Source organism: Pseudomonas sp. 8AS, assembly GCF_902506505.1.
In the GTDB taxonomy this organism is placed as follows: domain Bacteria; phylum Pseudomonadota; class Gammaproteobacteria; order Pseudomonadales; family Pseudomonadaceae; genus Aquipseudomonas.
In genome coordinates this window covers 3,894,902-4,257,678 of record NZ_LR733406.1, presented here as the reverse complement: position 1 = coordinate 4,257,678, position 362,777 = coordinate 3,894,902, and the positions used below count along the sequence as shown (strand labels likewise).

Here is a 362,777-nt window from a genome sequence, read left to right as displayed (position 1 = left end):
GCGCAACGTTAATCGACGCAGGGTTAGTCGGTCCCTAAGGCGAGGCAGAAATGCGTAGTCGATGGGAAACAGGTTAATATTCCTGTACTTCTAGTTACTGCGATGGGGGGACGGAGAAGGCTAGGCCAGCACGGCGTTGGTTGTCCGTGTTTAAGGTGGTAGGCAGAGATCTTAGGTAAATCCGGGGTCTTAATGCCGAGAGCTGATGACGAGCTTTCTTTTAGAAAGCGAAGTGGTTGATGCCATGCTTCCAGGAAAAGCCTCTAAGCTTCAGGTAACTAGGAACCGTACCCCAAACCGACACAGGTGGTTGGGTAGAGAATACCAAGGCGCTTGAGAGAACTCGGGTGAAGGAACTAGGCAAAATGGCACCGTAACTTCGGGAGAAGGTGCGCCGGTGAGGGTGAAGTATTTACTACGTAAGCCCATGCCGGTCGAAGATACCAGGCCGCTGCGACTGTTTATTAAAAACACAGCACTCTGCAAACACGAAAGTGGACGTATAGGGTGTGACGCCTGCCCGGTGCCGGAAGGTTAATTGATGGGGTTAGCGCAAGCGAAGCTCTTGATCGAAGCCCCGGTAAACGGCGGCCGTAACTATAACGGTCCTAAGGTAGCGAAATTCCTTGTCGGGTAAGTTCCGACCTGCACGAATGGCGTAACGATGGCGGCGCTGTCTCCACCCGAGACTCAGTGAAATTGAAATCGCTGTGAAGATGCAGTGTATCCGCGGCTAGACGGAAAGACCCCGTGAACCTTTACTATAGCTTTGCACTGGACTTTGAATTTGCTTGTGTAGGATAGGTGGGAGGCTTTGAAGCGTGGACGCCAGTCTGCGTGGAGCCGACCTTGAAATACCACCCTGGCAACTTTGAGGTTCTAACTCTGGTCCGTTATCCGGATCGAGGACAGTGTATGGTGGGTAGTTTGACTGGGGCGGTCTCCTCCTAAAGAGTAACGGAGGAGTACGAAGGTGCGCTCAGACCGGTCGGAAATCGGTCGTAGAGTATAAAGGCAAAAGCGCGCTTGACTGCGAGACAGACACGTCGAGCAGGTACGAAAGTAGGTCTTAGTGATCCGGTGGTTCTGTATGGAAGGGCCATCGCTCAACGGATAAAAGGTACTCCGGGGATAACAGGCTGATACCGCCCAAGAGTTCATATCGACGGCGGTGTTTGGCACCTCGATGTCGGCTCATCACATCCTGGGGCTGAAGCCGGTCCCAAGGGTATGGCTGTTCGCCATTTAAAGTGGTACGCGAGCTGGGTTTAGAACGTCGTGAGACAGTTCGGTCCCTATCTGCCGTGGACGTTTGAGATTTGAGAGGGGCTGCTCCTAGTACGAGAGGACCGGAGTGGACGAACCTCTGGTGTTCCGGTTGTCACGCCAGTGGCATTGCCGGGTAGCTATGTTCGGAAAAGATAACCGCTGAAAGCATCTAAGCGGGAAACTTGCCTCAAGATGAGATCTCACTGGAGCCTTGAGCTCCCTAAAGGGCCGTCGAAGACTACGACGTTGATAGGTTGGGTGTGTAAGCGCTGTGAGGCGTTGAGCTAACCAATACTAATTGCCCGTGAGGCTTGACCATATAACACCCAAACAATTTGCTGTTTGTGTGGCTCGACAGAAGTCGACAAACCGAAAATTTGCCTGAACACGCACTACCAACTGATATCACATACCCATTCGGGGAAGCGACTAAACACCGAGTCCCCAACCGAATTGCTTGACGACCATAGAGCGTTGGAACCACCTGATCCCATCCCGAACTCAGTAGTGAAACGACGCATCGCCGATGGTAGTGTGGGGCTTCCCCATGTGAGAGTAGGTCATCGTCAAGCTCCTATCCGAAACAGGGGCTTTCGCCTTCAGAAATCCAGATCGATATCCTGAGAAATCACTACTCGCCCAGAGCAACCTGGCGCCAGGTCGAACGGCGCTCAATTGCGAGGCGAGTTTTTCAACGGAATAGGCCGACTGGAGCCTGCCGTTCTGGGGGATAAACAGCGTGCGAGCTAATAGCCGACACGAAAGCCAGCGGGCTTATCGAAGTGGTGACCAATACGGTGACCAATAATATTTTTCGAGGCCAGAAAAGAAAAAGGCCAGCACGATGGCTGGCCTAACTCTTTGTTTCATTTGGTGGGCCCACACGGACTCGAACCGTGGACCAAAGGATTATGAGTTGCCCAGAAACGCTGCAAGCCCAGTGAAATCGTGCGTAGCTTGGCGCAGGTACAGTTAGCTGAAAGCGGCGTCGTAGAGCGGGTTAAGCGTAATTGAGCGAAATGAGTAGAAGCTGGGCACTGTACCGCCAGTGTACTGTTTTTTGTACCGCGGAACGGTCAGGTTTTGCTTTCCAGTGCTCCTCAAGAAAAAGCGTTATATCGAATCTATCAGGTTAATTTATTGAATTGTAGAGCGCGTTATTGGTTTATTTTTTCTTCAAGAATCCTGGCGGTTAGGCCATCCTTGAAATGGAAAAAGCTAGCTAGCGCGAATAGTCCAATCTGACACCATCCAAGATAAAGAGTGGGCTGTGCGACCATTCCAAAGTAAAACAGCAACGATACTGCGACCAAGAAGAATCTTTTGGCTGAATATAGGCCAAATTGTCTACTGTCAGCGTGCTGATACTTAATTGCCGATCTAGACATTCTTACAGAGATTTGCCCAAATATTATGCAGGAAACTAGTGACCAGTCTGGTGCTAAGATTATTTCCGGCCAAGAGTATGCGTAGAGTTTGATCGCCACTAAAAATACAAAAGGGGTGACGATGAATACATACTCCGATGCTAGCTCCGCTAGCATGGATTTTCGTTTTTTATAAGAGGGGGTTGATTTCATGCTTTAACCCAACATCTCGATGGACTTGTATGACCCGCAAAATTTTTGCGCTTGAAATAAAGGCTTTCCCTTTTCCAGGGGGAGGCGTGTAAATTTCAAGAACTAACTCTGCCTCCATAACGTCTTTTGGGCCGATGGCTGGTATTAATCCACCTTGATATTCATCAAGCCAGGCTGTATCGACGATTCGTGCGTTGAATCGGCTGTTTGTGCTGGCGCTCAACATGGACCAGGCGCCTTTTCCTATATTGATTGGTGCTCTAACGTAGAGCTTGTCCGTACAGTTCTTCAACTCCGTACTTCCAAGAAACATATCTTTGGGGTTCGCATTGAAGCGCCAGTGGGTATTTATCTTGGTAACTTTATCACTTTCAATAAAGGTCGCAGAAGCGCTTTCTTCTGGTAGGAGTCTTTTGTTGGCTTCTGAGAGTTTGCTCAGTGCATGTGCAAAAGCTTTGCGATCAATTTTGGGGTCAATCATTTGGCCTGTTTCAGATTTTGCTAGCTCAGTTTCAAGCTTCGATGCGAGTTGATCTACTTCTTCTTCTGTGCTGGTGCTTTCAATTTCAGATAGATCCTCGGCTAGTTTAATGCTTGACTCGAAAATGGCAGTTTCGATCCAGTCTCTCAATAGTCCAGGAACTGCTCTTAGTACACTGGCTACAGATCCCGCCTCGACTTTCTCTAATCGTAGTGCAAATTCCTCTCTGTCCCCGAGACTGCTTGCCATGACTTGACCGATTGCTTGGTAGGCTTCGATGTAGCTACTCATGGCTTGGAATATTTCCGCTGGCCTCTGTCGTTCATCAGCAAAGTCAATTTTTATTTTCAGCGTCTCGTGCATTCCTAACTGCTCCCTAGAGAATATGCAGAAATGGCCAGCTGCGGTGTAAAAAGTCCGCAGAGGACGGGAGGAATTAATTATCCGCCCAGTTATTCTTCATCGAAGTAGTCGCTATCCAGCTTCGGCAATTTTAGTAGCCGCGACGTTACGCCGACTTCATGATCCATCATCAGATTTACCAGCCGACTGCCGTCTACTAGCACCATGCCTTCTACGGAGCGGGAAAAGTCGATTGCCTGGGCGGTGAATCCTGAGGTGGTGATAAACACCCCTCGCTTGGCTTTCTGGCCTGCAAGAGCGCCATAGAAGGCTTGCAGCTCTGGCCGCCCAACAGTGCCTTGCCAGCGTTTGGCTTGGACGTAGACCTTCTCCAAGCCGAGTTTGTCGAGTGAAATCACCCCGTCGATACCACCATCGCCGCTGCCTCCAACACGCTGCAGATCGTTGCGGCTAGCTCCGTAGCCAAGGCTGTGCAGCACATCCAACACGATGACTTCAAAACGGTTAGGGCTAACTTGCAGCAGGTTATCCAGCAGGTCTGCAGCCGTTGCCTCGCGTAGCTCACGTAGAGCCTGTTCCAGGCGGTCGTCAGGGCTGACAGTGGCTGAGCTGAGCGCCGAAGCAGGCTGCTCTTGTGCATCGAGCGGGATAGCGTCGGTCGGGCTCTTGAGTTTCACGTCCATAAATCCGATGGCGAGCTGTTCGACCTTCTCCGGAGGCAGAGGGCTGGGGTGCTGGGCGGCATAGGTAATGCCTGCGTCAGTCAGCTTCCAGTACCCACGCTTGGCGCTGCTGGACAGGCCGGCGCGCTTGAGGCGGTCATGGGCCCAGCCCGCACGGTTTTTGTATGTGGCTTGGCCGCTGGCAATCAGCTCTTGGCGCTGTGCTTCCGAAAGATTCAGTGCATCCGCAGCGGCTTCATGGGCATCACGTGCGGCCGCGCCTTCGGGCGTTGCGGCCAGGTAGCGCAGGATCGGCTCAATGAACTGGTCGTAGGTTGGGACGGACATTGCGACTCCAAACGCAGGATTGATGTTACGGCCGTGTGTTAAAGGCTTTGCATGGTTCGGCACTTGGGGAAAGCCGAGCATCCCCAAAACTGCTGCCCTGCTTTCGCCCCTGATTTCACGGTGCGGATCAGCAGTGCGCTGCCGCATTTCGGGCATTGCCGTTCGGCTGTCGGATCGCTACGGCGTTTGAGGTTTTGCACGTGCTCGCGGTGGGTGGCGAGGGTTGGCGCGCGGCGGCCGGTTAGCAGGGCTTGCAGCATGGCGTCGACATCAGCCTCGCTGAAGACCGGCCGCTGGAATGACTTGATGTAGCGGATAAAACCGATGCCCTGGGTCACGTTGGCCGGCACTTTGGTTTTGAAGGTGCTGCCGCCGACGAAGGTGATGACCGAGTGCAGGTGCTCGGGGCTGACGCCAAGGGTGGCTTCCAGGGCTTTGAGGTGCTTGTAGTTCTGCCGCAGCGGGTTCTGGAATTTGAAGCGCTGCTTGTAGATCTGCTGCGTCCACTGCGCCTGTTTCTCGCTGCCGAAGATCCAGCCGCTCATGTTCTTCGTTTCCAGCACGAAGATGCCGTAGGGCGAGAGGAAAACGTGGTCGATCTGCGTGGTGCCGTCCGGCGTGTTCAGGGTGACATTGAGCAGGCGGCGGTAGGTCTGCTTGTCCAACTGCCAATGGGCGAAGAGCCGCACCAGGAGTTCGCCAATATGACCCTTGGCCCAAGGCGATTTGAGCAGGCTGATCAGCAGCATCAGCGGGATAAACCAGCCCAGCGTGCCCCAGACCTGCGCGATGATCGGAGTGAAGTCCATTTCCTGTCCTAGCAATCCAGAATTAACCGGATAGTACCGAAACCTGGCGTAATGGCACTACACCATTACGGCGCGTCCGGTGCGCTGCTTGGTCGCTGCGGGGTCAGCCTTGAGCGTTTGCCGAGTGCTGTATCTGGTAGCGCGTGCTGCGCCCGCCGCCGGGCAGCCGGGCAAGGCAGCCCTTCTCGACAAGATCGCTCAGATGACGCGTGGCGGTGGCTTTCGAGACCTTGGCTACGGCCTGGTATTGGGCGGCGCTGATGCCGTTCTCGAAACCTCGCTCACCGCCATCAAGCAGGCGGTTAAGCACTTTGATCTGCTCGGCAGACAAGGCTTGGCTGCGGTGAGCCTGCCAGAAGCGTGCCTTGACCAGCACTCGGTCGATACGAGCAAGGGCCTGCTCCAGGCTCTTGAGCAGTGTGGCGAGGAACCATTGCAGCCAGGCGGTGATATCCAGCGTGCCCTTCTGGCTGGCTTCCAGGATGCGGTAATAGCCGGCGCGGTCGTCGAGGATGCTCGCCGACATGGCGTAAAAGCGGATGGCCTGCTGTTCGCCCTGAGCCAGTGCCAGGTCGGTGATGGCGCGCGTGAGGCGACCGTTGCCGTCATCGAAGGGGTGCAGGGTAACGAACCAGAAGTGCGCAATGCCGGCACGCAGAAACGGGTCGAGGCCGGCATCGCTGCGGCTGCTCTCGAACCAGGCGAGGAAGTCGCCTAGTTGCGCTTCCAGTCCGGCGCGCGGTGGCGCTTCGAAATGCACGGTAGGGCGGTCGAGTCTGCCGGAAACTACCTGCATAGGCTCTTCGCCGCGCAGCATGCCGATGCGTAGCGGGCGGGCCAGCAGGTTGTCATCGCTGGGGAACAGCCAGCCATGCCAGGTGAACAGCCGCTGCAGATCAAGCGGTTGCTGATAGGCGCGGGTGGCATCGAGCAGTAGTTCCGCCAGGCCTTCGGATCGAGAGGTGGTACGGCCTTCTTCATTCAGCCCCAGGCGCCGCGCCAGCGACGAGCGCACGGAGCCGACATTCAGCTGCTCACCCTCGATGGCGGATGAGGTGATGATGTTCTGCAGCAGGGCATCCAGGCTGCTCTGCGCTTCGGTGTCACTGCCTACGGCACCGAGCATCCCGAGCAAGCGGCCCTGCGCCTGGCTGCACGCGCGCAGCAGCGGGGCAAGTGCATCAGCTTGCCAGCTGAAATACGGCCAGTTGGGCTGCTGCCAGATCCAGAGCGGGTCGTTCATGGGGGGGGCTGCTCGTCTGTGAGCCGATTAGCGAGATTATTCGGCTCATGCGGTGAGCCGATAATGCCGGCTATTCGGCTCACTGTCTAATCCCCGAGCTGGGGGGCCTGGCTGAGCGGCCGCCTGGCCGGGTTGAATCGTCTCCGGCTTTCCAGACACTGGCCGCTAGTTTGTCACTTCGAGCTGATAGAGCCGTTCCACATCTTGCCCCGTGCATTGGGTACCGAAGGTGTTCCCGTATATCAGCACGTCATAAGTGCCGGCCTTGGAGGGGGTGCCTTGAATGATGCCGTGCTTGTCTCTTGTCTCATGGCTCAACTCCAAACCTTCAGGCAGGGGTTGAGCTGGAGCCACTAGCAGTTTGCTGACGGGAGTGCTTGCGTCGACTACATCAAGCCTTACGCTGTATGGCTGCCCAACTCTGGCAGCTGGAAGCTCCATTGGCATTAACTTTGGCTCTGGCCTGGCGGCGCAGCCGACGAGAACATTGCCAAGCATTAAAACCTCACAGCCAGAAAGCATCAGCACCAATCCGCAGATGGCGAAGAAGCTCAATCGCATACGCATTTCCTTATGCCTTACGGAATGTGGGTGAACACCCGGCCGCCAAAGATATTGTCGAGCAACTGATCTAGCGTGTAACCGGGGGTTGTTAGGTGCCCTACCATGCCCCATGAGAAAAAGTCGGAATGGGTGATTTCCTGTTCCGGCGGTGTGGCAGGTGTGATGACACCATCTGATGTTTCTGGAGTACCCTTCCACACAATCCAGTGGTTTTTCCCGACACCCCCGCCGCATCAACCATGGCCGCATTCACGAGCGACACAACGTGGTGCGTAGAGCTTACGAAACCAAGTAGTTCGAGTAAGCGATCAATGCTGATGCTGCCAAGCTGGACATTGTCGAATACAACAGATGCACCGGCTTTTACGAACAACGACTCAAGGGCGCCAGGAAAGGTAATTCCTGCGGCTTTATCATCCGGCGAGTCATAGCTTAATAACTCGTTCTCACTATCGCGCAGACTTGCCAGGGATATCCAGTCTATTGGAGGAATACGGTCGCCCGGTGCCGACTTACTAAAATCCTTAGGGTTGCAGCAGGCATGACTGGGCTTGATGTGCAGGCGGCCAATTGTCGTTTCCCCTTTCTCCCAGAGCTCTATGATGGACCGGGTATACAAGTCAGGTCTGTCCATCAGCAGCGCATAGAAGAATGCTGCGGGGCCACACAAGGATGTCCGATCCTGATCTGGGTAGGCAGGGAGGCGTATCTGACTGGTAGTCGACCTGCCGTGTGCGCGTGCAACTCGCACACGAAGTTGCTCAATAATCTGCTGTTTCTCGAACGGGTCACCTGGGCTTCCCATCGGGTAGTCACGATCGTTGAAAACACGCTCCTTGGTGATTGAGCACTCTAAGTCGTCCAGGATCTTTTCGGCAGCGGCAGCTCGATCAATCGCCGGTGCAGGCTGGTCCATGGGAGCAGCTGGTTGTGTGGGTTGCACCGCAGGGGGCGTAGCTAGTGGCTGGCTCGTTGGCGCTGCAACTGGAACTGCGGCTGCTGTCAGCGCCAATGGGGTTGGCGCGGTGAAAGGTGCGGTTACTGGAGAGTCACCGATGATCACGCTGCCTGAGCCGCCGATGATCACGTTGCCATGACCGCCCGTACTTCCAAGTGTCGCGGCTGGCAGGCCGTTGATCAGTACAGTACTTGCTACAGCGCCCACTATCGGGCTGCCGCAGGCTGACGTATCGCTCATCCGTGCAGCCGGCAGGTTATCGAAGAAGACGTTCGGGGAACCCGTTGCGATGGGGTTTGTGCCATGCCCAGGCACTGGGCAAGAGGTGGGGTCAGTTTGGCGAGCCGCCGGTTTTCCGCTCATGGTGAATCTCCCTTGATGACGCAAGGGCCGATCCTACGCGTGTTGCTCGCCTCGCTCCTGCTGCTTTTGCCGAACTGAGCGAGGGATCACTGTTCGCCTGAAGACCAGAGGTCGCACTGTACCGATTTGTACCTTTGGACCATAGGACTGACCCAGATGCCACAACCGTAGAAAGCGAAAAGCCGCGCAGTGCGCGGCTTTAAAGGTGGTGGGCCCACACGGACTCGAACCGTGGACCAAAGGATTATGAGTCCTCTGCTCTAACCAACTGAGCTATAGGCCCCCAGAAGGCGGGCGGATTATACCGGCGCCCTTTCGCTGCTGCCAATCGATAAGGGGCCAAGGAAGTTGCTGGCGAAGGACTCCGCCGAGAGCGGCCGGCTGACCACGTAGCCCTGGATCTGCTCGCAGCCTTCGCTGCTGAGGAAGATCTCCTGGGCCTTGGTTTCCACCCCTTCGGCGATCACGGTCATCTGCAGGCTGCGGCCGAGGGCGATGATGGCGCGGGTGATGGCGGCATCGTCGGGGTCGCCGGGCAGGCCGCGGACGAAGGATTTGTCGATCTTCAGGATGTCCAGCGGCAGGCGCTTGAGGTAGCTGAGCGAGGAGTAGCCGGTGCCGAAGTCGTCGATCGCCAGCTGCAGGCCGAGGGCCTTGAGTTCGTGGAGGATGCCCAGGGCCTCTTCGGCCTGGGTCATGATGAAGCCTTCGGTGATTTCCAGTTGCAGGCGGCTGGCGTGCAGGCCGTAGTCGCGCAGGGTGTCGGCGATGCGCGCAGCCAGTTGCGGTTGGCGCAGCTGGCTGCCGGAGAGGTTGACCGACAGCGGGCCGAAGGGCGCATGGCTGTCCTGCCAGGCACGCATCTGCCGGCAGGCTTCCTGCAGGACCCAGTCGCCGAGCTGGAGGATCATGCCGTTCTCTTCGGCCAGGGGGATGAAGCGGTCCGGCGGGATCTCGCCGAACACCGGGTGGCTCCAGCGGATCAGTGCCTCGGCACCAATCAGGCGGCCGCTGCTCAGGCTCATCTTGGGCTGGTAGTGCAAGCTCAGCTCGTCACGTTCGATGGCGCGGCGCAGTTCGTGTTCCAGGGTCATGCGTTCAGTGGCCTGGAAGGTCAGGCTGCGGGTGTAGAACTCGATGCGGTTGCGCCCCTTGGCCTTGGAGCTGTACATGGCCGCGTCGGCATTCTTCACCAGGGTGGCGACGTCGCTACCGTCTTCCGGGAACAGGCTGATGCCGATGCTGGCGCTGATGAAAAACTCGTGGTTGTCGACCTGGAACGGCGCATTGAAGCAGGTCAGCAGCTTGGTCGCGACGCGTTCGGCATCCCGTTGCTGGTGCAGGCCGGGGAGCAGGACGATGAACTCGTCGCCGCCCAGGCGTGCCACGGTGTCGACGTCACGCAGCTGTTCGCGCAGGCGCTGGGCGATGCTCTTCAGCAGGGCGTCGCCGACCGGGTGGCCGAGGCTGTCGTTGATGTGCTTGAAACGGTCGAGGTCGAGGAAGACCACGGCGCCCTGCTGGTTGTCCGAGCGCGCATCGTTGAGCGCGGCATTCAGCCGGCTCTCGAACAGCAGACGGTTGGGCAAGCCGGTCAGCGGGTCGTGGTGGGCCTGGTGGTCGAGGCGCGCCTGGGCCTGCTTGAGGGTACTGATGTCGGCGAATACGGCGACGAAATGGGTGATGACGCCGTCGGCATTGCGCACTGCGCTGATGGTCAGCCATTCCGGGAACAGCTCGCCGTTCTTGCGCTTGTTCCAGATCTCCCCTTGCCAGTGGCCGACGGCGGAGAGCTGGTGCCACATGGCGGCATAGAAGGCGCTGTCGTGCTGGCCGGAGGACAGCAGGCGCGGTGACTGGCCGAGGGCCTCCGCCTCGCTGTAGCCGGTGATCTCGCTGAAGGCGCGATTGACCGCAGTGATGCGCTGATCGGTGTCGGTGATCATTACCCCTTCGGCGGTGTTTTCGAACACGGTGGCGGCCTGGTGCAGGCGTTCCTGCATTTGCTGGTGTTCGGTGATGTCGCGGGCGATGGTGAGGATGCATTGCTCCTCGTCGACCATGATCAGCTGTGCCGACAGCTCGGTGAGGCGCAGTTGCCCGTTCCGGTTGCGGATCCAGGCGAACGGCTTGCGCGCCTGGCCATGCTGGCTCAGCTGTTCGATCATTTGCAGGCGATCCTGCGGGTTGCTCCACAGGTCGAGCTGCAGGGTGGATTGGCCGATGGCCTGCTGGCCCTCGTAGCCGGTGATGCGGCTGAAACCCTCGTTGGCTTCCAGTATGCGGCCATCCTCCAGGCGGGTGATCAGCAGGCCGTCCGGCGAGGCGTGGAAGGCCTTGGCGAACTTCTCCTCGGAAATCTTCAGTTGCTGCTGGGTGCGCTTCAGTTCGGTGATGTTGCGCACTGCGACGATCAGCGCCTGGTTGCCGTCGATAAACACCGGCTGGGCCGAGATCAGGCCGCTGAACAGTTCGCCGTTGCCGCGCCGGAACGGCATCTCGAGGTTGCTCAGCGCCTCGCCCTGCAGGCGAGCGAGCAGCTGTGGGCCGATGCCGGGCAGGCCCCAGATATCCAGCTCGGTGGCGGTCTTGCCGACGGCCTGGGCGGCGGCAATGCCGAACTCCTGCTCGAAGGTCTGGTTGACCTCCAGCAGCACGCCGTCGCTGCGCCGGGTGATCACTAGGATGTCCGGGCAGTTGTGGAATACCGAGGTGAACTTCTGTTCGGACAGCTGGCGTGCCTGTTCGGCTTGCTTGGTGTCGCTGATGTCGATCATCAGGCCGCGCAGGATCTGTTTGCCGTCCTGCTGGATCGGCGTGACGATATCGCGGATCCACACGACCCGGCCGTCGGCCGCCAGCATGCGGTAGTCGAGGCTGTGGGCGCGGCCTGCCAGGCTCTCACTGACGCAGTAGTTGAGGGCGGACTCGGCGTCGTCCGGGTGCAGCGTGCGCTGCCAGAAGCCCGGCTCCAGCCAGTCGTTCAGCGGGTAGCCGAGCAGGCGTTCGGCGTGCGGGGAAACGTAGGTGAAACAGTAGTCGTCCAGGCGCATTTCCCAGGCGATCGCGTTGAGGCTTTCGACCAGGCCGCGGTAGTGCTGGGCACTGTTGCGCAGCTGCAGTTCGAGCGCGTGGCGCCCGCGGATCTCCTGGCTCAGGCGTCGGTTGATGCGCAGCAGGGTGGTGAGGATCAGGGCCGCGGCCAGCAGCGCCGGCAGGCCATAGATCAGGGCCTGCTGCCAGAACTGCCGGTGGTCCAGCACGCCGCCGATCCAGGGCTCCTGCAGGGCTTCGATTTCCTTGGCGCTGAGTTCGGCGAACAGCTTGTCGAGAATGCCGATCAGCACCGCCTGGCTATGCGGTGTGGCCATTGCCAGCTGGTAGCGATAGGGCGTCTCGCCGCTGACGTAGAGGCCTTCGAGCTTGAGCTGGCGCATGCTCCAGACGCTGGAGGCGAGGTCGCCGACCAGGGCGTCGGCCTGGCCAGTGGCGACCGCTTGCAGGGCGGCGCTAACGCTGGCCAGCGGCAGCAGGTTGAGGTCCGGATGGCGGCTGCGCAGCAGCTCGTGGGGGGCGTAGTCCTTGACCACCGCGACTTTCAGGCCGTACAGCTGCTGCAGCGTGTGCGGCTGGGCACCGTCGGCGTGGGCGATGATGACGATCGGGAAGTCGAGGTAGGGGCGGGTGAAGGCCAGGTCGCGCTGGCGCTCCGGGGTTGCCATCACGCCTGGCAGCAGGTCGAGCTGGCCGCTCTTGGCGCTGTTCAGCAGTTCGCTCCAGCTGCGTGGTTCGACCGGCACCAGGTCGATCTCCAGGCGTTCTTCGATCAAGGCCACATAGCTGGCGCTGAGGCCCTGGTAGTGGCCCTGCTCGTCGCGGAACTCGAAGGGCGGCCAGGAGGCGTCGACGCCGAGGCGCAGTTGCGGGTGTTCGGCCAGCCAGGCTTGCTCGGTTGCGCTGAGGGTGAGCGCGTGCGCCGGGCTTGCCCAGTACGCCAGACACAACAGGAGAATGGCCAGCCAACGCGACATGCAGGCGGTTTCCGCAGCAAGGGATATTGGTGCAGTGTAGCCGGGCGTGGCATGGGACAGAAAACAAAACCCCCGGTTTGGGCCGGGGGTTGTGCTTTTACTCGTCGAGGAAGGAGCGCAGGTGCTCGCTTCGCGTCGGGTGGCGCAGCTTGCGCAGCGCCTTGGCTTCGATCTGGCGGATCCGCTCGCGGGTCACATCGAACTGCTTGCCGACTTCCTCGAGGGTGTGGTCGGTATTCATGTCGATGCCGAAGCGCATGCGCAGGACCTTGGCTTCACGGGCGGTGAGGCCGGCCAGCACTTCGCGGGTAGCTTCCTTGAGGCTTTCCACCGTGGCTACGTCAATCGGGGACTGCATGGTGCTGTCCTCGATGAAGTCGCCCAGGTGCGAGTCCTCGTCGTCGCCGATCGGGGTTTCCATGGAGATCGGCTCTTTGGCGATCTTCAGTACCTTGCGGATCTTGTCCTCGGGCATTTCCATGCGCTCGCCCAGCTCTTCCGGGGTCGGTTCGCGCCCCATCTCCTGCAGCATCTGGCGGGAGATACGGTTGAGCTTGTTGATCGTCTCGATCATGTGCACCGGAATGCGGATGGTGCGCGCCTGGTCGGCGATCGAGCGGGTGATCGCCTGGCGGATCCACCAGGTGGCGTAGGTCGAGAACTTGTAGCCGCGGCGGTATTCGAACTTGTCCACCGCCTTCATCAGGCCGATGTTGCCTTCCTGGATCAGGTCGAGGAACTGCAGGCCGCGGTTGGTGTATTTCTTGGCGATGGAGATAACCAGGCGCAGGTTGGCCTCGACCATCTCTTTCTTCGCCCGACGGGCCTTGGCCTCGCCGATGGACATGCGGCGGTTGATGTCCTTGATTTCGGCGATGGTCAGGCTGGTGTCGTTCTGCAGGGCGATCAGCTTCTGCTGGCAGCGCAGAATGTCGGCCTGCAGGTTGCCGATGGCCTCGGCGTACTTGGCCTTGCCCTTGGCCAGGCCGGCGGCCCAGCTCTCGTCGACTTCGTGGCCGGGGAACAGCTTGAGGAAGTCGGCACGCGGCATGCGCGCATCACGCACACACAGCTGCATGATGGCGCGTTCCTGGGCGCGCAGCTGCTCCAGCGAGCCGCGCACGCGCTCGACCAGGGCATCGAACTGCTTGGGCACCAGCTTGATCGGCATGAACAGCTCGGCCAGGGCGAGCAGTTCGGCAATTGCCTGCTTGCTGCTGCGGCCATGCTTCTTCAGGGCCTTGCGGGCTTTCTCCAGCTGCTCGGAGACGGCAGTGAAACGGCGCAGGGCTTCTTCCGGGTCCGGACCGCCATCGCCTTCTTCTTCGTCGTCGCTGTCGCTTTCTTCTTCCTCGTCATCGGCGGCTTCGGCGGCCGGCGCGGCGGTTTTCAGATCGACCGGGACTTCTTCGGCCGGCAGGCTGCCGTCGTCCGGATCGATGTAGCCGCTGAGGATGTCGGACAGGCGGCCACCTTCGCTGGTGACGCGCTGGTAGTCGGCGAGGATGCTGTCGACTGTGCCCGGGAAGTGAGCGATGGCGCTCATGACTTCGCGGATGCCTTCTTCGATGCGCTTGGCGATTTCGATTTCGCCTTCGCGGGTCAGCAGCTCCACGGTGCCCATTTCACGCATGTACATGCGCACCGGGTCGGTGGTGCGGCCGATATCGGTCTCCACGGCCGCCAGGGCGGCTGCGGCTTCCTCGACGGCCGCCTCATCGGTGTCGGCCTCGGCCAACAACAGGGCATCCGCATCCGGGGCAGTCTCGAATACGTTGATCCCCATGTCGTTGATCATGCGGATGATGTCTTCCACCTGTTCCGGGTCGGAAATATCCTCCGGCAGGTGGTCGTTGACCTCCGCGTAAGTCAGGTAACCCTGCTCACGACCGCGGGCGATCAACTCTTTCAAACGAGATTGCTGTTGCGCTTTTCCGGACATAACACCCTATCCATTGAAGGTCTTGGCGGGCAAAAAACAAGCCGAGGATTATACCCGATTCGAGGCCTCAAGCGCCAGTTGAGGTCGGGGAAGCGGGCGAATGGTTGCGATTGAGCAGGTTTCGCAGCTGCTCTTTTTCCTCGGTATTCAATTCACTTTGACGGGCTTTGCGCAGCAGTTGTTCCAGGCTGCGCTCGCGTTGGCGGGCTACCAAGCTAGTTATAGTGTCGAAAAACTGTTGTTCAAGGTTGTCGACGGAAATCAGCCATTCCTTTTCCGCCAGGGCGCGCAGCAGGCGGCCCTGTTCGGTGCCGTGCCAGCGCGCGATCAGCTGCAGCGAGCGCAGGCTCGGGCTCTTCTGCAGGGCGCCGAGCAGGGCGACCAGCAGCTGGGCATAGGTGTCGTCTTCGGCGGCGAAATGGCTGACATCCTCGACCTTTTGCGCCAGGTTTGGGTGGTGCAGCAGGGTACGCAGGGCGGTCAGGGTGGGCGATTCGACGCTGACGGCCTTGCGCGGTATGCGTGGCTGGTCGTCGCGGCTGCCTTTTTTCCAGTTGCCGTCCTTTTTCCACGGCTTGCCTTCGCCTTTCTTCCAGTTTTTCTTCGGCTCGAAGGCTTCCTGGGGAGGTTCGATGTGGTCGGCATAGTCGGCGATATCGCCGTATTCCGGCTGTGCGTCGTAATAGTGGTCGGCGGCGGGAGCGTGATCCTGCGGGCCGCTGGGCGCCGGTGCTGGTGTGCTGCGGCTCAGCTGCGCCAGGGCGTCGGCGTGCAGGCCGGTGATCTCGCCCAGGCGCATGCGCATCAGGGCGCGCAGGTTGTTGCCGGGAATCTGCTCGATCAGCGGGCTGGCCAGGGTGGCCAGGTGGGCCTTGCCTTCCAGGGAGCGCGGGTCGGCCTCTTCGCAGAGCTGCTGGAAGAAGTAGTCGGCCAGCGGCTGGGCGTGCTGGTTGATGCGGGCGCGGAAGGCGTCGGTTCCCTCACTGCGGACCAGGCTGTCCGGGTCCTCGCCTTCGGGCAGGAACAGGAAGCGCGCGCGGCGTCCGTCCTGCAGGCTCGGCAGGGTCGATTCGAGGGCGCGCCAGGCGGCCTTGCGTCCGGCGGCGTCGCCGTCGAAGCAGAACAGCACGCTGGGCACGATGCGGAACAGGCGCTTGAGGTGCTCCTCGCTGGTGGCGGTGCCGAGGGTGGCCACGGCGTTGCGCAGGCCTTGCTGGGCCAGGGCGATGACGTCCATGTAGCCCTCGACCACCATGATCTCGTCGAGGTCGCGGTTGTTCTTGCGCGCTTCAAACAGGCCGTAGAGTTCCTGGCCCTTGTGGAACACCGGAGTTTCCGGGGAGTTCAGGTACTTGGGCTTGTCGTCGCCCAGTACCCGGCCGCCGAAGGCGATGATCCGCCCGCGGCTGTCGCGGATGGGGAACATCACCCGGTCGCGGAAGCGGTCGTAGCGCTTGCCGGTTTCGGCGTTCTCGATCAGCAGGCCGGCGTCGATCATCGCCTTCTGCTGCAGGCTGTCGCCGCCCAGGTGCTTGAGCAGGTTGTCCCAGCCCGGCGGGGCGAAGCCGAGGCCGAAGTCGCGGGCGATCTCGCCGGACAGGCCGCGGCCCTTGAGGTAGTCCACCGCCGCCTTGCGCGTCGGGTGGCTCTTAAGGGCCTGGCGGTAGTAGTCGCTGGCGGCGCTTAGCAGCGGGTAGAGCGGCGAGTCGGTGGATTGGCGCGGTTTGCTGTGCCGTCCGCCTTCCTCGCGGGGGATTTCCATGCCGGCGCGCTTGGCCAGTTCCTCGATGGCCTGGGGGAAGTCCAGGTTGTCGTGGTCCATGATGAAGCCGAGCGCGTTGCCGCCGGCGCCGCAGCCGAAGCAGTAGTAGAACTGCTTGTCCGGGCTGACGCTGAAGGAGGGGGTCTTTTCCTTGTGGAACGGGCAGCAGGCCGTGTAGTTCTTGCCGGCCTTCTTGATCTGGATGCGCGAACTCACCACCTCGACTATGTCGGTGCGGTTGAGCAGGTCATCGATGAAGGATTGCGGGATCAGGCCGGCCATGGAGTCGTCGGTTTGCTGGTGCCAGAGGCGGGAGCATAAACGAAAAAACTCCGATCATTCGCCGGCTGGCGAAGCGGAGTGCGGTGAAGCCTGAAAATGCAAAGCCCGGCGTGAGCCGGGCCATGCGGAAACCTTTGCGGCGTGACTGATGACTCAGTACAGGCGCTCGCGGCGGCGCTGTTCGCGCTGCACTTTCTTCGCGTGACGCTTAACAGCAGCAGCTGCCTTGCGCTTGCGCTCGGTGGTTGGCTTCTCGTAGAACTCGCGACTGCGCACTTCGGCCAATACACCGGCCTTTTCGCAGGAGCGCTTGAAGCGACGCAGAGCTACGTCGAAGGGTTCGTTCTCTTTAACTTTGACGGCTGGCATCCAGGTCGTACCTTCACTGTTTTACCGAATGGACGACGCGATCCGGCTAGGGCACGGGAATACGTCGGTTTTCAAGGGCTGCGGATATTAACGCCAAGCGCCACAGAATGCAAAGCCTCTGATCGAAAAGCGCTGGTCGGCCCGAAGGGCGGCGATTATTATGCGCGCCTTCGAATTCCCCCGTTATTAAAGGCGCAAACCCATGCTGGTGCTGGGCTTGGAAACTTCCTGCGATGAAACCGGCGTCGCCCTGTACGACAGTGAGCGCGGCCTGCTGGCTGACGCCCTGTTCAGCCAGATCGAGCAACACCGCGTGTTTGGCGGTGTGGTGCCGGAACTGGCCTCGCGCGATCACGTCAAGCGCATGCTGCCGCTGATCCGCGAGGTGCTGGCCGAGGCCGGCGTAGAGCGTTCGCAGATCGAGGCGATCGCCTATACAGCGGGACCCGGCCTGGTCGGGGCGCTGCTGGTCGGTGCCTCCTGTGCTCAGGCCCTGGCGTTTGCTTGGGGCATTCCGGCCCTCGGTGTGCACCATATGGAAGGCCACTTGCTGGCGCCGATGCTGGAAGAGCAGCCGCCTGCCTTTCCGTTCGTCGCCTTGCTGGTTTCCGGCGGGCATACCCAGCTGGTGCGGGTCGACGGCATCGGTCGCTACCAGTTGCTCGGCGAGTCGCTGGACGACGCCGCTGGCGAGGCCTTCGACAAGACCGCCAAGCTGATGGGCCTGCCCTATCCTGGCGGCCCGGAGATCGCCCGCCTGGCCGAAATCGGTACGCCGGGGCGCTTCACCTTTCCGCGGCCGATGACCGATCGCCCCGGCCTGGACTTCAGCTTCAGCGGGCTGAAGACGTTCACCCTGAACACCTGGACGCAGTGCCGCGAGGCCGGTGATGCCAGCGAGCAGACCCGCGCCGACGTGGCCCTGGCCTTCCAGCAGGCAGTGGTGGACACCCTGACCATCAAATGCCGGCGCGCGCTCAAGCAGTGCGGCCTGAACAGCCTGGTGATCGCCGGCGGGGTCAGCGCCAACCAGGCGCTGCGTCGTTCCCTGGAGAAGATGCTCGGCGAGTTCAAGGGCCAGGTGTTCTACGCCCGGCCGCGCTTCTGCACCGACAACGGCGCGATGATCGCCTATGCCGGCTGTCAGCGCCTGCTGGCCGGCCAGCAGGATGGCCCGGCCATCGGCGTGCAGGCGCGCTGGCCGATGGAGCAGCTGCCGGCCCTGTAAGGCCGCGGCGCGGGAATTTAGAAGTGGCGTTCGCGTCCGGCGAACAGGTCGCGTAGATTGCGCCGATGACGCCAGACGATCAGCCCGGTCAGGGCGCACATCGGCAACAGCGCCGCCGGTTGCTGCCAGGCCAGCAACGGCAGGGTCAGCGGCGTGGCGATCAGCGAGGCGAGCGAGCTGGTGCGGGTGAGGATGAACGTCAGCGCCCAGGCGGCGAGCGCCAGCAGGGCCGCTGGTGGATACAGGCCGAGCAGCATGCCGGCTGCAGTGGCCACGCCCTTGCCGCCCTTGAAGCGGAAATACAGCGGGTACAGGTGGCCGACCACGGCGGCGAGGCCGATCCAGGCCTGTTGCTGGATGGCAAAGCCAAGCTGGCCGGCGATCAGGATCGGCAGCAGGCCCTTGAACAGGTCGCCGAGCAGGGTGAGGATGGCCAGCTTCTTGCCAGCCACCCGCAGCATGTTGGTGGCGCCGGGGTTGCCGGAGCCATTGGTGCGCGGGTCCGGCCCACCGCTCAGGCGGCTGAGCAGGATGGCGAAGGACAGCGAGCCGAGCAGGTAGGCGAGCAGTACCAGCAGCCAGAACATGGTATCCATTCCGGGGCGAGTGAGCCCCGATTCTAGCGGCGGGACGCACTCCTTGTCGTGCTGTGGAGTTAAGTGCTTGGACAAAGTCTTTATCGAGGGCCTGGAAGTCGACACGCTGATCGGCGCGTACGATTGGGAGCGCGGCATTCGCCAGTGCCTGCGCCTGGACCTGACCTTCGCCTGGGATATCCGCCCGGCCGCCGCCACCGACGAGCTGACCCTGGCGCTGGATTACGCCGCGGTGAACCAGCATGTGCAGGCCTTTGCCGGCGCCGCGCAGTTCCAGCTGGTGGAGACCTTTGCCGAGCGTCTGGCCGCCAGCCTGCTGGAGCACTTCGGCATGCCCTGGCTGCGCCTCAAGGTGACCAAACCCGGCGCCAATCCGGCGGCCCGTGCGGTCGGGGTGGAAATCGAGCGCAGCCGGCCATGACCCGCATCTTGCTCGGCCTGGGCAGCAATTTCGAGCGCGAAAGCCACCTGCAGGCCGGCCTGGAGGCCTTGGACGGCTTTCTCCACGAGTTGCGCTGCTCGCCGGTATTCGAGAGCGCGCCGGTGGGGATCAAGAGCGGGCCGTTCTTCAACCTGGTGGTGAGCGCGCGCACCGACCTGCCGCTGACCGAACTGGATCGCCGGCTGAAGTTCATCGAGGCCGACAACGGCCGCTATGCGCCGAACCGCAAGGGCTTGCCGCTGGATATCGACGTGTTGCTGTACGACGAGCTGGTCGGCAACTTCGATGGGCTGATCCTGCCGCGCCCGGAAATCCTCAGCAATGCCTTCGTGCTCTGGCCGCTGGCGCTGCTGGTGCCCGAGGTGTTGCACCCGGCAACCGGCCAGTCCTTCGCCCGGCTCTGGGAGGATGCGCAGATCGACCAGCAGCTGTGGCCGGTCGCCTTCGACTGGCGCGGCGTGGCGCTGACTCCACCCGCGCTGCTCCAGGCCTTTCCCGCGCCGCGCTAGGCAGCCATCGACGAAGCCGCGTACCGGTGCGCATGGCGCCCTCCGCTGAGCGCGATGATCGCTTGCGCCGTCTATTCGGCCACTGCGCCGGCCTTGTAGGCCTTGAGGGCCTGCAGGCGTTCGCGCTTGAGCGCTTCGCCCAGTTCGGCACCCTGCAGGCCCTGGGCCAGCAGGGGCTGCACCGCCACCGCGCGGGCGGCCTGCATGGCACCGTGCAGGTAGGCGGCCTGGGGGTAGGCGCGCTCTTCGAAGCCGAGACGACCGCGGGCATCCATCTCGCAGGCGGCGAGGAACTCCTCGAAGCGCTGCGGCCGGCGGTAGACATCGAAGCTCTGCAGCAGCTCCAGCAAGGTCGTAGCCCGTAGCTCCAGGGCGCGATGGCCATGGGTGTGGTACTCGCCGACCAGCAGGGCCAGCTCGGCGCAATCCCTGGGCACCTTGCAGCGCGCGTTGACCGCGCGGATCAGCTTCAGCCCGCGGGTTTCGTGGGCGATATGCCGCGGCCACTCGGCCGGCGGCGTGGTGCCCTTGCCCAGGTCGTGCAGCAGGCAGGCCCAGCGCACGCTCAGCGGCTGGGCGTGGCGGGCGCATTGCTGCAGGACCATCAGGGTGTGCAGGCCGGTGTCGAGCTCCGGGTGATGGGCGGCGGTTTGCGGCACGCCGAACAGCGCGTCGACTTCCGGCAGCAGTTCGGCCAGGGCGCCGCAGTCGCGCAGCACCTGGATGAACACCTCGGGGCAGGGCTCCAGCAGGGCGCGCGAGATTTCCTTCCAGCTGCGTTCCGCGGTCAGCGCCCTGAGCTCGCCGGATTCGGCCAGCTGGCGCATCAGCGCCAGGGTTTCGCTGGCGACGGTAAAACCCAGCGGTGCATAGCGCGCGGCGAAGCGGGCCACCCGCAGCACGCGCAGCGGGTCTTCGGCGAAGGCCGGGGAAACATGGCGCAGCACCCGCGCCTCGAGGTCGCGCTGGCCGCCATAGGGGTCGATGACCCGGCCCTGGTCGTCCTCGGCCATGGCGTTGACGGTGAGGTCGCGGCGGATCAGGTCTTCCTCCAGGGTCACGTCCGGGCTGGCATGGAAGGTGAAGCCGCCATAGCCCTGGCCGGATTTGCGCTCGGTGCGGGCCAGCGCATATTCCTCGCCGCTCCGGGGGTGGAGGAACACCGGGAAGTCGTCGCCCACCGGGCGAAAGCCCTGGGCCTGCATGGTCGCCGCATCGGCACCGACCACCACCCAGTCGATATCGCTGACCGGCCGCCCGAGCAGGCGGTCGCGCACGGCGCCGCCGACCTTGTAGATCTGCATGAGTTGATTCCTCCGTAGCGGCGGAGGATAAGCGAAAACGCTGCCGGGCGGGCGGCGCTGGTGGCGTGGTCGCGGCTGTGAGCGAAACGGGAGCAGGCCTCAGGGTGGCGGGAGCATCAGATCCAGGCGCGGGTAGTCGCCCTCGGTTGCCGCTTCGCCGCGCGGGGGCACATGCTGCACGGAGATGGTCTGTTCACCCTGGCGCACCTCCAGGTGGATGTCGAAGCCCCACAGGCGGTGCAGGTGCTTGAGTACTTCGTCGGTGGAGTCGCCCAGCGGTTTGCGGTCGTGCTGCTGGTGGCGCAGGGTCAGCGAGCGGTCGCCGCGGCGGTCGACGCTCCAGATTTGCACGTTGGGTTCGCGGTTGCCCAGGTTGTACTGCGCGGCCAGGGTCTCGCGGATGATGCGGTAGCCCGGCTCGTCGTGGATCGCCGGGACCAGCATGTCGTCCTTCTGGTCGTCGTCCATCACGCTGAACAGCTTGAGGTCACGGATCACCTTGGGCGAGAGAAACTGCAGGATGAAACTCTCGTCCTTGAAGTTGGCCATGGCGAACTTGAGGGTGGACAGCCAGTCGCTGCCGGCGATGTCGGGGAACCAGCGACGGTCTTCCTCGGTGGGGTGTTCGCAGATGCGGCGGATGTCGCTGTAGATGGCGAAACCCAGGGTGTAGGGGTTGATGCCGCTGTAGTAGGGGCTGTCGAAGCCGGGCTGGTAGATCACGCTGGTGTGCGACTGGAGGAACTCCATCATGAAGCCGTCGGTGACCAGGCCCTCGTCGTACAGGTCGTTCATCAGGGTGTAGTGCCAGAAGGTCGCCCAGCCCTCGTTCATCACCTGGGTCTGGCGCTGTGGGTAGAAGTACTGGGCGATCTTGCGCACGATGCGGATCACCTCGCGCTGCCAGGGTTCCAGCAGCGGCGCGTGCTTCTCCAGGAAGTACAGGATGTTTTCCTGCGGTTCGGCCGGCCAGCGCTTGCTGTCCTGGTCGTGGCCCTTGCTGGCGCTCTTGGGGATGGTGCGCCAGAGGTCGTTGATCTGCTTCTGCAGGTGCTCCTCGCGGTCCTTCTGCCGGCGCCGCTCCTCCTCGGCGGAGATCGGGTAGGGGCGTTTGTAGCGGTCGACGCCGTAGTTCATCAGGGCGTGGCAGGAATCGAGCAGGTCCTCCACCGCGTCGATGCCGTGGCGCTCCTCGCACTGCATGATGTACTGCTTGGCGAACACCAGGTAGTCGATGATCGAACTGGCGTCGGTCCAGGTGCGGAACAGGTAGTTGCCCTTGAAGAAGCTGTTGTGGCCGTAGCAGGCATGGGCGATCACCAGGGCCTGCATGCACATGGTGTTCTCTTCCATCAGGTAGGCGATGCACGGGTCGGAGTTGATCACGATCTCGTAGGCCAGGCCCATCTGCCCACGGCTGTAGCCCTTCTCGGTGGCCAGGAAATGCTTGCCGTAGGACCAGTGGTGGTAGCCCAGCGGCATGCCGACCGAGGCGTAGGCGTCCATCATTTGTTCGGCGGTGATCACCTCGATCTGGTTGGGGTAGGTGTCGAGCGCGTAGCGTTCGGCGAGGCGCGCGATCTCGCGGTCGTAGGCGCGCACCAGTTCGAAGGTCCATTCCGAGCCGGTGGAAATCGGCTGGCGTTTTTTCTCGGTGGCGGTCATCGCGGTTCCCCTCAGGTCACCAGGCGGCGCTGGAACAGTTCACGGAACACCGGGTAGATGTCCGCGGCCGAGACCAGCTGCTGCTGGGCGAAGGTGTCGGCGTAGCTTTCGCCGACCTGTTCGTACTCGAACCACAGGGCCTGGTGTTCGCGCGGGGTGATCTCGACGTAGGTGAAGTACTGCACGAACGGCATGATCTGATTGATCAGGATATCGCGGCAGACCGGCGAATCGTCATTCCAGTTGTCGCCGTCCGACGCCTGGGCGGCGTAGATGTTCCACTCGTTGACCGGGTAACGCGCGGCCATGATCTCCTGCATCATCTTCAGCGCGCTGGAGACGATGGTGCCGCCGGTTTCCCGCGAGTAGAAGAACTCCTCCTCGTCGACCTCTTTCGCACTCGTATGGTGGCGGATGAATACCACCTCGATTTTGTCGTAGTTCCGCTTGAGGAACAGGTACAGCAGGATGAAGAAGCGCTTGGCGATGTCCTTGGTGGCCTGGGTCATCGAGCCGGACACGTCCATCAGGCAGAACATCACCGCCTTGGAGCTGGGGTTGGGCTGCTTGGTCAGCAGGTTGTACTTGAGGTCGAAGGTGTCGAGGAACGGCACGCGGTTGATGCGCGCGCGCAGCTTGACGATTTCCGCCTCGATTTCCTGGATATCGCCGAAGTTGTCCGGCTCTTCGACCTTCAGCCGCTCCAGTTCGGCCAGGGCCAGCTTGAGCTTGGCGCGGCTGCTGCCGGACAGGGCGATACGCCGCGCATGGGCCGAGCGCAGGGTGCGCACGATGTTGATGCGCGATGGATTGCCCTCGTTGCTGATGCCGGCGCGCACGGTCTTGAAGGTGTCGCTGCCGGTCAGGTGACGCTTGACCAGGTTGGGCAGCTCCAGATCCTCGAACATGAAGTCGAGGAATTCCTCTTGGGTGATCTGGAACACGAACTCGTCCATGCCCTCGCCGGAGTTGCTCGCCTTGCCGGCGCCGCGCCCGCCGCCGCCCTGGGGGCGGGGGATATGGTCGCCGCCGCTGAACTGCTTGTTGCCCGGGTGCACGGTGGTCTGCTTGCCGCCGCGGCCATGGTGCAGCACCGGCTCGTCGATGTCGCGGCCGGGAATGCTGATCTGCTCGCCGTGCTCCATGTCGGTGATGGAGCGCCGGCTGACGGCCTCCTCCACGGCCTTCTTGATGTGGTCACGGTAACGCCGCAGGAAGCGCTGGCGGTTCACCGTGCTCTTGTTCTTGCCATTCAGGCGTCGGTCTATGACATAGCTCATGACGTCTCCTTAGCACGCGGGCCCGTGCAGGCCCGCGGCAGCCGGCGCGGCCACGGAGGAGCGCCGGCGATGGGTTACTGCGACTTGCGAACCCGCAGATACCATTCGGACAGCAGGCGCACCTGCTTCTCGGTGTAGCCACGCTCGACCATACGGGTGACGAAGTCGTTGTGCTTCTGTTGGTCCTCCTTGCTCGCCTTGGCGTTGAAGCTGATGACCGGCAGCAGATCCTCGGTGTTGGAGAACATCTTCTTCTCGATCACCACGCGCAGCTTCTCGTAGCTGAGCCAGGTCGGGTTCTTGCCGTTGTTGTTGGCGCGGGCGCGCAGCACGAAGTTGACGATCTCGTTGCGGAAATCCTTCGGGTTGCTGATGCCGGCCGGTTTCTCGATCTTCTCCAGTTCCTCGTTGAGGGCCACGCGGTTGAGGATTTCGCCAGTTTCCGGGTCGCGGTATTCCTGGTCCTGGATCCAGAAGTCGGCGTACAGCACGTAGCGGTCGAAGATGTTCTGCCCGTACTCGCTGTAGGACTCCAGGTAGGCGGTCTGGATCTCCTTGCCGATGAACTCGATGTAGCGCGGCGCCAGGTATTCCTTGATGAAGCGCAGATACCTTTCTCTGACCTCGGCGGGGAACTGTTCCTGCTCGATCTGCTGCTCCAGCACGTAGAGCAGGTGCACCGGGTTGGCGGCGATCTCATGGGGGTCGAAGTTGAACACCTTGGACAGGATCTTGAAGGCGAAACGGGTCGACAGGCCGGTCATGCCTTCGTCCACCCCGGCGGTGTCGCGGTATTCCTGGATCGACTTGGCCTTGGGGTCGGTATCCTTGAGGTTCTCGCCGTCGTAGACGCGCATCTTCGAGTAGATGTTGGAGTTCTCCGGCTCCTTCAGGCGGCTCAGCACGGAGAACTGGGCGAGCATCTTCAGGGTGTCCGGCGCGCAGTGGGCATGGGCCAGCGAGCTGTTGAACAGCAGCTTGTCGTAGATCTTCACCTCGTCGGTGACGCGCAGGCAGTAGGGCACCTTGACGATGTAGATGCGGTCGATGAACGCCTCGTTGTTCTTGTTGTTGCGGAAGCTGTGCCACTCGGACTCGTTGGAGTGGGCCAGCAGGATGCCGCTGTAGGGGATCGCGCCGAGGCCTTCGGTGCTGTTGTAGTTGCCTTCCTGGGTGGCGGTCAGCAGCGGGTGCAGCACCTTGATCGGCGCCTTGAACATCTCGACGAATTCCATCAGGCCCTGGTTGGCCCGGCACAGTGCGCCCGAGTAGCTGTAGGCGTCGGCGTCGTTCTGCGGGAATTCCTCCAGCTTGCGGATATCCACCTTGCCGACCAGGGCGGAAATGTCCTGGTTGTTCTCGTCGCCCGGCTCGGTCTTGGCCACGGCGATCTGGTTGAGGATCGAGGGGTACAGCTTGACCACGCGGAACTGGCTGATGTCGCCGCCGAACTCGGTCAGGCGCTTGGTGGCCCAGGGCGAGATGATGCTGTTCAGGTAGCGCCGCGGGATGCCGTAGTCCTCTTCGAGGATGGCGCCGTCCTCATCGGCGTTGAACAGCCCCAGCGGCGATTCGAACACCGGCGAGCCCTTGATCGCGTAGAAGGGCACCTTTTCCATCAGCTGCTTCAGCTTCTCGGCCAGCGAGGACTTGCCGCCGCCGACCGGGCCGAGCAGGTAGAGGATCTGCTTCTTCTCTTCCAGGCCCTGGGCGGCGTGGCGGAAGTAGGAGACGATCTGGTCGATGCACTCTTCCATGCCGTGGAAGTCGGCGAAGGCCGGGTAGCGGCGAATCACCTTGTTGGAGAAGATCCGCGACAGGCGCGAGTTGCTCGACGTATCGATCAGCTCCGGTTCGCCGATGGCCATCAGCAGGCGTTCGGCCGCCGTGGCATAGGCGCTGCGATCCGTCTTGCACAGCTCCAGATATTCCTGAAGGGAATATTCCTCCTGGCGGGTCGCTTCAAAGCGTTGCTGGAAGTGGCTGAATATGCTCATGACTGCACCTCGCTCGCTGCATGGAGCCGGCACGGGGGAATCGGGCGGGTGCAGGGCTGGCCGCCGCAGCGGCCGTCGGAAATCCCCCAGAACACCTCAAAAACGCAACCGATGGCCCGGAACCGGTGTGCCGGCTCTTCCTTTTGGATGGCCTCGACTTAAGAGTAGTTCGGATTCGGCAGGCGCAAGGATGGCAAGAGGGTGACAGGATATTGCCGCTTGTCGACAAGGCGCTGAAGGGCAGGCGCAGCGCGGGCTCGCGCCGGCAGATTTTTTTTACTCGCTGCCGCCCTGGGCCACTTCGCCCGGGTACTGGCTGCGCCACAGCTCGAAGCCGCCATCCAGGCTGTAGACCTCGGCGAAGCCCTGGTGCGCCAGGTAGGCGGCGGCGTTCTGGCTGGAGTTGCCGTGGTAGCAGGTGACGATCAGCGGCTGGTCGAAGTCGGCCTTGGCGATGAAGTCGGCCAGGGAGTGGTTGTCCAGGTGCCGGGAGCCGCTGATATGGCCGTTGGCGAAACTCTGCGGGTCGCGGATGTCGACCACCACGGCGCCTTGTTCGCGCAGGGTCTGGGCCTGTTGTGGGGGGATTCGTTTGAATTCGCTCATGGGGTGTTCTCCGTGCAGTCGCAGCGCAGGCGTTCGCCGCTGTCGATGTTCATCAGGGTCAGGGTGCCGCCCCACACGCAGCCACTGTCTAGGGCGCTGAGGCCGGGTTCGTCGCAGTTGCCTTCCAGCGCCGCCCAGTGGCCGAAGATGATCTTGCGCCCGCGGCTCTTGCGTTGCGGGTAGCTGAACCAGGGGGCGTAGCCGGGCGGGGCGGTGCCGACGCCTTCCTTGCTCTTCAGGTCGAGGGTGCCATCGGCCTTGCAGAAGCGCATGCGCGTGAAGTAGTTGGTGATCACCCGCAGGCGCGGGATGCCGTGCAGGTCCTTGTCCCATTTGGCCGGCTCGTTGCCGTACATGCCGTCGAGGAACAGCGGCAGGCGCGCATCGTCGCGCAGCACTTCCTCGACTTCGGCGGCGCGCTTGAGGGCCTTTTCCACGGTCCACTGCGGCGGGATGCCGGCATGCACCAGGGTGATGTCGCGCTCGGCATCATGGTGCATCAGCTTCTGCAGGCGCAGCCAGTCGAGCAGGTCCTGGCGATCCGGGGCGTCGAGGATTTCCTGCAGGGTGTCGTTCTTCTTCAGGCGCTCGATGTTGTGTGCCACGGCCAGCAGGTGCAGGTCATGGTTGCCCAGCACGCAGACCAGCGCATCGCGCATGGCGAACAGGAAACGCAGGGTCTCCAGGGATTGTGGGCCGCGGTTGACCAGGTCGCCGACCAGCCACAGGCGGTCCTTGGCCGGGTCGAAGGCGACCCGTTCGAGCAGGCACTTGAGCGGTTGCAGGCAGCCCTGCAGGTCGCCCACGGCATAGGTGGCCATCAGTGCAGGGCCCCCGGCATGGCCAGGCGGAACGGGGCGATCACGGCATCGAAGCGTTTGCCGTCGTCGGCCAGCATCTGGTAGCTGCCCTGCATGTTGCCGACCTTGGTCGCCATCACCGTGCCGCTGCTGTAGACGTGGCTCTCGCCCGGCTGCAGGTGCGGCTGCTGGCCGACCACGCCGGCGCCGCGGACTTCCTGCACGCGGCCATCGCCGTCGGTGATGACCCAGTGGCGGCTGAGCAGCTTGGCGGCCACCGCACCGTTGTTGTGGATGGTCACGGTGTAGGCGAAGGCGAAACGGTTCTGCTCCGGGCTGGATTGCTCCGGCAGGTAGCGGGTGGCGACGCTGACGTCGACCTGATAGCGCGGATCGGACATGGGTGGCAACTCGACAAGCTGGAAATGCAGTTTAGTCCTGAGAACCTGTGCAATGTCTGCTGCGCGTCGGCCATACGGCGTTAAAAATGACCTCGGGATGCTCATTTACAACTCGTAAACTCCGCTCCCTCGGCCATTTTTGCCTTGTCTGGCTCTAGCTCGCGAGACGTTGCCCAGGTTCTAAGGCACGGCCTTGGGTTGCACGGCGAGCTGATCGGCCAGGCGCACGAAGGCGGCCAGGTCGAGCTGCTCCGGGCGCAGGCTGCCATCGACACCGGCGGCTTCGATCTCGGCGCTGCTGAGCAGGCCCTTGAGCGTGTTGCGCAGGGTCTTGCGGCGCTGGTTGAAGGCCTCGCGCACCACCCGCTCGAGCAGGCGGTGATCCTTGGCCGGGAACGGCAGCACTTCGTGGGGAACCAGGCGGACGATGGCCGAGTCGACCTTGGGCGCCGGGTTGAACGCGCCCGGGCCGACGTTGAACAGATGCTCCACGCGGCAGTGGTACTGCACCATGATCGACAGCCGGCCCCAGTCGCCACCGCCCGGTTCGGCGGCCAGGCGCTCGACCACTTCCTTCTGCAGCATGAAGTGCATGTCGCGGATCAGCTCGGCGTTATCCAGCAGGTGGAAGATCAGCGGGGTGGAGATGTTGTAGGGCAGGTTGCCGACCACGCGCAGGCTGTGCGGCGCGGCTTCGAGGCGGTTGAAGTCGAACTTCAGGGCGTCGCCCTGGTTCAGGCGGAAATTGGCCAGATGGCCGAACTTGCCCTGCAGGATCGGGATCAGGTCGAGGTCCAGTTCGATCACGTCGAGCTGCGCACCGCTGCTCAGCAGCCCTTCTGTGAGGGCGCCCTGGCCCGGGCCGATCTCCAGCAGGCGCTCGCCTTCACGGGCGTGGATGGCGCGCAGGATGCGATGGATCACCCCGGCGTCGTGCAGGAAGTTCTGGCCAAAGCGCTTGCGCGCGCGGTGTTGGTATTCGGACATCGGTACGGCTCCAAGCTTCAAGCCACAAGCTCAAAGCGCAATGCAAAGAGCGGCAGTTTAGCAGCCAAGCGGCCAGGCTCTAAGCCTGGCGCGCGGTGGCCATCATATAGGCGGTTTCCAGGGCGACCTGCAGGCTGCCGGTGTCGATCCGGCCGCTGCCGGCCAGGTCCAGGGCGGTGCCGTGGTCGACCGAGGTGCGGATGATCGGCAGGCCCAGGGTGACGTTGACCGCCGCGCCGAAGCCCTTGTACTTGAGTACCGGCAGGCCTTGGTCGTGGTACATCGCCAGCACCGCGTCGCAGTGGTCGAGGTGCTTGGGGGTGAACAGGGTGTCGGCCGGCAGCGGGCCGACCAGGTTCAGGCCTTCGCCGCGCAGCCGCTCCAGGGTCGGTTCGATCACCTCGATTTCCTCGCGGCCCAGGTGGCCACCTTCGCCGGCGTGGGGATTGAGGCCGCAGACCAGGATGCGCGGCTGGGCGATGCCGAATTTCTCCACCAGGTCGGTGTGCAGGATGCGCGCGACCCGCGCCAGGCGTTCCGCGGTGATGGCGGCGGCGACGTCCTTGAGCGGCAGGTGGGTGGTGACCAGGGCCACGCGCAGGCCGTGGGTGGCGAGCAGCATCACCACCTGTTCGGTGTGGGTCAGCTCGGCGAGGAATTCGGTGTGCCCGGAGAAGGCGATGCCGGCCTCGTTGATCACGCCCTTGTGCACCGGGGCGGTGATCATGCCGCTGAAGTGGCCGTCGATGCAGCCCCGGCCGGCGCGGGTCAGGGTCTCCAGGACATAGGCGGCATTGGCCTTGTCCAGCTGGCCGGCCACGACCGGCGCCTGCAGCGGGGTATCCCAGACGTACAGGCTGCCGGCCGGCGCCGCTGCGCTCGGCCAGCGGCCCGGTTCGGCCGGCAGCAGGGCGATGTGCAGGCCGAGCTGCGCGGCGCGCGCGGCGAGCAGTTCGCGGCTGGCGATGGCGATCAGCGGGTAGGGCTGGGCGCTGCGGGCCAGCAGTAGGCACAGGTCCGGGCCGATGCCGGCAGGCTCGCCGGGGGTCAGGGCGAAAAGGTGGGCGGTGGTCATCGCGGGCTCTCTTCTGGATAACGGTCGGGCGCCAAGGGCGGCAAGTACCAGCACTCTACGCCGAAATGCACTGGCGAAAAAAAGCCCGGCTGAGCCGGGCTGGGGTATTGCAGCAAGCCCTGTCAGAGCCTGTCTGCGATCTCCTGATCGTCGGCCATGCGGCGTTGAAATCGGGCTCGGAATGCTCATTTACAGCTCGTAAATTCCGCTTCCTCGCCCAATTTCGCCTTGCCTGGCTCTAGCTCAGAAAGTCGTAAACAGGCTCTTAGAGCTTGATCTCGACGTAGGCCTCGTCGCGGATCTGGCGCAGCCAGGCCTGCAGTTCCTCGTCGTACTTGCGGTTACGCAGCACGTTCATCGCCTGCTGCTCGCGGACCTGTTCGCTGCTGTCGGTGGCGCGGCGGCCGATGACTTCCAGCACGTGCCAGCCGTAGGGACTCTTGAACGGCTTGGACAGTTCGCCGCTGGGGGTCTTGGCCATCACTTCGCGGAACTCGGGCACCAGGCTGTTGGGGTCGATCCAGTTGAGATCGCCGCCATTGAGGGCCGAGCCCGGGTCTTCGGAGTAGCTCTTCGCCAGTTCGGCGAAGTCTTCGCCGGCGACGATGCGCTCGTACAGGCGCTCGGTCAGACGCTTGGTCTCGCCTTCGCTGCGGATCTCGCTGGGCTTGATCAGGATGTGGCGCACGTGCACCTCATCGCGCACGATGCTGTCGCCGCCGCGTTTTTCCAGCAGCTTGATGATCATGAAGCCGTTGGGGGTGCGAATCGGCTCGGTGATCTCGCCGGGTGCCAGGGCGCCGATCACGCCATCCAGCGGCGGTGGCAGCTGGGCGGCCTTGCGCCAGCCGATCTCGCCGCCTTCCAGGGCGTTCTCGCTGGCCGAGTTGGCGATGGCCAGCTGGGCGAAATCGCCGCCGCTGCGCAGCTGGTCATACAGGCCGCTGACCTTGCGCGCGGCGGCCTGGATGGCTTCCGGGGACGCGCCTTCGGGGAGCGGGATGAGGATATTGGCCAGGCGGAACTCTTCGGAGAGCTGCATCTTGCCCATGTCGGAGGCGAGGAAGTTCTGCACTTCCTGGTCGGTGACCTGGATGCGCTCGGCCACGCGGCGCTGGCGCACGCGGCTGATGACCATCTCGCGGCGAATCTGTTCGCGGGCATCCTTGAGGGTCAGGCCGTCACGCGCCAGGGCGGCGCCGAACTGTTCCAGGGTCAGGCGATTGCGCTGGGCAATGCTGGTCATCGCCTGGTTCAGCTCTTCGTCGGTGATGCGGATGCCGGAACGCTCGCCGATCTGCAGCTGCAGGTTCTCGACGATCAGGCGTTCGAGCACCTGCTGGCTGAGCACGTCGGCCGGCGGCACCTGGGCGCCGCGCTTGGCGATGGTCTGCTGGACCTCGCGGGTGCGGGCGTCCAGCTGGCTCTGCATGATCACATCGTTATCGACAATGGCGATCACGCGGTTGAGGGACTGAACTTCGGCCTGTGCTGCAGTGCCGAGGAATACTGCGCCCAACAGCAGCGGGCGCAGGCAATCAGAAAGCTTGGTCTTCACGTTCACGATAACCTTGGATGCCTTGGTCGAGGAAACTTTCCGCCTTGTTACCCACCACGCCGCCGAGCCCTTTGAGGACGATCTGCAGGAAGATACCGCGGTCGGCCTGGTCGTTCTGGTCCGGGTTCAGACTGTATTCGTCGTAGTCGACCCAGTAACGGTTGATCAGGCGCAGTTTCCAGCAGCAACTGTCGTACTCGAAGCCGCCGAAGGCCTCGAGGGTGCGGGTCTGGTTGTAGTCGTACTGCCAGCGGGCGATGGCGCTCCACTGCGGCACGATCGGCCAGATCACCGAGAAGTCATGCTGCTCGATCTTGTAGTAGTCCTTGATGTAGCCCGGCTGGCCAGGCGTACCGAAGTCGCCGCCGCCCACCACCCAGTCACCGGTGGACTGGTCGTAGCGCACGGTGTCGTTGCGGTAGCGATAACCGACGTTGACCACCTTGTTCGGGTCTTCTTCCGGCTGGTAGTGGAACATCGCGCTGCCGGAACGGGTGCTGCTGCTGTCCGGATCCCAGTTGAAATCGGACGACAGGCGCCAGTCGCGGTTGAAGCGGTACAGGTATTCCAGCGCATAGGGCGAGACATTGGCCTGGGCATCGTCGCGGGTGCGGTAGTCGATGCCGGGCAGCTGCACTTCACGGTCGGCGAAGTAGATGGCCTGGCCGATGCTGAAACGCTGCCGCTCGAAGCCGTTCGACTCGATCCAGCGGTTGGTCACGCCCAGCGACAGCTTGTTCTCGTCGCCGATGCGGTCCTTGCCGGAGAAGCGATTCTCGCGGAACAGCGAAGCGTAGTTGAAGGTGTTCTCGCCGGTGTCGAACACCGGGATGTCGGTCTGGTCTTCTTCCGGCACGTACAGGTAGTACAGGCGCGGTTCGAGGGTCTGCCGGTAGTTGGTGCCGAACAGCGAGGTGTTGCGGTCGAAGTACAGGCCGCTATCCAGATTGAACAGGCCGACGCCGCGGTCCTGGCTGCTGCTGTAATCCTGTTCGGCGAGCAGGGTGTTCTTGCCCTGCTGGTCCAGGTCCAGATCGTAGTCGGTATGCAGGTACTTGATGGTCGGCTTGACGTAGCCCCAGCTCCAGTTCAGCGGCAGGCTGACGCCCGGCTCCAGGTGGATGCGGTCGCCATTGGCGCGGGCCAGGCCCTTGATCCGGGTGTCGTACCAGGGTTCCAGGTTGCCGTCTTCGTCGCTGAAGTTGCCGCTGCGCAGGTCGCGGTCGAAGCGCACGAACTCGGTCTGGTAGGCGAAGTTCAGCCCGCCCGGCTGGAACGGCAGGGCACCATTGAAGGTGATCTGCGGCAGACGGTCGTAGGGGGTGATGTCGGTGACCGTGGCCAGCTCGTAGGCGTGGGCGTTGAGGCCGGCGGTGAAGTTGTCGCCACGATAGGTGAGCGCGCCGCGCTGGTTGACGAAGGTGGTGCTGCTGACTTCCAGGTCGCTGTCCAGGTCCTGGAAGTAGTAGGGGTCGCTGATGTCGGTGTAGTCGACTTCGGCCAGCAGGCGCGAGTCGAGGCCGCCCTTGTGCTGCCAGTTGTACATCCAGCGCTGGTCTTCGTATTCGGACTGCAGCTCGCGCTCGTCTTCCGCGTCGTCCAGCCAGGCCCCGCCGACCTGGCCTTCGCTGCCCTTGGTCAGGTAGCGGAACTCGCCTTCCATCAGCAGGCCGCGGTTGCTCATGTAGGTGGGGTACAGGGTGGCGTCGTAGTTCGGCGCCAGGTTGAAGTAGTACGGGGTGGCCAGGAGGAAGCCGGTGTCGCTCGACGAGCCGATGCTCGGGGCGAGGAAGCCGGACTGGCGGCGATCGTCGATCGGGAAATAGATGTAGGGGGTATAGAACACCGGAATGTCTTTTACCCGCAGGGTCACGTTGGTCGCGGTGCCGAAGCCGGTGGCCGGGTTCAGCTTGACGTTGTTGCCCTTGAGGTTCCAGGCGTTGCTGCCCGGTTCGCAGCGGGTATAGGTACCATCCTTGAGGCGGATGATCGCGCTGTCTTCGCGCTTGGCGTACAGCGCGCTGCCGCGCACGTGGCCCTTGTGCAGGACGTATTCGGCGTTCTCGATCTTGGCCTCGCCGTTGTCCAGCTGGATCTCGGCGCGGTCGCCCACCACCAGGGTGCCCTGGTCGCGCAGCTTGACGTTGCCGATCAGTTCTCCGCGGTTTTCGGTCTGGTGCAGCTTGGCCTCGTCGGCCTCGATCTGCATGCCGGACTGGCGCAGCACGACGTCACCGGCGAGGGTAGCGGTCTGAGTTTCCTGAGCGTAGCGCGAGGCCTTGGCCGAGACGAACATCGGCGCTTCGTCCATCGGCGTGTCGTCGCTCATGCCCGGGCGCAGCGGCTCGACATAGGAACCGGCGCAGTACGGGCCGACTTCGGCCAGCTGGGCGGCGGTCAGCTTGTCGCGCGGCACCCAGTCGAGGTGGCTGTAGTCGGCGCTGCGGCTGCTCAGGCCTTTGCCCTGGCTTTCGGTCACCAGTACGGTTGCGTTGGCGGCCTGGCCGTCGGCCGACTGGGCAGCGCCGTTGCCGGCAACCGCACTGACCGCCGTCGCGCTATGCTGCGGGCGCGGCAGCTGGGCGGCGTCCGCGGTCTTCGGGGAACAGGCCCAGCCGCCGGTGGCGGAGGCCTGGCAGTCGAACTGCTCGGCGGCGACAGCAAAAGGCGTGGCTACGGGCTGAAGGGCCAGTAGGCTGCCGGTGACCAGCAATGGGAATTTTTTACGGAACACGGGGAGTTTTACTGCCATCTTGTTAGTCCGGGCTTCCTGCGCGCCTTCGACCCGCGGGGGCCGCACGCCTCTCGATGGGCGAAAAAAGATGCTGGATAATAAAGCATGACCCGCACAACGGCTAGCGCCGTCGGAGACCCTTGTAATGCCTGATCAAGATGTACGCCTCCCGCTTCTGCAGGGCTGGCTGGAGCAGTGTTTGCCCGCGTTGTTCGCCGCCGAAGGCTGGGGTGCGGTGCCCGCTGCCGAGCTGACTGCGGCCAGCAGCGATGCCAGTTTTCGCCGCTATTTCCGCTGGCAGGGGGCTGGGCGCACGCTGATCGTCATGGACGCGCCGCCGCCCCAGGAAGACTGCCGGCCCTTCGTCAAGGTGGCCGGCATGCTCGCCGCTGCCGGCGTGCACGTGCCGCGGATTCTCGCTGCCGATGTCGAGCGTGGCTTCCTCCTGCTCGACGACCTGGGCCGGCAGACTTGGCTGGAAGTGCTAACCGCGGACAATGCCGATGCCCTGTTCGAGCAGGCCCTGCAGGCGCTGGTGGCTATACAGAAGCTGCCGGTCGACGGCCAGCTGCCGGCCTATGACGACGCCCTGCTGCGCCGCGAGCTGCAGCTGTTCCCCGACTGGTACCTGCAGTGCCACCTGGGCGTCGAACTGGATACCGGGCAGCAGGCGCTCTGGCGGCAGGTCTGCGACCTGCTGGTCGACAGTGCCCTGGCGCAGCCGCGGGTGCTGGTGCACCGCGACTACATGCCGCGCAACCTGATGCTGAGTGCGCCCAACCCCGGCGTGCTGGACTTCCAGGATGCGGTGCATGGGCCGGTCAGCTACGACGTCACCAGCCTGTTCAAGGATGCCTTCCTCAGCTGGCCGGAAGCGCGCGTGCTGGGCTGGTTGCAGCGCTACTGGCAGCTGGCGGGCGAGGCCGGGATCGAGCTGCCGGCGGACTTCGCGGCGTTCCACCGGGCCAGCGACCTGATGGGGGTGCAGCGCCATCTCAAGGTGATCGGCATCTTCGCGCGCATCTGCCACCGCGACGGCAAGCCCAAGTACCTGGCCGACGTGCCGCGCTTCTTCGCCTATATAGAGGCCGTGCTGGCCCGCCGGCCGGAACTGGCGGCACTCGGCGAGCTGCTCGCCAGCCTGCCGCACCAGGAGCTGCAACCGGCATGAAGGCGATGATTCTGGCGGCGGGCAAGGGCGAGCGCCTGCGCCCGCTGACCCTGCATACCCCCAAACCGCTGGTGCGTGCCGGCGGCGTGCCGCTGATCGAGTTCCATGTGCGCGCCCTGGCCACGGCCGGTTTCCGCGAGCTGGTGATCAACCATGCCTGGCTCGGTCAGCAGATCGAGGACTACCTGGGCGATGGTGCGCGCTTCGGCGTGCGCATCGACTATTCCGCCGAGGGCGAGCCGCTGGAGACCGGCGGCGGGATTTTCCGCGCCCTGCCGTTGCTGGGCGAGCAGCCGTTTCTGGTGGTCAACGGCGATATCTGGACCGACTGCGATTTCGCCGCCCTGCGCCGGCCGCTGGCGGGCCTGGCGCATCTGCTGCTGGTGGACAATCCGGCCCATCACCCGGGCGGCGACTTCTGCCTGCAGGACGGGCGGGTCGGCGAACTCCGGCCCGGGCAGGCGAGCCTGACCTACAGTGGCGTGGCCGTGCTGCATCCGCAGCTGTTCGCCGGCTGCCAGGCCGGCGCGTTCAAGCTGGCACCGCTGCTGCGCCGGGCCATGGCCGACGGCCTGGTGAGCGGCGAGCACTACCGCGGGCGCTGGGTGGATGTCGGCACCCACGAACGCCTGGCCGAGGTCGAGCAGTTGCTGGCGGCGAGGTCCTGACGTGCTCTGGCCGATAACCGTGCTCGGCGCCCTGGCCGGCTGGGCGCTGGCGAGCATTCCCGGGGCGCTGCTCGGTGGCGTGCTCGGCCAGGTGGTCGACCGGCGCCTCCAGCTGACCTCCTGGGCCGCGCTGCGCGCCCTGTTCGGCGGGGCGACGGTGGATGACGACGAGTTGCTGTTCATGCTTCTCGGCCGCCTGGCCAAGAGCGGCGGGCGCGTGTTGCAGCTGCATATCCAGCAGGCCCGTCAGGAGATGCAGCGCCTGGGCCTGAACGAGGCGGCGCGGCGCCGGGCGATGGAGGCGTTCAACCGCGGCAAGCTGGCCGGCGACGATTTTGCCCTGCCGCTGCAGGCCCTGCGCGGCCGCCCGGAGCGGGCCGACCTGGTGCTGCGCGGGTGCTGGCGCATGGCCTGGGCCGATGGCCGGGTCAGCGCGCGCGAGTACGAGCTGATCCAGCAGTGGGGGCGTTGCCTGGGCTGGGCCCTGGAAGAGCTGAATGCCCTGGCCGACGAGTACGAGCCCGCCCGGCGCCAGGCCGAAGTGCCGTCCGCCGATTACCAGGCGGCCCTGCGCCTGCTCGGGGTGCGCCGCGACAGCGAGGCGGCGGCGATCAAGCGTGCCTACCGCAAGCTGCTCAGCCAGCACCACCCGGACAAACTGGCCGGAGCCGGGGCGACGCCGGCGCAGATTCGCGCCGCCACCGAGCGCACCGGCGCGCTGCACCAGGCCTATGAGCTGATTCGCTCGCGGCATGGCTTTCGCTAAGCGGCTGTAAGCGCACCTGCCAGAGGACACGCGCGTCGCTCGCGAGTAGAGCTCTAAACCTCGCGCCGTCGGCGCTGGGCTATTTCTGCGCCGGCAGGCTCTTGTCCAGCCAGCCGCGAATGCGCCGGTACAGCTGCTCCTGCTCGGCATTCGGGTTGCCCGGCAGGGCCTTGAGGGCGATCTGGCTGTAGGCCTCGTGCTTGAGACGCTTGCTGGCATGCAGGCGGCGCGTGGCGGCGCTGCGGTCGCTGGCCTGGTCCTTGTAATAGAAGTCGCCGGTCGGCAGCAGCAGGCCGGGCAGCAGTTCGTCCAGCGTCGGGGTCAGACCGCTCGGCTGCACGGCGGCCGCGCTGAGCAGGTGCCTGACCTGGGGCGGCTTCCGTTCGGCGAGGAAGCGGGCGGCCCAGTAGGCGCCGTCACCGTGGCCGAGCAGGACGATGGCCGGCGCCTGTTGCTGTTCGGCGAAGGCGATGGCGGCCTGGATGCGGGCGAAGATCCGCACGGACGGATCGACGGCCGGCACCGCCGGGGTTTGCTCCGCGCCATCGGCGGCGAGTGCAGCGGCCGCGGCGCCGCTCGGCTCGGCCGGGGTGCTCGCTGCGGCAGCGTCGGGTGCGGTCACGCTCACGCTCGTCATGGGTGCGGGCAGTTGCGGCAGATCCGGCAGATCCGGCAGGGTCAGGCTCAGGCTGCTCCAGCCGGCATCCGGCAGCTTGTTGCGCAGCGGGCCGACGGCCTGCGGCCAGTCCGCGCTTTCGCCGCTGGCCGGAACCAGAATCACCACGCCGCTGGCCTCGGCCACGTTGGCCGGTTTCCACAGGGCCAGAAAGGTCTCGTCGTCTGCTTGCAGCTGCTGCTGTTCGGCGGCGGGCAACTGGCGTTGCAGGGCGCTTTGCGCTTCGACGCTGCGCTCGGCCAGGGGCGGCCGTTCGCCTGCGGCGCTATCCGCGGCCGTGCCGTCGGCCGCGGGGGCGGCGCTGCTGGCGGGGGTTGCCGGCGGACTTTCCTCGGCAGGCGCGGTGTGGGCCAGCGTCAGGCTCAGGCCGAGGGATAGGGCGATAAGTGTCGGGCGCAGGGCGTTGGGCATCTCAGGGTTCTGAATGGCGGAGGGTCCCCGCAGCCTAAGCGTTGCCCCGCGATTTGTCAGGTGCCGCTTGCCTGGCGGGGGCACGGCAGGAGTAAGGTATGGCGATCGACGATTCGAGGCGGGTGGTGATGGGCGCATGAGGCGAGTGCTTGGCGGGTTGTGGTTGTTGCTGTTGCCGACTCTGCTGTGGGCCGTTCCGGTCACTACCCCGTTGCCGCTGGACGACGACCAGCGGGCCTGGCTGGCCGAGCACCCGCGCCTGCGCGTCGGCGTGGTGCTGCAGGCGCCCTATGCCGAATTCCAGCGGCGCCAGCAGCAGCTGACCGGGCTCAATGTCGAACTGGTCGAGGCGCTGGCCAAGAGCCTGCCGGTGGAGTTCAGCTGGCGCAGCTACCCCGATCAGCAGGCCCTCGAAGACGCCCTGCGCGCCGGCAAGATCGACCTCGCCCCCGGCCTCAGCCAGACTCCCGCCGGCCTGCGCCAGTGGCTGTATTCCGATCCCTACCTGCGCATCCCGCACCTGCTGGTGGGCGAACGCCTGGGCACCGTAGCGGTCGAGCTGGAGCAGCTCGGCGCCAGCGATGCGATCGCCGCGCGCACGCCCAGCATGGTGGTCGACTACCTGCGCAGCAATTATTTCAATCTCAACCTGCTGGCCCGCCCGTCCGACCGCCAGGCCCTGCAGGCGGTGCTCGAGCAGCAGGCGCGCTTCGCCGTGATCGACCAGGCGCAGCTCAGCCGCCTGAGCCAGGAAAGCGAGTTCGCCGCGCTGCAGGTGGTCGGCGATGTCGGCCTGCCGCAGCTGCTGCGCATCGGCACCCGGCGCGACTGGCCGCAGCTGGCAGGGATCATCGATGAGGCCCTGCGCGCCCTGCCGGCGCAGACCCTGGAGCAGCTGCAGGGGCGCTGGCTGACCGCGCAGAAGCCCGGCATCAAGGACTCGCCGCGCTTCTGGCGCAACCTCAGCCTGCTGTGCGCCACCTTGCTGCTGATCAGCCTGGCCCTGCTGGCGGTGGTGCGCCGCCAGCGCTCGCGCCTGGAACAGCACTTGCTGGAGGCGCGCCAGGTGCTGGCCCGGCGCGAGGCGGCGGAGGAAGCGCTGCGCCTGACCCAGTTCTCCAGCGACCACAGCACGGTGGGCATCCTCTGGGTCAACTGGGACAGCCGCGTGCGCTATGCCAACCGCGCCGCGGCACAGATGCTCGGCTACCGCAGCGAGGAGCTGGTCGAGCAGCCGCTGGAGCTGATCGAGCCGAGTCTGAGCATGGACCGCTGGCTCAACCTGTGGCGCCGGGTGCGCTCGCGCGACGAGGCGGCGCTGAGCTTCGAGAGCAACTGCGTACGCGCCGATGGCAGCCTGATGCCGGCGGATGTGTCGCTGAGCTTCCTGCGCTTTCGCGAGGCCGAGTACCTGGTGGTGTACCTCACCGATGTCACCGAGCGCCGTCGTGCCCGGGCCGCCCTGGAGGAGAGCGAGGCGCGCCTGAAGGGCATCGCCAGTAACGTGCCGGGCCTGGTGTTCCGCCTGGAGCGCCCGCTGCCCGGCGCGCCGCTGGACTTTGCCTATATCAGCGAGGGTAGCGAGCAGCTGGTCGGCTACCCGCCGGCGCAGATCAAGGCGGCCGACTTCGGTATCCGCAGCCTGGTCCACCCGGACGACCGCGCGCGCTATCACGCCACCCAGGATGCCGCCATCGCGGCAGCCGGCGACTGGCAGTGGCAGGGGCGCATCCTCACCCGCGACGGCCGGGTGCGCTGGGCCGATATCAAGGCCCGTGCGCGCCGCCTGGAGGGCGAGCATGTGGTGTGGGACGGCATGGTCTGGGACATCAGCGAGAACAAGCAGATCGAGCTGCAGCTGGCCGAGTCGCGCGCCCAGTTGCGCGATCTGTCGGCGCACCTGGAGAGCGTGCGCGAGGAAGAGAAGGCGCGCATCGCCCGCGAGGTGCACGACGAGCTGGGCCAGGTGCTCACCGTGCTCAAGCTGGAAACCTCGATGTGCGAGCTGGCCTACGGCGAACTGGATGCCGGCCTGCGCGAGCGCCTGGAGAGCATGAAGAAGCTGATTGCCAACCTGTTCCAGCTGGTGCGCGACGTGGCCACCGCCCTGCGCCCGCCGATCCTGGATGCCGGTATCGCCTCGGCCATTGAGTGGCAGGCGCGCCGCTTCGAGGCGCGCAGCGGCATCCCCTGCCTGGTGCAGGTGCCCGAGCAGCAGTTGCCGGCGCTGTCCGACGCCAAGGCTATCGGCCTGTTCCGCGTGCTGCAGGAGGCGCTGACCAACGTGCTGCGCCATGCCCAGGCGCACACGGTGGAAATCGGCCTGGAAGTGCAGGGCGGTGAGCTGTGCCTGCGGGTCAGTGACGATGGTCGGGGTTTCGACCCGGGCGCCCAGCGCGCACAATCCTTTGGCCTGGTCGGCATGCGCGAGCGGGTGCTGATGCTCGGCGGCCGCCTGACGCTGGACAGCGTGCCGGGGGAGGGCACCACACTGGTGGTGCATGTGGCATTGGATGAAGAGGTCGTAGCGTGATTCGAGTACTGGTAGCCGAAGACCACACCATCGTCCGCGAGGGCATCAAGCAGCTGATCGGCCTGGCCAAGGACCTGCAGGTGGTCGGCGAGGCCTGCAACGGCGAGCAGCTGCTGGAGGCGCTGCGCCATACGCCCTGCGAAGTGGTGCTGCTGGATATCTCCATGCCCGGGGTCAACGGCCTGGAGGCGATTCCGCGGATTCGCGCGCTGAACAATCCGCCGGCGGTGCTGGTGCTGTCCATGCACGACGAGGCGCAGATGGCCGCCCGCGCGCTGAAGATCGGCGCGGCCGGCTATGCGACCAAGGACAGCGACCCGGCGCTGCTGCTCACCGCCATCCGCAAGGTCGCCGCCGGCGGGCGCTACATCGACCCGGAGCTGGCCGACCGGATGGTCTTCGAGGTCGGCCTGACCGATTCGCGACCGCCCCATGCGCAGCTGTCCGAACGCGAGTTCTCGGTGTTCGAGCGCCTGGTGCAGGGCGAGGGGGTCAACGAGATCGCCCTGCACCTGTCGATCAGCAGCAAGACCGTCAGCACCCACAAGGCGCGCCTGATGCAGAAGCTCGGCAGCCACTCGGTGGCCGATCTGGTGAAGTACGCGATGGAGCACAAGCTGTTGTAGTCCGCTGTAGGGCGATCCCTACAGCACGCTTTCCTCTAGCCTTATAGCAATCAGTCATACCGCCCGATTTGCGTGACGCCCCGGCCTCTCTAGTCTTTAGCCATGGCAGACAAGAACACAGGTGTGGTGATGGCCGAGAATGCTTCCAACGATGTACTGGTCAGTTTTCGTGGCGTGCAGAAGAGCTACGACGGCGAGAACCTGATCGTCAAAGACCTCAACCTGGATATTCGCAAAGGCGAATTCCTCACCCTGCTCGGGCCGTCCGGCTCGGGCAAGACCACCAGCCTGATGATGCTGGCCGGCTTCGAGACGCCCACCGCCGGCGAGATCTTGCTCGGTGGCCGGGCGATCAACAACGTGCCGCCGCACAAGCGCGACATCGGCATGGTGTTCCAGAACTACGCGCTGTTCCCGCACATGACGGTGGCCGAGAACCTGGCCTTCCCGCTGACCGTGCGCGGCATGAACAAGACCGACTGCAGCGAGCGGGTCAAGCGCGCGCTGTCGATGGTGCAGCTCGACAAGTTCCGCAACCGCTACCCGGCGCAGCTCTCCGGCGGCCAGCAGCAGCGCGTGGCCCTGGCCCGTGCGCTGGTGTTCGAGCCGCAGCTGGTGCTGATGGACGAGCCGCTCGGCGCGCTGGACAAGCAGCTGCGCGAGCACATGCAGATGGAGATCAAGCACATCCACCAGCGCCTGGGCGTGACCGTGGTCTACGTGACCCACGACCAGGGCGAGGCGCTGACCATGTCCGACCGGGTGGCGGTGTTCCACCAGGGCGAGATCCAGCAGATCGCCCCGCCGCGCGACCTCTACGAGGCGCCGAAGAACACCTTCGTGGCCAACTTCATCGGCGAGAACAACCGCATCAGCGGCCAGTTGCTCAGCCGCGACGGCGAGCGCTGCGTGGTCGGCCTCAGTCGCGGCGAGAAGGTCGAGGCGCTGGCGGTCAACGTCGGTGCGCCCGGCGAGCCGGTGACCCTGTCGATCCGCCCCGAGCGCGTGCGCCTCAACGGCGCCAGCGAGCAGTGCAGCAATCGCTTCTCCGGGCGGGTGGTGGAGTTCATCTACCTGGGCGACCACGTGCGCATCCGCATGGAGGTGTGCGGCAAGCCCGATTTCTTCGTCAAGCAGCCGATCGCCGAACTCGATCCCGCCATGGGCGTGGGCGATGTGGTGCCGCTTGGCTGGCATGTGGAACACGTTCGCGCGCTCGACCCGCTGACTGCGGAGTGAGTCGCTCCCAAGAGCCTTTTTACGATCTAGCGAGCTAGAGCGAGACAAGGCGCTACGTAGTAACAGCCTCTGGCTGTTCAAAGCGCAGAGGAAGCGGAGTTTACGAGTTGTAAATGAGCATTCCGAGGCGGCTTTTAACGCGGGATCGCCGACGCGCAGCAGATTGTAAATAGGCTCTTACCAACCCAGCACCGTGGAGAAAACAACAATGAGCAAACTGCACAGCAACCTTCGCCTCGGCGCCCTGGCCCTCGGCCTGGCCTGCGCCGGCCAGGCGGCCGCCGCCGACCTGACGGTGATTTCCTTCGGTGGCGCCAACAAGGAGGCACAGACCAAGGCCTTCTACCAGCCCTGGGAAGCGGCCGGCAAAGGCAAGGTGATCGCCGGCGAATACAACGGCGAGATGGCCAAGGTCAAAGCCATGGTCGACACCAACAGCGTGTCGTGGAACCTGGTGGAAGTGGAGTCGCCGGAACTGGCCCGCGGCTGTGACGAAGGCCTGTTCGAGGAACTCGACCCGGCCCTGTTCGGCGATGCCTCCAACTACATCGACGGCGCCGTGCAGCCGTGCGGCGTGGGCTTCTTCGTGTGGTCCACGGTGCTCGCCTACAACGCCGACAAGCTCGCTGCCGCCCCGACCGGCTGGACCGATTTCTGGGACGTGAAGAAATTCCCCGGCAAGCGCGGCCTGCGCAAGGGCGCCAAGTACACCCTGGAATTCGCCCTGATGGCCGACGGCGTGGCGGCGAAGGACGTGTATAGCGTGCTCGCCACCCAGGAAGGCCAGGATCGCGCGTTCAAGAAACTCGACGAGATCAAGCCGCACATCCAGTGGTGGGAAGCCGGCGCCCAGCCGCCGCAGTTCCTCGCCTCCGGCGACGTGGTCATGAGCTCCGCCTACAACGGCCGCATCGCCGCCGTGCAGAAGGAAAGCAACCTCAAGGTGGTGTGGAACGGCGGCGTCTACGACTTCGACTCCTGGGCCATCCCGAAAGGTGCCAAGGACCTCGACGCGGCCAAGGCCTTCGCCGCCTTCACCGTGCAGCCTGAGCAGCAGAAGGTCTACTCGTCGAATATCGCCTACGGCCCGGCCAACAAAGGCGCCGTTGAACTGCTCGACAAGACCCTGCTGGCAGACATGCCGACCACTCCGGAAAACATCGCCGGCCAGGTCGCCATGAACGTGGCCTTCTGGGCCGACTTCGGCGAGCAGCTGGAACAGCGCTTCAACGCCTGGGCCGCCAAGTAAGTTGGTAACACCCCCTCTCCTGCGGGAGAGGGTCTGGGGATGAGGGCTGGCGCCTGGGGCGCACCCTCATCTCTTTTTTCCTGCCGCCTCGCGCGGCCAGATTTAGCGGAGCTAGCAATGGCTGAAACCGTCTCCCTCACCGAATTCGCCGGGCTCACCCTGAAGCAGAAGCTGGCGCGTGCCGAGCGGATCAACCGCCTCAAGGCGCAGGGCCTGATCCTGCCGCTGCTGGTGTTCCTCGTGGTGGTGTTCCTCCTGCCGATCGGCGTCCTGCTGTACAAGAGCGTGGAAAACCCCGAAGTGGTGCGCAGCCTGCCGCGTACCGTGGAGGCGATTGCCGCCTGGGATGGCCGTGGCCTGCCGGAAGAGCCTGCCTACCAGGCCCTGGCCCTCGACCTGGCCGAGGCGCGCAAGAACCAGACCATCGGTGACCTGTCCAAGCGCCTGAACATGGAGCTGGCCGGCTACCGCAGCCTGATGGCCAAGACCGGTCGGGCCCTGCCGTTCAAGCAGGAGCCCGCCTCCTACAAGGATGCCCTGGAAAGCCTCGACGAGCGCTGGGGCGACCCGGCCTACTGGCAGGTGATCCGCCGCAACGACGGCGCCTTCACCTCCTACTACCTGCTGGCTGCCCTCGATCACCGCATCGACGACCTCGGCGAACTGGCCCCGGCGACCCCGGACCAGGCCATCTACCTGGACATCTTCGCCCGCACCTTCTGGATGAGCCTGGTGATCACCGCCATCTGCCTGGTGCTGGCCTACCCGCTGGCCTACCTGCTGGCCAACCTGCCGACCCGTACCAGCAACCTGCTGATGATCCTGGTGCTGCTGCCGTTCTGGACCTCGATCCTGGTGCGGGTGGCGGCGTGGATCGTGCTGCTGCAGTCGGGCGGGCTGATCAACGGCGCGCTGATGGCCATGGGCATCATCGACGAGCCGCTGCAGCTGGTGTTCAACCGCACCGGGGTCTACGTGGCCATGGTGCACATCATGCTGCCGTTCATGATCCTGCCGATCTACAGCGTGATGAAGGGCATCTCGCCGAGCTACATGCGTGCCGCCATCTCGCTGGGTTGCCACCCCTTCGCCAGCTTCTGGCGGGTGTACTTCCCGCAGACCCTGGCGGGCGTCGGCGCCGGTAGCCTGCTGGTGTTCATCCTGTCGATCGGCTACTACATCACCCCGGCCCTGCTGGGCAGCCCGAGCGACCAGATGATCAGTTACTTCGTCGCCTTCTACACCAACACCACCATCAACTGGGGCATGGCCACGGCCCTCGGCGGCCTGCTGTTGCTGGCCACCATGCTGCTCTACGTGGTGTACAGCTGGCTGGTGGGCGCTAGCCGCCTGCGTCTGGGTTGATCAGGAGAACATCGAGATGCTGAGTCCTTACAAATCGCCGATCGAACGTGCCTGGTTCTGGGCCCACCGCAGCCTGTGCGCGCTGGTGCTGCTGTTCCTGATCCTGCCGGTGCTGGTGATCATCCCGCTGTCGTTCAACTCCGGCAGCTTCCTGGTCTACCCGCTGCAGGGCTTCTCCCTGCGCTGGTACGCCGACTTCTTCGGCTCGGCCGAGTGGATGCGCTCGCTGACCAACAGCATGATCGTTGCGCCCGCCGCCACAGTGCTGGCCATGGTCTTCGGCACCCTGGCGTCGATCGGCCTGACCCGCGGCGAGTTCCGCGGCAAGGCCCTGGTGATGAGCCTGGTGATTTCGCCGATGGTGGCGCCGGTGGTCATAGTCGGGGTGGCCAGCTACCTGTTCTTCGCTCCCATGGGTTTCGGCAACAGCTACTTGGGGCTGATCCTGGTGCATGCGGTGCTCGGCGTACCCTTCGTCATCATCACGGTGTCCGCGACGTTGCAGGGCTTCAACTACAACCTGGTGCGCGCCGCCGCCAGCATGGGCGCCTCGCCGCTCACCGCGTTCCGCCGGGTGACCCTGCCGCTGATCGCCCCCGGGGTGATTTCCGGTGCGCTGTTCGCCTTCGCCACCTCGTTCGACGAGGTGGTGGTGACCCTGTTCCTCGCCGGCCCCGAGCAGGCCACCCTGCCACGGCAGATGTTCAGCGGTATCCGCGAGAACCTGTCGCCGACCATCGCCGCCGCGGCAACCCTGCTGATCGGCTTCTCCATCGTCATGCTGCTGACCCTGGAGTGGCTGCGCGGGCGCAGCGAGAAGATGCGTACCGCCAACCCGAGCTGAGGCCGGCAAGTGGCTGCGACCAAGGTCGCAGCCATGGCCTGACATACGACAACTGCCTCGGCCGGCGACTCAGGCTACAATCGCGCCACCGTGATTCAGCCCCGAGGCCGCCATGCAATCCTTCGCCATCGCCCCGTCGATCCTCTCCGCCGATTTCGCCCGCCTGGGCGAGGAAGTCGACAAGGTCCTCGCCGCCGGCGCCGACATCGTCCACTTCGACGTGATGGACAACCACTACGTGCCCAACCTGACCATCGGCCCGATGGTCTGCGCGGCGCTGCGCAAGTACGGCATCACCGCACCGATCGACGCGCACCTGATGGTGTCGCCGGTCGACCGCATCATCGGCGACTTCATCGAGGCCGGCGCCAGCTACATCACCTTCCACCCGGAAGCCACCCTGCACATCGACCGCTCGCTGCAGCTGATCCGCGACGGCGGCTGCAAGGCCGGCCTGGTGTTCAACCCGGCCACCCCGCTGGATGCGCTCAAGTACGTGATGGACAAGGTCGACATGATCCTGCTGATGAGCGTCAACCCCGGCTTCGGCGGGCAGAAGTTCATCCCCGGCACCCTGGACAAGCTGAAAGAAGCGCGGGCGCTGATCGACGCCAGCGGCCGCGACATCCGCCTGGAGATCGATGGCGGGGTCAACGTGCAGAACATTCGCGAGATCGCCGCGGCAGGCGCCGACACCTTCGTCGCCGGCTCGGCGATCTTCAACCAGCCGGACTACAAGACCGTGATCGACGCCATGCGCGCCGAGCTGGCCCAGGTGCGCGCGTGATCCACGGGTTGTTCGCCGGCAAGCTGCCGCGCTTGGTGATGTTCGACCTGGACGGCACCCTGGTCGACTCGGTGCCGGACCTGGCCGCCGCCGTCGACCAGATGCTGCACGGCCTGGGTCGCCCGGCCGCGGGCATCGAGCGGGTGCGCGACTGGGTCGGTAACGGCGCGCGGGTGCTGGTGCGTCGCGCCCTGGCCGGCGATATCGAGCATGCCGGCGTCGGTGAGGCCGAGACCGCACAGGCGCTGGAACTGTTCAACCAGGCCTATGCCGACTGCCACAGCCTGAGCACCGTCTACCCGGGCGTCATCGCCAGCCTCAAGTGGCTGAAGAAACAGGGCGTGGAGCTGGCGCTGATCACCAACAAGCCGGAGCGCTTCGTCGCCCCGCTGCTGGACGAGATGAAGCTGGGGCGCTACTTCCGCTGGATCATCGGCGGCGACACCCTGCCGCAGCAGAAACCGGACCCGGCGGCGCTGCTGCATGTGCTGCGCCTGGCCGGCATCGGCGCCCACGAGGCGCTGTTTGTCGGCGACTCGCGCAACGACGTGCTGGCGGCCCGGGCTGCCGGCGTGCCCTGCGTGGCGCTGAGCTATGGCTACAACCACGGCCGGCCGATCGCCGAGGAGGCGCCTGCGGCGGTGCTCGACGATCTGCGCCAGCTGCTGCCCGATGGTTGCTTCGAGGCGGACGCTAGGCTAATGTCGGCTAATCCTTCCGCACACCCGCAGCCAAGAGATCGCACCGTGGTGGCTCCCCGCAAACACTGGCTCATCCGAGCCAACATGAAGATCCTCAAGGCCCTGGCCCGTTGGCGCTGGCGCGCCTGATCGAGTGTGGCCGGCTTGCCGGCGCGTGTTGCGTACCCCTACTGTTTGATTCCCGGAGGCCATCGGGCTTCCGGTCACAAGGCTGACTCCATCATGACCCGCGACGAATTCCTGCGTTTGGCCGCCGACGGCTACAACCGCATCCCGCTTGCCTTCGAAACCCTGGCCGACTTCGACACGCCGCTGTCGATCTACCTCAAGCTGGCCGACGCGCCCAACACCTACCTGCTGGAATCCGTGCAGGGCGGCGAGAAGTGGGGGCGCTTCTCCATCATCGGCCTGCAGGCGCGCACCGTGCTGCGCGCCCACGGCCACCGGGTCAGCGTCAGCGTCGATGGCGTCGAGATCGAGCGGCATGAGGACTGCGCCGACCCGCTGGCGTTCGTCGAGCAGTTCAAGGCGCGCTACAGGGTGCCGACCCTGGCCGGCCTGCCGCGTTTCAACGGCGGCCTGGTCGGTTACTTCGGCTACGACAGCGTGCGCTACGTCGAGACCAAGCTCGGCGCCAGCCCCAATCCGGACCCGCTGGGCACCCCGGATATCCTGCTGATGGTTTCCGACGCGGTGGTGGTGTTCGACAACCTGGCCGGCAAAATGCACGCCATCGTCCTCGCCGATCCGAGTCAGGCCGATGCCTACGAGCAGGGCCAGGCGCGCCTGGCTCAACTGCTGGACAAGCTGCGTCAGCCGATCACCCCGCGCCTGGGCGTCGACCTGGCCGCGCCGATCGGCGCCGAGCCGGACTTCGTCTCCAGCTTCAAGCGCGACGACTACGAAGCCGCGGTGCTGGCGATCAAGGAATACATCCTGGCCGGCGACTGCATGCAGGTGGTGATCTCCCAGCGCATGTCGATCCCTTTCAAGGCGGCGCCGATCGACCTGTACCGCGCGCTGCGCTGCATCAACCCGACGCCCTACATGTACTTCTTCAACTTCGGCGATTTCCATGTGGTCGGCAGCTCGCCGGAAGTGCTGGTGCGCGTCGAGGACAACCTGGTCACGGTACGGCCGATCGCCGGCACCCGCCCGCGTGGTGCCACCGAGGAGGCCGACATCGAGCTGGAGAAGGACCTGCTGTCCGACGCCAAGGAGCTCGCCGAGCACCTGATGCTGATCGACCTGGGCCGCAACGACGTCGGCCGCGTGTCGGCCACCGGTTCGGTGAAGGTCACCGAGCAGATGGTGATCGAGCGCTATTCCAACGTCATGCACATCGTCTCCAACGTGACGGGGCATCTGAAAGAGGGGCTGAGCGCCATGGACGCCCTGCGCGCGATCCTGCCGGCCGGCACCCTGTCCGGCGCGCCCAAGGTGCGCGCGATGGAGATCATCGACGAACTGGAGCCGGTCAAGCGCGGTGTCTATGGCGGCGCCGTGGGTTACCTGGCATGGAACGGCAACATGGACACCGCGATTGCCATCCGCACCGCCGTGATCAAGGACGGCGAGCTGCATGTACAGGCCGGTGCCGGCATCGTCGCCGACTCGCAGCCGGCCCTTGAGTGGGAAGAAACCCTGAACAAGCGTCGCGCCATGTTCCGCGCGGTCAGCCTCGCCGAACAGTCCGTACCTGCGGCCAAGAAATAAGGGAGCCCTACCATGCTGCTGATGATCGACAACTACGACTCCTTTACCTACAACGTGGTGCAGTACCTGGGCGAGCTGGGTGCCGACGTGCAGGTGATCCGCAACGACGAGCTCAGCATCGCCGAGATCGAGGCGCTGCAGCCCGAGCGCATCGTGGTCTCGCCCGGCCCGTGCACACCGACCGAAGCCGGGGTGTCCATCGAAGCCATCCTGCATTTTGCCGGCAAGCTGCCGATCCTCGGCGTGTGCCTGGGTCACCAGAGCATCGGCCAGGCCTTCGGCGGCGACGTGGTGCGTGCGCGCCAGGTGATGCACGGCAAGACCAGCCCGGTGTTTCACGAAGACAAGGGCGTGTTCGCCGGCCTCAACCAGCCGCTGACCGTGACCCGCTATCATTCCCTGGTGGTCAAGCGCGAAACCTTGCCGGATTGCCTGGAAGTCACCGCCTGGACCCAGCGTGAAGACGGCTCGGTGGACGAGATCATGGGCCTGCGCCACAAGACGCTGAACATCGAGGGGGTGCAGTTCCACCCGGAATCCATCCTCACTGAACAGGGCCACGAACTGTTCGCCAATTTCCTCAAGCAGAGCGGCGGGGTGCGCTGACATGGATATCAAGGAAGCCCTCAACCGGGTGGTCAACCAGCTCGACCTGAGCACCGCGGAAATGCAGGACGTGATGCGCGAGATCATGACCGGCCAGTGCACCGATGCGCAGGTCGGCGCGTTCCTCATGGGCATGCGGATGAAGAGCGAGACCATCGACGAGATCGTCGGCGCCGCCACCGTCATGCGCGAGCTGGCCGCGCCGGTGCGGATCGACGCCGAGCGCCTGGTCGACACCTGCGGCACCGGTGGCGACGGCATGAACATCTTCAACGTCTCCACCGCCGCCGCCTTCGTGGTCGCCGCGGCAGGCGGACGTGTGGCCAAGCACGGCAACCGCGCGGTCTCCGGCAAGAGCGGCAGTGCCGACCTGCTGGAGGCGGCCGGGGTCTACCTCAACCTCACGCCCGAGCAGGTGGCGCGCTGCGTCGAAAGCGTGGGGGTGGGCTTCATGTTCGCCCCGGCCCATCACGGCGCGATGAAGCATGCCATCGGCCCGCGTCGCGAGCTGGGCCTGCGCACTATCTTCAACATGCTTGGGCCCATGACCAACCCGGCGGGGGTCAAGCACCAGGTGCTCGGCGTGTTCAGTCAGGCCCTGTGCCGGCCGCTGGCCGAAGTGCTGCAGCGCCTGGGCAGCGAGCATGTGCTGGTGGTGCATGCCCAGGACGGCCTGGACGAAGTCAGCCTGGCCGCGCCGACCCATGTCGCCGAACTGAAGGACGGCGTGATCAGCGAGTACCGCGTGCAGCCGGAAGACTTCGGCATCCGCAGCCAGAGCCTGATCGGCCTGACCGTGAATGGCGCGCAGGACTCCCTGGCGCTGATCCGCGACGCGCTGGGCAAGCGCAAGACCGACAATGGCCTGAAGGCCGCCGACATGATCGTGCTCAACGCCGGCGCCGCGCTGTATGCCGCCGACCATGCGACCAGCTTCCGCGAAGGCGTGCAGCTGGCGCAGGACGCCTTGCACACCGGCCTGGCCTGGGAAAAACTCGACGAGCTGGTGTCCTTCACCGCCGTGTTCAAGCAGGAGAACGAAGCGTGAGCATCCCCACCGTGCTGGAGAAGATCCTCGCCCGCAAGGCCGAGGAAGTGGCGGAGCGCCGCGCGCGCGTCGGTTTGGCCGAGGTCGAGGCTCTGGCGCGTAGCGCCGATGCCCCGCGCGGCTTCGCCCGTGCGCTGCTGGAACAGGCGGCGCGCAAGGAAGCGGCGGTGATCGCCGAGGTGAAGAAGGCCTCGCCGAGCAAGGGCGTGCTGCGCGAGAATTTCGACCCGGCGCAGATCGCCCGCAGTTACCAAGCCGGCGGCGCCACCTGCCTGTCGGTGCTCACCGACATCGACTTCTTCCAGGGTGCCGACGAATACCTGCAACAGGCGCGTGCCGCCTGCAGCCTGCCGGTGATCCGCAAGGACTTCATGATCGACCCCTATCAGGTGGTGGAAGCGCGGGCCATCGGCGCCGACTGCATCCTGCTGATCGTTTCCGCCCTGGACGACGCGCGCATGGCCGAACTGGCCAGCGTGGCCAAGGATGTCGGCCTCGACGTACTGGTCGAGGTGCACGACGGCGATGAGCTGGAGCGTGCGCTGAAGACCCTGGACACGCCGCTGGTGGGCATCAACAACCGCAGCCTGCACAGCTTCGAAGTGAACCTGGAAACCACCCTCGACCTGCTGCCGCGCGTGCCGCGCGACCGCCTGGTGATCACCGAGAGCGGCATCCTCAACCGCGCCGATGTCGAGCTGATGGAGATCAACGAGGTCTACGCCTTCCTGGTCGGCGAAGCCTTCATGCGCGCCGAGGAACCGGGGGCCGAGCTGCGTCGCCTGTTCTTCCCGGAGAAGGGCCGCCTGGTGCTGGGCGCCGACCCGGACTGAGCGCCACGCACAAAAAACCCGCCGATTGGCGGGTTTTTTCATTTATCGGGGCTGGCAGTCCCGATCAGCGAGTGCCGAAGACCACCATGGTCTTGCCTTTCACATGCACCAGGCCCTGTTCTTCCAGGGACTTGAGCACGCGGCCGACCATCTCGCGGGAGCAGCCGACGATGCGGCCGATTTCCTGGCGGGTGATCTTGATCTGCATGCCGTCCGGGTGGGTCATGGCGTCCGGCTGCTTGCACAGGTCGAGCAGGGTGCGCGCCACGCGGCCGGTGACGTCGAGGAAGGCCAGGTCGCCGACCTTACGCGTGGTGTTGCGCAGGCGGTCGGCCATCTGGCTGCCGAGGGTGTAGAGGATTTCCGGGTCCTGCTGGGTCAGCTCGCGGAACTTGGCGTAGCTCAGTTCCGCCACTTCGCATTCGGTCTTGGCGCGCACCCAGGCGCTGCGTTCCTTCTCGCTGCCGTCCTTCTCGAACAGGCCCATTTCGCCGAAGAAGTCGCCGGAGTTGAGGTAGGCGATGATCATTTCCCGGCCATCGTCGTCTTCGATCAGGATGGTGACCGAGCCCTTGACGATGAAGAACAGGGTTTCGCAGCGATCACCTGCATAGATGATGGTGCTTTTGGCGGTGTAGCGGCGGCGATGGCAATGTGCGAGTAGTTTGTCGAGGTTCTTGATTTTAGGTGTAAGGGTAATAGCTACCATGCCCGAGTCCCGAAGAAAAAAAGAGTAAGCCTTTGTCCAACAGGCGATTTTTTTATTAGTTATCTGAACAAGTGTGCCAGTTATCCGCGGCCAGCTTAACAGACCGGATAGGTGCAGCAAGCCGATTTGCGACGTAGCTAACACTGCCTGCCGCTAAACTGCCTCGCCCCGCCTGGAGCTGGCGCGGTAGAGCGCTGTGATAAGCTGGGCGCCTTTTTTCGGGCAGTGGAGAATCCAGGCGATGAAAGCGCGCATTCAGTGGGCCGGCGAGGCGATGTTCCTCGGCGAATCGGGCAGCGGTCACGTGGTGGTGATGGACGGCCCGCCGGAGGCCGGTGGGCGCAACCTCGGCGTGCGGCCCATGGAGATGGTGCTGCTCGGCCTGGGCGGCTGCAGCAACTTCGACGTGGTCAGCATCCTCAAGAAGTCGCGCCAGCCGGTGGAAAGCTGCGAAGCCTTCCTCGAAGCCGAGCGCGCCGACGAAGACCCCAAGGTGTTCACCAAGATCCACCTGCACTTCGTGGTCAAGGGCCGCGGCCTGAAAGAGGCCCAGGTCAAGCGCGCGGTGGAGCTGTCGGCGGAGAAGTACTGCTCGGCCTCGATCATGCTCGGCCGCGCCGGCGTCGAGATCAGTCATGACTATGAAATCGTCGAGCTGGGCGCCGCCGCCTCGGTCTGACACCCGCGCATCACAAAGGCGGCCTAAACTCTGGCAGTCGGGGCCGCCGCTCTGCATAATGCGCGCCTTTTTCGGGGCCGGACCAGTGCCCCAAACCATACCCACAATCGCCATCGCGAAGAGGTGTTAACCGTCCTACGCAGCTGCGTCGTTCGCAGTTGACGGGCATGCTCGATCACGCGGCAGAGCCGCATCCACACAGAGAGTTTCCAACGGTGAAAAGCAAACTCAAGCTCCACGGGTTCAACAACCTGACGAAGACCTTGAGCTTCAACATCTATGACATCTGCTACGCGGAAACGCCGGAAGACCAGCAGGCCTACGTCCAGTACATCAATACCGAGTACGACGCCGAGCGCCTGACGCAGATCCTCACCGATGTTGTCGACATCATCGGCGCCAATATCCTGAACATCGCCCGTCAGGACTACGACCCGCAAGGCGCCAGCGTGACCATCCTGATTTCCGAGCAGCCGGTCACCCCGACCGACAGCCAGATCGAGGAGTCGCCCGGGCCGCTGCCGGAGACCATCCTGGCGCACCTGGACAAGAGCCACATCACCGTGCACACCTACCCGGAAATCCATCCGGTCGAGGGCATCGCGACTTTCCGTGTCGACATCGACGTGTCCACCTGCGGGGTGATCTCGCCGCTGAAGGCGCTCAACTACCTGATCCACCAGTTCGACTCGGACATCGTCACCGTCGACTACCGGGTGCGCGGCTTCACCCGCGACGTGGAAGGCAAGAAGCACTTCATCGACCACGAGATCAACTCGATCCAGAACTACCTCTCCGAGGACACCCAGGACGCCTACCAGATGACGGACGTCAACGTGTACCAGGAGAACCTGTTCCACACCAAGATGCTGCTCAAGGACTTCGAGCTGGACAACTACCTGTTCGGCGACGCGGCCAGCAACCTGACCGCCGAGCAGCGCGAGCAGATCGAGGCGCGCGTGCGCCATGAAATGCTGGAGATCTTCTACGCGCGCAACATGCCGCGCTGATCGTCCCGCAACGAAAAAGGGCGCCACTGGCGCCCTTTTTCATGTCCGCAATATCGAACCTGTCGCTTAAATACGATAGGTGCTCTTGGTCATTACCTTGGACAGCAGGCTCATGCCGAACTTGACCGGTGCCGGGAAGCGCAGGCCGCCGGCCTCGATGGCGCTGGTGGCGTGGTGTTCCTCGTCCTCGCGCATCTGTTCGAGGATGGCGCGGGTCTTGGCGTCGTCGTGGGGAATCTGTTCCAGGTGTTCGTCCAGGTGCTTGACCACCTGATCTTCGGTGGCGGCGACGAAGCCCAGGCTGACCTTGTCGCTGATCAGTCCGGCGACCGCGCCGACGCCGAAGGACAGGCCATAGAACAGCGGGTTGAGCACGCTCGGGTGGCTGCCCAGTTCGCGGATGCGCTGCTCGCACCAGGCCAGGTGGTCGATTTCCTCGTCGGCGGCATGCTCCATGGCCTTGCGCACCTGCGGCAGCTTGGCGGTCAGCGCCTGGCCCTGGTACAGCGCCTGGGCGCAGACCTCGCCGGTGTGGTTGATGCGCATCAACCCGGCCACATGGCGGGCATCGTCAGCACTCAGCGCCGCCTCGTTCTGCACGATGGCCGGCGACGGCCGCGCCGGCGCCCCGCTGAACGGCAGCAGGGTGCGCATGGCGGCATCGGCCTGCATCAGCAGGCGGTCGACGGGGGAAAACTGGCGTTCGCTGGTCATGGTCATCTCCACGGGAAGCATGCCGGGCAGTTTACCTGAACCCGCGGGCAGAAATTTGACGGCTGACAAGAGGGCGCGGCTTGCCCGCGGGCGCTCAGCCCGGCGGCCAGTGCATCTGGCGCTGGCCGAGCACGTGCATGTGTATGTGATGCACGGTCTGCCCGCCTAGATCGTTGCAGTTCATCACCACGCGGAAACCCTCGGCACAGCCCAGCTCCCGGGCCAGGCGCTGGCCGGTGAAGACCACGTGCCCGAGCAGGGCGCGGTCGTCCTCGGCGAGATCGCCCAGGGTGGCGATGTGGCGTTTGGGGATCACCAGGAAATGCACCGGCGCCTGCGGGCCGATGTCGTGGAAGGCGAACACCTGGTCGTCTTCGTAAAGCTTGCGCGCGGGAATTTCCCCGGCGACGATCTTGCAGAACAGACAGTCCACGGGTATTCCTCCTGCGGCTTTGGGTATCCTGCGAGTGTAATGGCGCGTATCCGCCCCGGCCAGCCGGCGGGGCACAAGGAGTGGCGGTGAAGAACGATATTCATGACCTGGGCCTGGTGCTCGACTCCAGGGTCAAGCTGGTGGTGATCGAGTCCTGGGACGAGAAGCGCGTGCTGGAGACCCTGACCGGTCTGGCGGTCAAGCGCGGCCTCGGCCTGTTCACCTGGTCGGTGACCGAGGGCCTGCAGCGCCTGGGCTTCGGTGGCGAGCCGGCCGGCCTCGGCGAGAGCTTCGAGGCCGAGGCGGCGCTCAGCCTGATCAAGCACGACCCGCAGCCCAACCTGTACGTGCTGTGCGACCTGCATCCGTTCCTCGCCGACAATCCCAAGCTGGTGCGCCTGCTCAAGGAAGTCGCGATGAACGAGGCGCCGCACAAGCCGACCCTGGTGCTGGTCTCCCATGCCCTCAAGCTGCCCGCGGAAGTGCAGCGCTATGCCGCGCGCTTCAGCCTGGCGCTGCCCAGCGAGGAGGAGCTGCTGGCCATCGTCCGCGACGAGGCGACGCGCTGGAGCGAGCGCAACCGCGGCGCCCGGGTGCGCACCGACAACCGCACCCTGCAGCAGGTGGTGAAGAACCTGCGCGGCATGAGCCACGCCGAGGCCCGCGCCCTGGCGCGCAACGTGATCTGCGACGACGGTGCGATCACCCAGGAAGACCTGCCGGAGCTGAACAAGACCAAGTTCCAGCTGCTCGACCTGGAGGGCGTGCTCAGCTTCGAATACGACACCGCGCAGTTCGCCGAAGTCGGCGGCCTGGGCAACCTCAAGCGCTGGCTGGGCGAGCGTCAGGACAGTTTCCTCGCCGGCAAGGCCGCGGACATGCCCAAGGGCGTGCTGCTGGTCGGCGTGCAGGGCGGCGGCAAGAGCCTGGCGGCCAAGGCGGTGGCCGGTCTGTGGGGGCTGCCGCTGCTGCGCCTGGATTTCGCCAGCCTGTACAACAAGTTCTTCGGCGAGACCGAGCGCAACCTGCGCGAGGCGCTCAAGCTGGCCGAGCAGATGGCGCCCTGCGTGCTGTGGATGGACGAGCTGGAGAAGGGCCTGTCCGCCGGCGACCATGACGAGGGCGTCGGCCAGCGCGTGCTCGGCACCCTGCTGACCTGGATGGCCGAGCGCAAGGCGCCGGTGTTCATGGTCGCCACCGCCAACGCCATCCACCGCCTGCCGCCGGAGCTGGTGCGCAAGGGCCGCTTCGACGAGCTGTTCTTCGTCGACCTGCCGGATGCGGCGGTGCGTGCGGACATCTTCGCCATCCACCTGCAGCGTCGCGAACTCGACCCGCAGCAGTTCGACCTGGCCGAGCTGGCGGCGGCCTGCGCCGGCTTTTCCGGTGCGGAGATCGAGCAGGTGGTGGTCAGCGCCCTGTACGCGGCGCAGGCCCGCCAGCAGTCGGTGGATCAGGCCCTGCTGTTGCACAATATCCAGGCCACGGCGCCGCTGTCGGTGGTGATGGCCGAGGACCTGGCGGCCCTGCGTGCCTGGGCCGCCGGGCGTACGGTCAGTGCCGGCTAGGCTGCGTGTCGCTGCGCGGCAGTAGCGGGCGGATGCTGCGCTCCGTGAGGTAACGGGCCAGGGCCCGTGGCAGCAGGCGCACCAGGCGTGACAGCAGGCGGTTGCGCCGCCCGGGGATGATGATGGCGCGGTTCTTCTCCAGGCCGCGCACGGCCAGCAGCGCCACTTCCTCCGGGTCGGCCAGCAGCTGGCGTTGCTCCAGCCCCTGGCTGCACAGCTGGCTGTTGCGGAAGAAGGCGGTCGCCACCGGCCCCGGGCACAGCACCGAGACTTTCACCCCGTAGGGCGCCAGCTCGCTGCGCAGGCCTTCGGAAAAGTGCAGCACATAGGCCTTGCTGGCGAAGTAGTTGCTCATCAGCGGGCCGGGCTGGAATGCCGCCAGCGAGGCGACATTGAGAATCTGCCCGCCGCCCTGCTGCACCATGTGCTGGCCGATGGCATGGCACAGCCGGCACAGGGCCAGGATGTTCAGCTCGATCAGTTCCTGCTCGCGGCCCCAGTCCTGCTCGACGAACAGCCCCGCGGTGCCGATGCCGGCGTTGTTCACCAGCAGGTCGATGCGCCGCTCGCCCTGCTCCAGCTCCTGGATCAGGCCGGTCAGGCGCAGCGGCTCGCTCAGGTCGCAGACGCGCAGCAGCGCCTCGATGCCGAAGCGCTGGCTCAGCTCGCAGGCGATGCTCTCCAGGGCATCGCGCTGGCGTGCCACCAGGATCAGGTTGCGCCCCTGGCGCGCCAGGGCCTCGGCCAAGGCCAGGCCGAGGCCGCTGGAGGCCCCGGTAATCAGTGCATAGCTGGGCATGGGCCGTCCTGGTCGATGGCTAACCGCTTATTCCTGGTAGTCAGGCGCGCTCTGTTCAAGTTGCGCCTCTTGGGCTCGCTCGAGATAGCCCTGATAGGACGGAACGGCGATCGCGGCGAGAATACCCAGAACGAAAACCGCAAGCCAGGACCAGGCGAGCAGCTTGACGCCGGTGCTGTTGGGCGGCGGCGGCGGGCCGTAGCGGTTGGCCGCGGTGGTGCCTGGCACGAGCAGCATGATCAGGGAGAATACGCCGCCGACCACCGGCACCAGGTTCAGCAGCAGCAGCCAGCCGGACCAGCCGATGTCATGCAGGCGCTGCACGCCGATCTGCACGCCGACCACGATGGCGCCGATGGCCAGGGCGATGACCAGGATGATGCCGATCGCCGGGGAAATGGCGCTGCCCAATGCGGCCAGCAGGCCCACGCCCATGGCGGCGAAAGCCATGGCCATCGACCAGCCCAGGTAGCGCACCCGGCCAATGCGCCCCGTCACGCTGAACACCCGCAGCTCGCCGAACTCGGGCTGCGGCTCGGCGACCTGGGCCTTGGGCGTGCTGTAGGGCGAGGCGTCCAGGCTGGCGCTGGCCGGTGCCGTCATGGCGGCCTGCTGGGCCTGGCGAGCCAGGTACTTGTCGATGATGATGCCGCAGGCCGTGCATTCGCCGGCCTTGGCCTGCTCGTGGCCGCACTTGGGGCAGCTCATGCTATCGCTGTCGGGCGGCGCGTCAGTGGCGGCAGTGGCGGCCGGACGGTGGTCGTCGGTGTCCAGCAGGCTCAGGTTGGTGCTCGCTTCCGGTTCCTTGCGCACGCGCGCGCCGGCCTGCTGCAGGGCGCTCAGGTACTTGTCGGCCTCGCTTTCCGCCAGGTCGCGCTTGAGTGCCACGGCAGCACCGCTGAACAGTGCCTCGATCCTCTGGCGATCACTCTTGAACAGGCGGGCCAGGTTGTCTTTCACCGTGTCCAGTGCCGCCTCGGGCATCAGTTCGCCGGTGAACACGATCTTGTAGCGGGCTTCGGTCATGCGTGCGTCCCTGTCAGCGTGTGGAATGTCGTGAGCCTAGGCATTTCGCCGGGTGCGGACAAGCACCCGGCTGCGCAATTTTCTGCTCAGCGCGGCCAGCGCTGGGCCAGTTGCCCGGCCAGGCCCTGGGCGCGGCGGTACTCCGCGTCGAGGCGGACGATCAGCTCGCTCACGCTGGGCAGGTCGCGGATGCCGCCGACGCCCTGGCCGGCCGACCACACGGTCTTCCAGGCCTTGGCTTCCTCGTCCATCGGCTTGAGCTTCTCGCCGTAGTTGATGTCGCCCTTGTCCTGCAGGCGCTTGAGGTCGTAGCCGGCCTGTTCCAGGCTCTGGCGCATGAAGCTGGCCGGGACCCCGGAGACCGCCGGGGTGTGCACGATATCGGCGGCCTGGGCATTCAGGATCATCTGCTTGTAGGCCATGTCGGCATTGCTTTCGCGGGTGGCGATGAAGCGGCTGCCGAGGTAGGCCAGGTCGGCGCCGAGCAGCTGGGCGGCGAGGATCTCGTGGCCATTGTTCAGGCAGCCGGCCAGCAGCAGGGTCTTGTCGAAGAACTGGCGGATCTCGGCGAGCAGGGCGAACGGGCTCCAGGTCCCGGCATGCCCGCCGGCGCCGGCAGCCACCGCGATCAGCCCGTCGACGCCGGCCTCGGCGGCCTTCTCGGCATGGCGGCGGGTGGTCACGTCATGGAACACCAGGCCGCCGTAGCTGTGCACCGCATCCACCACTTCCTTGACCGCGCCCAGGCTGGTGATCACCAGCGGCACCTGGTGCTCCACGCAGATCGCCAGGTCGGCCTGCAGGCGCGGGTTGCTGCCGTGCACGATCAGGTTCACCGCGTAGGGCGCGGCGTCGGCGTTGAGCCCGGCGCCGATTTCCTCCAGCCAGGCCTTGAAGCCGCCACTGTCGCGCTGGTTGAGGGCCGGGAAGCTGCCGACCACGCCATTGTTGCAGCAGGCCAGGACCAGAGGTGGGGTGGAGACCAGGAACATCGGCGCGGCGACCACCGGCAGGCGCAGGCGTTGATCGAGCAGGGCGGGCAGGGACATGGGGCTTCCTCTTGTTATGGGGCTCAGAAGGGCTTGACCGCCACCAGGATGACGATGCCCAGCAACAGCAGCACCGGGGCTTCATTGAACCAACGATAGAACACATGGCTGCGGGCGTTCTCGCCGCGGGCGAAGCGCTTGAGCTGGGCGCCGCAGGTGTGGTGGTAGCCGATCAGCACCACGACCAGCAGCAGCTTGGCGTGCAGCCAGCCCATCTGCAGCCAGGCCGGGTTGAGGTAGAGCAGCCAGCCGCCGAGCAGCACGGTAGCGATCATCGACGGGTTCATGATGCCGCGATAGAGCTTGCGCTCCATCACGCAGAAGCGCTGCTGGCTGGTCTCGTCCTCGCTCATGGCGTGGTAGACGAACAGGCGCGGCAGGTAGAACAGCCCGGCGAACCAGCAGACCATGGCGATGATGTGCAGGGCCTTGACCCAGAGATAGAGCATCGAAAGCTTCCCGACGGCGAATGAATAGCGTCGATAGTAGTGAAAGCCTTGTCCTTACGTCACCCTCGAGGTTGGCCGCAGCCCCGGCGGGCTTTATCATCGGCAGCCTTTCTGGACTGGCTGTGAGGGTGAAGTGATGGTCAAGGTCGGTATCGTTGGCGGCACGGGCTACACCGGGGTCGAACTGCTGCGCCTGCTGGCGCAGCACCCGCAGGCTGAAGTGGCGGTGATTACCTCGCGCTCCGAGACCGGGGTGAAGGTTGCCGACATGTACCCGAACCTGCGCGGCCACTACGACAACCTGGCGTTCAGCATGCCGGACGTGGCCACCCTGGGCGCCTGCGACGTGGTGTTCTTCGCCACCCCGCACGGCGTGGCCCATGCCCTGGCCGGCGAGCTGCTGGCCGCCGGCACCCGGGTGATCGACCTGTCCGCCGACTTCCGCCTGCAGGATGCCGAGGAGTGGGCGCAGTGGTACGGCCAGCCGCACGGTGCGCCGGAGCTGCTGCCCGAGGCGGTCTACGGCCTGCCGGAAGTGAATCGCGAGGCGATTAAGGGTGCGCGCCTGATCGCCGTCCCGGGTTGCTACCCCACCGCCACCCAGCTGGGCCTGATCCCGCTGCTGGAGGCCGGCCTGGCCGACACCAGCCGGCTGATCGCCAACTGCGCATCCGGTGTCAGCGGCGCCGGGCGCGGTGCCAAGGTCGGCTCGCTGCTCTGCGAAACCAGCGAAAGCATGATGGCCTATGCGGTCAAGGGCCACCGCCACCTGCCGGAGATCAGCCAGGGCCTGCGTCGCGCGGCAGGCGGCCCGGTCGGCCTGACCTTCGTGCCGCACCTGGCACCGATGATCCGCGGCATCCATGCCACCCTGTACGCCACCGTGGCCGATCGCGGCGTCGACCTGCAGGCACTGTTCGAGCAGCGTTACGCCAACGAGCCGTTCGTCGACGTGATGCCGGCCGGCAGCCATCCGGAAACCCGCAGCGTGCGCGGCGCCAACGTCTGCCGCATCGCCGTGCACCGGCCGCAGGGCGGCGAGCTGGTGGTGGTCCTGTCGGCCATCGACAACCTGGTCAAGGGCGCCTCTGGCCAGGCCCTGCAGAACATGAACATCCTCTGCGGCCTGGACGAGCGCCTGGGCCTGGCCCATGCCGCCCTGTTGCCGTGACCGGCGGCCGGTGAATAGTTGACCGCTTTGCTGGGGTAAGCGGATAATCTCTGCCCCAGCAGTACGTAACATGGCGCCTGGCGCCGGGAGATCAGCAAGATGAGCGTCGAAACCTTCACACCCACCCCGCTGCAGTTCACGCAGGGCGCGGCGAACAAGGTGAAGAGCCTGGTCGATGAGGAAGGCAACCCGCGCCTCAAGCTGCGCGTGTTTGTTACCGGTGGCGGCTGCTCGGGCTTCCAGTACGGCTTCACTTTCGATGAAGACGTGGCCGAAGACGACACCATAGTCGAGCGCGAGGGCGTCAGCCTGGTGGTCGACTCGATGAGCTTCCAGTACCTGGCCGGCGCCGAAGTCGACTACCAGGAAGGCCTGGAAGGCTCGCGCTTCGTGATCAAGAATCCGAATGCCAGCACCACCTGCGGCTGCGGGTCGTCGTTCTCGATCTGACTTCGCCGAAGAATCAAAAAGCCGCGCCTGGGCGCGGCTTTTTTGTGTCTGCCGGTTTTCAGGCCGGGTACAGGGCGCCGAGCACCCGCAGGCCCTTGGCGCCGGTCACGCTCGGCCGGTTGCCGGCAATGCCTTCCAGGCAGCAGTGGGCCAGCCAGGCAAAGGCCATGGCCTCGATCCAGTCCGGCGGCACACCTTTGCTCGCGGTGCTGGCCACGCGCGTTTGCGGCAGCAGTTCCTGCAGGCGCGCCATCAGTGCGCTGTTGTGCGCGCCGCCGCCGCAGACCAGCAGCTCCTCGGTTCCGGGTTGGGCCTGGCACAGCGAGTCGGCAATGCTGCGGGCGGTCAGCTCCAGCAGAGTGCGCTGCACGGCGCTGGCATCGATGGCGGGCAGGGCGGCCAGGTGCCGTTCCAGCCAGGGCAGGTTGAACAGCTCGCGGCCGGTGCTTTTCGGGCCGTGGTGCTGGAAGAAGCTGTCGCCGAGCAGGGCTTGCAGCAGGTCTTCGTCGCACTGCCCGCTGGCGGCCCAGGCGCCGTCACGGTCGAAGCTGGCGCCGCGATGGCGCTGCATCCAGGCATCCATCAGGGCATTGCCGGGGCCACAGTCGAAGCCATGGACCGGCTGGCCGGGGCTGAGCAGGCTGAGGTTGCTGAAACCGCCGACATTGAGCACGGCGCGGCGGGAGCTGCCGTCATCGAACAGGGCCTCATGGAACGCCGGTACCAGGGGCGCGCCCTGGCCGCCGGCGGCCACGTCGCGGCGGCGGAAGTCGCCGACCACCGGGATGCCGGTCAGCTCGGCGAGCAGGGCCGGATTGCCGATCTGTACGGTGAAGCCACGCGCCGGTTCGTGGCGCACGGTCTGGCCGTGGCTGCCGATGGCGCGGATCTCGGTGGGGCTCAGTCGCTCGCTGGCGAGCAGGCTGGCGATGCCCTCGGCGGCCAGGACGACCCAGCGGTTTTCGGCAAGCGCGGCGCGGGCCAGCTCGTCCGGGCCCGGTGCGCACAGGGCCAGCAGCTCTGCGCGCAGATCCGCTGGCATGGGGATGTAGTGGGTGGCGAGCAGGCGAGGGTTGCCGTCCTGTTCGATCAGGGCGATGTCCAGTCCGTCGAGACTGGTGCCGGACATCACCCCCAGGTAGCGCGGCATGGCTTAGCGCTTGTTCATGGCCAGGATGGTTTTCTTTTCCTGATCCATGCGGGCCATCAGCGGCGTGCTCAGTTGCATGAAGCGCGCCTTCTCGTTGCGCGCGATCGGATCGGCCATGGGCAGTTTCTGGCTCAGCGGATCGACGTGGCGGCCGTTGACCTGGAACTCGTAGTGCAGGTGCGGGCCGGTCGACAGGCCGGTGGTGCCGATATAGCCGATGATCTGCCCCTGCTTGACGCTGCCGCCGGTGCGCACGCCTTTGGCAAAGCCCTGCATGTGGGCGTAGAGGGTGCGGAAGCTGTTGCCGTGCTGGAGCACCACGGCATTGCCGTAGCCACCCTTGCGCCCGGCCAGCAGGACCTTGCCGTCGCCGGCGGCCTTGATCGGGGTGCCGCGCGGGGCGGCGTAGTCCACACCCTTGTGGGCGCGGATCTTGTTCAGGATCGGGTGCCGGCGGCCCATGGAGAAGCGCGAGCTGATGCGGGCGAAGTCCACCGGCGTGCGGATAAAGGCCTTGCGCATGCTCTGGCCGTCGGCGTTGTAGTAGCTGGTCACGCCCTGCTTGCTGGTGTAGCGCACCGCGGTGTAGGTCTTGCCGCGGTTGGTGAAGCGGGCGGCGAGGATGTTGCCATTGCCGACCTGCTTGTCGTTGACCACGTGCTCCTCGTAGATCACCTCGAACTCGTCGCCTTCGCGGATATCCAGGGCGAAGTCGATGTCGTAGCCGAAGACATTGGCCAGGTCCATGGTCAGGCTGTGCGACAGCCCGGCGCGCTTGGCCGAGAGGAACAGCGAGCTGTCGATCACGCCGTGGGAGTAGGCGGTGCGCATGTCCGGTTTGACCAGCTCGCGCTTGAAACTGTAGCCCTTGTCGGTGCGCGACAGGGCAATGCTTTCCAGGTCGCTGAGCTTGCTGCGCACACTGTCCAGCTTGCCGTCGCCGGTCAGCTTGAACTCCAGGACCTGGCCGATCTTCAGGCGGCTCAGCTGCTTGGCGTCCTTGCTGCTGCTCAGCGCTTCGTGCAGGTCGTTGGCGTTCAGGCCGACCTGGGCAAAGACGGTGGACAGGGTATCGCCGTTGCCGACGGTCACGGCTTTCTGCAGCGGATTTGCGGGTGGGGTTTCTTGCTTCGCGCTTGTGTCGGCGCTGTTCTTCTCGGTGAGGCTGGCGGTGCTGAACGGCGAGGCGCTCCCTTCCTCAGAGGAGAGCGCTTGTCGGAGGTCGTCCTTCTCCTGCAGTACCTGCTCGGAGCCGTTCTCCAGTTCGAGGTTCAAATAGGTCTTCTTCGCCTCGACTTCGCGCGACGGGAACACCAGCAAGGCCAGGCTCAGTAGCGCCGCTACGCCGCTGGCGGCCAGCAGGTGGCTCCTCGGGTAGGGCGGGACTTTGGGGACAGAATGCGTCATGGCTAGGGGTGTTTCTTGGAAGAATGCATTAACTGACTAAAATATAATCAAATTTCGCTATAGGCAACCCTGTGGGCTGTGCATCGGCCCAGTGGCATGCCCCGCCGCAGAGCTTGTAATTGGTCAGTGATCTTGTATGGTTGGTTCCCTTTTGTTTTTGAGTGGCGACGAGTCCTGTCATGAAGTCGGTTGAAGAGCAGCTGGCGCTGATCAAGCGCGGTGCGGAAGAAGTCCTGGTTGAGGCGGAACTGGTAGAGAAGCTCAAGCGCGGTCAGCCGCTGCGGATCAAGGCTGGCTTCGACCCGACCGCGCCGGATCTGCACCTGGGCCATACCGTGCTGATCAATAAGCTGCGCCAGTTCCAGGAGCTGGGGCATCAGGTGATTTTCCTGATCGGCGACTTCACCGGGATGATCGGCGACCCCAGTGGCAAGAGTGCCACGCGCCCGCCGCTGACCCGTGAGCAGGTGCTGGAGAACGCCGAGACCTATAAGGCGCAGGTGTTCAAGATCCTTGATCCGGCGAAAACCGAGGTGGCGTTCAACTCCACCTGGATCGACCAGCTCAAGCCGTCCGATTTCATTCGCCTGGCGTCCCAGTACACGGTGGCGCGCATGCTTGAGCGTGACGATTTCGACAAGCGTTACAGCAGCAATCAGCCGATCGCCATCCACGAGTTCCTCTATCCGCTGGTGCAGGGCTACGACTCGGTGGCATTGCGCGCCGATGTGGAGCTGGGCGGTACCGATCAGAAATTCAACCTGCTGATGGGGCGCGAACTGCAGCGTGCCTATGGGCAGGAGTCGCAGTGCGTCGTGACCATGCCCCTGCTGGAGGGTCTGGATGGCGTGAAGAAGATGTCCAAGTCGTTGGGCAACTATATAGGTATCCAGGAAGCTCCGGGCGTCATGTACAACAAGCTGGTATCGATGCCGGATGCCTTGATGTGGCGCTACTTCGAACTGCTCAGCTTCCGTTCCATGGAGGAGATCGAGGGGTTCAAGGCGGATGTCGATGCGGGTGCCAACCCCCGAGACATTAAGATCAAGTTGGCCGAGGAGATCGTTGCGCGCTTCCATGGTGAAGAGGCGGCGGCTACTGCGCATCGCTCTGCGGGCAACCGCATGAAGGATGGCGAGCTCCCGGAAGACCTGCCGGAGATCGAGCTGCTGTCTGCTGAGGATATGCCGATATCTTCCGTCCTTAATAAGGCGGGCCTGGTGAAGAATGCGGCTGTTGCTCGCGACCTGCTGGGCTCGGGTGGGGTCAAGGTGGATGGCGAGGTGGTGGATCGCGGCTTCGTGTTCAAGCTCGGTGCGGTGCATGTTTGCCAGGCTGGCAAGAGGGCGTTTGCGCGTATATCGCTGAAGGCAGAGTAGAAAGTTTCAGAAAGGCGTTGACGGCTGTTTTCCCAAGCCTATAATGCGCACCTCTTCCGGCGCGGCCTGATCTGAAAACTCCTTGCAAAACAAAGAGTTAGACGAAGTAAAGGTTGTGCTGGCGGCGGATTCGAGTAGAATGCGCCGGCCTGGCAGGGTGGTGGTTTAATCCTGTCGGTGCTTCGGTTCGAAGGGGCTGAAGACGCTTGAAAGAGGTGGTTGACAGCGAGTTTGAACGCTGTAAAATCCGCCTCCCGCTGATGTGAAGCGTAAGGCAGATCGGAGGCGCAAGCGGTTGAGAAGAAACGAAAAATTCTTCGAAACTGGTTGACAGAATGAAAGGCTGCTGTAGAATGCGCGGCCTCGGTTGAGACGAAAGACTTCGCCGAAACGCTCTTTAACAACTTGAATCAAGCAATTCGTGTGGGTGCTTGTGGAGTAAGACTGTTAGTCGCAAGATTATCNGACAGAAGTCGACAAACCGAAAATTTGCCTGAACACGCACTACCAACTGATATCACATACCCATTCGGGGAAGCGACTAAACACCGAGTCCCCAACCGAATTGCTTGACGACCATAGAGCGTTGGAACCACCTGATCCCATCCCGAACTCAGTAGTGAAACGACGCATCGCCGATGGTAGTGTGGGGCTTCCCCATGTGAGAGTAGGTCATCGTCAAGCTCCTATCCCAAACCCCCGATCATCGTAAGATGGTCGGGGGTTTGTTTTTGGGACGCAGAAACTGCTCGGTACTTTTCTAGGCAACACCAATCCGCATCGTTATGATGCGTGCCTCTTTGCAAGGCGAGACTCGAATGCAAGACGTGTTGCAACTGCTGCGCGATGGCGAATTTCATTCCGGTGAGGTGCTGGGGCAGCTGCTGGGTGTGAGTCGCAGTGCGGTGTGGAAGCGCCTGCAGCACCTGGAAGGCGACCTTGGGCTCAGCATCTACCGGGTGCGTGGGCGTGGCTATCGTCTGGCATCGCCGCTGTCGCTGCTGGATGTGGAGCGCATCGCTGCCGGCTGCGCCGAGCTGGGCTGGGCCTCCAGTGTCTCGGAGTCTCTGGATTCGACCAATGCCGAGGCGCTACGGCAGCTGGCTGCTGGGCATCCTGCGCCGCTCTTGGTGCTGGCTGAGCGGCAGGAGAGTGGGCGCGGGCGGCGCGGGCGGACCTGGGTTAGTCCCTATGCGGAGAATCTGTATTACAGCCTGGGCCTGCGTATTGAGGGTGGTGCCTATCCGCTTGAAGGGCTCAGTCTGACCGTTGGCCTGGCTGTGCTGGGGACTCTGCAAGAGCTGGGCTGTGCCGAGGCGGGGTTGAAGTGGCCGAATGACATCCTGGTCGGTGGGCGCAAGGTGGCTGGCATTTTGTTGGAGCTGGCGGGCGATCCTGCTGATGCGTGTCAGGTCGTCATTGGTATTGGCGTCAACGTTAATATGCTGCCAGGGCGGGTGGAGATCGATCAGCCTTGGACTTCAGTGCGTGAGCAGGCCGGGCAATTGATCGACCGCACCGAGCTTCTGCTGCGCCTGAGTCGATGCCTGCGGCGCTACTTGGATATCCATGCGCAAGAAGGCTTTGCCGGGCTGCGTGAGGAGTGGGAGGCGGCGCATCTCTGGCAGGGCGCTGCGGTGACCCTCGCAATGGGGCCGCAGCATATCGATGGGTATGTGCGGGGAGTTGATCGGCAGGGCGCGCTGCGTCTGGACGTGGCCGGCGAAGAGCGGTCATTCAGTGGTGGTGAGCTGAGCCTGAGGTTGCGTAATGATTCTTGAGCTGGACTGTGGCAACAGCTTTATCAAGTGGCGCTTGTTGGCTGTGGATGGTCAGGCAAGTGTTGCCGGTGGTGTGGTCGGATCCGGCGAGCAGTTGCTGGACGCCGTGCGCAGTGCGCCTGGAGTGATGCCCAGATATTGCCGTCTGGTGAGTGTGCGCAGCGATGAGGAGACCGCTGCCCTGGTGGCGTCGATTGAGCAGGCTTTTGCGCTCAGGGTCTGCCGTGCCCGGCCTGCACGGCAGCTGGCCGGAGTGCGCAACGGCTATGAAGATTATGCACGCCTGGGGTTGGATCGCTGGTTGGCGCTGGTTGGTGCCTATCGGCTGTCTGGCGGCGCGTGCCTGGTGCTGGACCTGGGTACGGCAGTCACTTCCGACTTCGTCGCTGCCGATGGCGAGCATCTTGGGGGCTTTATCTGTCCCGGGGTGCCGTTGATGCGCAATCAGCTGCGCACGCATACCCGGCGCATTCGCTATGACGATGCGGCTGCTGAAGAGGCTGCGTGTAGCCTGCTGCCTGGGCGCTCCACGGCTGAGGCGGTGGAGCGCGGCTGTTCGCTGATGTTGCGAGGGTTCGTGTCGACCCAGCTCGAGTTGGCGAATGAGTGCCTGGGTGAAGGTTTTACTGTCTATCTCACGGGGGGCGACGCGCCCCTGGTGCGCGAGCTGCTGCCGCAGGCGCAGCTGGTTGCCGATCTGGTTTTTGTCGGGCTGGCAGCGGCCTGTCCTTTGTCTTGAGGTTCGCTATGCGCTGGTTGTTCCTGCTCCTGCTGGTACTCAACCTGTTCTATTACGTCTGGCATCAGCAGCAGGCGCCCTTGCGGGTCAAGGAAGTTGAGCCGATGTCGCTTTATCGCGGTGCGCAGCAGGATATTCGCCTGCTCAGTGAGGCCGATAGGCAGCAGAGGCGCGAGCAGGTGGGGGCGGTGCCGGCTGCGGCGGTCACCGAAACCTGTCTGTTTCTCGGCAGCTTCCAGCGGGAAGGGGCTGCGCGCGAGGTCGAACAGAGGCTGATGTCCCTGGATATTCAGGGGGAGGTTCGTGGTATCGATGCGGCTGCTGGTCTTGATTACTGGGTCTATCTGGCGCCGCTGGCCTCCCGGCAGGCGTCACTGCGTCAGCTCAAGGAGTTGCAGGCGCGGAAAATCGACAGCTACATCATTACCCAGGGCGATCTTGCCAATGGCATTTCGTTGGGCATTTTTCCGCGCAGTGACTCCGCGCAGAGCGTCATGCAGCGTCTTATCGATGCCGGATATGAGCCATTGTTGCGCGAATTGCCCCGGGCGCAACGCAGTTACTGGGTGCGCATAGCCCCGCAGAGCCGGCGTTTGGCCGACGATTACCTGCTGCAGCAGCTGGCTTCTGACTTCAAGGACTTGCAACATCAATTAATGCCGTGCGAAGACGTTGCAATGCCGCGTTAGTTTGCATAGAATGGCGCCCGCTTTGCAGGGTAGCCCTTGCAGGGTTGCTGTCAGAAATTGCTAACCTCAAGTTTTTATTGAGAAATTGCTTGACAGTAGGGTGGCATGAGTTGAGAATGCCGCCTCGTTTTGGAGGGGTTCCCGAGCGGCCAAAGGGATCAGACTGTAAATCTGACGTCATCGACTTCGAAGGTTCGAATCCTTCCCCCTCCACCAGATTTAGCGTGAGCCGCAAGCTCCGCGGGCATAGTTCAGTGGTAGAACCTCAGCCTTCCAAGCTGATGATGCGGGTTCGATTCCCGCTGCCCGCTCCAGGTTTTCGGTTTGTGCAATGTGTTTCGCTCATGTAGCTCAGTTGGTAGAGCACACCCTTGGTAAGGGTGAGGTCAGCGGTTCAAATCCGCTCATGAGCTCCACTTCAACAAAGGCAGATATGCAGATATCTGCCTTTGTTTTAATGGCGGCGTGACTCGGTCAATTCATTGATGGGAGACGGTCAAAATGGCTAAAGAAAAGTTTGAACGGAATAAACCACACGTCAACGTAGGGACCATTGGCCACGTTGACCACGGTAAAACCACTCTGACCGCTGCTCTGACTCGCGTTTGCTCCGAAGTATTCGGTTCGGCTCGTGTCGACTTCGACAAGATCGACAGTGCTCCGGAAGAAAAGGCTCGCGGTATCACCATCAACACCGCTCACGTTGAATACGACTCGGCCGTTCGCCACTACGCGCACGTTGACTGCCCTGGTCACGCCGACTACGTAAAAAACATGATCACCGGTGCTGCCCAGATGGACGGCGCGATCCTGGTTTGCTCCGCTGCTGACGGTCCGATGCCGCAGACCCGCGAGCACATCCTGCTGTCCCGTCAGGTAGGCGTCCCGTACATCGTCGTGTTCCTGAACAAGGCTGACATGGTTGACGACGCCGAGCTGCTGGAACTGGTCGAGATGGAGGTTCGTGACCTGCTGTCCACCTACGACTTCCCGGGCGACGACACTCCGATCATCATCGGTTCCGCTCTGATGGCCCTGAACGGCCAGGACGACAACGAAATGGGCACCAGCGCCGTCAAGAAGCTGGTTGAAACCCTGGACGTGTACATTCCTGAGCCGGTTCGTGCCATCGACAAGCCGTTCCTGATGCCGATCGAAGACGTATTCTCGATCTCCGGCCGCGGTACTGTAGTTACCGGTCGTGTAGAGCGCGGTATCGTCAAGATCCAGGAAGAGATCGAGATCGTCGGTCTGCGTCCGACCACCAAGACCACCTGCACCGGCGTTGAAATGTTCCGCAAGCTGCTCGACGAAGGTCGTGCTGGCGAGAACTGCGGCGTTCTGCTGCGCGGCACCAAGCGTGACGACGTGGAGCGTGGCCAGGTTCTGGCCAAGCCGGGCACCATCAAGCCGCACACCAAGTTCGAAGCTGAAGTGTACGTGCTGTCCAAAGAAGAAGGTGGTCGTCACACCCCGTTCTTCAAGGGTTACCGTCCGCAGTTCTACTTCCGTACCACTGACGTAACCGGTTCGTGCGAACTGCCGGAAGGCGTTGAGATGGTAATGCCGGGCGACAACGTGAAAATGGTTGTCACCCTGATCAAGCCGATCGCCATGGAGGACGGCCTGCGTTTCGCGATTCGCGAAGGTGGCCGTACCGTTGGTGCGGGTGTTGTTGCCAAGATCGTCGAGTAATCGATTGATCTAGCCTTGTCGGGCCGGCATAATGGTCGGCCTGACTTCGTTTTAGGCCAGTAGCTCAATTGGCAGAGCGGCGGTCTCCAAAACCGCAGGTTGGGGGTTCGATTCCCTCCTGGCCTGCCAGATTCCCGGAAAAGTGGATCTGGCATTTCTTCTACAGGGTTGTTCTCATGAATGCCAAAGCTGAAGCTAAAGACTCGCGCTTTGACTTGCTAAAGTGGCTGGTTGTTGTCGCTCTGGTGGTCGCTGGTGTGGTCGGCAATCAGTATTTCTCGGCTGAGCCGCTCCTGTATCGTGTGCTGGTTCTGCTGGCGCTGGCTGCTGTGGCTGGTTTTGCCGCATTGCAGACGGCGAAAGGGCAGGCCTTCTTCAGTCTTGCCAAAGAAGCGCGCACCGAAATCCGTAAAGTTGTGTGGCCAAGCCGTCAGGAAACCACGCAGACCACTCTGATCGTGGTGGCTGTGGTCCTGGTCATGGCGCTGGTTCTGTGGGGTCTGGATTCCCTGCTGGGCTGGCTTGTTTCGTTGATTGTCGGTTAAGGGTGTCCCGTGGCTAAGCGTTGGTACGTTGTGCATGCTTACTCGGGTTACGAGAAGCATGTAATGCGCTCGTTGATTGAGCGCGTCAAGCTGGCTGGCATGGAAGATGAGTTCGGCGAAATTCTGGTGCCTACCGAAGAAGTGGTAGAGATGCGCAATGGCCAGAAGCGCAAGAGTGAGCGCAAGTTCTTCCCTGGCTATGTTCTGGTTCAGATGGAAATGAACGAGGCGACTTGGCACTTGATCAAGGATACGCCGCGCGTCATGGGCTTCATTGGTGGTACCGCCGACAAGCCGGCGCCGATCACCGAGAAAGAGGCTGATGCTATTCTGCGTCGTGTTGCCGATAGCGGCGACAAGCCCAAGCCGAAGACGCTGTTTGAGCCGGGCGAAACCGTGCGCGTCATCGACGGTCCGTTTGCGGATTTCAATGGTGTGGTTGAAGAAGTTAACTACGAAAAGAGCCGGATTCATGTGGCCGTGCTTATTTTCGGTCGTTCCACTCCGGTGGAGCTGGAGTTCAGTCAGGTCGAGAAGGCATAACTGGACAACGCATCCCGTACCCCGCAGTCATGGACTGCGGGGTTTTTTCGTCATTGGGATAAACGTGTACGTCATTGGGGAGCCGAAAGGCGCTTGAACCCAAAATTGGAGTAGCTCATGGCTAAGAAGATTACCGCTTATATCAAGCTGCAAGTGAAGGCCGCTCAGGCCAACCCGTCGCCGCCCGTGGGCCCGGCTCTGGGTCAGCACGGCGTGAACATCATGGAATTCTGCAAGGCGTTCAACGCCAAGACCCAGGGCATGGAGCCCGGTCTGCCGACTCCAGTGATCATCACTGTGTATAGCGACCGCAGCTTCACCTTTGAAACCAAAAGCACCCCGGCTTCGGTTCTGCTGAAGAAGGCTGCCGGCCTGACCAGCGGTTCTGCTCGTCCGAACACCGTCAAGGTTGGCACCGTTACCCGTGCTCAGCTGGAAGAGATCGCCAAGACCAAGAAGGCCGATCTGACTGCCGCTGACCTGGATGCGGCCGTGCGTACCATCGCCGGCTCCGCGCGTAGCATGGGCCTCAACGTGGAGGGTGTGTAATGGCTAAGCTGACCAAGCGCCAGAAGGCTATCGCTGAAAAAATCGAAGCCGGCAAGCAATACGGTTTCGAAGACGCCGCCAAGCTGTTGGCCGAACTGTCTGCCGTCAAGTTCACCGAGTCGTTCGATATCGCCATCAACCTGGGTGTTGATCCGCGTAAATCCGACCAGGTCGTACGTGGCGCTACCGTGCTGCCGAATGGCACCGGCAAGACCGTCCGCGTTGCCGTCTTCACCCAAGGTCCGGGCGCCGAAGCTGCCCTGGCTGCCGGTGCCGACAAGGTTGGCATGGACGAGCTGGCTGCCGAGATGAAAGCCGGCGACCTGAACTACGACGTGGTCATCGCTTCCCCGGACGCCATGCGTGTTGTCGGTCAGTTGGGCCAGATCCTCGGTCCGCGCGGCCTGATGCCGAACCCGAAGGTCGGTACCGTGACTCCGGACGTGGCGACTGCCGTTAAGAACGCCAAGGCCGGTCAAGTACGTTTCCGCACCGACAAGAACGGCATCATCCACACCTCTGTTGGCAAGGTCGGCTTCGAAGCCGCTCACCTGAAGCAGAACGTGGAAGCCCTGCTGTCGGATCTCAAGCGTCTGAAGCCGTCGACCTCGAAAGGCATCTACGTCAAGCGCGTGACCCTGAGCACCACCATGGGTCCGGGTCTGGTCATCGACCAAGCTTCGCTCGAGGCGTAAGTCATGGGCCGGTGGAGCGATCCGCCGGCTTGAAAAAATTGGGGTCCCTGCCTGGCGGGGGCTATCCAAGACCGTAGGCGGCGCAAGCCTTAAACCTCAAGCCTACGCAGATGGTGCTCCCGATTCGCCTAGCGAATCAGACACCAAAACGTCGCCCGGCTCCGGCCAGGCGAACAGGTAATCCAGGAGTAAACCCGTGGCAATTAAACTCGAAGACAAAAAGGCCATCGTCGCTGAAGTCAACGAGGCTGCCAAAGCCGGTCTTTCCGCTGTCGTGGCTGATGCCCGCGGCGTGACTGTCGGCGCTATGACCGGACTCCGTAAAGAGGCCCGCGAAGCTGGCGTATACGTACGTGTTGTACGTAACACCCTGCTGCGCCGCGCCGTTGAAGGCACTCAATATGACGTGCTCAACGACGTGTTCAAAGGCCCGACCCTGATCGCGTTCTCCAACGAACACCCGGGCGCTGCTGCTCGTCTGTTCAAGGAATTCGCCAAGGGTCAGGACAAGTTCGAGATCAAGGCAGCTGCGTTCGAGGGCAAGTTCCTCGCAGCCAATCAGATCGACGTACTGGCAACTCTGCCGACCTACGACGAAGCCATTTCGCAGCTGATGAGCGTGATTCAAGGCGCTACCAGCAAGCTGGCTCGTACTCTGGCGGCCGTTCGCGACCAGAAAGAAGCTGCCGCCGCCTAAGGTGTGCACAGTCTTTCTCAAGCAAATTTGTTTAATTTGATGGCCGCGAAGGCTGTCCCCCAATACAGGAATTAGAGTCATGGCTCTGTCGAACGAAGACATCATCGAAGCAATCGGCCAGAAAACCGTTCTGGAAGTTGTTGAACTGATCAAGGCAATGGAAGAGAAGTTCGGCGTTACCGCCGCTGCTGCCACCGTTGCTGCTGCTGGCCCGGCTGCTGCCGCTGCTGAAGAGCAGACCGAGTTCAACATCATGCTGGTTGAAGCCGGCGAGAAGAAAGTGAACGTCATCAAAGTCGTTCGCGAACTGACCGGTCTGGGTCTGAAAGAAGCCAAAGCAGTAGTTGACGGCGCTCCGGCTGCCGTTAAAGAAGGCGTGTCGAAAGACGAAGCCGAAGCTGCCAAGAAGGCTCTGGAAGAAGCTGGCGCCAAAGTCGAGCTCAAGTAAGCGACGACCTTGCGTCAACAGCCCAAGCATTGCGCTTAAGGCTGGCGGCTGGTGGCTTTTGCCACCGGCCTTTTTCCGTTATGGGCGATGTGCGCAGGCCTTCGCCCTAACGTGAAAACCCGCTCGAGGGCGGTGCAAACCTAGGGTTTGCAAGATTTTCTGGCTGTTGCCGTCGGGAGCAGCCAAACAAGCAGGTGACCAAGCTGGGGAACGCTGATGGCTTACTCATACACTGAGAAAAAACGTATCCGCAAGGACTTTAGCAAGTTGCCGGACGTGATGGATGTGCCGTATCTCCTGGCCATCCAGTTGGATTCGTACCGCGAATTCCTGCAGGCGGGAGCGAGCAAGGAGCAGTTCCGCGACGTTGGCCTGCATGCGGCCTTCAAGTCCGTATTCCCGATTATCAGCTATTCCGGCAATGCTGCTCTGGAGTATGTCGGCTATCGCCTGGGCGAGCCGGCATTCGACGTCAAAGAGTGCGTGCTGCGTGGCGTGACCTTCGCCGTGCCGCTGCGGGTCAAAGTCCGTCTGATCATTTTCGACAAAGAATCGTCGAACAAAGCGATCAAGGACATCAAAGAGCAAGAAGTCTACATGGGCGAAATTCCGCTCATGACCGAGAACGGTACCTTCATCATCAACGGTACCGAGCGCGTCATCGTTTCCCAGCTGCACCGCTCGCCGGGCGTGTTCTTCGACCACGACCGCGGCAAGACCCACAGCTCGGGCAAGCTGCTGTACTCGGCTCGCATCATTCCTTACCGCGGTTCCTGGCTGGACTTCGAGTTCGACCCGAAGGACTGCGTGTTCGTGCGTATCGACCGTCGTCGCAAGCTGCCGGCTTCCGTGCTGCTGCGCGCGCTGGGCTACAGCACTGAAGAAGTGCTGAATGCCTTCTACGCCACCAACGTGTTCCATGTGCAGGGCGAGTCGCTCAACCTGGAACTGGTGCCGCAGCGTCTGCGTGGCGAAATCGCCGCGTTCGACATCAAGGACGAGAAGGGCAAGGTCATCGTTGAGCAGGGCCGCCGCATCACCGCGCGCCACATCAACCAGATCGACAAGGCCGGCATCAAAGAGCTGGAAGTTCCGCTCGACTACGTGCTGGGTCGCACCACCGCCAAGGCCATCGTGCATCCGTCGACCGGCGAGATCGTTGCCGAGTGCAACACCGAGCTGACCGTCGACCTGCTGGCCAAGATCGTCAAGGCGCAGGTTGTCCGTATCGAGACCCTGTACACCAACGACATCGATTGCGGTCCGTTCATCTCCGACACGCTGAAGATCGACTCCACCAGCAACCAGCTGGAAGCTCTGGTCGAAATCTACCGCATGATGCGTCCTGGCGAGCCGCCAACCAAGGATGCTGCCGAGACCCTGTTCAACAACCTGTTCTTCAGCGCCGAGCGTTACGATCTGTCCGCAGTCGGCCGCATGAAGTTCAACCGTCGTATCGGTCGTACCGAGATCGAAGGTTCGGGCGTGCTGAGCAAGGAAGACATCGTCGAGGTCCTCAAGACCCTGGTCGACATCCGTAACGGCAAAGGCATCGTCGACGACATCGACCACCTGGGTAACCGTCGCGTGCGTTGTGTCGGCGAGATGGCCGAGAACCAGTTCCGCGTTGGCCTGGTGCGGGTCGAGCGCGCGGTCAAAGAGCGTCTGTCGATGGCCGAAAGCGAAGGCCTGATGCCGCAGGACCTGATCAACGCCAAGCCGGTTGCGGCGGCGGTGAAGGAGTTCTTCGGTTCCAGCCAGCTCTCGCAGTTCATGGACCAGAACAACCCGCTCTCCGAGATCACCCACAAGCGCCGCGTCTCCGCACTCGGCCCAGGTGGTCTGACCCGTGAGCGCGCCGGCTTCGAAGTCCGCGACGTACACCCGACCCACTACGGCCGCGTGTGCCCGATCGAGACCCCTGAAGGTCCGAACATCGGTCTGATCAACTCCCTGGCCGCCTACGCGCGCACCAACCAGTACGGCTTCCTGGAAAGCCCGTACCGTGTGGTCAAGGCCGGTCTGGTGACCGACGAAATCGTCTTCCTGTCCGCCATCGAAGAGGCCGATCACGTGATCGCCCAGGCTTCGGCGACCATGAACGACAAGGGCATGCTGACCGACGAGCTGGTTGCTGTTCGTCACCTGAACGAATTCACCGTCAAGGCGCCGGAAGACGTCACCCTGATGGACGTGTCGCCGAAGCAGGTAGTTTCCGTTGCGGCCTCGCTGATTCCATTCCTCGAACACGACGACGCCAACCGTGCGTTGATGGGTTCCAACATGCAGCGTCAGGCTGTACCGACTCTGCGCGCCGACAAGCCGCTGGTAGGTACCGGCATGGAGCGCAACGTTGCCCGTGACTCCGGCGTCTGCGTCGTGGCCCGTCGTGGCGGCGTGATCGACTCGGTCGATGCCAGCCGCATCGTGGTTCGCGTCAACGATGACGAAGTGGAAACCGGCGAAGCCGGTGTCGACATCTACAACCTGACCAAGTACACCCGCTCCAACCAGAACACCTGCATCAACCAGCGTCCGCTGGTGAGCAAGGGTGACAAGGTTTCGCGCAGCGACATCCTGGCCGACGGCCCGTCCACCGACATGGGTGAACTGGCGCTGGGTCAGAACATGCGCGTGGCGTTCATGCCGTGGAACGGCTTCAACTTCGAAGACTCCATCTGCCTGTCCGAGCGCGTGGTCCAGGAAGACCGCTTCACCACGATCCACATCCAGGAACTGACCTGCGTGGCCCGTGACACCAAGCTCGGCCCAGAGGAAATCACCGCGGACATCCCGAACGTCGGTGAAGCCGCGCTGAACAAGCTGGACGAAGCCGGTATCGTCTACGTCGGCGCCGAAGTCATGGCCGGCGACATCCTGGTCGGCAAGGTCACCCCGAAAGGCGAGACCCAGCTGACTCCAGAAGAGAAGCTGCTGCGTGCGATCTTCGGTGAGAAGGCCAGCGATGTTAAGGACACCTCCCTGCGCGTGCCGACTGGCACCAAGGGTACCGTCATCGACGTGCAGGTCTTCACCCGTGACGGCGTGGAGCGCGACTCGCGCGCCCTGTCGATCGAGAAGATGCAGCTCGACGAGATCCGCAAGGACCTCAACGAGGAGTTCCGCATCGTCGAAGGCGCGACCTTCGAGCGTCTGCGTTCCGCCCTGGTCGGTGCCAAGGCCGAAGGCGGCGCCGGTCTGAAGAAAGGCGCGGTCATCGACGACGCCTTCCTCGACGGTCTGGAGCGTGGCCAGTGGTTCAAGCTGCGCATGGCGGAAGATGCTCTGAACGAGCAGCTGGAAAAGGCCCAGGCCTACATCAGCGACCGTCGCCAGCTGCTGGACGACAAGTTCGAAGACAAGAAGCGCAAGCTGCAGCAGGGCGACGACCTGGCGCCGGGCGTACTGAAGATCGTCAAGGTCTACCTGGCGATCAAGCGTCGCATCCAGCCGGGCGACAAGATGGCCGGTCGTCACGGTAACAAGGGTGTGGTCTCGGTGATCATGCCGGTCGAAGACATGCCGCACGATGCCAATGGCACTCCGGTCGACATCGTCCTCAACCCGCTGGGCGTACCGTCGCGTATGAACGTCGGGCAGATCCTCGAAACCCACCTGGGCCTGGCGGCCAAGGGCCTGGGCGAGAAGATCAACCGCATGCTCGAAGAGCAGCGCAAGGTTGCCGAGCTGCGCAAGTTCATGCAGCAGATCTACAACGAGATCGGTGGTCGTCAGGAGAATCTCGACGAGCTGTCCGATACCGAGATCCTCGATCTGGCGAAGAACCTGCGTGGCGGTGTGCCGATGGCTACCCCGGTATTCGACGGTGCCAAGGAAAGCGAGATCAAGGCCATGCTCAAGCTGGCCGATCTGCCGGAAAGCGGCCAGATGCGCCTGACCGACGGCCGTACCGGTAACCAGTTCGAGCGTCCGACCACCGTCGGCTACATGTACATGCTCAAACTGAACCACCTGGTCGACGACAAGATGCACGCTCGTTCCACCGGTTCCTACAGCCTGGTTACTCAGCAGCCGCTGGGTGGTAAGGCGCAGTTCGGTGGTCAGCGCTTCGGTGAGATGGAGGTCTGGGCACTGGAAGCCTACGGCGCCGCCTACACCCTGCAGGAAATGCTGACCGTGAAGTCGGACGACGTGAACGGCCGGACCAAGATGTACAAGAACATCGTGGACGGCGATCACCGCATGGAGGCCGGCATGCCCGAGTCCTTCAACGTGTTGATCAAAGAGATCCGCTCGCTCGGTATCGACATCGAACTGGAAACCGAATAACACGCACCGCCTATGCGGCGCCCGGCCGAGGCCGGGTTGCCGCTGGTCCGTGAGGAGGAAAGGCCTTGAAAGACTTGCTGAATCTGTTGAAAAACCAGGGTCAGGTGGAAGAGTTCGATGCGATCCGTATCGGTCTGGCTTCGCCTGAGATGATCCGTTCCTGGTCTTTCGGTGAAGTGAAAAAGCCGGAAACCATCAACTACCGTACCTTCAAGCCCGAGCGCGATGGCCTGTTCTGCGCCAAGATCTTTGGCCCGGTGAAGGACTACGAGTGCCTGTGCGGTAAGTACAAGCGCCTCAAGCATCGCGGCGTGATCTGTGAGAAGTGCGGCGTTGAAGTCGCCCTGGCCAAGGTGCGCCGCGAGCGCATGGCGCACATCGAGCTGGCTTCGCCGGTTGCCCACATCTGGTTCCTGAAGTCCCTGCCGAGCCGTATCGGCCTGCTGCTGGACATGACCCTGCGTGACATCGAGCGCGTGCTCTATTTCGAGAGCTACGTGGTGATCGATCCGGGCATGACCACCCTGGAGAAGGGCCAGCTGCTGAACGACGAGCAGTACTTCGAAGCCCTCGAAGAGTTCGGTGATGACTTCGACGCCCGTATGGGTGCCGAGGCCGTGCGCGAGCTGCTCAACGCCATCGACCTGGATCACGAGATTGGCCGCCTGCGCGAAGAGATTCCGCAGACCAACTCGGAAACCAAGATCAAGAAGCTGTCCAAGCGCCTGAAGCTGATGGAAGCCTTCAAGGACTCCGGCAACCATCCGGAGTGGATGGTTCTGACCGTTCTGCCGGTACTGCCGCCGGACCTGCGTCCGCTGGTTCCGCTGGATGGCGGCCGCTTCGCGACCTCGGATCTGAACGATCTGTATCGCCGCGTGATCAACCGTAACAACCGTCTGAAGCGCCTGCTCGATCTGTCGGCGCCGGACATTATCGTGCGCAACGAAAAGCGCATGCTGCAGGAAGCGGTCGACGCCCTGCTCGACAACGGCCGTCGCGGTCGCGCCATCACCGGCTCGAACAAGCGTCCGCTGAAGTCGCTGGCCGACATGATCAAAGGTAAGCAAGGTCGCTTCCGTCAGAACCTGCTCGGTAAGCGCGTGGATTACTCCGGTCGTTCGGTTATTACCGTCGGTCCGACCCTGCGCCTGCACCAGTGCGGTCTGCCGAAGAAGATGGCGCTCGAGCTGTTCAAACCGTTCATTTTCGGCAAGCTGGAAATGCGCGGCATGGCGACCACCATCAAGGCCGCCAAGAAGATGGTCGAGCGCGAGCTGCCCGAGGTCTGGGACGTTCTCGCCGAAGTCATCCGCGAACACCCCGTACTGCTCAACCGCGCACCGACCCTGCACCGTCTGGGCATCCAGGCGTTCGAGCCGGTTCTGATCGAAGGTAAGGCCATCCAGCTGCACCCGCTGGTCTGCGCCGCGTACAACGCCGACTTCGACGGTGACCAGATGGCCGTCCATGTTCCGCTGACCCTCGAGGCCCAGCTGGAAGCGCGCGCGCTGATGATGTCGACCAACAACATCCTCTCGCCCGCCAACGGCGAGCCGATCATCGTGCCGTCGCAGGACGTGGTACTGGGTCTGTACTACATGACCCGTGAAGCGATCAATGCCAAGGGCGAAGGTCGCGTATTCGCCGACCTGCAGGAAGTCGACCGCGTGTTCCGCGCCGGCGAGGCTTCGCTGCATGCCCGCGTCAAGGTGCGCATCAACGAGACCGTCAACCAGAAAGACGGCAGCGTGGTGAAGAACACCCGTATCGTCGACACCACTGTCGGCCGTGCGCTGCTGTTCCAGGTGGTCCCGGCCGGCCTGTCGTTCGACGTGGTCAACCAGCCGATGAAGAAGAAGGCGATCTCCAAGCTGATCAACCAGTGCTACCGCGTGGTTGGCTTGAAGGACACCGTGATCTTCGCCGACCAGCTGATGTACACCGGTTTCGCCTACTCGACCATCTCCGGTGTGTCGATCGGCGTGAACGACTTCGTCATCCCGGATGAGAAGGCTCGGATCATCGACGCCGCCACCGAGGAAGTGAAGGAAATCGAATCGCAGTACGCCTCCGGCCTGGTTACCCAGGGTGAGAAGTACAACAAGGTGATCGACCTCTGGTCCAAGGCCAACGACGAAGTGTCGAAGGCGATGATGGCCAACCTCTCGAAAGAGAAGGTCATCGACCGCGAAGGTAAGGAAGTCGATCAGGAGTCCTTCAACTCCATGTACATGATGGCCGACTCCGGTGCTCGTGGTAGCGCCGCGCAGATCCGCCAGCTGGCCGGTATGCGTGGCCTGATGGCCAAGCCGGACGGCTCCATCATCGAGACCCCGATCACCGCGAACTTCCGTGAAGGCCTGAACGTACTGCAGTACTTCATCTCCACTCACGGTGCGCGTAAAGGTCTGGCGGATACCGCACTGAAGACCGCGAACTCCGGTTACCTGACTCGTCGCCTGGTCGACGTGGCCCAGGACCTGGTAGTGACCGAGATCGATTGCGGCACCGAACACGGTCTGCTGATGACCCCGCACATCGAAGGCGGTGACGTGGTCGAGCCGCTGGGTGAGCGCGTACTGGGCCGAGTAATCGCCAAGGACGTATTCAAGCCGGGCAGCGACGAAGTCATCGTGCCGGCCGGTACCCTGGTCGACGAGCAGTGGGTCGAGTTCATCGAGCGTGCCAGCATCGACGAAGTGATCGTGCGTTCGCCGATCAGCTGCGAAACCCGCTACGGCATTTGCGCCAAGTGCTACGGTCGCGATCTGGCCCGTGGTCATCAGGTCAACATCGGTGAAGCGGTCGGCGTCATCGCCGCCCAGTCCATCGGTGAGCCGGGTACCCAGCTGACCATGCGTACCTTCCACATCGGTGGTGCGGCCAGCCGTACTTCGGCTGCCGACAGCGTTCAGGTGAAGAATGGCGGTGCGATCCGTCTGCATAACCTGAAGCACGTCGAGCGTGTGGACGGCAACCTGGTAGCGGTATCGCGTTCCGGCGAGCTGGCCGTGGCCGACGAGTTCGGTCGCGAGCGTGAGCGTTACAAGCTGCCGTACGGTGCGGTGATTTCCGTGAAGGAAGGCGACAAGGTCGACGCTGGCGCCATCGTCGCCAAGTGGGACCCGCACACCCACCCGATCGTGACCGAGATGAAGGGTGTGGTTACCTTCGTCGGCATGGAAGAAGGCATCACCATCAAGCGCCAGACCGACGAACTGACCGGTCTGACCAACATCGAAGTGCTGGATCCGAAAGATCGTCCGGCCGCCGGCAAGGACATCCGTCCGGCGATCAAGATGGTCGACACCAATGGCAAGGAACTGCTGCTGCCGGGCACCGACGTGCCGGCCCAGTACTTCCTGCCGGCCAACGCCCTGGTCGGTGTGGCCGACGGTGCGCAGATCGCGGTCGGTGACGTTATCGCCCGTATCCCGCAGGAAACCTCGAAGACCCGCGACATCACCGGTGGTCTGCCGCGCGTTGCCGACCTGTTCGAAGCGCGTCGTCCGAAGGAAGCTTCGATCCTGGCGGAAATCAGCGGCACCATCGCCTTCGGTAAAGAGACCAAGGGCAAGCGCCGCCTGGTCATCACTCCGACCGATGGCAGCGATCCGTACGAGGAGCTGATTCCGAAGTGGCGTCACCTGAACGTCTTCGAAGGCGAACAAGTGAACCGCGGCGAAGTCATCTCCGACGGTCCGAGCGATCCGCACGACATCCTGCGTCTGCTGGGCGTCAGCGCGCTGGCCAAGTACATCGTCAACGAGATCCAGGACGTTTACCGCCTGCAGGGCGTGAAGATCAACGACAAGCACATCGAGACCATCCTGCGTCAGATGCTGCGTAAGGTTGAGATCACCGAATCCGGCGACTCCAGCTTCATCAAGGGCGACCAGATGGAACTGACCCACGTCCTCGGCGAGAACGAGCGTCTGGCTGCGGATGACAAGTTCATCTCCAAGTTCGACCGCGTGCTGCTGGGTATCACCAAGGCGTCGCTGTCCACCGAATCGTTCATCTCGGCGGCCTCCTTCCAGGAGACCACTCGGGTACTGACCGAGGCGGCGGTTACCGGCAAGCGCGACTACCTGCGCGGCCTGAAAGAAAACGTGGTCGTGGGTCGTCTGATCCCGGCCGGTACCGGTCTGGCCTATCACAGCGAGCGCAAGCGCAAGCGTGAAGCGGCTCAGCCGGTACGAGTGAGCGCCAGTGAAGTGGAAGCTGCACTGACCGAAGCGCTGAACTCCGGCAATTGAGTGTGATGCCCCGAGCGACCTGTCGTTCGGGGCATTGCCTTGACTGGGGGCGTCAGTCTCTTTAGACTCATGCACCCCTAAATTTGGCAGGGCGTTGTGCTCTGCCATTTTGCTTTTGTTGTAATAAATAGCGTCGAAAGACAACAGTGGAGCTAGTAGATGGCAACTATCAACCAGCTGGTACGTCAGCCGCGCAAGCGTATCGTCGAGAAATCCGACGTTCCTGCGCTGCAGAACTGCCCGCAACGTCGTGGCGTGTGCACCCGCGTGTACACCACCACGCCGAAGAAACCGAACTCCGCACTGCGTAAAGTGTGCCGTGTTCGTCTGACCAACGGTTTTGAAGTCACCTCCTACATCGGTGGTGAAGGTCACAACCTGCAAGAGCACAGCGTCGTGCTGATCCGTGGCGGTCGTGTAAAAGACCTTCCGGGTGTGCGCTACCACACTGTTCGCGGTTCGCTGGATACCACCGGCGTTAAAGACCGTAAGCAGGGTCGCTCGAAGTACGGTACCAAGCGTCCGAAGTAATTCGGCTCGCCATTTTTCTTTTTATTGAGTCGATAAGAGTAAGGTCGGGCGTAACCGAATGGTTATGGTCCCGGGCTAACCTGAAGACCGTTTGAGGGCTTATCATGCCAAGACGTCGTGTAGCAGCTAAGCGTGAGATTCTTGACGATCCGAAGTACGGATCGCAGATCCTCGCCAAATTCATGAACCACGTGATGGAAAGCGGCAAAAAAGCAGTCGCCGAGCGCATTGTTTACGGTGCCCTGGAAACTGTTAAAGCGCGCAAGAACAGCGATCCCCTGGAGATCTTCGAGAAAGCTCTCGACGCCATCGCTCCGCTGGTCGAAGTGAAGTCCCGCCGTGTCGGCGGTGCGACTTACCAGGTTCCGGTCGAAGTTCGTCCGTCCCGTCGTAATGCCCTGGCCATGCGTTGGCTGGTGGACTACGCGCGCAAGCGTGGCGAGAAGTCCATGGCTCTGCGCCTTGCTGGCGAGCTGCTGGATGCCGCTGAAGGCAAAGGTGCAGCCGTGAAGAAGCGTGAAGACGTGCACCGTATGGCCGAAGCCAACAAGGCTTTCTCGCACTACCGCTTCTAATTTCAGCGCTTCTAAATTTGCGAGGGCTTTATGGCTCGTACTACTCCGATTAACCGCTACCGTAACATTGGTATTTGCGCGCACGTTGATGCGGGCAAGACCACTACTACCGAGCGGATCCTGTTCTACACAGGCCTCAGCCACAAGATGGGTGAGGTGCATGACGGCGCTGCCACTACCGACTGGATGGTGCAGGAGCAGGAGCGTGGTATCACCATCACCTCCGCTGCGATCACCACCTTCTGGGAAGGTTCGCGCGGCCAGTACGACAAGTACCGTGTAAACGTCATCGATACCCCCGGCCACGTTGACTTCACCATTGAAGTAGAGCGTTCGCTGCGCGTACTCGACGGCGCTGTCGTGGTGTTCTGTGGTACTTCCGGCGTTGAGCCGCAGTCCGAAACCGTATGGCGTCAGGCCAACAAGTACGGTGTTCCGCGTGTTGTTTACGTGAACAAGATGGACCGTGCCGGTGCTGACTTCCTGCGCGTTGTCGGTCAGATCAAGAATCGTCTGGGTCATACCCCGGTTCCGATCCAGCTCGCCATCGGTGCCGAAGATAACTTCGAAGGTCAGGTCGATCTGATCAAGATGAAGGCTATCTACTGGAACGAAGACGACAAGGGCACCAGCTATCGCGAGGAAGAAATTCCGGCTGAGCTGGTCGACCTGGCCACCGAGTGGCGCAGCAACATGGTCGAGGCGGCCGCCGAGGCCAACGAAGAGCTGATGAACCGTTACCTTGAAGAAGGTGATCTGTCGGTCGAGGACATCAAGGCTGGTCTGCGCCTGCGCACCCTGGCCAGCGAAATCGTTCCGGCTGTCTGTGGTTCCTCCTTCAAGAACAAGGGTGTTCCGCTGGTTCTCGATGCTGTCATCGACTTCCTGCCTGCTCCGACCGAGATCCCGGCGATCAAGGGTATTCATCCGGATCTCATCGAGAAGCCGAAGGAAGAGCTGCAGGATGCTGACTACGACGAGCGTCATGCCAATGACGACGAGCCGTTCTCGGCGCTGGCGTTCAAGATTGCCACCGACCCGTTCGTTGGTACTCTGACCTTCGTTCGCGTTTACTCGGGCTTCCTGAGTTCGGGTGACTCCGTGGTCAACTCGGTCAAGGGCAAGAAAGAGCGCGTTGGTCGTATGGTGCAGATGCATGCCAACCAGCGTGACGAAATCAAGGAAGTGCGTGCGGGTGACATCGCTGCGCTGATCGGCATGAAGGACGTCACCACCGGTGACACCCTGTGCTCGATCGAGAAGCCGATCATCCTTGAGCGTATGGACTTCCCGGAGCCGGTAATTTCGGTGGCTGTAGAGCCGAAAACCAAGGCTGACCAGGAGAAGATGGGTATTGCACTGGGCAAGCTGGCCCAGGAAGACCCGTCGTTCCGCGTCAAGACTGACGAGGAAACCGGTCAGACCATCATCTCCGGTATGGGTGAGCTGCACCTGGACATCCTCGTTGACCGCATGAAGCGCGAGTTCAACGTCGAGGCCAACATCGGTAAGCCTCAGGTTTCCTACCGCGAGAAGATCACCAAGAACTGCGAAATCGAAGGCAAGTTCGTTCGCCAGTCCGGCGGTCGTGGCCAGTTCGGTCACTGCTGGATTCGCTTCGCACCGGCTGATGAAGGTCAGGAAGGTCTGGTTTTCGTCAACGAAGTCGTAGGTGGTGTGGTTCCGAAGGAATACATCCCGGCGATCCAGAAGGGTATCGAAGAGCAGATGAAGAACGGCGTTGTTGCCGGCTATCCGCTGATCGGCCTGAAGGCAACCGTGTTCGATGGTTCCTACCACGACGTCGACTCCAACGAGATGGCGTTCAAGGTGGCGGCTTCCATGGCGACCAAGCAGCTGGCCCAGAAGGGTGGCGGTGTAGTGCTTGAGCCGATCATGAAGGTGGAAGTGGTAACCCCTGAGGACTACATGGGTGACGTGATGGGTGACCTGAACCGTCGTCGTGGTCTGATCCAGGGTATGGAAGATTCGGTGTCGGGCAAAGTGATCCGTGCCGAGGTTCCGCTGGGTGAGATGTTCGGTTATGCGACCGACGTCCGTTCCATGTCTCAGGGTCGCGCAAGCTACTCCATGGAATTCTCCAAATACTCCGAGGCTCCGTCGAACATCGTCGAAGCACTGGTTAAAAAACAAGGCTAATCAAGCCCTTTAGGCAAGAGGTTCACAGTCGTGGCTAAAGAAAAGTTTGAACGTAACAAACCGCACGTCAACGTAGGCACCATCGGTCACGTTGACCACGGTAAAACCACCCTGACCGCAGCTCTGACTCGCGTTTGCTCCGAGGTATTCGGTTCGGCTCGTGTCGACTTCGACAAGATCGACAGTGCTCCGGAAGAAAAGGCTCGCGGTATCACCATCAACACCGCTCACGTTGAATACGACTCGGCCGTTCGCCACTACGCGCACGTTGACTGCCCTGGTCACGCCGACTACGTAAAAAACATGATCACCGGTGCTGCCCAGATGGACGGCGCGATCCTGGTTTGCTCCGCTGCTGACGGTCCGATGCCGCAGACCCGCGAGCACATCCTGCTGTCCCGTCAGGTAGGCGTCCCGTACATCGTCGTGTTCCTGAACAAGGCTGACATGGTTGACGACGCCGAGCTGCTGGAACTGGTCGAGATGGAGGTTCGTGACCTGCTGTCCACCTACGACTTCCCGGGCGACGACACTCCGATCATCATCGGTTCCGCTCTGATGGCCCTGAACGGCCAGGACGACAACGAAATGGGCACCAGCGCCGTCAAGAAGCTGGTTGAAACCCTGGACGTGTACATTCCTGAGCCGGTTCGTGCCATCGACAAGCCGTTCCTGATGCCGATCGAAGACGTATTCTCGATCTCCGGCCGCGGTACTGTAGTTACCGGTCGTGTAGAGCGCGGTATCGTCAAGATCCAGGAAGAGATCGAGATCGTCGGTCTGCGTCCGACCACCAAGACCACCTGCACCGGCGTTGAAATGTTCCGCAAGCTGCTCGACGAAGGTCGTGCTGGCGAGAACTGCGGCGTTCTGCTGCGCGGCACCAAGCGTGACGACGTGGAGCGTGGTCAGGTTCTGGCCAAGCCGGGCACCATCAAGCCGCACACCAAGTTCGAAGCTGAAGTGTACGTGCTGTCCAAAGAAGAAGGTGGTCGTCACACCCCGTTCTTCAAGGGCTACCGTCCGCAGTTCTACTTCCGTACCACTGACGTAACCGGTTCGTGCGAGCTGCCGGAAGGCGTTGAGATGGTAATGCCGGGCGACAACGTGAAAATGGTTGTCACCCTGATCAAGCCGATCGCCATGGAAGACGGCCTGCGTTTCGCGATTCGCGAAGGCGGCCGTACCGTTGGTGCTGGCGTGGTTGCCAAGATCGTCGAGTAATCGATTGTCGCGGTAAAAGAAAAGGCCCTTCGGGGCCTTTTCTGTTTTCTGTGCAAAAGTTGACACCCCTCCGGTGCATCCGTACAATCACGCCTCCTTTTAACGGGCGTAGTCCGTCCGTTGGGGATAGCAGAGATAGAGTCTGAGGTCAAAATGCAAAACCAACAAATCCGTATTCGGTTGAAGGCTTTTGACCATCGCCTGATCGATCAATCCACCCAGGAAATCGTGGAAACCGCGAAACGTACTGGTGCTCAGGTGCGTGGTCCTATTCCTCTGCCTACTCGCAAGGAGCGTTTCACCGTTCTGGTTTCTCCGCACGTCAACAAAGACGCGCGCGATCAGTACGAGATTCGCACTCATAAGCGTGTTCTGGACATCGTCCAGCCGACGGATAAAACCGTTGACGCGCTGATGAAGCTCGACCTTGCCGCAGGCGTGGAAGTGCAGATCAGCCTCGGCTAAAACCTTGGGGTTTTAGTCGTGTAACGCTCTGAAATGGGCGGCCATAGCGGGTGAAAGCCCCGTACACTCATGAGGTTTACAACATGACTATTGGTGTAGTCGGTCGTAAGTGCGGCATGACCCGCATTTTCACCGAAGAAGGTGTCTCCATTCCGGTTACGGTCATTGAGATCGAGCCGAATCGCGTCACCCAGTTCAAAACTGAAGAAAGCGATGGCTATCGCGCCGTGCAGGTTACCGTTGGCGAGCGTCGTGCTTCCCGCGTGACCAAGGCTCAGGCTGGCCACTTTGCCAAGGCAAACGTCGCTGCCGGTCGTGGCGTCTGGGAGTTCCGTCTTGCAGAAGGCGAGTACCAGGCTGGCGATCAGATCACTGCCGAGCTGTTCCAGGCTGGCCAGCTGGTGGATGTCACCGGTGAATCCAAGGGTAAAGGCTTTGCCGGTACCATCAAGCGCTGGAATTTCCGCGGTCAAGACAATACCCACGGTAACTCCCTCTCGCACCGCGTCCCGGGCTCCATCGGCCAGTGCCAGACTCCTGGTCGTGTATTCAAGGGCAAAAAAATGTCCGGTCATCTGGGCGCTGAGCGCGTGACCGTACAGTCCCTGGAAGTTGTGCGCGTCGACGCTGAACGCAATCTGCTGCTGGTCAAGGGTGCCGTTCCTGGCGCTACTGGCGGCGATCTGGTTGTGCGTCCGGCTGCCAAGGCTCGCGGTTAAGGGGAGATGCTGAGATGCAATTGAATGTAACTAACGCTCAGGCGATTGAAGTCTCCGACGCGACTTTCGGTAGCGAATACAACGAGACCCTGGTTCACCAGGCCGTTGTCGCCTACATGGCTGGCGGTCGTCAGGGCAGCAAGCAGCAGAAGACCCGTTCCGACGTGTCCGGTGGCGGCAAGCGTCCGTGGCGTCAGAAGGGCACTGGTCGTGCTCGTGCTGGTACCTCTCGTGGTCCGATCTGGCGTGGCGGTGGTGTGACCTTCGCTGCTCGTCCGCAGAACCATGACCAGAAGCTCAACAAGAAGATGTATCGTGCCGCTCTGCGCTCGATCCTCTCCGAGTTGGTGCGTGCTGATCGTCTGGTTGTTGTGGAAGACTTCGCTGTTGATGCACCGAAAACCAAGGTTCTCCTGAACAAGCTGAACGGCATGGGTCTGAACGACGTTCTGATCGTGTCCGATGCTGTTGATCAGAATCTGTACCTGGCTGCGCGCAACCTGCCGCACGTCGACGTACGCGACGTTCAAGGTTCCGATCCTGTCAGCCTGATCGCCTACGACAAGGTGCTGGTCACCGTGTCCGCCGTGAAGAAATTCGAGGAGCTGCTGGGATGAACCAGGAACGCGTATTCAAAGTGCTGGTTGGCCCGCATGTCTCCGAGAAAGCCACTGTGCTGGCGGACGGCAAGAGCCAATTCGTTTTCAAGGTTGCCACCGATGCAACCAAGCTGGAAATCAAGAAGGCCGTCGAAAGCCTGTTCAACGTGAAAGTTGCTGCTGTTAATACCGTGAATGTTCTCGGTAAAAGCAAGCGCACCGCTCGCGGCGTGGGCAAGCGTAACGACTGGAAGAAGGCGTACATCGCTCTTCAGCCGGGCCAGGACATCGATTTCGCCAGCAGTGCTGAGTAAGGTAGGGGTGCATCATGGCAATCGTTAAATGCAAACCGACTTCCGCTGGCCGCCGTTTCGTGGTCAAGGTGGTCAATCAGGAGCTGCACAAAGGCGCTCCTTATGCTCCGCTGCTCGAGAAGAAGTCGAAGACTGGCGGCCGTAACAACAACGGTCGTATCACCACTCGCCACATCGGTGGTGGTCACAAGCAGCACTATCGTCTGGTCGATTTTCGTCGCAACGACAAAGATGGCATCCCAGCCACTGTCGAGCGTATCGAATACGATCCGAACCGTACCGCACACATCGCTCTGCTGATGTATGCAGACGGCGAGCGTCGCTACATCATCGCGCCGAAAGGTGTGAGTGCTGGTGATCAGCTGATCGCTGGTGCCGCTGCTCCGATCAAGGCTGGCAACAGCATGTCGCTGCGCAGCATCCCGGTGGGTTCGACCGTTCACGGTATCGAACTGAAGCCAGGCAAAGGCGCTCAGATCGCGCGTTCCGCTGGTGCTTCGGCTCAGCTGGTTGCTCGTGAAGGTGCTTACGTCACCCTGCGTCTGCGCTCCGGCGAGATGCGCAAAGTACTGGCCGAATGCCGTGCGACCCTGGGCGAGGTCTCGAACTCCGAGCACAGCCTGCGTTCGCTGGGTAAAGCGGGTGCCAAGCGCTGGCGTGGTGTTCGCCCGACCGTTCGCGGCGTGGCGATGAACCCGGTAGACCACCCGCATGGTGGTGGTGAAGGTCGTACCTCTGGTGGCCGTCATCCGGTGTCTCCATGGGGCTTCCCGACTAAGGGCGCGAAGACTCGTGGTAACAAGCGCACCGATAAAATGATCGTCCGTCGTCGCAAGTAACTAGAGGGATACGACAGTGCCGCGTTCTCTGAAAAAAGGTCCTTTTATCGATCTTCACCTACTGAAGAAGATCGAAGTGGCGGTGGAAAAGAACGATCGCAAGCCGGTTAAAACCTGGTCGCGCCGTTCCATGATCCTGCCGCAGATGGTCGGTCTGACCATCGCTGTACATAACGGTCGTCAGCATGTCCCGGTTCTCGTGAACGAAGACATGGTCGGCCACAAACTCGGCGAGTTCGCTGGTACCCGCACTTATCGTGGGCACGTGGCGGACAAGAAAGCCAAGCGTTAAGGGGTAAGGAAATGGAAGTAGCCGCTAAGTTGTCGGGCGCTCGCATCTCTGCCCAGAAAGCCCGCTTGGTCGCCGACCAGATCCGCGGGAAGAAGGTGGGCGAAGCGCTCAACCTCCTGGCTTTCAGCAGTAAGAAAGCCGCCGAGATCATGAAAAAAGTGCTGGAGTCGGCCGTAGCCAACGCCGAGCATAACGAAGGCGCTGACGTTGATGACCTGAAGGTCAGCACCGTCTTCGTCAACGAAGGGCGTTCGCTGAAGCGCATCATGCCGCGTGCCAAAGGCCGCGCTGATCGCATCGTCAAGCGGTCTTGCCATATCACTGTCAAGGTTGCGGACAAGTAACGGAGTCGATCAGATGGGTCAGAAAGTACATCCCACTGGCATTCGCCTGGGAATCGTCAAGGAGCACACCTCCGTTTGGTACGCAGACAAGCGTCAATACGCTGATTATCTGTTTGCCGACCTCAAGGTCCGTGAGTACCTCCAAGACAAACTAAAAAGCGCGTCCGTAAGCCGTATCGACATCGCTCGTCCGGCTCAGACTGCACGCATCACCATCCACACCGCTCGTCCCGGCATCGTGATCGGCAAGAAAGGTGAAGATGTTGAGAAGCTGCGTCAGGACCTGACCAAGCAAATGGGTGTGCCGGTGCACATCAACATCGAAGAGATCCGCAAGCCGGAACTCGACGGTCTGTTGGTAGCGCAGAGCGTTGCTCAGCAGCTGGAGCGTCGTGTGATGTTCCGCCGCGCCATGAAACGTGCCGTACAAAACGCCATGCGTATTGGTGCCAAGGGCATCAAGATCCAGGTGAGCGGTCGTCTTGGCGGTGCAGAAATCGCCCGTACCGAGTGGTATCGCGAAGGTCGTGTGCCTCTGCACACCCTGCGTGCCGATATCGATTACGCCACTTACGAAGCGCACACCACTTACGGTGTGATCGGCGTGAAGGTTTGGATCTTCAAAGGTGAGGTCATCGGTGGCCTCAAAGAAGAGCTGAAACCTCAAGCGCCCGCTCCTCGTAAAAAAGCTGCCAAGTAAGGAGTACGCAAAATGCTGCAACCCAAGCGTACAAAATTCCGCAAGCAGATGACTGGCCACAACCGTGGTCTGGCTCAGCGCGGTAGCAAAGTCAGCTTCGGCGAATTCGCCTTGAAAGCTGTTGCACGTGGCCGTCTGACTGCTCGTCAGATCGAGTCGGCTCGTCGTGCCCTGACTCGTCACGTTAAGCGTGGCGGTAAAATCTGGATCCGTGTGTTCCCGGACAAGCCTGTAACCAAAAAGCCCCTCGAAGTTCGTATGGGTAAAGGGAAGGGCGGCGTTGAGTACTGGGTGGCGCAGATCCAGCCGGGCAAAGTGCTGTACGAGATCGAAGGTGTTCCAGAAGAGCTGGCGCGTGAGGCTTTCGCCCTGGCTGCTGCAAAGCTGCCCCTCGCCACCTCCTTTGTTAAGCGGACGGTGATGTGATGAAAGCGAATGAACTTCGTGAAAAATCGGTTCAGCAGCTGAACGAGCAACTGCTCGGTCTGCTGCGCGACCAGTTCAATCTGCGCATGCAGAAGGCAACTGGTCAGTTGGGGCAGTCTCACCTGCTCTCGCAAGTGAAGCGCGACATTGCTCGCGTGAAGACTGTGCTCACCCAGCAGGCAGGTAAGTAATCATGGCTGAAGCTGAGAAAACCGTCCGCACGCTGACTGGCCGCGTCGTCAGCGACAAAATGGACAAGACCATTACCGTTCTGATCGAGCGTCGTGTTAAGCACCCGATCTACGGTAAATACGTGAAGCGTTCGACCAAACTGCACGCCCACGACGAAACCAACCAGTGCCACATCGGCGACAAGGTCACCATCCGTGAGACCCGTCCGCTGGCCAAGACCAAATCTTGGGCGCTGGTCGAAGTCGTCGAACGTGCCGTGGAAGTCTAAGGACTAGGGGTCGGAGAAATTATATGATTCAGACTCAATCCATGCTCGAGGTCGCTGACAACAGCGGCGCTCGTCGCGTTATGTGCATCAAGGTCCTGGGTGGTTCGCACCGTCGTTACGCCGGTATTGGCGACATCATCAAGGTCACCGTGAAGGAAGCAATTCCGCGCGGTAAAGTGAAGAAAGGCCAGGTAATGACCGCTGTTGTGGTCCGTACCCGTCATGGCGTACGTCGTCCTGATGGCTCGATCATCCGCTTTGATGGCAACGCTGCTGTTCTGCTGAACAACAAGCAAGAGCCGATCGGCACCCGTATCTTCGGGCCAGTGACTCGTGAACTTCGTTCTGAGAAGTTCATGAAGATCGTCTCGCTCGCCCCCGAAGTGCTGTAAGGAGAAGCCGTCATGCAAAAGATTCGTCGTGACGACGAGATCATCGTGATCGCCGGCAAAGACAAAGGTAAGCGTGGCAAGGTGCTCAAGGTTCTCGCTGACGACCGTCTGGTCGTTGGTGGGATCAACCTGGTGAAGCGCCACACCAAGCCGAACCCGATGCTGGGCGCCCAGGGCGGTATCGTCGAGAAAGAGGCGCCTCTGCACGTCTCTAACGTCGCCATTTTCAACGGTGAAACCAACAAGGCTGACCGCGTTGGTTTCAAAGTCGAAGACGGCAAAAAGATTCGTGTCTTCAAGTCCACCCAAAAGCCGGTTGGCGCTTGAGAATCATAGGTAGAACACCATGGCACGACTGAAAGAGATTTACCGGAAAGAAATCGCGCCCAAGCTGAAGGAAGAGCTGAAGCTGGGCAACGTGATGGAAGTTCCGCGCGTTACCAAGATCACCCTGAACATGGGTCTGGGCGAAGCGATCGGTGACAAGAAAGTCATCGAGCACGCTGTTGCCGACATGGAAAAGATCACCGGTCAGAAAGCCGTCGTGACCTACGCCCGCAAGTCGATTGCAGGCTTCAAGGTTCGCGAGGGCTGGCCGATCGGCGTCAAGGTGACCCTGCGTCGCGATCGTATGTACGAATTCCTGGATCGCCTGCTCGCGATCTCCCTGCCGCGCGTGCGTGACTTCCGCGGCCTGAATGCCAAGTCCTTCGATGGCCGTGGCAACTACAGCATGGGCGTCAAAGAGCAGATCATTTTCCCGGAAATCGATTACGACAAGATCGATGCGCTGCGTGGTCTGGACATCACCCTGACCACCACTGCCCGTACGGACGACGAAGGTCGCGCTCTTCTGCGCGCTTTCAAGTTCCCGTTCCGCAACTGATTGGAGTTGGATCATGGCCAAAATGAGCATGAAAAACCGTGAGCTGAAGCGTCAGCAAACGGTAGCCAAGTACGCCAAAAAGCGTGCCGAGCTGAAAGCTGTTATCGCCAACCCGAACTCCACTCCGGAGCAGCGTTGGGAAGCCCAGGTCGCCCTGCAAAAGCAACCGCGTGACGCCAGCGCCAGCCGCCTGCGTAACCGTTGCCGAATCACCGGTCGTCCGCACGGCGTGTACCGCAAGTTCGGCCTCGGCCGTAACAAGCTGCGCGAAGCGGCGATGCGCGGTGATGTACCGGGTCTGGTCAAGGCCAGCTGGTAACAAAAGCGAAGCCGGCCTAGTGCCGGCTTTGTCTTTCTATGAATCAAGCCCCTTTTGGGGCTTGATTCATTTTTGATCGATCTCTAGAATGTCCGGCTCTCCTGAGCCTGGCTTTTGGTTGTCGGTTCAGGATGGTTCCAGCCGTAAGGCTGTTCTTTTTGTTTAGGAGCATCTAGCCCATGAGTATGCAGGACCCGTTAGCGGACATGCTAACTCGTATCCGTAATGCCCAGATGGCTGAAAAGTCCGTCGTAAGCATGCCGTCTTCCAAGCTGAAGGTGGCTGTAGCCAAAGTTCTGAAAGACGAAGGTTATATTGCGGGTTATCAGATCAGCAGCGACGTAAAACCGCAGCTGTCCATCGAGCTGAAGTACTTCGAAGGCCGTCCGGTCATTGAAGAAGTAAAACGCGTCAGCCGCCCTGGTCTGCGCCAGTACAAGCCCGTCGACCAGCTGCCGAAAGTTCGCGGCGGTCTCGGTGTATCCATCGTCTCCACCAACAAAGGTGTGATGACGGATCGCGCTGCGCGCGCTGCCGGTGTCGGCGGCGAAGTGCTTTGCACTGTGTTCTAAGGGGGGATAAGCATGTCTCGCGTTGCTAAGAACCCCGTCAAGCTGCCGGCAGGTGTCGAGATCAGTCTCGCTGGCCAGCGGCTTTCGGTTAAGGGCGCCAAGGGCACCCTGGAGCTGAATGTACATTCGTCCGTGGAAGTGACCCAGGAAGCTGGTGAACTGCGTTTTGCTGCGCGTAATGGCGATCAGCAGAATCGTGCCATGGCCGGTACCACTCGTGCGTTGGTCAACAACATGGTCATTGGCGTAAGTCAGGGCTTTGAGCGCAAGCTGCAACTGGTTGGTGTGGGTTACAAAGCCCAGGCCAAAGGCCAGGTGCTGAACCTCGCGCTTGGCTTCTCGCACCCGGTGGACTACGAACTGCCGGAAGGCATTACCGCTGAGACCCCGAGCCAGACCGATATCCTGATCAAGGGCATCGACAAGCAGAAGGTTGGTCAGGTGGCTGCCGAGATTCGCGACTTCCGTCCGCCAGAGCCTTACAAAGGCAAAGGTGTGCGTTACGCCGACGAAGTCGTCCGTCGTAAAGAAGCTAAGAAGAAGTAGGGCATAGCAAATGAGCGTAAAGAAAGAAACTCGTCTGCGTCGCGCTCGCAAGGCACGCCTGAAAATGCGCGAGCTGGAAACCGTACGCCTCTGCGTGTACCGCTCTTCCCAGCACATCTACGCCCAGGTCATTTCGGCCGACGGCGCCAAGGTCCTGGCTACCGCCTCGACTCTGGACAAAGAACTGCGTGACGGCGCCACTGGCAACGTCGACGCGGCCAAGAAGGTTGGCCAGCTGGTTGCCGAGCGTGCGAAAGCCGCTGGCGTTACCCAGGTTGCGTTCGATCGTTCTGGCTTCAAGTACCACGGCCGTGTGAAAGCGCTGGCTGATGCTGCTCGTGAAGGCGGGCTGGAGTTCTAAGTTATGGCAAATAACGAGCAAAAGCGCGATCGCGGTAACCGTGACGATGCCCAGAGCGATGGCTACACCGAGAAGCTGGTGCAGGTTAATCGCGTTGCTAAGACCGTCAAAGGCGGCCGTATCTTCACTTTCACCGCGCTGACCGTGGTGGGTGACGGCAATGGTCGCGTCGGTTTCGGTCGTGGCAAGTCCCGCGAAGTGCCTGCTGCCATCCAGAAGGCGATGGAAGCTGCGCGTCGCAACATGATTCAGGTCGACCTGAACGGCACCACCCTGCAGTATCCGATGAAGGCAGTTCATGGCGCGTCCCACGTGTTCATGCAGCCGGCTTCCGAAGGTACCGGCATCATCGCCGGCGGCGCCATGCGTGCCGTGCTGGAAGTGGCGGGCGTGCAGAACGTTCTGGCCAAGTGCTATGGCTCCACCAACCCGGTGAACGTGGTTCATGCCACCTTCAAGGGTCTGAAGGCCATGCAGTCCCCTCAGTCCATTGCTGCCAAGCGCGGTAAGAGCGTTGAGGAGATCCGCTGATGGCTACCGTCAAAGTTACGCTGATCAAGAGCATGACCGGCCGTATCCCTAACCACAAACTGTGCGTTAAGGGTCTGGGTCTGCGTCGCATCGGTCACACTGTAGAAGTCCAGGATACTCCCGAGAATCGCGGGATGATCAACAAGGCTTACTACATGCTGCGCGTCGAGGGTTAATCGATGAAACTCAATGATCTGAGTCCTGCGCCGGGTTCCCGTCGCGAGAAGCATCGTCCGGGTCGTGGTATCGGTAGTGGTTTGGGCAAGACCGGTGGCCGTGGCCACAAAGGTCAGACCTCCCGCTCCGGTGGCACCATTGCTCCGGGCTTCGAGGGTGGTCAACAGCCGTTGCACCGCCGTCTGCCGAAGTTCGGCTTCGTTTCCCTGAAAGCCATGGATCGCGCCGAAGTGCGTACTTCCGAGCTGGCCAAAGTGGAAGGCGACGTCGTTACCGTGCAGTCGCTCAAGGATGCCAACCTGATTAACCAAAACGTACGGCGTGTGAAAGTCATGCTGTCCGGCGAGGTTACTCGTGCGGTTACCCTGAAAGGTATCGCTGCCACCAAAGGTGCGCGTGCGGCTATCGAAGCAGCTGGCGGCAAGTTCGAGGACTAAATGGCTAAGCAAGGTGCTCTCTCAGCGCTCAGCAATGGCGGGTTGTCCGAGCTGTGGGCTCGGCTGCGTTTCCTGTTCCTGGCGATCATCGTCTATCGGATCGGTGCGCACATTCCGGTGCCCGGAATAAACCCTGACCGGCTGGCCGAGCTGTTCCGGCAGAACGAGGGGACCATTCTTAGCCTGTTCAACATGTTTTCCGGCGGCGCGCTGGAGCGGATGAGCATCTTTGCATTGGGGATCATGCCGTACATCTCGGCATCGATCATCATGCAGCTGATGACCGTCGTCAGCCCGCAGCTGGAGCAGTTGAAGAAGGAAGGGGAAGCTGGCCGTCGCAAGATCAGCCAGTACACCCGCTACGGCACTTTGATCCTGGCTATCGTCCAAGCTGTCGGCATGTCCGTCGGTCTGGCGAGCCAGGGCGTAGCGTTTTCGACTGATTTCGGCTTCCACTTCGTGGCGGTGACGACCTTCGTGTCGGGTGCCATGTTCATGATGTGGCTGGGCGAGCAAATCACCGAGCGCGGTGTCGGCAACGGTATCTCGATGCTGATTTTTGCTGGCATCGTGGCCGGCTTGCCGTCGGCAATCGGGCAGTCTTTCGAGTCTGCCCGTCAGGGCGATATCAATATCTTCGCCCTGATTGCCATCGGTCTGCTGGCGGTAGCGATCATCGGTTTCGTGGTGTTCATTGAGCGTGGCCAGCGTCGCATTGCGGTGCACTACGCCAAGCGTCAGCAGGGCCGCAAGGTCTTCGCTGCGCAGACCAGCCACCTGCCCCTGAAGGTGAATATGGCGGGCGTAATCCCGGCCATTTTCGCCAGCAGTATCCTGCTGTTCCCGGCCTCGCTGGGTTCCTGGTTCGGTCAGTCCGAAGGTCTGGGCTGGCTGCAGGATATTTCGCAGGCGATCGCTCCCGGTCAGCCGTTGAACATTCTGCTGTTTAGTGCAGGGATCGTTTTCTTCTGCTTCTTCTATACGGCGCTGATGTTCAACCCGAAAGACGTAGCGGAAAACCTGAAGAAGTCCGGTGCCTTTATTCCGGGTATCCGTCCGGGTGAGCAATCTGCGCGCTATATCGATGGCGTGCTGACCCGCTTGACCATGTTCGGTGCTCTGTACATGACGGCTGTTTGCCTGCTGCCCCAGTTCCTGGTGGTTGCGGCGAATGTACCGTTCTACCTTGGCGGGACCTCGTTGCTGATCGTGGTCGTGGTTGTGATGGACTTTATGTCTCAAGTGCAATCTCACCTCGTTTCGCACCAGTACGAATCCCTGATGAAGAAAGCCAACCTGAAGGGTTATGGCGGCGGCATGCTCCGCTGACATCGCACCGTAAGGTTCTAGGAGTTACTGATGAAAGTTCGTGCATCGGTCAAGAAGCTGTGCCGCAACTGCAAGATCATTCGCCGCGAAGGTGTTGTTCGCGTGATCTGCAGCGCGGAGCCGCGTCACAAGCAGCGCCAAGGCTGAGTGTGATTTACGCGTAATGAGCCCGGCAGCTAGTGCGCTGCCGGGTTGATTCTTTGTTATTACAGCGCTAATATCGCGCGCCCTATTTCTTGGCTTCCAGGGCGTGGGTAGCTGTCAATTGGAGTTCCACTGAATGGCCCGTATTGCAGGCGTCAACATTCCGGATAACAAGCACACTGTTATCTCGCTGACCTACATCTACGGTGTTGGTCGCACCACTGCACAGAAAATCTGTGCAACCACCGGCGTTAACCCGGCGGCAAAGATCAAAGATCTCTCTGACGAGCAGATCGAGCAGCTGCGTGGCGAAGTCGCCAAGTTCACCACTGAAGGTGACCTGCGCCGCGAAATCAACATGAAAATCAAGCGTCTGATGGACCTGGGTTGCTACCGCGGCCTGCGTCATCGCCGTGGCCTTCCGGTCCGCGGTCAGCGCACCAAGACCAACGCGCGTACCCGTAAGGGCCCGCGTAAGCCGATCCGCAAGTAATTGCGCCCGCGAATCGACAGGAAATAAGTCATGGCTAAGCCTGCTGCTCGTACTCGTAAGAAAGTCAAAAAGACAGTGGTTGATGGGATCGCCCACATTCACGCGTCTTTCAACAACACCATCGTGACCATTACCGACCGTCAAGGTAACGCCCTGTCCTGGGCTACCTCCGGTGGTTCCGGTTTCCGTGGCTCGCGTAAGTCCACTCCGTTCGCTGCCCAGGTGGCTGCCGAGCGTGCTGGTCAGGCAGCCCTGGAATACGGCCTGAAAAACCTCGACGTCAATGTCAAGGGCCCAGGTCCTGGTCGCGAATCCGCTGTGCGTGCTCTGAACGCCTGCGGCTACAAAATCGCCAGCATCACCGACGTGACGCCAATCCCGCATAACGGGTGCCGTCCGCCGAAGAAGCGTCGCGTGTAATAGGAGACAGTGAAGAATGGCTCGTTACATTGGTCCCAAATGCAAACTGTCTCGTCGTGAAGGCACCGATCTCTTCCTGAAGAGTGGTGCGCGCGCGCTTGAATCGAAATGCAACATCGAATCGGCTCCTGGTCAGCACGGCGCCCGCCGTGGTCGTCAGTCCGACTACGGTACCCAGCTGCGTGAGAAGCAGAAAGTTCGCCGCATCTACGGCGTTCTGGAGCGTCAGTTCAGCAGCTACTACAAACTGGCTGCCAGCCGTAAGGGCGCTACCGGCGAAAACCTCCTGCAACTGCTGGAGTGCCGTCTGGATAACGTGATTTACCGTATGGGCTTTGGTGCTACCCGTGCCGAGTCCCGTCAGCTGGTATCGCACAAGGCGATCACCGTGAACGGTTCGACCGTGAACGTCCCGTCCTACCAGGTCAAAGCTGGTGACGTCGTGGCAGTTCGCGAAAAGGCGAAGAACCAACTGCGCATCGTGCAAGCTCTCGAGCTGTGCGCACAACGCGGTCGCGTTGAGTGGGTGGAAGTGGATGCTGAGAAGAAGTCTGGCGTTTTCAAGAACGTCCCGGCTCGCAGCGACCTGTCTGCCGACATCAACGAAAGCCTGATTGTCGAGCTCTACTCCAAGTAAGGGCTAGAAAATAGGTGCATCCATGCAGATTTCGGTAAATGAGTTCCTGACCCCCCGCCACATCGATGTGCAGGTGGTCAGTTCGACCCGCGCCAAGATCACTCTCGAGCCTCTCGAGCGTGGCTTTGGCCACACCCTGGGCAACGCGCTGCGTCGCATCCTGTTGTCCTCCATGCCTGGCTGTGCAGTAGTCGAGGCCGAGATTGACGGTGTACTCCACGAGTACAGCGCCATCGAAGGTGTTCAGGAAGATGTCATCGAGATCCTCCTGAATCTCAAAGGCCTGGCTATCAAGCTGCACGGTCGTGACGAAGTCACCCTGACTCTGGCCAAGAAGGGCTCGGGTGTGGTCACTGCTGCCGATATTCAGCTGGATCACGATGTCGAGATCGTCAACGGCGATCACGTTATCGCCAACCTGGCGGACAACGGCGCTCTGAACATGAAGCTCACCGTACGTCGTGGCCGTGGCTACGAACCGGCTGATGCCCGTCAGAGCGATGAAGACGAGAGCCGTAGCATCGGCCGTCTGCAGCTGGACTCCTCGTTCAGCCCGGTCCGTCGCGTGGCCTACGTGGTCGAAAACGCCCGCGTCGAGCAGCGTACCAACCTGGATAAACTGGTCATTGACCTGGAAACCAACGGTACCCTGGATCCGGAAGAGGCTATCCGTCGTGCTGCGACCATCCTGCAACAGCAGCTGGCCGCGTTCGTCGACCTCAAAGGTGACAGCGAGCCGGTCGTGGTTGAGCAGGAAGACGAGATCGATCCGATCCTGCTGCGTCCGGTTGATGACCTTGAACTGACCGTTCGTTCGGCCAACTGCCTCAAGGCGGAGAACATTTACTACATCGGCGACCTGATCCAGCGTACCGAAGTAGAACTGTTGAAGACTCCGAACCTGGGCAAGAAGTCGCTCACCGAGATTAAGGACGTTCTGGCCTCCCGTGGCCTGTCCCTCGGCATGCGTCTCGACAACTGGCCGCCGGCAAGCCTGAAAAAAGACGATAAGGCGACTGCCTGATTGTCACGATCACCGAACTTGAAGTTTGGTAAGGAATTTAACCATGCGTCATCGTAAAAGTGGCCGTCACCTCAGCCGCACCAGCGCCCACCGCAAGGCCATGTTCCAGAACATGGCGGTTTCGCTGTTCGAGCACGAGCTGATCAAAACTACTCTGCCGAAAGCCAAAGAACTGCGCCGCGTTGCCGAGCCGCTGATCACTCTGGCTAAAGAAGACAGCGTTGCCAACCGTCGTCTGGCCTTCGACCGTACTCGTTCGAAAGCCATCGTCGGCAAACTGTTCAACGATCTGGGCAAGCGCTACGCCACCCGTCAGGGCGGTTACCTGCGTATCCTCAAGTGCGGTTTCCGCGCTGGCGACAATGCTCCGATGGCTTATGTTGAGCTGGTCGACCGTCCGGTCGGCGGCGCAGCAGTAGACGCCGAGTAAGACTTAACCGTCTGCGAAGAACCGGGCCCAGTGCCCGGTTTTTTGTTTTTGCCTGACGCGCAGTCATCTTCCCGCTTGCGTCTCCATGACTGAGTCTTGGGGCCGGCACTGCTGCGGCAAGTGAAGCTGGCTGGCAGTACTGACCGTCATCAGGTATTCGCAGGCAAACAAGAAGGCCGGGCATCGCTGCCCGGCCTTCTTGTTTGCGCTCTGGGCTTTATGCCCGATCCCGCTCCAGCAGCGGCTTGAGGAAGTGGCCGGTGTGCGACTGTGGCATCGCGGCGACTTCCTCCGGGGTGCCGGCGGCGATGATCATGCCGCCCTTGGAACCGCCTTCGGGGCCGAGGTCGACCAGCCAGTCGGCGGTCTTGATCACGTCCAGATTGTGCTCGATCACCACCACGGTGTTGCCGTGGTCGCGCAGGCGGTGCAGCACGTCGAGCAGTTGCTGGATATCGGCGAAGTGCAGACCGGTGGTTGGCTCATCAAGGATATACAGGGTCTTGCCGGTGTCGCGCTTGCTCAGCTCGCGGCTGAGCTTGACCCGCTGCGCCTCGCCGCCGGATAGGGTGGTCGCCGACTGACCGAGCTTGATGTACGACAGGCCGACATCCATCAGTGTTTGCAGCTTGCGCGCCAGCGCCGGCACCGCGTCGAAGAACTCGCGGGCCTCCTCGATGGTCATCTCCAGTACCTCGTGGATGCTCTTGCCCTTGTACTTGATCTCCAGGGTTTCGCGGTTGTAGCGCTTGCTCTTGCACACGTCGCACGGCACGTAGATGTCCGGCAGGAAGTGCATTTCCACCTTGATCAGACCATCGCCCTGACAGGCTTCGCAGCGTCCGCCCTTGACGTTGAAGGAGAAGCGCCCGGCGCCATAGCCGCGCGAGCGCGATTCCGGCACGCCGGCGAACAGCTCGCGGATCGGGGTGAACAGGCCGGTGTAGGTCGCCGGGTTGGAGCGCGGCGTGCGGCCGATCGGGCTCTGGTCGATGTCGACCACCTTGTCCAGGTGCTGCAGGCCGTCGATGCTGTCGTGGGCCGCGGCTTCCAGGGTGGTGGCGCCATTCAGCGCGGTGGCCGCCAGGGGGAACAGGGTGTTGTTGATCAGCGTCGACTTGCCCGAGCCGGACACGCCGGTGACGCAGGTGAGCAGGCCGATCGGGATTTCCAGGTCGACGTTACGCAGGTTGTTGCCGCGCGCGCCCTTGATCTTCAGCGCCAGCTTCTTGTCGCGCGGGGTGCGTTGCGCCGGATAGCGGATCTTCTCGCGCCCGGACAGGTACTTGCCGGTCAGCGAGTCGGGGTGGGCCATGACTTCGGCTGCCGTACCCTCGGCGACGACGCGCCCGCCGTGCACGCCGGCGCCCGGGCCGATGTCGACCACGTAGTCGGCCAGGCGGATGGCGTCCTCGTCGTGCTCGACCACGATCACCGTGTTGCCGATATCGCGCAGATGCTTGAGGGTGCCGAGCAGGCGCTCGTTGTCGCGCTGGTGCAGGCCGATCGAGGGCTCGTCGAGGATGTACATCACCCCGACCAGGCCGGCGCCGATCTGGCTGGCCAGGCGGATGCGCTGGGCCTCGCCGCCGGACAGGGTGTCGGCGCTGCGGTCCAGGGTCAGGTAGTCGAGGCCGACGTTGACCAGGAACTGCAGGCGCTCGCGGATTTCCTTGAGGATCTTGTCGGCGATCTCGCCGCGCCGGCCGGTCAGCGCCAGGCTGCCGAAGTAGTCGGCGGCATCACCGATCGGCAGGCCGGTGACGGCCGGCAGGGTGCGCTCGCCGACCCAAACGTGGCGGGCCTCGCGGCGCAGACGGGTGCCGCGGCAGTCCTGACAGGCCTGGGTGCTGAGGAACTTGGCCAGCTCCTCACGCACGGTGGTCGATTCGGTCTCGCGGTAGCGGCGCTCCAGGTTAGGCACTATGCCTTCGAAAGGGTGCGCGCGCTTGACGATGTCGCCACGGTCGTTGAGGTAGCGGAACTCGACGTTGTCCTTGCCGCTGCCATGCAGGATGGCCTGGCGGTCTTCCTGGCTGAGTTCCTCGAACGGCACTTCCAGGCTGAAGCCATAGTGCGCGGCCAGCGAGCCGAGCATCTGGAAGTAGTAGACGTTGCGCCGGTCCCAGCCGCGGATCGCCCCTTCGGCCAGGGTCAGCTCGCTGTTGACCAGGCGGCGGGTGTCGAAGAACTGCTTCACACCCAGGCCATCGCAGGTCGGGCAGGCGCCAGCGGGATTGTTGAAGGAGAACAGCTTGGGTTCCAGCTCGCTGATCGAGTGGCCGCAGACCGGACAGGCGAAGCGCGCGGAGAAGATGATTTCCTCGCCCAGTTCATCATCCATCGGCGCCACCAGAGCCAGGCCGTCGGCCAGCTTCAGCGCAGTCTCGAAGGATTCGGCCAGGCGCTGCTGCAGGTCCTCGCGCACCTTGAAGCGGTCAACGACGACATCAATGGAGTGCTTTTTCTGCTTGTCCAGCTTGGGCAGCTCGTCCAGCTCATGCAGCTTGCCATTGACCCGGGCGCGGACGAAGCCCTGGGCGCGTAGCTCCTCGAACACCGACAGGTGCTCGCCCTTGCGCTCGCGGATTACCGGGGCCAGCAGCATCAGCTTGCTGCCTTCGGGCAGGGCCAGGACCTGGTCGACCATCTGGCTGACGGTCTGCGCCTCCAACGGCAGGTCGTGGTCCGGGCAGCGCGGGATGCCGACGCGTGCGTAAAGCAGGCGCAGGTAGTCGTAGATCTCGGTGATGGTGCCGACAGTGGAGCGCGGGTTGTGCGAGGTGGACTTCTGCTCGATGGAGATCGCCGGCGACAGGCCTTCGATGGTGTCGACGTCGGGTTTTTCCATCATCGACAGGAACTGCCGGGCGTAGGCCGACAGCGATTCGACGTAGCGGCGCTGACCCTCGGCGTAGAGCGTGTCGAAGGCCAGCGACGACTTGCCGGAACCGGACAGGCCGGTGATCACGATCAGCTTGTCGCGCGGCAGGGTCAGGTCGATGTTTTTCAGGTTATGGGTACGCGCCCCACGAATCAGAATCTTATCCACGAACAGCAGCCTCGTTTGGCGCCTGGAAACCGCCAAGTATACGGCTCCCCGCCAGTGAGCGGCAAAGCGTCACGCCTGTGCCGCGCGGGCTGCGGCTGATAGAATCGCCGCCTCGTTTTCATGGGGTTTACCGATGCACGATCCGCACAGCGAGCGCATGAGCGCCGGCGAGACCCGCGCGGCTAGCGGCCTGGCCCTGGTGTTCGCCTTCCGCATGCTGGGCATGTTCATGGTGCTGCCGGTGCTGGCCACCTACGGCATGGACCTGACCGGCGCCACGCCGCTGCTGATCGGCCTGGCCATCGGTGCCTACGGCCTGACCCAGGCGCTGCTGCAGATTCCCTTCGGCATTCTCTCCGACCGCATCGGCCGCCTGCCGGTGATCTACGTCGGTTTGCTGATCTTCGCCGCCGGCGCGGCCCTGGCCGCCACCGCCGACTCCATCTGGGGGGTGATCGCCGGCCGCGTGCTGCAGGGCGCCGGGGCGATTTCCGCGGCGGTGATGGCGCTGCTCTCCGACCTCACCCGCGAACAGCACCGCACCAAGGCCATGGCCATGATCGGCATGAGCATCGGCCTGTCGTTCGCCGTGGCCATGGTCACCGGCCCGCTGCTGACCCGCGCCTTCGGCCTGTCCGGGCTGTTCTGGGTCACCGCGGGCATGGCCCTGCTCGGTATCCTGATCGTCGCCGGCATGGTCCCGCGTGCCTCCAGCACCCTGCAGCACCGCGAATCCGGGGTGGCCAGGCAGGCGCTGTGGCCGACCCTGCGCAACCCCGACCTGCTGCGCCTGGACCTGGGCATCTTCGTCCTCCACGCCATCCTCATGGCCAGCTTCATCGCCCTGCCGCTGGCGCTGGTGGAGCAGGGCGGGCTGGCCAAGGAAGAGCACTGGTGGGTTTACCTCAGCGCGCTGCTGATCGGCTTCTTCGCCATGGTGCCGTTCATCATCTACGCCGAGAAGAAACGCCAGATGAAACGCGTGCTGACCGGCGCGGTGCTGGTGCTGCTGCTCTGCGAACTGTTCTTCTGGCTGTGCGGCAACAGCCTGCACCTGCTGGTAGTGGGGATCGTCCTGTTCTTCACCGCGTTCAACCTGCTGGAGGCTTCGCTGCCGTCGCTGATCAGCAAGGTTTCGCCGGCCGGCGGCAAGGGCACGGCGATGGGCGTGTACTCCACCAGCCAGTTCCTCGGCGCGGCGCTGGGCGGCATCCTCGGCGGCTGGCTGTACCAGTTCGGCGGCCTCGGTGCCGTGTTCGTCGGATGTGCGCTGCTGGCTCTTTTCTGGGTTTTTATAGCTGCTACTATGCGCGAGCCGCCTTACGTGACCAGTCTGCGCCGGCCGCTGAGTACCGCGGCCCTGGCCGATTCCGGACTGGTGGGGCGCCTGCTGGCCATCCCCGGTGTCAGTGACGCCGTGGTTGTCGCCGAAGAAGCGGCGCTGTACATCAAAGTGGACACCCAACAATTGGATCGTGCGTTGCTCGAGCGGGAGCTCGAAGAGGCGCCGGTTACGCATTCAGCTTAGGAGAACGAAAATGGCCCGTGGGGTAAACAAAGTCATTCTGATCGGTAACGTCGGCGGCGATCCGGAAACCCGTTATCTGCCCAATGGCAACGCGGTGACCAACATCACCCTGGCCACCACCGACAGCTGGAAGGACAAGCAGACCGGTCAGCAGCAGGAGCGCACCGAATGGCACCGCGTGGTGTTCTTCGGCAAGCTGGCGGAAATCGCCGGCGAATACCTGCGCAAGGGCGGCCAGTGCTACATCGAGGGGCGCCTGCAGACCCGCGAGTGGGAGAAGGACGGCGTCAAACGCTACACCACCGAGATCGTGGTCGACATGAACGGCACCCTGCAGCTGCTCGGCGGCCGTGGCGGCAACAGCGAAGGCGGCGGTGAGTACGCCCCGCGCCAGCAGCAGTCGCGCCCGGCGCCGCAACAGTCCGCCCCGCAGCAGCGTCCGGCGCCGCAGCCAGCCGCCCAGCAGCAGCCGGCAGCGGACTACGACAGCTTCGACGACGATATTCCGTTCTAGAGTCGAACCGCTCGCTAGCACCCAGGAAAAGCCCGCTTGATTGCGGGCTTTTCGTTTCCGGGGTGCGACGCTGTGTCCCCATGCGCCGTGCGGGCATCCGGCTAGAATGCGTCGACCTGGAAGGATGTCGACCCTGAACCCACTCAGCCGCAGTTTCCGCGATTGGCTCTACGCCTTTGCCCTGGTGGGCATGCTGCTGCGCGTGAGCATGCCGCTGTGGGCCATGCCGCTGATGAGTGCCGATGGCTTCATGCTGCTGTGTACCTCGCACGGCGTGCAGTGGCAGCTGAGCGAACAGGACGACGGCAACCCCGTCAGCCAGCAACTGCCCTGTATGCAGTGCGGCGCGCACCTGGCCGGGGTGCAATCGTTTCCCTTCAGCCCGCCTGCGCCGGCGGTGGCGCCGTCACCACAGCGCCCGCGCTTCGCCGAGCTGCTGGCGCTCAGCCCGCCGTTCCTGGTCGCGCCGCCCAACCGCGCGCCGCCGCTCGTTTCCTGATCCCAGCCGATCCGCGCCCTCGTTGCGGGGCGTCCCGCTGTCTTTGCATTCAGGAAACCTCATGACTGTCCGTCGTTCCTCGTCGGCCGCTGCCGGCCGCTTTTCTCCGTTCGCCCTCGATCCGCAACGCCTGCGCTGGCACCAGGCCTTCGCCCTGTGCAGTGGCTTGGCCCTGGCGGCGCCGCTGCTGGCGGCCGAGCCACAGGCGCCGGCTGAGCCCCTGCAGCTGGCCGAACTCGAACCCACGGTGGTCACCGCCGTGCAGCAAAGCTCGCCGCTCACGGTGATCGCCAATCCCAAGGATGCCCGCCAGCCGGTGCCGGCCAGCGATGCCACCGATTACCTGAAGACCATCCCCGGCTTCTCCGCGATCCGCAGCGGCGGCACCAATGGCGACCCGGTGCTGCGCGGCATGTTCGGCTCGCGGATCAACCTGCGCAGCAACGGCGGCCTGATGCTCGGCGCCTGTCCGGGGCGCATGGATGCGCCGAGCTCGTACATCTCCCCGGAGACCTACGACCGCCTGACCGTGATCAAGGGCCCGCAGACCGTGCTCTGGGGGCCCGGCGCCTCGGCCGGCACGGTGCTGTTCGAGCGCGAGCCGGAGCGCTTCGGTGAACTGGGCAGCCGCCTGCATGCCAGCCTGCTCGGCGGCTCCAACGGCCGCTTCGACCGGGTGCTGGATGGCGCCGTCGGCGGCGAGCAGGGTTACCTGCGCTTCGTCGGCAACCAGGCGCAGGCCGACGATTACCAGGATGGCGACGGCGACACGGTGCCGTCGCGCTGGAGCAAGTGGAACGGCGACGTCGCCCTCGGCTGGACGCCGGATGCCGATACCCTGGTCGAACTCAGCGCCGGCAAGGGCGACGGCGAGGCGCGCTACGCCGGGCGGAGCATGGATGGTGCGCAGTTCGCCCGCGAAAGCCTCGCCCTGCGCCTCGAGAAGGGCAACCTGGGCGGCGCCCTGGACCAGCTGGAGGCGCAGCTCTACTACAACTACGCCGACCACGTGATGGACAACTTCAGCCTACGCCAGCCCGATCCGAGCAGCATGATGCCCATGCCGATGGCCTCCCAGGTCGACCGCCGCACCACCGGCGCCCGCCTGGCCGCCACCTGGCTGTGGCGCGAGGTGGAGCTGGTTACCGGGGTCGATGCCCTGCGCAGCGAGCACCGTGCCCGCGCCTCCCGTTACCGCATGGCGATGATGGGCGCGCCTGCGCAATACACCGATGCCGACCAGTTCCCCTGGAACAAGGACTCGGTGATGCACAACTACGGCGCCTTCGGCGAGCTGACCTGGCACGCCGCCGAGCGCCGCCGGGTGGTCGCCGGCGCGCGCCTGGACCACGCCGATGCCACGGACTACCGGCAGACCGTCACGCACATGAACGTGGCGCGGGCCAACCCGACCGCCGGCGAGCGTCGCAGCGACACCCTGCCCAGCGGCTTCGCCCGCTACGAGTACGACCTGGCTGACACGCCAACCACCCTCTACGCCGGCCTCGGCCATGTGCAGCGCTTTCCCGACTACTGGGAACTCTACTCGCCCAAGCGCGCGCCGGACGGCGAGGTCAATGCCTTCGACGGCATCGCCCCGGAGAAGACCACCCAGCTCGACTTCGGCCTGCAGTACGCCGGCGCCGACCTGCAGGCCTGGGCCTCCGGCTACGTCGGCCAGGTGCGCGACTACATCCTGTTCAGCTACAGCCGCAACATGATGGGCAGCCTGGTGTCCCAGGCCGACAACATCGATGCGCGCATCCTCGGCGGCGAACTGGGCGTGGCCTACGAGCTGAGCGACAACTGGAGCACCGATGCCACCCTGGCCTACGCCTGGGGCAAGAACAGCAGCGATGGCGAAGCGTTGCCGCAGATGCCGCCGCTGGAGGCGCGCCTGGGCCTGAACTACCAGCGTGACGACTGGAGCGCCGGCGCCCTGTGGCGCGTGGTAGCGGCGCAGAACCGGGTGGACGAGGGCAAGGGCAACGTGGTCGGCCAGGACTTCGGCAACAGCGCCGGTTTCGCCGTGTTCTCCCTCAACGGCGCCTACCGGGTCAGCGAGCACCTCAAGCTCAGCGCCGGCGTCGACAACCTGTTCGACAAGGACTACGCCGAACACCTCAACCGCGCCGGCGATGCCGGCTTCGGCTACCCGGCCGAGCCCGTGGCGATCGACGAGCCGGGGCGGACCCTGTGGACCAAGGTGGATCTGAGCTTCTGAGAAGCTGCTTATGATCTGCTGCGCGTCGGCCATACCGCGTTAAAACTGGCCTCGGGATGCTCATTTACAGCTCGTAAACTCCGCTCCCTCGGCCAGTTGATTCGCTGGCGCTTACCCTTCGGGCCAGCCTGCGGCTGTTACTCCCGTTGGTCGTTACGTCTTGTCTGGCTCTAGCTCGCGAGATCGTAAACAGCTTCTGAGTCAGGCCTGGCCACGCTCGCGCGTGCGCGGGCGTGGTCATTGTTGACGCCCGTCAAGGACAGCCGCGTCCGCCCCGCGCAGCCTGTTCAGGCACCCGGCGCCATCAGGCCCCGGGATCCTGTTCACTGGCGGGGAGATCGTCATGCGCCATAGCCACCGTTTCGCTGCTTTCGCCCTGGGCCTGGGCCTGGCCACTCACCTCGGCCTTGCCCTGGCGGCGCCAAGCGGCCGGATCTACACCGCCAACGAGCGCGGCGCCTCGCTCAGCCAGGTGCAGCTCGACAGCGGTGAGGTGCGCTCCATCACCCTGCCCATCGCGCCGCACAATGTGCAGGTGTCCCCCGACGGCAGCCTGCTGCTGGCCGTGGGCATGCCCGCCCATGGCGCGCATCACGCCGGCGAGAGCGCCGGTGGGCAACTGCTGGTGTTCGCCACCGCCGCCCTCGAGCAGCCGGCGTTCAGCCTGCCGGCGGGCGAACATCCGGCCCATGTGGTGACCGACCCGGCCGGGCGGCGCGCCTTCGTGACCGACTCGGCGGCCGATCGGCTGCGGGTGTTCGACCTGCAGCAACGGGCCGAAATCGCCAGCGTCGCGACCGGCCGCTATCCCCATGGCCTGCGCCTGAGCCCGGACGGGCGCACGCTGTATGTGGCCAATATGCGCGGCGATAGCGTATCGGTGATCGACATCACCACGCTCAAGGAGACCGCGCAGATCGCCGTGAGCGGGGCGCCGGTGCAGGTCGGCTTCACCCCTGATGGCCGCCAGGCGTTCGTCTCGCTGAGTGCGACCAACCAGCTGGGCATCATCGATACCGCCAGTCAGCGCCTGGTCGGCCGCGTCGGCGTCGGCCGCACGCCGATCCAGGTGATGGCCAGCGCCGACGGCCGGCAGGTCTATGTGGCGAACCAGGGCAGTAGCGAGAAGCCCGATGACCGGGTCTCGATCGTCGACCTGCAGACGCGCCAGACCATCGGCAACGTGACCACCGGCCCGGGTGCCCACGGCGTGGCCATCAGCAGCGACGGCGCCTATGTCTTCGTCAGCAATATCGAGGCGGGCAGCGTGTCGGTGATCGATACGGCCAGCCGCACGGTCGTCGCCACGCACCGGGTCGGCGCCGGGCCCAACGGGATCAGCTACGCCCCCGCGCAGGCCGAATAGGCCGGGAGCGGCTAAGGTTGTTAGGAGTCAACGGTCGTTGGCCGGATGCAGGTTGCAAACGAAAGCTTCGGTGGCTGCTCATCGCATGTTCTGGTTCCGCGCTCGTCAATCGCTGCTGGTGCGCCTGGCCCTCGCGCTATGGCTGCTGGCCTGCGGGCTGGCGGCGAGCCAGGGTTGCCTGAGCTTGCCGCGCCATGACCCGAGCGCCACGCATGGGGGCTACGCCGCGGTCCATGCCGCTGGCCACGCCGCGCAGGCCACCGGCTGCCTGCAATTCTGCGCGGACAGTGCCTCGGCCCTGAGTCCGTCGCCCGGGCCCGATCCGGCCTTCTGCAGCAGCGGGCTGCCGTTGTCGCTCCTGCTGCTGGGCGCCGTCGCCCCGGCCCCGTTTGCCAGCCTCGTCCTGCAGCGCCCCGCGCCGCCAAGGCCGCCTGCCCGCCTACGCTTCGTCCGCTTCAACGCTTAGCCGGCCCCGCGCTGGCGCTGCCAGCCTTCCATACCGCGCCAGATGCCCCGGCGGTTTCGCTGCCGGGCCTTGTCTCCACCGCTCAGGAGTTCCCGGCATGATCCATTCCGCCCCATCGTGCGACCCTTCGCCCTCTTTCTGGAGGAGCAAGCCCGCCATCGCCCTGGGCATGCTGCTGGTCATCGCGCTGTTCTACCTGGCTCGCGAGCACTATGGCCATATCTCCCAGCTGCTGCCCTACGTGATCCTCCTGCTGTGCCCGCTGATGCACCTGTTCGGCCATCACCATGGCGGCCACCGGCAGCATCGCGACGCGGCGCAGCCCGGGGACGACAATAGGAGCTGACCCATGCACAACCATCCCCCAGCCGAGCCGGCGTCGGCATCCGACCTGCGCGACCCGGTGTGCGGCATGCAGGTCGCCGCCGACAGCCGCTTCCAGGCGCAGCATGCCGGGCAGACCTGGCGCTTCTGCAGCGAGCACTGCCGGCTCAAGTTCACTGCCGAGCCGGAGCGCTACAGCATGCCCGCCGCGCCTGCTGCGGCTGCCGCCAGCGCGGCGGGCGAGGCGGAATACACCTGCCCGATGCACCCGGAGATCCGCCAGCGCGGCCCCGGCACCTGCCCCAAGTGCGGCATGGCCCTGGAGCCGGTGCTGCCCGCGCTGGCGGAGGAGGAGAGTCCCGAACTGCGTGACTTCACCCGGCGCTTCTGGTGGAGCCTGCCGCTGACCCTGGCCGTCACCCTGCTGGCCATGGGCGGGCATGCACTGAACCTGCTGCACGGCAGCCAGCAGAACTGGGTCGAGCTGATCCTCGCCAGCCCCATCGTGCTCTGGGCCGGCTGGCCGTTCTACGTGCGCGGGGTGCGCTCGGTGCTCCAGCGCAGCCCGAACATGTGGACGCTAATCGGCCTCGGCACCGCCGCCGCCTTCCTCTACAGCCTGGCCGCCACCCTGGTACCCGGCCTGTTTCCCGAGACCTTCCGGCAGGATGGGCGCATCGGCGTGTACTACGAGGCGGCGGCGGTGATCATCTCGCTGACCCTGCTCGGGCAGATGCTCGAACTCAAGGCGCGCTCGCAGACCTCGGCGGCGATCAAGGCGCTGCTCGGCCTGGCGCCCAAGACGGCGCGGCGGATCAACGCCGACGGCAGCGAAGAGGACATCGCCCTGGGCCAGGTACACAGTGGTGACACCCTGCGCGTACGCCCCGGCGAGAAGGTGCCGGTCGACGGCCTGGTGCTGCAGGGCGAAAGCGCGGTGGACGAGGCCATGCTCACCGGCGAGCCGCTGCCGGTGCTGAAGCGGGCCGGCGATCCGCTGATCGGCGCCACGCTCAACACCCATGGCAGCCTGGTGATGCAGGCGCAGAAGGTCGGCGCGGCGACCGTGCTCGCGCAGATCGTGCAGATGGTGGTGCAGGCGCAACGCTCCAGGGCGCCGATGCAGCGTCTGGCCGATGTGATCGCCGGTTACTTCGTGCTGGTGGTGATCGCCATCGCCGCCCTGACCTTCCTCGGCTGGGGCCTGTGGGGGCCGCAGCCGAGCTGGGTGTTCGGCCTGATCAACGCGGTGGCGGTGCTGATCATCGCCTGCCCCTGCGCCCTCGGCCTGGCCACGCCGATGTCGGTGATGGTCGCCACCGGCAAGGCCGCCGGCAGCGGCGTGCTGTTCCGCGACGCGGCGGCGATCGAGAACCTGCGCAAGATCGACACCCTGATCGTCGACAAGACCGGCACCCTCACCGCCGGCCACCCGGCCTTCCACAGCGTCGAGCCGGCGCCCGGCTTCGGCGCCGACGAGGTGCTGCGCCTGGCCGCCAGCCTCGACCAGGCCAGCGAGCACCCCCTGGGCCGCGCCATCGTCGAGCAGGCCCGCGCGGCCGGGCTGAGCCTGAGTGCGGCGGAGAACTTCGTCTCGCTCTCCGGCATCGGCAACCGCGGACGGATAGCCGGGCGCCAGCTGCACCTGGGCAACGGCCTGCTGATGGCCGAGGCCGGGGTCGCCACCACGGTGCTGCAGGGCCGCGCCGAACAGCTGCGCGGCGACGGCACCAGCATCATGTACCTGGCGGTGGATGGCGTGCTGGCCGGCCTGCTGGCGGTGGCCGACCCGATCAAGCCGACCTCGCAACTGGCGGTCGAGCGCCTGCAGGCCGCCGGGGTGCGGGTCATCATGGCCACCGGTGACGGCCTCACCACCGCCCGCGCGGTGGCCCGCCAGCTGGGCATCGCGGAGGTCCACGGCGAGGTCAAGCCGCAGGACAAGGAACGCCTGGTGGCCAGCCTGCAGCAGGCCGGGCACCGGGTGGCGATGGCCGGCGACGGGATCAACGATGCCCCCGCCCTGGCCCGCGCCGATGTCGGCATCGCCATGGGTACCGGCACCGATGTGGCGATGCACAGCGCCCAAGTCACCCTGGTCAAGGGCGACCTGCTGGGCATCCTGCGGGCCCGCAGCCTGTCGCTGGCGACGGTGCGCAACATGCACCAGAACCTGAGCTTCGCCTTCCTCTACAACGCCATGGGCATTCCCCTGGCCGCCGGCCTGCTCTACCCGCTGAGCGGGCATCTGCTGTCGCCCATGATCGCCGCCCTGGCCATGAGCCTGAGTTCCGCCTCGGTGGTGTTCAACGCGTTGCGTCTGCGCCGGGTCTCGCTCGATTGAGGGCGGAGGTGCTTGACCTTGCCATCGTGGCAAGGTCGAGGATCAGTGCAAGGCCCGGCGAACTGCGCCGGTGCCGACCACGCTCAACGCTCAAGGGGGAATGTGTGATGAAGACTATCGAACTGCAGGTCGACGGCATGAGCTGTGGCGCCTGCGTCAAGCGGGTCGGCGCCGCGCTGGGTTCGCTCGCTGGCGTCGGCGAGGTACGGGTCGACCTGGCTGGCGGCAGGGTTGGGGTCGAGGCGGAAGTCGACAGTCGGGAACTGCTGGCCGCCCTGCAGCAGGCCGGCTACCGGGCCCGCGTGCTCGGCCCCGGCAGCCCGGCCGAGGCCCGCCAGCCCACTGGCTGTGGCGGCTCCGGCTGCTGCTGCCGGTGACGCCGGCTGCCGATCAGTTCAGCCGGTACCTGGCGAGCTCCTCGGGCGAGAGCACATGCATGCGCTGCGGGTCGATGCTGTGCATCTGCGCGACCAGGCTGCTCGGGATGCTCATTTCCTGGAGGTAGGCCGCCGGGTTGTAGCGGACTCCGTTGGCCGCCGACTCGGCGCGGGCCGAATCGCCGTTCGGGTAATAGGGCCGGTGGATGCCGACATAGCCGCGCACGGTCCTGGTGCGGCCGGCCGCCAGCAGATAGACGCAGCTGCCCTGGCAGACTCCGGTGGACGGCACCAGGGTGCTGAAGCCGGTCTCGCGCAGCAGGCGGCCCATGCGGATGGCCTCCTGCACGCCGCCGCCGATGCTGTCGAGCAGCACGACTTTCTGCGCGAACTGCCCCGGATTGCCCTTGATGCCCTGCAGCAGCGCCTCGTAGTCGCCGGGGGCGATGTCTTCCGAGACCTTGGCCACCAGCATGCGGCCAATGCTCTGGTGCTGCACGGCCTCCACTTCCACCTTGGCCAGCGCGGTGGCCGCGCCCAGGGTGGTGGTGCAGAGGAGGGCGGCCCGGATTAAGCGGCGGTTCATGGTGCAGGCAGCTCCTCGAGGAAGGCGGGGGAGGCGCCGAAGATACCTGCAAGTGCCGCGTCCCGCACCAGGCGAATGTCAGGCTCGCATGCCGCGGGTGTTGGCCGTTTCCCTGTTCCTGGCTGGCCGTTTGAGACCTCATACGCCAGGCGACGCTGTTTTAGTGTGAATGGCATCGAAATGAACAGGCGTTCGGAGGGATCTATGCAGGCAGGGCAGAACTGGGGCCGGAGGGCGCTCGTGCTGGGGCTGTGTGCGCTGCTCGGTGGTTGTGGCGAGGAGGCCCCGCCGGCCCGTGCGGACGCCGCGCAGGCCGTGCCGGCCGATGCGGCGCTGGCGCAGCTGTACGGCGCCAGCTGCCGGCAGTGCCATGCCAACCCGGCCGCCGGCGCGCCGCTGACCGGCGATGCCGTGGCCTGGACGCCGCGCCTGGCCAAGGGCCTGGATACCCTGCTGGAGCACAGCATCAATGGCTTCCAGGGCATGCCGCCGATGGGGCTGTGCATGCAGTGCACGGCAGAGGAGTTCCAGGCGCTGATCGAGTTCATGTCGACGGCGAAGCCGGCGGAGGGCCGCTGACATGGGCCAGCCGTTCTCCCGCCGTCAGCTGTTGCAGCGTGCCAGCCTGCTGGGCGCCTGCCTGGCGTTGCCGGCCCGCTCGCTGTGGGCCGATTCGGCAAGTACGCCGCGTCCCATGCCCTGGCGCAACTGGTCCGGGGCGCAGAGCTGCCTGCCGCTGGAGCGGCTGGCGCCAGCGAGCCTCGACGAACTGGTCCAGGTCATCCGCCAGGCGCCGGGCAAGATCCGCCCGGTCGGCTCGGGGCATTCCTTCAGTGCGCTGGTGCCCACCGACGGCACCCTGCTCTCGCTCAGCCACTTCTCCGGGCTGTTGGCGCATGACCGACAGACTCTGCAGGCCGAGTTCGCCGGCGGCACGCCGATGGCACAGATGGGCGCGCCGCTGCAGGCGGTCGGCCAGGCGCTGATCAACATGGCCGACATCGATTACCAGACGCTGGCCGGGGCGATCGCCACCTCGACCCATGGCACCGGCATCGCTTTCGGCTCCTATTCCGCCCAGGTCTGCGGGCTGCAACTGGTCAGCGCCGCCGGCGAGGTGCTCGACTGCAGTCGCGAGCGCAACCCTGAGCTGTTCGACGCCGCGCGCGTGTCGCTCGGCGCGTTGGGTGTGGTGACCCGCGTGCGCCTGCAGAACCGCGGCGCCTACCGGCTGCGCGAGCGCCAGTGGCTCGCCAGGACCGAAGAGCTGCTGGAGGACGTCGACAACCTCAAGCGCGACAACCAGCACTGGGAAATGCTGGTGGTCACCCATTCCGACTACGCGCTGGCGGTGGCGTTGAACGAGACCGAGGACCCGAGCACGCCGCCGCTACCGCCGGACGAGGAGGGCGGCAACGGCTTCATCGGGCTGATCGAGGGGCTGGACAAGCACCTGAGCGATTACCCCGAGCTGCGCCGCAGCCTGTTGAACAACATGCGTCATCTGGCCAGCTTCGAGGAGCGGGTGGGCGACTCCCATGAAATCTTCGCCAATGTGCGCAACGTGCGTTTCAACGAGATGGAGTACTCGGTGCCGGCCGAACACGGCCCGGCCTGCCTGCGCGAGATCCTCAAGCGCATCGACGACGGCAACCTGCGCACCTGGTTCCCCATCGAGTACCGCTACGTCAAGGCCGACGACATTCCCCTGAGCATGTTCGAGGGGCGCGACAGTTGTGCGATCTCGGTGCACCAGCACTATGCGATGGACCATCACAACTTCTTCGCCGCGATCGAGCCGATCTTCTGGAAGTACCAGGGGCGCCCGCATTGGGGCAAGTTGCACAGCCTGGGCGCCCGCCAGCTGCAGGCGCTGTACCCGCGCTGGCAGGCATTCACCGAGGTGCGCCAGGCGCTGGACCCGCGCGGCCGCTTCGTCAACGCGCACCTGGCCGGCCTGTTCGGTCTCGCCTGAGGGAAGTAGATGAAGCGACGTTCTTTCGTATTGGCCGGTCTGGGTGCCGGCGGGCTGCTGGCCGCCGCCTGGCTGCGTCCGGGTGACCGGGGCCAGCCGCACGACGCCTATTTCCAGGCACTGAACCAGGAGCTCAAGGCCCGCGGGCCGATGCGCCCGGCGCTGGTGATCGACCTCGACCGGCTCGACCACAACATCGAGGTGGTGCGCCGGTTCCTCGCGCGCAGCGGCAAGCAGCTGCGCCTGGTGGAAAAGTCGCTGCCGGCGCCCGACCTGTTGCGCTACATCGGCGAGCGCATCGGCACCCGGCGGCTGATGTCCTTCCACCAGCCCTTTCTCAATCACGATGCGCGCCTGTTTCCCGAGGCCGACATCCTGCTCGGCAAGCCGTTGCCGGTACGCTCGGCGCAGCTGTTCTACCAGCGGCACCGCGGCCCCTTCGACCCGGCCCGCCAGTTGCAATGGCTGATCGACACCCCCGCGCGCCTGCAACAGTACCTGGCACTGGGCCAGGGGCTGGGCACGCGGCTGCGCATCAACATCGAGCTGGACGTCGGCCTGCATCGCGGCGGTGTGGGCGACAGCCAGGCGCTGGCGCCGCTGCTGCAGCTGATCGCGGATCACCCGCAGCACCTGGAGTTCGCCGGCTTCATGGGCTACGACCCGTTCGTCGGCATGAACCTGCCGGAGCTGCTCGGCACCCAGGACGAGCTGCTGGCCAAGGTGATGGCGCTGTACCAACGCCAGGTGGACTTCACCCGCCAGCGCTTCCCGGCCCTGTGGCGCGCGGGGCTGACCCTGAACACCGCCGGCAGCCCCAGCTACCGCGCCCATGAGCGCGAGTCGCTGAGCAGCGAGGTGGCGATCGGCACCGGCCTGCTCAAGCCGAGCCATTACGACCTGCCGTCGTTGCAGGAGCATGTGCCAGCCGTCTATATCGCCACGCCGGTGCTCAAGCACACCGGGGCGCTGCGCATCCCGGCGCTGGATGAGCAGTCGCGGCTGCTGTCCTGGTGGGACGTCAACCAGCGCGAAACCTTCTTCATCTATGGCGGCAACTGGATGGCCGACCCGGTGTCGCCCGCCGGGCTGCAACTGAGTGGCCTGTACGGGCGCAGCTCGAACCAGGAACTGGTCAACGGCTCTCCGGCGGTGGGGCTGGCGGTGGACGACCAGGTGTTCCTGCGGCCGACCCAGAGCGAGGCGGTGCTGCTGCAGTTCGGCGACCTGCTGGCCGTGCGCGGCGGCCGGATCGTCGAGCGCTGGCCGGTGTATCGGGAGTCCTGAACCGGTTGCGCCGTGGCGGGTCGCTGCGGCCTAGGGCTCTGCGGCGATCCGCTGCTTCGCCGTGCGCGGGGTCAGGCCGGTCCAGCGCTTGAAGGCGCGGCGGAAGTTGCGCACGTCGCTGAAGCCGGTGGCGCAGGCCACGTCGATCAGGCGGTTGTCGTGCTGGCCGAGCAGTTGCAGGGCGCGGGTGCGGCGCAGCTCGTCGACTATGCCGTGGTAGCTCAGGCCCGCCTCGCCGATGCGCCGGCGCAGGGTGCGCTCGCTCAGGTTCAACTGGCTGGCCAGCTGGCTCAGCGAAGGCGGCGCGCCGAGGTGCTTGCGCACCTCGCGCTCGATGGTTTCGACCAGGTCGCTCAGGCCCTGGTCCTGGCGGTTGGTGGCGTCCAGCAGCAGGCAGGTCTCGGCGACGACATAGTCGTCGCGGGTCGGCAGCGGCAACGCCAGCCAGCTGGCCGGGAACTGCATCAGGTTGTGCTCGCCGGCGAAGCGCAGCGGGCAGCGGAACAGCTCGGCGTAGCGCGGCGCATGGGGCGGGCTGGGGTGCTGCACCTCGATGCGGCTGGCGACGAGGTCCTGGCCGGTGAGAAAACGCACGATGGCCAGGCTGCTGGAAAACGCCTCCTCCAGGTAGAACGCCGCCACCTCCTGGTCGAAGAAGCGCGGCGTGGCATGGACCTGCACCTGGTTGCCGGCCAGCTCCATGCGGTAGTCGAGCAGGCTGCCGATGTGCCACTGGTAGCGCAGCGCCAGCTGCAGCGCCGTGCCCAGGTCCGGGCTGGCCAGCATGGCCAGCCCCACCAGGCCCCAGGACACCGGCGTCTGCCGGCTGCCGACGGTCAGGCCCAGGCCGCTGTCGCCGAGCAGTTGCCGGGCGCGGCGCACCAGCTGGTAGCTCTGGCGGAAGGACAGGCGGTAGTCCGGCCGTTGCAGATCCTCCGGGGCGAAGCCCAGGCCACGGCACAGCAGCGCCGGGTCATGGCCGCAGGCGAGCGCGTACTGCAGCAGGAAGCGGGAGATCTGCGGCGGCGCCGAGGCCTCCGAATAGCGCGGATCGATGATGGGTTTCATGGCCGGTGCCCCCTGACTGCCCGAGCGGTTGTCGTCGGGCAGTGTGCCGCAAATGCCGGGCGAGGAATGTGTTTGTAAATGTGACGGACCTTTTGAGCCCTCTTTTTTGTCCGTTTTGGCCCCATGCCGGTTTTTTTGTTGCCGTTAATTTCAACCGGACTCAGGAGGGGCATATGTCATACAACAAAAGCAAGATGGCATTGGCAGTTGGGCTGGGGCTGTGGGGGACACAGCTGCAGGCTTTCGAGATCGACACGGGAGCCAATCTGACGACCTCGCTGGAGAGCGTCGCCGAGTTCACCTCGGTGTACCGCACCAGCGCGCCCGAACATATCGAGAGCGGCGGGCAGAACGTCTTCATCAACAACAACGACGGCAGCGAGTACTACGACACCGGCTTCGTCGCCAACGAGTTCAAGCTGACCTCCGAGCTGCACGTGCGCAGCGAGCAGGACGGCCTGTTCGTCCGTGGCACCGCCTGGTACGACAGCCAGCTGATGGATCACGACCCCAGCGGCGACGGCTTCGCCACCCACAACACCGACAGCGACCAGCGCTACCCCTCGGACCTGGAGAACCGCGCCGGCCACCGCGCGCGCCTGCTCGATGCGTATCTCTACACCAACCGCTATCTCGGCGAGATGCCGGCCAGCCTGCGCCTGGGCCGCCAGGTGATCAACTGGGGCGAGGGCATCTACTACGCCGACGGCATCAACGTGATCAACCCGGTGGACATCGGCCGGGTGGTGCTGCCCAACGCCAGCCTCAAGGATGCCCTGCTGCCGACCAACATGGTCTCGGCGCAGCTCGGCCTGAGCGACGCGTTCAACCTCGAGGCCTTCTATGGCCTGGAGTGGAAGGGCCACGAGCTGATCCCCACCGGCGCCTTCCTCAACAACCAGGACTACTTCGGCAAGGGCAGCAACGGCGTGCTGGTCGACCTGCGGGGCGAGTTGGGCGCCCTGGCCGAGCTGGTGCCGGGGCTCAACGGCGAGAATGGCATAGTCGCCGGCGCCCGCTATGGCGAGGAGCACGATGCCCGCGACGACGGCCAGTTCGGCGTGGCCCTGCGCTACCTGGCCGAGGACTGGAACAACACCGAATTCAGCCTGTATTACCTCAACTACCACAGCAAGGTGCCGTTCCTGCGCATCCAGAAGGGCCAGTCGTTTGCCTGTTCGGCTGGCACGGGCGGGCGCTTCAGCGAGGTCTGCGGCCTGGCCCAGGCCTTCGATCCGGCCTCGGTGCCACTGGTCGATGGCCTGGCCCTGCTCGACAGCACCTACTACGACTTCATCTACCCCGAGGACATCCGCCTGTTCGGCCTCAGCGTGTCCGGCACCCTCGGCGACACCAGCGTGGCCGGCGAGCTGGCCTACCGGCCCAATGCGCCGCTGGAACCCTCGATGATCTATGAGCTGGAGGCCCTGGCCGGTGGTGCGCTGGGCGCCGGCGGGGCGAGCGGCGGCAGCATCGACTTGGGCGAGTTCGGCGACGCCTCGGCCAACGACCCGCGGCGCAGCATCGACCTGTACCGGCGCCACGAGCTGTACACCGGCTCGCTCTCGACCATCCACACCTTCGGTCCGCTGCTGGGCCTGGATGACTTGATCATGCTCGGCGAGGTGGCCTTCAACCATGTCCCCGGCAGCCTGCTCGACTCGGCCAACTACGCCTACCTGGACTCCTTCGCCTGGGGCTACACGGTGAACTTCTCCGGCCTGATCCAGGACGTGCGGCCGAACTTCGACCTGCTGCCGGGGCTGACCTTCCGTCAGGACGTGTCCGGCACCTCGCCCTCGCTCAACGAGAACTTCATCCAGGGGCGCAAGTCGGCGACCCTCGAACTGGGCGCCAAGTACGGCCAGAAGCTGGCCGGCAAGCTCGGCTACACCTCGTTCTGGGGCGCGCGCAAGGACAACGCGCTGATCGACCGCGACCACGTCGCCCTCAACCTCTCCTACTCCTTCTGACGGCAGGAACCCCCATGACTAGACAAGCTTTGCGTGCCGGTTGCCTCCTGCTTTCCCTCGGCCTGCTGCTGCCGCAGGCCGCCCTGGCCAAGGTCGGCGCCGAGCAGGCGGCGCAGCTGGGCACCTCACTGACGCCCTTCGGCGCCGAGCGCCAGGGCGACGCCGGCGCGGGGATTCCCGCGTGGACTGGCGGCCTGACCCAGGCCCCGGCCGGCTACGGCGGCCCCGGCAGTTTCCATGTTGATCCCTTCGCCGGCGAGCAGCCGCTGCGGGTGATCGATGCGCAGAGCCTGCAGGCCGATGCGGCCAATCTCAGCGAGGGAGTCAAGGCGCTGTTCAAGGCCTACCCGCAGAGCTTCAAGGTGCCGGTCTACCCCAGTCATCGCAGCTTTGCCGCGCCGGCGCAGATCTACGCCAACACCCGGCGCAACGCCGAGCAGGCGAGCCTGGCCGCCGGCGGCAACGGCCTGGTCGGTGCCTACGCGGGCATTCCGTTCCCGATCCCGGCGGACGGCCGCGAGGCGATCTGGAACCACATCGCCCGCTGGCAGGGGCGCTATATCGACGAGGTGGCCGTCACCGCCCAGGTCACCGCCAGCGGCAGCTACTCGATCCTGCGCGAGCGCATCCAGCTGTTGTCCAACTACTACAACCCGCAGAAGGATGCCGGCAGCCTGGACAACCAGCTCTACGCCTATGCCAGCGAACTGCTGCCGCCCTCGCGTGACGTCGGCCGCGCACTGCTGGTGCACGAGCCCATCGACCAGGTCGCCGAGCCGCGCTCGGCGTGGATCTACAACCCCGGTCAGCGCCGGGTGCGCCGCGCGCCGACCCTGGCCTACGACACGCCGATCGACGGCATCTACGCCGACGACACCGACATGTACAACGGCGCCACCGACCGCTACGACTGGAAGCTGGTCGGCAAGCGCAACCTGCTGGTGCCCTACCACAACTACGCCATGGAGCAGCCGGGGCGCCCGGCCGACGAGCTGCTCAAGCCCGGCCACCTCAACCCCGCGCTGACCCGCTGGGAAATGCACCGCGTGTGGGTGGTCGAGGCGACCCTGCGCCCCGGCCAGCGCCATGTGCACGCCAAGCGCCGCTTCTATCTCGACGAGGACAGCTGGTACGCCCTGATGGTGGAAAACTACGACGCCCGCGGCGAGCTGTGGCACGTCAACCTGGCCTTCAGCAAGAACGCCTACGAGGTGCCCACCCTCGCCCCGGTGAATCTGGTGTTCCACGACCTGATCGCCCGCAGTTATACGGTGCTCGGCCTGCGTAACAACGAGAAGGCGCCGCGTCAGTTCCTCCTGGCGGCGCCCCCGGAGAGTTACTTCACCCCGGGCAGCCTGCGGCGCAAGGGCACGCAGTAGAGCCTTGTCGGCGCCTCGGGCCAGCGGCCTGGCGCCACGCCTCCTGCTCCGCACACTTGCCCCCGAACAGGCGCCCCGGCGCCTGTTCGCACTTTGCGGGTGACGGCCCCCGGTAAAACCCGCAAAATACGGCCAATCCGGCTGCCTGGCAGCCCGTTCCTTTCGCGACTGGAGTAACCCGCACCACCATGCGCATGCGCCTGATGCTGCTGGGCGGCGGCAATGCCCTGGGGCAGGCGCTGATCCGCCTGGGGGCCGAGGAAGATATCGGCTTTCTGGCCCCACGCCCGCCCGAGGGCGGCTGGGATGTGGCCAGCCTGACCCAACTGCTCGATGACACGCGCCCCGATGCGCTGATCAATCTCGCCTACTACTTCGACTGGTTCCAGGCCGAGACGGTCGACGAGGCGCGCTTCGCCCAGCAGGAACGGGCCCTGGAGCGTCTCGCCGAGCTGTGCCAGCACCACAACATCGTCCTGCTGCAGCCGTCCAGCTACCGGGTGTTCGACGGCTCGCGGGCCACCGCCTACAGCGAGAAGGACGAGCCGGTGCCGCTGGGCCTGCGCGGCCAGGCGCTGCGGCGCATCGAGCAGTGCGTGCGGGCCACCTGTCCGCGGCATGTGCTGCTGCGTTTCGGCTGGCTGCTGGACGACAGCGCCGAGGGCCTGCTCGGGCGTTTCCTGCGCCGGGCCGAGCTGGAGCAGGAGCTGTTCATGGCCGATGACCGGCGCGGCAATCCGACCCTGGTCGACGATGCCGCGCGGGTAATCATCGCCGTGCTCAAGCAGCTCGACTGCCAGATCCCGCTGTGGGGCACCTACCATTACGGCGGCCATGAGGCGACCACGCCGCTGGCCCTGGGCCAGGCGATCATCAGCGAGGCGCGCCCGCTGCATAAGCTGCACGTGCGCGAAGTCAGCCCGCAGGCGCATGCCGCGCGCCCGGATGCCGCCGACGAGCCGCAGCACGCGGTGCTGAGCTGCAAGAAGATCCTGCACACCTTCGGCATCAAGCCGCGCGCCTGGCGCTCGGGCCTGCCGGCCCTGCTTGACCGCTACTACCGACATCACTGAGGCTGCATGAGCGACTTACCCATCCTGATCACCGGCGGCGCCGGCTTTATCGGTTCGCACCTGGCCGATGCCCTGCTCGCCGCCGGCTACCGCGTGCGCGTGCTGGACAACCTGTCCACCGGCAAGCGCAGCAACCTGTCCCTGGACAACCCGCGCCTGGAACTGCTCGAAGGCGACGTGGCCGATGCCGCGCTGGTGCGCCAGGCGGTCGACGGCTGCCAGGCGGTCGCCCACCTGGCGGCGGTGGCCTCGGTGCAGGCCTCGGTCGACGATCCGGTGAGTACCCACCAGAGCAACTTCATCGGCACCCTCAACCTCTGCGAAACCATGCGCGAGGCCGGCGTGCGGCGGGTGGTGTTCGCCTCCAGCGCGGCGGTATACGGCAACAATGGCGAGGGCGTGGCGGTGCGCGAGGACACGCCCAAGGCGCCGCTGACCCCCTATGCCGCGGACAAGCTGGCCAGCGAGCACTACCTGGACTTCTACCGGCGCCAGCATGGCCTGGAACCGGCAATCTTCCGCTTCTTCAATATCTTCGGCCCGCGCCAGGACCCGTCCTCGCCCTATTCGGGGGTGATCAGCATCTTCACCGAGCGCGCCCTGGCGGGATTGCCGATCAGCGTGTTCGGCGATGGCGAGCAGACCCGCGACTTCTTCTATGTCGCCGACCTGGTGCCGCTGCTGGTGCAGGCCCTGCGCATGCCGCAGGTGGCCGTCGGCGCGGTGAACGTCGGGCACAACCAGGCGGTCAGCCTGAACCAACTGCTGGCGGCGATCCGGGCCGTACTCGGCCAGTTGCCGACGGTCAGCCATGGCGCCGCGCGCCCCGGCGATATCCGTCATTCGCGGGCGGACAACGGCCTGTTGCTGGAGCGCTTCGCCTGCGCCCCGGGCACGCCGCTGCAGGTCGGCCTGGCACGGCTGCTGGGCCGCTGAGTGGCCCGGCCGGGCATAAAAAGGTTCATCGCGCTTTCCTGAGGTGATTCGGGCTGTCTACCCGCTCTTTCCCCGCCGTCCGCGATGAACCTTTTCTTTGCTGCTGTTCCAGTCTGTCCGCTAGAGCGGGTAGAGCCTGTTACTTGACGGTGGCCAGGTCGCCTTTCAGGGCGACGCCCGCCATGATCGCGCCGGCGTGGCATTCGTAGTTCTGCGCGTTCTTGTACTCGATGTTCTTGTAGTTGCTGGCCAGGTTGACCACGGCGTTGGCGCCGGCGGCCTTGGCGGCGTTCTGGAAGGCGATCAGCGCCGACTGCAGGGCCCAGGAGCAGGCGCCTTCGTCACTCTTGTTGAAGGCGTTGGTCTTCTTGCTGGTGGTCACGCCCGAACGCACGACGCTGACCTTGCCGGCAGGCTGGGTGCCGGCCAGGTAGAACTTCACGCTGCCATCCAGGCGCCCGGCGTTGGTGGCTTCCTGCACGGCGGCCTGGAAGTCCGGGAACAGGGTGGTGTCGCGAGCCTGGCTGACGGCCGGCAGGGTGGCGGCGAACAGCAGGGCGGCCAGGGTCCAGTTCTTCATTTGCATAGTCGTCTCCTTGACGATAAGTGACTCACGGGTTTTTCGGCAGGTTCAGCTGGTACAGGATCTCGGCGCGCAGGTTGTTGACCCAGCGATTGTAGTTGCGATGAATTTCGCCGTCCTCGTAGTCCAGGCCCAGGCTGTCGCGGTAACGGATCCGGAAGCCGGAAGGGCTGTAGTCGATGCCGACCCAGGCGCGGTGGTGCTGGCGCACATCGATCAAGGCCAGGACTTGCGTCGGTTCGACCCGTTGCACCTGCCAGTGGCGGGCCTCCAGGGCGTTGACTATGGCCTGCTGCAGCTGCTCCTGGCTGTACTCGCGGTCGGCTGGCAGCTTCGCCTCGGGCTGCAGCAACGGCTTGGAGGTGCAGGCGGCCAGGCCGAACAGGGCCAGGGCGATGAAGAGAACTCTGAGGTGGCGGGTCATGCACGACTCCCTGTTGCTGGCTTCAGTTCCAGCGCTTGAAGATCAGCGAAGTGTTCACTCCGCCAAAGGCGAAGTTGTTGTTCATCACGTACTGGTTGCTCATCTGGCGGAACTCGCCGCGCAGGTAGTCCAGCTCGGCGCAGGCCGGGTCGATGTCCTCCAGGTTGAGGGTCGGCACATAGCGGTCGGCGTTCATCATCTCGATGCTGAACCAGGACTCCAGCGCGCCGCAGGCGCCCAGGGTGTGACCGAGGAAGCTCTTCTGCGAGCTGATCGGCATCTGCGCGCCGAACAGGCTGTGGGTGGCCTGGGTCTCGGCGATATCGCCCTGCTCGGTGGCAGTGCCGTGGCCATTGACGTAGCCGATGGCACTCGGCGGCAGGCCGGCATCGGCCAGGGCCAACTCCATGGCGCCGCGCATGGTCGCCTGCTCCGGCTTGGTGGCGTGGATGCCGTCGGAGTTGCAGCCGAAGCCGACGATCTCGGCATGGATGGTGGCGCCGCGCGCCAGCGCGTGTTCCAGCTCCTCCAGCACCAGGATGCCGGCGCCTTCGCCGATCACCAGGCCATCGCGGCCGCTGTCATAGGGGCGTGGCGACAGGTGCGGGGTATCGTTCTTCAGACTGGTGGCGTACAGCGCGTCGAACACCATGGCCTCGGTCGGGCACAGTTCCTCGGCGCCGCCGGCCAGCATCATCGGCAGGCGGCCGAACTTGATCGCCTCGTAGGCGTAGCCGATGCCCTGGCTGCCGCTGGTGCAGGCGCTGGAGGTGGGGATCAGGCGGCCCTTGAGGCCGAAGAAGATGCTGATATTGGCCGCCGTGGTGTGCGGCATCATGCGGATATAGGAGTTGGCGTTGAGGCCGTCTGCCACGGAATTGAGCAGCATATTGCCGAACGCCTTGATCTCGTCGGTGCTGCCGGTGGACGAGCCGCAGGCCACACCCATGCGGCCGTCCTGGATGCGCTCGTCGCCAAGCAGGCCGGCGTGCTCCAGGGCGCGTTCGGCGGCGTACACCGCCAGCTTGGACACCCGGCCCATGCTGCGCGTCTGCTTGCGCGTCCAGCGCTTGGGCTGGACGAAGTCGTCCACCGGGCCGCCGAGGCGGGTGTTCAGCTCGCCGAAGCGGTCCCACTCGGTCATATAGCGGATGCCGCTCTTTCCTGCCCGGAAGTTGGCTTCGATGCTCGGCCAGTCGCTGCCCAGCGAAGTGATGCCGGCCATGCCGGTGACGACCACACGTTTCATCAACACAATCCACCATTCACGGCGAGGACCTGGCGGGTAATGTACGCCGCCTCCTCGGACATCAGGAAATTCACCGCCCCGGCGACTTCTTCCGGGGTGCCCATGCGCGCCGCCGGCACCATCTTGAGGATCTCCTCCACCGGTACCTGCTCGTCGAGGATCTCGGTGTCGATCAACCCCGGCGCCACGCAGTTGACCGTGATCTTGCGCTTGCCCAGCTCGATGGCCAGGGCCTTGGCCGCGCCGATCACGCCGGCCTTGGAGGCGCTGTAGTTGACCTGGCCACGGTTGCCGATCAGCCCCGACACCGAGGTGATGCAGACAATGCGCCCGGCCTTGCGCCGACGGATCATCGGCATGCACAGCGGGTGCAGCACGTTGTAGAAACCGTCGAGGTTGGTGCGCAGCACCTGGTCCCAGTCGTCCTCGGTCAGCGCCGGGAAGGCGCCGTCGCGGGTCAGTCCGGCGTTGCACACCACGCCGTAGTAAGCGCCGTGCTGCTCGATATCGGCCTCCAGGGCCTCGCGGCAGGCGGCACGGTCGGACACATCGAATTGCAGGATACGCGCCTGTTGGCCCAGCTCGGCGATCTGCCCTTGCACCGCCTCGGCTTCATCGCGGCGCGAGCGGCAGTGCAGCACGAGGTCGTAGCCGGAACGTGCCAGGCGCAGGGCGATGGCTTTGCCGATGCCACGGCTGGAGCCGGTGACCAGAATGGTTTCGCTCATGACTGTTTTTCGCTCATGACTGGGGATCCTGGAGTTCTTCCTGAAGATAACTGGCCACCTGCGGTGGGCGGAATACGTTGAGGCGGGCGAATACCTCGATGCCGGGGCCGCTCAGGCGGCATTCGAACACCCCCATGCCGTTGTCGTCCTGCAGGGTGCGGGTGGCCCGGATATGCAGCTCGGCACCGAGCGGGAAGCACTCGACATTGCACTCGTACTTGCGTGTGCCGAGGAGAAAGCCCAGCTCCACCGGCAGGCCGGCCTGGCGCGCCTGGCAGCCGGCATAGGCGGCGATGCTCTGCGCCATCAGCTCGATGCCGACCCAGGCCGGCAGGCTGCCGTCGGCCTGGTTGAACAGGCCGCCGTGGCGCACGCTCAGTCGGGTTTCCACGTCGTCGTCGCCGAAGCGCAGCACTTCGTCGATCAGGATCATGTTGCCGGCATGGGGGAGCAGCTCGGCGATCGGCCAGCGGCTCATGGCGTCTCTCCTGGTGCATCGCCGAGGATCAGACTGACATTGCTGCCACCAAAGGCGAAGGAGTTGCTCATCAACCGGCGGCCACCGGTTTTGCCCAGGCGGGTGCCGGGCGCGACCAGCTGCAGGGCCGGCAGCTCCGGTTCGCCCTGGCCGTCCCACAGGTGCGGCGGCAACAGCGCGTCGGGGTTGTACTCGCTCAGGCTCAGCCAGCAGAACGCCGCTTCCAGCGCCCCGGCGGCGCCGAGGGTGTGGCCGGTCAGCGGTTTGCTCGAGGAGCAGGGCACTCCGGCGGGGAAGATCGCTGCCGTGGCCAGGCTTTCCATGGCGTCGTTGTGCGTGGTGGCGGTGCCGTGCAGGTTGAGGTAGTCGATCTCGCTGGCAGCCAGGCCGGCGCTGCGCAGCGCCTGGCGCATCGCCGCCTGGGCGCCGAGGCCTTGCGGGTGGGGTGCGGAAATATGGTGGGCGTCGGAGCTGGCGCCGCCACCGAACAAGGCGATCGGGGCCGGTTCTCTGGTCATGAGGAACAGCGCCGCACCCTCGCCGATATTGATGCCGTGGCGGTTGCGCGAGAACGGGTTGCACTGCTCGGCGGATACCGCTTCGAGCGCCGAGAATCCGTTCAGGGTCAGCCGACAGAGGCTGTCCACGCCGCCGCAGATCACCGCATCGCACAGCCCCTGCTGCAGCAGGCGATGGGCGCTGAGCAGGGCGCGGGCGCTGGAGGTGCAGGCGGTGGAGATGCTGTAGCACGGGCCGTCCAGGCCCAGCCACGCGGCGAGGAAGCTGGCCGGGGCGACCAGTTCCTGTTGGGCGTAGTGGTAGTGCGCCGGCAGCGCGCCCTGGTTGTAGTACTGGGCGATGCTCTGGCTGGCTTCGTCGATGCCCGAGGTGCTGGTGCCGAGCACCACGCCGACGCGGCTGGCGCCGTAGCGGCCTATGGCTTCACGCAGTGGCGCTTCGATCTGCAGGGCGGCGGCCAGCAGCAGCTGGTTGTTGCGGCTCGGCGGCAGCGCCAGGTCGGGCAGCGCCGGTAGTGCGCCGCGCACGGCGCCGACGGTCAGCTCGCGTTCGGCGACCCAGCCGGGCTCGGCACGCATGCCCGAGGCATCGCCGGCCAGCAGGGCGCTGGCGACGGCCTGCTTGCCCTGGCCAAGGGCGCAAAGCAGGCCGAGGGCGTTGAGGTAACTGGGCATCAAGGGCTTTCTTCCGGTTGCAGCGGCGCGACCCGGTAGTGCAGGTCGGGCGTCTTGTTCAGGGTGAAGTGCAGCGGCGTGCGGTAGTCGATCCGCCAGTCCGGCTCGAGTCGGCGCCGGCCGGCGTCGGCCAGTTGCCAGTCGCCTGGCGGGTAGCGCTGCGCCAGCTCGGCGCTGGGCGTCAGGGCGAACAGCAGGGCGGCGAACAGCTCGCGGGCCTCGGCATTGGGTGGCAGCAGGCCGTCATTGCGCCACTGGCCGTTATCCAGCAGCTGGCGCGCCAGCGGCACGCCGAGCGGATCGAACAGCGACCAGCGCAGCGCCGTGCCTTCTGCCTGCACCACCAGCAGCCAGTCCGCGCTGGCCCCGGCCTGGGTGCGCTGGATATGCAGCGACAGCGGCAGGCTCAGGCTCGGCGCGGATTCCGGCAACGGCGTGCGGCTGGCGCAGGCGCCGAGCAGCAGGCCGAGCAGGAGGACGAAGGTGGTGCGCAGCAGCGGCATGTTCGGCTCAGTTCATCGCACAGATTTCGGCGAGCACGCCGAGGCGGCGCTTGGGCTCGGCGACATAGGGGTTGTTCAGGTCCCAGGCGTAGCCGGCGAGGATCGAGCAGATCATCCGGCGGATTTCCGGCTGGGCCTTCTGGTAATAGATCACGTCCTGGAAGCTGCCGTCGTACCAGCCCTCGACGTAGGCGCGGAAGGTGTCGACGCCGCGTTTCAGCGGGATGGCGAAGTCCTGCTCCCAGTCCACCGCCTCGCCGCTCAGCTGGCGGTGCAGCAGGCCGGCGGCCATGCTCGCCGAGCGCATGGCGATGGTCACCCCGGAGCTGAACACCGGGTCGAGGAACTCGGCGGCGTTGCCCAGCAGGGCGAAGCCCGGGCCGTGCAGGCTCTTGACGTTGGCCGAGTAGCCTTTCAGTTCGCGCACCGGGGTGTCCCACAGGGCGTTCTGCAGGACGTTGCCGAGCGACGGCGTTTCCGCGACGAACTGGCGCAGGCAGGCCTCCATGTCCTCGGGGTAACCGGCGTAGCGCCCGGCCTCGGCGACCACGCCCAGCGAGCAGCGGCCGTTGCTGAACGGGATGGTCCAGAACCACACGTCGCGCAGGGTCGGGTGGGTGGTGATGAGGATCTTCTCGCGGTCGAAGCCGGCGTCGGCGGTGATACGGTCCTCGACATGGGTGAACAGCGCGCGGCGCATCGGCAGGTTGGACGGGGTGTCCAGGTCGAGCAGGCGCGGCAGCACGCGGCCGTAGCCGCTGCCGTCGAGGACGAAGGCGCACTCGACCTGATACTCGACGCCATCGACCAGGCGCCGCACGGTCAGGCGTGGGCAGGCGCCGCTGAAATCGACGGCGGTGATCTCTTCCTCGTAACGGATCTCCACGCCCTGGCGCTCGGCGTCATCGGCCAGCACCTTGTCGAAGCTGGCGCGCAGCACCTGGTAGGTGGAGCCTTTGCCCGGAGTGAACTTGTCGCGGAAGTCGAACTCGGTGTAGCGCTCGCCCCAGGCGAAGGCCGCGCCGTGCTTGGTCTGGAAACCGGCGGCCTGCACCGCGTCGAGCATCCCGGCTTCCTCGACGAAGTCCAGGCAGTGCGACAGCAGGCTCTCGCCGATGGAGAAGCGCGGGAAGCGCTGGCGCTCCAGCACCAGCACGTCGTGGCCGTTGCGCTTGAGCAGGGCGGCGGCGATGGCACCGGAGGGGCCGGCGCCGATCACCACGACCTGGCGTTGTTCGAGTTCAGGAGTGTTCATAGTGGCTTCGTGCCTCGTTATTGGCGTTGGCAGGGCGAGGGTAGGCGCCGGTGAGGGCCGGCAGCAAGGTGGAAATCAGGCCCATCAGCATCAGGGCAAAGTACAGCTGGGCACTGATCACCTGCTGGTGCAGCAGCAGGTTGAGGAAGACGATTTCGGTCAGGCCGCGGGTATTCAGCAGCACGCTCTCGCGCCACTGCCCGGGGCTCGGCGCCAGGCGCCCGGCCGCCCAGCTCAGGCCCAGCCAGTTGCCCAGCAGCTTGCTGGCGATCGGCAGCAGCAACAGCGCGCCGAACTGCAGCCAGGAATAGCCCAGCCAGGCATTCTGCCAGTCGATCTGCAGCAGACCGTAAGCCAGGATCAGCGGCACCGCCAGCCAGGTCTGCAGGGCGGCGAACATGCTGTCCGGCAGCGGCAGGCGCAGCGGTACACGCAGCGCGGCGCTGCACAGCAGGTAGGCGATGCCGAACACCAGGGCATTCAGCTTGAGCTGTTGCATGACCAGCAGCAGCACCAGGAAACACAGGCCGTTGAAGCGCGCCGAACGGCACGGCAGCAGCTTGAACAGCAGCGGCAGGCTGGCCGCCAGCAGCGGCCAGAGCAGGGTGGCCGGCTCGCTGCTGCCCTGGGCCAGGCCGAAGATCAGCCAGCACAGCAGGTCCATGAGAATCGCCGCCTGCAGCAACTGGCGGATGCGTGGGGCGGGGTAGCCCAGGTGCTGCAGGTAGAGGAACAGCACCGGGATGGCGGTCAGGGCGAACAGCAAGCCGACGGCGATGCTGCCCAGCAGGCTCTGCGCCGGCAGCAGCCACAGCGCACAGGCCAGGCCGCAGAAGAACGGCAGGAAGAAGCTCGGCAGGGCGATCTTCACGCTGTCGGCCTGCAGGTCGAGGTCGATCACGTCGCTGAGGATATGCCCCAGCAGCAGGGTGAAGGCCACGCCGTACAGCGGCTCGAGCCAGTCGGCGGCGAGCAGCTCGCTGGCGCCGAACCCCAGGGGCGTGCTCCACAGCATCAGCAGCGGCAGGCCGAGGGTGGCCAGCAACAACTGGCTGACAATCGGAATCAGGCGCAGGCGGCTGCCCAGCCAGGTGGCGGCGGCGAACAGGCCGAGCAGGCCGAGCCAGAACAGCGCGATGCTCATGCCGGCACCGCCTTGGCCTGGGGCTCACGGGTGCCGGCCCAGGGCGCGAGGATGAAGCAGAACAGCAGGCCGAGGCTGATCGCCAGGCCGAAGTTGGCGATGGCCGGGGTGTCGCTGACCAGCAGCAGGCCGAACGACAGCCAACTGGTCAGCGCCGAGAGCAGGGTGCCGAGCAGGCTGACCGCGGCGCCGCCGATGTTCTCGCGCATGAGGATGGCGTAGTCGACGCCGATGGCGGTGATCAGCAACAGGCCGAACAGGCTGAACAGGGTCAGCGGCTGGCCCAGCCAGCCGAGCCCGGCCAGGGCGGCGAGGGCCGCCAGCAGCGGCAGGCAGACCACGCGCAGGGCGCCGGCCAGGCCGAAGGGAATGCACAGCAGCAAGAGGATCGCGGCGCTGGCGACCAGCTTGAGCTGCGCGGCGCTGAGCTGGGTGGCACTGAACAGGCCGTTCAGCTCGCCGAGGCGGTCGACCAGCTGCACGCCGGGCAGGTCCGCGCCGAGGCTGTGCAGCAGGGCGCTGTCGGCTTGGCCCTGCAGGCTGACCAGGCCGGCCACGCCCTCGGCGCCCGCGCCCAGCCACAGTGGCCGCCAGGCTTCGCCCAGCGGGCCGGCCAGGGCCTGGTCGAGGTTGGGTTGCGCGCCCTCGGTCAATTCGTTCAGCTCCGCCTGCAGTGCGGTGGCTGGAATGCCCATGGCCAGCAGCGGCTGCCAGTGCTGGGGCAGGCGCTGCAGGGCGTCGCGCAGCGCTTGGTGCTGGCTGTCGGCGGCGACCAGCTGGCTGAGCGCGCGGTAACCGCGCAACTGGCCGGCGGCCACGGCCCGGTCGAGGCGCTGGGCGAGGGCGGCCTGGCGTTCGAGCAGCTGCGCTTCGTCGCGGGCGCGCACCAGGAAGAACTGGCTGGTGGGCTGCTGCCCGGTCAGCTCGGCGATGCGCTTGGCCTCGGCGAGCAGCTGCGGCTGCTGGCCCAGCCACTGGCGGATATCGTTCTGCGTGTGCAACTGCCACAGGCCGCCGGCGCAGAACAGCAGCAACAGGGCCAGCAGCGGCAGGCTGCCGACGCGGCCCAGCAGGCGCGCGCGCAGGGCCAGCAGGGCGCTGCTGAAACCGAGCAGGCCGGGTGGCGGGCGCAGGCGCAGGCCACTCAGCCAGGCCGGCAGCAGGCACACCGAGCAGAGGTAGGCGCCGATCAGCCCGGCGGCGGAGAACAGGGCGATCTGGGTCAGCGCCGGGAAGGGGGTGAAGGCCAGCGCCAGGTAACCGACCAGGTTGGTGCCCAGGCTCAGGGTCAGCCCCGGCAGGGTGGCGCGCAGGGCGCCCCAGCTGGTCCAGCCGTCCGGGCCCCAGCTGTTGCTCCAGCTTTTACTCAAGTAGTGCTGCGGGTAGTCGGCGGCCACGCCGATCAGGCTGGCGCCGAGCACCAGGGTCAGCACGTTGATCTGGCCGAACACCAGCACGCAGGCCGTGCAGCCGGCCAACAGGGCGACTCCTATCGGCAGCAGGCTGACCAGCACGCGCGGGCGGCGGAATGCCAGCAGCAACAGCAGCAGGGTGCCGAGGGTGGCGCCGCCGCCGATCCAGCTGACTTCGCGGGTGGCCTTGGCCTGGCCGGCGGCGGCATACAGCACGCCGCCGGCGGCCAGCAGTTGACCGCCGGCGGCAGTCACCTCGGCCCGCGCCGCCGCCACGCTGGCGGCAATCGCCGGTGGTGCCTGCATGTCGAAGGCGCTGCCGAGGGTGCGCACGCGCAGCAGGGCCCAGGTCATGCCCGGTTCTTCCAGCAGCAGGGCGCCGCTGCCGAGGTCGGCCTGAATGCGGCTGTTCGGGTTCAGCGCCTGCTGGGCGCGGGTACCGATACCCAGCCAGTCCTGCTCGGGCGGTAGCAGGCTGAAGCCGGCGAAGGTGTCGAACAGCTGGGCGGCGCGCTGCTGGATAAAGTCCCCCGGCTGCTCGATCAGCAACTGGCGATCCGTCGCCGGCAGCAGGGCCAGGCGGTTGCCGCGCAGTTGCTGGCGCAGCACGGCCAGGTCGCTGTCCAGGCTCCATTGCACCCGCTCGAAGCGCTGGCTGGCCTGCCACTGCTGGCCGAGCCGCTGCACCAGGGCAATCGCCTGCTGGCGCTGCGGATGGCCGACCAGCACCAGCAGCTCGCGATTCAGCGGCTCCTGCATGCGCCGTTCGGCCTGCTGCACCAGTTCATCGCCGGCGCCCTTGGGCAGCAGGGCGAGCATGCTCGCCGCCACCGGCGGGCCGTTGCGCCACTGCCAGGAGGCCAGGACCAGCAGCGCCAGCAGGGCGACGCTGAACAGGCGCGGCAGGTAGCGCTGGGCGGCGAAGGGCTTAGCGGGCAAAGGCATCTCGCTCCTGCGCGCTGAGGGCATCGCCCGCCTGGCTCTGCGGCATGCGCATGAGGGTGCGGTCGCCCTGGGTCTCGTGCAGTTCGATGCGTTCGACCAGGGCGCCGCCGTCGATGCGGATGCTGCTGAAGATCTGCTTGAGCAGCAGCGAGTGCGGGATCAGGGTTAGTTGCCAGGCTTCACTGCTGCCGCTCAGTTGCAGCTCGAAGTCGCGCGCGAGGCCCGAGTGGTCGCCCTTGAGTACGGCGAGGAACAGCCGGCTCTGCTGGGCGGCGACATCCTGGCCGGGCTGCAGCTGCCAGCCTTGCGGTGTACGCCGGGCGATGCCGGCGGCGTCGATGCGGTAGTCCTGGGTCAGCGGGCTGCGCAGCTGCCAGAGCAGGCCGGCGTCGCGGCTGAGGACGAACTCGCCCTGGCTGGTCAGCGGCTGGGGCAGGGCGCGCAGGTGCTTTTCCTGGATGAACGGGCCGCGGACTACGGCGGGTTTGGCCAGTTGGGCGCCCAGTTCGGTTAGGTCGAAGGCGTGGGCAGCTGGGTTGATGGTCAGGAACAGCAGGCTGCAGGCTTTCAGGGCATGGCTGATTACTGTGCTGGCCTTGGCTTTTGCTTGCGCCCCCCCGGGCGCGTCACTTTTTCTTGCTTGCCCAAGAAAAAGTAACCAAAAAGAAGGGCCCCCCGACATGCGGGTCTCGCTGCGCTCGACTCCCCTCGCTCCGGCACTGCTCCGGGGGCCGTCACGAAGGGACATCCCTGTCCCATCGTGACTCGCTCGGCGTCCTGCCTCGCGTCCCCCTGCGCAGCGCCTGCACTCGGCCTCCTGACGGGGAGTTGGCGCGCCTGGTAAGACTGCGCGGTGTTGAAGCCAATGGTTGTCTGTGGCTGTAGCTGTGTCGTGTGTGCCGGGATACGGGGCCCCCTCAGGAGGCCGAGTGGAATCCGTGCGTAAGGGGTTGAGCGGCATGGATGCCGCGAGAGCCGCGATGGGCCAGGGATGGCCCTTCGCGGCGTGCCCCTGGAGCAGGGATGGAACGAGGGAACCCTGGCGTAGCCAGGGCCGGATGTGGGGCGCGCTTTCTCTTTGGTTACTTTCTCTTTGCGCGCGCAAAGAGAAAGTGACTCGCCCGGCGGGGCGAAACAGAGCGTTCAGCAAACGTAGAAAACCAGCCGGGCTCGGAAAGATCACGCAATAGCCCTCTCCACCGCCTCAACAAACACGCGAGGCGAAGCCAGCAGCATCTCCCGCGTGGCGATCTCCACCGCCACCTGCACGCTGCTGCCACGGGTCATGCGCTCGCCGGTGGCGGCGTCGGTGATCAGATAATTGATCTTCAGGCGGTTCTCCCACTCGACCAGATCGGCGCGCACCTTGATGCGCTGGCCGAACTGGGCGCCGCGGATATAGCGCAACTGCAGGTCGATCACCGGCCAGGCGTAGCCGGCGTCGCGCATCTGCCGGTAGTTGTGGCCGAGCCTGTCGAGCAGGGCACAGCGCGCTTCCTCGAAGTATTTGACGTAGTGGCCGTGCCAGACCACTTCCATCATGTCGACGTCGAAGAAGGGTACGGTCAGTTCGACCTGGGCCTGCAGCACGCCTTCCTTACGCATGGGCAGTTACTCCAGGCGCATTGCGCTGTTGTAGGAGCCAGCTTGCTGGCGATCCGGGCTGGCACAAGGGCATCGCCAGCAAGCTGGCTCCTACACAAATGGGTCGCTGCTTACGCATACAGCCTCCAGTGCCGGGCGCGGATGCGCTGCAGGCACAGGCGCAGTTCGCCTTCCAGGGCGCGATCCTCGATCACCGGGTGGAAGTCGGCGGCCAGCTGTTCGCGCATCGCGGCAACGGGTGCAGGAATATCGATCTTGCCGTCGCGCTGGCGCAGCCAGACGCCCTGGTTGGCGGCCAGCAGGGTGGCGGCGGCGACCTGCTCGGTCAGCTCCAGGCTGCGCAGGGCATCGCGCGCGGCAATGGTGCCCATGCTCACCTTGTCCTGGTTGTGACACTCGGTGGAGCGCGAGAACACGCTGGCCGGCATAGTGTTTTTCAGCGCTTCGGCGGTCCAGGCGCTGGTGCCGATCTGCACGGCCTTGAAACCGTGGTTGATCATCGCGGTGACGCCCGGCGCGCCGGACAGGTTGCTCGGCAGGCCGTGGTTGTAGCGCACGTCGACCAGCAGGGCGAGCTGGCGGTCGAGCAGGTCGGCGACGTTGCCGACCAGGTTCTTCAGGCTGTCCATGGCGAAGGCGATGTGCCCGCCGTAGAAGTGCCCGCCGTGCAGCACGCGCTCGGCCTCGGCGTCGATCAGCGGGTTGTCGTTGGCGCTGTTCAGCTCGGTTTCGATGAACTGGCGCAGCAGGCCCAGGCTGTCGGCCAGCACGCCGAGCACATGCGGTGCGCAGCGCAGCGAGTAGCGGTCCTGCAGGCGGTGCAGCGGCGCGGTTGGCGCGTCGATGGCGAGGTCCTGGCGCAACCAGGCGGCGACCTGCATCTGTCCCGGGTGCGGCTTGGCGGCGAACAGGCGCTCGTCGAAGTGCTCCGGGTTGCCTTCCAGCGCCACCACGTTGAGCGCGGTGATGCGGGTGGCCAGCTTGAGCAGGTAGTCGGCGCGCGAATAGGCCAGGCAGGCCAGGGCGGTCATCACCGCGGTGCCGTTCATCAGCGCCAGGGCTTCCTTGGGGCGCAGGGTCAGCGGCGTCCAGCCCAGCTCGTTATGCACCTCGGCGGCGCTACGGCGCTCGCCCTGGTACAACACTTCACGTTCGCCACTGAGGGTGGCGGCGACGTAGGACAGTGGCGTGAGGTCGCCGCTGGCGCCGACCGAGCCTTCTTCCGGGATCAGCGGTAGCACATCGTGATCGAGGAATGCCTGCAGGCGCTCCAGCAGCTCCACCCGTACCCCGGAGATGCCGTAGCACAGCGACTGCAGGCGCGCGGCCAGCACGGCGCGGGTGCTGGCCGGATCGAGCAGCTTGCCCAGGCCGCAGCCGTGGAAGGTGAACAGGTGCTTGGGCAGGGCCTCGACCTGGTGCAGCGGCACGGCCACCACGCAGGAGTCACCGTAGCCGGTGGTGACGCCGTAGATCACGCCTTCCTTGTCCAGCAGGGTGTCGAGGAAACGCGCGCCCTTGGCGATTTTCTCGCGGTAGGCGGCGTCGTCCTGCAGCTGCGCGCGGGCCTGACGTTGGGACAGGGCCACGACCTGCTCGATGGACAGGTGGGCTTCGCCGAAGATCACCGGATCAGGCTGATGTGTCGTCATGTGCATTCCAGAACGGATAGAAGTTGAACCATTGCAACGGCGCATCCAGGCAGCGTTGGCCCAGGCGCTCGGCATAGCGTTGTACCCACTGGCGGATCACCGCCTCGCGCTCGCTGCGCTTCCACTCGATGCGCTCGGCAAACGGCTCGATGATCACCCGGTAGCGGCCGTCGATCTTCAGGCAGTTGAGCAGGTTGACCGCACAATGCAGCAGCCCGGCCAGCAGCCACGGCCCTTGCGGGAAGGCCGCGGGCTGGCCGAGGAAGTCCACGTCGACGTTGCGCCCGCCGTGCAGTGGCACGCGGTCGCCGGCGATCGCCAGCCACTCGCCGCGCTCCAGGCGCTCGGACAATTGCAGCATGATCGCCGGGTCCAGTTCGCTGACCTGGATCAGGCGCAGGTGTGTGGCGCCGGCCTCGCCGAGCAGGCGATTGAACTGTTCGGCGTGCTTGGTGTGCACCAGCACGTTCATCTGCACGTGCTCGCCGAGTTGGGCCAGGGCGCGACACACCTCAAGGTTGCCCAGGTGCGCGCCGACCAGCAGCTGCCCGCGTTCCTGGCGGTGCAGTTGGCCGCGCAGGTCGTGCGGGTCGACCAGGGTGATCTGCTCCAGGCCGAGCTTGCCGTTCCACACGTCGAGCTTGTCGAGCAGGGTGTCGGCGAAGCTCATGAACTGGCGGAACACCCGGCGCCAGCTCGGACGCAGCTCGGCGCGGCCGCTCCAGGTGGCGAGGTTGCTCTGGTACTGCCAGATGCTGCGCCGCGCCTGGGCGCCGAAGACGAAGAAATACAGGACGATGGCGTAGATCAGCGGGCTGATCAGGCGCCGGCCGAGCAGGCGCGCCAGCACCGCGGTGAGCTTCATCAGCGCGTAGCTGCCGCGCTCGCGCTGGCCGGCCCAGTGGGCTGCCGGTTGCTCGCTCATGCCTGCCACCGCCGCCAGAGGATCATTGGGGCGCGCAGCAGCATGCCGAAGAACAGCTTGGCGTGCATCTTCGAGATCAGCGCGTTGTCGTGCCACAGACGGAAGTGCGAGAGACCGTCGAGCGGGTAGTGCACCTGGGTAGGCAGCCAGCGCATCGGCTGGTTGCGCCAGGCCAGGCGCACCAGGATCTCGGTGTCGAAATCCATGCGCTTGCCCAGCTGGCAGCTGTCGATCAGCGCCAGGGTGGCGGGCAGCGGGTAGACGCGGAAGCCGCACATGGAGTCGCGGATCGCCAGCGACAGGCTGTTGATCCACACCCACACGTGGGTCAGGTAGCGCGCGTACAGGCGGCTCTTCGGCACGCTGGCGTCGTACACCGGGTAGCCGCAGACCAGCGCCTGCGGGTGGGTGCGGGATTCGCCGAGGAAGCCGGCGACGTCGCCGAGGTCGTGCTGGCCATCGGCGTCGACCTGCAGCGCGTGGCTGAAGCCCAGGCGCTGGGCCTCGCGCAGGCCGGCCATCACCGCGCCGCCCTTGCCCTGGTTGACGGCCAGGCGCACCAGGAAGGTGTTGTCCTGCTTGGCCAGGTCATCCATCACCGCAGCGCAAGCCGCGCTGGATGCGTCGTCGACCAGCACGCAGGGCAGGCCAGCTTCGTGCAAAGCCGCGAACACCACGGGCAGGGCGTGCTCGTGATTGTAGACCGGGATGACGGCGCAGGGGTTATGCATGCCGGCTCACTCCGTAGGATGGGTGGAGCGCAGCGATACCCATCGCCACCCTGTTGGGTATCGCTGCGCTCAACGCCAACCTACCGAGGCCAATCACAGCGCCGCCCCCAGCAGGATGCGCCCCGAGGAGCAGGCCGCCTCGCCGTTGCGATAGGCGAAGTACAGTTTGCCGCGCTCGGCGTCGAAGCGCAGGCTCAGCTGCAGGCGGTCGCCGGGACGTACCAGCTGCTGGAACTTCAGCACTTCCATGCCGCAGAAACGCGGCGGCAGGTCGGCAATCAGCTCGCGCGCCAGCTGCTGGGCCCAGTCGACCTGGACCACGCCGGGCAGCACCGGGGTCTGCGGAAAGTGGCCGGTGAAATGCGCCAGGTCCGGCGGCACGTCCAGCTCCAGCTGCCACTCGCCGTCCTGCTCGACCGCCGAGCGCGGCGTCACGCGGGTCGGTCGCTCGCTGGCCAGCAGGCGTTCGACTTCGGCCTGGGCCAGCTTGCCCTGGCTGCTGTAGGGCAGCTCGGCGAGCAGGCGCCAGCGGCGTGGCAGGGCCAGCGCCTCGCAGTGCCCGGCCAGGTGCTGGCGCAGGGTTTCGATCAGCGTCTTGCGCCCCTGGTTGCGCAGGGCGTGCAGGCCGCTCGGGCTGAGGGCGACCAGTGCGCCGAGGTAGGCGCGGCCCTGCTGGATCACCCCCAGGCGCGCGTCGGCGACCCATTCGTGGCCGAGCAGGGCCTGTTCCAGCATGGGCAGGGAGATGCGTTTTTCTTCCAGCTTGACGATGCGATCCAGGCGCCCACGCAATGCGAAGCGGCCATCGGCCTGTAGTTCGGCGGCGTCGGCACTCTGCTCGACATGCCCGGCCGGCAGGTAGGGCGAGGCGATGCGCAGAGCGCCTTGGTCGTTCAGGCTCAGCTCGATGCCGGCAAACGGCGTCCACAGCTCGCCACCCTGGCGCCAGGCGATGCCGCCGGTTTCCGAGCTGCCGTAGATTTCCGTTGGCCACTGGCCGAGCAGGCCGTGCAGCTCGGTGGCGGTCTCGGCCGGCAGGGCGCCGCCGGAGGAGAACACCCGACGCACCTGGCTCAGGGCCGGCCAGTCGAGGTTGTCGCCCATGCGCTTGAGCAGGGCTGGGCTGGCGATCCAGGCGAAGCCAGTGCTAACGGCCAGGCTCTCCCGTTGCAGGTCCTCGGGAAACGGCTGGGCGCGGCGCAGGAACGGGCGGCCGGCGCACAGCGGCCAGAGCACGCGGAACAGCAGGCCGTAGATGTGCTGGGCGGCGACACTGCCGAGGATGGTGGCAGCGCCGAGCTCGGCGCCCCACAGCTGTTCCAGGGCGTCCACTTCATTGGCCAGCTGGCGCAGGGACTTTTCGATCAGCTTGGGCTCGCCGCTGGAGCCGGAGGTGCACAGGGTCAGGCGGCACTGGTCGAGATCGAGGGCGGCAGCGGGCAGTGGCTCGCCGTTCAACGCTGCGTCGTCCAGGCTGTCCAGCCACAGCTCGACCTGGGCGCCCAGGCGCTCGCGGGTCTGCGCCTGGGCGTCGGCTGGCAGCAGTACCTGCACGCCAGCGCGCCAGGCGCCGAGCAGGGCGATGGCCAGCTCGCCGGCATCCTCGATATGCAGGGCCAGGTGCTGCACGCCGCGCGCCTGCAGGGCGCCGGCCAGGGCCAGGGCACGCTGGCGCAGGGCAGCATGCGTCATATCCGGCGTTACCGGACGGCTCGGCTGAGCTTCCAGCAATAGATTGCCAAGGGGCAACCAGGTCATGCCTGTCTCCTTACACGCTGGCGCACCAGCCACTCACCGGCAAACAGCAGGCCCATCAGGCCGTAGGCGATCAGCCCGGTATACAGGGTCCACCAGCTCAGCGGTGCCCACAGGTTGAGGGCGATCACCACCAGGCCGTTGGCCAGAAAGAACAGCGCCCACACCCGGGTCACGCTGCGCGTGTAGCGCACCGCCACGTCCGGCAGGTCGGGTTCGCGCAGGCGCGCCAGGCGCTCGATCAGTGGCGGGCCGAACTTCAGGCTGAGGCCGAACAGCGACAGCAGCAGGCCGTTGAGCAGCACCGGGTACCAGCGCAGCAGTTCCGCCTCGCCGGCCAGGCCGAGCAGCAGGCAGAAACCCAGGGCCACGCCGGCCATCCAGCGGTTGCCCGGCTTGCCGCGTTGCACCAGGGCGCGCGCCAGCCACAGGCCGCCGAGCAACAGGGCGAACACGCGCGGCGACAGGTGCTCCATGCCGAAATACACGGCAAACGGATAGAGCAGCCCCGCCACCACCAGCAGCAGGCCGAGCAGCTTACTCATGTTCAGTCTTGCGCCGGCGCGGCGTTGACCACCTGGTACACGGCTTCGACCACGTCGCCGACGGTGCGCACGGCCTTGAACTCTTCGGCGGCGATCTTCTTGCCGGTCTGGCGCTTGATATGGTCGATCAGGTCGACGGCGTCGATGCTGTCAATTTCCAGATCCTGGTACAGGTTGGCGTCCAGGGTCACGCGCTCGGCGTCCAGCTCGAACAGCTCGACCAGCGCCTCCTGCAGGGTGACGAAAATCTCTTCACGGCTTTGCATCACGGCGTCCTCAGGCAGCCTGTTTCGCGGCAACGAAGGCAGCCAGGCTGGCCACGTTGGCGAAATGTTGGCGGGTGTCCTTGGCTTCGGCGTCGATCTTGATGCCGAAACGTTTCTGGATCGCCAGGCCCAGCTCGAGGGCGTCCACCGAATCCAGGCCCAGGCCGTCACCGAACAGGGTCAGGTCGGCGGCGATGTCTTCGGCCACCATGTCTTCGAGGCCGAGGGCCTCGATGATCAGGTTCTTGATCTCAGTTTGCAGATCGCTCATCTGAGGCGAGCTCCTTCATAAAGTGTTGGTGCAGATGGTCGTTGAGTTTGCGCGAGGCGATGGGCAGCGGGGCTTGCGCGGTGAATTGCTGCGGGTCGATATCCTCGCCCACGCGCAGGCGAAAGTGAAAACGGCGCGACGGAATGCTGTACCAGGGCTCGGCCTTGGTCAGGGTGGTCGGGCTGACGCTGATCACCACCGGGGTGACCAGGCGCGCACCGCGCACGGCAATCGCCGCCGCGCCACGGTGGAATTCGGGATTGTGCCCCGGCGTGGTGCGCGTGCCCTCGGGGAAGACGATCAGGGTCTGGCCTTCCTGCAGGGCGCCGGCGGCCTCGTCGAGCATGTCCAGGCTGCCGCTGTTGCTGATGAAACCGGCGGCGCGGATCGGCCCGCGCATGCTCGGGTTGTCCCACAGGCTCTGCTTGACCACACAGTTGGCGTCGCGGATGAAGGCGATCAGCACCACCACGTCGATCAGCGATGGGTGGTTGGCGATCACCATCTGTCCGGGGCGGCCGAGGCGTTCGCTGCCCTCGACTTCGTAGGTCAGTACGCCGCTGTGGTACATGAAGCGCACGAACTTGTAGAAGGTCCAGCTGACCACGGCGCGAGCGCGGGTGCGCCGGGTCAGGGCGTCGCCAGGCAGCAGGCTGAGCAGCGGGAACACCACGATGCGCAGCAGCACGCCGCCGATGCCGAACAGGCTGAAGCTGGCGGCCGTGGCGAACAGGCGCCAGGCGTAGGGGGCGCTGCGCTGGCTCAGGCCTTGTTGCATGACCAGCTCCAGTGACGGTTCTTGCAATGATGCTGCAGCTCGCGCTGGCCGCTGTGCAGGGCGCGCGCCAGCTCCAGGGCATGCGGCCACTCGGGGCGCGGCCCTCTGCCGGGCTGCAGGCTCAGCTGCCAGTCGTTGCCGGGGGTGAGCAGCAGGGCGACGGCGTAGGAAAACGGCACGTCGTCGATAAAGGGTGCGTACAGCGCCGGCGGGGTTTCCTCGGCGATCACCAGGAGCACGGCGGGCGCGCCATCGCCGAGCAGGCTGGCGGCTTCCAGCAGGCCCTGTTCGAGGCCGTCGGCGTCGCCAGCCAGGGCGCACATTTCGCTGCCGTCGGCACGCAGGATCGACCACAGGCCGATGATCGCGTTATGCACCGAAAGGCTGAACTGGGTCGGCGATAGCGGCTCGTTGTGCGCCAGATCGGCGAGGATGTTCAGGGTGCGCGGGGTTTCCCCATGCCGGCTGACGAACACCAGCGGCAGCGGCCCCTGGGTTTCGGCGATGGGCCAGGCGACGTGGAACAGCATGCGCGCCAGGCGGCTCAGGCGGCGGCGCTGCATGGCCGGGAGAAAGCTGACATCGGGTTGCTCGCCGTTGTCGGCCAGGCGCCGCGGGGCTTGCAGCCAGGCCTGGCAGTCTTCGTCGGCGTCCAGCCCGGGAGCCCAGGCGCGCCAGCTGGCGATATTGAAATGTGTCACGCGGAGCTCTCTTCCCGGCCCCTTGTGGGCTTCCTTGTCTACAGCGACACCCCTGCCGGCAGGCGAACTGCGGCAAAGTCATGGCGAGGTGCCGCTATTATCCCGTCAGCGCGCTGGCTGCGCAAATTTTGACACAGTTGCCCGGGGCGCACGTCTTGCGCTTTTTGCCGAATTCCTCGCCCTTGTTCGGCGCTTTGCATAGAATCGACCCCATTCGGGCTCAGGGAGGTGTGTCATGCGGCGAGTGGTGTTCAACCAGAAGGGCGGTGTGGGCAAGTCCAGCATCGCCTGCAACCTGGCGGCGGTGAGCGCGGCGGAGGGCTATCGCACCCTGCTGATCGACCTGGATGCCCAGGCCAACTCGACCCATTACCTGACCGGGCTGACCGGCGACGACATTCCCATGGGCATCGCCGAGTTCTTTAAGGGCAGCCTGTCGTCCGGGCCGTTCGCCAAGAAGGGCTCGGTGGATATCTACGAAACGCCGTTCGACAACCTGCATGTGGTCACCGCCACCGCCGAGCTGGCCGATCTGCAGCCCAAGCTGGAGCAGAAGCACAAGATCAACAAGCTGCGCAAACTGCTGGAGGAGCTGGGTGAGGACTACGAGCGTATCTATCTGGATACCCCGCCGGCGCTGAACTTCTACACCGTCTCCGCGCTGATCGCCGCCGACCGCGTGCTGATCCCCTTCGACTGCGACAGCTTCTCGCGCCAGGCCCTGTACGGCCTGCTGCGCGAGATCGAGGAACTCAAGGAAGACCACAACGAAGGTCTGGAAGTCGAAGGCATAGTGGTCAATCAGTTCCAGCCGCGCGCGAGCCTGCCGCAGCAGCTGCTCGACGAGCTGATCGCCGAAGGCCTGCCGGTGCTGCCGGTCAACCTGATGAGTTCGGTGAAGATGCGCGAGTCGCACCAGGCCTGCATCCCGCTGATCCACCTGGATCGCAGCCACAAGCTGACCCAGCAGTTCGTCGAGCTGCACAAGCTGCTGGAAAGCTGAGTCCCCTGCAGAAACAAGAAAGGCGCCCGAGGGCGCCTTTCTTTTTATCTGGCCTGAAAGCCTGGCCGATGTGCAGCTGGCTTTCAGCGCACCACGAACACGTCGCACGGCGCCTTGTGCAAAAAGTGCTGGGCCAGGCTGCCGAGCAGGGCCTGGGACAGTGCGCCGCGGCCATGGCAGCCGAGCACCAGCAGCTGCGGCTGGCGGCTGCCGATGCATTCCTGCAGGCCGCGCAGGATGCCGCCCTGCTTGATCTCGTGGGACAGGGTCGGGCTGTCGGGCGGCAACTGCTGGGATTCGTCGGCGATCAGCTGGTCGATCAGGGCGTGCTGGGTCGCCAGTTGCGTGGCGCTGTCGGCCTGGTTCTTCTGCGGCTCGAACACGTGCAGGGCGTGGATGTTGGCTTCGGCCGGCAGCAGGCGGCAGGCGCGGTTGAGGGCGGTGCAGGCGCACAGGGAGAAGTCCAGGGCGGCGACCGCCTCGCGGTAAGGCTGGGCTTCGTCGCGGGCCACCAGCAGCAGCGGCACCGGGCAGCGTCGGGCGATGCGGTCGAGGGTGGTGCCGGAGAAGAACTCGTGGCGCTGGTGGTGGGCGCCGAGCACCAGCAGGTCGGCACCGAGCTGCTGCACCTGCTCCAGCACGGCCTCGGCGGGCTTGCCCTGGCACAGCTTGAGCTCGCTGCCGGGCGGGGCGAACTGGGTCAGGCTGTTGTCCAGGGCCTGGTGGACGCGGTCCTGCTCGGCCTGGCCGAGGCGGCTGTCGAGCACGTGGAGCAGGGTCAGGCGGGCATTGTGCTGGCGCGCCAGCTGCGCGGCGCGGCGCAGGGCGAGGTCGGCAGTGCTGCGCAAGTCATGGGCGATAAGGATGTGCTTGATCATCTGGAGTCCCCTCTGCGCCGCGAACTGCCGCGACGCGCTGCAACCTCTGGTGGGTTTTTAGTGTGACCCCCATTGATAGACCGGCTTTTGATCCGCGGCAAGTTCCGTGCGTCAGTGCTTGCGTAATTGATACAGCGCGCAGCTTTGCGCCACCACTTCGCCGCCGGCATCGCGCAGTTGCAGATCGAGGCGATACTCGGCCTTGCCCACGCGCTCGGCCTCGTCCTCGATGCGGGCGATCTCGGCGGCGTCCAGGCAGGCCTCGACCCGGATGTCGCTGGCGGCCGGGCGGCGGAAGCTCAGGTTCAGCTCCTTGACGATGGGGTAGAAGCGCTGGGCGTCGAAGCTGGTGAGGAACAGTGCGCCGCCGGGGATTTCCGCCAGGGTGAACAGGGCGCCGGCGTACATGCTGCCGATATGGTTCTGGTTGCCCTCCAGCGGCATGCGCAGGCGCACGCGGCCGGGTTCGAGGACTTCGGCCTTGAGCCCGCAGCGTTTGACGAAGGCGATCTTTTCTTCGGTGAACAGGCGGGCCATTTCGACGGGCAGTGGCATGGGTGGCATTCCTCGTGGGCGATGCCGTCCAGCCTAGCGTCTGCCGGGCGGGCGGCAATGACAGCGGCGCTCGCCGGGGCTGACCTATTCGCTCAGGCCGCTCAGATGCCGTGCTGGCGCAACCAGCCGAGCAGTTGCGGCAGGGGCAGGGCGCCGCTCTGGCGGGCCACTTCCACGCCGCCCTTGAGCAGGATCAGGGTCGGGATCGAGCGGATGCCCATTTCGGCGGACAGTTGCGGGTTGGCTTCGCTGTCCAGCTTGGCCAGGCGGCAGCGCCCCTGCAGCTGGTCGGCGGCCTGCTCGAAGATCGGCGCAAAGTTGCGGCACGGGCCGCACCAGCTGGCCCAGACATCGATCAGCAGCGGCAGGTCGCCCTTGTTCTGCGCGGCGAAGCTGGCCTGGGTCAGCTCGAAGGGCTTGCTCGGCAGCACTTCGGCCTTGCAGCGGCCGCAGCGCGGCGCATCGCCCAGGCGTTCACCGGGAATGCGGTTGAGGCCGTTGCAGTGCGGGCAGGGGATCAGCAGGGGATTGGACATGGGCGACTCCAGAGGCGGTATGCCTAATCTGGAGTCGCTTGCGCGGATATCAAGGGCGATCAGCCCGCCGCGGCGTCCAGCGCCTGGGCCAGGTCGGCGAGGATGTCGTCGCTGTGCTCGATGCCGATCGACAGGCGCACCATGTCGCGCGGCACCCCGGCGCGCTCCAGCTCCGCGTCGTTGAGCTGGCGGTGGGTGGTCGAGGCCGGGTGGCAGGCCAGCGACTTGGCGTCGCCGATATTCACCAGGCGCACCACCAGCTTGAGCGCATCGATGAAGCGCGCACCGGCATCAAAGCCGCCCTTGATGCCGAAGGAGAGGATCGAGGCCGGCTTGCCGCCCATGTAGCGCTGCGCCAGTGGATATTCCGGGTGCTCTTCCAGGCCGGCATATTTCACCCAGGCCACTTGCGGATGGCGGCTCAGGTACTGCGCTACCTTCAGGGCGTTCTCGCAGTGGCGCTCCATGCGCAGGGCCAGGGTCTCCAGGCCTTGCAGGATGAGGAAGGCGTTGAACGGCGACAGCGCCGCCCCGGTGTTGCGCAGCGGCACCACGCGGCAGCGGCCGATAAAGGCGGCGGGGCCGAAGGCTTCGGTGTAGGTCACGCCGTGGTAGGACGGGTCCGGCGTATTGAGCAGCGGGAAGCGCGCCTTGTGCTCGGCCCAGGGGAACTTGCCGGAGTCGACGACTATGCCGCCGATGCTGGTGCCGTGGCCGCCGATGTACTTGGTCAGCGAGTGCACGACGATGTCGGCGCCGTGCTCGAACGGGCGGCAGAGGATCGGCGTGGCCACGGTATTGTCGACGATCAGCGGCACGCCATGACGGTGCGCGGCGGCGGCCAGGGCGGCCAGGTCGACGATGTTGCCGGCCGGGTTGCCGATCGACTCGCAGAACACCGCCTTGGTTTTCTCATCGATCAGCGCTTCCAGCGCCGCGATGTCGTCGTGCGGCGCGAAGCGGGTCTGGATGCCGAAACGCGGCAATGTGTGGGCCAGCAGGTTGTAGGTGCCGCCGTACAGCTTGGCCACCGAGACGATGTTGTCGCCGGCCTCGGCCAGGGTCTGGATGGCATAGGTGATGGCCGCCATGCCGGAGGCCACGGCCAGCGCGCCGACGCCGCCCTCCAGGGCCGCCACGCGCTCTTCGAGCACGGCGTTGGTCGGGTTCATGATGCGCGAGTAGATGTTGCCGGCGACCTTCAGGTCGAACAGGTCGGCCCCATGCTGGGTGTCGTCGAAGGCGAAGGAGCTGGTCTGGTAGATCGGTACCGCCACCGCCTTGGTGGTCGGGTCGGGGCTGTAACCGGCGTGGATGGCCAGGGTTTCCAGTTTCATGCATGCGCTCCTTCGGGGCAGATTGGAAGGTTCGCAGCATGGAGAAAACGCCAAGGCCCGGTCAATGCGCTGGAGCAATGAAACGGGCTTTGCTTTGGAACGATAAGTACTGAGCTTATGCCGCTACACCGGCACCAGCGGCCAGAACCAGGGGATCACGAAGCTGGCCACCACCCAGAGAATCAGGTTGAGTGGAATGCCGACCTTCATGAAGTCGGTGAAGCGGTAGCCGCCGGCGTTGTAGACGAAGGTGTTGGTCTGGTAGCCGATGGGCGTGGCGAAGCTGGCGCTGGCGGCGAACATCACCGCGACCACGAAGGCGCGCGGGTCGACACCCAGGTGCTGGGCCATGCCGATGGCGATCGGGGTGACCAGTACCGCCACCGCGTTGTTCGACAGCACTTCGGTGAGGATCGAGGTGAACAGGTAGATGAAGCTCAGCATCAGCAGCGGACCGGCCCAGGGCAGCCAGCCCATGAGGTTCTCCACCATCAGCTTGACCAGGCCGACCTTGTCCATGGCGATGCTGATGGCCAGCATGCCGAAGATCAGGCTGAGGATCTTCCAGTCCACCGCCTTGTAGGCGTCTTCCACATCCAGGCAGCGGGTGGCCAGCACGACCACCGCGCCGATGATCGCCAGTCCTTCGATGGGCATCACGCCGAAGGCGGCCAGCAGCATCACGGCCAGGGTGGCGATGATGGCGATGGGCGCCTTTTCACGACGGAAGGAGCGTTCCTGCACGGTGTTCAGACTGATCAGCTCGCCGTTGTCGGCGAAGCGCTTGATCTGTGCCGGCGTGCCTTCGACCAGCATCACGTCGCCGAACTGCAACTGGAACTCGTCGAGGTTGCCGGAAACGTTTTCGTCCTGGCGGTGTACGGCCAGCACGGCGATACCGTAGCGCGCGGTCAGGTCGAGGTCGCGCATGGGCCGGTGGCTGTAGCGCGAATTGCGCCCGACTATGGCCTCGGCCAGCACCACATCGTGGCTGCTGATGGTCTCGAAGGCTTCGCTGCGACTGAAGCTGAGGTGGCCGCTGCCGCGCAGTTCGACCACGTCCTTGACCTGGCCGTGGATCACCAGCTGGTCGCCGGCGGCCAATACAGTGTCGTGGTCCGGCTCGGTGAGTTCTTCCTGATCGCGGAAGATCTTCAGTACCTGCAGGCCGCTGCCGCCGTTGAGGTTGGCCTCGCTGAGGGTCTTGCCGATCATCGGCGAGTCGTGCGGCACCAGCAGTTCGCTCATGAAGGTGCGATCCAGGTCCGGGCGCAGCTGCTTGGACAGCGTCTCGCGCTCGGGCAGCAGGTGGCGGCCGAAGGTCAGCAGGTAGGCCATGCCGGCGGCGGCTAGGATCAGCCCGGCACCGGTGATCTCGAAGATGCCGAAGGGCTCCAGGCCGGCCTTGCGCGCCACGCCGTCGACCAGGATGTTGGTCGAGGTGCCGATCATGGTCAGGGTGCCGCCGAGGATGGTGGCGTAGGACAGCGGGATCAGCAGCTTGGACGGCAGGGTGCCGGCGCGGCGGGCCAGGGAGATCGCCACCGGGGTGAGAATGGCCACCACCGGGGTGTTGTTCAGGCCGGCGGAAATTACCAGGGCGGTAACGGTCAGGCCGGTGAGCACGCGGATCGGGCTGGTACCGACCAGATCACCCAGCCAGTTGCCCAGGGCGTCGATGCAGCCGGTACGCTCCAGCGCGGCCGACAGCACGAACATGCAGGCGATGGTCACCGGCGCCGAGTTGCTTAGCACGCTGAGCACTTCTGCCGGGGTCAGCAGCTGGGTGACCAGCAGCGCGGCCACGGCAATGGCCGCGACGATGTCCGGACTCCACTTCTCGCGGACGAAGGCAACCAGCACCCAGACCAGCAGGGCAGCGACGAAAATCAGGGGTAGCGAGTCCCAGGACATGGGCATCCTTAAGCGTGCGAATCTCGTATGAGGTATCTGGCACGCGCTAGGCGGCCGCACAGGGGCGAAAAGATAATGGCCTTCGCTTAGATAGTCTAAGAATGTTTGGATAGGTTTATATGCTTATTCGGTTTAACCGATAAGCCATGTTCGTTCGGGCTGGCATCAGGACGAGCAGCTGATCTCCAGGTGCTTGCCCCATTCCGGTGGCCGTTCGGCGTAGCGGGCCATGCCCGGCTGCTCCTCGAAGGGGCGGGCGAGTACCGCGTGCAGCTCGCGCACCGGGGCGTAGTTGCCGGCCTCGGCGGCTTCGATGGCCTGCTGCGCCAGGTAGTTGCGCAGCACATACAGCGGGTTGACCGCATGCATGCGCGTGCGCCGCTCGGCCTGGCTGCCGTTCTCGCGCGCGCTGCGGGCGCAGTAGCGGGCGCTCCAGGCGTCGAAGGCGGCGCGGTCGAGGAAATCGTCGCGCAGCTCGGCCACGGCCGCGTGCGGCGCCTGCTCGCCGAGGCGGCGGAAGAACAGGCTGTAGTCCACCGCGCCGCCTTGCTGCATCAGCTGCAGCAGCTGCTGGATCAGCTCCTCGTCGCCGTCCTCGGCCGTGCTCAGGCCCAGCCTGCGGCGCATCAGGTCGAGGTAGTGCGCCTGGTACAGCGGCAGGAACAGGGCCAGGCTTTCGCGCAGCTGCTCGACCTCGACCAGGGGCGTCAGCGCCTGGCCGAGGGCGGCCAGGTTCCACTGGGCGATCGGCACCTGGTTGCTGAAGCTGTAGCGGCCGCTGTCGTCGGAGTGGTTGCAGATATGGTTGGCGTCGAAGTCGTCGAGGAAGGCGTAGGGGCCGTAGTCGAAGGTGATGCCGAGGATCGACATGTTGTCGCTGTTCATTACCCCGTGGCAGAAGCCGTAGGCCTGCCACTGGGCGATCAGCGCGGCGTTGCGCTCCACCACTTCGCGGAACAGCGCGGCGAAGGGCTGCGCTTGCGCCTGGCACTCGGCGAAGTGGCAGGCCAGCACGTGCTCGGCCAGCTGGCGCAGCTGCGCGTGCTGGTTGGTGTAATAGAAGTACTCGAAGTGGCCGAAGCGTACATGGCTCTGCGCCAGGCGCAGGACCATCGCCGCGCTTTCGCGCTTCTCGCGCCACACCGGGGTATCCGAGCCGGTCACGCACAGTGCGCGGCTGGTGGGGATGCCCAGGGCATGCAGGTACTCGCTGGCGAGGAATTCGCGGATTGAGCTGCGCAGCACCGCGCGGCCGTCGCCCATGCGTGACCAAGGCGTCTGCCCTGCGCCTTTGAGGTGCAGGTCCCAGTGCTCGCCGGCGGCGTTGACCACCTCGCCCAGGAGCAGGCCGCGGCCGTCGCCCAGGCGCGGGTTGTAGCTGCCGAACTGGTGCCCGGAATAGACCATGGCGCGCGGCTCGGCGTCGCTCCACAGCTTGTGCCCGGCGAAGACCTGGGCGAACAGCTCGGAGTCGGCCTCGGCCGGGTCGAGGTCGAGCAGGGCCATGGCCGCCGGGCTGGCCACCACCAGGCGCGGCGCCTCGATCGGCTCGGGCAGCACGGGGGTGGAGAAGGCATCGCCCAGGCGGGCGTAGCGGTTATCGAATACGAGGTCGGTGAGGGCTTTCACTGCAGGGCTCCGCGACAATTCCGAGCATTTTGCTCGGTTTTGTCGCGGGGCGTCCAGCCGGCCGGCCCTCCCGGCCGGTGCGCGGGTTACTGCGGGTCGACGGCTGGCGCGGCGGGTGGCAGTTTTTGCTGCTGGCTATCGGCAGCCGCGGTGGCCGCCACCATCTGCCCGGTGGTCAGGTTGAGTTCCTGACCGTGCAGGTTCTTGATCATCACCTCGACCTGGTTGAAGGCCATCTCCACCTTGTGCTCGCGGAAGCTCAGGGCGATGCGCGTGAGGATTTCGTCGGTGGCGGCGTTGCGGTCACCCAGCTCGCGCACGTGGAAGCGCAGCTCGTAGTCGAAGGTGCTGGCGCTGATGGTGAGGAAGTACAGCAGCGGCTCGGGCTCGCGCAGCACCCGCGGGTTCTCGATGGCGGCCTGCATCATCAGCTTGCGCGCCAGCGGCAGGTCGGTCTCGTAGGCCACGCCGATCTTGATGATGACCCGGGTGACCGTGTCGTTGAGCGACCAGTTGATCAGCTGGTCGGTGACGAAGGTCTTGTTCGGGACGATGATTTCCTTGCGGTCGAAATCGGTGATGGTGGTGGCGCGGATGCGGATCTTGCTCACCGTGCCGGACAGGTTGCCGATGGTCACCACGTCGCCGATGCGCGCCGGGCGCTCGAACAGGATGATCAGGCCGGAAATGAAGTTGGCGAAGATCTCCTGCATGCCGAAGCCGATCCCCACCGACAATGCGGCCACCAGCCACTGCAGCTTGTCCCAGCTGACGCCGAGCACCGACAGGGTCATGACGAAGCCGATGCCGCTGATCGCATAGGACAACAGGGTGGTGGTGGCGTAGGCGCTGCCCTGGGCCAGCGACAGGCGTGACAGCACCAGCACCTCCAGCAGGCCCGGCAGGTTGCTGGCCAGGGCCACGGTAATGGCGACGATGATCAGGCCGCCGAGCAGGTCGAGCAGGCTCAGTGGCACCATGGTCGCGGCATCGCCGCTGCCGCTGCTGTATTCGTAGAGGGTGATGTTGTCCAGGTAGGTGAACACGCTGAGCAGGTCGGCCCACACCCAGTACAGGCAGAGCACGAAGCCGCTGAGCAGGGCCAGGCGGATCAGGCGCATGGACTGCTGGTTTATCTGCTCGATGTCCAGGGCCGGCTCCTCGACCACCGCCTCGCCGCCTTCCAGGCCTTCCTTGGTTTGCGCCTGGCGCTTGCTCAGGGCGCGCTGGTAGGCCAGGCGTCTGGCCGCCACCGCCATGCCACGCTCGAAGGCGGCCTCCAGGACAAACCACAGCACCAGCAGGTAGAGGGTGTCGATCAGGCGGTCGGTGAGCTTCAGCGCGGTGTAGTAGTAGCCGAAGCACACGGCGATAAACAGGCCGATCGGCAGGGCGGTAAAGCCCACCCCGACCAGCACGCGAAAGGCCGTGGAGCGCTCGTGCATCGGCCCGGCCAGCAGCAGGCGGCCGAGCAGCCAGGCCATCAGGGCGTAGCAGCTGAGCACCACGCCGATGCCGATGACGTCCTCGGCCAGTGCCGCCGGCTGATGCTCGGCCACCGCCACCACGCCGACCAGGGCCATGACCACCAGGCCCAGGCGCCGCACCTGGGTGTTGAGGAAGGCCACCCGTGGCCGCTCCCAGCGGAAATGCAGTTCGCCGACGCCATGCGGGGCGAGGATGCGGTACAGGGTGTAGAACACCAGCCAGGCCTGGGCCATTTCCAGCAGGGCGGTGCCCAGGTTGGCGTTCTGCCCGCGCGCGTCGATCAGCAGGGCCAGGCCGCACAAGGCGAGGAACAGGGTGACCGGCAGGGCCAGGAGGATGTTGATGAAGATCGCCAGGGGCGTGTGCAGCTGGCTGTCGTGCTTGTAGTGGCCGATGTCTTGATGCAGGCCGCGCAGCTTTTCGTACAGCCAGCTGCGCCGCCAGATCAGGGCGCCGATCAGCAGCAGCAGCGGGATGAACAGCCAGGGCCGGTCGACCAGCCCGGCGCCCAGTTCGCGCACCCCGGCGCCCCAGGGCACGGCGTTGAGCTGGCGCTCCAGCAGGGTCGGTACCTGCTTCAACCAGGCCAGGTCCAGCGGTTTGTTGCTGGGAATCCAGAACATCTGTTCTTCGAGGGTGTTGCTCAGGGTGCCGGCGGTGGCCTGCAGCTGCTTCTGGTTGAGCTGCAGGGTGATCGACTCGTTGAGCAGGGCATTGAGTTCGCGGTTCAGCCGCTCGAGCAGCTCGCTGCGAGTGGTGACCAGCTCCAGCAGGGTCTTGCGCAGCTCGGCGGTGACCTGCTCCGGCGGCTGCGAGGCCAGCAGCTGGTCGACATGTTCCGAGAGGTTGCTCAGGGCGTCGCGTTTCTGGTTCAGCTCGAACTGGTACAGGCGGATGTCGGCGATCTGGTCGGCCAGGTTCTTGTCCAGCTGCAGTTGCGGCAGGGCCTGCTTCTGCTGGTAGAGGATCTTGGCCAGCAGCAGGCTGCCCTTGAGCACGTCGATCTGCTCTTCCAGGGCCTGGTCGGCCTGGCTGACGCTGTCCAGCTGCTGCTTGGTCTGCAGGTTGAGGCGGGTCAGTTCGTTGAGGCGGTCGGTGGCGCGCAGCAGGTAGTCGGAGAGCTTGAGGTTTTCCGCGCTTTCCTGGGCCAGCAGGCTGTCCGGGGTGGCCTTCTCGGCCTCGCGCGACAGTTCGGCGACGGTCTGTTCGCTGCTCTCGCGGCGCTTGTCGTTGATCAGCGACTGCAGGTCGAGGCTTTCCTGCTCCAGGCGGCGGATGCGCTCGGTGAGCAGGTCGCGGCGGCTGCCGCCGAGGTCCTGCAGCAGGCTGTTGCCGGCCAGCTCCTGGCGGCGCAGCTCGGTCAGCGCGGTCAGCGCCAGCAGTTCGGCGTTGAGCTGGTCGCGCTGTTCGGCGCCGATCGGCTTGCCGGCATCCTTGCCGACCTTGAGCAGGTTGTTGATCTTGAGTACACGGGTCTGGTTGCTGCTGATCTCGGCCTGGGCACGCTCCGGGCGGGTCTGCGCGGTAATCAGCATGCTGTTGGCCTCGGCCAGCTCCTGCTGCCAGGCGGACAGCTGGCTGGTGCGTTCGGCGAGCAGGGTTTCCAGCTGGGCGGCGCTGGACTTGCCATAGCGTTCGCCGACCGGCTTGAGCGGGCTGGCCTTGAGCCGGGTGAGTTCGCGCTGGGCTTCGCTGGTCAGGCGCGGTGCATCGCCGAGCTGGCGCTTGAGATCCGTCAGGCGCTGCTCGCTGTCGGCCTGGCTGGCGAGGAAGGCCAGGGTTTGCTCCAGGGCCTGCTGCAGGGCCTTCTGCTCGGCTTCCGGCAGCTTGCGCTCGGCCAGGCCGTCGAGGCTCTTCTGAACGGCTGCGCGGGTCGGTGCTTCGGCGGCGGCAGGGCCGGCGCCGAGAAGGCAGAGGCCCAGCAGGGCGGCGGCGAGGTAGGGGCGTAATACGGACATGGTCGCTTCGGGCGGCTCGGGAAATGATGCGGCTAATGATATGCCAGGCCGGCAGTCGCGTGGCGTGCGCGACTGCCGATTGCCGGCCAGGTCGTTACAGGAACAGCCCGGGCCCGGGCTTGCCCTGGCCTTCGGGGAATCTGACGCCGACTTTGCGTACCTTGTTCCCTTCCATCACGGCCACGGTCCAGGTCAGGCCGTTCCATTCCACCTGGTCGCCGACCACCGGCTGGCCGCCGATCTGGTGGGCGATGAAGCGGCCCAGGTGCAGCTGGCCTTCGGCGCCCTCCAGTTTCAGGCCGTAGAGGGCGGCCACGGCGCTGAGCTGGGCATCGCCTTCGAGGATGAAGTCGCCGAAGAAGCGCAGGTCCTGGGTCCGCGTCGGCGCCTCGATGAACAGCTTGCCCAGGGTCGGCAGGTCATGCTCGTGGCCGACCACGCAGAGCACGTCGCCGGCCTCCAGCTTGGTACTGCCGGAGGTGTGCAGCAGTTCGCGGCCGCGGAACAGCGCGGCGATGCGCGTGCCTTCGGGCATCTTCAGGTCGCGCAGCGGCGCGCCGATGCACCATTTCTCCGCGCCCAGGCGGTAGATGAACAGCTCCCACTCGCTGGTCGGGTGGGTCTCCAGGCCGGCGCGGGAGATCGGCGCCGGGTCCGGCGGTACTGTCACTTTCAGCAGTCTGGCCGCCCAGGGCAGGCTGGTGCCTTGCAGTACCAGCGACACCAGGACGATGAAGAAGGCCACGTTGAAGAACAGCTGGGCATTGGCCAGGCCGGCCATCAGCGGGAACACGGCGAGAATGATCGGCACCGCGCCGCGCAGGCCGACCCAGGCGATGAAGGCTTTTTCGCGGTCATGGAAGGCGCGGAACGGCAGCAGGCCGAGGAACACCGACAGCGGCCGGGCGAACAGGATCATCCACAGCGCCAGGCCGAGGGCAGGCAGGGCGATCGGCAGCAGCTCATGGGGGGTGACCAGCAGGCCGAGGACCAGGAACATGCCGATCTGCGCCAGCCAGGTGAGGCCGTCGAGGATGTGCAGGATGCCGTGGCGCGAGCGGATCGGCCGGTTGCCCAGCAGCAGGCCGCACAGGTAGATGGCCAGGATGCCGCTGCCGCCGACGGCGTTGGTGATGGCGAAGATCATGATCCCGCCGCTGACCACCAGCAGCGGGTACAGGCCGTTGGCCAGGGTCATGCGGTTGATCACCTGCAGCAGCAGCCAGCCACCGCCGAGACCGAGCAGGCCGCCGATGCCGAACTGCTGGACCAGGTGCACGATGAAGCTTGCGCTGAAGCCGGACTCGCCGCTGGCGAGCATCCCGATCAGGGTCACGGTGAGGAACACCGCCATCGGGTCGTTGCTGCCCGACTCGATCTCCAGGGTGGCGCTGACCCGCTCGTTGAGCCCGCGCCCGCCAAGCAGGCTGAACACCGCCGCGGCGTCGGTGGAACCGACGATGGCGCCGATCAGCAGGCCTTCCAGCCAGCTCAGGTTGAACAGCCAGGCGGCGGCCACGCCGGTCAGTCCGGCGGTAAGCAGCACGCCCAGTGTGGCCAGTGACAATGAGGGCCACAGGGCCACGCGAAAGCTCGACACGCGGGTGCGCATGCCGCCATCGAGAAGGATGATGGCCAGCGCCAGGTTGCCGACCAGGTAGGCCTGCGAATAGTCGTTGAAGACGATGCCACCCGGGCCGTCGGTGCCGGCGAGCATGCCGACCGCGAGGAAGATCACCAGGATCGGGATGCCGAAGCGCGAGCCGAAGGCGCTGACCAGGATGCTCATTGCCACCAGCAGCGCGCCGATCAGAAACAGGCTGTTGATGGTGCTGGCGTCCAAGGGCGTACTCCGGGCGAATGGGCGGGGGCGCCACTGCTATGCAGAGGTCATGCCGGATTCTAACCCGTGGCTTTGCCGGGCTGTCAAAAGAAAAGCCCCGCCTGGGCGGGGCGTATTCTTGCCAGATAAATCAGAGGGTTAGATGCCCGTGGCGGGGCTCGCCAAACCCTAGGGTGCGCCGTGTGAGCACCAGGGGTTGTGCGGGGCTTGTGGTGCGCACGGCGCCCCCTTGTATCTCGACTATCGGGGCGAATAGTGCCGGTTGTCGAGGCCGTGCAGGGTGCAGGCGATGGCCTTGAGGCCAAGGCTGGCGGGTGTTTCGAGACGGAAGACGGGGTTGAGCATGGTGCACCTCGACGCAGCGGGAACGGCGCGGGACAGCGCCGGTCACGGCTCGCTAGCTTGTCATCACGGATTGTTGTGGTGCGGTACAGCCAGAAGGGTCGCTGGTCGGCAGACCAGTGCCGCCACCCGGGGCGTACACGGCAAGGTGGCTCCGCATCGCTCAGTCGCCATTCAATCGGCACGTTCCGTACCCGTCTTTGACATGCCTGGCATGGCGGGACGAAGGGTCGCTCTTGACGGCCGCAAGCGGCATGTTGCTGGGCGTTGCCGGCATGTTTGCCGCAGCGCTCATGGGGCGCCGCCGAAGTCCTGCCCCAGAAACGAGCATGCCCCCGATGGGGCATCGGGGGCATGCGAGGGGCGTCAGGTGCCGGCGGCCGGCCGCCGCCAGGGGCTCAGTTGCTCTGTGGGACGCCGCCGCGTGCGCTCGCCGGCTTGGCGAAGTACTCGCGGGTCAGCTTGACCACCACCGGGCTGAGCAGGATCAGGGCGATCAGGTTGGGGATTGCCATCAGGCCGTTGAGGGTGTCGGCGACCAGCCAGGCGAAGTCCAGCTGGGCGATGGCACCGAAGGGGATGGCCAGCACCCAGAGGATGCGGAACGGCAGGATCGCCTTGGTGCCGACCAGGTACTCCCAGCAGCGCTCGCCGTAGTAGCTCCAGCCGAGGATGGTGGTGTAGCTGAACACCATCAGGGCCAGGGCCAGCAGGTACTGGCCGACGCCGGGCAGAGCGGCTTCGAAGGCCGCGCTGGACAGCGCCGCGCCGCTGGCGCCGCTGGTCCATACGCCGGTGGTGAGGATCACCAGGGCGGTCATGCTGCACACCAGGATGGTGTCGATGAAGGTGCCGAGCATGCCGATCAGGCCGGAGCGCACCGAGCTGTGGGTGGTGCCGGCCGCCTGGGCGATGCCGGCGGTGCCCAGGCCCGCCTCGTTGGAGAAGATGCCGCGCGCCACGCCGAAGCGGATCGCTGCCATGACTGCGGCGCCGGCGAAGCCACCGGTGGCCGCGGCCGGGTTGAAGGCGTGCTCGAAGATCAGCGCGAAGGCGCCGGGGATGGCCTCGAAGTTGAGGGCCAGCACGCTCAGCGCGGCGATGATGTAGCCCACGCACATGGCCGGCACCAGGGCCTCGGCGACCTTGCCGATGCGCTTGATGCCGCCGAGGATGACCACGCCGGTGACCACCATGGTGACCACGCCGGTGACCCAGTCCGGCACGCCGAAGGAGCCGCTGAGGGCGTCGGCCATGCTGTTGACCTGCACCATGTTGCCGATGCCGAAGCCGGCCAGGCCGCCGAACAAGGCGAAGGCGCCGCCCATCCACGCCCACTTCTTGCCCAGGCCGTTCTTGATCGCGTACATCGGCCCGCCGACGTGCTCGCCGCGCTCGTCCTTCTCGCGGTAGTGCACGGCGAGTACCACCTCGCAGTACTTGGTGGCCATGCCGACCAGGGCGGTGCACCACATCCAGAAGATCGCGCCGGGGCCGCCGAGGAAGATGGCGGTGGCGACGCCGGCGATGTTGCCGGTGCCGACGGTGGCGGCCAGGCAGGTCATCAGCGCCTGGAAGGGGCTGATCTCGCCGGAGCCGTCGTCGTCCTTCTTGCGGCCCTGCCAGAGCAGGCGGAAGGCGGAGACGATTCTGGCCAGCGGCATGAACTTGAGGCTCAGCATCAGGAACAGGCCCGTGCCGAGAATGAGGACCAGCATGGGCGGACCCCAGACCAGACCGTTGAGACCATTGACTAGATTGTTCAGGGATTCCATCCAGGGGGTTCCTCTTGTTGTTGTGTACCGCAGTAGGGGTATTCCCTGCGGGTTAGATGGTGCGTGGCTGGGGAGCAGCGCGCCCGGATAAGGCGTCGCCCCTCGTCGGCCCCGTCTCGCTCCGGGGGCACTGCCGGGGTGGTGGCAGCTGGCTGCATGCAGACGATCCTTGTGCCGGCAAGGGCAAACTTTCGTGGCGGAGGCCTAGGGGGGAAGCGTTCCGCCGGAAGGTTTGGCAGCTCTTGTGGCGAGCCGAGTATAGGGGGGATGGTTTGGTGGATTTCGCTGTTTGTGATAACGGTTGCGCGAGAAATCACCGAGGCATGTCAGGAGCACTTGACGCCGTCTGACGGTTTCCCGGCCTGCGCCAGTATCGATGACTGGCTTGGTGGGGCGGGGGATGGAGGTGCGCGGTGCTTCAGCGTGTCGAAGAGCAGATTGCCGAGACCCTGAACGCCATCCGCAAATCTATCGATGATGATCCAGGCCTGCGAGGTAAGCGCGATCTGCTGACCCGCATCGACGGTATTGGCGAACGGACGGCCGCCCTGCTTTTGGCGGAGCTGGGTGATCCGCTGCACTTCGAGAGAGCTCGGGCGATCACCGCCTTTGCCGGACTGAATCCCAAGTTGCAGGATTCGGGTACACACAAAGGGCAGGTGCGCATTTCCCGTGCGGGCTCAGCTCGGCTCCGTGCCGGTCTTTACATGCCGGCGGTTAATGACCCACAACATAGCGATCAATGCCCTGGCGAAGCGCCTGAGAGCCCACGGCAAGGCTGGCAAACAAATCGTCTGCGCAGCCATGCGCAAGCTGCTGCGTATCCTTTACGGCGTATTGAAGTCGGGTCAGCCATTTGGCCCTCAGCTGGCCCTTGCTCAGGGTTAGGGATTCGTACTGGCGCTTAGAACCAGGCGTCGTGCATGCCCAGGCAGGTGTCGTCGCGCGCTTCGAGGATGGCCAGCTCGTGGTGGCAGCCCGGCACTTCCCAGGTCAGGAAGTAGCGCGCGGCCTGCAGCTTGCCCCGATAGAAGTCGGCATCCGCCGCGTTGCCGCGCGCCAGGCCTTCCTCGGCGCGAATCGCCTGCTCCAGCCAGCGCCAGCCGATCACCGTGTGGCCGAACACCTTGAGGTACAGCGCCGAGTTGGCCAGGCCCTGGTTGACCTTGCCGGCCATCAGGTCGCCGAGCAGGGCCAGGGTCACCGTTTGCAGGCGTGCCAGCAGCTGCTCCAGCGGCTGGCGCAGGGCGTTGAGCGATTCATGCTCGGTGGCGCGCTGGCAGGTGCCGTGGATCAGCTTGAGCAGCTGCTTGAGCGCCGCACCGCCATTCATCGACACCTTGCGTCCGAGCAGGTCGAGCGACTGGATGCCGTGGGTGCCTTCGTGGATCGGGTTGAGGCGGTTGTCGCGGTAGTACTGTTCCACCGGGTATTCGCGGGTGTAGCCGTGGCCGCCGAGGATCTGGATCGCCAGCTCGTTGGCCTTCAGGCAGAACTCCGACGGCCAGGATTTGACGATCGGGGTCAGCAGGTCGAGCAGTTCCAGTGCGGTCTTGCGCTGCTCCTCGGTCTCCAGGGTCTGGGTGTCGTCGAACAGGCGGGCGGCGTACAGGCCCAGGTCGAAGGCGCCTTCCACATAGGCCTTCTGGGTCAGCAGCATGCGCCGCACGTCGGCATGCTCGACGATGGAGATCTGCGGGCTGCTCGGGTCCTTGCCGTCGGCGTGGCGCCCCTGCGGGCGGTTGCGCGCGTAGTCCAGCGAGTACAGGTAGCCGGCGTAGCCGAGCATGATGGCGCCCATGCCGACGCCGATGCGCGCCTCGTTCATCATCTGGAACATGTAGGCCAGGCCGTGGTGCGGCTTGCCCACCAGGTAGCCGACGCACTCACCGTTGTCACCGAAGTTCAGCGCGGTGGAGGTGGTGCCGCGCCAGCCCATCTTGTGGAACAGGCCGGCCAGGGTCACGTCGTTGCGCGCGCCCAGCGAGCCGTCGGCGTTGACCAGGAACTTGGGCACCAGGAACAGGCTGATGCCCTTCACCCCGGGCGGCGCGTCCGGCAGCTTGGCCAGCACCATGTGCACGATGTTCTCGGAGATCGGCTGGTCGCCGCCGGAGATGAAGATCTTGTTGCCCTTGATCCGGTAGCTGCCGTCGGCGTGGGGCTCGGCCTTGCTGCGGATGTCCGACAGCGAGGAGCCGGCGTGCGGCTCGGTCAGGCCCATGGTGCCGAAGAAGCGGCCGTCGATGATCGGCTGCAGGTAGTGGGCCTTCTGCTCGTCGCTGCCGAAGGCTTCGATCAGGTTGGCCACGCCCATGGTCAGCATCGAGTAGGAGCTGGTGGCGATGTTGGCCGCCTGAAAGTGGGCGAAGCAGGCCTGCGACAGCAGGTTGGGCAGCTGCATGCCGCCGTGGTCGAAGTCGCGGGTGGCGTTGAGGAAGCCGGCCTCGTGGAAGGCACGCAGGGCCGGCGCCACTTCCGGGATCAGCACGGCGGCGCCGTCCACATACTGCGGCTCATGCTCGTCGTTCTTGCGGTTGTGCGGGGCGAACAGCTCTTCGGCGATACCGCGGGCGGTGGCAATCGCCGCATCGAAGGTTTCGCGGTTGTGCTCGGCGAAGCGCTCGCGCTGGGTCAGGGCTTGGGCGTCCAGCACTTCGTAGAGTTCGAAGGCCAGGTTGCGGGAACTGAGCAGGGTCTCGGACATGGAACTCGTCTCCGGTGGGATCTTCTTGAAGTCTAAGGCCGTGAATAGAGAGCGCCTAGCAAGATTCATACGCCTGATGGCTTGCCAGAACCTGCCCGCGTCGTCCCTTCGAGCTACAATCCGCGCCTCGCGAGGAAATTGCCATGAACTACCGTCACGCCTTCCACGCCGGCAACCACGCCGACGTGCTCAAGCACATCACCCTGAGCCGCCTGATCGCCCTGCTGTCGCGCAAGGAGGCGCCGTTCGTCTGCATCGACAGTCACGCCGGGGTCGGCCTCTACGACCTCCAGGGCGACCAGGCCAGCCGCACCGGCGAATGGCTGGAGGGCATCGCCCGCCTGTGGCAGGCGCCGGACCTGCCCGAGCTGTGCGCCGACTACTTCGGCGTGCTGCACGCACTCAACCCGGACGATCAGCTGCGCTACTACCCCGGCTCGCCGGAGCTGGCCCGCCAGCTGACGCGCCTGCAGGATCGCGTGCTGCTCAACGAGAAGCACCCGCAGGACGGCCAGCTGCTCAAGGACAACATGAAGGGCGACCGCCGCGTGGCCGTGCACCTGGGCGAGGGCTGGCACGTGCCGCGCGCCCTGCTGCCGGTGGCGGAAAAGCGCGCCCTGCTGCTGATCGACCCGCCGTTCGAGCAGGCCGACGAGTTGGAGCGCTGCGTGACCGCGCTGGACGAGGCCATCGGCCGCATGCGCCAGACCGTGGTCGCCATCTGGTACCCGATCAAGGACGAGCGCCAGCTCAAGCGTTTCTATCAGGCGCTGGGCAAGTCCAGCGCACCCAAGCTGCTGCGCGTCGAGCTGTTCGTGCATGCCCCCGACGACGCCAGTCGCCTGGCCGGCTCCGGCCTGGCCATCGCCAACCCGCCCTGGGGCCTGGAAGAGGAGCTGAAACAGCTGCTGCCCTGGCTGGCCGGCAAGCTGGCGCAAAGCCAGGGCGACTGGCGCCTGGACTGGCTGGTGGAAGAGAAGTAGGCGCAAAGCCCGGTCGGGTGCGCCAGGCCGGGCAGGCCCCGGGCGTGAGCCTGCCCGGCGCGTAGTCCTGAGCGGCGCCTAGCCGACGTCCGTGGCCCGTTGTTGCAGCTGCCCGGCCAGTTGCCCGAGTGCCTGACAGTGTTGCTGCAGCTCGCTCACCGCGCCGGCGTCCAGTGGCGCCGGGTGGATGGCGTTGGCCTGGTTTTCCGCGGCCTGCAGCAGGGCCTCCAGCTGGGCGACGGCGTCCAGGGCCTGGGCGTATTGCCGGGCCTGCGCCGTCAGGTGCCCGGCGATCTGCTGTCGGGCGTTCTCGGCGGTCGAATGGTCGGCCTGGGCCAGGCTGCTGGCGTGCTGGTCGGCCCGCTGCAGGTCGTCGCGCATGCCGACCACCGTACGGCGGATCTCTTGGGAGAAGTCGGCCGAGCGGCTGGATAGGGCGCGCACCTCGTCGGCGACCACGGCGAAGCCGCGCCCGCTGGCACCGGCCCGCGCCGCCTCGATGGCGGCATTCAGGGCCAGCAGGTTGGTCTGCTTGGCAATCGAGTCCATGTCGTCGCTGGCGCGCAGGATCGCCTCGGCCTGGCCGCTGATCCGGCGCATGTGCCCGGCCAGCTCGTCGGCCTGCTCGCGGCTTTGCTGCAGGCTGGCGCTCAGCGTGGCGAGGGCGGTGTGGCTGGCCTGCGCATCGCCCCGCGTCTCGCGCTCGGCCGTCTGCACGGGTGCCAGCACCTGCGCGGCCTGGGTGCACTGCCCGGCCAGTTGCTCGGCCAGGGTGCGCCACGGCTGCTGCTGGGCGGCCGCCTGGGCGTGCAGCTGGTGCTGCAGCTGTGCGAGCTGCTGCGCCTGCGCGGCGCTATGGGCGCCCAGCTCGGCGGCCAGCGGCGCCAGCCAGTCGGGTGGGGCGGAGATGGCCGGGCGCGGCTGCATCAGCGCCGGCCAGTGGGTCGCGGTGGCCAGCGCCGGTAGCAGGCCGAGGCTGAGGATGGCGCCACAGGGCAGGGCGATCCACAGCGGCAGACCACCCCAGAGCGCCGCGCCGATCAGCAGCCAGGGGCCGATCTGCAGGGCCAGGGCGCTCGGGCTGAAGGCTTTGGGCGGGATCTCGTGGATATCGGAAAAGCGCGGCTTGTGCATGGCTGGCCGTGGGCTCGGACTCCTGGCTGGAATGAGTGGCCCTCCCTGCGCGGGCGGACTGCCCGTGAGTGTAAGCGTTTCTCAGGCGGGCAGGCACACGCCCGTGCCGCCCAGCCCGCAATAACCGCCGGGGTTCTTCGCCAGGTACTGCTGGTGGTAGCCCTCGGCATAGTAGAAGGGCGGCGCTGCGGCGATTTCGGTGGTGATCGGGCCGAAGCCGGCCTTTTCCAGCTGGCCCTGGAACATCGCCTGGCTGACCTGCGCGGCCTGCAGCTGGGCCGCGTCGCTGCAGTAGATGGCCGAGCGGTACTGGGTGCCGATGTCGTTGCCCTGGCGCATGCCCTGGGTCGGGTTGTGCGCCTCCCAGAACACCTTGAGCAGCTGCTCGTAGCTGGTCTGCCGCGGGTCGAACACCACCAGCACCACTTCGGTGTGCCCGGTCAGGCCGGAGCAGACTTCCTCATAGCTCGGGTTCGGCGTATGGCCGCCGGCGTAGCCCACCGCCGTGCTCCACACCCCGGGCTGCTGCCAGAAACGTCGCTCGGCGCCCCAGAAACAGCCGAGGGCGAACACTGCCTGCTGCAGGCCGGCGGGGAAGGGCGGCTTGAGCGGGTTGCCGTTGACATGGTGCTGGGCCGGCACCGGCATGGGCGTGGCGCGACCGGGCAGGGCCTGTTCGGCCGTCGGCAGTTCGAGCTTGTGGGCGAGGATTTGCGAGCGCAGGACCATGGCGGGAGTCTCGGAGCAACGGGTGATGGCTACAGTCTACCCTGTGGCGGCGGCCTGTCGCGCTTGGCGGATGGACGTGGCGAGGGTTGCCGCGCAGGGCTCAGTCTGCGCCGCTGCGGCAGGGGTAGCGGCGCAGGCTGTCGATCAGCTCGCGGCCGGGGATCGGCCGGTCGAACAGGAAGCCCTGGCCGACGTCGCAGTGCTGGCGGCGCAGGAAAGCCAGCTGGGCGGCGGTCTCGACGCCTTCGGCGACCACCTTGAGGCGCAGGTTGTGGGCCATGGCGATCACCGCGGCGGTGATTTCCATGTCGTCCTGGTTGTCCGGGATGTCCTTGATGAAGCTGCGGTCGATCTTGATCACGTCGATCGGGAACTTCTTCAGGTAGCTCAGCGAGGAGTAGCCGGTGCCGAAGTCGTCCATCGCCAGGGTCAGGCCGAGGGCCTTGAGGCGGGCGATCTGCTCGCGGGTGTCGGCGCTGCCTTCGAGCAGCAGGCTCTCGGTCAGCTCCAGCTCCAGCAGATGCGGCGGCAGCTGCTCCTCGTCGAGGATGGCGGCGATCGAGCCGACCAGATCGGGGTCGGTGAACTGCTTGGGCGACAGGTTGATCGCCACCTGGATCTGGCCCATGCCGAGCGCTGCCAGCTCCAGGCTGGCGCGGCAGGCCTGGCGCGCCACCCACTTGCCGATGGGGATGATCAGGCCGGTTTCCTCGGCCACGCCGATGAACTGGTCGGGGCTGATCATGCCCTTCTCCGGGTGCTGCCAGCGCAGCAGGGCCTCCAGGCCGATGAGCTGGCCGCTCTTCAGGCACAGCTTGGGCTGGTAGTAGACCTCCAGCTCGTTCTGGGTCAGGGCGCGGCGCAGGTTGTTCTCGACGAACAGCTTGTAGTGCGCCTCGGCGTTCAGCGCCTCGGTGAACACCTGCACCTGGTGCTTGCCGTTGGCCTTGGCCTTGTGCAGGGCCAGGCCGGCGTGCTTCATCAGGCTGTGCGGATCGTCGCCGTGGCCGGGGGCGCAGGCCAGGCCGAGCGAGCCGGTGATGTTGATCAGCTGGTTGTCGACGAACAGCGGTTTGTCGAGGATCTGCAGCAGTTCGGCGGCCAGGCGCAGGCCCTGCGGCTCGTCGGCGCCATCGAGCAGCACGGCGAATTCGTTGCTGGCGAAGCGCGCCAGGCTGGTGTCCTGCGCCAGGCTGTTGCGCAGGCGCCGGGCCAGGCTGAGCAGCAGCTTGTCGCCGGTCTGGTGGCCGAGGCTGTCGTTGATCCGCTTGAAGTTGTCGATGTCCACCAGCAGCAGGCAGAACGGCTGGCCGTTGCCGCGCGCGAAGCGCTCCTCCAGGCCGCGGATGAAGTAGGGGCGGTTGCCCAGGCCGGTGAGGTTGTCATTGTAGGCCAGGCGCTCGATGCGCTGCTGGGCCAGCTTGCTCTGGGTGATGTCTTCGTAGATGCCGATGTAGTGGGTCAGCTCACCGTCGTCGTTGTACACCTTGGAGATCGACAGCTGGCCCCAGTACGGCTCGAAGTTCTTGCGCCGGCTGCGGAATTCGCCCTGCCAGCTATTGCGCTCGGCCAGGCTGGACTGGGCGTCGAACAGCAGGTCGCCGAGGTTCTCCAGCGCTGGCAGTTCGGCGATGAGCCGGCCCTGGACCTCGTCGACCCCGTACTGGGTGATCGAGGTGAAGCTGGGGTTGACGTATTCCACCCGGCCGTCGCGGTCGACCAGCAGGAAGGCGCTGGCGCTCTGCTCGACGGCGCGCTGGAACAGGTGCAGGGCGCTGGTGGCATCGCGGCGCTGCTGGGTGCTCATGACCTGGGCGAACTGATCGGCCAGCTCGCCGGCGAAGGCGATCTCGTCGGCCTGCCACTCCCGGGTGGCGCCGACGTGTTCCAGGCACAGCACGCCGACCACCTCGCCGCCCAGGCGGATGCTGGCGTCGAGCAGGGCGCCGATGTCCAGCGCCTGCAGGTGGCTGTGCGCCAGTTCGGCGGTGCGCGGGTCGCGCAGGGCATTGTGCGCGTCGATGGCGCGGCCGCCGTGCAGGGCTTCGAGGTAGTGGGGGAACTGGCTGGCATCGATGCTGGCGGGCAGCTCGTGGCGGCCGAGGTCGCGGCGGTACAGGGCCACCGGCTCCAGGAGGCTGCCGCGCAGCTGCCAGATGCTGGCGCGGGCCACTTCATAGGTTTCGCAGGCGGCCTGGGTGATCAGCTCGGCGGCTTCCTTGAGCGGCGCCAGCGCGTTGTAGCGATGCCGCGCCAGGCGCACGATCAGGCTCTGCTGGGCACGCGAGCGCATCAGGTGTTGCAGGTGGTCTTCCTGGGAGCGCTGGTAGAGCTCCAGGGAGCTTTGCAGGCGGCTGTTCTGCGCCTCCAGCTGGGCCTGGCGCTCTGCGTGCGGCGCGCCGGCCTCGGCGGTGACCATCAGGTAGCCGCGCAGCAGTGCATGGTTGTGCTGCTGGAACAGCTCGCCGATTTCCAGCAGGTTGAGTGGGCCGTGCGGCGTGTGCAGGCTGTAGTGCACCGAGTAGTGCGGCAGGCTGGCCAGTTGCTGCTGGATCTGGTCGTGCAGGTGGTAGCGCGCCTGCGGCTCCATCAGGCTGGCGAAGGGCGAGTCGAGCAGGCTGCACAGCTCGCTGGCGGCCACGCCGAGCTGGCGTTCGCAGGCCGGGTCGAGGTAGAGCAGGGTCCAGCTCGGTTCGTTCAAGCGCTCGAAGCGCAGCATGCCGAGCCGCGAGGGCACTGGCAACTGCGTCACAACCTCGGCTGCCTTACGGCTGGCAGCATCGGGATGGCTTTTCATCAAGCGGTTGGCTTCCAGTATGCTGCCGGGGTTCAGGCCAGGAGCCTGTGTCATCAATCAAGTTCGGCAAGGGTGCATTATGCGGCTGGGACTGACAAGAAGACTGAGCGGGTTATTGCTGTTGCTGAGCCTGGGTGGCGCCGCCACTTCCACGGCGGTGACGGCGGCCGAGGCTCAGCTGGGTGGCGACGAGCAGGGACGTTACCTGAGCGAGCTCAAGCGCCTGTACCTGACCAGTGACGAGCGCAAGGCGCTGCTGGCCCACAGCAACGCTCTGCTCGACACCTATGCCCTGCGTGCCGCCTACCAGGTGGGCCAGGCGCAGCGCAGCGACCTGCGCTATCAGCTGAGCGTTTCCGCGCCGGGCGAACTGCTGGTGCGCCAGGAGTTGCGGGCGGAGAAGGGCGCCGGCCTGACCGTGAGCAACCAGCGCCTGTCGGTGTTCGGTCTCGACCCCTACATCCGCTACGAATGCCCGGCCAGCGGCATCGTCTGCGTGCTGCAGAACCCGGCCGATGGCAGCCCGTGGCTGCGCGTGCTGCGTGACCATGACGGCGCGGCCGAACTGGCCAAGGCGATCAGCTTCCTGATCCGCAATCTGCAGAAGAGCTGAGCGCTCTGCCACCAAGGCCCGGCACTCCGGGCCTGGTGTTTTTAACGCCGCGATGGCAACGCAGGTAGTTTTTCAGCAGCTTGCTAGAGCACGATGAAGGGCGCGCGGTCGGTACCCCATCGGTTGCGCGGCCGGCCGAGCAGCTGGCGCCAGGATGGCCGGCTGCTGGCCAGGGCTCGCTGCGCGGTGTCCCGCGCCGCGGCCGCGCTGTGGCAGACGATGAACGAGCTGTTGAGGTAGACCCTCCATACCGGAGGCTGACTCTCGATGGCGACGATGCGAATCTCCATGCTCCCTCCACACTGCGTGGGCTGGTCATAAAACCTTAGAGCCTGCCGGCGATCCTGCCAGGTGTCGCTGACGCGAGGCCGGTCCGGGTGGATGACCGGCCTGGACGATTGCCGCGCAGCCGGGCAAATCGTGCGCGCACAAAAAAGCCGCCATGCCCGGCAGGACATGGCGGCTTGGGTCACGCCGTTACAGGAGCATGGTGCGGATATCGCCGAGCACTTCGCCGAGGCGCTTGGTGAAGCGCGCGGCGGCGGCGCCGTTGATCACCCGGTGGTCGTAGGACAGCGACAGCGGCAGGGTCAGGCGCGGCTGGAACGCCTTGCCGTCCCACACCGGCTGCATGGTCGCCTTGCTCACGCCGAGGATCGCCACTTCCGGCGCGTTGACGATCGGCGTGAAGCCGGTGCCGCCAATGTGGCCGAGGCTGGAGATGGTGAAGCAGGCGCCCTGCATGGCATCCGCCGAGAGCTTCTTGGTGCGCGCCTTCTCCGCCAGTTCGGCGGCCTCGGCAGCCAGTTGCAGCAGGCTCTTCTGGTCGACGTCGCGGATCACCGGCACCAGCAGGCCGTCCGGGGTGTCCACGGCGAAGCCGATGTGCACGTACTTCTTGCGGATCAGCGCCTTGCCGCTGGGTGCCAGCGAGCTGTTGAAGTCCGGCAGTTCGCGCAGCAGGTAGGCGCAGGCCTTGAGCAGCAGCGGCAGCACGGTGAGCTTGACGCCGGCCTTCTCCGCCACCGCCTTCTGCGCCACACGGAAGGCTTCCAGCTCGGTGATGTCGGCGTTGTCGAACTGGGTCACGTGCGGCACGTTGAGCCAGCTGCGATGCAGGTTGGCGGCACCGACCTGCATCAGGCGGGTCATCGGCACTTCTTCGATGGCGCCGAACTTGCTGAAGTCCACGATCGGAATCGGCGGGATACCCATGCCGCCGCTGGCGCCGGCCGGCGCTTCCTTGGCCTTCTTCAGCATGGCCTGTACATAGGCCTGCACGTCTTCCTTGAGGATGCGTCCTTTCGGCCCGCTGCCGCTGATCGCGGCCAGGTCGACGCCGAACTCGCGGGCGATCAGGCGCACGGCGGGGCCGGCGTGTACCTTGCTGCCGTCACGGCTGGCCGGGGCGTTGGCCACGGCGGCTGCCGCGGCGGACAGCGCGGCGATGGCGCCGACTTCCGCCACCACGGCCGGTGCGGCACCGGCCGGAGTGCTGTGTACCGGCGCCGAGGCAGCAGGAGCCGGGGCTGGCGCAGCAGCGGCCACTTGCGGGGCGGATGCTGACGCAGCGCCGCCTGCCACGCGCAGCTTGAGGATCAGGTCGCCGGTGCCGACTTCGGCGTCCAGCTTGACCAGCACTTCCTCCACCACGCCGGCGGCCGGCGCGGGGATCTCCATGCTGGCCTTGTCCGACTCCAGGGTGATCAGCGACTGATCGGCTTCGATGCTGTCGCCGGCCTTGACCATGACTTCGATGACCTTGACCTTGCCGGTCGTGCCGATGTCCGGCACATGCACGTCCTGCACGCTGGCGGCGGCCGGAGCCGCTGCGGGAGCGGCGACAGACACGGGGGCCGGTTCGGCGGCCTTGGGCGCTTCGGCCACAGCAGGGGCCGCAGCTGGTTCGGCGGCCGGGGCAGCGCCCTCGACTTCCAGCACCAGCAGCTCATCGCCTTCCTTGAGGCGGTCGCCCAGTTTGACTTTCAGTTCCTTGATCACCCCGGCCTTGGGCACGGGGACTTCCATGGAGGCCTTGTCGGACTCCAGGGTCAGGATGCTCTGCTCGGCCTCGACACGGTCGCCGACCTTGACCAGCAGTTCAATGACCTCGCCTTCACCGCCGAGGTCGGGCACGCGAATCAATTCACTCATCGCTCAGCTCCTCAGCAATCCAGCGGGTTGGCTTTGTCGGGGTTGAGCCCGAACTTGACGATGGCCTCGGCCACCACCTTGGCGTCGATCTCGCCGCGCTCGGCGAGGGCCTCCAGGGCGGTCAGCGCGACCCAGTAACGGTCCACCTCGAAGAAGTGGCGCAGCTTCTGCCGCGAGTCGCTGCGGCCGAAGCCGTCGGTGCCGAGCACCTTGTATTCCTTGCTCGGCACCCACTGGCGGATCTGCTCGGCGAACAGCTTCATGTAGTCGGTGCTGGCCACCACCGGGCCCTTGCGCCCGCTCAGGCACTGCTCGACATAGCTCTGCTGCGGCTTCTGCCCCGGATGCAGGCGGTTCCAGCGTTCCACGGCCAGGCCGTCGCGGCGCAGCTCGTTGAAGCTCGGCACGCTCCACACGTCGGCGCCGATGTTGAACTCGTCACGCAGGATCTTCGCCGCCTCGCGCACTTCGCGCAGGATGGTGCCGCTGCCCAGCAGCTGCACATGGTGGGCCGCTTCGCGCTTGTCCTCTTCGAGCAGGTACATGCCCTTGATGATGCCTTCCTCGACCCCTTGCGGCATGGCCGGCTGGGCGTAGGCCTCGTTCATCACGGTGATGTAGTAGAAGACGTTCTGCTGCTCTTCGGTCATCGCCTTGATGCCGTGGCGGATGATCACCGCCAGCTCGTAGGCGTAGGTCGGGTCGAAGGTGCGGCAGTTGGGGATGGTCGCGGCGAGGATGTGGCTGTGGCCGTCCTCGTGCTGCAGGCCTTCGCCGTTGAGGGTGGTGCGCCCGGCGGTGCCGCCGATCAGGAAGCCGCGGGCGCGGCTGTCGCCGGCGGCCCAGGCCAGGTCGCCGATGCGCTGGAAGCCGAACATCGAATAGAAGATGTAGAACGGCAGCATCGGCTGGTTGTGGGTGGAGTACGAGGTGCCGGCGGCGATCCAGCTGGACATGGCGCCGGCCTCGTTGATGCCTTCCTCGAGGATCTGGCCCTTCTTGTCCTCGCGGTAGAACATCACCTGGTCTTTATCCACCGGCTCGTACAGCTGGCCGACCGAGGAGTAGATGCCGAGCTGGCGGAACATGCCTTCCATGCCGAAGGTGCGCGCCTCGTCCGGCACGATGGGCACGATGCGCGAGCCCAGGTCCTTGTCCTTGACCAGCTGGGCGAGGATGCGCACGAAGGCCATGGTGGTGGAGATGTCGCGCTCGCCGGTGCCGTCGAGGATGGCCTTGAGGGTGTCCAGCGGCGGCGTGGGGATGCTGAAGCTCTGCGCGCGGCGCTGCGGCACGAAGCCGCCGAGCTTGTCGCGGCGCTCCTGCAGGTAGCGCGCCTCGGCGCTGCCGGGCTCGGGTTTGACGAAGGGCAGGTTCTCCAGCTCCTCGTCCTTGACCGGGATGTCGAAGCGGTCGCGGAATTTCTTCAGGCTGTCGACATCGACCTTCTTGGTGTTGTGCGCGGTGTTCTTCGCTTCACCGGCACCGGTGCCGTAGCCCTTGATGGTCTTGGCCAGGACCACGGTCGGCTGGCCCTTGTGGTTGACCGCCTGGTGGTAGGCTGCGTACATCTTGTACGGGTCGTGGCCGCCGCGGTTGAGGTTCCAGATTTCCTGGTCGGAGAGGTCCTTGACCATCTCCTTCAGCTCGGGGCTGTTGAAGAAGTGTTCGCGCACGAAGGCGCCGTCTTTGGCCTTGTAGTTCTGGTAGTCGCCGTCGACCACCTCGTCCATCCGGCGTTGCAGGATGCCGTCCTTGTCCTTGGCCAGCAGCGGGTCCCAGAAGCGGCCCCAGATGACCTTGTTGACGTTCCATTCGGCGCCGCGGAACACGCCTTCCAGCTCCTGGATGATCTTGCCGTTGCCGCGCACCGGGCCGTCCAGGCGCTGCAGGTTGCAGTTGATGACGAAGATCAGGTTGTCCAGCTTCTCGCGGCCGGCCAGGGAGATGGCGCCGAGGGATTCCGGCTCGTCGCACTCGCCGTCGCCCATGAAACACCAGACCTTCTGCTTGCCTGCGGGGATGAAACCGCGGCTTTCCAGGTACTTCATGAAGCGCGCCTGGTAGATCGCCTGGATCGGGCCCAGACCCATGGATACGGTGGGGAACTGCCAGAAGTCCGGCATCAGCCAGGGGTGCGGGTAGGAGGACAGGCCCTTGCCGTCCACTTCCTGGCGGAAGTTGTTCATCTGTTCTTCGCTGATTCGCCCTTCCATGAAGGCGCGGGCATACACGCCCGGCGAGGCATGGCCCTGGAAGAAGATCAGGTCGCCGCCGTGTTCTTCGGTCGGGGCCTGGAAGAAGTAGTTGAAGCCGATGTCGTAGAGGGTGGCGCTGGAGGCGAAGCTGGAGATGTGGCCGCCCAGGTCCGGGTCTTTCAGGTTGGTGCGCATCACCATGGCCAGTGCGTTCCAGCGCACCAGCGAGCGGATCCGCCGCTCCATGAACAGGTCGCCGGGCATGCGTGCCTCATGGCCGACCGGGATGGTGTTGCGGTAGGGCGTGGTGATCGCATAGGGCAGCTGGGTGCCGCTGCGGGTGGCCAGTTCACCCATGCGGGTCAGCAGGTAGTGGGCGCGTTTTTCGCCCTCTTGGTCGAGAACGGATTCCAGGGCGTCCAGCCACTCCTGGGTTTCGACGGGATCAAGGTCTTGCATGGCTTGCTCCAGGGCGGAAAGGCTTCCAGAATCGGAAAGCCTGGGCTCGTGCACGCTTTTTGGGCGGGCTACGTTAAAGTCGTTGTTGCCGGGGTTAGACCGGCTGTCTGTAGTTTTACTACAAATCGACGGCTCGCGCAGTGCTTGAGACACAATCTTTAGTAGTAAAACTACAAGTATTCGACCGCCGGAAGGCGGCGCCGGCCAGCGCCGAGTGCCGCGTTCCGCTCCCAAGGATAGACCATGAGCCTGCCGTCATTGGCCGCCTTGCCGGCCCCGCTTCAGCCCCTCGCCCATCGCGCCAGTGCCCTGCAGCCCGCGGGCTGGCCCGCCGCGCGCGAGGCCGCCTGGCAGCGCGCGTGTGCTCTCAGTGACTTCGTCTATCAGCAGGTGCAGCGTGATGGTTCGCTGCTGCCGGAACTGGCGGGCAGCGGCGAGCTGGAGCGCGCGCTGGCGCCGGGGGAGCTGCGCGGCCAGCTGCAGGCCTGCCTGCTCGACTGCGCCGATGAGGACGAGCTGGCCCGGCGCCTGCGGCGTTTTCGCAATCGCCAGCAGCTGCGCATCATCTGGCGCGACGTCAATCGCCTGGCCGACCTGGGCGAGACCTGCCGCGATCTGTCCGACCTGGCCGATGCCTGCATCGACCTGGCCTACCAGTGGCTGTACCCGCAGCACTGCGCCCAGTTCGGCACGCCGATCGGCCGACGCAGTGGCCTGCCCCAGCATCTGGTGGTACTGGGCATGGGCAAGCTGGGCGCCCATGAGCTGAACCTGTCCTCGGATATCGACCTGATCTTCGGCTATGCCGAGGGCGGCGAGACCGAGGGGGTCAAGCGCTCACTGGACAACCAGGAGTTCTTCATCCGCCTGGGGCAGCGCCTGATCAAGGCGCTGGATGCCACCACCGTCGAGGGCTTCGTGTTCCGCGTCGACATGCGCCTGCGCCCCTATGGCTCGTCCGGCGCTCTGGTGCTCAGCTTCAATGCCCTGGAGCAGTACTACCAGGATCAGGGTCGCGACTGGGAACGCTACGCGATGATCAAGGCGCGGGTGGTTGGTGGCGACCAGGAATCCGGCCGGCAGCTGCTGGAGATGCTGCGGCCGTTCGTCTACCGGCGTTACCTGGACTTCTCCGCCATCGAGGCGCTGCGCGCGATGAAGCTGCTGATCCAGCAGGAAGTGCGGCGCAAGGGCATGGCCGACAACATCAAGCTGGGCTCCGGCGGCATTCGCGAGATCGAGTTCATCGCCCAGGCCTTCCAGCTGATCCACGGCGGTCGCGACCTCAGCCTGCAGCAGCGGCCGCTGCTCAGGGTGCTGGCCACCCTGGAAGGGCAGGGCTACCTGCCGCCGGCGGTTATCGCCGAGATGCGCCAGGGCTACGAGTTCCTGCGCTATGTCGAGCACGCCCTGCAGGCCATCGCCGACCGGCAGACGCAGATGCTGCCGGACAACGAGCAGGACCGCCTGCGGGTCGCCTGCATCATGGGTTTCGACTCCTGGGCCGCGTTCCACGAGCAGCTGATGGTTTGGCGCGGGCGTATCGAGTGGCACTTCCGCCAGGTCATCGCCGACCCGGACGAAGAGGAGGGCGCCGAGGCCGAGGTGGGCATCGGTGGCGAGTGGCTGCCGCTGTGGGAGGAGGCGCTGGACGAGGAGACGGCCTGCCGCCAGCTGGCCGAGGCCGGTTTCAGTGATCCGGCGGCGGCGCTCAAGCGCCTGGTCGACCTGCGCGGCGGCTCGCAGGTGCGCACCATGCAGCGCCTCGGGCGCGAGCGCCTGGATGCCTTTATTCCGCGCCTGCTGGCCCAGGCGGTGGAGCATGCCAACCCGGATCTGGTGCTGGAGCGCGTGCTGCCGCTGGTCGAGGCGGTGGCGCGGCGCTCGGCCTACCTGGTGCTGCTCACCGAGAACCCTTCGGCGCTGCAGCGCCTGCTCAACCTGTGCGCGGCCAGCCCGTGGATCGCCGAGCAGATCAGCCGCTTCCCGCTGCTGCTCGATGAGCTGCTCAACGAGGGCCGGCTGTTCAGCCCGCCTCAGGGCGAGGAGCTCTCCGCCGAGCTGCGCGAGCGCCTGACGCGCATCCCCGAGGACGACCTGGAGCAGCAGATGGAGGCCCTGCGCCACTTCAAGCTGGCCCACCGCCTGCGCGTGGCCGCCTCGGAGATTGCCGGCACCCTGCCGCTGATGAAGGTCAGCGACTACCTGACCTGGCTGGCCGAGGCCATCCTCGAACAAGTGCTGGCCCTGGCCTGGCGCCACACGGTGGCCAAGCACGGCACGCCGAAACGCGCCGACGGCAGCCAGTGCGACCCGGACTTCATCATCGTCGGCTACGGCAAGGTCGGCGGCATCGAGCTGGGCCACGGTTCCGACCTGGACCTGGTGTTCATCCACGACGGCGACTCCCAGGCCGAGACCGACGGCGCCAAGCCGATCGACGGTGCGCAGTTCTTCGCCCGCCTGGGCCAGCGCATCATCCACCTGCTGACCACCCAGACCACCTCGGGGCAGCTCTACGAGGTGGACATGCGCCTGCGTCCGTCCGGTGCCGCCGGCCTGCTGGTCAGCTCCCTGGGCGCCTTCGCGCGCTACCAGGAGGGCGAGGCCTGGACCTGGGAACACCAGGCGCTGGTGCGCGCCCGCGTGCTGGTCGGCTGCCCGCGGGTGGGCGCCGCCTTCGAGCGGGTACGCGCCACGGTGCTCGGCCGCCCGCGCGACCTGGCCACCCTGCGCGGCGAAGTCAGCGAGATGCGCGCGAAGATGCGCGACAACCTCGGCAGCCCGGCGACCGCCGCCGGCACCGCGGCCAATGCCTTCGAGGCGGCGACTTCCTTCGATCTGAAGCAGGACGCCGGAGGTATCGTCGATATTGAATTTATGGTGCAATACGCGGCCCTGGCGTGGTCGCGAGAACACCCGCAGTTGCTGCGTTTCACCGACAATATGCGCATTCTCGACGGTCTGCGTGATGCCGGCCTGATCCCCGCCGAAGACGTCGCCCTGCTGCAGGAAGCCTACAAGGCCTACCGCGCCGCGGCGCACCGCCAGGCCCTGCAGAAGCAGGCGGGCACGGTCGGTGGCGAGCAGTTCGCGGCCGAGCGCCGCGGGGTGATGCGCATCTGGGGCGAGCTGGGCCTGCGCTGAGGCGCCGAACAAATCCGTCGGCGGCCGCCGTTCGCGGCGCGCCACCGGCAGTGCAACCGATGAACCAAGCGAACACTCGAGGAGCAGGCAACTATGTCGATGGCCGACCGTGATGGCGTGATCTGGTATGACGGCAAGCTGGTGGAATGGCGCAGCGCCACCACCCACGTGCTGACCCACACCCTGCACTACGGCATGGGCGTGTTCGAAGGCGTGCGCGCCTACAACACGCCGCAGGGCACGGCGATCTTCCGCCTGCAGGCGCACACCGACCGCCTGTTCGACTCGGCGCACATCATGGGCATGAAGATCCCGTTCACCAAGGACGAGATCAACGAAGCCACCCGCGCCGCCGTGCGCGAGAACAACCTGGAAAGCGCCTACATCCGCCCGATGGTGTTCTACGGATCGGAAGCCATGGGCCTGCGCGCCACCGGCCTGAAGACCCAGGTGATAGTCGCGGCCTGGCACTGGGGCGCCTACATGGGCGACGAGGCGCTGCAGAGCGGGATCAAGGTGCGCACCAGCTCCTTCACCCGCCACCACGTCAACATCGCGATGACCCGCGCCAAGGCCAACGGCAACTACATCAACTCGATGCTGGCCCTGCAGGAAGCCATCTCCGGTGGCGCCGACGAGGCCATGCTGCTGGATCCGGAAGGCTACGTGGCCGAGGGCTCCGGCGAGAACATCTTCCTGGTCAAGAACGGCGTGCTGTACACCCCGGAAGTGACCTCCTGCCTGAACGGCATCACCCGCAGCACCATCCTCACCCTGGCCGCCGAGCTGGGCATCCAGGTGGTCGAGAAGCGCATCACCCGCGACGAGGTGTACATCGCCGACGAGGCCTTCTTCACCGGCACCGCCGCCGAAGTCACGCCGATCCGCGAAGTGGACGGCCGCACCATCGGTATCGGCAGCCGCGGCCCGGTCACCGAGAAGCTGCAGAAGGCCTACTTCGACCTGGTCACCGGCCAGACCAGCACCCACCCGGAGTGGCGCACCCTGGTCAAGTAACCCGCCCTCTACGGCAGACGGGGAGGCGCAAGCCTCCCTGGTTGTTTCTGGAATAGACATGAAAATACTGATCGTTGGGCCCAGCTGGGTAGGCGACATGGTGATGGCGCAGACCCTGTTCGTCTGCCTCAAGCAGCGTCACCCCGACTGCGAGATCGACGTGCTGGCCCCCGAGTGGAGCCGGCCGATCCTCGAGCGCATGCCCGAGGTGCGCGCGGCGCTGAGCTTCCCGCTCGGCCACGGCGTGCTGGACATCGCCAGCCGCAGGCGCATCGGCAAGTCCCTGGCCGGCCAGTACGATCAGGCGATCCTGCTGCCCAACTCGCTGAAATCCGCCCTGGTGCCGTTCTTCGCCGACATTCCGCTGCGTACCGGCTGGAAGGGCGAGATGCGCTACGGCCTGCTCAACGACATCCGCACGCTGGACAAGGAACGCTACCCGCTGATGATCGAGCGCTTTATGGCGCTGGCCTATGAAGACGGCGTCGAGATTCCCAAGCCCTATCCGCAGCCGCGCCTGCAGATCGATGAAGCCAGCCGCAGCGCGGCCCTGGCCAAGTTCGCTCTGAGTCTGGACCGCCCGGTGCTGGCGCTGTGCCCCGGCGCCGAGTTCGGCGAGGCCAAGCGCTGGCCGGCCGAGCACTACGCCAAGGTCGCCGAAGTGAAGATCCGCGCGGGCTGGCAGGCGTGGCTGTTCGGCTCGAAGAACGACCATGCCGTCGGCGAAGACATCCGCAATCGCCTGATTCCCGGCCTGCGCGAGGAAGTGGTCAACCTGGCCGGTGAGACCTCGCTGGCCGAGGCCATCGACCTGATGTCCGCTGCCGGCGCCGTGGTCTCCAACGACTCCGGCCTGATGCACGTGGCCGCCGCGCTGAATCGTCCGCTGGTGGGCGTCTACGGCTCCACCTCGGCGCAGTTCACCCCGCCGCTGGCCGACCAGGTGGAGATCGTCCGCCTGGGCCTGGACTGCAGCCCGTGCTTCGAGCGCACCTGCCGCTTCGGCCACTACAACTGCCTGCGCGAACTCAAGCCGCGCCCGGTGATCGAGGCGCTGGATCGCCTGGTCGCCGATCCGGTCGAGGTCGAATAGTTTGCGGGTACTGCTGATTAAAACGTCTTCCCTCGGCGACGTGATCCACACCCTGCCGGCGCTCACCGATGCCGCGCGCGCCATCCCCGGCATCCAGTTCGACTGGGTGGTCGAGGAGGGCTTCGCCGAGATTCCGGCCTGGCACCCGGCCGTGGCCCAGGTGATTCCGGTGGCGATCCGCCGCTGGCGCAAGAACCTCTGGCAGACCCTGAAGAACGGCGACTGGCGCCGCTTCAAGGCGCGCCTGGGCGAGACCGACTACGACCTGGTGCTCGACGCCCAGGGCCTGCTGAAGAGCGCCTGGCTGACCCGCTACGTCAAGGCGCCGGTGGCCGGCCTGGACCGCGACTCGGCGCGCGAGCCGATCGCCTGTCGCTTCTACGACCGCCAGTACCCGGTGGCCAAGGACCAGCACGCCCTGGAGCGCACCCGCCAGCTATTTGCCCAGGCATTGGGTTACGCATTGCCCGAGGGGCTCGGCGACTACGGCCTGGACCGCGCGGCCATGGCCGCGCCCGGCCCGCAGCCCTACCTGCTGTTCCTGCATGGCACCACCTGGGCCAGCAAGCACTGGCCGGAGGCCGACTGGCGAGCCCTGGCCCAGCGCATGGCCGGGCAGGGCTGGGTGATCCGCCTGCCCTGGGGCAACGAGGCGGAGAAGGCTCGCGCCGAGCGCATCGCAGCCGGCATCGACGGCGCCTCCGTGTTGCCCAGGTTGAACCTGGCCGGGGTGGCCAAGGTAATCGCCGGCGCCACGGCCTGCGTGGCGGTGGATACCGGCCTCGGTCATCTGGCGGCGGCGCTGGATGTGCCGTGCATCTCGCTGTACGGCCCGACCCTGCCCGGGCGCGTGGGCGCCTACGGTCGCGGCCAGGTGCACCTGTGCGCCAGCGGGCCGGATTCTGGCAGTGGCGACCGGCACAAGCCCTGCTTCGACGGCCTGGGTGCCGAGCGGGTGGGCAACGAGCTGAATGCCCTGCTTCTGGCGCAACAGGAGGCGGTGTGATGCAGCTGGCGTTCGTGCTCTACAAATACTTCCCATTCGGCGGCCTGCAGCGCGACTTCCTGCGCATCGCCCTGGAGTGCCGGGCGCGCGGCCATGCCATCCGCGTCTACACGCCGATCTGGGAGGGCGAGGTGCCCGCCGGATTCGACGTGCGGGTGGCGCCGATCAAGGCGCTGTTCAACCACCACCGCAACGAGAAGTTCAGCGCCTGGCTGGCGGCCGACCTGGCCCGCGACCCGGTGGACCGACTGATCGGCTTCAACAAGATGCCGGGGCTGGACGTCTACTACGCCGCCGACGGCTGCTACGAGGACAAGGCGCAGACCCTGCGCAACCCGATCTACAAGCGCTGGGGCCGCTACAAGCATTTTGCCGACTACGAGCGCGCGGTGTTTGCGCCGGAGTCGAAGACCGAGATCCTGATGATCTCCGAGGTGCAGCAGCCGCTGTTCGTGAAGCATTACCAGACCCCGGCCGCGCGCTTTCACCTGTTGCCGCCGGGCATCGCCCAGGACCGCCGCGCACCGGCCAACGCGGCCGAGATTCGTGCCGAATTCCGCCGCGAGTTCAACCTGGCGGATGACGACCTGCTGCTGGTGCAGATCGGCTCCGGCTTCAAGACCAAGGGGCTGGACCGCAGCCTCAAGGCCCTGGCCGCCCTGCCGCGCGAGCTGAAACAGCGCACCCGCCTGATCGCCATCGGCCAGGACGACCCGCGTTCGTTCCAGCTGCAGGCCAAGGCCCTCGGCGTGTCCGAGCAGGTGCAGATCCTCAAGGGGCGCAGCGACATCCCGCGCTTCCTGCTCGGCGCCGACCTGCTGATCCACCCGGCCTACAACGAGAACACCGGCACCGTGCTGCTGGAGGCGCTGGTCTCCGGCCTGCCGGTGCTGGTCACCGACGTGTGCGGCTATGCCCACTACATCGCCGAGGCCGATGCCGGTCGGGTGCTGGCCAGTCCCTTCGACCAGGCGCAGCTCAACCGCACCCTGGCCGACATGCTGGCCGACGACGCCGGCCGCGCCCGCTGGGGCGCCAACGGCCTGGCCTTCGCCGACACGGCGGATCTGTACTCCATGCCGCAGCATGCGGCCGATGTGATTCTGGCGGAGCGGGCATGCAGCTGATTCTCACCGAACCGTTCAAGAGCCTGTGGGCCGGCCAGGACGCCTTCGCCGCGGTCGAGGCCCTGCAGGGCAAGGTCTACCGCGAGCTGGAAGGCCGTCGCACCCTGCGCACCGAAGTCGCCGGGCGCGGCTACTTCGTCAAGATCCACCGCGGCATCGGCTGGGGCGAGATCGCCAAGAACCTGCTCACCGCCAAGCTGCCGGTGCTCGGCGCGGCCCAGGAGTGGCGGGCGATCCAGCGCCTGACCGAGGTCGGCGTGGCTACCATGACCGCCGTCGCCTATGGCGAGCGCGGCGCCAACCCGGCGACGCAGCATTCCTTCATCGTCACCGAGGAACTGGCGCCGACCACCGATCTGGAGCAGCTCAGCCTCAACTGGGCCCAGCAGCCGCCCGAGCCGCGCCTTAAGCGCGCGCTGATCGCCGAGGTGGCGCGGATGGTCGGCACCATGCACCGCGCCGGGGTCAACCACCGCGACTGCTACATCTGCCACTTCCTGCTGCACACCGACAAGCCGGTGACGGCGGACGATTTCCGCCTGTCGGTGATCGACCTGCACCGTGCCCAGACCCGCGCCGCCACCCCGCGGCGCTGGCGCGACAAGGACCTGGCCGCGCTGTACTTCTCTGCGCTGGACATCGGCCTGACCCGCCGCGACAAGCTGCGCTTTTTGCGCACCTATTTCGACAAACCGCTGCGCGACATCCTGCGCGACGAAGCCCGGCTGCTGGCCTGGCTGGAGCGCAAGGCGGCCAGGCTCATGCTGCGTTACCAGCGCAAATATGCGCCGGGGGCCGGCTCATGAGTGCGTGGCGTACGGCCGGCGACCTGCCAGCAACGCTGGCCGCCAGTTTCGCCAGCCTCGACGTGGTGTTTGCCCTGCAGGGCGAGCGCCTGACGCGCGATCCGCTGTCCGAGGTGATTCGCATCGAGCACGAGGGTGTGCGCTATTACGTCAAACGCTACTGGGGCGCGGGCAAGGGCTTGCGGCGCTGGGTCGGCCGGCCGCGGGTCAAGGCCGAGTGGCAGAACCTCAAGCATTTTGCCAGCTGGGGCATTCCCACCGCCTCAATCATGGCCTACGGTCTGGAGCGCCGCGGCGGTGCCTTCGCCCGCGGCGCACTGATTACCCGGGAGCTGGAACAGACCGAGGATCTCGCCCTGCTGGCGCAGCGTGGCGATCAACGGCTGCAGGATGTCGCCTGGGTGGATACGGTCAGCCGCCAGCTTGCCCGTGCCACGCGTACCCTGCATGACCACCACTTCACCCATAACGATCTGAAGTGGCGCAATCTGCTGGTCAATCCGCACGCCGAGCTGTTCTTTATCGACTGCCCCTCGGGCAGTTTCTGGTGGGGGCCTTTGCTGCGCTACCGCATCGTCAAGGACCTGGCCTGCCTGGACAAGGTGGCCAGCAAGGTGCTGTCGCGCACGCAGCGCCTGCGCTTTTATCTGCAGTACCGCGGTGCCGAGCGCCTGAGCGCGGCGGACAAGCGCCAGGTAGCCAAGATCGTGAGATTCTTCGAGGGGCGTGAATGAGCGACTTTATCGCGGCGGCAGATCGCCAGCTGCTTGAGCAGCATGGCTTGGCCAGCTTCGATGCGCTGTGGGCGCTGCAGCTGGATGCCGTTGACGTACCCAACACCGAGCGCGGCGGTTGGAGCAGTGTGTGCCGCCTGGAACTGGGCGAGCAGGCCTATTACCTCAAGCGGCAAAACAACCACTTGACCCGCAGCCTGCTGCACCCTCTGGGTGAGCCGACCTTTGCCCGCGAGTTTCGCAATGTCTGTCGTTATCAGCGGCTACACATTCCGGCGCTGCAGGCGGCCTTCTTTGCCCAGCGGCGGGTGCCGGGAGAATCCCGGGCCATCCTGCTGACTCGTGCTCTGGATGGCTGGCGTGATCTGGAGTCGTACCTGCCGCAGTGGTCGGCGCTGGCTGCGCAACGGCAGATGGCCATCCTGCACGCGTGCGGCGCCCTGGCCCGTACGCTGCACGCTGCGGGGCAGATGCATGGCTGCTTCTACCCGAAGCACATTTTTCTGCGCGAAGCGGCCGCGGGCTTTGAGGCGCAGTTGATCGACCTAGAGAAGACCCGTCCATTGTTGCTGGGGCGGCGTGACCGGATCAAGGATCTGGAGCCCTTGCTGCGCCGCGCCAGTGTCTGGGGGGAAAGCGATATTCGCCAGTTCCTGCTGGGCTATCTGGGCGATGGCGCCCGGGTGGACACCTGGTGGCAGCGCCTGAGTGCGCGACGTCGGCAGAAGGACGCACGTTGATGCGCCTGGATCAGTTGGCTGCAGCAGGTCGCGAGCCGGTGTTGCCGGTGGCTCTGGAGTTGGCTGGCGAGCCGTTGCTGTTGCAGAACCTGTTGCGGGTGCTACCCGCTCAGCGCTATGTCGGCCTGGCCCGCTGGCAAGGCCGTGCCGTGCTGGCCAAGCTGCTGGTTGGCAGGAAGGCGGCGCGACATTTCCAGCGTGAGCTGGCCGGTGCCCGCCTGCTGGCCGAGCAGGGCCTGGATACGCCCGCGTTGCTGGCGCAGGGCTTTGTCGAGGGGCAGGGTGGCTGGTTGCTCTTCGAGTACATCGAGCAGGCCCACAGCCTGTGGGATGCCTGGCGTGACGTGGCGCATGAGCCGTGGCTGTCGGCGGGCCAGGAGGCCGTGCTGACGCAGGCCCTGGGGGTGATTGCCCGACTGCATGGCCGAGGCCTGTATCAGGCGGATCTGCACCTGGACAACCTGCTGGTCGAAGGCGAGCGCCTGTGGGTGATCGACGGTGGTGGCGTGCTGGCCGAGACGCCCGGGCAGCCCCTGGCGCAGGCGCGGGTATTGGAAAACCTCGGGCTGTTCTTCGCCCAGTTGCCGTCCGAGCTGGATGCTCATCTGGAGGAACTGCTGATTCACTATCTGCTGGTGAACGGCGAACATGCCTTGCCTTTGGAGGCGCTGCAGGCGGCCATCGCCAAGGCGCGCCACTGGCGGCTGCGGGATTACCTGAGCAAGGTGGCGCGTGATTGCAGTCTGTTCAGTGCGCGGATCGGCGCCTTCGGTCTGCGGGTGGTGCGGCGTGACTGCGCCGCCGAGCTCGAGCCCCTGCTGGCTGCGCCGGATCAGGCGCTGGATGGCGGGCAAGGACTCAAACAGGGCGGCACGGCCACGGTGGCGCGCCTGCCGCTGGCGACGCGGGATGTCGTCGCCAAACGCTACAACATCAAGGGCTTCAGCCACTGGCTCAAGCGGTTCTGGCGACCCAGTCGTGCCTGGCACAGCTGGGTCGAGGGCAACCGCCTGCTGCTGCTGGGGATCGCCACGCCGCGGCCTCTGGCGGTGATCGAGCGGCGCTGGTGCTGGCTGCGCGGGCGTGCCTACCTGATTACCGAATACTGCGGCGGGCAGGATATAATCGCGCGTTTTAAGGCGTTCCACGAAGGATCGCCCCCGGAAGCTGACCTGCTGGCGCTGGATCGTCTGTTCGCCGCCTTGCTGCGCGAACGCATCAGCCATGGGGACTTCAAGGGCAGCAATCTGTTTTGGGATGAGGCATTGGGCAACTGGTCGCTGATCGACCTCGACGCCATGCAACAGCATCGCAGTGCGCGCAGCTTCGCCCGGGCCTATGCCCGCGACCGCGCCCGTTTTCTGCGCAACTGGCCAGCTGACTCACAGCTGTGCAAGCTGCTCGACCAACGTTTACCGCAGGTGCCCGGCACCTGCCCGAACTAGAGGCTTTTACCTGTGGCATTGACCATTCTCGGCCTGTCCGGCGCACTCAGTCACGATCCGTCCGCCGCACTCTATATCGACGGCAAGCTGATCGCGGCGGTGGAAGAAGAGCGCTTCGTGCGCGACAAGCACGCGAAGAACCGCATGCCCTACGAGTCGGCCAAGTTCTGCCTGGAACAGGCCGGGATCAAGCCGGCGGACGTCGACGTGGTAGCCATCCCCTTCGCGCCGATCAGCATCTTCGAGAAGGCCCGCTGGCAGTACGCCAAGCGCTACTGGTACGCGCCGGACCGTGCCCTCGACGCCATCCTGATGGGCAACCGCCGCTACAAGCGCTACCACAAGAAGATCCAGTGGTGCCTGGAGCAGTTGGGCTTCGACCTGAAGAAGGTCAAGATCGAGCCGGTCGAGCACCACCTGGCCCACGCCTCCAGTGCCTACCACTGCTCGGGCTTCACCGAGAAGACCGCGATCCTCGGCATCGACGGCAAGGGCGAATACGCCACCACCTTCTTCGGCTACGGCGAGAACGGCAAGATCCACAAGATCAAGGAATTCTACGATCCGGATTCGCTCGGCGGCCTGTACGGCGCGATCACCGAGTTCCTCGGCTTCGAGATGCTCGACGGCGAGTTCAAGGTCATGGGCATGGCGCCCTACGGCGACGCGGCCAAGTACGACTTCTCGCGCCTGGCCAAGTTCGAGAACGGCGAGCTGATCATCAACACCGACTACGCCAACGTCATCGGCTTCCGCCGCTACAAGGAAAACGGCAAGGGCTACTACTTCTCGCCCAAGCTGATCGAGTGGCTGGGGCCTAAGCGCCAGGGCGACATCGCCGACGATCCTTACATCCACTACGCCGCCAGCATGCAGGCGCTGTTCGAGAAGCTGGCGCTGGAGATGATGGAGTACTACCTCGGCGACATCCTCAAGGAAACCGGCAAGATCGCCTTCGCCGGCGGCTGCGCGCTGAACGTCAAGCTGAACCAGAAGATTATCGCCAGGGACGATGTGAAAGAGCTGTTCGTTCAGCCGGCTGCCGGCGATGCCGGCACCGCGGTGGGCGCCGCCGCCTACGTCTCGCACCAGCGCGGCGTGCCGGTGGAGAAGATGGAGCATGTCTACCTCGGCCCGGCCTACTCCAATGAAGACGTGATCGCCGCCTGCGCCCGCCACCCGAGCAAGCCCAAGTTCAAGCGCATCGACAACACCGCGCAGCGCATCGCCAGGATCATGGTCGACGCCAACCCCGTGGCCTGGTTCCAGGGGCGCATGGAGTTCGGCCCGCGCGCCCTCGGTGGCCGCTCGATCATCGGTTGCCCGAGCGTGCCGGGCGTGGCCGACCGCATCAACGAGCAGATCAAGTTCCGCGAGCGCTGGAGACCCTTCTGCCCGTCGATGCTCGACACCGTGGCGCCGCAGATGCTCAAGGTCGACCATCCGAGCCCGTTCATGACCTTCACCTTCGAGGTCAACGAGGAGTGGAAGGAGCGCGTAGGCGAAGTGGTGCACGAGGACGGCACCTCGCGCGCCCAGGTGCTGGAGCGCCGCTTCAATCCGCGCTGGTACGACCTGATGCTCGAGCTGGAAAAGCTGACCGGCAACGGCGTGTCGCTGAACACCTCGCTCAACCGCCGGGGCGAGCCGATGATCTGCTCGCCGACCGATGCGCTGAACATGTTCTACGGCTCGGACCTGCAGTACCTGATCATGGAAGACATCCTCGTGGTCAAGGACGACAAGGACTGGTACGACAATGTCGGCTAAGCCGCTGCTTAGCGTCGTCATTCCTACGTACAACTACGCGGCCGTGTTGCCGCGTGCCGTCGAGTCGGTGCTGGCACAGCTGGATGAGTCGGCCGAGTTGATCGTCATCGACGACGGTTCGACCGATGACAGCCAGCAGGTGCTGGCGCGTTTGCTGGAGCGGCATGCCGGCCGCTTTCGCGCCGTGCACAAGGCCAACGGTGGCGCTGCTTCAGCTCGCAATCTGGGTATCGATGAGGCCGCTGGCGATTTTCTGATCTTCCTCGATGCCGATGACGAACTGGCGCCCGGCGCCCTGCAGGCCGTGCGCCAGCACCTGCAGGCACAGCCGCAGACGCGTCTGGTGATCGGTGCCCACATTGCCGTCAGCGAGGATGGCAAGTCGCGCGAGCACAAGCCGGGCGTGCTGCCTGAACCTGCGCTGGAGCGTTTGCGTGCCTATCTGCTGGGCAAGCGTCTGGCGTTGTCCAATGGCGCCTGTGTCATGCATCGCGAGGTGTTCGCGCGTGGGCGATATCCGCAGGCTTTCCGCAGCGCCGAGGACATTCCGGTGTTTGCCCAGGCGCTGGCCAACTATCCGTGCTCGCGTCTGGATCAGCCGCTGGCGCTGATTCACAAGCACGACGACAGCCTGCGTCATCAGTTCCAGCATGCCAAGGCGGGTGGCCTGGCGCTGGTCGATGAGGTGTTCGCCGCAGAGCGCCTGGGCGCACCATTCCAGGTGTTGAAGTCGGCGTTCTATGTACAGCGCAGCCTGTCGCTGTTTCGCAGCGCGTACCTGGAGGGCGATGTGGCGGCCGCCAAGGCGTTCTTTGTCGCAGCACTCAAGCGCGACTGGCGCGTGCTGTTCAAGGGCTCCTATGTACGCAAGGCTCTGCGTCTGTGGCTGGGAGGCTAAGGCATGACACGCAAGATCAAGGTCCTGCAGCTGCAGAACCGCTACAACGTGAATGCTTCCGATCTGGCTGAGCAGGTTATCCAGGCGCTGCCGGCAGAACGTTATGAGGTGACCACTGCTTTCGTTCGCGGACGGCCCGGGCCGGGCGAACCGGAAAGCCGGGCGGCGCGTTCGATCTATTTCGAGTTCAGCCAGCAGGCGACCAAGGGTTTGCGCCTGCGCGTGCTCTGGGCGCTCTACCAGCATTGCCGGGCTGAAGGCTATGACGCGGTGATTGCGCATCGCTTCAAACCGATCAACATGCTGCTGATTCTCGGCCGCTGGCTGCGGATTCCGGCCTGCATCGGCGTGTTGCACGGCCTGGGCGAGTATGATCGGGCCTACCGGCGCTGGGAGATGCGCTGCCTGCGCAGTTCCGCTTGGCGCTTTGTCGGCGTCTCGCGGGCGGTGCGTGAAGACTTGCTGAACTGTGGCGCAGGTTTCAGTGAAGGCAATGTCCGGCAGATCAACAATGCCATCGACATCCGCCGTGCCGAAGCGCTGCAGCACCCTCGCGCGCAGGCGCGCGAACTGCTCGGGCTGCCTGCCGATGCCTGGGTGTTCGGCACGATCGGCCGCCTGGTTCCGGTCAAGGGGCATATCCATCTGTTGCAGGCCTTTTCCCAGATCAAGGATGAGTATCCGGGTGCGATGCTGGCCATCATCGGCGAGGGGCGTTCGCGTACTGAGCTGGAGGCTGTGATCCAGAACAGTGGCCTGCAGGGGCGCGTGTGGCTGCTCGGCGCGAAGGAGGATGCCTTGCAGTACGTACGCGCCTTTGACGCCTTCGTCATGCCATCCCTCAGCGAAGGCTTGCCATTGGCCCTGCTGGAGGGCATGAGTGCTCACTTGCCGGTGATCGGTTCGGATATCGATAGCCTGCGCCCGATCCTCGAGGATTGCGGCGGGCGCACTTTCCCGGTCGCGCAGGCGCCGGCGCTGGCCGAGCAGCTGCGGGCGGTCCTGCGTCTCTCCCCGGAGGCGCGAGCGGCGGAGGGCGAGCAGGCCTACGCCTATCTGTGCCGGGCTCATGCCATCGAGGATTTCCGCCGGCAGTACCGTGAGCTGCTGGAGCAGATGCTGGCGGGAGCAAAAGGCGAGGGCGGTCATGAGTGAATTGCCGCTGGTCAGTGTGATTATCGCTTCGTACAACCACGGGCCCTATATTGAGGCCTGTATCAACAGTGTGCTGGCGCAGAGCTATCCGCGCATCGAGCTGCTGGTGGTCGACGATGGTTCGAGTGATGACAGCGTTGCGCGCATCAGTGCGTTGCAGGCGGTGCATGGCTTCGCCTTCCGGGCGCAGGCCAACCAGGGGCTGGCGCGCACGCTCAATGACTGCATTGCACAGGCGCAGGGAGCGTTGATCGCGCCTTTCGGCTCCGATGATGTGATGCTGCCCGAGCGCATCGCGACCCAGGTGGCTTATCTGCAGGGCAAGCCCGAGGTCGGTATCTGCGCGGGCAATATCCAGCACATCGACGGCGCCGGGCATGCGCTGGCCAAGCGTGACCGGCCGCGTCCATTTCGGCGGCTGAACTTCGAGGATGTATTCTGCTCCGAGAAGGCCGGCGCGCCTGCGCCAACCCTGCTGTTCCGGCGTGAGGCGCTGGAGCAGGTGGGTGGCTTCGATCCGAGCATCCGGCTGGAGGATCTGCTGGTCGAGCTCAAGATCACCCGGGCCGGTTATTTCATTGATGTATTGCCCGATGTGCTGGCGCAGTACCGCGTGCACGGTGCCAATACCTACAAGAATCGGCGCTTCATGATCGAGCAGGTGCTCGCGACCTATGCGCGCTTCGCTGATCATCCGGCCTACCGCAAGGTGCGCGCGCGTTTTATCAACTCGATGCTGCTCAAGTGTGCGGCCGACGACAAACCACTCGCGCGCGAGTTGCTGGCACAGCTGCCGTTGCGCTACTGGAATGGCAAGACGCTGCGCGCGCTGTGGCGCTGGTTATTGGGTTGAGCGCCGGCGCGCGTAGTCGAGAAAGGCTGCGATATCTGCGGAGCAGAGCAGGGGTGCAACGGCTCGGACTTCTGCTTCCGGCCAGTCCCACCAGCTGGTTTCGAGCAGGGCTTGTCGTTGCTCTTCCGTAAAGCGCCAGCGCACCTGTTGTGCCGGGTTGCCGGCGACCACGGCGTAAGGCGCGATATCACGGGTTACCACGCTGCCGTTGGCGATGACTGCGCCGTGGCCAATCGTGACCCCGGACAGGATGATGCTGTTTGAGCAGACCCACACGTCGCTGCCGATGACGACGTCGCCACGCGTGCCACCATAGTCCGCGATATGTGCCGCTTCCTCGACAAATGCCGGGAATGGAAAGCAGCTGACCCAGTCGGTGCGGTGATGTCCACCCAGGTAGATCTGCACATTGCCGGCCAGCGAGCTGTAAGCGCCGATCTTCAGCGTCGCCCCTTCGTTCCAGTCATGCACCTGCGGCATCCCGTAGGTCCCGATGCCAATGCTGTAATGGGGGTAGCGCTGGCTGAATTTCGCCTGGGCCCTGAGCAGTTTCGGCAGCTTCGGCGGTTTGCGTCCAAGTAGTCGTTGCAGGCGCTGCAGCAGCTTGCTCATGGCCTGTCTCCGCTGGGGCGCAGGCGCTGCAGATCCTTGGCGAGGCGTTCCGCGCTCTTGTTGCCGCACTGCTGGCAGTAGCCGTTTAGCAGGGCTGAGCCGTGTTCCTGGGTCAGCCAGGTGCTGTCTTCCTTGTAGCGCAGCATATGTTGCAGGTTGCGCTTGCGCTTCCAGCGGCTGAGCGGCTTGCCGCTGATCGTCATGTCGGAGAGGTCGATCAGGCCAAAGGTCCGGTCCGGCAGGCACAGCACATTGCCCAGGTGCAGTGAGCGGAAGTACACGCCGAGCTGATGCAGTTGGCCGAGGAGTGCGCCGAAACGCTCGACTTCACCGTCGCGCTCCTGTGGTCCCAAGGCGCGGTAGTGATCGCGCAGGGTTTGTCCGGGCAGTGGCTGGTAGCGCACTCCGTTGAGTTTTCGTTGCGGGATCAGCAGGGTGTCGACGATGGTGGGGGCGGTGAGGCCGAGTTGCTGCAGGCGCCTGGCATTGTCGGCAAAGCGTTGTGCCGGAGCCAACCACAGTGCTGAGGACATCAGTCGCTTGCGCCGGTAGAGCTTGAGGAAGTCTCCATCGGCAAGGCGCGCGACCTTGAGGCCGTAGCCATCTTCTTCGATGACTTTGGCACCGTGCAGCAGTGCATCCAGTTCCTCGGGCTGGAGCACTTTCACTGCGTGGTCGCTCGCAAGCGCTGGGCTATCGACAGGGCTGCGATCAGCGCTAGCGGTATCCAGATGATGAACCAGTTCTCGTTGGGCCTGGAAAGGAAGTTGCTGCCTTCCGACAGGCCTGCGCAGAGTCCGTAGACGATCAGGGCGGAAACCAGCTGGAACTGGCGCTCATGCCTGAGTTGCAGGCAGCGGATAAGGGCAAGTCCATGCATCAGCAGCCACAGAGCTAGGCCGATCAGGCCAAGTTCCAGTAAGACGGCCAGCTCAACATTATGTGGGTCGCTCAGTGCATATTCGAGCCCGGCGATCTTGAATACGAAACTGCTGTCGTAGCCTTGGCCGAGCCACAGCTGCTCGCTGGCCTGGCGCAAAGCTTCGCTCCACAGTTGCGGGCGGAAGGAAGCTCCGCGCTCTAACAAAATGTCGGGTTGTAAAATAATGAGGGAACAGGCCGCTAGCGCAATCATGGTCAAGGGGTAGAGCGCCCTTTTACCAACCATGAGCAGCATCCAGGCACAAGTCATGGTCAGTGCAAGCAGCGGTGTGCGCGACCCGGTGGCCAAGAGCGCGGTCACGAGCGGGAGGCCCAGCAGTAGCGGCAGCCAGGCAAGGCGTTCGTTGCGCACCAGCCAGCTGGCAACCCAGTAGGTACAGAAGAAACCGAATACATGAGAGCTGAGCAGGGGGTTACGCAGCCCGCCCGTGCCGATCATACGGCTCGTAAGTGGGTTGCTGCTCAGGTGGATGAGCAGGTTGGCCAGCGCGGCGAACCCGGCCAGGATGGCGGCGATGCGCAGCGCGCCAAGTAGGAGTTGCTCATTCTTGGAGGCGATCAAGGCGCACGATGCGAAGAGCAGGAAAACGTACAGTGGCCGCTTGGCTAGCTTGAGCTGGCTGTTGTCAGTTTGCGTCCAGCAGAGGCTGATGAGTAGCCAGGCCGCGATCGCAATAAAGGCAAAGATGATCGGCTCGCGTACAGTCATGCACAGTTTGCGTGGCGCGATTGCCAGGCCGATCAGTGCGGGGAGCGCCGTTAGAGCGTAGTACAGTTTGGTATAAAGGCTGCCGGAGGGAACCCAGAAAAGGCCGGTCAGTAGCACGACATAGCCAAGCACTAACCAGTAGTGAACGATAAAATTATCCAGAGACGCTCTGGCTGAGCTTGTCAGTGATTGTGAGGTCTGCACTTGAATAGTCGCGATTGCTACTTGTGGGGACGGCATCTTAATGCATTAGCCGGGAAGAGGCAGCTGCTGTGCTAAGCTATGCGGCCTTTTGGTAACGTCACAGCGTGAGCGCATGGCCGACCAGTCCTCCGATGCTGCCCAGGCATCCAGTCTGAAGATCTACCTTCGCCTGCTCGGTTATGTCAGGCCCTATGCCGGCCTGTTCATGGTCAGCATTCTCGGTTATGTCATCTTTGCTTCGACCCAGCCGATGCTGGCTGGCATCCTCAAGTACTTCGTCGATGGTCTGAGCAATCCGCAAGCGGTGCTTTTCCCCAGCGTGCCCTACTTGCGCGACCTGCAGCTGCTGCAGACAGTACCGCTGCTTATCGTGCTGATCGCGGCCTGGCAGGGAGTCGGCTCATACTTAGGCAATTATTTCCTGGCCAGGGTTTCGCTGGGGCTGGTGCATGACTTGCGCATCGCACTGTTCGACAGTCTGTTGGCGCTGCCCAATCGTTATTTCGACAGCCACAATTCCGGTCACCTGATCTCGCGAATCACCTTCAACGTCACGATGGTCACCGGTGCCGCCACCGACGCTATCAAGGTGGTGATCCGTGAGGGGCTGACGGTGATCTTCCTGTTTGCCTACCTGCTGTGGATGAACTGGCAACTGACCCTGGTGATGCTGGCGATCCTGCCGCTGATCGGTCTGATGGTGACCAGTGCCAGCAAGAAGTTTCGCAAGCAGAGCAAGAAAATCCAGGTGGCCATGGGCGATGTGACCCATGTTGCTTCCGAGACTATCCAGGGTTATCGGGTCGTCCGCAGTTTTGGCGGAGAGGCCTATGAGTCCGGGCGCTTTGTAAATGCGAGCCAGGACAATACCGACAAGCAGTTGCGCATGACCAAGACTGGTGCGGTTTACACGCCAATGCTGCAACTGGTGATCTACAGCGCCATGGCGGTGCTGATGTTCCTTGTGCTGTTCCTGCGTGGTGATGCCACGGCCGGCGATCTGGTTGCCTATATCACCGCGGCCGGTCTGCTGCCCAAACCGATTCGGCAGCTGTCCGAAGTCAGCTCGACGATCCAGAAAGGGGTAGCTGGTGCCGAAAGCATCTTCGAGCAGCTTGATGAGACCCCTGAGGTCGATCAGGGCAGCGTCGAGCGCGAGCGGGTCAGTGGCACTCTGGAGATTCGCAATCTCAGCTTCCAGTACCCGGGCAGCGAGAAACGGGTCCTCGATGACATCAGTTTCAGTGCCGAGCCGGGGCAGATGATCGCTCTGGTGGGGCGTTCGGGCAGCGGCAAATCGACGTTGGCCAACCTGATTCCGCGCTTCTACCACCATGAAACCGGGCAGATCCTGCTTGATGGTGTGGATGTCGAGGAGTACAAGTTGCGCAACCTGCGCCGGCATATTGCCCTAGTTACCCAGCAGGTCACCCTGTTCAATGACACAGTCGCGAATAATATTGCCTACGGTGATCTGGCGGGCGCACCCCGCGAAGCGATCGAGCAGGCGGTCGAGGCTGCTTACGCCAAGGAATTCATCGACAAGCTGCCTAAAGGGCTGGATACCGAGGTGGGTGAAAACGGCGTTCTGCTCTCGGGTGGGCAGCGCCAGCGTCTGGCGATTGCCCGTGCCCTGCTCAAGGATGCGCCGGTGCTGGTGCTGGACGAAGCAACCTCGGCCCTCGATACCGAGTCCGAGCGGCATATTCAGGCTGCCCTCGATCGGGTGATGATGGGGCGTACCACGCTGGTCATCGCCCACCGCTTGTCGACCATCGAAAAGGCCGACCTGATTCTGGTGATGGATCAGGGCCAGATCGTCGAGCGCGGCACTCATCTCGAATTGCTGGCCCGGAACGGCTTTTACGCGCGTCTGCATGCCCTGGGGCTCGACCAAGACGCTCCCGCAGATATCGCCTGATAAACTACGCGACCGCTATTTTTGGCTTCGGAGTCCCCATGAAGTTGTCCATGCCCCGTTACGATCAGGCTGCCGTGCTGGTAGTCGGCGATGTCATGCTCGACCGTTACTGGCACGGCGGCACTTCGCGGATTTCCCCGGAGGCGCCGGTGCCGGTGGTCAAGGTCGAGCAGATCGAGGACCGTCCGGGCGGTGCGGCCAACGTCGCGCTGAACATCGCCGCGCTCGGCGCGCCGGCGCTACTGGTCGGCGTGACCGGGCGCGACGAGGCGGCCCACAGCCTCACCGACAGCCTGCATGCCGCCGGCGTACAGGCGCACTTCCAGCGCATCGACGACCAGCCGACCATCGTCAAGCTGCGCGTCATGAGCCGCCACCAGCAGCTGCTGCGCATGGACTTCGAGGAACCCTTCCATACCGATGCCGAGGCCCTGGCCGCTGACGTCGATGGTCTACTCGACGGGGTCAAGGTGCTGGTGCTGTCCGACTATGGCAAGGGCGCGCTGCAGAACCACCAGGCCCTGGTCCAGCTGGCGCGGGCCAAGGGCATTCCGGTGCTGGCCGACCCCAAGGGCAAGGACTTCTCCATCTACTGCGGCGCCAGCCTGATCACGCCGAACCTCAGCGAATTCGAGGCCATCGTCGGCCATTGCGCCGACGAGGCCGAGCTGGTCAGTCGCGGCGCCAAGCTGATGCAGGAACTGGAGTTGGGCGCGCTGCTGGTTACCCGTGGCGAACACGGCATGACCCTGCTGCGCCCCGAGCATGCGCCGCTGCACCTGCCGGCCCGTGCCCGCGAAGTGTTCGACGTCACCGGTGCCGGCGACACGGTGATCTCCACCCTGGCCGCCAGCCTGGCCGCCGGCGAGGAGCTGCCGCAGGCGGTGGCGCTGGCCAACCTGGCCGCCGGCATCGTGGTCGGTAAGCTGGGCACCGCGGCGATCAGTGCGCCGGAGCTGCGCCGGGCGGTGCAGCGCGAGCAGGGCTCCGAGCGCGGCGTGGTCAGCCTGGAGCAGCTGCTGGTGGTGATCGAGGATGCCCGCGCCCACGGCGAGAAGATCGTCTTCACCAACGGCTGCTTCGACATTCTCCACGCCGGCCACGTGACCTACCTGGAGCAGGCCCGCGCCCAGGGCGATCGCCTGGTGCTGGCGGTCAATGACGATGCCTCGGTCAGTCGCCTGAAAGGGCCGGGTCGGCCGATCAACTCGGTCGACCGGCGCATGGCCGTGCTGGCCGGCCTCGGCGCGGTGGACTGGGTGGTGAGCTTCAGCGAGGACACCCCGGAAAACCTGCTGCGCGCAATCAAGCCGGATGTGCTGGTCAAGGGCGGCGACTACGGCATCGAGGGCGTGGTCGGTGCCGATATCGTCCGCGCCTATGGTGGCGAAGTGCGGGTGCTGGGTTTGGTGGAGAACAGCTCGACCACCGCGATTGTCGAGAAGATTCGCAGCAAGGATTGAGCGTGATGCTAGAGCGTATTCAGCGGTGGTTGCACAACCTCGCCTACAAGAACCGGCGCTCCATCAAGCCGGGCAATTTCGTGCTGCTGCCTGCAAGCAGCGAGCGGCAAATGAAAAAGGTGACCATCAAACTGGGTGGTCGCAATAATCGCCTGGTGTTCGGCGAGGGCGTGGTCATCAGTCACTGCGAAATTCGCCTAGACGGTGAGGACAACCTGATCGAGATCGGTGCTCGGGCGCGTTTCAGCTCGGGGAAGATTTATTTGCGCCGTACCTGTGGGCAGCACATCCGCATTGGTGCCGATACCACGGTGGAGGGCGCCTATCTGCTGGTCGATGAGGCGGCCAGTATCGATATCGGCAATGACTGCATGCTGTCCACCGATATCCTGATTCGTACCGGCGACAAGCACTCGATCATCGATGTGGCCAGCAGCCAGCGGGTCAATCTCGCGCGCGATGTGCGCATTGCCGATCGCGTGTGGGTTGGCCGTGATGTGCAGATTCTCAAGGGCACCGTGTTGCAGCCGGAGACAGTGGTTGGTGCCTGCTCCTTGGTCTCCCGCGCCTTCGACGAGGGGCACTGTGTTGTTGCTGGCGTGCCGGCCAAGATCGTCAAGCGTGGCATCCGTTGGGATCGCTCGCTCATCTAGCACTTGCTCTGCGCTGGCCTGGCGGCAATCGTCGGTGTGAGTTGTGCAGCCAGCTGCTGTTGGCGGCCTCTTGTGGCGATTGTTCGGCAAAGGATGTCGCGCAAAGGGTCGATTCAGTGGGCGAGCAAACGCACAAGGCGGGGGCGGCCCAACTGTGGCTAGGGGCAGAACTATGCTCGGCGCTGCTTTTGGCGCATCGTCAGCTGAATCCTGGTCTGGGCATGCACGTGCTAGGCGAGGCCTGTCGTGTGCAGAAACCCAACGCTTAGGGCTGGTACATGAAAACCTGTATGGCGCGTGTTCATCGTGTGGATATCCAGTATCTAGAGAGCTATCTCGGTTGGCGCTGCCATATAGGGCAATCGACACCAGCATAGGCATGGCCTTTTTATGCGTCTGCTCAGGCTGCGAGCAGGCACTGAAGCCAGTCCTTCCAGGCGATGCGCTCGTCACGCACCAGCCAGCCGTCCTGTTCGGCAAAACTCTCCGATAGCCACAGCCCGCGGCAGTTGGCCGGCTGCAGTTCGCCGCGGCGGAGGGTGAACAGCTCGCCGCTCGGCCGGCCCTGCTGCAGGGGCAGCAGGTAGAGGTCGGGGCGGCGACGCTCCAGGCGGGCGACCAGCGCACCGTCCTCCAGGCATTCGTCGACGTGGAACAGGCTGGGCTGGCGGCAGTCCCGGGGCAACTCCAGGCGCAGGTCGTAGACCAGCTGCAGCGAGGCCGTGGGCAGGTGCACGTAGGCCTGCGGCCGTTCCAGCAGCGTCAGGTTGGCGCATTGCACCGGGCGTGCCGCGCCGCTCAGCGGGGCGAGGCGGAAGTGGCTGCGTTCGCGGTAGCGCAGGCTGGGCTGGTAGGGCGTCGGCAGCCAAGTATCGCCGAAGCGCCCGCCCAGCCAGCCATCGGCGGTCTCGATCAGGCACTCCTCGGCCACCTCCTGGATGGCGGTGAGCAGCGGCAGGTTCAGCTCGTGGGCCGGCACGTAGCCGGAAATCAGCTTGAGCACCACGTCGCCGCGATCCGGGCGGCGCTGGCGCACCAGCAGCCAGTAGTCACGGCCCTGCCAGTTGAGAGTCAGGCGCACCGAGACGCCGAGGTTGGCCAGTTCCACGGCGAACTGCCGACAGTCGACCACTTCGATCGGCCTGCGCCGCTCCTGCATCTGCGCGAAGTTCAGCGGCAGGCCCTGGCTGCGATAGTGCAGGCCGTCCGCGCCGGCGCTGACCTGCAGCGGCAGGGTCTTGAAGGCGCCAGGGTCTTTGCGGGCCAGTAGTCTCGACATATCGGCTCCTGCGGGGCTGTGCTTGCGATGGACGTCCGGGCTGGATGGCCTTGCGTAGGGTGCGCTGTGCGCGCCGCCTGTCTGTGCAGGGCTCGTGGTGCGCGCGGCGCACCCTACAGAGGTTGTGAGCGCAGCGATTTATCGGAGCTGTGCAGTGTAGTCGCGGATCACTGCGGCGGCGGTGGCCACGTTTGCCGCCAGGTGCTGCGGGTTGATGGTGCCGACGATGGCGCTGCTCACCGCCGGGTGGGCGAACAGCAGCTCGAAGCTGGCGCGCACCGGGTCCTGGCCGGCGGCCAGGCAGGCGTGGCCGCTGGCCAGCGCCTTCTTGACCAGGATGCCCTTGCCATGGGCGGCGGCATAGTCGAGCACCGGTTTTTCGCCCTGCTCGGCAAGGTTGTAGGTGACCATCGCGCAGTCGCCCCGTTCCAGCGCCAGCAGGCCGCCCGCGACGGTCTTGCCGGACAGGCCGAAGGCGCGGATCTTGCCCTCGCGCTTGAAGCCGGCCAGCGCCTCGTACAGGCCGCTGTCCTGCAGGATGGCCAGGTCGCGGCCGTCCGAGTGCACCAGCAGCAGGTCGATGCAGTCGGTTTCCAGGCGCTTGAGGCTGCGCTCCAGGGACAGGCGGGCATGGGCCGGGGTGAAGTCGTAGTGCGACTGGCCGGCCTCGAACTCCTCGCCGACCTTGCTGACGATCACCCAGTCCTGGCGCTGGCCGCGCAGCAGCGGGCCGAGGCGCTGTTCGCTGACGCCGTAGGCCGGCGCGGTGTCGATCAGGTTGATGCCCAGCGCGCGGGCCTGGGCCAGCAGGTTGCGCGCCGCGGCGTCGTCGGGAATGGTGAAACCATTGGGGTACTTCACGCCCTGGTCGCGGCCGAGCTTGACCGTGCCCAGGCCCAGCGGCGAAACCCGCAGGCCGGTCGCGCCCAGCGGGCGATGCAGGTCGTGCAGGCTCATGGCAGCAGTTCCTCCCACACCGGGCGGGCCACGGCGGGGCGCGGCAGCTCGGGCAGCGGTGCTTGCGTGCTGGGGCGGATGCCGTCGCGGTCGAGGGCGGCCAGTACCCGGTCGCTGAAGTCCGGGGCCAGGGCCAGCTTGGTCGGCCAGCCGACCAGCAGCCGGCCCTGGTCGGCGAGGAAGGCGTTGTCCGGGCGCGCCAGGCCGGATTGCGCCGGCTCGGCACGGTCGACGCGCAGGGTGGCCCAGTGCGCGTCGGCCAGGTCGATCCACGGCAGCAGGTCGCCCAGTTCCTTCTGTGCGGCGCGGATCTGCGCGGCTGCGTCGCGGGCCACGCCGTCGGCCTCGGCGATATCGCCGCCGAGGTACCAGACCCACTGGCCATCGGCCGCCGGATGGCTGGTCACGGTGACCCGCGGCTTCGGCCCGCCGCCCAGGCAGTGGGCGTACAGCGGCTTCAGGCTCGGCCCCTTGACCAGCACCATGTGCAGCGGACGCAGCTGCTGTTTCGGCTGCTCCAGGCCGAGGGCGGCGAGCAGCTCGGCGTTGCCCTGGCCTGCGCTGAGCACCACGCGCCGGGCGCGGATCTCGCGGCCATCGACGAGCAGCCCGGCCAGCTCGTTGTTTTCGTGCAGCGGGGCGATCTCGTGGCCGGCCAGCAGGCTGTCGCCGGCGAGTGCGGCCAGGCGCGCGATCAGGCTGGGCACGTCGAGCACCAGTTCGGCCAGGCGATAGACCTTGCCCTTGAATTTCGCATGCTGCAGTGCCGGCGGCAGCTGCTCGCCCTTGACCTGGTCGACCCGCCCGCGCACCGCCTTGCTGGCGAAGAAGCTGGTCAGGTTGCCGGCCAGGCTGCCCGGCGACCACAGGTAGTGGGCCTCGGACAGCTGGCGCACTCCGGTCAGGTCCAGCTCGCCGCTGCCGCCCAGGGCCTCGCGCCAGCGCCGCGGCATGTCGGCGATGGCCTCCGAGGCGCCGGTCAGCGCGCCGTGCAGGGCGTACTTGGCGCCGCCGTGGATGATCCCCTGGGACTTCACGCTCTGCCCGCCGCCGAGGCTGGCGTTTTCCACCAGCAGGGTGGCGTAGCCCAGCTGGCGCAGGCGGGCATTGAGCCAGAGGCCGGCGATACCGCCGCCAACGATCAGGACATCGGTGCTGAGAGCTTGGGACATGCGCAACGGCTCGCTGAAAAAACAGGCGCGCAGTATAACCCCTCGGCTGTCTGCCGGCGGCCCCGCGATCCATGGCCCGAGCGCAGGCTGGCAGGTTGGCGCGCATTGCGCCACGCGCCTTTGCTAAGCTGCGCGCCCATGAACAGAACCCTCTATACCCTGCTGCTGCACCTGGCCCTGCCGATTATCTGTCTGCGTCTGCTGTGGCGTGCCTGGCGGGCACCGGCCTATGCCCGGCGTATCGGCGAACGCTTCGCCCTGGGCCTGCCGCCCCTGCGCCGCGGCGGTATCTGGGTGCATGCCGTGTCGCTGGGCGAAAGCATCGCCGCGGCGCCGCTGATCCGCGAACTGCTGCAGCGCTACCCGCACCTGCCGATCACCGTCACCAGCATGACGCCGACCGGCTCGGAGCGGATCCAGGCGCTGTTCGGCGAGCGCATCCAGCACTGCTACCTGCCCTATGACCTGCCCTGGGCCTGCGCGCGCTTTTTCCGCCGGGTGCAGCCGCAACTGGCGCTGATCATGGAAACCGAGCTGTGGCCGAACCATATCCACCAGTGCGCCAAGCAGGGTGTGCCGGTGGTGCTGGCCAATGCGCGGCTGTCCGCGCGTTCGGCGCGTGGCTATGCCCGCTTCGCCGGGCTGACCGCACCGATGCTCGCCGAGCTGAGCCTGATCGCCGCGCAGACCGAGGCCGAGGCCGAGCGCTTCCGCCAGCTCGGCGCGCGCCCGGGCTGCGTGGCGGTGACCGGCTCGATCAAGTTCGACCTGCAGGTGGATGCCGCGCTGCAGCTGCGCGCCAGCCAGCTGCGTGGCGAATGGGGCGCGCAGGCGCGGCCGGTGTGGATCGCCGCCAGCACCCATGCCGGCGAGGACGAGATCATCCTGGCGGCCCATCGCCAGCTGCTGGCGCGCTTTCCCGAGGCGCTGCTGATCCTCGTGCCGCGCCATCCGGAGCGCTTCGCCGCGGTGTTCGAGCTGTGCCAGGGCGAAGGCTTTGCCACGGCGCGGCGTTCGCGCCAGGAGGCGGTGTCGGCGCAGACCCGCGTGCTGCTCGGCGATACCCTCGGCGAGCTGCTGTTCCTCTATGCCCTGGCCGACCTGGCCTTTGTCGGCGGCAGCCTGGTCGAGAACGGCGGGCACAACCTGCTGGAGCCGGCCGCCCTGGGCAAGCCGCTGCTGAGCGGGCCGCACCTGTTCAATTTCCTCGAGATCGCCAACCAGCTGCAGGCCGCCGGCGATCTGCTGCAGGTGCGCGATGCCGGGGAGTTGCTGGGCGCCCTGCAGCAGCTGTTCGCCGAACCGGAGCGGGCCGCGCAGATGGCCGCCGGCGGGCTGGGCGTATTGCGCGCCAACCAGGGCGCGCTGGGCCGCCTGCTCGACGGCCTAGAGCGCCTCTTGCCGCACGCGCCGGCCTGAGGCCAGCCACATGCGCAGGGCGATGCCGCCCAGCGCCAGGGCCAGGCAGGGCAGCCAGACCCAGCGCGCTTCGCTGGCCAGCACCGCCAGGCCGCGGGCGCTGAAGAATCCGTGCACGAACGGCGACACCTCGATCGGCCGCCAGGGCAGGAAGAAGCGCTGCTCGCTCCATGGCCACAGCCAGGCGACGCCCAGGCCGCCGTCGGTGGCCGCATCCAGCAGGCTGTGCGAGGCGCTGGCCAGGGCGATCCAGGCGCCGGCCTGGAGCGGGCCGCAACCGAGCAGGCGGCAGCCCAGTGCGCCCAGCAGGCCGCTGAGGCCGGCAAACAGCAGGGAATGACTGAAACCGCGGTGGCCGAACGCGTCGCTATAGGCGATGCCCAGCTTGAACGCCAGCACGTCGGCATCGGGCAGCAGGGTGCAGAACAGGCCGGCCAGCAGCAGGCGCGGCGGGATCACCCGGGCCCCGAGGGCCAGCCCGACGGCCAGCAGCGGCAGCGGGTGGCTGATCAGGGTGGTCACGGCTGGCCGCGGTGCTCGTGCATGCGGGTCAGCTGGCGCTCCAGCAGCGAGGGGTAGGGCTCGAGCAGGCGCTCGACGCAGCTGGCGCCTTCCGGGCTGGCGATCGGGCGGATGCGTGCGCGCTGGCGCAGCAGCGGGTCATCGCCGATCGCCCGCTGCACCAGCAGCAGGTTGCGGCTGTGCTGGGACAGGGCCAGGGCGTCCTGCGCCGCTTCGCTGAGCAGCAGTTCGGCCTGGCTGGGGATGATTTCCTGGTCGGTGCAGGTCAGGCCCAGCTGCAGTTGCAGGGTGATGCCGCTGTCCGCGACCTCGATCTGCAGGGCGTGGCCGAGGGCGCGCATCAGCTCGCCGCAGCACAGGGCGTGGGTCAGGTAGTCCTCGCCGCTGTGGGCGCTGCTGAACAGCATCAGGCTGCTGCCGTCGTTGAGGGTGTACAGCTTGCCCTGGTACAGCGCGGCGGCCTGTTCCAGGCAGTCGCGGTAGCGTTGCAGCAATTCCAGCAGGCGCGAGCGCGGCAGGTGGCGCAGCTGCTCCTGGGCGCCGAGCTGGATGGCCAGTACGGCGCTGAGCACCGGCGCGCTGGCCGGGGCTTGAGCGAAGGTGGCGGTGGCGGGGGCCTCCAGCGGCGCGCTGTCCTCGACCGGGCGCAGGTCGGCGAAGGGGTCGTCCTCGGCCAGGTGCTGCTGCGGCTCGTCCTGTTCGAGGTAGTCGCCGGCCTGCTCGTCGAAGTCCGGCTCGTGGAGGTCGGGCATGCGGAACTCGGGCTCGGCGGGTTCGTCGACGTAGAACGCCTGCTCGTCGGCGAAGTCGTCAGCGGCGGAGGGCGCCACTACCGGCGGTTTTTCCGGCACCAGGCGGGCCTGCAGTTGGCGGGCGAGGTCGCCGATCTCGTCCTGGCGGCCGGCGCCGGGCGCCGGGTCGTCCGGATCACGCAGCCACAGGCGCAGTTGCAGCAGCGGGGTGGAGATGTAGCGGCCCAGACGCAGGCTCAGCGACAGCGCCAGGGCCAGCAGGATCAGGCTGAGCAGGCCCATGCTCTGCAGGCTGATGGTCATCGGCTGCTGGAACTGCTGCATGTCCAGGCTGATGCGCAGCTGCCCGGCGATCACTTCCTGGAAGGTGATCGGCGTCGAGTAGAGGCCTTCGGTGTCGCCCAGCAGGCCCTGGCTGGGGCGCGAGCCGGCTTCGGCGAGGATGCGGTTGTCCACGCTGTAGATGGCCGCATGGGCCACCAGCGGGTTTTTCACCAGGTTGCTGAGCAGCACGTTGAGGCTGAGGATGTCATTGGACACCAGCAGCTCGGTGGCCGAGGCGGCGGTCTGCACGGTCAGGCTCTGGCCGAGGGCGTCGGCCTGCTGCTGCATGGCCTGCTTGAACTGCATGCCCATCACCCAGGCGTAGATCACCAGGGCCAGGGCCACCAGCAGCAGGCTGTGGCTGGCGATGCGCAGGGCCAGAGGCACGCGCCGCTGGCGCAGGGCGTGAAACAGCAGCAGGAAGAAATTGTCGGGTTTGACCTGGGCTGGCCGGTTCACAGAGCGCGGCTCTTCTTGAATGGAATTGCCGCGCAGTATAACCACCACCCCCAGGCGGGCAAAGCGCCGCGCGTGCCCCGGCAGCGCTGAAACTGGTTAGAATGTGCGCCTTTTCATGGGGCCGCCGGCCCCGTGCGGATCATCTGCCAAGCTGGGAGTGAACGCCTTGCGCGAAATCGTCCTGATCAACATCACCGGGGAAGATCGTCCCGGGCTGACTGCGGCCATCACCGGCGTGCTGGCGCAGGGCGGGGTGAATATCCTCGACATCGGCCAGGCGGTGATCCACGACACCCTGTCGTTCGGCATCCTGGTCGAGATTCCGGATACCGAGCAGGCCTCCTCGGTGCTCAAGGATGTGCTGTTCACCGCCTACAAGCTGGACCAGCAGGTGCGCTTCACCCCCGTTTCCGAATCCGACTACCAGCAGTGGGTCGGTGGCCAGGGCAAGCCGCGCTATATCGTCACCCTGCTGACGCGCAAGGTCACTGCCGAGCAGCTGCAGCGGGTCAGCTCGATCACCGCCAAGTACGGCCTGAACATCGACCATATCGATCGCCTGTCCGGGCGCATGCCGCTGGATACGCCGGCCAACCAGGGCAAGGGCTGCATCGAGTTCTCCGTGCGCGGCGAGCCGGCTGATGCTGCCGCGCTGCGCGCCGAGTTCCTCAGCGTGGCCCAGGAGCTGGACGTCGATATCGCCTTCCAGCGCGACTCGCTGTTCCGCCGCAACCGCCGCCTGGCGGTGTTCGACATGGACTCGACGCTGATCGAGGCCGAAGTCATCGACGAACTGGCCAAGGCCGCCGGCGTCGGCGCGCAGGTTTCCGAGATCACCGAGCGCGCCATGCGCGGCGAGCTGGACTTCCGCGCCAGCTTCAAGGAACGCATGGCCCTGCTGCAGGGCCTGCCGGAAAGCGTGCTGGCCGAAGTCGGCGCCACGCTGCGCCTGACCGAAGGCGCCGAAGTACTGTTCGCCGAGCTCAAGCGCCTGGGCTACAAGACCGCCATCCTCTCCGGCGGTTTCACCTACTTCGCCCGGCAGCTGCAGGCCAAGCTGGGCATCGACTACGTGTTCGCCAACGAGCTGCAGATCGTCGATGGCCAGGTCACCGGCCAGGTGGTCGAGCCGATCGTCGACGCCCAGCGCAAGGCCGACCTGCTGCGTGAGCTGGCGGCTAAAGAGGGACTGCGTCTGGAGCAGACCATCGCCGTCGGCGACGGCGCCAACGACCTGCCGATGCTCGGTCTGGCCGGCCTCGGCGTGGCCTTCCGCGCCAAGCCGCTGGTCAAGCAGTCGGCCAAGCAGGCGATCTCCACCCTGGGCCTGGACGGCATCCTCTACCTGCTGGGTTTCCGCGACCGCGACGGCCACGAGTGAACGGGCCGGGAGCCTGGGCTCCCGACTACTGGCTCAGGGCTTGATGGCGATTTTCAAGACGCCATCGCGCTGGTTGGCGAACAGCTCGTAGGCGGCCTCGATATCGTCCAGCGCGTAATGGTGGGTCACCAGCGGGCCGAGATCGACGCGCCCGGAGGCCACCACATTGAGCAGGCGGCGCATGCGCTCCTTGCCGCCGGGGCAGAGCGAGGTGACGATCTTGTGGTCGCCCAGGCCGGCGTGGAAGGCGCCCAGCGGAATGACCAGGTCGCTGGAGTACACGCCCAGGCTGGACAGGGTGCCGCCCGGCTTGAGCACGCGCAGGGCGCTCTCGAAGGTGGATTGCAGGCCCAGGGCCTCGATGGCGGCATCCACGCCGCGGCCGCCGGTGAGCCTGAGGACTTCCTCGACCACATCGACGTTGCGGAAGTTGAGGGTGACATCCGCGCCCATCTGCCGGGCGATCGCCAGGCGTGAGTCGACCCCGTCCACCGCGATGATGGTGCTGGCGCCGCGCAGCTTGGCGCCGGCGGTGGCGCACAGGCCGATCGGGCCCTGGGCGAAGATCACCACGACATCGCCGATCTTGATCCTGGCCGCCTCGGCGCCGGCGAAGCCGGTGGACATGATGTCCGGGCACATCAGCACCTGTTCGTCGCTCAGCGCCTCCGGTACCGGCGCCAGGTTGGCCTGGGCGTCGGGCACCAGCACGTATTCGGCCTGGGTGCCGTCGATGCTGTTGCCGAAGCGCCAGCCGCCCATGGGTTTGTAGCCGTGGCAGCTGCAGCCGCCGTCCTGGGAGGACAGCCCGTCCTGGCTGGCGTAGGAGGAAAAGTTCGGGCAGATGGCGCCGGCGATCACCCGCTGGCCTTCCTGGTAGCCGCGCACGTTGCGCCCGAGTTTCTCGATGATGCCCACCGGCTCGTGGCCGATGGTCAGGCCCCTGGCGACCGGGTATTCGCCCTTGAGGATGTGCACGTCGGTGCCGCAGATGGTGGTAGTGGTGATGCGCAGCAGGGCGTCGTCGGGGCCCACTTCCGGGATCGGCTTGTCCTGCAGCTCGATGCGTCCGGGGGCTACGAAAACGGCGGCTTTCATCATGGCCATGGCGGGAGTCCTGTGCGCGCGAGTGGAGCGTACAGTCTAGGCGGCCCTTGCGGCAGGGAGGTGACCGGGGTCAATGGGCGTGGCCGGGCAGTCGTCCGGCCACGCCTGGTAGGCCTTACTCGTCGCCGGCCGAGAAGTCGTAGTCCATCGACTGGCTGGGGCCCTGCAGGTAGTGGCCCTGGATGTAGTTGACCCCGGCCTGCCAGAGGGTCGCCAGCACGCTGGCGCTCTCGACGAAGGGCACGATGGTCAGCTTGGCCTGGGCGTGCAGGCTGGCCAGCAGGGTTTTCAGGGCCTCCTGGTTCTCGGCCTGGGACAGGTCCTGGGTGAACGAGCCGTCGACCTTGACGAAGTCGACGTTGAGGTACTTGAAGGTGTTGAACGGGTTCAGCGCGCAGCCGAACTGGCCCAGGGCCACCTTGCAGTGCAGCTCGGCCAGGCCCTGGGTCAGGGCCTTGGCCTGCTTCAGGTAGGCGATCGCATCGGGTTCGCTGATCTGGAAAACCAGGGTGTCCGATGGCAGGCGGGCGGCCTTGAGCGCCACGCTGAGCCAGGGCAGCAGGGTCTGGTCCTGCAGGCTGCTGGTCGACAGGTGCACGAACAGGCGGGTGCTGTGGCCCTTGCTGCGGTGCTCGGCGAGCAGCTTGATCGAGTTGAGGATCACCCAGCGGTCGATCTTCTCGGCCAGCCCGGCATCCTTGGCGGCGGCGAGGAATTCGGCCGGGGGCACTTCCTCGCCTTGCGGACTGAGCAGGCGCAGCAGCACCTCGTAGTGTTCGTCGCTGTCGCCGCGCAGGCTGATGACCGGCTGGAACAGCAGGCGGAAGCTGTTGTTTTCCAGGGCCTGCTGGACCATCGCCACCAGGCTGCCGCGGCTGGCCGCCGCAGCCAGTTCGTCGGCCGGGTTGTACAGCTTGACCGCGTTGCCGTCGCCGAGTTCGTCGGCGCAGCGGTGGGCGCGGTCGACCACGTCCTGGGGGCGGGCGGTCTTCTCGTTGAGCCCGGCGACGCCGATCGACAGGGTGGTCTGCACCGTGCGGCCGTTGACGTCGAACAGATGCCCCTCGACCTTCTTCAGCAGGCTGCCGAGTTGCTCCTGGGTCTGCTCCGGCGCCAGGCCGGGCAGCAGTACGCTGAACACGTCATCGGCAAAGCGCGCCAGCTGGGCGTCGGCGGCGAAGTGGTGGCGCAGCAGGTTGGCCAGGTCGGTGAGCAGCAGGTCGATGCCCGCCAGGCCGACTTCAGCGACCATCGCGGTATAGCGGTCGATGCGGATGTAGGCCAGGCTCGATGGCACGCCGGCATTCACCGCACGCTCGGCGGCGGCGTCCATCAGGCCGAGGAAGTGGGTGCGGTTGAACAGGCCGGTGACCAGGTCCTGGCTGCTGATCTCGCGCAGCTTCTCTTCCAGCTCGGCGTTGCCGCTTTCGGCGCGGATCACCACCTGGATGCAGGGCTCGCCGTCGTAGGTGGCGGGGGAGAAGCTCATGCGCGCCTGGAAGCTCTTGCCGTTGGCCTTGATCCCTGTGCAGGCCAGCTCGGCGTTGCCGTCGCTGCTGTAGTTCTTGAGGAAGTCCTTGAAGGCGCCCTGATCCTGGGCGGCGATCAGGTCGATCATCGGCATGCCTTCCAGCTCGTCGGCATCTTCGTAGGCGAACAGCTGCAGATAGGCGCGGTTGGCGTAGATGTGCATGCCGTCGTGCACGTAGGTGATGGCATCCACCGAGCTTTCCAGCAGCAGCTGGCAGCGCTTCTCCGCCTCGCGCAGGGCCACTTCGGCGACTCGCCGCGCGCGGCGTTCTTCCAGGTTGGCCAGCTCGCGGTTGGCCACCAGGATCAGGCGCTCGTCCTCGCCCTGCGGGATGGCATCCTGGGCGCCGAGTTGTAGGGCCTCGGTGATGTCTTCGGAATCGTTGCCGGCCACCAGCAGGATGATCGGGATGTCCTTGGCCTGGCGGCGAATCGCGGTGATCGCTTCGCTGGGCTCGAGGTGTTCGCTGGTGGGGGCGGTGATCAGCAGGTCCCAGCTCTGTTGCAGGGCTTCGGCCAGGTTGTCGCTCGAGGTGATGCGGTGCACGCGAGTGGCGCGCCCGGCATTGCGGAACAGACTGACGAGTCGCTCGGCCTCGTTCTGCGAGTCTTCAAGAATCAGCAGGCGGATGGTTTTTTTTTCGATGGCCATGGTATTTGCTAGGAATGCGCCGAAGAACGGGCGGAAAAGGGCGACAAAATGTGGGGTCTTGGAATCTACAGCGACTTCCAGAGCGAGTCAAAATCTTCCTCCCCGCTCGGCGCGGCGCGTCCTTGAGCTGTGACGGCCGTCCCGGCGACCGGGCTGTGCTGCTCCAGCAGGCGGTATTCGAACTGGCTGAAGCTGCCGGTGCTGGTTGGTCGCCGGCTGAGTATGGCGCGCAATTCCTGGCCGTGCAGGTTGATGCTGACCTTGTTGCCTTCCTGGAACGGCAGGCGCGGCGCGAGCAGCGTCGCCGGGCGGGAAATGGCGGCAATCGCCGGTAGCAGCAGGGCGCGCAGGTACTGGCTGCTCTGCTCGCTCTTGCGCAGCAGCTGCAGGCCACAGGCCTGCGCCTGCGGCGCGATCAGCTCGATGCCCATCTGCGTGCCGCCGCCGCGCACCTGGCGGATCCAGCGCACCACGGCCACGCTCCAGCCTTGCCCCGGCACATCCTGGACGCCGAGCAGTTCGCCGGCCTGCATCTGCCCCGGGACTTCCCTGGCCCAGCTCAGGCAGTAGCCGCCAGGGCTGTGGTTGACGATGCTCAGCTCGAACAGCGGGTAGCTCTCGCTCTTGCTGTCCGGCTCCGTGCCGACCTTGGCGCTGCTGGCCTTGTACTGGATGTCTTCCAGGCTCAGGCCGCGTTCCCAGCTGCTGGTCGGTTGAGCGTCGAAGGCGGTGGTCCAGACATCCGGTCTGTGCTGCGCGACGGGGTTGAACTGGGCGGTTTTCGGTTCTTCGGGGCGCCTGAGCAGTTCGTTGAAGCTCTGCTGCCCGCCGACGAAGAAGTGCACCGCACTCATGCCGATGCACAGGGTCAGGCTGCCCTTGCCCTGGCTGCGCTGGAAGGTGCGCTCGGAGATTTCGCCCCAGGCCGCGCTGAGGTGCTGCAGCAGGTCCGGGCTCATGCCTTCCGGCACGGGCAGGCGCTGCGCCTCGCGGCCGTCGGCGGGCAGCAGCAGGTGTTCCTTGATGGCGTCGACCAGGCGGTGCGGGTCGAGGCCCAGGAGGTTGTGCAGCTCGTGGTCCTTGAGCAGCGACTTGTAGCGCGGCGGGCCATCTTGCTGGGGGGCAATGACGAACAGGCTGTGTGGCTGCTCGGCCGTCTGCAGGCTGACCAGTGGCGCCCAGTCTTCCAGCGCCTCGGCCAGGCGGGCGATGCTGTTCTGGCGCAACTGGTTGCAGCGGGCGCAACCCAGCAGCAGGGCGGCCAGGTAGGTCTGTTCCTGGCTCAGGCTCTTGCCGTTGTGCGCCAGCCCATCGCGCACCTGCACGTGCTGCAGGGCATGCTGGCGGGCGATGCGCTGCAACTGGTGGAGTTCCAGCCACAGGCCTTCCGGCACCGGGCAGTACAGCTGGCTGGCGCGTACCAGCGGGCCGAGCAGGCTGTGGCTGGCGCGTTGCAGGGCGGCGGTGAGCAGCGCCGCGCGCTCCTTGCGAAAGTGCGCGAGCTCCTGGGTGATGACCAGCTTGTAGCCGATGGCCAGGTGGTTCTGCAGCGCCTGGCAGAGGTTGGCGACCTTGCGCGGGCGCTCGTCGAGCACGATGGACTGGTTGAGGAAGTGCCGCTCCAGATGGCGGCAGACGAAGTGCACCTCGGGGCGCAGCAGTTCGAGCAGGTGCAGGCGATTGTCCGCCGGGGTGATCAGCTGGTTGAGCTCGGTGAGGCTCTGGTACAGCTGGCGGGCCGTTTCGCCGATGTTGGCCTTGGGCAGGCCGGCGAGCCAGCGCTTGAGCTCGCGTGGCGTGGGCTCGAACAGGGACAGGCCCGGCTGGTCCGGTACGGGGACGCGCAAGTGCAGATGGGGGCTCTGTTTATCCATGCTCGATGTTGTCCGCGGGCTTGTGCAGCGAGTGCTGCGCCAGGCCGTTCTGTCCAGGTTCCGCGCCACTCTAACAGCATCGCACCGGCCCTGCAGCCAGGCGCCGGTGGCCGGCGCGTCAGTTGTGACCGGCGTTACGCCTGGCCTTTTCCGGGCGGGGCGTTTCCGCCGGCGCTGGCCGATTCGGCCGGGCTGACGCGTACCCAGCCATCGCCGACGCGCAGCACCGCGCAGGTGGCCCAGGCCGCCATGTCCTGGCGCCGGCAGACGCCGGTATTGCCCATGCCGGCGCCGGCGACCACCTTGTAGATCACCTGGTCGCGCAGGCCGCGGCCCGGTTTGCCGGCATCGATCACCTGGCGCACCGCCCAGGCATTGCCCGGCCGGGTATTGCTGTAGCAGGCGCCGAGGAGGATGTCGCCGCCCTGCAGGAGCTGGGCCTGGGCATGCTGCTGGGCCAGCTGGACGATTTCCAGCAGGTCGTCGAAGCGGATGTCCAGGTAGGAATCGACCTGGCGCAGGGCGTGGTAGAAGTCTTCGGCGCTGAGCCCGCCGGGGACGCTGGGCGGCAGCGGCTGGCGGGCCAGGACGGCCGGGTAGCGGCGCCAGGGGAACAGGCAGTTGAACAGCACGGCGACCAGCAGGATCACGGCGACATTCAGCAGCACCGGGCTGATGACGAAGGCGAAACCGAGGTCGTGGATGGCGCCGCCGCCGATCACCGCACTGAGGGCGGTGGCGCCGCCGGGCGGGTGGATGCAGCGTGCGTACTGCATCACCAGGATGGCCAGGGCCACCGCCAGGGCCGGGGTGAAGGCGGCCTGCGGCCAGAGCTGCTGGCAGGCGACGCCGATCAGTGCCGACAGGCCGTGCCCGCCGATGACCGCCCAGGGCTGCGAGAGGGCGCCGTGCGGCACGGCGAACAGCAGCACGGCGCTGGCGCCCATCGAGGCGATGACCCAGAAGGCCGCCTCGCTGGGCAGCAGCCAGTGGGTCACGGCATAGATCAGGCCGATGCCGGCAAAGGCGCCGAGGCCGGCGAGGAGCTTCTCCAGGTGGCTGGTGGCGTCATTGCCCCAGCCCAGCAGGCGCAGCAGGTAGTGCATGGGGCTGCCCGGTGTCTGTTGCTGGGCCATGCCTCAGACGTTGCGCGGCATGGCCAGGGCCTGGCCCATGCGTACCGGGCTGCCGGCGGTCAGGCCCTCGGCCCACTGCACCTGTTGCGGGCCGAACAGCACGATGGCGGTTGAGCCCAGCTTGAAGCGGCCCAGTTCGCCGCCCTTGTCCAGCTCGATCGGGGCGCGCGCGGCCTCGTCGTAGCGGGTGGTTTTCAGCTCGCGCTTGGGCGGGGTGACCAGGCCGGCCCAGACCGTTTCGATGCTGGCGACTATCATCGCGCCGACCAGTACCACGGCCATCGGCCCGCGCTCGGTGTCGAACAGGCAGACCACCCGCTCGTTGCGGGCGAACAGCTCGGGGACGTTTTCCGCGGTGGTCTGGTTGACCGAGAACAGCCGGCCCGGCACATAGACCATCTCGCGCAGGGTTCCCGCCAGCGGCATGTGCACGCGGTGGTAGTCCTTGGGCGACAGATAGATGGTGGCGAAGTCGCCGCCCATGAACGGGCTGGCACGCTCGACGTCGCCACCGAGCAGCTCCAGCACGCTGAAGCTGTGGCCCTTGGCCTGGAAACAGCGGCCCTGCTCGATCGGCCCGAGCTGGCTGACCGCGCCGTCGGCGGGGCTGAGGATGGCGCCGGGGCTGGCGTCCAGCGGGCGCGCGCCGTCTTTCAGGGCGCGGGTGAAGAAGGCGTTGAAGTGCTCGTAGGCCGTCAGGTCTTCGACCTGGGCCTCGCTCATGTTGACCTGGTACTGCTTGGCGAACCAGCCGATCAGGCGGTCCTTGAACCAGGCGGCGCGGCACTCGGCGGCGCAGCCGATCAGGCGCGACAGCAGGTGGTGCGGCAGCAGGTACTGGCTGAGGATGAACAGGCGCTGTTTCATGAAGATTCCTTGAATCGCTTAAGACTCGACCGGGGTGTCGGGATGGTTGCCCCACTCGGACCAGGAGCCGGCGTAGGCCTTGACCCGCGGGTAGCCGAGGGCCTTGGCCGCCAGGTAGGTGAAGCCCGAGCGGCGGTGGGTCTGGCAGTGGGTGATCAGTTCCTTGTCCGGGGTGATGCCCAGCCGGGCGAGCACCGCGGCCAGGTCGGCGCGGATGCGCAGGTCGCGCTGGGCGTCCATGCCGGCGGTCCACTCGAAGTTGACGGCCCCCGGAATATGCCCGCCCTTGGCGGCCAGAACCTTCTCGCCGCTGAATTCGGCGGGCGAGCGCGCGTCCCAGATCGCCAGGTCGCTGGCGCCCAGGCGGCTCTGCAGGTATTCGCGGCTGGCGGTGGGTTCGTCGTGCAGGGTCAGGCTGACCTGCGCGGTGCCGGCGGCCGGCTGGGCCTGGCTGAGTTCGCGGCCTTCGCCGAGCCAGGCCTGCAGGCCGCCGTTGAGGTAGTGGTAGTGGCGGTGGCCGATCACGTCGAGCAGCCAGACGAAGCGCCCGGCCCAGCCGCCGCCTTCGTCGTCGTAAACCACGTAGACCGCATCCGGGCGATGGCCCAGTTCGCCGAACAGGGCTTCGAGCTGGGCCCGCTCCGGCAGCAGGCCGGGCGCCGGTGGCTGGCCCAGCTGGGTGCGCTTGCTGTCGACCCAGTGGGCGCCGGGAATATGCCCCTGGGCATAGCGCGCGGCACTGCTCAGGTCGACCAGGATCAACTCGGCGGCTTGCAGGCGGGTGGCCAGTTCGGCCGGCTCGATGACCAGCGGCAGGGTGGAGAAGGCGGACATGGGGAGCCTCCGGCAACGGGGAAAAGGCGCGATTGTAGCGGAAGACCAGGGTCTGTTCGCGTTTCGTTCACGGCCGCGTCGGAACCCGTTCTTGCGCAGCAACGCGGTTCGAGACCCTAAGCGCCGCGGCGGGCAAAGCTGGCCAGGGCGCGTTCGATGCACTGGGCGGTCTTGGCGAACACCTGCAGCTGGCTGTCGCTGATCGGGGCGCCCTGCTGGTCGGCCACCAGCAGCATCACCACCCGGCCGTTGCTGGCCAGCGAGCGCAGCAGCAGGTGCTCGCCGCTGAACAGGGCCTTCAGGCTGCCCGGCAGCAGGGCGGAGAACTGGGCGATATTGGCCGGGCTCAGGCGCAGTTGCCCGGGCTGGCTGAGCAGGCGCTGGAGCACCTGGCTGTGCGCCGGCTCGAGGCGCAGCTGGGCGGCTTCCGCCGGCAGGCCGGCGGCCTGCTGGGTCATCAGCCGGCTCTGCGTGCGGTCGGCCAGCAGCACCAGGATGCGCTGCATGCCGGCGGCCTGCAGGGCGCCGCGTGCGCAGTCGGTCAGCTGCAGCACGTTGGCGAAGACGGACGGGTTGGCCAGCAGGCGCGCGCAATGTTCCTTCCACGGCTCCAGCTCGCCCCTGATCGCCGCGGGCGGGGCCCGGTGCTGCAGGCGGCAGGCGTCCCAGGGCCAGAGCAGGGCCTCGGCGGGGTGCCAGAGGCCGGGTTGGGCATGCTGGTGGGCGCTGTGCACGGCCTGCTGGTGAACCAGTGGCTGCAGCTCGCCGAGAGCCACGTGCAGGTACAGCCCGGTCAGGCGCTGCCAGCGCAGGTGGTGCTGGCAGCTCCAGTTGTGGTGGGCGGAGAGCGCCAGGCCGTTGGCCAGCAGGATGCTGTTGCCCGGCAGGGTCAGCCAGCGGCGCAGGTGCGGATTGGCATCCAGCATCTGCTGCTGGTGCAGGGGGTGTTCATTGTCGTGGGCGATGTGCAGGGCCTTGATCAGCATGCGGCGGTCCGCGACCAGCAGGCGGTAGCCCTGGACTATCCATTCCGGCAGGCGCCAGTGGCGGGCCAGGGCCAGGCACAGTTGCAGCAGGGGCACGCCGAGCAGCTCGCGTTCGACCCGGCTGGCCGGCTCGCCCTGGCCCAGCACCCGCCGTTCCCAGGCCTCGAACAGCTGCGGGTAGGCCATGACCAGCGGCCACAGCGGCGCGAGAAACAGCAGGCTGCCCCAGTGGATCTCCTGCCACAGGCGGGCCAGGCGGTTGGCGAACAGGCCGCTGGCCTGCTGCGAGGCGTGCTGGCTGATCAACAGCAACTGGCGCAGGGCCAGGGGAATTTGCGCCTCGTCGACCACCGGCATCTGGTTCAGCAGAGCCTCGGCGCGGCTCAGGCCGAGGCGGTTGAGCGCCATCTCCAGGCTCTCGGCCGGTTCGCTGAAGCTGTTGCTGCTGCGGTTGGCTTCGCGCAGCAGCAGCAGGGCGATGGTCGGGCTGTGCTGCATCTGCTCGGCGATCTCGCGCAGCGAGCGGCGGCTGTCGAGCAGGGTGCGGCGCACGCGTTCGTGCTGGCTGGCGGCAACCGGCAGGCGAATGGCGTCCAGCTGCTTGAGCCAGGCGTCGAGGGTGCGTGGAGCGGCTTTGGAAGTGGGCATGCAGATTGAGCCAAACTGGCTTTTCGCCTTTACTGCCTATAGTCTGGCGCAATACTTCCGATAAATAGAAGGGTTGTTTTGCATAACCCTTCCGACTGACTCTTCAAGCTCATCTCCCATGGCAAAAATCCTCGGCATCTTGGTCGTATTCGGCAGCGTGCTCGGCGGCTTCATCCTGTCCGGCGGCAAGTTCATGGCGCTGATCCACCCCTTCGAGGTGATGATCATCGGCGGCGCCGCCCTGGGCGCCTTCCTGCAGGCCAACCCGGGCAGCACCTTCATGACCGTCTTCAAGAAGTCGTTGAAGATGTTCAGCTCGCGCTTCACCCACACCTTCTACCTGGAGGTGCTGAAGCTGCTCTACGAGATACTCAACAAGAGCCGCCGCGAAGGCATGATGGCCATCGAGGCGGATGTCGAGGAGCCCAGCGCCAGCCCGATCTTCAGCAAGTACCCCTCGGTGCTCAAGGATGCGGGGATGACCGCCTTCATCTGCGATTACCTGCGCATCATGTCGTCCGGCAACATGGCGCCGCACGAGCTGGAGAACCTCTTCGACATGGAGCTCAACGGGCTCAAGGAAGAGCTGGAGCACCCGGCCCATGCGGTGGCCAAGGTGGCCGACGGCATGCCGGCGATGGGTATCGTCGCGGCGGTACTGGGTATCGTGATCACCATGTCGATCCTCGCTTCCGCGGACAACGCGCAGATCGGCGAGAAGGTCGGTACCGCCCTGGTCGGGACCTTCCTCGGCATCCTGGCATCCTACGGCTTCTTCGGCCCGCTCTCCGGTGCCCTGGAGCACGATGCCAAGGAAGAGCTGAACCTGTACGAGGCGATCAAGGCCACGCTGGTGGCTTCGGCTTCCGGCATGCCGCCGACGCTGGCTGTGGAGTTCGGGCGCAAGGTGCTGTTTCCCGCGCACCGGCCGAGCTTCAGCGAGCTCGAGCAGGCCATGCGCGGTAACTAAGGGCCATGGAAAACAACCAGCCAATCATCGTCAAGCGGGTCAAGAAGACCGCTGGCGGCCACCATGGCGGGGCCTGGAAAATCGCCTTCGCCGACTTCGCCACGGCGATGATGGCGTTCTTCTTGGTGATGTGGCTGATGAGCTCGGCCACTCCCGAGCAGAAGAAGGCCATCTCCGGTTACTTCCAGGACCCCATCGGTTTCACCGAGAGTGCCAGCCCCCATGTGATCGACCTCGGCGGTACGCCGACGCCGGCCCCCGATCGCACCCTCAATCCGGAGATGAAAGACGCCCCGGATGCCCAGGACGCGGCGATCGACGCGCAGACCGAGGAGCAGCAGGAGGTCAGCGCCAGCCAGGCCGAAGAGCTCGCCGAGCAGGTTGAGCGCGAGCGCCTGGAAATGCTCCTGCAGGAGCTGCAGACCAAGGTCGACGAGAATCCGCAGCTGCAGAAGTTCAAGGACCAGATCCTCTTCGAGATCACCCAGGACGGCCTGCGCATCCAGATCATGGATGCCGAGAACCGGCCGATGTTCGACCTCGGCAGCGCCCGCCTGCAGCCCTACTTCGAGGACATCCTGCTGATCCTCGCCGAGACCATCAAGGAAGTGCCGAACAAGATCAGCGTCAGCGGCCATACCGATGCCAAGCCGTTTGCCGCCGATGGCGAGTTCGGCAACTGGGAGCTGTCCGCCAACCGCGCCAATGCCGCGCGGCGGGCCCTGGTCGCCGGGGGTTACCCGGACGAGCGGGTGGCGCGGGTGGTCGGTTACGCCTCGTCGGCGCTGTTCGATCGCCAGGACCCGCTCAACCCGGTGAACCGGCGCATCGACATCACCGTGCTGACCAAGAAGGCGCAGCGCGCCATCGAGGGCGAGCAGGAACAGCAGGGCGACGCGCCGCCTGCCGAGGGCGCCGCGCCGCTCGACCCGGTGCCGGCGGCCGATGCGCCGGTGCAGCCGCCGGAGCTGCGCGAGAAGCTGAATATCTTCGAGGATGGCGCGCTGCAGTTCGACGAGCCCAGGGAGTAGGCGGCTCGCGTCGCGTCTGCAGGACTGCACAATGAAAAAGGCCGCGATGATCGCGGCCTTGTCGTTTCTGCGGCGGCGGGGCTCAGTATTCTGCCTCGGGCAGGCTGGCGATGATGTGCCGGTAGCTGGCCATGCGCTGCGGCTGGATGCGGCCGTCCTCGAGGGCCTTGAGCAGGGCGCAGCCGGGTTCGCGGTCGTGCTTGCAGTCGCGGAAGCGACAGGTGCCGAGCAGGTCGCGGAATTCGATGAAACCGGCTTCGACGTCGTCGCGGCTGACATGGCCGAGGCCGAACTCGCGGATACCGGGCGAGTCGATCAGCTCGCCGCCGCCGGGGAAGTGGAACAGCCGCGCGGTGGTGGTGGTGTGGGTGCCCTTGCCGGTGACTTCCGACAGCGGGCCGACGCGGGTGTCGACGCCGGGCAGCAGGCTGTTGACCAGCGACGACTTGCCGACCCCGGACTGGCCGACGAACACGCTGACGTGGCCGTCCAGGCGCTGGCGCAGTTCATCCATGCCGCCGCCTTCGTGGGCCGACACTTCCAGCAGCGGGTAGCCGAGCTGGCGGTAGGTGGCGAGCAGGCCGCCCAGGTGCGCGGCGTTTTCTGCGTCGACCAGGTCGGCCTTGTTCAGCAGCAGCTGCGGCTGGATGCCGGCATGTTCGGCGGCGATCAGGTAGCGGTCGATCAGGTTGGCGTGCGCATGCGGCAGCGGGGCGAAGACGATGACGATCAGGTCGACGTTGGCCGCCACCGGCTTGAGCTGGCCGCGCATATCCGGGCGACAGAGTTCCGACGAGCGCGGCAGCTGCGCGACGATCACCCCGATGCCCTGGTTGCCGGCCCGCCAGACCACGCGGTCGCCGGTGACCAGTGCCGGCAGGTTGGCGCGCAGGTGGCAGCGGCAGACCTGGCCGGCCTGTTCGCCCTCCAGGGCTTCGACCTCGACCTGTACGCCGAAGTGGGCGATGACTAGGCCGGTCTGCTCGGGGCCGAGATCGCCGCCCTCGAGCTCTTCGAGCAGGCGCGACTCGCGCTTGGCGGCACGCGCCGCACGCTCTTCCTGAACCTTGTCGATGCGCCAGCTCTGGCGACGGGTGAGTTGGCGTTTGGCCATGACCTTTCCGGGGTTAGTGAAACGGCCGCGAGTTTAGCACGGGGGCTGCGGGCTGGCTGTGGCGCCGCCGGAGCTGGTACAACTGGCGTTCCTCCTCGGTTGCCGGATGTCCCATGTTCGATCTACTGTCCAGCCGTTACCCGGCCCTGCGCGCGTTGCTGGCCCAGCTGCTGGCCGTGCTGGCTGTGGCGCTGCTGTTGGTGCTGCTGCAGCAGTTGGCCGGCTGGCGCATGCCGCTGTGGCCGGCGGCGCTGCTGCAGGGCGCTCTGGCCGCGGCGCTCGGCCACTGCCTGGGTTTGCGCCGCTGGTGGCTGCCGTTGAACCTGGCCTTCGTCCCGGCGCTGGTGGCGCTGCAGGCGCGCGAGCTGCCGGCCTGGTGGTTTCTCGGGGCTTTCCTGCTGCTATTGCTGAGCAACTGGAACAGCTTGCGCGAGCAGGTGCCGCTGTACCTGAGCGGGGCGCCGACGCGGCAGTGCCTGAGCCGGTTGCTGGCCGGGAAGGCGGCGGATTTTCGTTTCGTCGACCTCGGCTGCGGGCTTGGCGGCACCCTGGTGCAGCTGGCGCGCGACTACCCGCAGGCGCATCTGCGCGGGGTGGAAACCGCGCCGCTGGTGTTCCTCTGCGCCTGGCTGCGCTGCCTGCCCTACCGCAACTGCCGGGTGCGCTACCGCAGCCTGTGGCGCGAGGCGCTGGGCGACTACGACGTGGTCTACTGCTTTCTCTCGCCGGCGCCGATGGCGCGTCTGTGGCAGCAGGCGCGGGCGCAAATGCGCCCTGGCGCCCTGCTGATCAGCAACAGCTTCGAGGTGCCGCAGGTGCCGGCCCATGAGGTGGTCGAGGTGCCAGACTGGCGCGCTTCGCGTTTGCTGATCTGGCGGCTGTGACGGGCTAAACTGCCCGCTTGTAGAGAGGAGTAACCGCCATGCCGCAGAACCCCAACAACCTGATCTGGATCGACCTGGAAATGACCGGGCTGGAGCCGGAGCGCGATGTCATCATCGAGATGGCCACCATAGTCACCGACAGCGACCTGAACATCCTCGCCGAGGGTCCGGTGATCGCCGTGCATCAGAGCGATGAGTTGCTGGCCGGGATGGACGAGTGGAACACCCGCACCCACGGCGAGAGCGGCCTGACCCAACGCGTGCGCGAGAGCAAGATCGGCCCGGCCGAGGCGCAGGCGCAGACCATCGCCTTCCTCGAACAGTGGGTGCCGAAAGGCAAGTCGCCGATCTGCGGCAACAGCATCGCCCAGGACCGGCGCTTCCTCTACCGGTATATGCCTGAGCTGGAGGCCTACTTCCACTACCGCTACCTGGACGTGTCGACCCTGAAGATCCTCGCCGGCCTGTGGGCGCCGGCGGTCAAGGACTCCTTCCAGAAGCAGGGTACCCACCAGGCGCTGGACGATATCCGCGAGTCGATCGCCGAGTTGCGCCATTACCGCGAGCACTTCCTCAAGGTCTGACGCACCGCAGGCCCGCCGCGTGCGGGCCTTTTCATGCCTGTGAAGCGTTCGGCCGTGGCTATGCCTGGCCATGGCGCTGCAGCGCCCAGCGCACATGCTCGCGCACCAGCTCCGACGGATCGTCGCGGCGCGCCGCGAGCGCTTCCAGCACCGCAATGCTCGAGGGCGCATTGCCCAGGCCGACGGCTAGGTTGCGCAGCCAGCGCTCGTAGCCGGCGCGGCGCAGCGGCGAGCCTTCGGTGCGGCTGAGAAATTCCTCCTCGCTCCAGCGGAACAGCGCGCTCAGGGCGGCATTGTCCAGCCCGTGGCGCGGCTGGAAGTCGTTCTGCTCGGTCGGCTTGGCGAAGCGGTTCCACGGGCAGACCAGCTGGCAGTCGTCGCAGCCGAACACCCGGTTGCCGATCAGCGGGCGCAGCTCGACGGGGATGCTGCCCTTGTACTCGATGGTCAGGTAGGAAATGCAGCGCCGCGCATCCAGCACGTAGGGGGCGACGAAGGCGGCGGTCGGGCAGATATCCAGGCAGGCCGTGCAGCGCCCGCAGTGTTCCGTGGCATGCGGCGCATCCACCGGCAGCGCCAGGTCGACGAACAGCTCGCCGAGGAAGAACCAGCTGCCGGCCTTGCGGTTGAGGATCAGGGTGTTCTTGCCGATCCAGCCGAGCCCGGCCTGCTCGGCGATGGCCTTCTCCAGCACCGGGGCGCTGTCGACGAAGGCGCGGTGGCCGAACGGGCCGATGGCCTGCTGGATGCGCTCGGCCAGCTGCTGCAGGCGCTTGCGGATCAGCTTGTGGTAGTCGCGGCCCAGCGCGTAGCGCGACACGTAGGCGGTTTCCGGCTGGGCCAGGCAGGCGCTCATGCGGGTATCGCCGGGCAGGTAGTCCATGCGCAGCGACACCACGCGCAGGGTGCCGAGTACCAGCTGCTCCGGGTGCGAGCGCTTGCTGCCGTGGGCGGCCATGTAGTCCATCTCGCCCTGGTAGCCGGCGTCGAGCCAGCGTTGCAGGTGCCGCTCGTGCTCGCCCAGCTGCACGTCGGCGATGCCGACCTGCTGGAAGCCCAGCTCGCGGCCCCACTCCTTGATGGACTGGGCGAGGTGCACGAGGTCGAGAACGGTGGCGGACATGGCAGGCGGGAAACCGGAGGCGAGGAGGGTATAATTCTGCCAGACCTCGCCGGAATCACCGAACCATGTCGCTTGCCGAAACCCCGTTACCCCTGCCGTTGTACAGTGCCGCCCAGGTCCGCGAGCTGGATGCGCGGCTGATCGCCGGCGGAACGCCCGGCTTTGAACTGATGCAGCGTGCCGCCCATGCGGCCTGGCGCGCGCTGCGCCGGCGCTGGCCGCAGGCCGCCGCCGTGACGGTGCTGAGCGGCGCCGGCAACAACGCCGGCGACGGTTATCTGCTCGCCGCCCTGGCGCAACAGGCCGGCTGGGCGGTACGCGTGCTGGCGGTCGGCGCGCCGCAGCAGTTGGCCGGTGCTGCCGCGCAGGCCTGCGCCGCGGCACGCGCGGCCGGAGTGGCGATAGAAGCCTGGCGGGCCGACGCCGAGCTGCAGGGGGTGCTGGTCGATGCCCTGCTCGGCACCGGCTTTCGCGGCGCCTTGCGCGAGCCGTATGCGGCGGCCATCGCCCAGATCAATGCCAGCGGCCTGCCCGTGCTGGCGGTGGACATCCCCTCCGGGCTGAATGCCGACAGCGGCCTGGTCGAGGAGCAGGCGGTGTGCGCCGACCTCACCGTCAGCTTCATCGGCCTCAAGCTCGGCCTGTTCACCGGCGATGCCGCCGACTGGGTCGGCCAGCTGGTGTTCGATGACCTGCGCGCCGACCCGCAGCTGGTCGCCGCGCAGCCCTGCCAGGCCCTGCGCCTGGCAGACGCAGCGTTGCCACGCCTGGCGCCGCGCTCGCGCACTGCGCACAAGGGCAGCTTCGGTCATGTGCTGGTGGTCGGCGGTGATCGCGGTTTCGGTGGCGCCGCCCTGCTCTCGGCCGAGAGCGCCCTGCGTGGCGGCGCCGGCCTGGTGTCGCTGGCGACCCGTGGCGAGCACGTGCCGGCTTCTCTGGCGCGGCGCCCGGAAATCATGTGCGTGGCCACCGATTCCACCTACCAGTTGCCGGAGCTGTGCGAGCAGGCCGACGTGCTGGTGGTCGGCCCCGGCCTCGGTCAGCAGGCCTGGGGCCGCAGCCTGCTCAGTGCGCTGGCGGCCAGCCCGCGGCCGCAGGTGTGGGATGCCGATGCGCTGAACCTGCTGGCCAGCGCCGTGGTGACGCTGCCCGCCGCTAGCGTGCTCACCCCGCACCCCGGAGAGGCGGCGCGCCTGCTCGGCTGCAGCACGGCCGCGGTGCAGGCCGATCGACCGGCGGCGGCCCGGGCCCTGGCCGCGAAGTTCGCCGCGGTGGTGGTGCTCAAGGGCGCCGGCAGCCTGGTCGCCGCCCCCGACGGTCGCCTGCTGCTGTGCGACCGCGGGCATCCGGCCATGGCCGGTGCCGGCTTTGGCGATGTGCTGGCCGGGCTGATCGGCGCGCTGCGGGCCCAGGGCCTGGCCGCCTTCGAGGCCGCCGCGCTGGCGGTCTGGCTGCACGCCAGTGCCGGGCAGCAGCTCGCGGCTGGCGGTCGCGGGCTGGCGGCCAGCGACCTGCTGCCGACCATTCGTCAGTTGCTTGAGGAGCATTGTCCATGTCTGCAGTAACCCTGTACGCCGCTGACGAGGAGGCCATGCTGGTCCTCGGTGCACGCCTGGCGGCGCTGACCGAGGGGCGCGGCATCATCTGTCTGCATGGCGACCTGGGCGCCGGCAAGACCACCCTGTCGCGCGGCATCGTGCGCGGCTTCGGCCACCAGGGCGCGGTGAAGAGCCCGACCTTCACCCTGGTCGAGCCCTATGAGCTGGACGACGCGCGCATCTTCCACTTCGACCTGTATCGCCTGGCCGACCCGGAAGAGCTGGAGTTTCTCGGCATTCGCGACTATTTCGCCGCGGACGCCCTGTGCCTGATCGAGTGGCCGCAGCGCGGTGCCGGCGTTTTGCCAAAGGCCGACCTGGACATTACCATTAGCCCGCATGAAGCCGGCCGTGCGTTGCTGTTGCAACCGCACAGTGCCCGCGCCGAGGCGTGGTGTGCTGCCTTATCTGCCGCCTTATAAGAGTCTGTATATAAAAATGGGGAAGGCTATGCGCATTCGTGCGCTGTTCAGCGGGGTAGGGATAGTCTTGGCGGCGCTGGCCGCCGACGTGCTGGCCGCGACGGAAGTGCGCAGCGTGCGCCTGTGGCGCGCGCCGGATAACACCCGCCTGGTCTTCGACCTGTCCGGTCCGGTGCAGCACAGCGTGTTCACCCTGGCGGCACCGAACCGCATCGTCATCGATATCAACGGCGCGCAGATGGTCGGCCGTCTGGATCAGCTGTCGCTGGGCAACACGCCGATCACCGCGGTGCGCTCGGCCCAGCGTTCGCCGACCGACCTGCGCCTGGTGCTCGACCTGTCGGCGACGGTGTCGCCGAAGAGCTTCAGCCTGGCGCCCAATCAGCAGTACGGCCATCGCCTGGTCGTCGACCTGTTCGATCAGGAATCGGCGCCGGCTGGCTCGGCCGCGGTTGCACCGGCCGTGCCGCCCAGTGGCAACACTGTCACTACACCACCGCCGCAAAATAGCGCAGGCAGCGCCAGCCCGCCGCCGCAGGTGCCGGTTGCCGAGGTGCCCAGCACGGCGCCGGCCAAGCTGCCGCCGATGCCCAGCGGCAAGCGCGAGATCGTGGTGGCCATCGACGCCGGCCATGGCGGCGAAGACCCGGGAGCGCTCGGGCCGAACAAGAGCGTGTTCGAGAAGAACGTGACCCTGGCCATCGCCAAGGAGCTGCAGCGCCAGATCAATGCCGAGAAGGGCTTCCGCGGCGAGCTGGTGCGCACCGGCGACTACTTCATTCCGCTGCGCAAGCGCACCGAGATTGCGCGCAAGAAGGGCGCCGACCTGTTCGTCTCCATCCATGCCGATGCCGCGCCGCGGGCCTCGGCCTTCGGTGCCTCGGTGTTCGCCCTGTCGGATCGCGGCGCCACCTCGGAAACCGCGCGCTGGCTGGCCGACAGCGAAAACCAGTCGGACCTGATCGGTGGCGCCGGCAACGTCAGCCTGGACGACAAGGACCGCATGCTCGCCGGGGTGCTGCTCGACCTGTCGATGACTGCCTCGCTGTCCTCCAGCCTCAACGTCGGGCAGAAGGTGCTCAGCCACATGGGCAGCATCACCCCGCTGCACAAGCGCCGGGTCGAGCAGGCCGGCTTCATGGTGCTCAAATCCCCGGACATTCCGTCGATCCTGGTCGAAACCGGCTTCATCTCCAACCCCAACGAGGCGCGCAAGCTGTCCAGTCACGGCCATCAGCAGGCCCTGGCGCGCTCGATCACCACCGGGGTCAAGCAGTTCTTCCAGCAGAATCCACCGCCCGGCACCTACATCGCCTGGCTGCGTGACACCGGAAAGATCGCCCCTGGGCCGCGCGAGCACGTGGTGACGTCCGGCGAAAGCCTGGCGCTGATCGCCCAGCGCTACCAGGTCGGCCTGGCCGCGCTGCGCAGCGCCAACTCGCTGCGTTCGGACGTGATCAAGGTCGGCCAGACCCTGCGTATCCCGGCTACCGCGCTGGCGGCCCAGCCGTGAGCGGCGGCGCGCGCATCCAGCTGCTCAGTCCGCGGCTGGCCAACCAGATTGCCGCCGGCGAGGTGGTCGAGCGCCCGGCGTCGGTGATCAAGGAACTGCTGGAGAACAGCCTGGACGCCGGTGCCAAACGCATCGACGTCGAGGTGGAGCAGGGCGGCATCAAGCTGCTGCGGGTGCGCGACGACGGCGGCGGCATTCCCGCCGATGACCTGCCGCTGGCCCTGGCCCGCCATGCCACCAGCAAGATCCGCGAACTGGAAGACCTGGAGAGCGTTATCAGTCTGGGCTTCCGTGGCGAGGCGCTGGCTTCGATCAGCTCGGTGGCGCGCCTGACCATGACCTCGCGCACCCCGGATGCCGAGCAGGCCTGGCAGGTGGAAACCGAGGGGCGCGACATGGAGGCGCGGGTGCAGCCGGCGGCGCACCCGGTCGGCACTTCCGTGGAAGTGCGCGACCTGTTTTTCAACACCCCGGCGCGGCGCAAGTTCCTGCGCGCCGAGAAGACCGAATTCGATCACCTGCAGGAAGTCATCAAGCGCCTGGCCCTGGCCCGTTTCGACGTGGCCTTCCACCTGCGCCACAACGGCAAGACGGTGTTCGCCCTGCACGAGGCGCCGGACGCGATCAGTCGCGCGCGGCGCGTGGCGAGCGTCTGTGGCCCGGCGTTCCTCGAGCAGGCGCTGCCGATCGAGATCGAGCGCAGCGGCCTGCGCTTGTGGGGCTGGGTCGGCTTGCCGACGTTCTCGCGCAGCCAGGCCGACCTGCAGTATTTCTACGTCAACGGGCGCATGGTGCGCGACAAGCTGGTCGCCCACGCGGTGCGCCAGGCCTACCGCGACGTGCTGTTCAATGGCCGCCATCCGACCTTCGTGCTGTTCCTCGAGATCGACCCGACGGTGGTCGACGTCAACGTGCATCCGACCAAGCATGAAGTGCGCTTTCGCGACAGTCGCATGGTGCATGACTTCCTCTACGGCACCCTGCACCGCGCCTTGGGCGAGGTGCGCCCGGAAGACCAGCTGGCGGCGCCTGCGGCGGTGAGCCAGATGGTGCGCCCTACCGGCCAGGCGGCCGGCGAGTTCGGTCCGCAGGGCGAGATGGGCCTGGCGGCCAATATGCTGGAGCAGCCGGCGGCGCCGGTGTCGATGTGGCGTTCACCCGGTGCCGGCTACCAGGCGCCGCGCCCCGAGGCGCCGCTGCCGGCCGCCGAGGCGCAGGGTGCTTATCGGGAGTATTTCGCGCCGCTGCCCGAGGCTGCGCCTGCCGGCCTGCCGCAGGCCCAGGGCGACATTCCGCCGCTGGGCTATGCCCTGGCCCAGCTCAAGGGCGTGTACATCCTCGCCGAGAATGCCCAGGGCATGGTCCTGGTGGACATGCACGCGGCCCACGAGCGGATCACCTACGAACGGCTGAAAACCGCCATGGCCAGCGAGGGGCTGCGCGGCCAGCCCTTGCTGGTGCCGGAGTCCATCGCCCTGAGCCAGCGCGAGGCCGATTGCGCCGAGGAGCATGCCGAGTGGTTCCAGCGCCTGGGCTTCGAGCTGCAGCGCCTGGGCGAGGAAAGCCTGGCGATCCGCCAGATCCCCGCTCTGCTCAAACAGGCCGAGGCCACCCAGCTGGTGCGCGACGTGCTCGCCGATCTGCTCGAATACGGTACCAGCGACCGCATCCAGGCCCATCTCAACGAGCTGCTGGCGACCATGGCCTGCCACGGTGCGATACGGGCCAACCGGCGCCTGACCCTGCCCGAGATGAACGGTCTGCTGCGCGACATGGAGCACACCGAGCGCAGCGGCCAGTGCAACCATGGGCGTCCGACCTGGACCCAGTTGGGCATGGACGATCTGGACAAGCTCTTTCTTCGTGGTCGCTGAAATCACTCCCTAAGCTGCTGCGTTTGCTCATGCGGCGTTAAAAATCGGTTCGGAATGCTCATTTACAATCGGTAAACTGCGCCTCCTCACCGATTTTTGCCTTGCCTGAGCTGCACTCGCGACGCTTAGAGAGCGATTTGAAACCATGACTGAGCGTTTACCTCCCGCGATTTTCCTCATGGGCCCGACCGCCGCCGGCAAGACCGATCTGGCCCTGGCCCTGGCCGATGCCTTGCCCTGCGAGTTGATCAGCGTGGATTCGGCGCTGATCTACCGAGGCATGGACATCGGCACGGCCAAGCCGGACCGGGCGACCCTGGCGCGCTACCCGCACCGCCTGATCGATATCCGCGACCCGGTCGAGAGCTATTCCGCCGCCGAATTCCGCGCCGATGCCCTGGCGGCGATGGCCGAGATCACTGCGCGCGGCCGGATTCCGCTGCTGGTGGGCGGTACCATGCTGTATTTCAAGGCGCTGCTGGAGGGCCTGGCCGACATGCCTGGCGCCGATCCGGTGGTGCGCGCCGAGCTGGAGGCGCGCGCCGCGCTGCTCGGCTGGTCGGCCCTGCACCGCGAGCTGGCCGAGGTCGACCCGGAGTCGGCGGCGCGCATCCATCCCAATGACCCGCAGCGCCTGATCCGGGCACTGGAAGTCCATCGCGTCAGCGGCCTGAGCGTGACTGCGCACAGGCAGCGTCAGGCCGCGGAAAATCGCGGTTTAGGCGCCCCGGGTATGGCGTGTTTGCCTTATACTGTGGCGCAGCTGGCCATTGCGCCGGTGCAACGGCACGTGTTGCACGAGCGGATAGCGCTGCGTTTCCGGCAAATGCTGGAACACGGCTTCATCGAAGAGGTCGAAGCATTGCGCTTGCGGGGCGATTTGCACGCGGGCTTGCCGTCGATTCGCGCGGTCGGTTACCGCCAGGTGTGGGATTACCTGGACGGCAAGCTGAGCCGTGAGGAGATGACGGAGCGGGGGATCATCGCCACACGCCAACTGGCCAAGCGGCAGTTCACTTGGTTGCGCGGTTGGGCAGATCTGCATTGGCTGGACAGTCTGGCCGATGACAATCTTTTTTGTGCCTTGAAATACCTGAAAGCGGTCTCCATATTGACGTGAGACCTTTTCGGCGGCCGTCTATCCTTGCTTATTGAGCGCGATACGGCATAAGCCATTTTTGCTTTACTACATTTTGACCCCTACAGGAGTGCGGCATATGTCAAAAGGGCATTCGCTACAAGACCCTTACCTGAATACCTTGCGTAAGGAACGCGTACCGGTTTCCATCTATCTGGTGAATGGCATCAAGCTGCAGGGCCAGATCGAATCCTTCGACCAATTCGTCATTCTGCTGAAGAACACCGTCAGCCAGATGGTCTACAAGCACGCCATTTCCACCGTGGTGCCGAGCCGTCCGGTGCGCCTGCCGAGTGCGACCGAAGGCGAGCAAGTCGAGCCGGGCAACGCTTGACGGGAGTCCACCTTGTTTTTTGAGCGCCACGGTGGTGGTGAACGGGCCGTTCTCGTTCACCTGGATGGCCAGAATCCCGAGGCGCGCGAAGATCCGCAGGAATTTCGCGAGCTGGCGCTTTCTGCCGGCGCGGACGTGGTGGCCTTCGTCAGCGTGCCGCGCCATCAGCCGACCGCCAAATTTCTGGTCGGCAGCGGCAAGGTCGAGGAGTTGCGCGACCTGGTCAGGGCCGAAGAGGCCGATCTGGTCATCTTCAACCACACCCTGACCCCCAGCCAGGAACGTAACCTCGAGCGTGCCTTCGAATGCCGGGTTCTCGATCGTACCGGCCTGATCCTCGATATCTTCGCCCAGCGCGCGCGCACCCATGAAGGCAAGTTGCAGGTCGAACTGGCTCAGCTCGACCACATGAGCACGCGCCTGGTGCGCGGCTGGACTCACCTCGAGCGACAGAAGGGCGGCATCGGTCTGCGCGGTCCGGGGGAAACCCAGCTGGAAACCGACCGGCGCCTGCTGCGGGTGCGCATTCGCCAGATCAAGCAGCGCCTGGAGAAGGTGCGCAGCCAGCGCGAGCAGGCGCGGCGCGGGCGCAAGCGCGCGGATATTCCCTCGGTCTCCCTGGTCGGCTATACCAACGCCGGCAAGTCCACCCTGTTCAATGCGCTGACCACCTCCGAGGTGTATGCCGCCGACCAGCTGTTCGCCACCCTCGATCCGACCCTGCGTCGTCTCGAACTGGACGACCTGGGGCCGGTGGTGCTGGCTGACACCGTGGGCTTCATTCGCCACCTGCCGCACAAACTGGTGGAGGCGTTTCGCGCCACGCTGGAAGAGTCGAGCAATTCCGACCTGCTGCTGCACGTGATCGATGCCTACGAGCCGGAGCGCGATCAGCAGATCGAGCAGGTCATGGCCGTGCTCGGCGAGATCGGTGCCAACGAGCTGCCGATGCTCGAGGTGTACAACAAGATCGACCTGCTGGAGCACGTCGAGCCGCAGATCCAGCGCGACGGCGACGGCAAGCCGGTGCGCGTCTGGCTGTCGGCGCGTGATGGTGCCGGCCTGGATTTGCTGCGCCAGGCGATTGCCGAGTTACTCGGCGAGGACCTGTTCGTCGGTACCTTGCGCCTGTCGCAGCGTCTGGGGCGGCTGCGCGCGCAATTCTTCGCCTTGAATGCGGTACAGAGCGAAGCCCATGACGAAAACGGCGATATTCTGCTGGCCATCCGCCTGCCGCGGGTCGAGCTGAATCGCCTGGTCAGTCGTGCCGGCTGGGAGCCGCAGGAGTTCCTCGCGCAACACACTTTGCAATAAAGCCTGTGCCATCGTTTTTGCGGCGGCAGGCGGGCATTCTGTAGCATTGGGCGGCGCGCCGCGGGCGCGTCTTCGCTTTATCAGATGGAGAGCGCTATGGCTTGGAATGAGCCGGGTGGCAATTCGAACAATCAGGATCCCTGGGGCGGCCGCAAGGGCGGTGGACGCCAGGGCCCGCCGGATCTCGACGAGGCCTTCCGCAAGCTGCAGGAGAGCCTGAACGGGATCTTCGGCGGCGGTAAGAAACGCAGTGGCGGCGAGGGCGGCGGCTTCGGCCTGCTGGGCATCGGCGCGGCGCTGCTGTTTGCGGTTTGGCTGTGGAACGCGATCTATATCGTCGATGCCCAGGAGCAGGCCGTCATCCTGCGTCTCGGCAAGTACCATGAGACGGTCGGCCAGGGTCTGAACATCTACTTCCCGCCGATCGACAAGAAATTCCAGGAAAACGTGACCCGCGAGCGGACGTTCTCCGTGCAGGGGCAGATGCTCACCGAAGACGAGAACATCGTCGAAGTGCCGCTGACCGTGCAGTACAAGATCAGCAACCTGGAAGACTTCGTGCTGAACGTCGACCAGCCGGAGATCAGCCTGCAGCATGCCACCGAGAGTGCCCTGCGCCACGTCGCCGGCTCCACCTCGATGGATGAGGTGATCACCCTCGGTCGCGAGCAGATGTCGCAGGATGTGAGCAAGCGTCTGCAGACCTTCCTCGATACCTACGGCACCGGCATCGCCGTCACCCAGGTCAACATTCAGCGTGCCACGGCGCCGGCCGAGGTCAAGGATGCCTTCGACGACGTGATCCGCGCCCGTGAAGACGAGCAGCGCGAGAAGAACCAGGCGGAAACCTACGCCAACGGTGTGGTGCCGGAGGCGCGCGGTCAGTCCCAGCGCATCATCGAGGATGCCAACGGTTACCGTGACGAAGTGGTGTCGCGTGCCCAGGGTGAGGCGGATCGCTTCACCAAGCTGGTCGCGGAATACCGCAAGGCCCCGGAAATCACTCGCCAGCGCCTGTACCTGGACACCATGCAGGAGGTCTACCGCAATACCAGCAAGGTGCTGGTGACCGGTAAGGACGGGCAGAGCAACCTGCTGTACCTGCCGCTGGACAAGATGATCGACAGCCGCGGTGCGACGGGCGCTGTCAATGCCGCGCAGCCGGCCAGCAGTGAAACGACCACGCGGATCATCAATGATCTGGAGCGTCGCGATCTGCGTACGCGGGAGAGCCGCTGATGAGCAATAAATCACTGTTTGCCCTGATCGCGGGCGTGGTCCTGGCGGTCGTTGCCTGGAACAGCTTCTACATCGTCACCCAGACGGAAAAGGCCGTGCTCCTGCAGTTCGGTAAGATCCAGGTGGCCGATGTGCAGCCCGGTTTGCACGTGAAGATTCCGATGGTCAACCAGGTGCGCAAGTTCGATGGCCGCCTGCTGACCCTGGAGTCGCCGATCCAGCGTGTGCTGACCCTGGAAAAGAAAGCGGTCATGGTCGATGCCTACGCCAAGTGGCGTGTGGCGGATGCCGAGCGTTTCTATACCGCGACTTCCGGCATGAAGCAGATCGCCGACGATCGACTGTCGCAGCGTCTGGTCTCCGCACTGTCCAACCAGTTCGGTACCCGTTCCCTGCATGAGGTGGTTTCCGGTGAGCGCGATGCGCTGATGGCCGCCATCACCAAGTCGCTCAACGGCATGGCGCAGAAGGAGTTGGGCATCGAGGTGGTCGACGTGCGCGTCAAGGCCATCGACCTGCCGAAAGAGGTGTACCGCAGCGTGTTCGATCGCATGGCTTCCGAGCGTGAGCGCGAGGCCCGCGAGCATCGCGCCAAGGGCAAGGAGCTGGCTGAGGGCATCCGTGCCGATGCCGACCGGCAGAAGCGCGTGCTGCTGGCCGAGGCCTATCGCGAGTCCGAGGAAGTGCGCGGTGATGGCGACGCCAAGGCGGCCTCCATCTATGCCGCGGCCTACGGCCAGGACCAGGAGTTCTATGCGTTCTACCGTAGCCTGGGTGCCTACCGCGACAGCTTCTCCAGCAAGAACGACGTGCTGGTGCTGGATCCGGATAGCGAGTTCTTCCGTTACATGGAGCGCTCCAAACCCTGACCGGCGTATCCCCGGCGCGGCCATTCGGCCTGCCGGGGTGACCGTTTCGGAAAACGTGTTATCATGAGCCAGCCGGGTAAAAAGCCCGGCTTTTTTGCGTCTGCGGGAATCATGTGGCAGGAATTCGGCATCGCGTTGTGCCTGATGTTGGTGCTGGAAGGCGTCTTGCCCTTCCTCTATCCGCGGCGTTGGCGCACGGCGCTTACGCAGTTGACGCAGCTGTCTGATGGTCGGCTGCGCCTGATGGGGCTTGCCAGCATGCTGCTGGGAACCGCCCTCCTGTATTTGCTTCACTGAAGGCTGCCGCCCGGACCGAGAGGGGAATGGCGAAATGGCAACGGTAGACCGCTGGCTGCTGCCAGATGGCATCGAAGAAGTACTGCCGCCGGAAGCGGCGCGCATCGAGGCGGCACGCCGCCAGGTGCTGGACCTGTTCCAGCGCTGGGGTTACGAGTTCGTCGTGACTCCGCACATCGAATACCTCGAATCCCTGCTCACCGGAGCTGGCCAGGATCTGGATCTGCGCACCTTCAAGGTGACCGATCCGCAATCCGGCCGGCTGATGGGCTTTCGTGCCGACATCACGCCGCAGGTGGCGCGCATCGATGCGCACACCCTGCGCCGCGAAGGGCCGAGCCGCCTGTGCTATGCCGGCAGCGTGCTGCATGCGCAGCCGCGAGCCTTGTCCACCTCGCGCAGCCCGATCCAGCTGGGCGCCGAGCTGTATGGCGATGCCAGCCCGGCCAGCGACGTGGAAGTCATCAGCCTGATGCTCGACATGCTCGAGCTGGCCCGCGTGCCGGATGTGCACATGGACCTCGGTCATGTCGGCATCTACCGCGGCCTGGCGCGTGCCGCCGAGCTGTCCGGCGAGGTCGAGCAGCAGTTGTTCGACGCCCTGCAGCGCAAGGCCGTGGATGAAGTGGCTGCCCTGACTGCCGGCTTGCCGGCCGAGTTGGCCTCCATGCTGCGTGCGCTGGCCGAGCTGTGCGGCGGGCGCGAAGTGCTGGAGCTGGCCCAGGCCTGCCTGGTCGAGGCGCCGGCCGAGGTGCATGCCGCGCTCGACGAGTTGGTGGCGATTGCCGACGAGCTGGAGCTGCGCTATCCCGAGCTGCCGCTGTATTTCGATCTGGGCGAGCTGCGTGGCTATCGTTACCACACCGGCGCGGTGTTCGCCGCGTTCGTTCCCGGTATGGGACAGTCGATCGCCCAGGGCGGTCGCTATGACGACATCGGCGCCGATTTCGGTCGCGCGCGGCCGGCCACCGGTTTCTCCACCGACCTGAAGACCCTGGTGACCCTGGGCGACATGCAGGTCGCCGAGCCGGCGGCTGGCGTCTGGGCGCCGGACCACCATGATGTCTACCTGTGGCAGGCTGTGCAGCGTCTGCGTCGTGAAGGGGTGCGCGTGGTGCAGGCATTGCCGGGCCAGGAGTCGGGCGCTGCCGTCGAGGCGGGCTGCGACCGCCAGCTGCAGCTGCGCGATGGCCGTTGGCAGGTGGCGCCCCTGGCGTCCTGAGTGATTTTCCGTCGGCCGTGGCCGGCACCGAGCTTTTCGAATAGAGGACAAGTGTTATGGGTAAGAATGTCGTGGTCCTGGGCACCCAGTGGGGTGATGAGGGCAAGGGCAAGATCGTCGATCTGCTGACCGAGCAGGTGGCTGCCGTCGTGCGCTACCAGGGCGGCCACAACGCCGGCCATACCCTGGTCATCGATGGCGAGAAGACCGTGCTGCACCTGATTCCGTCCGGCATCCTGCGCGAAGGCGTACAGTGCCTGATCGGCAACGGCGTGGTGGTTGCTCCCGACGCCCTGATGCGCGAGATCACCAAGCTGGAAGAGAAGGGTGTGCCGGTGCGTGAGCGCCTGCGTATCAGTCCGTCCTGCCCGCTGATCCTGTCCTACCACGTGGCCCTCGATCAGGCCCGGGAAAAGGCCCGTGGCGATGCCAAGATCGGCACCACCGGTCGCGGCATCGGCCCGGCCTACGAGGACAAGGTGGCCCGCCGCGGTCTGCGCATCGGCGACCTGTTCCATCGCGAGCGCTTCGCTTCCAAGCTGGGCGAGCTGCTCGACTACCACAACTTCGTCCTGACCCATTACTACAAAGAGCCGGCGGTGGATTTCCAGGCCACCCTCGACGAGTGCATGGCCTACGCCGAGCTGCTGCGTCCGATGATGGCCGACGTGACCGCCACCCTGCATGACCTGCGTCGCGCCGACAAGGACATCATGTTCGAGGGTGCCCAGGGTTCGCTGCTGGATATCGACCACGGCACCTACCCCTACGTCACCAGCTCCAACACCACCGCGGGCGGTACCGCCACCGGTTCCGGTTTCGGTCCGCTGTATCTGGACTACATCCTCGGTATCACCAAGGCCTACACCACTCGTGTCGGTTCCGGTCCGTTCCCCACCGAGCTGTTCGACGAGACGGGCGCCTTCCTGGCCAAGCGTGGCCACGAGTTCGGCTCCACCACCGGCCGTGCCCGTCGCTGTGGCTGGTTCGATGCCGTGATCCTGCGTCGCGCCATCGAGATCAACAGCATCTCCGGCCTGTGCCTGACCAAGCTGGACGTGCTCGATGGCCTGGAAACCATCCTGATCTGCACCGGTTACAAGGATGCCGAGGGCAAGCTGCTGGTCGATGCGCCGACCGACGCCGACAGCTACATCGGCCTGCAGCCGGTGTACGAGGAAATGCCGGGCTGGAGCGAGTCCACCCTCGGCGCCAAGAGCCTCGACGAGCTGCCGGCGGCGGCGCGTGCCTACATCAAGCGTGTGGAGGAGCTGGTCGGTGCGCCGATCGACATCGTTTCCACCGGCCCGGATCGCAACGAAACCATCGTGCTGCGTCACCCGTTCGCTTGATCTGAGCTCGTGTTGAGTAACAAGAGGCCGCTTTCGAGCGGCCTTTTTGTTTGGCGCGAAAATCCACGGTCTGGCCTATACCTTGCTTTGGGTTACAGCTTTGCGGTCCGCCGCCGATGAAGGTATATGGGTTGTTTCGACGGAAGGAGTTGAGCAGTGTCCGTTCTATTCTCGTTGTTGCGCAGTCGCCTGTTGCGGCCGGTCTTCATTGCCTTGAGTGTCGCCATGCTGGTGCAGGTCGGTCTGGCCGTATGGCTGACCCATGCCAGTGTCGATGGCCTGGTCGCCGATCTGAGTCGGCGTCTCGGTGGCGAAAGCGAACGCCTGGCCGGTGAGCTGGGCAAGGCCGAGCAGGAGATGCGCGACGGCATGGCGGCGCTGTCCAGCAATACCCGGCAGCGTCTGGGCGATGGCCTTTCCGCCCAGCTGAAGGGCGAGCAGGCGCAGCTGCGCCAGGTGCTCGAGGAAAACCTCAAGCAGTCCGGCAGTTCGCTGGCGCAGCTGCTGGCCGGCGTCGCCCCCAAGGCGATCTGGGACAATGATGCGCCGGCGCTGACTGCCTTCACGCGGATCGCCCAGCGCGATCCGGCGGTGCTGTTCGCGGTGTACTACGACGCCCAGGGACAGCGCCTGACCCGCAACTTCAATCGCAGCAACGAGCAGGTGCGTGGGCTGGTGGCCGCCGGCCAGGGCAAGACGCCCCTGGAGCGGCTGGTCGATGCGGCCTCGCGTGATCCGCGGGTGCATATGGTCGAGGTCGCGATCAGTCCGATGGGCGAACCCATCGGCAAGATCCAGCTGGGCATTTCCCTGGATGCGGTGGAGAAGGAGCTGGTCGCCCTCGATGGGCGCTTCGCGGCGCTGGTCGGCAATGCCGGGGCGCTGGTGGATAGCAGCCTGGCCGGGGCGGCGCAGGAAAGTGCTCAGGCTCTGCAGCAGCGCCTCAAGCTGGCGGAGGAGGCGACCCAGGACATGGCGCGCAATGGCAGCGAGACCGTGCGCGCGGCGACAGAGGGGCTGCGCTGGCGGATTGCCGTGGGTCTGCTGGTGGTCGGTTTGCTGGTGATCGTGGTGGTCGCGCTGGTCCTCGGCTGGCGCGTGCTCAGCCGCTTGCAGCTGCTGATCGCGGCGTTGCGTGATCTGGCGGCGGGCGAGGGCGATCTGACCCGGCGGGTGCAGCTGGATAGTCGCGACGAGGTGGGAGATATGGCCGAGGCGGTCAATCGCTTCATCGCCAAGTTGCAGCCCATCGTGCGCGAGGCGGGTGAGGTGGCGCAGCGCACCGGCGAGGAAATCCGCAGCCTGGCCCAGCGCAGCGCGTCGGCCGAGGCGGCGTCTTCGCGCCAGCGCGATGAGGTGGCGGGCAGCCTGCAGGCGCTGGAGGAGATGGCCGGCGCTGCTCAGGCGGAAAGCCAGGCAATGCACGAGGCGCAGCAGCGCGTGGGGGCGATCCGCCAAGCGGCGCATGAGAACGCTGCGATTGCCCAGCGCGTCGGTAGCCTGATCGAGGCGCTGGTGGCGCGGGTGGATAACGGTTCGGCGGTGATCGAGCGTTTGGCGCAGCAGAGCGAGCAGATCGAGGTGGTGCTGACGGTGATTCGTTCGATTGCCGAGCAGACCAACCTGCTGGCGCTGAACGCGGCCATCGAGGCGGCGCGTGCCGGCGAGAGCGGTCGCGGTTTTGCCGTGGTGGCCGACGAGGTGCGCGCCCTGGCCAGCAAGACCCAGCAGTCTACCGGTGACATCCAGGCGCATATCACGGCGCTGCAGGAGGGCGCGCGCGAGGCGGTGGCGGTGATCGGTCAGGCTGGCGAGCAGGCGGCCGAAGGCCTGCAGGCGCTACGCGACAGCGCCCGGCTGCAGCGGTCGGTGCAGGCGTCGGTGGATGAGGTGCATGGTGCCATCGACAGTGCCAGCCGTGCTGCGGCGCATCAGGCCGATGGAGCCAGTGCGGTGCGCGGGCGGGTCGAGGTGATTCACAGTGAGGCGCAGCGTGCGGCGCATGAGGTCAGTGCGACGGCGGCCAGCGGTCGCGAGCTGGAGATGCTGGTCAATCAGCTCAAGGCCAGCTTCGCTCAGTTCAAGGTATGATCGTGCCAGGGCGAGCTCATGCGAGCTCGCCGTGTGACGGGTTTTCAGAAGCCAGAAAAGACAAAGCCGAGCCAGTGGCTCGGTTTTGTTTTGAAAAGTGGTGCCCAGGAGAAGACTCGAACTTCCACGGTGTTGCCACCGCTAGGACCTGAACCTAGTGCGTCTACCAATTCCGCCACCTGGGCACATTGCGATGATTGCTCACCGACTTTTTGCAGCGTTCAACCAGTTTCCCGATTCGGACATTGCTGCTCCGCTTACAGCGAAACCAAGCCAGCGGCTTGATCTCTGAAGAGTGGTGCCCAGGAGAAGACTCGAACTTCCACGGTGTTGCCACCGCTAGGACCTGAACCTAGTGCGTCTACCAATTCCGCCACCTGGGCACAAGAAACGATGATTGCTCAGCGTTTCCGTGGTACAACGTCTCAGCAACGTTGTGGGCGCGAATAATACGGGTGGGGTTTTTCCTTGTAAACCCCTGATCGCAAAAAAATTATTGTCGATTGAAAAGCTGACCCCCGAGGCTGTTTCGCGCTTCAATAGGCACATGGCACACATCTCTATATATGCGTAAAGGTAATTTCATTTAATGGCCGATTGGCAAACTCTCGATCCCGAGGCCGCTCGCGAGGCGGAAAAATACGAAAACCCCATCCCCAGTCGTGAACTGATCCTGCAGCACCTGTCCGAGCGCGGTTCGCCCGCTGCCCGCGAGGAGCTGGTGGAAGAGTTCGGGCTGACCACCGATGAGCAGCTGGAAGCCCTGCGCCGCCGTTTGCGCGCCATGGAGCGAGATGGCCAGCTTATCTATACCCGTCGCGGCACCTATGCGCCGGTGGACAAGCTCGACCTGATCCGCGGGCGCGTCAGCGGTCACCGCGACGGCTTCGGCTTCCTGGTGCCGGACGACGGTAGCGACGACCTGTTCCTCAGTCCTTCGCAGATGCGCCTGGTGTTCGATGGTGATCGTGCCTTGGCGCGGGTTTCCGGGCTGGATCGCCGCGGTCGTCGCGAAGGCGCGATCGTCGAGGTGATCGAGCGTGCCCACGAGACCATCGTCGGTCGCTACTTCGAAGAGGCCGGTATCGGCTATGTCGAATCCGACAACCCGAAGATCCAGCAGGAAGTGCTGGTCACCCCGGGTCGCCATGGCAATGCCCGGGTCGGCCAGTTCGTTGCGATCAAGATCACCCACTGGCCGACTGCGCGCTTCCAGCCGCAGGGCGATATCGTCGAAGTGGTTGGCGACTACATGGCGCCCGGCATGGAAATCGATGTGGCGCTGCGCAGCTACGACATCCCGCATGTCTGGCCGCAGGCGGTGATCAAGGAAGCGCATAAGCTCAAGCCCGAGGTGGAAGAGGCGGACAAGGAGAAGCGCATCGACCTGCGCCACCTGCCGTTCGTCACCATCGATGGCGAAGATGCCCGCGACTTCGACGATGCCGTGTACTGCGAGAAGAACAGCAGTCGCTGGAAGCTGTTTTCCGGTGGCTGGAAACTCTATGTCGCCATCGCCGACGTGTCGCATTACGTCAAGGTCGGCTCGGCGCTGGATGATGAGGCGACCAAGCGCGGCAACTCGGTGTACTTCCCCGAGCGGGTCGTGCCGATGCTGCCGGAGGAGCTGTCCAACGGCCTGTGCTCGCTGAATCCGCATGTCGATCGTCTGGCCATGGTCTGCGAAATGACCATGTCCAAGGCCGGCAAGCTGGTCGATTACCAGTTCTATGAGGCGGTGATCCACTCCCATGCGCGCCTGACCTACAACAAGGTCAGTGCCATGCTGGAACAGCCGAAAAGCAGCGAGGGCAAGGCTCTGCGCACGGAGTACAAGGACGTCCTGCCGCACCTCAAGCAGCTGTATTCCCTGTATCAGGTGCTGCTGGCCGCCCGCCACGAGCGCGGTGCCATCGATTTCGAGACCCAGGAAACCCGCATTATCTTCGGTGCCGGGCGCAAGATCGCGGAGATCCGCCCAACCCAGCGCAACGACGCGCACAAGCTGATCGAGGAGTGCATGCTGGCGGCCAACGTCGCCACCGCGCAGTTCATGCAGAAGCATGAGATTCCCTCGCTGTACCGCGTGCATGACGGTCCGCCGCCGGAGCGCCTGGAGAAGCTCAAGGCTTTCCTCACCGAGCTGGGCCTGGCCCTGCACAAGGGCAAGGAAGGGCCGTCGCCGAAGGATTACCAGAAGCTGCTGGCCAGCATCCAGGGGCGTCCGGACTTCCACCTGATCCAGACCGTGATGCTGCGTTCGCTGAGCCAGGCGGTGTACAGCGCCGACAATAACGGCCACTTCGGCCTGAACTACGAGGCCTACACCCACTTCACCTCGCCGATCCGGCGCTATCCGGACCTGCTGGTGCATCGCGCCATTCGCAGCGTGGTGCGTTCCAAGCTGGACACCCCGCATGTGCGCCGCGCCGGCGCCACCAGCATGCCGCGTGCACGCATCTACCCGTACGACGAGCCGGCCCTGGAGCAGCTCGGCGAGCAGTGCTCGATGACCGAGCGGCGCGCCGACGAGGCCACCCGCGATGTGGTCAACTGGCTCAAGTGCGAGTTCATGAAGGATCGCGTCGGCGAGATCTTCGAGGGTGTGATCACGGCGGTGACCGGCTTCGGCCTGTTCGTCGAGCTCAAGGACATCTATGTCGAGGGCCTGGTGCATGTCACTGCGCTGCCGGGCGACTACTACCACTTCGATCCCGTGCATCACCGCCTGGCCGGCGAGCGCAGCGGGCGCAGCTTCCGCCTCGGCGATAGCGTGCAGGTCAAGGTCATGCGCGTCGATCTCGACGAGCGCAAGATCGACTTCGAACTGTCCGAGGCGGCGGTCAATGCGCCGGTCGGGCGCAAGCGCGGCGGTGTGCGCGGCGAGGGGGCCGACAAGGCGCCTGCCGAGCGCGGCTCCCGGCGTGGCAAGAGCGAGTCGGCCGTTTTCGGCAATACCGACGTGCAGAAGAGTCGCGACCTGAAGAAGGCCCTGCTCTCCGGTGCCAAGGCCGGCAGCAAGCCGGCGGCCGGCCGCGGTGGCGACGGGGCGGCGAAGAAGCCGGCTTCCAGTCATCGCAAGGGTGCGCCGAAAGCCGATGCGCCGAGCACGGCCGGCAAGCCGCGCAAGCGCAAGGCCAAGTCATGAGTCAGCTGGAGAAGGTCTACGGCGTGCATGCCGTAGAGGCGCTGCTGCGTCACCATCCGAGGCGGGTCAAGCAGCTGTGGCTGGCGGAAAGCCGGCATGATCCGCGGGTGCAGGCCCTGGTCGAGCTGGCCGGGCAGAATCGTGTGCCGGTCGGGCACAGGGATCGTCGCGAGCTCGACGAGTGGGCCGAGGGCGTGCACCAGGGCGTGGTGGCGGAAGTCAGCCCCAGTCAGGTGTGGGGCGAGGCCATGCTCGAAGAGCTGCTCGACCGTCGCGAAGGGCCGCCGCTGTTGCTGGTGCTGGATGGCGTGACCGATCCGCACAACCTCGGTGCCTGCCTGCGTACCGCCGATGCCGCCGGTGCGCTGGCGGTGATAGTGCCCAAGGACAAGTCTGCGACCCTCAACGCCACCGTGCGCAAGGTCGCCTGCGGGGCGGCCGAAGTGATTCCGCTGGTCGCCGTGACCAACCTGGCGCGTACCCTGGAGAAACTCCAGCAGCGCGGCCTGTGGCTGGTCGGCACGGCTGGCGAGGCCGAGCAGGAGCTGTACCAGCAGGATCTGACCGGGCCAACCGTGCTGATCATGGGCGCGGAAGGCAAGGGCATGCGCCGCCTGACCCGCGATCACTGCGATTACCTGGTCAAACTGCCGATGTCCGGCAGCGTCAGCAGTCTCAACGTGTCGGTCGCCACCGGCGTCTGCCTGTTCGAGGCGGTGCGTCAGCGCCAGGCCAAGCGCTAGCCGGGTGTGCTCCGTGCTCGGAAAGCCGGCGCCGTGAGGCGCCGGTTTTCGTTGGGCGGAGTTCTTTCGCTTCGGGTCTGGCTGTACAAATAATCGCCAGTCTGCCTTGCGTCTGGCAGGGGGCTTCTCTAGAATGTCGCCCCTTGCCGTGACGGCAGGCGTTTGCGCGCCCTCCGCCCGGCAAGACCAACAAGTGATATTCACTCCTTGCCTGACCGCATCCAGTGGCAGGCTACAACCCGTAAGGAGCATTTATGCGTCATTACGAAATCATCTTTCTGGTTCACCCGGACCAGAGCGAGCAAGTCGGCGGCATGGTTGAGCGTTACACCAAGCTGATCGAAGAAGACGGCGGCAAAGTGCATCGTCTGGAAGACTGGGGTCGTCGTCAGCTGGCTTACGCCATCAACAACGTCCACAAGGCCCACTACGTCATGCTGAACGTAGAGTGCAGCGGCAAGGCCCTGGCCGAGCTGGAAGACAACTTCCGTTACAACGATGCCGTGATCCGTAACCTGGTCATCCGTCGCGACGAAGCCGTTACCGGCCAGTCCGAGATGCTCAAGGCCGAAGAAAACCGCAGCGAGCGCCGTGAGCGTCGTGACCGTCCTGAGAACGCTGACTCCGCCGAAGGCGATGACAGCGATAGCAGCGACAGCGACAACGCTGACGAGTAATCCACGGATCTATTGAGGAGCCAATCCCATGGCACGTTTCTTCCGTCGTCGTAAATTCTGCCGTTTCACCGCTGAAGACGTGAAAGAGATCGATTTCAAAGATCTCAACACCCTGAAAGCCTACATCTCGGAAACCGGCAAAATCGTTCCTAGCCGTATCACCGGTACCAAGGCTCGTTATCAGCGTCAGCTGGCTACCGCTATCAAGCGCGCCCGCTTCCTGGCCCTGCTGCCCTACACCGACAGCCACGGCCGTTGATAACGGATCGTCGACTAAGTAGTAAGGGATAAACCGCATGCGCGCCTTGGCTGAGTTCATCATGCGCGGCCGCATGCAGGCCACCCTGGTGGTGGTCGGTTCCGCGGCGTTGCCGCTGTTGTTCTGGTTGAGTGCCGCCGCCAGCTGCCTGGTGCTGCTGCGGCGGGGTCTGGGGGATGCCATCGGCATCCTGGCCTGGGCGATGCTGCCGGCATTGGTCTGGTGGTATTTCGGTGAGCCGCGCACCCTGCTGGTGCTGCTCGGCTCGCTGGGGCTGGCGTTGATGTTGCGCGCCGGTCAGTCCTGGGTTCGCGTGCTGCTTGGCAGCCTGGCGCTGGGTCTGGTGTTCAGTGTGGTTCTGGGGGCGGTGTTCCGCGAACCCATCGCAGGTTTGGCGGCGGAGCTGAATAAGCTGATGCCGCAGATGCTCGATGGGGTCTACCAGCAGTTGCCGGTAGACGAGCGAGCGCGCCTGGAGTCGCTGATTGCCCCGGTACTCACCGGTCTGATGGCCGCATTGCTGCAGATCGTCAGTCTGCTGTGCCTGATGCTTGGGCGTTACTGGCAGGCAGCGTTGTACAACCCCGGTGGTTTCGGGCGCGAGTTTCGCGTCCTGCGACTGCCGCCGGTGCTGGCCTTCGGCTTGCTCGCGGCCATGCTCCTCGGTCCGAATCTCGGCGTGGAGCTGGCCATGCTGACGCCGTTGTGCAGCGTCCCGCTGGCGTTTGCCGGCTTGGCGCTGCTGCACGGACTGGGACTTTCCCGGTTCTGGCTGGTGGGCCTGTACGTCACGCTGCTGCTGTTCATGCAGCTGGTTTATCCGTTGCTGGTGGCCATGGCCATCGTCGACAGTCTGATCGATTTTCGTGGTCGCCAAGCGCGCAACAATGGCGCCGGCCCCGCGAACGGTGAAGGTTAAAAGTTAAGAGGTAAGACCCAAATGGAAGTTATCCTGCTGGAAAAAATCGCCAACCTGGGCAACCTGGGCGACAAGGTCAACGTTAAAGCCGGTTACGGCCGCAACTACCTGCTGCCGCAAGGCAAAGCCACCGCTGCTACCGCTGAGAACGTTGCTGCGTTCGAAGCGCGTCGCGCCGAGCTGGAAAAAGCGGCTGCTGACAAGAAAGCTTCTGCCGAAGCTCGCGCTGCCCAACTGGCCGAACTGGAAGTGACCATCACTGCCAGCGCTGGCGACGAAGGCAAGCTGTTCGGCTCGATCGGTACCCACGACATCGCTGACGCCCTGACCGCCTCCGGCGTGGAAGTGGCCAAGTCTGAAGTGCGTCTGCCGAACGGCACCATTCGCCACATCGGCGAGTTCGACGTAGCTGTGCACCTGCACACCGACGTTGAAGCAACCGTCAAGGTTGTGGTCGTAGCTGCCTAAGTCAGCCGACTTGCGGGCTTGCGCTCAGGCGCCGGCCTGCTGACAATCGGGCGCGACATTGCATTAGCGGTGTCGTGCCCGTTGTTTTTTCAGATAGAGCCTTTTGCAAAACATGCGTTTGTAAAAGCCTCCGCGCTTTGGAATCTCAGGTGCCATGAACGACATCAGCGTCCCCCAGCAGTACGACCTGGAAACCGCCGCACTCAAGGTGCCGCCGCATTCCATCGAGGCCGAACAGGCCGTGCTGGGCGGCCTGATGCTGGACAACAATGCCTGGGAACGGGTGCTCGACCAGGTTTCCGATGGCGACTTCTACCGGCATGACCATCGCCTGATCTTCCGCGCCATCTACAAGCTGGCCGAGCGCAACTCGCCGTTCGACGTGGTGACCCTGTCCGAGCAGCTGGACAAGGAAGGCCAGCTGTCGCAGGTTGGCGGCCTGGCTTACCTCGGCGAGCTGGCCAAGAACACGCCGTCGGTGGCCAACATCAAGGCCTATGCGCAGATCATCCGCGAGCGCGCCACCCTGCGCCAGCTGATCGGCATCAGCTCGGAGATCGCCGACAGCGCCTATGCCCCGCAAGGCCGTACCGGCGAGGAAATCCTCGACGAGGCCGAACGGCTGATCTTCCAGATCGCCGAGGCGCGGCCGAAGACCGGCGGCCCGGTGGGCATCAACGACATTCTGGTCAAGGCCATCGACCGTATCGACAGCCTGTTCAATGCCGGCGATGCGATTACCGGCCTGTCCACCGGTTTCACCGACCTGGACAACCTGACCAGCGGCCTGCAACCGGCCGACATGATCATCGTCGCCGGCCGTCCGTCCATGGGTAAGACCACCTTCGCCATGAACCTGGTGGAGAACGCCCTGATGCGCAGCGACAAGGCGATCCTGGTCTACTCGCTGGAAATGCCCTCGGAATCCATCGTCATTCGTATGCTCGCGTCCCTGGGGCGCATCGATCAGACCAAGGTGCGTTCCGGTCGCCTGGACGACGACGACTGGCCGCGCCTGACCAGTGCGGTCAACCTGCTCAACGACCGCAAGCTGTTCATCGACGACACGGCCGGCATCAGCCCCTCGGAAATGCGTGCGCGTACCCGGCGCCTGGCCCGCGAGCACGGTGAGATCGGCCTGATCATGGTCGACTACCTGCAGCTGATGCAGATCCCCGGCTCCAGCGGCGACAACCGGGTCAACGAGATTTCCGAGATCTCCCGCTCGCTCAAGGGCCTGGCCAAGGAATTCAACTGCCCGGTGATCGCCCTGTCGCAGCTCAACCGCGGCCTGGAACAGCGCCCGAACAAGCGCCCGATCAACTCCGACCTGCGCGAATCCGGGGCGATCGAGCAGGACGCCGACATCATCCTGTTCGTCTACCGAGACGAGGTTTACCACCCGGAGACCGAGTACAAGGGCGTCGCCGAAGTCATCATCGGCAAGCAGCGTAACGGCCCGCTGGGTACCGCGCGCCTGGCCTTCCTCGGCAAGTACTCGCGCTTCGAGAACCTGGCGCCGGGCAGCTATCAGTTCGACGACGAATAAAGCGTCACCGAGCCAACCCGCTGCGCTAGGGTTTCCGAGGCGCGATGATACGGTTCAGATCAATGAAAACGGGCACCCAGCGGTTAAGATGGGTGCCCGTTTCGTTTGTCTGGAGCCTGCGCCATGCGCCCCCTCGTCGCCACCATCGATCTGGCCGCCATCCGTCACAACTATGCCCTGGCCAAGCGCTGCGCGCCGGGGCGCCAGGCATTCGCGGTGGTCAAGGCCAATGCCTACGGGCACGGCGTGCGCGAGGTGGTCATCGCCCTGCATGGCGAGGCCGACGGTTTTGCCGTGGCCAGCCTGGAGGAGGCCGCCGAGGTGCGGGCCATGCAGGGCGAGGCGCGCATCCTGCTGCTGGAGGGCTGCTTCAGCGCCGAGGAGCTGCCGATGGCCGCGCAGCTGCGCCTGGACCTGGTGGTGCAGGGCGAGGAGCAGCTCGCCGCGCTGCTTGCCGCCCAGCTGCCGCGCCCGCTGAACGTCTGGCTCAAGCTCGATAGCGGCATGCACCGCCTGGGCATGACGCCGGCGCGGCTGCGCGAAGTGCACGGCTGCCTGCGCGGCGCGGCGCAGGTGGCCGAGCTGAACCTGATCAGCCACTTCGCCTGTGCCGACGAGCGCGGCCATCCGCTGATCGAGCAGCAGGTGGAGGCCTTCCTCGGCCTGCTCGACCTGGACTTCGACCAGCGCAGCCTGGCCAACTCGGCGGCCCTGCTGACCATTCCTGCGGCGCACATGGACTGGCTGCGCCCCGGCATCATGCTCTACGGTTCCTCGCCGTTTGCCGAGCTGAGCGCCGCCGAGCTGGGCCTCAAGCCGGTGATGAGCCTGGATGCCGAGCTGATCGCCGTGCGCGAGGTGGCGCCGGGTGAGAGCGTCGGCTACGGCGCCAGCTGGGTTGCCACCCGGCCGTCGCGCATCGGCACGGTCAGCTGCGGCTATGCCGACGGTTATCCGCGCCACGCGCCCAGCGGCACCCCGCTGCTGGTCGAGGGCCGACGCGCGGCGCTGGTCGGGCGGGTGTCGATGGATATGTTGGCGGTGGATCTGACAGATCTGCCGAATACACGGGTCGGCGATGCGGTGCAGTTGTGGGGCGCGCAGCTGCCGGTCGACGAGGTGGCCCAGGCCGCCGGCACCATCGGCTACGAGCTGCTGACCAAGGTCACCGCGCGCGTGCCGCGGCGCTACCGCGGCTGATCAGCCCTTGCTCTGCGGCGCTTCGCCGAGGCCGCTGGCGACCTTGAGCACGTCCAGCTGCAGGCAGGCCTGGGGGCTCAGGCTGTCGCCCTGCATGACGAAGCCCGAGCGGCCCTGCTGCTTGGCGCGGTACAGGGCCTCGTCGGCGGACTTGTAGAGCCCGGCGAACTGCACGGCGTGCTGCGGGTAGAGGGCTGCGCCGATGCTGATGGTCACCGCCAGCCGGCTGGCGCCGTAGAGCACCGGCTTGGCCAGTTCCTCGAGCAGGCGGGCGGCGATTTCCTCGGCCTGGGCCTGCGCCTGCGGCCCGCAGATCAGCACGGCGAACTCGTCGCCACCCAGGCGCGCGACCATGTCGTTGGTGCGCACATGCTCGCGCAGGCGATGGCCGATGCTGCGCAGCATCAGGTCGCCGGCATCGTGGCCGTAGCTGTCGTTGATCGGCTTGAAGTGGTCCAGGTCGACCAGCATCAGGGCCACCGTCTCCTGGCGGCGCTGGGCGTCGGCCAGGGCGGTCTCGACCCGTTCGATCAGGTAGCGGCGGTTCGGCAGCTCGGTCAGCGGGTCATGGAAGGCCGCGTGCTGCAGCTCCTGTTCGCGCTGACAGAGGCGTTGGTTGGCTTCGGCCAGTTCGGCGGTGCGCAGGTCGACTGCGGCCTGCAGCTCGTCGGCGCTGGCCTGCATCTGCGCCAGGCGCGCGGTCTTCTCGCGGTCGGCCTGCACCAGAGCCTGGGCCTTTTCCTGCTTGAGCATCTGGATGCGGTAGGCCAGGGCGAAGGAGAACAGGATCGACTCGGCCGCCACCGAGAGCGGGAACACATAGGCGTTCCAGGTGGCCGGCTGCACCAGGCCGGTGGCGCGCATCAGGGCCAGGCTGATGCTGCCGAGGATCAGGCCGTAACCGAGCAGGTAGAGCAGGGCCGGGTAATAGCCCTGGCGCCAGCGCAGCAGGGCCGCGCCAAGGGCCGCCGGGATGCTGGTCAGCGACAGCAGGGCGATGATCCAGGCGGCCAGATTGCGCTGGCCGAGGGCTTCAAGACCGACGGCGATCACGTAGCAGGCGCAGGCGAAGCTCAGCAGGTGGTGGGCCCAGCGCACATGGCTGCGGGTCTGCAGCAGGGTCTGGGTGAAGCGGCAGGCGCAGAAGCCCCAGAGCGAGGGCAGGGTGACGCGGTCCAGCCAGAAGGGCACGGGATGCTCCGGCCACAGGTACTGGAAGCCGTGGCCGCTCATGCTGAGGATCATCAGCAGGGCGCCGGCGGTGGTCAGCACATACCAGAAGTAGGCGGCGTCGCGCAGGCTGAAGAAGATGAACAGGTTGTACAGCAGCAGGGCCAGGATGATGCCGTAGACCAGGCCCAGGGCGAGGTTCTCCTCGATGGCCAGGCTGCTCAGGTCGTCGAGCTGCCAGACCCGCAGCGGGAAGGAGTTGCCGGCCGGGTCGTAGCTGCGCAGGTAGAAGGTCAGCGGCGCCTCGCCCAGTTCCGGCAGCTTGAACAGCGTGCGTCGGTAAGGGTGGTCGCGCCCCGCGGCGAAACTGACCCGTTCGCCGGCCTGGCGCCGGCTCCAGCCCAGTTCGCCGGCGGGCAGGTAGAGCTGGGTGTCCAGCTGGGTAACCGCGCCGACTTCCAGCCACCACTGGGCCGGGGCGCTGCTGGCGCGCTGCAGGCTGACCTTGATCCACCAGGGGCTGCTGCTCTGGCCGACGCTGGCGCGTCCGGCGGCGGGCACGAAGCGCTGCTGCACGGCAGGGGTGGCCAGGTCGTCGATGCTCAGCCGGCCGCCGACATCTTCCAGCAGTTCGATGTGCGGGTTCAGCATCTGCCCGCTGCTGCCGCTTTGCAGCACGATCGGAGCGGCCATCAGCTTGCCGCAAAGGCTGGCTACGCACGTCCACAGCAGGACTTGCAAGACGGTGCGTCGCACTGTTTCCGCTCCTTGAGCCGGCCCTGGGGCAGGCAGTGAAAGTCTTTTTCCGGAGTATAGGCACAAGGCGTTCGTGATCACAAAACCGCGCGGCGCCCGCGGGCCGGCGCGTGCAGGGTTTGACTGAGTGCGGGGGTCGGACTCTGTACATTTTTTGTGCTATATTCCGCGCCCCTGAAATTCCCTGCTGGTCATCCCGATGCACGTCGCCAAGCCGTTGTTCGACTATCCGAAGTACTGGGCCGAATGTTTCGGTCCTGCACCTTTCCTGCCGATGAGCCGGGAAGAGATGGATCAGCTGGGCTGGGACAGTTGCGACATCATCATCGTCACCGGCGACGCCTATGTGGACCATCCGTCCTTCGGCATGGCCATCATCGGTCGCCTGCTGGAGGCCCAGGGCTTTCGCGTCGGCATCATCGCCCAGCCGAACTGGCAGTCGAAAGACGACTTCATGAAGCTCGGCGAGCCCAACCTGTTCTTCGGCGTCGCCGCCGGCAACATGGACTCGATGATCAACCGCTACACGGCGGACAAGAAGATCCGCTCGGACGACGCCTACACCCCCGGCGGCCTGGCCGGCGCCCGCCCGGACCGTGCCAGCCTGGTCTACAGCCAGCGCTGCAAGGAAGCCTACAAGCACGTGCCGATCGTGCTCGGCGGCATCGAGGCCTCGCTGCGCCGCATCGCCCACTACGACTACTGGCAGGACAAGGTCCGCCATTCGATCCTGATCGACGCCTGCGCCGACATCCTGCTGTACGGCAACGCCGAGCGGGCCATAGTCGAAGTAGCCCAGCGCATCGCCGCCGGCGAGAAGATCGAGACGATCAACGATATCCGCGGCACCGCCTTTATCCGCCGCGACACTCCCGAGGGCTGGCTGGAGGTCGACTCCACCCGGATCGACCGGCCGGGCAAGATCGACAAGATCATCAACCCCTACGTCAACACCCAGGACACCGCCGCCTGCGCCATCGAGCAGGAAAAGGGCGCCGTTGAAGATCCCAACGAGGCCAAGGTGGTGCAGCTGCTGCCGCACCCGCGCCTGGAGCGTGACAAGACGGTGATCCGCCTGCCGTCCTTCGAGAAGGTGCGTGGCGATGCGGTGCTGTATGCCCATGCCAACCGCGTGCTGCACCTGGAAACCAACCCGGGCAATGCCCGCGCCCTGGTGCAGCGCCACGGCGAGGTGGACGTGTGGTTCAACCCGCCACCCATCCCGATGACCACCGAAGAGATGGACTACGTGTTCGGCATGCCCTACGCGCGGGTGCCGCACCCGGCCTACGGCAAGGCGAAGATCCCGGCCTACGAGATGATCCGCTTCTCGGTCAACATCATGCGTGGCTGCTTCGGCGGCTGCACCTTCTGCTCGATCACCGAGCACGAGGGGCGGATCATCCAGAGCCGCTCCCACGAGTCGATCCTGTCCGAGATCGAGGAGATGAAGAAGGTGCCGGGCTTCACCGGCGTGGTTTCCGACCTCGGCGGGCCGACCGCCAACATGTACCGCTTGGCCTGCAAGGACCCGGAGATCGAGCGTCACTGCCGCAAGCCGTCCTGCGTGTTCCCCGGCATCTGCGAGAACCTCAATACCGACCACAGCTCCCTGATCGAGCTGTACCGCAAGGCCCGCGCCCTGCCCGGGGTGAAGAAGATCCTGATCGCCTCCGGCCTGCGCTATGACCTCGCCGTCGAGTCGCCGGAGTACGTCAAGGAGCTGGTCACCCACCACGTCGGTGGTTACCTGAAGATTGCCCCGGAACACACCGAGGAAGGCCCGCTGACCAAGATGATGAAGCCGGGCATCGGCAGCTACGACAAGTTCAAGCGCATGTTCGAGAAGTACTCGAAGGAGGCGGGCAAGGAGCAGTACCTGATCCCGTACTTCATCGCCGCCCATCCTGGTACGACGGACGAGGACATGATGAACCTCGCCCTGTGGCTCAAGCGCAACGACTTCCGCGCCGACCAGGTGCAGGCCTTCTACCCGTCGCCGATGGCCACCGCCACCGCCATGTACCACTCGGGCAAGAACCCGCTGCGCAAGGTCACCTACAAGAGCGACGGCGTCACCATCGTCAAGAGCGATGCCCAGCGTCGCCTGCACAAGGCCTTCCTGCGCTACCACGATCCCAAGGGCTGGCCGATGCTGCGCGAGGCGCTGGAACGCATGGGCCGCAGCGACCTGATCGGCAACGGCAAGCAGCACCTGATCCCGGCCTACCAGCCGGCCACTGACAGCTACCAGAGTGCGCGCCGCAAGAACTCCACCCCGGCCGGCAGCAAGAAGGTCGGCAAGGCCCTGCTCACCCAGCACACCGGCCTGCCGCCGCGCGCCAGCGATGGCGGCAAGCCGTGGGATAAGCGCGAAGAGGCCAAGGCCGCCGCGCTGGCGCGCAACAAGGCTGCGGCCAAGGAGCGTGCCGACGAGAAGAAGGGCAAGAAGAAGCCGCTCAAGCGCCCCGTCGCACCGCGCTGAGGCGTCGCCGCGCCCGGCGCTGCGCCCTTATGGTGCGTGGCGCCGGGCGTTCAGCCGCGGCCTGCGCTCCCGCGAGGACGGTTCTCAGGCCAGGCCGTGGGCCAGGAAGTACTCCACATAGGCCTTGTCGACCTTGAGGATATGGTGGATCAGCCAGTCCTTGAGCAGCTCCAGCGCCTCGATCCCCACTTCCTCGCCGGCATCGTGGCGGCCCAGCAGGGACATCACCTGGCCGCTGAACAGGTTGTGCTGGGCCTGGTGCGCGTCGGTCTGCGGATACTTGAGGCGGATGAACAGGTTTTCCTCGACGATGAAGTGGTTCATCACGTAGTCCATCAGCCCTTCCAGCAGCTCGCCGACGTGTTCCGCCCGCGCCGAGCCCTGCAGGGCGTCGTGCAGGGCATTGGTCTGGTCCACCAGCCAGCGGTGCTGCTCGTCGATCTCGCCGATCCCCACCTGCAGCTCTTCGGTCCATGGCATGAAAGTCATCTGCTACCCCCGGTCTCTTGTTGTAGTGGCGCATATTGCAGGCTCTGCGCCGGCGCTCGTTGATCCGGGTCAATCGGACGGGTGGCACAACTCTTGCCCCTTCCAGGCATCGCCCTGGCTTGCAGGAGGCCCGCCGTGTCGATCCATGTCGCACTGCACCACGTCACCCACTACCGCTACGATCGGCCGGTCAACCTCGGCCCGCAGATCGTCCGCCTGCGCCCGGCGCCGCACAGCCGCACGCGCATCCTGTCCTACGCGCTGAGCGTCGAGCCGGGCGAGCACTTCATCAACTGGCAGCAGGATCCCCAGGGCAACTACCTGGCGCGCCTGGTGTTCCCGGAAAAGACCGCCGAACTGAAGATCGCCGTCGACCTGGTCGCCGAGATGGCGGTGTTCAACCCCTTCGATTTTTTCCTCGAACCCTATGCCGAGCAGATTCCGTTCGCCTATACGGCCGGCGAGCAGCGCGAGCTGGCGCCCTATCTGGTCAAGCTGCCGGCCGGCGCGCTGTTCGCCGACTACCTGGCCGGGATCGAGCGCAAGCCCAAGGCCAGCGTGGATTTCCTGGTGGCGCTGAACCAGAAGCTGTCCGCCGATATCGGCTACCTGATCCGCCTGGAGCCGGGCGTGCAGACCCCCGAGCAGACCCTGGAGAAGGCCTCCGGCTCCTGCCGCGATTCGGCCTGGCTGCTGGTCCAGCTGTTCCGTCATCTGGGCCTGGCCGCGCGTTTCGTTTCCGGCTACCTGATCCAGCTGACCGCCGACGTGAAGGCCCTCGATGGCCCCAGTGGCACCGAAGTGGACTTCACCGACCTGCACGCCTGGTGCGAGGTGTACCTGCCCGGCGCCGGCTGGATCGGCCTCGACCCGACCAGTGGATTGTTCGCCGGCGAAGGCCATATCCCCCTGGCCTGCAGCCCGGAGCCCTCCTCGGCAGCGCCGATCAGCGGGGCGGTGGACGAGTGCGAGTGCGAGTTCGAGCACCAGATGCGCGTCGAGCGCATCTGGGAAGCGCCACGGGTGACCAAGCCGTACAGCGAGGAACAGTGGCAGGCGATCGTCGACCTCGGCCAGCAGATCGATGCCGACCTTGAGCGACATGACGTGCGCCTGACCATGGGCGGCGAGCCGACTTTCGTTGCCCTCGACTTCCCCGACGACGAGGAGTGGAACACCGCCGCCCAGGGGCCGAACAAGCGGCGCCTGGCCGGCGAACTGTTCCACCGCCTGCGCCAGCATTACGCGCCCACGGCGCTGGTGCACTTCGGTCAGGGCAAGTGGTACCCGGGCGAGCAGCTGCCGCGCTGGTCGCTCAACTGCTACTGGCGCAAGGACGGCGAGCCGATCTGGCAGGATTCGGCGCTGTACGCCGACGAGAGCCGCTACTACGGCGCCGATGCGCGCCTAGCCGGGCGCTTCCTGGCCACGCTGGCCGGACATCTGGGCGTTTGCGCCGAGCATGCCTTCCCGGCCTATGAAGACTGGCTCTACTACCTGTGGCGCGAACGCCGCCTGCCGGCCAACGTCAGCCCCGACGACCCGCGCTTGGCCGACCCGCTGGAGCGCGAGCGCCTGCGCAAGGTGTTCAGCCGCGGCGTTGGCGAGGTGGTCGGGCATATCCTGCCGCTGGCGCGCAGCGAGGACGGCACGCACTGGCACAGCGGCCCCTGGTTCCTGCGCGACGAGCACTGCCGGCTGATTCCCGGCGACTCGCCGCTGGGTTACCGACTGCCGCTGGACTCGCAGCCCTGGGTCAGCGAGTTCGACTACCCCTATGTGCAGCCGCAGGATCCCAATCAGGAGTTCGCCCCGCTGCCGCGCCGTCAGCAGATCCAGCAGGCGCTGCATCAGCCGTTGTTCCCCAACAGCCGGCAGAAGATCCAGGCGCAGCGTGCGCCCGAGCCTTTCGAGTCGGCGCGTGAAGTGGTGCGTACCGCCCTGTGTGCCGAACCGCGCGATGGTCGGCTGTACCTGTTTATGCCGCCGCTGGCCGAGCTGGAGCATTACCTGGAGCTGGTCGCCGCTATTGAGTCCACCGCCGCCGAGCTGCGCTGCCCGGTGCTGCTGGAGGGCTACGAGCCGCCCAGCGATCCGCGCCTGAGCTATTTCCGCATCACCCCGGACCCCGGTGTGATCGAGGTGAATATCCACCCGGCAGCCAGCTGGGATGAGCTGGTCGAACGCACCGAATTTCTCTACGAGGCGGCGCGCCTCAGTCGTCTGAGTAGCGAGAAGTTTATGCTCGACGGCCGCCACACCGGCACCGGCGGCGGCAACCACTTCGTCCTCGGTGGCGCCACCCCGGCGGACTCGCCGTTCCTGCGCCGCCCGGACCTGCTGCGCAGCCTGATCAGCTACTGGCACAACCACCCGTCGCTGTCCTACCTGTTCAGCGGCCTGTTTATCGGCCCGACCTCACAGGCGCCGCGGGTCGACGAGGCGCGCAACGATGCCCTCTACGAGCTGGAGATCGCCTTCGCGCAGATGCCCGAACCGGGTCGCGACTGCCCGCCCTGGCTGGTCGACCGCCTGCTGCGCAACCTGCTGGTGGATGTCAGCGGCAACACCCACCGCGCCGAGTTCTGCATCGACAAGCTGTACTCCCCGGACTCCAGTTCCGGGCGCCTCGGCCTGCTCGAACTGCGCGCCTTCGAGATGCCGCCCCATGCGCGCATGAGCCTGGCCCAGCAGGTGCTGCTGCGCGGCCTGGTCGCGCGTTTCTGGGACGAGCCCTACCGGCCGGCCAAGCTGGCGCGCTGGGGTACCGAACTGCACGACCGCTTCCTGTTGCCGCACTTCGTCGAGCAGGACTTCCACGATGTGCTGCACGAGCTGAATGCCTTCGGCTATCCGCTGCGCGCCGAGTGGTTCGCCCCGCACTTCGAGTTCCGCTTTCCCAAGGTCGGCGACTATCAGGTCAAGGGCATCGACCTGGAGCTGCGCCAGGCCCTGGAGCCCTGGCATGTGCTGGGCGAGGAGGGCGCGCCGGGCGGCACCGTGCGTTACGTGGATTCCTCGCTGGAGCGCCTGCAGGTGCGCCTCGACGGCCTGGCGCCAGATCGCTACGTGCTGACCTGCAACGGTGTGCCGGTGCCGCTGCGTGCCACCGGCAAGGTCGGCGAGTTCGTCGGCGGCGTGCGCTACCGTGCCTGGCAGCCGCCGAACTGCCTGCAGCCGACCATTGGCGTGCATGCGCCGCTGGTGTTCGACCTGGTCGATACCTGGATGCAGCGCTCGCTGGGCGGTTGCCAGTACCATGTCGCCCATCCGGGCGGGCGCAACTATGCAACCTTGTCGGTGAATGCCTACGAGGCCGAAAGCCGGCGCCTGGCGCGCTTCTTCCGCCACGGTCATACGCCGGGCCCGCTGTCGCCGCGGCTGCCGGTCAACAATAATGAACTGCCAATGACCCTGGACTTGCGCCGCAGCTGATCCCGTCCGGAGCGGCTGCAGGAGCCCGCGTGCGGCTCCTGCGTCACTGATTGAGCCAACCATGCCTGATCTGCTTGCCGATTACCCGTCGCCCGACGGCGCCTACCACGAACTGCTCGACGCGGCGGGCCAGGTGCGCCCGCACTGGCGTCGACTGTTCGAGCAGTTGCAGCGCAGCAGCCCGGCGCAACTGCAGCAGCGCCAGGCCCTGCTGAGCCGGCAGATCCAGGAAAACGGCGTGACCTACAACGTCTACGCCGACCCGGACGGCGCCGACCGCCCCTGGGAGCTGGACCTGCTGCCCAATGTCATTCCCGCCGAGGAATGGCAGACCATTGCCGCCGGCGTGGCCCAGCGCGCGACCCTGCTGAATGCTGTGCTGGCCGACCTGTATGGCCCCCAGCAACTGCTCAGCGACGGCCTGCTGCCGGCCGAGCTGGTGTTCGGCCACGACAACTTCCTCTGGCCCTGCCAGGGCATCCAGCCGCCTGGCGGCACCTTCCTGCACCTGTACGCGGTGGACCTGGCGCGGGCGCCGGACGGGCGCTGGTGGGTTACTGCGGACCGTACCCAGGCACCTTCCGGTGCCGGCTATGCCCTGGAGAACCGGCAGATCGTCTCGCGCGCCTTTCCCGAGCTGTACCGCGACCTGCGCGTGCAGTACCTGGCCGGCTTCTTCCGCACCCTGCAGGACACCCTGGCGCGCCAGGCGCCGGTGGACGGTGGCGAAACGCCGCTGGTGGTGCTGCTGACCCCGGGGCGCTTCAACGAAAGCTATTTCGAGCACCTCTATCTGGCCCGCCAGCTCGGCTACCCGCTGGTCGAAGGCAGCGACCTGACCGTGCGCGACGCCTGCGTCTACCTCAAGACCCTGGCCGGCCTGCGCCGCGTGCATGCGCTGCTGCGCCGGCTGGACGACGATTTCTGCGACCCGCTGGAGCTGCGCACCGACTCGGCCCTCGGCGTGCCCGGCCTGCTCGAGGCGGTGCGCCAGGGCAATGTGCTGGTGGCCAATGCCCTCGGCAGCGGCGTGCTGGAGTCGCCCGGGCTGCCGGGTTTTCTGCCGGCGATCAGCGAGCAGCTGCTGGGCGAAGAACTGCTGCTGCCGTCGATTGCCAGCTGGTGGTGCGGCGAGCCGCCGGTGCTCGACGAGGCCCTGGAAAAGCTCGACGAGCTGCTGGTGCGCCCCAGCTTTCCTTCGCAGAGTTTCGCCCCAGTCTTCGGTCGCGATCTGGATCAGGCGCAGCGTGCGCAACTGGCCGAGCGCCTCAAGGCGCGACCCTATGCCTACGTGGCCCAGGCCCTGGCGCAGCTGTCGCAGGCGCCGGTGTGGCAGGCCGAGGAGGGTCGGCTGGCGCCGCGCGCCATCGGCATGCGCGTGTTTGCCGTGGCCAGCGCCGAGGGCTATCGGGTACTGCCCGGCGGCCTGACCCGAGTGGCGGCCGAGGCCGACGCCGAAGTGGTGTCGATGCAGCGCGGCGGGGCGAGCAAGGACACCTGGGTGCTCGGCGAACGCCACGCTGGTGGCGAGCCCTGGCAGTGGCTACGGCCGCTGGGCGTGGCCGACCTGGTGCGCAGCGACCCCTACCTGCCCTCGCGTGTGGTGGAAAACCTGTTCTGGTTCGGCCGCTACAGCTCGCGCTGCGAGGATGGCGCGCGCCTGTTGCGGATCATGCTGGCCCGTTACGTCGACGACGATGACGACCCGCAGGCCCTGCAGACTGCCCTGGCCCTGGGCGAAAGCCTCGGCCTGCTGCCCGCTGCCAGTGAAGGTTCCCTGGAGCAGCGTCTGTTGCAGGCCGTGCTCGGTGCCGACTGGCCTGCCAGCCTGCGCGCCAACCTGCAGCGCCTGCAGTGGGCGGCGGGCAGCGTGCGCGGCAAGCTGTCACGGGAGAATTGGCAGGCGCTGATCGAGTTGCAGCGCGAGGCCCAGGCCTTGGAGGCGCAGCAGGCCGATCTGGGCGAGCTGCTGGAGTTTCTCAACCGCCTGCTGATGTCGCTGGCGGCGCTGTCCGGTTTCGCCCTCGACGACATGACCCGCGACGACGGCTGGCGTTTCCTCATGCTCGGCCGCTGCATCGAGCGCCTGCAGTTCCTCGCCGAGAGCATCGCCGAGTTCCTCCGCAGCCCGGCGGTGCACGACCAGTCGGCGCTGGAGTGGCTGCTGGAGCTGGGCAACAGCAGCATCACCTACCGTACCCGCTACCTGGCCAGCGCGCAGCTGATCCCGGTGCTCGACCTGCTCCTGCTCGACGAGCAGAACCCGCACGCCGTGCTGTTCCAGCTGCGCACGCTGTTGCGTTCGCTGGAGCGCCTGCAGGACAGCTTCGGTTTCAGTGCCGACAGTCGCCTGGGCGAGCTTGAGCAGCAGCTCGCCGCCTTCAACCTGGCCAGCCTGGAAAACCCGCTGTTCGGCAGTGCAGGCATTCGCGCGGTGCTCGGTGGCCTGGCCGACCTGCTGCTGCAGGTAGTCGCCGGCGCCGGCCAGGTTTCCGATCAACTCGGCCTGCGCTTCTTCGTGCATGTGGATACCAGCCAGCGGACCCAGTCCTCATGAGCCCGAGCAGCGCCCACTACCAGATTCTCCACGACACCCATTACCGCTACTCGGCACCGGTGTCCCTGGCCCAGCAACTGGCCCATCTGTGGCCGCGCGAGTGCGCGTGGCAGCGCTGCACGGAGCGCCAGTTGCTGGTCAGCCCGCACCCGAGCAAGCGCCAGGATGGCCTCGATGTGTACGGCAATCCGCTGACCCGCCTGGCCTTCGAGCGCCCCCACGACGAGCTGAAGGTCTGCGCCCGTCTGCGCGTCGAGGTGTTGGCGCGGCCGCGTTTCGACCTGGCCGACTCGCCGCCCTGGGAGCAGGCCTGCGCCGCCCTCGGCTACAGTGGCCAGCCGCTCGCCCCGGCACTGCTGGAGGCGACCCGCTATCGCTTCGAGTCACCCTATGTGCACCTCAAGCAGGTGTTCGGCGAGTACGCTGCCGACTGCTTCGTGGCGGGGCGCCCGCTGCTGCTGGCGGCGGCCGCACTGATGCAGAAGATCTTCGCCGAGTTCACCTTCGATGCCGCCGCCACGCAGGTGGCGACCCCGCTGCTCAAGGTGCTGGAAGAGCGCCGTGGCGTATGCCAGGACTTCGCCCACCTGATGCTCGCCTGCCTGCGCTCGCGTGGCCTGGCGGCGCGCTACGTCAGCGGCTACCTGCTGACCCAGCCGCCACCCGGCCAGCCGCGGCTGATCGGCGCCGACGCCTCGCATGCCTGGGTCTCGCTGTACTGCCCGCGCCAGGGCTGGGTGGACTTCGACCCGACCAACAACCTGCTGCCGGCCCTGGAACACATCACCCTCGGCTGGGGTCGCGACTTTGCCGACGTGTCGCCGCTGCGCGGGGTGATCCTCGGCGGCGGCAGCCACGACCCGGACGTCAGCGTCACCGTGCTGCCCCTGGGCGAGCTGCACGGCGCGGTCGGCTGATCAGGGTGCCAGTTTGCGCTTCAGGGCACTGGCGACCGGCTGGGGCAGGTTGGGCAGGGCGCGCAGCAAGTACGGCAACAGCTTGCGTTTGGCGCCACTGAGCGATTCCGGGACCAGTGCTTCGATCAGGTGCGGGCCGGGGTGGGACTGGGCGTACTCCAGTGCCTTGAGCAGATCCTCGGCGGTGCTCACCCGAACGCCATGCACGCCCATGCCCTGGGCGAGCTGGGCAAAGTTCAGCACCGGGCCGCGCAAGTCGAGTTGCGACCTGGCCTTGGGCCCGGCCCCCGCGGCACCGACCCGTTCCAGTTCGACATTGAGCACGGAATACGAGGCATTGTTGAAAATGATCGAGGTGACGTTGAGCTGCTCGCGGGCCATGGTCCAGAGCGACTGGATGGTATACATCGCGGTGCCGTCGCCGATCAGGGCCAGAACCGGGCGTGCGGGGCAGGCGATGGCGGCGCCGATGGCGTTCGGCAAGCCTTGGCCGATGGCACCGCCGGTGAGGGTGAGCAGGTCGTGGCGGGGGGCGCCGCTGGTCATCAGGTTCAACATGAGGCCCGAGGTGATGGCCTCATCGATCAGAATCGTGCCTTCCTGCAGGGTGTGACCGACGGCCTTGCACACCTTCGCCGCCGTCAGCTTGCCCCGCGGTCTGGCCGGGCGCTGCGCCGGCTGCAGCTCTGCCGGCGTCGCCCCGGCACCCAGGGCGGCGACCAGTTTTTCCAGGCTGGCCGTGGTGTCCTGGTCCGCGCCGGCCAGGGTGTGTACCCGGCACGTGTCGGGCACCAGATAGCTTTTCTTGCCCGGGTAGGCGAAGAAGGAAACGGGCGCCTTGGCATCGACCAGGATGAGCTCCTCGAACTGCGCCAGCTGAACCCCGGCCATTTCGGCCATGTAGGCGATGCGCTCGACCGCGGGCAGCCCTGCGCCCCGCTCCATGCGAGTCGGGAACACCTCGGCCAGCAGTTTGACGCCGCTATGCGCGGCAATGCGCCCGGCCGCGAGCAGGTCGGCTTCGCGCAGCGCGCGGCCGCCCAGCAGCAGGGCCACGTTGCGGCCCGCGCGGATGACCTGGGCCAGGGCGGCCACCCTGTCATCGTCGGCCGCGGGCGGCTGCTCGGCGGCCGGGACTTGGCAAGGCACGCCGCCCTCGCCCCACGACACGTCGGCCGGCAGGATCAGTGTGGCGACCTGCCCCGGGTAGCCGCGGGCGACACGAATGGCCTCGGCCGCGTCGCGGCACAGGTCTTCGGTGCGAGCGGGGGTTCGCACGAAGTTCGGCGACACGTTGCGGGCGACCGTTTCGATATCGGACTGCAACTGGGCGTCGTATTTGACATGGTAGGTGGCATGGTCGCCGACGATGTTGACCACCGGGACCTTGCCCTTGCGCGCATTGTGCAGGTTGGCCAGGCCGTTGCCGAGGCCGCAGCCCAAGTGCAGCAAGGTGGCGGCCGGTTTGTCGGCCATCCGCGCATAACCGTCGGCGGCACCGGTGGCCACCCCTTCGAACAGGGCGAGCACGGCGCGCATGCGCGGCTCGCTGTCGAGTGCGGCGACGAAGTGCATTTCGCTGGTTCCGGGGTTGCTGAAGCAGACTTCGATTCCGCCATCGACCAGCGTCTTCATCAAGGCTTGGGCACCGTTGGGCATGTGTGGGCTCCTTATTGTTGGTAGAGATCAGCCAGCGTTTATCGAACGTGCTGCGGCGCGCGCGGTGAGAATGCAGGCTGGCAGGAAGGTGCCTTCGAGCGAGCGTTTGCCGTTGGCGCCGCCGCCGCCGAATCCGGCGGCTTCGCCAACGCAATACAGGCCTTCGAGCGGACGGTCGCTTTGATCGAGGACGCGGCTTTGCAGGTCGGTGCGCAGGCCGCCGAGGCTTTTGCGCGAGATCAGTTGCGTCTGGATGGCGATCAACGGGCCGGCGCCCGGCATCTGCAGGGGCGCCGGTTTGCAGGTGCGCAGGCGGTCGGGGCCCCATTGGCGGGCATGCAGGATGCGCCGGATCTGCTCGTCGTTTTGCAACCGCCTGCCGCCCCGGAAGTTGGCGTCGAAGGCGTCCGCCGTGGCCTGCAGTACTGCCGGGTCGATGTCCAGCGAGCAGGTCAGGGCGTTCATCTTCGCGGCCAGCCCGGCGAGGCTGTCGTCGACCAGGAAGTGCCGGCTTTCGCGTTGCATCTGGCGCACCAGGCGGTGGTTGCCGGTAAGGGTTTCCCAGAGAAAGCCTGGCAGCTGTTTGTCGCGGATGCGCTGATTGTGTTCCGCGCCGGAGATGGCAAATTCCTTGGCGGCGATGCGCCAGTTCAGCAGTTGCCAGGTCCAGGGCTTTTCTTGCTCGGCTACGCGCTGGCACAGCCAGTGGGTATCGAAGCCGGTGACCAGGGGTTGCGGGCCAATGCGCCGGCCGCTGTGGTCCAGCCACAGCGCCGACTTGCAGGGGATGGCGGACAAGCCATGGCCGGCGAAATGCGGGTACGGGTGCGGGAACCCGGCCGCGTAATTCCACATCTCCCCCGCGTGGGTGATCCGCCCGCCCAGGGTGTCGGCCACCAGATGATGCAGCTTGCCGTCGGCGTAGGGATGGGCTCCGTTGAGCATGGCCTGTGGCAGCGGCCTGTCCGTGGGCCAGTTGGCGCGGGTCTCGGCGTGGCTGCCGTTGATGCCGCCCATGGCCAGCACGACCACGGGAGCCTGCAGGCGGATTTCGCGGGGGTCGTCTTCGTGCTGGCCGATAACCCCGGATATCTTGCCGGCCTGATAGTCCAGCCCGGTCACCCGGACCCGGTGCAGCAGGTGCAGTCGGCCACCACTACCGGCGAGCTGCAGCGCCGCGATCAGGCGGCGGGTCATTTCACGCGCCGTGCCCCAGATGACGTGGTAGCGCGGCAGGCTGTTGCCATCGCCATTCAGGCCGCGCTCGACCCAGTTCACGGCCGGCAGAAACTTCACGCCTTCTGCGCTCAGCCAGTCATAGACCTCTCGGCGGGAGTACTCCACGTAGTACCTTGCCCACTGCAGGGGATAAGCGTCGTCCGGCGCCAGCTCGCCAAAGCGCAGCCAGTCGCGCAGCGCTATTTCCGGGCTGTCCGGGATGTTCATCCGCGCTTGCAGTGGCGTATCCACCAGCGCCATGCCGCCAAAAGCCCACAGCGCCAGGCCACCCAGGCGTTCCGGCGAATCACGGTCGACCAGGGTGACGCGCTTGCCCGCGCGCAGGGCTTCCAGAGCGGTGACGATACCGGCGAGCCCGCCCCCCACCACGACCAGATCGGACTGCAGCGTTTGGCTCATCACTGATGTGCTCCCCTAGCAAGGCTGTCTTGTGGTGGAAAACCTTATCCGCCTATTCTCCAAACGGATTGACTTTGGAGGACAGCCGCATTGACTTTAGAGGCCGGCGTTTCGATGAGCTGGGTCAACACCGTGTTCGCTGCGGCGCAACGCCTGGGGGTCACCCAGGAGGCGCTTCTGCGGGCGGCGGGGATCTGCGCCGATGAGCTTGATCAGGAGCGCTGGCCGGTGGATCACATTACCCGCCTGTGGCGGGCGGCGGCCCGACTCACCGGGGATCCCGGTTTCGGCCTGAAGGCCGGCTCGCAGGTAGGCCCCGCCAGCTTCAACGTGGTGAGTTATCTTCTGCAGTCGGCGCCATCGCTACGGGAGTCGATAGCGCTGGTGCAGCGCTACCAGCGGCTGATCAGTGACGGTGGTCGCGTGCAAATGATTCCAGGCAACAACGCCACCTGGCTGATTTACCACCCCTGTCAGGGGCAGTTGCCGTTCAGCCCGCATCAGATTGAAGCGGTGCTGGCCGCGGTGGTCGCCCTGGGCCACAGGCTGACGGGCACTCTGCTGCTGCCGCTCAAGGTGCAGTTCAGTCAGCCGCCTCTTGGGCCACTCGAAGACTATCGCAGCGTGTTTCGCTGCCCGGTCGAGTTCGACCAGGCGTTCAGCGGCATCCTGATCGACAATGCCGCGCTGGACACGCCCCTGGCCCAGGCCGAGGCGCCACTGGTCAACATGCACCGTCAATACGCGTCGGCGCGCCTGGCCGCCCTGTCGAAGCCCGACGACCTGGCTCAAGAGCTGAGCGCATGGATCCGTTCAAGGTTGCCCGGCCAGCCGCCGACTCGAGCCATGGCCGCCCAGGCACTGGGCCTCAGCCCGAAAACCCTGGCGCGGCGCCTGCAGCAAGACCATCTCGATTTCTCCACGCTCCTGGATCAGGCCCGTCGTGATGCTGCGCTGCTGGCGGTTTCCTCGGGCGACCTGGGGTTGGCCGATATCGGCCACAGCCTGGGGTTTGCCGAGCCGAGCATTTTCTGGCGGGCATTCAAGCGCTGGACCGGCATGACGCCTGCGCAGTGGCGACAGCGAGCCGTTGCCGGGCATGAATCGGCTCAAGTGCTGGAGGGGCTGACTGGCAAGCCTGGGGCAGCCTGAAGACCGGACGGCCAATGTGGGGTGGCCGCTTCTGCCGTGATTGGTTCTGGGCGTGAGCGGGTGTTGCATTGCCCGGGGCGTGGAGCGGGGGATTTCTGCAGACAATAAAAAGGCCGGCTTGTGGCCGGCCTTTCGGGGGTGGGTTTGGCTTATTTTTGGTAAGCCGCAACCGCCTTCAGAATTGCTTCGCGGGCCGCGTCGGCATTGCCCCAGCCTTCGACCTTGACCCACTTGCCCTTCTCGAGATCCTTGTAGTTCTCGAAGAAGTGCTTGATCTGCTCCAGCAGCAGGGCCGGCAGGTCGGTGTATTCCTTGATGTCGACGTACAGCTGGCTCAGCTTGTCATGCGGCACGGCGATCAGCTTGGCGTCGCCGCCGGCTTCGTCGGTCATGTTCAGTACGCCCACCGGACGGCAGCGGATGACCGAGCCCGGGGCGACCGGATACGGGGTCACGACCAGCACGTCGAGGGGGTCGCCGTCGTCGGCCAGGGTGTGCGGGATGAAGCCGTAGTTGGCCGGGTAGAACATCGGGGTCGCCATGAAGCGATCGACGAACAGGCAGTCGGTGTCGTGATCGATTTCGTATTTGATCGGCGCGTGGTTGGCCGGAATCTCGATGGCGACGTAGATGTCGTTCGGCACGTCTTTGCCGGCCGGGACTTTGCTGTAGCTCATGGTGGACACCCCAGGGTTGGGCCAAAAAAGTGGGCGGATTATAGGCACATTCGGCGGGCGTTACTACGCCCTCCTGCTCAGCCTTTGGTCGTGTCCCGGTAATCCGGATGTTCTGCTTGCAGGCGCTGCAGGCGTTGCAGCGGGTCCTGGCGGTAGAAGGCGCGGAGCTGGGCGTAGACGGCGGGGAAGGCGGCTGCCAGCAGATCCGGGGCACTGAAGAAGTATTCGCTGGTGACGGCGAAGAACTCCGCCGGGTTTTCCGCGGCATAGGGGTCGATGGCCGTTTCGGCGTGCGGGTTGGCGTCGAGAATGGCGTTCATCCGCGCGTAGGCGTCCTGCATGGCGGTGGCCCAGTCCTCGATGCGCATCTGGCTGTGCAGCGGCGGCAGGCCGTTGGCGTCGCCGTTGAGCATGTCCAGCTTGTGCGCCAGCTCGTGGATCACCAGGTTGTAGCCGTCCCAGCCGCCGCTGGCCTGCACCCCGGGCCAGGCCAGGATCACCGGGCCGCGGTGCCAGGCTTCGCCGCTGTGTTCGGCCTCCCATTCGTGAACCACGCCACTGGCGTCGCGGTGGCGCTGCGGGCTGACGAAGTCGTCGGGGTACAGGACGATTTCGTGGAAACCCTGGTACCAGTCGAGTTCGGCCAGGTGCAGCAGCGGCAGCTGGGCCTGGGCGGCGAGCAGCAGGCGTCCGTGCGGGTCGAGGTCGACGCCGGGCAGGGCGGTGAGGTGCTTGTCATGCAGGAACAGCACGCAGCGTTCGCGCAGGCGTTGCAGTTCCTGCGGGTCGAGGCCGTCGAGCAGCGGCAGCTGCCGCAGCACGGCCTGCCAGTCGCCGTCGGCGAGCGGGTGGCGGCGCAGCAGGCGCTGGCGCCACCAGCGATGCAGCAGGCCCATGCTCAGACCGCGTGCCGGCTGCTGTGCCGGTAGCAGTAGCCCAGGGCGCACGGGCTGCCGACCCCGAGCAGAAAGGCGTAGATCCGGGTGCTGCATGGGTTGGCCGGCGACTCCAGATCGGCATCGAGGCGCAGTAACGGGTCGATCGGGTTGAATTCCATGGGCTCACGGGCGTGCGCTGAAAGCCGGCGATTATACGGGCAGGAAGCGGCGGCGGGGCGCGCCAGGTTGGCGCAGGGGCAGGCGCCGGCGCACCGGGGGTACGCCGTCGCGGGCCGGGCGGTGGGGCTCAGTCCTGGTCGAGGGGCAGGACGAAGTTCTTGAATTCGGTGTCCTCGCGGAAACCGATCGATTCGTAGGTCTTGTGCGCGGTCTCGAAGTTGACACTGGAGGCCACGCGCATGCGCACCGCATTGGTGCTCTTGGCCATCTGCTTGGCGGTCTGCAGCAGGCGGTCGGCGACCAGCATGCGCCGCGCGTCCTCGGCGACGAAGATGTCGTTGAGGATCCACACGCGCTTGAGCGACAGCGAGGAGAAGCTGGGGAATAGCTGGCAGTAGCCGAGCGCCTTGTCCTCGTCGTCGGCCAGGGCCAGGTAGATCACCGATTCCTTGCGCTTGAGGCGGTTCTCCAGGAACTTGCGCGACGAGTCGGGCAGCGGCAGCTCGCCATAGAACTCACGGTACTTGATGAACAGCGGGGTCAGCAGGTCCAGATGCTCCAGGGTGGCTTGGACGATGCGCATAGCGGGCCTCGGCGGTTATGGAGTGGCGTGGCTGGCAATGCAGATGCTGTGCCAGTGGTCAGGCTTGATCCTGCCTAATGCGACTGGAAAGCGCAATCCAAGCAAGCGTTTGATTTCATCTGCGTCGATCAGGCGCTGATCGTGTCGCCGGCGGCGCTCCTGGTTTTTGCCTGGTGCCGGGCGCCTGGCCCATATTGAGTTGTGCGGACTCGGCAGTTTTATCCGGGGGCGCGGGATCATTTCGCCTGCCGCGGGTCTATGACTGCCCGGGTCAGCGGCAGAGCCGCTGTGCTAACCTGCGCGAGATTTTTCCGGGCTGGCGCGGCCCGTTTTTCGAGGTCATCGATGCACATTCACATTCTCGGTATCTGCGGCACTTTCATGGGCTCCCTGGCGGTTCTGGCCAAGGAACTGGGCCATCGCGTCACCGGTTCCGATGCCAACGTCTACCCGCCGATGAGCACCCAGCTCGAAGCCCAGGGCATCGAGCTGCTGCAGGGCTATGAGCCGGCCCACCTGCAGCCGGCGCCGGACCTGGTGGTGGTTGGCAACGCCCTGAGCCGCGGCAACCCGGCGGTGGAGTATGTGCTCAACCAGGGCCTGCCCTATGTGTCCGGCCCGCAGTGGCTGGCCGACCATGTGCTGCAGGGCCGCTGGGTGCTGGCTGCCGCCGGCACCCACGGCAAGACCACCACCAGCAGCATGCTGGCCTGGGTGCTGGAGCATGCCGGCATGAGCCCGGGCTTCTTGATCGGCGGCGTGCCGCAGAACTTCGGGGTGTCGGCGCGCCTGGGCGGCACGCCGTTCTTCGTGGTCGAGGCCGACGAGTACGACAGCGCCTTCTTCGACAAGCGCAGCAAGTTCGTCCACTACCGCCCGCGCACGGCGATCCTCAACAACCTGGAATTCGACCACGCGGACATCTTCCCCGACCTGGCGGCCATCGAGCGGCAGTTCCACCACCTGGTGCGCACCGTGCCGGGCGAGGGGCTGATCATCCATCCGGCCAGCGAACAGGCGCTGCAGCGGGTCATCGGCATGGGCTGCTGGACCCCGGTGCAGACCACAGGCACTGGCGGCCAGTGGCAGGCCAGGCTGCTCAGCGCCGACGGCTCGCGCTTCGAGGTGTGGTTCGACGAGGCCCTGATGGGCGTGGTCGAGTGGTCGCTGACCGGCCAGCACAACGTCGCCAACGCCCTGGCCACCCTGGCCGCGGCGCGGCATGTCGGCGTGGTGCCGGAACTGGGCATCGCCGGCCTGTCCGGCTTCAGGAGCGTCAAGCGGCGCATGGAGAAGGTCGCCGAGGTCAAGGGCGTGACTATCTACGACGACTTCGCCCACCATCCGACCGCCATCGCCACCACCCTCGACGGCCTGCGCAAGCAGATAGGCGATGCGCCGCTGATCGCGGTGATCGAGCCGCGCTCCAACTCGATGAAGCTCGGCGCCCATCGCGACGGCCTGCCGGCGTCCGTGGTGCAGGCCGACCGGGTCTACTGGTACGCGCCGGCCAACCTGGGTTGGGATCTGGCGGCCACGGTAGCCTCGTCCAGCGTGCCGACCGAGGTCTGCGACTCGCTGGAGGCGATCATCGCCGGGGTCAAGGCCCACGCCGCGCCGGGTACCCAGGTGGTGGTGATGAGCAACGGTGGCTTTGGCGGCTTGCATGGCAAACTGGCGGAAGCTTTGAAGTCGGGCGGGTGAATCCCGCGTAGGCAATTGATTGGCGGGTTCCGCCCGCCCTACGGAGTTCGCCCATGAGCGGCCCTGAACGCATCACCCTGGCCATGACCGGCGCTTCCGGCGCCCAGTACGGCCTGCGCCTGCTCGACTGCCTGGTGCAGGAAGAGCGCGAGGTGCACTTCCTGATTTCCAAGGCCGCGCAGCTGGTGATGGCCACCGAGACCGACGTGACCCTGCCGGCCAAGCCCCAGGCGATGCAGGCGTTCCTCAGCGAATACACCGGCGCCGCGCCGGGGCAGATCCGCGTGTACGGCAAGGAGGACTGGATGGCCCCGGTGGCTTCCGGTTCCGGCGCGCCGGCGGCCATGGTGGTGGTGCCGTGCAGCACCGGCACCCTGTCGGCCATCGCCACGGGCGCCTGCAACAACCTGATCGAGCGCGCCGCCGACGTGGCGCTGAAGGAGCGTCGCCAGCTGATCCTGGTGCCGCGCGAGGCGCCGTACTCCAGCATCCATCTGGAGAACATGCTCAAGCTGTCCAACCTCGGCGTGGTGATCCTGCCGGCCTCGCCCGGTTTCTATCACCAGCCGCAGACTGTCGACGACCTGGTCGACTTCGTCGTCGCGCGCATCCTCAACCTGCTGAACATTCCCCAGGACATGCTGCCGCGCTGGGGCGAGCACCATCTGGGCAGCGATGACTAAAGCGGCCGGCCTGGGCCTGGCGCTGTTGCTGGTCGGGCTGCTGCCCGGCTGCGCCAGCGTGCGCACCCTGGATGCGGCCAAGCCGGGGGCGCCGATCATCTATGCCGGCACGCGGCTGGACTGGTATGTGCTGCACGGCGGCTGCTGCCCGCTGGATCGTTTCGGCGCCGAGGCGCCGACCTATGCGGGAGTCGACCTGCCGTTCAGTGCCCTGCTGGACACCCTGCTGTTGCCGCTGGCCGTGGCCGCCGAGCTGGGTATCGGGCTCAGCGTCACGGGCGGCAACTGAAACGACGCGGGCCTTGCGCCCGCGTCGATCTTCTTGTTAGGCGCGCTCGACCGCCAGGGCCACGCCCTGACCGCCACCGATGCACAGGGTGGCCAGGCCTTTCTTGGCATCGCGGCGCTGCATCTCGTGCAGCAGGCTGACCAGCACGCGGCAGCCGGAGGCGCCGATCGGGTGGCCGAGGGCGATGGCGCCGCCGTTGACGTTGACCTTGTCCAGGCTCCAGCCCAGCTCCTTGGCCACCGCCAGGGCCTGGGCGGCGAAGGCTTCGTTGGCTTCGACCAAGTCCAGGTCCGCGACGCTCCAGCCGGCCTTGCCCAGGGCGCGGCGGGTGGCGGACACCGGGCCGATGCCCATGATCGCCGGGTCGACCCCGGAGCCGGCGGCGGCGGCGATGCGCGCCAGCACCGGCAGCTTCAGCTCGGCGGCTTTCTCGGCGCTCATCAGCAGCACGGCGGCGGCGCCGTCGTTGAGCGAGGAGGCGTTGCCGGCGGTGACGCTGCCATCCTTCTGGAAGGCCGGCTTGAGCTTGCCCAGGGCATCGGCGGTGGTGCCGGCGCGCGGCTGCTCGTCGCGGGCGAAGGCCACTGGCTCACCCTTGCGCTGGGGGATCAGCACCGGGGTGATCTCGCCGTCGAAACGCCCGGCCTCGATGGCGGCGCTGGCGCGCTGCTGCGAGGTGGCGGCGAAGGCGTCCTGCTCCTCGCGGCTGATCTGGTATTTGGCGGCCAGGTTCTCCGCGGTGATGCCCATGTGGTAGTCGTTGAAGGCGTCCCACAGGCCGTCCTGGATCATGGTGTCGACGACCTTGCCGTGGCCCATGCGCAGGCCGGTGCGCGCTTGCGGCAGGACGTAGGGCGACAGGCTCATGTTTTCCTGGCCGCCGGCGATGATCACCTCGGCGTCGCCGCAGGCGATGGCCTGGTAGCCCAGCTGCACGGCCTTGAGGCCCGAGCCGCAGACCTTGTTGATGGTGAAGGCCGGCACGCTCTGCGGCAGCCCGGCCTTGATCACGCTCTGCCGCGCCGGGTTCTGCCCGGCACCGGCGGTGAGCACCTGGCCGAGGATCACTTCGTCGATCAGTTCGGCGCTGACGCCGCTCTGCGCCAGCAGGCTACGGATGACCGTGGCGCCCAGCTCGACGGCGGGAATCGCGCTGAGCGCGCCCTGGAAGGCGCCGATGGCGGTACGGGTGGCAGCAACAATCACGACTTCGCGCATGTGTTCTCCGGTGTCTGGCAGTGGGTGGGCTGTGGCGCGTGCGCCACGGCGGGCAGGTCGCGGCAGCGAGCCGCGGACCTGCCGGGGAGGCCGAGTTTAAAGCGCCGGGCGGGGTGTGAACAGCGCGACGGACTGGCGGCCGCGTGCGCGCGGCTGCGCTAGCGGCCGAGCCGGCGCAGCTCGTCGGATTCGACGATGCGTACGCCGCGGCCTTCTTCCAGGGCCAGGCGCCACAGCGCGCGGGCCAGCACGGCGGCCTCGATGCCGCGGTACTTGCCGGGCAGCCAGCGCAGGAAGGGCGCGGCCAGCTGTTCGCCGAGACGGAACTCGGCGCGGGTGCCGAGCAGCAGCGACGGCCGGGCAATGGTCAGTTGCGGCCAGTCCTGGGCAATCAGCGCCTGTTCCATTTCGCCCTTGATCCGGTTGTAGAACACCGTGGAGCCGGCGTCGGCGCCCAGGGCGCTGATCACCAGCAGATGGCGCGCGCCGAGTTCGCGGGAGCGCCGGGCGAAGGCGACGACCAGGTCGTGGTCGACGGCGCGGAAGGCCTCCTGCGAGCCGGCCTGCTTGATGGTGCTGCCCAGGCAGCAGAAGGCCGCATCGACCCGGCCCTGCAACTGCGGCAGCAGCTCGGGCAGCTCGCCCACCGGGTTGTCCAGGTGTGGGTGTTCGGCCAGCGGGCGGCGGCTGGGCGCCAGCACGCGGCAGATGGTCGGCTCGCTGAGCAGGCGGTCGAGCAGGTGCTCGCCGGTGAGGCCGGTGGCTCCGGCGAGCAGGATGTGCTGGGGCGTCAGGTACATGCTGATTACTCCGCTGATACTGCCAGCTTAGAAGTTTTTGCTCATGCCGGTGTGCGTGCTATGCCGCTTTACTGCACTTTATTTGCGCTGGCGTTTTCCAGGGCCAGCCGGGCCTGGCTGGCGCGCATCGCCTTCCAGTGGGTGAGCACGGCCGGCGGGGCCCACAGTTGCGGTTCCGAGGGCTCGAAGTCTTCGGCCTGCTCGCGCTCGGCGACTTTTGCCTTGGCCAGCGCGAAGGCGCGCTGCAGGTCGTCGGTCTCGGCGAAGGCCTCGGCGAACAGGGCGCGGCCGAAGTAGGTGAAGTCATTGTCCTCGGCGCAGCCGAACGATACGCGGTCGGCGCGGGCGGCCGTCATCACCAGGGTCTTGTCGTCCTTGAGCGGCGCAATGAAGCCACCGGAGTAGCAGGCCGAAATCACCACCACCTTGTGCCGTTCGCGCAGGGGCTGCAGCAGGGTGGCCAGTTCAGCGGCCGGCAAGTCGTCCAGCTGCAGGCGCGGCTGGTCCAGGCGCAGCTGGTGGTCGGGCGAGCCGTGGCTGGTCAGGTAGATGAACACCAGGTCTTCCGGGCCGCTGCGTTCGGCCAGGGCGCGCACGGAGCGGGTCAGGCTCTCGCGGGTGGCCAGCGGGCGGTCGGCCAGGTGGTCGCGGTGGTTGCTCAGGCGGATGCCGCCGCGGGCGTTGAAGCGCTCGCCGAGCAGCCGGCTGACGTAGTCGGCCTCGCGCAGGAACACGCTCTGCGTGCCGTCGCCGGCCAGGGTCAGACTGTACAGCTCGGTGGCCGGGGTCGAGGCGGGCACGGCGGCGATGGCCTGGTCGAGCAGGCGGCCCTGTTCCAGCAGGCCCAGCTCCAGCGCGTCGGGCTGGGTTGCGCCTTGGCTGTCGCGGATCAGCTGGCCGCCTTGCCAGGTGCCGCTGCGCCGGCTGCCATCGGTGAGCGCCAGGGTGCCGTCGCCGGCATAGTCGTTGTTGGCGAACTGGCCGCGGTAGACGCTACCGTCGGCCAGGGTCAGCTCGCCCTGGCCGTGGAAGCGCCACTGGCGGAACTCGCCGAGGTAGTGGCGGCCATCGGCGCCACTGAATTCGCCCTTGCCCTCCAGCGCGCCGTCCACGAAGTTGCCCAGCCAGGCATCGCCCTCGGCGTTCTGGAAGCGCCCCTTGCCGTGGAACAGGTCGTTATGGAAGCTGCCGCTGTAGTGTTCGCCCTCGGCGCCCGTGTAGCTGCCCTGGCCATGCAGCACGCCGTTGTCGAAGGTGCCGCTGTACTGGTTGCCGTTCTCGCTGCGGGTGCCGGGGCCATTCAGTTCACCGCGCACGAAGCGGCCCTGGTAGCGATTGCCGCCCGACCATTCGAGGCTGCCCAGGCCATGGTAGCGGTCGTCGCGGAACTCGCCGCGGTAGCTCACCTCGCCTTGCTGCAGGTGGCCTTCGCCATGCAGGCGGCCTTGTCTGAAGCCGCCCCGGTAGGTGCTGCCGTCGCTGTAGGTCAGTGTGCCCTGGCCATCGAACAGGCCCTGGCGGAACTGGCCGAGATAGTGTTCGCCGCCGGCCCCTTGCCATTCGCCCTGGCCATCGCTCTGGCCGTCCTTGAAGTTGCCGACGTACCAGCTGCCGTTGGCATAGTCGATGCGCCCCTCGCCCTGCAGCAGGCCATCGACCACCTCGCCGCGGTAGCGGCCGCCGTCGGGCAGTACTGCGTCGGGCGGCAGCAGCGGCTCGCCGTCGCCGCAGGCGGCGAGCAGCAGGGCAAGGGTCAGTGGCGCGAGAAGGCGGGGCATGGTGGACGTCCGGGTCGGTGCATGCTTCGAGTATGCCGCAGGGCTGCTGTCGCTCCAATGCAAACGGGGCGCTTGTGCGCCCCGTTGCAATTTAGATTTTGACCGTTACGAGCGAAGGTGAGACAAGGCGAAAGCAGGCGAGGAGGCGGAGTTTACGTCCGTAAATGAGCAGTCCGAGCTTGCTTTCAACGCCGCGTCAGCGCAGTAGGTCAAAAGTCAGACGAAGCACAGGGTCAGCGGCTCGGCGATATAGGCGGGTTTCTCCTCGCCTTCGATCTCCAGGGTGGCCTGGGCCTTGATCAGCCACTGGCCGGGGCGTTTCTCGGTGACATCGACGATGCTCAGCGCCAGGCGCACGCGGGAGTCGACCTTGACCGGCTGGATGAAGCGCACGCTGTCGAGGCCATAGTTGACCGCCATCTTCAGGCCCTCGGGCATGATCATCAGGCTTTCCATCAGCATGGGGATCAGCGACAGGCTGAGAAAACCGTGGGCGATGGTGGAGCCGAAGGGCGTGTGCTTGGCCTTGACCGGGTCGACGTGGATGAACTGGTGGTCGCCGGTGCATTCGGCGAACTGGTTGATGCGGTTCTGGTCGATGGTCAGCCATTGCGAGCGTCCGAGCTCTTTGCCTGCGTAGTCTTTGAGTTGTGATACGGGTACAAGCGGCATAGATCCTCCTTGAGGATGCAAGAAATTTGTTGTTTTTGGTGGTGAACCTTGCTGGCCCTAGATCAGCATGAGTCGGCGGGCGGGTCAAGCCGAAAGTCGCGGTTTATGGCGTCCCCTTCGGCATGCCTATAATGGGCGCCGCAAACCCGCCGGAGACTCCCATGCTGCTACGCGGCCTGACCTGGCTGGTGCTGTTCCAGTTGCTCGGCACCGCCCTCAATTCCCTGTTTCTCGGCATGCTGCCGGGGCCGATCATCGGTCTGCTGCTGCTGTTCGTGTTTCTGCTGTTGCGGGGCGAGGTGGGCGAGCCGCTGAGCGAGGCGGCGGCCGGCCTGCTGCGCTACCTGCCGCTGCTTCTGGTGCCGCCGGCGGTGGGGGTGATGGTTTACGCCGAGCAGCTGGCCACCGATTTCTGGGCGCTGGCCGGGGCGCTGGGCCTGTCGTTGCTGCTGTCGCTGCTGTTCGCCGGCTGGCTGATGCAGAAGCTGATCGAGCGGCAGAGTCGGCGCGAGGAGCGCTCATGAGCCTCGACTGGCAGGCCGCCGTGCAGGCGGTGATCCACCATCCGCTGTTCGGCGTCGGCATCACCCTGGCGGCTTATCAGCTGTCCCTGGCCGCCTATGAAAGGACCCGCTGGGTGTTCCTGCAGCCGGTGCTGCTGTCCATGACCATACTGATCGGCGTGCTGCTGCTATGCGGCCTGAGCTACGCCGAATACCGCAGCAGCACCTTCCTCCTCAGCGTGCTGCTCGGGCCGACCACCGTGGCCCTGGCCGTACCCCTGTACCTCAACCTGCGGCGCATCCGCCAGCTGTTCTGGCCGGTGCTGATCACCCTGGCGCTGGCCGGCGTGTTCGCTACCGTGCTGGGTGTGGCGCTGGCCTGGCTATTCGGCGCCGACCACATGATGCTGATGACCCTGGCGCCGAAGTCGGTGACCTCGCCGATCGCCATGCTGGTGGCCGAGCAGATCGGCGGCGTGGCGGCGCTGGCGGCGGTATTCGTGTTGATCACCGGGGTGCTCGGGGCGATCTGTGGGCCGGAGCTGCTGCGCCTGATCGGCGTGCATCATCCGGCGGCGCAGGGCATGGCCCTCGGCCTCACCGCCCATGCGGTGGGTACGGCGCGGGCGCTGCAGGAGAGCGAAGAAAGCGGTGCCTTCGCCGCCCTGGCGATGAGCCTGATGGGGGTGGTCACGGCCATCGCCCTGCCGCTGGTTGTCGCCCTGATCGCCTGAGGAGGGTTGCATGAACTTCCCGCTGTTCCCGCTCAACACCGTGCTGTTTCCCGGTTGCCTGCTCGATCTGCAGATTTTCGAGGCGCGCTACCTGGACATGGTCAGCGCCTGCATGCGCCGCGGCGAAGGCTTCGGCGTGGTCGGCATCCTGCAGGGGCAGGAAGTCGGCGTGGCCGCCGGGCGCCATGCCGAGGTCGGCTGCGAGGCGCTGATTCGCGATTTCCAGCAGCGCCCCAATGGCCTGTTGGGCATCCGCGTCGAGGGTGGCCGGCGTTTCCTGGTCGAGCGCAGCGCGGTGCAGGCCGACCAGCTGATCCTGGCCGAGGTGCGCTGGCTGGATGAGCAGGCTGACGCGCCACTGCGGGCCGAGGATGCCGACCTGGCGGCGCTGCTCAATGCCTTGAACGAGCACCCGCTGGTTGCCGGGCTGGGCATGGGCGGCGCGGTCGCCGGGCAGCAGGCCCTGGCCAATCAGCTGGCCTACCTGCTGCCGTTCAGCGTCGAGGAGAAGCTGCAGGCGCTGCGCGAGGCCGATCCGGCGCAGCGCCTGGCGCAGATCCAGCACCTGCTCGACCGCCTGCAGGGCGGGATGATCGCGTAGGTTGGGTTAGCCGCATGACGGCGTAACCCATCGAGCGGAGCCGATGGGTGTCGCTGCGCTCGACCCATCCTGCGGTCCTGTCAGGCCTCAATAACGGTACTGCTGCAGCGCTTCCGGCAGGGCCCAGGCGCTGACGGCGCCGAGCAGGGCCAGGCTCGCCGGCAGGATCAGCAGCCACACGCGCGGGCTCAGCGGTGCCAGGGTCTGGCGCCGCTGCAGGAAGGCCAGCCAGGCGGCGCAGACGCTGCCGGCCAGCAGGGCACCGGCGAGGATGTCGGTGGGCCAGTGCACGCCCAGGTAGACCCGCGACAGGGCGATCGCCAGGGCCGGCAGGCTGGCCAGCAGCAGCCAGGTCAGACGCGTGCGCGCCGGGGTGCCGCGCCCGGCGAGGATGCCCAGAGCGAGGAAGAAGGCGAAGGCCGCCGAGCTGTGCCCGCTGGGCAGGCTGAAGGTGTCCAGCGGCTGCAGCAGCACATCCGGGCGGGCACGGGCGAACAGGTACTTGAGGCCGGTGTTGGCCAGGGCGGTGAGCAGCATGCAGCCGGCCACCAGCAGCGCCCCATCGAAACGCCGGCTGAGCAGCAGCAGGGCGGTCAGCAGCGCGCCGGCCGCGGCCTGGGTGGCAAAGTTGCCGAGGCCGGTGATCAACAGGGCGAGGCTATCCAGGGTGCTGCTGCGCTGCTCCTGGACCAGGGCCATCAGCCCCTGGTCGAGGGTGCTCAGGTACGGCACGCCCAGTAGCAGGGCGGCCAGTAGTGCGCCGCTGCAGCCGGCGGCCACACCGGTGGCCCAGCGCTGTTCGCGCAGGCTGCTCTGCATCACCACCAGCAGCATCAGGGCGATGGCCGCGGCGACGATGCCGGCGGCGCTCCAGAAACCCTCCGGCAGCGGCAGGCGCAGGGCGGCGCCGGTGGCCCAGCCCGGCAGCATGTAGGCCACCGCCCAGCCGGCGGCGGCCAGCATGCTGACCAGGGCGAAGCGCACGAACGGCATGTCGAGCATGCCGGCCACCAGCGGCAGCATCGGCCGCAGTGGGCCGATGTAGCGGCCGACCAGCAGGCTGGCGACGCCGTAGCGCTTGAAGTAGTTCTCCGCGCCACCCAGCCATTCGGGGTGGTCGCGCAGCACCGGCAGGCGGCGGATGCCCTGGTGGAAGCGCCGGCCCAGGCCATAGGAAATCGCGTCGCCGAGCAGGCCGCCGGTGTAGGCCAGCAGCAGGGTCTCCCACAGACTCAGGGCGCCGCTGCCGGCGAGCATGGCCAGGGTGAACAGCACCACGGTGCCGGGAATCAGGATGCCGGCCACGGCCAGGCACTCCAGGCAGGCGATGATGAAGATGGTCAGGCCCAACCATTCCGGGTTGGTCTCCAGCCAGAGAGTCATGGTGTCGAGCCATTGGCTCATGGGTACAGCTCCTGTGGTGGTAGCACGTGATAATCCTGGCCTTCGCGCTGGCCGCGGCGCAGCGGGTTGCGCGTGCACTGGTGGGCGAAGGCGGCGTCGACGAAGCGGTAGAGCAGGTGTTCGTCGCGCCCGGCGGGGATGCCCAGGCGGGTAGTCTGAATGATCTGGCCGGGCATTTCGCCGACATCCTCGACGAACAGGCGCAGCGGGTCGAAACGGCGGGCGTCCCAGTCCGGCACTTTCAGGCCGAGGCTGCGGCACAGCAGGGTCTGCCCGGCGCACAGCTTGTGTGGCGGGCGCGGGCTGCCGTCGGCGGCGGGGTTGTTGGCCTGCATGCGCGCCAGGGCGTCGGGCGCGCAGCGCGGGTCGAGCCAGGGCGCGGCGGACTTGATCAGCACGGCGTTGCCCGGGCCCTGGGCGCTGAAGTTCAGCGAGTCGCCGCCGCGGGCGTAGTACATGTAGATGTGCCCGCCATCGAGAAACAGCGCGCGGCGCTTCTCGGTGTAGCCGAGCGAGGCATGGCTGCCCTTCTCGGCGGCGTAGTAGGCCTCGGTCTCGATGATCCGCGCGGCCAGCCAGTGGCCCTGGTGGCAATGGCGGATGACCTTGCCGAGCAGGGCGCAGGCGACGGTCTGCGCGTCGCGGTCGAAGAACGCGGCGGGCAGCGGTCGGGCTTCCGGCCAGGGCAGTGGCGAGTCGATAGCGGACATGGGCGGCGATGGCAGATGGAGTGCGGGCGCGATCATAGCAACAACTTTCGGCGCCCGGCTGCCGTGCTGGCGACCATCCGCCCGACGCCGCTGGGCTTGAGGCCGCGCTATCGCTATAATCGGCCCCTTTTTCCAACTGCCAGACATTCCGAGACCATGACCGAGTCCGTGCTCGACTACATGACCCGCCTGGGCCGCGCCGCGCGCGATGCCTCGCGGGTGCTCGCCCGCGCCAGCACCGCGCAGAAGAATCGCGCCCTGCAGGCCGCCGCCAATGCCCTCGACGCCGCGCGCGCCGAGCTGACTGCCGCCAATGAACTGGACCTGGCCGCCGCCCGCGCCAGTGGCCTGGAGCCGGCCATGGTCGACCGCCTGGCCCTGACCCCGGCCGTGATCGACAGCATGATCGAAGGCCTGCGCCAGGTCGCCACCCTGCCGGACCCGATCGGCGAGATCCAGGGCATGCGTTACATGCCGTCCGGTATCCAGGTCGGCAAGATGCGCGTGCCGCTGGGCGTGATCGGCATCATCTACGAGTCTCGGCCGAACGTGACCATCGACGCCGCCAGCCTGTGCCTGAAGTCGGGCAACGCCACCATCCTGCGCGGCGGCTCGGAGGCGATTCATTCCAACCAGGCGATTGCCCGCTGCATCCAGCTCGGCCTGGGCGAAGCCGGCCTGCCGGCCAGCGCCGTGCAGGTGGTGGAAACCACCGACCGCGCCGCCGTCGGCGCGCTGATCAGCATGCCGGAGTTCGTCGACGTGATCGTGCCGCGCGGCGGCAAGGGCCTGATCGAGCGCATCAGCCGCGACGCCAAGGTGCCGGTGATCAAGCATCTGGACGGCGTGTGCCACGTCTACATCGACGTCGCCGCCGACCTGGACAAGGCCATCCGCGTCGCCGACAACGCCAAGACCCAGCGCTACTCGCCGTGCAACGCCATGGAGACCCTGCTGGTGAATGCGGCCATCGCCGACCAGGTGCTGCCGCCGCTGGCCGCCATCTACCGCAGCAAGGGCGTCGAGCTTCGCGGCGATGCGGCGACCCGCGCCCTGCTCGGCGGCGATGTGCTGGAAGCGACTGAGGAAGACTGGTTCGCCGAATACAACGCGCCGATCCTGGCGATCCGCATCGTCGATTCGCTGGAGGCGGCCATCGAGCACATCAATAAATACGGCTCGCAGCACACCGACGCGATCATCACCGAGAACTTCTCGGACGCGCGGCGCTTCCTCACCGAAGTGGATTCCGCCTCGGTGATGGTCAATGCCTCGACCCGTTTCGCCGATGGTTTCGAGTACGGCCTGGGCGCGGAGATCGGCATTTCCACCGACAAGCTGCATGCCCGCGGCCCGGTCGGCCTGGAGGGCCTGACCAGCGAGAAGTACGTGGTGTTCGGCGACGGGCACATTCGCACCTGATGGCGCGCCGTATCGGGATCCTGGGGGGCACCTTCGACCCGGTGCATATCGCCCATCTGCGCGGCGCCCTGGAAGTGGCCGAGCAGCTGGCGCTGGACGAGCTGCGGCTGATCCCCAGTGCGCGGCCGCCACACCGCGAGGCGCCGCAGGTCAGCGCCGAACAGCGCCTGGCCATGGTTCGCCTGGCGGTAGAGGGTGAGCCACGGTTGGCAGTCGATGACCGCGAGCTGCGCCGCGACAAACCGTCGTTCACCTACGACACCCTGGAGTCGCTGCGGGGTGAGTTGGCGGCGGACGATCAAGTGTTTCTCCTGCTGGGCTGGGATGCCTTCTGCGGGTTGCCGACCTGGCATCGCTGGCAGGAACTGCTGCAGCACTGCCATATCCTCGTGCTGCAGCGGCCGGATGCCGACAGCGAGGCGCCGGAAGCGCTGCGCGACCTGCTCGCGGCGCGCAGTGTGAACGATCCGCAGGGCCTGGTCGGGCCGGGCGGACAGATTGCTTTTGTCTGGCAGACACCGCTGGCGGTGTCGGCCACGCAGATTCGCCAGTTGCTGGCAGAGGGGCGTTCGGTGCGTTTTCTGCTGCCCGACGCCGTGCTGGCCTATATCCAAACCCACGGGCTGTACCGCGGGTAAACCGATTCATGAGGTAACGATGCAAAACGAACAACTGGTCAAGGTCGCCATCGCGGCCCTGGAAGACATGAAGGCCCAGGACATCACCACCATCGATGTGCGCGGCAAGACCAGCGTCACCGACTTCATGGTGATCGCCAGTGGTACCTCCAGCCGTCACGTCAAGTCGATGGCCAACGAAGTGCTGGACAAGGTCAAGGAGCAGGGCGTGCGCCCGATCGGCAGCGAAGGCCTGGACGGCGGCGAGTGGGCCCTGCTCGACCTCGGCGACGTGGTGGTCCATGTGATGCAGGTCGCCACCCGCCAGTTCTATGATCTCGAGCGTCTGTGGCAGGGTGCCGAGCAGAGCCGCGCCCACCACCAGGACCAGCCGGAGTAAGTCGCTGACGTGCGTATTAAGCTGATCGCCGTCGGTTCGCGCATGCCGCGCTGGGTGGAAGATGGCTGGCAGGAGTATGCCAAGCGTCTGCCGCCGGAGCTGGCCCTCGATCTGGTCGAGATTCCGCTGACCACCCGCGGCAAGAATGCCGACGTGGCGCGGATGATCCGCCAGGAAGGCGAGGCCATGCTGAGCAAGGTCCAGGCGGGGGAACGCATCGTCACCCTGGAGGTCCATGGCAAGCCGTGGAGTACCGAGCAACTGGCGGCCGAGCTGGAACGCTGGCGCCTGGACGCGCGCACCGTCAACCTGATGGTCGGCGGGCCCGAGGGGCTGGCACCGGAGGTCTGCGCGCGCAGCGAGCAGCGCTGGTCACTGTCGCCGCTGACCCTGCCGCACCCGCTGGTGCGCATCCTGATCGGCGAGCAGATCTACCGGGCCTGGACCCTGTTGTCCGGCCACCCGTATCACAAGTAGCCAGCCACCAAAAACGCCGCCCACTCAAGTAGTCGCAGATGCCGCAACCGATCCGCCTCAAGGACCACGAAAAGGACGCCCGTCTGGTACGCCGGCGCGTGGTGGTCGGTGCCGTGGCCGTGTTGCTGCTGACCTGCGTGCTGATTGCACGGCTGTACTACCTGCAGGTTATCCAGTACGAGCACCACAGCACCCTGGCGGAGAACAACCGCATCCACGTGCAGCCGATTCCGCCGACCCGCGGCCTGATCTTCGACCGCAACGGGGTGATCATCGCCGACAACCGCCCCAGCTTCAGCCTCACCGTGACCCGCGAGCGGGCCGGCGACTGGCAGCAGGTGCTGGATGTGGTGGTCGAGGCGCTGCAGCTGACGGCGGATGATCGCGCCCTGTTCGAGAAGCGCATGCGCCAGGGGCGGCGGCCGTTCGAGCCGGTACCGATCCTGTTCGAGCTGTCCGAGGAGCAGATCGCGCGGATCGCGGTCAACCAGTTCCGCCTCCCCGGCGTCGACGTGGTGGCCCAGCTGGTGCGTCACTACCCGCAGAAGGAGCACTTCGCCCACTCGGTCGGCTACGTCGGGCGGATCAACGAGAAAGAGCTGAAGGAGCTCGATCCGGTCAACTACAGCGGCACCCACCATATCGGCAAGACCGGCATCGAACGGTTCTACGAGGACCTGCTGCATGGTGAGGTGGGCTACGAGGAGGTCGAGACCAATGCCCGCGGCCGGGTGTTGCGCGTACTCAAGCGCACCGACCCGAAGCCGGGCGCCGATCTGGTGCTGAGCCTCGATGTGAAGCTGCAGCAGGCCGCCGAGCAGGCCCTGGGCGGGCGCCGCGGCGCGGTGGTGGCGATCGAACCGAGCAGTGGCGAGGTGCTGGCGATGGTCAGCCAGCCGAGCTTCGACCCCAACCCCTTCGTCACCGGCATCGGCTTCAAGGCCTATGCCGAGCTGCGCGACTCCATCGACCGGCCGCTGTACAACCGCGTGCTGCGCGGTCTCTACCCGCCGGGCTCGACGATCAAGCCGATGGTCGCGGTATCCGGCCTGGACGCCGGCGTGGTCACTCCGCAATCACGGGTGTACGACCCCGGCTACTACCAGTTGCCCGGCCACAGCCACAAATACCGCAACTGGAACCGTAGCGGCGACGGCGCGGTGAACCTGGAATACGCCATCATGCGTTCCAACGACACCTATTTTTACGATCTTGCGCACAAGATGGGCGTGGACCGCATGCACGACTACATGAGCCGCTTCGGCCTGGGCCAGAAGGTCTCCCTGGACATGTTCGAAGAGGCGCCCGGGCTGATGCCGTCGCGCGAGTGGAAGCGCGCGCGCTATCGCCAGCCCTGGTACCCGGGCGAGACGCTGATCCTCGGCATCGGCCAGGGCTACATGCAGACCACGCCGCTGCAGCTGGCCCAGGCAGTGACCCTGATGGCCACGCGCGGCAAGTGGATTCGCCCGCACCTGCTGCGCACGGCCGAGGGCAAGACCTCGCAGCAGCTGATGGACGAGGAGGTCATCGATGCGGTCGAGACCCCGGCCGATATCGTCCTGCGCGACCCCAAGTTCTGGGACTACGGCCGCTTCGGCATGGAACAGGTGATGCACGGTCCGCGCGGCACCGCGCGCAAGGTCGGCGACTCGGCCCTCTACCGGATCGCCGGCAAGAGCGGCACGGCGCAGGTGGTGGCGATCAAGCAGGGCGAGAAATACGACCGCTCCAAGGTGGCCGAGCGCCATCGCGACCACGCCCTGTTCGTCGCCTTCGCCCCGGCCAACGATCCGAAGATCGCCGTGGCGGTGATGGTGGAGAACGGCGAGTCCGGCTCCGGCGTGGCCGCACCGGTGGTCAAGCAGGTGATGGATGCCTGGCTGCTCGGCGAAGACGGCCAGCTCAAGCCGGAGTTCCGCGCCTCGGAGCCGGTCGTCGAACCCGCGAGTGTCAGCCGATGAACAGTAACTTCGACCGTACCCTGTCCCAGGAAGACGTGTTCAAGCGCCGCGCCACCCTGCTGCAGCGCCTGCACATCGACGGCTGGCTGCTGCTGATCCTCCTGGTGTTGGCCGCCGGCAGCCTGTTCGTGCTGTATTCGGCCAGCGGCAAGAACTGGGATCTGCTGATCAAGCAGGCCAGTTCCTTCGGCCTGGGCCTGGTCGGCATGATCGTCATCGCCCAGTTCGAGCCGCGTTTCATGGCGCGCTGGGTGCCACTGGCCTATGTGCTCGGGGTCGGCCTGCTGCTGGTGGTGGAGGTGATGGGCCACACGGCCATGGGTGCCACCCGCTGGATCAACATCCCCGGGGTGATCCGCTTCCAGCCCTCGGAATTCATGAAGATCATCATGCCGGCGACCATCGCCTGGTACCTGGCGCGGCACAACCTGCCGCCCAAGCTCAAGCACATCGCCATCAGCCTGGTACTGATCGTCATCCCCTTCGTGCTGATCGCGAAGCAGCCGGATCTCGGCACCGGCTTGCTGATCCTGGCTTCCGGTGCCTTCGTGCTGTTCATGGCCGGCCTGCAGTGGCGCTGGATTCTCGGTGCGCTGGCGGCCATCGTGCCGATCGCCGTGGGCATGTGGTTCTTCGCCCTGCGCGAATACCAGAAGCAGCGCGTGCTGACCTTCCTCGACCCGGAAAGCGACCCGCTGGGCACCGGCTGGAACATCATCCAGTCCAAGGCGGCCATCGGTTCCGGCGGCGTGCTGGGCAAGGGCTGGCTGCTCGGCACCCAGTCGCATCTGGATTTTTTGCCGGAAAGCCACACGGACTTTATCATTGCCGTCCTGAGCGAAGAGTTCGGCCTGGTCGGAGTGTGTATCCTGCTGCTGGTCTACCTGTTGCTGATCGGCCGCGGCCTGATGATCACCGCGCAGGCGCAGACCCTGTTCGGCAAGTTGCTGGCCGGCAGCCTGACCATGACCTTCTTCGTCTACGTATTCGTTAACATCGGCATGGTCAGCGGGCTGCTGCCGGTGGTGGGGGTGCCTCTGCCCTTCATCAGTTACGGCGGAACCCATTTGGTGACGCTGTTGTCAGGTTTTGGGGTTTTGATGGCGATCCAGACCCATCGCAAATGGATCGCACAGGTTTGATAAGAGTGAATAATTTGAAACAGGCATGGCGCGGCTGGCTGATGCGCAGCACTCATTGGATCGGCCTGGCCGCAGCCCTGGGCCTGAGCGGCACGGCGCTGGCCGGCGACTACGACGGTTCGCCGCAGGTGGCCGAGTTCATCGCCGAGATGACCCGCGACCACGGTTTCGCCGGCGAACAGCTGGTGGCCCTGTTCCGCGAGGCCGAGCGCAAGCAGGCAATACTCGATGCCATCTCGCGCCCGGCGGAGAAGGTCAAGCCGTGGAAGGACTACCGGCCGATCTTCATCACCGATGCGCGGATCAGCAAGGGCGTGGACTTCTGGAACCAGAACGCCGAGGCCCTGGCCCGCGCCGAGCAGGAGTACGGCGTGCCGGCCCAGGTGATCGTCGCGATCATCGGCGTGGAAACCTTCTATGGCGGTAATACCGGCAGCTGGCGCGGCCTCGATGCCTTGTCCACACTGTGCTTCGATTATCCGCCGCGCGCGCAGTTCTTCTGCCAGCAGCTCAAGGAGCTGCTCCTGCTGAGCCGCGAGGAGCAGGTCGACCCGCTGACCCTGAAGGGCTCCTATGCCGGGGCCATGGGCCTGCCGCAATTCATGCCGAGCAGCTTCCGCGCCTACGCGGTGGACTTCGACGGCGACAACCACATCAATATCTGGAGCAATCCGGTGGATGCGATCGGCAGCGTCGCCAGTTACTTCAAGCGCCATGGCTGGGTCAGCGGCGAGCCGGTGGTCAGCCGCGCCCAGGTCAAGGGCGAGCAGGCCGACAGCGGCCTGACCGTCGGCCTCGACCCGGTGAAGAACGTCGGCGAGCTGCGTGCCCTGGGCTGGACCAGCGCCGACGTGCTGCGCGACGATATCCCGGTCACCGCCTTTCGCTTCGACGGCGCCGAGGGTGAGGAATACTGGATGGGCCTGCCCAACTTCTACGTGATCACCCGCTACAACCGCAGCAGCATGTATGCCATGGCCGTGCATCAGCTGTCCGAGGCGCTGCTGGCCAAGCGGAGCGGTCGATGAGGCGCGTCCTGCCGTTCGCCCGCCGCAGCCTGGCCTTCGCCGCCCTGGGCCTGGCCCTGGTCAGCTGCACCACCAGCAAGCCGACCCCGCCGGTGCCCGCCGGTGGCCCGGTGTCGGGGCCGGGCGACTACAGCCGCCCGCACCGCGACGGCGCGCCCTGGTGGGATGTCGACGTGTCGCGCATCCCCGATGCGGTGCCGATGCCGCACTACGGCCGGCTCAAGGCCAACCCCTACACGGTGCTGGGCAAGACCTACTACCCGATCAACGATGCCCGGCGCTACCACGCCACCGGCACCGCGTCGTGGTATGGCACCAAGTTCCACGGGCAGGCCACCGCCAACGGCGAGGCCTATGACCTGTACGGCATGACCGCTGCGCACAAGACCCTGCCGCTGCCGAGCTATGTGCGGGTGACCAACCTGGACAACGGCCGCACGGTGATCCTGCGGGTCAACGACCGCGGTCCGTTCTACTCCGACCGCATCATCGACCTGTCCTTCGCCGCGGCGAAGAAGCTCGGCTATGCCGAAAGCGGCACCGCGCGGGTCAAGGTCGAGGGTATCGATCCCCACGAGTGGTGGGCCCAGCAGGGCCGCCCGGTGCCGATGGTGCTGGCCCAGCCGAAGATGGCCGAACCTGCGGCCGCGCAGCCGCTGGCCGTGGCTCAGCCGGTCAGCCAGCCGATCGAGCAGTACACGCCGCCCGTCGAGCAGCACGCCGCGGCCGTGCTGCCGGTGCAGATCGACGCAAAAAAAAACGATTCAGTCGCAGCCTCTGGCCTGTATCTCCAGGTGGCCGCCTTCGCCAATCCGGACGCTGCGGAGCTCCTCAAGGCGAAGCTGAGCGAGACGGTGCCTGCCAAGGCCTTTATCAGCTCGGTGGTGCGCAACCAGCAGATTCTGCACCGGGTACGCCTGGGGCCGATCGAAACGCAGGGTGAGGCGCAGCAGCTGCAGGACAGCGTGCGCCTGGCCAACCTCGGTCAGCCGACCCTGGTGCGGGCCGACTGAACCTTCTTCGTCCGTCGCCCGCCGTTGCGGGCAGGCGGTGAATGCAGGCAGCCCTGGCGTTGCCTGTGCCATTGTTGAATAGCCATTTCAGAGAGACGGATGAATATCTCCCGCTTTGCCCGATGCCTTTCCCTGTTCACCCTGCTGCTCGGCGCGCCGCTCACCCAGGCCGCCCAGGACCAGGCGATCCCGTCGCCGCCGCAGCTGGCGGCCAAGTCCTATGTGCTGATGGATGGCGCCAGCGGCAATGTCCTAGTGGAGAACAACAGTGACCAGCGCCTGCCGCCGGCCAGCCTGACCAAGCTGATGACCGCCTACATCGCCACCCTGGAGATCCGCAAGGGCAAGATCGGCGAGGAAGACCTGGTGCCCGTCAGCGAGCACGCCTGGCGTACCGGTGGCGCGGCTTCCGGCGGTTCCACCATGTTCCTGCCGCTGAACAGCCAGGTGAAGGTGGACGACCTGCTGCACGGCATCATCATCCAGTCCGGCAACGACGCCAGCATCGCCCTAGCCGAGTACATCGCCGGCAGCGAGGATGCCTTCGCCGACATGATGAACGAGACCGCCGAGCGCCTGGGCATGAAGAACTCGCACTTCATGAACGCCACCGGCCTGCCGCACCCGGAGCACTACTCCAGTGCCCACGACATGGCCATCCTGGCGCGCGCGATCATCAACGAGGACGCCGAGCACTACGCGATCTACTCGCAGAAGGACTTCTTCTGGAACAACATCAAGCAGGGCAACCGCAACCTGCTGCTGTACCGCGACAAGACCGTCGACGGCCTGAAGACCGGCCACACCGAGGAAGCCGGCTACTGCCTGGTGGCTTCTGCTGTGCGTGAGAATGCGCGGATGATCACCGCGGTGTTCGGCACCGTCAGCGAGTCGGCCCGCGCGGCGGAAACCCAGAAGCTGCTGACCTACGGCTTCCGCTTCTTCGAGACCCAGACCTTCTACAAGAAGGGCCAGGAACTGAGCCAGGCCCAGGTCTGGAAGGGCGCCACGCGTCAGGTCAAGGCCGGCCTGGCCGAAGACCTGACCATGACCCTGCCCAAGGGCCAGATCAAGCAGCTGCAAGCCAGCATGACCGTCGAGCCGCAGCTGGTGGCGCCGCTCAAACAGGGCGACGTGATCGGCAAGGTCGAGGTCAAGCTGGGTGACAAGGTGGTACACAGCGCCAATCTGATCGCTCTCGAAGCGGTCGAGGAGGGTGGCTTCTTCCGCCGCCTGTGGGATGGCATCCGCCTGTTCTTCTACGGCCTGTTCAACTGAGGTCGCCTGGACGCCCCTACCGGGCGTCCGCAAACTGCCAGCAGGCCTTGAAAAATCCTCGGCCGGGCTTATTAAGGGTGCATGCACCGTCGCGTGCCCCATCCGTGCAAGGCCCCGTACCTGGGGCCTGCTCTTGCCTACAGGCCAAAAGCCTGCCGAAGCCATGACCGATACCGATATCCAAGCCCCGAAAATCGAATTCCCCTGCGAGCGCTACCCGATCAAGGTGATCGGCGAAGCGGGCGACGGCTTCACCGACCTGGTGATCGAAGTGATGCAGCGCCATGCGCCGGGCTTCGACGCCACCAGCCTGGTGGTGCGCGACAGCCGCAACGGCCGCTTCCTCTCCGTGCAGGTGCTGATCACCGCCACCGGCGTGGAGCAGCTGCAGGCGATCCATCTCGACCTGAAAGCCACCGGCCGCGTACACATGGTGCTCTAGTGGCAGCGCTCGTCGTGCGTCACCTGGGGTTGGTGGAGTACCTGCCGACCCTGGAAGCCATGCGCAGCTTCACCGCCGAGCGCGATGCGTCGACCCCCGACGAAATCTGGCTGCTGCAGCATCCTCAGGTATTCACCCAGGGCCAGGCCGGCAAGCCGGAGCATCTGTTGGCCCCTGGTGATATTCCGGTGGTGCAGGTCGAGCGCGGTGGCCAGGTTACTTACCATGGTCCCGGCCAGCTGGTGGCCTACCTGATGCTCAATCTGCGGCGCCAGGGCTTGGGGGTGCGCGACCTGGTCACCGCCATGGAGCGGGCGCTGGTCGATGTATTGGCCGGCTATGGCGTCGAGGCGGCGCCGAAGGCCGATGCCCCGGGGGTCTACGTCAAGGGCGAGAAGATCGCTTCGCTGGGCCTGCGGGTGCGCAATGGCTGCTCGTTCCATGGCCTGGCGCTGAATGTCGATATGGATATGTCGCCGTTCCGGCGCATCAACCCTTGCGGTTATGCCGGCTTGCAGATGGTTCAGCTCAGGGATCTGCTCGACACCCCGCCTGCGCTCGACGAGGTGGCGCAACGTCTGGAGCGCGCCCTGCGCGAGCGCCTGGGTTACGTCTGAAGAAGCGCCCGAGCCAAGCAGGCTCGGGTCGTTTTCGGCCTTCCAGCTTCGAATCAGTTCAGATTGAGCGTCGGAATCAGGCTGTCGTCCTGCTGCTGACCGGGCACCTGGACCGGTGCGGCCAGGCCCAGGTTGTTCTTCTCGAACACCCGGTCGGCACGGTAGCTGGAGCGTACCAGTGGGCCGGCGGCGACTTCCATGAAACCTTTTTCCAGGCCGATGTCGCGCAAGCGGTTGAACTCCTCGGGGCTGACCCAGCGCTGTACCTTCAGGTGGTTGCGCGTGGGTTGCAGGTATTGGCCGAGGGTGAGGATGTCCACGCCGATGGCGCGCAGGTCATCCATGGTCTGCAGGATTTCCTCGTCGGTCTCGCCCAGACCCAGCATCAGGCTGGTCTTGGTAATGATCGTGGGGCGATGGCGCTTGGCGTGCTCCAGCACGCCCAGGGTCTTCTCGTAACCGGCGCGGGGGTCGCGCACTTCATGGGTCAGGCGCTTGACCGTCTCGACGTTCTGCGCGAAGACCTCCAGGCCGGAGTCCACCACGCGGGCGATGGCCGCGTGATCGCCATCGAAGTCAGGCGTCAGGGCTTCCACCACCACCTGCGGCGTATTGGCCTTGATCGCCTGCACGCAGGCGGCGTAGTGAGCGGCGCCGCCGTCGGGCAGGTCATCGCGGTCCACCGAGGTCAGGACGATGTAGCGCAGGCCCATCAGCTCCACCGACTTGGCGGTGTTCTGCGGCTCTTCCTGGTCCAGCCAGCCATTTGGGTTGCCGGTGTCGACCGCACAGAAGCGGCAGGCACGGGTACAGACCGAACCCATCAGCATGATGGTGGCGGTGCCGTTGGACCAGCATTCGCCCATGTTCGGGCAGTGGGATTCCTGGCAGACGGTGCTCAGGCGATGCTCGCTGACGTTGCGCTTGACCGCATCGAAGCGGCTGCCGCTAGGTGCCTTGACCCGCAGCCAGCTCGGCTTGGGTTCGACGGTCTGCGGCTCAGCCGAAGCGCGACGCTTCTGGCCATCCTTGATCGCAGTGATCCCTTGGGAATTGCGGAATTTTTCGCCGCTGGATACGGGCTTGGGCGGGGCTGTGTCGGACATCGAGATCTTGGCTCCGGTAGGAGGCTTCGGTAGCGGGCTTTTGGCCGATGCGCAGTCTAACATAGACGACCTCCAGCGGCTGCCGGCGCCTGTCGGCGCAAGGCGAGGTCTGATGCCGCCGTGTAATCTCCGGCCAATGCCTGGCCTGATGCCCTCTGCGAGCGCTCAATGTCGCGAACCGTACTCGAACTGCCCCTGCCTGCCGACTATCGCCAAGCCGATCTGCTGGCCTTCCATCGGCGGGATACGCAGGCCGTGGCCGAACGGGTCACGGACGCTGGCCTGGACAAGGGCATCCTCTGGCGGGGGCTGCCGGGCCGGCTGGCGATTCGCTTCCTGCAGGGGCGCGCCAGGGTGACGCTGGATGTCGATGGGGCGGAGCTCGCTGATGCCATGCTGCTGCGGGCCCTGGTCGAGCACATGCTGGGGCTGACCCAGCCGGTCGAGCAGTTCGAGCGGCTCTACCGCCAGCATCCACAGCTAGGCGTGCTGCTCGCCGCCACCCCGGGCCTGCGCGTGCCGCAGTCGAGCACTGCCTTCGAGGCATTGAGCTGGGCCATCAGCGGCCAACAGATCAGCCTGACGGTGGCTATTTCCCTGCGCCGCAAGCTGATCCGGCTGGCCGGCCGACCCCACTCCAGTGGCCTGCTCTGCTATCCGGATGCCCAGGCGGTGGCCGGCCTGGAGGAAGCGCAGTTGCGCGCCGCCGGCTTCTCCCATGCCAAGACCCAGGCCCTGCTCCTGCTCAGCCGTCAGATAGTGGCTGGCAATCTGCCGCTGGATGAGTGGCTGGCCGATGAGCCGGCCGAGGCCATCGCCGAGCGTTTGCTGGCGCTGCGTGGCATCGGTCCGTGGACGGTGGATTACGCCCTGCTGCGCGGCTTCGCCCGCCTGGATGGTTCGCTGCATGGCGACGCCGCGGTACGTCGCCAGCTGCAGCGCCTGCTCGGCAGCGCGGAAAAAATCAGCCCGTCGTTCACCCGCGACTGGCTGGCGCCATTCTCGCCCTGGCGGGCGCTGGTGGCGGCCCATCTGTGGGCCATGCCGGTCGAGTGGTTCGGCATGAGCGGCAAGCTCGGTTCTGCGGCCGAGGGCTCGCCCAGATCCTGAGACGCAGCCGGCTATCTGCTACAGTGGCGGGACTGTTCAAGGAGCCCCTATGCAGTTGGACCCCGTCAGCGGCTGGTGTGCCGGTGTGCAGCACTGCCCCTCGCCGAATTGCAATGCGCGCCCGCTGGGGGAGGTTTCCCTGCTGGTGATCCACAATATCAGCCTGCCGCCCGGGCAGTTCGGTACCGGCAAGGTGCAGCAGTTTTTCCGCAACTGCCTGCCGCCTGACGAGCATGTCTACTACGCCGGCATCGCCCATCTGCAGGTGTCGGCGCATTTCCTGATCGAGCGTGACGGCGGCGTCACCCAGTTTGTCTCCTGCAACGAGCGGGCCTGGCATGCCGGGGTCTCCAGCTTTGAGGGGCGCGAGGGCTGCAATGATTTTTCCCTGGGCATCGAGCTGGAGGGCACCGATGACACGCCGTTCAGCGAGGCCCAGTATGCGGCGCTGATCGGCCTGACCCGCCAGTTGCTGCAGGCCTACCCGGCGCTCAGCGTGGCGCGGATCTGCGGGCACAGTGATATCGCCCCCGGCCGCAAGACCGACCCGGGCCCGTATTTCGACTGGCCACGCCTGCGCGCGGCCCTGCTGGATCAAGGAGAGCGGTAGATGAACTTTCTGGTGCTGCTGCTGGTGCTCTGGGTGGAGAAATTTTCTGCCGGGCGCCGGCGTATCCAGCGCGATGGCCCGTGGTTGCGCCAGCTGGCCCGGGCCGAGGCGCGGCCGGACGCATCGCCCTGGCTGCAGCTGGCGCTGCTGGTGCTGCTGCCGGTGCTGCTGCTCGGTGTGCTGCTGCTGGTGCTGGAGCCGCTGGCCTATGGCTGGCTGGCCTTGCCGGTGCATCTGCTGGTGCTGATCTACAGCCTGGGGCGTGGCGATGTGCTGGCGGCGCTGGGGCCGTTTCGCGATGCCTGGCGGCGTGGCGACGACCAGGCGGCGCTGCATGTGGCCGAGCGCGACCTCGGCCTGGAGGCCGATGGCGAGGCCGAACTGTTGCTGCGCGTGCAGGGTTATGAGTTGTGGCAGGCCTATCAGGCCTTCTTCGCGGTGATCTTCTGGTACGCGCTGCTCGGCCCGCTGGTGCCGCTGGCCTATCGCCTGCTGGCACTGACTGGCGAACATGCCACCACGGCGCCGCTGGCCGAGCGGGCCGCGCAGCTGCGCCACGGCCTGGACTGGCTGCCGGTGCGGGTACTGGCGGCCAGCTTCGCCCTGGTCGGCAACTTCGCCGCGGTGAGCCGCGCGGTGCTGCATGACCTGCTCGGCTGGGACATCCCGGCGGCGCAGCTGCTGGTCAATGCCGGGCGCGCCGCCAGCGAGCTGCCCGAACCGCAGGTGGGCGAGCCCGGGGTCAGCAGCCTGGACGAGCTGTGGCAGCTGCTGGTGCGCGCGGCCGTGCTCTGGTATGCCGCCTTCGCCGTGTGGATTCTTCTGCTCTGAGCCCTACGGCCACAGCCAGGCGGCGCCGCGCACCCCGCTGGAGTCGCCGTGGCGGGCCGGTAGCAGGCGGGTGTTGACCTGGTCGGAGAACACGTGGCGCACCAGTAGCGGCGGCACCTGGGCATAGAGCGCGTGGATATTCGACAGGCCGCCGCCCAGCACTATCACGTGCGGGTCGAGCAGGTTGATCACCGTGGCCAGGCCGCGCGCCAGTTGCTCGCAGTAACGCTGCAGCGCCTGCTGGGCGGCCGCTTCGCCGGCCTCGGCGGCGGCGGCCAGCTGCGCGGCATTCAGCCCCAGGCCGCTGTGCGCGGCCCAGCCGGGGCCGCTGAGAAAGGTCTCGATGCAGTCGTCCAGGCCGCAGTAGCAGCGCCGCGCCGGGCCGTCGGCCGGGCTGCGCCAGGGCAGGGCGTTGTGCCCCCATTCGCCGGCGATGGCATTCGGCCCGCCGAGCAGGCGCCCGTGGATCACGATGCCGCCGCCGACCCCGGTGCCGAGGATCACCCCGAACACGCTGTCGGCCCCTGCGCCGGCGCCGTCGCTGGCTTCCGACAGGGCGAAGCAGTCGGCGTCGTTGGCCAGGCGCACCGGGCGCTGCAGCAGGTCCTCCAGGTCGCCTTGCAGGTCCTGGCCGATCAGGCACACCGAGTTGGCGTTCTTGATCCGGCCGTGATCGGGCGAGCGGGTGCCGGGAATGCCGATGCCCACGCTGCCGCTGGCGCCCAGCTGCTGCTCGGCCTCGCGCACCAGGCGCGCGATGGTCTGCAGGCTGGCCTGGTAGTCGCCCTGGGGCGTCGGCAGGCGCCGCCGCAGCCGTTCGTCGGAACCTTGCAGGGCGATGATTTCCGTCTTGGTGCCACCCAGGTCGATGCCGAAGCGGAGAGGTGCGCGCATTCTTAACCTTAAGTTACAGAGGTTGAGGTCGATATCCGGTATACAGCTTGAGAAGGTGCGAGTGCTTGCCTGAGCATGGCGCCGAGATAAACCCGTGACACCCCCCGATTTTGCCGTTTCAACACCGGTCTGCTCCCGACCGGCATACAACAATAATGGCAACAGGAGACGTTTAGTGAATAGCGTGTTGTATCCCGCCATTGCCCTGATGAACCGCCTGAGCTTCGGCATGAAGTTCAGCCTGATCAGTGTGCTTTTCTTCCTGCCCATGCTGATCACCAATTTCTATCTGGTGCGCGACTCCTATTATGAGTTCGTCGATACCCGGTCGGAATTGCAAAGCCTCGAGCTGCTCAAACAGAGCCTGAAAATGCGCCAGGAACTGGAGCGGCTCAACGACCTGATGGAGATCAATGCCGTGCTCGGCCAGTCCGGCGAGTCGGAGAAGCTGGTCGCGCAGATCGGCGCGCTGGAAAGCAGCATCAACACCTCCCTGGGGCAGTTGCAGCCGAGCAGCGGCGACGCGCAGAAGATCGAGGAATTCAACACCCAGCGCGACGCCATCAAGGCCTCCCTCGATGCGGTCAAGCAGGAGTCGTCGCAGCGCAGCAAGGCCGGCCTGGTGGTCAAGGCGCTGGACAATGCCGAGGTGTTCATCAAGTTCGTCGCCAGCCAGTCCGGCCTCAGCCAGGATGGCGAGCTGACGGTGCGGCAGATGACCGAGCTGCTGACCACGGCCACCCCGCCGGTGACCAAGGCCCTGAGCAAGGGCCGTGCCCTGGGCTCCTACTCCCTGGGCCAGGGCATCCTCGGCTCCTCCGACAGCACCAAGCTCGACGAGCTGCTGCTGGAGCTGGAGAAGCTGCACGCCGAATACGGTTTCAAGATCCAGAACGCCCTGCAGGGCAATGCCCTGGCGCAGAAACAGCTGACCGCGCTGGCCGAGGCCAGCCGCAACAGCCTGACCGAGGGTGGCAGCCTGCTGGAAGAGCAGATCCTCATGGCCGATACCCTGGACGCGCCGTGGCAGGGCTTCTTCGACCAGATGGGCGCCAGCATCGACAAGACCTATGTGCTCGACGATGCGGTGCTGGGGTTCCTCGATGAGGAGCTGAGCGAGCGCCTGGCCGCCAAGCGCGTGCAGATGATCCTGCTGGTGGTGGCGCTGGTGCTGGTGTTCCTGCTGATCGGCTACCTCTATGGCGGCTTCTACGTATCCACCCGCACCACCCTGAAAGGCTTTGGCCAGACCCTGGGCCAGGTCGCCGCCGGCGACATGACGGTCAGGGTCAGCGTCAAGAGCCAGGACGAGCTGGGCGAGCTGGGCCAGGTGTTCAACGGCACCGTGGCGAAGATCCGCGACCTGATCGAGTTGGTCGGCCAGACCGTGACCGAAGTCGAGCGCCAGGCCGATCGCGTCGAGCTGGTTTCCGGCGAGAGCAGCCAGGCGGTCAGCGCCCAGCGTGGGCAGATCGAGCAGGTGGCCACGGCGATGAACCAGATGTCCGCCACCGCCCAGGAAGTGGCGCGCAGCGCCGCCGCCGCGGTGGGCAGCGCGCAGAGCGTCAACCAGGAAACCGTCAGCGGTCGTGGCATGGTCGAGTCCCAGGTCGGCAGCATCCAGCTGCTGGCCAGCGAGATCGAGAAGTCGGTGGGCGTGATCAACCAGCTGGCCGCCGACAGCGCTTCGATCAGCCAGGTGCTGGAAGTGATCAAGGGCATCGCCGGGCAGACCAACCTGCTGGCGCTCAACGCGGCCATCGAGGCGGCGCGTGCCGGCGAGCAGGGCCGCGGCTTCGCCGTGGTGGCCGACGAGGTGCGCAACCTGGCCAAGCGCACCCACCAGTCCACCGAAGAGATCGAGCAGATGATCGGCCGCCTGCAGAGCGGTGTTGGCGCCACGGTGACCGCCATGAACGGCAGTCACCAGATGGTCGAAAGCACCGTCAGCCAGTCGGCCAACGTGCAGCAGGCGCTGGAGAACATCCTCGGCGCGGTGGGCATGATCGTCGACCAGAACCAGCAGATCGCCGCTGCCGCCGAGCAGCAGACCGCGGTGGCCCACGATATCGACATGAACATCGTCGAGATCAACCAGGCCGGCGAACGCACGGCCGAAGGCGCGGTGCAGACCGAGCAGGCCAGCCGCCAGCTTTCCGACCAGGTCGGCCGCCTCAAGGAGCTGATCAGCGCGTTCCGCGTCTGACTCGTTGTGTGTGATGGACATGGCCCGCCTTCTGGCGGGCCTTGTCGTTTCTGCCTGGCGTCAGTGTGGCCAGCCGAACAGTTCGGCGGCGTTGCGGCTGCTGGCGCGGGCCAGCTCGTCCGCCTCAATGCCGCGCAGTTCGGCCAGGGCCGTGCAGATGTCGGCGAGGAACTCCGGGCTGTTGCGCTGGTGGGCGTGCATGGCCGGCGCCATGTCCGGCGCGTCGGTTTCCAGGACGATGGCCTCCAGCGGCAGCCGGGCCACGACCTGGCGCAGGCGCAGGGCCTGCGGCCAGGTCGGCGCGCCGCCGAGGCCGAGCTTGAAGCCCAGCTTGAGGTACTCGCGGGCTTCCTCGTGGCTGCCGGCGAAGGCGTGGATGATGCCGCCGCGCTTGAGCCTGCAGCGTTTCAGGGTGGCGATGGTGGCTGCGTGGGCGCGGCGCACATGCAGCAGGGCCGGCAGCTCGAACTCGGCGGCCAGGCGCAGCTGGGCCTCGAACAGCGCCTGCTGGCGCTGGCGGTCGAGCTGGTCGAGGAAGTAGTCCAGGCCGAACTCGCCCACCGCGCAGAGCCGGGGGTGGCCGGCCAGGCGCTGCAGCCAGTGGCGCAGCTCGTCCAGGTGCTCGGGGCGGTGCTGCTCCAGATAGACCGGGTGCAGGCCGAAGGCGGCGTACAGGCCCGCATCGCCCTGCACCAGGTCCCACAGGCGCTGCCAGTTGGCCTGGTACACGCCGAGTACCACCAGTTTCTCCACGCCCAGGGCGCGGCTGCGGGCGAGCAGGGCGCCGCGGTCGGCGTCGAAGTCGGGGAAGTCGAGGTGGGTGTGGGTATCGATCAGGCGCATGGGCACAGCATCGGCGATTTGCTGCGAGCTCGCCAGTCCGGGTGCGCCGGCCAGAAACGGCGAAGGCCGGCAATTGCCGGCCTTCTTCGGTTGCCAACCCGGTGTCGGGGTCAGCAGTTGCCTTTCTTGGCTTGCCCGGGCGGGCAGTGGTGCGGGCCGCCACCGCCGCCACCGCCACCGCCGATGTCGATGCCGATGCCCGGCAGTCGCAGGCTGCAGCCTGTCATCAGGACGGCCGCCATGGCCAGGATCAGCAGGCGCGCGCTCATTTAGCAGCTCCCTTTCATGCGATGCCCGGGTGGGCAGAAGCTGCCGCCGCCATGGTGGCCGCCGCCGACATCGAGGTGAACCGAATCGACATCGCCGATGCGGGCATGCACGCCAGGGGCGCTGAAGCTGCAACCCGACAACAGCAGAACCGAACCTAGAACCATCACCGCCAAACACTTCATTGGAATACTCCTGAACTTCCACACGCAAAAGACAACTGCTGCGAACCGTGCCGGGCACGCTCCTGTGGGCAGTTGGACGCCGCGATTTAGCGCGCGTTCCATTGCAGCAAGTTTTCCCGCTGGCCGGTGCCAAGCGCTCGACAGTTTTGCCCGGCAGTGCTTCGGTTTTGCGAGGAACATTCGGAATTTCAAGAGCTTGCCAGGTGGCAAGGAACCCTGGCCGATAAAGCCGCGGCGGCCGCGCCAGGCTGGCGGGAGTGGCCGCTGTGCACTTCGTCGGCTTGACTTCGGTCATGGCGGTGGCCCGGCCATGGGTCATGATGGTGGCCAAGTGTCCATTGATGGGGTTGTACGCCGGCTGGCGTGGAGCAGGAGCAGCTATGCAGATTCTCGACAAGCGCAAGGCGATGGCGATCACGCCCCTGCTGCGTCTCGGCTTTCGTCCGTTCTTCCTGCTGGGCAGCCTGCTGGCGGCGCTGGCCATTCCGCTGTGGCTGCTGGCGCTGCAGGGCTGGCCACTGGCGGAGCAACCCCTGGGCGGCTGGCTGGCCTGGCACCGCCACGAGCTGGTGTTCGGCTTCGCCGGGGCGATCATCGCCGGCTTCCTGCTGACCGCGGTGCAGACCTGGACCGGGCGGCCGAGCCTGTCCGGCAAGCCGCTGGCGGTACTGGTGGCCATCTGGCTGCTGGCGCGGCTGATGTGGTGGTCGGGCTCGCCGCTGTTGCTGCTGCTCAGCAACCTGCTGTTCTTCGCCGGCGTGGCGCTGGTGATGGCGCGACTGCTGTGGGTGGTGCGGCAGAGCCGCAACTACCCGATCGTGGCCGTGCTGCTGCTGTTGCTGGGCGCCGACCTGCTGACCCTGCTCGGCGTGCAGCAGGGCAACGATGGCTGGCAGCGGCAGGGTGCCTGGGCCGCCGTGTGGCTGGTGGCGGCGATGATGGGGCTGATCGGCGGACGGGTGATTCCCTTCTTCACCCAGCGCGGCCTCGGCCGGATGACGGCGGTGCAGCCCTGGGCCTGGCTGGACTGGGCCTTGCTGTTGCTCACCGCCGCGCTGGCCGTGCTGCATGCCAGCGGTAGCGCCTTGCTGGCCCAGGCCTGGCTCGGCCTGGCCTTCGCCGCCTTGGCCCTGGGCCATGGCATCCGTCTGCTGCGCTGGTTCGACGGCGGCCTGCTGCGGGTGCCGCTGCTGTGGTCGCTGCACCTGGCCTATGCCTGGCTGGTGCTGGCCTGTGCCGGCATGGCGCTGTGGCATTTCGGCCTGCTCGGCAACCCCAGCCAGGCCCTGCATGCGCTGACTGTCGGCGGTGTCGGTGGCCTGATCCTGGCCATGCTGGCGCGCGTCTCGCTGGGGCATACCGGGCGGCCGCTGGAACTGCCGCGCGGCTTCGCCCTGGCCTTCGTGCTGCTCAACCTGGGCGGCGTGTTCCGTGTGCTGGGGGTCGGCTTCTGGTACCTGCCGTCGCTGTGGCTGGCGGCGATCTGCTGGACCTGCGCCTTCGCCCAGTATCTTTACTGCTATGCGCCCATGCTCTGGAGTACCCGCGCCGACGGGCATCCGGGCTAAGGAGTGGTGATGGGTTATCTGTTGCTGAAGTTCGTCCACCTGAGCGCCGCCGCTTTCTTCATCGGCGGGGTGTTCTTCGAGGTGATGATTCTCAGCCGCGCCGCCCGGCAGCTGGAGGCGGCTCCGCGCACGCAGCTGTCACGGGCGCTGGGGCAGCGTGCCCGGCAAGTCATGCACTGGGTGGTGCTGGCGCTATACGGTGCTGGTGCGGGGCTGGCCTGGCAGTACCGGGCGGTGCTGCGGGAACCCTTCGCCAGCAGCTTCGGCACCTTGCTGGTGCTGAAGATCGGCCTGGCGCTGAGCATCCTCGGCCACTTCATCGCCGTGGTCTATCTGATGCGCAGCGGCCGCATGACGCCGGCCCGCTCGCGTTTCATCCACCTCAGCGTGCTGGTGCAGATGCTTGGCATCCTGTTCCTGGCCAAGGCCATGTTCCTGTTGAACTGGTGAGTGGCTGCGCCTGCACTCAGCGGGCTGGCGGCCGGGGCAGCGCCCGCGAGCTGGCCAGCTGGTGGAAGTGCTCGAGGCTCTCGTAGCAGAGCACGACCTCGGCATTGCGCGCGTCGTACCAGGCGTCGGGGGCGCCGCAGCTGGTCAGGCGCAGGGTCGCGTCACGGGGCAGGTCGAACATCTCGCTGGCCTTGTTGGCCACCGCCTCCAGCTCGCCGGACGCCTTGACCTTGGCCAGCATCTCCTGGCCATGGCTCAGGTGGCCGGGGGGCTCGTCGTAGAGCACGCGGATGCGCTGCCGGACGGGGCTGCCGCGGGGCCGCTGCAGGCGTTGCTCGAACCACTGCACGGCATATTGCGCCTGACGGTACTCCTCGTCGCAGTAGAGCGCCCGCTCCACCGGCAGGCCGGTGGTCTGAATCATCCACTCGAGGCGGTCGGGGTCGCTGCCGTAGGCCAGGCAGGCGAAGTTGTAGAAGCGCTGGGCATCCAGGGCGTGGCTGTCCCAGGGCTGGATCTCCTCGTGGGCCGGCTTGGGCCGCAGCGACTTCAGGCGCCAGTACTCGGCCACATCCAGCAGCTTCTGGTAGAAGTCGGTATCGCGCTGCTTGCCATACAGCAGGAACAGGCCGATGAAGCCCAGCTGGTCGGCGGCGTCTTCCTCGCGCCCGAGCACCGGCAGCTTGAGTTCGCTGATCAGCAGATGGCCCATCTCGTGCAGCAGGGTGAACTCGGCGTTGGCGGTGACGAAGCGCAGCTGCTCGGCACTGAGCGCCGGCTCCTCGGCGGCGGCCAGGCGGCAGAGCAGAAGCAGCGTGAGTCCACCCAGTAATTGCTTGAGCACCGCAGCCTCCGGCTACCTCGATAATGGGGCCAACTCTGCGAGTTGCGCGGGCAAGATTCAAGGGGCGGGCGCCAGTGCGAGCAGTCCGGTGGCGGAGAGAGCGAATGTGAAATGCCCCGGCACTTTTGCGCGGGCAACAAAAAACCCGCCGAAGCGGGTTTTTCTCAGACCATTCCGACATCCTGTCAGCTGCCTTCCTGGCGATGGTCGATCATCCTTGATCCCGATGAGCGTCCTGCTCATCAGTGATGGGGTTAGATTAGGCGCAAGGGTCGGTCGCCGACAGGGCCAATCGCAGCCTGTCCGTGTAAGCCTTTGGCTATTCGTGCCGGGGCAAATGCCGGCACGCGCGGCTTCGGCCTGGCCCGCGCGGGATCGAAAGCCAGCGCGGATCGCCCCGGGCCAGTAGAATCGGGCGGTGCAACAGGCATTCGAGGTGGCAGCGGTGGATCTACAGCAGGGCTTTGTCCTGACCCGGCACTGGCGCGATACGCCGACCGGCACCCAGGTCGAGTTCTGGCTGGCGACCGACGCCGGCCCGCGCCTGGTGCGCGTGCCCTATCAGCCGTCGGTGGCCTTCATTCCGGCGCAGCAGCGCGCGCGCGCCGAGACGCTGCTGCAAGGCGTGCGCGGCGCGGAGCTGCGCGAGCTGGGGCTGTGCGATTTTCACCATCGCCCCGTGCTCGGCCTGTACTGCCAGCAGCACCGCCAGCTGATCAAGCTCGACAAGCAGCTGCGCAAGGCCGGCGTCGACGTCTACGAGGCCGATGTGCGGCCGCCGGAGCGCTACCTTATGGAGCGCTTCATCACCGCGCCACTGCTGTTCGGCGGCACGCCCGGTGAGGGCGACCTGCTGCTCGAGGCGCAGCTCAAGCCGGAGCCTGATTACCGCCCGTCACTGCGCCTGGTTTCCCTCGACATCGAAACCAGCGAGCATGGCGAGCTGTATTCCATCGCCCTGGAGGGCTGCGGCCAGCGCCAGGTGTACATGCTCGGCCCGCAGCCCGAAGTGGCCGCCGAGGTGGATTTCGACCTCGACTACTGCGCAACCCGCGCCGAGCTGCTGGAGCGGCTCAACGCCTGGCTGGCCCGTCACGACCCCGACGCAATCATCGGCTGGAACCTGGTGCAGTTCGACCTGCGCGTGCTCCACGAGCATGCCCAGCGCCTCAAGGTGCCGCTGCGCCTGGGCCGTGGCGGCGACGAGATGGGTTGGCGCGAGCACGGCAGCGGCAAACACTACTTCGCCGCGGCGGCCGGCCGCTTGATCATCGACGGCATCGAGGCGCTGCGTTCGGCGACCTGGAGCTTTCCCTCGTTCAGCCTGGAATACGTTGCCCAGGCCTTGCTCGGTGAGGGCAAGGCGATCGACACGCCTTACCAGCGCATGGACGAGATCAACCGCATGTTTGCCGAGGACAAGCCCGCCCTGGCGCGCTACAACCTCAAGGACTGCGAACTGGTCACACGCATCTTCGCCAGGACCGAACTGCTCACCTTCCTCCTCGAACGCGCCGCCGTCACCGGCCTGCCGGTCGACCGCAGCGGCGGCTCGGTGGCGGCCTTTACCCATCTCTATATGCCGCTGATGCACCGCCAGGGCTTCGTCGCACCCAACCTCGGCGAAAAGATCCCGCAGGCCAGCCCCGGCGGCTTCGTCATGGAGTCGCGTCCCGGCCTGTACGAGTCGGTGCTGGTGCTCGACTACAAGAGCCTGTACCCGTCGATCATCCGCACCTTCCTGATCGACCCGGTGGGCCTGGTGGAAGGCCTGCGCCACCCCGACGACAGCCAGTCGGTGCCCGGCTTTCGCGGCGCGCGCTTCTCGCGCAGCAAGCACTGCCTGCCGGCCATAGTCGAGCGGGTCTGGCAGGGCCGCGAGGCGGCCAAGCGCGACGGCAACGTGCCGTTGTCGCAGGCGCTGAAGATCATCATGAACGCCTTCTACGGCGTGCTCGGTTCCAGCGGCTGCCGCTTCTTCGACACCCGCCTGGCCTCGTCGATCACCTTGCGCGGCCACGAGATCATGCGCCGCACCCGCGAGCTGATCGAAGCCGAAGGCCATGGGGTGATCTATGGCGACACCGACTCCACCTTCGTCTGGCTCGGCCACGAACATGCCGAAGAAGACGCGACGCGCATCGGCCGGGCCCTGGTGCAGCGGGTCAACCAGTGGTGGCGCGAGCACCTGCAGCAGGAGTACGGCCTGCACAGCGCGCTGGAGCTGCAGTTCGAGACCCACTACCGGCGCTTCCTGATGCCGACCATCCGCGGCGCCGAGGAGGGCAGCAAGAAGCGCTACGCCGGCCTGGTGCGGCGCGCGGACGGGCGCGAGGAGATGGTCTACAAGGGCCTGGAAACGGTGCGCAGCGACTGGTCGCCGCTGGCCCAGCAGTTCCAGCAGGAGCTCTACCTGCGCATCTTCAATCGCCAGCCCTACCAGGCCTACGTGCGCGATTATGTGCGGCGCACCCTGGCCGGCGAACTGGATGATTTGCTGATCTACCGCAAGCGCCTGCGCCGCCAGCTCGGCGACTACCAGCGCAACGTGCCGCCGCATGTGCGTGCGGCGCGCCTGGCCGACGATTACAACCAGCGTCAGGGCCGGCCGCGGCAGTACCAGAACGGCGGCTGGATCAGCTACGTGATGACCCTCGCCGGGCCCGAGCCGCTGGAGACCCGCAGCACCCGGATCGACTACGAGCACTACCTGTCACGCCAGCTGCAGCCGGTGGCGGACGCGATCCTGCCGTTCGTGGATGACGACTTCACGCGCCTGGTCGACCGGCAGCTGGGGCTGTTCTGATGCCGGCCCGAAGGCGGCGCCTCAGCCCTTGAAGCCCTTGGCCACCAGATACACCTCCCGCGAGCGCGGCCGCGATGCCTCTGGTTTGCGGATCACCACCTTCTCGAATGAGCTGCGCACATCCTTGAGAAACTCGTCGGAGCCCTCGCCCTGGAAGACCTTGGCCACGAAGTTGCCACCGGGCTTGAGCACTTGCCGCACCATATCGAGAACCAGCTCGACCAGATACATCGAAGAGGCCTGGTCGGCGGCGGCGACGCCACTGATATTGGGCGCGATGTCGGAGACGATCAGGTCGGGCTGGCGGCCGTCGAGCTTGGCGAGGATCTGCTGGAACACGCCGTCGTCGGTGAAGTCGCCCTGGATGAAGTCGACATTATCCAGCGGGTCCATCGGCAGGATGTCGCTGGCGATGACCCGCCCCTTCTCGCCCACGATCCTGCCGGCCACCTGCGACCAGCCGCCGGGTGCCGAGCCCAGGTCCATGAGCAGCATGCCGGGGCGGATCAGCTTGTCCTTCTCGTTCAGCTCCATCAGCTTGTAGCTGGCGCGCGAGCGCAGGCCGTCTTTTTGCGCCCGTTTGACATAAGGGTCGTTGACGTGTTCGTTCAGCCAGCGGCTGCTGCTTTTGGAGCGTTTCATGGGGGAGCCAACCACGGAAAATCAGGGGGGAAGCGAACCAGTGTATGGGGCAGCGGGGCAGCTGCTGGTCGCAAAGTGGCAGCGATTATAAGCCGATAATCCGACACAGGCTAAATCCGTGGCCCAAGGCACGCCCCGCCACCTGCTGCCACCGCAAGAGCAAGCCTGACAGCGGCGGGCCGCGGCGGCTACAATTGCGCCTTTCCCCTTCCTCAGTTGCTTCCTTTGCCGGAGTCACCGGCCAGGATTACCGCCATGATTCGCATCAACGAACTGTCCCTGCCCCTCGACCACAGCGCCGATGAACTGCGCGCGGCCATAGTCCGACGCCTGGGCATTGCCGACGCCGACCTGCTGAGCTTCAGCGTGTACAAGCGCAGCTACGATGCGCGCAAGAAGAACAGCGTCATCCTGTTCATCTACATCATCGATCTGGAGGCCCGCGACGAGGCGGCGATCCTGGCGCGCCTGGCTGGTGATCAGCATATTCGCCCGGCCCCGGATACCCGCTACTACCCGGTCGGCCAGGCACCAGCCAATCTGGACGAGCGGCCACTGGTGGTGGGTTTCGGCCCCTGTGGCCTGTTCGCCGCGCTGCTGCTGGCGCAGATGGGCTTCAGGCCAATCGTGCTGGAGCGCGGCAAGGATGTGCGCAGCCGTACCAAGGACACCTGGGCGCTGTGGCGCAAGAAAACCCTGACCCCGGAGTCCAACGTGCAGTTCGGCGAGGGCGGTGCCGGGCTGTTCTCCGACGGCAAGCTGTACAGCCAGATCAAGGATCCGAAGTTCTACGGCCGCAAGGTGATGCACGAGTTCGTCCGTGCCGGCGCGCCGGAAGAGATCATGTACGTGAGCAAGCCGCACATCGGCACCTTCCGCCTCACCGGCGTGGTCGCCGCCATGCGCGAGGAGATCATCGCCCTGGGCGGCGAGGTGCGCTTCGAGAGCAAGGTGACCGATCTGCTGATCAATGACGGCCAGCTCGAAGGCGTGGTGCTGGCCAGCGGCGAGACCCTGCGCAGCCGCCATGTGGTGCTGGCGCTGGGCCACAGCTCGCGCGACACCTTCCGCATGCTGCACCGCCAGGGCGTGTTCATCGAGGCCAAGCCCTTTGCCGTGGGTTTCCGCATCGAGCACCCGCAAGGCCTGATCGACCAGGCGCGCCTGGGCAAGTACGCCGGCCACCCGGAACTGGGCGCCGCCGACTACAAGCTGGTGCACCACGCCAAGAACGGCCGCGCGGTCTACAGCTTCTGCATGTGCCCGGGCGGCACCGTGGTGGCGGCCACCTCCGAGCCGGGCCGCGTGGTGACCAACGGCATGAGCCAGTACTCGCGCAACGAGCGCAACGCCAACTCCGGCATCGTCGTCGGCATCCACCCGGAGCAGGATTTCCCCGGCGGCCCGCTGGCCGGCGTGGAACTGCAGGAACGTCTGGAATCGCGCGCCTATGAACTGGGCGGCAGCGATTACTGCGCGCCGGCGCAGCTGGTGGGCGACTTCATTCGCGGCGTGCCATCGAGCGAACTGGGCGAGGTGGAGCCTTCCTACAAGCCCGGCGTGCGCCTGGGCGACCTGGCGCCCTCGCTGCCGGCCTATGCCATCGAGGCCATCCGCGAGGCGCTGCCGGCCTTCGGCAAGCAGATCCGCGGTTTCGACCGTGATGACGCGGTGCTGACCGGCATCGAGACCCGCACCAGCTCGCCGGTGCGCATCACCCGTGACAACGAGACCCTGCAAAGCCTCAACCTCAAAGGCCTGTACCCGGCCGGCGAAGGCGCCGGTTACGCCGGCGGCATCCTCTCGGCGGGCGTGGACGGCATCAAGGTCGCCGAGGCGCTGGCCAAGGCGATGTTGTCCGAGCAGCGTCACTGAGAAGCGCAGCGATGAAACTCGACGACATCAAGAAACTGCAGCAGAAGAAGTACCGCGCCGAGTTCGGCCATTTTCTGGTGGAAGGCGAGCACCTGTTGCAGGAGCTGCAGAAGGCCGCCGTGCACAACCCCGCGCTGCTGGGCAGCCAGCTGTATGTGACCGCCGCCCACGAGCACTGGCAGAGCCCGTTCAAGACTCAGGTGATCAGCGACCGGCAGATGGCGCAGATCGCCGACACCCAGACGCCGCAAGGCATCCTCGCCGTGGTACCGATGGCGGCGCTGGCTCCGGTGGCTGCAGCTCCGGGCGAGCGGGCCATCTACCTGCACGAGATCCAGGACCCGGGCAACCTCGGCACCATCCTGCGCACCCTGGCCTGGTTCGGCGGGTTCCGCTGCCTGCTCAGCCCCGGCAGCGTCGACCCATACAACCCCAAGGTGGTGCGCTCCAGCATGGGGGCCATTTTCCACACCCCCATGGAGCTGGATGTGGAGCTGGATGCCCTGCGCCCGCGCTTTGCGCGCATCGCCTGCCTGGACATGCAGGGCGAGCCGGTACAGTCGGCCCGCTTCAACGCCTTCGACTGCTACCTGTTCGGCAACGAGGCGCGCGGCGTACCGCGCGAGCAACTGAACGCGCTGGGCGCCCAGCCTTTCACCATTCCTGGCTGCGGCGCCATCGAATCGCTGAACCTGGCCACCACGGTCAATATGTGCACCTACGAATTGAACAGGTAGCGGATTAGCGCGCCGCTCTCCTGGTTGCCACGCTCGGCCAACCCCAGCCATTCCCCATCCGCCTTCTGGTCGCGCAACGGCCAGGGCTTCGAACCGTCCGGTTGCGCGCGCCAATACAGCCCGTCGCCATCCGGCTCCTGCACTGCTTCGCTCTGGTTCCAGGCTGGCGAGTACGGTATCGGCCATAGGCGTCTGATCTCGCTGCGCCTCATGCCTGTATCCCTTTGGTTCAAGGTTTTCCAATGGATACACAGGGGGATACCCGAAGGGTAATGATGTGTGGGGCGCTGGGGGCGTGCAGAAACAAGAAAGCCCGCACAGGGCGGGCTTTACAGGGGTGTTTCCGGTCATGTGGGAACATGTGGAAACTTGCATTTGGTGGAGCCGGGGGGATTTGAACCCCCGTCCGCCAGTTCGCCGCTATCGGTTCTACATGCGTAGCCATCTCTATTGAGTTAACTCCGCGCGACCCGAGTGGCAGGGTGCTTGGAGCGAGCTGCATAAGTTTTAGCCGTTACACCTGCAGCGAGTTTGGCGGCGATCCTGTTCTATCTGACTGTCCAGAATCTTCGGGTTTACAGGCATCCCCTATGGACAGCTAGCGGCACTTAGGCGGCTAGAGCGTAGTTGTCGTCGTTGGCAACTATAAGTTTGCAACAGTGGATTTACGAGTTCTGTTACCAACTCGGCATGCCCCTCAAGTTTTGTTACCGGCGTCGAATCCTAATCGGCCCCAAAACCTTCCTACCGCAGTAGGACCGCTAGTCTACGGCAAAGGTTCCGCAGCGTCGACCGCTCATCTGGCTTTAGAATGCTCGCGGGTTTGTCGCCGGGGCGGCTGGCCCTGGCGCTGCCATGTGCCATCATTCCTCTGTTTCGATTGCCTGGAGCGCCGGCATGCCGCCTGCACCGCACAAACCTTTGCGTCGCTGGATCTGGCAGGCCTTCCTGCAGAGTGCGCTGATTCCCCTGGTTCTGGTGGAGTCGGTGCTGATCGGCGTCTACCTGTACACCAACGAGTCGATCCGCGAGTCCCAGGTCGGTTACCTGCAGAACAGTGCACTGCAGGATCTGGCCAGCGCGGCGCAGCGCGAGGGGCAGGTGATCGACAGCCGGCTCAAGGCCATCGAGTCGCAGGTCAGCATTTTCCGCGATGCGGTTGGCGAGGCCCTGCAGGACAAGCGTTTCGAGCCGGACGCGCTGGAGCGGGCGCGCCATGCGCAGACTCCGGACGGGGTGTTCTACAGCCGTAGCGATGACGGCCGCGCCGCGTCCTTCTATGCCAACAGCACTGCGCCGCAGCGTCAGGACCGCGACAAGGCCCTGCGCCTGTCGCGGGTCGATCCGCTGATGCGTTCGATCAAGGGTGCCGACCCGCTGGTGGCGGCGGTGTATTTCAACAGCTGGGACAGCTACAACCGCATCTACCCGTTCTTCATGACGCCCGAGCAGTATCCGCATGACATGGTCATCCCGGACTACAACTTCTATTACCTCGCCGATGCCAGGCACAACCCGCAGCGCAAGACGGTGTGGGCCGATGTCTACCTGGACCCGGCCGGCCTCGGCTGGATGATGTCGGCGATCGCTCCGGTGTATCGCGGTGATTTCCTCGAGGGCGTGGTGGGGCTGGACGTGACGGTGGGGCAGATGCTCGCCGAGATCGGCAACCTGCAGGTGCCCTGGCAGGGCTATGCGCTGCTGGTCAGCCGGGACAACGGCATCATGGCGCTGCCGGCGGCGGCCGAGCACGATTTCGGCTTGCGCGAGCTGACCCAGTACTCCTATGCCGAAGCGGTCCGGCGCGAAGTGCTCAAGCCGGCCGATTTCAAGCTGGATCGCCAGGCCGGCCTGCAGCCGCTGGTCGCGGCCATGGCGCAGGCCCGGCATGGCGTCGAGGAGGTGCAGCTGGGCGGGCGCAGCCAGTTGATGGCCTGGAGCGAGATCCCGCAGACCGGCTGGCGTCTGCTGCTGGTGGTGGACGAGGCCAACATCTTCCGCGAGACCAACAGCCTGGCCGAGCAGTACCAGCAGATCGGCTACCTGCTGATCGCCGGGCTGCTGTTCTTCTACCTGCTGTTCGGCAGCTGGATGTGGCTGCGCTCGCGGCAGTTGAGCAACCAGCTGGCCACGCCGCTGGCCGGCATCGTCGGGATGATGCGGCGCCTGGCGCACGGCGAGCGGGCCTCGGAAGTGCCGCCCACGGGGATCAGCGAGCTGGCCGACATGGCCCAGGAAGTGCGCTATGCCGGTGAGCAGCTGCGGGCCAGCGAGTCGCGCCGGCTCGAGGTGCAGCGCACTCTGGAGCTGGTGCTGGAAAGCACCACGGAAAGCCTCTGGGAAGTCGAGGCGATGAGCCTGAGCATTTGCGTCAGCGAGCGCTTCGTCAAACGCTTCGGCCTGCGCGACAGCTGCATGCCGTTCGCCGAGTTCAACCAGCGCGCGCATCCGGATGACTTGCCGCGCATCCGTCAGTTGCGCCTGAGCATGGCGGACGACGCCCGCGAGGACTTCTTCGAGGCCGAGTACCGCTATGCCGACGCCCAGGGCCAGTACGTCTGGCTGCTCAGCCGCGGCAAGGTCATCGAGCGTGACGGCCAGGGGCGCGCGGTGCGGGCGGCCGGTACGCATGTCGACATCACCGGCCTCAAGCTGGTCCAGGAGGAATTGCGTCGCGCCAGCCTGGAGGCGCAGGCCGCCAGCCAGGCCAAGAGCCGCTTTCTGTCCAGCATGAGCCACGAACTGCGCACGCCACTCAATGCCATCCATGGTTTTGCCCAGCTGATCGAGCTGGAAGTGCAGGAGCGAGCGGACGCCGCCCAGGAGTTGGAGTACGCGCGGGAGATCGTGCTGGCCAGCCGCCATCTGACCTCGCTGGTCGACGATATCCTCGACCTGTCCAGCATCGAGAGCCGGCGCCAGCACCTGCAGCTCAAGCCGGTCGAGGTTAGCGCGCTGCTCAGCGGTTGTGCCGAGCTGGTGCTGCCTGAGGTGCTGCAGCGCGGCCAGCAGCTGCGGGTGACGCCCGGGATGGTCGGCGAGCTGTATGTGCTGGCCGATATCCGCCGGGTGCGTCAGGTGCTGCTCAACCTGCTGTCCAACGCGCTCAAGTACAACGCGCCGCAGGGCCTGGTCTGCCTGGGCTACGAGCTGCGCCCCGGTTGCGTGCGGCTGTGGGTCGAGGACTGCGGGCCGGGGCTCAGTGCCGAGCAGCAGAGCCAGCTGTTCCAGCCGTTCCAGCGCCTGGGTCGGGAGAGCTCGAACATTCCCGGTACCGGTATCGGCCTGGTGCTGTGCAAGGAGCTGGCCGCGCTGATGGACGGCGAGATCGGTTTCAGCAGTTCGCCGGGCGCCGGCAGCCGCTTCTGGATCGACTTGCCGAGCGCGGCGGCGCCGACCCCGGCGGTCGCCACGGACGTCCAGGCGAGCGACGACGGCACGGAGCAGCCGTTGGCCCAGGTGCTGTGCGTGGAGGACCATCCGGCCTGCCTGCGCGTGCTGCAGGAGGGGCTGCGCAGCATGGCCGAGGTGCAGGGTGCCGGCTCGCTGCGCCGGGCCAAGGTATTGCTGAGCGAGCAGACCCCGGCGCTGGTGCTGCTGGATCTCGACCTGCCGGATGGCAATGGCCTGGCGCTGCTGGAGTGGATGCGCAGCCAGCCGCAGCTGGTCGATGTGCCGGTGCTGGTGGTCAGCGCGGCCATCGATGAGGCGCAGATGACCGAGGCCCGCGAGCAGGGCGCGCAGGCCTGCCTGCTCAAGCCGGTGGATCTGCAGAAGCTGCGGCAGATGGCGCTGTCGCTGCTTGGCCAGGTGGTCTAGCCGGCCCTGCTTATTCGCTGGACTGCAGCAGGTTCAGCGCCTCCTCTAGAACCTTGACCGACTCGGCGTGGTCGCCGGCCTTGTGCAGGGCTTCGCCCTCGGCGCGCAGGCGCTTGACCTCGGCGAGCACGGCCGGGTCGGCTGGTGGGTCGCTTTTCAGCAGTTGATCGATCTTGGCCATCTCCTGCGGGCAGTGCATGGCCATCAGTGGCGTGCAGAGCAGGGCGGCGGCGAGAAACAGGGCAGTGCGGCGCATGACGGCTCTCCTCGACTGGGGGTGTCAGCAGTATAGGAGCCGCGCAACGATCTGCAGGGCGGGTGTTTGCTGGGCGCTTGCCTGGTGGGATTAGCCTGGGCAAAAAAAGCCCCGCACGGGGCGGGGCCGAAGTTGGCGTGCCGGGGCACGCACCTTGAGGTCAGGGTTTGCGCCGGGTCACCCGATCGACCAGGTAGACCAGGCCGTGGTAGTCGATGCCGGCGTGATGGCTGAGGCCGATCTCGCAGGTGCGGCTGGTGGAGATGCCTTCGTCGCAGGTCTGCACCGCCTCCTTCAGGCTGCGCAGCGCGTGGGCGTTGAGCTGCGGGGTGGTGAAGCCCTTGTCGCCGGCGAAGCCGCAGCAGTGGATGCCTTCGGGGATCACCACCTCTTTGGCACAGCGCTTGGCGATATCGATCAGCCCCTGGGCTTCGCCCAGGTGCTGGGTGCTGCAGGTGACATGCACGGCGACCGGCTGCTCCTGCGGGGTGAACTCCAGGCGGTCGAACAGCTGTAAACGGATAAATTTCACCGGGTCGTGCAGTTGCAGGCGCGGGTCGAGGCCGTCCTGCAGCAGGCGCAGGGTGCAGGGGCTGGTGTCGCAGTAGATCGGGTCGAGGCCGCCGCGGCTGGCCTTGAGCAGGGCGTCGATCAGCTCCTGCCTCTTGCGCTCGGCTTGCTCGGGGTAACCCTTGGAGGCAAATGGCTGGCCGCAACAGAGGCTGTCCTGCTCGGCGGGGAACACCACCTGGAAGCCGGCCTTCTCCAGCAGGGCGCGGGTCTTGTCGAGCAACGGCATCTGCTCGGCGTCGGCGAATGCCGGGCCCATGGCCCGCGACACGCAGGCGGCCAGGTAGACCACCCGCGGACGTTCATCCGCGCTGGGTGCGGTGATGCGAATCGGCTGCGCCGCTTGCGGCATGGCTGGCGTCCACAGCGGCAGGCCGGCGCGCTCATGCAGCGTGCGGGCGAGCTTGGCCAGGCGGGGCGCGCCGAGCAGTCGGCGCGCACCATCGGCCAGGCGCAGGCTCAGGCGCGTGCCCTGCAGTGCCGTGGCGAAATGCCCGGCCAGCCAGGTGGCGGTGCCTTGGTGTTGGGCGCTGGCGGCGCGCAGCTGGCGCACCAGATCGCCGGTGTTGATCCCCACCGGGCAGCGCTGGGCGCACAGGCCGGTGGCGGCGCAGGTGTCGAGGCCCTGGTGCTGGTAGGCGCGCTCCAGCTCGGTGGTGTCGATGCCGGCACGCTTGCGCGCCTGGATATCGCGCCAGATGACGATGCGCTGACGCGGCGTCAGGGTCAGCCCGTTGGACGGGCATACCGGCTCACAGAAGCCGCACTCGATGCACTTGTCGACGAGGGCGTCGGCGGCCGGCAGCGGCTTGAGGTGTTTCAGGTGGATCTGCGGGTCTTCGCTGAGCACCACGTCCGGGTTGAGGATGCCCTGCGGGTCGAGCAGGCGCTTGAGCGTCCACATCAGCTGGTAGGCCTCGCTGCCCCACTCCAGCTCGACGAACGGCGCCATGTTGCGCCCGGTGCCGTGCTCGGCCTTCAGCGCGCCGCCGAACTCCACCGCCACCAGCTGGGTGACGTCCTGCATGAAGGCTTCGTAGCGGGCGACCTGGGCCGGGTCGTCGAAACCCTGGGTGAAGACGAAGTGCAGGTTGCCTTCCAGGGCATGGCCGAACAGGATCGCCTCGTCGTAGCGGTGCTTCTCCAGCAGCTCGAGCAGGCGGTTGACCCCGGCGGCCAGGCGCTCGACCGGGAAGGTCACGTCCTCGATGATCACCGTGGTGCCGGTCTGACGCACCGCGCCGACGGCGGGGAAGGTGTCCTTGCGGATCTTCCACAGCTGGTTGTAGACGGCCGGGTCTTCGCTGAAGTCGACCTGCTTCTCCACCGGAAAATGCGCGAGGGCCGCCATGATCTGCGCCAGCTGCTCGTGCAGCAGGCTCTGGCTGGCGGCGCGCGATTCGATCAGCAGGGCGCAGGCATTGGCCGACAGGTTTTTCACCCAGTCCGGCATGCCCGCCATGTTTTCCACCGAGCGCATGCTGCGCCGGTCCAGCAGCTCCACCGCCGACACCGGCTGCAGCTTGAGCAGCGGCACGGCCTGACAGCAGGTCTCCACATCGGGGAAGACGATCAGCGCGCTGGCCTTGTGCGGGTGATCCGGCACGGTGTCGTAGGTCACCGCGCTGATGAAACCGAGGGTGCCTTCGGAGCCGACCATCAAGTGGTTGAGGATCTCCAGCGGTTCATCGAAATCGACCAAGGCGTTCAGCGAGAAACCGGTGGTGTTCTTCAGCCGGTACTTGTGCCGAATCTTGTCGGCCAGGGCGGTATTGGCGCGGGTCTGCCGGCCCAGTTCGGCCAGGCGGTCGAGCAGCTCGCCGTGGCTCTGGCGGAAGGCGGCCACGCTGGCGGCGTCCTCGCTGTCCACCACCGTGCCGTCGGCCAGCACCAGGCGCAGGCCGGCCAGTGTCTGGTAGGTGTTCTGTGCGGTGCCGCAGCACATGCCGCTGGAGTTGTTGGCGACTATGCCGCCGATCTTCGCCGCGTTGATCGAGGCCGGGTCCGGGCCGATCTTGCGCAGGAAGGGCGCCAGTGCGGCGTTGGCCGCAGCGCCGATGACGCCCGGCTGCAGGCGGATCTGCGCGCCGTTTTCACGTACCTCTCGGCTGTTCCAGTGATCGCCGAGAACGATCAGCACCGAGTCGGAAATCGCCTGGCCGGACAGGCTGGTGCCGGCGGCGCGGAAGGTCACCGGCACGCCTTCGGCGCCGGCCAGTTTGAGCAGCTCGATCACCTCTGCCTCGCTCTCGACGCGGATCACCAGCTTGGGGATCAGCCGGTAGAAGCTGGCGTCGGTGCCGAAGGCCAGGGTCGACAGCGGGTCGTCGAAGCGCCGCTCGCGCGGGATCAGGCGAGCGACGGCGGTGAGAAAGGCGGCGGGCAGGCTCATGATGGCTCCGGGCTCAGGAGGCGGCGTGGCGCAGTTCGCGCACCAGCGAATCGGCGCTGATCTCGGCGATGGACTTGGCCCCGGTCAGGGTCATGGCCACGCGCATCTCCTTGTCGATCAGTTCCAGCAGGTTGCTCACGCCCGCACCACCGGCGGCGGCCAGGGCGTAGACGAAGGCGCGGCCGAGCATCACCGTGTCGGCGCCGAGGGCGAGCATACGCACCACGTCGAGGCCGGTGCGGATGCCCGAGTCGGCGAGGATCTTGATCTCGCCTTTCACCGCGTCGGCAATCGCCGGCAGGGCGCGGGCACTGGACAGCACGCCGTCGAGCTGGCGGCCGCCGTGGTTGGAGACGACGATGCCGTCGGCACCGAATTTCACCGCGTCCTTGGCATCTTCGGGGTCGAGGATACCCTTGATCACCATCGGGCCATCCCAGAAATCGCGGATCCACTCCAGGTCTTTCCAGGAGATCGACGGGTCGAAGTTCTCGCCCAGCCAGCCGATGTAGTCGGCCAGCCCGGTGGGGTTGCCGCGGTAGGCGGAGATATTGCCCAGATCGTGGGGTTTGCCCAGCAGGCCCACGTCCCAGGCCCAGCTCGGGTGAGTCATGGCTTGCAGCACGCGGCGCAGCGGCGCGTTCGGCCCGCTCATGCCGGAGTGGGCATCGCGGTAGCGTGCGCCGGGCACCGGCATGTCGACGGTGAACACCAGGGTGGTGACGCCGGCGGCCTTGGCCCGCTCCAGGGCGTTGCGCATGAAGCCGCGATCCTTGAGCACGTAGAGCTGGAACCACATCGGCCGGTCGATGGCCGGGGCGACTTCCTCGATCGGGCACACCGAGACGGTGGACAGGGTGAAGGGGATGCCCTTGTCCGCCGCCGCCTTGGCCGCCTGCACTTCGCCGCGGCGGGCGTACATGCCTGTCAGACCGACCGGGGCCAGGGCCACCGGCATGGCCAGCTTCTCGCCGAACAGCTCGGTTTCCAGGCTCAGTTCGGCCATGTTGCGCAGCACGCGCTGGCGCAGGGCGATGTCGGCCAGGTCGGCGACGTTGCGCTTAAGCGTGTGCTCGGCGTAGGCGCCGCCGTCGATGTAGTGGAACAGGAAGGGCGGCAGCTTGCGCCGGGCGGCTTCGCGGTAGTCGGTGGAGGCGGAGATGATCATCGGTAGGCTTCCGTCGAGTCTCGAAAGAGCGATGCCCCGGCCGGAGCCGGGGCGTCGTAGGGCATGGATCAGCGGGCCATCAGCGGGTCGCCGATGCCCAGGCCATAGATGGCGAACAGGGCGATCAGGCCGGTGAACAGCACGTAGTACAGGGTCGGCCACACGGTCTTGCGCAGGGTGGTGCCCTCGCGGCCGAGCAGGCCGACGGTGGCCGAGGCGGCCACCACGTTATGGATGGCGACCATGTTGCCGGCCGCCGCGCCGATGGCCTGCACGGCGACGACCAGCGCAGTGGAAATGCCCAGGTTGTGCGCCACGCCGAACTGGAACTGCGCCAGCATCATGTTGCTTACCGTGTTGGAACCGGCGATGAAGGCGCCCAGGGCGCCGACGCTCGGCGCCAGCAGCGGGTAGATGCCGCCAACGCTGTCGGCCACGTAGCGGGCCATGGTGATCGGCATACTGGCCAGCTCGGCGGCGTTGACTCCGGAGTTGATCAGGATGCGCACCATGGGCACGGTGAACAGCAGGACGAAGCCGGCGCCGAGCAGCACGCCGGTCGACTCCTTCACCGCCGCGCCCAGCTCGCGCAGCTTCATGCCATGCAGGAAGAAGGTGGCCAGCACCACGGCGACCAGGATGCCGCCGGGCAGGTACAGCGGCATGAAGTCGGCCTTGATGCCGGTCTCGCCGAGGATGTCCGGGAACACCAACACTACGGATTTCAGCGCGGCGCCGACCTCCGGGAACACCCGGCTGACCACCAGCAGGGCGCCGACCAGCACATAGGGCAGCCAGGCGCGCAGGGTGCCCATGGGCTTGACGGTGAGGCTGTCGAGCTTCATCTCGACGCTGCCCAGCCACTCGCTCGGCCATTCGCTGGCGGGAGCGAAGTCCCAGTGCTTCTTCGGCACCAGGAAGCCGAAGTGGGCGGCGGTGCAGACGATGGCCAGGCCGACCAGACCGCCCAGCAGGGAAGGAAATTCCGGGCCGAGGAACACGCCGGTGGCGGCATAGGGCAGAGTGAAGGCCAGGCCGGCGAAAATGGCGAAGGGCAGCACTTCGAAGCCGGCCTTCCAGCTTTTCTCGCGGCCGAAGAAGCGGGTCAGCATCAGGACCATGATCAGCGGCATCAGGGTGCCGACCGTGGCATGGATGATCGCCACTTCGCTGGTGATCAGCTGCAGGTAGGTCTCCCAGCTGGAGCCCTGGGCGGCCAGCTGGGCACCGATGCCGGCACTGTCCAGGCCGGTGTTGAGTCCGACCAGGATCGGCGTGCCGACCGCGCCGAAGGACACCGGCGTGCTCTGCACCAGCATGCCGAGGATCACCGCCGCCAGCGCCGGGAAGCCGATGGCCACCAGCAGCGGCGCGGCAATGGCCGCCGGAGTACCGAAGCCGGAGGCGCCCTCGATGAAACAGCCGAACAGCCAGCCGATGATCAGCGCCTGGATGCGCCGGTCCGGACTGATGGTGGCGAAGCCGGCGCGGATCGCGGTGATGCCGCCGGAGTGCTTGAGGGTGTTGAGCAGCAGGATGGCGCCGAAGATGATCCACAGCACGCCGCCGGTGATCACCAGGCCCTGGACGGTGGAGGCGAGGATGCGGTTGAAGCTCATGTCCCACACGGTCAGGCCGATGCCGGCGGTGAGCAGGTAGACCAGCGGCATGGCGCGCTTGGCCGGCCAGCGCAGGCCGATCAGCAGCACGGCGGCGAGCAGGATGGGGGAGAAAGCGAGGAAGGCGAGAAGTCCGGACGACATGATCGTTCTCCGCTCAGGGGCGCATCGGGCGCAGGCAGGTGGATGGGCGACGGTGCGGGCTGAGCGATGGGTAACTGAGCGACATGGCGGTGACCTCTACGGCTTTCTTGGAATTGTTGGTAAGTTCTTTTTGTAAATTGGTAATACCAATTTACAAACAGGCGCCGCCAGAGTAAAAGTCAGGCTTCCCGCCTGTCAAACCCGGCGTCTCAGACTTTGGTCGAAGGGCTGCTGGTTGCCGGGCTCCGGTGGGCTCGTTAGGCTAGCCGGCAGGCGCCGTGGTAGAGCGGGGCAAGTGGTCAAACCAGTGGAGAATGGCTTTATGGCAGTGGGTCAGGTGCAGCAGCGCCGTCTGTCGGATGACATCGTCAGTCAGCTGGAGGCGATGATTCTCGAGGGCACGCTCAAGGTCGGCGAGCGTCTGCCGGCCGAGCGGGTGCTGGCCGAGCAGTTCGGTGTGTCGCGGCCGTCGCTGCGCGAGGCGATCCAGAAACTGGTGGCCAAGGGCCTGCTGGTCAGTCGCCAGGGCGGCGGCAACTATGTCGCCGAGACCCTCGGCAGCACCTTCAGCGACCCATTGCTGAAACTGCTGGAGGAGAACCCGGCGGCCCAGCGCGACCTGCTGGAATTCCGCCACACCCTGGAAGGTTCCTGCGCCTTCTACGCCGCCCAGCGCGCCACCGAGCCGGATCGCCAGCGCCTGAGCGAGGCCTTCGCCGCACTACAGGATTGCTACGAGCGCGGCGGCACGGTGACCCGCGCCGAGGAGGGCGCGGCCGATGCGCGCTTTCACCTGGCGATTGCCGAGGCCAGCCACAACGCGGTGCTGCTGCACACCATCCGCGGCCTGTTCGACCTGCTCAAGCGCAACGTAGTGACCAATATCGGCGGCATGTACGCCCAGCGCGAGGAAACCCGCAGCATGCTGATCAGCCAGCACCGGGCGTTGTACGAGGCGATCATGGCCGGGCAGGCAGAGCAGGCGCGCAGCCTGTCCAACCGGCATATCGACTATGTGCAGGAAGTGCTGGCGGATGTGCAGCTGGAGGCGCAGCGCCTGGCACGGGCGCAGCGGCGGGTGGCGGTCAAGCCTTAGGGCTGTTCGTAGGGTGCGCCGTGCGCACCGGGACCTTGTACGGGCTTTCAGGTGCGCGCGGCGCACCCTACGTCTGGGTTACTCGTCCTTGCCCTTGGTGCGCATGGCGCGCTGCACTTCGCGGTCGGCGTCGCGCTCTTTCTCGGTGTGGCGCTTGTCGAAGTCCTTCTTGCCCTTGGCCAGGGCGATCTCGCACTTGACCAGGTGCTGCTTCCAGTAAAGCGACAGGGCCACGCAGGTGTAGCCCTTCTGCTGCACCGAGCCGAACAGCTTGTCCAGCTCGCGCTTGTTCAACAGCAGCTTGCGCGTGCGGATCGGGTCGGCGATGACGTGGGTGCTGGCGGTTTTCAGCGGGGTGATGTGGCAGCCCATCAGCCAGGCTTCGTCGTCCTTGAGCAGCACATAGCTGTCGACCAGCTGCGCCTTGCCGGCGCGCAGGCTCTTCACTTCCCAGCCGGCCAGGGCCAGGCCGGCCTCGAACTTGTGTTCGATGAAATAGTCGTGCAGCGCTTTCTTGTTCTGCGCGATGGTGCCGGTGGGGTGTTTCTTTTGTTTAGCCATAGGCGCGGCATTATAGGGAGTCGGCGCGCGGCTGGCGACAGCCTGTGCTTGAGGGGGCGGGGTGAATTACGCACAATGCGCGCTTCTTGGCGGTCGCGCGGGCGGTTTGGCCCGGGTTGCCGCAATGCAGTCCTGGAAGTGAGAGCTGATGAGCACGCGAATCCTGCGTTCGGCGCTGCTGCCTTATCCGGCACAGGCCTTGTACGATCTGGTCAATGATGTGGCGAGCTATCCGCAGTTCCTGCCCTGGTGCTCGGCCTCCGAGGTGCTGGCGGTCAGCGAGGCGGAGATGCGCGCCAGCCTGACGGTGGCCAAGGGCTCGCTCAGCCAGCGCTTCATGACCCGCAACCGCCTGGTGCCAGGGCAGGCCATCGAGATGCAGCTGGAGGAGGGGCCCTTCTCGCAGCTGCAGGGCATCTGGGAGTTCAAGGCCCTCGGCGACAAGGCCTGCAAGATCAGCCTGGACCTGACCTTCGATTACGCCGGGCCGCTGGTCAAGGCGACCCTCGGGCCGCTGTTCAACCAGGCGGCCAATACCCTGGTCGATGCTTTCTGTCAGAGGGCCAAGCAGCTGCATGGATAAGCCGAATATCTTCGTCGAGGTGGTGTACGCCCTGGCCGACAAGCAGAAGCTGCTGCGCCTGAGCGTGCCGGCGGGCAGCAGCGTGCGCGACGTGGCCCTGTGCTCCGGGCTGGATGCGCATTTCCCTGGCCTGGATTTGGCGCACAGCCCGCTGGGGATCTTCGGCAAGGCGGTGGCCAGGCCCGAGGAGCGGATCATCGAGGAGGGTGAGCGGGTGGAAATCTACCGGCCGCTGATCGCCGACCCGAAAGAGGTGCGCAAGCAGCGCGCGGCCAAGGCGGCGCTGGCGCGGGCCGGCGAGCAGGGCGAGTAGCTTTTGCCCAGGCACAAAAAAGCCCGGTGAAAACCGGGCTTTTTGCTTTCCGCAGCTTACTGCGGAGTGGCTTCCAGTGGCTCCGGAATCGGTACGGCGACCGGTTCGGCGGCGTCCACTTCGCGCTGGATCTGTTCCAGCAGCGAGCCCGGCTTGGCCGGTTCTTCGGTGCTTTGCTGCGGCTGGCTGACCACGCCGCTCTGGCCGTCTTCGCCGAGGATTTCCTGGTCGCGGCTGACGCCCGGCATGAAGTCGCCGGCCAGGCCGATCAGCTGGTCGTCGCTGCCGAACATCAGGCTGACGCGCTCCTGATAGCGCTGCCGACCACCCGGCTGGATGCTGTACAGGTAGTCCCAGCGGCTGGCGTGGAAGGTGTCGGTGATCAACGGGTTGCCCATGATAAACCGCACTTGTCGGCGGGTCATTCCAGGCTTCAACTGGTCTATCATGTCCTGCGTTACGACATTGCCCTGCTGGATGTCGATTTTATAAACCCCGGGAAATGAACAACCGGCGAGTGCGAGCAGACCCACGAGCGTGAGGCTGGACAGCAGGAGCTTGGTGTTTTGCATCGGTGGGTGACTTCCACTATCTTGGCTGGGCAAAGTAAACCCCGATCATACCCGCATAAACGGAAGCTGCGAAGCAGCAACCTAGAGAAAGCCGACCATGGTTGAAAATAGCGAACTGCGCAAAGCTGGCCTGAAAGTAACCCTGCCGCGCGTGAAGATCCTGCAGATGCTCGACTCGGCCACTTCCGGCCAGCGCCACATGAGTGCCGAGGATGTGTACAAGGCGCTGATGGAGGCGGGCGAAGACGTCGGCCTGGCCACCGTGTACCGGGTACTGACCCAGTTCGAGGCGGCCGGCCTGGTCGAGCGCCACAACTTCGATGGCGGCCATGCCGTGTTCGAGCTGGCCGATGGCGGGCACCACGACCACATGGTCTGCGTCGACAGCGGCGAGGTCATCGAGTTCTTCGATCCGGATATCGAAAAACTGCAGAAAGAGATCGTCAAGAAGCACGGCTTCGAGCTGGTCGATCACAACCTGGTGCTGTACGTGCGCAAGAAGAAGTAAGTGCCACGAGTCGAATGAAAAGGCGCCCCGCGGGGCGCCTTTTTCATGTCTGGAATCTTAGAGCTGCGCGCTGCTGACCATCTTGCGCGCGTGCTGCAGGGATTCCTCGGTGAGGTCGACCCCGCCGAGCATGCGCGCCACTTCCTCGACCCGCTGCGCGGTGTTCAGGCTGGCCACGGCGGTGCGGGTCTCCTCGCTGCCGCGCTGCTTGTGCACGAACAGGTGGTTGTGGCCCTGGGCCGCGACTTGCGGCAGGTGGGTGACGGTCAACACCTGGCCGCGCTCGCCGAGGCGGCGCAGCAGCTGGCCGACCACTTCGGCGGTGGGGCCGCCGATGCCGACGTCGACTTCGTCGAACACCAGGGTCGGCACCCGAGAGGTCTGTGCGGTGATCACCTGGATCGCCAGGCTGATGCGCGACAGCTCGCCGCCGGAGGCGACCTTGGCCAGGGATTTCAGCGGCAGGCCGGGGTTGGCGCTGACCAGGAATTCCACCTGCTCCAGGCCATGAGGCTGGGGCTCTTCGGCGCTGCCGGCCTGCAGCTGGATGCTGAAACGCCCGCCGGGCATGCCCAGGCCTTGCATCTCGCCCTGCACAGCAGTGGCCAGGCGCTCGGCGGCCTGCTGGCGCAGCTGGCTCAGTTCGGCGGCCTTGTCCTGGTAATGGCGGGCATAGGCGGCTAGTTCTTCGCTGAGACGTTCGCTGGCCTGGTCGTCGGCGTTCAGGCCTTCCAGTTCTTCCAGCAGGCGTTGCTGCAGTTCGCCTAGCTCAGTGGGTTGGATACGGTGCTTGCGCGCCAGGGTATAGATGGTGTCCAGGCGCTCTTCCAGTAGTTGCTGGCGCTGCGGGTCGGCGTCGAAGTGGTCGATGAAGCGGTTCAGTTCGCCGACCGCTTCCTCGACCTGGATCTGCGCGCTGGCCAGCAGGTTGCTGGCTTCGCCCAATGCGCCGGGCTGGCTGCTGAACGCGCCGAGGCGGTTGAGGCTGGCAGTCAGGGCCGACAGCACGTTGCCGGCATCGCTTTCGCTGCACAGCTCGAGCACCTGGCGGCAGGCGCTGAGCAGGTGCTCGGCGTTGCTCAGGGTCTTGTGTTCCTGCTCCAGCTGCTCCAGTTCGTTGTCGCCGAGGGCCAGGTTTTCCAGCTCCTCCAGCTGGTAGCTGAGCAACTGGTGGCGGGCACGCTGCTCGTCGCTGGTCGAGGTCAGGCGCTGCAATTCCTGGCGGGTCTGGCGCCAGCGCTGGGCGGCCAGTTGCACCTGGCGGGCCAGTTCCTGGCTGCCGGCGTATTCGTCGAGCAGGCGGCGGTGGGTGTCGGGCTTGAGCAGCGACTGGTGCTCGTGCTGGCTGTGGATATCGATCAGCAGCTCGCCCAGGGCCTTGAGGTCGCTTAAGGGGCAGGGGCTGCCGTTGATGTAGCCGCGCGAGCGGCCTTCGCTGGTGATCACCCGGCGCAGGATGCACGGGCCGTCGTTGTCCAGGTCGCGCTCGGCCAGCCAGGCGCGGGCTTCGGCGATGTCGTCCAGGTCGAAGCTGGCGAGGATGTCGGCCTTGTCGCTGCCTGGGCGCACCACGCCGCTGTCGGCGCGGTCGCCGAGGGCCAGGCCGAGGGCGTCGAGCATGATCGACTTGCCGGCGCCGGTCTCGCCGGTGATCACCGACATGCCGCGGGCCAGCTCCAGGTCCAGGTGTTCGACGATGGCGTAGTTGTGAACGGACAGGTGCACCAGCATGGAGAGCGCTCCTAAAAGTTTGTGCTGGCTATTTATACAGTGTTTTGTTTTGTCCTGACAATAACCCTTGAAACCTTGTGATCGGGCCCCATATAGGCGACAGAAGCAGCAGGCCTTGACCTGCCCACGCATTGAACAGGAGGACCTAATGGCCGACGAACAGACTCTCGATACGCAGACCCCGCAAGACAACCAGGCCGCAGAAGCGGTGATTGGTGAAGACCTGGCTGCTCGCGTGCAAGCTCTCGAAGAACAGCTGGCGGCGGCTCAGGATAATGCCCTGCGCATCGCCGCCGACCTGCAGAACGTGCGCCGCCGCGCCGAGCAGGACGTCGAGAAGGCGCACAAGTTCGCCCTGGAGAAGTTCGCCAACGACCTGCTGCCGGTGGTCGACAGCCTGGAGCGCGGTCTGGAGCTATCCAACCCGAACGACGAGTCGATCCGCCCGGTGCGCGAAGGCATGGAGCTGACCCTCAAGCTGTTCCACGACACCCTCAAGCGTTACCAGTTGGAAGCGGTCGATCCGCATGGCGCGCCGTTCAATCCGGAGCACCACCAGGCCATGGCCATGGAAGAAAGCACCCATGTCGAGCCGAACTCCGTGCTCAAGGTGTTCCAGAAGGGCTATCTGCTCAGCGGCCGCCTGTTGCGCCCGGCCATGGTCGTGGTGAGCAAGGCGCCGAGCGTCGCGCCGCCGTCGATCGACGAGCAGGCTTGAAATCGGCGAGTCCGACCCCATCTGTTAGAGCAAGCGATTTAGTGCTGGTGCGGCCAATCCATTCAACGGACCGCGCAATCAAGGTTAAAGATCAAGTTTCGGGAGAGTGAATATGGGCAAGATCATCGGTATCGACCTGGGGACCACCAACTCCTGCGTCGCCATTCTGGAAAACGGTAACGTCAAGGTCATCGAGAACGCCGAAGGCGCGCGCACCACGCCTTCCATCATCGCCTACACCAATGACGGCGAGATCCTGGTCGGCCAGTCCGCCAAGCGTCAGGCGGTGACCAACCCGCACAACACCCTGTATGCGGTGAAGCGCCTGATCGGTCGTCGCTTCGAAGAAGAAGTGGTGCAGAAAGACATCAAGATGGTCCCCTACAAGATCGCCAAGGCCGACAACGGTGATGCCTGGGTCGACGTGAAGGGTCAGAAAATGGCGCCGCCGCAGATCTCCGCGGAAGTGCTGAAGAAGATGAAGAAGACCGCCGAAGATTACCTCGGCGAAGCCGTGACCGAGGCGGTGATCACCGTTCCGGCCTACTTCAACGACAGCCAGCGTCAGGCCACCAAGGACGCCGGTCGCATCGCCGGTCTGGACGTCAAGCGCATCATCAACGAGCCGACCGCGGCCGCACTGGCCTACGGCATGGACAAGGGCAAGGGCGACCACACCGTGATCGTCTATGACCTGGGTGGCGGTACCTTCGACGTGTCGGTGATCGAGATCGCCGAAGTCGACGGCGAGCACCAGTTCGAAGTGCTGGCTACCAACGGCGACACCTTCCTCGGTGGTGAGGACTTCGACATCCGCCTGATCGACTACCTCGTCGACGAATTCAAGAAAGAGTCCGGCATCGACCTGAAGGGCGACCCGCTGGCCATGCAGCGCCTGAAGGAATCCGCCGAGAAGGCCAAGATCGAGCTGTCGTCCGCGCAGCAGACCGACGTCAACCTGCCGTACATCACTGCAGACGCCACCGGTCCGAAGCACCTCAACGTGAAGATTTCCCGCGCCAAGCTGGAAGCCCTGGTCGAAGACCTGGTCACCCGTACCATCGAGCCGTGCCGCATCGCCCTGAAGGACTCCGGTCTGGACGTTGGCAGCATCGACGAAGTGATCCTGGTCGGCGGTCAGACCCGCATGCCGCTGGTACAGCAGAAAGTGGCCGAGTTCTTCGGCAAGGAAGCCCGCAAGGACGTCAACCCGGACGAAGCCGTGGCCATCGGCGCCGCGATTCAGGGCGCCGTGCTGGCTGGCGACGTCAAGGACGTGCTGCTGCTCGACGTCTCCCCGCTGACCCTGGGTATCGAAACCATGGGTGGCGTGATGACCGCGCTGATCGAGAAGAACACCACCATCCCGACCAAGAAGTCGCAGGTGTTCTCCACCGCCGACGACAACCAGGGCGCGGTGACCATCCACGTGCTGCAGGGCGAGCGCAAGCAGGCCTCGCAGAACAAGTCGCTGGGCAAGTTCGACCTGGCCGAGATCCCGCCGGCGCCGCGTGGCGTGCCGCAGATCGAAGTGACCTTCGACATCGACGCCAACGGCATCCTGCACGTCGGCGCCAAAGACAAGGCCACCGGCAAGCAGCAGTCCATCGTGATCAAGGCCAACTCCGGCCTGTCCGAGGAAGAAATCGAGCAGATGGTGCGTGACGCCGAGGCCAACGCCGAGGAAGACCGCAAGTTCGAGGAGCTGGTTACCGCACGCAACCAGGGCGACGGTCTGGTGCATGCCACCCGCAAGATGGTCACCGAGGCGGGCGACAAGGCCACTGCCGACGAGAAGGCGGCCATCGAGAAGGCGCTGGGTGAACTGGAAGTTGCGGTCAAGGGCGACGACAAGGCGGCCATCGAGGCCAAGATGAACGCCCTGTCCGAAGTCACCACCCCGCTGGCGCAGAAGATGTACGCCGAGCAGCCGCAGCCGGGTGCTGCTGGTCAGGGGGCTGATGAAGCCAAGGACGCGGCCGACGACGTGGTCGATGCCGAGTTCGAAGAGGTCAAGGACAACAAGTAAGCCACGGCTTACCTCAGTTCCCGCCCGCCGAAGCTTGGCTTCGGTAGGTGCGATTCGCCGCGCGGGAGCTTGCTCCCGCGTTGGCGTGTCTGGGGCAGACGAATTTAAAGGTGTTGATGTATGTCCAAGCGTGACTATTACGAAGTGCTCGGTGTCGAGCGCGGCGCCAGCGAAGCCGAGCTGAAGAAGGCTTACCGGCGCCTGGCGATGAAGCACCACCCGGACCGCAATCCGGACGACAAGGCTTCGGAAGAGAAATTCAAGGAGGCCAACGAGGCCTACGAAGTGCTTTCCGATGCCAGCAAGCGCTCGGCCTACGACCAGTACGGCCATGCCGGCGTCGACCCGCAGATGGGTGGTGGTGGTTTCGGCGGTGGCGGGGCGAACTTCTCCGACATCTTTGGCGATGTGTTCAGCGATTTCTTCGGTGGCGGCCGCGGCGGTTCGCGCGGTGGTGCCCAGCGCGGCTCGGATCTGCGCTACACCCTGGAACTGGATCTGGAAGAGGCCGTGCGCGGCACCACCGTGACCATTCGCGTGCCGACCCTGGTCAACTGCAAGCCGTGCGATGGCAGCGGGGCGAAGAAGGGCACCAGTCCGGTGACCTGCACCACCTGCGGCGGCATCGGCCAGGTGCGCATGCAGCAGGGCTTCTTCTCGGTGCAGCAGACCTGCCCGCGCTGCCATGGCAGCGGCAAGATGATCACCGACCCCTGTGGCAGCTGCCACGGCCAGGGCCGCGTGGAAGAAAGCAAGACCCTGTCGGTCAAGGTGCCGCCGGGCGTCGATACCGGCGATCGCATCCGCCTGTCCGGCGAGGGCGAGGCCGGCAGCCTGGGTGGCCCGGCGGGCGACCTGTATGTGGTGGTCAATGTGCGCGAGCACGCAATCTTCCAGCGTGATGGCAAGCACCTGTACTGTGAGGTGCCGATCAGTTTCGCCGACGCGGCGCTGGGTGGCGAGCTGGAAGTGCCGACCCTGGATGGCCGGGTCAAGCTGAAGATCCCGGAAGGCACCCAGACCGGCAAGCTGTTCCGTCTGCGTGGCAAGGGCGTGGCGCCGGTGCGCGGCGGTGGTGCCGGCGACCTGCTGTGCAAGGTGGCGGTGGAGACTCCGGTGCATCTGGACAAGCGCCAGCGCGAGCTGCTGGAAGAGTTCCGCAAGTCGCTGGAAGGCGACAGCTCCCATTCGCCCAAGGCCAGTGGCTGGTTCGAAGGCGTGAAGCGCTTCTTCGGCGATCTCTAAGGAGTCGACTATGCGACGTATTGCAGTGATGGGCGCCGCCGGGCGCATGGGCAAGATTCTTATCGAGGCGGTCGGCCAGGCGGAAGGTGCCAAGCTGACCGCCGCCATCGATCGCCCGGACAGCAGCCTGGTCGGCGTTGACGCCGGTGAGCTGGCGGCGCTGGGCAAGATCGGCGTGACCCTGGCGGGTGACCTGAATGCGGTGCTGGATCAGTTCGATGTGCTGATCGACTTCACTCACCCCTCGGTGACCCTGAAGAATCTGGAGCTCTGCCGCCAGGCAGGCAAGGCCATGGTCATCGGTACCACCGGCTTCTCGTCGGAGGAGAAGCAGTTGCTGGTCGAGGCAGCCAAGCAGATCCCGATCGTCTTCGCCGCCAACTACAGCGTCGGCGTCAACCTGTGCCTCAAGTTGCTGGATACCGCGGCTCGGGTGCTGGGTGACGAGGTCGATATCGAGATCATCGAGGCGCACCATCGGCACAAGGTCGATGCGCCGTCCGGCACCGCGCTGCGCATGGGCGAGGTAGTGGCCAATGCACTCGGGCGTGATCTGCAGGAGGTCGCGGTCTACGGGCGCGAAGGCCAGACCGGTGCGCGTCAGCGCGAAACCATCGGCTTTGCCACCGTGCGGGCCGGCGATGTGGTCGGTGACCACACCGTATTGTTCGCCGCCGACGGCGAGCGGGTGGAAATCACCCACAAGGCCTCCAGCCGGATGACCTTCGCCAAGGGTGCGGTGCGCGCGGCGCTGTGGCTGCAAAGCCAGCCGGCCGGGCTGTATGACATGCAGGACGTGCTGGGGCTGAGCTGAAATGCCTGAACGGTCCACTCAGACGGTGGACCGAAAAGGCACTTTCCTGTAAGCTTTCTGCTTTAGTGTGTCCACTAAAAGTAACGCAGAATGAATCAGATAAAAAAGCGGGGTGACGGTCAATACGTCATCCCGCTTTTTTACAACCTGCGTTTGTACAAGTTTCAGATCTAGGGAGGTCTTCTTGACTAAGCCAGCCATACTCGCCCTTGCCGACGGCAGCATTTTCCGCGGCGAAGCAATCGGGGCCGACGGCCATACCATCGGTGAAGTGGTGTTCAACACCGCCATGACCGGCTATCAGGAAATCCTCACCGATCCTTCCTATGCCCAACAGATCGTCACCCTGACCTATCCGCATATCGGCAACACCGGCACCACGCCGGAAGATGCCGAATCCAACCGGGTGTGGGCGGCCGGCCTGATCATTCGCGACCTGCCGCTGATCTCCAGCAACTGGCGCAACAAGCAGCCGCTGGACGAGTACCTCAAGGAAAACGGTACCGTCGCCATCGCCGGCATCGATACCCGCCGCCTGACCCGCATCCTGCGTGAGAAGGGCTCGCAGAACGGCTGCATCCTGGCTGGTGAAGACGCCACCGAAGAGAAGGCCCTGGAGCTGGCGCGCAGCTTCCCTGGCCTGAAAGGCATGGACCTGGCCAAGGTGGTCAGCTGCTCCGAGCGCTACGAGTGGCGCGAAAGCACCTGGGAGCTGAAAACCGACAGCCACCCGCAAATCGCCGCCAGTGAGCTGCCTTACCACGTGGTTGCCTACGACTACGGGGTCAAGCTCAACATCCTGCGCATGCTGGTCGAGCGCGGCTGCCGCCTGACCGTGGTGCCGGCTCAGACCCCGGCCAAGGACGTGCTGGCGCTGAATCCGGACGGCGTGTTCCTCTCCAACGGCCCTGGCGATCCCGAGCCGTGCGACTACGCGATCCAGGCGATCAAGGACGTGCTGCAGACCGAGATCCCGGTGTTCGGCATCTGCCTCGGCCACCAGCTGCTGGCCCTGGCCTCCGGCGCCAAGACCGTGAAGATGGGCACCGGCCACCACGGCGCCAACCACCCGGTACAGGACCTCGACAGCGGCGTGGTGATGATCACCAGCCAGAACCACGGTTTCGCCGTGGACGAGCCGAGCCTGCCGGCCAGCCTGCGTGCCACCCACAAGTCGCTGTTCGACGGCACCCTGCAGGGTATCGAGCGCACCGACAAGGTGGCTTTCAGCTTCCAGGGTCACCCGGAGGCCAGCCCGGGCCCGCACGACGTCGCCCCGCTGTTCGACCGCTTTATCTCCGCCATGGCCGCCCGTCGCTGATCGCTGAGTCCAGGAATTCGAGAGTTACTCCATGCCAAAACGTACAGACATCAAAAGCATCCTGATCCTCGGCGCCGGCCCCATAGTCATCGGCCAGGCCTGCGAGTTCGACTATTCCGGTGCCCAGGCGTGTAAAGCGCTGAAAGAGGAGGGCTACCGCGTCATCCTGGTGAACTCCAACCCGGCCACCATCATGACCGACCCGGCGATGGCCGACGCTACCTACATCGAGCCGATCAAGTGGGCCACCGTGGCCAAGATCATCGAGAAGGAGCGCCCGGACGCCCTGCTGCCGACCATGGGTGGCCAGACCGCGCTGAACTGCGCCCTGGATCTGGAAAAGCACGGCATCCTGGAAAAATTCGGCGTCGAGATGATCGGTGCCAACGCCGACACCATCGACAAGGCCGAAGACCGCTCGCGCTTCGACAAGGCGATGAAGGACATCGGCCTGGCCTGCCCGGTTTCCGGCATCGCGCACAACATGGAAGAAGCCTACGGCGTGCTGGAGAAGGTCGGCTTCCCCTGCATCATCCGTCCGTCCTTCACCATGGGCGGCACTGGCGGCGGCATCGCCTACAACCGTGAAGAGTTCGAGGAAATCTGTGCCCGCGGTCTGGATCTGTCGCCGACCAGCGAGCTGCTGATCGACGAGTCGCTGATCGGCTGGAAGGAATACGAGATGGAGGTGGTCCGCGACAAGAAGGACAACTGCATCATCGTCTGCTCCATCGAGAACTTCGACCCGATGGGTGTGCACACCGGTGACTCGATCACCGTGGCGCCGGCGCAGACCCTGACCGACAAGGAATACCAGATCCTGCGCAACGCCTCCCTGGCGGTGCTGCGCGAGATCGGCGTGGAAACCGGCGGCTCCAACGTGCAGTTCGGCATCTGCCCGAACACCGGGCGCATGGTGGTGATCGAGATGAACCCGCGCGTGTCGCGTTCCTCGGCACTGGCCTCCAAGGCTACCGGCTTCCCGATCGCCAAGATCGCGGCCAAGCTGGCCGTCGGCTACACCCTCGACGAGCTGAGCAACGACATCACCGGCGGTCGCACCCCGGCCTCGTTCGAGCCGGCCATCGACTACGTCGTGACCAAGATCCCGCGTTTCGCCTTCGAGAAATTCCCGAAAGCCGACGCCCGCCTGACCACCCAGATGAAATCCGTCGGTGAAGTCATGGCCATCGGCCGTACTTTCCAGGAATCCCTGCAGAAAGCCCTGCGCGGCCTGGAAGTGGGCGTGGCCGGCTTCGATCCGAAGCTCGACCTGAACGATCCGGAAGCCGAAAGCACCCTGCGCCGCGAACTGACCGTGCCGAGTGCCGACCGTATCTGGTACGTGGCCGATGCCTTCCGCGCCGGCAAGAGCGTGGCGGAAATCTTCGAACTGACCAACATCGACGAATGGTTCCTGGTGCAGATCGAGGATCTGATCAAGGACGAGGAGAAGGTCAAGACCCTCGGCCTGTCCTCCATTGACTATGAGCTGATGTTCAAGCTCAAGCGCAAGGGCTTCTCCGACGCGCGCCTGGCCAAGCTGCTTGGCGTTTCCGAGAAGAGCCTGCGTGCCCACCGCCACAAGCTGAAAGTGCTGCCGGTGTACAAGCGCGTCGACACCTGCGCCGCCGAGTTCGCCACCGACACCGCCTACATGTACTCGACCTACGAGGAAGAGTGCGAGGCCGCGCCGTCCAGTCGCGACAAGATCATGATCCTCGGCGGCGGCCCCAACCGTATCGGCCAGGGCATCGAGTTCGACTACTGCTGCGTGCACGCGGCGCTGGCCATGCGTGAAGATGGTTACGAGACCATCATGGTCAACTGCAACCCGGAAACCGTTTCCACCGACTACGACACCTCCGACCGCCTGTACTTCGAGCCGGTGACCCTGGAAGACGTGCTGGAGATCGTCCGCGTCGAGCAGCCGAAAGGCGTGATCGTGCAGTATGGCGGCCAGACCCCGCTGAAGATCTGCCGCGCCCTGGAAGAGGCCGGCGTGCCGATCATCGGCACCAGCCCCGAGGCCATCGACCGCGCCGAAGACCGCGAGCGCTTCCAGCAGATGGTCCAGCGCCTCGGTCTGCGCCAGCCGGCCAACGCCACCGCACGCAGCGAAGACGAGGCCCTGGCCCTGTCCAAGGGCATCGGCTACCCGATGGTCGTGCGTCCGTCCTACGTGCTGGGCGGCCGGGCGATGGAAATCGTCTACCAGGAAGAAGAGCTCAAGCGCTACATGCGCGAGGCGGTGAAAGTATCGAACGACAGCCCGGTGCTGCTGGATCGCTTCCTCAACTGCGCCATCGAGGTGGACGTGGATGCGGTGTGCGACGGCGAGACCGTGGTGATCGGCGCGATCATGCAGCACATCGAACAGGCCGGCGTGCACTCCGGTGACTCCGCCTGTTCGCTGCCGCCGTACTCGCTGCCGATGCACATCCAGGACGAGATCCGCGAGCAGGTCAAGAAGATGGCCCTGGAGCTCGGCGTGGTCGGTCTGATGAACGTGCAGATGGCCGTGCAGGGCGAGGACATCTACGTCATCGAGGTGAACCCGCGCGCTTCGCGTACCGTGCCGTTCGTCTCCAAGTGCGTCGGCGAGTCCCTGGCCAAGGTGGCCGCCCGCGTCATGGCCGGCAAGAGCCTGGCCGAGGCCGGCTACAACAAGGAAATCATCCCGCCGTACTTCAGTGTCAAGGAAGCGGTGTTCCCGTTCGCCAAGTTCCCCGGCGTTGACCCGATCCTCGGCCCGGAAATGAAGTCCACCGGTGAAGTGATGGGTGTCGGCGATACCTTCGGCGAGGCCTTCGCCAAGGCGCAGCTGGGTGCCAGCGAGATCCTGCCGAACTCCGGTTGCGCCTTCATCAGTGTCCGTGAGGACGACAAGCCGGAAGCCGTACAGGTCGCCCGTGACCTGGTGGCGCTGGGCTTCGAGGTGGTCGCTACCGCCGGTACCGCCAAGGTGATCGAGGCCGCCGGTCTGCCAGTGCGCCGCGTGAACAAGGTGACCGAGGGCCGTCCGCACGTGGTCGACATGATCAAGAACGACGAAGTCACCCTGATCATCAACACCACCGAGGGGCGTCAGTCGATCGCTGACTCCTACTCCATCCGTCGTAACGCTCTGCAGCACAAGATCTACTGCACCACCACCATCGCGGCGGGGCAGGCGGTCTGCGAGGCGCTCAAGTTCGGTCCCGAGAAGACCGTGCGCCGGCTGCAGGATCTGCATGCAGGAATCAAGGCATGACCAAATACCCCATGACCGTCCAGGGCGCTCGCGCCCTGGAAGAAGAGTTGGCGCACCTGACCAAGGTGGTGCGCCCCAAGCTCAGCCAGGATATCGGCACTGCCCGTGAGCTGGGTGATCTCAAGGAGAACGCCGAATACCACGCCGCTCGCGAGCAGCAAGGCATGGTCGAGGCGCGTATCCGCGATATCGAGGGTCGTCTGCAGAATGCGGTGATCATCGATGTCACCACCATTGCCCATACCGGCAAGGTGATCTTCGGCACCACAGTGGAGATCGCCAACTGCGAGACCGACGAGAGCGTGACCTACCAGATCGTCGGTGAAGACGAGGCCGATATCAAGCAGAGCAAGATCTCAGTCGGCTCGCCCATCGCCCGCGCCCTGGTCGGCAAGGCGGAAGGGGACGTGGTTGCGGTGAAGACGCCGGGCGGTCTGGTCGAGTACGAGATTGTCGAAGTCCGCCATCTTTAAGCGTCAACCGCTACGGGCGGGGGTGATCAGCTGGCAGCTGGCCCAGACTTTCTGGGTTGGCGGCCTGTGGCTGTTGCACTTCGTCATGCTGCCGGCGCTGGAGAAGATTGGTCTGGCGCCGTTGCTGATTCACACCGTCGATGCGACGTTGACGCCGCTGCTGGTCGGCTTTGCGGCGTTCTGTGCGCTGCTGCAGATGCTGGTCTTGCTGCAGGCCGAAGGCGGGCGCAGTCTCTGGCGCGACATGCGCGGTCAGCTGCTGCTGAGTGTGCTGGGGATGGCGCTGGCGTACTTCGCGGTGCGCGAGTGGCAGCCGGATGCAGTGCGCTGGCTGCGGTTCAACTACCAGGTGCTGGCGTTGTGCGGCTTGCTGCTGGTGTTGCAGCCGCTGCCGGGGCAGCGGGGCGAAGGCTGACTGCCGCTATCAGGCCTGGTAGCGGTGGATGTTGGACAGGTTCTTGTTGGCCTTGGGGTTCTTGCGGTAGACCAGTGCCATCTTGCCGATGATCTGTACCACTTCGCAGCGGCTGACCTTGCTCAGTTCGTCGATCAGGGCGCGGCGATCGTCGCGTTCGCTGATGCGAAACTGCACCTTGATCAGCTCGTGATCATTCAGGGCGCGCTCCAGTTCGGCCTGCACCCCTTCGGTCAGGCCGTTTTCGGCCACGATCAACACCGGCTTCAGGTGGTGACCGATGGATTTGAAATGTTTCTTCTGCTCGTTGGTAAGCGCCATAATCTGATCCTGCGACGGGGAAACTGCCGGAAACGGAATGCGTTTGCGCTGCTTTGGCGAAAGCTGGAAGGCCGCATCACGCAGATTCTCCAACCCTTTCTGCCAAGTCTGGCTTCGCGTGCCGGGGCTCCGGACTGCTTCTGAACTGTAAAAACGGCGTAGTTTACCCGAGCGTGCTGGAGCGCGCCCAGCTAATCACTATCCGTTGCGTATGAGTTGTCTTGTGGTCCGCTCCAAGACTAGTCAGCGTCGGCTGAAAGAACACTTCGCTGACCTCTACGTCAAAGTGGCGCAAAAGAACGGTTAGCGTTCGCAGGTTAGTTGCTGGCTGTTGGAGGGTCAGGAGAACAGCCGCATCGCCGATGTCATCTGCTTCACCGCGGATGAAGGGATTGCACGGATTGTCGAGGTCATCGGCGGGCATCCACTAGGCCTTGTGATTTCCGATGTGGCCCCAATATGAGTGGTGTGAGCTGGCTGATCAGGCTCGGGTCGAGTACCTGGGTGAACTGACGCCGGACCTGGCGGGTCGGGTGCTGCGTCCCGGTGGCGAGTGCCTGATCAAGATCGCCCGGGGCGAAGGTTTCGATGCGCGCCGCAAGCGGGTGCGTGAGGCGTGCGACGAGGTGCGGGTGCGCAAGGCCCTCTCGTCGCGCGACCGCTCTCGCGAGCAATACCTGCTCGCACGGGTTTTTCGCGGAGGCTAGACTGGGCTTCAACTGTTGGCATGGTGCGTTGCGCCACGCCAAGTGCTCATAAAGGGTTACAGACGGCGCCTGCCAGGGGCAGGGTTGTGTAGTAAGTTAGGCGGGTATATCTCAAGCCGTTATGCGAAGCGCGTTTCAGGACGGGGCTCGCTTCAGAGGGTAGCTAATTGAACGACATGGCAAAGAACCTGATCCTGTGGCTGATCATCGCGGCCGTTCTGGTCACCGTGATGAACAACTTCTCCAGTCCCAGCGAGTCCGGCAAGCTGAACTACTCCGAGTTCATCCAGCAGGTGCAGGAAGGTCGGGTCAAGCAGGTCACCGTGGATGGCTACATCATCAGCGGCAAGAATGCCGATGGCTCCACCTTCGAGACCGTGCGTCCGGCCATCGAAGACCGCGGGTTGATCAAGGATCTGATCGACAACAACGTCGAGATCGTCGGCAAGCAACCGGAGCGCCAGAGCATCTGGACCCAGCTGCTGGTAGCCAGCTTCCCGATCCTGGTGATCATTGCCGTGTTCATGTTCTTCATGCGCCAGATGCAGGGCGGTGGCGGCGGAAAGGGCGGGCCGATGAGCTTCGGCAAGTCCAAGGCACGCCTGCTCTCGGAAGACCAGGTGAAAACCACATTGGCTGACGTCGCCGGTTGCGACGAGGCCAAGGAAGAGGTTGGCGAACTGGTTGAGTTCCTGCGTGATCCGGGCAAGTTCCAGCGCCTCGGTGGGCGTATCCCGCGCGGCGTGCTGATGGTCGGCCCGCCGGGTACCGGCAAGACCTTGCTCGCCAAGGCCATCGCCGGCGAGGCCAAGGTGCCGTTCTTCACCATTTCCGGTTCCGACTTCGTCGAAATGTTCGTCGGCGTCGGCGCCAGCCGCGTGCGCGACATGTTCGAGCAGGCCAAGAAGCACGCGCCCTGCATCATCTTCATCGACGAGATTGACGCCGTGGGTCGTCATCGTGGCGCCGGTCTCGGTGGTGGTCACGACGAGCGCGAGCAGACCCTCAACCAGTTGCTGGTGGAGATGGACGGCTTCGAGATGAATGACGGCATCATCGTCATTGCCGCCACCAACCGTCCTGATGTGCTGGATCCTGCGCTGCTGCGTCCGGGCCGCTTCGATCGCCAGGTGGTGGTCGGTCTGCCGGATATCCGTGGTCGCGAACAGATCCTCAAGGTGCACATGCGCAAGGTGCCGATCGGCGACAATGTCGAGCCAGCGGTAATTGCCCGCGGTACCCCGGGTTTCTCCGGTGCCGACCTGGCCAACCTGGTCAACGAGGCTTCGCTGTTTGCCGCGCGCGCGGGCAAGCGCCTGGTGGAAATGAAGGAGTTCGAGCTGGCCAAGGACAAGATCATGATGGGCGCCGAGCGAAAGTCCATGGTCATGTCCGAGAAGGAAAAGCTCAATACGGCCTTCCATGAGGCCGGCCACGCCATTGTCGGGCGCCTGGTGCCCGAGCACGACCCGGTCTACAAGGTGTCGATCATTCCCCGCGGTCGCGCCCTGGGGGTGACCATGTTCCTGCCGGAAGAGGATCGCTACAGCCTGTCCAAGCGGGCGCTGACCAGTCAGATCTGCTCGCTGTTCGGTGGCCGTATCGCCGAGGAAATGACCCTGGGCTTCGATGGCGTGACCACGGGGGCGTCCAACGACATCATGCGCGCCACGCGCCTGGCACGGAACATGGTGACCAAGTGGGGTTTGTCCGAGAAACTGGGCCCGCTGATGTACGCCGAGGAAGAGGGTGAAGTCTTCCTTGGGCGCAGCGCCGGCAGCCAGCATGCCAACGTCTCCGGAGAGACGGCCAAGCTCATCGATGATGAAGTGCGTAGCCTGATCGATGGCTGCTACGCCACTGCCAAGCGTCTGCTGGAAGAGAATCGCGACAAGCTGGATGCCATGGCTGATGCGCTGATGAAGTACGAAACCATCGATGCCGATCAGATCGACGACATCATGGCCGGCCGTACGCCGCGCGAGCCGCGCGATTGGCAGGATGGCTCGGGTACTCCGAGCGCTCCCAAGGAGCAGGCTGATCGCCCGGAAACCCCGATTGGCGGCCCGGCCGGCGAGCACTAAGGCGACCCATGACTGTTGCGCAATACCCAACCCGACTGCCTTGCGGCAGTCGGGTTCTTGATTTGTCCCGTCCGCAAGTGATGGGGATTCTGAATGTCACCCCCGATTCCTTTTCCGATGGCGGGCGTTTCGCTGCGCGCGACGCGGCATTGCGCCATGCGGCGGCGATGGTTGCGGCTGGAGCGACGCTGATCGATGTCGGCGGTGAGTCGACCCGTCCGGGCGCGCGTCCGGTCTCGCCGGTGGAGGAGCTGGAGCGGGTGGCGCCGGTGGTCGAGGCCATCGCCGCCGAGCTGGATGTGATCATCTCCCTGGATACCTCGACTCCGGTGGTCATGCGCGAGGGGGCGCGTCTGGGGGCGGGCCTGATCAATGACGTGCGCTCGCTGCGGCGTGATGGTGCGCTGGAGGCGGCTGTCGATACCGGTCTGCCGGTTTGCCTGATGCATATGCTAGGCGAGCCCGGCAGCATGCAGCAGAATCCGCAGTACCGCGACGTGCTTGCCGAGGTGGCCGATTTTCTCGCGCAGCGCATGCTCGCCTGCGAGGAGGCCGGAATCCCGCGCGAACGGATCGTTCTGGATCCGGGCTTCGGTTTCGCCAAGACGCTGGCGCACAACCTGAGCCTGTTCAAGCATATGGAAGGGCTGCATGCCCTGGGGCGGCCCCTGCTGGTCGGGGTGTCGCGTAAAAGCATGATCGGCCAGGCGCTGGGGCGCGAAGTCGGCGAGCGCCTGTATGGCGGCCTGGCCTTGGCGGCACTGGCGGTCAGCAAGGGCGCCAGCATTCTGCGTGTGCATGATGTCGCCGAGACGGTCGACGTGGTGCGCATGGTTGCGGCCGTGCAGATGGCCGAATAAGAATTAAGTGGAGTGATTATGAGCAGAAAGTATTTCGGCACCGACGGTATTCGTGGTCATGTCGGGCAATTTCCCATTACTCCTGACTTCATGCTCAAGCTTGGCTGGGCGGCCGGCATGGCCTTCCGCAAGCAGGGCAAGTGCCGCATTCTGATCGGCAAGGACACGCGCATTTCCGGCTACATGTTCGAGTCGGCCCTGGAGGCCGGGCTGTCTGCGGCGGGGGCCGATGTCATGCTGCTCGGCCCCATGCCGACGCCGGCCATTGCCTACCTGACCCGTACCTTCCAGGCGGAGGCGGGCATCGTCATCAGTGCCTCGCACAACCCGCATTACGACAACGGCATCAAGTTCTTCTCGGGTAGTGGCACCAAACTGCCAGATGAGGTCGAGCTGATGATCGAAGAGTTGCTCGATCAGCCGATGACCGTGGTCGAGTCGGCGCAGCTGGGCAAGGTGTCGCGGATCAACGATGCGGCTGGGCGCTACATCGAGTTCTGCAAGAGCAGTGTGCCGACCAGTACCAGTTTTGCCGGGCTCAAGCTGGTCATCGATTGCGCCCATGGTGCGACCTACAAGGTGGCGCCGAGCGTGTTTCGCGAGCTCGGGGCGCAGGTTTCGACCCTGGCCGTTCAGCCTAATGGCCTCAACATCAATGACAATTGCGGCTCGACCCATGTCGAGGCACTGCAGGCAGAGGTGCTGGCGCAGCAGGCCGACCTGGGTATCGCCTTCGATGGTGATGGTGATCGCGTATTGATGGTCGATCATGCCGGTGTGGTGGTTGATGGTGATGAGCTGCTGTTCATCATTGCGCGCGATCTGCAGGAGCGCGGCAAGCTGCAGGGCGGCGTGGTCGGTACGCTGATGAGCAATCTGGGTCTGGAGCTGGCATTGGCCGAGCTGGGCATCCCGTTCTCCAGGGCCAAGGTCGGTGATCGCTATGTGATGGCCGATCTGCAGGAGCGTGACTGGCAGCTGGGTGGCGAGAACTCCGGGCATGTCGTGTGTTTCCAGCACACCACTACCGGCGATGCCATCATTGCCGCGTTGCAGGTGCTGCTGGCGCTGCGGCGCAATGGTCAGAGTCTGGCCGAGGCGCGTCAGGCCTTGCGCAAGTGTCCGCAGGTGCTGATCAATGTGCGCTTTGTCGGTGGTGCCGATCCGCTCGAACATCCGGCGGTCAAGGATGCCTGTGCGCGGGTGACCGAACGCATGGCGGGGCGCGGTCGCGTACTGTTGCGCAAATCCGGTACCGAGCCACTGGTGCGGGTGATGGTAGAGGGCGAGGATGGCGCTCAGGTGCGCGGCTATGCCGAGGAATTGGCGAAAGTCGTCACGGAAGTCTGCGCCTGATTGGCTTGCCAGTGCTGGAGCTCTTGGGTAACATCTGCGCCCACTTTGATCGACGAGGTATGGCATGCGTCGCCCCCTGGTAGCTGGTAACTGGAAAATGCACGGTACCCGCGCCAGCGTCGCAGAGCTGATCAAGGGCCTTCGTCAGTTGGCCCTGCCTACCGGTGTAGAGGTGGCGGTACTGCCGCCCTGTCTCTACATCAATCAGGTGATTGCCGGGTTGGAAGGTAAGTCGATCGCCGTCGGCGCGCAGAATTGCGCGGTTGAGCCGATGCAGGGTGCTTTGACGGGTGAGGTGGCGCCAAGTCAGTTGGCGGATGCGGGTTGTTCGCTGGTGCTGGTTGGGCATTCCGAGCGTCGCCAGATTCTGGGTGAGCGCGACGATATCCTCAGTCGCAAGTTTGCTGCGGCGCAGTCCTGTGGTTTGGTGCCTGTGCTGTGCGTGGGTGAAACGCTGGAGCAGCGTCAGGCTGGCAGGACCCTTGAGGTGGTTGCCGCTCAGCTGGGCAGCGTGATTGAAGAGTTGGGTGTGGGTGCATTTGCCCGTGCCGTTGTGGCGTATGAGCCGGTCTGGGCCATTGGTACCGGGCTGACGGCTTCGCCGCAGCAGGCGCAGGAAGTGCACTCAGCCATACGTGCGCAGCTGGAGGCGGAAAATGCCGAGGTGGCGCGCGGGGTGCGGATTATTTACGGCGGCAGCGTGAAAGCGGTCAATGCAGCTGAACTGTTCGGCATGCCGGATATCGATGGGGGGCTCGTTGGTGGAGCCTCTCTGAACGCGGACGAGTTTGGCGCGATCTGTCGCGCGGCAGGAAACTGAAAATGCTGGAAACAGTCGTAATTGTTGTGCATCTGCTGGTTGCCATTGGCGTGGTTGCGCTGGTGTTGTTGCAGCAGGGCAAAGGTGCGGATGCCGGTGCCTCCTTCGGTGCAGGTGCTTCGGCAACTGTATTCGGCAGCCAGGGTTCGGCTACCTTTCTGAGTCGCTTTACTGGTATACTCGCTGCAACTTTTTTCATTACCAGCTTGGGTTTAGCGTTTTTTGCTAAAGAAAAGTCTGATATGCTGACGCAAGCAGGTTTGCCGGATCCGGCAGTGCTTGAAGTGCAACAGGAAAAGCCGGCCGTCGAAGACGTTCCGGTGCTCGAAGGTCAGGCGCCGGCAGTTGAAGCAGCTGACGTGCCGAAGGCTCCGGAGCAAAAGTAATACCCGTTTTTGCCGAGGTGGTGGAATTGGTAGACACGCTACCTTGAGGTGGTAGTGGCCATAGGCTGTAGGGGTTCGAGTCCCCTCCTCGGTACCAAATCAAGAAGGCCCGCTTTATGCGGGCCTTCTTGTTGCTGGGAGTTCGGTTGACCCTGAAGGGGTATCGGCCGTATACTTCCGCCCCAGCTTTGGCGCGGGGTGGAGCAGTCTGGTAGCTCGTCGGGCTCATAACCCGAAGGTCGTTGGTTCAAATCCAGCCCCCGCAACCAGTATTCGAGAAGCCCCTTTTCAGGGGCTTTTTGCTAGCTGGACAGTCCGCCGCCAGTGTTTCTGAGTGGCTTGATGATGGGCGTTTCGCCCATTTTTTATTTGTACGACATGCACGGAGGGGTTCAGGTGTCGAGCAAGCTAGAGCAGTTGCAGGCCTTGTTGGCCCCGGTAGTGGAGTCGCTTGGCTACGAGTGCTGGGGTGTCGAGTTCCTGTCTCAGGGTCGGCATTCTCTGCTGCGGGTCTATATCGATCAGCCCGATGGTGTTCTGGTCGAGGATTGCGAAAAGGTCAGCCGACAGATCAGCGGTGTGCTGGATGTGGAAGACCCGATCGCCAGTGAATACACCCTTGAGGTTTCATCGCCCGGCATGGACCGGCCGCTGTTTACCCTCGAGCAGTTCGCCAAGCACATTGGCGAGCAGGTGAAAATCAAGTTGCGTTCGCCATTCGATGGTCGGCGCAACTTTCAAGGCCTTCTCCGCGGTGTGGAGGAGCAGGACGTGGTGGTGCTGGTGGATGACCACGAATACCTGTTGCCGATCGACCTGATCGACAAGGCCAACATTATCCCCCGTTTTGACTGAGGCGCGGATCCCGCGGAGTACGCGGATTGCGCAGTTGGCGCGGATTGCGTGGCTTCAATGGATTGCGAAAGGCGAGGCGTACGATGAGTAAAGAAGTACTGCTGGTTGTAGAGTCGGTATCCAACGAAAAAGGCGTGCCGGCCAGTGTAATTTTTGAAGCGCTGGAGCTGGCTCTGGCGACAGCGACCAAGAAGCGTTTTGACGACGAGGTCGAGTTGCGTGTGGAGATCAATCGTCACACCGGCAACTATGAAACTTTCCGCTGCTGGAATGTGGTCGAAGAAGATGACCTGGAAAACCCGGCGGCCGAACTGACCGTCGAACAGGCCCAAGAGCAGAAGCCGGGCGCCAAGGTCGGCGATATCGTTGAAGAGCCGGTTGAGTCCATCGAGTTCGGTCGCATTGCTGCGCAAACCGCCAAGCAGGTCATCGTGCAGAAAGTGCGCGAGGCCGAACGTGCTCAGGTGGTGGATGCGTACCGCGAGCGCGTGGGCGAGATCATCTCCGGTACCGTAAAGAAAGTGACCCGCGACAGCGTGATCGTCGACCTGGGCAACAATGCCGAGGCCCTGCTGGCTCGCGAAGACATCATCCCGCGTGAAACCTTCCGCGTCGGTGCGCGCCTGCGTGCCCTGCTCAAGGAAATCCGTACCGAGAACCGCGGCCCGCAGCTGATTCTGTCGCGCACCGCGCCGCAGATGCTGATCGAGCTGTTCCGCATCGAAGTGCCGGAGATCGCCGAAGAGCTGATCGAAGTGATGGCCGCCTCCCGTGACCCGGGTTCGCGTGCCAAGATCGCCGTGCGTTCCAAGGACAAGCGCATCGACCCGCAAGGTGCCTGCATCGGCATGCGCGGTTCGCGCGTGCAGGCCGTTTCCGGCGAGCTGGGTGGTGAGCGTGTGGATATCGTGCTGTGGGACGAGAACGTCGCTCAGTTCGTGATCAACGCCATGGCCCCGGCCGAAGTGGCGGCGATCATCGTCGACGAAGATGCCCATGCCATGGACATCGCCGTCGGCGAAGACAACCTCGCCCAGGCCATCGGTCGTGGCGGTCAGAACGTGCGCCTGGCCAGTCAGCTGACTGGCTGGACCCTCAACGTGATGACCGAAGCGGACATCCAGGCCAAGCAACAGGCCGAGACAGGCGACATCCTGCAGGACTTCATCAACGAGCTGGAAGTCGATGAAGAGCTGGCCCAGGTGCTGGTCGAGGAAGGCTTCACCAGCCTGGAAGAAATCGCCTACGTACCGATGGAAGAGATGCTCAGCATCGATGGCTTCGACGAGGACATCGTCAACGAGCTGCGCGCTCGCGCCAAAGATCGCCTGCTGACCAAGGCCATCGCCAACGAAGAGAAGTTGGCCGATGCCCAGCCTGCCGAGGACCTGCTGTCCCTGGAAGGCATGGACAAGGGCCTGGCGCAAGAACTGGCAGTACGTGGCGTAGTTACCCGCGAAGACCTGGCCGAGCAGTCGATTGACGACTTGCTCGACATCGACGGCATCGACGAAGAGCGTGCCGGCAAGCTGATCATGGCCGCCCGAGCCCATTGGTTCGAGTAAGTTTTACGGCCTGAGGAGAGAAGTGCATGACGCAAGTCACGGTGAAAGAACTGGCCCAAGTGGTCGACACACCGGTAGAGCGCCTGCTGCAGCAGATGCGTGAGGCGGGTCTGCCGCACACCAGTGCCGAGCAAGTTGTGACCGACAACGAGAAGCAAGCCCTGCTTGCCCACCTCAAGAGCAGCCACGGCGAGAAACTGGAAGAGCCGCGCAAGATTACTTTGCAGCGCAAGACCACCACTACCCTGAAGGTTGCCGGTAGCAAGACCATCAGTGTGGAAGTGCGCAAGAAGAAAACCTACGTCAAGCGCAGCCCTGACGAGATCGAGGCGGAGAAGCAGCGCGAGCTGGCAGAGCAGCGCGCGGCCGAAGAGGCTGCCCGTCTGAAGGCCGAGCAGGAAGCTGCTCGTCGCGCCGAAGAAGAGGCGCGCAAGCAGCCGAGCGCCAGCGCCAAGCCGGCCGAAGCCGCCAGCGAAGCTGCTGTCGCTGCGGTTGCCGCCCCGCTTGACGTGGCGCCGGTGCTGGATGCCGCCGCTGCCGAGCGCAAGAAAGAAGAACAGCGTCGCCCGGAAAAGGCGCGCAGCGACGATGCCGAGCGTCGTGGTGGTGACCGCAAGACCACCCAGCACCGCCCTTCCGTCAAGGAAAAGGCTCCTGCCCCGCGTGTTGCACCGCGCACCGTCGACGAGGAGACCGATGGTTTCCGTCGTGGCGGCCGTGGCAAGGGCAAGCTGAAGAAGCGTAATCAGCACGGGTTCCAGAGCCCGACAGGACCGGTAGTGCGCGAAGTATCGATTGGCGAGACCATCACCGTGGGCGAACTGTCCCAGCAGATGTCGGTCAAGGCTGCCGAGGTCATCAAGTTCATGTTCAAGATGGGCACTCCGGTGACCATCAACCAGGTGCTGGATCAGGAAACTGCCCAGCTGATCGCCGAAGAGCTGGGCCACAAGGTCAAGCTGGTCAGCGACAACGCCCTGGAAGATCAGCTGGCCGAATCGCTGCGCTTCGAAGGTGAATCCTTCCATCGCGCACCGGTAGTGACCGTCATGGGGCACGTCGACCATGGTAAGACCTCGCTGCTCGACTACATTCGTCGCGCCAAGGTTGCCGCTGGCGAAGCCGGTGGCATCACCCAGCATATCGGTGCCTACCACGTCGAAACCGACCGCGGCATGGTTACCTTCCTCGACACCCCCGGTCACGCCGCGTTTACCCAGATGCGTGCCCGTGGTGCCAAGGCGACCGACATCGTCATCCTGGTGGTGGCGGCGGACGACGGCGTGATGCCGCAGACCCAGGAAGCCGTGCAGCATGCGAAAGCCGCTGGCGTGCCGATCGTGGTTGCGGTGAACAAGATCGACAAGCCCGATGCCAACCCGGACAACATCAAGAACGGCCTGGCCGCGCTGGATGTGATTCCGGAAGAGTGGGGCGGTGATGCACCGTTCGTGCATGTCTCGGCGAAAATGGGTACCGGTGTCGACGAGCTGCTCGAGGCCGTACTGCTGCAGGCCGAAGTCCTCGAACTGAAAGCCACGCCGTCGGCCCCGGGCCGCGGTGTGGTAGTCGAGTCCCGTCTGGACAAGGGCCGTGGTCCGGTAGCGACCGTGCTGGTCCAGGACGGTACCCTGCGCCAGGGCGACATGGTTCTGGTTGGCGTCAACTATGGCCGCGTGCGCGCCATGCTCGACGAGAACGGCAAGCCGATCAAGGAAGCCGGTCCGTCGATCCCGGTCGAGATTCTCGGCCTGGATGGCACGCCGGATGCCGGTGACGAGATGATGGTGGTGGCCGACGAGAAGAAGGCCCGCGAAGTCGCCCTGTTCCGCCAAGGCAAGTTCCGCGAGGTCAAACTGGCTCGCGCGCATGCCGGCAAGCTGGAAAACATCTTCGAGAACATGGGCCAGGAAGAGAAGAAGACGCTCAACATCGTCCTCAAATCCGACGTCCGTGGTTCGCTGGAGGCACTGCAGGGTTCGCTCAGCAGCCTGGGCAACGACGAAGTGCAAGTGCGTGTGGTCGGTGGCGGCGTCGGTGGTATCACCGAGTCCGATGCCAACCTGGCGCTGGCATCGAATGCGGTGATTTTCGGCTTCAACGTGCGTGCCGATGCCGGTGCGCGCAAGATCGTCGAGGCCGAAGGCCTGGACATGCGTTACTACAACGTGATCTACGACATCATCGATGACGTCAAGAAAGCCCTGACCGGCATGCTCGGCAGCGATGTTCGCGAGAACATCCTGGGTATCGCCGAAGTGCGTGACGTGTTCCGTTCGCCGAAGTTCGGTGCGGTCGCCGGTTGCATGGTGGTCGAGGGTGTCGTGCACCGTAACCGTCCGATCCGCGTACTGCGTGAGGACGTGGTGATCTTCGAAGGCGAGCTGGAATCCCTGCGCCGCTTCAAGGACGACATGTCCGAAGTGCGGGCCGGCATGGAGTGCGGTATCGCAGTGAAGAGCTACAACGACGTCAAGGTCGGCGACAAGATCGAAGTGTTCGAGAAGGTCCAGGTGGCTCGTACGCTGTAAAGCTCGAGCTGCAACACGCAACGCCCGGCCCCGCATAGCGCGGCCGGGCGTTTGCCGCTTTTGTACCCGCAGGCAGCGCCTGCGGGAGAGGTAAGAAAATGGCCAAGATATACAGCCGTACCCAGCGTATCGGCGACCAGATCCAGCGCGAGCTGGCGCAGATGATCCCGCGCGAGGTCAAGGACCCGCGCCTGGGCTTCGTCACTGTCACCGCCGTGGACGTCAGCCGCGATGTCGGTCACGCCAAGATTTTCATCACCGTGATGGGCGAAAACGACGCCGACAAAATCAAGCAGAACGTGCGCGTACTGAATGACGCCGCCGGCTACCTGCGCATGCTGCTGGGCAAGGCGATGAAGCTGCGCAGTGTGCCGCAGCTGCATTTCCACTATGACGAAAGCATCTCTCGCGGTGTGCACCTGTCCACGTTGATCGAACGTGCCGTCGCCGAAGACAGCAAGCATCAGGACGATTGAGCGTGGCCCAAGTCAAACGTATTCGCCGCAAGGTTGACGGCATCATCCTGCTCGACAAGCCCCATGGCTTCAGCTCCAACGCCGCGCTGCAGAAGGTGCGCTGGCTGCTCAATGCCGAAAAGGCCGGGCACACCGGCAGCCTCGATCCGCTGGCCACCGGCGTGCTGCCGCTGTGCTTTGGCGAGGCGACCAAGTTCTCCCAGTACCTGCTGGATGCCGACAAGGGCTACGAGACCCTGGCCCAGCTGGGCGTGACCACCACCACCGGCGATGCCGAGGGTGAGGTGCTCGAGCGTCGCCAGGTGACCGTTGGTCGGGATGAGGTCGAGGCGCTGCTGCCGCGTTTTCGCGGGGAAATCAGCCAGGTGCCGCCGATGTACTCGGCCCTGAAGAAGGATGGCCAGCCCTTGTACAAGCTGGCGAGGGCCGGCGAAGTAGTGGAGCGCGAGGCGCGTTCTGTTACTATTGCGCGCCTGGAACTGCTCAGCCTCGAAGAGTCGAAGCTGAGACTGAGCGTGGCCTGCAGCAAGGGTACCTATATCCGTACCCTGGTCGAGGATCTCGGCCAGCTGCTCGGTTGTGGCGCCCATGTCGCCGAATTGCGCCGTACCCAGGCCGGGCCGTTCAATCTGGCGCAGACGGTTACCCTGGAAGAGCTGGAAGCAGCTCATGCCGAGGGCGGCAACGAGGCACTGGACCGCTTCCTGCTTCCGCCGGACAGCGGCTTGCAGCATTGGCCGCTGGTGCATTTTTCCGAGCACAGCGCCTATTACTGGCTGCATGGCCAGCCGGTACGCGCCCCGGATGCACCGAAGTTCGGCATGGTGCGGGTGCAGGATCACAATGGTCGCTTCATCGGCATCGGTGAAGTGAGCGAAGACGGGCGCATCACGCCGCGTCGATTGATATCTACCAGCGCGTAGTGCTGGTAGGAGACCCGGGCCCCTGGCCCGGGGATTGATTCGGTCGGAATGACCGGAGTCGCTGGCGGATTCGTGCGCCGGCGGTGAAACACAGGCGGATTTATCCGCATGCAAGCGTTAGCGGGCTTGCCCGCTGGCGTACGAGGATGGCTGTCAACAGGCATGGTCACTCCTCACTTTTTAATACAGGGAATAGTCCCTGGCCTGTTCACTCTAGGAGCCCATTACCATGGCACTGAGCGTTGAAGAAAAAGCCCAAATCGTAACCGACTACAAGCAAGCTGAAGGCGATACCGGTAGCCCGGAAGTGCAGGTTGCCCTGCTGACCGCCAACATCAACAAGCTGCAAGGCCACTTCAAGGCCAACGGCAAAGACCACCACTCCCGTCGTGGCCTGATCCGTATGGTTAACCAGCGTCGCAAGCTGCTGGATTACCTGAAGGGTAAAGACGTATCGCGTTACAGCGCCCTGATCGGTCGCCTGGGTCTGCGTCGTTAAGACGTACCCCTGAAGTGAGAAGCTGGAAGTCGCAAGTCGCAGTCGGTCTGACCGTCTGAGGTTTGGGGCTTCCAGCTTCTGGCTTTCTGCACAAGGGTATTTAAAGCCCGTTCACAAACCGGTTCCGCCGAGCCGAGTTGCGAACAGACTTTCAGAGGGTCACCCCCCTCGCTGCACAGTTTCCCCAAGGCAACAATAGAGAAGGAAAACACCGTGAACCCGGTAATCAAGAAGTTCCAGTTCGGTCAGTCGACCGTTACCCTCGAGACTGGCCGTATCGCCCGTCAGGCCTCCGGCGCCGTGCTGGTCACCGTTGACGACGACGTCACCGTACTGGTCGCCGTAACCGGCGCCAAGACCGCCGACCCGAGCAAAGGCTTCTTCCCGCTGTCCGTGCACTACCAGGAAAAAACCTACGCCGCGGGCAAGATCCCCGGTGGTTTCTTCAAGCGTGAAGCGCGTCCTTCGGAAAAGGAAACCCTGACCTCGCGCCTGATCGACCGTCCGATCCGTCCGCTGTTTCCGGAAGGTTTCCAGAACGAAGTGCAGGTCATCTGCACCGTGGTTTCCACCAGCAAGAAGACCGATCCGGACATCGCTGCGATGATCGGTACCTCGGCTGCGCTGGCCATCTCCGGCATCCCGTTCAACGGCCCGATCGGTGCCGCGCGCGTCGCCTTCCACCCGGAAACCGGCTACCTGCTGAACCCGACCTACGAGCAACTCAAGGCTTCCAGCCTGGACATGGTCGTGGCCGGTACCAAAGACGCCGTGCTGATGGTTGAATCGGAAGCCAAAGAGCTGACCGAAGACCAGATGCTGGGCGCCGTACTGTTCGCCCACGACGAATTCCAGGCCGTGATCCAGGCCGTCACCGAGCTGGCCGCCGAAGCGGCCAAGCCGACCTGGGACTGGCAGCCGAAAGCGGAAAACACCGCGCTGCTCAATGCCATCCGCAGCGAGTTCGGTGACGAAATCTCCAAGGCCTACACCATCATCATCAAGCAGGACCGCTACGCGCGTCTGGGCGAGCTGAAAGACCAGGTGGTGGCCAAGTTCTCCGGCGAAGAAGGTCAGCCTTCTGCCGGTGAAGTCAAAGATGCCTTCGGTGAAATCGAATACCGCACCGTGCGCGAGAACATCGTCAACGGCAAACCGCGTATCGATGGCCGTGACACCCGCACCGTACGTGGCCTGAACATCGAAGTCGGTGTGCTGGACAAGACCCACGGTTCGGCCCTGTTCACCCGCGGCGAAACCCAGGCCCTGGTGGTTGCTACCCTCGGCACCGCCCGTGACGCGCAGCTGCTCGACACCCTGGAAGGCGAGAAGAAAGACCCCTTCATGCTGCACTACAACTTCCCGCCGTACTCGGTCGGTGAGTGTGGTCGCATGGGCGCCACCGGTCGCCGCGAAATCGGCCACGGCCGTCTGGCCCGTCGTTCGGTGCAGGCCATGCTGCCGGCCGCCGACGTGTTCCCGTACACCATCCGCGTGGTTTCGGAAATCACCGAGTCCAACGGTTCGTCCTCGATGGCTTCCGTTTGCGGTGCTTCCCTGGCCCTGATGGACGCCGGTGTGCCGATGAAGGCGCCGGTTGCCGGTATCGCCATGGGTCTGGTCAAGGAAGGCGAGAAGTTCGCCGTGCTGACCGACATCCTCGGTGACGAAGACCACCTGGGCGACATGGACTTCAAGGTGGCCGGTACCGCCAATGGCGTCACCGCCCTGCAGATGGACATCAAGATCCAGGGCATCACCGAAGAAATCATGGAAATCGCCCTGGGCCAGGCCCTGGAAGCGCGCCTGAACATCCTCGGCCAGATGAACCAGGTCATTGCCCAATCCCGTAGCGAGCTGTCGGCCAATGCTCCGACCATGATCGCCATGAAGATCGACCAGGACAAAATCCGCGACGTCATCGGCAAGGGTGGTGCGACCATCCGTGGTATCTGTGAAGAGACCAAGGCTTCGATCGACATCGAAGACGACGGTTCGATCAAGATCTTCGGCGAAACCAAGGAAGCTGCCGAGGCCGCGCGTCAGCGCGTACTGGGCATCACCGCGGAAGCCGAGATCGGCAAGATCTACCTGGGCAAGGTCGAGCGCATCGTCGACTTCGGCGCCTTCGTCAACATTCTGCCGGGCAAGGACGGCCTGGTGCACATCTCCATGCTCAGCGATGCGCGTGTCGAGAAGGTCACCGACGTGCTGAAGGAAGGCCAGGAAGTCGAAGTGCTGGTACTGGACGTCGACAACCGCGGCCGCATCAAGCTGTCGATCAAGGATGTTGCTGCTGCCAAGGCTTCCGGTGTCTAAACCCTAGTCAGGCTGTAAGAAGAGAGGGCCCGCTTGCGGGCCCTCTTTTTTTGCTTGGGATTTGCCCGGACAATGGCGCCTCAAGCCGTATCGACAAGGATGTTTGGCCATGGATATCACCCACTGCCGCTACCACCCCGCGCAGCCGGCCACTTGGCAGTGCGTGCCGTGCCAGCGGGATTTCGGCGACTGCTGCATCCCGCTGAATGCCGAGGCCCCCGAGCAGCAACCGGTCTGCCCCCTGTGTCGCGGCAAGCTGGCCTTTCTCGGCGCGGCCAATAGCGCGCAACCCTTCTGGGAGCGTATCCCGCAATTCTTCCTCTACGGCTTCCAGGCGGGGCCGTTGCTGTTCGCCGTGGCGCTGGCCCTGGCCAGCCTGTTCATGCCGGGCTGGAAGCTGCTCTGGCTGGCGCTGTTCTGCGTGGTCTGCAAGTACCTGCAGACGGTGATCGAGACCGCCAGCCAGGGTGGCCGCGAGGCGCCCGCGTTGCGCACCGCGTTCGACATCGAGGGCTTCGGCCTGTTCTGGCGTCTGTTGGTGATCTTCTTCATCGCCTTCGCCGCCCAGTGGCTGGCCGCCGATTTCGACAGCGAGGCGCTGTTCTGGGCGGTCAGCCTGGGCGTGCAGTTGCTGATCCCGGCCTGCATCATCCGCCTGGCGCTGGACAAGACCTTGGGCGCGGCGCTCAGTCCGGACGAGGTGGGGCAGGTGATCAAGGCCATGGGCTGGCGTTACCTGATCCTCTGGGTGTTCCTGTTCATCCTCTGGCAGTCGCCGGACTGGGTCACCTACATGCTTTCCAACGGCTTGCCGAGGGTGGTGCTGCTGCCGATCGCCGCCTTGCTGTTCGGTTATTTCAGCGTGGTGATGGGCGCCATGATGGGTTATGCGGTGTTCCAGTATCAGGGCGCGCTGGGCTTTGCCGTGGCCGAGGAGGGCGCCAGTGCAGGCTTCCCGGCCGAGGAGTACCAGCGCCGGCGCGCCCTGGCCGAGGCCGAGGTGCGGCTCAAGGAGGGGCAGAATGGGCCGGCCCTGGAAGTGCTGACCCAGGCGCTGGAGCGCATGCCCGACGACCCCAGGCTCAACGAGCGTTTCCACCAGCTGCTCTATGGCCTGAATGCCCGCGAGCGCTGCCTGCGCCACCTGGGCCATTACCTGCCTCTGGCCGCCCGCTCGAACCCGGCCCAGGCCACCACGGCGCTGCTCAATGCGCGCCAGCTGCAGGCCGATTACCTGCCGGACGATGCCCAGACCTGCGAGCGGCTGGCCCAGGCGCTGATCGAGCGGCACAAGGTTCGCGAGGGCCTGAGCCTGCTGCGCAACCTGCACCAGCGCTTCCCGGATTATCCGTTCATGGCCCGCGCCTACCTGCTGGCCGCGCGAGGTTTTGCCGAGGGGCTGGGGCAACTGGACTCGGCGCAGAAGCTGCTCGGCTTCATCCGTGCGCGATACCCGCAATCGCCTTTGCTGGGTGAGGTTGCCGTGCTGGAGACGACTATCCAGCGTTTGGCCGAGCGCAGCTAAGGGCCTGCCAGCGGCGATAAGCCGGCTCGTGGCTCGGGTCCGGCAGGGTGTGGCCGGGCTCTGCAGGTCTGTACAGGATCTTTTTCAGCGGGGGGCATAACCCGCTGATTTCAGAGCCGGCTGCTTTACGCAGGGTACGCCGTGCGCACCGGGGCCTGTGCGGTGCCGGTGGTGCGCACGATGCACCCTACGCGTTTGGCTGCGGATCAGCGTGCCAGATGCTGCTGGTAGATCGCCAGCTGGCGGGTCTGCTCGGCTTGCGGGAAGGCCTGGTGCAGGAAGCGGCTCAGCTCGCTGACGCCGCGCAGATCCTGGCGCTGGCCGAGCTGGCGGGCCAGTTGCAGGGTCAGCAGCGGGAACTGCTGCGGCAGTTGCGCGCTGCGGCTCAGGCGGCGCCAGGCACCCAGGGCGCGCGGCCCCTCGCCGGCGCGGATCAGCGGGGCGAGCAGGTGCAGTTGCACGGCCGGATGCTGCAGCAGGCGCTGCTCGGCCTCGCCGCTGTCGTCGGCGATGCGGCGCAGCAGGGGCAGGCTGGCGCCGTGCTCGGCCAGGGCGAACAGCTGTTTGAGCACGGCGCCGAGCAGGGCCTTGTCCTGGCGGCCGCGGGCCACGGCATACAGCCGCTCCAGCAGCGCGATCTGGCCGGGGTAGCGGGCCAGCAGGGCCGGGCCGCGGGCGGCGGCCTGGTCCAGGGCGAACTGGCCGATCAGCTGGTCGAGGGCGGCCAGCTCGCGCTTGAACGGCGCCTCCGGGTCTTCCTTGTGCAGGTAGGCCTCGTCGACCTTGAGCCGGCCGCCCAGGCGCGGCAGCCACACGGTGAGGAAGCCGGCCGCGAGGCCACCGAGGTGGGCATGGTAGTTGGTGTTGCCCTCGGCCAGCAGCAGGCCGTACAGCTCCTTGCCTATCCACACCGGCAGGATCCACAGCGCCGGCGCCTTGAAGTAGCCGAACAGCGGGCCGAGCCAGTAGAAGAAGTTGATCTTGCGCAGACCGTAGACACCGATGTACATGCCCATCAGCCCGGAAATGGCACCGGAGGCGCCGACGCCGCTGACCCAGGCCGGGTCCACGGCCCACCAGAGCAGGTGCGAGGCGACGCCGCTGAGCAGGTACAGGCCCAGGTACAGCGCGCGGCCCAGGGCGATTTCCAGGGCGAAACCGAAGATGAACAGGAACAGCATGTTGCCCAGCAGGTGCTCGAAGCTGCCGTGCAGGAACATGGCGCCGAACAGCCCCTGCAGGCTGAACTGGGCGGGAATGAAGCCGAAGCGGATGCTGCTGAGCTGGTTGCGCGCCGCCTCGGCCTTTTGCCGTGCCGCCTGCCAGGCGTTGTCGGCCAGATACTCCGTGCGCCGATGCAGGCCCTGCTCGAACTCCAGGTCATGCAGGATCAGCGCGGCCAGGTCCTGGCGGCGCATGCCGTCGAGGTACTCGCGGCTGTCCCGGTCCAGCTCCCGGCGCTGGCTGAAGTCCTCGGTGAACAGTGCCCGCTCGCGGTTGAGCAGGCCGCCGTCGAGGTAGGTGCGCACCGCTGCCTCCTCGCGCGCCTGATCGCCGCCCTGGTAGGCGAAGTAGATCAGGGTGTTGAGCAGGGTCAGCAGCAGGGTGATGACCGGTGGGCGTTTCCAGTCCAGCGGGTGTTCGGCGGGAATGATGAGCATCGCGTACTTCCGTGTCGCGGGGTGGGTCAGTTCTTGCGCTTGCTGTCGATCTTGACCAGGCGGTTGCCTTCCAGGCGCAGGAAGTAATACATGCCGTTCTTCGGCCCGTAGGTCCATTCCTCGACCGGTACTTCGCTGGTGTAGCCGTAGTAGTCGACCACCTCGCGGTAACCGAGGAAGTCGCGGCTGACCGGCTCGCCGCACTTGCTCAGCACTTCGCTGGCGATGTCGTTGGTGCTGATCAGCTGGCTGCCGCAGCGCAGGGTCGAGCCGGCCTGGGCGGTGGCGCAGCACAGCGAGAGCAGCAGGGAGGTGGCGAGGAGCTTGAGCATCGGCGGGGTCGCAGCGCGGGGCTATGGGCGGCAGCCTACACCGCCGCCGGCCGGCTGTCAGCGGCTGCGCCGGGTTTCGATGCGGATCAGCCGGTTGCCCTCGAAGGTGAGGATGCTGAGCATGCCGTTGGTGGGGCCGTAGACCCACTCCTCGATCTTGAATTCGCGCCGGTCATAGCCGCTCAGGGTGTAGCCGACCAGGTCGCGGTGCGCCGGCTTGCCACATTTCTGCTCGACCTCGAAGGCGCGGTCGCCTTCGCTGACCAGCTGCGTGCCGCAGCGCATGGTGGTTGCCTGCGCCGCGCTGCCGAACAGCAGCGCCAGGGCCAGGCCGGCGACGTAGCGCTGCATCACTGGCTCCCCAGGTGCAGGGCGGTGGCAACCTTGCCGTCGGCCAGGGCCTGGCTGCTGGCGACGTCGAGCAGGTAGACCCGCTGGTCCTCGAGGCCGCCGCGTTCGACCAGATAGTCCTTGATGCTGGCGGCGCGGGCCTGGGCCAGCTGGCGCAGGAGCAGGTCGCTCTGCGCCCAGGACTGCAGCACGGCCTGCTGCAGCTTCAGGGTGCGTTCTTCGTCCGGCAGTTCTTTCCATTCGGCCGGGGGCTGCTGCTTCAGGCGCGCGCGGTAGATGCCTTCGAGCAGCACGGCCTGGTCGTCCTCGGCCACCACCAGTTCGCTGGGCTCGGCCGGAACCTTGTCGCCACGGCGCTGGAGGATCTTGTACCAGGTGTTCTGGTATTCGCGCTCCAGGCGCTGGGCGGCGAGCGGCGGGCCGTCGCTGCTTTGGGCGCTCATGCCCTCGACTTCCAGGCGCAGCACCGGGCGTTCCTTGAGGGCCGCGGCCAGGGTGTCCAGGGATTTCTGCGCGGCGCCGTCCAGCTCGCTGCTGCCGGCGGCGAACTGCACCTGGCTGAGGTCGCTGTCGCTGCCGCCGACCAGCCCGGCGATGAAGTTGAACGGCGCCTGCGCGGCGCGCAGCACCAGGTTGCGCAGGGTCTGCCAGACGATCGGCATGACGCTGAACTGCGGGTTGTTGAGGTCGCCCTGCACCGGCAGCTGGATGTCGATATTGCCGTTGGTGTCCTTGAGCAGGGCCACGGCCAGGCGGATCGGCAGGTCCACGGCGTCCTTGCTGTCGACCTGCTCGCCGAGCTGCAGGTCTTCCAGCAGCAGCTTGTTGTCGGCATTCAGCAGGCCCTTCTCGATCTGGTAGTGCAGGTCGAGGTTGAGGCGGCCCTTGCGGATGCGGTAGCCGGCGAACTTGCCGGAGTAGGGGGTGAGGGTGGTCAGCTCGACATTCTTGAAGCTGGTGGCGATATCCAGGCTGTTCATCGGGTCGAAGGGGGTCAGCTGGCCCTTGATGCTGACCGGCGCGTACTTGTCGACTTTGCCCGCGATGTCCACCTTGGCGGCTTTCGGGCTCTGGTTGTCGAGGGTGCCGATCTTGCCGTCCAGCTGCTGGATGGCGGTGGCGAAGTTGGGCATCAGGCTGAAGTCGGCGAAGTTGGCAGAGCCGTCCTTGATGTCGATGCCGCCGATGCGGATTGGCAGCGGCTTGGCGGCGGGCTCGGCTGCAGCGGCCTTGGCGCCGCTCGGCTCGGCCTGCGGGATCAGCAGGTCGTTGACGTTGGTGGTGCGGTCTTCGTTGATGATGAAGCGGGCATAGGGCTGCTGCAGGTTGATCTGCTGGATGCCCAGGCCTTCGCCGTGGCGGTAGTCGAGGCCTTCCACCTGCAGCAGCTGCCACTTGAGGAAGTCGCGTTCCTTGAGGGTATCCAGGGTGTGCAGCTGGTTGACCTCGGCCCGGCCGCCGATGGAGAAGGCCAGCGGTTCGACGCTTTTCAGGTCGACCGCCAGGTCGCTGCCGAGCAGGCCGCTGCGCAGTTCCAGGCGGATGAAGGGGCTGATATAGGCCTGCGCCAGGCGCAGGTCGATATCGCGGGTGGTCAGTTGCAGCTGGGCGCTGAGGGGCGTCAGCTGGACCTTGCCGGCGGTCGTCAGCTGGCCGTTGCGGTTCAGGCCGGTGTCCAGCTTGAGGGCGAAGGGCGAGGTGCCCTGGCTGTCGAAGTCGCTCAGGTCGAGGTTGAGCGGACCGAGGTCGAGCTTGACCTCCTGCGCGGGGACGCGGTCGGCCAGGTGGATCTGGTAGTCGCGCAGCTGCAGGTCGCGCAGGCTCACCTGCCAGGGCTGGCCCGGTTCGCTGCTGGCCGCAGGAGCAGGAGCAGGCGCAGGCGCAGGCGCAGGCGCTGCGGGTGCGGCTGTCGCCGCCGCAGCCGGGGCCGGGGCCGGCTCGCCGGTCGCCACGGCAGGGGTGGTGCTAGCGTCGGGTGCCGTTGGCGTGGAACCGGCGGCCCCCTCGTGCGGCGCTGGAGCTGGAGCTGGAGCTTGAGTCGGAGCGGATGCCGGGGCCGCCTTGGCGGGCTGGCTGGCCAGCAGTTTCTGCCAGTCGAGCTGGCCATCCTGCTCGCGGGCGGCCCAGGTCTCCAGCTTCTGGCTGCGCACCTTGCCGATCACCACCTGCTGCTTGGCCAGGTCCAGCGAGGTCTCGCTCACCTCCAGGCTGGCCAGGCGCAGCAGCGGCTTGTCCTGCGGGCTCTTGATGGCGAAGTTGCTGAGGCTGAGCGCGGTGTTGCTGAGCAGCAGCTCGGTACCCTTGGCCAGGCTCAGCTGGTAGTCGGTGCTCAGGCTGAGCACGCCGTCTTCCAGTACCAGCGGCACGGCGTCGCGCACATAGGGCCAGACGCCCTTGAGTTTGCCGTCGCTGAGCTTGAGCTGGCCGCTGGAGGCGAACGGGGTCAGGCTGACCTGGCCTTGCCAGTCGATGCGACCGCCGGCCGGGCCGGTGGCCACCAGGCTCATCTCGGCGTTGTCATCGGGCAGGGTGCTGAGGTTCTTCAGCTCCAGGTTGAGCGAGTCGTAGACGAACTCCACCGGCTCGCTGGGGCGCAGGTCGCGAAAGTGCAGGCCGTTCTCGATCAGCTCGAAGCGATCGATGCGCAGCGGGAAGGGTTCGTTCGGCGCCTCTGCGGCCGGTTTTTCCGGGCTGGGCGGCAGCTTGAACAGCTGGCTCAGGTTGAGCGTGCCGTCCTCGGCGAACAGCACTTCACTGCGCACCTTCTCCAGCTCGACATCGGCCAGGTGCAGGGCGCCGCTCCACAGGCTGTCCAGTTGCAGGTTGGCATGCAGGCGGTCGAAGGCGATCTGTTCCTGGGCGGGCTCACCGATATGCAGGCCCCAGAGGTTCAGCTCCAGGCTGAAGGGGTTGAATTCGATGCGTTCCAGACGCGCCGGCAGCGTGGCGTACTGGGCCAGTTGCTGGTTGGCCACGCGCAGGCCGATGCCGGGCAGGATCAGGAAGCCGAGCAGGCTGTAGAGGGCGATGGCGATCAGCAGTGCGCTCGCGGCGCGTTTCAATCCTTTGGGCATGGGACGACTTCAACTTCCAGGCTGAGATGCCCGGAAGTATGGCATGGCTATTTTGAAAACGGGGCCATCGGCGTGCTGGCAAGCCGCACTCAGAAGTGCAGGATCAGGGTCTTCAGCGGCGGCTGGCCATCCTGCGAGGGGAAGTCGGCGGCTGGGGGCAGCGACTGCCAGTCGCGTACCGGGCGGCCGAGCTTTTCCGCACAGCGCAGCACCTGCTGGCGCCAGTCGTCGAGCGCCACCCTGGCCAGGTTGTTGCAGCAGATCAGCGTGCCGTTGGCCGCCGTGGCGAGGAGCGCCGGCTTGAGCAGGCTCTGATAGTCGCGCAGCAGGTCGACGGTGCCGAAGGCGCTCTTGGCCCAGGCCGGCGGGTCGAGCAGCACCAGGTCGAACTGGCGCGGCTGCAGGCGCGGGTAGTGCGGCAGCTGGTGCCCGCGCCGCGCGGCGACGGGCAGGCCGGCCAGCTGGCGGATGGCCGGGAAATAGTCGGACTGCACGAAGTCCATCGCCAGTCCCGGGTTGAGCGCCAGGTTCTCGCGACCGACTGCCAGGTTGCCTTCGGCGAAGTCGAGGTTGACCACTTCGCTGGCGCCACCGGCGGCGGCACACAGGCCGACGCCGCAGGTGTAGGCGAACAGGTTGAGCACCGACTTGCCGGCACTGTGCGCCTTGACCCAGCCGCGGGCGTTGCGCAGGTCGAGGAACAGCAGCGGGTCCTGCCCCGGATGACGGCCGCGCACCCGGTAGTTCAGGCCCCATTCGTGGCCGACCTGGTCTGCCAGGGCGGCGGGTTCGGCCTGGTAGACGGGATCGCTGCGGTCGATGCGCGAGTTGCCTTGCGAGCGGTCGTTGTAGACCAGCTGCAGGTCGAGGCCGAGCCGTTGCCGGACGGTCGCGTGCAGGTCGAGCAGGGCGTCGCGTTCGAGGCTCTGGTGGAAACTCTGCACCAGCAGCTGTGGGCCGTAGCGGTCGGCGGTGAGGCCGGGGGCGCCTTCCTGGCTGCCGTGGAACAGGCGGTAGCAGTCGGTACCCTGGCCGTGCAGTTCGTCGAGCAGGCCCTGGCGGGCGTCGAGAGCGGCGCGCAGCGCCTGATTGAGAGCGGGCATGCGCGGTATCTCGGAAGAGGGAGCGCGCAGTTTACCAGGCCGCCCCTGATGGCGGGTGGTTCAGCTGTAGGGCGGGTGTTCGTGAGCAAACGCGGGTTGCACCCGCCCTACAGGAGATGGCTATCGGTTGAGGCGCTTGTCGATCAATCCGTCGACCACGCTGGGGTCGGCCAGGGTCGAGGTGTCGCCCATGTTGTCCAGCTCGTTGCAGGCGATCTTGCGCAGGATGCGCCGCATGATCTTGCCCGAGCGGGTCTTCGGCAGGCCCGGTGCCCACTGGATCAGCTCCGGCTTGGCGAAGCTGCCGATTTCCTTGCCGACCAGCGCGAGCAGCTCGGCCTTGAGCGCGTCGTTCAGCTCCGCGCCGAGCACCGGGGTGACGAAGGCGTAGATGCCCTGGCCCTTGATGTCGTGCGGGTAGCCGACCACGGCGGCCTCGGCCACGGCGTCGTGCAGGACCAGGGCGCTCTCCACCTCGGCGGTGCCGATGCGGTGGCCGGAGACGTTGATCACGTCGTCCACCCGGCCGGTGATCCAGTAGTAGCCGTCCTCGTCGCGGCGTGCGCCGTCGCCGGTGAAGTAGTAGCCGGGGTAGGGCTTGAAGTAGGTGTCGATCATCCGCGCATGATCGCCGTAGACGCTGCGGATCTGGCTCGGCCAGCTGGCCTTGATCGCCAGCACGCCTGAGCCGGCACCGTCGATCTCGTGGCCCTGGTCGTCGAGCAGCACCGGCTGCACGCCGAAGAACGGCCGGGTGGCGGAGCCGGGCTTGAGATCCGTGGCGCCGGGCAGCGGGGTGATCAGGATGCTGCCGGTTTCGGTCTGCCACCAGGTATCGACGATCGGGCAGCGCATCTCGCCGACCACGTGGTAGTACCACTCCCAGGCTTCCGGGTTGATCGGCTCGCCGACCGAGCCGAGCAGGCGCAGGCTGCTGCGCGAGGTCTTCTGCACCGGGCCTTCGCCCTCGCGCATCAGCGCGCGCAGGGCGGTCGGTGCCGTATAGAAGATATTCACCTGGTGCTTGTCGATCACCTGCCAGAAGCGCGAGGCGTCCGGGTAGTTCGGTACGCCTTCGAACATCAGGGTGGTGGCGCCGTTGGCCAGCGGGCCGTAGACGATGTAGCTGTGCCCGGTGACCCAGCCGATGTCGGCGGTGCACCAGTAGATGTCGCCCTCGTGGTAGTCGAACACGTACTTGTGGGTCATCGCCGCGCTGAGCAGGTAGCCGCCGGTGCTGTGCAGCACGCCCTTGGGTTTGCCGGTCGATCCCGAGGTGTAGAGGATAAATAGCGGGTCCTCGGCATCCATCGGCTCGGCCGGGCAGTCGGCGGAGGCTTCGCGCAGGGCCTCGTGGTACCAGAGATCGCGGCCTTCGACCCAATCCACCTCGCCCTGGGTGCGTTCGACCACCACCACCGTACTCACCGCCGGGCAGCTCTGCAGGGCCTGGTCGACATTGCGCTTGAGCGCCACGTACTTGCCGCCGCGCACGCCTTCGTCGGCGGTGATCAGGGTGCGGCAGTCGGCATCGAGGATGCGGTCGCGCAGGGCGTCCGGGGAGAAGCCACCGAACACCACCGAATGCACCGCGCCGATACGGGTGCAGGCGAGCATGGCATAGGCGGCTTCCGGGATCATCGGCATGTAGATGCACACCCGGTCGCCTTTCTTCACCCCGCGCTGCTTGAGCACATTGGCCAGACGGCAGACGTGGCTGTGCAGCTTGTTGTAGGTGATGTGCGCGGATTCGTTGGGATTGTCGCCTTCCCAGATGATGGCGATCTGTTCGCCGCGGTTGGCCAGGTGGCGGTCGATGCAGTTGTGCGCCACGTTGAGCCGGCCGCCCTTGAACCATTCGGCCTGGCCCAGGCGCAGGTCGCTGCGCTGCACCCGGTCCCAGGGCTTGAACCAGTCGAGGAACTGCGTCGCCTGTTCGGCCCAGAAGGCGTCGGGTTGCTCGATGGACTGGCGATACAGGCGCAGGTAGGCGTCGTTGTCCAGGTGGGCGTGCAGGCGCACGGCATCCGTGACGGGATGGCGAGTGATCTCGAACATGGCGGGCTCCTTGTTATTGTTGATCCGCTGTGTCGATCAGGGTGGGCCAAGCAGTTGCGTGGTTCAAGTGGCGGGGCGCCTGGGCGGCGCAAATTCCTGGCAAGCTCGGCGCCTGTCCTGCCCCGATAACGAAAAAGCCCGGCGCTGGGCCGGGCTTGTCGGGGTCAGCCGCGGTGCCGGCCGCGGAAGAAGTCGATCAGCCCCTGGGTCGAGGCATCCTCGGCGGCGGGCTGGTCCCAGCCGGTGAGGCGCTGGTAGACGCCCTTGCCGAGGTCCTTGCCCAGCTCCACGCCCCACTGGTCGAAGGCGTTGATGCCCCAGATCACGCTCTGCACGAACACCTTGTGCTCGTACATGGCCACCAGGGCGCCCAGGCGGCGTGGGCTGACCCGCTCCAGGACCAGGGTGTTGCTCGGCCGGTTGCCTGGGATCACCTTGTGCGGCGCCAGGCGCTGCACTTCGTCCTCGGCCAGGCCCTGGGCGCGCAGCTCGGCCTCGGCCTCGTTGCGGCACTTGCCGAGCATCAGGGCCTGGCTCTGCGACAGGCAGTTGGCGTACAGCCACTGGTGGTGGTCGGCGACCGGGTTGTAGCTGACCACCGGCACGATGAAGTCGGCCGGAATCAGCTGGGTGCCCTGGTGCAGCAGCTGGTGGTAGGCATGCTGGCCGTTGCAACCGACGCCGCCCCAGATCACCGGCCCGGTATCGGTACTGACCGGGCTGCCGTCCTGGCGCACGCTCTTGCCGTTGGACTCCATGTCCAGCTGCTGCAGGTGCTTGGTGATGTTGCGCAGGTAGTGGTCGTACGGCAGGATCGCGTGGCTCTGCGCGCCCCAGAAGTTACCGTACCAGACGCCGAGCAGGGCCAGCAGCACCGGCATGTTCTTCTCGAACGGGGCGCTGCGAAAGTGCGTGTCCATGCTGTAGGCGCCGGACAGCAGCTCCTTGAAGTTGGACATGCCGACGGCCAGGGCGATCGGCAGACCGATCGCCGACCACAGCGAGTAGCGCCCGCCGACCCAGTCCCACATGGGGAAGATGTTCTTCTCGCGGATGCCGAAGGCGACGGCCGCCTCCTTGTTGCTGGTGACCGCGATGAAGTGGCGGTACAGCTTCTCCTCGGTGCCGCCGCGGGCCAGGTACCAGCTGCGCGCGGCCTGGGCGTTCTTCAGGGTTTCCAGGGTGCCGAAGGACTTGCTGGAGACGATGAACAGGGTGGTTTCCGCATTGAGCTTGCCCGTCAGCTCGTGGAACTCGCTGCCGTCGATATTGGCCAGGTAGTGGCAGCGCACGCCGTGCTGGGTGAACGGCAGCAGCGCCTCGGAGACCAGCTGCGGGCCGAGGAAGGAGCCGCCGATGCCGATGTTGACCACGTCGGTGATGCTCTTCTCGCTGTAGCCGCGCCACATGTTGCTGTGGATGCGCCCGACCATGTCGGTCATCTGGTGCAGCACGCGGTGCACCTCGGGCATCACGTTGACCCCGTCGACCCTGACGCAGTCGCCGATCGGCCGACGCAGGGCGGTGTGCAGGGCCGGGCGACCTTCCGAGGCATTCAGTTGCTCGCCGTTGAACAGGGCGTCGATGGCTGGCTGCAGGCCTGCGTCCTGGGCGAGCTGGACCAGCAGGTCACGGGTCTGCGGGTTGATCAGGTTCTTCGAGTAGTCGAGGAACAGACCGCTGGTGCTCATGGAGAAACGCTCGAAACGCTTGCCGTCGCTGGCGAAGGCCTCGCGCATGCTGAACGTTCGCATGTCCTCGCGGTGCTGGCGCAGGGCCTGCCAGGCGGGCAGGGTGGTGACATCGAGCGGCTGTTGGTAATACGCCATGGGCGGCAAGTTCCTTGTTGTACGGCGTTTCGGGCATTAAAAAGCCCGGAAGATTCCGGGCTTGGAGTGTAGCGGCACGGGCCCGGGTCAGGCGACCTGCACGGGAATCGCGTTGCTGGTGTGGCTCAGCTCGCCATCGGCGCCCATGTACAGCACGCGCGGCTGGAAGTTGGCCAGTTCGGCCTCGCTGTAGTGGGCATAGGCGCAGATGATCAGGCGGTGACCGACGCCGGCCTTGTGCGCGGCGGCACCGTTGACCGAGATGATCTTCGAGCCTTCCTCGCCGCGGATGGCGTAGGTGGTGAAGCGCTCGCCGTTGTCCACGTTGTACAGCTGGATCTGCTCGTATTCGCGGATGCCGGAGAGGTCCAGCCATTCGCCGTCGATGGCGCAGGAACCTTCGTAGTCGAGCACCGCGTGGGTGACGATGGCACGGTGCAGTTTGGCCTTGAGCATGATGGCGTGCATGGCGGTTTCCTCGTCAGTACCTCGGGCGGCGGCAGAGTTTGCCCGAACCCCGAACAGTGTTCAAGGTCACAGGGCGGCTGGGCTCAGAGCTCGAAAGCCAGGTTGTCGATCAGGCGGGTGCTGCCCAGGTAGGCGGCGCCGAGGATGACCAGCCGGCTGTCCGTGGCGCTGGCCGGGCGCAGGCTGCCGGCTTCGCGGATTTCCAGGTAGTCGGGGCGCAAACCGGCTTCGCTGAGGGCTGCCTTGCCTTCATTTTCGAGCTGGGCAAAGTCGCGGCGGCCGTCGCGGATGGCGGCGGCCAGTTGCTGCAGGGTGCGTTGCAGGGCCGGCGCGGCGGCGCGCTGCTCGGCGCTCAGGTAGCCGTTGCGCGAGGACAGGGCCAGGCCGTCGGCGGCGCGCACGGTCGGCTCGCCGATGATCTGGATCGGCATGTTGAGGTCGTGCACCAGGGTGCGGATCACCGCCAGCTGCTGGAAGTCCTTCTCGCCGAACACGGCGAGGTCCGGCTGGACCATGTTGAACAGCTTGGTCACCACGGTGGCCACGCCGTCGAAGTGGCCGGGACGGCTGCCGCCGCACAGGCCCTCGGACACGCCGCTGACACGCACCAGGGTCTGCCCGTCCATGCCGTGCGGGTACATTTCCTCGACATCCGGGGCGAACAGCAGCTGGCAGCCGGCGGCGACCAGTTTTTCCTGGTCGGCCGCCAGGGTGCGCGGATAGCTGGCCAGGTCTTCCTTGGGGCCGAACTGCAGCGGGTTGACGAAGATGCTGGCGACCACGAAGTCGGCGCGCTGGCCGGCCTTCTCGACCAGGGCGACATGGCCCTCGTGCAGGTTGCCCATGGTCGGCACGAAGGCGATGCGTTTGCCTTCGCCGCGCGCGCGCGCAACGGCGGCGCGCAGTTCGAGTACGGTCTTGACGGTGTTCATGCGGAGAATCCGTGTTCCTCGGCGGGGAAGCTGACGTCCTTCACCGCCTTGACGTAGGCGCCCAGGGCGGCCTGGATGGTCGGTTGGCCGGCCATGAAGTTCTTCACGAACTTCGGCGTGCGCCCGGTCAGCGACAGGCCGAGCATGTCGTGCAGCACCAGCACCTGGCCGTCGGTGGCCGGGCCTGCGCCGATGCCGATTACCGGTACCTTGACCGACTGGCTGATCTCGGCGGCCAGCGCGCTGGGCACGCACTCCAGCAGGATCATCGCTACCCCGGCCTGCTCCAGGGCCATGGCGTCGGCACGCAGCTGGCGCGCGGCGGCATCGCCACGGCCCTGCACCTTGTAGCCGCCGAACACGTTGACCGCTTGCGGGGTCAGGCCCAGGTGGGCGCACACCGGCACGCCGCGCTCGGCCAGCTGGCGCACCGGTTCGGTCAGCCAGGCTGCGCCTTCCAGCTTGACCATGTGGGCGCCGGCCTGCATCAGGGCGGCGCAGCTGGCGAAGGTCTGCTCCAGGGTGGCGTAGGCCATGAAGGGCAGGTCGCTGAGGATCAGCGCGCCCTGGTTGCCGCGTTTTACCGCGGCGGTGTGGTACGCCATGTCGGCCAGCGAGACCGGCAATGTGCTGTCATGGCCCTGTAGGACCATGCCCAGGGAATCGCCGACCAGCAGCACTTCCACGCCGGCCTGGCAGGCAGCCTGGGCAAACGTGGCATCGTAGGCGGTCAGCATGGCGATCTTCTCGCCTTTCTGCTTGAGCCCCAGCAGGGTGCTTACGGTTATCTCTGGCATGAAAACATCCTCATCAGCGCGCGGTTCTTGCACCGCCGCGGGGCAACGGGACGCCTATAGTCCCGATGGGGGTGCATGAAGTCAATCGCAGGTGTTACCGGCGTGTTACTGCGTTACCTGCGCCAGGGCCGGTTCGGCCAGGCGCTCCAGGCCGACATAGGGGCAGGCGGCCAGCAGGCTCTGCAGGGTGCGGCCGTCGGGCAGCTGCAGGTCGGCGGCGATTTCCGCCAGCGGGTAGAGCACGAAGGCGCGGGCGTGCATGTGGTAGTGCGGCACGCTCAGGCGTGGCTCGTCGAGTATGCGCTGGCCGAACAGCAGGATGTCCAGGTCCAGGGTGCGCGGGCCCCAGCGTTGCTCCTTGCGCACGCGGCCCTGCTCCAGTTCGATGGCTTGCAGGGCGTCGAGCAGCTGCAGGGGCGTGAGGGCGGTATCCAGGGCGGCCACGGCATTCACGTAGCGCGGCTGGTCGGGTGGGCCCAGCGGGTCGCTGGCGTAGAGCGAGGACACCGCCGCCAGTTGGCTGTCGGGCAGGGCGGCCAGCGCGGCGAGGGCCGCGCGCAGTTGCTGGCGGGGCTCGGCCAGGTTGCTGCCGAGGCCGATGTAGACGCGTTCCATCTTATTCGCTGGCAGGGCTGTCGCTGCGCGGCGCGCGGCGCTTGTTGCGGCCGCCGCGGCGGCGCTTGCGGGCCGGGCCGTCGCCGTCTTCCTGGCGGGCGCTGAGGTCGCGGATCATGCTGCGCCGTTCGCTGTCGGTGGCGTCCTGGTAGTCGGTCCACCAGTCACCGAGGCCGCCGGTTTCTTCGCCGGCGTCTTCACGCAGCAGGAGGAAGTCGTAGCCGGCGCGAAAGCGCGGGTTTTCCAGGAGCAGGTCGGCACGCTTGCCGCTGCGCCGTGGCAGGCGTTCCTGCATGTCCCAGATCTCGCGGATCGGCAGGGTGAAGCGCTTGGGCACGGCGATGCGCTGGCATTGCTCGGCGATCAGGTCGTGGGCCGCTTCCTGCATCGCCGGGATTGGCGGCATGCCGCGCTCCTGCAGGTGCAGCACGCGGGCGGGCAGGGCCGGCCAGAGCAGGGCGGCGAAGAGGAACGCCGGGGTCACCGGCTTGCCCAGGGCAATGCGCTCGTCGGTATTGGCCAGGGCCTGGCGGATCAGCGTGCCGGTGTAGTCCGGGTTGCGCTTGAGGGCGGCGGCGCTGGCCGGGAACAGCGGGGCGAACAGGTCGTACTCGACCAGCAGCTCGAAGGTGCGCTCGGCATAGCCGGCGAGGAACAGCTTGAGCACTTCGTCGAACAGGCGTGCCGAGGGGATGTCGCGCAGCTTCGAGGCCAGCCGGCGGATCGGCGCGGCGCTGTGCTTCTCGATGTCGAAGTCCAGTTTGGCGGCGAAACGCACGGCGCGCAGCATGCGCACCGGGTCTTCCAGGTAGCGCTGCTCGGGGTCGCCGATCAGGCGGATCAGGCGGTTGCGGATGTCGTGCACGCCGTGGGCATAGTCGAGGATGCGCTCGCCGGTGACATCGAAGTACAGCGCGTTGATGGTGAAGTCGCGGCGCTGGGCGTCGTCTTCCAGGCTGCCGTAGACGTTGTCCCGCAGGATGCGCCCGCTTTCGTTGCGCGAGGACAGGTGGCTGTCTTCTTCGTCGTCGCCCAGCGGGTGATTGGCGCGGAAGGTGGCGACCTCGATGATTTCGCGGCCGAAGTGCACGTGGGCCAGCTTGAAGCGGCGGCCGATCACCCGGGCGTTGCGGAACTCGGCGCGGACCTGCTCCGGGGTGGCGCTGGTGGCCACGTCGTAGTCCTTGGGCTGCATGCCGAGCAGCATGTCGCGCACGCAACCGCCGACCAGGTAGGCCTGGTAGCCGGCATGCTGCAGGCGCTCGACCACATTGACCGCATTGCGGCTGAACTGCCCCCGCTGCAGCGAGTGCTGGCGATTGCCGAGGATCTCGGGGGTGCTGCGGGGATGAGCGTTGCGCTTGAGGGGCGAACGGAACGACTTGAACAGCTTTTTCAGCATGGGGAGCACTGTGTGTTTGAGAAAACGGCCGTTTCAGGGCGTCGTAGAGTCGCTGCGTAAGATGATGCGACGTGGCACGACGGGCTGAAAAATGCATTAGACCGCACGGATGACGCGGATTCTAGCATTGGGGAGGGGGATGGTGAATTAAATGGCAGGCTGGGGATGCGGAAGCTACTGGGGGAGCCGAAGCTCCCCCCCAAGTAGGTGCGTGCTTTGTTTTTGTTATTATTGCGAGCCTGTTGTTTTTGTTGGTTGGCCCGTTTTTGGTAGCCCAATTGGGGTACCAGGAGCAAACGGATTACTTTGAATGCTGATGTTGCCTTGATCAATCCGTGATCCAACCAGTTCAGGCACTGTCTTGAGACAGTCTTATTGTTCTCGGCCTGGCTGTGGGGCGAACCCCAAGGGCAAATCCTCTCCAAAATGATCAGTTAGCTGCGCCTCCGCCTTGTTGTTTTTATTGTGCTGGAGTCGTTTCGTCTTATTTTTATTGTGGTGTTTCTGGTTTGTTATTGTTGTTGTGCCAGAGATAAAGCAGAAGCCGTGCCAGTTTTTGAAAACCCTTGTATTTCAAGGCTTTGCTGTTTTGCGTGGCCGGCGGGAAGCCCAAAAAAGCCGCGTTCTCGTTACCGATGAACCCGGCGCCTGTTACGGCTGGGGCGTTGCGGTAACAGCTGCGGGGAACCTTTGGGCGGTCGGCCGGTCGCCCGGGTAACGTCGGCGCCACGCCGGCTTGCCCGGCACGGGAGTGGCTTGGCACTGTGCGCCGGACGCAAAGCATGAGGGCGCCTTGCGGCGCCCCCATGGGTACTCGTCGGATCCAGCCCGGAACTCAGGAGTCGGTGGCCGCCCCGGACTTGCGCCGCGGGATACCCAGGCGCTGGCGGCGTTCCCACAGGCACTTGCGGCTGATGCCGAGTTTGCGCGCCAGCTCGGTCTCGGTCATGTGGTCCTGGTGTTCCAGGACGAAGTGCTGGAAGTAGTCTTCCAGGGACAGGTCCTCGGTCGGCTCGTGGCTGTTGCCGGAGCTGGCCGGGAGGCTGGCGCTGTCGAAGTCGTCCTCCAGGTCGTCCAGTTCGATATCGATGCCCAGCAGCTCGGCGGAAATCTCCGAACCCTCGCAGAGGATCACCGCGCGCTCGATGGCGTTCTCCAGCTCGCGCACGTTGCCCGGCCAGGGGTAGTGGCGGATCGCCTGTTCGGCGTCGTGGGCGAAGCGCAGGTCGTCGCGGCCCATGCGCGTGCACTGGCGCACGAGGAAGGCCCTGGCGATTTCGTTGACGTCGGCGCCGCGCTCGCGCAGCGGCGGCAGCTTGAGGGCGATGACGTGCAGGCGGTAATAGAGGTCTTCGCGGAACTGGCCGAGCTTGGCCAGGGTCTTCAGGTCGCGGTGGGTGGCGGCGATCAGGCGCACGTCGACCTTCTGCGACTGTACCGAGCCGACCCGGCGGATCTCGCCTTCCTGCAGCACGCGCAGCAGGCGCGCCTGGGCTTCCAGGGGCAGCTCGCCGATTTCGTCGAGGAACAGGGTGCCGCCGTCGGCCGCCTCGACCAGCCCGGCGCGGCCGGCGCTGGCGCCGGTGAAGGCGCCTTTCTCGTGGCCGAACAGTTCCGACTCGATCAGGGTTTCCGGGATCGCCGCGCAGTTGACCGAGATCAGCGGCGCCTTGGCGCGCCTGGACAGGTTGTGCAGGGCGCGGGCGACCAGCTCCTTGCCGGTGCCGGACTCGCCCTGGATGAGGACGTTGGAGTCGGTCGGGGCGACCTTGCGGATCTTGCCGTAGAGATCCTGCATGGCGGCGCAGGAACCGATGATGCCGATTTCGCCTTCGCTGCTCGCCGGCGTCTTGCCGGCACTCTTGCTGGCGCCTTCCGGCGCCTTGTTGCGGGCGTTCTGGTGGTCGCTGAGGATGCGCGCCACGGCCTGCAGCATCTCGTCGTGGTCGAAGGGCTTGGCGATGTAGTCGACCGCGCCCATTTTCATCGAGTCCACGGCCGAGCGCAGGCTGGCATAGCTGGTCATGATCAGCACCGGGGTGCCTTCGGCCAGCTTGATCAGTTCGGTGCCGGGGGCGCCGGGCAGGCGCAGGTCGCTGACGATCAGGTCGAAACCGGGAATGCTGTAGCGCTCCTGGGCCTCCTGCACCGATCCGGCTTCGCTGACCTGGTACTGGTTGCGTTCCAGCAGGCGGCGCAGTGCCGAGCGGATGATGGTTTCGTCTTCGACGATGAGGATATGCGGCATTGAGTCTCTCTCGACGGTATCGATCTGTTCAAGGTCGCTGCGCCTCTGGCGCGACTCGCGAGGCCTTGAACGGGCTCATAGTTCACTGCTTAGGTCGCTACGGACGTCGCTTCGATATAGCGCGGCAGCGTCACGCGGAAACGGGTTCCGAGCTGGCGTTCGGGGTCGGCCGGGCTGTCGATGGTGATTTGCCCATAATGCTCTTCCACGATGGAATAGACCAGTGCGAGCCCCAAACCGGTGCCTTTGCCCGGGTCCTTGGTGGTGAAGAAGGGTTCGTACAGGCGATCCATGATTGCCTGCGGGATGCCTGTGCCTTCGTCCTCGACTATCAGTTCGACGCTCTGCTCCGTGGCCTCGCTGCGCACGCGGATGGCACCGCCGACCGGTGAGGCGTCGCGGGCGTTGGACAGCAGGTTGATCAGTACCTGGGCCAGGCGCTGCGGGTCGCCCTTGGCCAGATGCTCGGGGTCGCACAGGTTGAAGAAATGCACCTCGGTGCTGTTGCGGTTGAGCGACAGCAGGCCGATGGCATCCTGTGCCACGTCGGCCAGGCATACCGGGTACTCGGCACGCTGCTGCTGGCCGGCGTGGGCGAAGTTCATCAGCGACTGGACGATGCGCGAGATGCGCTTGGTCTGGTCGAGGATCTGGCTGCTGATCTCGTTGAGCTCCTCGTCGCCCTCGCGCTCCTCGCGCAGGTTCTGCGCCAGGCAGGCGATACCGGTGACCGGGTTGCCGATCTCATGGGCCACCCCGGCGGCCAGGCGGCCGATGCTGGCCAGGCGCTCGGAATGCACCAGCTGGTCCTCCAGCACGCGGGTCTCGGTGACGTCCTCGACCAGCAGCACCAGGCCGCTGTTGCCCGGCGCCAGGGGTTCGTCGATGGCTGCCTTGTGCAGGTTGAGCCAGCGCTCCTCGCCATCCAGGCGCAGCTGCTGCTTGTGCAGGTGCTCGTCGTCCTGGTGGATGAAGCCGATCAGCAGGCCGCGCCAGGGTTGGTCGAGGGCGCTCAGGCGCGAGCCGACCACGCGCTCGGCCGGGATCTCGGTGAGGTCCTCCATGGCGCGGTTCCACATGAGGATTTCCTGGTCCTTGGCCAGCGAGCACACGCCCATCGGCAGCTCCTGCAGGGTCTGCCGGTGGAAGCGACGCAGGGCGTCCAGTTCGGCGGCCAGGCCGGTGAGGCGCGACTGGTAGTCCTCCAGGCGGCTCTCGATGAAGTGGATGTCCTCGCTGACATAGGCCTCGCTGCCGGCCTTGTAGGGCAGGAAGGTCTCGACCATGTCCTGGGCCACGCTGGGGCCCATCAGGCCGGACAGGTTGGCCTCGATGCGGTCGCGCAGGCGGCGCAGGGCATAGGGGCGGCGTTCGTCGAAGGGCAGGTGCAGGTCGCGCAGGGCGCGCTCGACTTCCTTCTGCGCGGTGACCGCGCCCAGCGGCTTGGCCAGCTGGGCGGCGAACTCCTGCGGCGAGCCCGCCAGCAGCTCGCGCCGTTGCGGGCGGCGCACGTTGTCCACGGTGCAGGCCTCGGCGGCGCTCTTCTCCTCGTCGCTGGCCTCGGTGAACAGCGAGATCAGGGTGAACACCAGCACGTTGGCCGCCAGCGAGCCGATCGCCGCCAGGTGCCAGCTGTTGTTGTCGAGGGTGTAGACCAGGTCGAGCAGCGGCAGGTGCATGCCCTGCACATTGCTCACCAGCGGCAGCAGCATGCTCACCGCCCAGACCAGGATGCCGGTCAGCAGGCCGGCGATGAAGCCGCGGCGGTTGGCGGTCGGCCAGTACAGCACCGACAGGGTGCCGGGGAGGAACTGCAGGGTGGCGACGAAGGCGACGATGCCCAGGTTGGCCAGGTCCTGCTCGGCGCCGAGCAGCAGGTAGAAGCCGTAGGCGGCCATGATGATGGCGATGATCAGGGCGCGGCGGGTCCACTTCAGCCAGCGGTAGATATTGCCCTCGGCCGGCGGCTGGTACAGCGGCAGCACCAGGTGATTGAGGGCCATGCCGGACAGCGCCAGGGTGGTGACGATGATCAGCCCGCTGGAGGCCGACAGCCCGCCGACGTAGGCGACCAGCGCCAGCGCCGGGCTGTTCACCGCGATGCCCAGGCCGAGGGTGAAGTATTCCGGGTTGGTGGTGGCGCCCAGCTTGAGGCCGGCCCAGAGGATCAGCGGCACCGACAGGCTCATCAGCAGCAGGAACAGCGGCAGGCCCCAGCTGGCGCTGACAATGGCGCGCGGGTTGAGGTTCTCGGTGAAGGTCATGTGGTACATGTGCGGCATGACGATGGCCGAGGCGAAGAACACCAGCAGCAGGGTGCGCCACGGGCCTTCCTGCAGCGGGGTGTGCAGGGCGGTGAGCGAGGCCTGGTTCTGCAGCAGCCACAGCTCCAGCTCGCCGGGCCCGCCGAACACCCCGTACAGCGCATACAGGCCGATGCCGCCGAGGGCCAGCAGCTTGACCACCGACTCGAAGGCGATGGCGAACACCAGGCCCTCGTGCTTCTCGCGGGTGGCGATATGGCGCGCGCCGAAGAGGATGGTGAACAGCGTGATCAGCGCGCAGAAGCCCAGGGCGAAGCGGTTCTGCAGCGGCTCGCGGGTGAGGATGCCGATCGAGTCGGCCACCGCCTGGATCTGCAGGGCCAGCAGCGGCAACACGCCGATCAGCATGAACAGGGTGGTCAGCGCGCCGGCCCAGCTGCTGCGGAAGCGGAAGGCGAACAGGTCGGCCAGCGACGACAGCTGGTAGGTGCGGGTGATGCGCAGGATCGGGTAGAGCAGCACCGGGGCGAGCAGGAAGGCGCCGGTGATGCCCAGGTAGCTGGCGAGGAAGCCGAAACCGTACTGGTAGGCCAGGCCCACCGTGCCGTAGAAGGCCCAGGCACTGGCGTACACGCCCAGCGACAGGGTGTAGGTCAGCGGGTGGCGGATGATCCAGCGCGGGATCAGGCCCTTCTCGCTGACCCAGGCCACGCCGAACAGCAGCAGCAGGTAGGTGGCGCTGATCAGGATCAGCTGACTCAGGTCAAAGCTCGTCAGCATCGCGTTGGCTCTGTACAGAAGGATAAAAGGCGTTCAGTGGGTTGCACCGCTGCAGCTCAGAGCTCATCGGCATCGCGCTGGCTCTGCAGAATAAAGGTCACCACGATGAGGATCAGCCATAGCAGGTAGGGGCGATACCAGGCGCCGTTGGGGTCGATCCACCAGTCCATGATGGCCGGGGAAAACAGGTAGATCCCCACTACCAGGAGCAGGACCAGTCGGTAGATGTACATGCCGGGTCTCGTGTCGGAGTTGTCGCGATGGTAGCGGATTCGTTACCCGGACGGCAGTCGTGCGCTGCGCTTGTTCGGAGCCAGGTCTGCGCGCTAGGTCACGGAGATTCGTGCAGGCGTAGGTAGGTTGGCGTTGAGCGTAGCGAAGCCCAACGGTCAGCGGCTGGGTCGTTGGGCTTCGTCGCTATGCTCCTCAACCCAACCTACGGTCTGAGCGGCTCAGCGTAGCTGGGCTTCGGCCAGGGTCCGCCGGCGCGGGATGCGCGCGGCGTCCCAGTTGACGCTGCCCCAGGCCAGCAGCTCGGCGGCGCTGGCGCCGGCCAGCTCCGCCGGCACCGGCTGGCCGAGGGTGCGCAGCGCACGCAGCAGCAACGCCGGGGCCTGGTCGGCGGGCAGCGGCGGCGAGCGGTAGCTCTTGCCCAGCTTGTGGCCGTCCGGCTGGATCAGCAGCGGCACGTGCAGGTAGCGCGGCTGGCGCAGGCCGAGCAGCTCCTGCAGGTACAGCTGGCGCGGGGTGGAGTCGAGCAGGTCGGCGCCGCGCACCACATCGGTGATGCCCTGCCAGGCATCGTCCAGCACCACCGCCAGCTGGTAGGCGTACAGGCCGTCGCGGCGGCGGATGACGAAATCGCCGACTTCGCGGCCCAGGTGCTGGCCGAACTCGCCCTGCACACGGTCGCTGAAGCGGTATTCCAGCTCCGGCACGCGCAGGCGAATGGCCGCGTTGTGGGCCGGGTGGCCGGCATTGCGGCAGAAACCCGGGTAG

The 362,777-nt window shown here is 65.6% G+C and carries 321 protein-coding genes, 9 tRNA genes, 3 rRNA genes, 1 other RNA gene and 3 pseudogenes (2 of these 337 running past the window's edge); 199 read left to right on the top strand and 138 right to left on the bottom strand.

Annotated elements, in window-relative coordinates:
• Together GV001_RS19950 and rrf (GV001_RS19945) are read left to right on the top strand one after the other, a co-directional pair.
• A 23S ribosomal RNA gene (locus tag GV001_RS19950) occupies positions 1-1,588 on the top strand (it extends 1,304 nt beyond the left edge of the window).
• Between the two features lie 137 nt (positions 1,589-1,725).
• A 5S ribosomal RNA gene (gene rrf / locus GV001_RS19945) occupies positions 1,726-1,841 on the top strand.
• Between the two features lie 985 nt (positions 1,842-2,826).
• Here the strand turns inward: rrf (GV001_RS19945) and GV001_RS19940 are convergent.
• The 11 genes and pseudogenes from GV001_RS19940 to rpsU form a co-directional block, all read right to left on the bottom strand.
• Positions 2,827-3,693 (bottom strand): hypothetical protein, encoded by an 867-nt coding sequence (locus tag GV001_RS19940; protein WP_160083077.1) that lies wholly within the window; start codon positions 3,691-3,693, stop codon positions 2,827-2,829.
• Between the two features lie 89 nt (positions 3,694-3,782).
• Positions 3,783-4,703 (bottom strand): restriction endonuclease, encoded by a 921-nt coding sequence (locus GV001_RS19935; protein ID WP_160083075.1) that lies wholly within the window; start codon positions 4,701-4,703, stop codon positions 3,783-3,785.
• Positions 4,704-4,741: 38 nt separating this feature from the next.
• Entirely contained in the window at positions 4,742-5,512 is a 771-nt protein-coding gene (locus GV001_RS19930; protein WP_160083073.1) for a nuclease-related domain-containing protein, read from the bottom strand.
• A 103-nt stretch (positions 5,513-5,615) separates the two neighbouring features.
• Positions 5,616-6,755 carry a Fic family protein gene (locus GV001_RS19925; RefSeq protein ID WP_160083071.1) on the bottom strand — a complete coding sequence of 380 codons (1,140 nt, stop codon included), beginning with the start codon at positions 6,753-6,755 and terminating at the stop codon, positions 5,616-5,618.
• Between the two features lie 165 nt (positions 6,756-6,920).
• Positions 6,921-7,316 carry a putative Ig domain-containing protein gene (locus GV001_RS19920; RefSeq protein WP_160083069.1) on the bottom strand — a complete coding sequence of 132 codons (396 nt, stop codon included), beginning with the start codon at positions 7,314-7,316 and terminating at the stop codon, positions 6,921-6,923.
• Positions 7,317-8,340: 1,024 nt separating this feature from the next.
• A pseudogene (locus GV001_RS20235) lies at positions 8,341-8,640 on the bottom strand (PAAR domain-containing protein); the annotation flags it as partial.
• A 206-nt stretch (positions 8,641-8,846) separates the two neighbouring features.
• Positions 8,847-8,923: transfer RNA gene (locus GV001_RS19905), tRNA-Ile, on the bottom strand.
• Positions 8,924-8,939: 16 nt separating this feature from the next.
• Positions 8,940-12,671 (bottom strand): bifunctional diguanylate cyclase/phosphodiesterase, encoded by a 3,732-nt coding sequence (locus GV001_RS19900; protein ID WP_160083067.1) that lies wholly within the window; start codon positions 12,669-12,671, stop codon positions 8,940-8,942.
• 97 nt (positions 12,672-12,768) lie between these two features.
• Positions 12,769-14,613 (bottom strand): RNA polymerase sigma factor RpoD, encoded by a 1,845-nt coding sequence (gene rpoD, locus GV001_RS19895; RefSeq protein WP_160083065.1) that lies wholly within the window; start codon positions 14,611-14,613, stop codon positions 12,769-12,771.
• A 67-nt stretch (positions 14,614-14,680) separates the two neighbouring features.
• A complete protein-coding gene (gene dnaG / locus GV001_RS19890) occupies positions 14,681-16,657 on the bottom strand; it encodes a DNA primase (RefSeq protein ID WP_160083063.1) in 1,977 nt (658 codons plus the stop codon).
• Positions 16,658-16,810: 153 nt separating this feature from the next.
• Positions 16,811-17,026, bottom strand: coding sequence for a 30S ribosomal protein S21 (gene rpsU, locus GV001_RS19885; RefSeq protein WP_021702507.1), 216 nt, complete (start codon positions 17,024-17,026; stop codon positions 16,811-16,813).
• 202 nt (positions 17,027-17,228) lie between these two features.
• Here rpsU and tsaD point away from each other — a divergent pair, with 202 nt between their 5' ends.
• The gene (gene tsaD, locus GV001_RS19880) at positions 17,229-18,254 is read left to right on the top strand and encodes a tRNA (adenosine(37)-N6)-threonylcarbamoyltransferase complex transferase subunit TsaD (RefSeq protein WP_160083061.1); all 1,026 of its coding nucleotides are present in this window, start codon (positions 17,229-17,231) and stop codon (positions 18,252-18,254) included.
• Between the two features lie 17 nt (positions 18,255-18,271).
• On the opposite strand, the gene plsY is transcribed toward tsaD, so the two are convergent.
• Positions 18,272-18,841, bottom strand: a complete 570-nt coding sequence (gene plsY / locus GV001_RS19875) for a glycerol-3-phosphate 1-O-acyltransferase PlsY (RefSeq protein WP_160083059.1) — start codon at positions 18,839-18,841, stop codon at positions 18,272-18,274.
• Positions 18,842-18,917: 76 nt separating this feature from the next.
• Between plsY and folB the strand changes: the two genes are divergently transcribed.
• Both folB and folK (GV001_RS19865) read left to right on the top strand, forming a co-directional pair.
• Entirely contained in the window at positions 18,918-19,271 is a 354-nt protein-coding gene (gene folB, locus GV001_RS19870; protein ID WP_160083057.1) for a dihydroneopterin aldolase, read from the top strand.
• A complete protein-coding gene (folK, locus tag GV001_RS19865; RefSeq protein WP_160083055.1) occupies positions 19,268-19,801 on the top strand; it encodes a 2-amino-4-hydroxy-6-hydroxymethyldihydropteridine diphosphokinase in 534 nt (177 codons plus the stop codon). Before folB ends, folK (GV001_RS19865) begins: the two co-directional genes overlap by 4 nt.
• Before the next feature lie 71 nt (positions 19,802-19,872).
• Here the strand turns inward: folK (GV001_RS19865) and GV001_RS19860 are convergent, their stop codons facing one another.
• The 11 genes from GV001_RS19860 to GV001_RS19810 form a co-directional block, all read right to left on the bottom strand.
• Positions 19,873-21,105 carry a multifunctional CCA addition/repair protein gene (locus GV001_RS19860; protein ID WP_160083053.1) on the bottom strand — a complete coding sequence of 411 codons (1,233 nt, stop codon included), beginning with the start codon at positions 21,103-21,105 and terminating at the stop codon, positions 19,873-19,875.
• 99 nt (positions 21,106-21,204) lie between these two features.
• Positions 21,205-22,770: a SpoVR family protein gene (locus GV001_RS19855; protein WP_160083051.1), complete on the bottom strand. Its 1,566-nt coding sequence runs from the start codon at positions 22,768-22,770 to the stop codon at positions 21,205-21,207.
• Positions 22,771-22,781: 11 nt separating this feature from the next.
• Positions 22,782-24,050: a YeaH/YhbH family protein gene (locus GV001_RS19850; protein WP_160083049.1), complete on the bottom strand. Its 1,269-nt coding sequence runs from the start codon at positions 24,048-24,050 to the stop codon at positions 22,782-22,784.
• 74 nt (positions 24,051-24,124) lie between these two features.
• Positions 24,125-26,047: a PrkA family serine protein kinase gene (locus GV001_RS19845; RefSeq protein ID WP_160083047.1), complete on the bottom strand. Its 1,923-nt coding sequence runs from the start codon at positions 26,045-26,047 to the stop codon at positions 24,125-24,127.
• 276 nt (positions 26,048-26,323) lie between these two features.
• Entirely contained in the window at positions 26,324-26,653 is a 330-nt protein-coding gene (gene glpE, locus GV001_RS19840) for a thiosulfate sulfurtransferase GlpE (protein WP_160083045.1), read from the bottom strand.
• The gene (locus tag GV001_RS19835) at positions 26,650-27,474 is read right to left on the bottom strand and encodes a symmetrical bis(5'-nucleosyl)-tetraphosphatase (protein ID WP_160083043.1); all 825 of its coding nucleotides are present in this window, start codon (positions 27,472-27,474) and stop codon (positions 26,650-26,652) included. The genes glpE and GV001_RS19835 overlap by 4 nt, the downstream gene beginning before the upstream one ends.
• Positions 27,474-27,854: a Co2+/Mg2+ efflux protein ApaG gene (apaG, locus tag GV001_RS19830; protein ID WP_160083041.1), complete on the bottom strand. Its 381-nt coding sequence runs from the start codon at positions 27,852-27,854 to the stop codon at positions 27,474-27,476. Before apaG ends, GV001_RS19835 begins: the two co-directional genes overlap by 1 nt.
• 180 nt (positions 27,855-28,034) lie before the next feature.
• On the bottom strand, positions 28,035-28,841 hold the full coding sequence (rsmA, locus tag GV001_RS19825; protein ID WP_160083039.1) for a 16S rRNA (adenine(1518)-N(6)/adenine(1519)-N(6))-dimethyltransferase RsmA: 807 nt from the start codon (positions 28,839-28,841) through the stop codon (positions 28,035-28,037).
• 79 nt (positions 28,842-28,920) lie between these two features.
• Complete coding sequence (pdxA, locus tag GV001_RS19820; protein ID WP_160083037.1) at positions 28,921-29,916, bottom strand: 4-hydroxythreonine-4-phosphate dehydrogenase PdxA; 996 nt, start codon at positions 29,914-29,916, stop codon at positions 28,921-28,923.
• Between the two features lie 265 nt (positions 29,917-30,181).
• Complete coding sequence (locus tag GV001_RS19815) at positions 30,182-31,480, bottom strand: peptidylprolyl isomerase (RefSeq protein WP_160083035.1); 1,299 nt, start codon at positions 31,478-31,480, stop codon at positions 30,182-30,184.
• Positions 31,455-34,226, bottom strand: a complete 2,772-nt coding sequence (locus tag GV001_RS19810; RefSeq protein ID WP_160083033.1) for an LPS-assembly protein LptD — start codon at positions 34,224-34,226, stop codon at positions 31,455-31,457. The genes GV001_RS19815 and GV001_RS19810 overlap by 26 nt, the downstream gene beginning before the upstream one ends.
• A 127-nt stretch (positions 34,227-34,353) precedes the next feature.
• On the opposite strand from GV001_RS19810, the gene GV001_RS19805 reads away from it, so the two are divergent.
• From GV001_RS19805 to GV001_RS19795, 3 genes are read left to right on the top strand one after another with little or no spacing between them, the layout of a single operon-like run.
• Complete coding sequence (locus GV001_RS19805; RefSeq protein ID WP_160083031.1) at positions 34,354-35,379, top strand: aminoglycoside phosphotransferase family protein; 1,026 nt, start codon at positions 34,354-34,356, stop codon at positions 35,377-35,379.
• Positions 35,376-36,047: an N-acetylmuramate alpha-1-phosphate uridylyltransferase MurU gene (gene murU, locus GV001_RS19800; protein ID WP_160083029.1), complete on the top strand. Its 672-nt coding sequence runs from the start codon at positions 35,376-35,378 to the stop codon at positions 36,045-36,047. The genes GV001_RS19805 and murU overlap by 4 nt, the downstream gene beginning before the upstream one ends.
• 1 nt (position 36,048) lies before the next feature.
• Entirely contained in the window at positions 36,049-36,813 is a 765-nt protein-coding gene (locus GV001_RS19795) for a TerB family tellurite resistance protein (RefSeq protein WP_160083027.1), read from the top strand.
• Between the two features lie 79 nt (positions 36,814-36,892).
• Here the strand turns inward: GV001_RS19795 and GV001_RS19790 are convergent, their stop codons facing one another.
• The gene (locus tag GV001_RS19790; protein WP_160083025.1) at positions 36,893-37,900 is read right to left on the bottom strand and encodes an alpha/beta hydrolase family protein; all 1,008 of its coding nucleotides are present in this window, start codon (positions 37,898-37,900) and stop codon (positions 36,893-36,895) included.
• Between the two features lie 136 nt (positions 37,901-38,036).
• Between GV001_RS19790 and GV001_RS19785 the strand changes: the two genes are divergently transcribed.
• The 12 genes from GV001_RS19785 to trpC all read left to right on the top strand — a co-directional run bounded on the left by GV001_RS19785 (position 38,037) and on the right by trpC (position 51,447).
• Entirely contained in the window at positions 38,037-40,433 is a 2,397-nt protein-coding gene (locus GV001_RS19785) for a PAS domain S-box protein (RefSeq protein ID WP_160083023.1), read from the top strand.
• The gene (locus GV001_RS19780; protein WP_160083021.1) at positions 40,430-41,059 is read left to right on the top strand and encodes a response regulator transcription factor; all 630 of its coding nucleotides are present in this window, start codon (positions 40,430-40,432) and stop codon (positions 41,057-41,059) included. The genes GV001_RS19785 and GV001_RS19780 overlap by 4 nt, the downstream gene beginning before the upstream one ends.
• A 129-nt stretch (positions 41,060-41,188) precedes the next feature.
• Positions 41,189-42,298 carry an ABC transporter ATP-binding protein gene (locus GV001_RS19775; protein ID WP_160083019.1) on the top strand — a complete coding sequence of 370 codons (1,110 nt, stop codon included), beginning with the start codon at positions 41,189-41,191 and terminating at the stop codon, positions 42,296-42,298.
• 208 nt (positions 42,299-42,506) lie between these two features.
• Positions 42,507-43,547, top strand: coding sequence for an ABC transporter substrate-binding protein (locus GV001_RS19770; RefSeq protein ID WP_160083017.1), 1,041 nt, complete (start codon positions 42,507-42,509; stop codon positions 43,545-43,547).
• Positions 43,548-43,664: 117 nt separating this feature from the next.
• Entirely contained in the window at positions 43,665-44,912 is a 1,248-nt protein-coding gene (locus GV001_RS19765) for an ABC transporter permease (protein ID WP_160083015.1), read from the top strand.
• 16 nt (positions 44,913-44,928) lie between these two features.
• The gene (locus GV001_RS19760) at positions 44,929-45,756 is read left to right on the top strand and encodes an ABC transporter permease (protein ID WP_160083013.1); all 828 of its coding nucleotides are present in this window, start codon (positions 44,929-44,931) and stop codon (positions 45,754-45,756) included.
• 112 nt (positions 45,757-45,868) lie between these two features.
• Entirely contained in the window at positions 45,869-46,543 is a 675-nt protein-coding gene (gene rpe / locus GV001_RS19755; RefSeq protein ID WP_160083011.1) for a ribulose-phosphate 3-epimerase, read from the top strand.
• Positions 46,544-46,581: 38 nt separating this feature from the next.
• Complete coding sequence (locus tag GV001_RS19750; RefSeq protein WP_160083474.1) at positions 46,582-47,373, top strand: phosphoglycolate phosphatase; 792 nt, start codon at positions 46,582-46,584, stop codon at positions 47,371-47,373.
• Positions 47,374-47,466: 93 nt separating this feature from the next.
• A complete protein-coding gene (trpE, locus tag GV001_RS19745) occupies positions 47,467-48,960 on the top strand; it encodes an anthranilate synthase component I (RefSeq protein WP_160083009.1) in 1,494 nt (497 codons plus the stop codon).
• A 12-nt stretch (positions 48,961-48,972) separates the two neighbouring features.
• Positions 48,973-49,566 (top strand): aminodeoxychorismate/anthranilate synthase component II, encoded by a 594-nt coding sequence (locus GV001_RS19740; RefSeq protein ID WP_160083007.1) that lies wholly within the window; start codon positions 48,973-48,975, stop codon positions 49,564-49,566.
• 1 nt (position 49,567) lies between these two features.
• The gene (gene trpD, locus GV001_RS19735; protein WP_160083005.1) at positions 49,568-50,614 is read left to right on the top strand and encodes an anthranilate phosphoribosyltransferase; all 1,047 of its coding nucleotides are present in this window, start codon (positions 49,568-49,570) and stop codon (positions 50,612-50,614) included.
• Positions 50,611-51,447 (top strand): indole-3-glycerol phosphate synthase TrpC, encoded by an 837-nt coding sequence (gene trpC / locus GV001_RS19730; protein WP_160083003.1) that lies wholly within the window; start codon positions 50,611-50,613, stop codon positions 51,445-51,447. Before trpD ends, trpC begins: the two co-directional genes overlap by 4 nt.
• 64 nt (positions 51,448-51,511) lie before the next feature.
• On the opposite strand, the gene crp is transcribed toward trpC, so the two are convergent.
• Positions 51,512-52,156, bottom strand: coding sequence for a cAMP-activated global transcriptional regulator CRP (gene crp, locus GV001_RS19725; RefSeq protein WP_160083001.1), 645 nt, complete (start codon positions 52,154-52,156; stop codon positions 51,512-51,514).
• 241 nt (positions 52,157-52,397) lie between these two features.
• Here crp and GV001_RS19720 point away from each other — a divergent pair, with 241 nt between their 5' ends.
• The gene (locus tag GV001_RS19720) at positions 52,398-52,835 is read left to right on the top strand and encodes an OsmC family protein (protein ID WP_160082999.1); all 438 of its coding nucleotides are present in this window, start codon (positions 52,398-52,400) and stop codon (positions 52,833-52,835) included.
• Positions 52,836-53,050: 215 nt separating this feature from the next.
• Entirely contained in the window at positions 53,051-53,845 is a 795-nt protein-coding gene (speD, locus tag GV001_RS19715) for an adenosylmethionine decarboxylase (RefSeq protein ID WP_160082997.1), read from the top strand.
• A 66-nt stretch (positions 53,846-53,911) separates the two neighbouring features.
• Here speD and coq7 read toward each other — a convergent pair whose 3' ends face one another.
• Together coq7 and GV001_RS19705 are read right to left on the bottom strand one after the other, a co-directional pair.
• Complete coding sequence (gene coq7 / locus GV001_RS19710; protein WP_160082995.1) at positions 53,912-54,559, bottom strand: 2-polyprenyl-3-methyl-6-methoxy-1,4-benzoquinone monooxygenase; 648 nt, start codon at positions 54,557-54,559, stop codon at positions 53,912-53,914.
• Between the two features lie 94 nt (positions 54,560-54,653).
• On the bottom strand, positions 54,654-54,992 hold the full coding sequence (locus tag GV001_RS19705; RefSeq protein ID WP_160082993.1) for a histidine triad nucleotide-binding protein: 339 nt from the start codon (positions 54,990-54,992) through the stop codon (positions 54,654-54,656).
• Positions 54,993-55,078: 86 nt separating this feature from the next.
• On the opposite strand from GV001_RS19705, the gene GV001_RS19700 reads away from it, so the two are divergent.
• Entirely contained in the window at positions 55,079-56,560 is a 1,482-nt protein-coding gene (locus GV001_RS19700; protein WP_160082991.1) for an AAA family ATPase, read from the top strand.
• Here GV001_RS19700 and GV001_RS19695 read toward each other — a convergent pair.
• From GV001_RS19695 to hemJ, 4 genes are all read right to left on the bottom strand, one after another.
• Positions 56,547-57,359 carry an SDR family oxidoreductase gene (locus GV001_RS19695; protein WP_160082989.1) on the bottom strand — a complete coding sequence of 271 codons (813 nt, stop codon included), beginning with the start codon at positions 57,357-57,359 and terminating at the stop codon, positions 56,547-56,549. The genes GV001_RS19700 and GV001_RS19695 overlap by 14 nt on opposite strands.
• Positions 57,360-57,386: 27 nt before the next feature.
• On the bottom strand, positions 57,387-58,385 hold the full coding sequence (locus tag GV001_RS19690; RefSeq protein ID WP_160082987.1) for a DUF805 domain-containing protein: 999 nt from the start codon (positions 58,383-58,385) through the stop codon (positions 57,387-57,389).
• An 86-nt stretch (positions 58,386-58,471) separates the two neighbouring features.
• Positions 58,472-59,434, bottom strand: a complete 963-nt coding sequence (locus tag GV001_RS19685; RefSeq protein ID WP_160082986.1) for a nitronate monooxygenase family protein — start codon at positions 59,432-59,434, stop codon at positions 58,472-58,474.
• 23 nt (positions 59,435-59,457) lie between these two features.
• Positions 59,458-59,883 carry a protoporphyrinogen oxidase HemJ gene (hemJ, locus tag GV001_RS19680; protein ID WP_160082984.1) on the bottom strand — a complete coding sequence of 142 codons (426 nt, stop codon included), beginning with the start codon at positions 59,881-59,883 and terminating at the stop codon, positions 59,458-59,460.
• A 136-nt stretch (positions 59,884-60,019) separates the two neighbouring features.
• Here hemJ and argC point away from each other — a divergent pair, with 136 nt between their 5' ends.
• Positions 60,020-61,054, top strand: a complete 1,035-nt coding sequence (gene argC / locus GV001_RS19675) for an N-acetyl-gamma-glutamyl-phosphate reductase (protein ID WP_160082982.1) — start codon at positions 60,020-60,022, stop codon at positions 61,052-61,054.
• A gap of 99 nt (positions 61,055-61,153) precedes the next feature.
• Complete coding sequence (erpA, locus tag GV001_RS19670) at positions 61,154-61,504, top strand: iron-sulfur cluster insertion protein ErpA (protein ID WP_160082980.1); 351 nt, start codon at positions 61,154-61,156, stop codon at positions 61,502-61,504.
• Between the two features lie 58 nt (positions 61,505-61,562).
• Here erpA and GV001_RS19665 read toward each other — a convergent pair whose 3' ends face one another.
• Both GV001_RS19665 and GV001_RS19660 read right to left on the bottom strand, forming a co-directional pair.
• On the bottom strand, positions 61,563-62,654 hold the full coding sequence (locus tag GV001_RS19665; RefSeq protein ID WP_160082978.1) for an anhydro-N-acetylmuramic acid kinase: 1,092 nt from the start codon (positions 62,652-62,654) through the stop codon (positions 61,563-61,565).
• Positions 62,655-62,657: 3 nt separating this feature from the next.
• Positions 62,658-64,061, bottom strand: a complete 1,404-nt coding sequence (locus GV001_RS19660; RefSeq protein WP_160082976.1) for a peptidoglycan DD-metalloendopeptidase family protein — start codon at positions 64,059-64,061, stop codon at positions 62,658-62,660.
• A 179-nt stretch (positions 64,062-64,240) separates the two neighbouring features.
• On the opposite strand from GV001_RS19660, the gene tyrS reads away from it, so the two are divergent.
• The 50 genes from tyrS (at position 64,241) to rplQ (ending at position 100,719) form a co-directional block, all read left to right on the top strand.
• Positions 64,241-65,440: a tyrosine--tRNA ligase gene (gene tyrS / locus GV001_RS19655; protein WP_160082974.1), complete on the top strand. Its 1,200-nt coding sequence runs from the start codon at positions 64,241-64,243 to the stop codon at positions 65,438-65,440.
• Between the two features lie 568 nt (positions 65,441-66,008).
• Positions 66,009-66,124, top strand: a 5S ribosomal RNA gene (gene rrf, locus GV001_RS19650).
• 134 nt (positions 66,125-66,258) lie between these two features.
• Positions 66,259-67,221, top strand: coding sequence for a bifunctional biotin--[acetyl-CoA-carboxylase] ligase/biotin operon repressor BirA (gene birA / locus GV001_RS19645; RefSeq protein WP_160082972.1), 963 nt, complete (start codon positions 66,259-66,261; stop codon positions 67,219-67,221).
• On the top strand, positions 67,211-67,960 hold the full coding sequence (locus GV001_RS19640; RefSeq protein WP_160082970.1) for a pantothenate kinase: 750 nt from the start codon (positions 67,211-67,213) through the stop codon (positions 67,958-67,960). The genes birA and GV001_RS19640 overlap by 11 nt, the downstream gene beginning before the upstream one ends.
• A gap of 8 nt (positions 67,961-67,968) precedes the next feature.
• The gene (locus GV001_RS19635; RefSeq protein WP_160082968.1) at positions 67,969-68,649 is read left to right on the top strand and encodes an SPOR domain-containing protein; all 681 of its coding nucleotides are present in this window, start codon (positions 67,969-67,971) and stop codon (positions 68,647-68,649) included.
• Between the two features lie 131 nt (positions 68,650-68,780).
• A tRNA-Tyr gene (locus GV001_RS19630) sits at positions 68,781-68,865 on the top strand.
• Between the two features lie 24 nt (positions 68,866-68,889).
• Positions 68,890-68,963, top strand: a tRNA-Gly gene (locus GV001_RS19625).
• Between the two features lie 26 nt (positions 68,964-68,989).
• A tRNA-Thr gene (locus GV001_RS19620) sits at positions 68,990-69,065 on the top strand.
• 85 nt (positions 69,066-69,150) lie between these two features.
• A complete protein-coding gene (gene tuf, locus GV001_RS19615) occupies positions 69,151-70,344 on the top strand; it encodes an elongation factor Tu (RefSeq protein WP_160082948.1) in 1,194 nt (397 codons plus the stop codon).
• 53 nt (positions 70,345-70,397) lie between these two features.
• Positions 70,398-70,473: transfer RNA gene (locus tag GV001_RS19610), tRNA-Trp, on the top strand.
• Positions 70,474-70,520: 47 nt separating this feature from the next.
• Complete coding sequence (gene secE, locus GV001_RS19605) at positions 70,521-70,889, top strand: preprotein translocase subunit SecE (protein ID WP_160082966.1); 369 nt, start codon at positions 70,521-70,523, stop codon at positions 70,887-70,889.
• Between the two features lie 9 nt (positions 70,890-70,898).
• Entirely contained in the window at positions 70,899-71,432 is a 534-nt protein-coding gene (gene nusG, locus GV001_RS19600; protein ID WP_160082964.1) for a transcription termination/antitermination protein NusG, read from the top strand.
• Positions 71,433-71,549: 117 nt separating this feature from the next.
• Positions 71,550-71,981, top strand: coding sequence for a 50S ribosomal protein L11 (gene rplK / locus GV001_RS19595; protein WP_160082962.1), 432 nt, complete (start codon positions 71,550-71,552; stop codon positions 71,979-71,981).
• Positions 71,981-72,676, top strand: a complete 696-nt coding sequence (rplA, locus tag GV001_RS19590) for a 50S ribosomal protein L1 (RefSeq protein ID WP_160082960.1) — start codon at positions 71,981-71,983, stop codon at positions 72,674-72,676. The genes rplK and rplA overlap by 1 nt, the downstream gene beginning before the upstream one ends.
• Positions 72,677-72,872: 196 nt before the next feature.
• A complete protein-coding gene (gene rplJ, locus GV001_RS19585) occupies positions 72,873-73,373 on the top strand; it encodes a 50S ribosomal protein L10 (protein WP_160082958.1) in 501 nt (166 codons plus the stop codon).
• Between the two features lie 79 nt (positions 73,374-73,452).
• Complete coding sequence (gene rplL / locus GV001_RS19580) at positions 73,453-73,821, top strand: 50S ribosomal protein L7/L12 (RefSeq protein WP_160082956.1); 369 nt, start codon at positions 73,453-73,455, stop codon at positions 73,819-73,821.
• 216 nt (positions 73,822-74,037) lie between these two features.
• Positions 74,038-78,111 (top strand): DNA-directed RNA polymerase subunit beta, encoded by a 4,074-nt coding sequence (rpoB, locus tag GV001_RS19575; RefSeq protein WP_160082954.1) that lies wholly within the window; start codon positions 74,038-74,040, stop codon positions 78,109-78,111.
• A gap of 65 nt (positions 78,112-78,176) precedes the next feature.
• Positions 78,177-82,373, top strand: a complete 4,197-nt coding sequence (gene rpoC, locus GV001_RS19570) for a DNA-directed RNA polymerase subunit beta' (protein WP_160082952.1) — start codon at positions 78,177-78,179, stop codon at positions 82,371-82,373.
• A 159-nt stretch (positions 82,374-82,532) separates the two neighbouring features.
• Positions 82,533-82,904, top strand: a complete 372-nt coding sequence (gene rpsL / locus GV001_RS19565; RefSeq protein ID WP_021217014.1) for a 30S ribosomal protein S12 — start codon at positions 82,533-82,535, stop codon at positions 82,902-82,904.
• Between the two features lie 104 nt (positions 82,905-83,008).
• Positions 83,009-83,479 carry a 30S ribosomal protein S7 gene (gene rpsG, locus GV001_RS19560; protein WP_040261491.1) on the top strand — a complete coding sequence of 157 codons (471 nt, stop codon included), beginning with the start codon at positions 83,009-83,011 and terminating at the stop codon, positions 83,477-83,479.
• A 30-nt stretch (positions 83,480-83,509) separates the two neighbouring features.
• Entirely contained in the window at positions 83,510-85,639 is a 2,130-nt protein-coding gene (gene fusA / locus GV001_RS19555) for an elongation factor G (RefSeq protein ID WP_160082950.1), read from the top strand.
• Positions 85,640-85,669: 30 nt separating this feature from the next.
• Positions 85,670-86,863, top strand: a complete 1,194-nt coding sequence (gene tuf / locus GV001_RS19550; protein WP_160082948.1) for an elongation factor Tu — start codon at positions 85,670-85,672, stop codon at positions 86,861-86,863.
• Positions 86,864-87,016: 153 nt separating this feature from the next.
• Positions 87,017-87,328 (top strand): 30S ribosomal protein S10, encoded by a 312-nt coding sequence (rpsJ, locus tag GV001_RS19545; RefSeq protein WP_003186070.1) that lies wholly within the window; start codon positions 87,017-87,019, stop codon positions 87,326-87,328.
• Positions 87,329-87,411: 83 nt separating this feature from the next.
• Positions 87,412-88,047, top strand: coding sequence for a 50S ribosomal protein L3 (gene rplC / locus GV001_RS19540; protein WP_160082946.1), 636 nt, complete (start codon positions 87,412-87,414; stop codon positions 88,045-88,047).
• A gap of 14 nt (positions 88,048-88,061) precedes the next feature.
• A complete protein-coding gene (gene rplD / locus GV001_RS19535; RefSeq protein ID WP_160082944.1) occupies positions 88,062-88,664 on the top strand; it encodes a 50S ribosomal protein L4 in 603 nt (200 codons plus the stop codon).
• Complete coding sequence (gene rplW / locus GV001_RS19530) at positions 88,661-88,960, top strand: 50S ribosomal protein L23 (protein ID WP_160082942.1); 300 nt, start codon at positions 88,661-88,663, stop codon at positions 88,958-88,960. Before rplD ends, rplW begins: the two co-directional genes overlap by 4 nt.
• A gap of 14 nt (positions 88,961-88,974) precedes the next feature.
• A complete protein-coding gene (gene rplB, locus GV001_RS19525; RefSeq protein ID WP_160082940.1) occupies positions 88,975-89,799 on the top strand; it encodes a 50S ribosomal protein L2 in 825 nt (274 codons plus the stop codon).
• Between the two features lie 16 nt (positions 89,800-89,815).
• Positions 89,816-90,091 (top strand): 30S ribosomal protein S19, encoded by a 276-nt coding sequence (gene rpsS / locus GV001_RS19520; protein WP_010486981.1) that lies wholly within the window; start codon positions 89,816-89,818, stop codon positions 90,089-90,091.
• 11 nt (positions 90,092-90,102) lie between these two features.
• Positions 90,103-90,435 (top strand): 50S ribosomal protein L22, encoded by a 333-nt coding sequence (gene rplV / locus GV001_RS19515; protein WP_003103908.1) that lies wholly within the window; start codon positions 90,103-90,105, stop codon positions 90,433-90,435.
• A gap of 13 nt (positions 90,436-90,448) precedes the next feature.
• Positions 90,449-91,135 carry a 30S ribosomal protein S3 gene (gene rpsC / locus GV001_RS19510; RefSeq protein ID WP_160082938.1) on the top strand — a complete coding sequence of 229 codons (687 nt, stop codon included), beginning with the start codon at positions 90,449-90,451 and terminating at the stop codon, positions 91,133-91,135.
• 12 nt (positions 91,136-91,147) lie between these two features.
• A complete protein-coding gene (gene rplP, locus GV001_RS19505) occupies positions 91,148-91,561 on the top strand; it encodes a 50S ribosomal protein L16 (RefSeq protein ID WP_160082936.1) in 414 nt (137 codons plus the stop codon).
• Complete coding sequence (gene rpmC, locus GV001_RS19500; protein WP_160082934.1) at positions 91,561-91,752, top strand: 50S ribosomal protein L29; 192 nt, start codon at positions 91,561-91,563, stop codon at positions 91,750-91,752. Before rplP ends, rpmC begins: the two co-directional genes overlap by 1 nt.
• A 2-nt stretch (positions 91,753-91,754) precedes the next feature.
• On the top strand, positions 91,755-92,021 hold the full coding sequence (rpsQ, locus tag GV001_RS19495) for a 30S ribosomal protein S17 (protein ID WP_160082932.1): 267 nt from the start codon (positions 91,755-91,757) through the stop codon (positions 92,019-92,021).
• 23 nt (positions 92,022-92,044) lie between these two features.
• Entirely contained in the window at positions 92,045-92,413 is a 369-nt protein-coding gene (gene rplN / locus GV001_RS19490) for a 50S ribosomal protein L14 (RefSeq protein WP_160082930.1), read from the top strand.
• Between the two features lie 12 nt (positions 92,414-92,425).
• Complete coding sequence (gene rplX, locus GV001_RS19485; protein ID WP_160082928.1) at positions 92,426-92,740, top strand: 50S ribosomal protein L24; 315 nt, start codon at positions 92,426-92,428, stop codon at positions 92,738-92,740.
• A 19-nt stretch (positions 92,741-92,759) separates the two neighbouring features.
• On the top strand, positions 92,760-93,299 hold the full coding sequence (gene rplE, locus GV001_RS19480) for a 50S ribosomal protein L5 (RefSeq protein ID WP_160082926.1): 540 nt from the start codon (positions 92,760-92,762) through the stop codon (positions 93,297-93,299).
• A 13-nt stretch (positions 93,300-93,312) separates the two neighbouring features.
• Entirely contained in the window at positions 93,313-93,618 is a 306-nt protein-coding gene (rpsN, locus tag GV001_RS19475; RefSeq protein ID WP_160082924.1) for a 30S ribosomal protein S14, read from the top strand.
• A 179-nt stretch (positions 93,619-93,797) separates the two neighbouring features.
• Positions 93,798-94,190: a 30S ribosomal protein S8 gene (gene rpsH / locus GV001_RS19470; RefSeq protein ID WP_160082922.1), complete on the top strand. Its 393-nt coding sequence runs from the start codon at positions 93,798-93,800 to the stop codon at positions 94,188-94,190.
• Between the two features lie 12 nt (positions 94,191-94,202).
• A complete protein-coding gene (rplF, locus tag GV001_RS19465; RefSeq protein ID WP_160082920.1) occupies positions 94,203-94,736 on the top strand; it encodes a 50S ribosomal protein L6 in 534 nt (177 codons plus the stop codon).
• A 10-nt stretch (positions 94,737-94,746) separates the two neighbouring features.
• The gene (gene rplR, locus GV001_RS19460) at positions 94,747-95,097 is read left to right on the top strand and encodes a 50S ribosomal protein L18 (RefSeq protein ID WP_021219603.1); all 351 of its coding nucleotides are present in this window, start codon (positions 94,747-94,749) and stop codon (positions 95,095-95,097) included.
• Between the two features lie 3 nt (positions 95,098-95,100).
• Positions 95,101-95,628 carry a 30S ribosomal protein S5 gene (gene rpsE / locus GV001_RS19455; protein ID WP_160082918.1) on the top strand — a complete coding sequence of 176 codons (528 nt, stop codon included), beginning with the start codon at positions 95,101-95,103 and terminating at the stop codon, positions 95,626-95,628.
• Entirely contained in the window at positions 95,628-95,804 is a 177-nt protein-coding gene (gene rpmD, locus GV001_RS19450) for a 50S ribosomal protein L30 (RefSeq protein WP_003176408.1), read from the top strand. The genes rpsE and rpmD overlap by 1 nt, the downstream gene beginning before the upstream one ends.
• Positions 95,805-95,807: 3 nt before the next feature.
• Complete coding sequence (rplO, locus tag GV001_RS19445; RefSeq protein ID WP_160082916.1) at positions 95,808-96,242, top strand: 50S ribosomal protein L15; 435 nt, start codon at positions 95,808-95,810, stop codon at positions 96,240-96,242.
• Positions 96,243-97,571 (top strand): preprotein translocase subunit SecY, encoded by a 1,329-nt coding sequence (secY, locus tag GV001_RS19440; RefSeq protein ID WP_160082914.1) that lies wholly within the window; start codon positions 96,243-96,245, stop codon positions 97,569-97,571.
• A gap of 30 nt (positions 97,572-97,601) precedes the next feature.
• Entirely contained in the window at positions 97,602-97,718 is a 117-nt protein-coding gene (gene rpmJ, locus GV001_RS19435; RefSeq protein WP_002555468.1) for a 50S ribosomal protein L36, read from the top strand.
• Between the two features lie 133 nt (positions 97,719-97,851).
• Positions 97,852-98,208 carry a 30S ribosomal protein S13 gene (gene rpsM, locus GV001_RS19430; RefSeq protein ID WP_004883692.1) on the top strand — a complete coding sequence of 119 codons (357 nt, stop codon included), beginning with the start codon at positions 97,852-97,854 and terminating at the stop codon, positions 98,206-98,208.
• A gap of 30 nt (positions 98,209-98,238) precedes the next feature.
• Positions 98,239-98,628, top strand: a complete 390-nt coding sequence (gene rpsK / locus GV001_RS19425; RefSeq protein ID WP_021702690.1) for a 30S ribosomal protein S11 — start codon at positions 98,239-98,241, stop codon at positions 98,626-98,628.
• Positions 98,629-98,644: 16 nt separating this feature from the next.
• Positions 98,645-99,265 carry a 30S ribosomal protein S4 gene (gene rpsD / locus GV001_RS19420; protein ID WP_160082912.1) on the top strand — a complete coding sequence of 207 codons (621 nt, stop codon included), beginning with the start codon at positions 98,645-98,647 and terminating at the stop codon, positions 99,263-99,265.
• Between the two features lie 22 nt (positions 99,266-99,287).
• Positions 99,288-100,289: a DNA-directed RNA polymerase subunit alpha gene (gene rpoA, locus GV001_RS19415; protein WP_160082902.1), complete on the top strand. Its 1,002-nt coding sequence runs from the start codon at positions 99,288-99,290 to the stop codon at positions 100,287-100,289.
• Positions 100,290-100,332: 43 nt separating this feature from the next.
• Positions 100,333-100,719, top strand: coding sequence for a 50S ribosomal protein L17 (gene rplQ / locus GV001_RS19410; protein WP_160082900.1), 387 nt, complete (start codon positions 100,333-100,335; stop codon positions 100,717-100,719).
• 217 nt (positions 100,720-100,936) lie between these two features.
• Here the strand turns inward: rplQ and uvrA are convergent, their stop codons facing one another.
• Positions 100,937-103,771: an excinuclease ABC subunit UvrA gene (uvrA, locus tag GV001_RS19405; RefSeq protein ID WP_160082898.1), complete on the bottom strand. Its 2,835-nt coding sequence runs from the start codon at positions 103,769-103,771 to the stop codon at positions 100,937-100,939.
• 133 nt (positions 103,772-103,904) lie between these two features.
• On the opposite strand from uvrA, the gene GV001_RS19400 reads away from it, so the two are divergent.
• The 9 genes from GV001_RS19400 (at position 103,905) to GV001_RS19360 (ending at position 113,413) form a co-directional block, all read left to right on the top strand.
• On the top strand, positions 103,905-105,299 hold the full coding sequence (locus GV001_RS19400) for an MFS transporter (RefSeq protein WP_160082896.1): 1,395 nt from the start codon (positions 103,905-103,907) through the stop codon (positions 105,297-105,299).
• A 10-nt stretch (positions 105,300-105,309) separates the two neighbouring features.
• The gene (locus GV001_RS19395; RefSeq protein ID WP_160082894.1) at positions 105,310-105,813 is read left to right on the top strand and encodes a single-stranded DNA-binding protein; all 504 of its coding nucleotides are present in this window, start codon (positions 105,310-105,312) and stop codon (positions 105,811-105,813) included.
• A gap of 124 nt (positions 105,814-105,937) precedes the next feature.
• Positions 105,938-106,312: a hypothetical protein gene (locus tag GV001_RS19390; RefSeq protein ID WP_160082892.1), complete on the top strand. Its 375-nt coding sequence runs from the start codon at positions 105,938-105,940 to the stop codon at positions 106,310-106,312.
• Between the two features lie 61 nt (positions 106,313-106,373).
• Positions 106,374-108,536, top strand: a complete 2,163-nt coding sequence (locus GV001_RS19385; protein WP_160082890.1) for a TonB-dependent copper receptor — start codon at positions 106,374-106,376, stop codon at positions 108,534-108,536.
• A 343-nt stretch (positions 108,537-108,879) separates the two neighbouring features.
• The gene (locus tag GV001_RS19380; RefSeq protein ID WP_160082888.1) at positions 108,880-109,902 is read left to right on the top strand and encodes a cytochrome D1 domain-containing protein; all 1,023 of its coding nucleotides are present in this window, start codon (positions 108,880-108,882) and stop codon (positions 109,900-109,902) included.
• Between the two features lie 85 nt (positions 109,903-109,987).
• Positions 109,988-110,368 carry a hypothetical protein gene (locus GV001_RS19375; protein WP_160082886.1) on the top strand — a complete coding sequence of 127 codons (381 nt, stop codon included), beginning with the start codon at positions 109,988-109,990 and terminating at the stop codon, positions 110,366-110,368.
• A gap of 97 nt (positions 110,369-110,465) precedes the next feature.
• Positions 110,466-110,714 carry a DUF2933 domain-containing protein gene (locus tag GV001_RS20230; RefSeq protein WP_160082884.1) on the top strand — a complete coding sequence of 83 codons (249 nt, stop codon included), beginning with the start codon at positions 110,466-110,468 and terminating at the stop codon, positions 110,712-110,714.
• 3 nt (positions 110,715-110,717) lie between these two features.
• Entirely contained in the window at positions 110,718-113,036 is a 2,319-nt protein-coding gene (locus GV001_RS19365; protein ID WP_160082882.1) for a heavy metal translocating P-type ATPase, read from the top strand.
• A 107-nt stretch (positions 113,037-113,143) separates the two neighbouring features.
• Positions 113,144-113,413: a heavy-metal-associated domain-containing protein gene (locus tag GV001_RS19360; protein ID WP_160082880.1), complete on the top strand. Its 270-nt coding sequence runs from the start codon at positions 113,144-113,146 to the stop codon at positions 113,411-113,413.
• Positions 113,414-113,426: 13 nt separating this feature from the next.
• On the opposite strand, the gene GV001_RS19355 is transcribed toward GV001_RS19360, so the two are convergent.
• Complete coding sequence (locus GV001_RS19355) at positions 113,427-113,999, bottom strand: hypothetical protein (protein ID WP_160082878.1); 573 nt, start codon at positions 113,997-113,999, stop codon at positions 113,427-113,429.
• Between the two features lie 204 nt (positions 114,000-114,203).
• On the opposite strand from GV001_RS19355, the gene GV001_RS19350 reads away from it, so the two are divergent.
• The 3 genes from GV001_RS19350 to GV001_RS19340 all read left to right on the top strand — a co-directional run bounded on the left by GV001_RS19350 (position 114,204) and on the right by GV001_RS19340 (position 117,261).
• Positions 114,204-114,578, top strand: coding sequence for a cytochrome c5 family protein (locus GV001_RS19350; RefSeq protein ID WP_160082876.1), 375 nt, complete (start codon positions 114,204-114,206; stop codon positions 114,576-114,578).
• A 115-nt stretch (positions 114,579-114,693) separates the two neighbouring features.
• A complete protein-coding gene (locus GV001_RS19345) occupies positions 114,694-115,974 on the top strand; it encodes a D-arabinono-1,4-lactone oxidase (RefSeq protein ID WP_256665005.1) in 1,281 nt (426 codons plus the stop codon).
• Positions 115,975-116,046: 72 nt separating this feature from the next.
• Positions 116,047-117,261 carry a DSD1 family PLP-dependent enzyme gene (locus tag GV001_RS19340; protein ID WP_160083472.1) on the top strand — a complete coding sequence of 405 codons (1,215 nt, stop codon included), beginning with the start codon at positions 116,047-116,049 and terminating at the stop codon, positions 117,259-117,261.
• A gap of 30 nt (positions 117,262-117,291) precedes the next feature.
• Here the strand turns inward: GV001_RS19340 and GV001_RS19335 are convergent, their stop codons facing one another.
• Positions 117,292-118,329, bottom strand: coding sequence for an AraC family transcriptional regulator (locus GV001_RS19335; protein ID WP_160082872.1), 1,038 nt, complete (start codon positions 118,327-118,329; stop codon positions 117,292-117,294).
• A 173-nt stretch (positions 118,330-118,502) separates the two neighbouring features.
• Between GV001_RS19335 and GV001_RS19330 the strand changes: the two genes are divergently transcribed.
• The 4 genes from GV001_RS19330 to GV001_RS19315 all read left to right on the top strand — a co-directional run bounded on the left by GV001_RS19330 (position 118,503) and on the right by GV001_RS19315 (position 123,690).
• Positions 118,503-120,302: a DUF1302 domain-containing protein gene (locus GV001_RS19330; RefSeq protein ID WP_160082870.1), complete on the top strand. Its 1,800-nt coding sequence runs from the start codon at positions 118,503-118,505 to the stop codon at positions 120,300-120,302.
• Positions 120,303-120,316: 14 nt separating this feature from the next.
• On the top strand, positions 120,317-121,681 hold the full coding sequence (locus GV001_RS19325) for a DUF1329 domain-containing protein (protein ID WP_160082868.1): 1,365 nt from the start codon (positions 120,317-120,319) through the stop codon (positions 121,679-121,681).
• 188 nt (positions 121,682-121,869) lie between these two features.
• Positions 121,870-122,754: a sugar nucleotide-binding protein gene (locus GV001_RS19320; protein WP_160082866.1), complete on the top strand. Its 885-nt coding sequence runs from the start codon at positions 121,870-121,872 to the stop codon at positions 122,752-122,754.
• Positions 122,755-122,760: 6 nt separating this feature from the next.
• Positions 122,761-123,690, top strand: coding sequence for an NAD-dependent epimerase/dehydratase family protein (locus tag GV001_RS19315; RefSeq protein ID WP_160082864.1), 930 nt, complete (start codon positions 122,761-122,763; stop codon positions 123,688-123,690).
• Between the two features lie 139 nt (positions 123,691-123,829).
• Here the strand turns inward: GV001_RS19315 and GV001_RS19310 are convergent, their stop codons facing one another.
• The 21 genes from GV001_RS19310 to GV001_RS19210 all read right to left on the bottom strand — a co-directional run bounded on the left by GV001_RS19310 (position 123,830) and on the right by GV001_RS19210 (position 142,833).
• Positions 123,830-124,276, bottom strand: coding sequence for an excinuclease (locus tag GV001_RS19310; RefSeq protein WP_160082862.1), 447 nt, complete (start codon positions 124,274-124,276; stop codon positions 123,830-123,832).
• Between the two features lie 25 nt (positions 124,277-124,301).
• Positions 124,302-124,697, bottom strand: coding sequence for a hypothetical protein (locus tag GV001_RS19305; RefSeq protein WP_160082861.1), 396 nt, complete (start codon positions 124,695-124,697; stop codon positions 124,302-124,304).
• Between the two features lie 22 nt (positions 124,698-124,719).
• A complete protein-coding gene (locus GV001_RS19300) occupies positions 124,720-125,946 on the bottom strand; it encodes a beta-ketoacyl-ACP synthase (RefSeq protein WP_160082859.1) in 1,227 nt (408 codons plus the stop codon).
• Positions 125,946-126,674, bottom strand: coding sequence for a 3-oxoacyl-ACP reductase FabG (gene fabG / locus GV001_RS19295; RefSeq protein WP_160082857.1), 729 nt, complete (start codon positions 126,672-126,674; stop codon positions 125,946-125,948). Before fabG ends, GV001_RS19300 begins: the two co-directional genes overlap by 1 nt.
• Before the next feature lie 13 nt (positions 126,675-126,687).
• The gene (locus tag GV001_RS19290) at positions 126,688-127,152 is read right to left on the bottom strand and encodes a hotdog family protein (protein WP_160082855.1); all 465 of its coding nucleotides are present in this window, start codon (positions 127,150-127,152) and stop codon (positions 126,688-126,690) included.
• On the bottom strand, positions 127,149-128,345 hold the full coding sequence (locus tag GV001_RS19285; RefSeq protein ID WP_160082853.1) for a beta-ketoacyl-[acyl-carrier-protein] synthase family protein: 1,197 nt from the start codon (positions 128,343-128,345) through the stop codon (positions 127,149-127,151). Before GV001_RS19285 ends, GV001_RS19290 begins: the two co-directional genes overlap by 4 nt.
• Positions 128,345-128,848, bottom strand: a complete 504-nt coding sequence (locus GV001_RS19280) for a DUF3261 domain-containing protein (RefSeq protein WP_160082851.1) — start codon at positions 128,846-128,848, stop codon at positions 128,345-128,347. The genes GV001_RS19285 and GV001_RS19280 overlap by 1 nt, the downstream gene beginning before the upstream one ends.
• A gap of 7 nt (positions 128,849-128,855) precedes the next feature.
• Positions 128,856-130,103, bottom strand: a complete 1,248-nt coding sequence (locus GV001_RS19275) for an NAD(P)/FAD-dependent oxidoreductase (RefSeq protein WP_160082849.1) — start codon at positions 130,101-130,103, stop codon at positions 128,856-128,858.
• Positions 130,090-131,247, bottom strand: a complete 1,158-nt coding sequence (locus GV001_RS19270) for a sodium:proton antiporter (protein ID WP_160082847.1) — start codon at positions 131,245-131,247, stop codon at positions 130,090-130,092. Before GV001_RS19270 ends, GV001_RS19275 begins: the two co-directional genes overlap by 14 nt.
• Positions 131,244-133,604, bottom strand: a complete 2,361-nt coding sequence (locus tag GV001_RS19265; RefSeq protein ID WP_160082845.1) for an MMPL family transporter — start codon at positions 133,602-133,604, stop codon at positions 131,244-131,246. Before GV001_RS19265 ends, GV001_RS19270 begins: the two co-directional genes overlap by 4 nt.
• The gene (locus tag GV001_RS19260) at positions 133,588-134,286 is read right to left on the bottom strand and encodes an outer membrane lipoprotein carrier protein LolA (protein WP_160082843.1); all 699 of its coding nucleotides are present in this window, start codon (positions 134,284-134,286) and stop codon (positions 133,588-133,590) included. Before GV001_RS19260 ends, GV001_RS19265 begins: the two co-directional genes overlap by 17 nt.
• 497 nt (positions 134,287-134,783) lie before the next feature.
• Entirely contained in the window at positions 134,784-135,209 is a 426-nt protein-coding gene (locus GV001_RS19255) for a thioesterase family protein (protein ID WP_160082841.1), read from the bottom strand.
• Positions 135,210-135,319: 110 nt separating this feature from the next.
• On the bottom strand, positions 135,320-136,861 hold the full coding sequence (gene hutH, locus GV001_RS19250; RefSeq protein WP_160082839.1) for a histidine ammonia-lyase: 1,542 nt from the start codon (positions 136,859-136,861) through the stop codon (positions 135,320-135,322).
• Positions 136,842-137,786 carry a glycosyl transferase gene (locus GV001_RS19245; RefSeq protein WP_160082837.1) on the bottom strand — a complete coding sequence of 315 codons (945 nt, stop codon included), beginning with the start codon at positions 137,784-137,786 and terminating at the stop codon, positions 136,842-136,844. The genes hutH and GV001_RS19245 overlap by 20 nt, the downstream gene beginning before the upstream one ends.
• Entirely contained in the window at positions 137,783-138,517 is a 735-nt protein-coding gene (locus tag GV001_RS19240; RefSeq protein WP_160082835.1) for a glycosyltransferase family 2 protein, read from the bottom strand. Before GV001_RS19240 ends, GV001_RS19245 begins: the two co-directional genes overlap by 4 nt.
• Before the next feature lie 93 nt (positions 138,518-138,610).
• Positions 138,611-140,275 (bottom strand): acyl-CoA synthetase family protein, encoded by a 1,665-nt coding sequence (locus tag GV001_RS19235; RefSeq protein ID WP_160082833.1) that lies wholly within the window; start codon positions 140,273-140,275, stop codon positions 138,611-138,613.
• Entirely contained in the window at positions 140,272-140,817 is a 546-nt protein-coding gene (locus GV001_RS19230) for a hypothetical protein (protein ID WP_160082831.1), read from the bottom strand. Before GV001_RS19230 ends, GV001_RS19235 begins: the two co-directional genes overlap by 4 nt.
• Before the next feature lie 2 nt (positions 140,818-140,819).
• Complete coding sequence (locus GV001_RS19225; RefSeq protein ID WP_160082829.1) at positions 140,820-141,083, bottom strand: acyl carrier protein; 264 nt, start codon at positions 141,081-141,083, stop codon at positions 140,820-140,822.
• Positions 141,084-141,093: 10 nt separating this feature from the next.
• The gene (locus GV001_RS19220) at positions 141,094-141,354 is read right to left on the bottom strand and encodes a phosphopantetheine-binding protein (protein WP_160082827.1); all 261 of its coding nucleotides are present in this window, start codon (positions 141,352-141,354) and stop codon (positions 141,094-141,096) included.
• Positions 141,335-142,132 (bottom strand): 1-acyl-sn-glycerol-3-phosphate acyltransferase, encoded by a 798-nt coding sequence (locus GV001_RS19215; protein ID WP_160082825.1) that lies wholly within the window; start codon positions 142,130-142,132, stop codon positions 141,335-141,337. The genes GV001_RS19220 and GV001_RS19215 overlap by 20 nt, the downstream gene beginning before the upstream one ends.
• Positions 142,117-142,833, bottom strand: a complete 717-nt coding sequence (locus tag GV001_RS19210; RefSeq protein ID WP_160082823.1) for a beta-ketoacyl synthase chain length factor — start codon at positions 142,831-142,833, stop codon at positions 142,117-142,119. The genes GV001_RS19215 and GV001_RS19210 overlap by 16 nt, the downstream gene beginning before the upstream one ends.
• Before the next feature lie 235 nt (positions 142,834-143,068).
• Here GV001_RS19210 and GV001_RS19205 point away from each other — a divergent pair, with 235 nt between their 5' ends.
• Positions 143,069-143,836, top strand: coding sequence for a ParA family protein (locus tag GV001_RS19205; RefSeq protein ID WP_160082821.1), 768 nt, complete (start codon positions 143,069-143,071; stop codon positions 143,834-143,836).
• 83 nt (positions 143,837-143,919) lie between these two features.
• On the opposite strand, the gene GV001_RS19200 is transcribed toward GV001_RS19205, so the two are convergent.
• The 9 genes from GV001_RS19200 to GV001_RS19160 form a co-directional block, all read right to left on the bottom strand.
• Complete coding sequence (locus GV001_RS19200) at positions 143,920-144,714, bottom strand: universal stress protein (protein ID WP_160082819.1); 795 nt, start codon at positions 144,712-144,714, stop codon at positions 143,920-143,922.
• 111 nt (positions 144,715-144,825) lie between these two features.
• Positions 144,826-145,269, bottom strand: coding sequence for a PaaI family thioesterase (locus tag GV001_RS19195; RefSeq protein WP_160082817.1), 444 nt, complete (start codon positions 145,267-145,269; stop codon positions 144,826-144,828).
• A 101-nt stretch (positions 145,270-145,370) separates the two neighbouring features.
• Entirely contained in the window at positions 145,371-145,805 is a 435-nt protein-coding gene (trxC, locus tag GV001_RS19190; RefSeq protein WP_160082815.1) for a thioredoxin TrxC, read from the bottom strand.
• Between the two features lie 59 nt (positions 145,806-145,864).
• Complete coding sequence (locus tag GV001_RS19185; RefSeq protein ID WP_160082813.1) at positions 145,865-147,142, bottom strand: bifunctional O-acetylhomoserine aminocarboxypropyltransferase/cysteine synthase; 1,278 nt, start codon at positions 147,140-147,142, stop codon at positions 145,865-145,867.
• Between the two features lie 123 nt (positions 147,143-147,265).
• The gene (locus GV001_RS19180; protein WP_160082811.1) at positions 147,266-149,056 is read right to left on the bottom strand and encodes an SLC13 family permease; all 1,791 of its coding nucleotides are present in this window, start codon (positions 149,054-149,056) and stop codon (positions 147,266-147,268) included.
• A 165-nt stretch (positions 149,057-149,221) separates the two neighbouring features.
• A complete protein-coding gene (gene selO, locus GV001_RS19175; protein ID WP_160082809.1) occupies positions 149,222-150,685 on the bottom strand; it encodes a protein adenylyltransferase SelO in 1,464 nt (487 codons plus the stop codon).
• Between the two features lie 86 nt (positions 150,686-150,771).
• Positions 150,772-154,131: a mechanosensitive channel MscK gene (gene mscK, locus GV001_RS19170; RefSeq protein ID WP_160082807.1), complete on the bottom strand. Its 3,360-nt coding sequence runs from the start codon at positions 154,129-154,131 to the stop codon at positions 150,772-150,774.
• A gap of 94 nt (positions 154,132-154,225) precedes the next feature.
• Positions 154,226-155,974 carry a potassium/proton antiporter gene (locus tag GV001_RS19165; RefSeq protein WP_160082805.1) on the bottom strand — a complete coding sequence of 583 codons (1,749 nt, stop codon included), beginning with the start codon at positions 155,972-155,974 and terminating at the stop codon, positions 154,226-154,228.
• 740 nt (positions 155,975-156,714) lie between these two features.
• Positions 156,715-158,091 (bottom strand): sodium:alanine symporter family protein, encoded by a 1,377-nt coding sequence (locus GV001_RS19160; RefSeq protein ID WP_160082803.1) that lies wholly within the window; start codon positions 158,089-158,091, stop codon positions 156,715-156,717.
• A 413-nt stretch (positions 158,092-158,504) separates the two neighbouring features.
• Between GV001_RS19160 and GV001_RS19155 the strand changes: the two genes are divergently transcribed.
• Positions 158,505-158,999, top strand: a complete 495-nt coding sequence (locus GV001_RS19155; protein WP_160082801.1) for a transposase — start codon at positions 158,505-158,507, stop codon at positions 158,997-158,999.
• Here GV001_RS19155 and GV001_RS19150 read toward each other — a convergent pair.
• Positions 158,996-160,798, bottom strand: a complete 1,803-nt coding sequence (locus tag GV001_RS19150) for an acyl-CoA dehydrogenase (RefSeq protein WP_160082799.1) — start codon at positions 160,796-160,798, stop codon at positions 158,996-158,998. The two genes, GV001_RS19155 and GV001_RS19150, sit on opposite strands and share 4 nt — an antisense overlap.
• A 143-nt stretch (positions 160,799-160,941) precedes the next feature.
• On the opposite strand from GV001_RS19150, the gene GV001_RS19145 reads away from it, so the two are divergent.
• The gene (locus GV001_RS19145) at positions 160,942-161,781 is read left to right on the top strand and encodes a 23S rRNA (adenine(2030)-N(6))-methyltransferase RlmJ (RefSeq protein ID WP_160082797.1); all 840 of its coding nucleotides are present in this window, start codon (positions 160,942-160,944) and stop codon (positions 161,779-161,781) included.
• 78 nt (positions 161,782-161,859) lie between these two features.
• On the opposite strand, the gene GV001_RS20095 is transcribed toward GV001_RS19145, so the two are convergent.
• The 3 genes from GV001_RS20095 to GV001_RS19130 form a co-directional block, all read right to left on the bottom strand.
• Entirely contained in the window at positions 161,860-162,708 is an 849-nt protein-coding gene (locus GV001_RS20095; protein ID WP_256665004.1) for a methyl-accepting chemotaxis protein, read from the bottom strand.
• Between the two features lie 288 nt (positions 162,709-162,996).
• A complete protein-coding gene (gene msrA, locus GV001_RS19135; RefSeq protein ID WP_160082795.1) occupies positions 162,997-163,644 on the bottom strand; it encodes a peptide-methionine (S)-S-oxide reductase MsrA in 648 nt (215 codons plus the stop codon).
• 100 nt (positions 163,645-163,744) lie between these two features.
• Positions 163,745-166,441, bottom strand: coding sequence for a bifunctional diguanylate cyclase/phosphodiesterase (locus GV001_RS19130; RefSeq protein WP_160082793.1), 2,697 nt, complete (start codon positions 166,439-166,441; stop codon positions 163,745-163,747).
• A gap of 79 nt (positions 166,442-166,520) precedes the next feature.
• On the opposite strand from GV001_RS19130, the gene GV001_RS19125 reads away from it, so the two are divergent.
• A complete protein-coding gene (locus tag GV001_RS19125) occupies positions 166,521-167,054 on the top strand; it encodes a hypothetical protein (RefSeq protein ID WP_160082791.1) in 534 nt (177 codons plus the stop codon).
• Between the two features lie 83 nt (positions 167,055-167,137).
• Here GV001_RS19125 and GV001_RS19120 read toward each other — a convergent pair whose 3' ends face one another.
• The 3 genes from GV001_RS19120 to aceE all read right to left on the bottom strand — a co-directional run bounded on the left by GV001_RS19120 (position 167,138) and on the right by aceE (position 171,865).
• Positions 167,138-167,344, bottom strand: a complete 207-nt coding sequence (locus GV001_RS19120) for a hypothetical protein (protein ID WP_160082789.1) — start codon at positions 167,342-167,344, stop codon at positions 167,138-167,140.
• 187 nt (positions 167,345-167,531) lie between these two features.
• Positions 167,532-169,208 carry a dihydrolipoyllysine-residue acetyltransferase gene (gene aceF, locus GV001_RS19115; RefSeq protein WP_160082787.1) on the bottom strand — a complete coding sequence of 559 codons (1,677 nt, stop codon included), beginning with the start codon at positions 169,206-169,208 and terminating at the stop codon, positions 167,532-167,534.
• Positions 169,209-169,219: 11 nt separating this feature from the next.
• Positions 169,220-171,865 carry a pyruvate dehydrogenase (acetyl-transferring), homodimeric type gene (aceE, locus tag GV001_RS19110; RefSeq protein WP_160082785.1) on the bottom strand — a complete coding sequence of 882 codons (2,646 nt, stop codon included), beginning with the start codon at positions 171,863-171,865 and terminating at the stop codon, positions 169,220-169,222.
• A gap of 243 nt (positions 171,866-172,108) precedes the next feature.
• On the opposite strand from aceE, the gene glnE reads away from it, so the two are divergent.
• The 13 genes from glnE (at position 172,109) to GV001_RS19045 (ending at position 187,656) form a co-directional block, all read left to right on the top strand.
• A complete protein-coding gene (gene glnE, locus GV001_RS19105; RefSeq protein WP_160082783.1) occupies positions 172,109-175,012 on the top strand; it encodes a bifunctional [glutamate--ammonia ligase]-adenylyl-L-tyrosine phosphorylase/[glutamate--ammonia-ligase] adenylyltransferase in 2,904 nt (967 codons plus the stop codon).
• A gap of 93 nt (positions 175,013-175,105) precedes the next feature.
• Positions 175,106-176,029, top strand: a complete 924-nt coding sequence (locus GV001_RS19100; protein WP_160082781.1) for a branched-chain amino acid transaminase — start codon at positions 175,106-175,108, stop codon at positions 176,027-176,029.
• 58 nt (positions 176,030-176,087) lie between these two features.
• Positions 176,088-177,122, top strand: a complete 1,035-nt coding sequence (waaF, locus tag GV001_RS19095; RefSeq protein ID WP_160082779.1) for a lipopolysaccharide heptosyltransferase II — start codon at positions 176,088-176,090, stop codon at positions 177,120-177,122.
• Position 177,123: 1 nt separating this feature from the next.
• Entirely contained in the window at positions 177,124-178,128 is a 1,005-nt protein-coding gene (waaC, locus tag GV001_RS19090; RefSeq protein WP_160082777.1) for a lipopolysaccharide heptosyltransferase I, read from the top strand.
• Positions 178,128-179,255, top strand: a complete 1,128-nt coding sequence (locus GV001_RS19085) for a glycosyltransferase family 4 protein (protein WP_160082775.1) — start codon at positions 178,128-178,130, stop codon at positions 179,253-179,255. The genes waaC and GV001_RS19085 overlap by 1 nt, the downstream gene beginning before the upstream one ends.
• Entirely contained in the window at positions 179,246-180,061 is an 816-nt protein-coding gene (gene rfaP / locus GV001_RS19080; protein WP_160082773.1) for a lipopolysaccharide core heptose(I) kinase RfaP, read from the top strand. The genes GV001_RS19085 and rfaP overlap by 10 nt, the downstream gene beginning before the upstream one ends.
• Positions 180,058-180,795 carry a lipopolysaccharide kinase InaA family protein gene (locus tag GV001_RS19075; protein WP_160082771.1) on the top strand — a complete coding sequence of 246 codons (738 nt, stop codon included), beginning with the start codon at positions 180,058-180,060 and terminating at the stop codon, positions 180,793-180,795. Before rfaP ends, GV001_RS19075 begins: the two co-directional genes overlap by 4 nt.
• Entirely contained in the window at positions 180,792-181,535 is a 744-nt protein-coding gene (locus GV001_RS19070) for a lipopolysaccharide kinase InaA family protein (RefSeq protein WP_160082769.1), read from the top strand. Before GV001_RS19075 ends, GV001_RS19070 begins: the two co-directional genes overlap by 4 nt.
• Positions 181,535-182,980 carry a lipopolysaccharide kinase InaA family protein gene (locus tag GV001_RS19065; RefSeq protein ID WP_160082767.1) on the top strand — a complete coding sequence of 482 codons (1,446 nt, stop codon included), beginning with the start codon at positions 181,535-181,537 and terminating at the stop codon, positions 182,978-182,980. The genes GV001_RS19070 and GV001_RS19065 overlap by 1 nt, the downstream gene beginning before the upstream one ends.
• Positions 182,981-182,992: 12 nt before the next feature.
• The gene (locus tag GV001_RS19060; protein WP_160082765.1) at positions 182,993-184,750 is read left to right on the top strand and encodes a carbamoyltransferase; all 1,758 of its coding nucleotides are present in this window, start codon (positions 182,993-182,995) and stop codon (positions 184,748-184,750) included.
• Positions 184,740-185,648: a glycosyltransferase family 2 protein gene (locus tag GV001_RS19055; RefSeq protein WP_160082763.1), complete on the top strand. Its 909-nt coding sequence runs from the start codon at positions 184,740-184,742 to the stop codon at positions 185,646-185,648. Before GV001_RS19060 ends, GV001_RS19055 begins: the two co-directional genes overlap by 11 nt.
• A 3-nt stretch (positions 185,649-185,651) precedes the next feature.
• Positions 185,652-186,803: a glycosyltransferase gene (locus GV001_RS19050; protein ID WP_160082761.1), complete on the top strand. Its 1,152-nt coding sequence runs from the start codon at positions 185,652-185,654 to the stop codon at positions 186,801-186,803.
• Positions 186,796-187,656: a glycosyltransferase gene (locus GV001_RS19045; protein ID WP_160082759.1), complete on the top strand. Its 861-nt coding sequence runs from the start codon at positions 186,796-186,798 to the stop codon at positions 187,654-187,656. Before GV001_RS19050 ends, GV001_RS19045 begins: the two co-directional genes overlap by 8 nt.
• On the opposite strand, the gene GV001_RS19040 is transcribed toward GV001_RS19045, so the two are convergent.
• Genes GV001_RS19040 through GV001_RS20220 form a run of 3 tightly spaced genes read right to left on the bottom strand, consistent with a single transcriptional unit; the run spans position 187,645 to position 190,123 of the window.
• The gene (locus GV001_RS19040; RefSeq protein ID WP_160082757.1) at positions 187,645-188,268 is read right to left on the bottom strand and encodes a CatB-related O-acetyltransferase; all 624 of its coding nucleotides are present in this window, start codon (positions 188,266-188,268) and stop codon (positions 187,645-187,647) included. The two genes, GV001_RS19045 and GV001_RS19040, sit on opposite strands and share 12 nt — an antisense overlap.
• Positions 188,265-188,936, bottom strand: coding sequence for a lipopolysaccharide kinase InaA family protein (locus tag GV001_RS20225; protein WP_256664964.1), 672 nt, complete (start codon positions 188,934-188,936; stop codon positions 188,265-188,267). Before GV001_RS20225 ends, GV001_RS19040 begins: the two co-directional genes overlap by 4 nt.
• A complete protein-coding gene (locus GV001_RS20220) occupies positions 188,933-190,123 on the bottom strand; it encodes an O-antigen ligase (RefSeq protein ID WP_256664963.1) in 1,191 nt (396 codons plus the stop codon). Before GV001_RS20220 ends, GV001_RS20225 begins: the two co-directional genes overlap by 4 nt.
• A gap of 112 nt (positions 190,124-190,235) precedes the next feature.
• On the opposite strand from GV001_RS20220, the gene msbA reads away from it, so the two are divergent.
• The 3 genes from msbA to GV001_RS19020 are packed head-to-tail and all read left to right on the top strand — an operon-like array spanning position 190,236 to position 194,160.
• The gene (gene msbA / locus GV001_RS19030; RefSeq protein ID WP_160082755.1) at positions 190,236-192,044 is read left to right on the top strand and encodes a lipid A export permease/ATP-binding protein MsbA; all 1,809 of its coding nucleotides are present in this window, start codon (positions 190,236-190,238) and stop codon (positions 192,042-192,044) included.
• Positions 192,045-192,082: 38 nt separating this feature from the next.
• Complete coding sequence (gene hldE, locus GV001_RS19025; protein WP_160082753.1) at positions 192,083-193,507, top strand: bifunctional D-glycero-beta-D-manno-heptose-7-phosphate kinase/D-glycero-beta-D-manno-heptose 1-phosphate adenylyltransferase HldE; 1,425 nt, start codon at positions 192,083-192,085, stop codon at positions 193,505-193,507.
• Between the two features lie 5 nt (positions 193,508-193,512).
• Positions 193,513-194,160, top strand: a complete 648-nt coding sequence (locus GV001_RS19020) for an acyltransferase (RefSeq protein ID WP_160082751.1) — start codon at positions 193,513-193,515, stop codon at positions 194,158-194,160.
• 400 nt (positions 194,161-194,560) lie between these two features.
• Here GV001_RS19020 and GV001_RS19015 read toward each other — a convergent pair whose 3' ends face one another.
• The 3 genes from GV001_RS19015 to GV001_RS19005 form a co-directional block, all read right to left on the bottom strand.
• On the bottom strand, positions 194,561-195,439 hold the full coding sequence (locus GV001_RS19015) for a metal ABC transporter ATPase (RefSeq protein WP_160082750.1): 879 nt from the start codon (positions 195,437-195,439) through the stop codon (positions 194,561-194,563).
• A gap of 138 nt (positions 195,440-195,577) precedes the next feature.
• On the bottom strand, positions 195,578-196,396 hold the full coding sequence (locus tag GV001_RS19010) for an aldo/keto reductase (protein ID WP_160082748.1): 819 nt from the start codon (positions 196,394-196,396) through the stop codon (positions 195,578-195,580).
• Positions 196,393-197,568: an FAD-binding oxidoreductase gene (locus tag GV001_RS19005; protein WP_160082746.1), complete on the bottom strand. Its 1,176-nt coding sequence runs from the start codon at positions 197,566-197,568 to the stop codon at positions 196,393-196,395. Before GV001_RS19005 ends, GV001_RS19010 begins: the two co-directional genes overlap by 4 nt.
• 138 nt (positions 197,569-197,706) lie before the next feature.
• Between GV001_RS19005 and waaA the strand changes: the two genes are divergently transcribed.
• Positions 197,707-198,987, top strand: a complete 1,281-nt coding sequence (gene waaA, locus GV001_RS19000; protein ID WP_160082744.1) for a lipid IV(A) 3-deoxy-D-manno-octulosonic acid transferase — start codon at positions 197,707-197,709, stop codon at positions 198,985-198,987.
• Here the strand turns inward: waaA and GV001_RS18995 are convergent.
• Positions 198,955-199,509: a metal-dependent hydrolase gene (locus GV001_RS18995; protein WP_160082742.1), complete on the bottom strand. Its 555-nt coding sequence runs from the start codon at positions 199,507-199,509 to the stop codon at positions 198,955-198,957. The two genes, waaA and GV001_RS18995, sit on opposite strands and share 33 nt — an antisense overlap.
• Positions 199,506-201,044: a histidine kinase gene (locus tag GV001_RS18990; RefSeq protein WP_160082740.1), complete on the bottom strand. Its 1,539-nt coding sequence runs from the start codon at positions 201,042-201,044 to the stop codon at positions 199,506-199,508. The genes GV001_RS18995 and GV001_RS18990 overlap by 4 nt, the downstream gene beginning before the upstream one ends.
• Before the next feature lie 166 nt (positions 201,045-201,210).
• On the opposite strand from GV001_RS18990, the gene serB reads away from it, so the two are divergent.
• Complete coding sequence (gene serB / locus GV001_RS18985) at positions 201,211-202,425, top strand: phosphoserine phosphatase SerB (RefSeq protein WP_160082738.1); 1,215 nt, start codon at positions 201,211-201,213, stop codon at positions 202,423-202,425.
• A 33-nt stretch (positions 202,426-202,458) separates the two neighbouring features.
• Here serB and GV001_RS18980 read toward each other — a convergent pair whose 3' ends face one another.
• The 7 genes from GV001_RS18980 to GV001_RS18950 all read right to left on the bottom strand — a co-directional run bounded on the left by GV001_RS18980 (position 202,459) and on the right by GV001_RS18950 (position 212,059).
• Positions 202,459-203,532, bottom strand: coding sequence for an NAD(P)-dependent alcohol dehydrogenase (locus GV001_RS18980; protein WP_160082736.1), 1,074 nt, complete (start codon positions 203,530-203,532; stop codon positions 202,459-202,461).
• Between the two features lie 115 nt (positions 203,533-203,647).
• Complete coding sequence (locus GV001_RS18975; RefSeq protein WP_160082734.1) at positions 203,648-205,714, bottom strand: EAL domain-containing protein; 2,067 nt, start codon at positions 205,712-205,714, stop codon at positions 203,648-203,650.
• 65 nt (positions 205,715-205,779) lie between these two features.
• Positions 205,780-207,588, bottom strand: a complete 1,809-nt coding sequence (locus GV001_RS18970; protein ID WP_160082732.1) for a molecular chaperone — start codon at positions 207,586-207,588, stop codon at positions 205,780-205,782.
• A gap of 134 nt (positions 207,589-207,722) precedes the next feature.
• Positions 207,723-208,724 (bottom strand): HPP family protein, encoded by a 1,002-nt coding sequence (locus GV001_RS18965; protein WP_256664961.1) that lies wholly within the window; start codon positions 208,722-208,724, stop codon positions 207,723-207,725.
• A 3-nt stretch (positions 208,725-208,727) separates the two neighbouring features.
• Positions 208,728-209,597 (bottom strand): archaetidylserine decarboxylase, encoded by an 870-nt coding sequence (asd, locus tag GV001_RS18960; protein ID WP_178091873.1) that lies wholly within the window; start codon positions 209,595-209,597, stop codon positions 208,728-208,730.
• 12 nt (positions 209,598-209,609) lie between these two features.
• Positions 209,610-210,425, bottom strand: coding sequence for a rhodanese-like domain-containing protein (locus tag GV001_RS18955; protein ID WP_160082728.1), 816 nt, complete (start codon positions 210,423-210,425; stop codon positions 209,610-209,612).
• 116 nt (positions 210,426-210,541) lie between these two features.
• Positions 210,542-212,059: an HDOD domain-containing protein gene (locus tag GV001_RS18950; protein WP_160082726.1), complete on the bottom strand. Its 1,518-nt coding sequence runs from the start codon at positions 212,057-212,059 to the stop codon at positions 210,542-210,544.
• Positions 212,060-212,177: 118 nt separating this feature from the next.
• Here GV001_RS18950 and motA point away from each other — a divergent pair, with 118 nt between their 5' ends.
• Positions 212,178-213,029 (top strand): flagellar motor stator protein MotA, encoded by an 852-nt coding sequence (gene motA / locus GV001_RS18945; protein WP_160082724.1) that lies wholly within the window; start codon positions 212,178-212,180, stop codon positions 213,027-213,029.
• Between the two features lie 5 nt (positions 213,030-213,034).
• Entirely contained in the window at positions 213,035-214,060 is a 1,026-nt protein-coding gene (gene motB, locus GV001_RS18940; RefSeq protein ID WP_160082722.1) for a flagellar motor protein MotB, read from the top strand.
• Between the two features lie 82 nt (positions 214,061-214,142).
• Here the strand turns inward: motB and rsgA are convergent, their stop codons facing one another.
• The gene (gene rsgA / locus GV001_RS18935) at positions 214,143-215,174 is read right to left on the bottom strand and encodes a small ribosomal subunit biogenesis GTPase RsgA (RefSeq protein ID WP_160082720.1); all 1,032 of its coding nucleotides are present in this window, start codon (positions 215,172-215,174) and stop codon (positions 214,143-214,145) included.
• A 113-nt stretch (positions 215,175-215,287) separates the two neighbouring features.
• Here rsgA and GV001_RS18930 point away from each other — a divergent pair, with 113 nt between their 5' ends.
• Both GV001_RS18930 and orn read left to right on the top strand, forming a co-directional pair.
• Positions 215,288-216,058 (top strand): class I SAM-dependent methyltransferase, encoded by a 771-nt coding sequence (locus GV001_RS18930; protein WP_160082718.1) that lies wholly within the window; start codon positions 215,288-215,290, stop codon positions 216,056-216,058.
• Between the two features lie 38 nt (positions 216,059-216,096).
• Positions 216,097-216,642 (top strand): oligoribonuclease, encoded by a 546-nt coding sequence (gene orn, locus GV001_RS18925; RefSeq protein WP_160082716.1) that lies wholly within the window; start codon positions 216,097-216,099, stop codon positions 216,640-216,642.
• A gap of 58 nt (positions 216,643-216,700) precedes the next feature.
• Here orn and queG read toward each other — a convergent pair whose 3' ends face one another.
• Positions 216,701-217,765 (bottom strand): tRNA epoxyqueuosine(34) reductase QueG, encoded by a 1,065-nt coding sequence (gene queG, locus GV001_RS18920; protein WP_160082714.1) that lies wholly within the window; start codon positions 217,763-217,765, stop codon positions 216,701-216,703.
• A 65-nt stretch (positions 217,766-217,830) separates the two neighbouring features.
• Here queG and GV001_RS18915 point away from each other — a divergent pair, with 65 nt between their 5' ends.
• The 14 genes and pseudogenes from GV001_RS18915 to GV001_RS20445 all read left to right on the top strand — a co-directional run bounded on the left by GV001_RS18915 (position 217,831) and on the right by GV001_RS20445 (position 233,028).
• The gene (locus tag GV001_RS18915) at positions 217,831-219,330 is read left to right on the top strand and encodes an NAD(P)H-hydrate dehydratase (protein WP_160082712.1); all 1,500 of its coding nucleotides are present in this window, start codon (positions 217,831-217,833) and stop codon (positions 219,328-219,330) included.
• Entirely contained in the window at positions 219,318-219,785 is a 468-nt protein-coding gene (gene tsaE, locus GV001_RS18910) for a tRNA (adenosine(37)-N6)-threonylcarbamoyltransferase complex ATPase subunit type 1 TsaE (RefSeq protein ID WP_160082710.1), read from the top strand. Before GV001_RS18915 ends, tsaE begins: the two co-directional genes overlap by 13 nt.
• A 16-nt stretch (positions 219,786-219,801) precedes the next feature.
• Positions 219,802-221,298 carry an N-acetylmuramoyl-L-alanine amidase gene (locus tag GV001_RS18905; RefSeq protein WP_218583044.1) on the top strand — a complete coding sequence of 499 codons (1,497 nt, stop codon included), beginning with the start codon at positions 219,802-219,804 and terminating at the stop codon, positions 221,296-221,298.
• Positions 221,295-223,172 (top strand): DNA mismatch repair endonuclease MutL, encoded by a 1,878-nt coding sequence (gene mutL / locus GV001_RS18900; RefSeq protein ID WP_160082699.1) that lies wholly within the window; start codon positions 221,295-221,297, stop codon positions 223,170-223,172. Before GV001_RS18905 ends, mutL begins: the two co-directional genes overlap by 4 nt.
• Before the next feature lie 145 nt (positions 223,173-223,317).
• Positions 223,318-224,292 carry a tRNA (adenosine(37)-N6)-dimethylallyltransferase MiaA gene (gene miaA / locus GV001_RS18895; protein WP_160082697.1) on the top strand — a complete coding sequence of 325 codons (975 nt, stop codon included), beginning with the start codon at positions 223,318-223,320 and terminating at the stop codon, positions 224,290-224,292.
• 97 nt (positions 224,293-224,389) lie between these two features.
• On the top strand, positions 224,390-224,644 hold the full coding sequence (gene hfq / locus GV001_RS18890; protein WP_021701802.1) for an RNA chaperone Hfq: 255 nt from the start codon (positions 224,390-224,392) through the stop codon (positions 224,642-224,644).
• A gap of 12 nt (positions 224,645-224,656) precedes the next feature.
• Entirely contained in the window at positions 224,657-225,958 is a 1,302-nt protein-coding gene (gene hflX, locus GV001_RS18885; protein WP_160082695.1) for a ribosome rescue GTPase HflX, read from the top strand.
• A 96-nt stretch (positions 225,959-226,054) separates the two neighbouring features.
• Positions 226,055-227,197 (top strand): FtsH protease activity modulator HflK, encoded by a 1,143-nt coding sequence (gene hflK, locus GV001_RS18880; RefSeq protein WP_160082693.1) that lies wholly within the window; start codon positions 226,055-226,057, stop codon positions 227,195-227,197.
• Positions 227,197-228,066 carry a protease modulator HflC gene (gene hflC, locus GV001_RS18875; RefSeq protein WP_160082691.1) on the top strand — a complete coding sequence of 290 codons (870 nt, stop codon included), beginning with the start codon at positions 227,197-227,199 and terminating at the stop codon, positions 228,064-228,066. Before hflK ends, hflC begins: the two co-directional genes overlap by 1 nt.
• A gap of 111 nt (positions 228,067-228,177) precedes the next feature.
• Positions 228,178-228,363: a DUF2065 family protein gene (locus GV001_RS18870; RefSeq protein ID WP_160083466.1), complete on the top strand. Its 186-nt coding sequence runs from the start codon at positions 228,178-228,180 to the stop codon at positions 228,361-228,363.
• Between the two features lie 34 nt (positions 228,364-228,397).
• Positions 228,398-229,585 (top strand): ATP phosphoribosyltransferase regulatory subunit, encoded by a 1,188-nt coding sequence (locus tag GV001_RS18865; RefSeq protein ID WP_160082689.1) that lies wholly within the window; start codon positions 228,398-228,400, stop codon positions 229,583-229,585.
• A 56-nt stretch (positions 229,586-229,641) separates the two neighbouring features.
• Positions 229,642-230,937 carry an adenylosuccinate synthase gene (locus GV001_RS18860; RefSeq protein WP_160082687.1) on the top strand — a complete coding sequence of 432 codons (1,296 nt, stop codon included), beginning with the start codon at positions 229,642-229,644 and terminating at the stop codon, positions 230,935-230,937.
• Between the two features lie 225 nt (positions 230,938-231,162).
• A pseudogene (locus GV001_RS20450) lies at positions 231,163-232,170 on the top strand (HAMP domain-containing protein); the annotation flags it as partial.
• A complete protein-coding gene (locus GV001_RS20445) occupies positions 232,144-233,028 on the top strand; it encodes a methyl-accepting chemotaxis protein (RefSeq protein WP_372238594.1) in 885 nt (294 codons plus the stop codon). The pseudogene GV001_RS20450 and the gene GV001_RS20445, both read left to right, overlap by 27 nt.
• A gap of 98 nt (positions 233,029-233,126) precedes the next feature.
• Here the strand turns inward: GV001_RS20445 and GV001_RS18850 are convergent.
• Both GV001_RS18850 and GV001_RS18845 read right to left on the bottom strand, forming a co-directional pair.
• Positions 233,127-233,213: transfer RNA gene (locus tag GV001_RS18850), tRNA-Leu, on the bottom strand.
• 111 nt (positions 233,214-233,324) lie between these two features.
• Positions 233,325-233,411 (bottom strand) — tRNA-Leu (locus tag GV001_RS18845).
• Between the two features lie 206 nt (positions 233,412-233,617).
• Here GV001_RS18845 and rnr point away from each other — a divergent pair.
• The 8 genes from rnr to alr all read left to right on the top strand — a co-directional run bounded on the left by rnr (position 233,618) and on the right by alr (position 241,991).
• Positions 233,618-236,176, top strand: a complete 2,559-nt coding sequence (rnr, locus tag GV001_RS18840) for a ribonuclease R (RefSeq protein ID WP_160082683.1) — start codon at positions 233,618-233,620, stop codon at positions 236,174-236,176.
• Entirely contained in the window at positions 236,173-236,919 is a 747-nt protein-coding gene (gene rlmB / locus GV001_RS18835) for a 23S rRNA (guanosine(2251)-2'-O)-methyltransferase RlmB (RefSeq protein ID WP_160082681.1), read from the top strand. The genes rnr and rlmB overlap by 4 nt, the downstream gene beginning before the upstream one ends.
• Positions 236,920-237,173: 254 nt before the next feature.
• Positions 237,174-237,596 (top strand): 30S ribosomal protein S6, encoded by a 423-nt coding sequence (rpsF, locus tag GV001_RS18830; RefSeq protein WP_160082679.1) that lies wholly within the window; start codon positions 237,174-237,176, stop codon positions 237,594-237,596.
• A gap of 28 nt (positions 237,597-237,624) precedes the next feature.
• Positions 237,625-237,855: a 30S ribosomal protein S18 gene (gene rpsR / locus GV001_RS18825; RefSeq protein WP_003246847.1), complete on the top strand. Its 231-nt coding sequence runs from the start codon at positions 237,625-237,627 to the stop codon at positions 237,853-237,855.
• Between the two features lie 37 nt (positions 237,856-237,892).
• Entirely contained in the window at positions 237,893-238,774 is an 882-nt protein-coding gene (locus tag GV001_RS18820) for a hypothetical protein (RefSeq protein ID WP_160082677.1), read from the top strand.
• A 21-nt stretch (positions 238,775-238,795) separates the two neighbouring features.
• The gene (gene rplI, locus GV001_RS18815; protein ID WP_160082675.1) at positions 238,796-239,242 is read left to right on the top strand and encodes a 50S ribosomal protein L9; all 447 of its coding nucleotides are present in this window, start codon (positions 238,796-238,798) and stop codon (positions 239,240-239,242) included.
• 154 nt (positions 239,243-239,396) lie between these two features.
• Positions 239,397-240,791: a replicative DNA helicase gene (gene dnaB, locus GV001_RS18810; RefSeq protein ID WP_160082673.1), complete on the top strand. Its 1,395-nt coding sequence runs from the start codon at positions 239,397-239,399 to the stop codon at positions 240,789-240,791.
• 123 nt (positions 240,792-240,914) lie between these two features.
• The gene (alr, locus tag GV001_RS18805; protein ID WP_160082671.1) at positions 240,915-241,991 is read left to right on the top strand and encodes an alanine racemase; all 1,077 of its coding nucleotides are present in this window, start codon (positions 240,915-240,917) and stop codon (positions 241,989-241,991) included.
• Here alr and GV001_RS18800 read toward each other — a convergent pair whose 3' ends face one another.
• Positions 241,992-243,854 carry a diguanylate cyclase gene (locus GV001_RS18800; protein WP_160082669.1) on the bottom strand — a complete coding sequence of 621 codons (1,863 nt, stop codon included), beginning with the start codon at positions 243,852-243,854 and terminating at the stop codon, positions 241,992-241,994.
• Positions 243,855-244,116: 262 nt separating this feature from the next.
• Here GV001_RS18800 and GV001_RS18795 point away from each other — a divergent pair, with 262 nt between their 5' ends.
• Positions 244,117-246,402: a YgiQ family radical SAM protein gene (locus GV001_RS18795; RefSeq protein ID WP_160082659.1), complete on the top strand. Its 2,286-nt coding sequence runs from the start codon at positions 244,117-244,119 to the stop codon at positions 246,400-246,402.
• A gap of 84 nt (positions 246,403-246,486) precedes the next feature.
• On the opposite strand, the gene GV001_RS18790 is transcribed toward GV001_RS18795, so the two are convergent.
• The gene (locus GV001_RS18790) at positions 246,487-246,882 is read right to left on the bottom strand and encodes a bacteriohemerythrin (RefSeq protein ID WP_256664959.1); all 396 of its coding nucleotides are present in this window, start codon (positions 246,880-246,882) and stop codon (positions 246,487-246,489) included.
• Between the two features lie 144 nt (positions 246,883-247,026).
• Here GV001_RS18790 and GV001_RS18785 point away from each other — a divergent pair, with 144 nt between their 5' ends.
• From GV001_RS18785 to GV001_RS18775, 3 genes are all read left to right on the top strand, one after another.
• On the top strand, positions 247,027-250,326 hold the full coding sequence (locus GV001_RS18785) for a DUF2126 domain-containing protein (protein ID WP_160082655.1): 3,300 nt from the start codon (positions 247,027-247,029) through the stop codon (positions 250,324-250,326).
• Between the two features lie 61 nt (positions 250,327-250,387).
• Positions 250,388-252,883, top strand: coding sequence for a circularly permuted type 2 ATP-grasp protein (locus GV001_RS18780; protein WP_160082653.1), 2,496 nt, complete (start codon positions 250,388-250,390; stop codon positions 252,881-252,883).
• On the top strand, positions 252,880-253,800 hold the full coding sequence (locus tag GV001_RS18775) for a transglutaminase family protein (RefSeq protein WP_160082651.1): 921 nt from the start codon (positions 252,880-252,882) through the stop codon (positions 253,798-253,800). The genes GV001_RS18780 and GV001_RS18775 overlap by 4 nt, the downstream gene beginning before the upstream one ends.
• Here GV001_RS18775 and GV001_RS18770 read toward each other — a convergent pair whose 3' ends face one another.
• Together GV001_RS18770 and GV001_RS18765 are read right to left on the bottom strand one after the other, a co-directional pair.
• Positions 253,801-255,459 carry an acetolactate synthase large subunit gene (locus tag GV001_RS18770; protein ID WP_160082649.1) on the bottom strand — a complete coding sequence of 553 codons (1,659 nt, stop codon included), beginning with the start codon at positions 255,457-255,459 and terminating at the stop codon, positions 253,801-253,803.
• Positions 255,460-255,486: 27 nt separating this feature from the next.
• A complete protein-coding gene (locus GV001_RS18765) occupies positions 255,487-257,097 on the bottom strand; it encodes an FAD-dependent oxidoreductase (protein WP_160082647.1) in 1,611 nt (536 codons plus the stop codon).
• A 114-nt stretch (positions 257,098-257,211) separates the two neighbouring features.
• On the opposite strand from GV001_RS18765, the gene GV001_RS18760 reads away from it, so the two are divergent.
• Positions 257,212-258,249 carry an AraC family transcriptional regulator gene (locus GV001_RS18760; RefSeq protein ID WP_256664958.1) on the top strand — a complete coding sequence of 346 codons (1,038 nt, stop codon included), beginning with the start codon at positions 257,212-257,214 and terminating at the stop codon, positions 258,247-258,249.
• A gap of 149 nt (positions 258,250-258,398) precedes the next feature.
• Here the strand turns inward: GV001_RS18760 and ppa are convergent, their stop codons facing one another.
• The 4 genes from ppa to GV001_RS18740 form a co-directional block, all read right to left on the bottom strand.
• Positions 258,399-258,926: an inorganic diphosphatase gene (gene ppa, locus GV001_RS18755; protein WP_160082643.1), complete on the bottom strand. Its 528-nt coding sequence runs from the start codon at positions 258,924-258,926 to the stop codon at positions 258,399-258,401.
• Between the two features lie 77 nt (positions 258,927-259,003).
• The gene (locus GV001_RS18750; RefSeq protein ID WP_160082641.1) at positions 259,004-259,822 is read right to left on the bottom strand and encodes a zinc-dependent peptidase; all 819 of its coding nucleotides are present in this window, start codon (positions 259,820-259,822) and stop codon (positions 259,004-259,006) included.
• A gap of 2 nt (positions 259,823-259,824) precedes the next feature.
• Entirely contained in the window at positions 259,825-259,983 is a 159-nt protein-coding gene (locus GV001_RS18745) for a hypothetical protein (RefSeq protein ID WP_160082639.1), read from the bottom strand.
• A 128-nt stretch (positions 259,984-260,111) separates the two neighbouring features.
• The gene (locus GV001_RS18740) at positions 260,112-260,567 is read right to left on the bottom strand and encodes a GNAT family N-acetyltransferase (RefSeq protein WP_160082637.1); all 456 of its coding nucleotides are present in this window, start codon (positions 260,565-260,567) and stop codon (positions 260,112-260,114) included.
• A gap of 345 nt (positions 260,568-260,912) precedes the next feature.
• Here GV001_RS18740 and mpl point away from each other — a divergent pair, with 345 nt between their 5' ends.
• From mpl to GV001_RS18725, 3 genes are read left to right on the top strand one after another with little or no spacing between them, the layout of a single operon-like run.
• Positions 260,913-262,271 carry a UDP-N-acetylmuramate:L-alanyl-gamma-D-glutamyl-meso-diaminopimelate ligase gene (gene mpl / locus GV001_RS18735; RefSeq protein ID WP_160082635.1) on the top strand — a complete coding sequence of 453 codons (1,359 nt, stop codon included), beginning with the start codon at positions 260,913-260,915 and terminating at the stop codon, positions 262,269-262,271.
• Positions 262,272-262,324: 53 nt separating this feature from the next.
• Positions 262,325-262,954: a flavin prenyltransferase UbiX gene (ubiX, locus tag GV001_RS18730; protein WP_160082633.1), complete on the top strand. Its 630-nt coding sequence runs from the start codon at positions 262,325-262,327 to the stop codon at positions 262,952-262,954.
• Positions 262,947-263,243: a YceK/YidQ family lipoprotein gene (locus GV001_RS18725; protein ID WP_160082631.1), complete on the top strand. Its 297-nt coding sequence runs from the start codon at positions 262,947-262,949 to the stop codon at positions 263,241-263,243. Before ubiX ends, GV001_RS18725 begins: the two co-directional genes overlap by 8 nt.
• Positions 263,244-263,279: 36 nt before the next feature.
• Here GV001_RS18725 and GV001_RS18720 read toward each other — a convergent pair whose 3' ends face one another.
• The 4 genes from GV001_RS18720 to GV001_RS18705 form a co-directional block, all read right to left on the bottom strand.
• A complete protein-coding gene (locus tag GV001_RS18720) occupies positions 263,280-264,461 on the bottom strand; it encodes an acetyl-CoA C-acetyltransferase (RefSeq protein ID WP_160082629.1) in 1,182 nt (393 codons plus the stop codon).
• Between the two features lie 158 nt (positions 264,462-264,619).
• The gene (locus GV001_RS18715; RefSeq protein ID WP_160082627.1) at positions 264,620-265,261 is read right to left on the bottom strand and encodes an oxidoreductase; all 642 of its coding nucleotides are present in this window, start codon (positions 265,259-265,261) and stop codon (positions 264,620-264,622) included.
• Between the two features lie 68 nt (positions 265,262-265,329).
• Positions 265,330-267,039 (bottom strand): C13 family peptidase, encoded by a 1,710-nt coding sequence (locus GV001_RS18710; RefSeq protein ID WP_160082625.1) that lies wholly within the window; start codon positions 267,037-267,039, stop codon positions 265,330-265,332.
• Between the two features lie 216 nt (positions 267,040-267,255).
• Complete coding sequence (locus tag GV001_RS18705; RefSeq protein WP_160082623.1) at positions 267,256-267,711, bottom strand: MaoC family dehydratase; 456 nt, start codon at positions 267,709-267,711, stop codon at positions 267,256-267,258.
• A gap of 161 nt (positions 267,712-267,872) precedes the next feature.
• On the opposite strand from GV001_RS18705, the gene GV001_RS18700 reads away from it, so the two are divergent.
• The 3 genes from GV001_RS18700 to GV001_RS18690 are packed head-to-tail and all read left to right on the top strand — an operon-like array spanning position 267,873 to position 269,549.
• Positions 267,873-268,235, top strand: coding sequence for a CidA/LrgA family protein (locus GV001_RS18700; protein WP_160082621.1), 363 nt, complete (start codon positions 267,873-267,875; stop codon positions 268,233-268,235).
• On the top strand, positions 268,232-268,948 hold the full coding sequence (locus GV001_RS18695) for an LrgB family protein (protein WP_160082619.1): 717 nt from the start codon (positions 268,232-268,234) through the stop codon (positions 268,946-268,948). The genes GV001_RS18700 and GV001_RS18695 overlap by 4 nt, the downstream gene beginning before the upstream one ends.
• Before the next feature lie 10 nt (positions 268,949-268,958).
• Positions 268,959-269,549 carry an LON peptidase substrate-binding domain-containing protein gene (locus tag GV001_RS18690; RefSeq protein WP_160082617.1) on the top strand — a complete coding sequence of 197 codons (591 nt, stop codon included), beginning with the start codon at positions 268,959-268,961 and terminating at the stop codon, positions 269,547-269,549.
• Positions 269,550-269,636: 87 nt separating this feature from the next.
• Here the strand turns inward: GV001_RS18690 and GV001_RS18685 are convergent, their stop codons facing one another.
• Complete coding sequence (locus tag GV001_RS18685) at positions 269,637-270,953, bottom strand: bifunctional DedA family/phosphatase PAP2 family protein (protein ID WP_160082615.1); 1,317 nt, start codon at positions 270,951-270,953, stop codon at positions 269,637-269,639.
• Positions 270,950-271,663 (bottom strand): DNA-3-methyladenine glycosylase, encoded by a 714-nt coding sequence (locus GV001_RS18680; RefSeq protein WP_160082613.1) that lies wholly within the window; start codon positions 271,661-271,663, stop codon positions 270,950-270,952. Before GV001_RS18680 ends, GV001_RS18685 begins: the two co-directional genes overlap by 4 nt.
• 156 nt (positions 271,664-271,819) lie before the next feature.
• Here GV001_RS18680 and GV001_RS18675 point away from each other — a divergent pair, with 156 nt between their 5' ends.
• The 11 genes from GV001_RS18675 to lipB all read left to right on the top strand — a co-directional run bounded on the left by GV001_RS18675 (position 271,820) and on the right by lipB (position 282,063).
• Positions 271,820-273,085 (top strand): glutamate-5-semialdehyde dehydrogenase, encoded by a 1,266-nt coding sequence (locus tag GV001_RS18675; protein ID WP_160082611.1) that lies wholly within the window; start codon positions 271,820-271,822, stop codon positions 273,083-273,085.
• Complete coding sequence (gene nadD, locus GV001_RS18670) at positions 273,085-273,723, top strand: nicotinate-nucleotide adenylyltransferase (RefSeq protein ID WP_160082609.1); 639 nt, start codon at positions 273,085-273,087, stop codon at positions 273,721-273,723. The genes GV001_RS18675 and nadD overlap by 1 nt, the downstream gene beginning before the upstream one ends.
• 19 nt (positions 273,724-273,742) lie before the next feature.
• Positions 273,743-274,102 carry a ribosome silencing factor gene (rsfS, locus tag GV001_RS18665; RefSeq protein WP_160082607.1) on the top strand — a complete coding sequence of 120 codons (360 nt, stop codon included), beginning with the start codon at positions 273,743-273,745 and terminating at the stop codon, positions 274,100-274,102.
• A gap of 9 nt (positions 274,103-274,111) precedes the next feature.
• Positions 274,112-274,579, top strand: a complete 468-nt coding sequence (rlmH, locus tag GV001_RS18660) for a 23S rRNA (pseudouridine(1915)-N(3))-methyltransferase RlmH (RefSeq protein ID WP_160082605.1) — start codon at positions 274,112-274,114, stop codon at positions 274,577-274,579.
• Positions 274,580-274,617: 38 nt separating this feature from the next.
• A complete protein-coding gene (gene mrdA / locus GV001_RS18655) occupies positions 274,618-276,543 on the top strand; it encodes a penicillin-binding protein 2 (protein WP_160082603.1) in 1,926 nt (641 codons plus the stop codon).
• On the top strand, positions 276,540-277,685 hold the full coding sequence (rodA, locus tag GV001_RS18650; RefSeq protein WP_160082601.1) for a rod shape-determining protein RodA: 1,146 nt from the start codon (positions 276,540-276,542) through the stop codon (positions 277,683-277,685). The genes mrdA and rodA overlap by 4 nt, the downstream gene beginning before the upstream one ends.
• On the top strand, positions 277,667-278,713 hold the full coding sequence (gene mltB, locus GV001_RS18645) for a lytic murein transglycosylase B (RefSeq protein ID WP_372238561.1): 1,047 nt from the start codon (positions 277,667-277,669) through the stop codon (positions 278,711-278,713). The genes rodA and mltB overlap by 19 nt, the downstream gene beginning before the upstream one ends.
• Positions 278,710-279,726 (top strand): septal ring lytic transglycosylase RlpA family protein, encoded by a 1,017-nt coding sequence (locus GV001_RS18640; protein WP_160082597.1) that lies wholly within the window; start codon positions 278,710-278,712, stop codon positions 279,724-279,726. Before mltB ends, GV001_RS18640 begins: the two co-directional genes overlap by 4 nt.
• Positions 279,727-279,825: 99 nt before the next feature.
• The gene (locus GV001_RS18635; RefSeq protein ID WP_160082595.1) at positions 279,826-281,004 is read left to right on the top strand and encodes a D-alanyl-D-alanine carboxypeptidase family protein; all 1,179 of its coding nucleotides are present in this window, start codon (positions 279,826-279,828) and stop codon (positions 281,002-281,004) included.
• 163 nt (positions 281,005-281,167) lie between these two features.
• A complete protein-coding gene (locus GV001_RS18630; protein WP_160082593.1) occupies positions 281,168-281,446 on the top strand; it encodes a DUF493 domain-containing protein in 279 nt (92 codons plus the stop codon).
• A complete protein-coding gene (gene lipB / locus GV001_RS18625) occupies positions 281,446-282,063 on the top strand; it encodes a lipoyl(octanoyl) transferase LipB (RefSeq protein WP_160082591.1) in 618 nt (205 codons plus the stop codon). The genes GV001_RS18630 and lipB overlap by 1 nt, the downstream gene beginning before the upstream one ends.
• Before the next feature lie 53 nt (positions 282,064-282,116).
• On the opposite strand, the gene lipA is transcribed toward lipB, so the two are convergent.
• Positions 282,117-283,169: a lipoyl synthase gene (gene lipA, locus GV001_RS18620; protein WP_160082589.1), complete on the bottom strand. Its 1,053-nt coding sequence runs from the start codon at positions 283,167-283,169 to the stop codon at positions 282,117-282,119.
• Between the two features lie 168 nt (positions 283,170-283,337).
• Here lipA and GV001_RS18615 point away from each other — a divergent pair, with 168 nt between their 5' ends.
• From GV001_RS18615 to ampE, 3 genes are read left to right on the top strand one after another with little or no spacing between them, the layout of a single operon-like run.
• Positions 283,338-284,279, top strand: coding sequence for a DNA-3-methyladenine glycosylase (locus GV001_RS18615; RefSeq protein ID WP_160082587.1), 942 nt, complete (start codon positions 283,338-283,340; stop codon positions 284,277-284,279).
• A 49-nt stretch (positions 284,280-284,328) separates the two neighbouring features.
• Complete coding sequence (ampD, locus tag GV001_RS18610) at positions 284,329-284,889, top strand: 1,6-anhydro-N-acetylmuramyl-L-alanine amidase AmpD (protein WP_160082585.1); 561 nt, start codon at positions 284,329-284,331, stop codon at positions 284,887-284,889.
• The gene (gene ampE / locus GV001_RS18605; protein WP_160082583.1) at positions 284,890-285,720 is read left to right on the top strand and encodes a regulatory signaling modulator protein AmpE; all 831 of its coding nucleotides are present in this window, start codon (positions 284,890-284,892) and stop codon (positions 285,718-285,720) included.
• Between the two features lie 3 nt (positions 285,721-285,723).
• On the opposite strand, the gene GV001_RS18600 is transcribed toward ampE, so the two are convergent.
• Positions 285,724-286,614: an ROK family protein gene (locus GV001_RS18600; protein WP_160082581.1), complete on the bottom strand. Its 891-nt coding sequence runs from the start codon at positions 286,612-286,614 to the stop codon at positions 285,724-285,726.
• A gap of 175 nt (positions 286,615-286,789) precedes the next feature.
• Between GV001_RS18600 and GV001_RS18595 the strand changes: the two genes are divergently transcribed.
• On the top strand, positions 286,790-288,820 hold the full coding sequence (locus GV001_RS18595) for a methyl-accepting chemotaxis protein (RefSeq protein WP_160082579.1): 2,031 nt from the start codon (positions 286,790-286,792) through the stop codon (positions 288,818-288,820).
• 60 nt (positions 288,821-288,880) lie between these two features.
• Here GV001_RS18595 and GV001_RS18590 read toward each other — a convergent pair whose 3' ends face one another.
• Both GV001_RS18590 and GV001_RS20030 read right to left on the bottom strand, forming a co-directional pair.
• Entirely contained in the window at positions 288,881-289,663 is a 783-nt protein-coding gene (locus GV001_RS18590) for a TatD family hydrolase (RefSeq protein WP_160082577.1), read from the bottom strand.
• A 110-nt stretch (positions 289,664-289,773) separates the two neighbouring features.
• Positions 289,774-289,932 (bottom strand): hypothetical protein, encoded by a 159-nt coding sequence (locus tag GV001_RS20030; RefSeq protein WP_178091838.1) that lies wholly within the window; start codon positions 289,930-289,932, stop codon positions 289,774-289,776.
• Between the two features lie 563 nt (positions 289,933-290,495).
• On the opposite strand from GV001_RS20030, the gene GV001_RS18580 reads away from it, so the two are divergent.
• Together GV001_RS18580 and GV001_RS18575 are read left to right on the top strand one after the other, a co-directional pair.
• Complete coding sequence (locus GV001_RS18580; protein ID WP_160082573.1) at positions 290,496-291,683, top strand: NnrS family protein; 1,188 nt, start codon at positions 290,496-290,498, stop codon at positions 291,681-291,683.
• A 9-nt stretch (positions 291,684-291,692) separates the two neighbouring features.
• On the top strand, positions 291,693-292,133 hold the full coding sequence (locus tag GV001_RS18575) for a CopD family copper resistance protein (RefSeq protein WP_160082571.1): 441 nt from the start codon (positions 291,693-291,695) through the stop codon (positions 292,131-292,133).
• A 16-nt stretch (positions 292,134-292,149) separates the two neighbouring features.
• Here the strand turns inward: GV001_RS18575 and GV001_RS18570 are convergent, their stop codons facing one another.
• The gene (locus GV001_RS18570; protein WP_256664957.1) at positions 292,150-292,977 is read right to left on the bottom strand and encodes a DUF4344 domain-containing metallopeptidase; all 828 of its coding nucleotides are present in this window, start codon (positions 292,975-292,977) and stop codon (positions 292,150-292,152) included.
• Between the two features lie 445 nt (positions 292,978-293,422).
• Here GV001_RS18570 and GV001_RS18565 point away from each other — a divergent pair, with 445 nt between their 5' ends.
• On the top strand, positions 293,423-295,783 hold the full coding sequence (locus GV001_RS18565; RefSeq protein WP_160082569.1) for a DNA polymerase II: 2,361 nt from the start codon (positions 293,423-293,425) through the stop codon (positions 295,781-295,783).
• A gap of 21 nt (positions 295,784-295,804) precedes the next feature.
• Here the strand turns inward: GV001_RS18565 and rlmE are convergent, their stop codons facing one another.
• Positions 295,805-296,425: a 23S rRNA (uridine(2552)-2'-O)-methyltransferase RlmE gene (rlmE, locus tag GV001_RS18560; protein ID WP_160082567.1), complete on the bottom strand. Its 621-nt coding sequence runs from the start codon at positions 296,423-296,425 to the stop codon at positions 295,805-295,807.
• A gap of 255 nt (positions 296,426-296,680) precedes the next feature.
• Here rlmE and GV001_RS18555 point away from each other — a divergent pair, with 255 nt between their 5' ends.
• Entirely contained in the window at positions 296,681-298,300 is a 1,620-nt protein-coding gene (locus GV001_RS18555; protein ID WP_160082565.1) for an NAD(P)/FAD-dependent oxidoreductase, read from the top strand.
• A gap of 11 nt (positions 298,301-298,311) precedes the next feature.
• Entirely contained in the window at positions 298,312-299,037 is a 726-nt protein-coding gene (locus GV001_RS18550) for an RNA methyltransferase (protein WP_160082563.1), read from the top strand.
• On the opposite strand, the gene GV001_RS18545 is transcribed toward GV001_RS18550, so the two are convergent.
• Together GV001_RS18545 and ssrA are read right to left on the bottom strand one after the other, a co-directional pair.
• Positions 299,019-299,249, bottom strand: a complete 231-nt coding sequence (locus GV001_RS18545; RefSeq protein WP_160082561.1) for a hypothetical protein — start codon at positions 299,247-299,249, stop codon at positions 299,019-299,021. The two genes, GV001_RS18550 and GV001_RS18545, sit on opposite strands and share 19 nt — an antisense overlap.
• Before the next feature lie 164 nt (positions 299,250-299,413).
• Positions 299,414-299,772, bottom strand: a transfer-messenger RNA (tmRNA) gene (gene ssrA, locus GV001_RS18540).
• 162 nt (positions 299,773-299,934) lie between these two features.
• Between ssrA and GV001_RS18535 the strand changes: the two genes are divergently transcribed.
• Positions 299,935-302,856, top strand: coding sequence for an ATP-binding protein (locus GV001_RS18535; protein ID WP_160082559.1), 2,922 nt, complete (start codon positions 299,935-299,937; stop codon positions 302,854-302,856).
• Positions 302,857-302,866: 10 nt separating this feature from the next.
• Here GV001_RS18535 and GV001_RS18530 read toward each other — a convergent pair whose 3' ends face one another.
• The 4 genes from GV001_RS18530 to GV001_RS18515 form a co-directional block, all read right to left on the bottom strand.
• On the bottom strand, positions 302,867-303,112 hold the full coding sequence (locus GV001_RS18530) for a hypothetical protein (RefSeq protein ID WP_160082557.1): 246 nt from the start codon (positions 303,110-303,112) through the stop codon (positions 302,867-302,869).
• A 160-nt stretch (positions 303,113-303,272) separates the two neighbouring features.
• A complete protein-coding gene (locus GV001_RS18525; protein WP_160082555.1) occupies positions 303,273-306,074 on the bottom strand; it encodes an FAD-binding and (Fe-S)-binding domain-containing protein in 2,802 nt (933 codons plus the stop codon).
• 13 nt (positions 306,075-306,087) lie between these two features.
• Positions 306,088-307,242, bottom strand: coding sequence for an FMN-dependent L-lactate dehydrogenase LldD (gene lldD / locus GV001_RS18520; protein WP_160082553.1), 1,155 nt, complete (start codon positions 307,240-307,242; stop codon positions 306,088-306,090).
• A gap of 68 nt (positions 307,243-307,310) precedes the next feature.
• Positions 307,311-309,005 carry an L-lactate permease gene (locus GV001_RS18515; protein WP_160082551.1) on the bottom strand — a complete coding sequence of 565 codons (1,695 nt, stop codon included), beginning with the start codon at positions 309,003-309,005 and terminating at the stop codon, positions 307,311-307,313.
• 322 nt (positions 309,006-309,327) lie between these two features.
• Here GV001_RS18515 and GV001_RS18510 point away from each other — a divergent pair, with 322 nt between their 5' ends.
• Entirely contained in the window at positions 309,328-310,101 is a 774-nt protein-coding gene (locus GV001_RS18510; RefSeq protein WP_160082549.1) for an FCD domain-containing protein, read from the top strand.
• Between the two features lie 78 nt (positions 310,102-310,179).
• Here the strand turns inward: GV001_RS18510 and smpB are convergent, their stop codons facing one another.
• Complete coding sequence (smpB, locus tag GV001_RS18505; protein ID WP_160082547.1) at positions 310,180-310,662, bottom strand: SsrA-binding protein SmpB; 483 nt, start codon at positions 310,660-310,662, stop codon at positions 310,180-310,182.
• Positions 310,663-310,810: 148 nt separating this feature from the next.
• On the opposite strand from smpB, the gene GV001_RS18500 reads away from it, so the two are divergent.
• Positions 310,811-311,245: a type II toxin-antitoxin system RatA family toxin gene (locus GV001_RS18500; protein ID WP_160082545.1), complete on the top strand. Its 435-nt coding sequence runs from the start codon at positions 310,811-310,813 to the stop codon at positions 311,243-311,245.
• Positions 311,238-311,558, top strand: coding sequence for an RnfH family protein (locus GV001_RS18495; RefSeq protein WP_160082543.1), 321 nt, complete (start codon positions 311,238-311,240; stop codon positions 311,556-311,558). Before GV001_RS18500 ends, GV001_RS18495 begins: the two co-directional genes overlap by 8 nt.
• A 56-nt stretch (positions 311,559-311,614) precedes the next feature.
• Here the strand turns inward: GV001_RS18495 and GV001_RS18490 are convergent, their stop codons facing one another.
• Complete coding sequence (locus GV001_RS18490; RefSeq protein WP_160082541.1) at positions 311,615-312,130, bottom strand: outer membrane protein assembly factor BamE; 516 nt, start codon at positions 312,128-312,130, stop codon at positions 311,615-311,617.
• A 97-nt stretch (positions 312,131-312,227) separates the two neighbouring features.
• Between GV001_RS18490 and fur the strand changes: the two genes are divergently transcribed.
• The gene (gene fur, locus GV001_RS18485) at positions 312,228-312,638 is read left to right on the top strand and encodes a ferric iron uptake transcriptional regulator (RefSeq protein WP_160082539.1); all 411 of its coding nucleotides are present in this window, start codon (positions 312,228-312,230) and stop codon (positions 312,636-312,638) included.
• A gap of 57 nt (positions 312,639-312,695) precedes the next feature.
• Here the strand turns inward: fur and recN are convergent, their stop codons facing one another.
• A complete protein-coding gene (gene recN / locus GV001_RS18480) occupies positions 312,696-314,369 on the bottom strand; it encodes a DNA repair protein RecN (protein WP_160082537.1) in 1,674 nt (557 codons plus the stop codon).
• Between the two features lie 148 nt (positions 314,370-314,517).
• On the opposite strand from recN, the gene grpE reads away from it, so the two are divergent.
• The 8 genes from grpE to GV001_RS18440 all read left to right on the top strand — a co-directional run bounded on the left by grpE (position 314,518) and on the right by GV001_RS18440 (position 324,637).
• Positions 314,518-315,087, top strand: a complete 570-nt coding sequence (gene grpE, locus GV001_RS18475) for a nucleotide exchange factor GrpE (RefSeq protein ID WP_160082535.1) — start codon at positions 314,518-314,520, stop codon at positions 315,085-315,087.
• Positions 315,088-315,199: 112 nt separating this feature from the next.
• Entirely contained in the window at positions 315,200-317,116 is a 1,917-nt protein-coding gene (dnaK, locus tag GV001_RS18470; protein WP_160082533.1) for a molecular chaperone DnaK, read from the top strand.
• Between the two features lie 120 nt (positions 317,117-317,236).
• Positions 317,237-318,361: a molecular chaperone DnaJ gene (gene dnaJ / locus GV001_RS18465; RefSeq protein WP_160082531.1), complete on the top strand. Its 1,125-nt coding sequence runs from the start codon at positions 317,237-317,239 to the stop codon at positions 318,359-318,361.
• Positions 318,362-318,371: 10 nt separating this feature from the next.
• On the top strand, positions 318,372-319,175 hold the full coding sequence (gene dapB, locus GV001_RS18460; RefSeq protein WP_160082529.1) for a 4-hydroxy-tetrahydrodipicolinate reductase: 804 nt from the start codon (positions 318,372-318,374) through the stop codon (positions 319,173-319,175).
• 184 nt (positions 319,176-319,359) lie between these two features.
• A complete protein-coding gene (gene carA / locus GV001_RS18455; RefSeq protein WP_160082527.1) occupies positions 319,360-320,496 on the top strand; it encodes a glutamine-hydrolyzing carbamoyl-phosphate synthase small subunit in 1,137 nt (378 codons plus the stop codon).
• Positions 320,497-320,527: 31 nt separating this feature from the next.
• Positions 320,528-323,749, top strand: a complete 3,222-nt coding sequence (gene carB, locus GV001_RS18450; RefSeq protein ID WP_160082515.1) for a carbamoyl-phosphate synthase large subunit — start codon at positions 320,528-320,530, stop codon at positions 323,747-323,749.
• Complete coding sequence (gene greA, locus GV001_RS18445) at positions 323,746-324,222, top strand: transcription elongation factor GreA (protein WP_160082513.1); 477 nt, start codon at positions 323,746-323,748, stop codon at positions 324,220-324,222. Before carB ends, greA begins: the two co-directional genes overlap by 4 nt.
• On the top strand, positions 324,200-324,637 hold the full coding sequence (locus tag GV001_RS18440) for a DUF4149 domain-containing protein (RefSeq protein WP_160082511.1): 438 nt from the start codon (positions 324,200-324,202) through the stop codon (positions 324,635-324,637). The genes greA and GV001_RS18440 overlap by 23 nt, the downstream gene beginning before the upstream one ends.
• 9 nt (positions 324,638-324,646) lie before the next feature.
• On the opposite strand, the gene yhbY is transcribed toward GV001_RS18440, so the two are convergent.
• Positions 324,647-324,958, bottom strand: a complete 312-nt coding sequence (gene yhbY / locus GV001_RS18435) for a ribosome assembly RNA-binding protein YhbY (RefSeq protein ID WP_160082509.1) — start codon at positions 324,956-324,958, stop codon at positions 324,647-324,649.
• Between the two features lie 223 nt (positions 324,959-325,181).
• On the opposite strand from yhbY, the pseudogene GV001_RS18430 reads away from it, so the two are divergent.
• The 16 genes and pseudogenes from GV001_RS18430 to GV001_RS18355 all read left to right on the top strand — a co-directional run bounded on the left by GV001_RS18430 (position 325,182) and on the right by GV001_RS18355 (position 341,864).
• Positions 325,182-325,665, top strand: a pseudogene (locus GV001_RS18430) (SAM-dependent methyltransferase).
• Positions 325,666-325,841: 176 nt separating this feature from the next.
• Entirely contained in the window at positions 325,842-327,749 is a 1,908-nt protein-coding gene (gene ftsH, locus GV001_RS18425; RefSeq protein ID WP_160083462.1) for an ATP-dependent zinc metalloprotease FtsH, read from the top strand.
• Positions 327,750-327,757: 8 nt separating this feature from the next.
• Positions 327,758-328,609 (top strand): dihydropteroate synthase, encoded by an 852-nt coding sequence (gene folP, locus GV001_RS18420; RefSeq protein ID WP_160082507.1) that lies wholly within the window; start codon positions 327,758-327,760, stop codon positions 328,607-328,609.
• A gap of 18 nt (positions 328,610-328,627) precedes the next feature.
• Positions 328,628-329,965 (top strand): phosphoglucosamine mutase, encoded by a 1,338-nt coding sequence (gene glmM, locus GV001_RS18415; RefSeq protein WP_178091837.1) that lies wholly within the window; start codon positions 328,628-328,630, stop codon positions 329,963-329,965.
• A 64-nt stretch (positions 329,966-330,029) separates the two neighbouring features.
• Positions 330,030-330,785, top strand: a complete 756-nt coding sequence (gene tpiA / locus GV001_RS18410; protein WP_160082505.1) for a triose-phosphate isomerase — start codon at positions 330,030-330,032, stop codon at positions 330,783-330,785.
• A 2-nt stretch (positions 330,786-330,787) separates the two neighbouring features.
• Positions 330,788-331,171, top strand: coding sequence for a preprotein translocase subunit SecG (gene secG / locus GV001_RS18405; protein WP_160082503.1), 384 nt, complete (start codon positions 330,788-330,790; stop codon positions 331,169-331,171).
• Between the two features lie 11 nt (positions 331,172-331,182).
• A tRNA-Leu gene (locus GV001_RS18400) sits at positions 331,183-331,268 on the top strand.
• Positions 331,269-331,363: 95 nt separating this feature from the next.
• Positions 331,364-331,440: transfer RNA gene (locus tag GV001_RS18395), tRNA-Met, on the top strand.
• A gap of 127 nt (positions 331,441-331,567) precedes the next feature.
• Positions 331,568-332,026 (top strand): ribosome maturation factor RimP, encoded by a 459-nt coding sequence (gene rimP, locus GV001_RS18390; protein WP_160082501.1) that lies wholly within the window; start codon positions 331,568-331,570, stop codon positions 332,024-332,026.
• An 83-nt stretch (positions 332,027-332,109) separates the two neighbouring features.
• A complete protein-coding gene (gene nusA, locus GV001_RS18385; protein ID WP_160082499.1) occupies positions 332,110-333,591 on the top strand; it encodes a transcription termination factor NusA in 1,482 nt (493 codons plus the stop codon).
• A gap of 26 nt (positions 333,592-333,617) precedes the next feature.
• Positions 333,618-336,122, top strand: coding sequence for a translation initiation factor IF-2 (gene infB, locus GV001_RS18380; RefSeq protein ID WP_160082497.1), 2,505 nt, complete (start codon positions 333,618-333,620; stop codon positions 336,120-336,122).
• A gap of 98 nt (positions 336,123-336,220) precedes the next feature.
• The gene (gene rbfA, locus GV001_RS18375; RefSeq protein ID WP_160082495.1) at positions 336,221-336,598 is read left to right on the top strand and encodes a 30S ribosome-binding factor RbfA; all 378 of its coding nucleotides are present in this window, start codon (positions 336,221-336,223) and stop codon (positions 336,596-336,598) included.
• 2 nt (positions 336,599-336,600) lie between these two features.
• A complete protein-coding gene (gene truB, locus GV001_RS18370; protein ID WP_160082493.1) occupies positions 336,601-337,521 on the top strand; it encodes a tRNA pseudouridine(55) synthase TruB in 921 nt (306 codons plus the stop codon).
• A 229-nt stretch (positions 337,522-337,750) separates the two neighbouring features.
• Complete coding sequence (rpsO, locus tag GV001_RS18365; protein ID WP_160082491.1) at positions 337,751-338,020, top strand: 30S ribosomal protein S15; 270 nt, start codon at positions 337,751-337,753, stop codon at positions 338,018-338,020.
• A 213-nt stretch (positions 338,021-338,233) separates the two neighbouring features.
• Positions 338,234-340,339: a polyribonucleotide nucleotidyltransferase gene (gene pnp, locus GV001_RS18360; RefSeq protein WP_160082489.1), complete on the top strand. Its 2,106-nt coding sequence runs from the start codon at positions 338,234-338,236 to the stop codon at positions 340,337-340,339.
• Positions 340,340-340,448: 109 nt separating this feature from the next.
• Positions 340,449-341,864, top strand: a complete 1,416-nt coding sequence (locus GV001_RS18355; RefSeq protein ID WP_160082487.1) for a DUF4013 domain-containing protein — start codon at positions 340,449-340,451, stop codon at positions 341,862-341,864.
• Between the two features lie 206 nt (positions 341,865-342,070).
• Here the strand turns inward: GV001_RS18355 and GV001_RS18350 are convergent, their stop codons facing one another.
• The 16 genes from GV001_RS18350 to gluQRS all read right to left on the bottom strand — a co-directional run.
• Positions 342,071-343,525, bottom strand: coding sequence for a rhomboid family intramembrane serine protease (locus GV001_RS18350; protein ID WP_160082485.1), 1,455 nt, complete (start codon positions 343,523-343,525; stop codon positions 342,071-342,073).
• Positions 343,526-343,551: 26 nt separating this feature from the next.
• The gene (locus tag GV001_RS18345; RefSeq protein WP_160082483.1) at positions 343,552-343,857 is read right to left on the bottom strand and encodes a DUF2845 domain-containing protein; all 306 of its coding nucleotides are present in this window, start codon (positions 343,855-343,857) and stop codon (positions 343,552-343,554) included.
• 57 nt (positions 343,858-343,914) lie between these two features.
• Positions 343,915-344,208, bottom strand: a complete 294-nt coding sequence (locus GV001_RS18340) for a DUF2845 domain-containing protein (RefSeq protein WP_160082481.1) — start codon at positions 344,206-344,208, stop codon at positions 343,915-343,917.
• Positions 344,208-347,282 carry a DUF748 domain-containing protein gene (locus GV001_RS18335; RefSeq protein ID WP_160082479.1) on the bottom strand — a complete coding sequence of 1,025 codons (3,075 nt, stop codon included), beginning with the start codon at positions 347,280-347,282 and terminating at the stop codon, positions 344,208-344,210. The genes GV001_RS18340 and GV001_RS18335 overlap by 1 nt, the downstream gene beginning before the upstream one ends.
• A gap of 89 nt (positions 347,283-347,371) precedes the next feature.
• Complete coding sequence (locus tag GV001_RS18330; RefSeq protein ID WP_160082477.1) at positions 347,372-348,385, bottom strand: class I SAM-dependent rRNA methyltransferase; 1,014 nt, start codon at positions 348,383-348,385, stop codon at positions 347,372-347,374.
• A gap of 120 nt (positions 348,386-348,505) precedes the next feature.
• Complete coding sequence (gene acs, locus GV001_RS18325; protein ID WP_160082475.1) at positions 348,506-350,443, bottom strand: acetate--CoA ligase; 1,938 nt, start codon at positions 350,441-350,443, stop codon at positions 348,506-348,508.
• A 164-nt stretch (positions 350,444-350,607) separates the two neighbouring features.
• Positions 350,608-352,272 (bottom strand): glucose-6-phosphate isomerase, encoded by a 1,665-nt coding sequence (gene pgi / locus GV001_RS18320; RefSeq protein ID WP_160082473.1) that lies wholly within the window; start codon positions 352,270-352,272, stop codon positions 350,608-350,610.
• A gap of 87 nt (positions 352,273-352,359) precedes the next feature.
• Positions 352,360-352,740: an aspartate 1-decarboxylase gene (gene panD, locus GV001_RS18315; RefSeq protein ID WP_160082471.1), complete on the bottom strand. Its 381-nt coding sequence runs from the start codon at positions 352,738-352,740 to the stop codon at positions 352,360-352,362.
• A gap of 83 nt (positions 352,741-352,823) precedes the next feature.
• On the bottom strand, positions 352,824-353,672 hold the full coding sequence (panC, locus tag GV001_RS18310) for a pantoate--beta-alanine ligase (RefSeq protein WP_160082469.1): 849 nt from the start codon (positions 353,670-353,672) through the stop codon (positions 352,824-352,826).
• On the bottom strand, positions 353,669-354,469 hold the full coding sequence (gene panB, locus GV001_RS18305) for a 3-methyl-2-oxobutanoate hydroxymethyltransferase (RefSeq protein ID WP_160082467.1): 801 nt from the start codon (positions 354,467-354,469) through the stop codon (positions 353,669-353,671). Before panB ends, panC begins: the two co-directional genes overlap by 4 nt.
• 105 nt (positions 354,470-354,574) lie before the next feature.
• The gene (gene folK, locus GV001_RS18300; RefSeq protein WP_160082465.1) at positions 354,575-355,084 is read right to left on the bottom strand and encodes a 2-amino-4-hydroxy-6-hydroxymethyldihydropteridine diphosphokinase; all 510 of its coding nucleotides are present in this window, start codon (positions 355,082-355,084) and stop codon (positions 354,575-354,577) included.
• A gap of 1 nt (position 355,085) precedes the next feature.
• On the bottom strand, positions 355,086-356,486 hold the full coding sequence (locus tag GV001_RS18295; RefSeq protein WP_160082463.1) for a polynucleotide adenylyltransferase PcnB: 1,401 nt from the start codon (positions 356,484-356,486) through the stop codon (positions 355,086-355,088).
• Positions 356,487-357,321: 835 nt separating this feature from the next.
• The gene (locus tag GV001_RS18290) at positions 357,322-358,734 is read right to left on the bottom strand and encodes a sigma-54 dependent transcriptional regulator (protein ID WP_160082461.1); all 1,413 of its coding nucleotides are present in this window, start codon (positions 358,732-358,734) and stop codon (positions 357,322-357,324) included.
• 89 nt (positions 358,735-358,823) lie between these two features.
• Positions 358,824-361,778, bottom strand: a complete 2,955-nt coding sequence (locus tag GV001_RS18285) for a sensor histidine kinase (RefSeq protein WP_160082459.1) — start codon at positions 361,776-361,778, stop codon at positions 358,824-358,826.
• A gap of 56 nt (positions 361,779-361,834) precedes the next feature.
• A complete protein-coding gene (locus GV001_RS18280; protein ID WP_003095129.1) occupies positions 361,835-362,011 on the bottom strand; it encodes a hypothetical protein in 177 nt (58 codons plus the stop codon).
• A gap of 219 nt (positions 362,012-362,230) precedes the next feature.
• On the bottom strand, positions 362,231-362,777 hold the 3' portion of the coding sequence (gluQRS, locus tag GV001_RS18275; RefSeq protein ID WP_160082457.1) for a tRNA glutamyl-Q(34) synthetase GluQRS. The gene runs 338 nt beyond the window's last position; 547 of the gene's 885 nt are visible here — the last part of the coding sequence; its start codon lies off the right edge, out of view; it ends in the stop codon at positions 362,231-362,233.

What these genes read in the sequence shown, in the direction of transcription:
- GV001_RS19940 (WP_160083077.1), bottom strand. Translation starts at nt 3,693, where the DNA reads ATGCACGAGACGCTGAAAATAAAAATTGACTTTGCTGATGAACGACAG.
- GV001_RS19935 (WP_160083075.1), bottom strand. Translation starts at nt 4,703, where the DNA reads ATGTCCGTCCCAACCTACGACCAGTTCATTGAGCCGATCCTGCGCTAC.
- GV001_RS19930 (WP_160083073.1), bottom strand. Translation starts at nt 5,512, where the DNA reads ATGGACTTCACTCCGATCATCGCGCAGGTCTGGGGCACGCTGGGCTGG.
- GV001_RS19925 (WP_160083071.1), bottom strand. Translation starts at nt 6,755, where the DNA reads ATGAACGACCCGCTCTGGATCTGGCAGCAGCCCAACTGGCCGTATTTC.
- GV001_RS19920 (WP_160083069.1), bottom strand. Translation starts at nt 7,316, where the DNA reads ATGCGATTGAGCTTCTTCGCCATCTGCGGATTGGTGCTGATGCTTTCT.
- GV001_RS19900 (WP_160083067.1), bottom strand. Translation starts at nt 12,671, where the DNA reads ATGTCGCGTTGGCTGGCCATTCTCCTGTTGTGTCTGGCGTACTGGGCA.
- rpoD (WP_160083065.1), bottom strand. Translation starts at nt 14,613, where the DNA reads ATGTCCGGAAAAGCGCAACAGCAATCTCGTTTGAAAGAGTTGATCGCC.
- dnaG (WP_160083063.1), bottom strand. Translation starts at nt 16,657, where the DNA reads ATGGCCGGCCTGATCCCGCAATCCTTCATCGATGACCTGCTCAACCGC.
- rpsU (WP_021702507.1), bottom strand. Translation starts at nt 17,026, where the DNA reads ATGCCAGCCGTCAAAGTTAAAGAGAACGAACCCTTCGACGTAGCTCTG.
- tsaD (WP_160083061.1), top strand. Translation starts at nt 17,229, where the DNA reads ATGCTGGTGCTGGGCTTGGAAACTTCCTGCGATGAAACCGGCGTCGCC.
- plsY (WP_160083059.1), bottom strand. Translation starts at nt 18,841, where the DNA reads ATGTTCTGGCTGCTGGTACTGCTCGCCTACCTGCTCGGCTCGCTGTCC.
- folK (WP_160083055.1), top strand. Translation starts at nt 19,268, where the DNA reads ATGACCCGCATCTTGCTCGGCCTGGGCAGCAATTTCGAGCGCGAAAGC.
- GV001_RS19860 (WP_160083053.1), bottom strand. Translation starts at nt 21,105, where the DNA reads ATGCAGATCTACAAGGTCGGCGGCGCCGTGCGCGACCGCCTGCTCGGG.
- GV001_RS19855 (WP_160083051.1), bottom strand. Translation starts at nt 22,770, where the DNA reads ATGACCGCCACCGAGAAAAAACGCCAGCCGATTTCCACCGGCTCGGAA.
- GV001_RS19850 (WP_160083049.1), bottom strand. Translation starts at nt 24,050, where the DNA reads ATGAGCTATGTCATAGACCGACGCCTGAATGGCAAGAACAAGAGCACG.
- GV001_RS19845 (WP_160083047.1), bottom strand. Translation starts at nt 26,047, where the DNA reads ATGAGCATATTCAGCCACTTCCAGCAACGCTTTGAAGCGACCCGCCAG.
- glpE (WP_160083045.1), bottom strand. Translation starts at nt 26,653, where the DNA reads ATGAGCGAATTCAAACGAATCCCCCCACAACAGGCCCAGACCCTGCGC.
- GV001_RS19835 (WP_160083043.1), bottom strand. Translation starts at nt 27,474, where the DNA reads ATGGCCACCTATGCCGTGGGCGACCTGCAGGGCTGCCTGCAACCGCTC.
- apaG (WP_160083041.1), bottom strand. Translation starts at nt 27,854, where the DNA reads ATGTCCGATCCGCGCTATCAGGTCGACGTCAGCGTCGCCACCCGCTAC.
- rsmA (WP_160083039.1), bottom strand. Translation starts at nt 28,841, where the DNA reads ATGTCCGAATACCAACACCGCGCGCGCAAGCGCTTTGGCCAGAACTTC.
- pdxA (WP_160083037.1), bottom strand. Translation starts at nt 29,916, where the DNA reads ATGACCACCGCCCACCTTTTCGCCCTGACCCCCGGCGAGCCTGCCGGC.
- GV001_RS19810 (WP_160083033.1), bottom strand. Translation starts at nt 34,226, where the DNA reads ATGGCAGTAAAACTCCCCGTGTTCCGTAAAAAATTCCCATTGCTGGTC.
- GV001_RS19805 (WP_160083031.1), top strand. Translation starts at nt 34,354, where the DNA reads ATGCCTGATCAAGATGTACGCCTCCCGCTTCTGCAGGGCTGGCTGGAG.
- murU (WP_160083029.1), top strand. Translation starts at nt 35,376, where the DNA reads ATGAAGGCGATGATTCTGGCGGCGGGCAAGGGCGAGCGCCTGCGCCCG.
- GV001_RS19790 (WP_160083025.1), bottom strand. Translation starts at nt 37,900, where the DNA reads ATGCCCAACGCCCTGCGCCCGACACTTATCGCCCTATCCCTCGGCCTG.
- GV001_RS19785 (WP_160083023.1), top strand. Translation starts at nt 38,037, where the DNA reads ATGAGGCGAGTGCTTGGCGGGTTGTGGTTGTTGCTGTTGCCGACTCTG.
- GV001_RS19775 (WP_160083019.1), top strand. Translation starts at nt 41,189, where the DNA reads ATGGCCGAGAATGCTTCCAACGATGTACTGGTCAGTTTTCGTGGCGTG.
- GV001_RS19770 (WP_160083017.1), top strand. Translation starts at nt 42,507, where the DNA reads ATGAGCAAACTGCACAGCAACCTTCGCCTCGGCGCCCTGGCCCTCGGC.
- GV001_RS19765 (WP_160083015.1), top strand. Translation starts at nt 43,665, where the DNA reads ATGGCTGAAACCGTCTCCCTCACCGAATTCGCCGGGCTCACCCTGAAG.
- GV001_RS19760 (WP_160083013.1), top strand. Translation starts at nt 44,929, where the DNA reads ATGCTGAGTCCTTACAAATCGCCGATCGAACGTGCCTGGTTCTGGGCC.
- rpe (WP_160083011.1), top strand. Translation starts at nt 45,869, where the DNA reads ATGCAATCCTTCGCCATCGCCCCGTCGATCCTCTCCGCCGATTTCGCC.
- GV001_RS19750 (WP_160083474.1), top strand. Translation starts at nt 46,582, where the DNA reads ATGTTCGACCTGGACGGCACCCTGGTCGACTCGGTGCCGGACCTGGCC.
- trpE (WP_160083009.1), top strand. Translation starts at nt 47,467, where the DNA reads ATGACCCGCGACGAATTCCTGCGTTTGGCCGCCGACGGCTACAACCGC.
- GV001_RS19740 (WP_160083007.1), top strand. Translation starts at nt 48,973, where the DNA reads ATGCTGCTGATGATCGACAACTACGACTCCTTTACCTACAACGTGGTG.
- trpD (WP_160083005.1), top strand. Translation starts at nt 49,568, where the DNA reads ATGGATATCAAGGAAGCCCTCAACCGGGTGGTCAACCAGCTCGACCTG.
- crp (WP_160083001.1), bottom strand. Translation starts at nt 52,156, where the DNA reads ATGGTAGCTATTACCCTTACACCTAAAATCAAGAACCTCGACAAACTA.
- GV001_RS19720 (WP_160082999.1), top strand. Translation starts at nt 52,398, where the DNA reads ATGAAAGCGCGCATTCAGTGGGCCGGCGAGGCGATGTTCCTCGGCGAA.
- coq7 (WP_160082995.1), bottom strand. Translation starts at nt 54,559, where the DNA reads ATGACCAGCGAACGCCAGTTTTCCCCCGTCGACCGCCTGCTGATGCAG.
- GV001_RS19695 (WP_160082989.1), bottom strand. Translation starts at nt 57,359, where the DNA reads ATGCCCAGCTATGCACTGATTACCGGGGCCTCCAGCGGCCTCGGCCTG.
- GV001_RS19690 (WP_160082987.1), bottom strand. Translation starts at nt 58,385, where the DNA reads ATGACCGAAGCCCGCTACAAGATCGTGTTCACCGGCGAACTGATGCCC.
- GV001_RS19685 (WP_160082986.1), bottom strand. Translation starts at nt 59,434, where the DNA reads ATGTCCCTGCCCGCCCTGCTCGATCAACGCCTGCGCCTGCCGGTGGTC.
- hemJ (WP_160082984.1), bottom strand. Translation starts at nt 59,883, where the DNA reads ATGCTCTATCTCTGGGTCAAGGCCCTGCACATCATCGCCATGGTCTGC.
- argC (WP_160082982.1), top strand. Translation starts at nt 60,020, where the DNA reads ATGGTCAAGGTCGGTATCGTTGGCGGCACGGGCTACACCGGGGTCGAA.
- erpA (WP_160082980.1), top strand. Translation starts at nt 61,154, where the DNA reads ATGAGCGTCGAAACCTTCACACCCACCCCGCTGCAGTTCACGCAGGGC.
- GV001_RS19665 (WP_160082978.1), bottom strand. Translation starts at nt 62,654, where the DNA reads ATGCCGCGCTACCTGGGGGTGATGTCCGGCACCAGTCTCGACGGACTG.
- GV001_RS19660 (WP_160082976.1), bottom strand. Translation starts at nt 64,061, where the DNA reads ATGACGCATTCTGTCCCCAAAGTCCCGCCCTACCCGAGGAGCCACCTG.
- tyrS (WP_160082974.1), top strand. Translation starts at nt 64,241, where the DNA reads ATGAAGTCGGTTGAAGAGCAGCTGGCGCTGATCAAGCGCGGTGCGGAA.
- birA (WP_160082972.1), top strand. Translation starts at nt 66,259, where the DNA reads ATGCAAGACGTGTTGCAACTGCTGCGCGATGGCGAATTTCATTCCGGT.
- GV001_RS19640 (WP_160082970.1), top strand. Translation starts at nt 67,211, where the DNA reads ATGATTCTTGAGCTGGACTGTGGCAACAGCTTTATCAAGTGGCGCTTG.
- GV001_RS19635 (WP_160082968.1), top strand. Translation starts at nt 67,969, where the DNA reads ATGCGCTGGTTGTTCCTGCTCCTGCTGGTACTCAACCTGTTCTATTAC.
- tuf (WP_160082948.1), top strand. Translation starts at nt 69,151, where the DNA reads ATGGCTAAAGAAAAGTTTGAACGGAATAAACCACACGTCAACGTAGGG.
- secE (WP_160082966.1), top strand. Translation starts at nt 70,521, where the DNA reads ATGAATGCCAAAGCTGAAGCTAAAGACTCGCGCTTTGACTTGCTAAAG.
- rplK (WP_160082962.1), top strand. Translation starts at nt 71,550, where the DNA reads ATGGCTAAGAAGATTACCGCTTATATCAAGCTGCAAGTGAAGGCCGCT.
- rplA (WP_160082960.1), top strand. Translation starts at nt 71,981, where the DNA reads ATGGCTAAGCTGACCAAGCGCCAGAAGGCTATCGCTGAAAAAATCGAA.
- rplL (WP_160082956.1), top strand. Translation starts at nt 73,453, where the DNA reads ATGGCTCTGTCGAACGAAGACATCATCGAAGCAATCGGCCAGAAAACC.
- rpoB (WP_160082954.1), top strand. Translation starts at nt 74,038, where the DNA reads ATGGCTTACTCATACACTGAGAAAAAACGTATCCGCAAGGACTTTAGC.
- rpsL (WP_021217014.1), top strand. Translation starts at nt 82,533, where the DNA reads ATGGCAACTATCAACCAGCTGGTACGTCAGCCGCGCAAGCGTATCGTC.
- rpsG (WP_040261491.1), top strand. Translation starts at nt 83,009, where the DNA reads ATGCCAAGACGTCGTGTAGCAGCTAAGCGTGAGATTCTTGACGATCCG.
- fusA (WP_160082950.1), top strand. Translation starts at nt 83,510, where the DNA reads ATGGCTCGTACTACTCCGATTAACCGCTACCGTAACATTGGTATTTGC.
- rpsJ (WP_003186070.1), top strand. Translation starts at nt 87,017, where the DNA reads ATGCAAAACCAACAAATCCGTATTCGGTTGAAGGCTTTTGACCATCGC.
- rplC (WP_160082946.1), top strand. Translation starts at nt 87,412, where the DNA reads ATGACTATTGGTGTAGTCGGTCGTAAGTGCGGCATGACCCGCATTTTC.
- rplD (WP_160082944.1), top strand. Translation starts at nt 88,062, where the DNA reads ATGCAATTGAATGTAACTAACGCTCAGGCGATTGAAGTCTCCGACGCG.
- rplW (WP_160082942.1), top strand. Translation starts at nt 88,661, where the DNA reads ATGAACCAGGAACGCGTATTCAAAGTGCTGGTTGGCCCGCATGTCTCC.
- rplB (WP_160082940.1), top strand. Translation starts at nt 88,975, where the DNA reads ATGGCAATCGTTAAATGCAAACCGACTTCCGCTGGCCGCCGTTTCGTG.
- rplV (WP_003103908.1), top strand. Translation starts at nt 90,103, where the DNA reads ATGGAAGTAGCCGCTAAGTTGTCGGGCGCTCGCATCTCTGCCCAGAAA.
- rpsC (WP_160082938.1), top strand. Translation starts at nt 90,449, where the DNA reads ATGGGTCAGAAAGTACATCCCACTGGCATTCGCCTGGGAATCGTCAAG.
- rplP (WP_160082936.1), top strand. Translation starts at nt 91,148, where the DNA reads ATGCTGCAACCCAAGCGTACAAAATTCCGCAAGCAGATGACTGGCCAC.
- rpmC (WP_160082934.1), top strand. Translation starts at nt 91,561, where the DNA reads ATGAAAGCGAATGAACTTCGTGAAAAATCGGTTCAGCAGCTGAACGAG.
- rpsQ (WP_160082932.1), top strand. Translation starts at nt 91,755, where the DNA reads ATGGCTGAAGCTGAGAAAACCGTCCGCACGCTGACTGGCCGCGTCGTC.
- rplN (WP_160082930.1), top strand. Translation starts at nt 92,045, where the DNA reads ATGATTCAGACTCAATCCATGCTCGAGGTCGCTGACAACAGCGGCGCT.
- rplX (WP_160082928.1), top strand. Translation starts at nt 92,426, where the DNA reads ATGCAAAAGATTCGTCGTGACGACGAGATCATCGTGATCGCCGGCAAA.
- rplE (WP_160082926.1), top strand. Translation starts at nt 92,760, where the DNA reads ATGGCACGACTGAAAGAGATTTACCGGAAAGAAATCGCGCCCAAGCTG.
- rpsN (WP_160082924.1), top strand. Translation starts at nt 93,313, where the DNA reads ATGGCCAAAATGAGCATGAAAAACCGTGAGCTGAAGCGTCAGCAAACG.
- rpsH (WP_160082922.1), top strand. Translation starts at nt 93,798, where the DNA reads ATGAGTATGCAGGACCCGTTAGCGGACATGCTAACTCGTATCCGTAAT.
- rplF (WP_160082920.1), top strand. Translation starts at nt 94,203, where the DNA reads ATGTCTCGCGTTGCTAAGAACCCCGTCAAGCTGCCGGCAGGTGTCGAG.
- rplR (WP_021219603.1), top strand. Translation starts at nt 94,747, where the DNA reads ATGAGCGTAAAGAAAGAAACTCGTCTGCGTCGCGCTCGCAAGGCACGC.
- rpsE (WP_160082918.1), top strand. Translation starts at nt 95,101, where the DNA reads ATGGCAAATAACGAGCAAAAGCGCGATCGCGGTAACCGTGACGATGCC.
- rpmD (WP_003176408.1), top strand. Translation starts at nt 95,628, where the DNA reads ATGGCTACCGTCAAAGTTACGCTGATCAAGAGCATGACCGGCCGTATC.
- rplO (WP_160082916.1), top strand. Translation starts at nt 95,808, where the DNA reads ATGAAACTCAATGATCTGAGTCCTGCGCCGGGTTCCCGTCGCGAGAAG.
- secY (WP_160082914.1), top strand. Translation starts at nt 96,243, where the DNA reads ATGGCTAAGCAAGGTGCTCTCTCAGCGCTCAGCAATGGCGGGTTGTCC.
- rpmJ (WP_002555468.1), top strand. Translation starts at nt 97,602, where the DNA reads ATGAAAGTTCGTGCATCGGTCAAGAAGCTGTGCCGCAACTGCAAGATC.
- rpsM (WP_004883692.1), top strand. Translation starts at nt 97,852, where the DNA reads ATGGCCCGTATTGCAGGCGTCAACATTCCGGATAACAAGCACACTGTT.
- rpsK (WP_021702690.1), top strand. Translation starts at nt 98,239, where the DNA reads ATGGCTAAGCCTGCTGCTCGTACTCGTAAGAAAGTCAAAAAGACAGTG.
- rpsD (WP_160082912.1), top strand. Translation starts at nt 98,645, where the DNA reads ATGGCTCGTTACATTGGTCCCAAATGCAAACTGTCTCGTCGTGAAGGC.
- rpoA (WP_160082902.1), top strand. Translation starts at nt 99,288, where the DNA reads ATGCAGATTTCGGTAAATGAGTTCCTGACCCCCCGCCACATCGATGTG.
- rplQ (WP_160082900.1), top strand. Translation starts at nt 100,333, where the DNA reads ATGCGTCATCGTAAAAGTGGCCGTCACCTCAGCCGCACCAGCGCCCAC.
- GV001_RS19400 (WP_160082896.1), top strand. Translation starts at nt 103,905, where the DNA reads ATGCACGATCCGCACAGCGAGCGCATGAGCGCCGGCGAGACCCGCGCG.
- GV001_RS19395 (WP_160082894.1), top strand. Translation starts at nt 105,310, where the DNA reads ATGGCCCGTGGGGTAAACAAAGTCATTCTGATCGGTAACGTCGGCGGC.
- GV001_RS19390 (WP_160082892.1), top strand. Translation starts at nt 105,938, where the DNA reads ATGTCGACCCTGAACCCACTCAGCCGCAGTTTCCGCGATTGGCTCTAC.
- GV001_RS19385 (WP_160082890.1), top strand. Translation starts at nt 106,374, where the DNA reads ATGACTGTCCGTCGTTCCTCGTCGGCCGCTGCCGGCCGCTTTTCTCCG.
- GV001_RS19380 (WP_160082888.1), top strand. Translation starts at nt 108,880, where the DNA reads ATGCGCCATAGCCACCGTTTCGCTGCTTTCGCCCTGGGCCTGGGCCTG.
- GV001_RS19375 (WP_160082886.1), top strand. Translation starts at nt 109,988, where the DNA reads ATGTTCTGGTTCCGCGCTCGTCAATCGCTGCTGGTGCGCCTGGCCCTC.
- GV001_RS20230 (WP_160082884.1), top strand. Translation starts at nt 110,466, where the DNA reads ATGATCCATTCCGCCCCATCGTGCGACCCTTCGCCCTCTTTCTGGAGG.
- GV001_RS19365 (WP_160082882.1), top strand. Translation starts at nt 110,718, where the DNA reads ATGCACAACCATCCCCCAGCCGAGCCGGCGTCGGCATCCGACCTGCGC.
- GV001_RS19360 (WP_160082880.1), top strand. Translation starts at nt 113,144, where the DNA reads ATGAAGACTATCGAACTGCAGGTCGACGGCATGAGCTGTGGCGCCTGC.
- GV001_RS19355 (WP_160082878.1), bottom strand. Translation starts at nt 113,999, where the DNA reads ATGAACCGCCGCTTAATCCGGGCCGCCCTCCTCTGCACCACCACCCTG.
- GV001_RS19350 (WP_160082876.1), top strand. Translation starts at nt 114,204, where the DNA reads ATGCAGGCAGGGCAGAACTGGGGCCGGAGGGCGCTCGTGCTGGGGCTG.
- GV001_RS19345 (WP_256665005.1), top strand. Translation starts at nt 114,694, where the DNA reads ATGCCCTGGCGCAACTGGTCCGGGGCGCAGAGCTGCCTGCCGCTGGAG.
- GV001_RS19335 (WP_160082872.1), bottom strand. Translation starts at nt 118,329, where the DNA reads ATGAAACCCATCATCGATCCGCGCTATTCGGAGGCCTCGGCGCCGCCG.
- GV001_RS19330 (WP_160082870.1), top strand. Translation starts at nt 118,503, where the DNA reads ATGTCATACAACAAAAGCAAGATGGCATTGGCAGTTGGGCTGGGGCTG.
- GV001_RS19325 (WP_160082868.1), top strand. Translation starts at nt 120,317, where the DNA reads ATGACTAGACAAGCTTTGCGTGCCGGTTGCCTCCTGCTTTCCCTCGGC.
- GV001_RS19320 (WP_160082866.1), top strand. Translation starts at nt 121,870, where the DNA reads ATGCGCATGCGCCTGATGCTGCTGGGCGGCGGCAATGCCCTGGGGCAG.
- GV001_RS19315 (WP_160082864.1), top strand. Translation starts at nt 122,761, where the DNA reads ATGAGCGACTTACCCATCCTGATCACCGGCGGCGCCGGCTTTATCGGT.
- GV001_RS19310 (WP_160082862.1), bottom strand. Translation starts at nt 124,276, where the DNA reads ATGCAAATGAAGAACTGGACCCTGGCCGCCCTGCTGTTCGCCGCCACC.
- GV001_RS19305 (WP_160082861.1), bottom strand. Translation starts at nt 124,697, where the DNA reads ATGACCCGCCACCTCAGAGTTCTCTTCATCGCCCTGGCCCTGTTCGGC.
- GV001_RS19300 (WP_160082859.1), bottom strand. Translation starts at nt 125,946, where the DNA reads ATGAAACGTGTGGTCGTCACCGGCATGGCCGGCATCACTTCGCTGGGC.
- fabG (WP_160082857.1), bottom strand. Translation starts at nt 126,674, where the DNA reads ATGAGCGAAACCATTCTGGTCACCGGCTCCAGCCGTGGCATCGGCAAA.
- GV001_RS19290 (WP_160082855.1), bottom strand. Translation starts at nt 127,152, where the DNA reads ATGAGCCGCTGGCCGATCGCCGAGCTGCTCCCCCATGCCGGCAACATG.
- GV001_RS19285 (WP_160082853.1), bottom strand. Translation starts at nt 128,345, where the DNA reads ATGCCCAGTTACCTCAACGCCCTCGGCCTGCTTTGCGCCCTTGGCCAG.
- GV001_RS19280 (WP_160082851.1), bottom strand. Translation starts at nt 128,848, where the DNA reads ATGCCGCTGCTGCGCACCACCTTCGTCCTCCTGCTCGGCCTGCTGCTC.
- GV001_RS19275 (WP_160082849.1), bottom strand. Translation starts at nt 130,103, where the DNA reads ATGAACACTCCTGAACTCGAACAACGCCAGGTCGTGGTGATCGGCGCC.
- GV001_RS19270 (WP_160082847.1), bottom strand. Translation starts at nt 131,247, where the DNA reads ATGAGCATCGCGCTGTTCTGGCTCGGCCTGCTCGGCCTGTTCGCCGCC.
- GV001_RS19265 (WP_160082845.1), bottom strand. Translation starts at nt 133,604, where the DNA reads ATGCCTTTGCCCGCTAAGCCCTTCGCCGCCCAGCGCTACCTGCCGCGC.
- GV001_RS19260 (WP_160082843.1), bottom strand. Translation starts at nt 134,286, where the DNA reads ATGTCGGGGGGCCCTTCTTTTTGGTTACTTTTTCTTGGGCAAGCAAGA.
- GV001_RS19255 (WP_160082841.1), bottom strand. Translation starts at nt 135,209, where the DNA reads ATGCGTAAGGAAGGCGTGCTGCAGGCCCAGGTCGAACTGACCGTACCC.
- hutH (WP_160082839.1), bottom strand. Translation starts at nt 136,861, where the DNA reads ATGACGACACATCAGCCTGATCCGGTGATCTTCGGCGAAGCCCACCTG.
- GV001_RS19245 (WP_160082837.1), bottom strand. Translation starts at nt 137,786, where the DNA reads ATGAGCGAGCAACCGGCAGCCCACTGGGCCGGCCAGCGCGAGCGCGGC.
- GV001_RS19240 (WP_160082835.1), bottom strand. Translation starts at nt 138,517, where the DNA reads ATGCATAACCCCTGCGCCGTCATCCCGGTCTACAATCACGAGCACGCC.
- GV001_RS19235 (WP_160082833.1), bottom strand. Translation starts at nt 140,275, where the DNA reads ATGACCTGGTTGCCCCTTGGCAATCTATTGCTGGAAGCTCAGCCGAGC.
- GV001_RS19230 (WP_160082831.1), bottom strand. Translation starts at nt 140,817, where the DNA reads ATGAGTAAGCTGCTCGGCCTGCTGCTGGTGGTGGCGGGGCTGCTCTAT.
- GV001_RS19225 (WP_160082829.1), bottom strand. Translation starts at nt 141,083, where the DNA reads ATGCAAAGCCGTGAAGAGATTTTCGTCACCCTGCAGGAGGCGCTGGTC.
- GV001_RS19220 (WP_160082827.1), bottom strand. Translation starts at nt 141,354, where the DNA reads ATGAGCGATCTGCAAACTGAGATCAAGAACCTGATCATCGAGGCCCTC.
- GV001_RS19215 (WP_160082825.1), bottom strand. Translation starts at nt 142,132, where the DNA reads ATGCAACAAGGCCTGAGCCAGCGCAGCGCCCCCTACGCCTGGCGCCTG.
- GV001_RS19205 (WP_160082821.1), top strand. Translation starts at nt 143,069, where the DNA reads ATGCGGCGAGTGGTGTTCAACCAGAAGGGCGGTGTGGGCAAGTCCAGC.
- GV001_RS19200 (WP_160082819.1), bottom strand. Translation starts at nt 144,714, where the DNA reads ATGATCAAGCACATCCTTATCGCCCATGACTTGCGCAGCACTGCCGAC.
- GV001_RS19195 (WP_160082817.1), bottom strand. Translation starts at nt 145,269, where the DNA reads ATGCCACTGCCCGTCGAAATGGCCCGCCTGTTCACCGAAGAAAAGATC.
- trxC (WP_160082815.1), bottom strand. Translation starts at nt 145,805, where the DNA reads ATGTCCAATCCCCTGCTGATCCCCTGCCCGCACTGCAACGGCCTCAAC.
- GV001_RS19185 (WP_160082813.1), bottom strand. Translation starts at nt 147,142, where the DNA reads ATGAAACTGGAAACCCTGGCCATCCACGCCGGTTACAGCCCCGACCCG.
- GV001_RS19180 (WP_160082811.1), bottom strand. Translation starts at nt 149,056, where the DNA reads ATGTCCTGGGACTCGCTACCCCTGATTTTCGTCGCTGCCCTGCTGGTC.
- mscK (WP_160082807.1), bottom strand. Translation starts at nt 154,131, where the DNA reads ATGTCCGTATTACGCCCCTACCTCGCCGCCGCCCTGCTGGGCCTCTGC.
- GV001_RS19160 (WP_160082803.1), bottom strand. Translation starts at nt 158,091, where the DNA reads ATGGAATCCCTGAACAATCTAGTCAATGGTCTCAACGGTCTGGTCTGG.
- GV001_RS19150 (WP_160082799.1), bottom strand. Translation starts at nt 160,798, where the DNA reads ATGTCCGAGACCCTGCTCAGTTCCCGCAACCTGGCCTTCGAACTCTAC.
- GV001_RS19145 (WP_160082797.1), top strand. Translation starts at nt 160,942, where the DNA reads ATGAACTACCGTCACGCCTTCCACGCCGGCAACCACGCCGACGTGCTC.
- GV001_RS20095 (WP_256665004.1), bottom strand. Translation starts at nt 162,708, where the DNA reads ATGCAGCCGCGCCCGGCCATCTCCGCCCCACCCGACTGGCTGGCGCCG.
- msrA (WP_160082795.1), bottom strand. Translation starts at nt 163,644, where the DNA reads ATGGTCCTGCGCTCGCAAATCCTCGCCCACAAGCTCGAACTGCCGACG.
- GV001_RS19130 (WP_160082793.1), bottom strand. Translation starts at nt 166,441, where the DNA reads ATGAAAAGCCATCCCGATGCTGCCAGCCGTAAGGCAGCCGAGGTTGTG.
- GV001_RS19125 (WP_160082791.1), top strand. Translation starts at nt 166,521, where the DNA reads ATGCGGCTGGGACTGACAAGAAGACTGAGCGGGTTATTGCTGTTGCTG.
- GV001_RS19120 (WP_160082789.1), bottom strand. Translation starts at nt 167,344, where the DNA reads ATGGAGATTCGCATCGTCGCCATCGAGAGTCAGCCTCCGGTATGGAGG.
- aceF (WP_160082787.1), bottom strand. Translation starts at nt 169,208, where the DNA reads ATGAGTGAATTGATTCGCGTGCCCGACCTCGGCGGTGAAGGCGAGGTC.
- aceE (WP_160082785.1), bottom strand. Translation starts at nt 171,865, where the DNA reads ATGCAAGACCTTGATCCCGTCGAAACCCAGGAGTGGCTGGACGCCCTG.
- glnE (WP_160082783.1), top strand. Translation starts at nt 172,109, where the DNA reads ATGAGCCTGCCGTCATTGGCCGCCTTGCCGGCCCCGCTTCAGCCCCTC.
- GV001_RS19100 (WP_160082781.1), top strand. Translation starts at nt 175,106, where the DNA reads ATGTCGATGGCCGACCGTGATGGCGTGATCTGGTATGACGGCAAGCTG.
- waaF (WP_160082779.1), top strand. Translation starts at nt 176,088, where the DNA reads ATGAAAATACTGATCGTTGGGCCCAGCTGGGTAGGCGACATGGTGATG.
- GV001_RS19085 (WP_160082775.1), top strand. Translation starts at nt 178,128, where the DNA reads ATGCAGCTGGCGTTCGTGCTCTACAAATACTTCCCATTCGGCGGCCTG.
- rfaP (WP_160082773.1), top strand. Translation starts at nt 179,246, where the DNA reads ATGCAGCTGATTCTCACCGAACCGTTCAAGAGCCTGTGGGCCGGCCAG.
- GV001_RS19075 (WP_160082771.1), top strand. Translation starts at nt 180,058, where the DNA reads ATGAGTGCGTGGCGTACGGCCGGCGACCTGCCAGCAACGCTGGCCGCC.
- GV001_RS19070 (WP_160082769.1), top strand. Translation starts at nt 180,792, where the DNA reads ATGAGCGACTTTATCGCGGCGGCAGATCGCCAGCTGCTTGAGCAGCAT.
- GV001_RS19065 (WP_160082767.1), top strand. Translation starts at nt 181,535, where the DNA reads ATGCGCCTGGATCAGTTGGCTGCAGCAGGTCGCGAGCCGGTGTTGCCG.
- GV001_RS19055 (WP_160082763.1), top strand. Translation starts at nt 184,740, where the DNA reads ATGTCGGCTAAGCCGCTGCTTAGCGTCGTCATTCCTACGTACAACTAC.
- GV001_RS19050 (WP_160082761.1), top strand. Translation starts at nt 185,652, where the DNA reads ATGACACGCAAGATCAAGGTCCTGCAGCTGCAGAACCGCTACAACGTG.
- GV001_RS19045 (WP_160082759.1), top strand. Translation starts at nt 186,796, where the DNA reads ATGAGTGAATTGCCGCTGGTCAGTGTGATTATCGCTTCGTACAACCAC.
- GV001_RS19040 (WP_160082757.1), bottom strand. Translation starts at nt 188,268, where the DNA reads ATGAGCAAGCTGCTGCAGCGCCTGCAACGACTACTTGGACGCAAACCG.
- msbA (WP_160082755.1), top strand. Translation starts at nt 190,236, where the DNA reads ATGGCCGACCAGTCCTCCGATGCTGCCCAGGCATCCAGTCTGAAGATC.
- hldE (WP_160082753.1), top strand. Translation starts at nt 192,083, where the DNA reads ATGAAGTTGTCCATGCCCCGTTACGATCAGGCTGCCGTGCTGGTAGTC.
- GV001_RS19020 (WP_160082751.1), top strand. Translation starts at nt 193,513, where the DNA reads ATGCTAGAGCGTATTCAGCGGTGGTTGCACAACCTCGCCTACAAGAAC.
- GV001_RS19015 (WP_160082750.1), bottom strand. Translation starts at nt 195,439, where the DNA reads ATGTCGAGACTACTGGCCCGCAAAGACCCTGGCGCCTTCAAGACCCTG.
- GV001_RS19010 (WP_160082748.1), bottom strand. Translation starts at nt 196,396, where the DNA reads ATGAGCCTGCACGACCTGCATCGCCCGCTGGGCGCGACCGGCCTGCGG.
- GV001_RS19005 (WP_160082746.1), bottom strand. Translation starts at nt 197,568, where the DNA reads ATGTCCCAAGCTCTCAGCACCGATGTCCTGATCGTTGGCGGCGGTATC.
- waaA (WP_160082744.1), top strand. Translation starts at nt 197,707, where the DNA reads ATGAACAGAACCCTCTATACCCTGCTGCTGCACCTGGCCCTGCCGATT.
- GV001_RS18980 (WP_160082736.1), bottom strand. Translation starts at nt 203,532, where the DNA reads ATGGCCATGATGAAAGCCGCCGTTTTCGTAGCCCCCGGACGCATCGAG.
- GV001_RS18975 (WP_160082734.1), bottom strand. Translation starts at nt 205,714, where the DNA reads ATGGCCATCGAAAAAAAAACCATCCGCCTGCTGATTCTTGAAGACTCG.
- GV001_RS18970 (WP_160082732.1), bottom strand. Translation starts at nt 207,588, where the DNA reads ATGGATAAACAGAGCCCCCATCTGCACTTGCGCGTCCCCGTACCGGAC.
- GV001_RS18965 (WP_256664961.1), bottom strand. Translation starts at nt 208,724, where the DNA reads ATGGCCCAGCAACAGACACCGGGCAGCCCCATGCACTACCTGCTGCGC.
- GV001_RS18955 (WP_160082728.1), bottom strand. Translation starts at nt 210,425, where the DNA reads ATGTCCGCCTTCTCCACCCTGCCGCTGGTCATCGAGCCGGCCGAACTG.
- GV001_RS18950 (WP_160082726.1), bottom strand. Translation starts at nt 212,059, where the DNA reads ATGCCCACTTCCAAAGCCGCTCCACGCACCCTCGACGCCTGGCTCAAG.
- motA (WP_160082724.1), top strand. Translation starts at nt 212,178, where the DNA reads ATGGCAAAAATCCTCGGCATCTTGGTCGTATTCGGCAGCGTGCTCGGC.
- motB (WP_160082722.1), top strand. Translation starts at nt 213,035, where the DNA reads ATGGAAAACAACCAGCCAATCATCGTCAAGCGGGTCAAGAAGACCGCT.
- rsgA (WP_160082720.1), bottom strand. Translation starts at nt 215,174, where the DNA reads ATGGCCAAACGCCAACTCACCCGTCGCCAGAGCTGGCGCATCGACAAG.
- GV001_RS18930 (WP_160082718.1), top strand. Translation starts at nt 215,288, where the DNA reads ATGTTCGATCTACTGTCCAGCCGTTACCCGGCCCTGCGCGCGTTGCTG.
- orn (WP_160082716.1), top strand. Translation starts at nt 216,097, where the DNA reads ATGCCGCAGAACCCCAACAACCTGATCTGGATCGACCTGGAAATGACC.
- queG (WP_160082714.1), bottom strand. Translation starts at nt 217,765, where the DNA reads ATGTCCGCCACCGTTCTCGACCTCGTGCACCTCGCCCAGTCCATCAAG.
- GV001_RS18915 (WP_160082712.1), top strand. Translation starts at nt 217,831, where the DNA reads ATGTCGCTTGCCGAAACCCCGTTACCCCTGCCGTTGTACAGTGCCGCC.
- tsaE (WP_160082710.1), top strand. Translation starts at nt 219,318, where the DNA reads ATGTCTGCAGTAACCCTGTACGCCGCTGACGAGGAGGCCATGCTGGTC.
- GV001_RS18905 (WP_218583044.1), top strand. Translation starts at nt 219,802, where the DNA reads ATGGGGAAGGCTATGCGCATTCGTGCGCTGTTCAGCGGGGTAGGGATA.
- miaA (WP_160082697.1), top strand. Translation starts at nt 223,318, where the DNA reads ATGACTGAGCGTTTACCTCCCGCGATTTTCCTCATGGGCCCGACCGCC.
- hfq (WP_021701802.1), top strand. Translation starts at nt 224,390, where the DNA reads ATGTCAAAAGGGCATTCGCTACAAGACCCTTACCTGAATACCTTGCGT.
- hflK (WP_160082693.1), top strand. Translation starts at nt 226,055, where the DNA reads ATGGCTTGGAATGAGCCGGGTGGCAATTCGAACAATCAGGATCCCTGG.
- hflC (WP_160082691.1), top strand. Translation starts at nt 227,197, where the DNA reads ATGAGCAATAAATCACTGTTTGCCCTGATCGCGGGCGTGGTCCTGGCG.
- GV001_RS18870 (WP_160083466.1), top strand. Translation starts at nt 228,178, where the DNA reads ATGTGGCAGGAATTCGGCATCGCGTTGTGCCTGATGTTGGTGCTGGAA.
- GV001_RS18865 (WP_160082689.1), top strand. Translation starts at nt 228,398, where the DNA reads ATGGCAACGGTAGACCGCTGGCTGCTGCCAGATGGCATCGAAGAAGTA.
- GV001_RS18860 (WP_160082687.1), top strand. Translation starts at nt 229,642, where the DNA reads ATGGGTAAGAATGTCGTGGTCCTGGGCACCCAGTGGGGTGATGAGGGC.
- GV001_RS20445 (WP_372238594.1), top strand. Translation starts at nt 232,144, where the DNA reads ATGGCCGAGGCGGTCAATCGCTTCATCGCCAAGTTGCAGCCCATCGTG.
- rnr (WP_160082683.1), top strand. Translation starts at nt 233,618, where the DNA reads ATGGCCGATTGGCAAACTCTCGATCCCGAGGCCGCTCGCGAGGCGGAA.
- rlmB (WP_160082681.1), top strand. Translation starts at nt 236,173, where the DNA reads ATGAGTCAGCTGGAGAAGGTCTACGGCGTGCATGCCGTAGAGGCGCTG.
- rpsF (WP_160082679.1), top strand. Translation starts at nt 237,174, where the DNA reads ATGCGTCATTACGAAATCATCTTTCTGGTTCACCCGGACCAGAGCGAG.
- rpsR (WP_003246847.1), top strand. Translation starts at nt 237,625, where the DNA reads ATGGCACGTTTCTTCCGTCGTCGTAAATTCTGCCGTTTCACCGCTGAA.
- GV001_RS18820 (WP_160082677.1), top strand. Translation starts at nt 237,893, where the DNA reads ATGCGCGCCTTGGCTGAGTTCATCATGCGCGGCCGCATGCAGGCCACC.
- rplI (WP_160082675.1), top strand. Translation starts at nt 238,796, where the DNA reads ATGGAAGTTATCCTGCTGGAAAAAATCGCCAACCTGGGCAACCTGGGC.
- dnaB (WP_160082673.1), top strand. Translation starts at nt 239,397, where the DNA reads ATGAACGACATCAGCGTCCCCCAGCAGTACGACCTGGAAACCGCCGCA.
- alr (WP_160082671.1), top strand. Translation starts at nt 240,915, where the DNA reads ATGCGCCCCCTCGTCGCCACCATCGATCTGGCCGCCATCCGTCACAAC.
- GV001_RS18800 (WP_160082669.1), bottom strand. Translation starts at nt 243,854, where the DNA reads ATGGCCGCTCCGATCGTGCTGCAAAGCGGCAGCAGCGGGCAGATGCTG.
- GV001_RS18795 (WP_160082659.1), top strand. Translation starts at nt 244,117, where the DNA reads ATGCACGTCGCCAAGCCGTTGTTCGACTATCCGAAGTACTGGGCCGAA.
- GV001_RS18790 (WP_256664959.1), bottom strand. Translation starts at nt 246,882, where the DNA reads ATGCCATGGACCGAAGAGCTGCAGGTGGGGATCGGCGAGATCGACGAG.
- GV001_RS18780 (WP_160082653.1), top strand. Translation starts at nt 250,388, where the DNA reads ATGCCTGATCTGCTTGCCGATTACCCGTCGCCCGACGGCGCCTACCAC.
- GV001_RS18775 (WP_160082651.1), top strand. Translation starts at nt 252,880, where the DNA reads ATGAGCCCGAGCAGCGCCCACTACCAGATTCTCCACGACACCCATTAC.
- GV001_RS18770 (WP_160082649.1), bottom strand. Translation starts at nt 255,459, where the DNA reads ATGCCCAACGGTGCCCAAGCCTTGATGAAGACGCTGGTCGATGGCGGA.
- GV001_RS18765 (WP_160082647.1), bottom strand. Translation starts at nt 257,097, where the DNA reads ATGAGCCAAACGCTGCAGTCCGATCTGGTCGTGGTGGGGGGCGGGCTC.
- GV001_RS18760 (WP_256664958.1), top strand. Translation starts at nt 257,212, where the DNA reads ATGAGCTGGGTCAACACCGTGTTCGCTGCGGCGCAACGCCTGGGGGTC.
- ppa (WP_160082643.1), bottom strand. Translation starts at nt 258,926, where the DNA reads ATGAGCTACAGCAAAGTCCCGGCCGGCAAAGACGTGCCGAACGACATC.
- GV001_RS18750 (WP_160082641.1), bottom strand. Translation starts at nt 259,822, where the DNA reads ATGGGCCTGCTGCATCGCTGGTGGCGCCAGCGCCTGCTGCGCCGCCAC.
- GV001_RS18745 (WP_160082639.1), bottom strand. Translation starts at nt 259,983, where the DNA reads ATGGAATTCAACCCGATCGACCCGTTACTGCGCCTCGATGCCGATCTG.
- GV001_RS18740 (WP_160082637.1), bottom strand. Translation starts at nt 260,567, where the DNA reads ATGCGCATCGTCCAAGCCACCCTGGAGCATCTGGACCTGCTGACCCCG.
- mpl (WP_160082635.1), top strand. Translation starts at nt 260,913, where the DNA reads ATGCACATTCACATTCTCGGTATCTGCGGCACTTTCATGGGCTCCCTG.
- ubiX (WP_160082633.1), top strand. Translation starts at nt 262,325, where the DNA reads ATGAGCGGCCCTGAACGCATCACCCTGGCCATGACCGGCGCTTCCGGC.
- GV001_RS18725 (WP_160082631.1), top strand. Translation starts at nt 262,947, where the DNA reads ATGACTAAAGCGGCCGGCCTGGGCCTGGCGCTGTTGCTGGTCGGGCTG.
- GV001_RS18720 (WP_160082629.1), bottom strand. Translation starts at nt 264,461, where the DNA reads ATGCGCGAAGTCGTGATTGTTGCTGCCACCCGTACCGCCATCGGCGCC.
- GV001_RS18715 (WP_160082627.1), bottom strand. Translation starts at nt 265,261, where the DNA reads ATGTACCTGACGCCCCAGCACATCCTGCTCGCCGGAGCCACCGGCCTC.
- GV001_RS18710 (WP_160082625.1), bottom strand. Translation starts at nt 267,039, where the DNA reads ATGCCCCGCCTTCTCGCGCCACTGACCCTTGCCCTGCTGCTCGCCGCC.
- GV001_RS18705 (WP_160082623.1), bottom strand. Translation starts at nt 267,711, where the DNA reads ATGCCGCTTGTACCCGTATCACAACTCAAAGACTACGCAGGCAAAGAG.
- GV001_RS18700 (WP_160082621.1), top strand. Translation starts at nt 267,873, where the DNA reads ATGCTGCTACGCGGCCTGACCTGGCTGGTGCTGTTCCAGTTGCTCGGC.
- GV001_RS18695 (WP_160082619.1), top strand. Translation starts at nt 268,232, where the DNA reads ATGAGCCTCGACTGGCAGGCCGCCGTGCAGGCGGTGATCCACCATCCG.
- GV001_RS18690 (WP_160082617.1), top strand. Translation starts at nt 268,959, where the DNA reads ATGAACTTCCCGCTGTTCCCGCTCAACACCGTGCTGTTTCCCGGTTGC.
- GV001_RS18685 (WP_160082615.1), bottom strand. Translation starts at nt 270,953, where the DNA reads ATGAGCCAATGGCTCGACACCATGACTCTCTGGCTGGAGACCAACCCG.
- GV001_RS18680 (WP_160082613.1), bottom strand. Translation starts at nt 271,663, where the DNA reads ATGTCCGCTATCGACTCGCCACTGCCCTGGCCGGAAGCCCGACCGCTG.
- GV001_RS18675 (WP_160082611.1), top strand. Translation starts at nt 271,820, where the DNA reads ATGACCGAGTCCGTGCTCGACTACATGACCCGCCTGGGCCGCGCCGCG.
- nadD (WP_160082609.1), top strand. Translation starts at nt 273,085, where the DNA reads ATGGCGCGCCGTATCGGGATCCTGGGGGGCACCTTCGACCCGGTGCAT.
- rsfS (WP_160082607.1), top strand. Translation starts at nt 273,743, where the DNA reads ATGCAAAACGAACAACTGGTCAAGGTCGCCATCGCGGCCCTGGAAGAC.
- mrdA (WP_160082603.1), top strand. Translation starts at nt 274,618, where the DNA reads ATGCCGCAACCGATCCGCCTCAAGGACCACGAAAAGGACGCCCGTCTG.
- rodA (WP_160082601.1), top strand. Translation starts at nt 276,540, where the DNA reads ATGAACAGTAACTTCGACCGTACCCTGTCCCAGGAAGACGTGTTCAAG.
- mltB (WP_372238561.1), top strand. Translation starts at nt 277,667, where the DNA reads ATGGATCGCACAGGTTTGATAAGAGTGAATAATTTGAAACAGGCATGG.
- GV001_RS18640 (WP_160082597.1), top strand. Translation starts at nt 278,710, where the DNA reads ATGAGGCGCGTCCTGCCGTTCGCCCGCCGCAGCCTGGCCTTCGCCGCC.
- GV001_RS18635 (WP_160082595.1), top strand. Translation starts at nt 279,826, where the DNA reads ATGAATATCTCCCGCTTTGCCCGATGCCTTTCCCTGTTCACCCTGCTG.
- GV001_RS18630 (WP_160082593.1), top strand. Translation starts at nt 281,168, where the DNA reads ATGACCGATACCGATATCCAAGCCCCGAAAATCGAATTCCCCTGCGAG.
- lipA (WP_160082589.1), bottom strand. Translation starts at nt 283,169, where the DNA reads ATGTCCGACACAGCCCCGCCCAAGCCCGTATCCAGCGGCGAAAAATTC.
- GV001_RS18615 (WP_160082587.1), top strand. Translation starts at nt 283,338, where the DNA reads ATGTCGCGAACCGTACTCGAACTGCCCCTGCCTGCCGACTATCGCCAA.
- ampD (WP_160082585.1), top strand. Translation starts at nt 284,329, where the DNA reads ATGCAGTTGGACCCCGTCAGCGGCTGGTGTGCCGGTGTGCAGCACTGC.
- ampE (WP_160082583.1), top strand. Translation starts at nt 284,890, where the DNA reads ATGAACTTTCTGGTGCTGCTGCTGGTGCTCTGGGTGGAGAAATTTTCT.
- GV001_RS18600 (WP_160082581.1), bottom strand. Translation starts at nt 286,614, where the DNA reads ATGCGCGCACCTCTCCGCTTCGGCATCGACCTGGGTGGCACCAAGACG.
- GV001_RS18590 (WP_160082577.1), bottom strand. Translation starts at nt 289,663, where the DNA reads ATGCGCCTGATCGATACCCACACCCACCTCGACTTCCCCGACTTCGAC.
- GV001_RS20030 (WP_178091838.1), bottom strand. Translation starts at nt 289,932, where the DNA reads ATGAGCGCGCGCCTGCTGATCCTGGCCATGGCGGCCGTCCTGATGACA.
- GV001_RS18580 (WP_160082573.1), top strand. Translation starts at nt 290,496, where the DNA reads ATGCAGATTCTCGACAAGCGCAAGGCGATGGCGATCACGCCCCTGCTG.
- GV001_RS18575 (WP_160082571.1), top strand. Translation starts at nt 291,693, where the DNA reads ATGGGTTATCTGTTGCTGAAGTTCGTCCACCTGAGCGCCGCCGCTTTC.
- rlmE (WP_160082567.1), bottom strand. Translation starts at nt 296,425, where the DNA reads ATGAAACGCTCCAAAAGCAGCAGCCGCTGGCTGAACGAACACGTCAAC.
- GV001_RS18555 (WP_160082565.1), top strand. Translation starts at nt 296,681, where the DNA reads ATGATTCGCATCAACGAACTGTCCCTGCCCCTCGACCACAGCGCCGAT.
- GV001_RS18550 (WP_160082563.1), top strand. Translation starts at nt 298,312, where the DNA reads ATGAAACTCGACGACATCAAGAAACTGCAGCAGAAGAAGTACCGCGCC.
- GV001_RS18545 (WP_160082561.1), bottom strand. Translation starts at nt 299,249, where the DNA reads ATGAGGCGCAGCGAGATCAGACGCCTATGGCCGATACCGTACTCGCCA.
- GV001_RS18535 (WP_160082559.1), top strand. Translation starts at nt 299,935, where the DNA reads ATGCCGCCTGCACCGCACAAACCTTTGCGTCGCTGGATCTGGCAGGCC.
- GV001_RS18530 (WP_160082557.1), bottom strand. Translation starts at nt 303,112, where the DNA reads ATGCGCCGCACTGCCCTGTTTCTCGCCGCCGCCCTGCTCTGCACGCCA.
- GV001_RS18525 (WP_160082555.1), bottom strand. Translation starts at nt 306,074, where the DNA reads ATGAGCCTGCCCGCCGCCTTTCTCACCGCCGTCGCTCGCCTGATCCCG.
- lldD (WP_160082553.1), bottom strand. Translation starts at nt 307,242, where the DNA reads ATGATCATCTCCGCCTCCACCGACTACCGCGAAGCCGCCCGGCGCAAG.
- GV001_RS18515 (WP_160082551.1), bottom strand. Translation starts at nt 309,005, where the DNA reads ATGTCGTCCGGACTTCTCGCCTTCCTCGCTTTCTCCCCCATCCTGCTC.
- GV001_RS18510 (WP_160082549.1), top strand. Translation starts at nt 309,328, where the DNA reads ATGGCAGTGGGTCAGGTGCAGCAGCGCCGTCTGTCGGATGACATCGTC.
- smpB (WP_160082547.1), bottom strand. Translation starts at nt 310,662, where the DNA reads ATGGCTAAACAAAAGAAACACCCCACCGGCACCATCGCGCAGAACAAG.
- GV001_RS18500 (WP_160082545.1), top strand. Translation starts at nt 310,811, where the DNA reads ATGAGCACGCGAATCCTGCGTTCGGCGCTGCTGCCTTATCCGGCACAG.
- GV001_RS18495 (WP_160082543.1), top strand. Translation starts at nt 311,238, where the DNA reads ATGGATAAGCCGAATATCTTCGTCGAGGTGGTGTACGCCCTGGCCGAC.
- GV001_RS18490 (WP_160082541.1), bottom strand. Translation starts at nt 312,130, where the DNA reads ATGCAAAACACCAAGCTCCTGCTGTCCAGCCTCACGCTCGTGGGTCTG.
- fur (WP_160082539.1), top strand. Translation starts at nt 312,228, where the DNA reads ATGGTTGAAAATAGCGAACTGCGCAAAGCTGGCCTGAAAGTAACCCTG.
- recN (WP_160082537.1), bottom strand. Translation starts at nt 314,369, where the DNA reads ATGCTGGTGCACCTGTCCGTTCACAACTACGCCATCGTCGAACACCTG.
- grpE (WP_160082535.1), top strand. Translation starts at nt 314,518, where the DNA reads ATGGCCGACGAACAGACTCTCGATACGCAGACCCCGCAAGACAACCAG.
- dnaK (WP_160082533.1), top strand. Translation starts at nt 315,200, where the DNA reads ATGGGCAAGATCATCGGTATCGACCTGGGGACCACCAACTCCTGCGTC.
- dnaJ (WP_160082531.1), top strand. Translation starts at nt 317,237, where the DNA reads ATGTCCAAGCGTGACTATTACGAAGTGCTCGGTGTCGAGCGCGGCGCC.
- dapB (WP_160082529.1), top strand. Translation starts at nt 318,372, where the DNA reads ATGCGACGTATTGCAGTGATGGGCGCCGCCGGGCGCATGGGCAAGATT.
- carB (WP_160082515.1), top strand. Translation starts at nt 320,528, where the DNA reads ATGCCAAAACGTACAGACATCAAAAGCATCCTGATCCTCGGCGCCGGC.
- greA (WP_160082513.1), top strand. Translation starts at nt 323,746, where the DNA reads ATGACCAAATACCCCATGACCGTCCAGGGCGCTCGCGCCCTGGAAGAA.
- yhbY (WP_160082509.1), bottom strand. Translation starts at nt 324,958, where the DNA reads ATGGCGCTTACCAACGAGCAGAAGAAACATTTCAAATCCATCGGTCAC.
- ftsH (WP_160083462.1), top strand. Translation starts at nt 325,842, where the DNA reads ATGGCAAAGAACCTGATCCTGTGGCTGATCATCGCGGCCGTTCTGGTC.
- folP (WP_160082507.1), top strand. Translation starts at nt 327,758, where the DNA reads ATGACTGTTGCGCAATACCCAACCCGACTGCCTTGCGGCAGTCGGGTT.
- glmM (WP_178091837.1), top strand. Translation starts at nt 328,628, where the DNA reads ATGAGCAGAAAGTATTTCGGCACCGACGGTATTCGTGGTCATGTCGGG.
- tpiA (WP_160082505.1), top strand. Translation starts at nt 330,030, where the DNA reads ATGCGTCGCCCCCTGGTAGCTGGTAACTGGAAAATGCACGGTACCCGC.
- secG (WP_160082503.1), top strand. Translation starts at nt 330,788, where the DNA reads ATGCTGGAAACAGTCGTAATTGTTGTGCATCTGCTGGTTGCCATTGGC.
- nusA (WP_160082499.1), top strand. Translation starts at nt 332,110, where the DNA reads ATGAGTAAAGAAGTACTGCTGGTTGTAGAGTCGGTATCCAACGAAAAA.
- infB (WP_160082497.1), top strand. Translation starts at nt 333,618, where the DNA reads ATGACGCAAGTCACGGTGAAAGAACTGGCCCAAGTGGTCGACACACCG.
- rbfA (WP_160082495.1), top strand. Translation starts at nt 336,221, where the DNA reads ATGGCCAAGATATACAGCCGTACCCAGCGTATCGGCGACCAGATCCAG.
- rpsO (WP_160082491.1), top strand. Translation starts at nt 337,751, where the DNA reads ATGGCACTGAGCGTTGAAGAAAAAGCCCAAATCGTAACCGACTACAAG.
- GV001_RS18355 (WP_160082487.1), top strand. Translation starts at nt 340,449, where the DNA reads ATGGATATCACCCACTGCCGCTACCACCCCGCGCAGCCGGCCACTTGG.
- GV001_RS18350 (WP_160082485.1), bottom strand. Translation starts at nt 343,525, where the DNA reads ATGCTCATCATTCCCGCCGAACACCCGCTGGACTGGAAACGCCCACCG.
- GV001_RS18345 (WP_160082483.1), bottom strand. Translation starts at nt 343,857, where the DNA reads ATGCTCAAGCTCCTCGCCACCTCCCTGCTGCTCTCGCTGTGCTGCGCC.
- GV001_RS18340 (WP_160082481.1), bottom strand. Translation starts at nt 344,208, where the DNA reads ATGCAGCGCTACGTCGCCGGCCTGGCCCTGGCGCTGCTGTTCGGCAGC.
- GV001_RS18335 (WP_160082479.1), bottom strand. Translation starts at nt 347,282, where the DNA reads ATGCCCAAAGGATTGAAACGCGCCGCGAGCGCACTGCTGATCGCCATC.
- GV001_RS18330 (WP_160082477.1), bottom strand. Translation starts at nt 348,385, where the DNA reads ATGCCCGCTCTCAATCAGGCGCTGCGCGCCGCTCTCGACGCCCGCCAG.
- acs (WP_160082475.1), bottom strand. Translation starts at nt 350,443, where the DNA reads ATGTTCGAGATCACTCGCCATCCCGTCACGGATGCCGTGCGCCTGCAC.
- pgi (WP_160082473.1), bottom strand. Translation starts at nt 352,272, where the DNA reads ATGGCGTATTACCAACAGCCGCTCGATGTCACCACCCTGCCCGCCTGG.
- panD (WP_160082471.1), bottom strand. Translation starts at nt 352,740, where the DNA reads ATGCACGCCATCATGCTCAAGGCCAAACTGCACCGTGCCATCGTCACC.
- panC (WP_160082469.1), bottom strand. Translation starts at nt 353,672, where the DNA reads ATGAACACCGTCAAGACCGTACTCGAACTGCGCGCCGCCGTTGCGCGC.
- panB (WP_160082467.1), bottom strand. Translation starts at nt 354,469, where the DNA reads ATGCCAGAGATAACCGTAAGCACCCTGCTGGGGCTCAAGCAGAAAGGC.
- folK (WP_160082465.1), bottom strand. Translation starts at nt 355,084, where the DNA reads ATGGAACGCGTCTACATCGGCCTCGGCAGCAACCTGGCCGAGCCCCGC.
- GV001_RS18295 (WP_160082463.1), bottom strand. Translation starts at nt 356,486, where the DNA reads ATGCTGAAAAAGCTGTTCAAGTCGTTCCGTTCGCCCCTCAAGCGCAAC.
- GV001_RS18290 (WP_160082461.1), bottom strand. Translation starts at nt 358,734, where the DNA reads ATGCCGCATATCCTCATCGTCGAAGACGAAACCATCATCCGCTCGGCA.
- GV001_RS18285 (WP_160082459.1), bottom strand. Translation starts at nt 361,778, where the DNA reads ATGCTGACGAGCTTTGACCTGAGTCAGCTGATCCTGATCAGCGCCACC.
- GV001_RS18280 (WP_003095129.1), bottom strand. Translation starts at nt 362,011, where the DNA reads ATGTACATCTACCGACTGGTCCTGCTCCTGGTAGTGGGGATCTACCTG.